Here is a 461,373-nt window from a genome sequence, read left to right as displayed (position 1 = left end):
GCTGGGTACATCATCATCTGAATCTGTATTGCCACGTATGCTGAAAAAGCTGGAACTGGCAGGTGCAGAAAAATCAGTAGTAGGTCTGGTCATTCCAACAGGTTATTCATTCAACCTGGATGGGACTTCTATTTACCTGACTATGGCGGCAGTCTTCATCGCCCAGGCGACCAATACCCAGCTCGATCTATCTCATCAGATTACCCTGTTATTGGTACTGTTGATTTCCTCTAAGGGTGCTGCAGGGGTAACAGGTTCTGGCTTTATCGTAATGGCTGCAACCTTGTCTGCAGTAGGTCATATTCCGGTAGCGGGCTTGGCACTGATTCTGGGTATCGACCGTTTCATGTCTGAAGCACGTGCTCTGACCAATCTGATTGGTAACTCATTGGCGACTCTGGTTGTTGCAAAATGGGTCGGTCAGCTGGACAAAGAAAAACTGGATTATGCATTGAATAATCCGGCAGAAATTGATGAATTAATGCAGAAAGAAGGCATTAAATCTCACTGATCTCAGTCTGTTTAAAAAAAGGAAGCTTCGGCTTCCTTTTTGAATTTTCATTAAAATAAATTGACTGTAAAGTTTGAAAAAAAATCGTATTAGCGCATGACACTGACCTTAAAAATCGCTAGCCTGTCTGTGGAAATATAATGATAAACACCACAAGGATAGAACAATGCTGGCATATGATGCAGACCTGGAATTATTCCGCGATAACTTTAAACGCTTTATGAGCGAACAGATTGCACCGCACTATGAGCAATGGGAACGTGAGGGCAAAATTCCACGTTCGGTATGGAATGCGCTGGGTGAAAATGGCTTTCTTTGTGTCGATGTTCCAGAAGAATACGGTGGCTATGGTGTGCCAACCCATTATTCCTTGATGCTACTCGAAGAATCGGCACGTGCAGGGTTTAGTGCACTTTCTATTGGTTTGTCATGTCACTCGGATATTGCCGCACCCTATATCCTGCATATCGCCACTGAAGAACAGAAGAAATATTGGTTGCCTAAAATGGTGACTGGTGAAGTGGTCGGTGCCATCGGTATGACTGAACCAGGTGCGGGTTCTGACTTGCAGGCAATTCGAACCAGTGCCATTTTGCAGGATGACCACTATCTGTTAAATGGTTCCAAAACTTTTATTTCTAATGGTCAGCATGCTGATCTGGTGGTGCTGGCTGTAAAAACCGATCCACAGGCACGTGCCAAAGGTGTTTCATTACTTTTGGTAGATACCCATCTGGAAGGTTTCAAGAAGGGCACCAATCTGGACAAAATTGGCCTGCACTCACAAGATACCTCTGAGTTATTCTTCGATAATGTCAAAGTGCCAAAAGATCAATTGCTGGGTCAACCGGGCCAAGGCTTTGCGTACCTGATGCAAGAGTTGCCACGTGAGCGCACTGCGATTGCGGCTACGGCTTTGGGTGCGATTCGTGGTTCAATTGATATCACCACGACCTATGTCAAAGAACGTCAGGCCTTTGGTCAGGCAGTGGGGCAGTTCCAGAATACCCGTTTTGTACTGGCACAGGCCAAGATTGATGAACTGGCAACAGCTGCGTTTTATAACCAGAATGTTGAGCTGTATATGCAGGGCAAACTGAATGTCGAAACGGCAGCAGCCTTAAAGAGCTTCTCGACTGATATGCAGATGAAAATCGCAGATAATTTGCTACAGCTATTTGGCGGCTATGGCTATATGACGGAATATCCGATTTCCCGTTTCTTCGTCGATGCACGTATCCAGCGGATTTATGGTGGTACAAACGAGATCATGAAAGAAATCGTAGCGCGTAGTCTATTAGGTCGCTAAAAGTATTTCATTCGATATAAAGCAAAAATGAGCCTGTAAGGGCTCATTTTTATGCGAGGGAGCAAATCACATTTTTCATATTTTAAGACCTTAATACTTCCAGACACTCATTAATAAACACAGGTAAATCGTCCGGTGCACGTGAAGAGATTAACTGATTATTATCATTGACCAGTTCTGCATCATAATAACGACCGCCTGCATCTTGCAGCCAGTGTGCATGGTCACGAATACTGGTAATAATCCGATCTTTCAGTACGTCAGCTGCACCCAAAAGCAGTGAGCCATCACAAATGCTAAAGATAGTTTTATTAGCTGCATTAAATTCCTGAATCAATTTCAGAACGACAGCATCTGAAGTAAAGGTCAGGGGAGATTCTCCACCTGGAATCAATAGGGCATCAAAATCATCGACGCAGATCTGGTCAATACTTTCATCTATCGTCACTGAAGCGGTATGTTGCTGGCCATAAATGACTTTCCCGGCTTCATGTTCAATATTGCAGATGCTATGACTGGCAGCAAGAAAAGCTTCCACAGGTTCGAAATATTCCTGATCATCAAAGTTATGTGTTACGAGCACAGCTATTCTTTTTGGCATGTATTTGCTCCAGCCTAAGTTTTGAACAGACTAGCGGGATAAGGTTTAAAAATCGTGTCTGATTTGTAAATGAATACATGTTAAATGTAAAAATATCTGTTAAAACAAGTAAAAAACGCATATAGGCAGGATTTTAAGCGGTAATTTTAAAATGAACTATTGATCATCTCAGAACTCCCATATATCGCTGATCTTTAGGTAGATGCATGAGTTTTCTTATGGTTAAAATCGTTATACAGATTAAGAAATAATGATAATTCATCTATACTAAAATCAGTTAAGATGCAAATGCAAACTTTACAATTTGATAATGTAATTTTTGCTGCAAATGCTGTGGAAAATGTTACCAAACATTGCAGATGCGATGAGTGGTTAGACAACGTATAAATTACTGACTTTTAAAAGACAAAGTCATATTGCGTAACATTTGAAAGCTTACTATTGTTATACTGAAACAGTTACGGTTTATGAAGGGCGACATCACGATGATCAACGACGATCAAAACACTACGACTTCTCTTGATTTGGCTAAGATTCGTGAAGATATCGATTCAGTTGATCAGCAAATTCAGCAACTTATCAATCGCCGTGCGCGTTTGGCAGAAGCTGTAGCGAAAGCAAAGTTTGCTTCGGAAGAGAATCCACTGTTTTACCGTCCTGAACGTGAAGCGCAGGTTTTGCGTAATGTTATGGAACGCAATGAGGGACCATTGTCAGATACGACTATGGCACGTTTGTTCCGTGAAATCATGTCAGCATGTTTGGCGCTCGAAGCTCCACAAAGTATTGCTTTCTTGGGGCCTGTGGGTACCTATACTCATTCAGCAGTATTGAAACATTTTGGACATGATGCTGTGGTTCGTCCATTGCCAACTATTGATGAAGTGTTCCGTGAGGTAGAAGCAGGCAGTGCACATTATGGTCTAGTACCCGTTGAAAACTCGTCTGAAGGTGTGGTGAACCATACTTTAGACTGTTTCAAAACTTCACATCTCAATGTGATTGGTGAAGTGGAATTACCAATTCATCACCAGTTCCTGATTTCTGCAAATACACGTAAAGACAGTATCAAGCAGATTTATGCGCATCAGCAAACTTTGGCACAATGCCGTAAATGGTTAGATGCTCATTATCCAGGTGTTGAACGTGTCGCACTGAGTTCAAATGCCGAAGCAGCACGCCGTATTCAGAATGAATGGCATTCTGCTGCAATTGCCTCTGAAATTGCTGCGAACATCTATAACCTTGAGATTATGCATAGCAATATCGAGGACAATCCGGAAAATACCACACGTTTCCTGGTGATTGGTCGCGAGAAAGTACCACAAAGCGGTAATGACAAAACTTCACTACTGGTATCAGCGCATGACCGTGCAGGTGCATTGCTTGAGATTCTTGCACCATTTGCCAAGCACAACATTAGTCTAACAAGTATTGAAACTCGTCCAGCACTTCCTGAAAAATGGGCTTATGTGTTCTTTATCGATCTGGAAGGCCATATCGATCAGGAACATGTCAAAGCTGCAATCGAAGAAATTCGCCCATTGGTGAAAGAAGTTCGCGTATTGGGTTCATATCCTCAAGCTGTACTTTAAGTCAGCCATCTGTGGTCAGTGCGAGGGTGCTGACCACTGTTTCACACGTAAATCGGAAGTATAAAATGTCGTTTGTGCCAGCCAATCAAGGCATCTCAAAGTTAAAACCATACCAGCCAGGTAAGCCAATCAGTGAGCTTGAACGTGAGTTAGGGATCACAGATATCGTAAAACTGGCTTCAAATGAAAACCCGTTGGGCTGTTCAGATAAAGTTAAAGAAGCAGTTGCTGCAGAACTGGCGGAAATTGGTCGTTATCCTGATGGTGGTGGTTTTATCCTGAAAGACCAGATCAAGGCACAGTTTGGCTTTAATCATGACCAGGTTACTTTGGGGAATGGTTCAAACGACTTGCTGGAAATGTTTGCCCGTGCATTCGTTTCTGAAAAAGATTCCGTGATTTACAGCCAGCATGCATTCGCAGTATACGAACTGGTAACTCAAGCAATTCATGCTGAAGCGATTGAAGTACCAGCAAAAGGCTTCTCGCATGATCTTGAAGCCATGGCTGCTGCAGTAAAAGACAATACCAAGCTGATCTTTATTGCCAATCCGAATAACCCGACAGGCACCTGGTTCGAAGAATCTGAATTTGAAGCATTCATGCAGAAAATTCCTGCGAACGTGATCGTAGTTCTGGATGAAGCGTATGTGGAATATTTCCCGGAAAACTTCAACAGCCTGAAATTCTTAAACCAGTATCCAAACCTGATTGTTAGCCGTACTTTGTCTAAATGTTATGGCCTGGCTGCATTGCGTGTTGGTTTCGCATTGGCGTCTGTAGAAGTGACTGATTACCTGAACCGTATCCGTCAGCCATTCAACGTTAACCATTTAGCGATGGTGGCTGCAGTTGCTGCGCTGAAAGATGAAGCATTCATCGAGAAATCTCGTGAAGTGAATAAAGTGGGTATGGCTCAGCTTGAAGCTGGTTTTAAAGCGCTGGGCTTAAATTATGTGCCTTCACGTGCCAACTTCATTCTGGTGGATGTACAGGCTGATCCAGCGGAAACATTTAACAAGTTGCTGAAAGAAGGTGTAATCGTACGTCCAGTGGGTATTGCTAACCACCTGCGCGTATCGATTGGTACTGAAGCTGAAAATGCAAAATTCCTTGCTGCACTCGCTAAAGTACTCGGCTTAGAGGCGAAAGCTTAAGTTATGTCGCAGCCACTGTTTGAAAAAGTTGCTTTCATCGGACTTGGACTGATTGGTTCAAGTCTGGCGCGTGTCATCAAGGCCGAGCATTTAGCCAATGATATCGTGGCATCAACACGCTCACAAAAAACACTGGAAGATGCCAAAGCTTTGGGATTAATTTCCCAAGGTTATGCAGATCCTGTACAAGCAGTCAAAGATGCAGACCTGATTGTCCTGGCTTTGCCGGTACGTGCTACGCAAAAGGTATTGGAAACCATTCAGCCTTATCTGGCTGAAGGTACCATTATTACTGATGTTGGTAGTACCAAAGGTAATGTGGTGGATGCAGCCAAAGTTGTCTTTGGTGAAGCATTACCAGCAGGTTTTGTGCCCGGACATCCGATTGCGGGTGCCGAGCATACTGGGGTGCATGCTGGTAAGGTCGATCTGTTTGCCAATCACAAGGTGATTTTGACGCCGTTACCGACCAGTGCAGCGTGGGCAGTCGATAAACTGATTCAACTGTGGCAGGCGGCAAAAGCGGAAGTGATCTGTATGGATGTGGAAAAGCACGATGAAGTGCTGGCGCATACCAGTCATCTTCCGCATCTGATGGCGTTTAATCTGGTCGAACAACTGGCCAAGCGCGAAGACAATCTGGATATTTTTCGTTATGCTGCCGGTGGCTTCCGCGACTTTTCGCGTATCGCGGCCAGTGATCCACAAATGTGGCATGACATCTTTTTTGCCAACAAAAAAGCAATTCTCAATGCTGTAGATGGCTTTGAGGCTCAGCTGGCAATTATCCGCAAGTTGATTGAAGACGAAGATTCCCAAGCATTGATGGGCTTATTGGGACATGCACAGGCAGCACGCCAGCATTTCAATCATATGCTCGCCAAGAAACCTTTCATGGAGAAAAATAACGTGACACAACAATTTACCATTCAGCCGGGTGCCAAGAAATTCCAGGGCAAATTTACCGTGCCAGGTGACAAATCTGTGTCACACCGTTCCATCATGTTTGGTGCGATTGCTGAAGGCACTACACATGTAACCGGTTTCCTTGAAGGTGAAGATGCTTTAGCTACTCTGCAAGCATTCCGTGATATGGGTGTCAGCATTGAAGGCCCTAAAAATGGTGAAGTGACCATTCACGGTGTTGGCATGCACGGTCTGAAAGCACCGCAGTCTGCGCTGTATATGGGCAACTCAGGTACATCAATGCGTTTGCTATCTGGGATGCTGGCAGCGCAGAAATTTGACTCAGTCATGACCGGTGATGCGTCACTATCAAAACGCCCAATGGAGCGTATTGCCAAGCCTTTACGCGAAATGGGTGCACAGATTCAAACCACAGGTGAGCGTGGTACGCCACCGGTATCCATTACAGGTAATCAAAACCTGAAAGGTATCCAGTACGATTTACCAATGGCTTCTGCTCAGGTGAAATCAGGTATTTTGCTGGCAGGTCTGTGGGCTGAAGGTGAAACTTCGGTAACTGAGCCTGAACCAACGCGTGACCATACTGAACGTATGTTGCGTGCTTTTGGTTATGACGTGAAAACTGAAGACAATCGTATTTCACTTCAAGGTGGTGGTAAATTAGTAGGCACCAATATCCAGGTACCATCTGATATTTCTTCTGCTGCTTTCTTTATGGTGGGTGCGGCAATTACAGAAAATGCTGATGTAACGCTTGAAGCTGTGGGCATTAACCCGACCCGTACCGGTGTGATTGAAATCCTCAAGCAAATGGGGGCAGACATTACAGTTGAAAATGAGCGTATTGCCGGTGGTGAACCGATTGCAGACATTCGTATTCGTGGTACACGTACCTTAAAAGGTATTCATATGCCAGAAGATCAGGTGCCACTGGCGATTGATGAATTCCCGGCATTATTTATTGCTGCAGCATGTGCGGAAGGTCAAACTATCCTGACCGGTGCGGCTGAACTGCGTGTCAAAGAATCGGATCGTATTCAGGTGATGGCTGATGGTCTGAAAACCATGGGCATCGATTGTACACCAACAGATGATGGCATCATCATTGAAGGTAAAGGCAAAGCAGGTGACTGGTCAGCAATCTTTAGCGGTGGTGAAATTGAATCCCATCATGATCACCGTATTGCCATGAGTTTCTCAATTGCAGGCCTACGTAATTCTGAAGAAATTCGTATTGTGGGAACGGAAACAGTAGCAACCAGTTTCCCAACCTTTACTGAACTGACTTCACAGGCCGGTCTGACGATTGCAGTGACAGAATAATCCTTAAATTTATGTGAAACAGCCAAGCTTTTGCTTGGCTGTTTTGTTTATATTGGCTTATGCTAAACCCATACAAGAAAAAAGCCATTTGGATGTAGCGATGCGAAAATTAAAATTTATGGCCAATACTCAAAGCCAACAACAATTACAGGATAGTCGTGAGACCCAGGAGTATGTCGCGCAATTTCTTGCCAGCGAACTCGGAAAATATGGCTTTCAAACTCTGCCACAAAGTGGTGGGCAAGTTGCGGTTGCAGTGGATGAACACGCCTTACCACTTTCGGTGAGTTGTGAAAGCCGTGACAGTGAAGGACATTTTGTCTGTGAGATTGCATCTTATCCAGATGAAGAACAGGACTGGCTGGATCGGATTACTGAACAGAGCCTGCTCAATCAGCTGGCACAAGCTGTAGAAGCATCCCTGAAAGAACAAGAAAGCTTTAGTGAATTCGAATGGAAAAATTAAAAAAAAGCGGCTATTGAGCCGCTTTTTATTTATATAACTTTTACAGCATTAAAAAGCGTGTAATCGCAATACGTAACTGCTTGAGATAACCAGTAAAGAAATGATTGGCGCCTGGCAGAATGGTCAACAAGTGACGCTGTGGCTTGGCCCATTCAATCAGATCCGATAACAATGTCACATCATCGGCTTCGCCATGCAGGAACAGAATATCGCCTTTAACATGCGGTGTTACATAGTGGCGTAAACCTGCTACAGTGGCGGTTGGTAAACCACATAAAATCATCTGTTTGGACTGTAATTCTACGGGTAGCATGGCATAGCTTTTGGCCATCACATGCGCGCCAAAACTAAAGCCACCTGCATAGAATGGCAGGCCAATATGTTGCGTACGAGCGAATTTAATCACTTCAAGTACGTCATCTGTTTCACCATGGCCTTCGTCGTGTATACCATCACTTTGACCAGAACCACGGAAACTTGGACGGTAGACAACGCAACCACGCTCTAAAAACATTTGTGCCAGTAATACTGGAACCTTATGGTGTGGAGTGCCACCTTGCAAGGGATGAGGGTGGCAAACAACCGCGAATCCTTTCACTTCACCCTGAGGATAATCCACAAAAACTTCAATTTGTCCCACAGGACCCTGAAGGAAAATTTGCTCGGACATAGGAGAATCGATCAATGAGGGAAGAAAGGCGTATTTTAACGATTGTGTTAAGTAAAAACATGAATTGGAATTAAAATAACTTGACTGATATAGTTTGATTAATCACTTTTTAATCAGGTTGGCTATGCTCGCATTAATTTCCCCTGCAAAAACTCTCGACTACGAATCATCGTTACCAACAGATCAGCATACGCAAGCAAGATTGCTGAAACATTCTCAGGAATTAATAAAAGTTGCCAGCAAATTGTCAGCAATAGAAATTGCCAGTCTCATGTCGGTGAGTGAAAAAATTGCTCATCTCAATGTTGAACGTTTCCGTGACTGGCAAGCAGAGTTTGATCTGTCAAATGCACGACAGGCAATTTTTGCTTTTAAAGGTGATGTTTATACGGGTCTTGATGCCTATAATTTAAAGGATCATCACCTGAGTTATGCCCAGGAACATCTGCGTATGCTTTCCGGCTTATATGGTCTGTTACGTCCATTGGATCTGATGATGCCCTATCGTTTAGAGATGGGAACAAAACTTGCCAACCCGCGTGGTCATAACCTGTATGAATTCTGGGGGCATATCATTACTGAGCTAATCAATCATGATCTTGCAGCAGCGAATTCAGAGCTTTTGGTGAATATTGCTTCTGATGAATACTATAAATCTGTTAAGGAAAGCAAAATTCAGGCGGAGATCATCAAGCCTGTGTTCCTGGATCAAAAAAATGGTAAATACAAAGTCATCAGTTTCTATGCCAAAAAAGCCCGTGGTCTGATGGCGCGCTTTATTATTGAAAACAGGATTGATCGAGTAGAAGACCTGAAAGGTTTTAATACTGAAGGGTATTACTTTGATGCGGAGAGTTCCCTTAAAGGTGAACTGGTCTTTAAGCGTGATGAACAACTCGTTGCTTAAGTAGGCATATTTAATTAAAAAAAGGATCACCTACAGGTGGTCTTTTTTTATAGATAAATAATAAAGCAGTAAAAAAGGTGCGGAATTTTAGTCTTTGCTTTTTAAGGATAAGAATTCTGCTATAAAAAGTAGCATCAATTTCAAAGCATACAATTTAAATTCTGTTTAAGAACCAAGATAAGTGAATGAGATAAATGGTGTTATGGAGGATTTTGGTAATGAGTTAGAGGGGGATTTAATATTCTTTATAAATAAAGCCTTAAAAACTGATTTTTTATCAACCTAACTATTAAAAATGAGAATCTACTTAAGTTAAATATTTAATCGGAATAGTTATTTATTTAGTATTTATATAATTGATTTTAATATAAAAAATCACAATCTACTTCGCATATTTATTAATAATATATATAAAAACAATATATTTATTATTTTATTTAAACAGATCAATTCTTTGTATAAACCATAAAAATATGATTTTTCTTTCATAAATCCTGATATATAAAACTAAGCTGAGTCAATATTGTACAAATTTATAATATTAGTTACAATTCATATAGAAATTCATCTACTTTATCACATGAATAATTGATAATTTATCCACATAGTCTTAAAAATGTAGAAGAATGCCTATAATTATGAAAAGTTATGTAATTCCAGTTTGCGCTCTATTGGTCGGTGTGATGGGGTATTATGTTTATAAGCAAAGTGAAAATAGGCGCCAGCAAGAAATTAACCGAATCATTACTGATGCCAATAATTCCCTGCAAGCAATTGAAGCGAAACATACTCGTCATTAATTTAATATCTGATTGAGTGAGCCTCTAATTATAGAAAAATAATCAGTTTTTTTAGATGACTGAACAGTTAAGGATTGAATAGATAATTAAATTTAAATTTTAGAAACAATAAAAAATCAATGTGTTATAATTCTGAAAACAAAATATTGGATCAAGTTTAAGTTATTGTAAACAATTGATTCAATTCATTTATTAATGAGCTGCATAAGATTATGCAGCTTTTTTGTTTAGTTTTTTTGTTCTTATTCATGGTTACTGTTTTGCTGTGATTTAAGATTACTTGACCCGTCGAATAGCGATGCTGGCATATTCGTTGCTAACTCATCCGTAAAATCCTTTACCTAGAAGTACATGGATTTTGTGGAATGCTCAGGCATAAAGTTTACTCAATAGGGGCTAGGTCATGACGACTCCTAATCCATCTTCCGAAAATATGCTGGAACGTCTGTTCAAACTGAGTGAAAATAAAACCAGTTTCCGTACAGAAGTTCTTGCAGGTGTAACTACATTCTTAACGATGTGTTACATCATTATTGTCAATCCGATGATTTTATCCGAAACAGGGATGGATCATGGGGCTGTCTTCGTTGCAACCTGTCTTGCAGCCGCAATTGGCTGTCTGGTGATGGGGCTTATAGCGAACTATCCAATTGCGCTTGCACCCGGCATGGGCTTGAATGCTTTCTTTACCTATTCTGTGTGTCTGGGAATGGGTGTGCCATGGCAAACTGCATTGGGTGCAGTTTTTGTGTCAGGTCTGGTATTTATTGCCATCAGTATGTTCAAAATACGTGAGGCGATTGTTAATGCCATTCCAATGTCACTGAAACTCGCGATTGGTGGTGGTATTGGTTTATTCCTTGCTCTGATTGCACTGAAGAATGCAGGCATCATTGTAGATAACCCAGCAACATTGGTTGGCTTAGGTGACCTTAAGCAACCTTCTGTACTTCTTGCACTTTTAGGCTTTTTAATGGTTGTGGTAATGCACCATTTTAAAGTGCGTGGTGCGATTATTATCAGTATTTTGGTGCTGACTGGTATCTCTGCGGCTATGGGCCTGAGTGAATTTAAGGGCGTCGTTGGTGCTGTACCTTCAATTGCTCCAACATTCATGCAAATGGACTTCGAAGGTCTGTTTACAGCCAGCCTGATCGGTGTGATCTTTGTCTTCTTCCTGGTTGATCTGTTTGACTCTACCGGTACACTGGTTGGTGTTTCACATCGTGCTGGCTTACTCAAAGATGGTAAGTTACCACGTCTTAAAAAAGCATTGTTTGCAGATTCTTCTGCCATCGTGGCAGGGGCGGCATTAGGTACTTCTTCAACAACGCCTTATATCGAATCTTCTGCAGGTGTTGCAGCAGGTGGGCGTACGGGCTTGACCGCGGTTGTGGTGGGTCTATTGTTTGTTGCCTGTCTGTTCCTGGCACCATTGGCACAATCTGTGCCTGGCTTTGCCACTGCACCAGCCTTGTTATTTGTGGGCGTGTTAATGATTCAGGGTATCGTCCATATTGATTGGGACGATATTACAGAAGCTGTTCCTGCGTTCTTAACCATTGTATTTATGCCGTTCACGTATTCAATCGCGGATGGTATTGCAATGGGCTTCATCAGCTATGCATTGATTAAATTACTCACAGGTAAAGCATCAACTGTACCGTATATGGTTTGGATTGTTGCTGTACTTTGGGCTTTGAAGTTCGCACTATTTGGCGGCTAATTTTGTCAAATTCAGAAAGGGTGTAAACTCGGTTTGCACCCTTTTTTATTTATCTCAGGTTTAATCAGGAGTAGCGATGAACCGTCTTGAGTTGATACAGGCGATGCCGAAGGCAGAGCTGCATGTGCATATTGAAGGTACTTTTGAACCTGAGTTGATGTTTGCGATTGCACAGCGTAATGAAATTTCCATTCCTTATCAGTCGGTAGAGGAAGTACGACAGGCTTATAATTTCCATAATCTGCAGTCTTTTTTAGATATCTATTATGCGGGTGCCAATGTTCTGATTTATGAACAGGACTTTTATGACCTGGCTTGGGCATATTTTGAAAAATGTGCCGAAGATAATGTTGTGCATACCGAGATGTTCTTCGATCCACAAACTCATACCGATCGTGGAATTGCTTTCGAAACGGTACTCAATGGTTTGCAACGTGCGTGTAATGATGCTGCAGAAAAACTGGGTATTACTTCACATCTGATTATGTGTTTCCTGCGTCATTTAAGTGGAGAAGCAGCATTTGAAACCCTGGAACAGGCTTTGCCATATAAAGATCAAATCATCGCAGTAGGGCTGGATTCAAGTGAAGTTGGACATCCACCATCTAAGTTTGAACGTGTCTTTGCTAAAGCACGTGAAGCAGGTTTCTTGATCGTGGCACATGCAGGTGAAGAAGGTCCAGCTGAATATGTTTGGGAAGCTTTAGACTTGCTGAAAGTGAATCGTATTGATCATGGGGTACGTTCTGAAGAAGATCCGGCATTGATGCAGCGTCTGATTGCAGAAAAAATGCCGCTGACAGTATGCCCACTTTCAAACTTAAAGCTTTGTGTAGTGGATGATATGCAGCAGCACAATATTCGTCGTTTATTACAGCAGGGCGTGCATGTCACTGTAAATTCAGATGATCCATCCTATTTCGGGGGATATATGAATGACAATTTCATTGCTATCGCTGAAGCCTTGGATTTGAGCAATGATGAGTTGAAACAGCTGGCAATTAATTCTTTTGAAGCTTCATTTATCAGTGAAGCAGACAAGGCCAACTGGATTAGCCAGATCAAAGCATTAGCTTAAGCAAAATGTGTAATGAGGTGGAGTTCGCTCTGCCTTTTTCTGTTGAATGAGTAAATCCATGAAAAAATATATTATGGCGATATCCGTGGCTGTTTTAGCTTTCTGGACGTATAGCCATGCGGATATAAGCCTGACTCAGAAAGCTTTAAAGCCGGTCATTGTTTATCAATGTGGTCAGGAACTAAAAGACTCCACAGTCTGGAAAGTCTCGACCTATCTGATGCAGGATGCTAATAAGGCTAAACTGCAACACAATGTCTGTGATTGTGTGGGGGAGCATGCCTTAAAAGATGTGCCGACATCAACGTTGCTTAAAGCAACAGTAAATGAAGAAGTGAAAAACCAGTTGGCACGTCAAGCCGTAGCGAATAGTCTAAAAGGTTGTATTGCAGACTTTCATGGTAAATTAACCAGCTCAAAATGAGCTGGTGCACGTGTTTGAAAATATATGTTCTATTTTTTAGAAGATTTTGGTTGTTGAGTCATGCTTTTAAGGACATGATCTCGGTCAATAAAGTGATGTTTCAGTGCTGCCCCAATATGACCAACTAATAGCACGCCCACAGCCCATGACAGCCAAATATGCAAAGGCTTGACCACCGCCGTGATCGCTGGATTTTCTGAAATCAATGCAGGAATATTAAATAAATATAAAACTGGTGCAGGGTAGCCAACACTCCAACTATATAAGCAACCTGTTACAGGCAGGGAGATAAGCATCATATACAGCGCTAAATGACCCACATGTGCCAGGAATTTCATTGTGGGTGACATCGTATCTGGAAGTTGTGGTGCAGGGTGGGTATAGCGCCAGAACAGGCGAACCACAATCAAAAATATAATGGTGGTTGCAATATTTTTGTGGAGAGAAATGACATCACCTTTAAAGCTACCATCCACTTCATAACTTAAAAAATTACCGCTGTAAAAGCCAATGAGCCAAGCGCCAATAAAAATGATCGCCATGATCCAATGGAGCCATTGTGCGGTACGCGTATAATAAGTGGATGATTGCATCCGGGGATCCTTTCATTTGAATGTATTTTGCAGATATCCTAGCAAAAACAGATGAAATTTCTCAATTCTATAAATGCAACGCTCAACATGGATAACTGCAACATTAGCTGGGTGGGGATTAAGCATTCATGTGAGATAGTGATTTATTCTTAAGCTGAAATTCGGCACAATAGCGCCACAATTCACAAATAAATGATAAGGAACAGATCTGTGAAAAAATTGATTGCGCTTATAGCACCCATGGCTTTTGTTCTCACTGCTTGTGTGACCACAGATGGTACAACAGGTTCAACTGCTGCAACTACAGCGAACGGTTTGGCAATGGCCGCAGTAAAAGTCGGTGTGCAGGCAAAATGCGTTACTGAAATCAATAACAATACTTACTGGAAAACAGCATCAAAGTTGATGACTGAAACTCAGCAGACTGAATTACAAAACGAAGTATGTTCATGCGTAGGCGAGAGAGCGACTACGAGTGTGACAGCAGCTGACCTGGTTGTTGCTGCGATGGACAAAACTTCTCAAGCGACTTTGGTGACTAAAGTGGTAAGCAGCACATTGAATGCTTGTGTTGTAGAAACTTTGAAAAACTAAGCAAGATTTGCTTAAATGAGCGGCCGAAATGGCCGCTTTTATATTTGAGCTGAATAATTGAAGGAAATATGATGCGAATTGCAGGTGTAGATGAGGCAGGGCGTGGCCCATTGGTGGGCTCAGTGGTGGCGGCTGCAGTTATTCTCGATCCGAATAATCCGATTGAAGGCCTGAATGACTCAAAAAAACTCACTGAAAAGAAGCGTGAGAAGCTGTTTGTTGAAATTCAGGAAAAAGCATTGGCGTGGGCAATTGCCGAAGCATCTGCAGCAGAAATTGATGAACATAATATTCTGCAGGCTTCATTGCTGGCGATGCGTCGTGCGGTAGAAGCACTCTATATTCAGCCAGATCATGTGCTGGTGGATGGCAACAAGATTCCTCAAGGTCTGGTGATGAGCTGTGATGCTGTAGTAGGTGGGGATGCCCTGCATGCCGAGATTTCAGCAGCGAGTATTCTGGCTAAGGTAACCCGTGATCATCAGATGATCGAAATGGATTTAAAATTTCCGCAATTCGGTTTTGCCAAGCACAAAGGCTATCCAACCAAAGCACATTTTGAAGCAATTGCCTTGCATGGGGTAATTGAAGAGCACCGACGCAGTTTTGGTCCTGTACGTAAAGCTCTTGCAGCCATGCAGGAACAGAGAGAACTAGATCTATAAGGCATTCATAAAATACTTTATAAATACATAGTATGTCTAAGTGAGCTACAGTAAAAGTGTCGAAAAAATAAAAGCGGCCTAGAGCCGCTTTATTGTTTTCCGCAGAAATTAACGATTAAAGTTATTCTGAGAAGAGGCATCATCTTCAAATGAAGGCTGATAGTCTTGGTCAATATGTTGAAGATGTTCATGCATTGCACGTTCATGCTGAATACGTTGGTAAATTTCTTCACGGTGGACAGAAACTTCCTTCGGCGCATTCACCCCAATACGTACCTGGTTACCTTTTACGCCAAGCACAGTCACGCTGACTTGGTCTCCAATCATCAAAGTTTCTCCGACACGGCGAGTCAGAATCAGCATGTTTATCTCCTTGCAAAACGCTAAACGTGCATTCAATTTAGAATGTATGTTGAAACACAACCTGAAATCACAAGAGAAAATCGAACAGACCACCACGCACCATCTTGGTTGGGATTATCATCTATTTAAATTTTCTATAAATCCTCGCCCTTAATATAACAGAGCCACTATAAAAAAAACTATAGTGGCTCTGATTTTTTATGAAGTTTTGCAAAATAATGTCAGACAACGACAATAAATTACAAATCAATCATTAAGCACGTGCGCTTGATTCACCATGCTCACGGTCAAGACCGAATGCAGTGTGCAGTGCACGTACAGCAAGCTCTAGGTAATTTTCCTCAATGATCACTGAAATCTTGATTTCAGAAGTAGAGATCATCAGGATGTTGATGCTTTCATCCGCCAGGGCAGTAAACATTTTGCTTGCTACGCCTGCATGAGAACGCATACCCACACCTACGATAGACACTTTTACGATGTCATCACGAGTTGCAACTTCACGTGCACCAATATTGCGTGCAGTTTCTTCAAGAATTGCTTTTGCTTTGGCAAGTTCACTGCGGTTTACAGTAAATGTGAAATCAGTCGTACCATCTTCTTCTACGTTCTGGATAATCATATCCACTTCGATATTCGCAGCGCCAATCGGTGCTAAGATTTTAGATGCGATACCTGGCTCATCTGGAACACCCAGAATAGTCAGTTTAGCTTCGTCGCGGTTAAACGCGATACCAGAGATAATTGGCTGTTCCATGTTGTCTTCCAGTTCAGTAGTAATAAGAGTTCCGACGTTGTTTTTGAAGTCTTCGTCAAATGCGCCATCATTGTCATTATCGAAGCTTGAGAGTACGCGTAAAGGCACCTGGTACTTACCAGCAAATTCTACTGAACGAATTTGCAGGACTTTAGAACCTAGAGATGCCATTTCCAGCATTTCTTCAAAAGAAATTCGGTCAACTTTTTTCGCTTTTGGTGCAACACGAGGGTCAGTCGTATATACGCCATCTACGTCTGTGTAAATCTGGCATTCATCGGCTTTCAGGGCAGCAGCAAGTGCAACACCTGAAGTATCAGAACCACCACGGCCAAGCGTTGTTGTATTGCCATTCGCATCAAAGCCCTGGAAACCAGCAACCACAATTACACGGCCTGCATCAAGATTTTCAGTCAATACATCAGTATCGATTGATTCAATACGGGCTTTAGTAAATGCGCTGTCAGTTTTAATACCAACCTGGCGACCAGTCAAAGATTTAGCTTCAACACCGATCGAATTCAACGCCATTGCGAGCATGGAAATCGTTACCTGTTCACCCGTAGAAACCATTTGGTCAAGTTCACGTGAGTCAGGGGTTTCGGTAATGGCCTTCGCGAGAGCAAGCAGACGATTGGTTTCGCCACTCATTGCTGATACAACAACCACTACCTTGTGGCCGTGGTCATGCCAGCGCTTCACGCGACGAGCAACATTGAGAATGCGCTCGGGAGTACCCATTGAGGTACCGCCATATTTTTGAACGATTAATGCCATAGTTGTTCCATATAAACCATGACCCTGATTTTCCGATCAGGGTCAGTTACACAAAATGAAGTTTTTATTTTGCTTCAAGCCAAGCTGCTAAATCAGCCATTACTGGAGCAAACTTCTCGTTAAGTGGCGCGCCACCTTGTGCCAAGTCAGGTTTACCACCACCTTTACCACCCAGCTCAGCTGCCAAGTGTTTGATGATGTCACCCGCTTTAATAGAAGCAGTAAAGTCTTTCGCTACAGATGCAATCAAGCTCACCTTGTCACCCTCTACACCTGCAAGAACAATCACTGCATTTTCTAATTTCGATTTCACACCGTCGTGCAGGTTGCGCAGTGCTTTCGCATCCATCCCCTGAACAGTCGTGATCAATGTTTGACGGCCTGCAATTTCTTGAACTTGGTTTAAAAGTTCACCTGCTTGCAGGCTCGCCAATTTTTGATTCAGTTGTTCGATTTGTTTTTGCAAGCTAGACGCTGTCTCAACAATCGCTTCAACTTTTTCTAAAGTTTGATCTTTTTGTGCTTTCAACAAGCCATTGATGGTATTGATGTCACGATCGGCTTTTTGAGCAACTTCAATCGCTTTTGTACCAGTCACTGCTTCTATACGACGTACACCTGCTGCTACACCACCTTCAGAGGTGATTTTAAACAGACCGATGTCACCTGTACGTTTTACGTGAATACCGCCACACAGCTCGATTGAGAAGTTTTTCTCTTCAATGATTGAACCCATTGAAAGTACGCGAACTTCTTCACCGTATTTCTCACCGAACAGCATCATCGCGCCTTTTGCTTTCGCAGATTCGATGTCTAGAAGTTCAGTTGAAACTGCAGTGTTGGCAATCACTTCAGCATTTACAAGACGTTCAATTTCTTGAAGCTGTTCAAATGTAACAGGTTGGTCATTGGCAAAGTCGAAACGTAAAACGTCAGATGCAACCAATGAGCCTTTTTGCTGTACGTGTTCGCCAAGGATTTGACGAAGAGCAGCATGTAGAAGATGCGTTGCAGAGTGGTTACGAGCAGTCGCTGCACGAATGTCTGCTTTAACAGTAGCTTCCACATTTTGAGTAACTTTGAGGTTACCCATGGTCACGATACCTTGGTGAACGAATGCGCCACCAGATTTCTTGGTATCTTGAACTTCGAAAATACCGGTATCGTTTTTGAAGATACCTGTATCACCGATTTGACCACCACTTTCTGCATAGAAAGGTGTTTGGTTCAGTACGATGAGTGCTTCGTCGCCTTCAACCACTTCATCAACTTGCTCGCCATCTTTATAGATTGCGATGATTTGACCTTCACCAGTAGTTGCGTCATAACCATCAAACTGAGTTTCACCTTCAACTTTAACAACTGAGTTGTAGTCGATTGCGAATTTACCTGCATCACGTGCGCGTTGACGTTGCGCAGCCATTTCAGTTTCAAAGCCAGCTTCGTCAATGGTTAAATCACGTTCACGTGCAATGTCAGCTGTAAGGTCAGTCGGGAAGCCGTAAGTGTCATACAGTTTGAATACAACTTCACCTGGAATCACAGAACCTTTTAAGTTTGCCAATTCGCCTTCAAGCAATTTAAGACCTTGCTCAAGTGTTTTAGCAAATTGTTCTTCTTCTTTTAGAAGTTGAGCTTCGATACGGGCTTGTTGCGCTTCAAGTTCAGGATAAGCTGCGCCCATCACTTCAATTAAAGGCTTCAACATTTTGTGGAAGAATGAGCCTGTCGCACCCAATTTGTTACCGTGACGAACTGCACGGCGGATGATACGACGTAGTACATAACCACGGCCTTCATTAGAAGGGTTTACGCCATCAGCGATCAAGAATGAACATGAACGTGCATGATCCGCAACCACTTTAAGTGAAGCAGGGTATTCAACTGGTTTGCCTTCTGCTTGCGCTTTTGCTTCAAGTTCAGAAGTATCTAAACCAATAATTTCCGCAGCTGCTTTAAGCAAGTGTTGGAATAGATCGATTTCGTAGTTTGAGTTTACGTGTTGTAAAACAGCCGAAATACGCTCTAAGCCCATACCTGTATCTACAGAAGGTGCTGGAAGAGGGTGGAGTACGCCATCAGCAGTACGGTTAAACTGCATGAATACGTTGTTCCAGATTTCAATGAAACGGTCGCCATCTTCTTCAGGTGTGCCTGGTAAGCCACCCCAAATGTGATCGCCATGGTCAAAGAAGATTTCAGAACAAGGACCACAAGGACCTGTGTCACCCATTGCCCAGAAGTTATCTGATGCGTATTGACCGCCTTTGTTGTCACCAATACGAATAATGCGAGACGCATCTAGCCCGATTTCTTTGTTCCAGATATCAAATGCTTCGTCGTCTGTATGGTAAACAGTGGCATAAAGTTTATCTTTTGGAAGACCTAACCATTGCTCAGAGGTTAAAAAGTCCCAGGCAAATTTGATCGCATCACGTTTGAAGTAATCGCCAAACGAGAAGTTACCTAACATTTCAAAGAATGTATGGTGACGAGCTGTGTAGCCAACGTTATCTAAGTCGTTGTGCTTACCGCCTGCGCGTACGCATTTTTGTGAAGATGTAGCACGTACATAATCGCGTTTTTCCAGACCCAGGAAGCAGTCTTTAAACTGGTTCATACCAGCATTGGTAAACAATAATGTTGGGTCATTGGCAGGAACCAGAGAACTCGACGCGACACGTGTATGCCCTTGCGATTCAAAGTAGCTTAAAAAAGCTTCGCGAATTTCAGCTGATGTCATAAAACGAGTACTCACAACCAAGTCACTCCATAATTTCCGATTTGGCAAAAGCAAGGCAGTCTGACAAGAAGGTTGGTTCTTTGCTGCAATGCGGGCTTAAATTTTTAAAAACGCCAAATTATAACGGAAAATGCCTGTTCGACCAATGATTTTCATATTTATAGATCATAAAACTCTAAGGAATGAATATAGGTAAATTTCATAAAATGACCTGTAAAATCAAAAGCTATTGTCAGAACAGCAATTTATTGAAAATCTATCAGGGTTAAAGAGAATATTCACCGTTATAAAACATGAATTATTCGGTGAAATATTGGACATGCTGTGTAAATTTTAAGGGATTTGGCTGAATAGTTATCAGTCAGCTGCATAATTCCATTAATATAGGGCACTCAAAGTTTTATGCTGCTTAAGGGAATGTCGATGCAACGTATCGCAATTAATGGTTTTGGGAGAATCGGGCGCAATGTGTTGCGTGCATGGTTTGAAAATCCGAAAGATTTTAATTTTGACATCGTTGCCATTAACGACATTGCTGATGTAGAAACCTTGTTGCATCTATTTAGGTACGATACCACGCATGGCCGTTTTCCGGGGCAGGTTGATCTCAGCTATGAACAGGAGCGTGCTTATCTGCATGTATCCTATCAGGGTGCCAGTTTAAAAGTCGAAGTTCTGCGTCAAGCCAATCCGGCTCAGATGCCATGGCAGGAACTGAATGTTGATGTGGTACTTGAATGTACCGGTTTATTCCGTTCCCGCGAAGCAGCAACCCAGCATATTACTGCTGGTGCGAAACGCGTGATTATTGGTGCAGCACCGTTTGACAGTGTGGATGCTGCAATTGTGTATGGTGTGAACCATAATGATGTGAAAGACAGTGATCAGATTATTTCCAGCGTATCCTGTACCACTCAGGCATTAGTACCACTGGTTAAAATCATTGATGATGCGTTTGGTATTGATACCGCGCTAATGACAGAAATCCATGCGGTCACTGCGGATCAATCAGTCTTAGATCATGCCCATCGTGACTTACGTCGTGCCCGAGCTTCGGGACAAAATATTATTCCAACAACATCTTCTGCTCTGGGTGCTCTAAAGCGTGTCATGCCGAAAATGGAAAACCGCATTGATGGCTATTCGATCCGTGTACCGACGATTAATGTAGCAGCGATTGACTTAACCTTTGTGACTCAAGCCAATATTACCGATCATCAGTTGAATGACGTCCTAACCAAAGCAGCAGCTCAGGACTATGCTGAGATTATGTCGATCACGGATGAGCCTTTGGTATCTTCAGATTTTAATCATTCGCCGTATTCATTGATTGTGGATATGACCCAGACCATGGTAGTAGGCAAGCAGGCCAAAGTATTTGCCTGGTATGATAATGAATGGGGTTATGCCAACCGTTTACTAGATTTATGTCATTCCTTTAATACATAAACCGCTCTAATCTTTGGCTTAAGTGAATTTTATTCTTAAGTATATTGATGTATAAGGAAAATTAATCTGCTTTGCCTGTCGATATCTGGTGCTGGCATTCTGATAAAATCGTTACAATATCGCCTGTTTTTTTGATTAAGATAAAACTCAGGCGACTAACTAGAAGAGCAAAAGCAATGTTATTAATGTGGGGCTTTATTACACTCCTGACGCTGGCAGTGATTTTCCTGATCTGGCTGCAGTTCAATCAGGCTGAAACTGGTTCTGAGCTGGAGGGTGTTGCGGTCGAGCAAAAGGTCGCAAATCTGGAAGATAATCTGAAAAAAACCCTGGAAATCATGCAGGATCTGGCGAAGAAAATGCATGTACAGCAAGAAGTGCTGGACCAGACCACCACCAAGTTAAAACAGGTCGAATTACAGAATGCAGAGTTAGTCGGACTACTTGCTCAAGTTGTCGATCAGAAAAAATAACATGATGAGCTGAATCGGCGAATACACCTGAGATCATGTTGTAGCAGCTGTCTCAGGTGTGGCTTATGCTTTAAAATTGTGCCGCTTCTGTTTGGGTTTGTTCAGTTTTTTGTTGTTGCTGCTGGGTATTAAACGTTTTCATAAATGCTGCAGTCTGATAGTCGATCCTGAGATCGAAACTCATATGGGGTGCACTGAGTTCAATCACGTCACCATTTGGTGTTACATATTCGGCATATTGGTTGCCGACGAAAGGTTCTTGGTTGCTTATCCGTTTATAACCACGTTGCTCAATATAGCCTTTAAACTTTTTAAAGCCTTCATTGCCCATTTTGGCATCGCGGTTATCTATTTGCATCAGAATCGCTTGTAAGGTTTCATTTTGATCAAAAATATAAGTCACTTTGGTCAGACGATCGACTCCATAACCATTCCCATTGGTTGCGATCATTTTGCCTTGGCTGTAACTGTTGATGCCGAGCTCATCCCACCCTGAAAGTGTGCGAGTCACCGAGGTATAGGTGGAGTCCCCAAGTTTAAAACCTAAGACCGGTGTGCCGGTTTTAGTCTCATCTTGCTCAGGCCAAACAATTGGCTTTTCAGGAGTGTTTGTTGTCTCGGGATGGCTTTGTTGAGCAGATTGCTGTACTTGAGCGGTATTTTTTTGCTCACATGCAGCTAAAGGTAGAATGAGTGTGCAGCAGAGTAGGCCTGAAATAAACTTCGCTGACATATGAGCCCCCAATTTTATAAAAACAAATAAAATCAGGATTCTACTCTAAGGTTATTTGGTTTGAAATGGCAAAAAATGGCCAACTATTTTAAACCTTTTTTTAAAACTGTGATTAATTTAAGCAGAAAGTGAAATTTGTAAAATTTGCGATGCACAGCTAAAACTATCGTGCTAGACTAGGAGAAATCGGGTGTGTTCCCGATTTTTTTATGCGGATTTGTTCCGCGCTGACAAGAATTTAGGTTTACAACATGCCCATTTCAGAGACATGGTTATTACCTGATGGTGTAGCTGATGTATTACCAGAACAAGCGCAAGTCATCGAGCATTTGCGTCGTAAATCACTGGATTTCCTCGCATCTCGAGGTTATCAGCTGGTGTACACGCCATTCATTGAATACATCGAATCTCTATCTTCTCTCTCAGAATCGAATCAGGATTTAGACTTAGCCACTTTTAAAGTGATCGACCAGCTTTCTGGCCGTTTGCTTGGTGTGCGTGCCGATATGACACCACAAGTGGCGCGTATCGATGCGCATGTACATCCAGTGGAAGGTGTGGCTCGTTACTGCTATGCAGGTACGGTTTTACATACCAAACCGCAGGGTTTTAACACCACGCGTGCACCGCTGCAGCTGGGTGCTGAATTATTCGGTTCAGACAGTATTGATGCCGATGTAGAAATGATTGACCTGATGGTGAGTCTGATCCAGGAATCTGGTCTGGCAGATGGCATTCACCTTGACCTGGGGCATGTCGGTCTGTTCCGTAGTCTGGTTGCTCAAGCAGGCTTAAGCAAAGCCGCTGAACGTCAATTGTCTGATCTGTATCAGCGTAAAGCTTTGCCAGAACTGCAAGAGTTCACAGCAACATTGAATGAGGGTCATGATTTCTATGTATTGGGTCGCTATGCAAGTGACTTGAATGCATTACAAACTCAACTCAGTGCTGAAGTACTGGCAAACCCAGACTTTAAACAGGCACTAGATGCATTGATCACCACTCAACAGGAAATTCAGGCACGCTGGCCGAATCTGGAAATTGGTGTCGATGTCGTTGAGCTGCGTTCTTACCATTATCACACTGGCCTGATGTATGCCGTGTATGCACCAAACCGTGCTGCACCACTGGCACAAGGTGGTCGTTATGACGGTATTGGTGAACATTTTGGTCGTGCCCGTCCTGCAACCGGTTTCTCTTGTGACTTGTACTCATTGAGCGCTGGCAAGTTTGAAACTACACAGATTATTGTTGCACCTAAAGGCAATGATGCTGCTTTGCTTGATGCGATTCAGGCAACACGTGCACAAGGCGCAAGTGTAATTCAGTTATTAGGCAATGATGGTTTAAACTCGGTACCGTATGCAACTCACCAGCTGGTGAATGTTGACGGTGAGTGGACAGTCAAAACAATTTAATGGTCAGGCTCAGTATTCATGTCGCTGGGCCTAGCTTTTCAACTTTAACAGCATGATGTAATGAGGCTATTATGGGCAAGAATGTTGTGGTACTTGGTACCCAATGGGGCGACGAAGGTAAGGGTAAAATCGTTGACCTGCTCACAGATCAAGCGGCAGCGGTTGTTCGTTATCAAGGCGGACATAACGCAGGTCATACACTTGTAGTTGGTGGTAAGAAAACTGTATTACACCTCATTCCATCGGGTATTTTACGTGAAAACGTATTGTGCTTAATTGGTAACGGTGTGGTTCTTTCACCTGAAGCGCTCATCAAAGAGATGGACATTCTTGAAAAAGAAGGCGTGCCAGTTAAAGAACGTTTACGTATTTCTCCAAACTGTCCACTTATTCTTCCGAACCACATTGCACTTGACCAAGCACGTGAAATCAAACGTGGTAATGCAAAAATTGGTACGACTGGTCGTGGTATCGGTCCTGCTTATGAAGATAAAGTTGCTCGTCGTGCAATCCGTGTTGCGGACCTTGTACGTGGTGGTGAACATCTTAAAGCACAGTTAACTGAGCTTCTTGAGTACCATAACTTCCAGTTAACTCAATTCTACGGCGTAGAAGCAGTTAAATTAGAAGACGTACTTGCACTTTGTGATCAATGGCGTAAAGTGGTTGCACCACTTGTTGTTGACGTTACAGGTGAGCTTCATAAGTACCGTAAAAACGGTGATAACATCATGTTTGAAGGCGCTCAAGGTTCACTTCTTGATGTTGACCACGGTACATATCCGTACGTGACTTCTTCAAATACAACTGCTGGTGGCGTAAGCTCAGGTTCAGGTCTTGGTCCATTACACCTTGACTATGTATTGGGTATTACTAAAGCATATACAACACGTGTTGGTGCTGGTCCATTCCCAACTGAGTTGGTATATGACGCTGCAAATGACGTGGGTGATGCGATTGGTAAACACCTCGGTACTGTTGGTTCAGAATTTGGTGCGTCTACTGGCCGTCAACGTCGTTGTGGCTGGTTCGATGCTGAAATCCTGCGTCGTTCAGTAGAAGTAAACTCACTTTCTGGTATTTGCTTGACTAAACTTGACGTTCTTGACGGTTTAGAAGAAGTGAAAATCTGTGTAGGTTACGAAGCTGCGGATTCTGGTTGTGTAGGTTCTTCTGATGCGCTTGCATTCGAAACTTTAAAACCGATCTACGAAACTATGCCAGGCTGGTCTGAGTCGACTTTCGGTGCCAAATCACTAGATCAATTGCCACAAGCTGCAATTAATTATGTGAAACGTCTTGAGCAATTGATTGAATGTCCAATCGACATCATTTCAACGGGTCCAGACCGTGAAGAAACAATTGTTCTTCGTCACCCGTTTGACGCTTAATCCTTTAAGCTGAAAATGAGAAAAACCCTGTGAATTTCACAGGGTTTTTTTATTGGATATGTCACATAAAGTGATTGTGCAAAAAGCAAAACACATTATCATCTTATAAACTGAATATTATTGAGAAGGTTATGAAATATAAAAACATTTTAGGGGTATTTGAGGGTTGTAACGGCGTTAAGTGGATGTACAACAGTTGCAGATGTTTTAGGTGCAGATTCGGCGACGCTCAATTTGAATGCGGCACAAAACTACAATCAAATGCTGAATGAAGCTAAGCAAAAGCAAATTTTAGATACCAGTTCTGCTACCTATAAAAAAGTAAATCATATATTTGTCAAAATGAGAAGTCATGCAGATGCCCTTAATACAACTGGACATCAGTTTGATTGGCAAGTGGCTGTGATTAAATCAAAAGAAATTAATGCCTATGTTGCACCAGGCGGAAAGGTGGTCTTTTATACCGGTATTGTGGAAACATTGAAACTTACGAATGATGAGGTTGCTGCGATTATGGGGCATGAGATGGTGCATGCCTTAGAAGAACACTCAAAAAATAAGGTGGGTGCACAAGCCTTAACGGATTTAGCAGTAAGTTATGGGGCAAAATATGTAGGTCAATCTGCGGGTGGCTATGGTGGTCTACTGTTGGATATGGGGGCGAAATATGGTGTAGGTCTACCATTTTCACGTAACTTGGAGAGCCGTGCAGATAAGGGGGGGGCTAATGCTCATGGCGAAAGCCGGTTATAACCCAAATGCTGCAGTGACGCTTTGGCAGAAAATGAATGCAATCAATAGTAGTGGTAATAATCCACTGATGAAGTTTACATCGACGCATCCTTCAAACAATGATCGTATCGCGGGCTTGCAAAAGTTAATGCCTGAAGCAATGGCTCTTTATAAACCGCGTAAGTAGAACTGAAAAATAATTTACACGACTAAAGTTGCAAAAATAAGCACTGTGCTTAGGCATGGTGCTTGTTAGAATAAAAACAAAGAAAACAACAGAGTGTGCAGGATGCATAAGAATATTGCAGGAACGATGTTTTACTCCTTATTGTTTGCGATGGGTGGGGCACCGACCATTGCGATGATGATTATTCGCGAACAAACCCAAAATCCTGAACTTATCTTTAGTGCTTTGATTGGGCTGAGTGTCATTATTGCCTGCATTTTAGTGCCGATTATTTTGATTCAGAATGCTTATCTATTTTTTAAACGTCGAGATGAGAAGTTAGATGCAAAACTGGAGACGGTGTCACAAGTCTATCTGGGGTTAAATATTTTGTGCTTGGTGTATTGGTTATTGATTCAATTTACCAGCTAAGTTTGCTGAAATAATTACAAAATTAATATCAAGATGAAGCAATTACACGTACATGATACATCCACATTTCATTTATAATTTCGGCAATTGAGTTAACCTTCGGATGTAAGGTGGAGATTGACAATGAAAAATAAATTTTTACTGGGTGCATGTGCTGCAGCAGCAGTGACACTTTCGGGTTGTACCACTGTTGCAGATATGGCAGGGGCGAATACTGAAACTTTGAATGCAGTTGCAACTCAGGGCTTTAATAAAACGGTGCAAGAAGCTCGTAACAATAATACCTTGGATACTTCATCTACGACTTATCGTCGTATTAATGCGGTTTTCAATAAATTACGTCCCTATGCAGACCAAATGAACCAAACGGGTACGCGTTTCCAATGGCAGTTGGCAGTGTTGAAGAGCAATCAAGTGAATGCCTATGTCGCACCGGGTGGAAAGGTCGTTTTCTATACGGGGATCGTAGACAAACTTAACCTCACTGATGCCGAAATTGCTGCAATTATGGGGCATGAAATGGTGCATGCGCTAGAAGAGCATTCTAAACAGAAGATTGGTGCCCAGGCATTGACTGATCTGGCACTAGGTGTTGGCCTGAGTGCGGCAGGTGTGGGTCAGGGTGGTGCAGCAGCTGCACAGCTGGGCAGCCAGATTGGTATTGGTCTACCATACTCACGTAACCTGGAAAGTCGTGCAGACCAAGGTGGCTTAATGTTGATGGCGCGTGCTGGTTATAATCCAAATGCTGCCATTACCCTGTGGGAAAAAATGAGTAAGCAAACAAGCAGTGGTGTGGCGTTCTTATCGACTCACCCCTCAAGCAGCCAGCGTATTGCTGCAATGCGTCAAAATCTGCCAGCTGCAATGCAGATTTATAATCAACGTAAATAATCATTGCTTGAATCATAAAAAAGCAGGGCAGAGGCTCTGCTTTTTTATGCCTGAATAAAATATACAGGCAACAAAAAAGGCAAAGTTTTCACTTTGCCTTTTTACACTTGAGATCAATCGATCTTAGTGGTGGTGACCGCCTGCACCGTGTACGTGACCGTGGTCAAGTTCTTCTTGAGAAGCTTCACGGATTTCTACGATTTCAACGTCGAAAGTCAGGTCTTGGCCAGCAAGTGGGAAGTTCGCATCAACAACAACGTTTTCACCTTCAACTGCTTTAACAGTTACGATTTGAACGCCGTCATCAGTTTGAGCCTGGAATTGCATACCAGGTTGGATGTTGTCCACGCCTTGGAACATTTTCGCAGGAACTTCTTGTACTAGTTCTGGGTTGTATTCGCCATAGCCTTCAGCTGCTGGAACAGTTACAGTGAATTTGTCGCCTACAGTTTTACCAAGTAGTGCATTTTCAAGGCCAGGAATGATGTTGCCTGCACCATGCAAATATGCAAGTGGTTCACCTTGAGATTTATCGAGAGTTTCACCCTCTGCGTTAGTCAATGTGTAGTGGAAAGAAACCACGAGGTCATTTGCAACTGCAGTCATGATATTGATCCAATCAAATTTTTTAAGAGATACATCATAAAGTGAAATTGAGTTTTTGTAGACTAAAATTAGCAAAAAAAATGCAATTTCCCTATATAAATGCTGATTTTTTCATAGATGGGGACGCATCTGTAAATTTCAATGCAATTTTATCTTCGGCGAGATTTTTCTTGTAACGAAGTCCTTTACCGTCAGTACCCCAGCCTGAGTATAGCCCAAGATCGTGGCCTGATGCAGCCGGTATAATGAAACATACATCGACTTGGCGACAAAGCCCTGTACATTGACCTGACCTAGTAATTCACCTACGGCTTTATTTTCACTTAGGGACACTAGCGAGCCTTTATCCGAGAAGGCGAACATTGGTAACTGCGTCTCACCATTAACGCGTAGGCGCAAAGAATTGGCAAGGAAGCTGGCCTGCTGGCTGGCAACCTGTGCACGTGGTCCCAGAACGGGTTCATTGGCGCTAGGTTGGCAATGTGCACAATCTCCAAAGGCAAAAATATTTGGATCTGCGGTCGTTTGCAATGTCGCATAAACTTTAAGGCGATGAATGTTGTCTCTTTCCAGTCCTTCAAGTTGAGTGAGTATCTCAGGTGCCTTGATCCCAGCTGCCCAGACTTTTACTTCTGCTTCCAGACTTGAACCATCCGCAAAATGAATGTGATCTTCATCTACTTTAGCCACACGATGTTGAGTCAGTATTTCAATACCTAGCTGTTTCAGCTGCTTCATCGTTTGCTCAGCAAATTTGAGAGACAGGGCAGGAAGAATACGGTCCGCAGCTTCAATCAGGGTGATTTTGACCTGATTCGGATCAATCCTGTTTAAGCCATATTTATGAAAATTATTTTTGGCTGAAACCAGTTCTGCTGCCAGTTCAACGCCTGTCGCACCTGCACCAATAATGGCAATTTTCAGTTCACGACGATCAGCTTCATGCTGGGCATTTAAGTAAAGATGCAGCAGGTCTTGCTGGAAAATATCCGCCTGTTCGCGGCTGTCGAGGAAATGACAGAACTGTTTGACCCCTTCAGTATTAAAGTCATTGGAAGTCGAGCCTAAGGCAAGCACCAGGCTGTCATAGTCAATGCTTTTATTCCTGGTGGGTTGGGCTTTTTTAGAGAAGTATTCGGTTTCAACCAGAATCTGTTTGGCTTCACGATCGATATTTTTAAATGTGCCCAAGACAAATTCATAATGATTTGCTGCGGCATGGACAAAATAATTGGTTTCTTCTTCATGAGGGTTGAGTGTACCCGCTGCAATTTCGTGAAGCAGAGGTTTCCAGATATGGGTCAGCTTTTGATCGACCAGTGTAATCTGTGCCTTACCATTTTTGCCTAAGCTTTGTCCTAACTGGGTAGCCAGTTCCAGACCACCTGCACCACCACCTACAATCACAATTTTATGGGCTGTCATATCTTATTAACCTATTTATTTTTTTAATGAAATAGAACGAAAACATACTATGACAGGCTTAGACGAGGGTCTTGATAAGAATTGTTATACAGCTTACAAAATGTAGCAATTCAAGGATATAAAGTAAGACATCTTTAGGGAAGTGATTTCTTGCAGAATTAAAAAGAAATACAGGCAATAAAAAAGGATGGCTAATTAATACAATTGCCATCCTTTTTATTTCAGATGTTATTTACCAGTTGGATGCAATATAACGTCTGCGCTACTGCTTGAGAACAGGCCAAATAACCATTGCAGGAACTTTTCAAAGAAATTGGCTTCTTCAATATCAACCTGATCTTCAATCAGGATGGTACGGATCAACTGGTCATTCTGATAGACATTGACGGTAGCAAGTTGCATGACTTTGGCTAACGGTGCAGTCAGTTTGGTCTCACTCACTTCAACGTTTAGGTGAGTCTGAGTTTCGCGTAATGGTTCAATACTTTGCAGAACGCCATTGCCGGTATCTAACATCACGCGTTGAGTGCTTTGATCAAACTGGTTCAGATCAATGGCATAGCTTTGATCATAGAGTGAAGTGGTAATTAATTCAGGCTTTTTGGTCTCTACCTTAAACATTTTCAGGGTAGATTGAACCACAGGCAGTTCTGCCAGCACTTGCTTGTCTTTGAGCGCTACTTCATTGCGGGTGTAGGTATAAGCCAGGTTCATCAGCTTATGAGCAACTTCCGCACGTTTCACAGCGCTTTTAGCTCCCATGACCACGACAATTAAACGACGATTAGACAGATTCATATCCATGCTTGGACGGATCACAGTTGCGGCAAGGTTATAACCCGCGGCACGGGTAAAACCAGTTTTCAAACCATCTACTGTTGGGTCCATTTTTAGCAATAGATTGGTGGCACGGTGAAAACGCTGGTTATAAGTGAAGCTCGGTTGTTTAGAGTAGTACAGATAGTCTGGTGTTTCATTGACTAGGGCTTGAGACAGTTTGGCCAAGTCAGCTGCCGTGGAGTAGTGCTCAGGCATGGTGACACCGGCTGGATTCTGGAAATGAGACTGGGTCATTCCTAAAGCCTGTGCTTCCTTGTTCATGCGCTCAACGAACTGAGGCACGCTTCCAGAAATTTTTTCAGCCAAAGTCACCGCAGCATCATTGGCAGACATTACAATCAGACCTGCCAATAACTGATCCACTGAAATCTGTTCGCCTTCTTTCAGGTACATCTGGGATTCATCCCACATCACCATTTGCACGACTGGTGTCGCGGTAATTATTTCACTTTTACTTAATCTTCCTGCCTGAATTTCTTTTAAAGTGATATAGGCCACCATCATCTTGGTCAGGGATGCCGGAGCACGTTGTAGGCCTTCATTATGTGAGGCAATGATCTGGCCGGTCTGGCTATCCAGAATGGTCCAAGCTTCTGCTTCAACACTTTCAGGATTAATATTCAGTAGGGCAGCATGCGACATTGCGGACATAAAAAGGCACAATGTCGCAATCAGTGAGACGATAAATTTCAAGGGGGTTCCTTATTCGACCAATCCGTTGGCGAGCAAAAAAATTTTAGGCATGCTAAGCCTTTTTTTTTGTCATGGCTACTACTCATTGTAGACATTTAAGACACTTCCGCAATGTATTGGAAAAAAATGTTAAGCTTAGACTTAACATTTTTTAATTTCTTTTGAATCGCCCATTATGTTGCATTACCAAATCGAATTTGACGATTACCGTCAGCATCTTGTTCACGTGACTGTTCGCTTTTTAGCAGACCCTACACAGGTGTTGTCTTTGCCAACGTGGATTCCGGGCAGTTATCTGATTCGTGAATTTTCTAAACACATTGAAGGGGTGAAAGCCTTTGATGAAGCAGGACGCCAACTAAAAATCCAGAAATTTGAAAAGAATAAATGGCGCCTGTTTAATACAGATCATGAGCTGATTACCGTTGAATATGATGTCTATGCCTATGACCTGTCTGTACGTGGTGCTTATGTCGATGAAACACGTTTATATGTAAACCCGGCCTGTGCTTGTTTAGGTCTGGAAGGGCAAGAAAACAAAGCGATTGAAGTCGAAATTTTCCTGCCAGATGAACTGAAACATTTCCAGTTGGCAACAGGTATGGCAGCTAAAAGCCTGGTTAAAGGCCGCTATACGCTTAAAGCAGAAAATTATGCCGAGCTAATCGATTCACCATTTGAACTGGCAGAGCAGACCCGTTTCAGCTTTGAGGCAAATGGTATTCCGCATGAGTTCGTGGTTTCTGGCAAACACAACATGAATGCTGAGCGTATGCAGCAGGATCTGGAAAAGATCTGTAGTACCGAAATTTCCATGTTTGGTTCAGCGCCATTTAGTAACTATACCTTCATGACCATGGCAACGGGCAACAGTTATGGTGGTCTGGAACATCCAAACTCTACCAGCCTGATCACGCCACGCGAGGATCTGCCGAAAGCCAACGAGCCGGAAGAGCCATCTAAGGATTATCAACGTTTCCTGGGGCTGTGCAGCCATGAATATTTCCACTCATGGTTAGTGAAATTTATCCGTCCTGAAAACTTCGTAAATTATGATCTGAATCAGGAAGGTTATACCTCTTTACTTTGGATCTTCGAAGGCTTCACTTCTTATTATGATGATCTGATTCTGCTACGTAGTGGCGTGATTAATCAGGAGTCATATATTGCTTTGTTGAAAGCACAGATTGACCGTTATTTGCAAAATCCAGGTCGCTTCATTCAAAGCGTATCTGAGTCAAGCTTTGATGCCTGGGTGAAATTCTATCGTCAGGATGAAAACTCCAATAATGCCGGCACCAGCTACTACAACAAAGGTTGTTTGGTGGCGTTGTGCTTAGACTTGGGCTTGCGTCTACGTGGTTCAAGCCTGGATGCTTTGATGCGTAAGCTGTATGAAAATGCGCAAAATGGCACTCAGGTCAATGAACGTACTATCTTCGAGTTATGTGCAGAATTGACTGGTGATAACTGGTTAGAACAGATCAACCATCTGATCAATACTACAGAAGAATTGCCACTGGATCAGTTATTCCCTGAGTTTGGTCTGAGCTATACCCTGAAAAATGACAAGTCTCTGCCATTTGGTTTGAAATTAGCAGATAAGCCTGAAGGTGTATTGGTTCAATCGGCTCGTCGTGACAGTGCCGCTGCGAAAGCCGGCCTGTCAGCCAATGATGTGATCATTGCGATTGATGGTTTGAAAGCAACAGTAAAACTTGCTGAGAAATATACGAAGCAGGAAGGAACTTATATCATCCATGCGTTCCGTCGTGATGAGCTGATGACGTTTGAAGTTCAAGCAGCTGGTTCTGAGCTGACCGAAGTTGAGCTGAAAGTTGAAGACCAAGCTAAAGCTGAGAAATGGTTAAAAGCTTAATTTAGCAATTGCTGAAAAAGAAAAACCGGTGTTAATGCACCGGTTTTTTTATTATCTCGAGTTTTAAAAATTATTTAACGATCAGTCGCGAAGTACCACGGAACTCAGCCACGATTTGATCTTTCTGATTCAGGATCTGAATATCGTAAATGCCACTGCGACCGCTACTCGCTTTATGTTCAGCTACGGCAGTAAGGGTGTCGCCCAGTACAGCTGGTTTTAAATAATGAATACCACAATGTTGACCGACTGCCGGATGTTCGCCCGTGTTACAGGCAATGGCAAAAGCTGCATCAGCCAATGCAAAAATCACCGCGCCGTTGCAGGTTTGATGTCCCTGTAAATGTTGCTCAGTTACTTTCAGCTCAATCTTGGCATGGTTGTGGTTATAAGAAACTAGATGCGCGCCCAGGTACTGAATTAACTGATCCTGATTAAACATATGGTTAACTTGCTGATCCATAGCAAAACTCCTTTTTGGATACGTTTTAATTTAAAATATTAATTATGTGAATCATAAATAACATTGGATAGTCATAATGACAAGAGGGAATAGCCAGAAATCTTGTTTGCATACATAAGAAAAAGCAGGTAAAACCAAAGCTTAGATTTAATTTTTAGAAGAAAATGAATAAGAAAAGTCTGAATTGGGGAGTTGGAATTACAGTTGTCTAGCTAGCTGTAATTTTTCTATTTTGGTTTTTTGGAAATTTGAAAGGTCCCGAATCATTAAATGAATTGGGTGATTTTCTTGCAGGAATCGTCGCGCCTATTGCATTTTTATGGCTGATTTTAGGCTATGTCCAGCAGGGCAAGCAGCTAGAGCAGAATTCTGAGACCATTAGCCAGCAATCTGAATCATTGCAATTACAAATAGAAGAATTTAGAAAAATGGTTGAACTTCAAGCTCAGCAAATAGAATATAGAAATCAGAGTGCAAGATCATTATTCAGTTTTAAAGAAGGAAGCTGTATAAGAAAATATGAATCAGAAGAAGACGATGATTATTTCGATATATTTTTAAGTATGTGCAATTTAGGTAAGGGTGATGCGTATGATATTAAAATTTTTGCAGATGAAAAATATCAGTATGAAGTTTATGAGATGAAAAGATTAACAATAGATTTAACTCATGAAATTAATTTTATATTGAATATATCTAGTTTCGATAAATTCTTAGATGGGATGATTTACCGTATATTTTTGTTCCTCTCATTTAAAGATTTATATGGAAATAGGGTAAAAGAAACTTTTACCCTTTACATCGGTAGAAAAGAGAATGATATGGAACGTCGTTTGTTCATGTAGTAGAAGGTCGAGAAATTATTTATGATCAGCTCATTTCTAGTTGATAATAACTTTTCTCTAATTAATACCCCCGATACGTTGAATATCCATAAGAGCTTAACAACAGTGGAATATGGTAGTGCTCTAAATTGCCATCAATCACAAATACGACTGGAACTTCAGGAAAGAACGTCCGTTGATTATTTGCCTTAAACCAGTCACCTGTTTTAAAAGTCACTTTATAAATGCCTTTTTGAAGCGCGGTATCTTTTGGATAAAACTCTTTAATCCGTCCATTACTGTCTGTCTTGGCTTCATTGAGCTTGACCCATTTTTCACCTTGTTGGGCTTCTAAAGTTACTGTGACATTAGCAGAGGGTAGACCAGTTTCCTGATTAAGCACATGCACACTCAAAGGATTGGCAAAGCCAAAATTTGAAAGGGAAGTCGCAGCTAAAGCAAAAATTATTTTTTTCATGAGACCCATCTTAGAATGAATACTTATAATTATTCTAATAGATTGAAAAATAAAAAATATTGAAATTATGTAATAAAAAAAGCCCACCGAAGTGAGCTTGATAGATTTTATTAAAACTTAACCACGACCGCGTCCGCGACCACGCGGTGCTTTGGTATTTGGGCGTGTTGTACCATTGGTCTTACGACGTGGTTTTTCACCTTCTTCCAGTTGCCAAACACGTGGTGTACCGGTTTTTTTCTTGGTACCGTCTTTGTTCACTTTTTTGTTAATTGGCTTACCGCCTGTACCACCCGGTTTTTTCACATAAGAACGTGAACGGTATGGCTCTTGTGCAGGCACATCTTTAAAGTCAGGGTAAAGTAAAGGTTCAATTTCTTTAGTTTCACCCGGTTGCAGACCCAATTGAACCAGATCAATAGAACCGATTTTGGTACGGATCAAACGTAAAGTCGGGAAACCTACTGCAGCAGTCATACGACGTACCTGACGGTTACGGCCTTCACAGATTGAGATTTCTACCCATGACGTTGGTACTGAAGCACGGTAACGAACAGGAGGATCACGATCCCATAACCATTCAGGTTGCTGAACCTTGATTGCTTTTGCAGGTAAGGTGATACCATCTTTCAGCTCTACACCTTTACGTAACTGTTCAAGTGCTTCTTCAGTCACGTCGCCTTCAACCTGAACCAGGTAAGTCTTGAATTTTTTATTGGCAGGATTGGTAATAAACTGGTTTAAACCACCATGATCGGTCAGAAATACCAGACCTTCCGAGTCCATATCGAGACGACCTGCCAGACGCAGTGTTGGGTCATCTACGAAATCAGACATCGTCATGTGTGCTTCGTCTTTACGAAACTGGGAGAGGACGTCATAAGGTTTATTTAGAATGACGATTTTCATAGGAAAAGACTTCTATAATTACAAAAATTTGAAATGAGCAGATTTCTTCGAGTGGGGATAGTCGTGATCTCCCATTGAAATCTAAAAAACGGTGAATTTATATATGGGTATTATGAGGGAAGACGGCCTTAAAGTGTTGCTTATCTCGAAATATTTTTTGAAACTGCTAGTAGTTGAACATGTGAATAGCGTCTTGCAAAAGGGTTAAGCTCAGTTATAAACGTATATAAAATCAAACCTGAATTTGTTTTAAAATCAAACGACACAGCTCCGCCTGAAAGATCGCATCCTGTAGCGCATTATGATTGCCTCTGCTTTGGGGCTTTAAAATTTCAATAATATTCTTTGCTCGAGTTTCTGACCAACGCCCGCCAAATGCACCTAAATAAAGCGATTTAATATCTAATGAGGAGACACCAAAAAGATTGTGTCCGATAAATTTATGAAAATAATAATTCATAAAAGACCAGTCAAAACCGGCATTAAATCCGACAAATATCGGTGTTTCAGACTTGGAAAGCTTTTGCTCAAGCCACGCCGCACAATGCTGCATCGCGGTAGCAGGATCTACTCCATGTTTTGCCAAATCTTCTAAATTAAAACCGGTCACGGCCAAGGCCCTCGGATCAGCTTTAAAGGAAACAGGCTGCAATTCACAATAAAACTGGGTATCAGGCTGCTCCACGAGGCACATGCCGATAGACAATAGATCATATTCACCGGGAATTGGCCCTGAGGCTTCAATATCAACGGAAATAAATACTTCTTTTTTAGCCATCTTTATTTGATTACTCATCTCAATTTATACAGATTTTCCTAGTTTTAATTTTCAAGCTATTTTCACTTTGCAGACTGAAAATTAATACTGTGCAAGAAAATGACTATTTCTTAGCTCTTGTATGATGACTCAGATTTAAAATTACTGAATTACAGTCATCATAATCTATGATCTTTAAAGTCGAAACTGACACTCAAATCTTGACTTCATACTTATAAATCTCAAGATATGACTTGTACGCCGAGTAATCTCATGTTTCAGCGTGCAAAACTCTGTAAGACTTGTAATGACAAAAAACAGCAGCCCTTTACAACAGAATGACTTAGTAAAATTGCACTTACATTGAAGCAATTAGATACGACTCTTGCATTGGTTATTTATTCATAGTGGTTAGAGTAGAAAAACAATCTTCTTGATCGAGATGAGTAGGAGTCAAAAATGGCTAGATCTCAAGCAAAACATAAGCAGACTCAGCAAAAGGACAAAAAGGATTCTATGCAGGACGAGGAACAGCAGCAGCAACAGCAGCAACCTCAAAAATCTAAACCATCACGGGCGAAAAAACGTAAATAGTCTATGATTTTGAATCGGTGATAATCAATGACAAAACCCTCTATAAAGAGGGTTTTGTTGTTTAGAAGAGAACATAATCTTCAAAGGAATCATCAACAAAAATTACAAGAACAGCACGTGTGATCGGATTGAATTGAATAAGATTATTTTAATAAAAGTGAACGAGAGATTGCAGTGCCGAATTTAAGTGCTTCCCTGTTACTGATTACTGTATTAATACTCCTGAGTGGCTGTCAGCCACCACCGTCTGGTGAATCGGCAGGTTGGAAAAGCCCTTATTTATATTGGCAATTGAGAAAAGAAACTTTATCGCAACCTTTAACCATTCCAGTAGAGGGCGTGACTCAAAGACAGCTCAATGATACTTGGGGCGCTTCACGGAGTGCAGGCCGTAAGCATGAAGGCATTGATATATTTGCTCAACGTGGCACACCCGTACTGAGTGCAACGAGAGGTATTGTTAGAAATATTGGAACTAACAATTTGGGTGGTAAAGTGATCTGGATAACCGGGCCGGAGCTGAGTCAGCATTATTATGCACATCTGGATGAATATGCTGAGCATATACAGGCGGGTGACTGGGTGGAAGCAGGCGAAGTCATCGCTTATGTCGGTAATACTGGTAATGCTAAATCAACACCACCACATCTGCATTATGGAATTTATTTTAGTGGGCAGGGTGCAACGAATCCTTATCCTTATTTGAAAGCTGAGGAATTAAAATAAACGTCATAATGTAAGATAAATGTAAAAAAAATTAATCTAGAAATGGAAAAGCATAAAATATCTTATCTCCCGCTTTTCCTGTTTTTATGAGTATTGCCTACAGACCTGATATCGATGGCCTACGTGCTATTGCGGTATCTCTGGTTATTTTCAATCATTTAGGCTGGTCGCTATTTTCTGGTGGTTATATTGGTGTAGATATCTTCTTTGTGATTTCAGGCTATCTGATCACCATTATCCTTACACGCGATATTCAGTCCCAACAATTCTCAATTGCCCGATTCTATAAAAAACGTGTGGTCCGTTTGGCACCGGCGTATTTTACCGTACTTGCTGTGGTTAGCCTGATTGCCTGGCAGGTGATGCTGCCGGGTGAACTGACTGAATATTTTAAGAGTGTCATGTATGCCACGGTGCTCATTGCGAATCTGTATATGCGTAATGAGGTGGGGGATTATTTTAGCCCGAGTGTGGAAAATGTACCGCTGCTGCACTTGTGGTCACTAGGGGTCGAAGAACAGTTTTATATCTTCTGGCCTTTATTGTTATGGCTGTTTCTGGCCAAGGCATCGCGTAAATATCTTTGGTTGATGATTGGTACCTTCATTATCATTCTACTGGCTTATGCCCAATATCAACTCACGCAAAATCCAGCCAAAGCTTATTACAGCATGCCTGTAAGGGCTTTTGAGTTGCTGATTGGAGCATTCATCACCTGTTTACCGCAGCCAAAGCTACCTAAAAAATTACTGCAAATGCTGGTGTGGCTTGGAGTCATTGTTTTATTTGCAACTGCAATTTATTTTTATCATCAGACGCCATTTCCCGGTCTCATGGCACTAATTCCTTGTCTGGCAACAGCAGTGATTATTTATCTGGGGCAATCTGTACCAGCAACGAATCTGTTGCTCAGCAATCAGTTGAGCACCTGGATCGGAAAAATTTCATATCCGCTGTATTTATGGCACTGGCCGATTATCGTGTTATTCGGTATTTATATGCTGCCACTCAATACAGAAAATCAGATCATCATTATTCTGCTGTCACTGCTTTTGGCATTTCTTACCTATCAACTGGCAGAAAAACCACTGAAACGCTTTGTAATGGCTGCAAATTACAAGGTGATTATTCTTGGATTTTTGCTTCCTGCAAGCATCTTTATTGCGATCGCTCAGATTATTAAAAATAATGATGGTTTTCCAGATCGGTTTCCCCCGTCTGTATATGCCAAGCAGGAAGCGTTGCACGCTTATGCGCATGTGATTCGCAGCCAGTGTATGGATACTGATCCAAAAACCTTACCTCGCGCTAAAGATTGCGTATTGGGGCAGAAAAAAGAAAATATTGATTTTTTATTAATTGGTGATTCACATGCCAATGCCTATACGGCAATGCTAGATGAATGGGCTAAAGATGCCAATTTACGTGGTTATGACATTACCCAAAGTTCAACTTTTTATTTGCCCGGTGTGCAGCGTTCTGAGTTAAAGCTCGGACGTTGGGAGGAGCTGTCTAAGTTCCAGATACGTAATAATGCTATTAGCGAACATCTGTCTAAAGCCCATTATCCAATGATTATTTTAGCCGGTTCCTATGTGCCGTATTTTGGAGATGAGGTGAAACTTAAAGATGGCATTCATCACAGCAATGATGAGATCTTTAAAGCAGGCTTGATGAAAGCTCTAGAAATTGCCCATAAAGCGGGTGATCAGGTCATTCTATTGAACGATGTGCCACGTCTGGATTGGGAAGGGATACCTTCAGACTGTAATATTCGCAACGAAATTCTAAATCGGCATGCGCAATGTACGGTTTCCAGAAAGAGTTACGAAACTCATTTAAAACCATTTAACCAAATATTGTCAGAAGCCAAACTGAAATATCCTGATTTGCAAATTATTGATCCGACTAAGGTGATCTGTGATCAGCAGGTATGTAAGATCATAGTAAATGATGTGCCTTTATATCGTTTCAAAGATGACAACCATATTAATGATCAGGGTTCGCGGCAATTGGGGATTGAATATCTGAAAAAATTTGGTAATCCCCTGAAAGACCTAAAAGGGAATGAATAGGAATAAAAAAACCGCGTGATTAAACGCGGTTTTTTTATCGGTGCTATTAACGCATTTTTGCCAAGAAACGACCTAAACGGTTAATGGCTTCACGCAATTCATTTTCTGCTGGTAGGAATACCACACGGAAATGATCCGGAGTTGGCCAGTTAAAACCTGTACCTTGTACCAGTAATACTTTCTCGGCACGCAGCAGATCCAGCATCAGTTTTTCATCATCTTCAATCGGATAAATTTCCGGATCTAAGCGAGGGAAGCAGTACATCGCGCCTTCAGGTTTGACACAAGTGACGCCAGGAATTTCATTCAGCATTTCCCAGGCAATATTGCGTTGTTCATACAGACGACCACCTGGGCGGATCAGGTCATTAATCGACTGATAACCACCGAGGGCAGTTTGAATTGCATATTGTGCCTGATGATTGGCGCAAAGGCGCATCGATGCCAGCATATCCAGACCTTCGATATAATCTGCTGCACGAGACTTGTCACCAGTAATGGCCATCCAGCCAGAACGGTAACCTGCAATACGGTAGGCTTTAGACAGACCATTGAAAGAGATACACAGCTGATCACCGGCAAGTGATGCAACAGCTACATGCTCGATACCGTCATAAACGATCTTGTCGTAGATTTCGTCAGCAAACAAAATCAGGTCGTGCTTTTTCGCCAGATCCACGATTTGTTGTAATACATGACGTGGATAAACTGAGCCCGTCGGGTTGTTTGGGTTAATGATCACGATACCGCGGGTATTCGGCGTGATTTTGCTTTCCATATCCGCGATGTCTGGATACCAGTAATTTTCTTCATCACATTTGTAGTGAATTGCAGTACCGCCAGAGAGATTCACTGCTGCCGTCCAAAGCGGATAATCAGGCATTGGAATCAGCATTTCATCGCCGTCATCCAGCAAACCTTGCATTGCCATGACAATCAGCTCAGATACACCATTACCGATATACACATCATTAACGTGCATATCCAGAATGCCTTTTTGCTGGTAGTACTGGCAGATTGCCTTACGTGCCGGGAAAATACCTTTAGAGTCGGTATAACCAATCGCATTTGGCAGATTGAGGGCTACATCATTGATAATTTCTTGTGGTGCCTCAAAACCGAATGGGGCAGGGTTACCAATATTCAGCTTAATGATCTTATGCCCGGCTTCCTCCATCTCGTTGGCCGCTCGTAACACTGGTCCGCGAATGTCGTAGCATACATGCTCGAGTTTGGACGATTTTTTGATTTCGCGAGGGTTTTGGAAAGTGTTCGGCATTTTGATGTTCTCTGAAAGAGTGGAGGTCACTTTTGCATAACGATATAAATAACTTTTAAATGTCTCAGTTGTGACTAGATCGAGATTATGTTCATCGCGGAGTAGTGCAACAATTTTTTCATGCGTAAATCCAAGCTGTTGATATTGTTTGATCACTGGCAATAGATTTTTAAAAATTACGCTTTTTTTCTGCGACATTTTTTAATCCTGAGCAAATTTAGGACTAAGCCTACCACTAAAATTGCTCACGAAAAAGCATTTAATGCATAAATTGCTCACTTTTACCTTCTAAATTTGCTTACTTTTTGCTTTTTTAGGGATTATATGTCTTTTGTAAAATGTTAAATAAACACTAGAATTTTTAAAATGAATCACGTAAATATAGGATTATCCTATTTTAAATAGCAAGATATAAAGGTACGTCATCATGGGAAAACTCAATAAATCAGACAGAGAGTGGCAAAGAGAGTTATCACCTGAAGAATTCCGTATTACACGTCAAAAAGGGACCGAGCCAGCATTTACTGGCAAATATTGGAACACTAAACAAGATGGTACTTATGTATGCCGTTGCTGTGGTGAACCTTTATTTACTTCAGAAACCAAATTTGACAGTGGTTGTGGTTGGCCAAGCTTCTATAAGGCGATCAATGGCTCTGCAATTGAAGAGCATTTAGATACATCTCATGGTATGGTCAGAACAGAAATTGTTTGTCACCATTGTGATGCACATTTAGGGCATGTTTTCACTGACGGACCACAACCAACAGGTTTACGTTACTGTGTGAACTCCGCTTCATTAGAATTAAAAACACAAGAAAAAAATGATGAGGAAACTTATCCATGACCAGCATATATCAGTTTGAAGCTGAATTGTTAGATGGAAAAACCAAGCAATTTGCAGACTATGAAGGAAAGGTGTTGCTAATCGTAAACACCGCGAGTAAGTGCGGTTTTACACCACAGTTTGCCGGCCTGGAAAAGCTCTATGCAAAATATAAAGACCGTGGTCTGGAGGTTTTAGGCTTTCCTTGTAACCAGTTTGGCGGACAGGATCCGGGCAGTAATGAGCAAATTGGTGCATATTGCCAGAAGAACTATGGAGTGACATTTCCGATGTTTTCCAAGATCGATGTCAAAGGCCCTGAAGCACATGCGATTTTCCGTTATCTGACCAATAATTCTAAAGGTATTCTGGGTAATGGTATTAAATGGAACTTTACCAAGTTCCTGATTGGGCGTGATGGTAAAGTCCTGAATCGTTTTGCTCCAACCACCAAGCCAGAAGACCTGGAAGCTGAGATCGAAAAAGCGCTATAATGCGCTTATTCCGGGCGGTCATTGGCCGCCTGTCATTCTCTCCTTAAGACATTGCCATGCCATCCAGAATCCTTGGTCAGAGCCTGCTACTCAGTGCATGTATTGGGCTGTTTTTATCTTCTGCTTATGCACAGGATGAAAAGACCCGGCAATTACTAAAAAGGCTGAAGCAGCCTGTTCCAGCTTATCAGCCGCCTACAGTCAAGAATGCTGTTCCGCCACATTTGCTGACGAAGCATGGCTATGAAGTCAGCTGGCTAAAAGCCCCCTATCTGAGATTTAACGATGCAGAACTGCAACGTGCCAAGACAGCAATCGTGAAAATGACGGTCATTGCCAATACAGGGCAGATTACCGATGTTCAGATCATTCAGAGTTCTGGCTTAAGAGTTGTCGATGCCAAAATTAAAGAAGCGGTGGTGGCTGCCAAACTGGAGCCGATTAAGGGTGTAGATCGTAATCTGGTTTATAGTCTGGAACATGAGATTGAAATAAAAAATCCACTGTAAATACAGTGGATTTTTGGATTAAAAAGTGTGGATTAAAGAATGGCTTTTAAGCGCGCAATGACCTGTTCGCATTGCGCCAGATCTGCAACCAGCGCCAGACGGACATGGTTTTCACCCGGGTTGCCTTGTTCAGTATCACGAGACAGGTAGCGACCAGGAAGTACCTTGATATGCGCCTGTTCCATTAAACGTTTGGCAAATTCTTCGTCATTGTCCACTTTCAACCAGTAGTAAAAGCCTGCATCCGGTTTTTTTAGTGGCAGCAGGTGACCAAGCTCTTTCTGGAACAGGTTAAACTTGGCGCGGTACTGTACACGGTTTTCTTCAACATGCGCTTCATCATCCCAGGCTGCGATTGAAGCGAGCTGATGTTGAACCGGCATCGCTGCACCGTGGTAAGTACGATATTGCAGATAAGGTTTAAGCAAATCCGCATCACCCGCAACAAAGCCTGAACGCATACCTGGCAGATTCGAGCGTTTAGATAGCGAATGGAATACTACGCAGTTTTTGTAGTCATCACGTCCGATTTCTGCACAGACTTCCAGTAAGCCGACTGGTGCTTCATCAAACCATAATTCTGAGTAACATTCATCTGAAGCAATGACGAAGTCATATTGATCAGAAAGCGCAATCAGTTTTTTGAACTGTTCTTTAGACAGGACTGCACCTGTCGGGTTACCCGGTGTGCAGACAAACAGTAATGCAGTTTTTTCCCAGACTTCTGCAGGGACTGCATCAAAATCACCAAGGTAATTATTTTCTTCAGTACAGTTAATGAAGTACGGTTTTGCACCTGAAAGTAGCGTTGCACCTTCATAAATCTGATAGAAAGGATTTGGCATCACCACATAAGGTGCATCTTCACGATTAATCAGTGCCTGTACAAAAGAGAAGATGGCTTCACGTGTACCAGAAACAGGTAATACATTGCTATCTGCGCTGATGCTATTTAGTTTAAAACGGCGAGTCAGCCAGTTGGCAATACTGGTACGCAACTCAGGCAGGCCTTTAGAGTTTGGATAAGTCGACAGGTGCTGAAAATTATCAATAATCGCCTGTTTCACGAACTCAGGAGCCGGATGCTTTGGTTCACCAATCGATAGGGGAATGAGTGGCATATTCGCAGGCTTGATATCCGCAAAAAGTTTATTCAACTTTTCAAATGGATAAGGATGCAATAAAGACAAGCTAGAGTTCATGAATGAGTTACCGCGTTTTAATGTGAGTGTTGACTGTTGACCTGATGAGAGGCTTCATCCAGCGCTGCTTTTAAAGCAGTGGCAAATTCAGAAGATTCTTCAGGGTTCAACGGCATGCCATTTTTTTTGGTGACGAAGAAAATGTCTTCGGCACGTTCGCCAAGTGTGGCAATTTTGGCAGAGTGAATATCCAGACCACGCATCATAAATAATCCGCCGACTTTAGCAAGTAGACCCGGTTGGTCGAGCGTAGCGATTTCTACCATATTCTGGTTTAAAACTGGGTTGAGGCTGATATCTACTGTATTTTCAATATCAAAATGACGAAGCTGACGTGGAATACGGCGCTGCATCAGGCCCGGGTATTTATCAGAATGGCTTAAGGCATCTTTAAGTGCATCAATAACTTTCAGCTCGCGTTCCGGATCGGTCAGCAGCGTACCGAAACGGTCAAGAACGACATAGGTGTCCAGGCTGAACGCCTTGGTGGCTGTGATAATCCGCGCATCCTGTACATCCAGGTCCATACGGTCCAGAACGGCTACTGTGGTGGCAAACAGGTTTGGTTTATCTTGCGTATAAATAAAGATCTGCACTGCATCTTGTGCATATTTACGATGTGGGCGCATTAGCACCAGCGGTTCAGAATTATCACCATGTTGCAAAATGGCACGGGTATGCCAGGCGATTTCATCTGGCGACTCTTTCAGGAAGTAGTCATCACCCAGTTCCTGCCAGATGGTTTCCACATCATACAAAGAGAAGTCCTGTACCAGCAGTTCGCTGGCAGCAAACTTGGTGTCTTCAATCAGCATCTGATAATCCACTGGACGTCCCAGACCTGAACGGATGACATCACGTGCATGGGTGTATAGCTGACGCATTAAAGATGCACGCCAGGTATTCCACAGTTTTGGATTAGTGGCGTTAATATCGGCTACGGTCAGGGTATACAGATAATCCAGATGCTCCATATCACCCATTTTCTCTGCAAATTCACGGACTACATCCGGATCAGAAATATCTTTTTTCTGTGAAGTCACTGACATGAGCAGGTGGTTCTGAATCAGCCATGCAACCAGATTACATTCACGCTCGGTAAAGCCATGCGTGCGGCAGAATGCAATTGCATCGGTCGCACCAAGTTCGCTGTGGTCACCGCCACGACCTTTGGCAATGTCATGGAATAAGGCAGCCAGATAGACGATGTCACGACGGGCCAGACGCTGGAACACTGAACTCACTACAGGGAATTCTTTGGCGAATTCAGGTTCCTTAAAGCGGTTCAGGTTACGCAATAGCAGTAGGGTATGTGCATCTACGGTATAGATATGGAACAGGTCGTATTGCATAAGCCCCATAATCTGGCCAAAGGCCGGAATATAGTTGCCCAGTACGCCGTAGCGTTTCATTGCCACCAAGGTTTCATATAAACGATGTGGTGAGCGGATAATCGCCATAAACAGCGCTTGGTGAATGGGGTTATTACGATAGTCCTGATCAATGCGTTTTGCCGCAAGCGTTAACAGACGTAAGGTACGGGCACGGATGCCTTCAATCTCTGGACGGTTTGCCAGTAGATAAAAGATTTCAAGAATCGCGCTTGGATTTTCCGAGAAAATTTTATGGTGCTGTACCGCAAGTTTGCCATCAACCAGTTTAAAGTTCTGGTTAATTTCTTCGATGTTGCGTTCATAATTTGGCAGACGCGGGGTAATCACCGATTCATTAAAATAGGCCAATAGCATTTCATTCAGCGTTGATACCTGCTGGGCATTGCGGTAATAACGCTTCATGAACTGTTCAATCGGATAATTCTGCGGCTGACCTTCTTCGCGTACATAGCCAAACTTCGCAGCGATATCACGTTGATAGTCGAATAACAGGCGGTTTTCATCGCGTTTGGTAATGCGATGCAGATGGTGACGGATTTCCCAGAGGAAGCTTTCGGCTTCTTCTAAAACTCCCAGTTCAAATTCTGAAATAAAACCAAGATGTACCAGATCATAAATACGGTTTACACGGAAGTGGCGTTTGGCAATCCAGCCGATCTGGTTAATATCGCGAATACCACCCGGAGCATTTTTAATGTCCGGTTCGAGATTACTTTCTGTATTGTTATGTTGAGCATAGCGTTTATGTTGCTCTTCCATTTTGGCATCAAAAAAGGTCTTGTCGGTCCAGGATTGAGACACGATACGACGCGGCCATTTTGCCAGACTTTCATTGCCGGTAATCAGACGGGCTTCAATCAGGGTAGTCGCTACAGTCAGGTCACTGCTGGCCTGATTGACACATTCATTAATGGTGCGGACGCTAATGCCCGGCTTGAAATTGCCAACATCCCATAGGGATGAAATAAAGGTCGAAATCAGCTGTTCCTGTTCAGAAGTAATTTCATCTTCTGATAAGATCATAATGTCGACATCAGAATAGGGCAGCATTTCGCGGCGGCCGTAGCCACCGACAGCAAACAGCCCCAGATCGGTCTGATCGAGTTCAGCATGCTTCCACAGGAACTGCAATGCTTCATCAATCAGATTAGATCGGCTCAGAATAATGTCACGGATCGACTCACCATTTTCAAAACAATTCTGCAGCTGGTGCTCGACATCACTGCGCCATTCGTTAATGGCCTTAATGTCGTGGTTACTTTTGGTGTAATTCAGCAATGGCAGGGTATTGATCATGAACAGTCGTCCGTTTGTATTTCAGCTTAGTTTTGGTTAACACTGACTTGTTGAGCCACCTGTTGCGCAAGTTCACGTGCCTGATCCGTTGTTTCAGCACGCGCTGTTGCTACACCCATACGACGTCGTTTGAAGCCTTCAGGCTTGCCAAACAGGCGCAGGTCTGTGTTGCCGTCTGTTAAAGCAAGATCCAGGCCAGAATATGAGAGATTCTGATCATCTACACCGGCATAAATCACAGCACTGGCAGCAATACTATGACGGGTTGTATTCACCGGAAGCCCCAGGATCGCACGCGCATGCAGCTCAAATTCACTTTGGAACTGGGAAGCTAAAGTCACTAAACCAGTGTCGTGTGGACGTGGTGATACTTCACTAAACCATACTTTGTCGCCTTTGACAAAGAGTTCTACCCCAAAAATACCGCAACCACCGAGCGCAACGGTTACTTTATTGGCAATTCGCTTGGCTTCTTCCAATGCAGCAGGTGTCATTGGCTGTGGCTGCCAGCTCTCGACATAATCACCAGAGTCCTGACGATGACCAATCGGGTCGCAATAAGAAGTTTCGATTTCACCTGTTTTCGGATTTTTGGCACGAACGGTCAGCAGGGTGATTTCAAAATCAAAATCAATCTGTGACTCAACAATAACGGTGCCTTGATTTACACGACCACCCGTTTGCGCATATTCCCAGGCAGCATCAACTTCATCGAAGTTTTTTACGCGAGATTGCCCTTTGCCTGAAGAGGACATCACAGGCTTCACAAAGTTTGGATAACCAATATCATCACAAGCGGCGCGGAAAGATTCTAAAGTATCAGCAAAACGGTAAGCAGAGGTTGGCAGGCCCAGTTCTTCTGCTGCCAGACGACGGATACCTTCACGATTCATGGTCAGATTTACCGCTTTAGCTGAAGGAATCACAGTGGCAATATTCTGTTCTTCAATTTCAACCAGCACCTGAGTGGCAATCGCTTCGATTTCCGGCACAATCAGATTGGGTTTAACCTGATTAATCAGCTGTTTGAGTTCTTCAGGGTCAGCCATATTCAGGGTATGCGACTGATGTGCAACTTGCATGGCAGGTGCATGGTCATAGCGGTCAGCAGCGTGAACCTCAACACCCAACCGTTGCAGGGAAATCACCACTTCCTTGCCCAGTTCGCCTGAACCCAGTAATAAGACCTTGAAGGCAGAAGCCTGTAGTGGGGTACCAATCGTCACGCTCATGTAAATCATCCATGTTTGATTTTATGGGCTTTTAGCATAGCAGAACTCTTGGCAGAGATAAGGCCGGTTTCATACAAAATTGTGATATTGCCCAACAGTTTTATTTATTAAAGTTCGCAAAATTTAGATTAAGAAATCAGACGGATATTTTCACTGGATTAATTTTAGGATCCAAATCATAAATACGACTTTGCAGATTCAGTTTTTCCATTTCAAGAATCTGCTCTGAACTTAAATCCAACCAACCTAGGAGTTTCATGGTTTGATTGCGTTGCCAGTAGAGATAGGGAACAGCAAAGGGTAGAACAAAGCCAACAGTAAATAATCCTAAACCCATCAGGCAAAGCATGAAAGCATCCAGAATTACGTTACCCAACTGGACATGACCGACAGAAAATGCTGCAAGGAAAAAGAAGAGAGTGAGCAGGGCGAAAAGAAAGCCAAACAGTTTGAGCGCATTCGGTAAAATACGATATTTTAAACTCCAGACGCTAAATATCAGGTTTTGTGGATGTAAATGCGCCACCTGCTGGGTCTCATTAAAAAGAGCAATGATTTTATTTTGACCATTTTTCTGAATATAGATGACACGGACCTGATCTGCGGGTTCAGCATGTACTTCAATAAAGTGGCCGCTAAAATTCTTAGCATTGATAAAGCATTCAAAATAACAGGCAGGAAAACTGTTCCGGGAATATTGTAATGGTTTATCCCAGCGCTGATGAATAAAGATTTTCCCCTCAAGCATTTGCTTTGGTTCAAACATGCCAATTTTCCTGTTTTCTTATTGTCATTAAAAAAAGGCTTATACCTGAATGTAGCATAAGCCTTTTATATGTATTGATTTAATCTTTAAAAATGAATCGGCAGATAAGTATAAATCAGGCCATACGTAAGAGCGGCCGTCAGGGTGGCCATCACAATCCGTTTAAACTTGAAATACAGCACTGATAATACAATAAAACCAGCCAGCATCGCCACACTTTTATCGGGAGTTTCCAGTAAAGGTGGTAGTGTGGCCACGACCAGCATTGAGCTGATTGCAGAAATTCCAATCGCACCCAAGGCAATTTTCAACCACAGCGCACCACGCTTTTGTGAACCTTGCTGCAATTTCTGAATTACAAAGAAAGGACCAAAGCGGGAAGCGAAATTGGCAATCCCGACCACAATACCGACCAGAATAATCTCTAGATTCATAGTTCTTCTCCGACATGCTCAGGATCGGGCCGTTTGAGTACATAGTGCTTAAACAAGCCTGCCAGAATACCGGAACTGATGCCGATAAAGATTGCAGCAGACAGGTCGATCATGTAGCAGGCAATGGCAGAAACAACAATCGTCACAGCCACGACAAAAGTATGCTTCTTCTCAAAGGCTGCTAGCAGGAAACTCAGGAACAGGGCAGGTAACAGGAAGTCTAAAGCTGCCTGTAAAAATTGCGGTAAATTACTGACCTGATCTGCAAATAATCCACCGAGAAAAGAACCTGTGGCCCAAGACAACCAGCTGAACAAGCTTAAGCCTAGCATCCACGACTCAGACCATTCTTGGCGACGCTGGGACAGTTTAATCATGCCAGAGGCAAAGACTTCATCGGTGAGGCCCCAAGCCCAGACTGCGGTTTTTTTCAGATTGAGCCGATCCTGAATCAAATTCTGTAGCGCAGGGCCATAAAGTAAATGACGGATATCGAGCGCAATCACGGTTAATGCGGTCATCCAGATGGAAGTGCCACTGCCGAGCAATGCGACCACCAAAAATTGACTGGCACCTGCATACATGGAGCAGGACAGGAACAGTGCTTCCCAGGCAGTAAAGCCAAACTGGGTGGCAGAAACCCCAAAGGCAAAAGAAACGGGCAGATAAGTAAAAATAATCGCCTGGCTGTCTTTGGCACCTTGCCAAAAACTAGCAGGTTTTACAGCGTGTTGATTCAGTTCGGACACAGCACACCTTGGAGGGAGAGTTGAACAAGGGGTCAAATGGTAATTGAGTATTGTACGTGAATTTAATAGCATAGTGCCGAATTGTTTAAGATGGCGAGCCTGATAATGTTAATGTTCAAGACACGTTACATACTGAGTGTTGCTTTAGTCAGCACAGCATTGTTGTTACAGGCATGCGGAAATGAAGGTTCAGGCAATCAAGCTCAAGCACCGGAAATTAAGCCAGCCCCGAAACTGAGCAATGATGCGACCACTTATGCCCATGAAGCTTGGGCATTTATGAATGAAGTAGATCCGCTAGTCTACAACAAGCAGATTGATCAGATTGAAAAACGCGTTCGTCAACCTGCGCGCAAGTTGAGCACGGATTGGCGTATTAATGTAAAAATGACTGATTCCGTGACTGAAGGAAAATATGCATTGTGTCGTAAGGCCTTGACCAGTCTGGAAATCTGGGCACGTACCACACTTGATGATGGAAATGGTCTGGCACAGAAACAAGCCGACTATGAACGTGACAAAAAGCAGTGTGAAGGTGCAATTGCTCATCCACAACTGGGCAATACAGATCCGAAACAGGTGGGTGTCGCAAGCTGATCCATACTATCAGCACATCGAATTAAGGCTGAGTCATATACTCAGCCTTATTGATTTTCTTAGACCAAAATCAGTGAAGCGGGACACCGGTCAATTGATGGAGTCTTTGTACATCCAGAATTTCAATCTGTTTAAAGGCAATTTTCAGGATATTCATTTTTTCCAGCTGTTGCAGTTCCTGATTGATGGTTTGTCGGGAACACATCAGCATTTGAGATAACTGTTCCTGTGACAACTGAATGGTACGGTTTTCAATGACCAGATGATTGCCATAGCCTTGCAGGATAAACAGTAAACGCAGCGCTAGACGTTGTTGCAAGGTTTGGGTCTGAATAGAAAATAATTCCAGAAACACATAACGTAATTTCTGGCTCATGAGTTGAGAGATATGGAACCAGAATGCAGGATGTTCAGCGACCAGCTTATAAATAAATTGTGCGGGAATATGCAGGAGCAGGGACTTCTTGCAAGCAATGGCATGATGAGAACGTGGCTGTTCATCAACTAGTGAAATTTCACCAAACCAGACAATAGGTTCCACAATCGCAGAAACTGCTTCCTTACCCTCTATATCGATAGAACCTAGACCAATTGCACCTTCTAATACGGCATAGATTCCATCAAACAAATCACCTGAATAAAATACGGTCTGGTCTTTATCGAAGGATAAGGTAACTGCATGTTCCAGCAGGACGTTCTGGAAATGAGAAGGCAATTTTGAGAACCAGGAATTTTTTTCTAATTCAACAAGATATTTTTCTTCCACTCGCTTTGATGCTCCAAGTTTTATCAGTTGTCGTCCAGCTGACAACTTATTTTTTATTGTTGCGCTATAGTCAAGTCCTATGGCCAGTCAAGGAAGAATAATATGACCAGAGTAGAAAAACTATTAAGCCAATATGCAGCTTATCATTTAGACCGTAAGAATGTCATGACACATTTCATTGGGATCCCATTAATTGTTTTTTCCATTATTTGTCTTACTGCACGTGTATCACTGATGATGTCCGGCTTTGAGCTGACTTTAGCCTTGGGAATTCTCATTGTTTCAATTCTTTATTATTTAAGTATTGATGTATTTTTTGCCTTGATCATGGCCTTCATTTTTATGTTTGCCTATCCCTATGCTTATAACGTGGCACAGTGGTATACTGGAATCTGGTTGAGTAGCAGCGTTGGAATCTTTGTCATCGGGTGGGCATTCCAGTTCGTGGGACATTTTTATGAAAAGAAAAAACCAGCGTTTATGGATGATCTGATTGGACTTGCAATCGGGCCTTTATTTGTCCTGGCAGAAATAATTTTCCTGCTCGGCTTTCGCAAGGAACTTGAAGCCAAGATGTTGATTGAAGCACGTAAGCAGCGCTTGCTGATGGATCAGAACGCGCCATATGCGGAAGTAGCAGCTGATTAATCTTTTTAGAAATAGACAAAAAAGCCCCGAATTATCGGGGCTTTTTTGTCTTCAACTTATACGTTGAAACGGAAGTGCAGAACGTCGCCGTCCTGAACGATATAGGTTTTACCTTCCAGACGCCATTTACCTGCTTCTTTGGCACCCGCTTCGCCGTTGTATTGAACGAAGTCATCGTAAGCAATACATTCAGCACGAATAAAGCCTTTTTCAAAGTCAGTGTGGATTACACCCGCTGCTTGAGGTGCAGTTGCACCCACTTTTACTGTCCAGGCACGAACTTCCTGTACACCAGCAGTAAAGTAAGTTTGTAGACCAAGCAGTGAGTAACCTGCACGAATCACCACGTTCAGACCTGGTTCTTCCATGCCCATAGCTTCCAGGAATTCAGCACGGTCTTCATCTTCAAGTAATGAAATTTCAGCTTCGATCTGGTTACAAAGCGGAACCACGATTGCATTTTCAGCCGCAGCCAGCTCACGAACTGCATCAAGATGCGGGTTATTTTCAAAACCGTCTTCAGCCACGTTAGCGATGTACATAGTTGGTTTTAAGGTTAAAAGACCAAAGCCACGAACAAGTTTACGTTCGTCATCATCCAGATCAGCTGCACGAGCAGGTTTACCTTCGTCTAAAAGAGGAAGAATTTTATCTAGAACTGCTTTAGTCGCGATCGCTTCTTTATCGCCACCTTTCGCAGATTTAGCCAAACGGGTTACTGCTTTAGTCACGGTTTCCAGGTCAGCTAGTGCAAGCTCAGTATTGATCGTTGCGATATCATCAAGCGGATCAATTTTACCGTTGACGTGAATCACGTTTTCATCTTCGAAACAACGAACAACGTGAGCAATTGCATCAGTTTCACGGATATTCGCCAGGAACTGGTTACCCAGACCTTCGCCTTTAGATGCACCAGCAACCAGACCCGCGATGTCCACGAATTCCATGGTAGTTGGTACCACGCGTTGTGGTTTTACGATTTCAGCAAGTTTGTCCAGGCGTGGATCAGGCACAGGCACGATACCGGTGTTTGGTTCAATCGTACAGAATGGGAAGTTTTCCGCAGCAATTGCAGCTTTAGTTAATGCATTGAAAAGCGTAGATTTACCAACGTTAGGCAGGCCTACAATACCACAATTAAAACCCATGAAATAACTCACAAAGCGTTATATAAAAATTGCCAGTGATTTTACATGAAAGCCATGACAAAGTCAGGTCATGGCTGGGTGCTTTGTTGAAAACTTATGAAATAGATGTTTTTAAATTTTACGTTTATCGAGCTGATTCGATAGGGTGTCACCAGTGGCCTGAACTAGCATGACCAGAATGACCAATACCACAATCACGGCTAGCATGATCTGCATATCAAAACGCTGATAGCCATAACGATAGGCGATATCACCCAATCCACCTGCACCGATCGCTCCGGCAATCGCGGATGAGTTGATCATGGTCACCAAAGTCACGGTAAAACCCGCCACAATACCGGGAAGTGCTTCAGGGAGTAGCACATGCCAGATAATCTGTTTACGGTTACAGCCAATCGCCTGTGCAGCTTCGATGAGTCCTTGATCCACTTCACGCAGACTGACTTCAGCAATCCGCGCAAAGAAAGGGGTAGCTGCCAGGGTTAAAGGCACAACTGCTGCCCAGACACCATAACTGGTACCGACAATCCAGCGGGTAATTGGAATCAGTGCGACCATCAGAATCAGGAACGGCACAGAACGGGTGATATTCACAATCCAGCCCAAAGCCTGATTAATCGGTTTGGATGGATAAATGCCATGTTCCGAAGTGCTGACTAAAACCACTGCCATTGGCAAGCCAATCAGAAAGGCAACGATGGCGGATACACCGACCATGATTAAGGTATCGGTGGTTCCAGTTAATAACAGATCAATGAGTTGGTCGTGCATAGCCAATCACCTCAATATGTGCAATGTGTTGTTTTAGTTTTTGCTGGAGCAAATGTGTATCCAGATTCAGATTAGCAACAGCAACAATCAGACTTCCCACCAGATGGTTCTGGATGCTGTCGATATGACTCTGATAGAGATGAACAGGATGATCGAATTGCTCGAAAATCACCTTCAAATCTGGTGAATGTTGAACACTAGAGGCATATCGCAGTTTAATAATGCTATGCGTAGTATTAGCGGTTACTTCAGGACTGATTACAAATGGCAGTTCCAGCTGTTCCAGATTCAGCAGTTCCTGGGTGATCTGTTGCTGTGGGTTAGAGAATACAGACCAGACTTCACCGGCTTCAACAATTTCACCTTTTTCAATTACGACGACTTGATCGCAGATTTCACGAATGACCTGCATCTCATGGGTGATTAGTACAATAGTGATGCCAAGTTTCTGGTTGATTTCTTTCAGTAAAGACAGCACCACAGAAGTACTTTCCGGATCCAGTGCAGAAGTGGCTTCATCGCAGAGTAGAATTTCCGGATGATGCACCAGCGCACGGGCAATGCCGACACGCTGCTTTTGTCCGCCGGATAACTGAGAAGGGTAGTTCTGCGCTTTTTCGCTTAAGCCTACCAGTTGCAGTACTTCGTTTACACGCGCATCAATGTCTGATTTTTTATAATTCGCGACTTTTAAAGGTAATGCCACATTTTCCCATACGGTTTTGGCAGACATCAGGTTGAAGTGCTGGAAGATCATGCCAATGCGCTGACGTAACTGGATCAGTTCAGCATGGGTTAAGCCAGCCAAATCCTGCTGATGGATATGGATATGACCTTCACTGATCTGTTCCAGACCATTCAAAGTACGTAGCAGCGAAGATTTCCCCGCGCCACTTTTGCCGATAATTCCGAAGATTTTGCCTTCAGGAATATCCAGGTTGATGTTTTTCAAGGCATGTACCGATTGACCTTGTACTTGATAATATTTGTTCAGGTTACGGATTTTGATATGTGGGACAGAAAACGCCACCTGAGAACCAAAACTCACCATCGTATTCTCCTTATTTCCAGCCTTCAAACCACATGCCAGTACCAAAATCCTGATCCAAAATCGCTTTGACTTGTGCAGAGTTCTGGAAGGCTTTAACGAAAGTCGTCAGCTTCTGGTTTTTATCTTCGTAGTCTTTGCGTGTTACAAACAGGATCGCGTATTTTTTATCGATTGGATCCAGGAACAGGGCATCATGTGGATCAGCCACTTTGGCCAGTTTCAGGTAATGTGGATAGCCAAAGATCAGGTCAGCTTCATTCAGGGCATGTGCCGTTTGTGGTCCTTCAACTTCAATAAACTGCAGCTGTTTTGGATTGCTTTGAATATCCTTAACAGTTGATAATTCATTGTTGATGTCTTTAAGTTCAATCAGTTTGGCGCGGTGTAATAGGATTAAGGCGCGTGCCAGATTGACCGGATCATTTGGAATCACCACACGGGCGTTCTGCGGTAACTCATTGAGTGATTCATATTTCTTGGAATACAAACCGACATGACTACCAGTACCAGGTGCGAAACTATGTAGGTCAAAGTTGGTTTCACGAATGGCATTTCTTAAATAGACACTTTGCTGGAAAAAGTTGGCATCGATGTCGCCATTCTGCACCGCAACATTGGGTGCATGCCAATCTGAAAACTCCACCAGTTTTACGTTGATGCCTTGTGGCTTAAGCTCATCTGCCACACTTTGTAATAAGTCTGCATAAGGTGGGCTAATGCCAATGGTTAATACATCCTCCTGTTGCTGGCCTTTGGTCAAGCGGTAAGCCGCCAGCCCAAGAATGAGCGCCAGGATGACACCACCAATGATCCATTTCTTTGTATTTGAGCTTGAAGAATTTACTTGTGTCATCATTGCACCTTATTTCCAGCCTGGGAACCAGAGCTTCGCACCAAAGTCGGCATCTAGTGCTTCCTTCACGCGAGGTGAGTTCTGATAAATTTCAACAAATTTCTTTAACTTGTCATTTTTGTCCTGATAGTCCTCACGTACAGCAAACAGGATTGCATAACGGCTGTCGGTGTTAGAGTCAAACAACAATGCTTGTTCCGGATCAGCGGTTTTAGCCAGTCGCAGGTAGTGTGGGTAACCAAATGCCAGATCAACCTCATCAATGGCACGTGCGGTTTGCGGACCTTCAACTTCAACAAACTGCAGGTTCTTCGGATTCGCTGCAATATCTTTTAGGCTAGATAAGTGATTGTCAGGATCTTTTAAAGTCACCAGTTTTGCCTGTTGCAATAACAGCAGGGCACGACCCTGGTTCACTGGATCGTTTGGTACCACAACTTTTGCGCCGTCTTTTAACTCATCCAGGCTGTTAATTTTCTTGGAATACAGCCCCACATGAGTGGCTGCTCCTTTGGAAAATGCCTTGATTTTAAAGTCAGTTTCTTTCTTGGCATTATCTAGGAATGGTTGATGCTGGAAGAAGTTAGCATCAATATCGCCATGATTTAGGGTAATATTTGGCGTATTCCAGTCCGAGAACTCGACCAGTTTGACGTTCAGACCTTGCTGCTTGGCTTCTTCCGCTGCGACCTGTAAAGGTTTAGCGAAAGACGGGCTGATGCCAATCACCAGCTCATCCGAACCAGCTTTCTTTTGCTGGTTCCATGCCACCAGTCCAATAATAACGGCGGCAATAATCACCCCAATAATGGTGAATTTAGTTTTAGCGGTTTGTGCCATGTTGCATCTCAAAATAAATTTATGCTGATTGTTTTTGCTTTAGGTTTATATTTGCTGTTGAGGCGGAGTTTGGACATCGAAATTGCTGCACTGGATGAGCACGGGATAAGCGGTCTCCTTGTTGAAACAGCTTGTGTCGGAAACTGCCTGGTGCATATTCAGTCTTATAGCGACCGCGCTGCTGTAACTCAGGAATAACAAAACGGATAAAATCCTGATGCGATTCTGGGGCTACCGTACGAGTCAGGTTGAAACCATCAATGCCAGTTTCATCGATCAGCTGAATCAGTTTTTCGGCCACTGTTGCGCCACTGCCAACGATCAGTGGATAACGACCACCAAGCACATGCTGGGTTTTCAGGTCATTTGGCGTGATCTGCTGTTCCTTAAACTTGTTATTCACTGAAGCAATGCTATTGGTTTTCTGATAAGGAATTGGTTCATCATCGGCGAACTTAGACAGATCGATGCCGACAGAACTTGAGAAATGTGCAAGACCCGCTTCAGGGCTAGCATAAGAGCGGTATTCATCCAGCTTTTGCTGCGCCAGCTCATCAGTTTCTGCCGTTACTACTGTAATGCCGGTAAAAATCTTGATTGCTTCAGGATCACGGCCTTGTTCAGTCGCCTGACGACGGATTTGATCTACCTGTTTCTTGATCTTGTCTGGATGATCACCACCAATAAACATACCTTCAGCATGCTGAGTAGCGAAACCCATACCACGTGGTGAAGCACCAGCCTGGAACAAAACAGGTGTACGTTGAATAGAAGGTGAAACCTGGAACGCGCCCTGGCTGCGGTAGAACAGCCCCTGATGATTAATCTGATGCACTTTGGCTGGATCGGTAAAGATACGCTGCTGTTTGTCTTTCAGCACTGCATCATCTTCCCATGAGCCTTCCCAAAACTTGTAGCATAGCTGTAGAAATTCCTCGGCTTGTTCATAACGCTGGTCATGATCTTTCAGGCCATTTTCACCAATCAAACGCTGTGCACTGTCCAGATAACCGGTGACAATATTCCAGCCAATCCTGCCTTGGGTCAGATGGTCCAGACTGGCAAAACGGCGGGCAAACTGATACGGCAATTCATAGCTGAGATTTACTGTCACACCAAAACCAAGATGTTGAGTGACAGCTGCCATGGCAGACACCAAGGTACTTGGATCATGGCTTGGTAACTGGATCGATTCTTTTAACGTCAGGTCAATCCCATTCTGGTAGACATCATAGACCCCGGTAATGTCGGCAATGAACAGGCCATCAAACAAGCCTTTTTCCAGAGTTTTCGCCAGATCAGTCCAGTAGCTCAGCTCATTAAAACGATGTGATTCATCCCGCGGATGAGTCCATAAGCCATGATTGATATGACCCACGCAGTTCATATCAAAAGCGTTCAGCAGGATTTTTTTGGTTTTCGAGGTAGTTATAGTGTTTGTCATTACAATGTCCCCCGGCGTGGAGGCAGTACACCATTTAGCAAATAATTGGCAATGAAGTAATATTTCCAGCGTGAAGCATCATGCAGGGTATGCACGCGAGCATTACGCCAGAAACGGTCCAGTCCATCTTCGCGCTGGCTGCCACGGCTGCCGGCCAGTTCAATCAGTTTGGATGATGCTTTTAAGGCGGTTTCATTACTGTGCGCACGGGCTTTGGCAACATCCAGTGAGGCTTTGGCAACGCTGGCTTCAGTTGGGTCAGCTTTAGCGGCATCGACGGAACGGGCAGCCTGTTTCAGTAACACTTCGGAAGCGCGTACGTCTGCTACAACACGACCCAGTTCAAATTTGGTCAGTGGGTCATCAGTGGCCTTGTCTACGCCAGAATCAATCCATGGGCGCGCCTGACGTACACGGTTTAAGGTTTCTTCAAACGCAGCACGGGAAATACCGGTTTCAATAGAAGCATGTAGCAATTGTGCGAAAGGACCGGAAATGGTTGGTCGCGAATAGGCCGTATCAAAACGCACCACGTCTTCTTTAAGCACATGCACATTATTGAATTTCACTGTGCCGCTGCCAGTGGTACGCTGGCCGAAGCCGCTCCAGTCATCAATCAGGGTAAGTCCTTCACTGTTACGTGGAACAAAAGCCAAGAATTGCTGCTCGTTTTCATCCACCACCAGTGTTGGAATACGATGCGCGAACAAGCTGCCGGTGCAATAGAATTTTTCACCATTGATTACATAGCCTTGCTCAGTTTTGCGGATCGCAGTCTGGCGCTGTGCAGCGGTCTTGGTCTTGAACTCAGCCAAGGCATTGCCAAAACGCGCACCTTTTAACACTTCAGAGTAGAGTTTCTGTTTTTGTTGTTCGGTACCATTATTGCGCAGAATTTCCAGACCATAAAAATGGTTTTGTGGAATTTGCCCAATTGAACCATCTACACCACTCATCAGGGCAATGACTTGCGCTACGGTATAGTTAGACACCTCTGCACCACCATATTCTTTCGGTACAGTAATGGCCCAAAGTCCAGACTGGCTATAAGCCTCGATTTCCTCAAAAGGTAGAATACGTTCGGCATCACGTTGTACCGCACCCACTTTGAACTGCTCCGCCAGATTGCGGGCGATTTCCAGTGCTTCTTCATCTGATTGGATGATGTGGGCATGTGCCAGCTGTTCGGACTGGAAAGAAATAATATCTTGATATGAAGTCATGGTGAATATCCTTAAATCCAGGCGTGACGGGCAGGGAGTTTGTGATTCAGGTAATAATCCCCAAGTGCATGCAGTTTCCAGCGGATTGGGTCATGTAGGGTATGTACCCGGGCATTACGCCAGTGCTGATCGAGGTTGTGCTGACTTAAACTAGAACGGCTGCCACCCAGTTCCAGTAATTTTTCTGAGATATGCAGCGCGGCATCGTTGGCATAGATCTTGGCTTCAGCAACTAAAATGGATGCTTTAGCTGCCTGTTCATCGGTGACCGATTCTAGTTGATCCAGTTCATCCAGATATTCAGCTGCTTCATCCAGCAGCAAAATTGCGGCATCTAAAAGCACAGAGGATTTACCAACTTCCTGCAGGGTGTAATGTTCAAAGCTGGCTTTTTCTACTTGTGCATCCACGATCGGACGTGCCTTATGTACCGCAGTCAGCGTATCGGCAAAAGCCGCTTCAGCTATGCCCACATCAATCGCCACCTGCATCAGCTGGGAATAGGCACCACGGTAACTTGGCTGATTGCTCAGTAACCTTTCGTCAAAAATCAGTAATGGATCGACTTCGACATGTTGAAGTTTAACGGTGCCGCTAGAAGTGGTGCGTTGACCAAAGCCATTCCAGTTATCTATCACTTCTATGCCATTGGCATTGCGGTCCACGATGGTCAGTACCACATGACCTTCAGGGTGAATGGCTTTAATTGCCAGCCAGTGCGCGAAACTGCTGCCAGTTGAATAAAACTTTTCACCATCGACAAAGTAGCTGCCATTTTCGAGCGTAAGTGTGGTTGTCAGAGTTTTGGTATCTTTGGTATTACGTTCCGGGCCGCCATTAGCCAGACGTTTACCCTTTAAAATTTCGCTATAAATAAACTGTTTTTGTTGTTCTGAACCCATGATCTGGATCATATTGAGCAAAGCAATCTGGTTCTGAGGAATCTGTCCAACGCTGGAATCAGCTTTATTTACGATCCGGAATACCTGTGCCAGGGTTTTGTTCGACACAAAGGCACCGCCATACTGATTTGGAATGCGTATGCCACCCAGACCTTTCTGGCTGAACAGATCAATTTCAGCAAAAGGCAATAAACGTTGCTGATCCCGCTGATTACGACCTTCCAGGGCAAAATCTGCCACGTGGTAGGCAGCATGGATCGCATCCAGATCGTTTTCAATAATATGTACTTTTTCAGAAGTTAAACGAGACATAATGACATCCTAAATTGATGCCAAAACGTTACAGGCTAAGCTTTATCAGATTAAGTAATTGCTTTTGCAAAGCTTATGAAAAAACATATTTAGGATAAAAACTGCTAGATTTTTATAAATTTGGAATATAGTAAGTTATTAAAATATCGAAGATTTTTTTTGTTGTTTAGTATAAAGGACTTGTTCTAAGACACGATATATCAGCTTTAGAGATATTTAAGGCGGAAAAATGTATAAAAATAAACATCGTAGAGTTGAATAAGTAACATCTTAATTTTGAATTAAAAGCGCATTGTATTTCCAATGGAGGGTGTCTAAAGTATCCAACTGAAATAGATGGTTTTAAAGCGACCAAATTTAATAATCAACATGGAGATTTTATGCGCACCTTATACCAGTTTCCTTTATCACATTTTTGTGAAAAAGCACGTTGGATGCTTGATCATAAAGAACTGGATTATGTCGCACAAAACCTCATGCCGGGTGCGCATCGTGCCTTTGCCCGTCTCAAAACTGGACAGAATCGTCTGCCAATTTTGCGTGATCGGGAACAATGGATTGCAGATTCGACCCAGATCGCCTTATATCTGGATGAACATTATCCTGAGCATCGTTTATTACCAGTAGAAGGGCGCTTACGCCAAAAAGTGCTGGAGATTGATGAAATGACTCAGGAACTGGGACGTCATATCCGTCGCTGGATGCTGGCCCAGGCTTTATCCCATGATCATGAATCGATGGAGATCCTGATCGGTGAAAAGGGTTATCTGCGTCAGTTCGAAAAATTTTCCAAGCCTTTACTCAAGACTCTTCTTAGCAAAGGTTATGCACTTACTGAAGATACACTTGCTCAGTCTCGTGAATATATTAAAGAGACAGTTGAACAGTTGAACCAGATGCTGATCGAAAACAGTGGTGCTTATTTTGCTGGTTCGCGTTTTAGTCTGGCTGATATTGCAGTCTGTTCAATGTTAGCGCCTTTATTGGCAATTTCCGGTACGCCGTGGGAGCGTGACAGTTTTGAATCTATGTCAGATGAATATCGGGATTATCAGACCTATCTTTCTGAGTTGCCTTTAGGTCAGTATATTAAAAATATCTATCGTTATGAACGTAATGCCCGTGTCGATTGGCGTGGTGTATAAGTTTAAGAATGAAGTAAAAAAAACGCGCTTAAAGCGCGTTTTTTTTACTTGATATTTAGCCCCAAGGGTTTGTGAGGTCAATATCAGTTGATTTAATGCTAGTAAGTAATGAGCTAAAATCAAATTTCGGCAAGCTAGAGCCTGAAGAAATTTTTGTTAGCCCGTCTTTAATCGTAGGGATAATTTCGGTTAAGTTGATATTGCTATCGATTGAGCTACCACCTGAAATGAGATCGCCTAATTCTGGAATAATGCTAGAACTTAAGTCGCCTAAACCACCAACTAAGCCTTCAAATGGACTTGTATCTAACCCATTGCTTAGGTCGCCTAAACCACCAAGTAAGTCACTCAGATCAGAGCTACCATTTGTACTAACAAGACCACCTAGTAAATTGGTCAATTGTGAAAGGTCAAAGTTACCACTATTATTGCTAAAGCCAGAAATAATATCTGTAATCGCACCTAGGTCGAAGTCACCAAGACCACCAGAACCACCGATCAGGCCACCCACCAATTGTGCGATTTGAGCAATATCAATGTCGCCATTGCCTTCGATTAGACCACCAACAAGACCTGCGATAGCGCCGATGTCTACACCGCCAAGCCCGCCAGCATTACCACCGATTAGGCCACCCACCAATTGTGCGATTTGCGCAATATCAATGTCGCCATTGCCTTCGATTAGACCACCAACAAGTCCTGCAATCGCTCCGATATCTACTCCGCCAAGCCCACCAGCATTACCGCCGATTAGGCCACCCACCAGTTGAGCGATTTGCGCAATATCAATGTCGCCATTGCCTTCGATTAGACCACCAACAAGACCAGAAATTGCACCGATGTCTACACCACCAAGCCCGCCAGCATTACCGCCTATTAGGCCACCAACCAGTTGAGCGATCTGCGCAATATCAATGTCGCCACCTTGAATCAGACTGCCAACAAGACCAGAAATTGCACCGATGTCGATACCATTAAGACCACCAGAACCACCGATCAGGCCTCCAATGAGTTGTGTGATTTGAGTAAGATCAAGGTCACCGCCTTGAATCAGACTGCCAACAAGACCAGAAATTGCACCGATGTCGATACCATTAAGACCACCAGAACCACCGATCAGGCCTCCAATGAGTTGTGTGATTTGAGTAAGATCAAGGTCACCGCCTTGCAGGAGGTTACCAGCCAGGTCAGCAATTTTACCGAGATCTAAATTGCCTGAACTGCTACCCATTAACCCACTAACCAGTTTGATAACGGCATTTAAATCTAAATTTGATGTATTGTTACCCATTAAACTGCCCAGCAGATTACTGATCGAACCCAGATCAAAACTGCCGCCGTTGGCTTGAGTGAGTTTGCTAATTAAACTGTTGATATCAAGTTTGGTAGCATTTGAACCGGTAAATTGGGTCATTAAATCAGTCAGGGAGCTTGAACTTAAACTTTTACCTGAAAGTAAGCTATTTAAAAGGGAATCTAGAGAAGGGGTAGAGGGAGTAGAACCTGTAATAGAACCAATAATGCCAGAAAGGCTGCCGCCTAATAAACCGCTAAGTAAACTCTTGTTTTGCGTCTCTGTCGTGAGCACTGGACTGAGTTTACTTTTAATTGAACTAAAAATACTGAAAGCCATAACCGTTCCTTGCGTTTTCTGTCTTGTTTTGATTATTTTGTGCTGTAAATAAGCCGCCTAATTTTTATTCAATTCCTATACAAGTGTAAATCTAAACTTGAATAATCACATTTTAAAAATAGTATTATCTGCCTTATTAGAGCTTTAAAAAAAATAATTCCTAATAAATAATAATGGTTTATTAGATATTTACGTTTATCGAAAACATATTTATGCGATGAATGGCTATGGAGATGACTTAAATGTTCTGTAGATTCTTAGATGGTATTTTTTTTCAAATAACTGGTAATTTATGAAAATAATATCAATACTATGCGTAGAATAATTATGTATTTCAATAAAGTGGCAAGAGATTAAAGATGGAATTAGATCGTTTTGATAAGCACATTCTTGAAATTTTGACCCATGAAGATGTCAATTTGAATGAACTCTCTGAACGGGTGAATCTTTCAGTCAGCTCGGTTCACCGCCGTATTAAGCAGTTGATTGACCATAATATTATTAGCGGTCTAAAACGGGAAATTAACTATCAAAAGCTTGGTTTCAGTCTGCATGTACTCTTGCAGGTTTCCCTAAGCAAACATGACAGTGATACTTTTGCCAAATTTCTGGGTGAGCTGGAAAGTATTCCTGAAGTGATAAATGCTTTTCTAGTGACAGGGCAATCGGCAGATTTTATTGTCGAAGTGGTCGCGCGTGATATGGAAAATTACAGTGAAATTCTGCTCAACAAGATTGGTAAAATTGAACATGTAGTTGCACTGCATTCCAGCTTCGTGATCAAGGAATACAATGTCTTTAACTGCAGTGGTTTGTTGAATAAAGTTTAAAGTGGTTGATCCATGAATACTCGATCTACATTTTCTAGATTGTTGATCACGCTTGTGTGTAGCGCATGTGTCTGGCTCTTTGTTGATTGGCTTTATGTCAAAACTGGACAGGGGATACAACATGGCATGGGTGTTCACGTACTATATGTACTTCAGTATTTATGCTTCTTTATTGTGATCTACAAACAAATGACTCAGCCCCATCACATCAAAAGGCTGATTTATACTACGTTGCTCGCATTATTACTCTACATGCTATTTGCAATAATGATGATTTTCCCCATGTTGATTTTTCATGATTGGATTGGTGGACAGTTCTAATAAAAAACGCACTCAAAAGAGTGCGTTTTTTTGTGCTTGAGCATCAATTAAGCGTCTAATTGAGTCAATACATCTTCAGAGAATTCAACGTTGGTATACACGTTTTGAACATCATCAAGATCTTCAAGCATATCAATCATTTTCATGATTTTTTTCGCTTGATCGATGTCAGTGATTTCAGCTTTAGTAGAAGGGCTCATCACAACTTCAGCATTGTCAGATTTTAAACCTGCAGCAGCTAAAGCATCCTGAACTGTACCAAATGCTTCAGGTGTGGTGATGACCAGGATTTCATCTTCATCGACTTCAATGTCTTCAGCACCAGCTTCAAGTGCAACTTCCATGATTTGATCTTCTAAAGAGACATCTTCAAAAGTAATCTCACCACGTTTGGTGAACAGGAATGCAACTGAACCATTGGTACCTAAGTTACCATCAGTTTTAGAGAAGCAATGACGTACGTCAGGTACAGTACGGTTCAGGTTGTCTGTCATTGTTTCTACAATAACGGCAACGCCACCTACGCCATAGCCTTCGTAAGTTACTTCTTTAAGATCGTCGTTATCTTCGCCGCCTGCGCCACGTTGAATCGCACGGTTGATCACGTCACGTGTCATGTTTACAGACAATGCTTTTTCGACAACAGCACGTAAACGTGGGTTGCTACCCGCATCTGGGCCGCCGAGTTTTGCAGCAGTCGTTAATTCACGAATATATTTGGTAAAAAGTTTACCGCGGCTAGCATCTTGTTTTGCTTTACGATGCTTAATATTGGCCCACTTGGAATGACCCGCCATGCGAAATATGCTCCTTGTAGATTGGCTGTATGCCTATCGAATTGGGCAAATTCTACCATAAGGGCTTTTTTTAAAAAAAGAGCTTGGTTTTTAGATTTAACGATAATGACAAAAAAATAGACGGCCTGAGAAATTTATTTAGGGAATGAAGGTAATAATTTAGTTTAAAAATAAAAAATGTTTCTTGTTGAAAAGAGTATGCAAGGTGAGGAGGGAATGAGATGTTAGGTCATGCATAACATCTCATACACATACATTATTTTTTTTCAGGGATCACGATATCCAGGCCGACATTGTCCTTATAAAGCTGTTTAATTAAAGCCAGGTCATGTTTAAGGTCTGTTGGATAGATTTTTCCGAAAATGCCACCCTGTTTGGTTTTAGAGTTTGCATACATGAGTACAATCGGCACATTCGCTGCTTTGGCAATATGCCAGAAACCGGTGCGAATTGGTCGGCGTTCTTCACCATTTTTGGCACGGGTCGCTTCAGGTGCAATCACCAGATTGAATTTTTCATTGCTCTGAAAATGTTCAACCATCTGGGTCACAATATCTTTGTTAGATTTACGATCTACCGGAATACCGCCGATGCTTTCTAACAATGGCTTAAATGGACCTTTGAACAATTCTTTTTTAATCAAAGTATGAATTTTGATGTCGTAGATCTGAAATAAGGCCAGAGAAAGCACGGCATCCATCATTGAAGTATGTTCAAAACCAACAATCACTTGCTTGTCTTCAAGCACATTTGGTTCAACGTGATATTGCCAGCCTGCAAGTTTAAACGCAGATTCGCCAATGAATTTCTTAAACATAGGGGATGGAGTGTGTGAAAAAAAACATAATTTGTGCTTGTTCTGGTATTTCGTCAAGTGGAATTAATTTAAAAGCCTTAAATACATTCAGAAGCAAGCGAATAAAAAGATTACCAATGAATAATTAAGACTTAGAAGCAATAACTAAATTACTTTTAATTTGTGAAATGTTTTATAATAGACAAAAATACTCTTAAAAAAGCTAAAAAATGGCTGTTCAGTACAAAAAATAGTTATTAGACTTTTGTCGAAGCCTAAAGGTATGTCTCGGCTTCAAGACACTTCCAATCATGTTTGCTAGAGATGATAAAGAATGACTTACTTAACGGCTTTGGTACTCTCATTGTTCATTTTTGCACTTATTGTTGTATGGTCTTTGATCGAAATTTATGTGGATACGCGTAAAGAAGAGAATTTAGAGCGCGAAGCTTAAGTTTTTAACTCAGTTAATAGCTGAATTGATTTAGATATAAAAATTAATTCAGCTATGCAAAGTAGTTGAATATTTATATGTAAAAAGTATAAAAATATAGTCGAAAATTCATTGTTATATACATTGCTAGAGCACCTTTATTATGAAAAGAAATGGAAATATTCTTTCTGAATAATTATGGGGGGACTTCTAAAGTATTACTCTGTACACGACAAAAATAGATAACTCATTGAAATAATGTCACAATAATTGTTTTCTAACGACGAATACTATGACACATCTCAATGAGTTATATCTTATCTTAAACAAATCTCTAAAATGGAACAAGTCACATTTAAAGTGCTTTGCGCTCATCATGCTTGTGATTATTTTAAAGCAAACATGTAATCTTTCTTCTGCATCTAAAGCCTTGCCCATCAAGTGTTTACCACAATCATTTTATCGACGTATGCAGCGCTTCTTTGCAGGTCAGTATTTTGATTATCGTCAAATTTCTCAGTTGATTTTCAATATGTTTTCATTCGACCAAGTGCAACTGACTTTAGATAGAACCAATTGGAAATGGGGAAAACGAAATATTAATATCCTGATGCTCGCAATCGTTTATCGTGGAATAGCGATACCTATCCTTTGGACATTGCTTAATAAACGTGGAAATTCAGATACGAAAGAGCGTATTGCTTTGATTCAACGCTTTATAGCCATTTTTGGTAAAGACCGTATTGTGAATGTGTTCGCAGACAGAGAGTTTATCGGTGAGCAGTGGTTTACATGGTTAATTGAACAAGACATCAACTTCTGCATTCGTGTTAAAAAAACTTCATTGTCACCAATCATTTAGGAAAGAATCATAAAATTAGTGATTTATTTCGCCATCTTAAAGTTGGTCAAATTGAATGTCGTAAACGACGGATTTTGGTTGGTCGGGTGAAACTATATATAAGTGCACTACAGTTAGAAAATGGAGAGCTTTTACTCGTCGTTTCTCCTCAGTTTAATGCCAATGCTATTCAGGATTATGCATTACGCTGGGAAATTGAAACCTTATTCAGTTGTCTCAAAGGACGCGGGTTTAATCTTGAAAATACGCGCTTGACAGACCCTAGACGAGTGAAAAAATTGATTGCGGTGTTAGCTATAAGCTTCTGTTGGTGTTACTTAACGGGTGAATGGCAACATAATCAAAAAAAAGCGATAAAAATAAAGAAGCATGGACGACTCTCAATGAGTTTATTTCGCTATGGTTTAGACTATGTTCAAATGGCGATTCAGCGTTTAATTGGTTTTGGGAAAAAAGAAGAGTTTAAGGAAATTTTGGCAATTTTAAGAAAGCAGAATCCTGATAGGATAAGGGTTCTGTGAAATTTGTCGTGTACAGAGAAAGTATTAGAAATTTCCATAGTGCCTATGTTTCCGGATTTATAATTGCTGATGAAGTGTGCAAGCAGGCATAAAAAGGCTTGTCTTTTAAAAAAATCTTAGCTAGTATTCTTGTCGCCTAAACCTATTGATAAATAAGGTTTTCGGCATATAGGGCCTATAGCTCAGTTGGTTAGAGCAGCGGACTCATAATCCGTTGGTCGACAGTTCAAGTCTGTCTGGGCCCACCAGTTTTTTGTAATCATATGCTCAACTTTGCAATGATTTAATATATAAACCCATGAATTATAATGATTCATGGGTTTTTTATTTCTGCTTTTTGCACAACTATGTTTGGCTATGCACAGCTTTATTTAGCACTCTTGTATCCAATCTTGTATCCGATACTCTTTCTGCATTACTCGGATACAAGGTGTTTAGCTATGAAAAGAACTGCCCTAAATGGCATCAAACAGATAAAAGACACGCATTTATATAATCTTGAATCTGAGGATAAGGAGTATCGTATTTCATGTGATGCTGGGCTTTATTTTCGTGTATCACCAAAAGGAAAAAAGTCTTGGCAAGTACGCTTTAAGGATGAGATAGGGAAATGGAAATGGCATAGTATTGGGGCTTATCCTCAGTTATCGCTTGTACAAGCTAAACTTGAAGCTTCAACTATTTTTCTCAAGTTACAGCAAAAAGAAAAAGTTTTAACAAAAAAAGAAATTGAGCTGCAAAGAGTTGAGGAGCAACAACTTAATTTAAAAAGTTTGATGTATGACTGGCTTGATACAAAGAAAACAACTTGGGCTGTAATAACAATAAAGAAAGAAACTCAATCGATTGAAAAACGTATCTTATCTGTTTTTGGTGAATTGGATTTCACCAAAATTTCACCATCAACAATGGCTGACATTTTTTCAGGATATGCTTAGAAGTGAAAGTATTTACAATCGTGTAGAGAAACTAGTTTCACATTGTCGCAATGCCTATGATCTTGCAAAGTTTCATGGACAAATAGAGTCGAACCCTTTAGATGGAATTTTGAAGTATCTTGATAAAGGTAGTAAAGGGAATATGAAGCATGTCAGTCTTCAGGAATTGCCCAATTTAGTTCAATCTATTCGAGGCTATAGAAACTCGCATACAGCAATTGCTTTGGAGTTACTCGTTATTCTTTTCCCACGACCACAAGAATTACGCTATGCAAAATGGCAAGATTTTGATTTTGAGAAAAAAATATGGATAAAGCCTGCCGTAACTATGAAATGTGGTATCAGCCATGTTGTGCCATTACCTCGGCAAGCAATTCAATTGTTATTAGAGTTGAAAAATATTAGGTCAGTATCTGACTTCTTATTTCCAAGTCGAGATAGCCTTGAACAGCCAATGAGTGAAGCAACGTTAAATAATGCTTTAAAAAATCTTGGTTATCGAGGCCGTCAAAGTCCCCATGGATTTCGACATATTGCAAGCACGGCCTTAAATAATCAATTCAGTGATAAAGAGCAGGTTATTGAAGCTTGTTTAGCGCATAAAAAACATGGTGTAAAAGCTGTTTATGACAAAGCTACACATTTAGATGAACGAATTGATGTTATGCAGTGGTGGGCCGACTATCTTAGTAATGTTACTGGTAACATTAAAGCTGTAGCATAATTTTTTAATAAGACAAGGCTCGTCCCTAAGGGATCGAGCCTAATTTCATTTGTTAATGCTCTTTATTGAGCAGATGATTACGCCTGTACTGGCGGTTCAATTTTTTCATGCCGACTTAGGTGTATTAGTTCAGACTTGATCGGACATAGTTCTTGAAAAAGAGAAAGTTACCCGTTTTGATAAAGATGGGAGTCCTGTAGCGATTATGACTCGCTCATGGCAAACAATTTCAGCCATTGGTGTGGATAGTCGTATATACACCAATATTTATTTTACTCAAGATACACTGCGTTGGTTTGAAAATAATTTCTCAAATCGCTATTTAAAAGATTCTTTAATTCGGATATATAAATAAGTTTCTTACTCTAAGCATCTATCCCGTATGAATTTATTGCATTCAGATAAAATCTGCAAAACATCAAAGAGACACATAATGAAGACAATTACATCTATTCTTGGACTTTCTTTTATAACTGGTATCACTGGGTGTGTGACTGTCGATCATATAAAAACTTCAGATGTATCAAAATTTAAAGGCCCAAATGAAGTTATTACTTCCAAAAAAATTGAATGGGAAAGATGGCAATGGGAAAGAGTACGTAACGAGCGACGTATTACTTGATCATCAAATTCCTTATACTTATTTGAAGACATATTGTGAATCTCAAAATGGGAGTTTCTCACAGACATATCAATCAAAATTTTCAAGATTAACCAAGCCAATTCAAGGCTATACAAACATTGCAATCCCATATATTGGTGGTTTTACTTGTACAGCTTCCCAACCTTGGGGCGTAACAATTGAACCGATTTCAAACAGATACAATCGTAATGCACAACTTACGTTTATGACTTTAAAAACGGAAATAGCAAATCCACTAGATCTTCTATATACATCAAGTGATTATTATATGATTGATATGAAAAAGAAAAGAGATATTGATGCTCAAATACAACAACGTAATCAAGAGATTAGAAATCAACAACAAAATTATCAACGTATGATTTCTGCTAATGCACCTAAATCCAATGATATCGGTCGCACTATTTGTAAGGATACGTCAGTTTCTGAATATACAGGTCTAATCGTACTTGGTCAGCCACAATTTCGAACTGTAGATGGTGCAAAAGTTATTGCAAGTTTAGAAACTATTAGCAATAACAACATTAAAATTAATATCAAAGGTTGGTTAAGCAGTAACAATAGCATTGCTTCTGGAAATAATGTTATGTACAAACAAACGCCATTGGAATCTGGTCGCGTGATTTGGGACAGTAAAGAAAATTGGTACACCTGCATGTATTAGAATTTTTTTCTAAATTGTTGACTTGCTATTCGACAAGTCAACAATTTAGTTAGACATATCATCTTGAATTTCATATTTTTATGATTTATTTCGACTTTGTGCTGAAAAATCAGCAAATATTTTCTAAGATTGTAGTTACTTTTGACTAATGATTTAAATTTTATATATGCTTAATTTTTTTTGGGATATTGCCCCATCATAAGTGATCATTCTGTTATTTAAAATTCCCGTAAAGAAATAATAAATATATCAATTTCATTGATATATATTTGGTACGACAAATTCTGTCTTTCTGTCTCCAATTTTGCTGAAAAAACTTTAATTTTCGGTACACTAGTCATGTTTTATTCATTTCATCGGACATGCATAACAATGACCCAGGTACAACTGCAACAATTACAAAAACAACTTTGGAATATTGCCAATACTTTGCGCGGCACCATGGGCGCCGATGAATTCCGTGATTACATTCTGGGTTTTATTTTCTTTAAATATTTATCGGAAAAGTCGGTGAACTTTGCCAATGAATTGCTCGATGGCGAAGACCTCAGCTTTTTAGAATTAGATGAAAATAATCCTGAGCATGTGCCATACATCGAAGAAATTAAAAAGAATGCCATTGCCGAAGTCGGTTATGCACTCACACCAAAACAACTATTCCATACCCTAGCCGAGCGTGGCCGTTAGGGTGAATTCATTCTGGATGATTTAACTGCAACTTTAAAATCGATTGAACAAAGTACCCTAGGTTCAGAATCAGCAGATGACTTTGCAAATCTTTTTGAAGACTTGGATCTCAACTCAACCAAACTGGGCAACAATGCCAATGACCGCAATGCCTTGGTCGCAAAAGTCCTGACTCATTTAGATGCGATTGATTTTGACATCAGCAATACTGAAGCAGATGTTTTGGGTGATGCTTACGAATACCTGATTGGTGAATTTGCTTCAGGTGCAGGCAAAAAGGCAGGTGAATTCTATACACCTCAAACAGTATCAACCTTGCTTGCAAAGATCGTAACTCAAGGCAAAGATCGCCTACGTTCAGTCTATGATCCGACTTGTGGTTCAGGTTCATTGCTGTTACGAGTAAAACGTGAAGTCCAAGATGTCGATATGATTTACGGTCAAGAGATGAACCGTACTACTTACAACTTGGCGCGAATGAACATGATTCTGCATGATGTGCATTTCGCCAAGTTCGACATCAAGCAGGAAAATACCTTAACCCGTCCGCAGCATTTAGATAAAAAATTTGATGCAGTGGTGGCGAATCCGCCATTTTCTGCAAAATGGTCTGCTGATCCGTTATTTTTACAAGATGAACGCTTTGCCGCTTATGGCAAACTGGCGCCAAGCTCCAAAGCTGATATGGCTTTTGTACAGCACATGCTGTATCAACTGGATGATAACGGCACCATGGCTGTCGTATTGCCACATGGCGTATTGTTCCGTGGTTCCAGTGAGGGCGTGATTCGTCAGTACCTGATTGAACAGATGAATGTGATTGATGCCGTGATTGGCTTGCCTGCCAATATTTTCTATGGCACTTCAATTCCAACCTGTATTTTAGTCTTGAAGAAAAACCGTGAGCACCAAGACAACATTCTGTTCATCGATGCCAGCAATGATTTTGAAAAGCAGAAGAACCAAAACAAGTTATTGCCTGAGCATTTAGATAAGATTGTTGCGGCATTTGAAAACCGCCAAAACATCGAAAAATATGCGCATGTAGCGACTTTGCAGGAAGTTAAGGACAATGACTTTAATCTGAACATTCCACGTTATGTTGATACCTTTGAAGCCGAATGTGACATTGATCTGAATGCAATTGCCAAACAACTGCAAGAACTAGAACAACAGAGCCAAAAGACCAATGCAGTGATTACTGATTTCTGTGAGGAGCTAGGAATTGCTTCACCATTTGTGGAGGTGAAGTAATGACAGCACCAAAATTAAGATTTAAAGAGTTTCATGCTGATTGGAAACTTGATCTTTTAGGCAATCTAGTTCAGATCAAAAGTGGTTACTCACCAAGTAAATATGAACTGGAAAAAAGTGGGGAAATGCCATTTTTAAAAGTTGAAGAACTAAACAATTGTGATAAATATCAAGAATATTCAAGATTTTATACTGAAAGAAATTCCGATGCAGTTCCTAGTCAAAGTGTCATTTTCCCAAAAAGAGGAGCAGCAATTCTAAATAATAAAGTTCGTATACTGCGAGTAGATGCTTTATTAGATAGCAACCTTATGGCACTGATCCCACAACATAGTTTAGATGCCGAGTATTTATATTATTTAATCAATAAAATCGAACTTTATAAAATTGCTGACACTTCAACCATTCCCCAAATCAATAATAAGCATATTGAACCATATAGTATTTATTTACCAAGCAAGGAAGAACAAACCAAAATCGCCTCTTTTCTTTCTGCTGTGGATGAAAAGATTAGCCAACTGACTCAAAAACATCAGCTACTCAGCCAATACAAGCAAGGTATGATGCAGAAACTGTTTAGCCAGCAAATTCGTTTCAAAGCGAATGATGGGAGTGAGTTTGGTGAGTGGGAGGATAAAGTTTTAGGTGATGTAATTAAATTTCATAATGGCAAGGGGCATGAAAATAATGTTGATCCTAATGGTAAATTTATATTAATTAATTCAAAATTTGTTTCAACAGATATGAGGGTATTTAAAAAAGTAACTGCATGTAATCAAAAGGTTTTTGATGATTGCTTAGTTATGGTTATGAGTGATGTACCAAATGGTAAGGCCATAGCTAAAGTCTTATATATAGAAGATGGTAGTAAATATGCACTTAACCAGCGTATTGGTATGTTTGTTTTTAATAAAATAAATCATCCTAAATTTTTTCAATATCAGCTTAATCGTCACAAGTACTATTTAGCCTTCGATAGTGGGGTTGGGCAAACAAACTTAAAAAAAGAAGAAGTTCTATCATGCCCGATTTTTGTTCCTTGCCTAGCTGAACAAACCAAAATCGCCAATTTCTTATCTGCCATGGACCAAAAAATTGAAGTGGTGGCACAGCAAATTGAACAAGCTAAAACTTGGAAAAAAGGCTTGTTACAGCAGATGTTTGTGTAGGTTTTTTATATTTTATAGGGGGTAGAAATGAAAAAATTATTACTCAGTCTGGCTTTAAGCAGCAGCACTTTGTTTACTGCACCAATGGTTACGGCTAATCCACAATTTTCAGCGCTGCAAATGGCACAAGTACAACTGGATAACCTGAGCTTTAAGAACATCATGCGCCAGTTTTATAGCGGTCAGATGAGCCGTGGCTATGTCGATGACGAAGAGTTGAGCAAAATGCCGCATATCACCTTGGGACAGGCGGATGAAGATGAAAATACAACTGTCGCGCTCATGCACCCAGTGATTGAATATAAAAATAATGCCAAGGAATCCCGTTATCTGATCATGATTGAAAAGATACAGGTCGGTAGTGAAGGTAATGTAGTGTCTTGCCATGCCTGTGCAGGAACAGCAGACTTGTTTAGCTTTAAAAAACTGAACAATGGTCAGTATCAACTGGTCAGCCGAAGTGCCAAAGATGCCGAATTTTCTGGTAGCTGGGGACGTGTGGGGCTAGATCTGGAAGAAATTGCTAAAAACTTAAAGCCTTTGGGCAAGAATCTGGTCGGCAGTATCTTCCAAAACGGGTACACCAGCACAGGAACGACAGAACTGTGGTGGGAAGCGTTGCACCTCCCTGAAAATGACTTTATCAACAGTTATGGTGTAGCGGATGCTGGAGCTGATAACGGGGGCAGTTATGAAGAAGATTCGCCCCTATATTATAGCTATCACAGTCGTTTGGACGTGATCAATAATGGCGCTGCATATTTTCCCCTAAAAGTGACTTATCAGGGAGAAAAACCAACTGAGGATTATGAGCAGATCCGTAAAGTCAATTACTCAAAATTGTTCCACTTTGATGTGACTAAGAAAGAATATAAGTAATTCAGATAGCTTTAAATTGAGAAAAAGAGAGGGGATAATGACAGTACAAAGCGAATTTCAACTTGAAAACGAATTGATCGGCCAGCTCAAGCAATTGGGCTATGCCACTGTGAGCATCAAGGATGAAAGCCAACTACTGTCTAACCTCAAAACCCAGATTGAACGTGCCAATGGACTTGCGCCACTGTCTGAGACTGAGTGGAAACAGGTCATCAGCTTTCTGAATACAGGCACGGTATTTGAACGGGCTAAAAACTTACGTGACCAGTTTCCTGTCAAATTTGATGATGGTTCAAGCAAGCACATCTGTTTCCTGTCTGACGATCCAAGCAAGAACATCTATCAGGTGACGAATCAGATCACCATTGACCACCGAGACTACAATGGACGTACCAGCCGTTTTGATGTAACCCTGTTGGTTAATGGATTACCATTGGTACAGATCGAACTGAAAAAACGTGGGATGGAAATTGCTGAAGCTTTTAGCCAGACCCAGCGTTATATCCGTGAAGCATACTGGGCTGGACAAGGACTGTTTGGTTTTATTCAGCTTTTTGTTATCAGTAATGGTGCCAATACCCGTTACTATTCCAATGGTACAACGGGCATTGAGTTTGCCTTTCCTTGGGCAGATGTACACAACAAACACATCAATGAAATTGTCGACTTTGCCGAAACTTTTCTGAATCAGCAGCATCTGACCCAAATGCTGACCCAGTACATGGTGCTGCTAGAAACCACCAAAAGCCTGATGGTGCTGCGTCCCTATCAGATCTATGCAGTACAGAAGATTGTCCAGCATGTACAAAGCTCGGATCAGAATGGTTATATCTGGCACACCACAGGTTCAGGCAAAACTTTGACTTCATTCAAAGCTAGTCAGATTATCATGAAAATACCTGATGTTGAGAAAGTGCTGTTTGTAGTAGACCGCAATGACTTGGATACGCAGACGTCAAGGGAATTCAACGCATTCAAAGCCGAGAGTGTCGACAGTACCGATAGTACGCACACCTTGGTTAAACAACTTGATCAACGCCATGACAAATTGATTGTCACCACCATTCAGAAGCTCAACCGAGCCATCAGTAATGATCGCTATGCAGAATACATCGACTACCTGAAAGACAAAAAAGTGGTATTCATTTTTGATGAATGTCACCGTAGTCAGTTTGGCGATACACACCAAAACATCAAGAAGTTCTTCAGTAATGCACAGATGTTTGGCTTTACGGGCACGCCCATTTTTGAAAAGAACAGCCAAAGTAAAGCAGGTTTAAAACTCACCACGGATTATCTGTTTAATGAATGTTTGCATAAATACGTGATTGTTGATGCCATCCGTGACCGAAACGTATTGCAGTTCCAAATCGATTACCGAGGCAAGTACACAGCCAAGGGAATGCAACAAAACTTTGACTATAATGACGAAGTCGAAGGCATTGATACCCAAGAGCTATACGACAATCCTCAACGATTAGAGATGATTGCACGCTACATTGTGGATACTCACGACACCAAAACTAAGAAACGTGAATTCACAGCCATGTTCTGTGTCAGCTCAGTCGATGTGTTGACACAATACTATGAACAGTTCGAAAAGGTACAAGCAGCCAAGCAGATTGAAGATGAAGCTCAAGGACGTATTTTCAAGCCTTTGACCATTGCAACCATCTTCTCCTATTCTGCCAACCAGTCCGTATCCAATGAGGATCTGAACGGCCTGATTGACGAGGAAGCAGCAGAAGTTCCAAGTCAGGTTAACCAGTCCAACAGAGACAAGCTAGATCGCTACATTGCCAAATATAATCATCAATTCAACACCAACTACAACTCAGGCGACCAGTTCTACGCCTACTACAGAGATATTGCAGATCGAGTCAAGAAAAGACAGATCGACATTCTACTGGTGGTAAATATGTTCCTGACTGGTTTCGACTCAAAGCCATTGAATACACTGTATGTCGACAAGAACCTGAAATACCATGGACTGATACAGGCTTTTTCCCGCACTAATCGTGTCTACAATAACAATAAGCCATTCGGCAACATCATCTGTTTCCGCAATCTGAAACGTGCCACAGATGAAGCTCTTGCGCTCTTCTCCAACAAAGAAGCCAAGAAGGTCGTACTGGTTCCAAGCTTTGATGAGATCAAGAAGGATTACGAAGAAGCAATTAGAAAGCTCTTCTCCCTCACGCCTGATTACAAATCAGTGGATGATCTAGTCACAGAAGAACAGCAATTGGAGTTCATCAAGGCTTTCCGTGAGGTGATGCGTTACAACGCTCAACTACAGACGTTCGTTGAGTACGATCAGGATCAAACTGGGCTGAACAAACAGCATTTTGCTAACTTCGCCTCCAAGTATGCTGACTTGTGTCGTGCCGTTAGAAAGACCACCAAGAAAGAAAAAGTATCGGTACTGGATGATGTCGATTTTCAACTGGATTTACTGCACAGTGACCGCATCAATGTTGGCTATATCATCAACCTCCTACAACTTGTTGTTGATACGGACTCAGATGAAAAGCGTCAGAAGTACCAAGCGCAAATTTACGATTTAATCAGTAGCGATATTAGCTTGCACGATAAGCAAGACCTCATTCAAAAATTCATTGAAGAAAACATGCCTAAGATGATCAATGGCCAAAGCGTCAAGGATGCTTTTGCTGAATTCTGGGATGCTGAAAAAGAACAGGCTTATCAGCATTTATGTGAACAAGAAAATCTTAAGCCTGAAGAAATGAAAAAAGTGCTCGAAAATTATGAATTCACTCAGCGTTTGCCACGTAAGGAAGAATTGAAAGATTTGCCAAATTTCAAGGTTAAACTTTTTGAACGTGACACTGTATTTTCAAATCTTCTGGTGAAAACTCGCCAGTTGATTGAAAAATTTTATACTGGTTTATAAATCAGTAACGCAAGATTTTAAGTTGAGATAATTAAATGGAGCGAGTTAGACAACAAGATAGAGAGGAAGTAGCTATATTTCTAAAAAAATATAACAAAATTAATAGTAAATTTATGAAAACTAAATTTATAAGTAATAATGGCTTTGTTGCACAAAGGTTTGAAAGGCAGAGCTACCCTAATTGAGCTAAATTCAAGTGGCAACTTGGGTATGAGGACGACCTAATTGTGTGAATTTATTCAAGACTGCTACGCGTGCATGAATCTCATTCACCTGACTAGAAAAACTCCTTGCTGTTAATTTATCGCCTGAGAAGCACTGCTTCGTAAGATTTGATGCAATGCATCTTAGTTTCCACCAAACTTCGACGGTGATAACCCGACCATTTTTTCCATAGAGTCCTGCCTAAATGTTTAACCGTTTGAAGTAACTCATTTCGTTCTATTGAACTGATTTTAGAATCTTTCCAGGGCTTGGCATTCTTTCTTGGTGGAATTACTGCATGTGCTTGACGATCTGAAATCACTTGTCTGCAGCATTTCGTGTCGTACGCCCCATCGGTATAGACAGAATCTATTCGCTCATCTGGTGGGATTTGATCCAGTAAATCACCGAGTACTTGTGAATTACTGACATTATTCGTCGTCAGCTGAACAGCACGTATTTGCAGTGTTTCAGCATCTATACCAATATGCAGTTTACGCCATTGCCGATGGTATTCAGGCTGATGTTTCTTACGCTTCCATTCGCCTTCACCTAAAAATTTCAAACCCGTAGAATCTACGAGTAGGTGTAACCCATCACGACTTTTCTGATAGCTAATCGCAATATCAATCGTCTTTTGTCTGCGACAGAGGGGCGTGTAATCTGGTGCGGTCCAATCCAGGCCGCACAGCTTAATCAAACTTTGAGTAAAGCCTGTGACCATACGTAAAGAAAGACGGAATAGAGATTTGATCATTAAACAGCATTGAATCGCTGTATCGGAATAAGTTTGATTTCGTCCGTGCTTGCCTTGAGGTTGTGCATACCATTGGGCCTTAGGATCAAACCAGATTGAAATATTTCCTCGGTTAATTAAGGCTCGGTTATACGAGGACCAATTGGTTGTACGGTAGATTTTAGGTGCAGGCTTCTTCATCTGGAAATTATATTGCCGAAGAAGCCTTCAAGAATAGCTTTGTGCAACAAAGCCTTAGTAAATCAAAAAACTGCTGGTCAGCTATTCAAAAAAGTCAGCTCATTTCTTCTAAACCTCATTTAAAAGTGGACTTCAGTTGCCTTTTTTATAGATCTCACTTTCGAAGATGGTGTAATTGCGATATGTATCACATTGGCTAATTAAAAGTATGAATCAATTGAAATTTAACTTTATCGGAAAGTTGAAAAAACGCATGAAATTGATTTTACATTTTGAAAAATTATGTTTATAAGTAAAAGGTGGTTTTTTAATCAAAACAACAATAGACACTCAGGAAGAGTGGACTACAGAAGCGTATTTATATAATGATGAAACGGGAGTTTTAACAATGCTTCAGCTTTTGAAAAAAATATTTTGCTTGCATATTTATGAATATCAACACATGGAAGAGATTGGCACACAGCGAGAATGTCGTAAATGTGGCATCAGTAAAGATTGAAACCTAACCCTCATAAAAGTGAGCATCTGCTCACTTTTTTATGCCTGAAATTAAGAATATTCCGCTAAAATATGACCTTATTAAAGCGTCAATGAGTGCATAATGAGCAAAGACTTTCAGGTTGAAACCTATATTGTTGATGAAAATCTGGCAGATACCTTGCATTGGCTTAGCCTGCATCAGGAAAGTTTCGAGTCACTGCATTATGATGCCATTACTCAGACACTTACGGTAGAACATGCTAATGGCAGTGATGTCATTCGGGTAGGGGATTATCTCAATGCGAAATATGGCATCCTGATTACGGCACATAATTTTGCTGCAACAGGAAGCCAGCAATAAGAGACCTATTAAGAGCTTTAATTAATTTAAGTTGAAGCCACTAGAGATTTGATTTAAGAAGCGATTGAGATCGTTATTTTCTTATCTCAAAAATAATTTTTATATAATTCTCCAATAATAAAGCCCACTATTTGTGGGCTTTATTATTTTAGTTCATTGATCATTTACTGTGGTTACCATGAGTGTCTTGGCCATGTAGATCTTTGCGGTGCTGTTTGTTAAACACGCGTTGATCCTGTTCATGCTGATTATTTTTTGGGGAATTAATCGGCCCATGTTGCGGCTGTTGCTGTTGCTGCATTTGCTCTTTCTGATGCTCCTGCTGCAACTGTTCCAATAGCTCTTGATTTGGATTTTTTGATGACATTAACGTCCCTCCATTTCATTTCTGAGACTATTTAAATTTATGCCACAATCTGAAAATAAGGTGTGTAAGGCTTTTAAGAGAATCTGTGACACCAGGTAAAGAGAGAAAATTATCTGGATTTGGAAAGTTGTTCCTGAATCGCCCAATCAATATGCACCTGTACAATTTCATCATGCTGAGCGCGAGAGTCTTGCAAGGCTTGAACAATCGCCAGATTAAACGGGGCATTACCTAAACCAATCGCAATATTACGCATAAAGCTTTGATAACCGGTACGCCGTAGTGGACTGCCTTCGGTCGAGGCTAAAAATGTGGTTTCATCCCATTGCCATAAATCCAGCAGGCTAGCCTGATCGAGTCCATGTCGTGGATGAAAGTCTGCAATGGTGGTGGTCTTGGCAAAGCTGTTCCATGGACAAATCAACTGACAGTCATCACAACCAAAGACCCGGTTACCAATACCGCGACGAAGTTCCTCTGGAATTATGCCTTTATACTCGATGGTCAGATAGGCAATACAGCGTCGTGCATCTAGCATATACGGCTCAACAATCGCCTGTGTCGGGCAGATATCAATACAGGCAGTGCAGGAACCACAGTGTTTGGTCGTCGATTCGTCAAATGGCAGTTCCAGTGAAGTAAACAGTTCACCGAGTACAAAGAAGGAACCAGATTTTTTATGGATTAGTAGAGTGTGTTTACCAGTCCAGCCCATACCGGCATTTTCAGCCAAAGATTTTTCAAATACCGGTGCTGAATCAGCAAAAGGACGTGATTCAAATTCTCCGACTTTTTCTTTGATTTTAGCCGACAACATTTTAAGACGGCCACGCATGGTTTTGTGATAATCACGACCACGGGCATAACGGGCAATAATCGCAGAATTAGGTGCATCAGGCACTAATCTTGGTTCCGGTGTCTCGACCAGATAATCCATACGCACACAGATCACAGAGCGAGTATCTGGAATTAATAGCGTTGGATCAGCGCGTTTTTCCAGATTTTCTTCCAGAAATTTCATATCGCCATGATAACCACGATCCAGATATTCTTGCAGACGGGGCAATTCTGCTTGAGCATCCGGCCGGGCAATGACACAATCAGAAAAACCCAATTCCAGCGCTTGTGCTTTGATCCATGCTTTGAGGGCTTCAGGATCTTCTTGAAAAACCTGAATTTGCGCGGGAGAATTGGGTGTAATCATAAACCGGGAACAGGGAAGAAAAAATGCAGCAACAAGTTTACCATAGCCCCGTTTATCATAGCCAAAGTATTCAAGCCTGGGAGCAGCGCTGGTTTGCCCGGCACAATAGTTCCTATGGTCTGATGCAGCAAGTTGCTTGGGGAGTTACACAGCACCTGATTCCTGTATTTGCTCAAAAGAATGTGCAAAAGGTCGCGGTCTGTTGTGGTCAGGGCAATAATGCTGGAGATGGGTATCTGGTTGGAAAATATCTGAAACAGGCGGGTTTTCAGGTCGAGGTTTATGCGGCGGAAAAGGGTGGTTCACTGGATCTGGCTTTGGCCAGTCAGGAAGCAATTGATGCAGGCATAAAAGTCTATCCGCATTTTGATTTTCAGACTGAATATGATGCCTATATTGATGCGTTATTTGGGATAGGCCTCAACCGTGATCTAAATAACGCATGGCAACAGATTATTCAAAGTATCAATGCGCAACAAGGACTGAAAATTGCGGTAGATATTCCAAGCGGTCTGCATGCCAATACCGGACAACCTTTGCCAGTCGCTATTCAGGCTGACTATACCTATACGGCACTCGGATTTAAGGCCGGCCTCTTTACCGGCCAGGGTCAAACCTACGCTGGGCAGGTGAAATGTATATCTGCCATTCCAGCCGATGTTGAATTGAACCCGGTTGCGCAATTATCTGATACCCGAATCCATTTACCAAAGCGTCAGGCCTTTGGGCATAAGGGCAGTTATGGGCATGTACTGGTGATTGGCGGTCATGCTGATATGGGCGGTGCAGTAATCATGTCGGCCGAAGCTGCATTTGCAGCAGGAGCGGGTAAAGTGACTGTCATTTGTGATGCCAAACATCATATGGCGATTTTGTCCCGAGCACCGAATATCATGCTCAAAGATATAAATGCACTGGATGAAAAGCAACGTGATCAGCTGTTGCAGCAGGTAGATGCAGTTTGTTTTGGCATGGGCCTGGGACGTGATCTCTGGGCTGAACAGCAGTATCAATTCTGGTTTTCTGCACTTCAGCAATCAGAACTGGAAATTGTCCTGGATGCAGATGCCCTCTGGTTTTTATCAAAGCAAGCTGAAAAATTGAATGCACGAACGTATTGCACCCCACATCCGGGCGAAGCTGCAACTTTATTGAAATCTAAAACTCAAGAAATCGAAGCTGACCGAATAGCAGCCATTCATGCCTTACAGCAGAAGTTTCAAGGACAGTGGGTCTTAAAAGGCTCGGGCAGTTTAATTCTGGAAGATCAGCTGTATATCTGTACTGCTGGCAATCCGGGTATGGGGACTGGGGGAATGGGGGATGTGCTGGCGGGTATGATTGCCAGTCTGAAAGCCCAGTTCCATGCTGATATTCATCTGCATGAAATCGTGACTTTACATGCATTGGCTGGAGATGTATTGGCAAAACATGGTCAGCGTGGTTTACAGGCACAGGACATGAAACAGGCCATTTATAAAGTGGTCAATCTTTAGGGAAGTCATGATGCAGGCAGTGAAACTGATTATTTCTGGAAAAGTGCAGAAAGTAGGCTATCGAAACTGGTTTGCAGTTCAGGCCGTAGAGCTGGGATTGAAAGGCTATGTACAGAATCTGCCAACTGCACAGGTAGAAGCTATAATCGTTGGATATGCAAGGAAAATTCAGGAGATCATTTCGCGTAGCCAGAAAGGACCAATTCATGCGGATGTCACTGACATTCAGCAACTTGAATTAAATCCTGCTGAATATCAGTTTGAAGATTTTCAGATCAAACGTTCATTTAATGATTAACGACGTCTGCTGACACGGCTACGTCCACGTGCCATTCCCCCAAGCGCATTCAACACAGCCATCTTGCTCATGCTGCCAGAAGCATGGGCATGGCAAATCGCCGCAGCCAAGGCATCCGCTGCATCCTGTTGCGGTTTAATATTCAGGTTCAGAATTTTCATGACCATCATCTGTACCTGTTCTTTTTCTGCTGCGCCGTAGCCAACGACAGACTGCTTGATCTGACGTGCCGTATATTCAGCGACTTGCAGATCCAGATTGACCAATGCTGCAATGGCGGCACCACGGGCCTGACCAAGTTTCAGGGCCGAGTCCGGGTTTTGTGCCATAAATACCTGTTCTACGGCCGCTTCTGTCGGACCATAGAATTTAACAATACGTTCAACCCCGGCAAAAATTCGCTTTAATCGCTCAGGCATTTCCGCAGTTTCCGTCCTGATGGTACCTGCATCCACAAAAGACAGTTTAGAACCTTCTTTTTGAATAATGCCATACCCCGTAAGACGTGAACCTGGGTCAATCCCAATAATTAATGACATGCCTGCACTTTAAAAATAATATAATGCCCATATTGTTACATAAGCGTATCAAAAAAGCTTGATCCTGATGAAGCAGTTGATTACATCCTTAATTATTGAATAGAGATTAGATTAATTTTCATGAAATTATTTCTTATTATCCTTGCTGGCGTAATCCTGGAAGTATTTGTGTGGATTGGCGTGGGCGACCTCGTCGGGAGCATGTGGTACGTATTTTTCTGGTTTGTGGCCGCATTCTTTATCGGTATGAACCTGATTCGCAAATATTCCATTGGACTCATGCCGCAGATGCAACAAATGCAGATGGGCCAGATGAGTGCTGATCCGGCCATGACCAATAACCTGCCAAAAATTCTGGCTGGTTTCTTCCTGCTGATTCCAGGTCTGATTACTGACGTGTTGGCGGTGTTGATGCTGATCCCAGCTGTACAACAGGCATTTAAAGCGGCGATGATGAAAGTCATGATGAAACGTCAGCAAGCCATGATGGAAAAAATGATGGGTGGCATGATGGGCGATATGGGCGGCGCTCAAGGTCAGAACCCATTCGCAGAAATGATGCGTCAGATGCAGGAAATGCAAAACCAGCACGGTGGCCGTGGTGATTCAACCATTATTGATGGCGAAGCACGTGAAGTGACGCCAGAAGCGAAAAAGATTGAAATGAAAGATGTAAATCCAAAATAATACGGATCTACATAGATGAAGCCGGATCTTATGATTCGGCTTTTTTATGCGAGTAAATTAAGATAAAAGTACTGCGAAAATTTAAACAAAAGTTATAATGCAGCAGTTTCAGTCATCACTGATAGAAGAAATATGTCTTTGCTTTTAACCATCTGTGGTTTGCATTTTATTGCCCAATTGAGTCCAGGACCGGACGTCCTCCTGATTGCACGAAGTGCAGCTTCTACCACGCGTGCCAATACCCTGAAAATTATTGCCGGTATCTCGGCTGGTATCGTCGTTTGGGTGGTGCTGACCTTGGCTGGCTTTACTATGCTGATAGACCAGTTTCCCTGGATTCAGCAAGTACTCATGATTGTGGGTGGAGCGTTTCTGGCGAAAATGGGCTGGGCGATGTTAAAAGGTGGACTACAGGCATTTAAACAGCGTCATGAAGCCAGCGATGATCAGGTAGTCATGAATGAGCCGAAAAATTATTTTACTTTGGGTTTATTGACCAATCTGTCTAATCCCAAAACATTAATTTACTTTAGCAGTGTATTTTCGCTGGCACTCAGCTCATCAGCTTCAGATTATCTCAAATCACAACTGGCCGTAATTATTCCGCTGCAAACATTTTTAACTTTTGCATTACTGATGCTGCTCATCTCGCAACCAAAAATTAAAGTGCTGTATCAACGCGCAGGGAATTATATTGATTTGATTTCAGGCCTACTGTTCCTGATCTTTGCGATCTGGCTTTGGTATGATGCCTTGGTTTTAATGAATTAAAAACTTCAATCCTGAGAAGATAGATTTTGATCAGCCGAAAGAGGGGAAACAGTGGTTTCCTCTTTTTTTTCATCTGTTTTTTGTGAAGCGCTATAACGATTTGGCTTTAAGGTAGCTTCTGTATTTTCCGAACCTTGATAACTGCGGCTGCGGTTCGCACGTTCTCTTAAACCACCTTTGCGGATTAACTGCACCATACTCAAAACCTCTATAAGACTCGTATTATTGTAAATCAACTGGGCAGAGTGTTGCAGAATTTCTAAGATATATGTCTGGTCTTGCAAGAATCAGTGTTTATAAAATGATTCGGCCTGATACTGAATACCAGGCCCCTGAGGAGAAAAAACTGTGAAAATCATCATTGTTTAAGTTAAGAAGATTGTTGTTTTACTTCGAGTTGTAATGCATTAAAAATAGGGTCTTTGGTGGGTACATCTTGTTGATCTTGTGAAGAGACATGAACCACTTTAAACACCACTGCTGCAGCCAAGCAGGCCAGTAGGCAAAACATCCAGAAACCATAAGGACTTCTGATGCTATGTGAGCCACAATTTGGGCATGAAGTATCGGTAGATGAAACAGCTTTATTGCAGCATGCACAATGATATTGATACTGCATATTCTTCTCCTTATTTTACTAGTTTTTATGCTTATTATTTTTAAACATCAATCTTGGATTGTTTGTTTATATTATGTGAGAAAATGTTTGTATTCGATAGCGCATAATGAAGCTCATCATGTAAGCGATTGCAGACAATACTTCATTCAGAAAGAATTTTGATTTATTTAAAGATTCTGATGATTGAAAGAATGATCTCTAAAAAGTTTCAGTTACTTGAATAAAGCATCATAGCTCCTATTTAACATGATCTCTAAATAACAAAAAAGCCTGCATGAAGCAGGCTTTTTTTATTCAATTCAAATGATTATTGACCCGAACGGATAATGTAATCAAATGCAGATAGGGATGCTTTCGCGCCTTCACCCGTTGCAATGATGATCTGCTTGTAAGGTACTGTGGTACAGTCACCGGCAGCAAATACACCTTTCACATTGGTTTCGTTGCGGTCATTGATGACGATCTCGCCACGGTTGGAAAGTTCAACAGCAGTTTCTTTTAAGAAATCCGTGTTTGGTAACAAACCGATCTGTACAAAGATCCCTGCCAGTTCAACCGTATGTTCTTCATCAGTCGCGCGGTCTTTGTATTTAAGAGCCGTCACCTGTGAACCATCACCAACCACTTCTGTTGATAACGCATTCTTGATCACCGTGGTATTTGGCAAGCTGTTCAATTTGTCCTGCAGTACCTGATCCGCACGTAGCTTGGTATCAAATTCCACCAGGGTGACATGCTCAACAATACCAGCAAGGTCGATTGCAGCTTCTACACCCGAGTTACCACCACCAATCACCGCAACACGTTTACCTTTGAACAATGGACCGTCACAGTGTGGACAGTACGCAACACCACGGGTTTTATATTCCTGCTCACCTGGAACATTCATCTCTCTCCAGCGTGCACCGGTTGACAGGATTACAGTTTTAGATTCAAGCTTGGCACCGTTTTCCAAAGTGACTTCAACCAGACCATTTTCAGTTTCATCTGCACCCTTGATGTCAGATACACGTTGCAGGTTCATGATATCCACGCCATATTCACGGACGTGTGCTTCCATCTCGGCAGCAAACTTAGGACCTTGAGTCTTTTGCACTGATGTGAAGTTCTCAATATCCATGGTATCCATGACCTGACCGCCCATGCGTTCAGCCACGATCCCGGTACGGATGCCTTTACGTGCTGCATAGATGGCAGAGGTATTCCCCGCAGGACCACCACCGACAATCAGTACATCAAATGCTTCTTTGGCATTCAGCTTTTCCGCATCTTTGGCAGCAGAGTCGGTATCCAGTTTGGCAATGATTTCTTCCAAGGTCATACGACCCTGACCGATGTGTTCATTGTCCTGAAACACCATTGGCACTGCCATGATTTTGCGTTCTTCCACTTCTTCCTGGAAGAAAGCACCATCAATCATGGTTGCGGTTGTACCCGGATTATAGATCGCAATCAGGTTCAGTGCCTGAACCACGTCTGGACAGTTGTGGCAGCTTAAAGAGACGAATACATCAAAGTCAGATTTGATACCTAAGCCTTTAATAGACTCTAGAACTTCAGCAGAAACTTTTGGTGCATAGCCTGATGTTTGTAACAATGCCAGAATCAAAGAGGTGAACTCATGTCCCATTGGCAAACCTGCGAAGAACACGCGAGGCTGTTCACCGGCTTTTGCCACACCAAAGCTTGGTGTACGTTTGTTAGTACCATCAAAACGGGCAGTCACCAAATCAGACAGTGCAGCGATTTCCTCTACAAGTTCTTTGATTTTTGCAGATTTATCCGAAGCATCTATCGTTGCAACCAGTTCGATTGGACCTTCAAGGCGTTCTAGGAGGGTTTTTAACTGAGCTGTTGTATTTTGATCTAACATTGCTAACTTCCCCAGAGGAGTAATAATTCATTTGATGAAATCATGTTACGTGAAATGTTTGAATAGGTAAAACAGGTAGTTTTCATCTATTCAATCGGATTTACTGATTTTGTTAAAATTTCATCATTAATATTAATCTTATATAAGGCTGATAGTAGAATTTTCAAGTGATTTAGCAGTATCTTGGCAATTTTCGGTTAAGATCAGCTGAGTTCAACCTGGCGAGTAAAATAATGGAACTGCAACGCGGAATTTATCAGCATTATAAAGGTCAATTATACCAAGTCCTGCATGTCGCTACGCATAGTGAAACCGAAGAAAAACTGGTGGTTTATCAATGTCTGTATGGTGATTATTCAATTTGGGTGCGTCCACTCAGCATGTTTACTGAAATGGTAACTTTGGATGATGACCGTGAGTTAGAGCGCTTTAAACTGATCACGGCACTATAAATATAATCATTTGAATAAGAGAGTAGGGCATAGAGTACATAAGTCATTTTAAAACTATGTCCGTGAATTGTACGCACGCTTTAGCGCTCATGACGCAGGCCTGAGCGACTGGCTGCAGTGCTATCGTCATATTGAGCCTGAATCGGCGCAGTTTCTCTCTATTCTTATCCGTACATAACATCTAGATGCCAAGCATGATTCTGATATCGAGTATTGGAACTACCTGCTGCAACTTTTGCAGCGGCAGGGCAGGTCATTGGTGGTGAATTATGTACTTCCTCATGCAGAGCCGGTAACAGTATTTAAGGCCTTGCTCGATCTGGATAAGCGTTTTGTATTTTCTACAATCGACATCGGGGCAGGCTTCTTCTGATTACTTTTCAGTAATCGTTTTGAGTAAATGGCCGGTTTTAATCACTGTAAATCCGGGTGAAATTAAGATCATATTCCAGGTATTTTTTCACAAAGGCAGCTTTATCATGACGTCTGAGCAAATTGTCATAAATATATTCAGGCACTGGATGATAGAGTTCGGTCAAACCATTGTCATAGAAAATTTTAAGATGGCGGCTTGAAGGATTATATTTCCAGGAAATTACCGTTAAAAGTAGAGCCATACTGCACCTCCAATAGACAGGAAGATTTAGATTTTATTCTTATTGATCTATCTCTTGAACTTAATCCAAGGGCACTGAGTTCTATATAGTTGCTTTGTAAATTTGGTCTCTTTCTCAGCCTTTCCAAGATGATCAATTCAATCAATAACTCATAACAAAATCCTTATCAAGAAACGATACATTTCCATTAAGCAAAAACATGCAAACTCTTGATACCTGTTGCAAGAAAACGCTACAAAAAATTTAAGGTAGGTCAAAAAAACTACTTTAAGATGAAGGGAAAACAAGAACGAAGCAGAGTTATTTCCACATGCAATTATTCAAGTGCTCCCACTGCCATCAGCCTGTTTATTTTGATAATAATTACTGTACTGCATGTCAACACATGCTGGGATTTGATAGCTCGACCATGCTGATGGTGGCGCTCGAGCCTAATGCAGATGGATCAATTCTGACAGAGCCAGATACACAGGCCAAATACCGTTATTGTTCCAATGCCGAGTATGGGGTGTGTAACTGGGTGATTCCGCAAGAAGATCCGCACGATTTCTGTCTGGCTTGTCGCCTGAATCGTGTCATTCCCAATTTAAATGAACCCCAATATCGACTTCGCTGGCATAGAATTGAACTCGCAAAACATCGCTTGGTATATTCCTTATTGCGCTGGAAGTTACCGTTGCAGTCTCGGCAGGAAAATCCTGAATCTGGTTTGGCCTTTGATTTTAAAGCCAATCCGAATAGTCCCGATGAACCTAAGATCATGACAGGACATGATAATGGGGTGATTACTCTCAATATTGCAGAAGCAGATGATGTTGAGCGTGCCATGGAACGCAAGAATATGGAGGAGCTTTATCGCACCTTACTTGGGCATTTCCGGCATGAAATTGGGCATTATTATTGGGATGTACTGGTAGATAACACCGAATTTCTGGAGCCTTGTCGGCAACTGTTTGGTGATGAACGCATGGATTATCAGGAAGCTTTAGATCGGCATTATCATCAAGGGCCGCCCGCAGACTGGATGGAGCGTTATATCAGTACCTATGCCACCATGCATCCTTGGGAGGATTGGGCAGAAACTTGGGCACATTATCTGCATATTGTCGATGTACTGGAAACCGCCGATTCCTTCGGCATGCAAATCCACCCCCATGTTGTGGAAGAACGTGATGATCAGTTCATGACCTTGGCAAAGCGGATTAATCCTTATTACACCTGTAACTTTGAGGAAATTTATCAGGCCTGGTTACCTGTAGCCTTTGCCATGAATAGCTTGAACCGCAGTATGGGGCAGGATGACTTTTATCCTTTCTTAATCAATCCGGTCGTACAACAGAAACTGAAATTCATCCATGATGTGATTCAGACCACAGCCGGTGTGCAGCGTAAAGTTGCTTAATACCGCTCAAATAAAAAAGCCACGCAAATGCGTGGCTTTTTCAATCACTACAATCTAATACAGATTAGATTTTACCAACTAGGTCGATTGAAGGAGCAAGAGTAGCGTCGCCTTCTTTCCATTTAGCTGGGCAAACTTCGCCTGGGTGAGCGTGTACGTACTGAGCCGCTTTAACTTTACGAAGAAGTTCTTGAGCATCACGGCCGATACCACCAGCGTTGATTTCAACGATTTGGATTTTACCTTCTGGATCGATAACGAAAGTACCACGGTCAGCAAGGCCGTCAGCTTCGATTAGAACTTCGAAGTTTTTAGAAAGAGTCCAAGTTGGATCGCCGATTAATGGGTACTGAATTTTACCAATTACGTCAGAAGTGTCGTGCCAAGCTTTGTGAGTGAAGTGAGTGTCAGTAGAAACACCGTAGATTTCCACGCCTAGTTTTTGGAATTCAGCGTAGTTGTCAGCAAGGTCACCAAGTTCAGTTGGGCAAACAAAAGTGAAGTCAGCTGGGTAGAAGAATACTACAGACCATTTGCCTTTAAGGTCAGCTTCAGTAACTTCAACAAATTGACCATTGTGGAAAGCAGTTGCTTTAAATGGTTTAACTTCAGTATTAATCAAGCTCATCATTGTCTCCATGATTGAGGTTAGTCTTTAATTTTGAATAAGAGTATCGAACTTTGGGTCTTAGCTAAAATGGTATTTTTACATTACAAAAATCGGAAAAACCGAATTATGTAACTGACTGCCAGTTTACCCAAGTCATCTTTATGTACATTCGGCATAGCCAGAGCTGCCTGGATGACAAAACTTGTTCGGTCATCAACCTGCATAAGAACATGATGTTTTACACGGCAAAATTCAAGGGTAAAGCTTAAAAAAATCTTATTTTTTCAAATAAATTGATTTAATTTGAGAATGTGAAGGCTTCGAAGCGCCTGATTTTATAAATATCTTGTAGTTTTGTGATATGTGAAAAGTAAATTGTATCAGTCCTAAGCAAAGTTGTTATTATTAAATAGCCTAAGCGTTTCAGTATATATTGCAAAATTTTGACTTGAGATGGATGACTCATGATATTGAGCAAGGGATTTCGATATCTGGTTTCTAAGGTGTAATATTTTTGAAAATACAAATCAGTTTTACGCCTTGCAAGCATTTAAATCATAGATTTTAGTCACGTTGCGGCAACCGAATTACTCTCGAAGTGCGCATAAGTACATTGGGAAAATGCATGAAAGTGAGTAGAATAGTATGTTTTAGAATAGTTGTAGGGCGCTGACTTGGCTGCGAAAGGTTTAAATGTCGAAAACTGGGTGATGGCACGTGACCTCCACCGTTTAAATCGTTTACGTAAGGGTAAGGATGCCAATGAAAAACAATACCAAGAATTATTCGAAAAATCGCATTTAAAAGTTCTGGAACGCGTTGAACGTATTCCGAATATCAAGCTGAATCAGGAACTTCCGGTCACCCAATATGCCGATAAACTGATTGAAGCGATTCAAAAACACCAGGTGATTATTGTGGCAGGTGAAACGGGTTCCGGTAAAACCACACAGTTACCCCAAATCGCCATGCTGGCAGGACGCGGTCTGACTGGCCTGATTGGCCATACCCAGCCGCGTCGTCTGGCTGCGCGTAGTGTATCGCAACGTATTGCAGAAGAAGTTGGAGAAAAGCTCGGCGAGTCAATTTCCTTTAAGGTTCGTTTTAATGAGCAGGGCTCTCAGGATTCTCTGGTTCGTTTGATGACAGATGGTATTCTGTTGGCTGAACTGGCCAATGACCGCTTTCTGACCAAATATGACACCATTATTATCGATGAAGCACATGAACGTTCATTGAACATCGACTTTATCATGGGCTATCTAAAGCAGTTACTTCCTCGTCGTAAAGATCTGAAAGTCATCATTACCTCAGCAACACTGGATGTAAACCGCTTTAGTAACTACTTTAATGGTGCCCCAATCTTTGAAGTTGAAGGCCGTAGCTATCCGGTTGAACTGCGTTATCGTCCCATTTCTGAAATGACGATTGGCGGTAGTGATGACGACGAATTTGATGACTTTGAGGAAAACCTGCCACGTGCAGTCGTAGCTGCTGTAGAAGAATGTTTTCAGGATGCACAAGAGAAAGGTCATCCTGAACATGCCGATATCCTGATTTTTGCCAGTACTGAACAGGAAATTCGTGAGCTTCAGGAAACCCTGATCAAGCATGGTCCACGACATACTGAAGTTTTGCGTTTGTATGCACGATTGGCTTTAGCTGAACAGCAAAAAATCTTTAATCCGTCTGGTGGTGGTCGAAGGATTATTATCGCGACCAACGTGGCAGAAACTGCACTGACAGTACCGAATATTCGCTATGTGATTGATAGTGGTTTTGCTCGTATCTCGCGTTATAACTATCGCTCACGTGTACAGCGCTTGCCAATTGAAGCGATTTCCCAGGCCGCAGCGAATCAGCGTAAAGGCCGTTGTGGTCGTATTGCGCCGGGTGTCTGCATTCGCCTATATTCAGAAGAAGACTTTTTAAGTCGTCCTGAGTTTACTGAGCCGGAAATCAAGCGAACTAATCTGGCCTCAGTCATTCTGCAAATGCAGAGTCTGAAACTGGGCTCATTGGAAGACTTTGATTTCATCGAGCCGCCCGATCATCGCCTAGTGAATGATGGACGAAAGTTGTTAATTGAGCTTGGTGCACTGGCTGAGAAAAAATCAAATCCCCCTGAATCCCCCTTTAATAAAGGGGGACTAGAAAAAGCCCCTCTTTCGAAAAGAGGGGTTGGGGGAGATTCCCTCACCAAAATCGGTTATCAAATGGCGAAAATGCCAATTGATCCGCGTTTAGCCCGGATGATTTTGGGTGGGGCACACTTCGGTGTTTTGAATGAAGTGCTGGTGATTGTTGCTGCACTTGCGGTGCAAGATCCGCGTGAACGTCCAGCCGACAAGCAGATGCAGGCTGATCAAAAACACGCACTGTTCCGTGAAGCAGATTCAGATTTCCTGTTCTATATCAAACTGTGGGAAACCTTGCACGCCAATCGCGAAAATATGAGCGAAAATAAGCGTCGTACCTTTGCCCGGAATCATTTCCTCAGTTGGCTGCGCTTGCGTGAATGGAAAAAAACCCATGAGCAACTGGTGGATTTGGCAAAGGGCTTAAATCTGTCCTTTAATGAAAAGAAAGCCAGCTATGAAAATCTGCACCGTGCCTTGCTAACAGGCCTACTGTCTTTCATTGCCAACAAGACTGATGAACGTAATGTCTTTATGGCGGTGCGTCAGCAGAAAGCGCGTGTATTCCCGGCATCCACTTTACACAAGACCAATACCGCTTGGGTGATGGCTTTTGAAATGGTGGAAACCTCACAGGTTTATTTACGGACGCTTGCCAAAATTGAACCGGAATGGATTCTGCTCGCTGCACGTGACCTGGTCAAACATCATTACTTTGAACCGCATTGGTCTAAAAAAGCCGGTGTGGTGAATGCCTATGACCAGATTTCACTGTTTGGTCTGGTTATTGAGCCGAAACGTCAGATCAATTACGAGAAAGTTGATCAGGAAGCTGCACATGAAATCTTCCTGCGTGATGCATTGACCACAGGTAATCTGGGAATTACGCCGCCGTTCTTGAAGCATAACATGCTCAAACTTGAAGAAGTGGAACGGGTGGAAGACAAGCTGCGCCGTCGTGATCTGGTGGTGGATGAAGAAACTATTTATCAGTTCTATGCGTCCAAAGTACCGCCAGAAGTGGCAAGTCGCCGTAGTTTTGAAGACTGGCGTGCTACGGTTGAGCCCCAGGATTCGCGATATCTGTTTATTGATGATGATGCATTATGGTTGAATGACCGTCCGACCACACAGCAGTTCCCGGACTATTTGCGTAATGGTGAATTACGTCTGGCAGCCAGTTATCGTTTTGACCCAAGTCATGATGAAGATGGGGCGACCGTTCGTATTCCGTTACAGGCTTTGCCTCAAGTAGATGAAAATCTCTGGTCCTGGGGAATTCCAGGCTGGCGTCAGGACCTGATCGAAGCTTTATTGAAGGCATTGCCAAAAGATAAACGCCGTAATCTGGTACCGATTCCGGATACTGCACGTAAGCTGATAGCACATATTGATGCGACAGATTTGCAAAAGCATATCTTTAGCTTCTTGGCGTTTCAGTTGCGCGGCGAACAGATTGCCGAGAAGGACTTTTCGCTGGACCGCATTGAGCAGTATCTGTTGCCTTTAATTAAGGTGATTGATGAGAAAGGTCGTGTAATTGAGCAGGGCCGTGATCTGGAAGAGTTAAAAGCCCGCTGCCGTACCGAAACACATAGCCCAGTCAAACAGCTGAAAGGTGAATATAAGACTTTCCCGGAAAGCTTTGTATTTGAAGCTTCGCAAAAAGTGACAGGCGTGGTGGTAAAACAATATCAGGCACTGGTACCCACCAAAGACTTTGCGACGCTTGAACAGAAAGATGAATCTGGTGTGGTGATTCAGACCTTTAATGATCAGGCTGAAGCCATTCGCCAGCACCGTGCCGGGGTGATCCGTCTGGTGCATATGCAGCTAGGTGATCTGATTCGCCAACTGAAAAAACAGATTTCTAAACCACTGGCATTGGCATATTCCCCATTGGGTGATAAAGCCAAGCTGGAACAAATGTTAGTTTATGCCACACTACAGATGGCAATAAAAGAGCTTCCTGTCAATGTGCAAGAGTTCCAAAAGTTGTTAGAAGATGTAAAAAAATCTTTCCTCACTCATGGTCAAACTGCTTTACGGGATATCACCGATATTTATACCCAGTGGCAGGAAATACGCCGGAAATTGTTGGTTTTAGACGGTTCTGTCTTTGGCAAGAATATTGATGACATTGAGGATCAACTGGATTTAATGAATCTGGCTGACTTTGTTTATTCCAAACCGGCGGATGTATGGATTGAATTTCCACGCTATCTCAAGGCACTGATTTTGCGTCTTGACCGTTTGCCAAATAATTTACAAAGGGATGATTCTGCCATTGATCAAATTGACCCTTGGATGGAAAAATTGTTCCAGTTTAAAAATGACGCTCGCCTGAAAGAACTGTATTTCATGGTTGAGGAATTGCGGATCTCTTTATTTTCACAACCGATGAAAACTAAAGCACCAGTTTCTCCGAATCGCCTACAAAAAGTATGGGATCGTCTTGGAATCAGTTAACATATAGGTAATTTCTAAAAGGAGTTTTACATGGGCATCCGCATTACAGGTACTGGTCTGTTTCATCCAACAGATTTCATTACCAATGAAGAGTTAGTTGAAAGTTTAAATGCTTATGTGGAACAGTATAACCTCGAGAATGCTGACAAAATCGCTGCGGGCGAAATTGAAGAATTGCGTGGTTCAAGTGCAGAATTTATTGAAAAAGCTTCAGGCATCAAACGCCGTTATGTAGCTGAGAAAACTGGTATTCTGGATCCTAAACGTCTGCGTCCTTTACTGCATGAACGTTCTAATGAAGAACTGTCTATTCAGGCAGAGTGGGGCGTGGCTGCAGCGAAACAGGCGATGGAAAATGCAGGCGTGACTGCAGAAGACATCGATGTTGTGATTCTTTCATGTTCGAATATTCAACGTGCTTATCCAGCGCTTGCCATTGAAATCCAGACAGCTCTGGGTATTCAAGGCTATGCCTATGACATGAACGTGGCATGTTCTGCAGCAACTTTCGGGATCAAACAGGCAGCTGATGCGATCAAGTCTGGCGCGCGCCGCGTATTGTTAGTAAATGTTGAAATCACTTCTGGTCATACCGATTTCCGTTCACGTGACTGTCACTTCATCTTTGGTGATGTCGCTACTGCTTCAATCATTGAAGATACTGAAACTAAAACTGGTTTCGAAGTTGAAGATATTGAACTGTTCACCCAGTTCTCTAACAACATTCGCAACAATTTTGGTTACCTGAACCTAAGCGAAGTGGATGCTGATATCGACAACAACCGTTTCCGTCAAGACGGTCGTAAGGTGTTCAAGGAAGTTTGTCCACTGGTTGCGAAGATGATCACCAAGCAGCTGGAAAAGAACCAGATTGAACCGACTAATGTAAAACGTTTCTGGTTACACCAGGCTAACGTGAACATGAATGAACTGATTCTGAAACTGATCGTGGGCAAAGAACACGCGAAGTCAGAACTGGTTCCATTGATTCTGGACGAGTTCGCAAATACGTCTTCAGCAGGTGTCATCATTGCCTTGCACCGTACGGCACATGAAGTGAATGATGGCGAATATGGCGTGTTATGTTCATTCGGTGCGGGCTACTCTGTAGGCTCAATCCTGGTGAAAAAGCACGTCGCTTAAGCTGGAGTAGACATCTTGCAGGTTCAGCATGATGCGGCCTGGATCAAACGCTTAAGCGGGTTGTCCAAACTGTATTTCACGCCGACCTTTTTCGGTGCTGAGCATATCGATGCTTCGCGACCTGCAATGTATGTCGGTAATCATTCAATTTACGGGGTGTTTGATTCCCCCATGATCATTGATTACCTGTACAACGAACACAAAGTGGCTGTGGTCAGTATTGCGGACCACAGCCACTTTTATATTCCGCTCTGGCGTGAAATCTTCAGGAAGTTTGGTGCGATTGATGGTGTGCAGGAATATGTACGCGAAGTTATGCGTCAGGGCTATTCGATTCTGGTTTTCCCGGGTGGAGGACGAGAGGTACTGAAACGCGAAGGCGAACAGTATCAGTTGATCTGGAAACAGCGTTATGGCTTTTTAAAGCTGGCGCAAGAATTTGACTACGATATCGTACCGTTTGCTGCCCTGGGCGGTGATGAAATTTTTGACATTGGCTTTGATGCCCGTCAGGTCGTGGAAAATAAATATTTTCAGAAATTACTCAAAGTACCTGCACTGAATAAACTCTTGCGTAAGGGTGATGTCATTCCTTCTTTGCCGAAAAATCTGTTTCCCAAGCGTTTACCTTTTTATTTTCAGTTCCAGCCAGCTTTATCTATTTCTAATCTCCAAAGCCAAGAGGATATGACACTTTTCCGTGATCAGATTCAGCACCAGATCTATCATGCAATCGAAGAATTAAAAACTATCCGAGCTACCGCCTAAATCCTCATAAAATAAAAATGAGCTGGGTTTAAATGCGAGCTGTTTATCTGATTTATTTTATTTTGTGAATAATTTTTCTATATGAGCTACTTTACTGGTGTGGGTCAGATGACTTGAATATGCTTAAATGAGTTCATAGTCCATTTTAGGTGCGTGTATGGAACAGGAGAGTTTAGTACCGCAGTATCAACAGCTCGCCAGGCAGTTGCTTCGTATTTCGGATTGCTTGCATGAGATTTATCAGGATCAGTGGGGCATTTTGGGGGATTTAAACACCCAGAATATGTTTAAGCTGGATCATGAGCAATATCGGATCGTCTTGGCAAATGACCTGTTTCATATTCAGCTGCATACGCCTCAGCACATTCAGCAAGGCACGGCTCAATTGCTGGCGGAACCACATTTCAGTGTGCAGCAGCATAAGTCAGAAGCTTTGGAAGAGTTCTTTTTACAGGATATCTATTTCCTGACAGGTGATTTAAAACCCCAGCATTCCCTGTTTTTGCGTGATAAAGCGCAACAGCTACGTAAGCTGCTGATCGAACAGGTCTATCAATGGGTCAATGGACCTGCGCGTGTGCTGAAATTCTTGCAGCAGCTTTCCATTGTGCAGGCAGAAATCATTGATCACCTGATGAGAAGAGCTGGTCTGTATACCTTGCCAGTAATGAGTGAGTATGTCTTGTATGGACAAGAACTCCCTCAAAGCATCTTACAGCAGATGCAGAAGATTTTTTCCTTAGAATATTTAGCGCCCGCTGACTTTCTTTCGTTTCAAGGGCTCATGCATAGTCTGGATGAATTCTGTTTTAGTGCAGCACAATTTTTGCATCCCGCAATCTACCGCATTATGAGCTTATCCTTTGAGGAACGCTTTAATCTGCATGAGCTCAATGATCATGTAAACGACATTGAGCTCCTGTTCAGGCATGCCTTGGAGCATAGTCATATGCTGGGCTTCGTGCGTTTGATGAACCGTGATACGTGGGAACGGGATGATCTGCTGAGCAAGAAGCATTTCCTGGAAAATAATCATCAGTTATGGCAGAAAAAAGTCGCGAAACTGCCATTGTTCGACTGTAATCGGGCGATTAACTGGCTGTTCAAGCAGTCTGCTGAAGTATTGGACTGGATTAGCGCGAATATCCAGCACAGCAGTGTACGCGTTGCAGTCACGGCGATCAGTTTCCTGGATACGCATCAGATACATCCGCAGGTGCTGCTGGCGACCTTGCAATATTTTCAATATGCTTCGGCGCGGTTATTTATTCATAGTGTGCATCAGCATGCCATACAGCATAAATGGTTCACGCATCCGGATAACAAATCCGTAGTATTAAAAGGAACACGTCAGGCGATTGATGACCAGCGTATCGCTATCAGTCCTTCAATTTTGTATCTGGAGGAGTGGATCGGCCTGATGCGCGAAGTGGTCAAGATGGATGACTGCGCGATCAAGAAGGTTTATATGGGCTTAAGCCGGGTCATGCAGGCGTTTATGCAGCATTTACATAAGGCGACTGTACATTTACCTGAAGCGGTGCAGCAATATATCCGGCCATCCACTCAGCAGAACCGCGATTTTTATATCGAACTGCAGCGTTATCAGATTCAATTGACTGAGTTTCGGCAGCTGTTCTATCTGCAAGATGCCACTGTGCGTGAATTAATCTTTGACAGTTATGTACGTGACTATCTGGCAGAGTATTTTGCCATGCATAAGGACATTCCAAAAAGCCTGACCTGGAAAGGTTTATTTATCCAGGCAATTGCCTGGCATGATCAGATTCAGAAGCAGGAAATTATTGCCCGACTGAAAAAGGACTTTGCACTTAAGGACTGGAAAAGTCTGAGCAATGAAGCAAGTCTCTATTATTTTGACTGGAAATTTGAAGAGCTGAAAAATATAGATCAGCTTATTGAGGAAGCCCGGATTTTTCAGAACTGTCTGGCCGCTAGTTATGCACAGCGGATTATAGAAGGAGAATATGTCGCCTTTCATGTCAGTCACGCAGAATTATCTGCGCCAATGCTCTTGGGTTGTTATGTACGGGACCAGGAAATTATTTTTGATCAGCTGGAATATCCCAATAACCAGAAAGCAGATCCGCAATATATTGATATGGCGATTCATTTCACCACTTGGTTTAACAGGCGACTGCATACGTCGTGTATAGATGCTGAATTAAACCTGAATACTTAACTTTTGCCGGAAAAGTCGTTAGGCTATAGCCGTTCTTTCACGGTATAGGTCATATGAAACAGGAAACTGCACTTAAGTTACTTAAAGCGGGCGAAAATGTATTTTTAACAGGCTCGGCTGGTGCAGGGAAAACCTATACCCTGAATCAATATATCAATTATTTAAAAGCGCGTAAGGTGTCTGTCGCGATTACAGCCTCTACAGGTATTGCGGCAACGCATATGAATGGCATGACCATTCATACCTGGGCCGGTATCGGGATTAAGGACTTCTTGTCAGAAGAAGACCTGAAGCGCATGAAAGAACGCAAATATCTGAAAGAACATCTGGAAAATGCGCAGGTACTGATTATTGACGAGATTTCTATGCTGCATGCCAAGCAGTTGAATCTGGTTAATCAGGTATTGAAGTATTTCAAAGAATCTGATGAAGCTTTTGGTGGCATTCAGATCATTGTCGCTGGTGATTTCTTTCAGTTACCTCCAGTCGGTAAAAATGATGAACGCAACCGCGATAAATTCTGCTTTATGTCAGATGCTTGGGTTGAAGCTAAATTCCGCGTCTGCTATCTGACTGAACAGCACCGTCAGGGCAATGACTATCTGAATGATATTCTCAATGCGATCCGTGCGCAGGCGATTGATACAGAACACCGAAGTGCCTTGCAAGGAACACGTCATCATAATATTGGCGAAACCTATACACGTCTGTATACGCATAATATGGATGTAGACAGTATTAACTTCCGGCATTTAAATGAAATTGATAATGAACCGCGCCAGTTTGATGCTCAGTGCGATGGCAATGACAAGCTGATCGAAACGCTGAAATCTTCAGTGCGTGCACCAGAAACCTTGACGCTGAAAAAGCATGCCAAAGTCATGTTTGTTAAAAATAACTTTGACCTGGGCTATATCAATGGCAGTTTGGGTGAAGTCATTGGCTTTGAAGAAGATGATGAATTTGGTGTATTGCCTAAAGTCAAACTCACAGATGGGACGATGTTGCTGGTCGAACCAGAAACCTGGTCAGTAGACAATGAAGCCGGTAAGACCATTGCCAGTTTCCAGCAGATTCCATTACGTCTAGCATGGGCAATTACGATTCATAAATCACAAGGGATGACCTTGGAGGCTGCCGAAATTGACCTGAGCCATACTTTTGAAAAAGGACAGGGCTATGTGGCGCTTTCCCGTTTGAAAACTTTAGATGGACTACGTCTGAAAGGTTTTAACGAACAGGCATTGGAACTGGATAGTCTGGCAATCAAGGCAGACCGTCGTTTCCAGGAATTGTCGAGTGAAGCCGAAGCACATTTTGAAAATATTGATTTAACCAAGCAGCACAATGCCTTTATTCGCCACTGCGGTGGCACGCTGAATGAAACTGAAATTCAGCGTAATGAGAAGAAACTGGCGAAAAATGGCGGCAAGCAAAACTATGCTGCAGCAACGCTGGATGAAACGCGTGAACTGTTTGAAGAAGGTTATGATATTGCCGATATCGCCACTGAACGTGGCCTAACGCCGGCAACGATTATCAACCATTTAGGTCGACTGCATAAAGAGCAAGGTTTAGATATCTCTGTCGCTCATCCAGGTGAGGAAGTGGTTGAACAGGTTCGTAAGATCTATAAACGTCTGACCAAACGTCAGGATAGCGATCATTTCAATGATGATGGATCTATTAAACTGCGTCCAATTGTAGAGTTAACCAGTCCACGTATGGGCTATGATCAGGTGCGTTTAGCATTATTGTTTGTTGAATAAACTCGATGAGTTTTAGAATTTTATGACATGATCTTGGTCATTAAAATGCTTTAAGGAATTATCCGTACATAGTTTAGGTGTTAATTTAATATCTAGCGGGCTCTTACTTTTGAAAGATGAATAGCACTGCTATGCAAGGTAACAAAAAATCTTTTGTTCGCTAGAGGACACGTCCTTGTATTCCTAGCGAACGGCGACATTCATGTCGCTGAACACGTGATTTAATACTTTGCGGTTCTTAATTTTAGAATGTTAATTTTTAAGGATATTGCACAATCAGGGTTAAAGATTTATTGCGTACTAATCAATAAAGATAAAATCCCCGCTGCAATTAATGGTCCGACTGGAACACCTCTTAAAAAAGCCACGCCTGCAACTGTTCCAATCAATAAGCCTGCCACTACATTGGGTTGATTGGTCATCAGTTTGACACCACGACCACCCAGCCAGGCGACAAAGATCCCGACTGCAATTGCCAGTAAAGATTTCCAGCTCAAAAAAGACTTCAGAATACTGTCACCTGAAATTTTGCCACTGGCAATCGGTGCCAATACCCCAATGGTCAAAATAATCACACCGATATTCAGACCATGTGTCTGGACATAGGGCAGCATTTCATTCAATGGTGTAATTTTTAATACTAACAGCACACCCGCAGCAATTGTCACAGCGGTATTGTGGCTGAAGATACCACAGGCCAGTAAAATCAAAAGAACCAGCAAATTCAGATCGAGTTGAGGCATAAGATGGGAGCTGAGAGAATAATCACGCTATTGTAGCCATTTTCAGCAGCCGAGACTAACCCTATATAAACCTGAATCAAGAACGCACTATTTCAGTATAGAATAGAGTTCGAATGAAATATCAGAGATTGAAGTTTATGCTTCTGGAAAAAATGTTACAGTCACAAGGTTTTGGCTCGCGTAAGTATTGCCAGCAACTGATCAAGAATGGCGCTGTGAGCATCCAAGGGGAAATCATTGATAATCCAAAGCATAAACTGGATCTGAATCAGTTAGAGTTCAACGTGTATGACGAAACCTATCAATATCGGGAAAAAGTCTATATTGCCTTAAACAAGCCACAAGGCTATGAATGTTCTCATCAGGCAACACATCATTTTAGTGTCTTTGATCTGTTTGATGACTTGCTGATGAATCGTGGAATCCAGTGTGTAGGTCGTTTAGATCAGGATACGACAGGCTTGCTGTTACTGACGGATGACGGTCAATTTTTGCAGGCATTAACTCATCCTAAAAAGCATGTTGCCAAGGTTTACCAGATGAATACTGCAGACCCTGTTGCAGATGAGCAGATCAAGCAGTTAGAACAAGGTGTTGAGCTACGCAATGAAAAAGGGATTTATGCTGCCACGGATGTCATTCGTCTAGAAGAAAAACGTTTGCAAATGACGGTTCATCAAGGTGTTTATCATCAGGTGAAACGTATGTTGGCAGCTGTCGGTAATAAAGTTGAAAAACTGCATCGGGCTCAAATAGGTCAATTGAGCTTGAATGATTTGCCAGAAGGCGAGTGGATTTATTTAACTGAAGATCAAGTGGTCCAAGCTAAATACCGTGCCGAATAAAGCGCAGGATTCACTTGAGAAAACAATGGAAAGTGACAAATTCATCATCTCGCATAAATCCCATGGATTCATACAGTTTATGCGATTGGTGATTGTTTTTCTGGGTTTCCAGACTAATGCGAAGTGCATTTTCATGCCGTGCAAATAAAATGGCGGTATCAATCAGTTGTCGTGCAGCGCCATGACGACGATAAGGCGGCGTGATATAGACATCATCCAGCACATAAAATGTTGAACAAGCCACTGAGGAAAATCTTAAATAAAGCAGAATAAATCCGGTAAGGATATCATCCTTGGTATTGATAAAAATCACCGTCTGCTGGTCTTCAAATCGCTGTTTTAGAAATTGATAAGAAAGTTCCTGATTCGAGGAAGCTCCATAAAACTGGCGATATTCATCAAATAAAACTGAAAGCTTTTGCAGGTCTTCCACCTGAGCACGTCGAACAAGCATTCATTACTCCATGTCTTATTATTGTGTATTCATGGAGCATAACGAAGTTTTGGAGAGGTGTAGCGTACGAAATTGTTTGAAAATGCGACAGTGTTAAATTTTGTCACTTTCGCCCAGAATGGCATTCAGTTCTTCAAATAAATCAAAATGATCATCATCAGCATGTAGATCCAATGCTTCCTGTTCTGCCGTATCCGCAATCAAGCCAGCAGTTGCAGGTTTGGATTCACTTTGCTTCAGTTTGCGCAGCTTGATTAATTGTTCCAGGTTGATATTCTGATTTTCAATAGAGAAGGGGATAGATTTGGTCAGCACTACCTGCTTGAAAAACAGGCGGACTGCTTGAGCTGGTGTGATCCCCAATTGCTTAAATACGGCAAAGGCTTGTTTCTTTTCTTGAGAATCCAGGCGTATTTGGTAGACTTCAGTTTTTCTCATAATATATTCAAGACTTTAAAATACTTAACTTTTCGCATTCATTTTAATCCATTACATTTGAAATACAATCCTTATACGAACCAATTCTGAAAATAAATCGTAATGACAGCAGCATTACAGTGTCAGTACTTGCTCGGAAGAAAACTGCATCAATTGCTGGGTAATCGGGTCAATGAACTGGATATGTTTGGCCAACAACTGTAAAGGCGCAAAAAAATCATCATCTGCTTTATGCGCAACGCTAGGATAAAACGGATCATTCAGAATCGGTATACCCAAAAAGTTTAAGTGCACACGTAATTGATGCTGTTTGCCGGTATGGGGTTTTAGTTCGTATTTAGCGTACTGATCTTTCTGTTCTAATAACGTGATTTCGGTTTCACTATTGGGTTCGCCGTCAAGTACCTGCATGGTATAGAATGGCTGACCTTTATCCATGCGTAAACGTACCATCTGCGGAAAGCTCAGTTCTTCACGATAACCCGCAATCGCATGATAGGTCTTCTGTACTTGGCGGGTTGCAAACAGCTGCTGATAAAGTCCACGTGAGTCTATATTTTTAGAGATCAGCACTACACCAGCCGTTTCCCGATCCAGTCGATGGATTGGCGTGAGATATTCGATCCCAGTCTGTTTCTTTAGACGAACCAGCAAGGTTTCCTGCACATATTGTCCGGTCGGGCTCATGGTCAGGAAGTGTGGTTTATCAATTACCATAAAGTGATCATTTTCGAACAGGATTTGATGTTCGAAGGGTACATGCACTTCATGCGCCAGAAAGCGATAATAAAAACAGTGGATATTCGCTTGAAAAGGACTATTTAGATTTAAGCGATTTCCCTGTGCATCATAAACCAGACCCTCCTGAAAACGGGATTGCCATTCGCTGGCCTGAATATGCGGAAACTGTTTACATAGATAGTCATAGACGGTTGCAGCAGTGGATGGCTGCAAGAAAACTTTGCTGGCACTGACGCCGTTGATCATCGGTGGGATAAATTCAGCAGAAGTATTCATGTAGGTAGGCGAATCTCGGTCAGGAAACAAATGCTATGAAAAAATACAGTTTCTCATGCAGTGGAATAGGCTTTTAAACTGCGGCGATGCTATCATATTTGTTCCTTTGAATCATGTCGTGAGTCATATGCCTTATTCATTTACTGTCACCTTAAATCATGAAGAAGATACCCAGCAGCTGGCCAAAGTACTGGCCGTCAACTTTAGTGCGGGAGTGATCTATCTTATCGGTGACCTAGGGGCAGGCAAGACGACATTGACGCGCTATTATTTGCAACAGCTTGGCCATCAGGGTTCAGTCAAAAGTCCTACCTATACACTGGTAGAACCTTATAATATTCAAGGGAAAGATATTTTCCACTTTGACCTGTATCGTTTAAATGATCCGTATGAACTGGAGCTGATGGGCATTCGGGATTATCTTGAAACGCCAAATGCATTATTCTTGTTTGAATGGCCTTCTAAAGGCGGTGAAGAAATTCCTGAAGCAGATCTGGTCATTGAAATTCTTAAATCTGAAGATGAGTTGACGCGTACTGCAACGTTAACTTCATCAAACTCAGCATTACAACAGGCTTTGGAGCAGCAATTCCCATATGTCGAATGATTTAAGCGTACGCCGTATCCGTTCACTTGATCCTGCACTGGCGAACCAGATTGCAGCGGGTGAAGTGATTGAACGACCTGCATCCGTAGTGAAAGAACTGCTCGAAAACTCGATTGATGCCGGTGCGACTGAACTGATTATCCGTGTGGAACAGGGCGGCAGTACACTGATCGAAATTATTGACAATGGTCGAGGGATTCACCCGGAAGATTTGGCGCTAGCGGTGATGCGTCACGCTACCAGTAAAATCCAGACAGCAGAAGAATTACATGCTATCACCAGTCTGGGGTTTCGTGGTGAGGCACTGGCTTCGATCGCAGCTGTATCGCGTTTAACTTTAACCAGTAGTCAAAATGAAGAAGGCATTGGTTATCAGGTTGAAGTGAATGGTACTGCTTTTGATCATCAGGAAATTCAGGCGGTCGCGACCTCACGTGGTACTCATATCCGGGTTCAGGATTTATTCTTTAATGTACCGGCACGTCGTAAATTCCTTAAAAAACCGGGAACTGAATTTGGGCATATTGAAGAGATTGTACGCCGTCTGGCGCTAACCCATTTCGATATCCGTTTTGTGCTGGAACATAATGAAAGTATCAAGCTGAATCTGCCTGTCGCAGACAGTGGAGCATTACGTTTCCAGCGTGTGCAGCAGTTATTGGGGCGCCAGTTTACTGAAAATGCTTACTGGATTGATGCAGATAGTATCAACATGCGCTTATCAGGCTGGTTGGGTCATCCTTCTGACGCACGTGCGCAAGCTGATATGCAATATGTCTATGTAAATGGTCGTATCGTACGAGACAAGACCATTTCCCATGCTTTACGTATGGCTTATGATGGAATTCTGCATGGCCATCAGCATGCAGCTTATCTGCTATTTCTGGAAGTGGATCCGGAAAATATTGATGTCAATGTACATCCCACCAAACATGAAATCCGTTTCCTGAATCAGCGTGAAGTGCACGAGTTTGTACGTCACTATGCCAAAGAAACATTGGCACAGTTCCAGACCGCAACAGCCGATCTGGCTGAAGCGATGAAAACTGAACAGGAACCTGTACAACTGACGCCTCAGCCACGTTATCAGGAACAATTTAGCCTGCATCAGGCTGCACAGCAGTCCCATGCTGAATCTTATGCGGCTCAGCAGCATCTACATCCTCGGAATGCTCATCAACATGTAGAAGCCGAAGCTTCAGATGTGCTGACTGACTTTGAGTCATCGCGTCCGCAGACTGTGTATTATGCGCAGGATTACGCCAAGCCTTATGGCGGTTCACAGCAGCTTAATAATGCCTTAAAAAGCTATTTGGCACCACTTAGAACAAGCTCCGAAACTGAGCATCTAAGTCCTGAACAGTCTTTCCAGACCCATGTACAGGCCAAAGTAGATGAGCATCCTTTAGGGATAGCGATTGCACAGCTGCATGGGATTTATATCCTTGCGCAAAACACCGAAGGTCTGATTATCGTAGATATGCATGCAGCACATGAACGTATCGTGTTACAGCAAATGAAATCTGCCTGGGATAAACCGGAATTCTGGACGTCGCAACAGCTTTTAATTCCTAAAGTAGTTTCTATCAGTCGTATGCAGGCCATGCGTATAGAGGAGCTGAAAGAACAGCTAGCACGATTTGGTCTGGAGATTGACCAATATGGAGATGAGCAGGTCATTGTGCGTGGGGTGCCGGCGATCTTGCATAAGGCAGATTTTGATGCCTTAATTCCTGAATTGCTAGACGACCTGGATCCAACCGATCAGGCGCAAGGCTTATTGCAAAAGCGTGATCAGATCTTGGCAGGTATGGCCTGTCATGGTGCGGTACGTGCACACCGTATTTTAAGTTTGTCTGAAATGAATGCCTTATTGCGTCAGATGGAACAAACTGAATTTGCCAGCCAGTGCAATCATGGACGCCCAACATGGCGTGCCTTTCCACTGGCACAACTAGATAAACTTTTTGCTCGAGGAGAGTAGTGGTACATGTCAAATCAATTGCCGGTCATCAACTTAATGGGACCAACTGCAAGTGGTAAAACCGCTTTGGCATGTGAACTTTATGAGCAAGGAAATTTTGAGCTGATTTCCGTCGATTCAGCGCTGGTTTACCGGGAAATGGATATTGGTACAGCCAAACCCACCAAAGCGGAATTAGAGCAGTATCCGCATCATCTGATTGATATTATTAGTCCTTTAGAGGTGTATTCAGCTGCCAATTTTGTCGAAGATGCCTGCCGCCTGATTGACGATATGCATGCACGTGGCAAAACCCCGATTTTGGTCGGTGGAACAATGCTGTATTTCAAAGCATTGTTAGAAGGATTATCTGACAATTTGCCAAGTGCGGATTATGCGGTACGTGGCGAAATTGAAGCAAAAGCCGAGCGGGAAGGGTGGGAAGCTGTCTATGCAGAATTATGTCGTGTAGATCCAGTCGCAGGGAAAAAATTCAAAGTAAGCGACAAGCAGCGCATTATTCGGGCTTTAGAGGTTTATAAGCTGACGGGTGAAGCTATAACAAAACTACAAGCAGAACAACCAAAAAATCAACCATATCGTTACAGTTTTCATAATTACGCGCTGATGCCAGACCGAGTAGAATTACATAAGCGTATTGAAAAACGATTAGAAATTATGTGGGAAATCGGTTTTTTAAATGAAGTGGAAAACTTGATGAGAAAATACGATTTCGATGAAAATCTTCCCTCTATGCGTTCCGTTGGTTATCGTCAGGCGATCGAATTTATAAAAAATAGTGATCGAAGTATTGAAAAACAGCGGGAAATGGAAGACAAGGCATTGTTTGCAACACGACAACTTGCTAAACGTCAATACACATGGTTAAGATCTTTGCAAGATAAGCATAAATTTACTACATATTTTACCGCACAGCAGGCTCAAGAAGACTTGCGAAACTGTTACGGATAAAGCAAAATTTACAGACTATCTTTTTTATAATTTTTAATTGAAAAATAGAGATAGTTTTTTTGCGCTGATTTTAAAATTTTTTGGAGTTATAACATGTCTAAAGGTCAAACTTTACAAGATCCGTTCTTGAATTCCCTACGTAAAGAACGTATTCCTGTTTCTATCTTCCTAGTTAACGGTATCAAACTACAAGGTCATATCGAATCATTTGACCAATACGTTGTATTATTAAAAAATACTGTAAGCCAAATGGTTTACAAACATGCGATTTCTACAGTAGTTCCTGCACGTAATCCACGTCCAGCAGGTGCTCCAGCTGGTCCTCAAGGCGCTGGTTTTGGCGGTCAAGGCGGTGGCTTTGGTGGCGGTCAACCTGGTGGCTTCGGCGGTCAAGGTGGCTTTGGTGGCGGTCAACCTGGTGGCTTCGGCGGTCAAGGTGGCTTCGGTGGCGGTCAAGGCGCTGGCTTTGGTGGTCAAGGTGGCTTCGGCGGCGGTCAACCTGGTGGCTTCGGTGGTCAAGGTGGCTTTGGTGGTCAAGGCGGTTTCGGTGGTCAAGGCGCTGGCTTTACTGACGATGCAAAATTCGAAGATTCTCAAGATGACGAAAACAACCGTTAATCTGATTTAAGAATCTAAAAAAACCTCTCAGCAATGAGAGGTTTTTTTTATAGTAATAATTTTATAAAGATAATAAAAAACCGGCCAAAAGCCGGTTTTTTAAAGCGCTGAATATTAATTTTTTTTACGGTGCAGTTGAGGATCTTTAATCTCAACAAAAGCATTATTACGTGTTTCACGTAGCCAGCTATCCAGTTCGGTATTAAACTGACGTTCGCCTAAAAGTTGGCGTGCCATACGTTCTTGGTATTCTGAAGTCATATCCTGTTGGCGCGTATCTGTTACCTGTAGAATATGCCAGCCAAATTGGGTCTGGAATGGCTCGCTGATTTGACCTACAGGCGTTTTTTTCATACGTTCTTCAAATTCTGGAACCATTACACCTGGATTCACCCAGCCAAGACTGCCACTGTCACGTGCTGAACCTGGATCATTGGAGAAGGTGGCCGCCAGTACGGCAAAGTCTTCACCATTTTTTAGGCGGGTATAAAGACTGTCAATCATCTGTTTGGCATTTTCAGGGCTAACGACTTCCGAAGGCTGAATCAGAATATGACGTGTCTGATATTGTTGTACGAGTGCACGCTTTTCACCTGCTTTACGATCAATCAGTTTGAGGATGTGAGCACCATCGCGGGCTTCAATCAGTTCAGAAGTTTGACCTGGTTGTAGAGTGGTGATGCGTGATGCGAGTTCATCCGGAATATCGGAAATATTGCGGAAGCCCATGTCGGCAGCTTCAACTTTGACACCATCTTTGGAGTATTTCTTCTCAATTGCTTTTAGGTCAGTAGAGTTTTCTAGTTCTTTCTTTACATCTGCTGCAACTTGAGCTGTATTGGAACCAGAAACGCGGACATGCTGTACATGAACCTGACTGCCGAGTAATGCCTGACCTTGCGGGGTTTTCAGGAAGTTTTCCACATCCTGATCACTGATCTTGATGCGCGAGGTCACAATCTGCTGACGTAGGCGGTTAATCGCAAGATCTTCTGCGATACGATTACGTAGAGAAGCATAAGTATTTGGTGCAATTGAATCCAGTTTTTGCTGGAATGCTTCCAGACTTGAAGAGCCAGAATCACGTGCAACTTTCAATACCGCATCATTTAGCGCTTTTTCGTCAGGGCGAATATTATAGCGCTTTACCTGTTCAAGTTGAGCCTGACGTGAAATCAGCTGTTCTAGGGCCTGATGTTGCAGGATTTGTTGAGGTGGAGCAGGCTTGTTTTGCTTTTCTAGTTGATGAGAAATCTCTGCAACGCTTTGCTCTAGGTCACTGCGAAGAATCACGCTATTGTCGACAACAGCTACAACTTCATCCTTGGTCTGTGCAACAGCAAAAGTAGGTATTGCTGCAGAAAGGCATAGCGCAAGTGTGGTTGCTTTAAAAAAATGTTTTAACTGTTTTGTCTTCATTAACGTTCTGTCCAAGTCTGATTGATATTATTAAAGCCCAGAATACGGTTTTCCAGTAGTGATGCCAATTTATTGTTGAATCCACCCAGACCTCTCAGGCTGAGCTCCGCCATAATCATGCGTTTTGGTTTAACACCAGCTTCATTGATGTCATCCAGATCATTGTAATATGAGCGGCCATAGACGGAAATACCCCAACAGCATGACTCATAGTTCACGCCAAGTAAATATTCACGTGCAACGTTGTTTTCCAGATCATATTGAGCATGACCAATCAAACGCCAGTTATTGAAAACAGGCTGAATGAATGAACCAACGGCCTGATCATAGCTTTTTTGACGGTCAGTAATTTCTTTGCGATAGAAATAACCTACATTGTAGAGGTTGCCTTGTTCACCAGTATAATAGGCTTGCACATCACGCTGTGCATTCTGACCATTCGACATCCATGCCGAGTTAAAGTTGACATGGTAATTATTAGAAAGCTGGCTAGAGAGTTGAAGCACAGGACCAGTACGCGTTTCACGGTCATATTCATCAACATCTCGTTCTAAAGTCACACGACGGTCTTCAAAAAAGAAACTTTGGCCTATACTGGCACGCAGACGTTCCAAACCAACATCATTGAACAGGCTATAGCTTAAGCCTACTGATGCAAAGTTATTGTCTTCTAAGCGGTCATGACCATAGAAACGACGTGGACTGAAGAGCTGATCATAATTGATCGAGGCATTCACTGAGTCAAAATTTGGTTGATTCTGCTGGTTTTCATATGGTGAATAAGCATAGAACAGACGAGGTGTTAAGGTCTGTAGATAAGAGCCTTCTTTTTCGAAAATTAAGCCAGTGTCCAGAGTGAATTCTGGCACCACAATAGATTTATTTTCACTTGAAGAGTTGGTCTGATTCTGGTTTAAAAGATCAATCGTGTCCTTGTCATAGAAGGTATTAATGTTGCGCAAAGACAATTGAGGAAGCAGGAATAAACCAGGTGTCCGATGGTTATATCGAACAGCCAGATCATTATAGATACGTGTACCACTCGGTTCGTAACTGCCTGTAGCTGGATTTATGTTATTAACATCTTTTTTGAAATAGGCGGTATCGTGATTGGCTTCGAATTGCCAGCCGAGCGGGTTGCCAGTTTTATAGTTGACCAGGAATTGTGGTAAACGCGCATAAGGGCGGTCTTCGTCCAGTACAGTCGGATCTAGGGTCTGGAAGTCTTCTGCTTTTAACTGTGCTTTTAAGCCAGGAATGCCATTTTTATAGTTAATTTCCCAAGCACGACGTAAATTCAGATCAGTTTTAGAATTTGGGTTATTATTTAGATCTGAGAAGAAGTCTTTATCTGAAGCATAGTTATATTCAAGATTGGTTGAGAACTGATTGTTAATCTGCCAGTCATGACGAAAATGCAGGTCTTTACGGTCTTGATCATCATAGCTACGATCTGAAGGTAAAATGCCCCCCCAAATTTGACCATAGCCAAAGTTCTCGGTCAGATAACGGAACTGCCCATCCAGCATTGCACCACGGTCAGCGATATAACGTGGGGTAATAGTGGCATCGTAATTTGGTGCAAGATTGAGGTAGACGGGAACGCCAAGCTCTAAACCGCCATCATTGGTAAAACCAAAACTTGGCGTCAGAATCCCGGTGGTACGACGATCATCAATCGGGAAGTTAAAATAGGGTACTGCAAGAACAGGCACATCTTTAACATATATTTTGGTATTACGGGTTTCACCACGGCCGGTTTCCTGATTCAGCTTGATCCGATCTGCCTGAATTTTCCAGGTTGGCTTCTGTTCAGGCGGGCAAGTGGTATAGGTTGCATTTTCTAGTTCAACTGTTTCAGTTGAAGTTCTGGCAATCTTTTCTGCACGCCCGTGCGCATGTTGTTCTTCAGCAATGTAGAAGCTGTTATTTAAGTCGCCTTGTTGGGTCTTTAAATTGTAATTAATATCATCGCTTTGTGATAGCAGACCGGCTTGGGCTAGTTGTACGCGACCTTGAGCTTTGGCGTAGGTCTGGGTCTGGTCAATGGTCACTTTGTCCGCACGAATCTGGCGACCTTGCTGGTCAATGATGACATTGCCTTCTAAATAAGAGTCGCCATCCGGATTGTAGTGACCATAGTCGGCAGTGACGGTAGAAGTCGCCTGATCTGGAGTAACTGCTTCAACTTCAGGGGAAACCGGTGTAATCCAGGTGCCTTTACAGTAGGCAGAGCTTAAATACTGTCCCTGACGTTGTTGAGCTTCAGGCGTAGATTTATCGACATAATATTGAGAGAAAAATGCTTCACCAGGATAGGTTTCCTGTAGGCTTTGTTTGAGCTGCTGATTATTGATGTTAGATGAGTCATTTTCTGCAGCATAGCTTGAAATTGAGCTACCACATAACAAAGTTAAGATCGCAGTCGCTAAAGGATTATATTTAAACTGATGCTTCATTTGTCTCATTAACCAATCATGCTTTTATCGCAATTAATTATTGTCGCATCATAGAGAAAAAGTTGATAAGTAGCTACACTTAGCACTTTAAAAACTCAGCCTGTACTAGAATTTATTGCAAATGAATACTCAACGCGAACAATTGATACAATCTTGGATTGCTTCTGTACTCGGTTCAGATCAATTTGAAACTCATTTTTTAGCAGGCGATGCCAGTTTTCGTCGTTATGCACGAATCAAACTGAATAATAAAACATTTATGCTGATGGATGCACCACCAGAAAAAGAAGATTGTGTGCCTTTTGTGACTATAGATGAATTTTTTGATGCAAATGGTGTTCGCGTACCGCATATCGCGGCAAAAGATCTGGAACATGGCCTATTGCTGCTCGAAGATTTCGGTAATGTGATGCTGTCTGATCTGCTGAATGATGACACTGTCGATGCTTATTATGAACAGAGTTTTAAACAGTTAGTTCATTTGCAGTCTATTCAAGGCGAAGGTCATTTTCCTGATTATTCTTATGAAAAACTGATCTCGGAAATGGAGTTGCTGACCGACTGGATGTTGCCGGCTTTAAAAGTCATTCCGACCGAAGCTGAAAGTGCGCTGATTAAACGCAGCTTTGCTATTCTGGCCAATGCAGCATTAGCTCAACCTCAAGTGATTGTGCACCGTGATTTTCATAGCCGTAACCTGATGCAGATTGCGGGTGAAACGGATCTGGGTGTGATCGATTTTCAGGATGCCGTGATTGGTGCTGATACTTATGATCTGATCTCAATTACCCGTGATGCCTATGTGCAATGGAATGCTGATCGCGTCTATCGCTGGTTTGAAACTTTCTACAATTTATTGCCGGCTTCTGCCAAAGAAGGCCGTGATTTTGAACAGTTCAAAAAAGATGCCGACATGATGGCAATTCAACGTCATATCAAGATTTTAGGTATTTTTGTGCGCCTGTTTGAACGTGATGGTAAATCAGGATATCTGAAGGATTTACCACGTGTGATGTGGTATCTGCTGGAAGAAAGTAAACCTTATGCAGAATTGCAGCCATTTATGCAATTTATCAATGCGCGTGTATTGCCAGCCTTTGAAGAAAAATATGGTGTATATGAGGTGGCTGCATAAATGAAAGCGATGATTCTGGCTGCGGGCCTGGGTAATCGCATGCGCCCATTAACGCTGCATACCCCCAAGCCACTCTTAGAAGTAGGCGACAAGCCTTTGATCGTCTGGCATATCGAAAAGCTGGCGGCGATCGGTGTGACTGAAATTGTCATCAATACTGCCTGGCTAGGTGAAAAACTGGCTCAGGCCTTGGGTGACGGTTCACAGTTCGGTATCAAGATTTTATGGTCACATGAAGGTGAAGGGCTGGAAACAGCCGGTGGCATTATTAATGCCTTACCTTTGCTTGGAGCAGAGCCTTTTATTCTGTTAAATGGTGATGTTTGGACCACCATGGACTTTGCGCCATTATTAACAGTAGCGCTGGGTGAAAACCTGGCACACCTGGTATTGGTGCAAAACCCGCCTCAGCATCCACAAGGTGACTTTACTTTGGCTGAAGGTAAAGCTTATACCTTTGAACAGAATGTTCAGGGTGAAAATCTGACCTTTAGTGGTGTATCTGTGCTTGATCCAAAAATGTTTGCAGGCCTGGAAGCCGGTAAGCGTCCACTGGCGCCATTACTCAAAGAGGCAATGCTGGCAAATCAGGTTGCTGCATCAAAGCTGATGGGTGACTGGGTTGATGTCGGGACGCCAGAGCGTTTGACTGCACTGGATGCTGAAATTCGTAAAGGGAAATATGCTTAAGTGAATATTCACTAAGCACTCCCTACTGTGCCAATATAGAGAAAGCGGTATACTTTCTTCTAATTTTTTCGAGCGTTGATTGTTTATGCATACGTTTTTTCAGGAATTAAAGCAGGGTAGCCAGGCTTTAGGTTTAGCATTGAGTGATGAAACTTTAAATTTATTGCTCAAGTACCAGGATGCTTTGGTGCTGTGGAATAAGGCATACAATCTGACGGCTATTCGTGATCCGAAGGAAATGCTGGTTAAGCATCTGCTTGACAGTCTGAGCATTTTAAAGGATCTGCCATCAGGCCGCTTGCTTGATATTGGTACAGGTGGCGGAATGCCGGGCATGATCATTGCATTATGTCAGCCTGAGCGTAACTGTGTGTTATTGGATTCAAATGGCAAGAAAATCCGTTTTCTGAAGCAGTTTATTGCTGACCTGAAACTGCAAAATGTGATTGCAGTGCAAACACGTGTTGAAAATGAAGACAGCATTAATGAACTTGGTCAGTTTGATGTCATTACCAGTCGTGCCTTTGCCTCATTGACCGATTTTGTGAATGCATCTAAACCGTATATGCATGAGCAAAGTATTATTGCTTCCATGAAAGGTCTGATTCCACAAGATGAAGTTAGTGCTTTAAAAGATGAATTCAGTTGTGAGATTATTGAACTAAAAGTTCCGCGCTTAGACGAACAACGTCATTTACTTTTATTAAAACGAATTTAAGATTTTCAAAGGAATTGGGGTCAACATGGCACAAATTATTGCGATTGCAAACCAGAAGGGTGGCGTTGGAAAAACCACAACCGCAGTAAATTTGGCGGCATCTCTCGCAGTATTAAAAAAACGTGTGCTGCTTGTGGATATGGATTCACAAGGTAATGCTACGATGGGTTCGGGCATTCAGAAGAATGACCTACTTTATTCAGTCACAGATGTGTTGTTGGGTGAAGTACCCATTGAAACGGCAATTACCAAAGCAGAAGTTGGTTATAAAGTATTAGGTGCCAACCGTGATCTGGCTGGGGTAGAGTTGGCAATTGCCGAACAGGAAGGCCGTGAGTTTATTTTGCGTGAAGCTTTGCAGGAAATTGAATCTGCATACGATTATATTATCGTTGACTGTGCGCCAAGTCTGAGCTTAATTACCGTAAATGCATTGGCAGCTGTGGATGGTGTGATTATTCCAATGCAATGTGAATACTATGCCTTAGAAGGATTGGCAGACTTAACGCAGACCATTGACCGTATTCAGCAAGCACTCAATCCTGATCTGCAAATCGTGGGTGTATTACGTACCATGTATGATGCACGTAATGCCTTGACACGCGATGTCTCTGAAGAATTACAACAATATTTTGGTAAGAAACTTTACGATACCGTGATTCCACGTAATATCCGTCTGGCTGAAGCACCAGCACATGGTTTGCCAGTGATTTATTTTGAAAAAAGTTCAAAGGGTGCAGTTGCTTACCTCAATCTGGCGGCTGAAATGTTAAAGAAAAGCAAAGTGAAAAAAGGAAGTAAAGCATGACCGTGAAGAAACGTGGACTCGCCAAAGGTCGTGGTTTGGATGCATTACTGGGGTCAATTCAAAAAGAAAAATTACAGCTTGAAGCGCAAGGTCTGGATCATGGTCAGCTGAAGCAGATTGATGTCAATCTGCTCAAGCGTGGTGAGTATCAGCCACGTCGCTATATCAATGAACAGGATCTGCAGGAGCTGGCTGCTTCAATTGAGAAGCATGGCATCATGCAGCCGATCGTCATCCGTCCGGTAGATGATGAACGCCATCCTTATGAAATTATTGCGGGTGAGCGTCGCTGGCGTGCAGCACAATTGGCAGGCCTCACAGAAGTTCCTGCGATAGTCCGTGATCTGAATGATCAGGTGGCAATTGCGTTGGCTTTGATTGAAAACATTCAGCGTCAGGACTTGAATCCAATTGATCAGGCGATGGCGCTGCAACGTTTCCATGAAGAGTTTGGTCTGAGCCATCAGGAAATTGCTGATACGGTAGGTAAGGCACGTACGACAGTCAGCAATTTACTGCGTTTATTGACCTTGGCTGAAGAAGTCAAAGATTTTATGCAGCAAGGTCTGCTGGATATGGGGCATGCCCGTGCGATTCTGACTTTAAAAGCCAAAGATCAGCTAAAAGTGGCTGAAATGGTAATTGAAAAGAGCCTGTCTGTACGTCAGACTGAGCAACTAGTACGTGATTTCAATACCCCGAAACAGGATAAGGCGAAGCCAGTCGTAGCGCCGGATATTCAACAACTGACACAACGTCTTTCAGAACGTTTTAGTGCAGAAGTAAAAATTGATTATAACAAGCAGGGCAAAGGAAAGCTGGTCATTAGCTATCATTCACTGGAAGAGCTAGACGGTATCCTTTCGATCCTGGATGACGAATAAAATTTGATTCTTGATTGGGGACAAATCAGATGTGGGAATTGGTAAAAGCAGGTGGGTGGCTGATGCTACCCTTGGTATTGTGTTCGATTTTCATGGTGGCTATCTCATTAGAGCGATTTATTTGCCTGAAAAAGAGCCTGATATTGCCTAAAACACTTCTGATGGGTCCCGGTCAAAATGCCCGTCAGGTGATGCAAAAACTAAATGCGAATAAATCCCTGCAAGGGAGTACATTGGGCCGTGTTTTTGCAGCAGGTGCGGCAAGTCAGCAACAGACTGAGCAATATGCACGTGCTCAGATGGAAGTTGTTGCTTCGCAGGAAATCGGTTATCTGGAAAGAAATATCAACTTTTTGGGAACCTTAAGTGCAGTTGCACCTTTGTTGGGTTTGCTCGGTACAGTAATCGGGATTATTGAATCTTTTCTCATGGTCGATGTAGGTGCCACTAGCGATCCAGTGCTAATGATGCCGGGGATTTCCAAGGCATTGATTACCACAGCTGCCGGGATGCTGATAGCGATCCCTGCCTTGTTTGCGCATCGTTATTTCCAGCGTCTGGTACAGGAATATGTGGCCGAGCTGGAGCAGCAGGCGACTTTATTTCATGCTGACCTGTTTTATTCGCATACTTCGGAAGCTGATGAAAGCCTTCAGAAGGCGAGCTGAGGTGTGTCATGAAATTCAAACGTAATCAGGTTGAAGATGTTCATATCAACCTTACACCAATGATTGACTGTCTGTTATTTATCTTGGTATTTCTATTGCTTTCTACGACTTTTAGTCAACTCAGTCGTATGAACCTGACCTTGCCGGATGCACAAGGGGTTCCACCGAAGAACTTTGATCAAAAGGTTGAAGTCACTGTGGATGCGAATGGGCACTATGCAGTGAATGGACAGTCATTGGCGAGTAAGGAAGTGGCTGATTTAAATACGGCAATTAAACAGATTTCTAACGAACGACGTGATTTAATGTTCGTGATTGCTGCTGATGCAAAAGCAGCCCATCAGGATGTCATTCGCGTTATGGATGTTGCAGGGCAACTTGGCTTTGTGAATATCAACATCAGTACGAAAGTACCTACCCGAGGTTATTAGTGAAGCAAGATTTAAAAGTCTATCTACGTCTTCTCAGTTATTTAAAACAATTTTGGGGATTGGCCTTACTGGTTATCCTTGGTTTTGCCATCAATGCTGCAACAGAAGTTTCTGTTGCCAAGTTGCTGGAATATATTATTGAGGCGATTCAGACTCGAGATCAAGGTTTTACAACGATCTTCCCGTTTCTGGTGGTCTTACTGATCTTTTTCCGTGGGGTAGGTTTATTTCTTGGTGGTTATTTTACCGCAGTGATTTCCCGAAATCTGGTTTTTAATATTCGTCAGGAAGTTTTTGCCAAGCTGATGCGTCTGCCTTCGCAATATTTTCTGGATAATACCAGTGGGCATATTACCGCGAAAATTATGTATAACGTTGAGCAGTTGACTGCTGCCTCAAGTGATTCACTTAAAGTGATTGTGCAGCAAGGTTTGATCACAATCGCGCTGATTGGTTATCTGCTTTATACCAACTGGCGTTTAACCTTAATTATTCTGATTTTCGCACCGATCATTGGTCTGCTTATTCGTAAAGCTGCACAGCGTATGCGTAAGCTGTCCAAGCAAGTGCAGAACACGATGGGTGATGTGAACCATGTTGTGCAGGAATCTGTAAATGCCAATATGGTGGTGAAAGCTTTTGGTGGTCAGACTTATGAGCAGGAACGTTTTAGAAAGCACTCTCTAGAAAATTTGCGTCGTGGCTTAAAAATGGTTGTAGTAAAAGAACTTAATAGCCCGATCGTACAGTTCATCATGTCTATTGCACTGAGTATTGTCATGTTCCTGGCTTTGCGTCCAGAAATCTTGCGTGACACTACTGCAGGTGAATTTGTCGCTTATATTACTGTTGCAGGTATGTTGTCTAAACCAATTAAAGCACTGACTGAAGTCAATGAAAAAATTCAGCGTGGTATGGCAGCAGCCTATTCAGTATTTGAATTGCTGGATATGCCGGAAGAAAAAAATGCCGGTACTTTAAAAGATACTTTAAAAGGCAATATCCAGCTGCAAAATGTGAGTTTAACCTATTCAGATGGTTACCAGGCTTTAACAGATCTGAATCTTAATGTAAAAGCTGGGCAAACAGTGGCATTGGTAGGTCGCTCGGGTGCAGGTAAAACTTCACTGGTGAACCTGCTCATGCGTTATCAGGAAGCAAGCTCTGGTCAAATCCTGTTTGATGGTAAAGATATTAAAGATTTTGAATTGAATGCTTTGCGTACCCAGATCTCGATGGTGAATCAGCAAGTAGTGCTATTTAACCGCACCGTGCGTGAAAATATCGCCTATGGTCAGCTAGAAGGGGCTGCTGAAGAAGATATTATTGCCGCAGCTAAAGCCGCTTATGCACATGACTTTATTATGGCCTTACCTCAAGGCTATGACACTGAGCTTGGGGCGCAAGGTCTGAATCTGTCTGGTGGTCAACGTCAGCGTATTGCGATTGCCCGTGCTATTCTGAAAAATGCACCGGTTTTAATTCTGGATGAAGCGACCAGTGCGCTGGATAATGAATCTGAATACTTTATTCAGCGTGCTTTTGATGCGGCAATGCAGGATCGTACTACTATTGTGATTGCTCACCGTTTATCTACGATTGAAAATGCTGACAGTATTGTCGTGATGGATCAAGGCCGTATTCTGGAGCAGGGAACACACCAGGAATTGATCAACCGCAAGGGTGCTTATTATCAGTTGCACCAACGCAACTTTGAGGAACAATAAGTATGTCATTGGCACAGGTCATTCAGGATGCCTGGAATACACAGGCCAAATGGCTCATTGTTTTTCGGCCATTGTCCTGGCTGTACCAGATCGGATTTAGCTTAAATAAAGCCTTATATGATAAAGGCTTTAAAGAGAGTTATACCGCACCTGTTCCTGTGATGGTGATTGGTAATATTACTGTTGGTGGGAGTGGTAAAACGCCTCTATTGATCCATCTGGTTGAATATCTGGCTAAGAAGAATGTCCGGGTTGGCGTCATTAGTCGTGGATATGGAGGTAAAGGCCCATTTCCGTGCTATGTCGATGCGCAGGCGACTGCAGAAAGTGTCGGCGATGAACCTGCACTGATTGTGCAGTCCACAGGTGTGCCGATGGCTGTGGGTCCGAATCGTCAGCAGAGTATAGAGCTGCTATTATCCAAACATGATCTGGATTTGATTATTTGCGATGATGGTTTACAGCACTGGGCTTTGAATCGTCAGATTGAATGGATTGTGCTGGATAATAATCGTGGTCTAGGCAATCAGAAACTTCTACCAGAAGGCTATTTACGTGAGTCAGTTGAACGTCTAAAAACTGGTACTGTAATTGAGCATTCTGCTCATCCACAATCAGATTTACATATGCATTTGGCTGCATCACAGCCGTTTTTACTGAATCAGGTAGAGCCGCGGGCTTTTGATCCGAACTTACCTTTTTATGCCGTCGTGGGTATTGGTTTTCCACAGCGTTTCTATCAGACCTTGGAAAGCTTAGGGATTCAGCAATTCCAGTGCCACGAATTCCCGGATCATCATGATTATGAAATTGAAGATCTGCAGTTTGAAGATCAGCATCCGATCATTACCACTGAAAAAGATGCAGTAAAGATCATGGCTTTACTCAAACAGAATCCGGAATTTAAACGTGATATCTGGGTAGTGCCTGTTGAGGCAGTGTTATCACCGGCCTGTTATAAGGTTTTGCAGCAACAACTTGCTGAACACGGTATTTCTATTTCTTAAGGTTTATTCATTATGAAACACATTGTCATTCCTGCACGCTTTGCCAGCTCACGTCTGCCGGGTAAACCTTTATTAGAGATCCATGGTCGCCCAATGATTCTGCGGGTGGTGGATCAGGCGCGCAAAGTAGAAGGCTTTGATGATCTATGTGTAGCGACGGATGATGAACGTATTGCAGCAGTATGTCGTGCCGAAGGTGTAGATGTTGTCATTACTTCAGCAGATCATCCATCAGGTACAGATCGCTTGAGTGAAGTAGCGCGAATCAAAGGCTGGGACAGTGATGATATTATCGTCAATGTTCAAGGTGATGAGCCGTTATTACCAGCGCAACTGGTTCAGCAAGTGGCTCAGTTGCTGGTTGATCAGCCAGAATCGTCTATGTCGACGCTATGTGAGCCTATTCATCAGCTTGAAGAATTTCAGCGTGACAGTATCGTGAAAGTGGTGATGTCAAAGCACAAACAGGCACTGTATTTTAGCCGTGCCACGATTCCTTATGATCGTGATGGTGCAAAACAAGCCAAGCAGAGACTGCATAATCACGCTTATCGCCATCTGGGTCTGTATGCTTATCGTGTACAGTTGCTTCAGGAATACGTGACCTGGGAGATGGGAGTTCTGGAAAAGCTGGAATCATTAGAACAGTTACGTGTGCTGGAAAATGGTCACCGTATTGCCATATCGGTTGCTGAAGTGAGTTTGCCACCTGGGGTAGATACCCAGCAGGATCTGGATCGTCTGAATCAGCTTGATCCATCTGTATTCGCCTAATTTGAGAATTTAGCATGCCACTTGATGCCACCGCACACATCTATCCTTGGCAACAACAAGTCTGGGATACGCTTACTGGGCGTTTTCCCCAGCTTGGGCATGGACTACTATTTTATGGCAAAAAAGGCTGTGGTAAGGAAGCTTTTACTCAGCAGTTTCTGGCATGGGTGCTGTGTCAAAATCGTCATGTGCGCAATTTGCCATGTGGTGAATGTGGCAGTTGTCAGTGGCTAAAAGCAGATACTCATCCGAACTATGTTTACATCAGTACCGATGAAGAAAACAAAAAACAGAATGTTAAAATCAAAATTGAAAAGATTCGGGATTTATTGCCATTTGTGCAGCAAACAGTTGATGGCTGGCGTGTTATCGTTATAGAACCTGCTGAAGCACTGAATATTGCTTCTTCCAATGCTTTGCTGAAAACCCTGGAAGAGCCGGGTGAAAACATTGTTATTATTCTGCTGGCCGATCATTATTTAAAATTACCTGCGACAATTCGCAGCCGTTTACAACATTTTGCTTTGGATCGTATTACATCGGATCAGGCAACAAATTATCTAAGCGAATATTTACCGGAAGCAGGATTTTCCCAGCAGCAATTATTAATGAATCTGGCAAACCAGATGCCGTTGCAGGCGATTGAAGTGGCCCAAAGTGCCTGGATGCCGATGCGTCAGGATTTTCTGCAAGACTGGAAAAAACTGGTCATAGAAAAAAATATGCCGATTGCAATTGCAACGCGATGGAACAAGAGCTTGAGTTTTAATGATTTTGGGCAGATGTTTGAATACTTGTTGTCGGATTTGATTTGTGTCAAGCTAAATCAGGCCATTAAAAACATCGATTTGGAATTTGAAGTGCTGGCTGCACAATATTCATTAGAACAGCTTTTTGATATTTATGGGGAATTTCAGCAGTCTAAACAATATCTGGAACAGAATGTACAAAGCAATCTGGTTCTGGACCAGCTCTGTATTCGACTGATGAATCTTTAACAAAAAAAGGAGAAGAATATGCAATCACGTATGGGGGGGATTATTCAGGCGAATATTCCTGATATTGAAACTCTATTTGCCAGCTATATGCCATTTGTTGCAGGTGGCGGTCTTTTTATTCCTTCCAATCAGACAGTAAAGCTAGGGGATGAAGTTTTCGTCCTGACTACTTTACCTGAACAATCACAGAAAATTCCTTTAACTGGTAAGGTGATCTGGGTATCACAAAAACAAAATGGTATTAAGCCTCAGGGTTTTGGCATCCAGTTAAGCGGTGATAAAGGCGTTTTCTTTAAAAATGAGGCCGAACGACTGGTTGCAGGGCTTAAAACTGCAGGGCGTAGAAGCTACACTATGTAGATTCTCCCTGCTGAAAGGACTGCACCGTGTTTGTAGATACGCATTGCCATTTAACTTTACTCGACTTAACGCCTTACAACGGTGATCTGGATCTGGCGCTTGCACAGGCGCGTGAGGCAGGTGTTTCCAAGTTTATGAGTATTTCGGTAGATCTTGATGATCATATCGAACTGGCCAAAATTGCGGCACGACATGCTGATGTAGGCTATACCGTGGGTGTGCATCCCTGTGAAGATGTTGCAACCATGGCACGCGCAACTACGGATTATCTGGTTGAGCTGGCGCAGCCAGAAAAAGTTTGGGCTTTAGGCGAAACAGGTCTGGATTATTTCCATAGTACTGATTTCATTCAAGAGCAGAAAGACTGTTTTGCACGTCATATTCATGCTTCCCAAATCGTGAAAAAACCGGTAGTGGTGCATACTCGTTCAGCCAAGCATGACACAGTCGATATCATTCGCGCTGAAAAATCTACGCATGGCATTCTGCACTGTTTTACTGAGGACTGGGAAACAGCGAAAGCAGTTCTTGACTGTGGTTATTATGTGTCTTTCTCAGGCATTGTTTCTTTCAAAAATGCGCAGGATTTACGTGATGTGGCGAAACAGGTTCCACTAGATCGTGTGCTGATTGAAACGGATAGTCCTTATCTGGCACCTGTGCCTTATCGCGGTAAATCAAATGAACCGAAATATGTTCCATTTGTAGCCAAAGCCTTATGTGATGTATATGATAAGAGCTTGGAAGAAATGGCTGCAATCACAATGCAGAATTTTGAAAATCTTCTAAATTTTAAGTAATACGAATTAAATAAGAGCAGAAGAGAGTTATAGGGTGAAGATGGATCGTCAGGCTCAGTTTCGAGCAAGAGAAACCTTGATTTTTCAAGTAGCAGAACAGCTGCTGCTGGAAAATGGTGAAGCAGGTATGACGCTAGATGCGTTGGCTGCAGAACTGGATTTGGCTAAAGGCACACTCTATAAACATTTCCAGAGCAAGGATGAGCTGTATATGCTGCTCATCATCCGTAATGAACGTATGCTGCTGGAAATGATCCAGGATGCGGAAAAGGCTTTTCCAGAGCATCTGGCTTTCTTTATGTTGCACCATCTGCATCATCCGGAACGTACAGTATTGTTTCATCAGATTGAGGAACGTTTATCGACGACTGGGGTGGGTATTCAGCAATTATTTACCGAGCTTTACCAGATCCGGAAACAGCGTTTACGTCTGATTATTCGTATGACAGAAAGCTATCTGGAATCAATTCAGAGCAGTATGCCGGTACGTGATTATCTGGCTTCGATCTGGTCGCTGACTCATGGTGCAGCCGCAATCCTGAACTCCAGTTTCTATCAGCGTTATCTCGGCTCTCGTGATACTTTGCGAGTGGCCTATATCGACCAGGCTCTGGCTTTGCCAAAGAAGATTAATCCGGTTGAGCAATTTGCTTAAAGGCATTCCATGAAAATCCAGTCTCTGCCATCAAGTCGTGGTTTTACACTCATCGAATTGATGGTGGTGATTGTCATTATGGGAATTCTGGCATCCCTGGTGATGCTGAATAAAGGTGGAGTGGATCAGCGTAAAGCCATGCAGGCACGTGAAGTGTTTATGCTAGATTTACAACGTATTTTACGTGAAGCGAATGATCAGGCTCGGGTGCTTGCCTTGCAGACCCAGACGGCAACGGATGTCAGTCCATTTCAGTACACTGTGGTGGAATATCAAAAAAATCCGGCCCATACCGATTTTAGGTTAAGTAGCACATCACAGAAATGGATTCCCTATACAGAATTTAAGACCCAAGCTTTACCAGATAAAGTATCTTTGCAGATTCAGCCTTTGGATCAGCGTTATGAAAATGCACAAAACCGGGATCTGACCATGCAGGATGCGCCCAAATTGATTTGGCTTGGCAATGGGGAAGTGAAGTCGGTACGGATTCAATTTTATCTTGATCATAATGAAGTCGGTTCTGTGATTGAAATCGACCACCTGGGTAAAATCAATGAAATTTAAATATTTCAAGCAGAGTGCTGGAGTTGATGCAATCAAGCCGTTTAAGGTGAGTGCTGATCGATTTCATTGTGTGCACTCCGAACAGAGTTCGTCATTTTGCACTCGGACGAAACGTTGTTTTGTTTATCCTCGCTCCTCAAGCATAGCTTTCGGACTTTCTTGCGCGACGATGCCGCTCAGGTCGAGTGTTACTCGACTTAATCGTGCCTCAGGTTTTACCTTGCTGGAAGTTATGGTCGCGCTTGCAATCTTTGCGACCGCAGCCATGGCATTGACCAAAGTGGCAATGCAATACACCCAGTCTACTGCACATGCTATCTTGCGTACCAAAGCCCAGTTCGTTGCTTTAAATGAAGCTGCACAGATGGAAATCAATCAGGAATGGTTGACTGGAACTTCATCCCGACAGATCACCCAGCAGGGTGAGACCTGGCAAATTGATAAAAAATCTGAGCCAACCATTAGTCCAAATGTACAGCGTATCGATGTACAGGTTGGTATTGTCAATGCCGATACCGGACAACTGGAATCTGGCGTCAGCAGTCTGGTGTTCTTTAATCATCGGGTGAATCAGACACAATGAAAAAAAATGGATTTACCCTGGTCGAGCTTCTGGTTGCGATTGCAATCTTCGCTGTATTGTCTGCATTGGGATGGCAGGTCTTTGATCATATCCGGGTCACACGTGATCAGAATACCGTACATGAGCAGAAGTTGAATCAGTTACAGCAGGGCTATCAGCAGATTCTGCGTGATATGGTACAAACGGTGCCCTTAACAGCAAATGTAAATGGTGATATCCAGCCAGCTTTAGTACTGCAAGATGGCCGTTTTAACTTTAGTCAAACTGGGGTTACAGATCCCCTGGAGCAGGGTATTGCACCTGATGAGCGGGTAGAATATCAATACCGGGCGGATGAACAAAAAGTCTATCGGCTTAAATTTAGAAACCTGAACCAGACTGGACGCGATCAGCCTGAATCAAGCATATTGCTGAGTGATGTGGAACAGTTTCAGGTTACTGCACTAAATCCAAACGAAATTATGCAATGGCCCGAAAGCGGGCTAGATTTAAATCGTACTGAAAACAAGCAGCTTTTACCGAAAGGCATCAAGATCAATCTGACTGTACAGGGTGTGCAGTATGAATGGCTGTTCAGTCTGCTGAACACAGATTATCTGTCAAATAATACCAATAATATAGGCAGCTCTTAGGATCAAGGTATGAAGCAGCAACAGGGCATTGCATTAATTACGATACTGGTGATGGTGGCATTAGCAACTATTCTAGCAGCGACTATTGCCAAACGTCAGGCAGCGACTGCAGAAACTACAGCCTATCTGATGCGTCAAAATCAATCCTTGATGTATGCCAAAAGTGCTGAAGCCTTCTTTGCCGAATTATTAGTAGATGATGCTGAAAATGCGGCAGATGTGGATCACCTGAATGAAACCTGGGCACAACAGATGCCACCTTTTCCTGTAGATGATGGCTATGTTGCTGGCAGGCTGGAGGATGAGTCAGGCAAGTTTAATCTGAATAGTCTGGTGGCTGAAGATGGAACTGTAAATGAACCGGCGAAAAAATGGTTTGAACTGATTTTGAAACGGGTTGGATTACCGGAACAATTAAGTGAAGCAGTGATTGACTGGCAGGATCAAGATGAACTGCCAATTGGTCCTATGGGAGCGGAATCCAATTATTATCAAGGTCTGCCAAATGCTGCATTGCCACCCAATGCCAATTTTCATAGTGTAGAACAACTCAAGCTGGTACGAGGTTTTGAAGAGAACCGCTATAAACTGTTGCTGCCATACGTAACGGCAGCCCCGCTAAAGGATACGCAGGTGAATATCAATACGGCACCAGCGGTTTTGCTGGCAAGTCTGGATGACAAGCTGGATGTGAATGCTGTGCAACAAGCTTTGGATCTTAAATTTGGTAAACAGGAACACTTTGCTAATATATCTGAACTTTGGCAAGTTGCTCCTTTTGATCAGGTGGCTGCTGAAAATCGTAACCAGTTTGCCACGCTATTGGGCGTAAAGTCCCAGTTCTTTAAAGCACGGATTGAAGTAATGCTGAGTGAACGTAAGCGTCAGTTTAGCAGTGATCTGATACGGGAGGATAAGCAGGTCTATGTCTCGTATCGCAGTATGGCGCCATTTTAAATCATCTTCATACTTGAGTCAGAGTGCGTAGAAGCTGTATACGATCCGTTTTGTCTATTAACGTGAACTGCAAAATTAATCCTCATCTCTATAGTTTTGCTTTATAATTGTAGTGAATTCACCTATTTTTTGACGACATTACGGCACATGTTAATTCGTAAGCTATTTAAGTTTGAAAATGCTCATATCGTGCGGAATTGCACATCGGATCGCTGTAAGCGTTCGATTCATGGTCATAGTTATAAAGTAGAATTATTACTGAAAGCCTCTAAGCTTGATCATGGCCAGATGGTATATGACTTTGGCTTGTTAAAAGGTGTCATCAAAGACTTTTTTGATTCATTCGATCATGCCATCTGTTTTTGGCAGGATGATAATCCCGAATATATTCAGGCTTGCAAGAATTTTAGTGCACGTTGGGTGTCATTGCCGGTATCGCCGTCTGCTGAACAGTTCTCCCGTATTTTCTTTTTCTTAGCGCAGCAAGTACTGGCTTCAACCATTACTCAGAATGGTGAAGGAGATGTTGAGGTGTATTCCGTGATTGTGCATGAAACTGATACCGGTTACGCGCAAAGCTTTTTGGAAGATATCGAAAATGAGCAAATGGGGCTACTTAAGCTGGATCAGATTGAATTTTCTGAACAGGTACAAGCTGAATGGACCGATCCTGATATGTTCAGCAAGTTGAAACAGGGGATTCCATTCCACAACCCAACCGTAGACTTACAGGTAAAAGTTTAAGCTGTTTCAGTTTTAAACTGCATGACATCAATTTAGGATGAAAAAATGTCTTTATTAACTGAACAGCAAATTGCAAAACTGAATAAAGTTCAGCTGGATGAAAGCTGGAAATATAGCCTGAGTGATTTTTTACTCGGTGCAAAAATGGATGCACTTAAAAATTTTCTGATTGAAGAAAAAAAAGCAGACAAAGTTATTTATCCACCGAATCATCTGATTTTTAATGCGCTAAATACGACACCGCTGAATCAGGTGAAAGTGGTGATTTTAGGACAAGATCCTTATCATGGTCCGAATCAAGCACATGGCTTGAGTTTCTCGGTGCAAAAAGGGGTTGCATTGCCTCCATCTTTGCGTAATATTTTTCATGAGTTGCACTCGGATCTGGGTGTGCCTATTCCTAAACATGGCAATTTGACCCATTGGGCAGAGCAAGGTGTATTGCTCCTGAATGCAGTATTAACCGTAGAAGCGGGCCAGCCGACTTCGCATCAAAAACGTGGCTGGGAAGAATTTACTGATCACGTAATTGATGTCATTAATGAACAACGTGAAAATGTAGTCTTTATTCTTTGGGGTGCTTACGCGCAGCGTAAAGGACAACGCATTGACCAGAATAAACACCTTGTACTTAAAGCCGCACACCCGTCGCCGTTGTCGGCAAACCGTGGCGGATTCTTTGGTTGTAAAGTATTTTCCAAAGCAAACAATTATCTTAAACAACATGGCATTGAGCCTATAGATTGGCAGCTGGACGCATGACATATTCTCCTGTATCAAAACAATATCACTCGGATCTGATTGTCGAAGAAGCCCAAAATGGATGGCGCATCGTTCGATTAAATCGTCCGAAATCATTACATGCACTGGATGAAACCATTGCATCGGCCTTGCTTGAGGCCTTTGAAGATTTCCATCATGATGATAACGTAAAGGCAATCTGGTTCGATTCGACCACCCCTAAAGCATTTTGTGCGGGTGGAGATGTACGTAAACTGCGTCAACTGGTTATCAATGACGAAGTTGCAACTGCGAACAAATTCTTTGAACAGGAATATGCATTAGATCTGTTGTTACATAACTATGCTAAACCAGTACTGGTATGGGGCGAAGGTTATGTCATGGGTGGTGGTCTAGGTTTATTCATGGCGGCTCCGTTTCGCCTGGTAACGCCATATTCTCGTCTGGCAATGCCTGAAATCAATATTGGACTGTATCCAGATGTAGGTGCAACACGCTTCCTGGCTGATCGTGGTGCCATTGGTTTATTTACCGGGTTGACCGGTTCAATTATGACGGCTGCTGGCGCGTATGGTATTGGCTGGGCAACGCATATCTGCGATATGCAGCGTGATGCTGTGCTGCACAAAATGGTCAATGTTTACTGGGATCATTATCCGGCGGGAGATTTCCGTGCTATTGATGATACTCTCAACAGTATGCATCGTCCTGTGGGGCCTGGACCGTTACAAAATTCGCTTGATGTGATTCATAGTGTCTGCCGTGGTGTCAACTTTGAACATGACTATGAAGCCATTGTTGGTTTAAAGGATGCGCGCAGCGACTGGTTGCGTCAAGCCAGTGAAAATCTGCAAAAAGGTTCACCGACAACAGCTGCATTAACCTGGTTGTTATGGCAATGGGGTAAACAGGTTCATTCCTGGAATGAGGTATTCCAATTAGAAACACAAATTTCTGATTGGAAAATCCGTCATCCGGACTTTGTCGAAGGTGTGCGTGCGCGTCTGGTTGATAAGGATCTATCTCCGGAATGGCAGCAGGGTACTGACCTGAGTCTGAAAGGTATCTTTGGTGATAATCCGCCCGTCACTCAAATTGACAGCTGGAATGCGCTGTTAAGACAGTATGGTGTGATCAGCTGATTCATGACTGAGCACATTAAAACTGATGCAGAATGGATGCAGTTTGCCTATGAGCAGGCTGCATTAGCGGCAGCACAGGGAGAAATCCCTGTAGGTGCTATTATTGTCAGTAATAACCAGATTATTGGTCAAGGCTTTAATTCTCCAATTTCATTGAATGACCCAACCGCACATGCGGAAATCGTGGCCATTCGCGAAGCCTGTCAGGCTGTTCAAAACTACCGCTTGCCTGATGATGCTGTTCTCTATGTGACTTTAGAGCCTTGCACCATGTGTGTGGGGGCACTGGTACATTCGCGTATTTCAAAAGTTGTTTTTGGTACCACGGAGCCGAAAGCCGGCTCACTGATTAGTGCACGCAAGCTCTTTGAAACCGGCTACTATAATCATGTGTTTGAGTTTGAATCGGGATGCCTGCAAGCGCAGTGTGCCGGGCAGCTCAGTGATTTCTTTAGAATGCGCCGTGAACAGAAAAGACAATTAAAGTTACAAGAAAAACAAATGAATGGTCAGAATCAGGCCTGAATTCTGTTTAATATTAGCCATTAAAAATAACAGCCCTAACCAGGACTTATGATGAACACAATTCAAGTAAAAAAAGAATTTCCTGCACCATTGGCACAGGTGTTTGATCTGTTGTCTAAGCATGCAACTTATAATGTAGCCTTTGCACCGATTCAGGTAGAGCGTATCAAGGATTCTGAAGATCCTGAACGCCCTGATGGTCTGGGTTCAATTCGTAGCCTGGGTATTGGTCCGATCAAACCCTTAAAGGAACAGATTACACTGCTTGAGCCGAATTCGCGGATCGAATATAAAATTATTAAAAATCCTTTGGTGAAACATCACTTGGGCATTATTGAGTTTGAAGCAGTTTCAGATGACAAAACTCTGGTGACCTATACTATTGAATTGCAGGCTCGTGCACCCTTTGTCAGCAAATTAATCCTTGCACAGCTGAAAGCAGGGATTAAACTAGGCTTCGCGAAACTCGCAAAATCTGTTTAAACAACAATGGAAAAGCAATGACAGTTCAAATTATTACCATTGATGGACCAAGTGGTTCGGGCAAGGGGACACTCGCTGCGAAAATTGCAGCTCACTATGGTTTTCATCTGTTAGATTCAGGCGCACTGTATCGTCTGCTTGGATTGTCATTGCACCAGCAGGATTTGCTGGAATCACTGGAGAGTGAACTGGAGAAATGCGTACACATTGCTACAAATTTAGACATCCAGTTTACAAGTACTGAAACCGGGATTCAGGTATGGCTAGAAGGCGAGGATGTGACCCATACTATCCGTACTGAGCGTGTTGGTGAATTTGCTTCAAAAGTTGCCGCAATTCCTGAACTTAGAGCAGCTTTAGTCGGCCGTCAGCATGCTTTTGCACAAGCACCAGGTCTGGTTGCAGATGGTCGTGATATGGCGACCAGCATCTTCCCGAATGCCCAAGCCAAGATATATTTGACTGCATCGGCTGAATCACGTGCGAACAGACGAGTAAAGCAGTTGCAGGGCATGGGTCTGGATGCTAAAATAAGCGACATTTTAGCTAATATACAGGCTCGAGATAAACGAGATATGGAACGCACCGTCGCTCCACTCAAACCGGCAGCAGATGCTTATATCATCGACAGCTCAGAACTGGGTATCGATGAAGTATTTGATCTGATGACCGCTTATATCGACAGCCAGTTAGCAAACTAACCGAATTATCAAATTCAGCAGACGCATAGCTCGATCAGTTTATATGGGACTATGTAGACGCTTAACTAAACCGGCCTTGTCTGATCCAAGACCGCTGACTTTATCGGAAATATCATGACCGAATCTTTTGCAGCCCTCTTTGAAGAAAGCGAATTAAACCTCAACGTTGAAAAGGGTGCAGTCATCCAAGGCGTTGTAGTAAGCATCGACTCTGATTGGGTAACTGTTGACACTGGCCTTAAATCTGAAGGCGTTGTTGACCGTGCTGAGTTCTTAAATGAACAGCGCGAACTTGAAGTTCAAGTTGGCGACACTGTAGACGTAGTTGTTGAAGCACTTGACAACGGTATGGGGCAAACTGTTCTTTCTCGCGAAAAAGCTAAACGCGCTGAGACTTGGACTAAACTTGAAAAAATCTTTGAAGACGGCGAAATCGTTACTGGTGTTATCTCTGGTAAAGTTAAAGGCGGTTTCACTGTTGACATCGGTCCAGTTCGTGCATTCCTTCCAGGTTCTTTAGTTGATACTCGTCCTATTCGTGATACTACTCACTTAGAAGGTAAAGAGTTAGAATTCAAAGTAATCAAACTTGACGCTAAACGTAACAACGTTGTTGTTTCACGTCGTGCTGTTATGGAAGCTGAATCTTCGGCTGACCGTGAAGCTCTTCTTGCTCAGCTTGAAGAAGGTCAAACAGTTACTGGTACTATCAAGAACCTTACTGACTACGGCGCGTTCGTTGACCTTGGCGGTATCGACGGTCTTCTTCACATCACTGACATGGCTTGGAAACGTATCAAGCACCCATCAGAAGTTGTTGAAGTTGGTCAAGAAGTTACTGTTAAAGTACTTAAATTCGACCGCGAACGTAACCGCGTATCTTTAGGCCTTAAACAACTAGGCGAAGATCCATGGTTAGCGATCATGAGCCGTTACCCTAAAGGTTCTATCGTTAAAGCTCGCGTTACTAACCTGACTGACTACGGCTGTTTCGCAGAAATCGCTGAAGGCGTTGAAGGTCTAGTACACGTTTCTGAAATGGACCACACGAACAAAAACATCCACCCATCTAAAGTTGTTCAGATCGGTGACGAAGTTGATGTTATGGTTCTTGAAGTTGACGAAGAGCGTCGTCGTATTTCTCTTGGTATCAAACAAACTCGTGCTAACCCATGGGAAGAGTTTGCTAAGAACCACGACAAAGGCGAGAAAGTATCTGGCACAATCAAGTCTATCACTGACTTCGGTATCTTCATCGGTTTACCAGGCGGTATCGACGGTCTAGTTCACTTGTCTGACATCTCTTGGAACGAACAAGGCGAAGAAGCTATCCGTCGTTACAAGAAAGGTGACACTGTTGAAGCGGTTATCCTGTCTGTAGACGCTGAAGGCAATCGTATCAGCCTTGGCATCAAACAATTGAACAGCGATCCATTCAACGATTTCTTAGCTGCTAACGAACGCGGTGCGCTTGTTAAAGGTACTGTAACTGCTGTTGACGCTAAAGGTGCAACTGTTAAGTTAGCTGACGAAGTTGAAGCGACTCTTAAAGCATCTGAAATCAACCGCGACCGCGTTGAAGATGCAACTAAGTTCCTTGAAGTTGGTCAAGAAGTTGAAGCTAAGATCATCAATGTAGATCGTAAATCTCGCTCTATCAACTTGTCTATCAAAGCGAAAGACGAAGCTGAAGAGAAAGAAGCTGTTGCTAACTTGAAAACAGCTGCTGCTGGTCAAGAAAATGGTCCTAAGACTATTGGTGACCTGATCAAGGCGCAAATGAGCAACTAAGTAAGCACAGGAAATGTATTGTTAATGTAAATTAACTAATATTTTCTGAACGATTACTGTAAACGGTAGCGTAGTATTTAATTATTACGCTACCGTTTTGTATTTAAACAGGTTATTATCGCAATAGAGAGTCCAAGTAGCTTGATAATTAAAGAGGTCGCAGATGACTACTGAAGCACTTAATAAGTCTGATTTAATAGAGCGTATTTCCCTAAAGAACCCGCATTTAGCTGAGCCTTTAGTTGAAGAAGCTGTGAAGATCATGATCGATCAAATGATCGAAGCATTATCAACAGACAACCGTATTGAGATTCGTGGGTTTGGTAGCTTCGCATTGCATCATCGCGAACCACGTATTGGCCGCAATCCGAAAACTGGTAAATCTGTTGAAGTTGCAGCAAAAGCGGTTCCACACTTCAAACCAGGTAAGGCATTACGTGATGCTGTAAACGAATCAGCAAACAAATAATTTAAGGGGCGTGTGATGCGTTACGTACTCGTCATTTTATTACTCGTTGTATTTGGATATTCACTGGCACTGGTATTACAAAATGGAACTGAACTATCGGTAGATCTTTTATTTACCCAGGTTCCTGCAATGCGTTTAGGTCTGCTGTTATTGTTGACCTTGTCATTGGGTGTCATTCTTGGCTTGCTGCTGGGTGTACAAGTATTTAAAGTTTTCCAAAATAGCTGGGAAATTAAACGACTGCGTAAAGACATAGATCACCTACGTAAAGAGCAGTTGAATACAGCGAAGCTGATGGCGGCAGAAGCGGCGGCTCATTCACGCCATGAAAAGACAGTTGTTGATATCCATCCCCAGGATCGACCTTCTACACCTTTATAAGGATGTGATGTCATAACTTTGAATATTTAAAGTTCTCCTGATTTTATTTAAAGCACTCTGAGTCTAGCTCAGGGTGTTTTTTTATGCCTTCAGCTTTATAAGTCTTTTAAAAATATAAGTAATTAAGATAATTGTATGAGGAATGAGTTACTTAAATTGAACTCTCTAAGAGTTTTTATAATTTATGTATTTGTTCAGGCAATTGAAATCCGTATAATGCCTTAATTTTGTCAATTTGAAGGGTCTTGTTATGAGTATTATCGTTGCCTTGGATGCAAAAAGCCAATATGACGCATTGACGATTGCTGAGCAATTAGACCCTGAGCTTTGTCGTGTGAAAGTCGGTAAAGAGTTATTCACGCATGAAGGTCCATCGGTCGTCAAAGCACTGCAAGATAAAGGCTTTGAAGTATTTCTTGATTTAAAATTTCACGATATTCCAAATACCACTGCACAGGCAGTCTGTGCAGCGGCAGACCTGGGTGTATGGATGGTGAATGTGCATGCTTCTGGTGGCCGTAAAATGATGGAAACCTGTGTAGAGCGCCTACAAGCGGGTAACTACCATACCCAGCTGATTGCAGTGACTGTATTAACTTCAATGGGCCGTGAAGATTTAAAAGATATCGGTCTGGATATCGAACCTTTTGAGCATGTTAAACGTCTGGCTGCTTTGACCAAAGACAGTGGTCTGGATGGTGTAGTCTGTTCAGCACAAGAAGCAAAAATGCTACGTGAAACTTTAGGTCCAGACTTTGTATTGGTAACGCCAGGGATTCGTCCAGAAGGCTCAAATGCAGATGATCAAAAACGTATCGTAACGCCAAAACAGGCAATGCTAGATGGTTCGACTCACTTGGTGATTGGTCGTCCAATTACCAAATCAGAAAACCCGCGTCAGACATTAAAAGATATTTTAGCAAGCCTGTAATTCTGTCAATCCGATAAAAAGCCTTTCATATGAAAGGCTTTTTTTATACATTCAGAAAAAGCAGGATGAAAATAAAAAAGGAATTTAAAATGAAAATAAAGAAGACGCCAGAACAAAAATTGTTAGAACAACGTATTGAATTGGAAAAAATAGCCGAACAGCTTGAACAGCAGCAACTCCAGAAGCAGTATAATCCGGCAAGTTCATGGGATTGGATGTCAGGACTGGATGGTATGGATCTTGTAGAACTTGCTTCAGAGATGGTTGATAGCGTTGAGGAGTTGTTGAGAGATTGACCTAGGTTTTTTGAATGTGATTCTTAGGTATTTTTCCTTAGCCTTGTGGCGCAAGGCCCTTCATTTCTCAAAGGGAGAGGGGTTTTATTCTATTATTTTAAAAGTTTCGGTTCCTCTCCCTGTGGGAGAGAGTTAGAGAGAGGGCTAATGAATTAGATAACAGCTAAAACACTGACCATCACCGGAGCCAATACCGACAAAATAAAACCGCTTAACATGGCATGCGGGATAAAATCATTGCCACAGGCCTGTTTTACCATCGGTAAAGTGACATCCATAGACGTTGCACCTGCTGCTGAAATTGCAGCACGTGGATAGCGCCAGCCAATACAATACATCAGTAAAATCGCAAAGATCTCCCGAAACAGATCATTCATCAGGGCAATACTGCCCAACTCAGCATTCCTGAGTTCAGTCACTACAATACCGCTCATCGAATAAAAGCCATAACCTTGGGATAGCATGATCAGGTCTTGCAATTTGATATTAGATTGCCATGTCGCATAGAGCAGCACACCCAGTAGTGAGCCGAGAATACAACCGAGTGGTACCAGTAAAATCTTCCAGTTTAGCCATGAACGGTCTAGTGGCGAATAGGCAAGATCTAGTCCAATCAGGAACATAAACACCAGTAGTAAATGCCAGGTACTGATTTGTGTCTGAATACTTAAGCTACTGCAAGCAGCATGTAGCAAATAACCTATGGCGAGCGCAATAAAGGCATAACTGATATTGATCAGTGATTTGATCACCAGTTGTGTAGATACATGACCTGAAGATGGTTGATAACCTGCCCATTTAAACAGGAGATAACAGCAGGCAAAGGCACCGAATGAAGTTACCGCTGCAATACTTAGAGAGGTGCTCAGAAGTTGATAAGGATGCTGTAGTTGATCTAGAAGTTGTGAAAACTCAAAAGCAATCGCGATCAGTAGCACATAACTGAAATAGGGCAGAATGGCGAAAGATGCTTTAAGAACAGTTTGAGGCAACTTTTTGGCAAACAGAAAGCTGATCGCCAGACAGAACAGTAATTGGAAGATAAGCCAGAAGGATTGCATGATCAGGAAAAATAAAAATTTTTCGTATTATGCCATTTCTTCAACGAATATGTTGTTGCTTTAGCTGGCTTTACTTAACAAATGGTAATCTGATGGATTGGCCCACTTGGTTTTAAGCCAGTATTTCCAGGTATAGGTGGGCCATAAGGCAAAGTTTTTGCCGCCATCCTGTTGATACCAGCTCACGCAGCCGGACTGCCAGACAGTATTCTCCATCATGTGTTGTACCTGTTCATTAAACTGGTCATGCACTTCATCTTTGACCATAATTGCCTCAGTATGCGAGCGTTCAACCAACTGGATCAACTGCAGGATATATTCCACCTGCGACTCAATCATAAACAGCACTGAGTTATGTGCCAGCACAGTATTTGGACCCAGCAGCTGGAACAGGTTTGGGAAGTTCTTGATACAGATGCCGTAATAGCTTTCCGCACCATCTTTCCAGACTTCATTGAGCTTCATACCATTCAAGCCAGTGCATTCAAAGTTTTTCAGATAAATACGCGGATCAGTAATAAAACCGGTGCCATAAATCAGGCAGTCAATCGGTCGTTTTTTACCATCCACGGTAATGATGCTATCTTCTGTCAGTGCCTGAATCTTGTCGGTGACCAGCTCGACATTCGGCCGATTAAAGGTGGGCAAATATTTATTGGAAACCAGAATCCGTTTACAACCCATGATGTAGTCTGGAATCAACTTTTGTGCAACTTTCTTATCTTTAACCTGATAGCGAATATAAGCTTCCGCCAGTTTTTGGGTATATTTCATCACGGTCGGTTTTACAATAGGGACAACACGCGATTCATTGGACCAGTACAGACGAATTCGATGTAATTTACGCAGCCAGTCATATCGCGCAAACAGTTTCTTTTCTAAATCATGATACAGCCGCTCATCACGCGGAATCACCCATGCTGCAGTGCGTTGCATTACATATAGTTGTTTACATTGTACTGCGATCTCTGGAATATATTGAATGGCACTGCCACCTGTCCCAATTGAAGCGACATTTTTACCGGTGAGGTCATAGCTGTGATCCCATTGAGAGGAGTGGAAGACTTTTCCTTTAAATTTTTCGATTCCGCTCATCTTCGGAATTTGCGGTACATGCAAAGGACCAGATGCAAAAATGACATATTGTGCTTCTAGCTGTTTATCTTCATTTAAAGTCAGTGTCCAGCGACAGAGCTTTTCATCATAATGTGCAGCTTTAACTTCGGTATTAAGCCGGGTAAAAATAGCAATATTAAATTTTTTAACCAAATCCTGAATATAGGCAAAAATTTCTGGTGCTTCTGCATATCTTTTTGACCAGTTTGATTTCGGTGCATAAGATAGGGAATACAGATGTGATTGCACATCGCACGCAGCACCCGGATACTGATTTTCACGCCAAGTACCGCCAAAATCATTGGACTTTTCAAGAATTATAAAATCAGTAATGCCTTGTTGTTGCAAACGAATTGCCATTGCGATTCCGCCAAAACCTGCACCAATAATGGCGATTTTGGTAGTGTGATTTTTCTTTGTTGTTTTCATACTGTGCAATCCGGGCATATCCAGATTTCTTAGAATATTGTAAAGTTCTAATATCAAACATGATTAATAAGACGACAAAATTGATCAAAACGGCAATAGAGAATTTGTAAAATTTATAGTAAAACAACAACAATCCTATTAAATTCAAATCGCAATGAAGAGATCTATACTCAGTTTGATGTACTTGATTCAGGGGATGCGCAAGGCAGGCATTGCATTGGAGCATAAACTGGACAATATCGGGCTACGTGTAGATGATCTTGATCCTACGTCGATCATTCATCCCAGTCTGGAATATGATGTGCTGAAAGTCGTGGGTGAGGGAATTGCGCCCGAAAAGGGAATCTCGATTGGACAGCATTATGCGCTGGCGGGATATGGTCCACTTTTAATGTTACTGGTGACCTGTCCTACCGTAAAAGATGCATTGATTCATGGTATCCGTTTTCAGCAGTTAACCCATCTGACCGGGGAAATGAGTTTCAAGCAGGCAGGGCATCGCATTGCACTTTGCTATCGTCCGAGTAATTTACAGAACCAATTAGGCCAGTTGGTCGCGCAAGCTGAAATTTCCGGCACCTACAAGTTTATTCAGGATCTGTACAAGATGATGGGCTTATCAGTGCCGGAAGTGCGGATTGAATTGCCATTTCCAAAGCCGGAAGAGATGCAGCAGTTGCAGCTCTATCATGACTATTATGGTCATCAGGTGCAGTTTAATGCTGATCAGGCAGTTTTCTGGTTTGATGAAGCGGTACTGGATGTCAAGATTCCATCCGCAGATGAGATGACCTTCAAGCTGTATGAAAAGAAGTGTATTACTGAACTGGAACGATTGCGTGAAGATGAAAAGACACCTTCACTGATCCAACGGGTGCAGGATTATCTGGAGCTGCAAAGTGGAGGAATGCCGACCATGGCAGAAACCGCGCAAGCCCTGAATATTCCTGAACGGACCTTGCGCCATCAGTTGCAACAACTGAATACCAGTTATAAGCAGATCCGTGAGGATATCATTAAGGATAAAGCCTTAAGAATGATTGAATATAAACAATATTCAATTGAAATGATTGCAGAACTGTTAGGATATTCTGAACCCGCGGCGTTTAATCACGCATTTAAACGCTGGTTTGGTCAGAGTCCACGCCAATATGTAAAATAGCCTAAGTTTGCTAATGCCAAAGTGTTATGGCTTGAAGTTGAATCTTCGCTATAATTTTTTATGAATCTCAATAGTAATGAACCTTATGTCCGACTTAAATTCACATCAGCACAATGCCTTTAGCCCTTTATCTCCTGCAGAACGTTATGCACAGGCACTGTCTTCGGGTCAGTTCATGCCTGATGATGCACAAGCGATTGCAGTACATGAGCTAGATCGTGTCTGGGTGGAGTTAATTCAACGCTTTAAGGCTTCCAAGAAAGCATTCCGCCGTTTCCGCCGTCAAACCGCGCCAAAAGGTGTGTATATGTGGGGTGGTGTAGGCCGTGGTAAGACCTGGCTGATGGATCAGTTCTACGATTCAATTCCATTTCGCCGTAAAATCCGCATGCATTTCCACCACTTTATGCAGCATGTACATCGTGAACTGAACAAATTATCTGGTCAACGTAACCCGCTCGATTTGGTGGCAGATCAGATCTATAAAGATGCTGTAGTCATCTGTTTTGATGAATTTTTCGTATCGAATGTAACCGATGCCATGATCCTGAGTGATCTGTTCCAGAAACTGTTTGAGCGCGGCATTACCCTGGTCGCGACCTCGAATATTGCACCAGATGGCCTGTATAAAAATGGTATTCACCGTGACCGTTTTATCCCGACCATTGAGCTGGTGAAAAAGAATTGCGTGATTCTAAATGTCGATGCGGGTGTGGATTATCGTCTGCGTGTACTCAAACAGGCACAGTTATTCAAGTTCCCATTAACGCATGATCATAAAAACTGGATGGCACAGCGCTTTAGTGCACTGACCCAGACCCAGCAGCAATCTGATGAACCGATCATCATTAATAACCGTATTGTCGAAACTGTGGCACATACCGAAGATGTATTGTGGTGTGAATTCGCAGAACTGTGCCTGAAACCGCGTAGTCCGGCTGACTTTATTGAAATCGCCAATATCTATAATACGGTACTGGTCAGCAATGTACCGCACCTGACTGATTTCTTGAATGATGGTACGCGCCGTTTCATTTACCTGGTAGATGAATTCTATGACCGTGGTGTGAAATTGCTACTCACTTCGGAGGACAATATCATCGACATCTACCAAGGTGAAAAACTGGCGTTCGAGATTGAACGGACCCGTTCGCGTCTGCTGGAAATGCAATCAGATGAATACTTGCATTCGGAGCATCGCCAGATTGAGAAAATTGCTTCCAGCAATGTTGAATAAAGCTTCGAAAAGCGTCGGTGATCCGGCGCTTTTTTTATGCAAAATTACTGGGCAGTTTATCGACAATAAGCATATTTCATGGCTTAATCGGACTTCAAGAATGACAATGTATACGGGAATGCGTGATTTTTGCGCGAAAATCTGAACTTAAGTCTAATTTCTACATTTCGAAAACTTTATACACTGTCATTAGGGTATTTAGTGAATTGATGACTAAGCATTCTGATCAATATTAGCGGACATGAGGGTGACGCTAAATAAAATGATCATTATTTAGGAATGTGATAGTACTATTCAGCTAAATTTTAATCGTTATACTAGAATCTCTTGTATAAAAAGTAGCAATATCAGGAAAGACAATGACTGCACGTATTCAAAAAGGCAAGTTAGCGATTGCTAAGGAACTTTACGATTTCATCGAAAATGAAGCACTACCAGGTTCTGGTTTGGACAGCGAAACGTACTGGAAAAACTTTGAACAAGTCGTTGTTGATCTTAGCCCTAAAAACAAAGCACTTTTGGCTAAGCGTGATGCCATCCAAGCACAAATTGATGAATGGCACCGCAATAACACATTTGAATTACAAGCTTACAAAGCTTTCTTGACTGAAATTGGCTACTTATTACCAGAAGTAGAAGATTTTCAAATTACGACTGAAAATGTTGACGAAGAAATTGCACTCATCGCAGGTCCACAGCTTGTAGTACCTGTACGTAATGCGCGTTACTGTCTGAATGCTGCGAATGCGCGTTGGGGTTCATTGTACGATGCACTTTATGGCTTTGACGTAATCTCTGAAGAAGATGGCGCAGAAAAAGGCAAGGGCTATAACCCGAAACGTGGTGAGAAAGTAATTGCATTCGCGAAAAATTACTTAGATGAAATTTTCCCATTGGCGGCAGGTTCTCATGCCGATGCCACCAAATATGCAGTTGAAGGCAATGCACTGGTTGTAACGCTCAAAGATAGTTCAACAACAACTGTTGCGGATGCATCTAAATTTGTAGGTTATAACGGTGAAGCGTCTGCACCAACAGAAGTTGTGCTTAAAAACAATGGTCTACATGCGATCATTCAAATTGATGCAACAAGCCCAATTGGCCAAACTGACGCGGCTGGTGTAAAAGATGTCGTTCTTGAAGCGGCTGTTACCACAATTCAAGACTTAGAAGACTCGGTTGCTGCGGTTGATGCGGAAGAGAAAGTTGAAGGCTACCGTAACTGGTTAGGCTTGATGCGCGGTACGCTTGAAGAGTCAATTGAAAAGAACGGTAAAACTGTTACGCGTAAACTGAATGCTGACCGTACCTTCAAAAATACAGATGGTGGTGAAACTAAAGTTCACGGTCGTTCATTAATGTTGCTTCGTAACGTGGGTCACTTGATGACGAATCCAGCGATCCTTGTAGATGGTCAAGAGATCTATGAAGGCATCATGGATGCTCTAGTAACTCCGCTTCTTACGATTGCTGACATCCGTGGCGAAAACACGATTAAGAACTCGCGTAAAGGTTCTATGTACATCGTGAAGCCAAAAATGCATGGTCCTGAAGAAGTGGCATTTGCAGTGGAATTGTTCGAGCGTGCTGAACAAGCGCTTGGTCTACCTGCGAAGACTTTAAAAATCGGTATCATGGATGAAGAACGTCGTACTTCTGTGAACTTGAAGAACTGTATCGCGCAAGCGAAAGACCGTACCATCTTTATTAACACAGGCTTCATGGACCGTACTGGTGACGAAATCCATACCTTCATGGAAGCTGGTCCATTTGTTCGTAAAGCGGAAGTGAAAGGTCAAATTTGGTTCCCTGCTTACGAAAACCGTAATGTAATGGTGGGTCTACAAACAGGTCTACGTGGTAAAGCACAGATTGGTAAAGGCATGTGGCCAAAACCAGACATGTTGCTTGACATGTACAAAACCAAAACTGAACATCCAGAGGCAGGTGCGAGCTGTGCATGGGTACCATCACCAACAGGTGCGGTGATTCATGCGATTCACTACCACCAAATTAACGTGGCAAACCGTCAACAAGAATTGCTTGCAACTGAAGCACTTCCATTGGATGACTTGTTAACACCGCCATTGGCGAAAGACACCAACTGGACAGAAGAAGAGAAGCTGAAAGAGCTTGAAAACAACTGTCAAGGTATCTTGGGTTATGTAGTTCGTTGGGTTGACCTCGGTGTTGGTTGTTCGAAAGTGCCTGATATCAACGATGTAGGCTTGATGGAAGACCGTGCAACTTTACGTATTTCATCTCAACACGTTGCAAACTGGTTACGTCACGGTATCGTAACGCGTGCACAAGTTGAAGATGTAATGGCGCGTATGGCGAAAATCGTGGATGAGCAAAATGCCAATGATCCACTTTACACGCCAATGTCTGCTGACCTTGCAAATAACATTGCATTCCAAGCGGCATCTGATCTGATCTTCAAAGGTGGTGAGCAACCTGCAGGTTATACTGAGCCACTACTGCATGCAGCACGCTTAAAGTTAAAAGGTTATACAGGTGACTAATCCTGTTTAATTCAAAAAAGCCTCTTCGGAGGCTTTTTTATTGTCTATCTGAAATGGTTGGTAATTAAAAACAGAGAACATATAAATTTGTCTATAAAAGCGTAACATTTCGTCGCTCAATTCTGATCTTTAAAATTGTTCTGATAGAGTAGATGAAAATTAATAAGTTGCAGGGATGGAAATGACAGCCTATCAAAATCTAAATCAACAATTTATTGGCGGGAAATGGCAACAAGGTAGCTCGATCCACACGATTCAAAATCTTAATCCTTATACCCAACAGGAAATTTTTACCCTACAAGCCGCAGGTACTGAAGATGTAGATGCAGCTTATCAGGCAGCACTTGAAGCGTTTGAGCAAGGTGCCTTAACTTCGGTTCAGGTACGTAAAGGCCTCATCCAGAATCTGGCCAATATTATTCAACGACGTCGTGAAGAGATTGTGGACTGGTTGATTCAGGAATCTGGCAGTACACGCTTTAAGGCAAATCTTGAAGTAGATGCATCACTAGGAATTATTCAGGAAAGTGCCAAATTCCCGGATCTGATCCAGCCAGAAGAACTAGAAAGTCGAGATCCTGCGCGTAGAAGTATTGTGCTACGTAAACCACTCGGTGTGATCGCCGTGATCAGCCCATGGAATTTCCCGTTTCATTTATCTATGCGTTCAGTCATTACGGCCATCGCCTGTGGAAATGCGGTTGTGCTCAAGCCAGCCAGTGATACGCCAGTCACCGGTGGAACACTGCTTGGTAAACTGTTGGAAGAAGCGGGCACACCACATGGGGTATTGAATATTGTGGCCGGTGCGGGCAAAGAAATCGGTGATTATTTTGTCGAACATCCAATTCCAAAAATGATTTCATTTACCGGTTCAACTGAAGTTGGGCAGGGGGTGGGGAGTAAGGCACTGGCAAGTTCCCGTATGAAACGTCTTGCATTGGAACTGGGTGGAAATGCACCGCTGGTGATCTTGGATGATGCAGACCTGGATCTGGCAGTAGAACTCACTGTTATGGGGCGCTTTATGCATCAAGGGCAGATCTGTATGAGCACCAACCGCGTGATTGTCGATCAAAGCTTGCATGACGCCTATGTAGATAAACTGATAGCGCGCGTGAAAACCATTCCTGTGGGTGATCCAAGCTTGCCAGATACCATTATTGGTCCGATTATTAATCAGCATCAGGTTGAAATGCATCGCAAGATTATCGAACATGCCATACAACTGGATGCCAAGCTGGTTTATGAAGGCGGTATAGAAGGAAATGTAGTGGCACCGCATATCTTTACCCATGTCGATCCATACTTTGATATTGCCCAAGAAGAAAGTTTTGGTCCGATTCTACCGATCTTAAAAGCGGATGATGAAGAACATGCATTGGATTTGGCGAATAACTCCCGCTTTGGGCTTTCCAGCGCAGTCTGTACCTCAAATATTGAACGCGGTGAACGATTTGCTGCTCAAATAGATGCGGGTATGACACACATCAATGGAATTACGGTGGCAGACCAACCGAATGCACCATTTGGTGGGGAGAAAAACTCAGGGCTAGGTCGTTTTAATGGACGCTGGATTTTTGAGGAATTTACCCGTACACATTGGATGACCTTACCAAAACAATAGTTCTGTTAGCAAAAACACACAGGTCTGTGATCACCGGAGTACTATAATACTTCGGTGATTTTTTGTTTTTAAAGACTCTATGTGCGCTAACTTTAAACCGCTCACCTTGCAGCAACTGCATGACCTTAATCTTCCGGAAATTCCATTTGAATACCCAGAAGAAGTCTATCCCAATTATCAGTTGCCTTTGTTATTCAAATCAGAGCTGGGTTTGGAATGGCGCTCGGTGAATTTTGGTTTGATTCCAAAATGGGCTGAGGATAAAACCATCGGTACTCGCACCTATAATGCCCGCAATGAAACCTTGCTACAGAAGCCGAGTTTTGCCGAGGCAACAGCGAAATGTAAATTTGGCGTAATTCCGGTATCGGAGTTTTATGAGTCTAAATATTTTGACAATAAACCACAGCGCTGGGGTGTAAGACGTAAGGATGGCAAAGCATTTTATATTGCCGCTGTATATGAAATTGCGCGCGTGCAGGATGAGATTGTACGTTCAAGCACTATGATTACCATGGACGCAATTGATCATCCTATGATGAAAGATTTCCATGAACCGGGGAATATCAAGCGTTCTGTTATTGTGATTCCACATCAGCGTATAGATGAATGGCTAAATCTGAAATCACCGAATATACAGTCTTTTGTTGAGGGATTTCCCGTAGAAGAGTTCGAGTGTTCACATGTACCCAAAGAAGTGATCAAAAAAGTCAGTCCCCAAATGAATTTCTTTGAATAATCCCTTGAGAAGCAGAAAGATAAATCTAGCCTATGAATTTATCTTTCAGCTTAAGTCACGCTAATGCCTGATTATTTTTTTATATTTTGAGATCAGCGTGCAAGGTTTTTGAAGATGTGACGTAAACTTTCCATGGTCTTTTCGATTTGGAGCGGTGTTAAGCCTTCAAATGACTGTTCCAGAACAATGTTGGTCAGGTCATTAATCTTATGGAACATCTCGTGGCCTTTTTCTGTAAGAACCACACGAGTAATACGTGCATCGTCTTCACAAGAATAAGTATCCACCAGGCCTTCATCTTTAAGACGATAGACAATTTTTGTGGTTGTTGACATTTTAGAAACTACCATCTCTGAAAGGTCAGACACGCTCGCATGTGGTTTTGCTTTTAGGGCAAGCAGAATACGACGACGTGAATTGTCAACGCCATATTTTTTGAGCGCGTGGTCAACATTTAAAACATATTGTGCATGGACTTGAGTAACCCAATAGTAAGGGAAATTTTCTAAGGTGAATTCTTCTGTTGAAGGTAAAAACTTCGCATACTTTTTAGTCATGGTAGATTCCTTGTATTTATTTTTGTAAGGCAGTTACATTCTATGAAAATGTTTATATAAATTTCAACCATTATTTTTAAAAATTGCGACAAATTGTGAGTCAATACTTTTAATAATGCTAATAATTGACAAAAAAATTGTCGAATGGTCAACAAAGACCTAAGTTTACCTATTTTTAACTCATCTGTTACCTATTTATTTCTGTCATACGTCGGGAAATTTGATCTAAAATGTGATTCAATTAGTAATAAAATTATATGGAATAAAGATTTAGTAATAGCAGAGAAATTAGAAGTTACATTTAAACTGATGAACGTCACTTTCATTTTTTAAATAAAATAAGGAAAGCGTGGTGAGGATCAGGGATTTAAAGGTCGTGTTATCTTTATTAAGTCATTCTTCACTCTGATATTGAAAAATTTGCTACTTAAGATCCTGAAGATATCTCTAAGCAGTCTCTCTATTTAGGCAGATATCTGAGAAAAGCTGGTATTGATATTTCTGATGAGAGGGTGATTGTTTATGAAAACTGATGAGTGACTTGGAAAGCAACACCTGTTTTCCCAGATCAGCTAAATCAATACGACGACACATGCTAGTGAAGCATTGCAAAACAATCCTGGCTTTTAATAGCTGACTGTTGTGTATAGACTTATGTATAAACAAGTATTTACCGAATTAATATGAAAAGACCATTACAAATTAAAAGCTTTGTGCATAATAAGAGAGTCTTAAGTCAAAAAGGTTAAAATCATGGATCCTTCGCCGTGCGTTGATCTTCCATCTTTATTTCTAGCTTACTCGAACGGGGTAATTATCTAATGGAGTTTTTATTAGATCCCGGAATCTGGGTGGGTTTAATTACACTTATTATTCTTGAAATTGTTCTAGGTATTGATAACCTAGTCTTCATTGCCATTCTGGCTGAAAAATTACCTCCTGAACAACGCGATAAAGCCCGTGTGATTGGTTTATCTCTGGCGTTGTTTATGCGTTTAGGATTGTTATTTGCAATCTCTTGGTTGGTTACTCTAACCGAACCTTTAATTACCCTATTTGATAAAACATTCTCTGGCCGCGATCTGATCCTGTTAGGTGGTGGCTTGTTCCTGGTCTATAAGGCTGTGGGGGAACTGCATGAGAAGATGGAAGGCAAGCCTGAAGTCAAAGTCACAACTAATGTCGTTTATGCAGGTTTTACTGCCGTTGTTGCTCAAATTGTGATTCTAGATGCAGTCTTCTCGCTCGATTCGGTGATTACCGCAATTGGTATGGTCGACAACATCTATGTGATGATGGTGGCAATGGTTGTAGCAATGATGGTGATGTTGTTGGCATCCAAGCCATTAACTGCTTTCGTAAACCGTCATCCAACCGTCGTTATTTTATGTTTGAGCTTCCTGTTACTGATTGGTATCAGCCTGATTGCAGAAGGTTTTGGCTTCCATATTCCTAAAGGCTATATTTATTCAGGTATTGGCGTAGCCATTGCGATCGAAGCATTTAACCAGTTTGGTCAACTCAATGCTGCAAAGCATGAAGCGAAGATTCCGCTGCGTAATCGTACTGCAGACTCTATCCTGAAACTGATGGGCGGAAAAATCGAAACGCATGCGACAGAAAAAAATGAAGCACAACAAACCTTTGCCGATGAAGAGCGCTATATGATCGGTGGTGTGCTGACTTTGGCGGAACGTTCTGTAGCCTCTATCATGACACCGCGGGGGCAGATTTCTTGGGTAGATCTTGAGGATAGCCCGGAGCAGATTCGTGAAAAAATCTTATCGGTACCACATAGTCTGTTTCCGGTCTGTCGTGGCAGCCTGGATAAGGTGATCAGCGTTGTTCGTGCCAAAGAATTGCTGGATGTATTGGAAGATCCGGAAGCATTAAAAGCATTGATTAAGCGTCATCGTCCTATCTTTATCTTTGAAAATATGAAGGTTATTGATGCAATTAATACCTTGCGGACCTCTAAAGGTTCTTTGGTTCTGGTGAGTGATGAATTTGGTCATGTGCAGGGTCTGATTTCACCATTGGACGTATTTGAAGCGATTGCAGGGGAATTCCCGGATGCAGACGAACAGCTGGATTTAGTTCGTGTGGATGATACACATTGGATTGCTTCAGGTATGCTGGATCTGTATCAGCTGGAATTAGAGCTAGGTATGCTGGATCTGATCGAGGAAGATGCCGGTTATATCAGTGTTGCAGGTCTGATTCTGGATAAAAGCAATGGTCATGTAGAAGTTGGTACGACCCTGGAATATCAACAGGTAACTTTCCAAGTGACTGAAATGGAAAGCAATCGTATTAAATCAGTGAATATCCATTATCAAGCTTAAGTTTGATGTTCTGACTTAATCTGGTTTATCCAAGCAAAGCCAGTGAGTACTTACTCACTGGCTTTTTTATACCCAAATACTGTGATACAGACAGTAGAATAATTTTAAGCTCGGAAATTAATCAGAGATCTAAAAAACTATAAAAATTGCTTACTTTATCCAAAAAATACAGACTTAAAATACAAAATCGAATAAAACCTGATATATATCACATTATGGTTCTTTAATATTTATTAAATTCAACAACTTAAATTTATAGTGAGCTATTTGGTAACTGATGAGTCTGAATATTGTGTATAAGAACTTAAAAATCCTATGTTAATTTGCCAAACAATAAAATTTACTAATCACACGCTTTTAGCTAAGAATCAGTAGAAAAGTATCATGAATTAACTGATCTGCCTGCCGCTTCAATGGATGACATACATGAAAATCAGAGAAACCCTCATTGATTTTGCCGCTTTGCCAGCCCAGCAGAAACACGATTTTTTCAGCAGATGCTGGAATTTGATCAACTCATTTTCCCTTTTGCGCCAGTTGAACAGTTATATCAATATGTGCATGCTCCAGAAGCAGTGTCTGTACCAGTCATACAGTATTTTGTTGGAGAGAAGCTGATTGGCCAGAATATTATGCCAATTCTCAAATTGCAGCTGCAGGACAAGCCTATTTTTGTGGTAACTTCTCGTGCCGGAGTGCTCGAACAATATCGGCGTAGCACTCTGACTTTAAAGATGGCTATTCGTGTGGCTCTGCACCATCATCTACGTTATCCGGCTATTCCATTTTGGTTTGTCACCACCTTGATGCAACCGAAGGTCTATACCTTTTTTGCATCACGTAGCCGTTATTTCTATCCAGGAAAAGGCGATACCATGCCGAACGCTCATCAAGCCGTACTTGAGCTGATGCACAGATATAAGTCTCAGGTAGAAAAACGTGGGCAGGGGATTTATGTTGCACCAGCACTGATGCCTAAAGTCACCCCGGATCAGCTGATCCGACTGCGCAGACGTAGTGATGTTCATTACCAGTTCTTTATGCAGCACGTGCCAGACTATTTTGAGGGGAAAGGGTTGGTGTGTGTTTGCCGGCTGGATTTCAAAACGATTTTTGAAACAATGATGAATCTGGCTTTCGGGAAATCTGTGCACTAGGCACAGCTTCCCTTAATTAAAATAAGTAAATCAAAGCAGCTTAAAATCTGCATGTTGGCGAATGATTTCAGGATTCAACAGATGAATTTGATCGATAAAGGCAACATTAAAGCTGCCTAGCGTGGATGCGATTTCAGCAGCCCGTTTACCGGCAATTGCGAAATGCAGATGTGCAGCAGTTGCGGCAATGACTGGGGTTGCCACAGCACTATAAGCTGCAATCAATGCGCCCAAAGCGCAACCCGTTGCAGTGACACGCGGCTGTAATTCTGATCCGCCCATTACCTTAATCACAGGATAATCTTGCGAGATGATGTAATCAGACTCACCGGAAATGGCCACGCATTGGCATTGTGTCAGCAATGATTTAGCTTGCTGATAGACTTCTGAACTGTCTAAGGTTGTACCTACGCCTTTGCCTGTCACCTGTTTGCCTGCCAGAGTGCCGATTTCAGAAGCATTGCCACGTACGATAGTCGGCTCAAATGCCATTAATTGATCAGTTACTTCTGAGCGCCAGTGCAGAATTGCCCCATAACCAACAGGATCGAGCACCCAGGTTTTTTTGATCGTATTTGCAGTCTGTGCAGCAATCAGCATAGCCTGAACTTGTTCAGAAGTTGGTGTTCCCAGATTCAAACTGACAGCTGCTGCAATTCGGGCAAAATTTTCAGCTTCGAAAGGATTGTCAATCATGGCTGGTGCGGCATTCGCAGCCAACAGAATATTTGCTACATAATTACTGGCAACTGCATTAGTGATGATATGCACTAAGGGTTGCTGTTGCTGTAGTGCTGTCCAGGCCTCACAAACACTCTCTAGAATGTCATGGTGCAGTTGGGAAAAATTTGTATTCATGTTGATATTCACAGTGCGTCTGGGCTGAATCCATCAGCGGGTAAAATAATGATCTTGATGTTTGCAGTTGCGGCAGCAGAGACTGACATAGTCCGTGGCATCATAATCCACGGTCAGTTCCTCGGAACCACAATACATACAGCGTTTATTAGAATAAAATTTTAAACGAGGCTCAATCTGCTGCCATGAACGCCAAATTGGCTGGAAGAAAATATTTTCATCATAGCCAAGGAAATGAAAGAACAGAATTGCACTCATTTTGCTTAAAGGCAATTGCGGTGGGCGTGGCAGGGTAGACGTTTCCCATTTTTCATTGATGGCGCGTTCACGGTACTGTTGCAAGGTTTTTTTCAGCAAATTGGTATTGATGAAATTTTCATTGCGTGCTTGCAAGACTTTCTGTTTGTATAAATATTCCAGCGCCGTTTGTACCAGATAATAGATCTGTCCCACTGCCAATACATCCAGCATCCGATAGCAGAAGGTCTGAAAGCTTTTATTGCCCGCAATCTGAATGCCCCAGCTACGACAATAGAACTGGGCAAATTGAATCACTTCCTGATACAGCAGAAAATATAGGGTTTCTTTGACTTCATCTGCACTTTTAAAAGGCACACCTTTGCTTAAGTTCTCAAAGAACCAATGGCGTAATTGCTGGGTAATACTGAATAAACTCGGCTCTGAGTAACCATCCAGACGCACGTTAATATAATAATGCTGCTGATCAGCATTAAAGTCTTTTAGGCTCAGGATATTTTCCTTGCTGAGGCGTTTGACCAGCGCATTTTGCATCAAATAATTTGGACTGATGTTGTGATATTTGATCTGATCCCAGTCTATATATTCAGCGTGCTGGCTGTGTTCATGCACATGATCATCCAGAATGGCCAATAGAAACAGCTTGTTCAAAAAGCTGAGCTGACCTAATTCATATTGATGCACATCCTGTTTGCTTTTTTGATGCTGACGATTTTCCTGCAGACGTGTTTCCTTCATTTGACGTCTACGATTGGCCAGGCATTTTTCACAGAAGCAGTTATGTTTTTGATCAGGATAAAGCTGATGATGACAATGACTGCATTCGTGATAATTCAGTTCCTGATCAAATTGTTCTGCCTCGACCCAGTACATCGCTGCCTGACACAAGGGACATGCGGTACTTTCATCGAGCTGTTTCTGCAAAACATTAAGGGTCATATCAACTAACAATAGAAAAATGAAGAAGGAAAATCATTATACACAGTGCGGCTTGAGTAGGCGTGACTCAAGCTAAAGATTTCATTATGAGCTAAACATCAAATACGAAAAAGGACCACTCAAGTGGCCCTCAGTTATCGTTTTAAATTGGTCTTTAGACTGGACAAGGTAAGCTTTCGTCTTCTTCACCCAGATGTTTGGCATGAATTAAAGCCTGGACTTTTTTAGGCTGAATCTTTTTGGAACCCAGTGCATCATAGCTGTTCAGAATGGCGCCAACTTCATAGGCCTGCATCTTGATGCCTTCACAGCTCATAAACAGGGCAATCACTTTATGGTCAATGTTGGCTTGATCGAGTGCTTGTAGTGTCTTGATGTTTTCAACACGTACGATATGCTCTTTTAAATACATAGCTCACCTCATTTTTTGTTATATACATTCAATGTGTTGTCATAATTTTCGCCTGTAGCTGCTTGGCGAGTACTTCATATTGGCACATATATAAGTAGCAAGAACCATGCTCAAAATTTGCTAAAACATTCTGCATAGCTTATTTATTTATATTAACTTTAATAAAATCATTTTTTTATATAACTGTAAAAAAATATGACATTGTTAAAATAATGACTGTATTCAACATTTCACCTGAATAACTGCTGCTCTTTTAAGCAGAATGAATTGAAACTGGTGCAAAGAATGCCCATATTAGTTTCAAACAGTGAATGACACACACAGTGTTTGCAACTTGGCGTATGATTTAAAGACTATAAATGTCGATTTCGACAAGATAATCAGGACATGACATGAATATTGCGGCTAATTCAGCGATCGAAGCAGATCAAACCATTTATTTAAAAGACTATCAAAAACCTTCTTATATCGTTGACTCGATTGAGCTGAATATTCAGGTCTATGCAGATCATACGCTGGTCAGTTCTACACTGGTGATGCAGCGTCAGACCGAAGGTGATCTGGTTTTACTCGGGCGTGATCTGGAACTGCAATCAATTCATGTTAATGGTAAGCCACTTTCTGAAAGTGAGTATAAGCTTGATGCTGAACAGCTGGTGCTTACTAATGCACCGGATAATGCCACGATTGAAACCGTGGTTCGTATTCATCCTGAATCCAATACCCAATTAGAAGGTTTGTATCAAGCCAGTTCAGATCTGTTCGTAACGCAGAACGAACCAGAAGGCTTCCGTAAAATTACCTTCTATCCAGACCGTCCGGATGTCCTATCTGTTTTTACCACACGTGTAGAAGCAGACAAGAAATTCCCGGTACTTCTTGCTAACGGTAACCTGATTGAAACTGGTGAAGCAGGCGAAGACCGCCACTATGCGATCTGGCAAGATCCAACTAAAAAGCCAAGCTATCTGTTTGCCTGTGTGATCGGTGATCTGGCTGTGATGAAGGATCGCTATACGACTTCTGAAGGCCGTGATGTAGCACTGGAAATTTATGCCGAAGAAAAAGACATTCCAAAATGTAAAATTGCCATGGAAGCCTTAAAGCATTCTATGCGTTGGGATGAAGAACATTATGGCCGTCCTTATGATCTCGACAATTATATGATTGTGGCCACCAGTGCATTCAACATGGGCGCAATGGAAAATAAAGGCTTAAATATCTTTAATACTTCATGTGTGCTGGCAGATGAAGAATATACGACTGATGCTGCGATCATGCGAGTACAGTCAGTGATTGCACATGAATATTTCCATAACTGGACCGGTAACCGTATTACCTGCCGTGACTGGTTCCAGTTGTGTTTAAAAGAAGGTTTGACTGTATTCCGTGATCAATCATTCTCGGAAGATTTACAGTCTGCAGCCGTACAGCGTATTGATGATGTGGCGGTACTGAAAGCGCATCAGTTCCCTGAAGATTCAGGTCCATTGTCACATCCACCACGCCCAGATCATTTTGTCGAAATCAATAACTTCTATACTGCGACAGTTTATGAAAAAGGTGCGGAAATTAACCGCATGATGGCGACCTTGCTTGGTAAGGCAAAATTCCGCATGGGTACGGATGAATATTTCCGCCGTCATGATGGTGAGGCAGTCACGGTTGAAGATTGGGTTGCAGCATTAAGCGCAGGTTCTGGTGTCGATCTCTCCAGTTTCCTGATCTGGTATAACCAGCCAGGTACCCCAAAACTGGAAGTGCATGGTGAGTATGATGCAGAAGCACAGACCTATTGTTTGAACTTCAAACAAAGCCTGAAAGCACATCCGAAATATCCAAATCTGAAAGCGGTACCGATTCCGGTGGCATTGGCTCTGTTCGATGCCGAGAGTGGTGAACAGCTGACCTTAAATGCAGCAGCGCTGTTTGAAAATGGCGTCAAGGATGGCGTATACCTGTTTGATCAGGATCAGGCACGTATCGAATTTACTGGTGTAAAAGCAAAACCAGTGGTGTCATTACTGCGTAACTTCTCGGCACCGGTCAATCTGGAATTTAATTATTCGGATAAAGAGCTGGCATTCTTGCTGCAACATGAAACCAATGGTTTCAACCGCTGGCAGGCGACTCAGACTTTGCTTGAGCGTATTCTCTTGAATGATCAGTCTGCAGCAGAGATTTATGTTCAGGCAATGCTGAATACCTTGCCGAGTGTGATTGAACAGGATCCATTGCTGGCATCACGTTTGTTTGATGTACCGACCGAAGGCTATCTTGGCAGTCGTATTGATGTGGACTACCGCCCAAGCAAGATTCAGGAAAAACGCAATGCCTTGCTGAATAAATTAGCGCGTGCACTTGGTGATACTGCCAAAGAAATTTACCTGTCTCTTGATCCGGATCTGCAATCTGATTTCTCTCAGGCGATGGGTACCCGTGCACTGAAAAATATCATGCTGATGATGATGGCGCGTGAAGGAGATGAAGCAGCATTTGAGCTGGCTCAGCAACAATATGCAAATACGGGCAATATGTCTGAACGCCTTGGTGCGCTGCGTGTACTGGTATGGAATGATGCACCACAAGCACAAGCGACGCTGGAAGATTTCTACGCGCGCTTTAAAGATGAAGCCCTTGCTCTGGATCAGTGGTTCATGTTGCAGGCTGCACATCCGGACGCCACTGCTGCGACCATTAAGGCGCTGACTGAACATCCAGATTACGATCTAAAAGTACCAAACCGTATCCGCGCTGTCAGCGGTGGTCTGAATGCAAACCCAGTGAATACCTGGAGTTTTGGTGTACAACATTATATTACGCTCGCCAAATATCTGGATGAGAAAAACCCGATTGTCGGTTCACGTCTGCTTCAAGTTTTATCTCGTTGGTACACTTTGGCTGAACCACAACGTGAGGAAGTAAAAGCTCAACTTGAGGCATTAAAACCACTGGTGAAATCTAAAAATGTTTGTGAAACTTTGAACAGCATGCTCAGTGTTTAATTAAACCTTGTTGAAAAAGCCGGATTTGATATCCGGCTTTTTTATTTAGAACGGCAGTAATATTTATTCAATATGTTATTAAAGAAAGTATCTATTAAATTTTGTTTTACCATAAGAACACATATCGAAGTATGTGTGACGCCATTTTCAGGCGCTCACGATGTAAAGATCAATATGATCTGATAATTGGGCGAATTGAAATGTTATTGAAAATTGAAGATGGATTTTATTTAAATACTCAGCACATTATTGCTGTGCGAGTAATCAAGGACAGTATGCGTGGAGTATTCGAACTTCATTTGGAATACACACCAAATTCGGTACAGAAATCTGGCGAATATATCAAAGTGTTCAGCTCCCAGTTGGAAGCGGAAATGTTCCTCAACGACTTGAACCAGAAAATTCGCTAGTTTCTAGAAAAACAAAAAGCCTGTCATTTAGACAGGCTTTTTGATGGGGAAGGGAATTTATTCTTTCACGATCAGTATTGGAGTTTCAGCCAAGCCCAGTACATTTTGTGCCACGCTGCCTAAAATCAGTTTTTGCATTCCTTTACGACCATGCGACCCCATCACAATCAAATCCACAGGTAATTCATGCGTGGTTTGCAGAATACCTTCTGAGGGTGAAACACCATGCAGAATCCGAATATCCAGATCTATCCCTTCACGCGTAAAGGTATGTTTTAAATCATTGAGCCTATCCAGTGCGTTTTGCTCGGCCTGCATAAAATAATCGGTGACGGCTGGTGCAACCTTGTAAAAATCCACTCCAGAAAAAGGATCAACCGCAATGACGCTGATTAAGGTCACTTTGCTGCCAAAAACTTTTGCAATATCGAGCGCATGTTCCGCAGCCGCATAAGAGATAGGCGATTCATCAATTGCGACCAGGATATGTTGATAATGATTCATAAAAATTCCTGATAATGATGCACGCTTGGAAACAGAACACAGCTGTAGCTGGCGTGATGAATGATTGCAGTGCTTTAAATGTACTACGCATCAAGTAATACGCAGAACCAGATTATTTTTTAATGATCAGCACAGGTGTTTCCGAAGCACCCAAAACGTCTTGTGCAAAGCTGCCCAGAATGATCTTTTGGAAGCCTTTACGGCCATGTGAACCCATTACAATCAAATCTGCACCAGTTTCTTCTGCAGTGTTTGCAACATGCTCGGCATTGACTAAACCTGTCACAATATGTGATTCAGCTTCTACACCTTCTTCTTGGGCAATGATGGTCGCTTGCTTCAATGCTTTCTTGGCATTGGCATGTGCTTCAACAAAATATTCTTTCATAATGGCAGAACTGTAGTAGAAATCTGCCTCGGTAAAAGGATTTTCTGCAATGAGACTCACGACTGTCAGTCTGCTACCAAATGCCTTGGCAATTTTTGCAGCATGACGTACTGCTGAAAAGGAAATTTCTGAACCGTCCACAGGGACTAAAATATGTTGATAGGCCATCTTATTTATACTCCGGTTTCGTTTTGGTCTTGCTTTAAACTATTGATAGCACAGTGATGAGGGGGGTTCAATTGCAAAATACTAAAAAATCTGAAAATACATTAAATTACAGTGATATATTTACAAAAAACTGTAGACTGATTGGCAGATAAAACAGACTGAAATGCCCGGATTTTAAACAGGTTTCATCAATCTGTATTAAGCTGACTTCGTTCAAATTTATAGCGTGTTAAAACTTGGAAAGTTATTCGTGGAAATATTCAAGATATGGTGAATACACATATAGTCAGGGCAAGAACAGGATTACTCGGCTTAATCTTTTTATGTGGGTTATCTGGCTGTCAGAGTACGGCACAAAACACTAAAATTATTGCCACTGCTTTTAATATGACCACGGCTGTGCAGCAGAAAATCCTGGATCGTTATGCGCCGGACGATGTCATTGTGCAGCAAAATATTTTCTATGATTCTGATCGGCGGCTGGGTCTGGACTTATATCAACCACAGCATATTGCTCAACTGGAACAGCGTCCAACAGTGATCTGGATTCATGGCGGTGGCTGGATTTCTGGATCTCGGGAACATGCACGCGGTTATTTTAAGCAGCTGGCATCAAAAGGTTATAACGTGGTGTCTGTGCAATATCAGCTTGCTCCTCGGTCAACTTATCCAAGTCAGCTACAGCAAATTAATAGGGCATTGGCTTATCTGCAGACGCATGCTTCGCAATACAAGATTGATCCAGATCAGCTCTATCTGGCTGGAGACTCTGCGGGCGCCAATCTCGCCAGTCATTATGCGGCCTTGTTAACCAATCCAGTTTTCGCCCAAAACTCTGATTTTATTCCATCGATCCAGCCTGCACAGCTTAAAGGACTAATTCTGCACTGTGGTATTTATGACCTGAACGCGTTTGTGGATACGGCACCAGAAAAAATCAAACTGATTGAATGGGGTGTTCATAATATGGTGCAGGCCTATACAGGAGATCGCCGGCATGATGCGGAGTTCCTGAAACAGATCTCACCTATTCGGCACATTACCTCAAATTATCCGCCTGTGCTGATTAGTGGCGGAAATAAGGACTTTCTCACAGAAACGCAGTCTTATCCATTTATGCAGGTCTTGAAAGCGAATCAGGTTCCGGTAAAGGAAATCTTTTACCCAGAATCAAAAACCTGGCTGATTCATGAGTATCAGTTCTATATGGGTAAAAAAGAAAGCCAGCAGACTTTTGAACGGACGCTTGAATTTCTGCAATCACCCACTGGTGTATTATCCACCCCTAATTGAGATAAAGGTCTTAATAAGTTTTACGCCATTTAAAGAACAGGTGTACCACTAGGCCAAACAATAGCCCCCAGAATGCAGAGCCGATCCCGAGGAATTGCACCCCTGAAGCACTAAACAGGAAAGTTAATAGTGCTGCCTCGCGTTCATCCATTTGGCCGAAAGCAAGTGTAATGTTATGTGCAATGGTGCCAAACAGGGCAATACCTGCCAGTGCAGTAATAAACACAGCAGGGAAGGCTAAAAGAATACTGGTGAGTGTTGCTGCAAATAAGCCCATGAGGATATAGAAGAAACCACAGCTCATGCCAGCGATATAACGTTTCTTGCTATCTGGATGGGCCTGATCATCCAGGCTGATCGCGGCGCTAATCGCTGCAATATTGACGGCAAAACAGCCAAAAGGAGCCAGTAAGGTTTGAGCAGTACCGGTCCAGCCAATCAGCTGATTCACATGTGGCGTATAACCATAATTTTTAATCATTGCTAAGCCAGGCAAATATTGCGATGCCATATTAATCACAAAGAGTGGAAAAGCCAGACCAAGAATCGCAGTCCAGGAAAATTCAGGACTGATCCAGACTGGATGAGCCAGAGACCAATGCAGACTTGGTGGATTGAAGCCCAGAAATATTGGACATAGAAGTACACCAGCAATTACGGTAACGACAATGCTATATCGCGGTGACAGCCGCTTGGCAATGACATAGGCAGCGAGTAGGGACAGGATAAAGCCCAGCTCGTGCTGTAGGCTGGCGAACAGACCAATGCCGAATTTAAGCAAGACTCCAGCCAACATTGCGCTGGTTAGACTTTGCGGAATAGCATGCAGGACTTTCTCGAAAATACCCAGAAAACCGAAAATGGCCGTGATAAGGCCACAAATTAGAAAAGCGCCTAAGGCTTCAGCTAGGCTATAACCTGTGCCGGTTGCCAAGATCAAGGCTAAACCCGCTGTCGACCAGGAGGTGGCCACTGGATATTTAAACTTCCAGGAAAGAATGAGTCCACAAAGACCAATCCCGATACCTAAGGCCCAGAACCAGGAAGTAATCTCTGAGGTGTTTGCGCCCAAGAGTTGTGCGGCCTGAATTACCAGCACGGAGGAAACGCTGATACCCACTAAAAAAGTAATAAAGCCGGCAAAGACTGCGGGCAGGGAGAAGTCTTGAAGAAATTTTTGCATATCCGTTGCAGGGTGAATCAGTATGAATGAAAAGTGAACTCATCATACGCCCTTAAAGCATGCCCTTAAAGGCAAAAACAACCTAAATCACGTATCGTTCTAAACTGTAGGAACATGATGTTTTTACAAAGTTGAGGTTGCCAGTTTTAGCCCAAAGCCACAAAACAGGATCGCCACACTGGCTACACAAAGTGAAGTCAGACGATAACGATGTCCAAAGAATTGAGCCAGCGTAGCACCTGAAAAAATCAGGATACTGAGATAAGACATGCTGATAATCTGCAATATGATTGCCAGAATCGTAAAAGTCAGTGCAGGGTATGGATAGGCTGGATCAACAAATTGCACAAAGAAAGACAGATAAAACAGAATCGCTTTGGGATTCAGAATACTAATGGTCATCGCCGTGCGGAAGGGATGTAAATGCTCCAGATTCTGCTCGGCTTGCTGGATCTGTGCATTGCTATGTACGGTATTCCAGGTATGGTAAGCCGCAATCAACAATTTAATACCCAGATAGCTCAGATACACCGCACCAATAATTTTCAGAATAGTAAACAGGACCGGAAAAGCATGCAGTAAAGATGCTGCCCCAAGTGCGGTCAGGAAAATTAAAACCATATCTCCAGCATAGACACCGAATGCGGCCCGATATCCGGTTTTAATCCCGTAGCGAGAAGCTACCGACATGACGTAGAGGGAATTCGGTCCGGGTAACATCACAATTAACGCTGTTCCAATGATAAAGGTCGTTAAATCAGTGATACCAAACACGCAAAACCCACATACAAAAAAGCCGATGCGGCATTATACCTGCATCGGCTTATAGCTGAATTAAGATTTAAGCCTTAATTTCTGAATCTGTTGTAAAACTTTGGCTTAACAGGGTAGATAGCTGTTCACGTGCTTTAATAAAGCCTTGAATACCCGCTTCCAGTAACTGGGAAGCCATTGGATCTTGTTCTAGTTGCTGTTTAAAGTCTTCCTGGCTAATTGGAATTAAAGCCCCTTGCTTTGGCACATGGTCCGAAGACAACTGCGGCTCAACGACACGGTGATCCTGTTCCAGTTGATCGAGCAGGTTGGGTGCAACCGTTAACAGGTCGCATCCAGTCAGACCCAGCACCTGATCAATACTACGGAAGCTGGCACCCATCACTTCAGTTTGAATACCGTGTGATTTATAGAAGTTGTAAATGCTTTTTACCGATAACACGCCTGGATCTTTTTCTATCGGGTACTGATCTACACCTTCAGCTTTTTTGTACCAGTCCAGAATACGGCCAACGAATGGCGAAATCAGGGTAACTTTAGCATCTGCACAGGCATGTGCCTGATGCTGACCAAAGAGCAGGGTCAGGTTGGTATGAATGCCTTCTGCTTCCAGTGCACGTGCTGCCTGAATACCTTCCCAGGTCGATGCGATCTTGATCAGGATGCGGTCTGAAGAAACGCCGTATTGTGCATACAGTGCCAGCAATTCTTTGGCTTTGGCAATCGTCGCTTCCGTGTCATAAGACAGGGATGCATCAACTTCAGTTGATACTCGACCTTCAATCAGTTTAAGAATTTCCACACCAAATTTAACCGTAAGAATGTCAATAGTGCGTTCAATCAGTTCATTGCCTACATAAGCTTCGGCTTTAGCCTGTGTATAGGCATCTTCAATCAGAGCCTTGTTTTCAGCCTGATTCGCTGCAGCAGTAATCAGTGAAGGATTGGTGGTTGCATCGAGTGGACGGAATTTTTCAATCGCAACTAAATCACTGCTGTCCGCAACAATGGTAGTGAATTGTTTTAGTTGGTTTAACGCACTTTGTGTCATTTGGATCTAGTTCTTAGGTTATTGCTTATGCATTCTGTTATATCACAAAGTGCTTATTTCCCAAGTGTTCACTGACTATTTTCAGTAACTAATCTGTGTTTTGCGTTGATTTCTGATGTGATTAATCAAAAAATGTGCAGCTTGGCCGAGTTTGGTTTCACGGCTCCAGACCAGATCGACAAAATAATCAAACTTTGGGGTGAAATCATACAGATTCAGAATATACAGTTGTTCCTGAATATGTGGATGTTCATGCAGCATTTCCATCGGTAAAATTCCCCAGCCCAGACCCTGTTTAATCAGTCGATAGGCGGAGTGATGGTTGTCGGTACGCCAGTAGTTTCTGGAAAATAACAGTTCTGGCTTGATCAGATGATCACGGCTGGCAACCACAATTTGACGACTATTCAGAATCTGTTCATAGCTGACCTGATCAAGCTGACTCAAAGCATGGGATTTTGCTGCAACGGCAACAAGCGTTTCTTTTTTCAGCTCTACAAATTGTTCCCGGGTTTCCAATTGCTCTCGTTCAAACATCAATGCCAGTTGGGCAGCGCCTTCAAATAGCAGACGTTGAGCATCTTCTTGTGGGGCAGAGAATACATTGATTTGTAAATCTGGAAACTTTTGTTCCAGCAATACAACATAATCGGTCCAGCGTGTGTGTAATAGCTCAGATACGATCACAATATTCAGTTCAGACTCTAACCCTGAGCTTAATGCTTGAGCATGCTGCTTCCACTGATTCATTTCAACCAATAGCTGTTCAGTCTTTTCATACAGCACTTGAGCTGCTGTCGTAGGTTGTGGCTCACGACCAACCCGTTCGAAAAGCTGTAAATCCAGATCAATTTCCATATTGGCAATTGCCATACTCACCGCGGAGGGCACTTTGCCAAGCTTGCGTGCGGCTGCCGAGAAGGAGCCAGTCTCTATCACTGCTTTAAACAGCAGTAATTGTTCCTGATTAATATTCATATTCTTATCTATCAATATTTTTGAAAGATTCTAACTCGAATAATCAAATAATTGAAAATAAACTAAGCAATATTGTTAAGTTATTTGAGTAAGCAGAAATGTTAATTTCAAGCAGAAGGATTGTGCATGCATTGAGCTATGAGGTCATTCTGTTAATCATTATTGCCATTGCCTTGAGTTATATCTTTCAGCTGCCGATGGAAGTGACTGGAACTTTAGGTGTGGCCATGGCAGTCACTTCCGTCGTCTGGAATATGCTGTTTAACCATTATTTTGAAAAGATCGAGGCGAAACGTCAGCTAAAAAGAACTGTTAAAGTGCGTATTGCGCATGCTATCGGTTTTGAAGGTGGCTTGATGCTAGCGACTATTCCGATGGTGGCCTATGCTTTAGAAATGAGTTTATGGCAGGCAATTTTGACAGATTTGAGTTTGACGCTATGTATTTTGGTCTATACCTTTATTTTCCAGTGGTGCTATGACCAGATCGAAATAAAAATGGGAATTCGTCCTGAATATGCTAAAAGTTGATTTGTGTTAAAGCACTGTATGATCAATAAAAAAGCACCTCACTTGAGGTGCTTTTTTAATTCGATGTAAATATTATTTTTCAATGATTGCAGTCACGCCTTGACCGCCAGCCGCACAAATCGATACCAGTACACGACCTGAACCTTTCTGGTTTAATAATTTCGCAGCAGTCGCGATGATACGACCACCTGTTGCAGCAAATGGGTGACCTGCTGCTAGTGAAGAACCTTTTACATTCAGTTTGGCACGGTCGATTGAACCTAATGGTGCATCCAGACCTAAACGCTCTTTACAGAATTTCGGATCTTCCCATGCTTTCAAGGTTGAAAGTACTTGCGATGCAAATGCTTCATGGATTTCATAGTAATCAAAATCTTGAAGTTTCAGACCAGCACGCTCCAGCATGCGTGGAACGGCATACGCAGGTGCCATCAATAAACCTTCTTTCTTCTCAACGAAATCAACTGCAGCAGTTTCCTGGAAAGTTAAGTATGCAAGTACTTCATGACCATTTGCTTTTGCCCATTCTTCAGATGCTAACAGTACACAAGATGCACCATCTGTCAGCGGAGTAGAGTTACCCGCCGTCATGGTACGCGCATCGCCTTTACCGAAAGCGGGTTTTAATTTAGCCAGTTTTTCAACTGATGAATCCGGTCGCAGGTTATTGTCACGCTCTAAACCTAGGAATGGTGTGATCAGGTCATCAAAGAAACCTTCTTCATAAGCAGCAGCCATTTTCTGGTGTGAAGATGCAGCCAGTTCGTCCTGGGCTTCACGAGAAATGCCCCATTCCAGTGTCGTGATCGCCTGATGATCACCCATAGACAGACCAGTACGTGGTTCACCATTTTTCGGTGCATCCATCAGGTCTTTAACATTGATTTTAGTTAAGGCTTTCAGACGGTCTTTTGCAGTTTTTGCAATATTTAGTTCAAGTAAAGCTTTACGTAAGCCATCACCAAATGCGATTGGTGCATCAGAAGTAGTATCTACACCACCAGCAACGCCGACTTCGATTTGACCGAGTGCAATTTTATTGGCAACCAGGAATGCAGCTTGCAGACCAGTACCACAGGCTTGCTGAATATCATAAGCCGGAGTTTCAGGTGCTAGGGCAGTGTTCAGTACACATTCACGGGTCATGTTAAAGTCGCGGCTGTGTTTCAATACTGCACCAGCAACCACTTCACCCAAACGTTGACCTTGCAGGTTAAAGCGTTCAATCAGGCCATTCAGGGCTGCGGTGAACATATCAGTATTGGATGCCGTAAAGTAAGCACCATTAGAACGTGCAAATGGAATGCGGTTACCACCGATAATAGCAACGCGGCGAACAGTGTTTTGGCTCATGTCTTGGTCCTGTTGAACAGAAATCTGTGTTTTTGGTGTTGAGGTTTTATTGCTTGAAGTCGTTCTTTCCGCACGATTAGACGCAGCACGGGTGCGCGTGGTTTTCGTCGGAGTTTTTTCTGTAGACGTTGCGCTGGTCGTTTTGCTGGTGCGCTTGCGTGCTGTTGATGGTTTTGACACGCTTTCAGCTACAGGATTCTCGACTGCTGGATTTTCTTGAGTTGTTTTGCTCATAAGGCTTTACCAGGCAAATTGATCATTATCTTGGTCGCTACATTAGCATAGAAGGCTATAGGCTGAATTGACTAGAATGACATTACAGAGTGCGCTTAGGTCAAGTCATCTGCTTATTATCTCAAGTATTATTGACCAGATTCTGATGGATCTATTGAATTATAAGTATCTGACAGCATATTGAAGTTAAAAGATAACTTTAGATCGATCAAAAACTAATTTGTATGAGAGATAATAATCATGACTGACCAGTACCAAGCATTTGCAAAATCTCCTATTGGTAAATTTGTCATCAAAAACCTGGGTCTTCCATCCCCAACTTTTCTTGAGCGCTATGACGCTGCAACTCCTGTAGTCAAAGGTGCTGTTTTAGTGGGTGCTGCACCTGGCAGTACGTTGACTGGATCAATTGCACAAGTTTTGGCAAATATTCATGCCAATAGCTATGCAGGAAATAATGCTGAACTGCAACAGGCTGCTGCACAAGTCGGCCTGAATCTGGGTGCGTTTAACCAGGGCGACAAAGAATCAAAATTTAAAGTGGCAATATTTGATGCATCCGGTATTCAGAATGCGGACGACTTAAAAGCCTTATATGACTTCTTTAATCCAATCGCGCGTCAAATTCAGGCATCTGGTCGTGTTGTGATTGTAGGGACAACACCTGAATCAGCAACTTCAGTGAAGCAGGCGATTGCACAACGTGCGCTTGAAGGTTTTGTAAAATCAGTTGGTAAAGAATTCAAGAAAGGTATCGCAGCGAATCTGATCTATGTGGACAATGGTGCTGAGGCTAATCTCGAATCCGCACTACGCTTTGCGATTTCTCCACGTTCTGCTTATGTATCTGGTCAGGTGATTCGCGTATCTCAAGCAGCGACTCAAGATGTGGACTGGACTAAACCTCTAGCAGGTAAGACAGCTGTAGTCACAGGGGCTAGCCGTGGTATTGGTGAAGCCATTGCCCATGTACTGGCACGTGATGGCGCGCATGTGATTTGTCTGGATGTTCCGCAACAGCAAGCGGATCTTGACCGTGTAGCAGCTGAGATCGGTGGTTCTACCTTGGCGATTGATATTACTGCTGCAGATGCAGGTGAGAAAATCAAAACTGCAGCAGCTGCACAGGGTGGTCTGGATATCATTGTGCACAATGCTGGTATTACCCGTGACAAGACTTTGGCGAACATGAAGCCTGAGTTGTGGGATCTGGTGATCAATATCAACCTGTCTGCGATCGAACGTGTAAATGACTATCTCTTGTCTCATGATGGTCTGAACGCGAATGGCCGTATTATCTGTGTATCTTCAATCTCTGGTATTGCGGGTAACCTGGGTCAGACTAACTATGCAGCATCTAAAGCGGGTGTAGTGGGTATTGTGAAATATACAGCCCCAACTTTAAACGACGGTATTACCATTAACGCCGTTGCTCCAGGCTTTATTGAAACTCAAATGACTGCGGCGATTCCATTCGCAATTCGTGAAGCTGGCCGCCGTATGAATTCAATGAGCCAAGGTGGCTTACCAGTCGATGTGGCTGAAACGATTGCGATGTTTGCTTCAACAGCTTCTACAGGTTTAAATGGCAACGTAGTTCGTGTATGTGGTCAGAGCCTGCTAGGGGCGTAATTCTTCCTGAAAAGTTCTTTTCTCTCTGTATATTAACCCGTAGAGTAGATCAAGAATTCCCTCTCCTGAGCTAACTTTAAGCATTGCTTGAAGGTTTAGCGCAAGAGAGGGTTAGGGAGAGGTTAAATAAATTAAATAGAAGGTAGGATGAGATATTACCCTCATCCCAGCCTTCTCCCAGAGGGAGAAGGGGCTTTCAATCTAAATTGAAATAAAAATATTCCAAAGGTTCAGTATGCATACTCGCCATTTTAGTCAACTTCCAAAGCCGTATCTTGCTTATCCAAAAATCATTCAGGGCCTGATTGTGAAAAAGCCAAAGGGTGAAAAAGTTCTGCCGCAAGTTGAATACGTGGTGGATTCATTCAAGGTTGATCAGAAGCATTTAAAAGCTTATAACGCCGTATGTGGCTTTAAGAACAATGGATATATTCCGGCGATCTATCTGGCGGTACTGTCACAAAGCCTGCAAATGCACATGATGACCTCAGAAGCTTTCCCATTTCCGATTTTAGGTCTGGTGCATATCCGGAACCAGGTTAAGCAATACCGTAAAGTGGGTGTCAATGAACAGCTGACTTTATCTTGCAAGTTTGGTGAATTGCAGCCACATGACAAAGGCGTACAGTTCGATTTCATTACTACGGTGAAAGTCGGTAATGATGTGGTTGTTGAGGCATTAACCACCTATTTATCACGTCAAAAAACCGATGCAAAGGCATCTGCAAAAACTGCAGAAAGCAAGACACCGAATTATGAAGTTAATGCAGAATGGGATATTTCTGAAAATACCGGTCGTCGCTATGCCATGTCTTCAGGTGATTTTAACCTGATCCATATTCATGCGCTAACAGCGAAAGCCTTTGGTTTTAAACAGGCGATTGCGCATGGTATGTGGAGTAAGGCAAGAGCGTTAGCGAGTTTGAACTTGCCAGATACCTATGAAGCGGATGTGTCGTTTAAACTGCCAATGTATTTGCCATCCAAGGTTCAGTTCGTCACTGCAACATCTGGCAATGATACTGAGTTCCTGATCCGCAATGCGAAAAGCCAGAAACCACATGTTTCAGGTAGTATCAAAGCCTTGTAATGATCTAAAAAGCCTAAACCTGATTTAGGCTTTTTTATTTCAGCCTGTGCTAAACATTAGATTTCAGTTGAAACATGTATCAAGGAAGGACGCATGAAACCGATTAAACAATATTTCTCCGCCAGTACCGATAACTATCAAGGTCATGTTGATCCTCGCTTTCAGGATCTAGCCGTGCAGTTTAGTCGTTTTCAGGATGCGCGTGTAGGACAGGGCGGTGCTGCACTGGTGGTATATCATCAGGGTGAAAAAGTCCTGGATATTTATACCGGCAAGAAATCTGAACAGGAGTTGTGGCAACCGGATACACTGTCAGTGTGCTATTCCACTGGCAAGGGTATTTTAGCAACTTTGGCACATATCCTGGTCAGTCATGGGCTGATCAGCTATGACACACCAGTAGCAGAATACTGGCCAGAGTTTGCCCAGCAAGACAAAGACCAGATCACGCTGGCACATATGCTAAGCCATCAAAGTGGTTTATATGATATTCGCAATATCATCGAGGATGCCCGGGAAATGGCGGACTGGCCGCATCTACTGCAACGTATTGCCGCAGCCAGACCACGTTTTGCTTTAGGAACAGATGCAGCCTATCAGCCACTCACTTTTGGCTGGCAAGTCGGTGGATTACTAGAAAAAGCGACTGGCAAAACACTTGCCGAGTTGATGGATCAATATCTGGTGCAACCATTACAGCTAGATGGTGCTTACTTTGGTGTGCCCGAGCATGAACTGCCACGCGTTGCTCGTCCGATTCATAGGAAAAAAGAACAGGCTCGGCCACGCGCAGAACAAACCCATCAACCAAGAAAACCCAACCTGATGGAACGCGCCTTAGAGCTGAGTGGTCAGAATCCGCAGGATTTTCAGGATGCTATGATTCCTAAAGGCATGAAGCATCTAAATTTCTTTAGTGATGAAGGGCTTAAAGCCATTATTCCTGCAGCAACCGGAGTATTTACTGCTCAGAGTCTGGCAAAAGTCTATGCCATGCTGGCACAACAAGGCCAATGGCAAGGACAAGACCTTATTTCCCAACAGACTTTTACACGTTTAAGCACGGTGCAATATACCCATCGTGACCGGATTATGCCGTTTCCGATGCATTGGCGTCTGGGCTATCACCGTATCCTGACTTTAGGAAAATCAACACAAGGCTTTGGCCATGTCGGTTTTAATGGTTCTGGGGCCTGGTGTGATCCGGAACGTAACCTGAGTTTTGCCTATACCCATAATTTCCCTACAGCCTCTATTACTGGCGATTACCGTCTGTGGGGCTTAACCCAGGAAGCTTTACGCTGCGCTGATAAGATCCAGACCGGACGTAAAGGCTGGTTTTAAGATTCTGGATAAATGAATACAATTTACCTGACGTATTCACTATGCTATGTTGCCGCATAATCAACATGCTGAATCTAGAGTCATGAAGAAAGTTGTTTTGATTCCACTGGTGGCAACGGCGGCACTATGGGGCTGTCAGGAAACCAAACAGGATAAAGCCCAAACTGCGGTTGAAGCCCAAGCGATGCAAACGGCTTGGGTGGGTGAATATCAGGGTACAACCCCGTGTATGGGATGTTTATCCAGCTGTGAAGATTGCCCGGGAATGGCAGTAAAACTTCGACTGAATAAAAATGAAACCTTTGTGCTGGAACGTGAAAGCCTGAGTGGTCATAACGAGCTTGAAACGATTAGCGGTAAAATCCGTTTCCAGGATGATAGCCGCCAGAAGATTGAATTGCTCAATGTGGCTAAACGAAATTTACTGTTCGTTGATCTGGAAAAGGGCTTACTGGAAATTCGTGAAGATCAAACAGGCAAACGCTATCAGATGCAAAGTGATTTTATTTTAGCTGAAAGCCTAAATTCTTGATAAAAGTTTTTGTTTTATATCCCTTTTTTTATCTGAATAAAAAAGGGATTTTTATTTATTCAATTCCTGCATTTATTTCACTATTTATCAAAAAAACAGTATGCTTAGACCTGTAAAAAGGAGCATACATGTATCAGGTACTTGCACGAAAATATCGTCCTCGTAATTTCAATGAATTGGTGGGTCAAAACCACGTTTCTCGTGCTTTAACCAGTGCGCTCGAACGCGGTCGTCTGCATCATGCCTATTTATTTACGGGCACGCGCGGTGTGGGTAAAACGACGATTGCACGTATTCTTGCAAAATGCCTGAACTGTGAAACAGGGGTGACTTCAACGCCGTGTGAGGTGTGTCCAACCTGTACCGCCGTAAATGAAGGCCGTTTTATTGACCTGATCGAGATTGATGCAGCTTCCCGCACAAAAGTTGAAGATACACGTGAACTGTTAGATAACGTTCCGTATGCACCGACTCAAGGTCGCTTTAAGGTCTATCTGATCGATGAAGTACACATGCTCTCTACCCATTCTTTCAATGCCTTGTTAAAGACGCTGGAAGAGCCACCTGAACATGTGAAGTTCTTGTTTGCAACCACAGATCCGCAAAAACTCCCGATTACGGTTATTTCGCGCTGTTTACAGTTTACTTTGCGTCCATTAGCAGTCGATGAAATTACTGATCACCTGGGTCATATTTTACAAAAAGAAAGTATTCAGGCTGACCAGGATGCGATCTGGCAAATTGCCGAATCCGCTCAAGGTTCACTGCGTGATGCACTGTCGCTGACCGATCAGGCCATTGCCTATGGTCAGGGGGCGATTCAGCATCAGGACGTGAAAGAGATGCTGGGGCTGATTGACCGCACCATTATCTATGACCTGATTCTGGCAATTCATCAGAACCAGAAAGCGCGAGTCAGTGAACTTCTGCTTCAATTCCGTCAACAAGCACTGGATGTTTCCTTAGTACTGGATCAGCTGATTTCAACCTTGCATGAACTGGCACTTTTACAATATTTACCAGATTTAAGTCTGAAATATAGTGCTGAAATTAACCAGAAAATCATGCAGCTCTCAGGACTGATTTCAGCACAAGATCTGCAGCTGTATTATCAAATTGCCTGTAAAGGTCGTGCTGATCTGCAAATGGCAGTAACGCAGGAGCAGGGCTTTGAAATGACGGTGCTGCGCTTGCTGGCGTTCCGCCCATTGCAGCCAAATGAAATCCAAGCCAATACTGTACAAGTTCAACAAGTGGCACCTGTAGTTGCACAGCCAAACGTTGTACCCCAACAGGAAAGTGCTCCAGTTGCATCACCGGTGGTCGAAGATTTTCCATTAGATGAAAATTATGAGGATGAGCCTGAATATAGCCCAGACTCTGCGCAGTCTGAGCCATCTTCCGATGATTTTCTCGATGATGAGACTGAGCCAAATTTAGATAATGCATCTGTCGAAGTACAGGCAGCAGAACCTACTACAGTTGAAACAGGTACGGATCAGATTATGTTTGATCCAAGTGTGGAAGATGGCCTGTTTGGTTTTGATGATTTACCTGTAGAACCGGCTACAGCAAGCAATGAAGCCAGCAGTGATGATTTCCTTTTAGAAGAATATCTTCCTGAAGATCATGCTACTGCACCTGTAGAGCAGAATGAGCCTGAATTCAGTTTGTCTGCAGCAGCACCTGAGCCAGAAACTGTTGAAAATATCGCAGTTGAATCCCAAGCAGCGCCTATAGTTTCGTCGGAAATTGTAAATATCCAGTCAGCAAATGCAGATATTTCAACAGACCGCAATCTGATGCCACAGGATATTCTGCAAATTCCGGTACAGGACATGCAGGGTGAATGGACTGTAGAAAAATGGGAATTCTGGTTCCGCAATAGCCAGCTTTCACCGGCCGTACAGGAGCTGGCACAGTACGGCATCATGACCGGGCAGATTGATGGAGAATCAGTTTTTCATATTCCGGAGCGTTACCAGCAGTTACTCGGTCAGTTGCAACATACGCTAGAAGAAGCACTGAAACAGCAGTGGACAGGTACACAATTCAAGGTGAAGTTTGAAGATGTCAACGAACTGATACCTTACACCATGCAGCGTGAACGTAAGGTGCGTGCATTTAAACGTGCTGAAGAACTTCTACATGCAGAACCTGCGGTGAAAGATCTGGTACAGAATTTCGATGCGGAATTGAAGAACATTCAGCTGAAATAAGTTCTAGATTTCACAGCGACTGTGTATAAACGGACATAGGGCATCTCGCATTTCATTCGAAATCGGGGTGCTTTTTCGTGTATGACGATCGACAAAAACATGTACAAAACTGCCTTGTGCTGCAGCCTGGTCATGATCTTGCTTAAAGATGGCTAGGTCATAAGTCAGAGAGGAACTTCCTAGCTTGGCAATATTGACACCGACTTCAATCACTTCTGGATAAGACAGCTCCTGATTGAACTGACAGCAGGAATTCACCACCAAACCAATATGGGGAGAAGTCCTTGGGTCAAAACCAGCATGTTGGATCAGCAGGGCATTGGCTGCGGTATCAAAATAGCTGTAATAGTTAACATTATTGACATGGCCGTATAGATCATTGTCCGCCCAGCGGGTCTGAATACTGAAGAAGAAAGTATATTGCTCACGGGTTTTGACAGTTGCTTTGCTCATGAATCGTTTCTTATAAAAATTGAGATGAATTTAAGTTGCTAATTGGTAGACATTAGGCATAAATCGCCTGATAGATCTGTAGAGCGTCTTCCACAGTCATATCTCGCGGATTGTTTTGCAACAGTCGCGTCTGTTTCATGGCATCTTCCGCCAGCATCATTAACATATGCTCAGGAATATCCAGTTGACTCAGTTTCAGAGGTAAACCACTACGTTCCAGATGATTATTAAAATGATCAATAAATAGATCGGTTAAACCATCATGGCAGCCTTTGCTGTAGGGATCGAGCCAGGTCATCAGTTCAGCATAGCGCTGTTTGGCCGCAGGGGCATTGAATTTCAGTACCTCAGTCAGCACAATCGCATTGCTATGCCCATGGGAAAGATGAAAATGGCCGCCAAGTGGATAAGCCAAAGCATGTACTGCACCGACGGGTGCATTGGCAAAAGCCTGACCAGCCAGCATGGAACCAACCAGCATATTCTGGCGTGCTTCCAGGTCATCGCCATCATCCAGAACACGAGCCAGGTTATTATTCAGGAGCTTTAATGCCTGTTTGGCCAGCATATCCGAATAGGGATTTTTCTTGATTTTCGATGTATAAGCTTCTATGGCATGTACCATGGCATCAATGCCGGTCGCTGCCGTAATGTGTCGAGGCAAACTACGGGTAAAGCTGGCATCCAGAATGGCAGTATCCGCAAACAGGAAAGGGGAAACAATTCCAGTTTTGGTGGTCTCACCTGTAGTCACAATCGAAATTGGGGTTACTTCCGAACCGGTTCCTGCTGTAGTCGGAATCAGGATCAGGGGCAGACGTGGGCCTTCAACTTGATCGATGCCATATAGCTCATGGAGGCATTGGGTTTGCTGTGCGTGGCTCAAGACGGCAATAATCTTGGCCACATCCAGTGAACTGCCACCACCAAAACCAATCACCACATCGATCTGTTCCTGACGGGCGAAAGAGATGGCATCCGCTATAATATGTTCTGGCGGATCTGCCTGCACATCAGCATAGATAGCGTAATCCAGACCTGCTTCATTGATAATGTATAAAACTTCCTCATGCAGATTCTGTGCAATCATGCCTTGATCGGTCACTAACAGCGCACGTATATATTTGCCTTTCTGTAGAATTTGGTGCAGCTCACGAATTGTGCCAAGTCCGGCAATGATGTTGGGAACAGTCTGAAATTGAAATCTTTGCATGGCTGCTTCCTTAATTTTTATCCAAATTCATATTATTGTGGTGTTGTGATATAGGATTCACTATACAAATAACTTAACATAAGAATCCTGAAAATAAAGTAGTGCTGAGGTTGTTTATGTCATCCAGAACGCCATTTAAGGTGTTATGTGTTTGTCTGGGAAATATTTGTCGTTCTCCCACGGCAGAGGTGGTCCTCAGACATTATTGCGATGTACATAATCTCAATATTATGGTCGATTCGGCGGGAACCAGTAATTATCATCCGGGTAAAGCCCCTGATTTGCGCAGTCAGGAACATGCCTTAAAGCGTGGTTATGATCTGTCTGCATTGCGTGCCCGTCAGCTGACTCTACAGGATTTCCTTGATTTTGATCTGATTCTTGCGATGGATGACGCCAATCTCAGTGATATTCTTGCACTGCAGAAATGTGCTGAACAAGAATTTGGTCAATTACGTGCCGAAGTCGCCCTGATGAGCGAATATGATCCTGATTATCCAAAACAGGCAGTACCTGATCCTTATTATGGCGGTGCTGAAGGTTTTGAACGCGTACTCAATCAGTGTGAATCCAGCAGTCTTGCATGGATCGATGTCTTTAAAATGCAACAAAAAGAGCTTAAGGTTTAAGTCATGCAAATCCAAACACAGGTTCAACTTAAACCTTTTAATACCCTCAGTCTGGATGCAGTGGCATCACATTACTGCAAAATTCAATCAAATGAAGACCTGATTCAGGCGCTAGAATTCGCCAAGCAGCAACAGCTAAATGTTCTGATTCTCTCGGGTGGTAGCAATATGCTTTTACCGGAACAAATTCATGCACTGGTATTGCATATGGACATCCAGGGTATTGAACTGCTGGATGCGGATGATCAGGTGCAATGCCTTCGCGTTGGTGCAGGCCAGAACTGGCATGATTTTGTGTTATGGACCACACAGCAAGGCTTTTATGGCCTGCAAAATCTGGCTTTAATTCCGGGGCTTGTCGGCGCTTCACCGGTACAGAATATCGGTGCTTATGGGGTAGAAGTTGGCGAGTTTATTGAAAGCGTTGAAGTCTACGATCGTAAAAATCACAGTTTTAGCTCAATCAAAGCAGCAGATTGTGACTTCGCCTATCGTCATAGTATCTTTAAAGACCATCCGGGCCGCTACATCATTACCCATGTCATCTTCCGTTTGTTGAAACAGCCTGAGCTTAAACTCAATTATGGTGACCTGAAAACAGCAGTAGGTGATGAACAGACGCCAGAAAATCTGGAGCGCCAGGTGATTCAGATTCGTCAGAGCAAATTGCCTGATCCTAAAGAATATCCAAATGTTGGTAGTTTCTTTAAGAATCCAGTAGTTGAATTACAATTCTTTGACCAAATTGCTCAACAATTCCCGAATTTACCTCATTATCCGCAGCCGAATAATCAAGTTAAAATGGCAGCCGGCTGGTTGATTGATCAAAGTGGATGGAAAGGTAAACAGCTGGGTTCAGTCGGTATGTTCCATAAACAGGCGCTGGTGCTGGTAAATTATGCCAATGCCTCACTCAAGGACGTACGTGCAACCTATAAGGCTGTACAGACTGACGTTCAGAAAAAATTTGGCGTTCTCCTAGAACCGGAGCCAGTTTTGTTTGCTGAAAATGGCATGATCCGCTCACATCAGGATTAAAGGATAAATAGATGGATAAAGCACACTGGATGGTTCGAATAGTTCAAGTAGTCTCAGCACTATTTGTGCTGTGCGCACTGTTCGTCGTCTTTCTTTATTCACCGTTTTATTCACATCTGATGGTCAAAGGACTGAACTATTTTGTTCCGGTCGAAGTCAATCAGATCGCTGCTGAAAGTCAGAAACAGGCATCTTTAAGTGTCAACGAAACACTGGAGCCAGGTTCTGAATTATGGATTGCGCGCCAAGCTTATCTCAAGGTGATGGAAGAAGATATTTCCAAAAATCAGTCACAGAACCTGGCACTGATTCAGGCACGCTATAAAGCTTTACAGCAGTTACTTGAAGATGAACGTGAAGCTGAGGCAGAAAAATCTGAACAGCAGAAAGTTCAGGTACCATTGCTGGTGACTGAAACAGAAGCAGCTGATGCAGTAGAACCAGATGATCTGACTGAACTGTTAAGCTTGAGCAGTGATGAAAATGCTGCCCAGATGGAACAGTTTATAGAATTCCTAAAAAGCTATGATGTTGAACAGCATCAGCAAAATATTGCGCAAATGACCAATGTGGAATTTGCCGAAGACCTCGCAACTTTAAATCATGACCAAACTCAGCCAGTGCAGGATGAGATGTCCAAACCTTATGCTATTGTGGTCTTGGGAGGCGGTTTGACCCTGCATGAAAATGGCAAAGATATTATCGTCAATGACTATACTCGTCTGCGCCTGGAAAAAACCCTGGAAGTCGAAAAACAGTATGATCTGCCGATTGTTTTGAGTGGAGTAGAAGCACCGTATATGCAACGCTGGTTACAAGCCTATGATGTGGATGCCAAACTGCTTGAAGACCGCAGTATGAATACCTGTGAGAATTCCCGTTTCAGCTCATTGCTGTTACAGAAGAAGGGTGGAGCCCCTACGGTGATCCTGATCACGGATCGCTATCATATGCCACGTACACGCCGTCTGTTCGCACTTAACGGTATTCAGACCATTCCGGTGGAAGCGCCAATGCCAAATTCACTTACTACATGGCGTCCAAGTGTTAAAAACTATGATCATAGCCGACGGGCTAACTATGAACTCTTAGCAACACTTCGGGATGTGTGGTTTGGATCAAGTGACTGTCGGGAGGTACCTTAATGTCAGATATCCCATTTTTAAACCCGGCAATTCTGAAACAGCTGGAGTTACCCGTTCCCAACCGGGATATTACCCCACAGTTGCTGCAACCGCTAAATCTGAATCGGGATATGCAGCCTACGCTGGAATTACAGGCTTACCGGAAACTGTATGGTTTTGACTTGTTGAATGCTAAACATTGGCAAGGTTATGTGCAGATGCCATTATTCAAGCTGCATGTACAGGTATTTGAACCTGATCTGACAGAAAGTCGCTTTGACAAAATCCAGGGTACTGTGTTCTTGCTGCATGGTTATCTGGAACATAGCGGGATTTATCAGCCAATTGTCAAAGAATTGCTGGAAGAAGGATTTAGTGTACTGACCTTTGATTTACCGGGGCATGGCTTGAGTAATGGTTCATCGGCCAATATTCAGAACTTTGATCATTACCAGCAGGTATTGCATGCAGTACACCGTTATGTGCGACATACAACGCAGTTACCGAAACCTTGGTTAGGTATTGGACAAAGTACTGGTGGAGCGATCTGGATGCATCACTTGCTGGAGTTTGCAGAACGTCGTGAAAATCCGTTTGTAGATCGCGTGCTACTACTTTCACCATTGATTCGTCCGGCTAAAACAGCTTGGTGGCATAATTCTGTGGGTCTTGGAATTATTCGTCGGATTAAGCGTGAAGTACCACGTCATTTCAGACGCAATAACCATAATCCTGAATTCCTGCGCTTTGTGCGTTTAAAGGATCCATTACAGCCTCGCATGATGGGCATGGACTGGATTCTGGCGATGTCACGCTGGATGCAGCAGATGGAAGACCGACCAGCCTGCCGTATTCCGGTATGGCTGGCGCAGGGTGCGCAGGATCAAACTGTAGATTGGCGTTATAACATCGAATTTATTCGACGCAAATTCCGTTTGCAGACGTTGTTGATGCTGGAAGAAGGTTCGCATCAGCTGATTAATGAGCGTGCCGACATTCGAGCGGCACTGACCGGTCTGATTCCAGCCTTCCTGCATGCACAGGGTGGCCGGACCTATTATTAAGTTCAGGTGGTTAATAGTATATTAAGGCGATTCTTTGGGATCGCCTTTTTTATTTCGATATATTTAAAATTTTTCTGCAGTAGCAATATTCCACATACGATAATAAAAGTTTTCTTCATCGCGATTTTCACAGTGGAGTAGCTCATTCTCCTTCATCCAGAAGTGCAATTGCGCATAGTTTTTAATCTCATGGCTATTGATTCGTTGAGCCAGTTGATGAGCTTTAATACCAGATGGATGGCAAACACCGGCGGAAGCGATCATTTCAGAGAGCGCCTTAAGGGTACTTTTATGATAGTTATAGACCCGTTCTGCCTTGCTTGGTACATGCAGCGCCTTTTGGCGGCTCTTGTCCTGAGTGGTGACACCGACAGGACATTGGTTGGTATGACAGCTTTGTGCCTGAATGCAGCCAATAGCAAACATAAAACCACGCGCTGAATTGACCCAGTCTGCACCAATTGCGATCGTACTGGCGATATCAAATGCACTAATGATTTTACCACTTGCACCAATTTTGATCTGTTTACGTAATCCTGCACCGACTAATGTGTTATGAACGAACAGTAAACCTTCACGTAGAGGTACGCCAATATTATCAATCATCTCAATAGGGGCTGCTCCGGTACCGCCTTCTGAACCATCGACCACAATGAAGTCCGGTAGAATTTTGGTATGCAGCATGGCTTTGACAATACTCATAAATTGCCAGGGTTGTCCTAGGCAGAGCTTAAAGCCGACAGGTTTTCCACCAGACAGCTCACGCAATTGCTGAATAAATTCCATCATTTCAATCGGTGTGCCGAAAGCAGGATGACTTGCTGGAGAAACACAGTCATGTTCCCGGCTGACTCCACGAATCTCGGCAATTTCCTCAGAAATCTTGGCTTTTGGAAGAATCCCACCATGTCCTGGTTTCGCACCTTGAGACAACTTGATTTCAATCATTTTCACTTGGGGAATTTTGGCTTTCTCCGCAAATTTGACCGGATCAAACTGGCCGTCTAGTGTACGACAACCAAAGTAAGCACTACCAATTTCCCAAACCAGGTCTCCGCCATTTTCCAGATGATAGGGGCTAATGCTGCCTTCACCTGTATCATGGTAGAAATTGCCCATTTTTGCACCCAGATTAAGCGCGCGGATGGCATTGGCACTCATACTGCCAAAACTCATGGCGGAAATATTCATGATTGAAGCACTATAAGGCTGCTTACATTGTTCATTGCCAATCGTAATCCTGAAAGTCGCTGGATCTGCGGGTGGGCAAGGGATAATCGAATGCGTGACAAACTTATAGTCATGGTTATAGACATCGATAATCGAACCAAAAGGTTTGTCAGAATTTTCATTTTTGGCACGTTGATAAACCAGACTGCGCTGCATACGGGAAAAAGGCAGGGCATCCTGATCGGCTTCAATAAAGTACTGGCGAATTTCTGGACGGAACTCTTCAAACAGGAAGCGGAAATGACCCATAATCGGATAGTTCCTGAGAATAGAATGCCGGTGTTGTAGTACATCATATAGTCCCACCACACTCAGAACAGCGCTAATAATCCACAGCGTATTGACCAGCGTTTGAGGCATGAAATAGTAAATATAGCGGGGTGAATAGCCGATATGAAAGCCGGTAAATACCAACGCAATAAAGATACAAAGGAACCAGATGGAATACCGTGAAAAAAAGGTATTTAGCAGTTTATGCCGGACAAGTTGAGCTGGATTTGCCATAAAATCTTGATTCCCTGTTGTTCTTATCAGACCTTCAGATTTTCAAGGCTTGGCGGTTTTATACAAGAACAAAATTGTTATTGGATTTTATAGGTTTAACCTGTAAAGATGGTTTAGATTAAAAATCAACCAAAATAATAGATCTCTTGCGAAAGTAAAAACCATCCCCATATAGATTTCATGAGATATCAGAACTTAAACCGTTTTTCAGATTCTGAATTCAAGCGCTTGGTTGGCGTACCTCGAGCAGTTTTTACCGAAATGGTCGAGGTTTTAGAAAAAGCAGAATCACTCAAAAAGAAATCAGGCCGTCCTCATACTTTAGCTATAGAGGATCAATTGTTATTAACACTCAATTACTTACGAAATTATAGCACTCAATTGGAGTTAGCAGCACACTATCATATCGCTGAAAGTAATGTGAACCGAACCATTAAAAAGGTTGAAGATGCCTTAATGAGATCAAGACGTTTTACTCTGCCAAAACGAAGCCTTACCACAACAGACGAACGCTTTAACTGGGTCATTATTGATGCGACAGAATGTTCAATAGAACGCCCGAAAAAAAAATCAGAGTAAGTTCTATAGTGGTAAAAAGAAGAAACATACGCTTAAAGCCCAAGTGATCTACCATCCTAAGAGTAAACAAATCATAGGATTAGATATATCGTATGGCAGTCAGCATGACATTAAATTGGCAAGGAAAACGGTTAAGAAATTCAAACATTGTGAATATGTTATGACTGATTTAGGGTACTACGGATTAGAGCAAGATGGCTTTAAATTATTGATGCCCATTAAGAAAAAGAAGAATTTTCCTTTATTTGAAGTTGAGAAAAAGTACAATAAAATGATTGGAAAAATACGCGTTGTGATCGAACACATTAATAGTCAATTGAAAACATTTAGAATCTTAAGTGAACGCTATCGAAATAGACGGAAAAGATTCGGTTTACGCATGAACTTAATTGCTGCACTGGTAAACCGAATCAACTTGCAATAACAACTTTCGCAAGAGGTCTAATATGTTTAGCATAAAAAATCCTATGAAAAAAATCTGCAAAAGGCATCGCTTCTTTTTATTTCACATACAGGGAAGGCTGGATTAAATTGCTTTTATCTAATAACGGAGGAGAAAGGATTACGAAGAAATCGATCCGGTTCAATACTGCTGAGCTGGCGTGCTTATGCATGTAATGACCTTAACTATGAAACTTCCTTACTGCATATGCCTGGGGGAACAAGACAGGCATATGCAGGATCAGCAGGCTATTAACTACCATCAACCAACCACAATAACGACAAAAAGATGATAAGAAATTATGAGTCCCGGGAATGGGACTTTTTTATATCTATTTTATGCTTCGTCTTCTTGATGTACGGCTTGGGAAACTTGCTCAGGTTCAATTTTTTGAATCTTGTTGCCAAAGCTGCGTAGCCACCATACCAGTTGTGAAGTAAAAGGAACCGTTGCACTAATGAGAGCCATACCATGATCAAGCTTTTCAATCTGTTGATCGCGGCTCAGCTGGCTTTCTTCAAAGTAGTGCGCATCTGCTTCAGGCATGTGCAGTTTCAGCATGACATTTTCAGTAGGCTGGTCGAAGTTGACCCGGAAGCCCAAAGCACCTGATTCGATATATGCATCAATGTCAAAGTTCACTGGGTGCAGGGCACGGGTATTCAAAACATTCGCCGACTTGAAGCGGTGCAGGGCAAAGGTCTGAATATCCGATTTGTCATGACGGGTACATACCAGATAAATAATCGAACCTTTTTGTACCAATGCCAGCGGATTGAGGATATAAGACTTTTCTTCGCTATTTTGTCCGCGACCCTGATAAATACATTCTAGCTGCTTGTCTTGCAACAACCCTTCGTAGATGGCCTGTTGTGCTTGACGGTCTACAACAGGCGGAATCAGGGGCTGAGTCGCAGGAACGATGCGGACCCGGTTAATCCATTGTCGCACATTGTTCTGGGTCGACAGGCTGCGACGCGCCAGATCAAACCATGGATTCATTTCTTCAATCAGACTTGGCGGTAACAGGTGTTTAAGATGTTCCTCGACCATCATAAAAGTCACCGCTTGTGAACTGGTCATATGCGGCAAACTTTGAATGGGTGCATCGGAGCGCCAACGCCAGCCCTGCGGAATAGTTTTACTGCTTTCAATGGGAAAACGCTGTGCAATCTGATTCAGGTCACGCTGAATGGTACGCAAACTGATTTCCACACCTTCACGTTCCAGGATTTCCTGCAATTCGCGAGTGCCCATCCATTTCCCAGTCGTCAGGCGCGATAAAATCTGCCATTGGCGATAAAGGCTATTCGAAGTTTCTTTTTCTTGTCCGGTCATAAGCTGAAATCAGGATCTGCAAATTGAGAAAAAATCATTAACACAATAAAAAAACTCTATTTTTTTCGCAAGTATTTTAAGTAATCGAGAATAGCAGAATAGATACACATTGGTGCAAAAATGCCATTGAGTCGCTCGGAAATAAAGGGATTAATGATAAGTACAAAAATACCGCATGGCATGGATATTGCTTTGTTAAATATACAATTTGATTACAATACGACGAGGTTTGTATGCTAAAAGAAACCCAGGATACAAATATCACAACGACTATAGAAAATTTTACAACAACGGCGATTAACACTAATTTTACAGAAGCGAAGGACGCGGTAGAAACTCACACAGCCAAACCTCTACAAGTGCTGCAGCAGATGTCTTCTAGATTCTTTAATGAAATGCGTGATGACCAGAATATGAATGGTCAAGCGGGCCAGAAAATCGAAGAGTGGTTATCAAAGCATACTTTAGATGAGCTTAACACCCTGAATAAATTGGTAAAAGAACATTTTCTTTATGAAGGAATTACCTTCACGGTTTATGGAGATGAAGAAGGCACCGAACGTACTATCCCTTTTGACATTATTCCACGCGTGATTGCGCGCAAGCAATGGAATATGGTGGCACTCGGTTGTGAACAACGTGTTAAAGCCCTGAACCTGTTTTTGCATGATATCTATCATCAGCAGGACATCCTGAAAGCAGGGATTGTGCCTGAACTGCAAGTCCTGACGCATGAGGCTTATCAGCCGCATATGTATCAACATAGTCTGAAAGGCAGCGTCTATAGTCAAATCAGTGGCATTGATATCATTCGGGACTCAAAGGGCGAGTTCTACGTACTTGAAGATAACCTGAGAACGCCTTCAGGCGTATCTTACATGCTGGAAAGCCGCAAGATCAGTGAAAAGCTGATGCCAGACCTGTTTGAGCAGACACCCATTGCTGGTGTGGAGCAATACCCACATTTACTCAAAGAAATTCTGGCCGAAAATTCACCCGTCGATAATCCATTTATTGTGGTACTGACCCCAGGCCGATTCAATAGTGCTTACTATGAACATGCTTTCCTGGCAAGGGAAATGGATGTGCCATTGGTGACATCACGTGACCTTTATGTAGAGAACGCGAAAGTTTATGTAAAAACTATACGTGGTCGTCAGCAGGTAGATGTTATTTATAGACGTGTCGATGATGCCTATCTCGATCCGCTTTGCTTTAAACCTGATAGTACCCTTGGTGTACCAGGTCTGATGTCTGCCTATTTGCAGCACAATGTTGTCATTGCGAATGCACCGGGAACGGGTGTAGCAGATGACAAGTCGATCTATCCTTATGTGGATAAGATGATTAATTTCTACCTTGGCGAACACCCTATTCTGAAGAATGTTCCAACTTACCAATGCCGTGAAGCTGAAGATCTCAGTTATGTATTGGCACATCTTGACCAGCTGGTTGTAAAAGAAGCCCAAGGTTCAGGTGGCTATGGCATGTTGATCGGTCCACAGGCGTCTAGACAGCAGATTGAAACCTTTAGAGAGAAAATCATGGCTGCGCCACATTTATATATTGCTCAACCAACGCTGGATCTTTCCGTCAGCCCAACCTTGACCAACTATGGCATTGCAGAACGTCATATTGATTTGCGTCCATTTGTGCTCAGCTCACCTTACCGTACTGAAATCGTACCAGGCGGACTGACACGTGTAGCAATGCAAGCGGGTTCGCTGGTAGTGAATTCCTCTCAGGGCGGTGGTATCAAAGACACCTGGATTGTCGATAATCTCCATTCATAAAAATAGCAAAGAAGGAATTTTTCATGCTTTTACTTAATTCCAATGCGCAACATATTTTTTGGTTGGGTCGCTACTTATCAAGAACACAGTTTTTATGTGCCCATTTTCCTTTTTTAGAAGATGATGCTGCGGTTGCCTATGCGCATGCCTTCTGCCTGCCCGCCTTTGATGCCAGTTCATTAAATGAACTGGTACTTGATCAGGCTCAGCCATATTCATTCCATCAGCAGTTTAAAGTGGCTCGTGACAATATTCAGGAACTACGAGGTGTACTGTCTGCCAAAGCTTATGCAGAACTGAACCGTCTGATTCGTACTGCTGATCAGAATGCAGGTTATATCTGCGATGTCGTGACAGATTGTCAGGATATTCTGGAAGGTGAATCTCCGGACGTGTTCCTGTTCTTCAGCCTGGGACAGTGTCTGGAAAAGCTTGATCAGGAACTACGTTTAGGTGAAGACACTGCGACTACAATTGCAAAAATTGATTATGTAATTAAAACCCTGGTGGAAATGGGCTGGTCAGATCTGAATGAATACTGGAACCAGCTACGTGACAATACTGATCTGATCAATTTTTACCAGTTCAGTGACTATATTCATCATATGTTCGAGATTAATCTATGAAGTTGATGGTGAATCACCAAACGCACTATAGCTATACCGCGACTGTCACCAGCAGTATTCAATACATTAAGATGATGCCTTCCAGTACTGTACATCAGCAGGTACATTCGTGGGATGTCAGCGTGCCGGGTAGCCGTGAGCTGAGCCGGGATGCCTTTCATAATTTGTGGATTACCAGTACTCAGCGCACACCTTATCAGTACTTAACCATTATGGCGCAAGGCATAGTCGAGTTAAATCCCTTGAATCATGCTCAGGGAATGAATGACCAGATCAATCCAAACCTGTTCTTGCAACCCACTTCAACTACTCAGTGTAATGAGGAAATGAAGGATTTTGTAAAACAGTATGTACCAGCACCGACACGTCTGAACCTGATGGCATTGGCTCAGGCGGTATTGGAGCATGTACCCTATATAACAAATAGTAGCTCGGTAAATGGATCAGCCATTGATGCTTTCGAGGCAAAACAGGGTGTCTGCCAGGATCATGCACATATTTTCATTGCCATGTGCAAATATCTGGGTTTACCAGCACGTTATGTTTCCGGTTATCTGTATGCCCAAAATACTTCTCACTTGGCCAGTCATGCCTGGGCAGAGGTATTTATTGACCAGGCTTGGTATTGCTTTGATGTGAGTAATCAGTTATTTGTACCTAGTGCACATATTTATGTTGCCATTGGGCGTGACTATTGGGATGTTGCGCCGGTACGTGGGGTAAGAGAAAAGGGCGGAGTGGAATCAATGCATTCCATCGTCCAGGTTCTAAGTTGTTAGTAAGGACAAAAAATGACTTATTGTTGTGCGCTTCGTTTGGAGCAGGGGATGGTGTTCATTAGTGACACTCGGACGAATGCGGGTGTCGATCACATCTCGGTGTTTCGCAAATTATATACCTTTGGTATTCCGGGTGAGCGCGTCATTGTCATTCAGGCATCAGGAAATCTGGCTACGACACAGGCAGTGATAGGGCATATTAAAAATCAACTGGAACTGAATCAGGAACCCAATATTCTCAGTTTGCATACCATGTTTGAGGTGGCGGAATTGGTTGGCCATACCGTGAAGCATGTGATTGAAAGTGTGACCACAGATATCACGGAGCAAAGCAACTATTATTGCAGCTTGTTGGTGGGTGGGCAGATTGCTGGACAGGATATGCAGCTCTATCACATTTATCCGCAGGGCAATTTTATCTGTGCAACCAGTGATACGCCGTATTTCCAGATTGGGGAAAGTAAATATGGCAAGCCGATTCTGGATCGTGCACTCAGTTATGATATGCCGCTGGATGAAGCACTGCGATGTTCACTGATTTCCTTCGCCTCGACTTTACGTTCCAATGTTTCTGTAGGGATGCCGCTGGATGTGCTGGTTTATCATAAGGATACCTTGGAAATACCGGCAGGTAAGCGTATTCAGGAAGATGATGAATATTTCACCAAAATCAGTAAGCAGTGGTCGGATACTTTGAAGAAAGGTTTGCAGGGATTACCTAAGCCAACTTTAGATTATTTTCAATAAAACTATCTATCAGCTTGATATCTCGTTACAGTGGTCATGCAAACTTAAGAGAACTTAAATAACAGAGGTTAGCATGCATCATTTTTGTTATGCCAGTCAGAGTACCTCTGATAAGTCGAATTTGCTCGATGACTTAACGGATATTCTGGCCGAGGCACGAGATTTTAATTATCGTCACGGTATCACTGGGGCATTATATTTTGCAGATGGCTATTTCTTTCAATGCCTTGAAGGAAGCTTAGAACATCTGAATATGTTATTTGAAAAGCTCAACAAAGATCCACGGCATGAGAATATCAAACGTTTTGAAATGCGTCCGATAGAGCAGATTAATTTTGCCGGCTGGTCGATGAAGTATATTTCACGACGCGATGAAATCCGGGATTTTTGTACAAATATGGGCTTTAATAACTTTACCCCACACCATTTTGAACAAGTTCATGTAGATGCGCTATTAACTCAGCTACAAACTCAAGATGAAGAAGAAACTACAGCAAATTAAATAAAAAAGCCCAATCTTGATTGGGCTTTTTTATGCAAGGTGTTTTAAACCAGCTGACGCACTGGACGCGCAGACATACGACACAGCAATTCATAGCCGATGGTGCCATTGGCTTCAGCGACATCATCGACCAGACGGGTTTTACCCCACAGTTCGACTTCAGTGCCAAGCTGCAGATTGAGACCAGTGGCATCTATCGCGATCATATCCATTGCGACCCGACCAATCACACGCGTTTGTTGTCCATAAATCGCGACATAATTCTGTTTCGGGAAGGCACGCGGATAACCATCACCATAGCCAATTGAAACAATAGCCAACGTCATGTCCTGATCTGCTGTGAACGTCGAACCATAACCGACATGTTCACCTGCTTTAATATCATTCAGGGCAATCACTTCAGCAGTGAAAGTCATCACTGGTTTTAAATCCAGATCATGAATCGTTTTGTCTGCAAATGGGGTTGCACCGTAAAGCATGATACCAGGACGGACAAAGTCAAAATGCAGTTCAGGATATTTATAAATCGCAGCCGAGTTGCAGCATGAACCCATGAGGGGGGCACAGTCATTTTTCACTTCAAGGAACTGCTGGATCTGCTGTTCATTCAAAGGATGATCAGCGTCGGCATTGGCAAAGTGCATCGCAAGTACACAGCTAAAACCTTCAGCTTTGAGTTGATTGATCACATTTTTAATCACATCAATTTTAAAGCCCAGACGGTTCATACCGCTGTTCAGTTTCACCCAGACTTTTAGGCCTTTCGCGATATAGGCTTCTTTATGAGCCAACAACCATTCTAACTGCGGCTGATGATGCACGATGACTTCAATATTCTGGTCAATGACAATCTGCATTTCATCGGCAGAGAACACACCTTCAATCAGGGTAATCGGTTGCTGATAGCCGAGCTCTCGAATTTCGAGTGCTTCCTGAAGGCAGGCGACACCGAATGCATCGCTATCTTTTAAGGCTGCTAAGCAGTCTTTAACTCCATGTCCGTAAGCATTGGCTTTCACCATACTGACGATTTTAGCGGTTGGGGCAAGTTGTTTGACACGGTTTAAATTATATTGCAGTGCTGTACTGTCAATATAAACTGTTGCTTGGCGCACCCTAGATACTCCTGCGGGATGACAAAAATAATATCGTGTGAAACACACAAAAGAGGGAGAGAAATAACTTTATTGATAAACCAAAATCAGTCATTTCAAAATTGTAAATATTGTAGTCCTATCTATCGCAAATGGACATGCTCATTTATAGAATTTCGTCCACGGTATGCTAAAGCAATAAAAAAGAGACCCATGTGGTCTCTTTTTAAAATCAGGTTTAAGCAGAATATTTACTCTTCATCATCATATTGCGCATAGAACTCAGGAGAGAGGTTACTAAAGCGAGTATATTGACCTTCAAAAGCCAAACGCACGGTACCAATTGGACCGTTACGCTGTTTACCAATGATGATTTCAGCAGTACCCGCTTCTTTGGATTCTTTGTTATAGACTTCATCGCGGTAAATGAACATGATCAAATCGGCATCCTGCTCGATCGCACCAGATTCACGTAAGTCAGACATTACTGGACGTTTGTTTGGGCGGTTTTCCAGAGAACGGTTCAATTGCGACAAGGCAATCACTGGACATTGCATCTCTTTGGCCAAAGCTTTTAAGCTTCGGGAAATTTCCGAGATCTCGCCCACACGGTTATCACCCATGCCAGGTACTTTCATGAGTTGAAGGTAATCGACCATGATACAGCCGAGCTTACCGCCATGCATTTTGGCAATACGACGTGCACGCGCACGAACTTCCGTCGGTGGCAGAGCAGAGGAATCATCGATATACAGGTTCTTTTCCTGTAAATGTACAATGGTACTGGTGACTTTAGACCATTCATCACTGTCCATTTTACCGGCACGTAAGTGACCTTGATGCACACGACCAAATGATGAAATCAAACGCATCGCGATCGAGTCGGCGGGCATCTCCATCGAATAAACCAGGGCAGGCAGGTTATTGTTGAACAGCACACTTTCCACCAGGTTCATGGCGAAGGTGGTTTTACCCATAGATGGACGGGCAGCGACAATGATCAGGTCACCGGATTGCATGCCGGAAGTTTTATTGTCGAGTTCAACGAAGCCGGTGGTGAGACCGGTAATCGAACCTTCCATCTGCGAAAGTTCATTCAATTTATCAAAAACGTCTGCAACGACGGTATTAATTGCTTTCGGCCCTTGTGCCTTGGCATTATTATTATGTTGCTCGGCAATCGAGAAAATATTGGTTTCTGCCAGATCTAGAATTTCACTGACGCTACGACCTTTAGTGTCATATGCATTTTGCAGGATTTCGGAGCTGACCTTGATCATGCTACGTAAGGTCGAGAATTCCTTAATCTTGTTGGCATAGGTTTCCAGGTTGTAGAAACTTGATGGTGAATCAGCCATGAGCTGCATCAGGTATTCTTCACCACCGATAGCATCTAGCAGATTCTGTTTAATCAGCCAGTCATGCACCAGTACAGCATCGTAAGGAGAGTTGTCCTTGGACAGCTGATCAATCGCACGGAAGATATATTTATGACGGGTTGCATAAAAATCATTTTCAGTTAGCACGTCACCGACTTGTTCAAAAGATTCGGCAACCGTCATTAAGGCAGCAAGTACAGCTTGTTCAATCGCTAAATTGTGCGGAGGCGTGCGAAACTCCTTGAGCTGAGTATCAGCAACAATTTCTGGTTTAGCGCTGTTCTGCTTAGTGCTGGCATTCGCCTGTGACATATAAAGCCCTGAATTTTAATACAATGGTTTAAATATTCTCGGAGATGGATAGCTACTATCAACTACGAAGTGAAATAATACGCGTTCCGTTAAAAAATGCGAAGTGTATTTTTAAAATTACGCGAATAATAAAATGAATATGAGATATGCCATATCTTCGAATTATTTTAGATAAAAAAAGAGCATGCCAAAGCATGCTCTTTTTCTTGGTGAGAAATTACTCAGCTACGATAGTAACCAGAACTTCTGCAACAACATCATGGTGCAATTGGATTGCGATGTTGAATTCACCAGTGTTGCGAAGCGCGCCATTCGGAAGACGAACTTCTGCACGGTCAACTGTAAGACCAGCATTTGTCAACGCGTCAGCGATGTCACGTGTACCGATTGAACCGAACAGTTTACCTTCGTCACCAGCTTTCGCAGTGATTACGATATTTACTTCATTCAATTGGTCAGCACGTGCTTGAGCAGCAGCTAATACTTCAGCTTCTTGTTTCTCAAGTTCAGCACGACGAGCTTCAAAAGCTGCAGTGTTTGACTCAGTAGCAGCAACTGCCATACCTTGTGGGATCAAGAAGTTACGGCCGTAACCAGCTTTAACTGAAACTTTATCACCAAGTTTACCAAGGTTTTTAATGCGTTGTAATAAGATAATATCCACAGCTCAACCTCACTTATGATTGTCAGTGTAAGGGATCAAAGACAAGTAGCGAGCTTGTTTGATAGCAAGCGCTAATTGACGTTGGTAACGAGCTTTAGTACCTGTAATACGGCTAGGAACAATCTTGCCGTTTTCAGTGATGTACTGTTTTAAAGTGTCGATATCTTTGTAGTCGATGTACGTAACGTTCTCAGCTGTAAAGCGGCAGAACTTGCGACGACGGTAAAAACGTGCCATGTTAGGTTCTCCTTATGCTTCAGCAGAGTCTTGAGCTTGTTGTGCTTCTTCACGTTGAGCTTTACGCGCACGTTTTTCTTCAGCACTCTTAGCCAATAGTGACTCTTCAGTGATAGCGTTTTCACGACGGATGATAAGGCTACGAATGATTGCGTCGTTATAACGGAATAATTCTTCAAGCTCATCAAGAGTAGTTTGACCACACTCAACATTCATAAGAATGTAGTGAGCTTTGTGGATCTTGTTGATTGGGTAAGCCAATTGACGACGGCCCCAGTCTTCAAGACGGTGGATTTGACCTTCAGCTTCTTTGATGTGAGTTAGGTAACGTTCTACCATACCCACAACTTGATCGCTTTGGTCTGGATGTACCAATAGTACGATTTCGTAGTGACGCATTGTCAGCTCCTTACGGTTTAAACAGCCCCAATTTTTAAGTCAATTGAAGCAAGGAGTCACAACCAAGGTTGTGTCGCAATATTTGCGAAGCGTGAAGTTTAGTGGGTTTTGGGGAGAAATACAACCGGATTGGCAAGAATTGCATAATTAAACAGCGGTTTTGTGCTAATTGGAATTGGCAGCGCAGAAAAGACAAAAGAAAATTGTCTGTGCTTAATTAATTCGCGATTTAATGATGATGAGTAATAAGATAAAAGATAATTCTCATCTGGCCATAATATATCTCTTTCATAAATCAAAAAATGATCGTTATATTTATATTTCAATGGATATTGAAAGTTCCTTCTCCCTCTGGGATGAGAAGTGTTACTTCGCAAGAGGATGAGGGGATTTCTTAGAAAAACCTCTCCCTGAGGAGCATACTCCGCAAGTCTCCTACAAGGAGAGGGAATTTGCTTTGCAGTGATTCAAAAATGATTTATGAAAGAACCCTAATGAACATCTTTTTATTCAAGTGGAATTCTTATTTTATGCGTTAAACGCACTTTAGAAAAATTGATGCAGATTTTAAAAGCAGATTTGGTTTTAGACAGACAGAGTTCTAAAAGGCAAGAATAGAAGTATTTAAAGCAGAGATTGGGAAATAACAGGCTCAAATAAAAAAAGATAGAGTAAAACTCTATCTTCTTAAAAAATGATGTAAGGCATTTTCGGAGCAGTCGATGTAAAGCAGAACAGAATACTAATCACAGTAATCAGTTTTACGGAATACATAAAATACTGCTTGGCCCAAGCCTGATCATCTTCAGCCTTAAAGCCCTGAATACTTAAGTAGATCCAGTACAGGGTTAAGATGTTCAACACTACCATGTATAGCCAGTTGGCATAGCCAAAGAAAAACAGGCCATTCATGACCACACCAAACAGAATCACATAAATCAGCGATTCAACCTTAGTGCGTTGAATTGAACGTGCTACAGGCAGAATTGGAATGCCTGCATTTTTGTAATCTTCAAAGCGGTAAACTGCAATTCCCCACGAATGAGGCATTTGCCAGAAGGCATACCCAACGAAGATCAGTAGGGCACCTAAGTCAAACTGATTTGCAACTGCGGTATAACCAATCACAGGCGGAGCTGCGCCAGAAATACTGCCTACCAGTGTCTGGTGAATAGTTGTGCGTTTTGTCCATAAGCTGTAGAAACCAACGTATACGACAAAACCAATAACTGCGAATAGGAAAGCATATGCATTTACCCAAAACCAGAGAATACTAAAACCGATCAGGCTTAAGACAAAAGCAAAGGCAAGTGCGACAGGTTCAGAAATGGTTTTTTTAACAAGAGCACGATTTTGTGTGCGCTGCATTTTCTGGTCGATGTCCTGGTCAATGACATTGTTGACAACACATCCTGATGCTACAACGAATGTAGTACCAAAAAGGGTAAGGAGCAGGAGAAGGAAATCTACAGAACCTTGAGTGGCTACAAAGTAGCCACCCAAAGTGGTAACGAAGTTACCAAAGAGAATTCCTGGCTTAGTCAGGAATAAATACTTTTTCAGCATGACAACCAGTTTAGATCATCATGTTGTAGTGTAGGTAGTTCATGATCCATACAGAACCCACTAAAAGAATAGCGATGGTTAAGATGGTATACACAAATGCAATTACGTTCCAGCGTTGCTCTGAAGAAGAGTTCATGTGCAGGAAGTAAATCAGCTGTACAAGAATCTGAGCAACCGCAGTAATCGCGATTACAGTGATCAATGTACCACGGCCAAAACCGCCCGCCATAACCATACCGAATGGAATTACAGTAAGGACAACAGACAGGATGAAGCCGATAGTGTATTGCTTCACGTTACCGTGTGATTCGCCAGCAGCGTTATGATCATGACTCATTACAGAACTCCCATCAAGTAAACTACGCTGAATACACAGATCCATACGATGTCAAGGAAGTGCCAGAACAAGCTTAGGCACGCAAGACGACGAGTGTTAGGCAGAGTCAAACCATATTTCTTGATTTGAATCATTAACACGATCATCCATACCAAACCTGAAGTCACGTGGATACCGTGCGTACCAACTAGCGTAAAGAACGCAGAAAGGAACGCAGAAGTGCTAGGACCGTGACCAGCGTGAACTAGATGATTGAATTCATAAAGTTCCATACCGATGAAGATCGCACCGAATACCCAAGTAATCGCTAACCAAGTCAGTACTTTTGCAACGTCTTTTTTGTATGCAGCAAGAACGGCAAAACCAAACGTAACAGAAGAGATCAAGAGAGCAAACGTTTCAGTTAAAACGAAGCCTAATGAATCACCAAACAGCTCTTTTGCGCTTGGTGTACCCACTGGAATGTGGCTGCTTAAAACGGCGAATGCAATGAAGAGTGTACCGAAAAGGACAAGGTCACTCATCAAGTAAGTCCAGAAACCAAAGACAGTGATGTCAGTATCATCGTGATGATGATGCTCATCGTGTCCGTGGTTGTCGTGATGAAGTACTTCAGCCATGGTCTTAGTCCTTCTTCAAGTGTTTTTCAAGGATCGCATAGCGTTCATTTTCGATACGCTCAACTTCAGCAGCTGGAACATAGTAATCCACTTTCTTGGTGAAAGAAGACACGATGAAGCTGATGATAGATGCAACGAAAGTGACAGCTACTAACCACCAGATGTGCCAGATTAACGCGAAGCCCATAACAGTGATGAACATAGCGATAACGAAACCAGCAGCACGGTTAGTCGGCATATGGATGTCTTCGTACTTGGTAGGTTTTGCGTATGCAACGCCATTCTCTTTGTCTGTCCAGAAAGTATCAATACCATTGATCTTTGGAAGGTAGGCAAAGTTATAGAATGGAGCAGGAGATGAAGTAGACCACTCAAGTGTACGGCCATCCCAGATATCGCCTGTATAGTCGATGTTCTGTTCGCGTTGCAAGAAACCAACAACAATTTGCATAACGAAACATGCAAGACCCAGTGCAATAAGTACAGCACCAACCATAGCAATGTTGATATATGGGTCCCATTCTGGGTTGTCAAATGTATTCAGACGACGAGTCATACCCATGAAGCCAAGGATATAAAGTGGCATGAATGCAAAGTAGAAACCAAAGAACCAGAACCAGAATGCTGCTTTACCCCAAGTTTCATTGAGCTTCCAACCAAACATTTTTGGCCAGTAGAAAATGATACCTGCGAACATCGCGAATACTACACCACCAATAATTACGTTATGGAAGTGAGCGATCAGGAATAAAGAGTTGTGTACCAGGAAGTCCGCTGGTGGAACTGCCATCAATACACCAGTTAAACCACCGATACCGAAAGTCACAAGGAAGCCAAGTGTCCATAGCATTGGGGTAGTGTACGTGATGCGGCCCTTGTACATGGTGAACAACCAAGAGAAGATTTTTACACCAGTCGGGATCGCAATAATCATGGTCATGATACCGAAGAACGCGTTAACGTTGGCACCAGCACCCATGGTAAAGAAGTGGTGAACCCAAACAACCAGTGAAAGAACACCAATTGCTACAGTTGCGTACACCATTGACTTATAACCGAACAATGATTTGCGAGAGAACACCGCAGTAACTTCTGAGTAAATACCAAATGCTGGTAAAATCAAGATGTATACTTCAGGATGACCCCAAGTCCAAATCAAGTTTACGTACAACATTGGGCTACCACCCAAGTCATTTGTAAAGAAGTGGAAGTCAAAGTAACGGTCAAGTGTCAACATTGCAATTGTTGCAGTTAACACTGGGAAGGTTGCAACGATTAATACAACTGTTACAAGCGCAGTCCAAGTGAAAATAGGCATATCCATCATTTTCATGCCAGGCGCACGCATTTTAATGATGGTAACGAAGAAGTTAACACCAGTTAAAAGTGTACCTAGACCTGAAACCTGAAGTGCCCAAATGTAGTAGTCTACACCTACGCCAGGAGAGTATTCGATACCTGAAAGAGGAGGATAAGCCATCCAACCTGTTGCAGCGAATTCACCTAAAGCAAGCGAAACCATTACCAGACCGGCAGCACCAGCAAACAGCCAGAAGCTTAAAGAGTTCAATAATGGGAATGCAACGTCACGTGCACCGATTTGAAGCGGTACAGCAATGTTCATTAAACCAACAACAAGACCCATCGCTACGAAGAAGATCATGATCACGCCGTGCGCGGTAAAGATCTGGTCATAGTGTTCTGGGTGCAAGTAACCTTCACCACCACCTTTTGCAAGGAACTGCTGAAGACGCATCATGATCGCATCGGCGAAACCACGCAAAAGCATGACAATCGACACGAAGATATACATGATACCGATTTTTTTATGGTCTACAGATGTGAACCATTCGTTCCACAGGTAGCCCCATTTTTTGAAGTAGGTGATACCAGCAACAACTGCGATACCGCCTAAGATCATCATTGCAACAGTAACCAATACGATTGGATCGTAAGGAATTGCATCTGGACCTAACTTACCTAATAAGTTCATGTCTTATTCCCCTTGAGAAGCAGTCGCATGTGCATCAGCTACATGTGCTTCAGAAGCAGCAGCTTCTTCGTGCGCAACACCGTGCTCTGCAGCAGGAGCTGAGTGGTCAGCACCATGGTAGTTGCTCATGTAGTGATTAATCACAGATTCAAACAAACCTTGCTCTACAGAAGAGTAATAAGTCACAGGATGTGGCTTAGTTGGGTAAGGCTTCAAAGCTTCAGCAGCAGCCTTCTCTTCAGGAGTATTTGCTTTTGCGATCAGCGCTTCAATCTGGTGTTTACCACGGTTGCCATCACGCAGAGATGCGAATTCAGGCTGGTCTAGTACAGATTTCTGAATAGCTTCCGGATTTACTGAAGTACCATTACCTGCTTGAACAGCAGAAACCCATTCAGCAAACTGAGCATCAGTCACAGAGTGAGCGCGGAAGCGCATTTGTGAGAAGCCATAACCAGAATAGTTAGAAGAGAAACCGCGGTAGCCTTCAGCTGGGCTGGTTTCGTCTGCCAACAGGTTCAGGTGAGTTTGCATACCTGCCATTGCATAGATCTGACCACCTAACGCCGGGATGAAGAATGAGTTCATCGTGAAGTTAGAGGTAATACGAAGTGCAACCGGAGTTTTCTCTGGGAAACGCATTTCGTTAATCGTTGCAATACCTTGCTCTGGGTAGATAAAGATCCATTTGAACTGTTCAGCAATTACCTGAACGGTCAATGGTGCTTTGTCTGACTCAAGCGGACGGTATGGGTCGTACTTGTGGGAACCCCACCAAGTTAACCAGGCAAGAATAGCAATAATAATAACTGGGATACCCCAAACTACAATTTCAATTGCAGTAGAGTGTGCCCAAGTAGGTTTATAGTCTGCGTCTTTATTCGATGCGCGATATTTCCAACCGAACCATAATGCCATGATTGCTGATGGGATAACCACCAGGAGCATTAAGTAAATCGCAGTCATCATCAGGCTACTTTGACCTGCTGCAACTGGACCTTTAGAGTTCAGAAGTACTAAATCACCACCACACCCTGTTAAAAGTGCGGACATCGCAGATAAAGACAATACAGCTAAAATCGTTTGTCTCATTTTACAACCTCGGTGAAGAGTCCCATTCCCTAATTTAATATGGGATAGCGATTAAAGTGTCGCATGATTAAAAAGATTTATTTGTTAACAAAAAATCTTCCTAATCATGAGACACCGCTACGTTGTAGGGCATTATGCCTGATTACAACAAACTAAGCTATATATAAAGATGCTTTAAATGACTGTAATAAAAACCTATTTTACTGCTCAGGATTGTCGAATATTTATAGTATTTTTATTTTAATTTCAAAGTTATGAGCGTAAAAAAGGGATGTAGACCATCCCTTTTAAGAAAGCTTATTTTATTGCTTGATCACCTTGGTTTTTGCCAGTTTATCGTGCAAAGTTTGACGGTTTTTGCCCAATCCGAAAATCCAGTCTACGAGTGAAAATAATGGAATAAAGTAAATTGTTGGTAAAATGAACACGATACTGCGTAAAGTAAAGGCACGCATGAGTGAAGTTTGAGTACCAGTTTCAGCATCTACAATCTTAATTTTAGTCAATTTTTTACCAATGCTCTGACCAGATTTTGCAATCAGATAACCCTGGATGACCAGCATGATCAGCAGATATAAACCTGCTGCTGTCCAAGCCTGAGTAGAGAACATATCTAGCATTTGAGACTGCAATTCCAGCACACGGTTCTGATCCGGATTGCCACCCATCGCCTGTGTCATGATCTGTTCATTTAGCTGGCTAAAGCGCAGTTTTTCTTCGGTTGTGAAAAAAGCAGTCAAAATGAAAGTCGCTGGAATCCAGAGCAATAGGTCGACAAACTTGGCAAAAATACGGGCAGGAATACTCGCCAGTTCAAATGTGTTCGCTTTTGGTGCAGTGCGCGCGTAAGTACTGGTTTGTGCAGCAGGCTGCTCAAATGGTGTTGGTTCAGCAACTTGTGTAGGTGGAATATAACCTTCAGGTTCATAAACGAATTTACCCTGCGTGAGCTCACCCAAAGCTTTCCATTCGGTCATGCCTTGGTGCCAAGCCAAATCAGTCAATAATACTTGCTGACTTGCAAGCATCTGATTTAGCTGTTCAAGGGTATATGGTCCAGCTTGTTGATTATTTCGTGCCAGGTAAATCTGCATAAAGACTGAATCTCAAAATGTACGTTGAAAAGGTTTAGTTTCGATTTTATTGAATTATAGCCATAACACAAACAAAATCTTAAGCTAAACATGCGGATATGTCGGACATTTTTAGGTGAAGAACAACGAAAACAACACAAAAGAAAACGAATTGGATTTAGAAAAGCGAAAAAGACTCGAAATTATAGCCATCTACATAAAACAGAGTATCCAGGATTCTTGATCAAAAAACTGTAATTTTAATGTAATGACGAAGTTATTTTTGCTTATTAAGATCAAAGAAATAATGAGTGTTCTGCTATTTTAAAAATTCACTGATATAGCGCGTAGATATAAAAAAGACCCTTTTAAAAGGGTCTTTTTTATTACTGAGTTTCAGCTTATTTCACTTCATTTTCAGCAAGGAAGAACCAGGTGTCTAATACTGAGTCTGGGTTTAAAGACACAGATTCAATACCTTGTTCCATTAACCATTTTGCAAGGTCTGGGTGATCTGAAGGGCCTTGGCCACAGATACCTACATATTTACCTGCTTTACGGCAAGCCTGGATCGCCATAGAAAGAAGTACTTTCACCGCAGCATCACGTTCGTCGAACAGGTGAGAAACGATACCAGAGTCACGGTCAAGACCAAGAGTTAACTGAGTCAAGTCGTTAGAACCGATAGAGAAGCCATCGAAGTGTTCAAGGAACTGTTCAGCTAACAGTGCGTTAGTTGGCAATTCACACATCATGATCACTTTAAGACCATTTTCACCACGTTTCAGGCCATTTAACGCCAGCAGCTCAATGACACGTTTCGCTTCGTTTACAGTACGTACGAAAGGAATCATGATTTGAACGTTGGTTAAGCCCATTTCGTCACGAACTTTTTTCAATGCACGGCATTCAAGTTCGAAGCAGTCACGGAAATTGTCAGAAACGTAGCGGCTCGCACCACGGAAGCCCAGCATCGGGTTTTCTTCTTCTGGTTCGTATAACTTACCACCGATCAGGTTCGCATATTCGTTTGACTTGAAGTCAGACATACGTACGATCACTGGCTTGTCAGCGAATGCAGCAGCAAGAGTAGAAATACCTTCAACCAGTTTTTCTACATAGAACTCGATTGGAGATGCATAACCCGCAGTACGCGCCATCACAGCAGCACGAGTTTCACGTGGCAAGCTGTCAATGTTCAGCAATGCTTTAGGATGCACACCGATCATACGGTTAATGATGAACTCAAGACGAGCAAGACCAATACCTTCGTTTGGAATTTGTGCAAAGTCGAATGCACGATCCGGGTTACCTACGTTCATCATCACTTTAAATGGAAGATCAGGCATAGACTCGATTGAGTTAGTTTGAACTTCGAAATCAAGCGCACCTTCGTAGATGAAGCCAGTATCACCTTCAGCACAAGATACTGTCACTTCCTGACCGTCTACCAGTACTTCAGTGGCATTACCACAACCAACGATTGCTGGAACACCCAATTCACGTGCAATGATCGCAGCGTGACAAGTACGACCACCACGATTGGTCACAATTGCAGCAGCACGTTTCATCACTGGTTCCCAGTCCGGGTCAGTCATGTCAGATACAAGTACGTCACCGTCTTGTACTTTGTCCATTTCTTTAATAGAGCTAACAATACGAACTTTACCAGAGCCGATACGTTGACCGATTGAACGGCCTTCACATACTACAGTACCTTTCTGTTTCAACAGGTAACGTTCCATGGTGCCTACGTTTTCACGGCTCTTCACAGTTTCAGGACGCGCCTGAACGATGTACAGTTTGCCGTCATCACCGTCTTTTGCCCACTCGATGTCCATTGGCGCACCGTAGTGTTTTTCGATGATCAGTGCTTGTTTAGCAAGTTCTTGAAGTTCTTGGTCATTTAAAGCGAACTGTTGACGTTCAGCTTTTTCAACATCTACCACAACCACTGATTTACCAGCTGCGCCTTCTTCACCATAAATCATTTTCTGGTGTTTAGAGCCAAGGTTACGACGCAGGATCGCATGCTTGCCAGCATTTAGAAGTGGTTTTGAAATATAGAATTCGTCAGGGTTAACTGCGCCCTGTACAACCATTTCACCCAGACCGTAAGAAGCGGTAATGAATACTGCATCACGGAAGCCTGATTCAGTATCTAGTGTGAACATTACACCAGCTGCGCCAGTTTCAGAGCGAACCATACGTTGCACGCCAGCAGAAAGGGCAACCACGTCATGTGCAAAGTTTTGGTGTACACGGTAAGAAATCGCGCGGTCATTGTATAAAGATGCGAATACTTCTTTGATCGCGATTAATACGTTGTCGATACCGCGGATGTTCAAGAAAGTTTCTTGCTGACCAGCAAAAGACGCGTCTGGTAAGTCTTCTGCAGTTGCAGATGAACGAACGGCAACCGCGATCTCAGGGTTGCCGTTAGAAAGTGCGTCAAATGCTGCACGAACTTCTTGCTCTAATGCTGCAGTAAGCGGAGTCTCTACAATCCATTGGCGGATTTTAGCGCCAGTTTCAGCAAGCGCATTTACGTCATCAACGTTTAGGCTTGCAAGCTCTGCATTGATTTTAGCGTTTAGGCCGCTTTGCTCGAGAAATTCACGATATGCGTCAGCAGTTGTTGCAAAACCACCTGGTACAGATACGCCAGCGTTTGCTAGGTGGCTGATCATTTCGCCTAAAGATGAGTTTTTCCCACCAACAAGCTCAACATCGTGTTTCCCTAATTTTTCCAGACCAATTACGCGCGCTTCCAAAGTTGTTACTCCACTTTTGCAGTATTAATCATTATCTTGGCATGAGAGTATAGCAAATCATCTAGGTGGATGATTTTACTAAGCGACAGTCATGTAAGATCGGTTTACTATAAAGATTATATAGTACGAAGACAAATGTTTGAGGAGAATTTTAATGTCGGAAGGTAAACAGATAAAGCGGAGTGTTTTCTTCATTTCTGATGGTACTGCGATCACCGCAGAGACACTGGGACACTCACTTTTGGCACAGTTCCCTCATGTCGATTTTGATATACATATCATTCCCTATATAAGCTCCGAAGAAGCTGCGACCAATGTCGTAGCCGAGATCAATGCACGTGCCCAGGAGGAAGGGCAGAAACCACTGGTTTTTGATACCCTGGTAGACCCATATGTGCGTGACATTATCAATACTGCAAATGCTGTAAATCTTGATGTATTTGAAGGGCTTATTAGTAAACTTTCAGAAGAATTAGGCACGGATCCAACGACGCTGGTGGGGCAGACTCATGCAGTAACCGACTCTGCATCCTATAAATCACGTATTGATGCTGTGCATTTTGCCCTAGATAATGATGATGGTGCGCGTACTCGCCATTATGATAAGGCCGATCTGATTCTGATTGGGGTGTCGCGTTCAGGTAAAACACCGACTTCTATTTATCTGTCTTTGCAGTTCGGTATTCGTGTAGCGAACTACCCGCTGACCGAGGAAGATCTGGATGATAACCGTCTGCCAGCCGTGCTGCGCCCTCATAAAAACAAGCTTTTCGGCCTGATGATTGATGCGGATCGCCTTGTGGCAATTCGTACTGAACGTAAGGCAAATAGCCGTTATGCCAGCTTTAGTCAGTGTCAGATGGAGCTGCGTGCAATTGAAGGAATTTACATTTCAGAAGGTATTAAATATCTGAATGTGTCCGAGATGTCGATTGAAGAAATCTCGACACGTGTATTGCAAATGACCGGTTTAAAACGTCGTATTGGTTAATGCTGTTCTTGATGGAGTCAAAGTCAGTTTTTGGCTCCATCTCTTATCAAAATTTATGCATTAAAGAAAATTAATAATAGAAATTAACGATAATAGGATAGCCAAAATAGACTACCATTATTTCGCTACGAAATACCTGATAAAAAAAATATAAACGTCTTTATGCTTTAGAATTGTCTAAAAAACACTCAAAAATATTTAAGGCTTTATTCCTGTTTAGCATTTTTTGTGAAATAGATATCAAAAAAAAATAAATAGATTTTTATTTAAAGGTTTGAATAATGACATCGACCGGATAATTTTCACCCTGTACACAGTGAATCGCGTGCTCAGAAATTTTTAAAATTGGCCAGGTAATCAGCTGGCAGTTTTCACGTTGCAGCGCAATATAGAAGCTATCTGACTTAAAGTAATTGCGATTAGAGGCTGCCAGATTAGGCATGAGCTGGCGTCGTAGCCATGGATTTTTGACCTGTTGCTCTAAAAAGCGTAAAGATAGTAATCCTTTAATCCGGTTGCTGATGAGATTTTTATTCTTGCTGATCAGCGGATGATTCAATACCCGTTGAAGCGTGCGGCTGCTACTCGGCATCACAAATTGAGGTTCAATCTGAAAGACTTTTGCAGAGGCTGCTTGCTGGCAAATCCGGTCAAGATGGCTCACGCTGAACTGGTCAAGACCGATTACTGCTACATGTAGACCCTGAAAATCCATGTCCTTAAGGTCGGCAGAATCGACTTTAGTCCCACTAAAGTTTTTAAAGTGTTCAGGGTGGTTTTCAAAAATAGCAGCACCTTTATCCTGCTTAACGCCCATATTGATATCCTGTAATTACTTAATTTTTATTCTGTTATGCTAGGTATAGACAATATCGGCAGGGGAGTAAAGTGACTTTCATAGAATCCTGAGTCATCAATAATTTGACATCGCAGATTCAAATACCAAGTGCGACATATTTGTAGTTAGTTGAAAAAGTTAGGTGTATTAAAATCATTAGACTTTTTTCAACTCGCAATTGGAAAGCACCCAATGAAGCAATACACCCAACTTTCTCAAGATGAAAGATACGAAATTTATGCTGCTTTGAAAAGCAAATCTTCAATCTCTACCCTTGCCAGGGAGCTTGGACGTTCTCGATCAACCCTTTATCGTGAGATCAAAAGAAATACTGGAAAACGTGGATATCGAGCTCAACAGGCAGAGAAATTTTCAAGTCAAAGACGATATCGATCCTCTTCACAAATGACAGATTTTGCTCTCGTTTATATTCGTTATCTGATTGGCTTAGATTGGTCTCCTGAGCAAATTTCAGGTGCTTTAACACAACGAGGTTGGCTTGATGTGCCTTCACATGAATGGATTTATCAGTATGTTTATCTAGATAAATCTAAAGGTGGTAAGCTCCACCTTCATTTAAGGCATCAAAAGAAATATCGTAAACGAGGTTATAAAAATACAGACCGTAGAGGCCAACTCGTTGATAGAACAAGTATTCACTGTCGCGATGAGGTCGTCGAGAAACGTCAACGCCTAGGTGATTTTGAAGGTGATACCGTGATAGGCAAGAATCACAAGGGGGCATTATTAACTCTGGTTGAGCGCAAAAGCTTGTATGTACATATCGTTCATTTGGGACAAACTAGAACCACAACTAAAACGATTTCGTGTGCTTTAGCATGTTTGCGCAGCAGTCATGCCTACAGTGTAACCTTTGATAATGGTAAGGAGTTCTCCGAGCACCGGCGGATAACGGAAGCAGGGATAGAGACGTACTTTGCAGATCCATACAAGTCGATTCAACGAGCCAGAAATGAAAATACCAATGGTCTGATCAGGCAATATCTGCCAAAATCATCTTCGTTTGATGAAGTGTCAAATGAACAAATAGAGCAGATAGAATTTGCTCTCAATCATCGCCCTAGAAAAACACTAGGCTGGTATACGCCTAGTGAAGTTATGGCTGGTTTTTATACTGTTGCACTTGCTGCTTGAATCCGCCCATTTTGAAATCGACTTAAGTTATGGGTTTGCGGAATTATTCGTGTAGTTTTACTTGAGCTTTTTAAGGATGATGTTCATATAGTCCAATACCGTAAGCAATAGCTCCAATAATTAAAGTGTTCCAACTTGCTGCAATAAAGGCTACAGTCGGTTTATTAATATCTTCCTTCATTTTTTTCATTCTGAATCTATAGGTGTTGATTTTTTATTTGTAATACAAATTAAATTTAATGAATCCATGTTTTCTTTTCTAAAAAGCAACCGCTGACTGGCAGCGGTTGCTTGAAAGATATCTATAGAAGTGAAATTTTATAGTCCCTGTTTGGCCTGCATCAGCAAGTCAAAGTTATGCAGACGTTTGTCAGTATCATAGATGTCACAGGTAAAAATAAACTCATCTACATCATATTTGGCTAAAAGGGCTTCCAGTCCGGCTTTGACTGTTTCCTTGGAACCGACCTGTGCCATGGCAAAGAAATTATCAACCGACATTTTTTCAGGCGCTGACCAGAGTCCTTCCATTGAATCAATTGGTGCTTTCAGTTTCAGGCTTTGACCACGAATCAGGGAAAGTACACGCTGATAGGCGCTAGTTGCCAGATATTGGGCTTCTTCATCAGTATCTGCGATACAGGTTGGTACGCCCATAGAAACATAAGGACGATCCAGATATTCAGACGGTTCAAAGTTTTCACGATAGAGCTGAATGGCCTGGCCCAGCATACGTGGTGCAAAATGTGAAGCAAATGAATAAGGCAGACCCAGCTTTGCTGCGAGCTGGGCACTAAACAGGCTAGATCCAAGCAGCCAAACCGGAACATGAGTACTCTGACCCGGGGTTGCTACAATACGTTGGCCAGGAATCGGGTCTTTAAAGTACTGCAAAATCTCCAGTACATCTTGAGGGAACTGGTCTTCAGTTTCCTGACGACCACGACGTAAAGCACGCATGGTCATCTGATCGGTACCGGGTGCACGGCCCAGACCGAGTTCAACACGCTCAGGATATAAAGTCGCTAAAGTACCAAACTGCTCAGCTACGACTAAAGGTGCATGATTCGGCAACATGATGCCACCTGAGCCTAAAGTCAGTGTTTTGGTATTTGCCAGTAAATAGCCCAGCAGAACAGCGGTTGCTGAACTGGCGATGCCATCCATATTGTGATGCTCGGCTAACCACATGCGGCGATAACCCAGCTTTTCTACAGTCTGTGCCAGTTCCAGAGCATGTTGCAGAGAGAGTTGAATGGTTTTATCGTCACGAACAGGAACCAGTTCAAGGATGGAGAACTGAGTGTCATTAAGCGTACGCATAATATTGCTCTTTATTTTACATGGCTAAGAGCATACGACGTTCAACCGGATTTGTATATCGAAAAAAATCGATATAAGTGTAAACAAAATATATAAATAAAAAAAAGCATCCAAAGATGCTTAAAAGAGGGAAGGTTGTAAAAGAGATTAAGCTTTTATATTGAACGCTTAACGACGGCCACGGTTGTTATAGCGGTAGTCGTTATAACGGTAGTTACGTGAAGAGTTATAACGGCGGTCATAACGGTCATCATAACGACGATCTTCACTTACTTTCTTGCCAAGAGCAGAACCACCAGCAGAACCCAATGCTGCACCAATCAGGCCACCATTGTTACCAGCCATATTCTTACCTACGGCATAACCTGCACCACCACCCAGTGCACCACCGATAATGGCACCGTTACGGTCACGTTTATTTGCTGAAACTGCTGCACCTGCACCACCACCGATTGCAGAACCGATTGTTGCGCCTGTTGTACCGCCAACTTTATTACCCACTGCAGCACCAACTACGCCACCAAGTGCAGAAGCAAGAGCAGTATTCGTTGTATTACCCGCATTCGCTGCTGTCATACCCATGCCCATAGCTGAGCTAGCAACAACTGCGATCATTAGAGATTTGTAGTTCATGAGTACACCTTTTATATATTTGGCTGTATTTGTCTATGAGTTAAATTTAATCTAGCAAGAGCGAAACAGCATGAAGAGTCTGTAGGCGAAATGTGTTTTTTCTCTCCTTGATTTATTCATAATTACTAAACAATATTTTTCACGTATTACAGGTAGTTGAACTCATTTAAAAGCATTTAAAAAAGCACCCGAAGGTGCTTTTTATGTCAAATGTAATATACGATTTAAGGCGATAAGCGCTGAATTAACGGTAACGTTTTTTCCAATGTTTCGCGCGTTTTTCAGCTCGACGGTCGGCTGTTTTGTCTTTGGCAATTTTATTACCTAAAGCTGCGCCACCTGCTGCACCGAGTGCAGAACCGATGTAACCACCGTTTGTGCCGCCCATATTTTTACCTACGGTATAACCAGCACCGCCACCTAAAGCGCCACCAATTGCAGATTCTGTACGGTTTTTCTTGTTACTTGCGACAGCTGCACCACCAGCACCACCAAGTGCTGCACCAATTGTTGCACCTGTGTTGCCCCCCATATTTTTACCCAAAGCTGTACCAGCCACACTACCTAACGCACTTGCAGCAGCAACACGAGCAGTGCTGTCGGCATGAGCATTAACGGTCATCATTGACCCAGCGGCTAAAGCGGTACTTAATAAAACTGCTTTCAGTTTCATATTGGAACTCCATATCCGTGATCGGATTGTGTTGTGTTTTGATGGCGGAAAATGTAACAAAACATCGCCATTACATTGTGAAGAAAGCTCTCCACATTTAGATGCTTTATTTGCGAGTTTGTAAAATAAGTAAATAATACGGATTAAATTGATTAAAAAAGAGGCGTTAGGTTGAATTTTAATCTTATGTGGAGTTGCTGAACTGGATGTTTTAGCCACAGAAGGCTTGTACTGAATAAAGATGTTCTTTATGCCTGAGAATCGTTAAACTAGGCGCAATTTTTGATTTCGCTGTGCTAAGACCTTTATTTAGCTATAGCCTTTGTTTGAGATACTTTGAAAAATGAAAGAATCGTTACGTTTACGATTAGACCAACTCTCCGACCGTCACGAAGAATTAACCGCCTTATTGGCAGATGCGGAAGTCATTTCAGATAATAAACGCTTTCGCCAGCTTTCCCGCGAGCACAATGACCTGACCGAAATTACTGAAGTATGGACCAAGTACAAACAGGCTGAAGAAGATATCGAGACTGCTCAAGCCATGCTTAGCGATCCTGACTTTAAGGAAATGGCTCAGGAAGAGATTAAGGAAAATAAAGCCCTGATCGATCAGCTGGAAGCGGATCTGAATATCCTGATGATTCCGAAAGATCCGAATGATGCTAACTCGGCTTATCTGGAAATCCGCGCCGGAACTGGTGGTGATGAAGCAGCGATCTTCTCAGGTGATCTGTTCCGTATGTATAGTAAATATGCGGAAAGTCAGGGCTGGCGTATCGAAATCCTGTCTGAAAATGAAGGTGAACACGGCGGTTATAAAGAAGTCATCTGCCTGGTCAATGGCGAGGGCGTCTATGGTCGTCTGAAATTTGAAAGTGGCGCACACCGTGTACAACGTGTCCCAGCGACAGAATCTCAAGGCCGTGTACATACTTCAGCATGTACAGTCGCGATTCTTCCTGAAGTTGATGTTGATACTTCAGTCGACATTAACCCGTCAGATCTGCGTATTGATACCTATCGTGCATCAGGTGCTGGTGGTCAGCACATTAACAAAACCGACTCTGCCGTACGTATTACCCATATTCCAACGGGAACCGTGGTGGAATGTCAGGACGAACGTTCACAGCATAAGAACAAGGCCAAAGCGATGGCACTTCTGGTTTCACGTCTTGAAAATGCCAAGCGTGCAGCAGCAGATGCAGCAACTTCTGAAATGCGTCGTGACCTGGTAGGTTCGGGTGACCGTTCAGAACGTATCCGTACCTATAACTATCCACAGGGTCGTATGACTGATCATCGTATTAACCTGACTTTATATAAGCTGGATGCGGTGATGGAAGGTGATTTGACCGAACTGTTAGATAGTTTGCATCGTGAATATCAGGCTGATCAGCTTGCCATGCTCGCACAGCAGAATGGTGGATAATGAATATTTTACAAGCGCTGGCTTTGCGTGGTGAACCAGAAAGCTATGAGCGTCAGGAAAATGCCTGGTTGCTGGAACACATTACCAAAATTGATTCCTTTGATCTGGTGATGAAAAAGGATCAGGAACTGACGCCTGAACAGGAACAGGCTTATATTGATGGTCTGGCACGTATTGCTGCGGGTGAGCCATTGGCTTATGTCACTGGTTCACAACCGTTCTGGACGCTGGATCTGAAAGTCACCAAAGATACCTTGGTGCCGCGTCCCGATACAGAAGTCCTGGTTGAAACTGTACTTAAGCTAGACTTGCCTGAAGATGCCCGTGTGGTAGATCTGGGTACAGGTACTGGCGCGATTGCCTTATCCTTGGCTTCGGAACGTCCAGACTGGTCAGTGACTGCAACAGACATTTATGAGCCGACTTTAGAAGTGGCCAAGTTTAATGCTGCACAGCATGACTTGTCGCAGGTTCAGTTTGTATTGGGTTCATGGTTTAAGCCATTAGGTCGTCAGTTCTTTGATGTGATTGTTTCCAATCCTCCATATATTGATGCAGCTGATAAGCATATGAAGGATCTGGCGACTGAGCCGGAGCGTGCTTTAGTCGCAGACAATAAAGGTTTGGCCGATTTAGAACAGATCATTGTTCAAGGCAAAAAACACCTGACTGTGAATGGTTGGGTCGTACTTGAACATGGTTATGATCAGGGTGATGCCGTCCGTCATCTGTTTACCCAGGCGGGTTATAAACAGGTGCGTACTGTTAAAGATTATGGCGGCAATGACCGAGTAACCTTGGCTCAGTGGCCACATTGATTTTCAAAATCTTGTATTTATTAAAAAAGCGACCATCAAGGTCGCTTTTTTATTGATATTTTTACATTGGATAATCTTGCAGACAGTCAGAAACTTCAACCTGATCCAGTGTATTGGTTTCCATTGCCAGACAGAGTGTTACCACTTTCAATGTGTCTGCAATGAACTGTTCATCTTTCAGTGCAATCCCTTGCTTCAGGCTTTCAATACGTTCAGCAGAGATTTCAAGTGCAGCAGCTGCATCAAGAACATCGATACGATTAAGGAAAGCCACCACAGCATCTTTCAAAGCTGAATCAGATGCGTTCAGAATCCCTTGATTGAGCTGTTCAGAAAGAAGGTCCGCAGAATGAACTAAAGCATTAGAGAAGTTTTGAACCAAGTTTGGGCCAAGAACATCAGTCATGTTTAACATAAGAGTACCTTAAATAGGGAGAGAGGATGAGCAACTGAAGAGATGCATTAAATTGTGTGAAAAATAATCTAAATTAACGATAAATACAAAGGGATTGAGATGACCGAAGAGTCTCATTTTATGTGGTGATAAAGCTTGAAAATAAGATGTTCTGGAAAATTAAAAACTTAAATAAAATATAGAGTAAATAATAGTTTTAAAGTCTAAAAATATATTTTTAGATGATGAGTAAACTGTTGCGGTCACAGTTCGATTTGCTTCCTATTTGGGCAAAGATTAGTCTAAGAAAAATTCAAAATGACATGGAACAGATATGGATATTCAAAACAAAGTCTTTGTAGTGACAGGTGGAGCTTCAGGACTCGGCGCAGCGACATCACGCTATCTGGTTGAGCAAGGTGCTCAAGTGGTGCTGGTCGATATGAATCTGGAACTTGGGCAGAGTCTGGTACAAGAGCTTGGGGAACAGGCACAATTCCAGCAATTAGATGTAACTGATGAAACAGCCGTAGATGAATTTTTTAAGACATTAGAACAGACACATGGGCAACTCAATGGATTGGTAAACTGCGCGGGTATTGCGCCGTCGGCTAAAGTGCTGGGTCGTGACGGGTTGCATGATTTGGCGATGTTTCAGCGTGTGCTGAATATCAATGTCACGGGAACATTTAATATGCTGCGCTATGCTGCGGAGTTAATTTCGAAATATGAATTAAAGCAGGGAGAAGAAGAGCGTGGTGTGATTATCAATACTGCCTCAGTCGCTGCATTTGATGGACAGATTGGTCAGGCTGCTTATTCAGCATCTAAAGGGGCAGTGGTTGCTATGACTTTACCGCTGGCACGTGAACTCGCTAAAAATGCGATTCGTGTCATGACGATTGCTCCGGGAATTATGGAAACGCCAATGCTGAAAGGCTTGCCGCAGAATGTACAGGATTCTCTTGGTCAGATGGTACCGTTTCCTCCACGTTTAGCTAAGCCATCTGAATATGCAAAACTGGTCGGACATATTCTTGAAAATATCTATCTAAATGGTGAGGTGATTCGTCTTGATGGGGCTATCCGGATGGCTGCAAAATAGCCTAAGCTATTTTAAGGCTTTAAGTTGCTATTCAAAGCTCATCTTAGGTTAGTGGTGGGGAATAAAAAGAAATTAAAGCTTTCTTTAAAATGTGAACTTTGAACTTCTACGATTTGAAGATATATATTTACAGTATCCAAAAAATTTAGCCTCTTTGATAAGAGGCTAAATGACAAATAAGTTCGTTTTATTTTTTATAATTCTACTTTTTTATGCTCAGTATCTAGCTCTTCAGGATGACCAGTAATATTGCCTTTTAAGACTTTCAGCAGATGCGTCACTTTATTGTCCTTCACATTCCAGTACTCTGCGCTAACTGCTTTGGCAACAAGCACACGTACACTCGGATCATCCTTGCCGTCAAACCAGTTTTCTGCCCAAGGATTCCATAATTCTTCAATCAGGATACGGTCGGTACTGATTTCGCCATGTGCACTGATAGAAACATAGATATCATCTGATGGTTTGGCGAAGGATAAACCAAGATGCTGACGACCTGCATTAATCGCTTGAACAATGTCATTGGTGTCTTTCATGATGAAATACAGGTTCTGACTTTCATGTATTTTTTCTGAATTAAGCATGGTCATTGGCTGGGAGTGAATTTCCTGAGTTTCAGTCTGATGGCTGATCATGGTGAGACGCACATCTTTAATGAGTTCCCATAATTTTTCACGGTCATTATGTTCTGAATATTGTTCTGTCATATGCTGCTCCGTATTCTTGTTAAACGTTAAATTTAGATAACGTTAAGCAGCTTAATCATATTTAAAGCGGGATGCTGCAACTCTCACTGAACTCGTACATTTGCATACTTAAATGGAGGAGAGGACTACACGAAATATAAGTAGACACGTTTTAGTTACAGCACAGTAAAAATTATCAGATGAATTCGTCAGATAAAAGGCACAGGAGATTCGGAACACGCAAGATCTAAAAATAATGAAAACTTCTTCAATACGATTGTAGTTCTAATTAATTTGCTAATTTTGATATTGCATTGTAATGACAAATAATGGACGTTTTTAAATTTCCTTAAATAAATATCCGATTTTATAATTTTTAAAACATGAGCTATAGATGAGTTGCACTCATCAATTAGAAAGTATTGATTGAATTTATCAAGTGAATGAACAGGAATAGAGATCTGGGTGAAGGATTTAGCCGATTCTATGTAAGACTTACTTTAAGGAGAATGCGATATCTTTGGGGTCAATATAGTGCAGGGATTTAGTTTTCCATTGACCATTGCTGAATCCTTAATACAGCTTATCCTGAACAGATAAATTCAGCACTGTCAGGTCTGCACCAAACACCCCAAGAAAACTGGACAAATATGGCTGTCCAATCATAAACAATAATACCGAGATTATTGTTACAATGATGGCTGCATCCAGAGAAAAATCTAATTTCATTATTCTCAAAATTATTGTTATTCATGAAATTATTAAAATGAATTCTCTCGATGAAATCAATGACAATCTGATCTTTTCTTCCTATCTGATACGGACGGTATAGTGGTAGACGCTTTAAACACTGAATTTGAACTCACCGATGCGGAAATGCATTTGTATGCACGTCAAATCCTATTGGATGGCTGGGACATTGAAGCACAGGAAAAACTGAAATATTCCGATGTCTGTATTGTTGGCTGTGGTGGTATTGGCTGTGCACTCGCAGAGTTGCTCGCCCGTGCAGGTGTAGGAAAGATCACCCTGATTGATCCGGACACAATCGAGATCAGTAACCTACAACGTCAACTTGCATTTACCCCTCAGGATATTGGCTTTTATAAAGCAGAAACGCTGGCGAAACGTCTGCAACAGATTAATCCGCATGTGCAGATTGAATATTATAATCAGGCAATATCTAGCGATAATGCACAAGACCTGATTCAACCTCAGGATCTGGTTCTGGATGGATGTGATCAATTTGAAACCCGTTATCTGGTGAATCAAACCTGTCGACAATTCGATGTGCCATTAATTAGCGCCTCTGCGATTGGTCTACAAGGCCAACTGTTTATGGTGGAAGGCGATTCTGCCTGCTATAACTGCCTGTTCCCACAAGAAGATCAAACTGATACAGCCATGCGCTGTGCGGATTCCGGCGTACTGGCAACAACACCAAATGTCATGGCAAGTCTGCAAGCACATCATGCTTTGCTTTATCTGGGGCTAGGGCAAATGCCATTACGACAAAAACTGTTGTTATGGGATGGCAATAGTATGCAGCAACGTATTCTCAAATTTGAGAAAGATACGAATTGTCCAATTTGTCAGGCAAGATAGAACAGATCAGCCTGAATATTTGTTACACTCGAGAAAATTTGAAATTACCCTGACATGATGAAAAATAATATCTTCCTGGATGGTTTGCGTTCTGTAGCGCGTGTCGGTGAAACCGCCGTCATTGCAGCACGTGCAGGCATCAAGTACGCAACCGAAAAACCAAGTAATGCAAGACTGATGCGTGAAACCTTTGAATCCTTAGGTTCAACATATATCAAATTAGGGCAGTTTATTGCCTCTACGCCATCTTTATTTCCTCGTGAATTTGTCGAGGAATTTCAGGGTTGTCTAGATCAAACCCCAAGCCTGCCATTCAGTTATGTACAGCAGGTGCTAGCATCTGAGTTTGAAGGCCGCAATCTGGATGAAATCTTTGCCTCAATTGAGGAAACACCATTGGCTTCAGCATCTATTGCACAGGTGCATGCTGCCAAACTGGTTTCTGGTGAAGATGTGGTGCTTAAAGTGCAAAAACCGGGTGTAGAAACCATTCTTTATACAGATTTGAATGTACTGCACTGGGCAACCAAGCTGCTTGAGAAAGCTGTGCCAAAAGTGAAATTTGCATCTTTGGCAGATATTGTTGAAGAAATCAAAACACGAATGGTGCGTGAGGTTGATTTTATTGAAGAAGCAAAAAATCTGGATGACTTTGTTAATTATCTGAATGTCACCAATAATCGTGCAGCGACAGCGCCAAAAGTCTATCATCAGTATTCTACCCGTCGTGTACTGACCATGCAGCGTTTGTATGGCGTGTCATTGACTGATTTTGATGTAGTGAAAAAAGTAGCTAAAGATCCTTCTCAGGTGCTGATTACTGCAATGAATACCTGGTTTGGCAGCTTGATGATGTGTGAAAGTTTCCATGCGGACTTGCATGCCGGTAACTTGATGCTGCTAGAAGATGGCCGTGTTGGTTTTATCGACTTTGGGATCGTGGGTCAGCTTAATCCAGAAGTATGGACAGCATGTATGGCCTTTATGGATGCACTACAAAATACCAATTATGAGCTGATGGCAGAAAACATGCTGAAAATGGGCATGACTGCAGTTGCCATTGACACGAAAGTGTTGGCTGCAGATCTTGAGCGTTTATTTAGTGGTGTGATTATGGCAGATCCACAAGAATTGCTGAGTTCCAATCCAAGTGATCTTAATGACGTGATGATGGATATGGTGGCAGTTGGTGAGCGCCATGGTATTCGTTTCCCGCGTGACTTCGCCTTGTTGTTCAAGCAAATGCTGTATTTCGACCGTTTCATGCGTATCCTGGCGCCGTATACCGATATCTATGCGGATCAGCGCTTACAGATGATTCAGACGATTGATCCGAATTTATTGTTGAAGCATTAATTATTAATCTTCGTATTTTCTATAAATAATCCCCCTATGTCCCCTGAGCGAATTTTAAAGCAATGCTTTTAAAATGAAGCGCAAGAAGGGGGATTTTAAAGCTCCTCCCTTTTATAAAGGGAGGTTGGAAGGGATTCTAAACTCCCGAGTAAGAATATGGATTCCATTATTATCGAAGGCTTAAAAGTTGAAACAGTGATTGGCTGTTTTGACTGGGAACGTCAAATTATTCAACCTTTAATGCTGGACTTGGTTATTCAGACAGATTTGGAACAGGCATCTAACTCGGATGCTCTGGCAGATACACTAAATTACGCCGAGATTTGTGAAATTTCTGCACAGGTCATTCAGCAGGCACAGCCAGAATTGATTGAACATGCAGCAAAGTTAGTCCTAAATGCACTTTTTACTACCTTTGCAGCAATTGAATCGATTAAGATTACTATTCGTAAGCCTGCCATTATCGCGCAAGCCAATTCTGTAGGGATATGTCTTGAACGCCACCGAAACGATATTCGCCCTAGCACTGGCGAGTAATTGTCATCCTCAGCAACATTTTCAAGCTGCACAACAACGTATTACCACTTGGGGAGATGTGCAGTTTTCTCCCATTTATATGATTCCGTGTCGTGACGGGATTGGTGAGAATTACTGGAATTCAGCATGTTTATTAAAAGCTGAAATGACGGTTGAAGAAATGCTTCAGCAGCTTAAACAGATGGAAGCCGATTCAGGACGAGTGCGTCCCTCACATCAGATCAGCCTGGATGTAGACCTGATTGCCTGGGGGAGTGATTTAAGTCAGATGCAGTTTAATCCGAAAAAATTACCGCTGGCTTTAGATGTCAAAATTCCAATGCATGAGATCTGGTCACATCCGGGATTTGAATACGACCCCCAATGCCAGTATCCACAGGTTGAACTTAACGCAGCGTTATGAATCCTGATATAAAAGCTTATGAAACATAGGGTTTAAAATTAACAAATAAAATATAAATTGGTATTTCAATAATATTTAATTTTCTAAAGATACAGGCTTCTAGGGGAAGGTTGATGCGTCTGGTATATGCTTTATTGACAGCTTCAGTTTTAATGTTCAGTGGCTGTACCGTGATGACAGTCAAGGAATGTCAGGTGGCTGACTGGCTGGACGTTGGCCAACGTGATGGCACGGCAGGACGTTATAACCGGTTTGCACAATATGAAAAGGCCTGTGCCAAGGGGAATATCCAGCCCAATCAAAGCCTATATGAAGTGGGTTATACCAAAGGACGGTTTGACTATTGTCAGCCTGAAACCATCTTTTATGCCAGTCTAAACGGTGGAGGTTCCTATCAGGTCTGTCCCTATGTTCAACACGCGCAACTAAAGCCTTATCATGATGTTGCCTCACAATATTATCAGGCTAAAAAAGCTAAAGATGAATGGTTTGATGAGCTAGAGCGTTATCAGACTTATCTGCTGGATAATCAATTATCCAAGGAAAACCGGGAGAGTTATATTCGCCGGATACGGGAACTGAAAATTAAACAGGAACGGATGGAATTTAATTATTTTGAGGCAGAGCGTAAGCTGGCACGTTTTCAACGTGAGCATGGCCTGTAGCTCAATTTTTATACATAAAACATAAGAATCAACTTAAACTTATGATTTTAAAAATAAATATATTGATTGTTAGATATCTTTCATAAATCAAAAAATGATCGTTATATTCATATTGAAATGGATATTGAAAGTTCTTTCTCCCTGGGATGAGAAGTGTTACTTCGCAAGAGGATGAGGGGATTTGTTAGAAAAAACCTCTCCCTGAGGAGCATGCTCCGCAAGTCTCCTACAAGGAGAGGGAATTTCCTTTATAGTGATTCAAAAATGATTTATGAAAGAACCCTATTTTTTCTTGTTATAAAAAATAATCAATAATACGGTAATGGCCACTAATATTGCAAAAATTATAACTGTTTCCATAACATAACCTTGATAAATATTTTTATTCTCAGCTTTTAAATTAGTAATAAAATGATGCTAATGACGAGCAACCTTTTCTATTTTACTCGCACTTCCGGAAAAACAAACTGTGTGAAGAAAGTAAAATTAGAACATATATTATCAGTGCTCTTCTTTAAGAAAATGTGACCATCTATGAAGAGATGGGCTTGATACCAGTTTCATCTATAAAAGAATAACAGATCTTAACGTTTATGATTGTTTACTAAAAATTACCCAGGCAAATAATAATCTAGAGCAAATTTATTGAAGTGCTGGCGTGACGATAAAGAGAATAATCATGAAAGATAAAAATGGAACTTATCCGTGCTTAGTATGTGGGGAATATTATCCCTTAAAAAATCTCACCCCGATGGGGACGGTAAGATCAGTGATTACCGAAGAGATTGCTAAAGATATTCCACACTGGTCACCTCAAGATTATATTTGCCAGACAGATTTGGCCAAATATCGCATACAGTATGTTCACTCATTGTTAAAGTCTGAGAAGGGTGAAGTCACTCATCTTGAATATGAAGTGATTAAGAGCATGCGCCATCATGAGCTGATTACCAAAAATGTCGAAGCCTCCCTAGAACAAAAGTGGACTTTCGGTGAACGGCTGGCTGATAAAATTGCTACTTTTGGTGGAAGCTGGTCATTTCTGATCTGTTTTTACCATTTTTATTACCATCTGGATCGGGATGAATACGATGGTTATCGTAACAAAACCGGTTGATCCTTATCCCTTTATTCTTTTGAACTTAATACTTTCCTGTATTGCGGCGATTCAGGCGCCAGTCATTATGATGAGCCAAAATCGGCAAGAAGCCAAAGACAGATTGCGTTCCCAAAATGATTATCAAATTAATCTCAAAGCTGAACTTGAAATTCAGCATTTACATGAAAACTGGATCATCTGCTTCAGCATCAGTGGGAAAGGTTGGCTCAAATTCAGGAAATACAACTTGATTTGCTTTCCGAGATGAATAAGAAGTATTGAGCGTAGGAGGCTGGAATACCTTTATAGTATTTCCTGGAATAAATACGCATAAAAAAGCCCACATTACCGTGGGCTTTTTTAGCTAAGGGCTCAAATATAATAACTGGTCTTGGTCATTAACTTAGAAATACCAGTCATGGCAATTTTGACTGGTAAAGGCAGATCCACACCACCTGCAGCCAGTGCTGTATCACGGTGATGTAATTCATCTTCATTCATCTGTTCCAGAATGCGGCGTGAACGTTCGTCATGCGGTGGTAACTGGCTAATATGATGTTGTAAGTGCAAGCTGACCTGACGTTCTGTTTCAGCAACAAACCCAAGGCTGTATTTGTCGCCAGCAATTCCGGCAATCGCACCCATACCGAAAGAAAGACCGTACCACACCGGATTGAGCAAGCTGGTATGACTCTCTAATTCTTTTAAACGGTCTTCACACCAGGCCAGATGATCCTGTTCCTCAATCGCTGCCTGTTCCATCTCTCGACGTACATTCGGCAGTTTGGCGGTCATGGCCTGACCATGATAGAGCGCCTGTGCACAGACTTCACCACTGTGATTCACCCGCATCAGGCCAGCAACATGACGAGCATCAGAAACTGCTAGTTGGGTTTCCGTATTTTCGGCAGGATTAGTGCGCTGTGCAGAAGTCGTACCTGGAACAAGACTACGTAATGCCTGGTCAAAAGAATGAATGAGCTTGTCGACACCTGTAAATTGACGCATGCATTAATCCTCCAATGATGCTTGTGCAGAGTTGATCATCGGTTTAAGGCGCAGTAATAACCATAGGGTAAATATGCCGCTTAAGACCGCTGTAATACAGAAAAGTATTTTAAGATCAAACTTTAAGACACTTAAAATGATAATCGAAAATATAGCAGAAGATACCATGAAAACTGCATTCAAGATGTTATTTGCTGCAACTACTCGTGCACGATGTGAGCGGGGAGAATGTGCCTGCATCATGGCATACAGCGGAACAATATAAAAACCACCACTAATGCCTAATAAGGTTACGGCAAACATGACATGGTAATAGCTCCAGCCCTGATGGAATACATCTGCCAGACCCAGCAGTTCGCCAGTACGCTCAGGTACAAAGGCCATGCTGACAGCCAGATAAGCAGCAAAGACAGTCAGTCCAACTGCGCCAATCGGCACCATACGGATATTAACTTCAGCCCCACCTAATTTACGGCACAGATAAGATCCCAAACCGATACCGATCGAGAAGAAAGTCAGCAGTAAACTTGCGACATTTTCAGAAGCATGCAGGTTCTGCATGGTCAGTTGTGGAATCTGGGTCAAGTAGGTCGCGCCGTAGAACCAGTACCACGAGTTACCTAATAAAATGGTAAAAACCAAAGGTAAACTTTTCGCATATTTCAGTGTTTGAAAACTGGTACGGAAAAAGTTCCAGTCAATTTGAATATCAGCTGCAGGAATGCTTTGCATTAAAATAAAGCGGCTCGATAAATAACCGATGATTGCAATCACCAATACTGTCAGGCTGATCCAGAGTAAATTACCATCGGATGCTGCAATCACGGCACCCCCTAGAATCATACCAAACAGGATTGCCAGGGAAGTTCCAGATTGAAAGAGTGCATTCCCTGACATCAGTTCATCTTTATGCAGCACTTCTGGCAAAATCGCATATTTAATTGGACCAAAGAACGTTGACTGGGTACCCATCAGGAACAGGGAAAACAGTAGAATCCATAAATTGCCCATCAGGAAACCAATGGTACCGAGAATCATCACCACGATTTCTAGGATCTTTAAATAACGGATCAGTTGGGAACGTTCATATTTATCGGCAATTTGTCCAGCGGTCGCAGAAAAAATAAAATAAGGCAAAATAAAGAGTAATGCAGCAAGATTATTTAAGGTGCTAATGCCCGCACTTTGATGAATCCATCCATAGGTAATGACCAGTAATAATGCCTGTTTAAATACATTATCATTCAACGCCCCGAAGAATTGCGTCAAAAACATGGGTAAAAAACGACGAGAGCCTAACAAATGTTCGTTATTGTTCATATTGGACGTGCTACATTAAGATTTATTAAGAAATGTCAGTGATGCGTGAACATCTTGAAAAATCATGTAAGATACCTTTGACTAGGGAAATGGCAAAATCCTATAGATTCAAGTTTCTTAGCTTATATTTTTCGGTCAAATAATCAATTAAAGAATGTATTTGTTTAGAGTTTGCTATGCCTGCAAAAAGAAAATTTAAAGAAACCATACTGAGTCAGAGTATGAGTCCACTCATACCTGAACATACAGGTAGTCGCCTGTGTATGAGTATTTTCTTGATGATGTTGACCCAACATGGCATGGCACAAACTCCAGAAATGGAAACGCCCGTGGCAGTTTCACAGGCAGAAATGATTGATGAACTGTCTAAGCAGGCAGTTCGACAGGGTGTCGCTAACTCCGAAGACGAAGCCGCCGAGAAAATTGAGCAGGCTTTGCAGCCAGAAAATGAAATAAACAGCCTGGAAATGCTACAGCAGCAGGAACAGCAAGGCGCACAGCTAGATGTATTTAAACCCATCGAGTTTGAAGATCTAGAAGAATTACCGGTGCAATCGATTGATCAGGCGATGGCGGATGAAATTTACCGCGTGGCTGAGCAAGCCAAGCAGGAAGCGCAAAGCTATCGCCAGACCCAGCAGACAGAAATTGTAGTTGCCGATATCAGCCAGCAGGAACTGGTGGAAATCAATCAGGCGCCAGTCAATGTCGATCAGCTGATGCAAAGTATTCAGTCTGACAGCCAGATCATTGTGCAGGCGAATGAGGCAGGTAGTACCTTGCCGGATATTTTTCCACAGCAACTCACGCCAGCAGATGACAAGAAACCGAATATTTTTAAACGGCTCTTTTATAAAATCCGTCCGCCAAGGCAGATCATGACAGCTCGTGTGCCGCGGATTGATGCAGACGTAGTGATACGTAATGGTGAAAGCAGTACCCAAACGAGCAATGGATTAAGTTCGGCTGCACGTAAACAGGCGTATGAAAATCTGGCAGAGAATATTGAAAATAAACTGTCCAGTTTCACCCAGGAATCCTTTAGCGACTTCCCATCCGCATTGCCACAATTACGTAGCCTGTCCAATCAGGCTGCTCAGGCAGTTGGCTTCTATAATGCCGAATTCCGTTTTGAAAAACTTTCTGAGTCACGTGTCAGAGTTCAGGTGACTCCGAATGAGCCGGTCATTATTCAAAGCCAGAACCTGGAATTTACTGGTGCTGGTGCTGAGCAACCACAGTTCCAGGTCATTAGTGTTTTGCCAGATCAGGAAGTGGGTGATGTGTTTAATCATGGTGAATATGAAAAAACCAAGGAGCGTATAGTCGAAGCGGCAAGTAATAACGGCTACTTCGATGCTCACTGGCGACTGCATGATGTCAAGGTGGCACAGCCGCAGAATACAGCAGAGGTAAATCTGCGTTATGAAACTGGCGATCCTTACAAACTCGGACCGGTGACTTTCCGGATGAGTGATCCGGAGGATGAATTCCCGTTAGATCCAGACATCTTGCAAAGTCTGGTGCCATGGGAAGAGGATGCCGATTACCGTTTTTGGCGGGTAAACACACTTGCCAATAACCTGACCAACTCACGATATTTTAACTATACCTTGGTCGATGCGGTGAAACCGGATCCAGTCGAAGCAGAACTTGAACTGCCACCTGATCTGCAGCTGCTGGTTGATCAGCAAAAAATCTCCGAAAGGGCTTTGATTCAAGAGAACAAAGCGGTGACTTCTTCCAGAGAAGTCACGCAGAATGTGGTCGATGAAAGCCAGTTTGCGGGTAGCCGTGAGGAAGAAAGACCGGATTTACGCGCCATGCGTACTGCGCAGGAAACCAAGGCCAGTGAACAGGAGCGTTTAAAAGCACAGGCACGTGAAGAGAAAGAGATTCCGGTGATTGTGACTTTGAATGCTGACAAGAAAAACAGCGCTGAAGTCGGTCTAGGTTATGGAACCGATACCGGGACACGCCTACGTGGTCAGTACCGCCGTGCCATTGTCAACAAGCGTGGACATTCTTTTGATGCCAACCTTGAGCTTTCAGAAATCCGTCAGTCTATTGATGGTCGCTATAATATTCCATATAAACATCCGCTGAATGATTACATCAGTATTGTCGGCGGTTATGAGCGTGAAGAACGTGATGATGTTGCGCAAGGTAATGGACTATTGATCGAATCTGCCGTGATTGGTGCCGATCGTTATATTAAAAATCCACGGGGAAGCTGGCAGCATACCTATGGAGTGCGTTACCGTCTGGATCAATTGACTCAGGATGGCACTGTGAATGCTGATGATATTCCGGATGCATTCCTGGTTAGTACTGCAGAAACCCAAGAGTCTTTATTATTTGGTTATGAAATCGCTCGTACTACCAGCGACCGTCGGGTCAACCCAACCAAAGGCTTTAGACAGACCTATAAGATTGAGCTGGGGAGTGAGGCGCTGTTGTCCGATGCAGACATGGCAATTGCCAATGCTGGCTGGCGCTTTATCTATTCATTAGGTGAAAATGCCGATCATCAGTTTGTCGGTCGTGCCGATGCAGGCTATATTTTTACTGAAGATTTTACCAAAGTGCCCTATAACCTGAGATACTTCACTGGTGGTGACCAAAGTATTCGTGGCTTTGACTATAAGAGCCTGTCACCAGAAATTGATGGTTTTAAAGTGGGTGGACAGGCCCTGGCAACGGGTTCCTTAGAATATAACTATCAGTTTAGGGAAGGCTGGCGTGCGGCAGTATTTGCGGATGCCGGAAATGCCTATGACAAGGACTTTAGTAACCCGACTGAATATGGGGTAGGTCTCGGGGTGCGTTGGGCATCGCCGATTGGTCCGATTCGTATTGATGTGGCCTCAGGTATTTCGGATGATAATCATCCAATTAGGGTGCACTTCTTTATTGGCTCACAGCTATAAAACAAACTGATTAAAAATTTTTAGATATTTGGGAAGAACATGGTCGAGAACCAGCAACCACAAGACGCAGAGCCACAAAATACGCCTTTACCTAAGAAGCGCCGTATTTTAAGAAGCATCTTATTGTCGGTGCTGTTTTCTATTCTGTTTTTACTCGCGGCACTGGCGATCATGTTCTCGACGGATCGCGGCAGCAAGTTTTTACTGGATCAGGTACTGCAACGTCAGCAGATTATTCATTATGAATATGAAGGCGGTAATCTGTGGCGCGGTATTATTCTGCGCAATGTGCTGGTGACGCTCAAACCGGTGGATGTCAAAATCGACCGGGCCGACGTTACTTTGGGCTGGCGGGCGATTATCAAACGGGAAATTCACCTGAATAGTGCAGATGTGCGCAATCTGCAGATCATTACCAAGAATCCGCCGAGTGATCAGCCATTTTCTTATAGTGATATCCGTTTGCCATTCGTGTTGCGGGTCGATCATCTGGATCTGGATCACCTGCTGATTAAAACACATAGCTCTTCAGTCGATTTTTATGATGTGGTGATTAATGAAGGACTTTGGTCGGGAACCAAGCTGACCTTTGAAAAATCGCGCATGAATATGGGCTATCTCTATGTTTATGATGTCACCGGTGATATGGACTTCCATGGTAAATATCCGCTAAATGCGACCGGTGTGCTCAATATTCCATCCCTGAATAACAGCCTGAACATTCGTGATATTCGCGTTGCAGCCCGGGGCACCTTAGAGACTATTCAAGCAGGTGTTGCAACCTATACGCCAGACTTGCTGACCGGCTGGGCCGTGATTCATCCGATGAATCCGCATGTTCCGATGTTCGGTAAACTAAAATTTGAGCAGTATCACTGGCCAATCTTGGAAGATCAGAAACTATTCTCCAAAGATGGTGTGGCTGAATTTAATGGCGATATCCAGCGACTGAATATCAATCTCAACACAGACCTGAGCGGCAAAGACATTCCGGAAGGCCAATACAATGCCATGATGCATACAGATCTGGTCAATCAGCTGAATATTACTGATTTTAATGGGCAGCTGATGAAAGGTTCAGTCAGTCTGGCTGGTAACGTTGGCTGGCATGATCAGGTGACTTGGGATGTATCTGGACGTGTGAATCGTCTTAATCCTAAAGATAAAGTGATTCCACAGGTCGTGCAGGACTTTCTGCCACCAAGTCTGGATGGAAATATTGCTTCTAAAGGGACATTGGAAAAAGGTTTACACCTGACAGCTCTGGTTGATTTCGATCGTTATGAAACCTGGAACATCAAGCTGGATCAGAACGAAGCGAAAAATAAAAAAGCCCAGCCAATACTGATGAATGTGGCATGGAAGAATATCGACCGTGCAGTGCCTTATGTCGGCTGGTTAAAAAGCGAATCCGGAGATGTAAATCTGGCGCTGAATGAAGGTCAGCAGGACATCTTTGTGGCAACGCAGGTGGCTGCTCATGAGCAGGGGCTATTGCCAGCTGGCATGTATCAGGCAAAACTGAATCTGAAGAATAATATTCTCAAAGTTCCAAGCTTTAGCTATGCTGCGCAAAATGGCGGCCTCACAGGTAACGCCGTGGTAGAACTACCAGATAAAAAGCGCCAGTTAAAATGGAATGCTGTGCTGAATGCCAATAATCTGAATACGCAGGTACTGGCAGCAGCATCACCGGTGGATCGTCTCAATGGTCGAGTTACAGCAAGTGGTTATGCCAAACCAAATCAGCAGATTATTAACTTAAAAGCAATCGATCTGACAGGTCGCCTTGCTGGTCAAAATGAAACAGTGCGACTGACCGGCACGAGTACGGCAGCATTGTTATTCCATGATGAAAAACAGGGCGGTGGCTTTAAAGGCTATGCAGTGAATTATGATGGCAATTTAAATGCCAGCCAGTTTGCTGCCAGCAAAGGTTTACTTAAATTCAAGGTCTCCGGTACACCCGAATTATTAAAAATCAATGAATTTAAGCATGATGGCATTGCAGGCAAGATCAATGCCAGTGGTCTGGTGAACCTGGCGAATGGTCTTGGCTGGGATATCAATGCTTCACTGGTTCGCTTTAAACCGCAATATTTTGCTTCCAGTGTTACAGGTGAGTTATCGGGGAATGTGAAAACCCGTGGCGTATGGTCAGATGTCTTGAAACGTATTCAGATTGAACATTTGAATCTTGCAGGAATGCTGAATAACAAGCCGGTGCGTGGTACAGGTAATCTGGCGATGATTATTGATACCAAACAGAGCGGATTTGTACCTCAGCAGTTTGAAGCCAATAATCTGTTCCTGTCTTATGCCAGCAACCAGATTCAGGCAACCGGGAATGCGCAGAATCTTCAACTCAAGGTAAATGCACCAGCGCTATATGATTTATATCCGGGACTGCGTGGACGTGCATATGGTTATATTAATATGCAGGCGCAACCACGTTTGCGTGCCTCAACTAATCTGGCTGTTGATGATTTTGCCTTTAATAATCTGTTCAGTGTGCAGAAAATCCGGGTACAGGGCCAGTTGCCAACCTCACAAAGCACACCAACCTTGCTCACTGCAACCATGGATAATCTACGTAGTGGCAATCGTCAGATTACCCGAGGCGAAATATCTCTAGCCGGGACACGTGCAGCGCATGTATTAAAGGTTCAGGCAGAAAACAAACTGTCCAAGTTTTATGTACAGTTGGCCGGTGGTTTCAATGCGCAAAATAACTGGCTGGGTCAGATTCAAAATGGTGATTTCGATTCCCTGCGTACCCGTCTGGTACAGCGTCAGAATGCCTCTGTGATCTATAATACAGCACAGTCAGACCTGTTTGTTGGTGCACATTGCTGGATGAGCCAGCAAAGTCAGCTGTGCTTTGATCAACCCATACGTGTGAATAAAACGCGTGGCAGTGTCTCATTCCAGACACAAAACCTCGATCTGAATGATTTCAGTGCATTCATGCCTGAAGGGCTGGCAATTACCGGTAAGGTCAATGGCTACGCGCGTGCAACATGGGCCCAAGGCGCAAAACCGAAGATTGATGCGCGACTCGTCACCCGAGATGGTGTGGTTGGACTGGCAGCTGAAGATCCGCAATATTTGGGCCAGACTCTGAAATATGATGAAGTTGGATTGGTCGCGAAAAGTGTGGCAGATGGCTTGCAGATTCGCCTGGATGTGAAAACACCAGATATCGGGACGGGCTATGCTAATGTCATTATTGATCCATATCGTGACAGCAAGCCAATGCGTGGTGAAGTCGCCTTTAACGAAGTACAGCTAAAAGTATTCAAGCCATTTATTCAGGATGTGCGTACGCTGGAAGGTACCTTGTCTTATGCAGGAAAGATCAGCGGTACACTAACCCAGCCATTATTAAACGGTGAGATTCGCGTAAAGGATGGGGCAATCAGCATGATTTCCCTGCCAGTGAATCTGACTAATGTGCAGTTGTATTCATCTGTACGTCAGGATTCTGCGACGATTAATGGTGCATTTAACAGTGGTCGTGGTGCAGGACGCTTGACTGGTTCGGTGGACTGGAAAAATGATCCTCGTGTTCAGTTACGTCTCCAGGGTGAAAACCTGCTGATACGCCAGGCGCCACTAATTACGGCAGTCGTCACACCAGATTTGACGATGGATCTTTATCCATTTAACAAGAAACTCAGTCTGAATGGTTCGATAGAAGTTCCGCGTGCGCTGATTTCTATGCCGGAAGCGTCTAAACCAGTAGTTGGTGTGTCTTCTGATGTCCGTGTAGTACAGGAAGGTCAGGATCAGCTGGCGATTCTAAAATCGGCACGCCCATGGGATATTCGTGCTGATGTTGCGGTGTCCTTGGGTAATCAGGTGATCTTCCAGGGCTTTGATAGTCGTATTCCACTGCTTGGACGGGTCAATCTGTCTCAGCGTGGTCTGGAAACAGCGATGCGTGCCAATGGTGCGATTGGTGTATCACAGCGGGTGAAAATCGAAGCGTATGGTCAGAGTCTGGATCTGAACCGTGCCATTGCCCGTTTCAATGGCCCATTGTCGAATCCGACACTGGATATTGATGCCAACAAATCTGTACAGGGTAGCGTTGTAGGTGTACGTGTTACCGGTACAGCCTCAAGTCCTGCGATTCAGGTGTATAACGATGCTGGCTTGTCTGAACAGGAAGCATTAAATGCCTTGATTACCGGCCGGATCAATGAAGGTAGTTCAGCATTAAGCCAGTCTGAAAGCTTCAGGTCTGATGTTAACAATACCATTGCCGCTGCGGGGATTAGTTTGGGTCTAGGTGGTACACGCGCATTGACCAACCAGATTGGTCGTACTTTTGGTTTGAGCGGTTTGGCATTAGATGCACAGGGTACAGGTGATGATACACAGGTATCCGTCACTGGTTATATCACACCAGATCTGTATATTCGTTATGGAGTGGGTGTCTTTACCCCAGTGAATAAACTGACTTTGCGTTATCAAATGAATCAGCGTCTGTATCTGGAAGCCAGTCAGTCCCTCGAAAGAGCCATTGACGTGTTCTACAATTGGCGCTTCTAAAAGAAAAAAGCCCTTCAAGTGAGGGCTTTTTTTAATTGTGGCGTTGAAGAAAATCTTATCTTTTTAAAATGATAAAGATGTACAACATTTCTATCCTTGATGTAGGTCACAATCTGTCATATCTATGGGTTAAGCATATTCAGATAAGGGAACATATATGACCAAGCTATCCGAGCAATCAGATAAAGATGTCACACCACACAAAGAGTCCAACGATGATAAGGGCAATCAGGCTACTTATAAGAATGTTAAGCCTGAGAAAAAACCGAATGCAGAGCCGGAAAATCCGTTAAGAGAGCAAAAATAGCATGTTCCAAGATAAAAAGCCTTCTCAATGAAGGCTTTTTATATTTAGAAGATAGCCTAAGCTTTATTTTAAAATTCATCACATAATCTAAGACATAAATTAACAGGATATAAAACTTAAAAGTTTATTCCTTAAAAGTGTCATCTAATGCTTGTTGTACCGCATCGACACGTGTTTTACAGGCTTTATAGGCTGCCATGGACTCCTCAACAATCTTCATCAGATTATCAATATCCGGTTCCTGCTGAGCATCCAATAATTCTGCATTCCGTTTTAGAATTTCATAGCCTTCTTTAAAGCTTAAAGTATGGTCATTACTCATATGGATTTACCTGTGTGATATTGGCTGCAAAAGTACCGTCCTGCATTTCGACCTGAACCTTACTTTCAAGCTCATGGACAGAACGTACAGCATGACCTTGTTGTCGGACGATGGCATAGCCTTTGGAAAGGACTGTTTTGGGGTTCTGGATTAGAGTTTCGCGTAACAATGCTTCAATCTGTTGTTGTGCAATTCGGGTTTGCTGACGGGCCAAATTGCCGATATTGGATTTCAATTGGGTGATTTCTTTCAAGGCATCCGAGACTTTGGCATTGGCAATGTTTTCAATCAATGCCATCGATTGATCATTCTGACTTTGATAGGCCTGAATCTGCTGCCGGGAACTACGCTGGATAATTTGCAGATTGGTCATGACATCCTGCACACGTTCCACAATATGATTGCGAATCCCGGCAATGACTTTACTCGGGGTATCAAAGGAACGGTGCGCAATTTCATCCAGAATGGTCTTGTCTTTTTCATGACCAATGCCAACCCAGATTGGCACGCTGCGCTTACACAGTAGGGCAGCCAGTTCATAGTCATTCAGATAAGCCAGATCAATTACAGCACCACCACCACGGATAATCACGATTAAATCAGGTGCCGTTGCGTAATCTTCTGCCCACTGTTTCAGTCCTTGAGCCAGACTTTGCCGAATGCTTTGCGGTGCGGTATTGCCCTGAAACGTTGCCGTATGATAGATAAATTCACATACCTGTGCGTCCGCAAGGGCATCAGCATCTTTTTTAAAGTCACCTAAACCCGCAGCATTTTCAGGAGCAATCACCAGAATCCGGTTCAGATCGAATGGTGTTGGTAATTGCCGGTTACGTTCAATCAAACCTTCTGCTGTGAGTCGTTGCACGATTTCCTGATAGCGTCGGGCAATGTCACCGAGGGTATAACTGGAATCAATTTCAACAATATTCAGGGAAAAGCCATATTGCGGATCGAAACTGGCTTTGACCTTAATCAGAACATTTAAATCCCGACTTAACTCAATCCCGGTTTCCCGTTCAAATGGGGTCACAATTTTTTGTGCAGCAAATTTCCAGATGGTGGCACGGCAACTGGCAATGACCTGATCATTGTCCGGATCTTTTTCTGCCAGTTCCAGATAGTAATGACCTGCCTTGATATTCAGGTTGCGTATTTCTGCCTTGACCCATACCGGGGTGTCGAAGGTAAGTTTAACCACCTCCTGCACGGTAGAGAGGTATTCCTTGAGGGAGAATTGGGGATCTTGCATAGCCGCAGAAAAGTTTAAAATTCAAGCAAATTTTAGCGCAAACCTGCATAGCACTCAAACCACATTACTCAGTATTCTTGTGGCTGAATTGCAGCAGAGCGATATCTGGGTACATAATTTATTGCTGATAGAAGCTTCAGCATTGATTTACATACATTTAGATAAACTTTCTTGGGGATGACTATGCTAAATTAAGGCGGAATAATCCTTTAGAAGAAGATCGCCGATGAAAAGAATCATATATCTGGGCATGCTGATCGCTGCATTAACAGGATGTGCGGCACAGCAGCCAGAAGAAACACCGCGTATTGGCATGCCGAACCCTGCCAGTGCTTATTGTGTGGATCAGGGTGGAAAGCTGGAAATCCATAACGAAGTTGATGGTCAGGTGGGTTATTGCCATTTGCTAAATGGGCAAGTAGTTGAAGAGTGGGCATTATTCCGTAGTAGCCAAACTGAATGTGTAGCTGATAAGGCTAAGACGCTGATTGGCCAAGCAAAATTGACTGAAGATCAGATCAAGGCGATTAGCCAAGCTCAAATTGTCCGTTTAGTAAAACCTGGGCAGCCAGTAACAATGGATTATCGTGTAGAGCGCGTCACCGTCACTGTAAATCCAATCAATCAAAAGATTATTCAAGCAACTTGTGGTTAATTCAAACGCATAAAAAAGGCCCGAAAGGGCTTTTTTTGTTTGTTCGGCTACGACTAATTTAAATGACAAATCCATTACGATCTTTTATATTGCCCCTCGTAAGGAGAAGTTCATGAAAAAGTTATTTGCTTTATCCGTTATGGTGGCTTTGGTCGGCTGTGCCGAAAAGAAACCACTCACCCCTGAAGAGCAGTGGCAAGGTTATTGTCGTAGTGTGGGCAATGCTGCACGCAGTATTATGCTGGACCGTCAAAATGGCATTGAGAAAGAAAAAGCTGTTGAACATGCCAGCAAGGTGGAAGATGAAACCACTAAAGGTTTTGTCATGACCATTATTGATGACGTTTATAAAATGCCATTGGATGAAATCAACAAAGATGTGAAAGAAGCGCGTGAAAAAATCCGTGCCGAATATACTGAAAAATGTATTGCGACACCGCATGACGAATTACCAGATTATAAACCGTTCTAAGGAACGGTTTTTTATAGCTTTGCCATATTCAAATTATTTTATGCAAGCTTGTAGAAGTTATTTATCTGATGCTAATTTCTTATAAAAATAGCCTAAGCATCATGTACAATTTGTGACAAATTCTAAATCTAAAATATAGCAATACTTATCTAAATATCGAATAATGAAAATATCTCCAAAATAATTAGAAAGGAGCAGTATTATGAATGTTGTGGGATATTTACATCATGCAGATCTGTTGCTCGAAGATGAACAGGGCATGGCCATCATTGGTGGTGGAAACTATGTGCTCAGTGTGGGCGATAAAGTCAATTTAAAACGTATGCTCGATCAAAATAAAAATCTTTATCTGGTCGATATTTCCTTTGCCAGTAACAATCACAATGGCACCTATGAAGACCAGTGTGTACTCAAATTTGAAGGCTGTCGTGATGCATTTAACCAATATTTGAGCACAAGCACAGTACACTAAGGTGGAGTATCTTTTTTCTTATAACTCAGGCAACATTCGTGTTGCCTTTTTTATAAGTGAAATTCAGCTAAAAGTGCTCAATTAGAGCTTAATTTATGCAAGAAAACAGATTTTTGATTATCAAATAATCATTATGCACATCATTTATTTACAAAATAATGAGCATCACAAAGAAACACTTTACTTGCATTAACTTTTAACTGGAATTTTAGTAAAATTTGAGAGTCCATATTGTTTGTGAAGCTTTATAAAGTAGAAATTCACAGATAATTTTTTAAAAAAGAGGAATAAACCGTGCTAGAAGCTTACCGCCAACACGTTGAAGAACGTGCCGCACTCGGAGTCCCACCGAAGCCACTTGACGATGCTCAAACTGCTGCATTAGTTGAATTATTAAAAAATCCACCAGCGGGTGAAGAAGCATACCTAGTTGACTTGCTTGAAAACCGTGTTCCTGCAGGTGTTGACCAAGCTGCATACGTAAAAGCTGCGTTCTTAGCTGCATTGGCAAAAGGCGAAGCGACTTCTCCACTAGTTTCTAAAGAACGTGCGGTTTACTTACTGGGCACTATGCTTGGTGGTTATAACGTTGCTCCTTTAGTAGAACTTTTAGACGACGCTGAACTAGCAGAACTTGCTGCTGAAGCGTTAAAGAAAACTCTTCTTGTGTTTGATGCGTTCCATGACGTTGCTGACAAAGCACGTGCAGGCAATGCAAACGCGAAAGCAGTTCTTCAATCTTGGGCTGACGCTGAATGGTTCACAAACCGTCAAGACGTTCCAGAAGAAATCAAACTGACAGTTTTCAAAGTAACTGGCGAAACCAACACAGACGACTTGTCACCTGCACAAGACGCTTGGAGCCGTCCAGACATTCCGTTACACGCGAACGCAATGCTTAAAAACGAACGTGATGGTATCAACCCTGAAAAACCAGGTGAAGTTGGTCCATTAAGCCAAATTAAAGACTTAATCGCGAAAGGCAACCAGGTTGCTTACGTAGGTGACGTTGTTGGTACAGGTTCTTCTCGTAAGTCTGCTACTAACTCTGTACTTTGGTTCTTTGGTGACGAAATCGCTCACATTCCGAACAAGAAAGAAGGCGGTTACTGCTTAGGTTCTAAAATTGCTCCGATTTTCTTCAATACAATGGAAGATGCTGGTGCGCTACCAATTGAAATCGATGTAGCAAACATGAACATGGGCGATGAAATCACCCTTAAGATTGACAAAGCTGCTGCTAAAGTAACTGCGTTCAAAGACGGCGCTCAAATCGCTGAAGCTGACCTTAAAACTCCAGTACTTCTAGACGAAGTTCGTGCGGGTGGTCGTATTAACCTGATCATCGGTCGTGGTTTGACAACTAAAGCACGTGAAGAGCTTGGTCTTGAGCCTTCAACTCTGTTCCGTACTCCAGTACAACCTGCTGACACTGGCAAAGGCTTCACCCTTGCTCAGAAGATGGTTGGTCGCGCTTGTGGTCTTCCTGAAGGTCAAGGTATCCGTCCAGGTACTTACTGTGAACCACGCATGACTACAGTTGGTTCTCAAGATACAACTGGTCCTATGACTCGTGACGAATTGAAAGACTTGGCTTGCCTAGGCTTCTCTGCTGACCTGGTAATGCAATCTTTCTGTCACACAGCTGCGTATCCAAAACCAGTTGACGTTCAAATGCAACACACGCTTCCTGATTTCATCATGAACCGTGGTGGTGTTTCTCTACGTCCAGGTGACGGTATTATCCACTCTTGGTTAAACCGTATGCTTCTTCCAGATACTGTTGGTACTGGTGGTGACTCCCATACTCGTTTCCCAATCGGTATTTCATTCCCAGCGGGTTCTGGTCTTGTAGCATTCGCTGCAGCAACTGGTGTTATGCCACTTGATATGCCTGAATCTGTTCTTGTGAAGTTCAAAGGTAAAATGCAACCTGGTATCACGCTTCGTGACCTAGTACATGCAATTCCTTACGTAGCGATCCAAGAAGGTGACCTGACTGTAGAGAAGAAAGGTAAGAAAAACATTTTCTCTGGCCGTATCCTTGAGATCGACCTGACAGAAATGGAAACTGACCTGACTGTTGAGCAAGCATTCGAACTTTCTGATGCTTCTGCTGAACGTTCTGCTGCTGGTTGTGCGATCACGCTTTCTGAAGAGAAAGTTGCTGAATACCTACGTTCTAACATCACTATGCTTAAGTGGATGATTTCACAAGGCTATGGCGATGCTCGTACTATGGCGCGCCGTGTTGAGAACATGGAAAAATGGTTGGCTAACCCATCACTTCTTAAAGCTGATGCTGACGCTGAATACACGAAAGTGTACGAAATCGACCTTTCTACGATTACTGAACCAGTTCTTTGCTGTCCAAACGACCCAGATGATGCAAAACTTCTTTCTGACGTTCAAGGCGTGAAAATTGATGAAGTATTCATCGGTTCTTGTATGACCAACATCGGTCACTTCCGTGCAGCTGGTAAACTTCTAGACAAAGTACCTGGTGGCACTTTATCTACTCGTCTATGGTTGGCTCCTCCAACTCGCATGGACGAACACCAGTTGATGGAAGAAGGTTTCTACAATACTTATGGTAAAGCTGGCGCTCGTACAGAAATGCCAGGTTGTTCACTATGTATGGGTAACCAGGCACGTGTAGCACCGAACACGACTTGTGTATCGACTTCTACTCGTAACTTCCCGAACCGTCTAGGTCAAGGTGCTAACGTTTACCTAGCGTCTGCTGAGCTTGCATCTGTTGCTGCTGTATTAGGTAAATTACCTTCTCCAGAAGAATACCAACAGTACGCTGCTCAAATCGACAGCATGTCTGCTGACATCTACCAATACTTGAACTTCGACAAGATGGGCGAGTATACAGATGCTGCTAAAGACATCGATACTAAGAAAATTGCTGCTGCTCAATTGGCTTAATCTTAATTGATTGATTAATAAGCAATAAGCGGTATAAAATAAGGGCTGAGAAATCAGCCCTTATTATTTTATGAAAAATCATTACGAAGAAAAATTTGAACAATTGGCTTTAGAGTTAGGTTTGGAAAAAGCTAAAGAAAAAATTGTTAAAGAACTTTTATATAAAAGTTCACAGCCAAAAATTGGTGATTATAAAAATAAATTTGATATGTTTTGGCATTCTAGTTTTATAGAACAGATCTCAATAAATGATACGAAAAATGAAGTTTACATATTAGCCTTGAGCCAGTTCATAAGATACGAAATTACTGATACAGCCATTCTTATCAATATTTTAAAACTAGATATAAAAAGTTGTCTTTTAGCCATTCGTTATTCAGGTATTATTTTAAAGCCAGAACATCATTCTTGGAATATTTTAAATGAAATAACTGAACAATTGGAATTGGATCAGTTATCGAAATTCATGCAAACCGTAAAGCATTTGCAAGAACAATATACATATAGAATTGAAGATTATGAGAAAATAAAGCAGAAGTTAAACATTGGGCAAGTGACAGCAATGATATTTAGTAGTTTATATGCCTATGAATATTTAATACCACATGAAGAAATTATAGATTGTATTCCTTACCAATATGATGAAAATGAAACAAATTCTCCAGAGACAATTTGGAAAGCATTTGAAGTAATTATTAAAAACTCAAGAAAAAACAAAGTAGTTATAAATGAGAAAATGGTTTTTAGAACCTTTGAGGAAAAATATTTTCCGATAATAACTGGTGAGAATTTAAAAAATGATCTTGTTGATGATTATGAAATTTTCAAAATGATGGTTGCAATAAAAGTTGAATTACATAATTTTAAAAGAAATGTATTGGAATCTTATAGTTTTAATAAAAAAATTGATTACTTTTTAGAAAATGGTGAACTTCTACACGTAAGTGATGTAGAAGATGATAATTGGTATATAAAGAATAGTATTAATTTAGCATATTGGAACTACATTGGTACTTTAGAATATGTTAAATCAGATTTATTTTCTGCACAAGATTTGATCTCTATGGGGGGTGGTAGGGATTTAGGGATTATATCAAATATTTTTGGAATCATTGAGCAGCTAAAACAAGTGTATGGTATTGATAATATTTATATTGATGAGAAAATTATTAGCATCTTTGATGCGTTACTAGTACAAATGAGTATAAAAATGCATTCTATTAATGAGCATGTAAATATATATGAAAACTTGCTTGCTTCTTATGATCATTATAATGCTCAAATGTATATGTTCGTTTCAGGCTTACAGTCTCAACATTTTAAACTACCATTGCTTTTTTCAACGATTCAGAATAGATATAGTAAACAATTTTCTCTACTTTATGGTGGTAGTAAAAAAGAAAAATTACAAAGAATTAAAAATGTTTATGAATTCTGGACTTGTGACTTAAAGAGTGAAACTGAGGAATATTCATTTTCTCATAAACCTTTTTTTAAAATTGATGATGTTATCTTTCAATTTCCATGGATGTCTGCCTTTCAGAATATAAATACATCAATTGTGAATTATTTAAGAAAATTACATAAAAATAGGTGGCGGATTCAAGCAGCAAGTGCAACAGTATAAAAACCAGCCATAACTTCACTAGGCGTATACCAGCCTAGTGTTTTTCTAGGGCGATGATTGAGAGCAAATTCTATCTGCTCTATTTGTTCATTTGACACTTCATCAAACGAAGATGATTTTGGCAGATATTGCCTGATCAGACCATTGGTATTTTCATTTCTGGCTCGTTGAATCGACTTGTATGGATCTGCAAAGTACGTCTCTATCCCTGCTTCCGTTATCCGCCGGTGCTCGGAGAACTCCTTACCATTATCAAAGGTTACACTGTAGGCATGACTGCTGCGCAAACATGCTAAAGCACACGAAATCGTTTTAGTTGTGGTTCTAGTTTGTCCCAAATGAACGATATGTACATACAAGCTTTTGCGCTCAACCAGAGTTAATAATGCCCCCTTGTGATTCTTGCCTATCACGGTATCACCTTCAAAATCACCTAGGCGTTGACGTTTCTCGACGACCTCATCGCGACAGTGAATACTTGTTCTATCAACGAGTTGGCCTCTACGGTCTGTATTTTTATAACCTCGTTTACGATATTTCTTTTGATGCCTTAAATGAAGGTGGAGCTTACCACCTTTAGATTTATCTAGATAAACATACTGATAAATCCATTCATGTGAAGGCACATCAAGCCAACCTCGTTGTGTTAAAGCACCTGAAATTTGCTCAGGAGACCAATCTAAGCCAATCAGATAACGAATATAAACGAGAGCAAAATCTGTCATTTGTGAAGAGGATCGATATCGTCTTTGACTTGAAAATTTCTCTGCCTGTTGAGCTCGATATCCACGTTTTCCAGTATTTCTTTTGATCTCACGATAAAGGGTTGATCGAGAACGTCCAAGCTCCCTGGCAAGGGTAGAGATTGAAGATTTGCTTTTCAAAGCAGCATAAATTTCGTATCTTTCATCTTGAGAAAGTTGGGTGTATTGCTTCATTGGGTGCTTTCCAATTGCGAGTTGAAAAAAGTCTAATGATTTTAATACACCTAACTTTTTCAACTAACTACAAATATGTCGCACTTGGTATTTGAATCTGCGGGTTGGAATTGAGAAAAGAAACCGATTATATCGAATCTAGATTAGGTAAAATTCTGGAAAAAACTGGCTTCAAAGTGTTTACCTCGTATAAGCCTATTGGTACGGATGCTGGGGAAATAGATTTAATAGCAATTTATGGAAATCATGTCATTATTGCAGAAGTGAAATCTACGTATATAAGAAGTAGTATTCAGGAAATTCATGAATATAAAAATTTCACATTAAATAAAGCTAGTTACCAACTAGATAAAAAAGTTGAATATATTAAAAAATATTTTTTAAAAGAGCATTTTTCTGACTTAAGTGAAGTTGTGCTTCATACTTGGGTTATTGATACAACGCTAGAGTTTGATCATGAATATATTGGAGATCATTTAAAGGTCTCTTTAGATGAAATTATTATAAGTTTGAATGGTCATAAGGATTTTATGGATTCGTTTGTAAACTCAGACTTTGATTTAAAAAAATCAATCGACCGAGTTGATCCTATTCAATTTTTAGAATCTATTGAAAATAATTTATTTTGGAATAAGCAGATAGGAAATTATGATGATAATTTACAGGGTATGCTTCAAAAATTATCATCTAAAATGTAATATCTGAATTTATTCGGCGATAGTTATCATGCCCAAACAATCCCGCTTCCTCTGTATCGGTGGCTTCCTCAACGGAACCCAAGTCAAAGACCAAGGTGACAGTTTTGTCTGTGTCGAAAATGGTAAACAGGTGACTTACCATAAAAAAGAAATCTTCCATCAAGATGCTTGGGATCATGACTATTATGTCTGTGAAAGCACCACAGATAAACAAGCATACAATTGGGTGTATGACATCGATACCAAATAGAAGAAAACATACTGCCATTGGGTGCAATGACGGTATTGATTGCTGAATTTGCTAACGCTTTTATAGCCTAATTACCCATAAATGAAGAGATAGTTTCTGAGTTCACCCATTCTATAATTGGGATTAACTCATCTTGGCATCTGCGAATAGGTGTACATGTGAATCATCATTACGTCGCATTTTTCAGTGTTCAATTTTTTGCAGAACTGGGGGAGCACTCAGACTCAAGTTGTCGGGTAAATTTGATTAATTTAGGAAAGTTATCTTTTTTAGGCTACGAGTAAGAATAGCTGGTAGGTTTATATAAGAATATGCACACAGATTTACTAAATACGCTATTTGGATGATTTGAATCAGATAATTATGTTTTAAAAGCATGATATTTTCTCATCTTATAATGAAAGATAATCAATACTTCTTAAACGAACATATCTTAAATGAAGAAATTTTCAAAAATAATTGACTTTATATTTAGCTAAGCTTTTGAAATATTGAGGTTATTATATTTTATTGGCAGTTCTGTAAAGACTGCTGATATAACCACCAAAGTGAATGATGAAATAATTTCATCTTTTATTGAAATTAACTCGTTTTACTCATGTTCTAATTCACGTTTAAATCTAGCCATTCAGAAATTTAGATTTTTATAAAATTTTTAGGTGGCAATCTCTATGAGTACAGCATTTCAATGTTCAATCAAACGCATTCGTTTTGATGAGAATTACGAACCAGCCAACAACACCCGTTTAACTACAAACTTTGCCAATTTAGCGCGTGGTGAAAGCCGCCAAGAAAACCTGCGTCGTACATTAGCAATGATCAACAATCGCTTTAACAGCCTTGCCACAGTAGATAATCCAAAAGGTGATCGTTATTCACTTGAAATCGACATCATCTCTGCGGAAATTGATATCGAAGGCAATGGTCAAACTTTCCCATTTATTGAAACGTTGAAAAGCACAATCATTGATCATAAAACAGGTGAGCGTATTGAAGGCATGATTGGCAATAGCTTCTCATCATACGTACGTGATTATGACTTTAGTGTAGTCTTGCCAGCCGCAGGTTGTAAATTCAATGAAATGCCTGAAAACTTTGGTGATTTACACGGTAAGTTATATTTACACTTGGTACATTCAGAAGTTTTTAAAGCTGAATTTAAGAAACATCCTGTGATCTGCTTAAGCGTATCGACCACGAAAACGTATTACCAAACGGCAAATGTCCATCCAGTACTTGGTGTGGAATACACCAATGACGATTACTCTCGTACCGATGCCTACTTTGCCAAAATGGGTTTAAGCGTACGTTACTTTAAGCCACAAGGTGCCAATGCACCGCTTGCATTCTACTGTGCTGGTGACTTACTACGTGATTACACTGATTTTGAATTGATCAGTGCCATTGCAACAATGGAAAGCTTCCAAAAGATCTATCGTCCTGAAATTTATAACACTAATTCTCCAGCAGGTGTCGAATATCAACCGAGCTTAAGTTATGGCGATTATTCACTGACACGTATTGTATATGACCGTGTGGAACGTGGTGAGTTGGCGGTGAAACAAGGTAAATGGACTGAAGAAAACTTTATCAAACCGTATAAAGACATTCTTGATGAATGGGCTGCCAATTTTAAAGTGACAGAATCCGCAGCTGCTTAAGTACCCAAATTAGAACTGAATTTTAGATAGAAGATTAGACATGGCCCGTTCAGAAACAAAATTGTTACTCCCAACCTCAACAGCAGGTAGCTTGCCGAAACCATCTTGGCTCGCTGAACCTGAAAAACTTTGGTCTGCTTGGAAGCTTGAAGGCGATGAGTTACTTGAAGCAAAACGTGATGCGTTAAAGTTATCTTTGCATGAACAAGTGCGTGCAGGCATTGATATTGTCAGTGACGGTGAACAAACACGTCAGCACTTTGTCACGACCTTTATTGAGCATCTTGAAGGTGTGGATTTCGAAAAACGTGAAACCATGCGTATTCGTAACCGTTACGATGCCAGCGTACCTTCAGTCGTTGGTGAAGTTTCTCGTAAAAAAGCCGTATTTGTCGATGATGCGAAATTCTTACGTAGCCAAACCGATCAACCGATTAAATGGGCTTTGCCGGGTCCAATGACCATGATTGATACACTGTATGATGGTCACTATAAGAGCCGTGAAAAATTGGCGTGGGAATTTGCCATAATTCTAAACCAAGAAGCCTTGGAGCTTGAAGCAGCAGGGGTGGATATCATTCAGTTTGATGAACCTGCATTTAACGTGTTCTTTGATGAAGTGAATGATTGGGGCGTGCCTACACTCGAGCGTGCGCTTGAAGGTCTAAAGTGTGAAACTGCGGTGCATATTTGCTATGGCTACGGCATCAAAGCTAATACCGATTGGAAGCAAACATTAGGTAACGAATGGCGTCAATATGAGGAATCATTCCCGAAACTACAACAGTCGAAACTCGATATCATTTCACTTGAGTGCCAAAACTCACGTGTACCGATGGACTTGATTGAACTCATCCGTGGTAAGAAAGTGATGGTCGGTGCGATTGATGTCGCAACCAATCAGGTTGAAACCGCTGAAGAAGTAGCGAATACCTTACGTAAAGCACTGAAGTTCGTTGATGCAGATAAACTGTACCCATCAACCAACTGTGGTATGACACCGCTTTCTCGTCAAGTGGCACGTGGCAAGCTCGAAGCCTTAAGTGCCGGTGCTGCGATTGTTCGCAAAGAACTTGAAGCTTAATGCTTTGAACGTTCCCTCTCCTGAGTCAGGAGAGGGTTAGGGAGAGGTGTGTTTGAACTTCTTCTCTATATGAAAATATTGTACATAAGTCACATGGAAATACGATGATGATTGAAGCGACAGACTTTAAAAACGCAATGTCTTTACTCACAAGTGCAGTCAATGTCGTGACCACGATGGGTGAAGCCGGTGCACATGGTTTTACCGCATCTGCGGTGTGTAGTGTGACCGATACCCCACCGACATTGCTGGTATGTATGAATCAATCATCTCGTTCGCATGCCAACTTTGTGGAAAATAAAGTGCTGTGTGTGAATGTACTGAATGCAGATCAAGCCGATTTATCGAATGCTTTTGCTTCTGCAAAACTTAGTGCTGAACAACGCTTTGAGAAAGGTGTGTGGTCAACTTTAGAAACCGGTTCACCTGCGCTTGCAGATGCCTTGGTTAGTTTTGATTGCGAAATTGAGCAGATCCAAGAAGTGGGTACACATACTATTTTCATTTGCCCGATTGTTGCTATCAAGCGCAATCAAGTAGAACACGCATCATTGGTGTATTTCAATCGTGCCTATCATCAGGTCGGTGAAATGGAACTGGCTTAAATTTAAAATGAGTGAAAATAAGTCTCTTAAATAAATTTAAGATGAATTAAATTCATCATCAAACGATTTGCGTTATGCTGATGATGAATAATGAGGACATCGTTAAGACAACATGATTGAACTTCGCCATCTAAAAACACTGGTTGCACTACGTGAACATGGTTCATTGGTGGCAGCTGCTAGTGGTTTATGTTTAACACCTTCAGCCTTGTCGCATCAGCTAAAAGAGCTTGACCAATACTTTGATACAGAAGTTGTCTATCGGCGTACTCGACCTGTTTCATTTTCCAATGTAGGTCAACGGTTGCTCAAACTAGCCGATGAAATTTTGCCACAAGTACAAATTGCACAAGCAGATATCAGCAGAATTTTGCATGGTCAAACGGGACGAATTACGTTCTCCTCTGAATGTCATAGCTGTTTTGATTGGCTCATGCCTTTATTAAATGTCTACCGTCAGCAATATCCTGATGTCGATTTAGACTTTGCTTCTGGTTTTGAATCAAACCCACATGAGTTATTGCAAAATGGAGAGTTTGATCTGTTGATTACTGCTGATCCGATTGCCTTAAAAGGAGTGGAATACTTTCCTGTATTTGAATATGAATCTCGCTTGGTATTATCAACCACGCATCCTTTAGTTCGTGCTGAAAGTATTACTGTGCAAGAACTTGCAGGAGAAACCTTAATTACGTATCCCGTCGATAAGCATCGCTTGGATATCATGGCTAAATTATTTATTCCTGCAAATATTCAACCGAAACAGATTCGTACCACAGAACTGACTCAAATGCTGATTCAGTTGATCGCCAGTGGGCGAGGGATCGGTGCGCTACCTGATTGGGTGGTGAATGAATATGAACAAAAAGGTTGGGTCACATCACGTCGTTTAGACTGTGTTGCAGCTGAAGGGCTAAGACGAACGCTTTACGCAGGTTATCGTACAGATGAAAAACAGAAAGATTATTTTGAAGGCTTTCTAAAACAGCTAGATCGCTTTTCAAAGAAGCGAAACAGCTATTATGAATAAGGGATTTAAAAATTAATTAATTGTAGATTCTCTTTTCATCTTTGGAGCACGGTCCAACATGTTATTCGTTTAGCTAGTGCTCCTTAAGTATTTTTAAATCTTTATTTTTGAGAGCCGTAGTTCTTTGAGCCATCACATTCGTTTAAATTTATAAGATATGTCTAAGCCTCGAATCTAATATCTACACTAAAAAATGAGTCGAATGATTGCAGAACTCAATCAGATTTAAGCTAAAAATATGGACCTTGATCAATTTTTTAGCTCCTCAATCAAAGTAATCATATTTAAATTAGTAGTTTCATTGATCGAAAATTACTTTCAAATCAAAATCAAACACAGAAAATTCAAATGATAATTGTTATCTTAATGTAAATAATTATCATTAACCGAGTGTATGATGTGTGCAAAATTTAAAACTGGATGTATAGGGGCTTGATCATGAAAAGAAATTTTTTATTTTTATCTTTAATCAGTATTCCATTTTTTGCTTATGCACAAGATTCGATCCAATTAGCAACAATTGTGGTTAAGGCAGACTCGCAAGAAACTGATGTCACAGGCAAACTGAAAAAGAAAGCCACTTTAAATATCTTAGGTGAAAAAGACGTTTTAGATACGCCATTTACCATTCGTAATTACAGTGATCAAGCCATTCAAGATGCACATGCGCTTACAGTGATGGATGTATTAAAAATTGATCCAAGTATTCGTACTACAACGAATAGTGGACATTTAAATGAAAACTTCAATATTCGTGGATTCAATGTTAACTGGGATGACCTGAATTTAAATGGTGCTTATGGTATGGCACCATCTGGTCGAGTTTCGACTGATATTTTAAGCTCAGTTACCGTATTAAAAGGACCGAATGCTTTAGTTGCTGGTATGGCTCCAAGTGGAAACATTGGTGGTGTAATTATTGCAAATACCAAACGTGCTGATAAAGAATTGACACGCGTAACTGCCAACTTTGAAGATGAAGGATTCTATAAGTCAGGTTTTGATGTTGCGCGTCGCTTTGGGGAGAACCAAGAGTTCGGTGCACGTGTAAGTGCAAACTATGGTCAGGGTGAACATGTAGTTGATGGTCTGGAAGACGAAACTATTTCTGCTGTCATCGGTCTTGACTGGACGACGGATAAAGCAAAAATTAATTTAGATGCATATTCTACAAAAGACAACCGAGATGGTGGCTCACCAGCTATGGTGTCTTTTGCAGCATTAACAAAGGTGCTTGATGCTCCTGATGGACGTACAAATTACTTGCCCAACTTATGGGGCACACAGTCTGCAAATTACATCGGATTATCAGGTGAATACAAGTTATTAGATAATTTAAAAGTTATTGCTGGTGTTGGAACAGCAGAGCAAAAGTACCAAGGACATTTATTTGGTACGCGTGTAAGAGTAACTGAAGAAAATGGTGATGCTGAATCTCAATATTACCATGTGAAAATGAACCAACGTAACACAGCTGCAAACTTAGGATTAGAGGGTGCATTTAATACTGGTTCAGTTAAGCATGTAGTAGGTCTAAGAGCGGACTATTTACACAGAGATACAAAACAGCATGATGCTGCAAATTCAACTAGATTTGAAACTAACTTGTATAATCCAAGTCAGTCAGGAGCTATGCCTGTTAATGCACCTGAAATGTTCAATCTTGCGGATAATACTTTCACTAGCTACTCTCTAACGGATCAAATTTCATTATTAGATGAAAAGTTGCAATTGATTCTGGGTTTACGTTATCAAGATGTAGATGTGAAGAATCCATTCAAAAACACTGAATACAAGTCTGATAAGGTTTCTCCAAGTTTGGGTGTCGTGGTTAAACCTTGGGGTGAAGATATTTCTTTATATGCTAGTTATGTTGAAGGACTCACTCAAGGCAGTACTGTCAATAATAGTGCTACGCCCTCGATTAAAGATGTAAATGAAGGTAAAACATTTGCCCCGTTCCAAACCAAACAGTATGAAATTGGTACGAAATATCAACATGGTTCATGGCTGCATACTTTAGCTGCTTATCAAATTGAAAAGCCGAGCACTATGGTTGAGAAGTTAACCGGGAATCCTGATTTCAATCAAATTACGACAGATGGTGCTGAAACAACATCAAAAGGGGTTGAATATGGATTCTCTGGTAATGTGATTGATGACCTAATTGTGTGGGGTAATTTGGCATATATTGATGCTGAATATAAAAAATCTATAAAAAATCAGGGAAATACTGTTCAGGGTCAGCCAGAGTTTACTGCAGGTTTAGGGGTTGAATATCGTCTTCCATTTATGGATGGCTTAAGTGTTAACACACGTATGAACTATGTAGATACGCAATATTTAGATGAGGCGAATAAACTTACTATTCCAGATTACACACTATTCGATGTAGGTGCGAAATACACAACTAATCTTGGCGGAGTAGACACAACTTTCCGTGCAAATATTGACAACGTGACTGACGAAAAATATTGGGCAGGTGTATTTAACAGTGGGTTTACAACACTGGGCGCAGGTCGTACTTATAAATTGGGTGTGACTTTCGATTTCTAATTTTCAACTCGTTTATGTATTGCAACACAGTAATGGGTCTGTCTCATTGCTGTGTTTGTCTTTGCGATTTCAATATAAGCATCATTGAGAGTGAAAAATTTGAAAATCTTTGCAGTCACTTTATGTTTATTGGGCAGTTTGATGCTCTATGGCAGTCACCGTCATCAAAGCTTATTTGGCACAGTATTATCTAAAAAAAATGTCATCTTAGGTGGTGGTTTATTGATGATCTCAATGATTTTACTGCTGTGTAGTGTACCCAAACTGGTCGCTATATATATGTGGTGTATGACGCTCATCACTACATGGTCACTCTTGCCATTTATAGCATTATTTAAGAAAAATATTTGACATGAAATTCCTTTTTCAACAAAGAATTCAAGCGGATTGGTGGTCAAAAAGCCTTGCAGGATGGGTTTTAGGCTTAAGTCTTGCTATTGCAATCGCCTCATTGATTACGATTTTGGCATTAAAACACTTAGCACCTAGTTTAGCGCCACAAATTGGCATGTGGTCGGTGCCTTGGTTGTATTTGCCTTTGGTATTTATCGCGTATTTTATTCCGAAAGGTTGGCAAGCACTGTTGATCTATACCGTATTTAACGCCGTGGCATATGGCATTTTATTTGGCATCCGAGGTTAAACATAGTGAAAATCCGTACCGATATTATTCGCCATGCCAAAGTCTTACATACATGGGTTGGTATTAGCACTGGCATTTTATTGTTCATTTGCTTTTTTGCAGGTGGACTCAGCATGTTCCAACATGAGCTGAGTAAATGGGCGACACCTGCCAGGCAAAATCTGAGTGAAATTCAGCTCAGTCAATACAATGAATTGGTGCGTCAAGCACAAGCAGAATATCCTGAAACTTTAAAAAGTTTTCAGCTTAATTTTGATTCTAAAGAATTTCATCATGCACCAATGCAATGGCAAGCACCTGTCGAAAGTCCAATGCAAGCGGGTGTAGATTTATATCAAAATGCGATGCTTGCTAGTTTAAATGCAGATGGGCATTTACAGGTCGAGCAGGAAAATTTATCCAAATTGGGCTGGCTCATTGAGCAACTGCATGAAACAGCAGGCATTCCTGGTTCATTGGGTGAGCATACCTTGGGTATGTATGTCATGGGGTTTGTTGCAGTTTTATATTTCTTGGCATTGATGACCGGTTTAATTGTGCTATTACCGACATTGGTGAAAGACTTTTTTGCCATTCGACCCGGTAAAAACAAAAAGCGTTTTTGGCTAGATGCACATAATGTGATTGGCATTACTAGCTTACCTTTTCATATCATTATTTGCGTCACAGTGATTTCATTTGCCTATCACGATGTGATTTATGATGCGATTGGTGGTTTGGTTTCTAAAGATAAGCCACTTTCAGCACGACCTGCTGCAACCAAAGTCGTTGAGCCTTTAGATACCTTAGACGTTGAACGGATTATTGCCAATATTCAGCGTCAAGCACCTGATTATCAAGTGAGCTCTATCAGTTTTAATCATTTAGACAACCCTGCTAAAGCTTCAGCACGTGCCAACTTATATAGTGCAAATCAAATGCTACGTGGTGATCTTTATGATGTCATGATGTTTAATCCTTATCAAACCGAAGCCTATAAAACCAATAACCTAAATACGCATGCCACACCGATGGATCAAGTGGTACGTTCCATGTTTAGTCTGCATTTTGGTAATTATGGTGGTGACTTTACCCGTTGGCTGTATTTTATTTTTGGCATCAGTGGCGCGTTTTTATTTTATTCTGGCAATATTTTATGGATCGAATCGCGGATTAAGCGTCAGAAAAATCCTGAAAATCTACCACCAAAACAACGTAAAGATGTACATTTTATTGCTAACTTAAGTATTGGTGCATGTTTAGGTTGTGTGTTTGCAGTGGTTGTCAGTATGGCATTAGGTCGTTGGGGGAGTTTAGCTCAGACGAATTTGCAAAGTATGAACCACTTGATGGTTTATAGTTATTATGCGGTCTTTTTACTGACAATTGTGTTTTGCTTTATCCGCGGTGCAGGCAAAGCACTGCCTCCGGTATTGGCAAGTATTGCTATGGTTTTGATTTTGATTGCACCTGTTAGTTTAGTCACCAGTTGGCTATCCGATGTGAGCATGCCGTTATGGTGGATTGATCTCATAGCGATCTTATTTGCACTGATTTTCTATAGATTTTATCAACAGGCAAAACAGCGTAGGGCAACTGCAGAGCAGGGTAGTATTTGGTCTTAAATATTAAACCATCAATGATTATTTTGCTGATCAACCATGTAAGTTATACCTGAGATATCTTATGTTATCTCAGGTTTATTTTATTTATTAAGTATTTGACTTGGTTGTTGGCATGGCTTTGTTGCACAAAGGTTTGAAAGGCAGAGCTACCCTAATTGAGCTAAATTCAAGTGACAACTTGGGTATGAGGACGACCTAATTGTGTGAATTTATTCAAGACTGCTACGCATGCATGAATCTCATTCACCTGACTAGAAAAACTCCTTGCTGTTAATTTATCGCCTGAGAAGCACTGCTTCGTAAGATTTGATGCAATGCATCTTAGTTTCCACCAAACTTCGACGGTGATAACCCGACCATTTTTTCCATAGGGTCCTGCCTAAATGTTTAACCGTTTGAAGTAACTCATTTCGTTCTATTGAACTGATTTTAGAATCTTTCTAGGGCTTGGCATTCTTTCTTGGTGGAATTACTGCATGTGCTTGACGATCTGAAATCACTTGTCTGCAGCATTTCGTGTCGTACGCCCCATCGGTATAGACAGAATCTATTCGCTCATCTGGTGGGATTTGATCCAGTAAATCACCGAGTACTTGTGAATCACTGACATTATTCGTCGTCAGCTGAACAGCACGTATTTGCAGTGTTTCAGCATCTATACCAATATGCAGTTTACGCCATTGCCGATGGTATTCAGGCTGATGTTTCTTACGTTTCCATTCACCCTCACCTAAAAACTTCAAGCCAGTGGAGTCGATGAGTAGGTGAAGTCCATCACAACTTTTCTGATAGCTAATCGCAATATCAATCGTCTTTTGTCTGCGACAGAGGGTCGTGTAATCTGGTGCGGTCCAATCCAGGCTGCACAGCTTAATCAAACTTTGAGTAAAGCCTGTGACCATACGTAAAGAAAGACGGAATAGAGATTTGATCATTAAACAGCATTGAATCGATGTATCGGAATAAGTTTGATTTCGTCCATGCTTGCCTTGAGGTTGTGCATACCATTGGGCCTTAGGATCAAACCAGATTGAAATATTTCCTCGGTTAATTAAGGCTCGGTTATACGAGGACCAATTGGTTGTACGGTAGATTTTAGGTGCAGGCTTCTTCATCTGGAAATTATATTGCCGAAGAAGCCTTCAAGAATAACTTTGTGCAACAAAGCCCTTTTTTACATCAGATGATATTTTTAGCGACCAAAGATCAAACTAAATAAGTACCCAACCCCTTCACCTTTCATACCATTAGCAATATGAAAAGCAATAGCTAAACAGATGATGACCGTTCCATAGAAAAATAGGTACGGTGCTAAAACACCTTTGAATTTCTTTTCCATTTGATCATGTAATGTGTATTTGATCGGAGCGGAACTTTGATCACGACTATTATTACTTGGACTATCACGATCATCTGACTGAATAAGATTGCGCTCTCTAGGAGCAACACCCTGATCCCAAGAATATTCTTTAAGTTTTAACTTGTTTACTAGGTATAAAATATCATCACTAGCAAGACTAATCCCCTTGGTATGGAGTCTAGACAAAGTATCCACTGAATTGGCAATATCGGTAACATAAAACCACTTTCTTACCGAATGAGATAAATCCATTTGCGTACTAGATAACTCATTCAGGATGATGCAACCACTAATAAAACCTAAGTTTTGGTCGGTAAACAATTCAGCACTTTTGAACCACTCTAAAACAGCAAATCTGTTCTTCCGAATCTGAACAAATGGATTAATCTGAGAACCACCCTGAACCTCAAGCTCACCATTAATCTGCCATTCCCCATTTTCCGACCCAACCAGATTGCCGGAATAGTTTTTTAGATCAATAACAACAATTGCTTCCTTGGTGAAAGCAATAACATCAATTTCCTGACCTGACCACATTGTGTTATAGAACAAATAAATCCAATCTTCACTATTACCCCAATGAAGCTTCAATTGGGTTAATAAGTCTTCAAACATTTTTTGTTCATTTTTCAGGTGGCTAACATCACCATAATACGCATGAATAGTCATTATTATTCCTCATCCGTATAAAACAAAACTTCACCGCATTTAGCACAAGAGTTGCGAATTTTGTAAGTATTGTTTTTTAAGGCATATCTGCGAATTGATGTACTTTCGCAAAAACAACATTTCACGATATTTGTAGTCACAACACATTGAGGGTATTCAGTTTTATACCATTCAAGTGTTTGGGTGTTACGAACAAAGCGCTGTCTCTGCCATCCAATTTGCCCAATTGTTCCGTGGTAATGGAAATACAATCCTGCTAGAGAGAAACCACCACCCCAAACCAAAAAGAACAAACCCGAATTACCATCCATCAACACGTAGTTATAAATTAACGCCGTGAAACCCACCGTCATAAAAAGACCAGTGAATATACTTGAAAAAATCACCTTTTCATTCTACCTAAAGTTTAAAAAATACTGCTTTCAATTAATTTCTAATAACAAATCCGAAATAATCACATCAACCCACTGCTTCTAATTTTCGAGCAATATATTGGTTGATTACAAGTCAAGTTCCGAAATTTATGGTTTGAGCAATTTCCTGATCCAACTATTGTTGATGCTGTAATGGATCGAATTTTACATAGGTCCTACGAATTAGAGATTAAAGGAAAATCATACAGAGAAAAACTTTACGCTGACAATGGCAATAACTAGATTTTTTGATTAAAGTGGCCTACTAGGAATAAGAATGACTGGTAGGCCGTATATAGGAATGAGTGGCTGATTAATCCAGTAATTTGCACTGTATATATATATTTAGGTGGCTTAATTTGAGTAGCAGTCATTTAATCTTCTCCTGAACCGTACCGGGTTTGTCGGAGACTTTTTTATTTAAGTTAGGCCACCTGACCTAACGGGTTAATCTTATCATAGTACATTGCTTCAAACTCAAAAGGCGATACATAACCCAGTGCACTGTGTACACGCTTTTTATTGAACAAATCTACCCAGTTTCGTGTCACAAGTTGTACATCTGCTAAACCTTGCCAATCTGCTTTTAGATATTCAATCACCTCTGTTTTGTATAAGCCATTCACCGTTTCAGCCAAAGCATTATCGTATGAATCACCAGTCGTACCGACTGATGCTCGTAAATTTGCAGCTTCTAAACGATTGGTATAGCGAATAGAAAGATATTGAACACCTCTATCGGAACGATGAATCACATTCTTTGGCATGCCTCGATCGTGCAATGCATTGCTCTAATGCATCGAGCACCATATCTGTATTCATGTGTGTTGATACTTTCCATCCAACAATTGCTCGTGAGAACACATCAGTTCGGTAATAGGTTGAAGCTGCGATCGGTAAAATCCTACAAATCGCATCAACACCATATAAGTCTTTATTGTTATGGATGAAATCCACCATTATTTGTGTGGGCGGTCGAGCTCCACCTGGGCGAAAAAAGCGGCTGCTTTACGTAGAATTTCATTGGCACGCTTTAATTCTTTAATTGCACGTTCCATTTGCTTCATTTTTTCTTGATCAGATATCTGTTGTACTTTAATAGGATTTTGCTGATCTAAATGCTTTTGATGCCAGGCACGAAGTGTTTCAGGAGTACAACCCTTGCGCAGTATACTGCTCAGGCGCAATAGCGGTGATCGCAGCCCAATTCGATGGATAATCTTTTTCAGATTCAATCAATAATTGAACCGCTCTTTCTCTGATTTCAGGGGTATATTTTAATTTTGTCATCGAACCTTGCGAAGCAGTGCTTCTCACTCAGAATATTGACTCTCCGACAAACCCGGTACGGTTCAAGATACACCCATCACTTTGCATGCTCTAGAAACATTCTGAAGTTCTTCGGCTAAATTGAGTAAGCCTACTTTGTGTTTAATGATTTGATTGTTAGTATGCAACATAAGAAAGTTACCTTTGTTTGATTAAGATTTCGACACCTTTATCAAAACGGGTAACTTTCTGTTTTTCAAGAAGAATGTACGATCAAGTCTGAACTAATACATATTAATAAACTTGATCTCTGCTTTGTTGCGGTGAAACACCTGTCATGGCTTTATATGCCCGAGTAAAAGCACTATGTTCAGAATATCCAAGCATTAATGCAATATCAGCAATTTGTATATCTGTATTTTTTAAATATGAGTCTGCCAGTTCTTGGCGGACTATATTAAGTTCATTGCGAAAATTTGTATTGGCATTTTGAAGCTTTCGTTGAAGTGTACGAGGTGAACGACAAAGTTTTTCTGCAATAAGTTCTATTGTTGGTTCACCATGTGGTAATTGATGTGCGATAGCTTTACGCACTGCCTCAATTATTGGTTCTTCCTTGGGCAATTGCTCCAATAGCTGGTTTGCATGCTGTTCTATAATTGTTAATAGACTTGGGTCTAAGGTCTTTATTGGGAGTTCTAGAGTTTCTTTACTAATTCGTATCACAGTTTCAGATTGATTAAATAAAACTGGACAACCAAAATATTGCTCGTACTGCATCAAATCATCAGGACAATCATGCATAAATTGTACAAATATAGGTGTAATATTTTTCTGAACGGAACTTCTACAGAACTGCATAATGACAGTAATACCTGTTTCATCAACCAATAAATCTGGTTTGTATAAGGTGGTGTCCCAAACTAATTCCACCCAATCTGGACCTTCTCGTGTAATCATTGGAATCACATCGAATATTAACCTTTGATATTTTTCCAGTTTTTCTAAAGCCGAAGCAAGATTGTCGCAAGCTAATAATACATAGCCCAAAACGCCAAGATGCCTTGGAGTAATCTTTTGTCCAAGATGTAAACCTAACATTGGATCAGCTAGGGCGATTGCAGCACGTGAAAGTAATTGTTCCCATAATTCAATAGAAATACCTTTTAAAGCGTTTGTAAGAGGTTGTGGGCGAGGATATTTTAAGATTTCGTCTGGGATTATTTTTTTTGCTTCAAGATAGTCATAGAGTACATGCACGTATGTTTCAGGAATCATTTTTCTATAGATTGGTTTGCTCATTAATTAACCTGAGTTTCTAGCTTTATGGCGTGAAGTATCAAGTAGGCTGTCATTAAGAGTCAAGCTAACAGCTTCATTTTCATTCAATATCTTTTGCATCATTCGTTGCAGTAATGAACGGTATCTGTTGTTTCAATGGAGTGCAAAATGGCAGTAAAAAATACTAAGAAGCCAGAAATCAATGAAATACAATTTAAATCTGGAAACTCTTATTGCAGTGGAACGCTTTATAAACCCACTACAAATGGACCATATCCGATCATTGTGATGGGACATGGCCTAGGCTCAGTCCGTGTGATGCGCTTGCCTGCTTATGCTGAAAGATTTGTTGAGGCAGGATATGGATGCTTGCTTTTTGATTATCGTCACTTTGGTACAAGTGGTGGTGAACCTCGCCAGTTATTGGATATCAATAAGCAATTGGAGGACTGGCGTTCAGCCTTGAGTTTTGTTCGTACTCAGAAAGATGTTGTTCAATCTAAAATTGTGATTTGGGGGACATCATTTGGTGGTGGGCATGTTCTTACTACTGCTGCAAATGATCATTCAATTGCAGCAGTAATATCTCAATGCCCATTTACAGATGGTTTAGCTTCTAGCTTAGCAACCAGTCCAATCAGCTCAATTAAAGTTACTGCACTTGCTTTAACAGATCGAATAGGTGCTATTTTTGGTGCAAAACCTATTATGGTTGCATCGGCTGGGAAACCGCACAGTGCGGCATTAATGACAGCCAAAGATTGTGAGGATGGATATCTACAGCTTGTACCTGAAAATTCAGAATTTCGAAATTATGTAGCAGCTCGATTTGCGCTCGATCTACTGACATATTTTCCGGGTAAATTCACCTCAAAAATTCAATGCCCAGTGCTATTTTGTGTGTGTGAAACAGATAGCGTTGCTCCAGCAAAAACCACCTTAAAACATGCTCAAAAAACACCACAAAAAGAAATCAAAATCTATTCAGAAGGTCATTTTGATATTTATGTGAATCAAGGCTTTGAAAAAGTCATTCACGATCAAATTGATTTTCTTAACCGGACTGTTTCAGCAAATTAAAAAAGGAATTGATTATGGCAAAATATGACTTAGATGGATTGGTAATTTTAATTACTGGCTCTACAGGTGGTTTAGGTTCAGCTTTGGCAACTGCTTTTGCAGCGAAAGGAGCTAAGTTGGCCTTATTGGATATTAATTTAGAAGCAGCAGACAAACAGGCTACATCACTTGGCGGATATACCATTGCCAAGGCATGGCAAGCCGATGTTTGTTCAATGGAAAGTCTTCAGAATGCTATTAATAGCGCTGCAGTACATTTTGGCCGGATTGATGTAGTGATTGCCAATGCTGGTATTACCTGTTTTGAACCAATTGAAAGTGCAAGTCCAGAACGGTTTGATCGAGTGATGGACATTAATTTAAATGGTGTATGGCGAACATTTAAAGCAGGTTTGCCTTACGTGCAAAAGCAGCAAGGTTATTTACTCGCAATCTCTTCATTGGCTGCCTTTTTCCATTCACCGTTACAGTCATCTTATTGTGCAAGCAAAGCTGGTGTTTGGGCTTTAAGCAACAGTATTCGTATGGAGCTTAAACATCTTAATGTCGGAGTTGGCAGTGTCCATCCTACTTTCTTTCATACGCCGTTGATGGATCAAACTTTTGATGATCCGGCCGGTCTGAAACTTTGGGGCGGTAACCAAACAGGCTTATGGAAAATGGTTGCACTTGAAGAAGTGGTCAATGCAATTGTTGATGCTGTAGAAAATCGCCGTGAATTTGTCGTAGTTCCGAAGAAAAATGGATTTGTTGCTCGTACACCTGGGCTTTTCCGTGGATTTATAGAACGAGTTGGGTTTAAAAACGAGGACGTCATTGAAGCGATTCGGCTTGCAGCATTAAAAAAATGATTTTATAACAAAATCATAGATTATTTTTTAGAGAATAGTCTGTGATTTTCTATTGTGTATGCAACTCAAACCCATATATGTTGTCTTAAAAAAAATCCATCGACATAAGTTTGGTTTATAAGTAAGGATACTCGCATGTACATGCCGACATTAGCTGATATATTTGACGGTCTCACCATCGAAACAACGTATACACCGCCAAAACATTGGTTACAGGGAAGAACTGCCTATGGTGGTTTTTCAGCAGCATTGGCTTTGCAGATTGCATTAAAGGAATTTCCAGAGGGGCTTCCTCCACTAAAAAGTGCGCAAATTGCGTTTATTGGCCCGGTCACTGAAAATGTGACATTTCATGCTGAAATTTTACGTCAAGGAAAGTCCGCGACACAGATTGCTGTTGATGCGCGTGTTCATGATGCACTCGTGCTCAGAACAGCTTTTATTTTTGCTGCGCCCAGAAAAAGTACAATTCAGCACAATCATATTAAAATGCCACAGGTAGACCGTCCTGAGGCATATTTACCTCCACCTGAGGAAATGTTTGTTCCAGATTTTTTCGATAATTTTAGTGTTCGGTTTGTCAGTCAATCTACTCCGGTATCTAACTCTGAAACGCCAGAATTACTGGCTTGGGTACGCTTAAATGATACAACGGATATATCACCAGAAGTTACATTATTAATTATTGGAGACTGTCTACCGCCAGCATCTATGGCATGTTTTAAAACACCTGCACCTATTAGCTCTATGAATTGGTCGGTTGATTTCGCACAATCTGCTAAACATAGCGAATGGTATCTTTTGAAGTCATTTAGCTTGATTTCTGATCAAGGATATTCTTATCAAATGATGCATGTGTGGAATGAAAAAGGGGAGTTGGTTTTATCTGGAACTCAAACTGTTGCCATTTTTGCTTGAGTTTTAATGATAGACCTCTTGCGAAAGTTGTTATTGCAAGTTGATTCGGTTTACCAGTGCAGCAATTAAGTTGATGCGTAAACCGAATCTTTTCCGTTTATTTCGATAGCGTTCACTTAAGATTCTAAATGTTTTCAATTGACTATTAATGTGTTCGATCACAACGCGTATTTTTCCAATCATTTTATTGTACTTTTTCTCAACTTCAAATAAAGGAAAATTCTTTTTTTTCTTTATGGGCATCAATAATTTAAAGCCATCTTGCTCTAATCCGTAGTACCCTAAATCAGTCATAACATATTCACAATGTTTGAATTTCTTAACCGTTTTCCTTGCCAATTTAATGTCATGCTGACTGCCATACGATATATCTAATCCTATGATTTGTTTACTCTTAGGATGGTAGATCACTTGGGCTTTAAGCGTATGTTTCTTCTTTTTACCACTATAGAACTTACTCTGATTTTTTTTTTCGGGCGTTCTATTGAACATTCTGTCGCATCAATAATGACCCAGTTAAAGCGTTCGTCTGTTGTGGTAAGGCTTCGTTTTGGCAGAGTAAAACGTCTTGATCTCATTAAGGCATCTTCAACCTTTTTAATGGTTCGGTTCACATTACTTTCAGCAATATGATAGTGTGCTGCTAACTCCAATTGAGTGCTATAATTTCGTAAGTAATTGAGTGTTAATAACAATTGATCCTCTATGGCTAAAGTATGAGGACGGCCTGATTTCTTTTTGAGTGATTCTGCTTTTTCTAAAACCTCGACCATTTCGGTAAAAACTGCTCGAGGTACGCCAACTAAGCGCTTGAATTCAGAATCTGAAAAACGGTTTAAGTTCTGATATCTCATGAAATCTATATGGGGATGGTTTTTACTTTCGCAAGAGATCTAATGAATTGCCCTTTTTCATGAGAAAAAGGGCAGCAAGTTAATCCAATTGAGTATGAACAGCACACTTAAAATTTAAACTTAATCCCTGTGCCATAGATCCAGTTTTGAGTGGAGTCGGATTGTCTTTGCCAAGATGTTTCATCATTGCCTTTTGAGTATTCGTAAGCAATGTTGATATAAGGTAAGACTTTTTTACTGATTTCATAACGGGTTTCAATTCCTGCAGTCACACCACTTAAACCTGTTTTTTTCGCATATTTAGAGCCATCATTAAAAATCAAATCCAATTCTAAATACGGCTGCATAATCAGTTTTTGTGTAATCAGAAAATCACGTTCAGTTTCTAGGCTAAAACTTGCGTAGCTATCTTCACCTAAATACAGATAAGCATCAGTTTCAAAGAAGTATGGTGCCATACCATGTAAGCCAATCACTGCATCGACATGCCCTTCGGTATCTTTAAGATGATCAGCTCGTGCAACTTTTTCACTGCGATAGCGTGCACCAAGCTGTGCATCCCAAAAGTCTGAAATCATACGGCTATATAAAATTTTGGCATCATAATGTGCATCATGTGACTCTTCTTTATCTGCATGAACTTTAACAAACACTTTATTTTCATCTGTGCCAATACGAGTCTCAAACTCTGACTTTAATGCACCTGTCCCATCATCATTGACCAACCATTGATTATCCATAGTGGTGACAGCATAAATCTGTGCACCATGCTCTTTTCGATGATCATGATGCCCACCACCATCCTGAGTAAACTCGCTCTCATGCTTTTTTAGATGCTTTGTTTGATGTTGTGCATGGCACATTTGAGCATGGTTCAGCTGCCTCGACTCAATAGGCGCAGTTGTCGATTTTTCATAAGAACGATGATCTTCACCATTGTGTGCAAAACTCACAGTACTCATCATCAACAATGACGATGCTAAAACAGTTTTAGAAAAAAGATTAATGATGTGCATGTTCAGTTCCTTTTTCTTCAGCAACTGGGTTTGCTTGAGTCGAATTTATTCCTTGGATTGGCGTCGTAGAGACTTGCTCATTGCTGACATTTGCTACGATTAACTTGTTCATCATGCCTGCACTCATGTGATAAAGCAGATGACAGTGGATTGCCCATTCACCCAGCTCGTCTGCGGTGAGTAGGGCGGTGACAGTCTTTCCAGGAGGAACAATCACAGTATGTTTATTGGGCATATCAACCGCATCTTGACCATTTTCCAATTGCATAAACATGCCATGTAAATGCATCGGGTGTGCCATCATGCTGTCATTGATAAATTTGATACGGATGCGCTCGCCATATTTCACTTTCAGCGGTTCAGCATCACTAAATTTTTTACCATTAATCGTCCAAATATAGCGCTCCATGGTTCCGCCTAAGCGCACCACCAATTCACTGCTTGCATCACGTGTATCTTTTTGCGGTTCTAAAGCCTTTAAGTCACTATATTGCAAGGCTTTATTTCCATCAGGTGTAGAGGAATTTGACCAACCATAAACCACTTGATCATTTTTTTGTGGTTTCACTGTGCCATGCTGTGAATGATCCATATCTGCATGATCAGTATGAGCAGCATGATTTATTTTCGAATGCTCAATGCTTTGCATATCACCATGGTTCATCTTTGAATGATCCATGCCTGTATGATCACTGCCACTATGCCCCATATCTTCCATCGTCAAAAGCGAGCGTGGACGTGGCGCAGGCATATGAATAGCATGGGTTACAGGATTCAGCTCATTATGTAGAGTGCCAATCGCATAACCTGAGCGATCTATAGATTCGGCTTCAATTTGGTAGTGATTTTTTTTAGGCTGCACAATCACATCGTATGTTTCGGCTGTGCCGAGTCGAAATTCATCGACGCTAACAGGCTGGACAGGTTGTCCATCTGCACTCACCACCGTCATTTTTAAATCAGGAATACTGACATCATAAAAGGACATGGCAGAGGCATTAATAAAGCGTAAACGAATTTTTTCATTCGGTTTAAACATGCCTGTCCAATTCTGTTGTGGTGTTTTGCCATTTATAAGAAAGGTATAGCCTGTAACATCGGATAGATCGGTTTTCAGCATACGCATCTGATTCCACATTTTACGGTCAGACCATGTTGCACTTAATCCATCACGTTTGATTTGCTTCCAAACATCCTGCAAAGTTTCACGTTGATTTTGATAGTATTCAGCCGATATTTTTAGATTTTTTTGAATCTCTTCACTTGAGCTTTCATGAAAATCAGACAGCATAACCACATAATCACGCTGGGTTTGCTCATGCTTGACTAAAGGTGTTTGACCTTTGGGATAGATGATAAATGCACCATACAAGCCATCTTGTTCTTGTCCTTTTGAATGGGCGTGATACCAATAGGTGCCATTTTGGCGGACTTTAAATTTATAGGTGAAATGGCTTTGAGGACGGATACCATTGAAGCCATTAAATCCGGGTACGCCATCCATTATGCCGGGGAGTAACAGTCCATGCCAATGAATAGATGAATCTTGATTTTTGAGCTGATTATGTACATGAATAACAGCCTCATCGCCTTCTTCAAACTCCAATCGTGGAGCGGGAAATTGCCCATTGACCGTGATTCGTTTTACTGCTTTACCTGTAAGATTCACCATCGCTTCATCAATATAAAGGTGATATTCCTTTACAGCAGAAAACGTCCATGATGATGTTACAAGGCAGATACCTGCAAGCAGACCTTGATTAAATTTTATAGACATGACTTAACCTAAATTGTGAAATGAAAAATTTTTCAGATAATTCAGTTAAGTTTTAGGTGGGCGTAAGATTTCTTGCCAATATCCATGGAGATATTGATGCGAATAAGTGAAATGAGGCCGATCTAAGCGATATACTGTATTTGGAACATGCAGTGAGGTGTGTTCTAAATCAAGCCCAAAAATTGGACTCTGGCAAGAGAAGCTAGCACATTCCTGACAATCTTTAGCATTTAGATTGGTATCAAATGCGAATGAATCATGACAATCATTGCTCATGCTGATGTCATGCGTATTGCTGTGCAGAGTCATCGGTTTTGCTTGATCTAAACAATGATCTGCACTCATAGACGTTTGCATATTGATATGCATGATTTTGACTGAAGCAACAGACACACTACTCCATCCTATGGCAAACACCATAAGGCAACAAAACCAAAGTTTTTTGGAGAGAGCAATCAACATATATGCTTGTCATTCATTCGAACTTCAATATAGTAGCCTAAGCTGATCTATTTTCAACTGCTATTTATCAGTATGGTCTTGGTCATCTGTCTAAATAATAGGTCTTGACCTTTGAGCGCATCTCGGCTTTATAATGGCGTTCAAATTGATTTATTCGTTTTCGTATGCGTTCATCAACATGGATTACAGTCTTAGTGGGTTTGTTCATGTTCCAAAGTCTTTGGAATGTGGCAGCTGCTTTTTGTGTGCATGAAGAACCTATTACAGTAAATCAAAGCTATCACTTTGGACATCATAGCAATGCTTTATGCGTAAGTGATACTCAGCATGATCGTCATCAAGCCTCTGAATCAGTTTCCAAGACTTTAGATTTAGGTGAGGATCATCAAGATCATCTTCCATCGATGACGCACTTGATATTGGAACAGCAACAACATTCCTTTATTCCATTGTTGTTTTCCTTAGCTGTAGCGCCTAAATATGCTTGGCGCAATGATTACAGATCGCCAGATTTAAATGCTCAAACTCCTCCTCCCGAATTTTCCCCGCTAATGGTGGGGTAGCCTAAAACATTCCCACCACTTTTATCTTTTAATGAGTGGGAAATAATCATGTCTTTTCAAAATAAGGCCGTTGCAAGTCAATGCGTGGCCATTGGGTTATTGCTATTTGGCTTTCAAACGAGTCATGCGTCTACATACGAAATTTCGAATTTCCAAGAGGCTTTAGCCAAAGTTCAGCAGTATCAATCACAAGCTGAACTTCAGCAACAACGTCAGCAACTTGCAACTTTAAATCATCAAAATAGCCGTTTATGGCAAAACCCAACTTTTTCAATCGAGCAGAGTGGTTTTGCATCCGGTCAGGAACAAGAACTCAGTGTTGGTATTCGTCAGCCACTCGATGTCTTTGGTCAAACTAAGTTAAATCAAAAAATAGCCGCAATTTCAGAACAACAGCTTCAATTGCAAGAACAGCTTTGGCAAGCGCAGAGTGAATTGGTAGTGAAGTATGCTTGGGCACAGTATCTATTATCCGAAACTGAAAGGACTATTTTTGCAAAGCAACTTAAGCTCAGCCAAAGCAATCTAGACAGTGCCCAAAAGCGTTACCAAGCGGGGAGTATTGCCTTGGTGGATTATGAGCGTGCTCAAATTGAACATTTGGATGTTCAAAGACAATCTCAACAGGCTTTACTGGCGCTACAAGCATCGCAACGACAATTGTCTCATTTGTGGGGAGAATCACAACCTTCCTTAAGTATTCAAGCAAATAAAGTCATTTGGCCAAGCGAGATAGAGCGTTCAGTTGAGCAAAATATCCAACAAGGTTGGCTCGAAAAACTATATGCCTTGAATATGCAACAATCTCAGCAAAAAGTAGAAAGACTCAGGATAAAAAACCGTCCTCAACCCACTTTGAATTTTGACATGACTCAGACCAAGACACCTCAATCTTCGGATGAAACGACTTTGGCATTGGGTGTCGAAATTCCGTTAAATATTTTTAATCGTCAGCAATATACGATTCCAATGGCAGAGCGCCAACAGCAGTTATTAAATCAAGTCCAACAAAGAGAGCTTAAGCAGCAAATTCTTGATATAGCAAATCAATTGAATGAATTGAAAGGTTTGCGCCAACAATATGATGCGACAAGTGCACAAATTCAACTCTCTGAAAAAGTCCATTCTCGTACTTTACAAGGCTTTCAGGCAGGAAAGTTCTCCATCACAGATATGCAGCAAACATCATTACAACTGCAAAATTTACATGTGGCGCAGCTGCAAATATTGAAACAAGCATGGCAAAACGCACTCAGCATTGAAGCCTTAAGTCTAGGCACAAGTTATGAAGAGATCAGCCAATCCAATGCTTATAGCCAGTTGAATAAAAAAGCCTTTGTCGAAACTCAAAATCTGTTGAATGGTCAGGGAGAATAAATCATGAAACAACATCAATTTGGAAAAATCTCTCAACCCATTTTAATCAGTGTTTTGATCGGGTTGACTATTTTGATCAGCCTTTGGATTTGGTTGAGTAACCGCAATGAAAAAAATGATACGCATGAACATGAAGGCGAAACTGAGCAACATGCTGAAGAAAATACGGTAGATTCACATAGTGAAGAAGGCGAAATACAGCTGACAGCTCAGCAGATGGTGGAACATGGGCTTAAAGTTGAAACAGCCACACAGGGGCAGGTAAATAGCTTTGTAACTCTCCCAGGAAAATTGGTGGTGAATACGGATCAGCAAGCGCATATTTCACCGAATTTCAGTGGTCATGTTGAGCAAGTTCATGTTGCACTGGGGCAATACGTAGAACGTGGTCAAACGCTTGCTGTACTTTCTGTGCCTGAATTAATTGACCAGCAAGCAAACTTAAGCATGGCGCAGTCAAGTCTGCGTTTGGCACAACAAGAATATCAACGTGAACAACAGTTGTGGTCACAAGGTATTTCGGCAAAACAAGATTTGCAACGTGCTGAAAATGCCTATCGCCAAGCCCAAATTACAGTGCAATCTCAACAAGCCCGTTTAAAAGCACTTGGTTCAACTGGGCAAAATGGACGCTTTGTTATTCGTGCGCCTATTTCAGGCATGATTAGTCAAAAAGACATAGTTGTCGGTGAAAATGTCCAAGTGGCGGATCAGCTTTTTGTGATTGAAAATCTAAAAGACCTTTGGTTGGAATTTAATCTACCCAATACCTCAAATGTTCAGCTTCAAGCAGGGCAAATTTTAAAGTTTAAAATCAATGGTTCTGATCAAGACTACCAAGCTAAAGTACAAATCTTGAATTCACAAGCAGATGTACAAACAGGGCGTTTACAAGTCCGTGCCAAAGTCACTACACAAGCAGATGTACTGCGTCCAAATGTTTTGGTAAATGTTTTTGTGACTGATGCACAAACAAAAACAGTATTAAGAATTCAGAAAAAAGCCTTACAGCAGGTGGAAGGAAAGCCTGTGGTATTCGTGGTTGAGTCTGAAGAAAAAGGACAGGTTCATCTGAAAGTACAGCCGATTGAAGTGGGCGTGAGCAGTCAGGATGGGCAATGGCTAGAAGTCATTTCTGGATTAACTGAAGGGCAGAAATACATTGCTGATGGCAGTTTTTTATTAAAGTCTGAATTAGAAAAAGATGAGGCTGGCCATGAACACTAATCATGATTTACCTCGTCCTGAAGGATTATTTGAGCGCATTATTCAGTTTTCAATTCAAAATGCCATTTGGGTGATGTTATTTGTCTGCACATGGATAGCTGTCGGCATTTATAGTTATCAAAAATTGCCGATTGATGCTGTGCCTGATATTACCAATACCCAAGTGCAGATTAATACCCAAGCCAATGGCTTTACTGCACTTGAAGTAGAACAACGGATTACCTATCCGATTGAAAATGCCATGGCAGGTATTCCAGATTTGGAGCTGACACGTTCAATTTCACGTTATGGGTTATCCCAAGTCACTGTGGTTTTTAAAGACGGTACGGATATATATTGGGCACGGCAACAAATTAACCAACGTGTGCAAGAGGTACAGGCAGAACTGCCCAATCAAGTTTCACCCACTATGTCACCTGTATCGACTGGCTTAGGGGAAATTTATCAATGGGTCGTTAAAGCTGAACCGAATGCGAAAAAAGCAGATGGCTCTACTTATACAGCGATGGATTTAAGGGAAATTCAGGATTGGATTGTTCGACCGCAATTGCAACGTGTCAAAGGCGTGGCTGAAATCAACAGCATTGGTGGCTTTAATAAAACATATCTTGTTTCACCCGATCTGAGTCGTATGCAGCAGTTAAATATTGGTTTAGATCAATTACAGCAAGCATTGACACTGAACAATGAAAATCGTGGTGCAGGTTTTATTGAGGAAAATGGTCAGCAACTCACAGTTCGTGTGCCGGGTACACTGAACAATATCAGTGATATTGAAAACACCATGATTGCAAGTCCGAACGGTAGTCCAATCCGTGTAGGTGATATTGCTCAAGTCGCAATTGGTCATGATCTTAGAACAGGTGGCGCAACCTATAATGGTGAAGAAACGGTGCTAGGTATTGCCATGATGGCGATGGGCGAAAATAGCCGTACAGTATCCAAAGCGGTAGATACTAAGATCCAAGAGGTTCAGAAAAGCTTACCCGAAGGGATTAAAATTGAAACCGTCTATGACCGCACCAGTTTGGTAGAAAAGGCAATTAAAACGGTACAAAAAAACTTGGTTGAAGGTGCCATTTTAGTCATCATCATTCTGTTTATATTTCTTGGGAATATTCGTGCCGCTTTAATTACCGCCTGTGTCATTCCATTATCGATGTTATTTACCTTAACAGGCATGGCGCAAAAAAATATTAGTGCCAATCTCATGAGTTTAGGTGCTTTAGATTTTGGGATTATTGTTGATGGGGCAGTGGTCATTGTTGAAAACTGTATACGTCGTTTGGCATCCGCTCAGCAACAGTTAAAACGACAACTCACTCAACAAGAGCGTTTTAAAGAGGTCTTTTTAGCCGCACGCCAAGCTCGACGTCCCTTGATTTTTGGGCAATTGATTATTTTAGTGGTGTATTTTCCGATTTTTGCTTTAACTGGTGTGGAAGCAAAAATGTTCCATCCAATGGCACTGACTGTTGTACTCGCACTTGTTGCAGCCATTATATTATCAATCACTTTTGTACCTGCTGCGGTGGCGCTGTGGGTCAAAGGCGATATTCAAGAGAAAGAAAGTCGTTGGATGTTGTGGCTCAAAGCTAAATATCAGCAAATTCTTGATAAGGCTTATCAATACAAAGCAGTTGTGCTGACTTTTGCACTGTGTTTATTAGTGATTACGGGATTCATCAGTACCAAACTCGGCAGTGAATTTGCACCACAGCTCAGTGAAGGAGACTTTGCGGTACAACAGTTGCGTTCACCAAGTACAGGCTTAGAAGAGTCTTTACGTATTCAGGAGAATACTGAAAAGCTTCTTTTAAAGAGTTTCCCTGAAATTAAGGCAGTATTTGCCAGAACGGGGACAGCCGAGGTTGCAACAGATGTCATGCCACCCAATATTTCAGATGGCTATATCATGTTAAAGCCTCGTTCAGAATGGCCAAATCCTAAAGAAAGTTTAGATGAATTACGTGGCCGTATGGTGACGTATTTAGCCACGATTCCAGGCAATAATAGTGAATTTTCTCAACCGATTGAACTCCGATTTAATGAATTAATTTCAGGTGTACGTAGTGATGTTGGTGTGAAAATATTCGGTGATGATATGGAGGTTCTGAATACTGAGGCGACCAAAATCTCTAAAATCATTCAGCAAATATCAGGTAGCAGTGCCGTGAAAGTCGAGCAGACCTCAGGTTTACCATTACTGAATGTCGAGGTAAATAAAGCTTTGGCTGCACAATATGGTTTGAGTGTGCGTTCAATTCAAGACCTTGTGGCAACCAGTATTGGTGGTCAAAATGTGGGTGAAATATTAGAAGGTGATCGACGTTTTGATTTTGAGATTCGGTTAACTGATCAAGATCGAAATGTAGCAACTGTTGCTCAGTTGCCAATTCAGCTTCCTAGTGGGGGGCAAATTGTCTTAGCCGATGTTGCAACAGTCAGTCTCATCGAAGGGGTGAACCAAGTCAGCCGTGAAAATGGTAAACGTCGTATTGTCGTGACAACTAATGTTGAAGGGCGTGATTTGGGTTCGTATGTAACTGAATTACAAAATCAATTATCCACCTATGATTTACCAAGTGGTTATTGGATTGAATATGGTGGTCAATTTGAAAATTTAGCTTCAGCTCAATCACGTATGCAAATTGTGATTCCATTGGCTTTATTGACGATCTTTATTTTGCTCATGGCAGTATTTCATAATGTTAAAGAGAGTCTTTTGGTATTTACAGGCGTACCATTCGCTTTAACAGGTGGTGTTTTATTCCTTTGGCTACGTGATATTCCATTATCCATGTCAGCAGGCATTGGTTTTATTGCACTGTCGGGTGTTGCTGTGCTGAATGGTCTAGTGATGCTGACCTTTATTAAAGAACTTCGAGAGCAATACAGTTTAGATGAAGCGGTATGGAAAGGGGCTATCTTGCGTTTACGCCCTGTATTAATGACAGCTTGTGTTGCATCACTTGGTTTTGTACCGATGGCACTTGCTACAGGAACAGGTGCTGAAGTACAACGACCATTAGCGACAGTCGTCATTGGCGGCATTATTTCATCCACGTTATTAACATTGATTTTATTACCTGTTTTATATCGTTGGATAAATATTAAACAAGACAATCAGCCACTAGAAACGAAAACTTATTCAGTATAAATATATTCAAGCGAATGCTTCGGCTTCGCTTGAATAATCAATAATAAGGAGAGCACGATGAGCGGCTCACATCAACATGACCACAGTCATTTTGAAGCATCAGAAAAAAATGCCAAAAAACTCTATATCGCTTTAGCATTAACCAGCACATTTTTGATTATTGAAGTCATCGCTGCATTTATCACGCAAAGTTTGGCGCTGCTCTCTGATGCTGCGCACATGTTGACAGATGCGGCGGCACTTGCGATTGCTTTGGTAGCAATTAAAATCGGACAAAAACCTGCAGATGATAAGCGTACATTTGGTTATCAACGCTTTGAAATTTTGGCTGCATTATTTAATGCATTAATGTTATTTGTTGTTGCGCTGTATATATTATTTGAAGCCTATCAGCGCTTTGATAATCCTCCTGAAATTCAAAGCATTGGAATGTTGGTTGTGGCAACAATCGGGCTGATCATTAATCTCATCTCAATGAAAATATTGCTCTCGAGTAGCAAAGAAAGTCTCAATATTAAAGGTGCTTATTTAGAGGTGCTCAGTGATGCTTTAGGTTCAGTTGGCGTCATTATTGGTGCCTTAATCATCTATTTCACAGGATGGATGTGGATTGATACGCTGATTGCAGTATTGATTGGGTTTTGGGTGCTGCCAAGAACTTGGATTTTATTGAAACAAAGTATCCATATCTTGTTAGAAGGTGTACCTGAAGAAATTGATATTGAGCAGTTAAGATCAGATTTATTAAGCTTAGAAGGGGTTCAAAGTATTCATGAGTTAAAAGTGTGGGCGATTACGTCAAAAAAGGTGGTGTTGACTGTGCATTTGGTTGCACCTGATGTAGATCAAAAACAATTATACGATCAGGCTTTTCATCTACTTCATGAACGCCATCATATCAGTGATATGACACTGCAAATTGAAGATGATAATTGGCATAGGCACTAGAATGCTAAGTAAAAAAGCATATTTGTAATTACAAAGGTAATTTTGACATAGGTCAATTCTGTAAAAATGGTGTAGGTATGAGTTATTATACAGGTTGGTTGAAGGCATTGTTGGACAATTTATTAGCGGAAAAATTTTGCTAGTGATCATGTTACTTTTCCAATTCTGTTCTAAATACCTAATACAAATTAATAGTGATAAGCCATTCTCATCTGAGAAACGATAAAGTTTGACCTAGGTTGAGCTTTTCTACATTCAGCATCGGTAAGTTTTATTTTTATTTACCAAAATAATTATTAAAATCATTTGGGTGAGTTTACCCAATGATTTTATCGTGGTACTAGATTAGCTTCATTTTTATTAAAATTTGATCAAAAGTTGTGGGGTCTAGTCAATGAGTTTTACTTAAATTATATGTTGATATCAGCACAGCAGATTGCATCTGAGCACCCATGCTGTTTTTAATTAGTTACTTCGTGGGGGAGTGATTATTATGCAAAACTTACCAGTAGATCGACTAAGATAAACAACCTGAATTAAATTGAAGAGGCTCTTAATAAGTCAATAAGTTTGATGGTATTACTACTATCAAAAGTTTAGTGTGAGTCGATACTATAAGTAGTACAGAATATATTGTTAGGTAGTTACAAAATTTGCTACTTATTCATAAACAAAAGTCCATTTAAGTCCATTTTTTGCATCTACCAACTCGCTTTTTATAAGAAGTACAGTTCTGGTCTTTGAAGGCTATTTGAATAGAGAGGGATACATGCAGTTTTCAAGAGATGATAGCGCACAATACATCGCAAGCATTCTTGGAGAGCGACTAAAGCGTGTGCGTTTAAATCTTGATAGAACACAGGAAGAAGTTGCTTCAAAGGCCTGGGTTTCGAGAAGAGCAGTCATGAATGCGGAAAAAGGAGAAGTAACTTTAGAAAACTTGGTTGCCATTATGAGGGCATTAGAAATGACAAATAATTTAAATATCTTTATACCAGCACCCTCTATTTCCCCAATACAATTATTGAAAATGAAAGGAAATATACGAAAGAAGGCATCAGGAGGAAATAAAAAAATAAAAGAAGCTAGCCAGTCCAAGCCTAGCGACTGGTGATATGTCTTGGTATAAGTTATGCTGTAATATGAGGCAAGAAAGTTTAGTATCCAAAGTATTTAAAACAATTAATAACTTGGTATTTTTTGTGCTTTGAATATTATTTTTACGCCAAAATTCCGCCAATTATGTGTATATTGTTGATTTTAATAAATAAAAAGCCCCATGGTTAGGGGCTAGTCGTATCACTCGCGTGATACTCATATAAGGCTCATCTCATACTGTCTGTATTAGAACACAGATCTGCATGAACTGATATGAATATCTTATTTTCGTCAGCAGATTCTCAATAGCTGATCTATTTGTGTTCATTTTAATCCTGATGTAAAGATTGGCTTGAGTGAGGTGTATTCAAACCTTATTTTTTGATTTAGAAAATTAAAAAGTGAAAATCATATTCATAAAAAAACCACCAGGTCGGGTTACAGGCCTGATGGTATAAAGCACAAACTAAAAAGTTATATCGAAGCCATTTCCTGTTCAATTACAGGCCATAAATTCTGATGGCTACGTTTAAACATCAGCATATGACCAATACCTTTATGACCATATTGCTGTGGTTTCAATTCAATCATTTCGGTCTTAGCATTCGGGTATAAACGGATTAAATCTTTGACATTGGCTTCAGTAGCAATTTCATCATCCGTACTCCACAGCACTGTAATCGGGCAGGTGATCTGTTCATGATGATTTTCTGTATTTGCAACTGTTTTGCCAATCGCATTGATGACATAACCGGGTTTACTACAGAACTGGGCCCATTGTTTAGCCACATCCTTAGGCAGGTTTTCACCCATGCCAATCTTGCTGGTTGGACCATAACCGATGGTGAAACGTGAAAGTGGAAAAATCACATCAAACATGAGCGGGGCCAGTAATTTGGTACGTCCTTTAAGACCTTTGATATGGCCTGTTGATGCAGAAACAGCGACAACTTTAGCAACTTTGTCATAGTTCGGTACGATCCCGAGTAACTGGCCGCCCGCACTATGACCCACTAGAATGACTTTTTGGGCGTGTGTCTTATCTAGCAAAGCATTGATTGCTGCTGGAATATCTAACTGTCCCCATTTCACGATGCTGGCTTTGGATTCCTTTAAAGGACCATTCAAAGACTGACCAATACCACGGAAGTCAAAACATAAGACATCATAACCTTGTGCTTGCAGCCACACATTAAAACTGTGATAGAACTGAGCGGTAATCCCGGTCGCGGGACAAACCAGGACAGGTAGAGCTTTCCGGGTGGCTTCATTGGCGGCGTAAAAGCGTGCTGTCAATGGATAGCCATCCTTGCACCTCATGGTTAATGTTTCAAATTCAGACATGCGCTACACTATATTTTTGGAATCATTATCAAGAATTAATCTACACCAGTTCCGAGCAGGGACAGCTTTAAAATATGACTAAAAAGTCAAGACAATGAACTTAATGGAATTAAGATATGCAGCCAATTGAACTTAGTCTGGCAGTTAAACTGGCCATTTTATTTAGTGGAATTTTCTTGTGGGTGGGCATGCTGACAGGGGTATGGAAATATATGCAGATCCGCAGTTCAGCACAGTCGCGTGCACATTATTATGTCGATATTGCCCATCGTAGTAGCTTGCTGTATGCACCAGCAGCACTGATTCTTGCAGTGCTGGCTTATTATTCTGAATTTTCAGAGACTGTAAATCTGATCTGTGTGGTATTGAATCTGGCTTTTTTTAGCTTTTCAATCGGTGCTTATATCCTGCATGGCATGTTGCAAGATACAATCAATCAATTCAGAAAACCGCATCAAGTCGGCAAGTTTCAATTACCGGGCATATTAATGACTTTGGCAATGATTGGATTAATTGTAGCAGAGCTGGGTGGAACCGGAATTTTGCTTTGGGGCGCTGCGCAAGGACTTTTTTAGGTTATTTTTATTCTAATTGGAAGGGGAAAAAATTGAATTGGACTTTTCTTTTTCTTCTACCATATGGATGAGTGGCCAGGTCATCCATATGGTTCAACATCAAGGTTGATTAGCGATATTTCTGGTCAATGACCACCCATAGGTAAAATGCAGCCGAGACGATCAGCGCATATGCTAAATACTCTGCTTTTAAATTTCCTTGAATTACGCAGTGAACGATTAAAGTCAACATCAGCGCAAAAGTAGTGCTTAAAAACACCACAAGGTTAGAATTGGCTTTAAGAGCGTCAATGAAGACTTGCTTTTTGAAATGTACTGATAACATCTCCATCCCTCCTATTTTTAGTGTTATTGATGTCCAAAACTGAGTGAATTGATCAGAATTGAACATACAGTTGTACTGCGAATACTAGAACTTTTCAATAGCTTCGAATAATTGTGCTGGAGAAATACAGCAACTTTAGTCGTAGAACCATAAAAATTGTCAAAGTAGCAATTTATCTGGACCATTTAAGTGCTTAAATTGGGTTTAAGGACGAGTTAGGTAATAAAAGCTAAATGGTACAAGCGGAAAAATGCAAATTTTACGCCACAATATGTGGTTTACTGGGAAGATCATGTAAACGCATGTAGGTGGGATGCTAAAATTTATAAAAATTGTTGGAATATTGATATAAGTTAATGAAATTTAATAATTTTGAAAATGATTGTGACAACTTGTTCAAAAGAATGAGTTAATTATTTCTCAGATGAAGTTTTATCTACTTTATTCAATTAAACGCTTGGTTACTGATCATCATGCAGTGAATTGAACCAATAAGTGCCCGTTTGGGTAAAACCTGACAATTATTGATCGCGCTTAAATCGTATTTTGGGTAAAAAGACGATTTATTGACACTGCCCAGAAAGATTAGTTTCTGATACGGTCAATCACAGCTGAAATCACCAGAACAATCAGGGCTGGGATTAACCATGCCATGTTTTGTTCAGAAAGCAGTAAATTCTGAAGTAAAGCAGGTAAATCAAAACCGGCAACTTTTAGACCATCAAAAATACCGAAGATAAATGCAACCAGTGTGGTCGGTGCAACAACTTCAGCAGGCTTTTTAAAGAAATGTCCACAGAAGCTCAGCAGGATCAATGCAATTGCAGGCGGATAAATCGCGCTCAGTACAGGCACAGAAACGGCAATCAGTTTGGTCAAACCGAGGTTTGAAATCACCAGCGAGAAGCCAACCAGAACAAATACAAAGGCTTTGTATGGTAAACGAGTAATCGATGAGAAATATTCAGCACATGCACAGGTCAGGCCGATCGCAGTGACCATGCAGGCAACAAAGATCATGATTGCAAGGAAATAGGCACCCATATCACCAAAGGCATGTTGTACATAAGCATGCAGAATAATCGCACCATTGGCAGCATTTGGGGCAACTTCATGACTACCCAGACCCAATTTAAACAGGCTGAGGTAAACCAGGGTCAGGCCGATCCCGGAAATAATGGCAGCATTTACCGCATATTTGGTAATCAGCTTACGGTCAGTGACCCCACGAGAAGTAATTGCACGCACAATCACGATACCAAAGACCAATGCTCCCAAAGTATCCATGGTTAGATAACCATTGACGATGCCTTCGGTGACCGGGCTAGAAACATAATTGCCAATCGCAGCAGGTGGATTGCTGGCAGGAATGAGAACTGCAGCCACACCTAAAATGATTAAGGCAATAATTTTCAATGGAGACAGGAAGTAACCCACAGTATCCAGAATTTTATTTGGATACAGCGAAACCAGTGTCACCACAGCAAAATAGATCACGCTATAGATCAGCAAATTACTTGGCTCATTGCCAAAATAAGATGAGAAACCAATTTCATAAGAAACGGTTGCAGTACGTGGTGTTGCGAATAAAGGTCCAACAGTAAGATAACAGACCACAGTCAGTAAAAGACTTGCGGCTTTACCTAAGGGAGAGCTTAAGATCTGGATTGAACCTTCAACACGAGACAATGCCACGATGGTGATAACAGGCAGGCCAACTGCAGTAACCAGGAAACCTAGAGCAGCTAACCATACATGCTCACCGGCTTGTTGAGCCACAATCGGTGGAAAGATAATGTTACCCGCACCAATAAACAGTGCAAAGGTCATAAAACCTAAGGCAACAATATCCCGAGTACGGAGACTTGTCATAGAGGGAGAATAAACGAACAAAAGAAAGCGATTTTAGAGGAAATGGGTCAATTTTTGGAGTTTATTTTGTTGCTAAAAGCCTTGATTTTACTGATCTTGATCATCGAAATACCAAGTATCCAAATCTTGGTAGAAATATATATTTGAAATTTATTTAATAATTAGAATTTTGCTACATATCAGACATAAAAACGCTTAAAACTTGTGGGAGAGCCAGTTGGATAAATACTCATCACATTTACCTGGATGTGGCTTTTAGAAAGCTGGATCCTAAAATACAAGTGCAGCATGGAGATAGAAAAAGGACTATAATTCACTGATTCAAACTGAGGATAAGCACATGAGAGCTTCGACGATAAGTCTTAAAACTGAACAAGATATCGAAAAACTTCGTATATCAGGCCGACTGGCTGCTGAGGTTTTGGCGATGATCGGGGAGCATGTGAAACCGGGTGTCACGACAGAATACCTGGATGACATCTGTAATGACTTTATTGTGAATACGCTCAAGGTAATTCCGGCAAATGTGGGCTATTACGGCTATACCAAAACCACCTGCATTTCACCCAATGAAGTGGTCTGTCATGGTATTCCATCAGCAACTACCGTATTAAAAGATGGCGATATCATCAATATCGACGTTGCGATTATTAAAGATGGTTATTTTGGTGATACCAGCCGGATGTACTATGTCGGTACGCCTTCAGCTGAAGCAAAGAAACTGGTTGAAACGACTTATGAAGCAATGGTTGCCGGTATTCATGCCGTCAAACCGGGTGCAACTTTAGGTGATATTGGTTATACAATCCAATCTGTGGCACATCGCGAAGGTTATAGTATCGTGCGTGAATACTGTGGTCATGGTATTGGCAAGGTTTATCATGAACAGCCAAATATCCTGCACTATGGCCAACCGGGTCAGGGGCTGGTGTTGAAAAAAGGCATGGTGTTTACAATTGAGCCAATGGTGAATCTAGGCAAAGCACGGGTTAAAGAACTTAAAGATGGCTGGACAGTCGTCACTGCAGATAAATCGTTATCTGCTCAGTGGGAACATATGGTCTATGTAACAGATACAGGCTTTGAATTATTATCGCCATGGCCAGAAGGTACAGGTGATTATCCTGAAATCTAAATAAAAGATTATTCCTGTGTTAAAAAGCACTGATTTTAATGCATCAGTGCTTTTTTTAATTGTAAATGAGCATATACACATGTTTTCAAAACGATACAAAACACTACAGCTTGCAGTGGAGTAAATGATATTCATTCTCTATATTCCTATATAGTGAATAGATACCTTGTATCCATCTCCCTTATTTATTGGCGTTAATAGAATCAAGTGATGAAAATATAAGAGAGCAATCTAAGCTCTATATTTTTTTGATTTACAGAGTAAATGTTGTTAGCCCTTAATGCTGTAGTGACTCTGACTAGCTCATCTCTCGTGGATGAGCTTTTTTTTTACTTGCTGATTTATGAACATGATTCAGTCATGATGTAAATTTTCTACCAGATAATCGATAAAAACCCGCACAGCAGGTAATAAACCACGTCGCGATGGATATACCATATGGAAAATTCCATGTGCTGCTTTCCATTCCGGAAGTACACGTACCAGTTCACCACGTTCCACATATTGCTGCACCACGTTATCAGGTAACAGGGTAATGCCACAGCCTGAAGCAGCCAGTTGTGCCAGCATACTCAGATCCGAACCGAGTACTGTTGGCATAACACGGATCTTTTTTTGTTCCTGTTTGCTGTTATGTAATACCAGAAACTGTTCGGTATGTTCATCTGCCATGCTCAGAATTTTATGCTCAGAAAGTTCTTCTGGATTTTTCAGGTGACCAAATTCATTCAGATAGCCTTGACTGGCAAATAGATGCTGTTCGATCTGGTCAAACTGACGAATCACCAGATTTGGATCATCATCCAGACTGGAGCGCACACGCAGGGCAATATCAAAACCTTCATTGATAATATCTACACGACGATTGGTTACCATCATCTGAATTTTGATTTCAGGATATTGTTTCAGGAACGCCGGTAGAATTCGCGCGATTTCGTTTTGCGCAATCGAAACAGGTAGACTGAGTTTAATAATGCCACGTGGTTCAGTACTGAGATGATCAACCAGATCATGGGCGGCTTGGGCAGCACTGAGCATCACCTGGGCATGACGATAAATATTCATACCGATATCGGTGACAGCAAAATGACGTGAGCTGCGTTGAATTAGCCGAACACCAAGGCGTTCTTCCAGATTATAAACCCGGCGACTGAGTTTGGATTTAGGAATGTCAGTGGCGCGTTCTGCTGCACTAAAGCCACCATGTTCTACAACTTGGGCAAAACAATAAAAATCATCCAGATCCGTCAGCATTAGTTCATTCCATATACGCAACAATGAACTGATTAAAAAATTATTGTTTCAACGTGTCAAGGTGACTTTGTCTTTTTATTGCTTATATAGCTTCATTCAGCAGCTTATCTTTCAGGTATTGCATGCCTTGAGTAGCATTCATGGCAATTTTCTCAAACTGCGAAGGCAAGTGCTGCTGATCGGCTTTTGGATCAATATAGTAAGCGCTACAATTCGATGGAATCTCATGAATCAAGCCAGCAACTGGATAGACCTGTAAGCTGGTACCAATCACAATAAAAATATCAGCATCCTGAATGCAGTCCTGTGCATCTTCATACGCAGGTACAGCTTCACCAAACCACACCACATGCGGACGCAGCGGATAGCCATCCTTACAAAAGTGTTTATTTATATCCAGTTCAGCCCCCTCAATCGGATAAAACTCGGTGGTGTATTGCGCCTTTGGTCCAGACGTTTTTGCCAGCCGGATATTGCCATGCAGGTGAATGACTTTGGTGCTACCAGCACGCTCATGCAGATCATCAATGTTCTGGGTAATCACATGCACATCATAAGCATTTTCCAGCGTGACAATCAGTTGATGCGCAGCATTGGGCTGTGCAGCCAGAATCTTTTTGCGCCGTTCATTATAGAAACGCTGTACCAGTGCCGGGTCACGTCGCCATGCTTCTGGTGTTGCCACATCTTCTACACGATGCTGTTCCCAAAGACCATCACTATCACGGAAGGTATTAATTCCGCTTTCAGCACTCATGCCTGCACCAGAAAAGACCACCAGTTTTTTCATCTTGTTTCTTTTCTCCTCTAAGCTGCCTGATGACTATGCTTGGCATTGGCTTTTAAAAATGCCGCGATTTCCTTGCTAAATTTGACTGGTTCAGTCAAGAGCGGGGTATGACCGGATTTTTCGAAACGTACCTGTTTGGCATGTGGAATGCTTTGGGCAATCAGGGTTTGACCTTCAACTGGATATAGTTTGGATTGTGTGCCGCTGAGGAAAGTGACTGGACATTGCAGTTTCTGGATCGCTGCCCGGTAATCTTCTCGATGGTAAAGATAATTATTGATATACCAGGTCATATAGTCGACCCGGTTTGAAGGTAATAACAAGCTTTGCAGGCGTGGCTGATTCAGAATCCATTCAAAGGCTTTCAGGCTGTATTTATTGTCATTTTGCAAGCCAATAAACTGCAGCCAAAGTTTGGCAATCTGATGGCGAGTGTTACTGTCCAGATCTTTAATGTATTTTACATTCTGATGTGGTGCCAGTAATTCTGAAATCTGGGTCAGAATAGAAATAAATACCGGATGATGTTCACCAAACAGGCCATAGCCCCAACTGTCATCTACCGGGATTTTTGGGGTCTGGTCAATATGCAGATAGGCAGTGATATGCTCAGCAAAATCACCATAGTGCATGCCATGCATGGCCGTGGTGGCACCCATGGAATAGGCAATTACCATCACCTTATCAAGATGTAACTGCTGCATCACGGACTGCACATCCAGCCAGTGACTAGAAATGGCATCCATATCTGGAATCTTGCAATCACTGGAAGCACCAAAACCGCGCCATTCAGGAATAATAAATCTGAACTGATGCCGATGTGGATAGAGAAAAGCCGCCCATTGCCAGCTCAACATGCCCAGGCCAGACAACACCAGTACAGGCTGACCCTGTCCATATTCGCGTACAAAAAGCATTTCGCCATCGGGCATTTTGTAATATGACATAGACTGAGTCCTTATTTTTATATGCTAGCTAGCAGCGTCATTATTATTAAATTGTTTTAATTTTGGAATCATGATTTCTAACCAGCTAATCCACCCGATTTCCAGATCGATGCCCAGTTGCAGAATCATTTTATGAATATACAGTGTGCGGTTGCTTTCGTCAGCTGTTGCAAAATCTTTGGCAAAAATCTGACGGTAAATATTCAGTTTTTCCCGGTGCAACGCTAGGTGTCTTTCCAGTTCCGGCAAGATGCTATTGCTGCCCATTTGTGCTTCAGCACGTAAGCGCACCATAAGTTCTTCACGCAGTTGAGCCGGTGGACTTTGTTCTAGCATCCAGTTGGCCAATTCTTCACGCCCCGGACGTTCTACCTGATAAGTCTTTTTGCGTGAACCACTGTCTTCATCTTCTATAGTCGATATCCAGCCTTTTTGTAACATGGCATTCAGTTCACGATAGATCTGCTGATGGGTGGCATTCCAGAAAAAGCCCATCGAACGGTCAAAGCGACGTCCTAACTCAATACCGGTACTTGGCTTCTCCAGTAAACTGGTCAATAGAACATGCGATAAAGACATAAACGTCTCGAGAAAAATGACTCAGGATTATTATGCAACATGTTGCATAAAAATCAATTCTGAACTATAAATTAATGCAACAAGTTGCATAAAAGCTGATGAATGAGAGGAATTTCACATCAGCCCTCATAAAAATAGCCAGCTGACAGGCACGCTAAGGAGTCAAAATGTCAAAGTATCCGCATTTACTTGCCCCATTAGATCTGGGCTTCACCACCTTAAAAAACCGGGTCCTGATGGGTTCTATGCATGTAGGCTTAGAAGAAGCACCGGGTGGTTATGATCGTATGGCAGCATTCTATGCTGAACGTGCCAAAGGTGGTGTCGCTTTGATCGTGACCGGTGGTATTTCTCCGAATGATCATGGTGTGACTTTTCAGGGTGGTTCTAAACTCGACAGCATTGAAGAAGCTGAAAAGCATAAAGTGATTACCCAGGCCGTGCATGATGCAGGTGGCAAGATCGCCATGCAGATTCTGCATACCGGACGTTATTCCTATCAGGCTGAAAATGTCGCGCCGTCGGCAGTTCAAGCACCGATTAACCCTGTAAAACCACATGCGTTGACCTCAGCGGAAGTGCAACAAACCATTGATGACTTTGCCAACTGTGCCAAGCTGGCACAATATGCGGGTTACGACGGTGTAGAAATCATGGGATCGGAAGGCTATCTGATCAATGAGTTTATTGCTGCTCGCACTAACCATCGTGATGATGAATGGGGGGGGAGTTATGAAAACCGTATCCGCTTCCCGATTGAAATCGTGCGCCGTACCCGTGAAAGTGTGGGTGAGAATTTTATTATCATCTACCGTCTGTCGATGCTGGATCTGGTCGAAGGTGGTTCAACGCTGGAAGAAGTGATTCAGCTGGCACAGGAAATCGAAAAAGCAGGTGCAACGATTATCAATACCGGGATCGGCTGGCATGAAGCGCGTATTCCAACCATTGCAACTAAAGTGCCACGTGCAGCCTTTACCTGGGTGACGGAAAAACTAAAAGGTTCAGTCAAGGTTCCGCTGATTACCTCGAACCGTATTAATACGCCGGAAATGGCTGAATATGTCCTGGCTGCCGGTCATGCTGATATGATTTCCATGGCACGTCCAATGCTAGCCGATGCAGAGTTTGTGCTAAAGGCGGAGCAGGGTCGTAGTGATGAAATTAATACCTGTATTGGTTGTAATCAGGCCTGTCTGGATCACATTTTCTCGATGAAGATAGCAACCTGTCTGGTCAATCCACGTGCCTGTTATGAAACTGAATTGATTTTTAAAGAAGTGTCTACACCGAAAAATATTGCGGTGATTGGGGCAGGTCCTGCCGGTTTAAGTTTTGCCATTTATGCCGCAGGTCGTGGTCATCATGTCACTGTGTTTGAAGCATCCAATCAGATCGGCGGTCAGTTTAATATTGCTAAAACTGTGCCAGGCAAAGAAGAATTCTACGAAACCATTCGTTATTTCAAACGCCAAATCGAATTGCAACCACGTATTCAGCTCAAACTGAATCATACAGCGACTTTTGAACAGCTAGCGTCTTCGAACTTTGATGATATTGTGGTAGCGACTGGGGTGAATCCACGTCAACTGGATATTCCAGGTATTGATCATTCAAAAGTGTTGTCTTATCTGGACGTGCTAAAAGAGCGTAAGCCTGTAGGTCAGCGTGTGGCGATTATCGGGGCAGGTGGTATTGGTTTTGATACAGCGGAATACTTAAGTCATGAAGGTGAAAGCGGCAGTGTCAATCCGCAAAAATTCTATGATGAATGGGGGATTGATACAGATTATGACAATGTTGGTGGTTTAAAACAGCCAAGTGTTGAGCAGCCAAGTCGTGAAATTTACTTAATGCAACGTAAAGCAAAATCCGTGGGTGCAGACTTAGGTAAAACCACCGGATGGATTCATCGTACAGGTCTGAAACACCGTCATGTAAAAATGATACCGGGTGTCAGCTATGAAAAAGTGGATGATCAGGGTTTTCATATTACAGTCAACGGTCAGCCAAAGTTGCTTGAAGTAGATAATGTCATCGTCTGCGCAGGTCAGGAATCTTATACTGCGATGTTCGATGAATTGAAACAGTCGGGCAAAAATGTACATCTGATCGGGGGTGCTAAAGAAGCCGGCGAACTGGATGCCAAGCGTGCGATTCGTCAAGGTGCTGAATTGGCGGCGAAGATTTAACTCCTTTAAAAAAAGTCCCCCTTTGCAAAAGGGGGATTTAGGGGGATTTAGGGGGATTAAAATATGAGAATCCCTCCCAACCTCCCTTTGTTGAGCTTTGACTTAAAGCAGTGTTTAAGTCTCGCTCAGGGGGGATTTATATAGAAATGAAATATCAAAACAAAAAAAAGGAACCCAAAAATGACCTTACAAACCACCCAAGCCTCACTCGCACGCTGGCATGACATGCTGGACAGCCGTGACATGACTATCCTGAATGAGTTGCTGGCAGATGAAGTAGTATTCCGCTCACCAGGCATTTAATCCATATTCCGGTAAGCCTGTGGTCTTTTTTATTCTGACTAATGTGATTCAGGTGTTTGAGAACTTTACTTATCACCGTACTTTCTATTCGGATGACGGTAACCATGTTGTACTTGAATTTTCTGCCAATGTGGAGGATAAGAAATTAAAGGGTATTGATATGATTCAGTTCAATGATGAAGGCAAAATCATCGATTTTGAAGTGATGATTCGACCGAAGTCAGGTCTTGAAGCGCTTGCTGCACAAATGGGGCAGCGGATGATGGCCTTTCAAAAATAGTCTGATTCAAGAGCGATCATACAATCCGGCATAAAATTTGTAAGTCACTGAAGGATAACCGGATGGAAAGACAAATGAAAATGTTGATAAAAAAAGTAGTTCAGCTTTCAGGTGAATATTTTGACCGTGTGATTGGTGCAGATACGCCTACTTTATATTACAACCCGAATGGCGTATTTCAGAATCTGATTAATCATCTGCCACAATTAAAGCAAAAATACCGTCCTACACCGTGGCTATGCAATGCGCATGCCCATATTCTGTATTTTGATCTGATCAAAAAGAAAACCATCAAACTTAAATATGATGCGATTGAGCAGCTGAATATGTCTGATGGTGGAATCACCGGCATTGCTTGGTATGGACTCAACCTGCCAATAGATACGCCGACCATTGTTTTACTGCATACCATTACCGGTTCACCAGAATCAATGAGTGAACTGGTCAGAGATCTGCATCTGCATACGGGTTGGCGAGTGGCACTCTGTTTACGCCGTGGTCATGCCAATTTGCCGATGCCTGTTCCGAAAATGAACCTGTTTGGCTCTACTCAGGATTTACGTGAACAGTTACTTTATATTCAGGATAAATTTCCGCAATCGGAACTGTATGGCGTAGGTTCTTCCGCCGGGACAGGTCTATTGGTACGTTATCTGGGAGAAGAAGGTGAGCAGACCCCACTCAAAGCAGCCTTTGCACTGTGTCCGGGCTATAACACTGAAAGTGGCTTTGCTTATGTACATCCTTTTTATAGCAAAGTAATGGCAAAAAAACTGTTAAAACGCTTTATTCATCCGTATCAGGACGTCTGGAAAACCTTGCCTTCTTGGGAGGAGATTCTTTCGGTACAAAATCTTGCTGACTTTGAAAAATTGTATTTTAAAATGGCTGGTTTTCAAGATTATGAAAGCTATACTAAAGCCACCAACCCAATTTATGTTTTTGAAAATGTCAAAATCCCATTGATGATTCTGAATGCAGAAGATGATCCGGTCTGTCATATCAACAATCTGCATCCCTATAAAGACCGCATCCTTGCCATGCCGAATATTATTGTAGTGACAACGAAAAAAGGCAGTCATTGCGGTTTCTATCAAGGCTTAACTAAAACTGAATCATGGGCCACTCGTCTTATGGCACAGTATTTGAAACAGCTTTCTATTGCGGCGACAGAAATAGAAAACGCTGAACCTGAATATACGGCAATAAAAAACCCAGCATAAGCCGGGTTTTTTTATTAAAAAGACTAAATCAGTTTTCAAGCGCTGGCATAGCAGCTGCAATGGCTTCCGCCACAGCATCATCCTCTGACTGTTCTGCACCTGAATTGGTTCTAGGCTTGTACTCAGTCTCAGAATCCTGGGCTTTTGGTGCTTGAGCAGGTTGTGATGCTGCTGGATCTGTAGCAGAAGTGCTCTGAGCAGGTCGAGTTTCACGACGAATTTCAGTTGTGGTATTCGGTGTTTCTTCACGAATTACTTCAACTGTTTCAGGAACTTCTTCAATCAAAGGCTGATCTTGCTCTGCTGGTTCCAGTGTTTCAAAATTTGGCTGTTCTACTGGGGTTGCTTCCGATGCTGCAGCAACTTCAGTCTGATCTTCTTCCTTTGGAGCTTCTTTCTTCACACACGCAGTAAGTAAAAGTCCAGTTGCAAGAGCGCCACAGATTAAAAGTTTCTTATTCATCATTACTTCATAGGTAAATGTAGAGGGGATTACAATATTATAGCAGTAAATTACCAGATAGAAATGATCTGAACTTACTCTAATTTTTTATCGGAAATGCTGTTAGAATAATCAATTGTTTATTGTTCTTTGAATTGATGCGGATTGACTTTGCTTTCTAGGTGCAAGGTAAAGTAAAATTGCGCAACATTGCAGGCCGATTTAGGCTCGATTGTACGAGAAACCCAATGACCCATTTTATTTTCGTTACTGGTGGTGTTGTATCATCACTAGGTAAAGGTATTTCAGCTGCTTCTGTTGCTGCACTTTTAGAAGCCCGTGGTTTAAAAGTGACCATGGTAAAAATGGATCCATACATTAATGTCGATCCAGGGACGATGAGCCCATTCCAACATGGTGAAGTTTTTGTTACAGAAGACGGTGCTGAAACAGACTTAGACTTGGGTTACTACGAACGTTTCTTACGTCGTGCGAAAATGACCAAACTGAATAACTTCACATCAGGTCGTGTTTACCAGGATGTTCTGAATAAAGAACGCCGTGGTGACTATCTGGGTGGTACTGTGCAAGTTATTCCACATATTACTGACAATATTAAAGAACGTGTACTTCGCGCTGGTGAAGGTTATGACGTTGCGATCGTAGAGATCGGCGGTACAGTAGGTGACATTGAATCTCTCCCATTCATGGAATCTGTACGTCAGTTAATGGTGGAACTTGGTCACAAGCGCACGATGTTGATGCACTTAACGTTACTCCCATACATTAAGTCTGCAGCAGAATTAAAAACCAAACCAACACAGCATTCTGTTAAAGAACTTCTGTCGATTGGTATTCAGCCAGACATCTTGATCTGTCGTACAGAATATGATGTTGATGCAGATACTAAACGTAAAATCGCATTGTTCACCAACGTTGAAGCACGTGCAGTTGTGGTGTGTAAAGATGCACGCACAATTTATCAAATCCCACGTACATTCTACGAACAAGACGTTGATGATCTGATCTGTGAACGTTTTGGTTACAACGATCTTCCTGAAGCTGATTTAACAGACTGGGACAACGTGGTTGAATCTTTACTGAACCCTGAATACACAGTGCGTGTTGCAATGGTTGGTAAATACGTTGAACTTCCAGATGCCTACAAATCAGTGAACGAAGCGCTTTTACACGCTGGCATTCAAAACCGCGTGAAAGTACAAATCGATTACGTCAATGCTGAAGAACTTGAAAGCCAGGACGTAAACGAAGTGTTGAAAGATGCTGATGCGATTCTTGTACCAGGTGGTTTCGGTGAACGTGGTACTGAAGGCAAGATGCAAGCGATTAAATACGCACGTGAAAACGGCGTACCATTCCTTGGCATCTGTTTAGGTATGCAGTTGGCTGTGATTGAATATGCGCGCAATGTTGCGGGTATTGAAGACGCAACCTCTACTGAATTCAACCGTTCGACTAAATCTCCATTGATTGGTTTGATCACTGAATGGTTAGATGAGCGTGGTGAAGTTCAACAACGTTCTGCGGACTCAGACCTTGGCGGTACGATGCGTCTTGGTGCTCAAAAATCTGAACTGGTTGCTGGTACAAAAACAGCTGAAGTTTATGGTTCAGAAGAAATTATTGAGCGTCACCGTCACCGTTACGAGATGAACAACCGTTACATTCCTGTCCTTGAAGAAAAAGGCATGAAGATTTCTGGTTATTCACCGATCCAGCGTTTGGTTGAAACTGTTGAAATTCCTGAACACCCTTGGTTTATTGCGGTACAATTCCACCCGGAATTTACCAGCTCGCCACGTGATGGTCACCCATTGTTTGCTGGTTTCATTGGCGCTGCGAAACAACAGCATCAAAGCAAATAATTTGGTGTATTGAGTAAAACTAGGAAGTTGAAATGTCAGAATTATTAAAACCACAGGAAATCGTACGTTTAGGCGATATCGAAATGGCGAACCATTTGCCATTCGTATTATTCGGCGGTATGAACGTGCTTGAGTCTAAAGACTTGGCATTTGAAATTGCAGAAACTTACGTGGACATTTGTACACGTTTAGGTATTCCGTATGTATTCAAAGCCAGCTTTGATAAAGCCAACCGTTCGAGCTTAAACTCGTTTCGTGGTCCAGGTCTTGAAAAAGGCTTGGAGTGGTTAGCTGACATTAAAAAACACTTTAATGTGCCAATCATTACTGATGTTCACGAACCGTATCAAGCGGCACCTGTGGCTGAAGTGGCTGACATTATTCAACTTCCTGCGTTTTTAAGTCGTCAGACGGATCTTGTTGAAGCGATGGCTAAAACTCAAGCCATCATCAACATCAAGAAAGCCCAGTTCCTTGCGCCACATGAAATGCGTCATATCCTGCATAAGTGTTTAGAAGCAGGCAATGACAAACTGATTTTGTGTGAACGTGGTTCAGCATTTGGCTACAACAATCTGGTTGTAGATATGCTGGGCTTCGATATCATGAAAGAAATGAATGTGCCTGTGTTCTTTGACGTGACCCATGCGCTGCAAACTCCAGGCGGTCGTGCTGACTCTGCGGGTGGCCGTCGTGCCCAGATCACGACACTTGCACGTGCAGGTATGGCAACAGGACTGGCAGGCCTGTTCCTAGAAGCACATCCAGATCCTGAAAAAGCCAAATGTGATGGTCCTTGTGCATTGCGTATGTCACAACTTGAACCATTCTTGGCGCAATTGAAAGAATTGGATAGCTTGGTCAAAGGTTTTGCTAAGCTAGATACACATTAATTGAATACCTTGATGCGTCGTTTTTGACGCATCATTTTTATTAATCAACTGAGGAATAGTTCATGAGTCAAATCGTTGACATTCGTGCACGTGAAATTTTGGACTCTCGTGGTAACCCAACCATCGAAGCGGACGTTATCTTAGCATCTGGCGTAGTTGGCCGTGCATGTGCACCATCTGGTGCTTCAACTGGTTCTCGTGAAGCTTTAGAACTTCGTGATGGCGATAAATCGCGTTACTTAGGTAAAGGCGTTAAAACTGCTGTAAACAACGTAAACACAGTGATTCGTGATGCGTTAGTGGGCAAATCAGTATTCGAACAAAAAGACATCGATAATACGATGATCGCGCTTGACGGTACTGAGAACAAAGAAAAACTAGGTGCAAACGCAACTTTAGCAGTGTCTTTAGCTGCTGCGCGTGCTGCTGCTGAAGAAAAGAAAATTCCTCTTTTCCAATACATCGCAGACCTTCGTAACAACAGCAACTTGATCATGCCTGTACCAATGATGAACATCATCAATGGTGGTTCACATGCAGACAACAACGTTGACATTCAAGAGTTCATGATTGAGCCAGTTGGCTTCACTTCATTCTCTGAAGCGCTTCGCGCTGGTGCTGAAATCTTCCACTCACTTAAATCAGTATTAAACAAAAAAGGTTTAAACACTGCTGTAGGTGATGAAGGTGGTTTTGCACCGAACTTACGTTCAAACGAAGAAGCAATTACTGTAATTCTTGAAGCAATTTCTCAAACTGGTTACAAAGCTGGTTCTGACATTATGCTTGCGCTTGACTGTGCATCTTCAGAATTCTACAAAAATGGTCAATACATTCTTGCAGGTGAAGGCAACAAAGCATTCTCTAGCAACGAATTCTCTGACTACCTTGCAGGTCTTGTAAACCAATACCCAATTATCTCAATTGAAGATGGTTTGGACGAGTCTGATTGGGAAGGTTGGTCTTACCTGACTTCTATTCTTGGCGACAAGATCCAATTGGTTGGTGACGATCTATTCGTAACAAACCCGAAAATCCTTCAACGTGGTATCAACGAAAAAGTTGGTAACTCGATTCTGATCAAATATAACCAAATCGGTACGTTGACTGAAACTCTTGATGCAATCTATCTTGCAAAAGACAACGGTTACACAACTGTGATTTCTCACCGTTCAGGCGAAACTGAAGATTCTACAATTGCGGATCTTGCAGTAGGTACTGGCGCTGGTCAAATCAAAACTGGTTCTCTTTGCCGTTCTGACCGCGTAGCGAAATATAATCAATTACTTCGTATTGAAGAATTGACTAATGCTGCATATCGCGGTAAAGCTGAATTCAAAGGTTTGAACTAAGCGATTATCGTTGATGTTAAATGTATTCGACTCTTTGATGAGTAAAGTACTGTTGGGCCTTGCGATCTTTGCGATCGCAGGGTTTCAATATTTATACTGGTTTGGTGAGGGTGGTTATCGAGACCATCAGGCACTGACACAGAAAATACAACAACAAGTAGAATTGAATGACGAGCTGAAAGAGCGCAACCGCGTACTGGCAGCTGAAGTTTATGATCTGAAAAATGGTGATCAAGCCATCGAAGAACATGCACGTCTGGATCTGGGCCTGATTAAGCCGCATGAGACCTTTGTGCAGATGAGTACCATTAGCACTCAATATAAACCGATTTATCTCGAAAATTCTAAAGTAGACCTGCGTACCAATGAGTCAGCTGAAAATCCAAGCACACCATAAATTATGGGCCATTATTCCAGCTGCAGGTTCGGGTAGCAGATTTTCTAAAACAGAACTAAAGCAATATCAAATGATTCAAGAGCGTACTGTTCTTGAGCATACGGTTGCACGTTTGAATCAGCTTCCACTGACGGGTTATGTGCTGGCGATCGGCAGTCAGGATGATGTGGCCAAGACGTTGGCATTTTCCAATCAGGACAAAGCCCATTTCTGCACCGGTGGTACCGAGCGGGTCAATTCGGTCCTCAATGCCTTAACTTACCTGTCGGAAATCACTTCAGAAGAGGATTGGGTATTGGTGCATGACGCGGCACGTCCATGTGTCAGTCAAAATGCATTGACTGATCTGGTTAATACGGCGACTGAAACTGATCAGGCGGCGATACTGGCAATCCCGGTACGTGATACCCTAAAACGTGTGGTACAAGGTCACGATATTGAAACCACGGTTGACCGTTCGACTTTGTGGCAGGCACAAACACCACAAATGGCCAAACTGGGTCAGTTAAAACGTGCCATTGAACAGGCATTACAAGATGGTGCGACTATTACCGATGAAGCCAGTGCACTGGAGCATGTAGGGGATTCTGTACGTGTGGTACAGGGTCGATCTGATAATCTCAAAATTACCTATCCAGATGATCTGGAACTGGCTCGTCTGATTTTGGCAGCACAAGCCTAAATTTATTTGAAGAAATACATAATAAATAGAGCAGTGGCGCTCAATTCTCCGCTGCTTTAACTTATAATTTCGCCATTGTTAATTTTGAACCTTTTGTCACCATGATACCTTCTCAGCAGTATCGTTTTTTACGACAATCCGCGCGCGATGGATTGAGTATAAAGCACGATTCTTCAAGATGGGCCAAGCTACATCTGGACCCATGGTTGCTATGCTTCCTGTTACTAAATGCTGCCTTGGGATTGATGGTGGTGTATAGTGCGACCTCTGAAAATTCTGGCATGGTGATCCGTCAGGCGATCAGTTTTGGTATTGGTTTTGTGGTGATGTTTATCTGTGCGCAGGTTCCGCCAAAAGTCTATCAAGCAGCAAGCCCATATTTTTATGCCTTTGGGATCTTCATGCTGTTGCTGGTCTTTGTAATTGGTGAAAGACGACTTGGGGCGACACGCTGGATTACCTTGCCTGGCGTGGGAAGTATGCAGCCGAGTGAGGTGATGAAATTTGCCATGCCACTAATGATGGCCTGGTACTTCGCGCGTAAGCCATTTCCACCCAAGTTTTGGCATATTATTGGGGCGTTAATTTTACTTGGTATTCCTTTTGTTTTGGTTGCACTTCAACCTGACTTAAATATTGGCTTAATTATTCCCGGTATATTTGTACTGTTTTTAAGTGGTATGTCGTGGCGCTATATTCTTGGGGCGATGGGTGCCTTGGCTGTGGTCGCACCATTACTATGGATGTTCATGTTGCAGGAATATCAAAAGAAACGTGTACTGACTTTGTTTGATCCTGAATCCGATGCATTAGGTGCAGGCTGGAATATTATCCAGTCTAAAATTGCTATTGGTTCTGGAGGGATGACTGGTAAAGGTTATTCGCAAGGAACGCAGTCACATCTGGGTTATCTGCCAGAGCATCATACTGACTTTATTATGTCGACTTATGCTGAAGAGTTTGGCTTTATTGGTGTATTTTTACTGTTTAGCTTATTTACGGCTATTATCATTCGTTGTTTGATGATCGGGATGAACAGTTTCCATAATTTTGGACGTTTGTATGCGGGGGCTACAGGTTTAACCTTCTTCTTCTTCGTATTTCTGAACTCAGGCATGGTCAGTGGCATCCTTCCAGTGACAGGCGACCCATTACCGCTGATGAGTTATGGCGGAACGGCTGTGATTTCTTTGCTCGCTGGTATGGGTATTGTGATGTCGATTCATACCCATCGCTAAGTAAGATTAAAAGGAAAAAGCCAGACCAGTTCTGGCTTTTTTATTGCCTAAAATTTTATGTTATAAAGATTCAATAACTTAGATAAATAGCTATATTTGCATATTGGGGGCAAGATGAAGAAATTACTATTGGTGTTGGGATTAATGGGATTGTCGGCAACTGTATGGGCAAAGCCATTGAGTCAAACTGAATTTAAATCTCAAGTGAAACAGCATTATGATGCACTAGAATTGAAACAGGCTGCGCTGAATTTATCATTGGATCGTCGCGAACATCCGTCACTCATGATTGCCAAGGCATGTGACTACGCTAAAGGCTTGAAAGAGGTTAAACGGCTTTCTGAGCAAAATCTGCATCTGGCAGAAGCTAAGGATGAATTGCAATTTATTAGCTCATTAGATACAAGTTTTAATCAGTCATTAATTGATTTGGGCACTACTTACGAAACCGGATGCCTAAAACAGTAGCTGCGAACTTTACATGTATGTTTCATAAATGCTCTAAAGATGCCTTGAAAATAGCGTTTTTATTGCATTAAAAGTTAGGCTTTACATTGGTTGAATATATCAGATTTATGATTTTGCCTTAGTCGCCATCCAGCAAAGCAGTGAACCAAAACACACCATGAATGCACCTTTCCAGAAACTGAATGTTAATTGTGTGCTTAAAATCAATGCCGAAACCACTGAAGAAAAGACCGGAATAAAGTAGGAAGCTATTGCCAGTAAAGTCACATTTCCATGCAGAATTCCGATATTCCATGCGCCATAGCCAATGCCCATTGCAAAAGCAGCGAATACCAGATAAATGCTGGAATTCAATTCGAAATGTGGGATTGGCTCAGCAGAGAAAATCCATTTGATCCATAATACAATCGACACCAAAATAAAGAATAAGGTAATGCCATTTTTGCCATTGGCAGCACGAGCAGTGAGGGTGCAATAGGCAGCCCATAGAAAAACACCGGTTAAAGCCAGTCCATAACTTAGTGGATTGGCCTGTATGTTGGATAGCATTGTTTTAAAGCTAAATCCAGCTTCACCACCCAGCACCAGGCAGATTCCTGCAATAGATAAACATATCCCGGGAAAGATAAGAAAATTGGCTTTTTGCCGGTTAAAAATAATTGAAAACAGAATCGTGGCTGTCGGCCACAGATAATTCACCATTCCGATTTCTATGGCTTGTCTGTTATTGCTTGAATAGCCAATAGAGAGGGCAAGACAAATTTCATAAGACACAAAAAGCAGGCTTCCCCAAATTAGATATTTAAGGGGAAATTCTTTCAGATGTGTCCAGCCAAATGAAAGCAATAAAATAATCGAGGCACATGAATAGATTAACGCAGCTCCTCCGATCGGTCCAAAGTAATGACTGACTTCTTTGATGAGCGCAACAATGAGGCTCCATAAGAAAACTGCCGTAAGACCAATCAATGTCGCTTTGTTTGAGTTCATTGCTCGTGTTCAGGATAGGTTTGGAAGATAGTTTAGGTGAAAAGTAATAAAAATATCATTTTTCTTGTTAAAAATATGAGAGTAAAGACTTTGTATTTATAAAAATTAAGCTCTCCGAAGAGAGCTTAAATTCTGTCTAAATGTTCAGGCGATGAACCAGGTGTAGTAACCCCAAAGCATGAGTGGCCATGCCAAAAATGGGCTAAATAACCATTTCCAGAACCAATGCCGTGGAATAAAACCAACACCATGTACAAAACCACCTGAAATACCAATCATGATGAACATCATGGCGCGGTGGCTATATTCACCGTTTGCATCCAACATCGCTGCTGGATGCAGTAATAACACCGCTGCGAGGGGAAATGCCAACAGGCAAGAAATCACCATCGCAAACTTGTTGGGTTTTGGGTCTACAGTAGGTTTTTCCATCGCAACGTCTGTCATTATTTATTCCTCATCTAAATCTTGATGATGTTCAATGTATAGGGCACTGAGTACACCTGCAAAACATGCCATCAAAATTCCGAGAATCCAGGCGAAATACCACATAATTGTCTCTCCTTAAGACACAGCCTTAGTACAGGCTGTGTGAGTTCTCTTGAATATGCTTGTTGGTGATCACGCCCCACATTTTGTAATAACACCAAGTGGTGTAAGCAAGAATGATCGGTACAAAGATACACGCCGCAACAGTCATCACTGTTAAGGTATTTTTGCTTGATACTGCATCCCACATAGTCAAGCTGGCAGTAGGGTTAATGCTAGATGGCATTAAGAATGGGAACAGGGCGAAACCAGCAGTCAAGATTGCACCGATCACTGCCATGGATGAACCCAGGAAGCTCAAGCCAGCTTTGGCTTTAGAGGCAGCCAGCACGACAATAATACCGCCAAGGATACCCATGATTGGTGCAATCATGGTGATTGGATAAGTTGTATAGTTATTCATCCAGCCAGGGTTGCCATTGATCAGTACTTCTTTAGCCAGTGGATTTGCAACGCCATTGGTGTCATATGGAGTCACCAGTGTATAGCCTTGGATACCACCGAAGTACAACCAAGCACCTGCAGCCAAGAAAGTCGCAAGGTAAACAATACCCATGATCTTCGTTGCTTTCGCAGAACGTTCACGTAATGCACCATCAGTACGAAGCATCAGCCAAGCACCACCATGTGCACACAGCATTGATAAGCTCACTAAACCACACACAATCGCAAATGGGTTAAGTAGGGCAAAGAAGCTACCGGTATAAGTTGAACGAACAGTTTCATCTAAAGTGAACGGTACGCCAAGGAACATGTTACCGAACGCTACACCGAAAACCAATGCAGGAACTGCACCACCAACGGCTAAACCCCAATCCCAAGATGTACGCCATTTGGTGTTTTCAAGTTTTGAACGGTAGTCAAAACCAACCGGGCGTAAGAACAGGGCAAACAGCACGAGGAGGAGTGCCCAGTACATGCCTGAGAACGCAGTAGCATATACCATTGGCCATGCAGCAAAGAGTGCGCCACCTGCGGTAATGAACCAAACCTGGTTACCGTCCCAGTGTGGGGCAATCGTATTGATTGCCGCACGACGTTCTTCGTCATTTTTGCCTACGAATGGCATGATGGCCATGGAACCCATGTCAAAGCCGTCGGTGAGGGCAAATCCAATCAGGAGGACACCGACCAACACCCACCAAATAATTTTGAGTAATTCATATTCGATCATGCTTGACCCTCCTCATTTGCTTTTTTAGCAGCTTCAAGTTTCTCGAAATGGTATTTACCTGTATGTAGAGAACTTGGGCCAAGGCGTGAGAATTTAATCATGAGATACATCTCAATGATGAGCAATACAGTGTAGAACGATGCTAATGCAATGATTGAACCCCATACGTCACCCGTACTTAGGCTTGAAGCTGAAAGGTGAGTTGGCAGTACTTCACCAATGGTCCAAGGTTGACGGCCCACTTCAGCGACATACCAACCTGTTTGTGCAGCAACCCAAGGTAAAGGCAGAGCAAAGAGTGCGAATTTTAATAACCAAGGTTTGTTTTCTGCATTACGTTTACCCACTGCAATGGTGGCAAGGATAAATAGAATGAGCATTAAGAAACCAGATGCAACCATCGCACGGAATGCCCAGAACAAACTTGGAACGTGTGGAATGGTGTCAGCTGCAGCAGCTTTAATGTGTTCGTCAGTTGCATCAACAACATTCGGTGTATATTTTTTAAGAAGTAAGCCATAGCCTAAGTCTTTTTGAGTTTCTTCGAATGCTGCTTTCAATTCAGGAGATTGATCACCTGCACGTAGAAGCTCGAGTTGCTCATATGCCACCATACCATTACGAATACGTTGTTCATGTTGAGCAATGAGGTCTTTAATCCCTGTCACTTCTTCAGTCACAGAACGTGTCGCAATAATCCCCATCACATAAGGAATTTTAATGGCATAGTCGGTAGTCTGAGTTTCTTCATTTGGAATACCAAACAGTGTAAATGCAGCAGGTGCAGGGTGTGTATCCCATTCAGCTTCAATTGCAGCTAGTTTAGTTTTTTGAACATCACCAAGCTCATAGCCTGATTCATCACCAAGTAAGATGACTGAAAGCGTAGAAGCAAGACCAAAGATTGCCGCGATCGCAAATGAACGACGTGCAAATGGTAAGTCTTGTTTCTTTAACAGGTAGTAACTTGAAATCGCGAGTACGAAAATGGCACCTGTGACATAGCCTGCAGAAACGGTATGTACAAATTTAACCTGTGCGACAGGGTTGAAAATCAATGCACCGAAGTCCACCAATTCCATACGCATGGTTTCATAGTTAAATGCGGAACCTACCGGATTTTGCATCCAGCCATTGGCAACCAGAATCCACAATGCAGACATGTTAGAGCCAAGCGCTACTAACCAGGTTACACACAGATGCTGAACCTTAGACAGGCGATCCCATCCAAAGAAGAACAGACCAATAAAAGTAGATTCCAGGAAGAATGCCATTAAGCCTTCAATCGCTAGCGGTGCACCAAAGATGTCACCCACATAGTGCGAGTAGTAGGCCCAGTTAGTACCAAACTGGAACTCCATAGTCAGGCCAGTTGTTACCCCCAGTGCAAAGTTAATCCCGAAAAGTTTCCCCCAGAACTTGGTCATGTCCTTATAGATCTCTTTGCCGGAAATCACATACGTGGTTTCCATAATGGCCAGGATAAAGGCTAGACCTAAGGTTAGCGGAACAAAAATAAAATGATACATCGCAGTCATAGCGAACTGGAACCGCGAAAGATCGACCACGCTTTCAGCAATCATCAACGTGTCTCCTTGATTTGGGAAGGACTGCCGGCAATACGCTCGGCAACTTGAGAGTCAAAATTTTTAGGAATCGTGGGCGCATCAAACCAGATATGTTTGATTGTTAGTAATAGAATGACCTTGATAATTAAAATCAGGGTAATCTCTCTAACCACTTTTTGATTTAGATTTTCAGGAACTAAGCTCATTAGAATAAGCCTGTCTTTTTAATGTGTTAATTTATTATCAATCTAATGTATAAAAAAATAAATAGACTAGACAGTTTAAATAAATATATATTTATAAGTCATTGAAAAATAAAAAAATAAAAATAAAGTTTTTTAAAAAATATTCAAATTATCTGTGATTATTTGTGTAACTGTTGTGTTTTTTAAATCCGACTATTTTGCTTATATTTAAAAATAATACACAATAAAAACAGTTGGATTAATGCTTAAATTTTATTTTTAATGCTGATTGTTTTACTTGGTTTATTATATTTTTATTGAAAATGAGAATGGATTAAAATTTTAGGGATTAAAACAAGAAGGGTCTTTCGTAACATCTAAAGGTGAGGTGAATTCTTATTGTTGAGAAAAAGCAGGCAAAAAAAGAACATGCATGAAGCATGTTCTTTTTAAGCTTTTGGAGGAGAGTGGAGCTTAGAAGTCGTAGCGGAAGCCTAGAGAAAGAGCTGTTGCATTTTCGTCAGTTTCGCCACTTACAGTATTTGAGCGACCTTCTTTCCAAGGCACAAGGTTAGCATTTTTATCATTTAGCATAGTAGCTAGGTTTGCATAGACACGTACTGTAGAGTCTAAACGGTGCTCAACACCAATCGCGACCAAACTTGAATTTGCATCATCAGCATCTACATCACGGTAGAAATACTCACCACGTAGCGCCGTTTTTGGCGTTAGTTTGTATTCACCAGCAATACCATAGACTTGAGCATCAAAATTGCTTAAAGCATCATTGTCATATTGAGCGATTTGATACATAGCCCCTAAGTTAAAATCAGGAGTGATTTTATATGCTGCTGCAATACGGAAAGCATCACGTTCAGCTTGAATTCCTGTTTCTGAAACATCTGTCGATGTATTTGCAGCATTATCTTCATATTTTTCATATGCTGCAGCAAAATCGATTGGACCTTCTTTATAGGTCAATGCAAGATCATAAGCTTTATTATCATCTACGCCTTCATCATTACCGTCTTTCACAATATTCTTATTCTTGTGCATTGAAAGAGCTGCTAATACGTTGAATCCACCACCGAATTTTGGTGATTTATATTCAATGGTATTCTCATTACGCTCGTCAAATTTCAAGTCACCAATACGTGTTACGTTACGTACATCACCAACCATATCGCCAAAGAAGTTGACTGGACCACGTGCAACTTTAAATGGACTGTCAAAACGACCTACACGCGCTTGACCAAAATCACCTTTTAAACCGACAAAGGTATCGCGAGTTGCAAAATTAACACCTTTCTCGTCTTTTTCACCACTAGAGAAGTTAATTTCTTGTTCAACTTGGCCAAAAACAGTCATACCATTTTCTAATTTTTGTTCTGCTTTAAAGCCTAGGCGTGAAGAATTTGAAGAGAGACCGATTTCGCTATAGTCTTTTCCATCACTTAAATAGTCTAACGATACGTGTGCACGACCGTAAACTTTTACGTCAGCAGCAGCTGCCATGACTGGTGTTAAAATTGTTGCCCCGATTGCTAAAGCGATTAAAGTTTTTTTCATGTGTTGCTCCAATAAAGACTTTTTGTTCATCGTCTTAAAAACAAGTTTCAGTATTGTTTTGAAACATCTATTGCTCCATTGGTGCCAAGTATTCCTTACAAATAAGTCAATATGATTAAGGAAATATTTCAAAAATATTAAATACAATCATTACTTTATTTTTTATGTGATTATGATGAGGTGGGCAGGATTTATTCAAATACAAAGCAGCTCGCTAGTTGCTAAAAACTTAAAAATAGACTGCGACTTTTATTTAATGTGATGAGCTTAATTAAGCGTGAAATATACCAAACATAAAAAAATGGAGCCGAGGCTCCATTTTTTTATCGATTCAATTCATAGTTATAACGCTGCCTTGATTTTCTCAGCCAAGGCCTTGATTTTCTCCTGATCACCCATGACCAGGGCATGTTTACCCAGATTATGCAGAGAAGTAGGGACCAGATGAAAATGTACATGTGGCACGGTTTGACCAGCGGCAGCACCTGAAAGCTGCATCAAGACAATACCTGATACGCCTAAGCCTTTTTCGATGGCTTTGGCAATCTTTTGTACGATCTGAATGGTATATGCAGCCACTTCAGGATCCAGATCAAGTAACGTCACTGCAGGCGATTTAGGAATGACCAAGGTATGACCGTCTGCCTGAGGCATGATGTCCATAAATGCAAGAACTTGGTCGTCTTCATACACCTTGATTGCAGGCAGTTCACCACGCAGAATTCGTGCAAAAATATTTTGATCATCGTAAGTCATGAGAACATTCCTTGAGCGTCATTGAATTAAATTATTTACAGTTCAATTCTTTCTGACGATCTTTGATTACGTCAAGACGTTGTTGCTCTTTTTCTGAGAATTTTGGCTTGGTTGTGTAGCAATTGTCATTACCATACTTTGCTTTGGCATCTGGATCTTTAAAACAGAAGCCCTTAGAAGCATAAATTACATCATGATCATTTTTCAGTTTTTTGCATTCCTGTTCAGAAGCTAAAACTGAAGTTGAAGCCCCTAGCAATGCTGCAAAACTCATCACTGTCGCAGCAGTTAATTTTTTCATGCGGGTTTCCTCTGGTGTTGAACCATGTGTCTATACCTAAACACAATATTGGGTTTTGTTCTCACGATTCAATGGCGTTATATTACTCAATGGTAATTTTACTCCATGATTCATACATTTTTACCGCTGCAGAAAAGTCGCTATTTTCCTCTGCCTGAAGGTTGGCTGCCTGAATCAGGTTCTGGGTCAGAGAGAGCAACGGCGCAGATAGCTTGGCATCACGCACCAGATCTACCGCAATGCCTGTATCTTTGGCAAGTAACGGTAATGCAAAGGTAAGTGGAAAGCTGCGGTTTAAAATACGCTGTGGCATCACGGTCTCAGTTACGTTACTTTTACCGCTTGATGCATTAATACATTCCAGTGCTTCATTCAGGCTTACACCATGCGCTTTCAGCGTTGTAAAGCCTTCTGCAACTGCACACAGGTTTACAGCCATTAACATATTATTGACTGCTTTCACTGCAAAACCGGCGCCAGATTCACCAACATGCTTGATCAGCTTGCCGAAAGCCTGAATCGCGGGAAGGGCTTGTTCAAAACCTGCTGCGCTACCACCAATCATAACAGTTAATGTGCCATTTTCAGCACCGATCGTCTGACCGCTGACAGGTGCATCCAGGAAAATCACGCCTTGATCTGCTAAAGCTTCTTCCAGGCGACGAGCGGCATCAGGTACACCACTGGTGCAGTCAACCCAGATACTTCCTGATTTTAATTCCAGGCCTTGGACTAAAGCTTCAACATCGGCACTGGTTGGTAAGCAGGAGAAGATTACATCTGCCTGGATAGCCTGTCCCAGGCTTACTGCCTGTGTGCCATGTTCAGCTGCATGTTGCTCTGCTGTGGCAGCAGTACGGTTCCACACATAGACCGTATCAAAATGCTTGGGTAAATGCGCAGCCATGCGATAGCCCATAGCACCCAAGCCGAGAAATGCAACTGATTGAATCATGATAACCCTCAAAATCTTTTCATTAAAAATTATAAGCTTGAGGGCATTTCTCGAATTATTGCTCTAGTCGAGTAGAACGCTGCTCAAGCCAGGTGGTTAGTTTAGGCCAAAAAGTGTTGGCTGTCTTTTGATTTGACATTAGACCAAGGTGTCCACCTGGAATGAGGGTAAAAGTAATGTCTGTGCTGCTGGTCAGTTGGGTAAGTGGTTCCGCAGCTTCTCGGGTGACAATCTGATCCGTTAAGCCGGCACCAACCATCAGCGAGCAGGAAATATTTTTCAGATCAATCTTTTGACCATCGAGATGAATGGAACCGTGTTTCAGCGGATTCTGGAGCCATAAGTGCAGTACCATGTCCTGATTGATTCCACCCGGGTAATCGATCATTTTATTCAGGAAATTACCCATAGTGGCATGTTCATAGACATGTTCCGGTTTTTCCAGATTCAGCACAAACTGTTTTTGGCTCTTGAACCAGCCTACAGGATCCAGCAATTTAAAACCCAAGGCATTCAAAATACCTGGTGTATGAATATATTGTTTTGGGATCAATCCCTTATGCACGGTATCGCGTAGGGCAGGATTCTGTGAAATCAACTTATTGGTAGTTTCAAACAGTTTACCAACACGACCAGAAGCATAGCTATCAATTGGGCTACCCATCACCATCAGGTTTTTCACATGCTCTGGCGAATGCAGTGCGGTATACAGGGTGACAAAGACACCTGCCATGCTCCAGCCATGCAGGGAAATATAAGGACTGTCTGCATGTTCGCAGATGCGATCTATGGCATCAGGAATAGCTTGATCGATAAAGGACAAAAAATTCAGCTCTTTGTGTTTGAAGCTGAAACGGTTCCATTCCACCAGGTACACTTCAAACCCGCTATGCTGAAAGTGCTTTACCAAAGAACGGTAGGGATACAGGTCATAGATATCCATATTGATCGCTAACGGCGCGACAAATACTAATGGTTCCTTAAACTGTCTTTCAGGTGCTGGATAATGCCGGACTTTATATAATTCAGTTTGCTTGATGTACTCAAACGGGGTTTTCTGAGACAGCACCAGTGAGGAGCTGTTGAAAAACCGCGCACGCAGGTGCTTGAGTTTTTTTCGTTGACGTTGCAGATTTTGTTTTAACTGAATCATAAAGATAAATTGTCCGTGTCCGGGAGGGGGTGATCGAAGTCTAAGCAATAATTGCTTATTATGCCTTGACCTGAAATAGCATAGGCGCTCAAAATGTTGGCAATTTTTTACAAAAGGCAGCCAAATTCGGCTGATGAGCACAATGAGCCAACACGACGAGATCGAATATCAATTAGACACTTTGGCGATTCGTACTGGGCATACACGTACAGCAGAAGGCGAGCACAGTGAGCCAATTTTCCTGACTTCTTCATTTGTGTGTGACAGTGCAGCAGATGCAGCAGCAAAGTTTTCGGGTCAAATTGAAGGAAATACTTACTCTCGTTATACCAACCCTACCGTACAAGCATTTGAAAAGCGTTTAGCTGTGCTTGATGGTGCTGAAGCAGCGGTTGCAACCAGTTCTGGTATGGCTGGCGTGCATGCTATTACTTTGGCGTATTTAAAATCGGGCGATCATGTGGTGTGTTCACGCGCTGTATTTGGTTCCATTATTTCTCTGTTTGAAAAATATGTCCTTAAATTTGGAGTCGATGTTACTTTTGTTGACCTTGAAGATGTTCAAGCATGGAAACAAGCGATTCGACCAAATACACGTTTATTATTTATTGAAACGCCGTCGAACCCATTGGCTCAAGTTGGGGATTTACAAGCAATTGCAGACATTGCACATGAAGCCAATGCACTCTTTGCTGTAGATAACACTTTCTGTACACCTGTATTGCAACAACCCCTCAAATTTGGTGCAGATTTAGTAGTGTATTCATCAACTAAATATATCGATGGCCAAGGCCGTGCTTTAGGTGGTGCGGTTGTAGGTTCTGCAAAACTGATGGATGAAATTACCAGTGTGATTCGTACGCTTGGTAACTCAATGAGCCCATTTAATGCATGGGTGTTCCTCAAAGGCTTGGAAACCTTAAGTTTGCGTATGAAAGCTCATTGTGCAAGTGCACAAAAGCTTGCAGAATGGTTGGATGCGCATCCGAGGGTTGAAAAAGTTTATTATTCAGGTTTGGTGAATCATCCGGGTCACGAGTTAGCAAAAAAACAACAATCGGGCTTTGGCGGTGTGGTTTCATTTGTGGTGAAAGGTGATCGTGCAGGGGCATGGACTGTCATTGATAATACTCGTTTCTTATCAATTACAAGTAATTTAGGTGACGCGAAGTCAACCATCACCCATCCAGCTACAACTTCACACGGTAGAATGTCGGCAGAAGCAAAGCAAGCTGCAGGAATTTCTGAAGGTTTAATTCGTGTTTCTGTTGGTTTAGAAGATATTGATGATATTATCCGTGACATTCAACGCGGTTTAGACTTAATCTAATTTTATAAATTTATGTTCGGAGATTTTTATGAACATTAACATGTTGATGCAGCAAGCCCAGCGCATGCAAAAGGAAGTAGAAAACAACCTGAAAAAAGCCAAAGAAGAGCTTGCGCAAGTAGAAGTTCATGCTGAAGCGGGTGGTGGTCTGGTGAAAGTGACCATGACTGCACGTAATGTGGTTAAACGCATTCAGATCGATCCAGAACTTCTGCAGGATGATCCGGATATGATTGAAGATCTGATCGCGGCTGCGATGAATGATGCGGCACGTCAGGCTGAAGCAATCTCTGAAGAACGTATGAAGTCTGCAAATCAGGGTATGGGCTTACCTCCAGGTCTGGCTGGTTTGTTCTAAGGAAATTTGCGCAATGTTTAGTGATCGTTTTGATCAACTGGTTCAAGCATTACGCATCTTGCCAAGCGTTGGGCCGAAATCGGCCCAGCGTATGGCATTGCACCTGATCATGAAAAACCGTGAAGGTGCGATTGGTCTGGCGCATGCATTGACTGAAGCAACCAACCATATTCATGAATGTTCGATCTGTCATTCACTGACTGAAGATGAAGTCTGTAATATCTGCACCTCAACTGAACGTGATGATGAGCTGCTTTGTGTGGTGGAATCCCCCGCAGATGTGATGGCAATTGAGCAGAGTGGCAGTTTTCGTGGTAAATACCATGTGTTGGGTGGACATTTGTCTCCTCTGGATGGGATTGGACCGGAAGAAATTGGTATTCCCTATCTGCTGGAGCGTTTAAACAAAGGACAGATCCGCGAAGTGATTCTGGCAACGAATGCAACCGTAGAAGGACAGGCGACTGCGCATTATCTGATGGAAGCCAGCAAGCATTTGCCAATTCAGATCACCCGGATTGCTCAAGGTGTACCGCAGGGTGGTGAATTAGAATATGTGGATAGCCATACTTTGAGTCAGGCTGTACATAACCGCATGCGGATGAAATAAACCTGTTTCTCCGCGGGCGTTTACTGAATAAAAAACAATTTAAAAAATACGAGAATATTCATTTATTTTTTCGATGTTGTTATTGTTAAATTTTATGGCTGAATGTTTATTTTTTTATCATAAATAATAGAAATATCAGTTAATATAACTACATCGGACATCTACATTACGCTGATTCAGTCATTTATGTTTCAATTTATTCAAGATCAAGCTGGACTCGATCAAGTACTTGCACAAATGGATCAAAGCTCGGTTTATGCTTTAGATACAGAGTTCATTAAGGTCGATACTTTATGGCCGAAACTTGGCGTGTTCCAGATTAATGTCTGTGGCAATGTCTATTTGCTGGATGGCACCACCCTTGATCTGACTGGGTTCTTCCAGCGTATTTTTGGCGCACAGCAGAATATCTTTCATGCCTGCGGTGAAGATATTGATCTGATCTATCACTATACCCAGCAAAAATCTCTAAGTAATGTCTTTGATACTCAGGTCGGTATGGCATTTTTGGGTCATGGGCTACAGGTGAGTTATCAGAATGCCTTGAAGCAGATGCTGGATGTAGAGATTGAAAAAGATCAGACCCGTTCAAACTGGCTGGCGCGTCCTTTAAGTCAGGAGCAATTGCTGTATGCAGCCAATGATGTACATTATCTGGTGCAATTGGGTGATCAGATCAAGCAAGAGTTGAAACAAAAGCACCTGCTGGACTTTGCACTGGAAGATTGCCGCTTTATGACCCGGGAAATTGGCGAGGAAACGCCAACTGCCTTGTTATATCAGGATGTTGGTAACTATCGTCATTCACGCCGTCAGCTGATGCAGCTGCAACAGCTTGCAGTATGGCGTGACCATATTGCCAAAGCGCTGAATATTCCGCGCAGTTTTATCATGAAAAACTCGAGCATGATTCATCTGGTGGAAAACAATCCTAAGAATATGTTCCAGCTCAGCAATGTGAAAGATCTGCGTGCCAACATCATTCGTGATCATGGCAAGATGATTCTGGATCTGCTGAAATTCTTGCCAGACCAGTCTGAATGGCCATTACGTCTGGCACGTCCAATCCGTCATTCTTCAAATGAAGTTGGTACTAAAATTGATACCATCATTCAACATGTGGTGGACGAGACTTCAATCCCGAAAGAAGTCCTGATGCGTAAAAAATGGATGAGTGCGTTGTATCAACACGTAGTCTTTCATAATGATGAACAGGATTTGCCGGAATTTTTACTTGGCTGGCGTTATGAGCATCTTACCAAGCCATTGGTTGAACTACTACGTCAGGATGAATCCTATCTTTCTAAGCAAATGAAAGTTGTCGACTAAATCCTGGGTAGAGACTTCACTGCAAAATTGATTAAAGAAAAAGCAATTATACAAAATCACGACTGATGCGTTAATTATGGCTAATGCCTCAAGTGATGTTTTGAGGTATCCTTACCACTGATTTTTCTAAATTGTTGTCTGAATCAAAATCATGCAAGTGTCTATCTACAAATCGAGCAAAAAGGACGAAATGTACCTTTATGTGACTCGTCCAGCTGAAGAAAATGAAGCTGAAACTTTCGATCCACTTCACGTACTGGGCGAAGCTGTCCGTGTAGCATTTGGTCGTGCGACTTTTGTCATGCATCTTGAACTGAGCGAAACCCGCAAGCTGGCACGTGCCAATGTTCTGCACGTCATGGATTCGATTGAAACCCGCGGTTTCTTCCTGCAAATGCCGCCTGAAGGTTTGATTAACCCGAATGCTGTAGAGCCAGAAGGTCTGCGTGGTGCTTAATGTTTATTCAGGAGTTGTAAAATGAATGGTTATGTAACTGTATTAGATTCAATTCCTGAAGAATCGATTGCTATCGCGGTATACCTGATTGGCAGTGTGATTGCACTGCTATGCTGGTATGGCGTGACTAAGCGCTTGCCTAAACCGGTAGGTGGCTTTCTATGGATTTTAGGATTTGCCATCCTGCTGACACCGACTGTGTCCGAAGGTCCAAATGCCTCATTAGCGCCGGCAATTTTTGGACTGATCTTTGGTGTATTGACCAAGGAGCAAAGTCTGGTCTGGATCAATGCCTCACTGATTCTGTTTGTGATTGGTATTGCTTCACTGATCGGCTATTGCTGGTCAAGCTATGTAACGAATAAAGCAAAGATTGCTGTAAACAAAAAAACTTCACCGCTGTAAATAGAAAAATAAGGTTAAATCATGTCTGTGGATCATCAACAGTTTTCTGGCACAAGTCAGTATATTGCAACTGATAGTTTAAAATTGGCTGTCAAAGCCGCACGCAGCTTACAAAAGCCGCTGCTGGTCAAAGGCGAACCGGGTACAGGAAAAACCCTGCTGGCAGAACAGGTGGCTGAAAGCCTGGGAATGAAACTCATCACCTGGCACATCAAGTCCACCACCAAAGCCCAGCAAGGTCTTTACGAATATGATGCAGTATCGCGTCTGCGTGATAGTCAGTTAGGTGATGACCGTGTCTATGACATCAAAAACTACATCAAGCCAGGAAAACTGTGGGAAGCATTTAGCAGTGAAGAACGCTGTGTATTGTTGATTGATGAAATTGACAAGGCAGACATTGAATTTCCAAATGACCTGTTGCATGAACTCGATAAAATGTCGTTCTTTGTGTATGAAACAGGCGAAACCATTACTGCAAAACAGCGTCCAATCGTCATCATTACTTCAAATAATGAAAAGGAACTTCCGGATGCTTTCCTGCGCCGCTGTTTCTTCCATTACATCGAATTCCCTGATGAAGCGACTATGCGCGAAATTATTGATGTGCATTTCGAGAAGATCTCGGCCACATTGGTCAATGAGGCATTGCAAGTATTCTTTAAATTACGTCAGATTCCAGGCCTGAAAAAACCGCCTTCAACTTCTGAATTAATCGACTGGTTAAGTCTGTTAATGGCAGATGATATGCCAGAAGATGTGTTGCGTAATGCTGATAAATCTAAAGCTATTCCACCGCTTTATGGTGCGCTGATCAAAAACGAGCAGGATGTACAGCTGCTTGAACGCCTAGCATTCATGTCACGCCGTTAAGGGAGAAACACGCATGTTCGTGCGACTGTTTTATACCTTGCGCAAATACGGTGTGCCGGTGTCTACCCGTGAGCTGATTGACCTGAATCAGGCGGTTGCTGAAGGTATCGTTTTTGCTGATCAGGATGAATTCTATCAGCTGGCTAAAACCGTCATGGTCAAGGATGAGCGCTACTTCGACAAGTTCGATCGTGCCATGAAAGACTATTTTGATGGTATCGCGACCTTTGATCTGGATGAATTGCTAAAGGTGCATAAATTACCTAAAGACTGGTTTGATCTGGAGCTGCTGGAAAAGCACCTGACACCGGAACAGCGTGAAGAGCTAAAAAAAGCCGGATCACTGGAAGAACTGATGAAAATGCTGGAAGAGCGTCTGCGCGAACAGCATAAAAAACATCAGGGCGGTAACAAGATGATTGGTACCGGAGGAACTTCACCTTTTGGTGCTTATGGTGATCATCCTGAGGGTGTGCGTATTGGTGGGCCGGGACGTAAGCGTTCCGCAGTAAAAGTCTGGGAGCAGCGTCAATATCGTAACCTGGATGATGACCAGATTCTGGGTAGCCGTCAGATGCAACTGGCTTTGCGTCGCTTGCGTAAGTTTGCCCGTCAGGGTGCTGCCGAAGAACTAGATATTGACGGTACCATTCGTGAAACAGCCAAGCAGGGCATTCTGGATGTACAACTGGTGCCGGAACGCCGTAATCGAATCAAAGTACTGATGCTATTTGATGTCGGCGGTTCCATGGATGCACACATTGCCCAGTGTGAAAAACTGTTTAGTGCTGCCAAGACTGAATTTAAGACTTTGGAATATTTCTATTTCCATAACTGTTTGTATGACTATGTCTGGAAAGATAACTTTCGTCGTTCCAGCACGCGCATGAATACCTGGGATCTGCTGAATACTTACGGCCGCGATTATCGGGTCATTGTGGTTGGTGATGCCAGTATGGCACCATATGAGCTGCATTCAGTTGGCGGCTCGGTGGAATATATGAATGATGAAGCAGGACAGGTCTGGTTACAGCGTCTGCGTCAGCATTTTGAAAAAACTGCCTGGTTAAATCCGGAAGAAGAACGTTACTGGCACTATACCCAGACCATCGGAATGATTCAGCAGATCTTTGAAAAGCATATGTATCCAATGACCCTAAAAGGCATTGAAGATATGACCAAATATCTGGCGCGCTGATTCCATTTATCTATTGATGACTTTATTTATAGTTATTAGTCCTTTAAAACAAAACATTTTAATATAAAGTAGGTTTTATAAATTCAATCCGGATTGTTAAGGATCGCTATGGATCATCAAATTAATGGCATTGCATTGCCAAATGAAGAGGGTTTTTTTGGGAGCTATGGCGGTCAGTTTATTCCGCCAGATCTAAAACAGGCAATGGATGATATTAACGTTGCCTATCAGGAAATTCGTCAAACTGCTGAGTTTCAGAATGAATTAAAGGATCTGTTTGCAAACTATGTTGGTCGTCCAAGTCCATTATTTCATGCTAAACGTTTGTCGGATCAGCTCGGTGGTGCGCAAATCTACCTGAAACGTGAAGATCTAAACCACACCGGTGCGCACAAAATCAATCACTGTCTGGGTGAAGCGCTGTTAGCAAAATATATGGGTAAAACCAAAGTGATTGCTGAAACAGGTGCAGGCCAGCATGGTGTGGCATTGGCAACAGCCTGTGCATTGGTCGGTATTCCATGTGAAATTCATATGGGGCAAGTAGATATCGAGAAAGAACACCCGAATGTGGTGAAAATGAAAATTCTCGGTGCCAAACTGATTTCTGTGACTCGTGGTACAGCAACCCTGAAAGATGCTGTGGATAGTGCCTTTGAAGAATACTTAAAAGATCCGAAAAACTATATCTATGCGATTGGCTCGGTGGTGGGTCCACATCCATTTCCAATGATGGTACGTGATTTCCAGTCGATCATTGGTGATGAAATCAAAGTACAAACTAATGACCGTTTTGGTGCTAACCCGGACTATGTAGTGGCATGTGTTGGTGGTGGTTCCAATGCAGTGGGTGCATTTACTGCTTTTCTGAATGATGCAGATGTTAAACTGGTAGGTGTAGAGCCAGCAGGTCATGGTCTGGATACCGACAAGCATTCTGCAACGCTGACTTTAGGTAAGCCAAGCCAGATTCATGGTATGGCATGCTATGTCTTGGAAGACGAGCAGGGTGAGCCTTTGCCAGTACACTCAATTGCTTCAGGTCTGGATTATCCAGGTGTTGGTCCACAGCACAGTTTGCTTAAAGATTTGGGTCGTGTGGAATATACGACAGCAACAGATCAGGAATGTCTGGATGCCTTTATGACTCTATCGCGTGTAGAAGGTATTGTGCCTGCCTTGGAAAGTTCACATGCAGTGGCTTGGGCGATTCGTGAAGCAGGTAAATTGCCTAAAGATGTGAAAATTGTCGTGAACCTGTCGGGTCGTGGTGATAAAGACTCTGACTATGTGGCTGAAAAGTTAGGTCTCAACTAATCTAGCTATAGCTGTAAATAAAAAACCGCTCAAATTGAGCGGTTTTTTATTTCTATCATTTCTTTGTCAATCTAATGTCATTACAAAATGGCTTTTTGAATTCATATTTAACCCGAAATATATTGTTGTAGTTGATCAATCAAAACTTGCTGATCATTCATGGCCGCTTTAACCAAGTCACCAATTGAAGCCAATCCCACCAGTTTTCCTGCTTCTACTACTGGTAAATGACGCAAATGTTTATTGGTCATTAAGCTGAGACAGTCCGGTACAGAAGTGTGACAATCTACCGTGATTACATTAGAAGTCATGATTTGGCTGACAGTCGTATCAAAGGAAGTACGTTCCATCAGTACAATCTTTCGGGTGTAATCACGTTCGGAAAGAATCCCGACCACTTTATCTTTTTCGACGACCACAATCGCACCGATGTCTTTATCTGCCATTAAAGTAATGGCTTCAAGAACCGTAGCTTCTGGGTGAATGGTATAAATTTCTTGAGATGGCTTGTCTTTGAGTACTTGCGCTACATTCGTCATGATTAATTCCTTAGCTGTTATTATTTATCCTGAAGTTTAAGCTGTTTATCTTCAGGTAATTGCTGTGCTGAATCTATAAATAACATGTTATGCAGCGAAGTGCAGCCCTTGTCCTGAAAAAAAGAAATGACGCACCTGTCCAATTGTCAGCTTAATTTGTTTGCCACTGCCACGTACCAGAACAGGAGTGACATTCAGGCGATGCAAGGTGGGTAACAGTGCCTGCTCAAAATCCTTAGGCGTAATTTTGCGCGGCGTATAATTTGGCCAGTTTTTTTTGGCATAGTTTGCTGCATGAGATGAATTCAGCCAGAACGGGAACAGGGTTTCATCCTGATCGCGCATCATGCCCCAGCCTTCATGGAACAGTCCCCAAAGTACCCCGCAGTACATCATCGATTTCAGGATGGTGATTTTGACCGCAAGGTCTTTAGGCAATGGTTGGATATCTTTAATATTTGGCATTTTCATTATGATCAAGCTATTGTGGAACAACGCTGTCATTGTAAAAAAACTATATGAAATTACTGTTTCAGCTTTGCAAGAAATCGTTAAGTTAATGCTTCATCATGTATAAGTAATATTGTGAATATAAAAAAAACGCCACCGGGGTGACGTTTATTTAGGCTTGCATGGTGGCCATGTTTTGCCAGTATTGGGCTTTCATTGAATCACGCTCGACGCGGAAACCTTGATAATAAAGTTCAGCTAAAAAAAGTGCCGCTTTACCATGACCTGCACGTGCAGCATCTTCAAGCTGTTTGACAGCATCTGAAAAATTCATTTGTGACTGGATTGTATTCACAGCGTCAGCATACAGATGTTCAAGTTCATGTGGAGAGAATTGTTGAATCATATAAAAACTCCTTAATTTTAATTATGATTACGGATAGACTTTTTAGTCTAACTACAAATATAACTGAGTAATGTTAAACTAATATTACAAGATGGATGAAAAGTCAATTATTTCACCCCGTCTAATTCTTGTTTTATAGTTTACATGATTAAACTATCATCAATTGTATTTTTTATTAGTATGTGAAGTAACTATTTAAACTAACAACAAGGAGAATAACATGTCGCGTACATTAGATGGAATTGATTTTGATATCCCTCCGACAGCTGGGCAAGTGATGGCATTGGCGCAACTGCACCGGAAAAAATTAGATGCAGCTATTTTCCATAAAGAAATTCATTTAGGGGAGTATAGTCTGGCACAGCGTAAAGCGGTCTATGATTTTACCCGTCAGCTGGACGAGAATCAGCGTGAGCAATTCTACAGACTTTATAATTCAGAACTGGTACGTCTTGCCGATCCAGACCGCCTGCACCCAGCCAGTGCAGAGTCTGGGGTGAGCAAGTTTGCTATCTTCCTGATTCTGGCGATTACTGCAGGTATGCTGGGAAGTACCGTTTTTATCGCTTTATTCAAATAAACGAATCATACTGAGCAGGAACAAGTTATCTGCAAATAGGGTGAATTTCCAGCCGATTACTTGAACTTATTGCAATGCAGCCATACACTACTTTGAATTAGAGGTAGTGTATGGCTATTGACGTAGAAAAAATCAGGATATTTTTGTCCAAATTAACGCTTGAGCAAATCTATAACAGCGTTTTTGTTTTTATTATTTTATTTATTATTGTGTTGGCAAGTATTGCCCTCTATCGTCCCGTCACTACGGTTCAATCTAAACAAATTCAGCAACTTTCCATACAGCAACAACTGCCACAAACACAAGATATGGCAGTGGCCTTGCTTGACCAGCCATCGATTTATCGTGGTCAATATCTTAAATTGATGCAGGCATACCAGCAGGAATCAGTCCGAGCACATCAGCTACCTGCAGTAAAAGCGGATCAGCCTTAAAACTTAAGGGGTGAATATTAATCCATCAGTCGTAGCCGTATTCGTTAAATTTGCTTTCAAAGCTGTTTTCAGTCCATCTTTATCGAGTGTCTGACTAACGACGACTACAGTTAAACGGTCTGGATGCAAATGTTTACGTACTGCATTTTCAACATCTTTTACTGTGATTTTGGCTAATCGTTCTGGAAAACTGGTGAGATAATCGCGTGGCTCTGCATAGAACCCCATCGTTCCAAGCCGGGCGTTAATGGTGGCATTGCTGCTGTAGCTATTTGGAAACGCCCTTAACATTCCAGATTTGGTTTCTTCCAGTCGTTTGGTGTCTATCGGTTGATTTACAAAGTTGATAAATGCCTGATGTGCGACTTGAATGCTGTCTAATAGCTGGTCTTGACGGGTTGAATAGCGAAAACTAAACACCCCCGGTGTCTGAGTAAAGCTAAAAGTGCTATAAGCGGCATAGGTAAAACCACGTTTGACTCTTAACTCCTGCATTAATACCGCATTAAAGCCACTACCGCCAAATATACGATTCGCTACTTCTAAAGCAAGTTTATCTTCAGTAAAATGACTAGGTCCGAGATGACCAAACATCACATAGGCTTGACTTGAGTTATAGGGAATATGGACAACTTCTATATCATTTTTTAGTTGCGTATCAGGTAATGGTTGTGCCCGTGTTCCTTGCTTGAGATTTCCTGCAATGCGTTCTGAAAGATCCAGGGCTTGTTTTGGGCTAAGTTTTCCGGTAATCGCAATATTCATATTTTTCGCGACCAGAAACTGATCACGGAACTTCTTTAAATGTTCAGAATTTACTTTTTGAGTGCCGCCAATCGTGCCTGTTACTGGCTGTGCATAGGGGTGCTGTCCATACAGGGTTCTGTAAAAGCGGATATCCATTAAGCGACCTGGACTTTCCTGTAACTGTTTTTGACCAACATTGGTGTTGCTAACCGCCAGACTGATGCTCTGATTTTTAAAGGAAGCATGTTTAAGGACTTCCATCATCATTGCTAGGGCGGGTTCCAGTTTTTTGGGATCAGACATCACACGTAAGCGGATGACAAACATATCCCGATATGCCTGGGCACTAAATTGCGCGCCGCTTTGATCAAAAACAGCCGCAATTTCCCGGGCAGTATATGTATCGGTTCCTTCCCGGATCAATTTGGCTGCCATACTGGACAAACCAAACAAACCCTTTTGAATTTCCTCATCCCGTGCTGCACCAGCATTAAAGGTCAGCTGAATATCGACCATCGGCAGATCTTTGGTTTCGACAAATAGCGTACGTACTTTGTAGCGATTATTCAGCTCATGGACATAAGGCGCCTGAAACTGTCTTTCATTCTCGAGATTCTTTAAGCTTTGTAGCAGGGGGATAGCTTGCAACTGGCCGGGATTATCCTCCGGTAGAAGTTCTGTATTTTGATCAATTTCGGCCCAGACCAGAGAAGCATAGCTCAACGCAACAATTAATACACCATTTGAACATGCAGACTTGAGCTTGATCATCATTGTGCTTTTGCTTCCGGTGCGAGGTATAAGGTGCTGAGATTTTCACGAATGAAATAGGTATTCGCGACACGCTGAATATCGCTCATGCTAACATTTTCATAATGTTTAGGAAGCTCATCCATCAGCCGGTAACTTAAGCCGTTTACTTCCAGATTGCCGATCATTTTGGCCTGACCAGCAATATCATCTTGACTATAAATAAGATTGGAAACAAAGCGGGTGGTAATGCGTTCCAGTTCATGCTTGGGAATATCTGCAGTTTTTAACGCATCAACTTCTGTCTGAATGGCTTTTTGCGCATCTTCAAAACTGACATTCTTTGCAGGTAATGCGGAAATGCTAAACAGGCTGTCACCACGGTTATATGGATCATAGGACACACTGACAGAAGTCAGCAGCTTGCGGTCTCGTACCAGTCGATCTTGCAGCCGTGAGGAAATACCGCTGTCCAGCAAACTCCGGATAATTGTCAGGGCATAAGCATCTTGCCGATTGATTGCTGAAGCCAGTGATTTGACATTCCAGGTCATATACAGGTTGGGCACTTGTACATCAGTATTGATTTCCATGTGACGATAGCCTAAGCGTTCAAACTCAAGTACATCATTGCGTTGCGGTGTAACACGTGAGGGGGTGTCGGCAAAGTACTTTTGCACTTGCAGGAGAGCTTTTTCAGACTCTACATCGCCAACAATCACCAGAATGGCATTGTTCGGCGTATACCAGGTCTTATACCACTGCTTTACATCACTGAGCTGGATATTGTTCAGGGTTTTCATATGGCCAATGACTGGCTGGCGATAATGGCTGGTGGGATAACTAATCCATTTAAAACGTTCAAAGGCACGTGAACGTGGATTATCATCGGTGCGCTGGCGGCGCTCTTCCATGACCACTTTGATTTCGGGTTCAAAATCCTGTTGGCGTAGCAGCAGATTGCTCATACGGTCTGCTTCGAGTTCGAGTGCCATCGGAAAGTAGGCTTTGGGATAAAGCTGATAATAATTGGTGTAATTGGTAAAAGTTGCAGCATTCACACTACCGCCGTAGATCCGGCTAATCCGTGTGAATTCATCATTTGGAACTTTGCTGGTGCCCTTGAACATCATATGTTCCAGTACATGTGATACACCCAGGGTATTACCAGACTCATCCGCACTGCCGACTTTATACCAGATCTGGGTCATGACCATTGGTGCACGGTGATCTTCCCGGATAATGACTTTCAGACCATTTTTCAGGGTGGTTTCAAAGGTACTACGTGTCAGTTCGGATTTGGCTTTTTGTATGGTTTTTGCCTGAAGCTGGCTGCTGTCTAAACACATTAGTATTGCGCCAAGCGAATACAGGTATCGCTTAAACTGGATTGGGCGAGCGTGCATAAAAATGAGTGATTTGAACACTAGATATTCCAAAATAAGCGAATGTATTTATAAGTCATTTTAAGAATTGTGCAATTGAAAGCAAAGTGGTGCTGTTGCTTTTTGGTGTAATAGAAATGGAATTTTAATCTAAAGCTAAAACTTTATAACTTATGGTAGAATCCCATTTTTTAACGCAATGCTTTTCAAGGATTCGGCATGCAACAGCAATCTAATGGGCAAAACAAATTTTTGATTGATGCTGATATCGGAGATGACGATGTCACATTACCGAGTTTACCTGCGGTCAATGTGCCAATTATAGAAACGCCACGCGAACAAGCCGTTGTTTCAGCGCCCGCTGAAACAGAAATGCTGAGTGAAGAATCTGCTCCCAAAGGTGGTTTCTTTAGCCGTATGAAGGAAGGTCTAACCAAGACCCGTAAAAACCTTGCAGACGGCATGGTGAATATCCTCATCGGTGGTAAGGAAATTGATGACGAATTATTAGAAGAAGTAGAAGAGCAGCTGCTAGTTGCGGATATCGGCGTAGATGCAACCAAGACCATTATTGCCAATTTGACAGAACGTACAGCACGTGGAGACTTGATTTACTCTCATTCATTATATAAAGCGCTTCAGGAAGAACTCGTGGCCTTATTGGCACCGCGTGTAAAACCATTGCACATTGACCCGAACAAAAGTCCTTTCGTGATTCTGGTTGTCGGTGTAAACGGTGTAGGTAAAACCACAACCATTGGTAAGCTGGCAAAACGTTTACAAGGCAAAGGCAAGAAAGTCATGCTGGCAGCTGGTGATACCTTCCGTGCTGCGGCAACTGAACAGCTGCAAATCTGGGGTGAGCGCAATAACATCGCCGTAGTTGCTCAAGGTCACGGTGCTGATTCTGCCTCTGTCATTTTTGATGCTTTTGAAAGTGCCCGTGCCAAAGGTGTAGATGTCCTGATCGCCGATACGGCAGGCCGTTTGCATAACAAGAGCCACCTGATGCAAGAGCTGACCAAAGTGAAACGTGTGATGCAGAAGATTGATGCAACTGCACCACATGAAGTGATGCTGGTTGTGGATGCTGGTACAGGTCAAAATGCAATTAATCAGGTAGAAATGTTTGATGAAGCGGTCGGTCTGACTGGTATTACTATCACCAAACTGGATGGTACTGCTAAAGGTGGTGTGCTATTTAACATTGCCAGCCGTACCCATGTGCCAATCCGCTTTATTGGTGTAGGTGAGAAAATTGACGATCTTCGTCCATTCTCTGCCAAATCATTTGTTGCTGCGTTATTTGAAACTGAAAATAAATAATCGTGCAATAAGTCACAGAAACTCCGCTTAGCGCGGAGTTTTTTGTTTTTAAATCGATTGATTGCTGTAAAAAGCAACAGCCTTGAAAGCTTATGTCATAAGCCTTTTAGCCAAAGCCTTTACAATAAACAGGTCCAGCCATTGGCGGGCATGTTTTAATTGGGGAAAAGTGTAAATGGCGTTGTTAAATAAGATTGGGCATGTACTAACGACAGACCTGACTAAAGATTTTAAATTTTCAAAAAAGAGCAAAACTGAACAGACGGATGAGCTGACTTTTATCGATCAGTTAAAAAAGCGCCGTAGTATTTATGCTTTGGGGAAGCGAGTTCATTATAGCCAGGCATATATTGCTGAACTGATTCAAGCTGCAGTACGCAGTTGTCCTTCAGCTTTCAATTCACAAAGTGCACGAATCGTAATTCTGTTTGGTGATTCACATTATAAATTCTGGGAAATTGTAAAAGAGGTTAAACGTCTGGAAATGCCTGCTCAGGTATTCGAAGGAGTTGAAATCAAGATTGATCAATGTGCTGCTGCTTTTGGAACAGTCTTATTTTATGAAGATCAAACGATCATTCAGCAGTTACAAAAGAAAATGCCAATGAGTGCTGAAGATTTTCCGGTCTGGTCTGAACAGACTTCGGGCATGGCGCAGTTTGCTGTCTGGACAGCACTTGCAGATTCAGGCTTGGGGGCATCCTTACAGCACTATAATCCAACGGTGGATCAGGCAATCGCAGCACATTTTAAAATAGATGAAAACTGGCTGCTACGCGCCCAGCTTTGTTTTGGTTCTATTGAACAGCCTGCAGAACCCCATCGGAACCCTAACTTCCAGGATCGCTTTTGCGTATTTACCTAAAATGATAAACAACCCACTGGAGATATAGGCCAGTGGGTACAATACAAATATTAAACGTAAAAAAACCTCTTATTGTTCTATTAATAAAACACTACGTTTTTTATATACGCCTGTTTTGGGTTAAAAAAAAGATTAATCTGTCATTATCGATTTTGAACAAGACAAGATATACAAGAGGTTCTCCATGGCATTTTTAGATCAAATCAAACAACGCCGTAGCATTTATGCAATTGGTAATAATGTAACGCTAGATCAGGTGGAAATTGAAAATATAATTAAGGAGGCAGTGCGTCACAGCCCATCTTCTTTTAACTCGCAAACTTCTCGCGTAGTGATCCTGTTTGGTGAATCGCATCAAAATTTCTGGAATATTGTCCGTGACACTTTAAAGAAAATTGTGCCAGCTAATGCGTTTGAAGGAACAAATAACAAAATTAACAGTTTTGCAGCGGGTTATGGCACAGCCTTGTTTTATGAAGATCAGGAAGTGGTAAAAGAAATGCAAGCACAATTCCCATTGTATGCAGATAACTTCCCGGTATGGTCAGAGCATTCTTCAGCGATTGCCCAATTTGCGACTTGGACAGCATTGGCGGAAAAAAATATTGGTGCCTCTTTGCAGCACTATAATCCGATCATTGATGATGAAGTCGCGATCGCTTTTGATGTGCCTTTAAACTGGAAGCTACGCGCCCAATTGGTGTTTGGTTCCATTGAAGCGCCAGCAGGTGAGAAAACTTTTGTGGATGACGCAGAGCGTTTTAAAACTTTTAATTAATAGAGTTGAATAATGAAAAGGAGCGCTTCAGTGCTCCTTTTTTATTTTGTATGCATTGACGACATAGCGCTTAGCTGAATATATCAGATGGATATATAGATATATGCTTGAACTACTGGCTGTTTGTCTAAGTGATTTATCATAAAATTGTCACATATACTCGGCATAGTGCAAACACACTTAAATAATCAGGAAGAATGAAGCGAATGAATTTACGTATTGCGATCGCAGCTGCGACTTTAATGGGAAGTAGTTCTGTCTTTTCAGCAGTGACCTTGATGGCACCGGAAGAAATCAAGATTGTCGCGGTGAATGAGCAAGAAGTAAAAAGTGGATTAATCCGTAAAAACCAGACCTATAAGCTAGATCCGGGATCAAACAGCATTAGTGTGCGTTATACGGAATTCTTCCAGCATAATGACAATACCCATGACATTTTAAAATCAGGCGTAGTAACAGTTAAAACGCCTGAACTGAAAGATGGTGAAAACTATCGTCTGGCTTTAATCAACGCACCTAAAAATTTTGATGCCGCACAAAAATATAAAGACCAACCGATTGTTGGTTTATATGATGCCAAAAATCAGTTGCTGGTACAGCAGTCAGGGGCAAATAGTGAAACCAAGCCTTTATTGGGAAAAAGTGTATTGGGTAAAGCAGTAGACCTGACCACTAAAACGGTTGCTCCTGCAAATCAGCCTGCACCAGTTTATACACAGGCAGCGCTAGTGCCAGTAGTAGCTAAGGTAAACTCAACTGAAACAGCAATAAAAACTTCTACTGACCAGCAGCTGATTCAGCTTTGGCAACAAGCATCTAAAATAGAACGTCAAAAGTTTATGTCTTGGCTTGCTGAACAAGGCAATTAAAAAACATGAAAAAGATCGGTTTATACCGATCTTTTTTAATTTGATAGCTGAGCGTTACACTTTGAAAATATATTTCAGGCCAGAACGATGGATTAATATCCGTAAAGCTGCTAAAAATACGCATTCAGAGTAAAAAATGAACGACCAATTCATATTTTTATATATTTTTATGAAAAGCACTTGCGCTCATTGTGAAACTGTATAGAATACGCAGCACACCAACGCAATGCATGAAACGAAAAGTTAAGTGATTAAGTTGGAACTTAAAACTGACGAGGTTTTAAGTGAGATCATTAAGAGATTATGAAGAACAACTTGTGTGGATTTTTACTGGTTGATCAATCGAAACTATTTTCATTGATAATTGGTAGAAATTTCTCGAAGTTTATTTGAGCAAATTTTTTGTCAGTAATTGATGAGCCAAGATTGGTACACTATATGTACTATTGATTTTAAACTGAAGAGTTTGATCATGGCTCAGATTGAACGCTGGCGGCAGGCTTAACACATGCAAGTCGAGCGGGGTGAAGGTAGCTTGCTACTGGATCTTAGCGGCGGACGGGTGAGTAATGCTTAGGAATCTGCCTATTAGTGGGGGACAACGTTCCGAAAGGAACGCTAATACCGCATACGTCCTACGGGAGAAAGCAGGGGACCTTCGGGCCTTGCGCTAGTAGATGAGCCTAAGTCGGATTAGCTAGTTGGTGGGGTAAAGGCCTACCAAGGCGACGATCTGTAGCGGGTCTGAGAGGATGATCCGCCACACTGGGACTGAGACACGGCCCAGACTCCTACGGGAGGCAGCAGTGGGGAATATTGGACAATGGGCGGAAGCCTGATCCAGCCATGCCGCGTGTGTGAAGAAGGCCTTTTGGTTGTAAAGCACTTTAAGCGAGGAGGAGGAACTCTAGATTAATACTCTAGATGTTTGGACGTTACTCGCAGAATAAGCACCGGCTAACTCTGTGCCAGCAGCCGCGGTAATACAGAGGGTGCGAGCGTTAATCGGATTTACTGGGCGTAAAGCGTGCGTAGGCGGCTTTTTAAGTCGGATGTGAAATCCCTGAGCTTAACTTAGGAATTGCATTCGATACTGGAAAGCTAGAGTATGGGAGAGGATGGTAGAATTCCAGGTGTAGCGGTGAAATGCGTAGAGATCTGGAGGAATACCGATGGCGAAGGCAGCCATCTGGCCTAATACTGACGCTGAGGTACGAAAGCATGGGGAGCAAACAGGATTAGATACCCTGGTAGTCCATGCCGTAAACGATGTCTACTAGCCGTTGGGGCCTTTGAGGCTTTAGTGGCGCAGCTAACGCGATAAGTAGACCGCCTGGGGAGTACGGTCGCAAGACTAAAACTCAAATGAATTGACGGGGGCCCGCACAAGCGGTGGAGCATGTGGTTTAATTCGATGCAACGCGAAGAACCTTACCTGGCCTTGACATACTAAGAACTTTCCAGAGATGGATTGGTGCCTTCGGGAACTTAGATACAGGTGCTGCATGGCTGTCGTCAGCTCGTGTCGTGAGATGTTGGGTTAAGTCCCGCAACGAGCGCAACCCTTTTCCTTATTTGCCAGCGGGTTATGCCGGGAACTTTAAGGATACTGCCAGTGACAAACTGGAGGAAGGCGGGGACGACGTCAAGTCATCATGGCCCTTACGGCCAGGGCTACACACGTGCTACAATGGTCGGTACAAAGGGTTGCTACCTCGCGAGAGGATGCTAATCTCAAAAAGCCGATCGTAGTCCGGATCGCAGTCTGCAACTCGACTGCGTGAAGTCGGAATCGCTAGTAATCGCGGATCAGAATGCCGCGGTGAATACGTTCCCGGGCCTTGTACACACCGCCCGTCACACCATGGGAGTTTGTTGCACCAGAAGTAGGTAGTCTAACCGTAAGGAGGACGCTTACCACGGTGTGGCCGATGACTGGGGTGAAGTCGTAACAAGGTAGCCGTAGGGGAACCTGCGGCTGGATCACCTCCTTAACGAAAGATTGACGATTGGTAAGAATCCACAACAAGTTGTTCTTCATGACGATGTATCTGAGGGTCTGTAGCTCAGTTGGTTAGAGCACACGCTTGATAAGCGTGGGGTCACAAGTTCAAGTCTTGTCAGACCCACCATGACATACTCATACGATACATTGAATCCTAAATGATAAGCTGGGGACTTAGCTTAGTTGGTAGAGCGCCTGCTTTGCACGCAGGAGGTCAGGAGTTCGACTCTCCTAGTCTCCACCATCACATCATTGACTACTAGTTGGTCAAGCAGATGTAAGATGAGCTAAGAAATAAGCGATCAATTGATGAGATCCTAGAGATTAACAAGTACAAGCGTTATGATACGCGCACTTGATAATCTCTGTGATCTATCACAGTTGACTGCACTCCGACGAGGATGCAGTGAATCATTAACAGAATATATTTGAGTTGAAATAATTTGTTCAAACTCGTTTTAAACAACCTAACAAGCAATTGTGAAAGTTGAATGAAATGAGTTCTAGCGATTAAACTGAATCAAGCGTTTTGGTATATGAATCTAATTGAAGCTGTACAGTGCTTAAATGCACAAGACGCCAACTGTATGAGAGTGATGAGAAATCATCATGATCTGTTGCTAACCTAACTTGTAAGGGTTAACGACTGTTTGGGGTTGTATAGTCAAGTAATTAAGTGCATGTGGTGGATGCCTTGGCAGTCAGAGGCGATGAAAGACGTGATAGCCTGCGAAAAGCTCCGGGGAGGCGGCAAATATCCTGTGATCCGGAGATGTCTGAATGGGGAAACCCACCTGGTATAAGCCAGGTATCATTAACTGAATACATAGGTTAATGAGGCGAACGGAGGGAAGTGAAACATCTCAGTACCTCTAGGAAAAGAAATCAATTGAGATTCCCTCAGTAGCGGCGAGCGAACGGGGAACAGCCCATTAAGTCATATCAGTTTTAGTGGAATGCTCTGGGAAGTGCAACCATAGTGGGTGATAGTCCTGTACACGAAAGGGCTGATATGATGATGTCGAGTAGGGCGAGGCACGTGAAACCTTGTCTGAATATGGGGGGACCATCCTCCAAGGCTAAATACTCCTGACTGACCGATAGTGAACCAGTACCGTGAGGGAAAGGCGAAAAGAACCCCTGTGAGGGGAGTGAAATAGATCCTGAAACCGCATGCATACAAGCAGTGGGAGCCGACTTGTTCGGTGACTGCGTACCTTTTGTATAATGGGTCAGCGACTTATATTCAGTAGCAAGGTTAACCGTATAGGGGAGCCGTAGGGAAACCGAGTCTTAATAGGGCGTTTAGTTGCTGGGTATAGACCCGAAACCGGGTGATCTATCCATGAGCAGGTTGAAGGTTAGGTAACACTGACTGGAGGACCGAACCCACTGTCGTTGAAAAGCCAGGGGATGACTTGTGGATAGGGGTGAAAGGCTAATCAAACTCGGTGATAGCTGGTTCTCCCCGAAAGCTATTTAGGTAGCGCCTCGGACGAATACCATTGGGGGTAGAGCACTGTTTCGGCTAGGGGGTCATCCCGACTTACCAAACCGATGCAAACTCCGAATACCAATGAGTACTATCCGGGAGACAGACTGCGGGTGCTAACGTCCGTAGTCAAGAGGAAAACAATCCAGACCGCCAGCTAAGGCCCCTAAATTATAGTTAAGTGGGAAACGATGTGGGAAGGCATAGACAGCTAGGAGGTTGGCTTAGAAGCAGCCACCCTTTAAAGAAAGCGTAATAGCTCACTAGTCGAGTCGGCCTGCGCGGAAGATGTAACGGGGCTAAAACTATATGCCGAAGCTGCGGATTTGCAATTTATTGCAAGTGGTAGGGGAGCGTTCTGTAAGCCGATGAAGGTGGATTGAGAAGTCTGCTGGAGGTATCAGAAGTGCGAATGCTGACGTGAGTAACGACAAAGCGGGTGAAAAACCCGCTCGCTGAAAGACCAAGGGTTCCAGTCCAACGTTAATCGGGGCTGGGTGAGTCGACCCCTAAGGCGAGGCCGAGAGGCGTAGTCGATGGGAAATTGGTTAATATTCCAATACTTCTGTTTAATGCGATGAGAGGACGGAGAAGGTTAAGTCAGCCTGGCGTTGGTTGTCCAGGTGGAAGGTTGTAGGCATGTATCTTAGGCAAATCCGGGGTACTCTATGCTGAGAACTGATAGCAAGCTGTACTTGTACAGTGAAGTGGCTGATACCATACTTCCAGGAAAAGTCTCTAAGCTTCAGTTAAACAGGAATCGTACCCGAAACCGACACAGGTGGTCAGGTCGAGTAGACCAAAGCGCTTGAGAGAACTCTGCTGAAGGAACTAGGCAAAATGGTACCGTAACTTCGGGAGAAGGTACGCTGTTGATGGTGATAGGACTTGCTCCTTGAGCTGTCGACAGCCTCAGAAACCAGGCCCCTGCAACTGTTTATTAAAAACATAGCACTCTGCAAACACGAAAGTGGACGTATAGGGTGTGATGCCTGCCCGGTGCTGGAAGGTTAATTGATGTGGTTAGCGCAAGCGAAGCTATTGATCGAAGCCCCAGTAAACGGCGGCCGTAACTATAACGGTCCTAAGGTAGCGAAATTCCTTGTCGGGTAAGTTCCGACCTGCACGAATGGCATAATGATGGGGGCGCTGTCTCCAGCAGAGGCTCAGTGAAATCGAAATCGCCGTGAAGATGCGGTGTACCCGCGGCTAGACGGAAAGACCCCGTGAACCTTTACTGCAGCTTGACATTGAACTTTGATCTTACTTGTGTAGGATAGGTGGGAGGCTTTGAAGTGGCGACGCTAGTTGCCATGGAGCCGTCCTTGAAATACCACCCTGGTAATATTGAGGTTCTAACTCTGCTCCATTATCTGGAGCGAGGACCATGTCTGGTGGGTAGTTTGACTGGGGCGGTCTCCTCCTAAAGAGTAACGGAGGAGTACGAAGGTGCGCTCAGCGTGGTCGGAAATCACGCGTAGAGTATAAAGGCAAAAGCGCGCTTAACTGCGAGACCCACAAGTCGAGCAGGTACGAAAGTAGGTCTTAGTGATCCGGTGGTTCTGTATGGAAGGGCCATCGCTCAACGGATAAAAGGTACTCTGGGGATAACAGGCTGATACCGCCCAAGAGTTCATATCGACGGCGGTGTTTGGCACCTCGATGTCGGCTCATCTCATCCTGGGGCTGAAGCAGGTCCCAAGGGTATGGCTGTTCGCCATTTAAAGAGGTACGCGAGCTGGGTTTAGAACGTCGTGAGACAGTTCGGTCCCTATCTACCGTGGGCGCTGGAAATTTGAGAGGATCTGCTCCTAGTACGAGAGGACCAGAGTGGACGAACCTCTGGTGTACCGGTTGTGACGCCAGTCGCATCGCCGGGTAGCTATGTTCGGAAGGGATAACCGCTGAAAGCATCTAAGCGGGAAGCCTACCTCAAGATAAGATTTCCCTGTGACTTTATGTCACCTAAAGAGCCGTTGAAGACTACGACGTTGATAGGTTGGATGTGGAAGTGTAGTGATACATGAAGCTGACCAATACTAATTGCTCGTGAGGCTTGACTATACAACACCCAAACAGTTGTATATAAAGCATCAATTGATTTCATATTAATCAAAGCAACTTGATTTAGTGATCAAGCTAGATAAAATGAACACCTTAGATTGACTCAAGTATCTCTGTTAATAACTCATTTGGTAGAAAGCAAGGCATCTAAATAAGACCTAGCGAGTATCCATAAACAGTTGTGCTGGCGACAATAGCAAGAGTGAACCACCTGATCCCTTCCCGAACTCAGAAGTGAAACCTCTTAGCGCTGATGGTAGTGTGGGGTTACCCATGTGAGAGTAAGTCATCGCCAGCTCATTAATTCAAAAACACCCCCTGACAACAGGGGGTGTTTTTTTATGCGTTGAATTTTTTCTTAATCATTGTATTTTCAAAATAGAAAAATACTGTATAACATAAATATTATCTTAACTATTTTACGCAAAACCATAATTACTATACGGGTATTTTATTAATGACTTGGATGTCTGGCAGATTATTATGTATTTTATGATTCTTAGATTATTAAATTACTGGTTTTTAAATCAGCATTATTTAAAACGGAAAAGTTAAAAAATATTTGGATCGAGCAATGTCTTGAAATCAGCAGAAGTAAAAGCTGTTCCTGTGATGACTAGTTTGGTCTCTGCTATTTTATTTATTTTGATTTTAATTAGGGCCTGTCATCAATTAGCTTGAGAAAATCTAATCTGTCCTCATTATTTTTTCATGACTAAATGCTATGCATTAAGAGATGATCAGTGGGAGCAGATTAAGGATCTGTTGCCCGGACGAGCAAGTACTGTTGGAGTAACTGCCAAAGACAACAGGCTATTTGTTGAAGCAGTATTATATCGGTATCGTTCCGGTATTCCGTGGCGAGACTTACCAGAACGCTTTGGGGATTTTAGAGTCGTGCACACTCGCTTTAGCCGTTGGGCTAAAGCAGGCGTCTGGCAGAGAATTTTTGAAGTGCTATCACATGAAAGTGATAATGAATATGCCATACTGGACTCAACCATTGTGCGCGCTCATCAACACAGCGCCGGAAAAAAAAGAACAGGCAATCGGACACAGTAAAGGTGGCTTAAGTACCAAAATTCATGCCCGTACGGATGCTTTAGGCAACCCGACAGGATTTTATCTCACTGCTGGGCATGCTCATGACTTAAATGGTGCTGATGTGCTGCTGGACTTATCGTTAAGTCAGACTTGGCTCATGGATAAAGCCTATAATTCTAAGAATCGGGTGATTGATCCAATCCATAAGATCAATGGTCAGACCGTGATGCCGTCCAAAAGTAACGCGATTGAACAGTGTGATTATGACCAACATCTTTATAAAGCAAGACATCTGATCGAGAATTTCTTCGCCAAGCTCAAGCAGTATCGAGGTATTGCTACGCGCTATGATAAATTGGCTCAAAAATTCCTCTCAGCAATCTACCTTGCTTCAAGCATAATATGGCTTAATTGATGACACGCCCCAGTTTGGGGATAATAGATCATATATTTGAAAATACTTTTCTCGCAGGAATTTCATCAGATTCTATTTGTCATTCTTATGAACCTTAATCTTAAAAAATATTTACAGCCTGAATATATAGACTGTAAATATGGCGGATTCAAGCAGCAAGTGCAACAGTATAAAAACCAGCCATAACTTCACTAGGCGTATACCAGCCTAGTGTTTTTCTAGGGCGATGATTGAGAGCAAATTCTATCTGCTCTATTTGTTCATTTGACACTTCATCAAACGAAGATGATTTTGGCAGATATTGCCTGATCAGACCATTGGTATTTTCATTTCTGGCTCGTTGAATCGACTTGTATGGATCTGCAAAGTACGTCTCTATCCCTGCTTCCGTTATCCGCCGGTGCTCGGAGAACTCCTTACCATTATCAAAGGTTACACTGTAGGCATGACTGCTGCGCAAACATGCTAAAGCACACGAAATCGTTTTAGTTGTGGTTCTAGTTTGTCCCAAATGAACGATATGTACATACAAGCTTTTGCGCTCAACCAGAGTTAATAATGCCCCCTTGTGATTCTTGCCTATCACGGTATCACCTTCAAAATCACCTAGGCGTTGACGTTTCTCGACGACCTCATCGCGACAGTGAATACTTGTTCTATCAACGAGTTGGCCTCTACGGTCTGTATTTTTATAACCTCGTTTACGATATTTCTTTTGATGCCTTAAATGAAGGTGGAGCTTACCACCTTTAGATTTATCTAGATAAACATACTGATAAATCCATTCATGTGAAGGCACATCAAGCCAACCTCGTTGTGTTAAAGCACCTGAAATTTGCTCAGGAGACCAATCTAAGCCAATCAGATAACGAATATAAACGAGAGCAAAATCTGTCATTTGTGAAGAGGATCGATATCGTCTTTGACTTGAAAATTTCTCTGCCTGTTGAGCTCGATATCCACGTTTTCCAGTATTTCTTTTGATCTCACGATAAAGGGTTGATCGAGAACGTCCAAGCTCCCTGGCAAGGGTAGAGATTGAAGATTTGCTTTTCAAAGCAGCATAAATTTCGTATCTTTCATCTTGAGAAAGTTGGGTGTATTGCTTCATTGGGTGCTTTCCAATTGCGAGTTGAAAAAAGTCTAATGATTTTAATACACCTAACTTTTTCAACTAACTACAAATATGTCGCACTTGGTATTTGAATCTGCGTATTTAAAAATTATTAAATTTGAAAGTTAGCAATATCTTGAGCAGTCTTCTTGGTACAGTATAGTAACTGTCCTAATAAGACATCACTTGATGTCATAATTAATATCAGCATCGGATATTTTTGATGTGGAATAGCCGTTAAGATCGCTTTACCATTATTAGCATCCAGTGTAATGCTTTGACAACCTTCCAGTTGTAATTCCTGCATAAATGCCTGGACCATGGCTACAATAGAACTGCTTACGGCAGCAAGTTTTCCTTTGTCATTGGTTTTAATTTTCTCAAATGAGGCTAATTCAAATCCATCTGAAGAGCAGAGCATGGTAAGTTCTACGCCTTGCACATTGAATAAGAGCTCCTGAATCTGTTTGGCTGCAAATTCAGTTAATTCTTGGGGAGCAGTACGTTTTGCAAGATCATTTAAGGACATGGAATTTTCTTCAGGCAGTAAGTTGAATTTCAGCTGTGGCGATTAAGGCATCAACTAGCATTAACACATCATTTTTTTCGCGGGCATCAATAAAGAACATAGGATAAGTGCTGTCCTGTTTTTCAGCCCAGGCATGATAGAGAGCAGCATTATTTTTAGCTTTCTTATCAATATGTGTAATGCCAATCACGACATTTTTAACTTTATCTTTGAAGTAATTCAGATAAAATTCTAGTTCTTCTAATGGCTCATCAATACTGTTATCGATCAGTAAGATGACTCCGATAGCGCCTTGTGTGATCACGTTCCAGATAAAATCAAAGCGTTGCTGGCCTGGTGTGCCATATAAGCCGACTTTGACCCCATCTTCCAGTACCAGTTCACCATAATCAATACCGACCGTTGTTAGTGACTTCTGGTGTGCTTCAAGGTCGGTGTTAATTGCTTCGGTACTTAATACATCAATGTTAGAAATGGTGCGAATGGCTGTGGTCTTGCCAGCACCCATGCTACCAGCAAATACCAATTTAAATTGGTGCAAGATCAAACTGAATTACTCCTAGATACCGAGCTTCTTACGTAATTTGCTAAAGAAACTCATCATTTTATTAGCTTCTTTTGGAATAGCGGCGGTTGTATGCTGTGTGAATTTGGCTTGATCTGGTGAGATTGGTTCAAGCATATTGGCCAGTTGTGAAGTACACAGAAATTGATGAATATATTTTTCACCTAATTTCAGCTGTTGTTGTGCATACGCCACTGATGAACCTTCACTGAAAAGGGCAGCTAATTTGAATAGGTCTTTGCGTTGATCAGTGTCTTTAATCTGTGGCCATTTGGTTAGGCGGTAATAGTCTGGATATTCAAGTTGAGTAAATTGCAGGTGATGCCATACGAAATTCCAGATCCCTTGGTTAAGATCTTCTGGACGTACTTGAGTGCGGAATTGCACAATACTATTTAGATCGGCAGGTTCAATGCGGAATTCCGCCTTAGGATCCGAATACCAGTTGATTACTGGATAGAAGCAATGCTGTTCCAGATCGATAAGCGCAACACGTTCATCACCATTTTTGATCATGTATTTGCTATGACCTGATGGCTGAAATAGCTCATCTAGTATTAACTTAAATGACTGATAGGCAATTTTGGCGCTATGAGAGGGCGCTATTAATATTGGTTGTTCAATTGCACAAAGAGTCTGAGCACCTGATAAAAACTCACGTTGAAGCCATTCTGTTAAAGCTTGGGAGTGCTCAAAGGGTAAGAACAATGTATTCTCAAGCACCTGAGATGATAATGCAGGATTTTTCTCAACTTGCAGAAGTGTAATATTATTATTTTTAATTTTTTGAATATGGGGTAAATCGACAAAATCAGCATTTACTAATAAAAGCTGTAGTTTTTGGTCAGTAAGATTGGTCCATACCAGATTATATTTTTCACTTAAAACATCAGCTATTGTACTTTTAAGTACATTAATTAAAGACAGGCTGAGTCCAAAAATGGAAATATAGAGAGTATCTTTCATGAGGATGTGCTCAATTTAAGGGCTACCGGAAAAAGTAGCCCTCAAATAGCTTAATTAAGCGAAATCTAAACCTTTTTCAAAGCGTTTCAATTCATGACGTGCCATAGCAAGGTTTGAACGACTACGGTCAAGAACTAGATAAAGGAATAAAGTTTCATTTGAATCAAGTGGGCGTAGCAAGTGATATTGTTTGCCTAACGTGATTAGAATGTCTTCGATAGAATCATTTAGATTCAGGCTCGATGCTACACGACGTTTAGCACGTAAAACTTCTGTATTACCTGCAGCTGCGAGTTCAAGATCAATTGTATTGTTGCCAAGAGTTGCTAATGCAAGACCGCTTTCGCTGTCTACAAGTGCTGCTGCAACGAAACCATCAATATCTGTAAGTGCATCTAAAGTAAGCTTAGCCATACTATCCCCCCGGAAAATTTTAAAATAAAGAAGATAAAAAAAATTTATCGCAAGAATGTTTATATAAAAAAACCTACAATACAAGTTGGAATAAATTGAAAATATTTAAAAATTAGCGCATAGGAAGATTATTAATTGAATCAGAGTATTATTTAAAATTAATTTAAAAACGATTTTGTTTGACTTGGTTCTTAGTAATTTCAGTATTAACATCATGTTAGCATATCTAGGTATACGTATTATTTGACTCATTTTGAATTAATATTAAAAATATGATTAATATAAAAAAAGTATAAATAAGGATTTTAAGTGTTGTTTTACTAAACAATATAGGTTTTTATATATTTAATTCAAAATGTGATTTAAATATGATATGGAAAGTTAATAGTGACTTGGATCAAATAATATTATAAAAGTGGATAATTATTATTTGGATTAATAATCAAGCATAATTTATATTATGCTTAATTACATTTATTAGAAAAACTAAATGGAGTTTTTTAATGTTTTTTTATGGTTAAGCACCTGATTAGCATATCTCTTTCCTTGTTTACGCATATTACGATTTTTTTCGTAATTAGTTGGTCCGACATTATAGTAACCAAGTGCCTTTTTAAGATCACCAGCCGATTGATGGTAATGAGAAAGGATATATGCGCCACATTGAATATTGACAGCTTCATCATAGAGATTATTGCCACACGTGCTTTGCCAATAACGCGGGATCACTTGCATCAGTCCAACTGCACCTGCAGATGAGGTGACTTGACTGCGGTAAGTAGACTCCTGACGGATAACCGCAGCGACAATAAGTGGATCCAGGCTATTTTTTTCTGCATGGTGGATAATTAGAGGAGAAACACGATCTGCAGTAGATGCTGAAATAGCGTAGGCATTCTGTATACCTTTGGATAATTTTGCAGAACGTTTTTCTAAAGAATTACCCCCAAAAGAAGTACATGCACTGAGTAAAATCGTACTCAAGCCCAGCAATCCCATTTTAAAAGTTATCTTATTAAATAAAGATAAAGAATAGTTTTTGACAGAAAATGCGCCCAACAAAATTTCAGTTTCCATGTATTTTTAAAATTAATCTGATCTTAAGTAGCTGTATACAAATCGTCAAGAAATTAGCTGAAATGTTTACAAAGCGAAGATAGAGATAGCTGAATCATGGAGATTTTATGAAGAAGCTGATTAGAGATTACGCTGTCAGGAAAATCCTAAGCAGGATTAAATGTCTCTTATTATTTAGGACTTTCCTCGGTGAAATTGCTTGGCTGGTTTCAACCTAGGGTTTTTAGCATCCATATTTCACAGGCATCACTATGCCCAGTGTTCCCTTCAGTATGATCCAGATGTTCAAAGCCTAGTTTTTCGTATAGTTTGACCGCTTGCCAAAGAGATTTTGTCGTTTCCAGATAAATCTTATGAAAGTTCTGTTGCTGAGCGAAATCAAAAGCCAGATTTAAAATCTGCTTGGCAAAACCATATTGACGAATCGCTGGGAGGAAATACATTTTCTGGATTTCTAGAATGCTGTCATCACCTTGTAGGGGCGCAATGCCACCACCACCATAAACTTGATCCTGTTCATCCACAATAACCCAGTAAGTAGCATTTGGTTGTTGATAAACTTGATACAAGCTATCCAGAATGGAATCACCTACTGCAAAACCACAGTCAGCAGCAAGACCAAATTCAATAGAAACTTCACGAATAATTTTGGCAATTTGGGGATTATCCTGAGGCTGGATCGGGCGGATAGAATACATAATTCATAAAATGCAAAAAAAAGATGGATTTTTTATAGCCTGAAAACGATAAATAATCCATCTTTTAAACACATCTATTCGCAATAAAGCAGAAGCTTAGAGGGTTGGGATCATTTCAGCTCACTTGAGGATTTACCCAGTTCACGACGAGCAATAATCAGTTGCTGGATTTGTTGTGTACCTTCAAAAATATCGAGAATTTTTGAGTCACGGGCCCATTTTTCGAGTAGTTCGGTCTCGTTATAACCTACAGACGATGCTAACTCGACACACTTTAAAGTGATTTCATTGGCAATACGACCTGCCTTGGCTTTGGCAATTGAAGCTTCGCGAGAGTTGGGTTTGCGATTGTCTGCCATCCAGGCAGCTTTTAGCATCAGCAGTCGAGCTGTTTCCCATTCTGCTTCCATCCGGTAAATTTGCGCTGCAATATTAGAGCTCTGCAAATAGGGCGTACCGTAGTTCGCATCTAGCTGGTCTTTAAATATCTCTTTGATTCGCTCTAGAGATGCTTTGGAGCAGCCGATCGCCATTGCAGCAACCAGTGGGCGAGTATTATCAAAAGTTTCCATTACCCCAGCAAAACCTTTGGCGACATCAATGTCGGCATTACCTAGCAGATTTGCCACAGGCACACGACAGTCTATAAAGCTGATTGCAGCTGTATCTGAAGCTTTGATACCAAGTTTATGTTCCAGACGTTCGACTTTCATCCCGGGGGTGCCTTTGAGTACCACAAAGGATTTGATTGCTGCACGGCCCAGACTTTTATCTAAAGTTGCCCATACCACTACAGAATCTGCACGTTCACCTGAGGTGACGAAGATTTTTTCGCCATTCAGGATATAGTCCTCACCATCTTTGGTTGCAGTAGTACGGATCGCAGCAGAGTCTGAACCACAACCTGGCTCGGTAATCGCCATTGCTGCCCAGGTGCCTTCAAGACGGGTCAGTTGTTCATCATTTGCCACCGCTGCAATTGCCGAGTTGCCCAGACCTTGGCGTGGCATGGACAGGAGCAGCCCTGTATCGCCATAACACATCTCAATAATACTCAGTGCAGTTGACATGTTGACGCCATTTTTATTAGAAGTATCTGTATCACCACGTTTATTCACCGCAGCACCAGCATTCATACCTTCGCTACCGGCATTCATGCCATCAACAACAGAAGCCAGCATATCTAGCTCTTTAGGATAGCTATGTTCGGCCTTGTCGTATTTACGGGAAATCGGGCGTAATACATTCAGCGCAACTTCATGGGCCTGATCAATCAGTAATTTAAATTTTTTTGGATTTTGCAGATTCATTATAATTATTCCATATTCATGTCAATGATCAGGCATGTAGCCCACTTTGAATGACAGCAGTTGCGCGTAAGTCACGATACCAGCGTTCCACAGGATGTTCACGGGTATAGCCATGTCCACCCAGGATTTGCACGCCATCAGTCCCAATCTTCATTGATTTTTCTGCGCAGAGAATACGGGCCAGATAGGCCTCACGATGGAAAGGCTTACCTGCTTCTGCAAGACTGGCAGCGTTCAGCACCAGCATACGCATAGCATCTGTTTCAATTGCCATATCGGCAATCATGAAAGCAACCCCTTGACGATGTGAAATTGGTTCGCCAAAAGCCGTACGTTCATTTGCATATTGAATACAGTATTTCTTGACAGCCTCGCAGGTGCCGACAGCCATGGCACACCACATCAGATTACCCAGATCGATAAAAGCGGCGTAATCAAAGTCTTCATCACCGAGACGTTGGGCTGGGGTATTGTCGAAATGCAGTGTCGCAGTTTCATTTGCTTTAAGACCCATCGCAGCTGACTTTTGAATGCTGATACTTGGATCACGTTGCACCAAAAATACATCCGGCTGACCATTGAGCATGGCACTGACCAGATAGACGTCTGCAGTGGCTGCGAGCAAGACCAGTGTTTTTTCACCCTGAATCAGATAATGATCCTGATGTGGCGTGGCTTGGGTTTTTAGCGTAAAAGGATTTAAAGCAGGGGTATTTTCCTGAGTTGCAAATGTTGCCCGAATACCAGCATCACTCGCGAAAGAAGGCAGGTAGTCAGATTGGATCTGTTCTGAACCCCATTGGGTCAGGGCATTGATCACACTAAAGGTTGAGAGCAGGCCAGCAGTCAGACTGAAGTCTCCTTTAGCCAGATGTTCGGCAATCAGCACATTACTCACAATATTCTTTTCAGTCGCTACACCACCTAAGGACTCAGGCAAGGCATAGAAGTTAAGGCCTAAATCGATACTGTGTTGCCACAGAACTTCTGGGAAGGTTTCAGTGTGATCTGCATCGTGAGCAAGTGGATAAAGTACTTCGGTGGAGAACTGCTGCATCGCATCTACGGTCATCTGCTGTTCTTGAGTCAGGCTGAGATCAAACAGGGATTTACTCTGACTTGGCAAACGTTGTTTTTTTATTTTTTGTCCTGATTTCAGCAGCTTTTGCGTCTGGCTTAGGGTCTTAAAACCTGCCTTAGAGCTTTGATAAAGAGATTTTTCAACGAATTTGCGTAGCTTAAACTGATCCAGCAGCTCACTGCCTGCAATTTTAGTCAGTATGGATAAGCCAACTCCTTGGGCCTTATTCACCATATTGCTCATTATCATTATCCTGTTATAAATGTTTTAGGTATTTTCAGAATTATGCTGACAGGTTGTCTGATAAAAAACCATGTCAGGAATGACATGAATGGGTGACAATAATTAAGTAAAACGATTTTATTAAGGTTAATACCAACCTAATGAAATTATTGATAAATTTATATAATTAAAAAATACTAAAATGCAAAAAATTGACCCGGATGACAGAAATCAACAGGGTCAACTCAAGGTATCACTTGATCATATTTAGAGATGCTTCTTGATCATGGCACGCACATTGGTTTTGGCATCAATGACTGTCATAAAGGTATAGGCACCAATAAATTTACGGCTGATAAACATGAACTCTTTGGGTGGTACGCTGAAATAACGTGATGCCATCGATTTAGAGGCTTGTTGCATGACACGGCTATGTAACTGGCTCTTTTTCCAGTCATAGCGATCCTGAGCATCCATTACACCAGCTGGCAGTTCTTTATTGTTCATTGGCGAGCTAAATGCTTCAGTTGCCAGCAAGAAAACTTTGGCCATATCCGGTTTGATGCTTTGTGGAATCGAGTCAAAGAATTCATAACCAGTCATGGCTTTGACCATCATATCTGAATCATGATGATAACCCGCTTGAATCAGATTACGTGCCACATTGAGTAGATGCTGGTCAAACTGACGGATTGCACCGAAGTCGAGCAGGACAATTTTATCCTGTGCATCGTCACCATTGCCTAAGCGCACCAGATAGTTACCAAAGTTCGGGTCAGTCTGCATTTCACCCCATTCGAAAATCTCACGTACTGCAATTTCCAAAGAAGCTTCACCGAGTTTATTGCGACGTTCCTGTGGTAGCGACAGCATGACCGGACTATTGATGGGCACACCACGCTCATAGGTCATACAGAGTACGCGGTCGGTCGAGTAATTATCAATGATGGTCGGTACGATATAGCGTGGATCATCTTGCAGACGTTGACAGAAACGACGGGTCGTCGCAGCTTCAATCTTGTAATCCACTTCACGATGCATCATTTCGCGAACTTCATCAAACCACTGATCAAATTCACGGGTTTGCGGCACCATACGGGTCAGTTTGAGCATGTTCTTAAACAGGCTCATATCTGAGTCAATCGCTTCTGCAACACCTGGATACTGGATTTTCAGTACCAGTTCCAGTCCATCCGACTTGCGTTTGGCACGATGTACCTGAGCCAGTGAGGCTGTACCTAAAGGTTCATGATCAATGGTTAAATCATCAAGTTTTGAACCAAGCTGCGCTTGTAATTGGGCTTTAATTGCAGGCCAAGCAAGGGCTACAGTCTTGTTATTTAAAGTATTCAGTGCCTGAGTGATTTCTTCAGGCAGAAAATGTTCGCCATAGAGTGCCATCATCTGGCCAATCTTGACGATAGAACCTTTCAACTTGCCGATTTCTGCAACCAGATAATCCGCTTGTTCTTTCATGGCTTTTTTGCGTTTTTTCTCTTTTTCTTCTTCGCTCGAGAACATCGAAGTCGCATTTGATGCTGCCCAGCGGGTACCTGCAAGTAGGGATGCCTTGGCGATCGATAAGCGTCGATCCATAGATGAGGTTTTCAGTTGTTTGAGCTTATCGTTCTGATCTGACATGTAGAATAAATCCTTTCCCAGCATATAGCAGAATAAATCATTGTAGCGGATATTAACCTGTCTTCACGTATTAAAAAAGTTTTAACAGATTGAATTTACGCTGAACATGATCTGGTTCGATGACCTGTATTGATATTAGCCAAGGCATTATGGCATCTGAAATTGAATTTTTAATTCAGTTCTTTGTTGCAACTGTTGGATATTTGTTTGAATGTGCTGTTGAATCAATGTAATTACGGATTCATGTTGAAAGCCTAGCGCATAACCTTTAACAATCACAATACTTGGCAAACTAAAAAACAGATAGCGGGCATCTTCCAGTGTGGCTTGATTAAAAACACCTTGCTGAATCAATAATTCTTGCAAAAATACCTTTTCCTGCTGCACGTTATGAGACTGTACATCATTCCAATAACTCAGGCGCATGGCCATCAGGTTGTTATGCTTGTAGCTCATAACACTCAACTCGTTTACTTGTTTATCTTCGCTATATAATGGAGGCAATTTTGAGAGTTTCAATTGCTTATTTGCGCAAAATCCATGCTTATAAAGGAATAGGAATTTTCATTGGACTCAGGTAGTATCAGAATATAATTTACAACAAAATTGATGATTGCGATTGTAAGCATCATGCCAAATTGGCAAAGGGGAATGTATGCGTTTTGCATGGTTATTAACTGTCGTTCTGGCGGGCACAGCTGTCCATACACAGGCAGCTCAGGATTATTCCAGGGAATATTCACAATGTATGAAGTTCACCTATGGTGACCGTAGTAAGACTGAAAAATGTATTGCCAAGGAATTAAAAGGACAGACTAAAATCCTGAAAAAAAGCTATAAAAATTATCTTAAATTAAACGCAAATAATGCGGCTGTAGTAAAAAACCAGCATGCCTTGTTTGAATCTAGACTGGACAAGCAATGTGGTCGTATCCGCGCTGGAAACTACACCAAAATTCAGCAAGGGCAATGTGCACTGGCAATGGTCATTGAGCAGTCCAATTATTATCAGTCACGTTCTTTTGGCGGAAAACGTTAAGAATCTAATTGATATCCAAAAGCATAACAGGCATCTCAGCTTGTTATGCTTTTTTATTGTGAAGAAGGTTTGATAGTTGTTAAGGCTGGATAAACTAATGAGCTAGGCAGTGGTCTGCTCAATTACCTTATATTTAAAAAGTCTGCTTATCTCCAAAAAATGCAGTATTCGAATCTGAGTCAAACTGACCCATTCCCTTGGAATTTAATCCTTAAAGACAAGTTCGCTAACATCAGTTTTGGCAAGGGCTAAGTCGTGCTGTTTTCGTATTTTTCATGGTTTTAGCATTATAAAAGCAGGCGAAACAAGGTATCATAAGGCGTTTTAAAATATGACCTCTGGAGACGCCTTAAGTGGATCGACCGACTATTAGCCCTGAACATTTGCAGGAAGCCGCTGAAAATCTAACAACCATTCGTGATTTTATTCGCTTTGGTGTTACAGCATTACGTCAATACGATGCGCACTTGGGCCAAGGCACAGAAGATTATTTTGCTGAAAGTTCAGCACTGGTTTTACAAACACTTTCTCTGGACTGGAATGCTGATGCAGAAATTCTCGATTCAAAACTGCTTCCGAGCGAAAAAGAAGAGTTTTTGAATCTATTGGGACGTCGTATCAATGAAAGAATGCCGACGTCTTATCTATTAAATCTGGCTTATTTCTTCGGTAAACCATTCTATGTGGATGAGCGTGTATTGATTCCGCGTTCACCAATCGTTGAGCTGATTGAAAACCGTTTTGCGCCGTATTGCCTGGGCGAAAATGGTGAAATGGGCGCAGCGGTAAATAACCTGCCAGAAAATCCGAATCCAAAAACACCACAACGTATTCTGGATATGTGTACCGGTTCAGGCTGTATCGCGATTGCATTGGCATACGCTTTCCCAGATTCTGAAGTGGATGCAACTGACCTGTCCAAAGATGCACTGGAAGTGGCGCAGATCAACTGTGAACACCATAACAAGCAATACCAAATTGCATTGCTTGAATCAGATCTGTTCGCAAAAATTCCTGCTGAAAATCAGTATGACCTGATCGTATCTAATCCGCCGTATGTGGATGCAGAAGACATGGCCGATTTACCAGACGAATTCCATCACGAACCTGAAATGGCATTGGCTGCAGGTCAGGATGGTCTGGATCTGGTACGTAAAATGCTGGCTCAAGCAGCGGATTACCTGACTGAAGACGGTCTGATTGTAGTTGAAGTAGGTAACTCTGAATGGGCGATGAAGCAAAACTTCAATAAAGTCGATTTCCACTGGTTGCAATTCCAGCGTGGTGGTTCAGGCATCTTCGCATTGACTGCAGCGCAATGCCGTCAATACCGCGATTTATTTATTCAATCTATTAATTCATAAGGAGTCGTTGACATGGCAGGTAATAGTATAGGGCAACTCTTCCGTGTAACGACTTGTGGTGAATCTCATGGTGTTGGCCTGATGGCTATCGTGGATGGGGTTCCACCAGGAATTGAACTGTCTGAAGCGGATTTGCAAAAGGATCTGGATCGTCGTAAGCCGGGTACATCAAAGTTTGCAACACAGCGAAAAGAACCGGATGAAGTGGAAATTATTTCTGGTGTGTTTGAGGGTAAAACTACCGGCACTTCAATCGGTCTTTTAATTCGCAATACCGACCAGAAATCGAAAGACTATGGCAATATTGCGCAGACTTTCCGTCCAGGTCATGCCGACTATACCTATACCCAAAAGTATGGTTTCCGTGACTATCGTGGTGGTGGCCGTTCAAGTGCGCGCGAAACTGCAATGCGTGTAGCTGCGGGCGCAATTGCCAAGAAGTTCCTGTTGGAAAAATTTGGTATCGAAATCCGTGGTCATGTCACACAAATTGGTACTGAAAAAGCAGAGAAACTGGACTGGAATGAAGTTCCGAATAATCCATTCTTCTGTGGTGATGTCGATGCTGTGCCACGTTTTGAAGCGCTGGTAACATCCCTTCGCGAACAAGGGACAAGTTGTGGTGCAAAACTCGAAATCATTGCATCTAAAGTGCCAGTGGGCTGGGGTGAGCCAGTATTTGATCGTCTGGATGCTGATATTGCTCATGCCATGATGTCAATTAACGCCGTGAAAGGTGTGGAAATTGGCGATGGTTTTGGCGTAGCTGAGCAGTTCGGTCATGAAACCCGTGATGAACTGACGACTGATGGTTTCCTGGCGAACCATGCTGGTGGTATTTTGGGTGGTATTTCAAGTGGTCAGGACATTCGTGTCTCAATTGCTTTGAAACCTACAGCTTCAATTACCACACCGGGTAAAACCATTACCATTAACCGTGAAGATACTGACGTGTTGACCAAAGGCCGTCATGATCCTTGTGTTGGTGTACGTGCGACCCCGATTGCTGAAGCGATGCTGGCGATTGTATTAATGGATCACTTTATGCGTCATCGTGCACAAAATGCGGATGTGGTTGCGCCATTTGCACCGATTGAACCCAAATAAGTCGCTTTTCATCTGAAGTGAATCTAATAAAAGTCAGACTTCGGTCTGACTTTTTTATTTTCAAAGCGTGAAAAATAACAACATTCGCTTGGCATAAACTCTAGATAACCAGAATTATCTAGCTGATCAATACAGCTTATCGATCCAATCAAGGCTGGACACATGAATATCAGATTGTGTCAGGTCAACGTATCAACATAAATTGCCCGTTGATTTTTCCAATATTTTTTAGTCGCTAGCAGTAAGGTGTTGTATCCTTAATCATTGATAGGCAGTTGGGTCCGATTGCCTTAAAACCGTATATCACGAGTTGCTCAATGCTTCATACTATCTTCAGCGTACTGTTTCCACTAATTACCTTAATTACATTAGGCTATGGATTAAAACAAAAGAAATGGTTGGAAGATGGATTTTGGCGTGGAGCAGAAAAGCTAAACTACTATGTGCTATTTCCAATCATGCTATTCCTGAATCTGGCAACTGCCCAGATTAAGATCGATATTATTCAGGATGTGGTGCTGGTTATTTCAATCATTACTGTGCTGGTTTGTGCAGTATTGTATAGCTTAAAAGCGATATACCAGATTAACTTTGCCCGATTTGGGGTCTATGTCCAAAGTATCTTGCGGTTTAATACTTATATCGGGATTGCGGCGGTCAGTGCCTTATTTGGTCAGGCAGGCATGACAGTATTTGCCGTCATCATGGTGTTCTTTATTCCCACCGTAAATATCATTTCTGTACTGGCATTTACCAGACCAGCCGATATGCAGTTTGGAAAAATTTTCATATCTCTTGCGAAAAATCCGCTGATTTTAGGCTGTTTGCTGGGTGGGCTTTATAATCTGTCTGGATTGGTGATATGGCAAGGCATGAACCAGTTGCTGAAACAGATGGCAGCATGCAGTTTGCCGCTAGGTTTGATGTGTGTCGGTGCAGCATTAAAGTTTGGGCAAATTAATCTGGATTTATGGCGCATTGTCTGGAACACAAGTGGGCGTATGATCCTCATGCCACTGCTAGGCTTGGGTGTATGCAAGATGCTGGGAATTTCAACACTGACTACTCAAGTGCTGGTACTGTTTTTTGCATTACCAACAGCGTCCGCTTCCTATGTATTAACCAAAGTTTTGGGTGGGGACAGTGAGCTAATGGCCAAAGTGATTAGTGTGCAAACCGTAGTGGCAGGTTTGACTTTGCCATTATTGCTAACTTTTATAATCTGAGTCGAAAGAATCGAAAAGAGAAATTCTTCACTCAAAATAGCCTAAGCAAATTGAAATTCTTGTCTGATGGTTTTATCTCCACTTACCTAATCAAATATCTAAACCGTAGATCTCGATTGACAGCTAAACGAGGATAATGAATGCCTTGCTAATTACTGTATCTTTACAACTTTGCACAGTAATTTTTTATTAAGCTCTATAGCATGGTATATGAATCGCAAAACAATACATATGCACATTATTGCAGGAGAGAAATGCACCTGCATTCGCCGAAGGAGCAACGACCCCGGAAACTCTCAGGCAGAAGGACTGTAATAATGCAAAACTCTGGAGAGAAGTGTTGAATCACTCACCGAAGGGGAAGGTTAAGGTATTGATCTCCAATACTGAAATCAAAGCTCTCAGGTAAAAATGACAGATGGGGCGGACATCATAATAAAAAGGAGATGTCTATGCGTCATGTGATCGTCATTGGCGCCGGGATTACCGGTGTAACTACGGCTTATGAACTGGCTTTATTAGGTTATCAGGTCACTGTAGTAGATCAGCATCTTTACCCTGCAATGGAAACCTCCTATGCCAATGGCGGACAACTTTCTGCCTGTAATGCTGAAGTCTGGAATCAGAAAGCGACGGTACTCAAAGGCCTGAAATGGATGTCGCAAAAAACAGCCCCATTATTGCTCAACCCGTCTTTTAGTATGCATAAATATAGCTGGCTGATGGAATTTATGGGGCACATCCGCCACTATGAAACCAATACCCGGGAAACGGTAAAAATGGCCTTATTGGCCCGTAAACGTCTATTTGAAATTGCTGAAACAGAACAGATCGAATTCGATCTGGAAAAAAGGGGAATTCTGCATTTTTATCATACCGAGCAGGATTATAAGGTCGCAATGAAAGTCAATGATTTGCTTTGTAGTGGCGGGCTGGAACGCAATGCGATTTCCAATGAAGAAATTAAACAGATCGAACCCGCTTTAACCGGTGATTATTATGCCAGTTTCTTTAGCCGTAGTGATGCTACCGGGGATATTCATAAATTCACTACGGGTCTAGCCAAAGCTTGTGCAGACGAAGGTGCACTTTTTCTGTTTGGTCAGAATGTACAGGCAGTAGAGCAGAAGGATGACTATATTCGGATAAGCTGTATGCCGAGCAGTGAAAATACCAATGCCAATCCGCAAGAACGACTGGAACTGCAAGCTGATGCGATTGTGGTCTGTGCCGGTGTGGGCAGTTATCAACTTTCCTATCTGCTGGGCGATCGGGTGAATGTCTATCCGGTAAAAGGATATTCCATTACTGTACAGCTCAATGATGAGCAAAGTCAGCAAAATGCACCGTGGGTCAGCCTGCTGGATGAAAGTACTAAAATTGTACTGTCCCGACTGGGTAAAGACAGATTACGCATTGCCGGCACAGCAGAGTTTAATGGTTATAACCGCGACATTCGTGCCGACAGGATTCAACCTTTAATTGACTGGACGCATCGTAATTTCGATATTTCTACAGAACATGTGATTCCCTGGACAGGATTACGGCCAATGATGCCGAATATGATGCCAGTCGTACGCCAAGGGAAAGGCAAGCGGGTGTTTTATAATACCGGTCATGGACATTTGGGCTGGACACTCTCTGCAGCGACAGCAGCAATGATCAGTCAGCAGGTGGCTCAAGCCTATCCTGTAGGGTAGCTTAAAACAAAAAAGATCATCTTCGGATGATCTTTTTTAATGGAATGAATTTAGTCATATAGGCGGTAGATACCGCTAAAGCGTTCACAGCCTTTCTGCTGGGTTTTTACCGAAAGAATGGCTTTGGTATAGTGGAATTCATACTTACAGTCATTTTCGTTATCCATGATTTCAGTTTTAGCTTCAGGGGTGGTGTAAGCTAAAAAGGGAATGGTTTGGCTTTCTATCCGGTTTTTAGGGCTGCGGTAAGCAATACCTTCAATCTTGATGCGGTCTTTACTCAGCTGATGGATTTTCAGGTGTACCGGCTGTTTGGCAATTTGACCCTGTTCAAATTTTAAATAATGCTGGGTCAGACTTTGATTCAGAGAAATAAAAATATTCAGATCATCCAGGCGAACATCAAACTGCTGTTTATAGCAGTCTAGTGTTTTGCACTGTTGTAAGCGGTTTAGCCATAGTTGATGCGTATCCTGAATAATACTTAAAGGTGCATCAGTAATCAGGTAGGCTGTGAGATACTGGCTAGCCAGATTTTTTCGAAACTCAGCCAGAGGAGCGGAACACAGCGTAGAAGCAGCTTTACTGGCCTGTGAGCTATCTAAACATTCTAGCGGATGTACGGATGCTGCAGCACCTGTTGCCAAAGTGCTCAAACCCAGCATGAGACTCAGAAGTTTCATCATTTTTATATCAGTTTTCAGCAGCATGATCGCTTATACTTTCACTGTGTTACGCTTGGTCTAACTATAGCGAAATAGAAACGAAGTGTACAAGATTTCAATTGGTTATTTCTAAGGATGAAAACAGTGGTTGCACAAATTCGTATTGGTCAGGGTCTGGATGTGCATGCATTCGAAGAAGGTGATTTTGTCACACTGGCAGGCGTAAAAATTCCACATACCCATGGTCTCAAAGCACACTCGGATGGAGACGTTGTGTTACATGCATTATGTGATGCTTTGTTAGGTGCATTGGCGCTAGGAGATATCGGCCAGCATTTCCCGGATACCGATCCTAACTTTAAAGGCGCGGATAGCCGTGTATTGCTGAAACATGTGTATCAGCTGATCCTGGATCGTGGTTATGTGCTAAATAACGCTGACATTACTGTGGCCTGTGAACGTCCAAAACTGGCAAAGCATAATCTGGAAATGCGCCAAAGCATTGCGGATGTCTTAGATGTAGATGTAACCCAGATTAGCATCAAGGCAACAACAACAGAAAAGCTGGGCTTTACTGGGCGTCAGGAAGGCATTCTGTCTATGGCGACGGTCCTGATCGCTCATGCAAAGTGATCAGGATTAATCATTGCCCGTTTAAGTTCTTCAGTTGCTTTACGGCCTTGTAGCTGTAAGGCAACAGCATGCAGTAGACCGGTCCAGGTATCATTGGGTTCCCAGATCTGATGCAGGCTTGCTTGCGCCGTCGGTAGATCCATGCCCATATAGTACTGGCGATATAAATACATCAGGCTGCTGACATGGTGGTTTCGGCTACAGTGCACCCAAACGGCCTGTTGCTTGATCAGATGGTCAATCATGTCCAGTACCAGCAAACACTGATCATCGGATGGCATTTCCCAGGAAATTGGCAGCTGGATATAGTTGAGTCCCAGCTCCAGACAGATTTTATCTTCATGGTCCAGATGGGGCTCTGCATCGGTCAAAGCTACATTGATAATGGTCGAGATTCCGTATTCCTTTATCAGCTTGAGCTGTTCTGCTGTTGGCTGGCCTGAAGTAAACAGGTGCTCATGGATGAATTGAAAATTATTGATTTGACAGAGTGCAGTTTCAATTTCATTCATCAGATCATTTTCCTTATGTAGAAATGCAAACGCCATCTTACGATGGCGTTTTGATCAATCGCTTAGCGATTTGGTAAAACATCCTTTAACGCCTCATGCATATCAAGTAATGCCTTTTCAGTCGTTTCCCAGTCGATACAGCCATCAGTTACTGATTTGCCGTATTCCAGATCACAAAGGTTAGCCGGGATATCCTGACGACCACCTTTAAGATGACTTTCTACCATAATACCAACAATTGATTTATTTCCATCAATAATTTGTTCAGTGATGTTTTTCAGCACTAATGGTTGTAAGTACGGGTCTTTGTTCGAGTTGGCATGACTGGTGTCAATCATGATCTTGGTACTTACTTTTGCTTTTGCCAATGCAGTTTCAGCTTCTGCAACAGAACCCGCATCATAGTTAGGCTTGCCATTACCACCACGAAGTACCACGTGAGCATACGGGTTACCTGAAGTACGAATAACTGCTACCTGACCTTGATCGTTCAGACCGAGGAAGCTATGGCCGTGTTTTACGGATTGCATGGCATTGGTTGCAACAGTCAAACCGCCATCAGTACCGTTTTTGAAACCTACTGGTGAAGACAGGCCAGATGACATTTCACGGTGAGTCTGGCTTTCAGTGGTACGTGCACCGATTGCTGACCATGAAATTAAATCCTGGTAGTACTGTGGTGAGTTTGGATCAAGTGCTTCAGTCGCACATGGTAAACCTTTTTCATTCAGTTCAAGCAGAAGTTTACGGCCAAGACGCAGACCTTTTTCAATGTTGAACGAGTCATTCATGTCTGGGTCATTGATCAGGCCTTTCCAGCCAATCGTGGTACGTGGTTTTTCAAAATAAACACGCATGACCAGATACAGGCTGTCTTTTACTTTTTCGTTCAGCACTTTCAGGCGCTCAGCATATTCTTTGGCAGCTTCAGGGTCATGAATTGAACATGGACCAATCACAACAAAAAGACGTTTATCTTTGCCATCCAGAATATTGCGAATCGTTTCACGACCTTTCAGTACGGTTTGATAAGCATTCTCAGTCAAAGGCAACTCAGTCTTTAATTGCGCTGGAGTTACAAGAGGAATCATGCTTTGGATATTCACATCATCAATATCTGATTGTGAAATAGGATTTGACTGTAGTGTATTCATTGCCGTCACTGGTTCGATCATACAAAAGATTGTTTAATAGCCCGAATATAACATGAATGATGCGTCACTTTGTTATAAAAAAGATGAATAAATCTTTGAAAAAAAAGTGATGAATCTGAGGTTTAGTTTAAATGGCCCGGGATTTTTCTGCTTCCGTTACCAGCTCGGGCTGAGCCGGTTGGGCAGGTTTGGATTTGACTGGATTTAGCATAAAGTTCATCCCTAGACAGAACAGGGTAACACCTAGAATTTTACGGATAATTTTCTCAGGCATACGTGAACTGATCAAAGTACCGATCACAATTGCAGGAATAGAACCCACTAATAGCCAGCCTAACAAAGTAAAGTCTACATTACCCGCGCTCATATGGCCCAGGCCTGCGACTAAAGTTAGAAGTACGGCATGCACCACGTCAGAACCGATAATACGAATCATCGGCAAATTGGGGAACATCAGAATTAATGCCATAATACCGAATGCCCCTGCACCTACTGAAGACAAGGTCACAAACACACCCAGTACGATCCCCATGAAAATAATCAGAGCGCGTTTTTTACTACATTTAAAGTCGACCTTTTCCAGATCCTGAGTCATATCTGGCAGTTCTTGTTTACGGTATTTATTAAAGAACTTCTCAATTGAAGCACGGAAAACAATAGAAATACCGGTCAGGGTCAACATAAAGCCGAGGACCATCGTCAACGTCGTTTTATAATGCGTCGATTGACTCAGGTAATTTTCCAGTACCCAGTGAGTGACTAAAGATGCAGGAATACTGCCGATAGCCAGCCAGATGACAATCGGCCAGACAATATTCATTTTTTTCGCATGCACCATTGAGCCACAGAACTTGGAAATTGCGGCATAAAGTAGATCGGTACCAATGGCAATGTGTGGTTCGACTTTCAGCAGGGTAATCAGGATTGGAGTCATTAATGAACCGCCACCAACGCCGGTGATCCCGACACAGAAACCTACTAAAACACCTGCTACAATAAATTCAATCGGACCAAACATCTATATATGCCAATATCAAAAAACGAGCATATCTTATGACTTTTGAAGATAAGTGGTTGTCTTGATTAATGATTTACTTATTCCAAAATAAGATAAAGCAGGGGATTTATGATGAGTTTTAGCATCTAAAAAACTGGTCTAAAAGATAAGCTTTCCAAAGAATTTTCTTATAGTTAGGAAATAATTTAACAATAGATGGACTCGAATTCATGCAATCAAAGTTGAGAGGGTAATCATGTTTAAGTCTATTTTATTAGGCTCTTTTTGCTTCATCGCTTTAAGTGCCTGTGGTGGAGAAAGTGATTCTTCAACACCACAAGATGAAAAAATAACGACAAAAGAGCAAGTCTTTCAGAAATTAGAAGATGAAGGAAAATTACCAAAACTTGAACGAACAGATTCAATTTTAGGTATTGATCAGGACCAAAATGGTATCCGTGATGATATTGATGCGTATATTAAAGAAAAATATAAAGATGAACTTCAAAAAAAAGCTGTTCAGCAATTTGCGAGGGTTAGTCAGCTAAAGTTAGCTGTTAATTTGGAGGATGAAGTTGCATTACAAGCATCATCTCATGAAGCTGATAGAGCAATGACTTGTGTTTATAAAACATTTAAAAGTGAACCGAATATAGACGCATCCGATGTGGTTGATGAAATTGACAATATGACTACAAATACAAAAAAACGGCTACAGGCTTATTACAAATATAGTGATGCTTTAGATGGCTTTGTTTTCACAATTCCACAAAGAGATTACTGCGATGAATAAGAAAATTTATTTGAGTGCCATTTCTCTTTATTCATCGTTTTTAAATGATTTCATACAGATCAGGCTCAAGTTCAGTCTTAAATTTTTCGTCTTATGTTAATATGCTGACAGCAATTCTTTGAGGATCACATCTTGCAAAAACGGAAGCTTAAAATTGGAATCGTCGTGGGTGAAGTATCGGGAGATACCTTAGGCGCCAGTCTGATTCGTCGTTTTCGTGAGCAGGGCATTGATGCTGAATTTGAGGGCATTGGTGGTCCACAGATGATTGCAGAAGGTTTTAAAAGCTATTATCCAATGGATATTCTGTCAGTGATGGGGATTGTCGAAGTCTTAAAAGATATTCGTAAGCTGTTCGCTGTACGTGACGGACTGGTGGAGACCTGGATGAAAGATCCGGTCGATGTGTTTATCGGCATTGATGCACCAGATTTTAACCTGCGTTTGTCTAAGAGCATCAAGCAACGACAACTGCCGATCAAAACTGTCCAATATGTCAGTCCATCCGTTTGGGCATGGCGTCAGGGACGTGTACATGGCATTAAAGCCAGTATCGATCTGGTCCTGTGTTTATTTCCATTTGAAAAAGCTTTTTATCAAAAATGGCAGGTACCCGCTGCATTTGTCGGGCATCCATTAGCGAGTCAATTACCGCTACAAAATCCATTGGCTGAAGCAAAGCAGGAGCTGGGACTCGATCCTGCGCAGAAATATATTGCCTTACTGCCCGGCAGCCGCCGTGGAGAAATCGAACGCCTCGGACTATTGGTACTGGATGCTGCACAGCTTCTGCAACAAAAGCATCCTGAATATACCTTCCTGATCCCAGCCATAAACGATGCACGTAAGCAACAAATTCAAGCCTTATTGCAAACTTATCCGGCAAGCTTACAGGCCCGAATCCGTCTGATGGAAAATACCGGTAGCGATTCCAAAATCGGGCGTCAGGTCATGAATGCAGCGGATATTGTCGCTTTAGCATCGGGAACTGCAACATTGGAAGCAATGTTGTTACATCGTCCAATGGTGACTTTCTATAAGCTCCATTGGCTGACCTATCGCATTGTTAAACTTCTGGTGAAGATTCAGTACTATTCATTGCCAAATATTATTGCTGGCAAGAAAGTTATTCGTGAACTGATTCAATCTGAAGCTACACCTGAAAATCTTGCTGCCGAGATTGAAGCATTAATGAATGTGGAAGCAGCCCAGATTCAGGCGATGCAGCATCTGACCATGCACAAGCAGCTGCTTTCAGGAAATAGTGAAGATCCAGTTGCTGCCATTTTAGAACTAGTGAAATAATTTCCTTAATTTGCTAATGATCCTGATGCTGTTGACGATACTGGCTCGGGGTCAGTTCAAATTGCTTTTTAAAGCTCTGACTAAAGGCAGTTTCTGAAGAATAACCCACACGGTGTGCAATCTGCTGTACGGTCAGTAAGCCATCTCTTAAATAACGTGCTGCCAGACGCATCCGATGCTGTTGCAGATAAGCCAAAGGCGGTTCACCGACCACTTGGGTGAACAACTGCGCAAATTTGGAACGGGACATATGGCATTGTTCAGCCAGGTTTTCAACGGTCCAGCTCTGTTCAGGCTGACCATGGATGGCAGCTAAAGCACTGGAAAGTTCAGGATGGCTTAAGGCATTCAACCAGCTGGAGGCATGCTGGGCATTCAAAATATAATCCCGTACACACTCAATGAGTAAAATACTGACCAGATGATCAAGAATACGGTCACGGCCCGGACGCGTATGTTGAGTTTCTAAAGCCAGGAACTGTAAACCGATCTGTAACCATTCCGGGGCTGAATCACTTAAAATATGCTGGATATGTAGATAGTCTGGCAAAGAGGCAATCAGCGGTCGCGCCATCTGGATATCCATTTTCGAACGAATCGCCAGGATAAAGCTGCGTTGTGGCTGGACTTGACCAAGATCAATACTTTGCTGGGAATGCGAAGCAAAAAAACGGTTAATTGGACTATTTTCTGTCATTTCCAGGTGATTGGGACAATGCAACTGATGCGCTTTGGCCGAAGGAAGCAGAACCAGATCGCCTTGCTGTAAGGTAATGACATGCTCTGAATCTTCAAAGCTGAGCTGTGCCTGTCCATGCAAAATCACATAGGCCAGCATAGACGGTTCATGCCTGTATGTTAGTCGATAAGGATGATAGACATTCAGATAGATATATTCTGATTTGGCTAAATGTATGTCATCAAAAATTTTACTAAGCGCATCCATGCGTGTTCTATTCTGAATTTAAAAGATATTTTTTATTTAAGTCTGCATGTGAATTGAGGTCAGAAATTGGCTGATCAGGACAAAGACGCTGACATAGCTTTTCTGGACGCTGACAACTGTGCACATACATTGAATTATTCAACTATAAGGGCAGGGTAACATAAAACAGGAGGGTCGCAATGAATGCCCCTGCAAAAATCAAAAATATTCACCTGGAGCAGGATGCTCAGTTGCTGAAAGGTCGTCAACTAGATAAAAAGCGTTTTGGATGGTTGTTGAGTCCCGGTCTACCCGTTATTGGTATGGGTATTTTGACTGGCTACCATTTTGGCCCCAAAGCCACCAAGAAAGTTTTTGCCATGGGTGGACCTTTATTATTGCATGTCATTATTCCGACACTGGATGCCTTGATTGGCGAAGATGAAAATAATCCTAGCGATGATCAAATCAAGGCTTTGGTCAAAGATCCTTATTATGACCGTATCGTCAAACTGTTTATTCCTTTACAGATAGCGGCCAATACTTTTGCAGCTTATGTGGTTTCCCGACCAAATGTGTCATTGACTGATCAGGTTCTGCTGGGAATCTCGATGGGTGCCATAAACGGGGTTGGAGTGAATACTGCACATGAACTGTGTCACCGTCCGAATAAATCTGATCACTACTGGTCACATGCCAGCCTGATGCCTTTGGCTTATAACCATTTCCGCATAGAACATCCATATGGGCATCATAAACGGGTCGCAACGCCTGAAGATCCAGCCTCATCAAAAATGGGGGAATCCTTCTACAAATTCTGGCCACGTACGGTATTTGGTGGGCTCAAATCTGCAATTGAAATTGAAAAACGCCGTTTGCAGCGTAAAGGCTTAAGTTTCTTTAGCAAGGAAAATGAACTATTTCATGGCTGGGGTATGAGTGCTGCTTATCATGCCTTAATGCTAAAAACCTTTGGCAAGAAGATTATTCCATATACGCTGACACAGACATTCTATGGCATCAGCCTGTTTGAAATTGTCAATTATATTGAACATTATGGACTAAAGCGTGCTAAAACCGAGGACGGTAAATACCAACGTACCTTGCCTGAACACAGCTGGAACAATAACAATATCGTCACCAATCTGTTTTTGTATCAGTTACAGCGCCATTCAGATCACCATGCCTTCCCAAGCCGGCCGTTTCAGGCATTGCGCAATTTTGAGGAAGCACCCGTGTTGCCAAGTGGATATGCCACCATGCTGATTCCAGCTTTGCTACCACCGCTCTGGTACAAAATGATGGATAAGCGTGTGTATCAGCATTATCAGGGGGATTTGAGCAAAGCCAATATTTTGCCATCTAAACACAAGCAGATTTTCAAAAAATTTGGTCTACAGGATAATGCAGCTTAACTTTTCAGTTTCAATAAAAATGCGCCTATTAGGGGCGCATTTTTTATTTGAGCTCATTCAATCTTATAGAACTATTCTGCCGGTATTATCAGGCGGGATTTATGCTTAATAAATATGAAAATTCAAATGATGTATCAGTTGCTTCGATATGGCTTAACAGATATTTCAAGGATAAAAAGCGCTAATCTGATGGGAAAAATCTTTGATTTTCTTTAACATGCAAATCTTGATGCGAGCAGTGGATAAGGTGGATTCATGCAGGATTTAGATATAGGGACAATTGTCAGCGAATGCTTTACAAGCAGTTCTAATTTGATAATTGATTTACATCAACCAAAAATCACTTCATCTGAACAGCTCATCCAGGCATTCAAAATTGCAGCACAACAACGCGAACATACTGAAGTTACTCATCATGTAATGTTGCTAGATCAATTTAATCCTTCTCGACTGAGTTATGTCTTTAGCCCACTTATTTTGTCTGTACTCAAACATAAAACCATCTTTATCAGCTCAGCCAATGCTGAATTGCAGCACGTACTGGGAGAATATTTCCGGGTAGAAGCGCTGAAACTAAATCATACACAAGCTTTGCAGGAAATGGATATCTGCTTTGATTTAGCAACTTATGGTTGTTCTGTGGCAGATTTACAGCACTATGCCGTATTCAAGGCTTTACTCGATCCAAATTGTAAGAGACTGATTGTCATTGGAAATGAACTGGATACAGCGTTAAAAATACTACTTGAATCATTCGGCATTCAGATGATTCAGCAAAAATTGGCACAACAGAAATTTGATTTAAGTGAAATCGAATTTAAAAAATTATTATGGAAAAGAAAGACGGATCCAGTTGCGGAAGTTTGTGAAGAGATCACCACAGCAAATATTGAATTAGTCACTCAACTTAGCGGAATACAGCATGCCGATGCCGAGCGTTTAATTGATGATTTAATGTATAGCGAGCATTTGTTTGAAAAAGTCTCAGTCTTTGGAGAATTTACCGAGACTATTTATAAGCATCAGCTAAAATAAAAGAGAGCCGAAAGGCAATGTTATCCCACAATTTTAACTAGGCTATAGTTTGAATTGTATAAAGTCATAAAAGCAATTCAATAATATTTATAAATATATGATATTTATTTATATTTATATTTGGATATTGCAGAGCCTCATCTTGCCTTTTTAAGTCTAAATAGATTTGTGCAGGCGTAAACCTACTTTGGAAAGACCCAAAGTAGGCAAAAGTCTCTTATTCCCCATACACGACGTCGTGTCGTGATGGGGAATGTGTGGCATCCCTGCCACACGCGCGTAACTAAAACCTAATCACTTCAACTGTGGGACAGCAGTGAGCCGAAAGGCTCTTTTTTTATGCTCAGGATTTTTTCTGTTTACGGTATATGCTTGGACGTACCGGGCGCGTGCCGCGCCAAAGCCCTTTCTTGTTTTTCTTGGCATTGCTTTGCAAGCTCATCAGATAGGAAAGGTGTTTTTTATCACGGATATACTCTTCATATACCCAAGCCGCACCACGCTTGATCAGTTCTTCATTGACATTTTTACGACGTCGGTAAATGACACCCACACAGCGGCCATAACGGTCGATATCGGTAATTTGCACACGGACCAGTCTATTCTTGACCATTTTGGCGACTAGCTGCTGGGATTCTTTACCATAGGCCTGACTGGATTCAGGTGCATCCACATAGGCAAAGCGTAAGCGGGTTTCTGAACGACGGATATTGAAACGATAGCAGGTGAGGGTATCGCCATCACTGACTGCTCGTACACGACACCAGTATTTCTTACCTTTTTTGAAAGGACGAAACAGTTCCTGTAAAAACACCACAAGTTTGTGCAGCAAATAATAGGAAAAACATAGAGCCACAAGGCCAAGTACAATTTGCCAAGAAGTTGAGAGATGCAACAAAAGTAAAATCCAAAACAAGCGCAGTCAGGCGAAGAAATCACTGACTTATCAAGCGCTCATTTTAGAGCAAAGTCTCATGGCATAAGGCTTTGTAACCGATTGCATGGGGATTTTTTAAGCAAACAAAATAGCCTAAGAAAATATATGCAATTTGACTGCAATTCGTGGAAATTTCTATTTTATGGTTTTTAAGTAAAATCCAAAACAAGCGCAGTCAGGCGAAGAAATCACTGACTTATCAAGCGCTCATTTTAGAGCAAAGTCTCATGGCATAAGGCTTTGTAACCGATTGCATGGGGATTTTTTAAGCAAACAAAATAGCCTAAGAAAATATATGCAATTTGACTGCAATTCGTGGAAATTTCTATTTTATGGTTTTTATAAATAGCCTAAGCAGATTTGAAAATCTACTCATGAAAATAGCCTAAGCAAAAATTTTATTAATTTCGCTTCGCAAAAATTGATGTCTTTTATTTTCTTGTAAATCCTTATACCAATACATTCCCATATTTATTTTCGGCAGTTTTACAGGAACTTCAAAAATTTTCAGGCTTTCATCAATATGTAGATGACTCAAAATATTTCTGGGAATAGTTAACATCGCTGACGGATGCTGCTGCAAAATCTGTAATGCCGTAGAGTAATGCTGGCAACGCAGGAAAATCTGTCGGGATAATTGCTTGCGGCTTAAATAGAGGTCTTCGACCAATATGCCTGTGCGGCGCGAAGACACACCAATATGCGGAGAGGCGAGATAACTTTTTTCCGTGACCTGGTGCTGTTGCGTACAGACGACGAACTCATCTTGATCCAGCAATTCAAACTGGATTTTATCGCCTAAGGGCTGTTCTAGATCTACCACAAAATCAACTTGTTGAGTCGCCAAATCAGAAACAATATTCTTTCGGTCCAGTTTGATACTCATAAACTGGATATCCAGATTAAAACGCTGAAAATGTGCGACCAGTTTAGGCAGGATCATTGGTTCGATTTCATCATGCACAGCAATCTTCAGATTTTGCACCAAGGTTGGCTCAAATTGCTGGTGCTGCATAGAGATATTCTGGATGGTGATTAAGGCCTGTTTAATTTCTGGATAAATCTGTTCTGCAAACGGCGTTGGCTGCATTTTTTTGCCAGTCCGTACAAACAAGTCATCCTGCAAATACTGTCTTAGACGCTGTAAGGCGTGACTGGCAGCAGACTGGGTAATCGACAGGATTTGTGCAGCGCGAGAAATACTTTTCTGTTCAAATATGGCTACGAAAAGTGGATATAAATTAATATCAATCCGATGGAAACTGCGAAGATCGATACTGTTTTTATTATGAATCTTTTGCATATTGAACTATGGGATAAAATCATTTTATTCATAATAGATTTTAGGTTAAGGTCTTGTAAAGCAGAATAATCATATCCAGAGGGAAGTTGCCATGTTTGAGTTATCAGCACGTGCACAGGACTACGTCGAACGCACCAGAAAATTTATTAAAGATGAGATTGAGCCGATTGAGGCAGAGTTCTGGTCAAAAGTGCATGAGATGAATCAGGGTGGAGACTGGACCAAATGGCAATGGCCACAAGAGCTGGAAAATCTAAAGTCCAAAGCCAAAGCCGCAGGATTATGGAATATGTTTTTACCTTGTCCTGAATTGGGCCAAGGACTATCAGTAAATGAATATGCACATATTGCTGAACTGTCTGGACGTAGTCTAATTGCACCAACGGTATTTAACTGTAATGCTCCAGATAGCGGCAATATGGAAGTATTATGGCGTTATGGTTCTGAAGAACAGAAACAACAATGGTTGATGCCGCTTCTTGAAGGAAAAATCCGCTCGGTATTCTGTATGACCGAACCTGCTGTCGCATCCAGTGATGCAACCAATATGCAGGCGACGGCGGTCGTTGAAGGTGATGAAATTGTTTTAAACGGCCGTAAATGGTGGTCATCTGGTCTGGGGGATCCGAATGCCAAAATTATTATCTTTATGGCACATACTCCGGATGAAACAAAAGACCGTCATCATCAGCATTCGATGGTTCTGGTTCCGGTCGATACAGCCGGCGTTAAAATCGAGCGCATGCTACCTGTCTTTGGTGATTATGATGCACCGCATGGCCACGGCGAAGTCAGTTTTGATAATGTACGTGTTCCTGTTTCGAATTTTATTGGTGGTGCAGGTCAGGGCTTTGAAATTGCCCAAGGTCGTTTAGGCCCAGGTCGTATTCATCACTGTATGCGTTGTATTGGCGCAGCAGAAAAATCTCTGGAACTAATGATTGACCGTGGCATGAGCCGGACAGCATTTGGTAAAGAGATCCTCAAACTGGGAGGGAATCTGGAACGTGTTGCAGAAGCACGGGTGGCGATTGATCAGGCTCGATTATTAACCTTGTATGCTGCCTATAAAATGGATACTTTAGGGAACATGGCGGCTTTGACAGAAATTTCTGCAATTAAAGTCGTTGCGCCAAGTGTGCTGGAAAAAGTCGTCGATATGGCGATCCAGATTCACGGTGGTGCAGGCGTTTCCCGTGATACGCCATTGACCGGGTTCTTTGCCCAGGCACGTGCCTTACGTTTAGCGGATGGTCCAGATGAAGTGCACAAGGGTATGATTGCAAAATTAGAGCTGGCAAAACGTGGTTATAGTACGCGTCGCAAAAAATAAGTTTTAAGTTTAAAGATATTTAGATAGTAAAAAGATTTTAAGGAAAAATTATGGCAGTCATTGATGTCGGTGGAAAAGTTCGTGAGGGTGAAGAACTGGATGTCCACGCTGTAGGAAACTGGCTGATTGAGAACGGTGAAAATATTGAAGGTCCTGTTGAAGTCACCCAATATTCTGGTGGTGCTTCGAACTGGACTTATCGTCTGAAATACAGCAATACCGACTTAATTCTGCGTCGTCCACCAACAGGTACTAAAGCCAAATCTGCACATGACATGGCACGTGAATATCATGTACAACGCGCACTGGCTGATCATTATCCGGTCGTTCCGGAAATGCTGCTGCTATGCCAGGATGAATCAGTGATTGGCTGTGATTTCTATGTGATGAAACGCATTGAAGGCATTATTCCACGCGCAAACCTGCCTAAAGAGCTGAACTTCAGCGAAGCTCAGGTGCGTGAACTGTGTATCAATGTCATCGATAAACTGATCGAGTTACATCAGGTCCCTTATCAAGGTACTGAGCTGGAAAAGTTAGGCAAAGGTGAGGGCTATTGCCGACGTCAGGTAGAAGGTTGGGATAGCCGTTATGACAAAGCTAAAACAATTAATGTGCCTTCATTTAAATATGTGCGTAACTGGCTAAAAGATAATATTCCGGCCGATTCCAAAACCTGTGTGATTCATAATGACTGGCGTTTTGATAATGTCATCCTGGATCCGGATAATCCAACTCAAGTCATTGGGGTGCTGGACTGGGAAATGGCAACCCTCGGTGATCCATTAATGGATCTCGGCTCAGCTTTGGCGTATTGGGTGGAAGAAACTGACAATGCAATTTTCAAGGCTACCCGTCGTCAGCCGACCAATCTAAAAGGGATGTTTACCCGTAAGGAGGTCGTGGATTACTATCTGGAAAAAACTGGATTACAGCCAGAGAATTGGACCTTCTATGAAGTATTTGGAATTTTCCGTTTAGCAGTAATTGCCCAGCAGATTTATTATCGTTACTACCATAAGCAAACCAATAACCCGGCATTTAAAGATTTCTGGGTGGTGATTCATGCACTGCATATTCGTGCCTTAAAGCTGATTGGCAAACAAAAAATTGAAGCCAATGATCTTGCTCAAAAGTATATGAACAAATTTAAAGAGTTAATGCCAAAATGACCACCATTTACCTGATTCGACATGGCCAGGCATCTTTTGGAGCAGAAAGCTATGATCAGCTTTCTCCCAATGGTGAACTACAAGCCAAGTTACTCGGACGTTATTTCGACTCTATCCTTAAAGAAGCACCTGTTGTGGTGGCTGGATCAATGCAACGTCATCAGCAAACGGCGCAACTATGTCTGGATGAATGCTTTCCTGAAAGTGAATTGATTAGCAATCCTGCCTGGAACGAGTTTAACCATACTCAGGTCTTTGCCAAATATGAGCCGCGATTTAATCAGCCGGAATTATTAAAGGAAGATGTAGCACAGCATGCCAATCCTCGAGCGTATTTAAGCAAAATCTTTGAAGGGGCGATTGAACGCTGGACTGGTGGTGATTATCATCATGAATATGAAGAATCCTGGCCAGAATTTAAAAACCGGGTTGAATCTGCATTGCAAAATTTATGTGATGAACTGGCTAAAAGCAAACCGCGCTATGCCGTAGTGTTTACTTCAGGTGGTGTAATTTCTGTCGCAGCAGGGAAAATTTTAGGTTTAAGCCCCAACAAAACTTTTGCCTTGAACTTGGCGATTGCCAATACCAGCATGACGACTTTACGTTTGGTTGGTAATGAACCACAGTTACTCAGTCTGAACGAACATCATTTTATCAAGGCAAATCAACCAGAATTACTCACCTGGATCTAAAAGATCCAAAGCAGAATTATTTTAAAGGAATAAAAAATGACGAAAACAATTCTAATTACCGGAGCAAGTTCTGGAATTGGTGCAGGTATGGCACGTGAATTTGCCCAAAAAGGCTATAACCTGGCGATCTGTGCACGTCGTCTGGAACGTCTGGAAGCTTTAAAGCAGGAATTGGAAAAACAATACGGGATCAAAGTGATTGCCAAAACCTTGGATGTGACCAACTATGATCAAGTCTTTGAAGTATTTCGTGCATTTAAGGAAGAGTTCGGCACTATTGATCGGATTATTGTAAATGCAGGCGTTGGTGAAGGTCGTCGTATTGGTAAGGGTAACTTTGCCATTAACAAAGCTACGGTAGAAACCAATTTTATTTCTGCATTAGCTCAATGTGAAGCTGCAGTCGAAATTTTCCGTGTGCAAAATTCAGGTCATCTGGTGATGATTTCATCCATGAGCGCAATGCGTGGTATGCCAAAACATCTGACAGCCTACGGTGCAAGTAAGGCAGGAGTGGCGCATCTGGCAGAAGGGATCCGTGCAGAACTGATTGATACACCCATTAAAGTCACCACAATTTTCCCGGGTTATATCCGTACCGAACTCAATGAAGGTGCGAAAAAACTGCCATTTGAAGTGGATGAAAAAACCGGGTCACGGTTATTGGCTGCTGAAATTGAAAAAGCACCGGTTAAAGCTTATGTACCCAAATGGCCTTGGTTACCATTGGGCCTGGCTATGAAAATATTGCCATTAAAACTGGTCAATAAATTAGGTTAATACTCATTCTGACTATAAAAAGGCTCCGTAAGGAGCTTTTTTAATTTTGGATTGGGTATTTATTGAATATTCTTTTAAATTGATTAAAGATATTGGTAACACAGATGTGTTTTTTGATTCGATTCAAACATCTGCCATACCGAAACCGGGCAAAATTTATATACAGATTGACCCATCCTGACGATATAAAATAATATGTTTTTTAGATCTTTTTATGAAAATCACCCTATATTATGGTTTAGCATAGCCGAAGGTGCGAATATAGGTGTATAGGCTAATAACCAAATGAGAAATATAGCTTTTATTATTGTTCTGCTGTTGATGGTAATTCCTATTACGCAAGCAGCATCTGATGAAGAAAACAGTCCAGACCCAACTCGACTGTGTGAGGGAAAAGGACCTCATGTAAAGCTAACGACAAAAATTGATGATCGAATCGTTCAAGGCTCGTGTCAGGTCGGCTTTAAACCAGCTCAGGCTTATGCATTGGACTATACGGCAATGCGTGATCCCGCTGTGCGAAATGCATGTAAGGGGAAAGCACGTGGAACAGCTGTTGTGGTGAATATAAAGGGAAAAAACGTACCAGGTAAATGTGATCTGGTCTTTAAAAGCAATTATCGTTAAAAATATATTTGGGGCTTACCAGTTATGTTATGTTATTCCCAAGTAGAAATGTCCTACCTAATAACCAAATAGAAATGTCCTATATGGACATTTCCAAGTCAAGCACAGGATTCAGATTTCGTTGTTGAATTGCTGTTTTCTGTGCACGTCTGCTTGGCATCTTTTGAGAACGATTACGTTTGTTTTGCTGTTCCAGTTCTTCATGCTGTTGTTGAATATGCAGCAATACAGAACTTAAACGTTTATTCTCAACAATCTCTCGCTGGTTAAGCTGACTTAATTTATCGAAGATGCTGTAATTGATCTTCCGTCCTTCATGCATGATCGCTACAGTACCATCCGGATATTCTAGAAACTCAAGATATTTACCGATCAGCTTCTGATTTTCTTGGATATTATCCAGAATATATACACATTTATCATAAGTAATGGTCAGGCTATTGGTGACTCTGCGGGGTTCACGCCAAGTAAAAATATCATCTAATTCTTCAGCTGTTTCAGTGACAGTCCGGTGGAGATCCTTAGGATTAAAGGCCATCTTGGCAAATTTACGATTAAATTGCTCAATAAAGCAGGGCAGCCAGGCATTGGCATCTGCAATCGAACTGATAGCTTCTAAGCGCATCTCCTTAATCAGACGATCCTGAAGCGTTCTATTGGCTCGTTCTACACGTCCTTTGGCCTGTGGTGAATTGGCGAAGATGATATCGATATTGAGCGTACTGAGTACTCGCCCAAATTGGGTAATCTTGGTGTCTTTCTTGCTGCTTTGATTTACCCTAAAGACTGAATGTTTGTCGCTGTAAAACGCTAAGGGCTTACCGTGCTGTTCAACATACAAACGTGTCGAAATCATATAGTCAAAGGTTGATTCTGACTCACAGAAGCGTAAATGCTGTAATTTGCCTGTGGCATCATCAATAAACACCAGCAGACAGCATTTAGCAGCACGCCCTTCGAACCAGTCATGGTGAGAGCCATCAATCTGGATCAGTTCACCATAGCAATCCCGGTTATATCGAGGCTGATATGGGCGTTTCAGGCGCTTGGCGCGAGGAATCCACAAGTCGGCTGCAATCATCCAAGAACGCAGGGTTTCTACTGAAAGATCGAATCCATGTACGGTGGTGAGCTTTTCATGCGCTAAAGTGGGTCCGAAACCATGGAGTTGGTCAGAAACAATATTGAGGCACTTGAGTCTGAGTTCTTCAGGAAGTTTGGAATTGCTGGTTTGGCCACGACCGGCATGCGCTAATGCAGCTGGACCTTGAGCTTTGTATTTCTGCAGTAAGCGTCTGATCTGACGTTCTGAGATATGAAGTAGCTGAGCAGCCTGGGATTGAGTTATGCGTTGATCGCAGATTTCCTGCAAGACCGACAATCGTTTAAGTTCTTTATCCGACATAGACACCAACATATCAAACCGTCCGCTTCGATAATCGCAAAAGCGCATATTCTAAAAGCGGACATTTTTACTTTGGAGAAACCGGACATTTCTATTTTGGAGTTACAAGTGTACTTCGTATAATCGCCATTATGTTAAATGGAGATTAATCGAGTAGATGAAGCTCAGATGTCTTAATGTATCCTGTAATATCATGCCCATCTTTATTGAACTTAATTTTGGACCATCCATCTGGGATATCTTTATTCGTTTTATAGAGGGTTACTATAGATTCTTTTTCTAGTCTCATTTCTTTTAAACCGTTTGGTTGATCCTTTAAGTCACAATCTTTTATTACACGTGCTAGGCCTTCCACATCATTTAAAAAGTTTACTAAGCTTTTTTGATTATTTTTAATAGGCTCATATTCATTAATAATCGGTTCGGTAACGGTCTCTGCAAACCATACAAGTAAACAAACTATGAGCCTTGAAAGAAGTGATGCTTTATTATTTGGTAATGTTTCTAAATATTCTAATAAAATAGATCCACTTGATGTATCAAAAATACCTATATCTCTTAGGTCAGATGTTAGTTCTAATGTCTCTTGTTGCTGAAGAACTAAATCTAGTGTTTGGATTGCTGTTCTATCGATATTTATGTCTTGATGATATTTTTCATTAAACTCCTCGAAAGTTTCCAAATAGTTTTGAATAGAATCAAAATTATTCTGGTTAGGACTTTGTTCAGTTAGTCCAGCAATAGCATAAAGCTTTTGATTCAAGTTAAAAATTTTAGTATTTAAACCCGGAATCAATGTCTTAGCAGCTATAAGTCTTTGTACGTCGGCCTGTAAGCCTAATGATTTATTAATTGCTATATCTGATGCAGCACTTCTAATAGCCTCAAGAGCAGGATTCTCGTATACGCCTGCGATACTGGCCATAGAGGGGTTCAGGGCAAGATATTCTTTAAAAGGCATTGAAACCTTTTTCATAGCCTCAAGAGCAGGATTCTCGTATACGCCTGCGATACTGGCCATAGAGGGATTCAGGGCAAGATATTCTTTAAAAGGCATTGAAACCTTTTTCATAGCCTCAAGAGCAGGATTCTCGTATACGCCTGCGATACTGGCCATAGAGGGATTCAGGGCAAGATATTCTTTAAAAGGCATTGAAACCTTTTTCATAGCCTCAAGTGCAGGATTTTCGTATACGTCTGCGATACTGGCCATAGAAGGATTCAGGGCAAGATATTCTTTAAAAGGGTCTGTAATTCTAGTTATAGTTTTTTGAAATTTGTTTATTCCATAAGGATCTAATAATTTATCTAAATCATATTTGGATGACATATTTTTAATCCCCTTATGGATCATTATCAACTTTTAGTTTTTTAAAATTAACATAATACACCTTATACGAAATGCTTTCTTTTATTTCATATAAATCATAGTTTTATCGTATAGCAAAAAGCCCAACTCAGCTGAGTTGGGCTTTTTTGTTGATTTTTCATGTTCCATGCTTAATATTTGAGCAATGTTCCACTATGATAATAAGAAATTTTAAAGCTTCCATTCTTTTAGTAAGATCTCAAAATTTATGAAATCATAGTTTAAAAAATGGATAACTTCTTTATAAATTAGTGTATTTGCTCAACTTTTATAAAATAAATAGATTAAATAACATTCAATTTTATTAAACTAAAATTTATTTTGTAACAACTGCTGTTTTTCTAAACATACTGCTTTCAAAACAGGAAATATCAACTTTTATTTTCTATATTTTCCTTTAATGTACAGATGTCCATAAATTAAAGGTTGTACATATGTCTTCATCCTCGGATATGACCAGTCAGCAGCGGATTGCCAAGGTCAGAACTGTTGTCATGCAGGCTGGCGAAGACCTGCGAGCACGATATCCCATCCTGAAACATCAAAATTTCATTGGTGCGAGTATTCTGGCTTTTGCCTGGTCAGGTATGATTGTATCGGCATTGGCCTTTTATTATGGATATCTGACAGCATGGATGACCATTCCACTGATTGCGATATTTGCATCCTTAACACATGAATTGGAACATGATTTAATCCATTACATGTATTTCAAGAAAATGCCATGGGCACATCATTTGATGTTGGCTTTAGTCTGGTTGGCACGTCCGAATACGATCAGTCCATGGGCACGTCGTCGCCTGCATTTACATCACCATAAATATTCAGGTACCGAAAGTGACCTGGAAGAACGTGGCATCAGTAATGGCATGCCGTGGGGGATTCGCCGTATTTTAGTGATCAGTGACCAGTTGATGTCTGTGTACCTGCGTCCATTTCGTATGTACAAAATGATTCATGCCTTTTTGGAAAAACAGCCAGAGAATGAACGTAAAATTGCACAGATTTCACAGCTGCTTGGCTTTTTGCCTTTAAGTATCATTTACTACGGCCTGTGCTATCTATTTGCAGTGTTTCATATTTCAAATGCGATCGTACCGATATTTGGTTATGAAATGTTGTGGTCACAAGGCATTATCGATGCCATGCCATGGGTCAATTTAATGGCGGTGATCTGGGTATTACCAAATTATTTACGTTCATTCTGCTTACAGTTTGTCAGTTCAAATATGCATTACTATGGCGATATTGACCCGCGTGATGTCATCAAACAAACTCAAGTCTTGAATCCATGGTGGATGATGCCATTCCAGCTATTCTGCTTTAATTTTGGTGCCACACATGCGATCCATCACTTTGTAGTAAAAGAGCCATTTTATATCCGTCATATGACTGCCAAGACCGCACATAAAGTCATGAAAGAAGTAGGCGTACGATTTAATGATATTGGAACGTTCCGTCGTTTAAATCGCTGGAATGAAATTAAAGCGAAATAAAAATAATGAAGTAAAATCCCGTTGAGTACGGGATTTTTTATTCATATATTTTGATTTTTAATGAAGAAATATAGAGAGGAATTTTTACCGATATCTCTTAGATATTTTAAGTGAAGTTCTTGATGCTCAAGATCTTCTACCTAGATAGCTAATATTTTCAAAATATTGGGGTCATGATTACGGGACAATGTAGAGCAGTGGGTAGAAATATAAATATGGGGATATTCACGAAAAGTGACTATTAAGTTGTTACTCGAAAATTATAAATTGCGGTAAAATTCATCATATCCTTATATAAATTAGTCCATTATGTTGCTCAAAGCTGCCACGATTGCCCTAATACCTGCTTTGGTGATTCAAGGGAATCGCATCAAGAAAAGAACGCTTCGACTGCCCGAACCTGCTGGTGAACGCGAAGGTGTTATGGGACAGGGGAAGCCTTTGTCGATCCTGATTGTTGGCGATTCGGCAGCAGCCGGTGTCGGCGTAGAGCATCAGGAAGACGCATTAACAGGTGCGATCTTAAATCAACTCCAGCAAAATTATCAGATTCGCTGGAAACTTCAGGCGAAAATAGGAGATACAACCTCCAACGTCATTCACGTATTGGAAGAAATTCCGGCTGAACATTATGATGTTGTGGTGACCTCAGTTGGTGTAAATGATGTTACCAAACTGATGCCAGCAGATGTCTGGATTAAAAAGCAACAGAAACTTTATCAGGCGATTGAAAGTCGCTTTAGTCCTGAGCTAATTATTGCGGCCGGTGTGCCACCTATGAACATGTTCCCAGCTTTACCCAATCCATTGGCCTGGTTATTTGGTCGTTATGCCAAGGCTATGAACTGTGAGCTGGAAAAATTTGTCAGCAAGAACGCCAATATGCAATGGATTGAATACGATATCAAACAATATCAGGCACTCAATCTGGAAATGGCCAAAGACGGGTTTCACCCGAGTAAAGAAGTTTATACGCTTTGGGGACAGGAAGTCGCTGCAAAGATCCGCCAGAAATTCTAGAATGAGATTCCAATACGCCAGTTTAGTAGAATTTTATGTCGGATATTGAAACCCATCCTCTAGAACCTTTTCTACCTGAAAATGCCAAACTTTTGATGATGGGCAGTTTCCCGCCACCAGAAACGCGTTGGAAAATGCGTTTCTATTATCCAAATTATCAAAATGATATGTGGCGGATTTTCGGTTTAATTTTCTTCCATAATAGAGATTATTTTCTGGATCTTGCCAATAAGAATTTTCAGGAAATGCTGATTCGGGAATTTTTGCTGGAAAAAGGCATTGCCATTTTTGATACCGCCTATCAGATTCGTCGTTTGAAGGGGAATGCTTCAGATAAATTTCTGGAAATTGTTACGCCTACTGATCTCAACAAACTGCTTTCCCAGATGCCTTTATGTCATAGCATTATGACCACAGGCGACAAAGCAACCGAAACCCTGATGTTATCCATGCCTGAAGGCACTGAAAAACCAGCGATCGGGCAGCCGAGTGAAGCTCACTTTGCTGGGCGTGAGTTAAAACTCTATCGAATGCCATCATCATCACGCGCCTATCCATTGGCTTTGGAAAAAAAGGCAGAAGCCTATCGGGAGCTGTTTAGAGATGTTGGACTGATTTAGATTTTAGCGATAAATGTGAATACAATAGATCTCTTTCATAAATCAAAAAGTAATCGTTATATTCATATTTAAATAGATATTGAAAGTTCCTTCTCCCTTTGGGAGAAGGTTAGGATGAGGGAATTTCCTTTTCAGTAATTCCAAAATGATTTATGAAAGAACTCTAATACATATTCTCTTTAAGTTAAATTTATCACGATTGAACATATATTTTATTCTTAGATTAAGACAATAAAATAGATGCATACTTATAGTGAATTAGTAACTTATAGTAAGTTTTAATTTTAGGTATTTGGCATCATCTGCGGGTATTCCACCCATTTAAAACCCCGCACCTGAAAATCCCGAACATGGCTAAAGTCAGACCAGATCAGGTGGCTGCCTTTGGTCCATTTTAATGGTTTTATTCTGCGATTGACCAAATCCAGCTCAGCTTCAGTTGCAGGTCGTAATTCGCTAATTTCTGCATATACGTACACCTGGATAATTGCTAAATTGACCTTTCACTAAAGATTTTAGCCAAAATGACCGGCTACTATTTACCGCTTGAATACATGCTTTCGAGCTATACGGTAAATTCTGTTCCAAGCTGGTACAGTAGCGGTCAAAGAAAAAACCGCTTAGCTGATGTTCATCTAAAAATAAAGTACCAATTGGACTGCTAGTAGGAAATCCATTGGGGGTGATTGTAGAAATCGAGCAGTGCATGGCAGCACGCTGAGCATCAGCAACAACATTCCGGATCTTAAGCCAATCTTGAGGCTGAATATTTATCATCATAATGTCATCTTCATTGTTATTGTTTTCATTAACATAGCATAGGGCAGATATAAAATTGCTGAAACACTAAGACTTGCCGTTCATCTCAATATAAAAATTTTTTTAAAAAAAAGGCGATTAAATCGCCCCTTAAAGGTTATGAGTAACGGCTTCAAATACTAACCATCATATTCCACATAATCCCAAAGATTTAAACGAGATTTTATTTCACGGCGAATATTCGTTAATAAAGGCAACAGCGTGCCATCGATCCATAGACTCAAAGCTTGCGAAGAGAGTAATTGTTGCTGCTCATCCACCAGTTGTGCACCTTTGACGACGACTAAAGTTTCTTCATTAACTTCAGTTTCTATACCTTTGAAGAGCACTTGCAGATCGTAACCGGAATCCTGAATCAGCCATTCCAGTTCAATCTGGATATTTTCATTAGACTGGAGGATAGCCTGACCTTCAATCACTTCTGCATCCGAGATACAGTCATGCTCTACACGGATTTTGGCGAGAAACCATTCCTGAGCGGATAATTCTTGTAGGGTTTTGGTCGGCGTGAGAATGTCACTTAACTTAAACTGGCGGCTTAAATCAAAAAATTGCATGGGAGTGTGGCGAAAAAACTTCGCATAAAACTGGAAAAGTGTAATTTTAAGGCAATCTTTTGCTATGGTACAGATCATAACCGCATTGATCGAATAAACGTCTAAAAGCTATACAATTCTCAATTAATCAATGATTCTCCAAACTCGTAAATCAGTGGAAAATTCACTTTTGCCATCTGTTTGTCATTACATTGCCCATTCAGCTGGAAAGGTGGTGACGAGATGCATCACAAAACGCTGGAATCTAGTCGTTTCAGGATCATAGTTATATTCAAAAATTTTGCCATCCTTCTGTTGATCAAGCCAGATAATTTCGCCCTTGTCATTCAACTTAAGTTGATAAGCAATACGTGGCAGATATTTATCGAGCGATGCCGCAATTTCATCTTGAAGTTTTTCAGATTCAATGACCAGTCCGACTTCAGTATTTAAGCGCGCTGAACGGGGGTCAAAGTTAAAAGAGCCGATAAAGACTTTGCCGTCAGTATAGAAAAACTTGGCATGCAGGCTGGAGCTGTTTTTGTTTTTAGCCGGAATCACATTGCCGGTCATTTTTTCATACCAAGTGCGTTCCCGACGCTCAATATAAGGTTTAAATTCCCAGATATCGATGCCATTTTTAAGTAATTGAGTACGGTATTGCTGATAGTAGGCATGAACCACAGGCACATCATTAGCCACAAATGAGTTGGTGACGACCCGAATTTTTAAACCATTTCTAGCGCGCTTGCTCAGATAATCCGTTCCCCATTGGGTTGGAACAAAATAGGAAGACACCAGGCCCAGCTGATTTTTTGGTTCACCCATCAGGTCTAACATTTGAGTATAGATGAAGTCATCATCATTTATGGTATGACGTGCCTTTTTCGGTGAATCTGCCACAAAATGCGCTCTGGCCCATTGCACAGGTTGTGACTGTAATTGTTTGGCAATTTGCTGCTCTGCAATATTGACGCGACGCTGAGTTTCCTTGGCATCCAAACGGGTTCGAGCAAATAATTTTCGTAATTCTACCAAATCATACGGTTTAGACTTTTCCTTTAAGATCTGCTGAATATCATAGCTCAACGTATCATTCCAGAAGTCAATAAAAGACTGATTGGCATCTGTGACCGCATTGCCGGCAAACAAAATATCAACATCGGTAAACTGAAAATCATTGCTGGCTTCAAAATATTCACTGCTGATATTGCGACCGCCGGTGACAGCCACACTGCCATCGGCAATGATCAGCTTATTGTGCATACGGTGATTCACTTTTTTTAAGCGCAGCCCATAATCCAGGGCACGAAAGTGACGAAATTTATAAGGATTAAATAATTTGGTCTCGATATTAGGATGCTGACTCAGCGCAAGCAGTTTATCATCCAGCTGAGTCCCATTTTGGTCATCAATTAACAGCCGGATTTTGACCCCGCGATCGGCAGCATTCAACAACTGAGATAATACCAGGTTACCAATGAAATCATCGTTCCAGATGTAATATTGCAGATCGAGATGATGCTTGGCATGGTTAATCAGGTGCAGACGTGCTGCAATACTCATAAAACCATCATAGAGCGGCAAGTAAGCGGTTAAACCTTGCTGAATATTTTCCCGGGCTTCAGCTTTTTGAATCCAGTGCTGGGATTGTACCGGTGTGATTTTTGCTTTAGTCGATGTGTTTGGATCTAACTCACAGCCTGTCAAAAAACAGGAGATGGTAATAAAACTGATACAGAGTGTGCAAGTTCGGTGAGTCATTGAGTTTCCATCAATTATTTGGTTTTATTCTTCCTATATTAGGGATGTTAATGGTTGAATCTCAGAATAGAAAGGGGTTACTGTTAGTCATCTGTTAAATCAGTAAAAAAAGGATAGTTTTAAATGAAATCACGTGCAGCGGTAGCATTTGGTCCAGGCGAGCCATTACAGATCGTTGAAGTTGATGTCGCACCACCAAAAGCTGGTGAAGTTCTGGTAAAAATTAGCCATACCGGCGTGTGTCATACTGATGCCTTCACTTTATCTGGTGAAGATCCTGAAGGGGTATTCCCGGCAATTCTGGGCCATGAGGGTGCAGGTGTGGTGGTTGAAGTGGGTGAAGGTGTCACCAGCTTAAAACCGGGTGATCACGTGATTCCTTTATATACTGCTGAATGTGGCGAATGTCTGTTCTGTAAATCGGGCAAAACCAACCTGTGTGTGGCTGTACGTGCAACTCAGGGTAAAGGTGTAATGCCGGATGGCACAACACGTTTCTCTTATAACGGCGAGCCAATTTACCATTACATGGGCTGTTCAACATTCTCTGAATATACCGTGGTTGCTGAAGTTTCTTTGGCAAAAATCAATCCGGAAGCGAACCATGAACACGTTTGCCTATTAGGTTGTGGTGTGACCACAGGTATTGGTGCAGTGCATAACACAGCAAAAGTACAGGAAGGCGATACTGTTGCAATATTCGGTCTGGGTGGTATTGGCCTGGCAGTAGTACAAGGTGCTCGTCAAGCCAAAGCAGGTCGTATCATTGCAGTAGATACCAATGCTGATAAGTTTGAACTGGCGAAACAGTTTGGTGCAACCGACTTCTTAAATCCAAAAGACTATGACAAGCCAATCCAGCAAGTCATTGTGGACATGACAGGCTGGGGCGTCGATCATTCATTTGAATGTATCGGTAATGTCGACGTAATGCGCTCTGCACTGGAATGCGCACACCGTGGCTGGGGCCAATCCGTGATTATTGGTGTGGCTGGTGCAGGTAAAGAAATCTCGACTCGTCCATTCCAGCTTGTGACTGGCCGTAAATGGATGGGAACTGCATTTGGTGGCGTAAAAGGCCGTTCACAATTGCCGGGTATGGTTGAACAGGCCATGAAAGGTGATATCCAGCTGGAACCATTTGTAACGCATACCATGCCGCTTGAGCAGATTAATGAAGCCTTTGATCTGATGCATGAAGGCAAGTCGATCCGTACCGTGATTCACTTCGACTAAGCTGAGCAAATTTAAAAGGCCGGTAAATACCGGTCTTTTTTATGTTTATTTATTTTAAATGAGATACATTTGCCGCTTAAACCCTCACACAGCTTAACTGAATCCGCACAAGCCTTCTAAAGTCATTCCAGCGCAGACCTTTATAGTGATGGAAGCATATTGATATGCGTTAAGAAAACTATTTTCAACAATAAGGATGAGCTCTATGTCGAATGATAATTTTGTTCGTGATGTAATCAAGAATTCTCCGAAAGAAGTGCGTGATGATTTAAATGCCGATCCAATTACCGGTGAACCGGGTGCACATCCGGTAGGTACAGGTGTTGGTGCCGCAGGCGGTGCAGCTGCAGGTGCAGCAATTGGTTCTACCGCTGGTCCGGTCGGAACTGCAGTGGGTGGCGTAGTTGGTGCAGTGGTTGGAGGGCTGGCAGGTCACGGTGTAGGTGAAGCGGTAAACCCAACCGAAGAAGAAGCCTATTGGCGTGAAAATTCACTGAATACGCCTTATTATACCGAAGCACGTACCAGCTACAGCGATCTGAATTATGATCGTGATTATCATACGGCGTATCAGGTCGGTTATGAAAACCGTACTCATTATGATGCCAATACCCGTTTTGAGGATGCCGAATCCGATTTAAGAATCAAATGGGAACAGGTAAAAGGCGAATCGCGTCTGAACTGGGAACAGGCTAAATACGCAATCCGCGATGCCTGGAACCGTGTTTCACGCTAATCCTGATTTAGGATTAAATTGTTAAACCTTGGCAAGGTCTAATGTAGTTTTAGATCTTGCCAAGTTTGGGTATTTCTATGACAAAAAGATCGATTGATAAACAAAAATATCCCCACTAATAAATATTTTTTTTACAATTTTTACTTGTCAAATAGCGATATACCGCGTATTTTAAATTTCATATTCACATTTTTATGAATGACATAACATGCTCAAGCAACCTGTAAACTCAAACGCTTATTATTATTTCTGGCAGTTTAGATGATTGCCTGAACGCGTTCGGGCAAGTAAAAGGTTGCCCACCCAGTTTATACCTGATCGGCAACCCTGATCAGGTTTTTTTATGCTTGTTATATTTACAAATTTTGGAGACAGCCATGACTTACTTTAACTATTCATACTTTAGCAACTTTTATTGGTTCTACTTTAACCAGTTGATGAACCTCAGTACACAGACACATAGACCCATAAAGCTCAAGTAAAAGTTCGGACTGTATTGATCAGTCCAAAGGATGAAAGTCATGAATAGCGTTATTACATCACAACAACAGCAAACTGAAACTCTATTAAGCCTGCCGGCACAATTGAAGGCACAATTGCCATTGTCTCCACAATTGGCTGAACAGATTGCCGCACAGCGACAAACGATACAAAATATTCTAGAGGGTAAAGATCACCGCCTGATGGTGATTACCGGACCATGCTCCATCCATGATGAAGCTTCCGCGCTTGAGTATGCAGAAAAATTAAAACAATTACAGGCACAGATTTCCGATAAAATTTTTCTGGTCATGCGTGCTTACATTGAAAAGCCACGTACGACAGTCGGCTGGAAAGGTTTCCTATACGATCCTGAGCTCGATGGTTCATCCAATATGCAGTTGGGTCTGGAAAAATCGCGCGATCTTTACCTGAAAATTATTGGCATGGGTTTACCGATTGCTTCAGAAATCCTCAGTCCAATGGCGACGGCGTACTTCGATGATTTACTGGCTTGGGGTGCGATTGGGGCACGTACCAGTGAATCTCAGATTCATCGTGAAATTTCCAGTCATATGCCATACAGTATCGGCTTCAAAAATGGCACAGATGGTTCGATTCAGATTGCTTTAGACGCGATTCAGTCCGCTTCTCATCCGCATCAGTTCTTGGGCATGAGCCAATCTGGATTGCCATGTATTCTGAATTCTAAGGGCAATCCAAAAGCACATCTGATTCTGCGTGGATCAAATAGTGGTCCGAACTACCAGTTATCTGAAATTGAGAAAATTAAAGCCAAACATTCAGCTGAATTGCCGGCACTGGTGATTGACTGTAGTCATGGCAACAGTTCCAAAAATCCGATGTTACAGCCGGAAGTATTGGCGCAGATCGTGGCAGAACGTTTACAGACCAATGTTCGCGGTGTAATGCTGGAAAGCCATCTGGTGGATGGTAATCAAAAAATTTCAGATACAATGCTTTATGGACAGTCCGTCACTGACGGATGTCTGGGCTGGACAAAAACCGAACAACTGTTGTTAAATATGACAGCTTCACTGCGACTGGAAGGTTTAAAGCGTAGTGCTTAAATCTGTGGTCAGGCCTTTCCTCACAACTTTGGGGAAAGGCAACATTGAATGCAACTGAGAGGAATAGTGCTTAAAAAAATCACTCAGCACATTCACGAAGTTGAAAATACAAAATAATAATCATTAGAACTATTTTATAAAAACATCAAAAAATAAGTGATTTCACAATAATAATTTTTCAGGATCTGCATTGAGTCGTTTTAAGGCGCGCGATAGACATGATCCGAAGGACCTTGATATGTATACACCCGAATTGCTCGATGAAGCACGTAAATTTATGCACCATATGTTGACCAAAGTGGTTGAATATGGTGGCTCCGATCTTTTTATTACCGCAGATTTTCCACCAAGCATCAAACAGCAGGGCTTGATGAAACCGTTTGGTCAGCAAAAACTGACAGCGGATAAAACCCGTCTATTTGCCTATGCCTTGATGAATGAACGACAGATCAAGGAATTCAAGTCAGTTATGGATTGCAATTTCGGTATAACTGTACCCGGTGTATCACGTTTCCGGGTCAATGTTTTTCACCAACAGCACAACATTGGTATGGTCATCCGAACCATTACCACTGATATTCCAAGTTTTCAGCAATTGGGACTACCCAATTCACTACAGCAGGTGATTATGGAAAAACGCGGACTGGTCCTGATTGTAGGTGCGACCGGTGTAGGTAAATCGACTACGCTGGCAGCCATGATTGATCACCGTAATACCCATTCGGAAGGACATATCGTTACCATAGAAGATCCGGTGGAATATGTCTATCAGCATAAAAAGTCGATGATTACCCAACGTGAAATTGGTGTAGATTGTGTTTCCTGGCATAACGCGCTGATTAATACCATGCGTCAGGCACCGGATGTGATCGTGATTGGTGAAATCCGGGATACTGAGAGCATGGAGCATGCGATTGCCTTTGCTGAATCTGGGCACCTGTGTTTGGCAACCTTGCATTCTAATAATGCCGACCAGGCGTTGGATCGCATTATTAACTTCTTCCCGGAAGAGCGCCGTAATCAGCTGTTAATGGATTTATCTGCCAATATGAAAGCGGTGATTTCTCAACGTTTGATCCGCACTGAGGATGGGCAAGGTCGTCGTGCTGCTGTTGAAATTCTACTGAATACGCCGCTGGTTTCTGACTTTATCCGTAAAGGAGATTTTTACGAGCTGAAAACCATTATGGCACGTTCACGTGAGCTGGGCATGCAGACCTTTGACCAGGCATTATTTGATTTGTATAACAAGGGAATCATTTCTTATGATGAAGCTTTGCGTAATGCAGATTCGAGTAATGAAATGCGTTTGCAGATCAAATTAAAGAGTAGTCGCATCAATCCAGTTCTTCAGGAAGAAAGGAGTAAGATGACAATACTGGAACAGTCTAAGGAAACTAAACTAACATAATACTTCGATGAAACTAAGCTGCAATAAAATACAATTAAGTTGGATGATGAATGTTCAGTAGTGGCTTAAAGATTACAAAACTTTAGCCACTAACGTATTTAATTTCGTTATTCAAAAAATAGTATTTATGTAGATTCATTTCGATGAGTTACCAATTTACTTTGCTAAAATTTGAAGTCCAATTCATATATGGTTATAAGAAGTAGACTCTCAGTACCTCTAGATTATTTCCCTTTATTTTTATTTTCCTTGAATCAGTTCACACAATGATTTGAAAAAATTATCTTTATAAATCAAATGTGTTTGAGGCTTTTAAAAAAACGCTGCACAATAAAATCAAAATATATTGGCATGAATCTATTTTGAAGATTTATAGCATTGTGCATTACAGGGGAAAATATGTTCACGGCAGAGTTGTTAGAAGAAGCACGTAAGTTTATGCACCATATGCTGACCAAAGTGGTTGAATATGGTGGTTCAGACCTGTTCATTACCGCAGACTTTCCTCCGAGTATCAAACATCAGGGATTAATGAAGCCTTTTGGTCAACAGGAACTTACTCCAGAGAAAACCAAACTGTTTGCTTATGCGCTGATGAACGAAAAGCAGCGTAAAGAATATGAAGCAGAACTGGAATGTAACTTTGCCATTACTGTACCAGGAGTTTCACGTTTCCGGGTCAACGTGTTCCAGCAGCAGCTCAATGTCGGTATGGTCATCCGGACCATTACTGCGGAAATTCCGAATTTTCAGAAGTTAAAATTACCAGAGTCACTCAAACATGTGATTATGGAAAAGCGCGGTCTGGTACTCGTTGTAGGCGGTACAGGTTCGGGTAAGTCGACTTCGCTTGCTGCAATGATCGATTACCGTAATGAAAATTCTGCTGGACATATCATCACTGTAGAAGATCCAGTGGAATATGTACATAAACATAAGAAGTCGATGATCACCCATCGTGAGGTCGGTGTAGATAGTCATTCCTGGCACAATGCCTTAAAAAATACTTTGCGTCAGGCACCCGATGTGATTCTGATTGGCGAGATCCGGGATACGGAAACCATGGAACATGCGATTGCCTTTGCCGAAACAGGGCATTTATGTCTGGGTACGCTGCATTCCAACAATGCTAACCAGACGCTCGACCGGATTATTAACTTCTTCCCGGAAGAACGCCGTAATCAGTTGCTGATGGATTTGTCTTCCAATATGAAGGCAATTGTTTCTCAGCGTTTGATCCGGACTGAGAATGGTAAAGGTCGTCGCGCTGCAGTCGAAATTATGCTGAATACGCCATTGGTATCGGATCTGATTCTGAAAGGTGATTTCCATGAACTCAAAGCAATTATGGGTAAATCACGCGAACTTGGTATGCAGACTTTTGATCAGGCATTATTTGATCTTTATAATGAAGGTGCGATTTCTTATGAAGAAGCATTGCGTAATGCTGACTCGACCAATGAATTACGTCTGCAAATTAAACTGAAAAGTACACGTGCTAATCCAGCCATGAATAATACAGCTACTGCATTTAGCATGGTGGAAGAGAAAAAGCCGGATGATGAAACGGATGCAGATGCCAGTACCACAGAACAAACCTCATAAGTCTGAGGCGTTCCAACTAAAAACCGACATGAAATAATGTCGGTTTTTTATTGCTGGCTTAAGCTATAACAGTTTTATGTTGAACCACGAATTTAAAATAGAGCAGGCTCAGGGCTGTTAGAGCAGCACAAATAATAAAGGCGAAGCTAAAGCTTTGCGTGGTAATCATTATCCCAACGACCAATGAGCCAATGGCAATACCAAGGTCATAGCAGGTATAGAATGTCGAAGTGGCATAGCCAATCCGGTGCTTTGGAGCACGTTGAATAGCAAGCGTTTGCAGGCAAGGCTGAGCACTGCCAAAACCCAATCCAATCAGGACTGCTGCCAGCATAAATCCAGTCAGGGTATCAATCTGACTTAAAACCAGTAGACCCAGACTAAAGGTAAGAATCGCAGGATAAATCACATATTGTGGACCTTTACGGTCATAAATTTTGCCAGTAATCGGACGTAAGCTCATCATGGAAATGGCAAACACCACAAAGAACAAACCTGCATACTGCATTAGATCGATTGAGCTGGCATAGGGAGCAATAAAGGACATGATGCTGGCATAAGCGAAAGAAATCATCATGACCATTAAGGCAACAGTCAGGGATTTTTTCTCAACAAAATCACTTAAACCCAATCTGGTCTTTTCAGTTTCAGGTTGTTTAACTTCTTGCACCGGAATTAAAAAGCAGAAGATATAACCGATAAAAATCATGGCTACGAGTACAGCAGTCACCATGGTATAGCTTAAATAAGGAATAAGGCCTAAGCCAATGAAAGGGCCAAGTACAACTCCAAGATTCACCGACATGGCATAATAGCCCATACCTTCGCCACGGCGACTGTCCGGAATAAACTGGTTGACCACAGGAACACAAACCGTGGTCAAAATACTAAACCAGACCCCATGCATTAAACGCAGGATGTATAAACTGGTCATATTGCTAATAAATAAATAGCCAAAAGCAATTAAGCAGAACATCGTCGCCGAGATAATTAAAGTACGGCGCTGTCCCAATTTTTCAATAATCAAGCCACTAAATGGGCGGATCACGATCGAAGAAACCATGAATAGCGTCAGGGTTAATCCGGCTTGAGTTACGCTACCCCCAAGTTCTTTAAGAATATAAATCGGTAAAATCGTAGTTTGGGCAAAATAAAAAATAAACAAAAACAGATTATTTGCCAGACAAAGCAAAAAGGACTTTGTCCACAACGGCATGACAGTTGCGTTCATAATGATCCAGAAATTTTAATGTGAGACGCCAGGCCAAAATGAGTATTGTTTTTATGGAGTATGCTGAATGCGATATTCAGCATCGAAGCGCGTCACGAAGACTACATGGGAGATTGTGTGAATAATACAATAAAAACCGACAAATGTGGTGTTATTTTGCGCTGTGTCAGGTTTAAAAATTCAGGCAAAAAAAATCAGCCCGCAGGCTGATTTTTAAAGCAGATTAAATTATAGGCCTGCTTCATATTCGCTATTGCTGAGCAGTTTTTCGACATCCGCGATATTGTCTGGCTTGATTTTATAGATCCAGCCTTTGCCATACGGGTCATCATTAATGAAATCCGGGTCATCTTCCAGTGCCGGGTTAATTTCAACCACGATACCAGAAACAGGTGCATGGATATCTGACGCTGTTTTTACAGATTCGACAACACCTGCTTGCTGACCTGCGGTCACGTGTGAATCAAGATCTGGCGCTTCAACATAGACCAGGTCACCTAAAGCATCCTGTGCATGGTCAGAAATACCGGTCACCACAAGATCACCCTCAATGCGTACCCATTCATGTGTACTTGCGTACTTTAATTCTGAAGGATGATTCATTGATAACTCCTTAAATCGCTTAGGTTCATTTTTGACATGATTTATACATTCTTTTGCTGCAAAACAAAAGGCTTATAGGTACGGATCTTTACGCCAGTTGCTTGGACTGCGACCACTCCAGCGTTTAAAGGCACGACTGAAGTTGGCGACATCACTATAACCGAGTTCATCGGCAATCTGTTCCAGGGTGAAGTCTGTTCGTGAAAGCAGGGAAGTTGCATGACGATAACGTACTTCATCGACCAGTGTCGAGAAAGACGTGCCTTCTGCAGCCAGCTGACGTTTCAGAGTGCGATCCGACATATGCAGACGGTCTGCGACAGCTTCAATACTGAGATAATGCTGTTCTGAATTGGTCAGAATATCCCGTACCCGCATGGCGATACGATGCCGCTCACCCAGTGCAGAAAGTTCTGCTTCACACTGGTTAATTGCAATCTGGCTGGCGATCGGATCGGCATGCACCAGCTTGTTCATCAGATAGCTTTTATCAAAGCTCAGTAACAGATGTGGCTGTTCAAAACGGAACTGATGGGTGGGGAACTTCGCCATAAAGCGTTCAAAACCTTCCGGTTTTTTAAAATCGAAGTCGATTTCTCCGGTTGCATCGCTAATCCCGGTAATGGCTTTGGCCATACTAATCAGGCCGATCATCAGGGCAATCGAAATTTCAGTACGCAGCGGTTCCATCTGAATATCAGTTTGTAGCTGGACTGTGGCCTTAACCCCAAAAGTGGAGAAGAATAGTTGCAGAAATGGCAAGCGTAACTGGATAAAACGGTTTGCCAGGACCAACGCTTCGGTAATATTGTTCGCCGTCATGATGGCATAACCAATAAAACCATGAATGGAAATACGCATCTGTGTGCCGAGGTGATAGCCCAAGGTGGATTCACCCGTCAGCTTGAGTGCGTGTTTGACCATATCATTGGCAATGGCAGTCGGAATTCGGAACTCAGGATCTGCCAACTGTTCACTGGTCAGCCCATAAGGTTTGAATAACGATTCATCGTTATAGCCCCAGCGGGAGATAACGTCGAGAAGCAAAAGACCATAAACACCCGGGATGCCTTGGTCTTGGCGTGGAACAATCATCTTCATGCGCGATCCGTTGCACTCAGTCAAATTTTTTCTATTTATTTGCCCATATTGGCATGAAACAGCCAGTTTTATCTTTAAAATTGTTGGACAAAATGCTGAGCCTTACCCAAACACTTCAAGCAGATTAGCCTGAAATGTGGGTAAAAATCAAACTAAACTGCTGTAAATTCTCGCTTAAACACCAGAATATTGGTCGTTGAATTAAATAGAACCTGATCTTGCTGGTTGAATGCCTGCGTTTCATAGCGAACGATGCCACGATCAGGTTTGCGTTTGGAAGGCTGAATATCGGTGATGGTTACAATCACCCGAATTTCGTCATCTGGACGGGTTGGGCAGGGCCAACGCACATGTGAATCTGTCCCAATCAGACCATAGGCGACCGGAAAGCATTCGGTCCATAAACGCATGACTACTGCAGCAGTGTGCCAGCCACTGGCTGCCAGACCCCGGAAGATCGGATGCTGTTCAGCCTGTTGCGCATTGACATGAAATGGCTGCGGGTCATAGGCATGAGCAAACTTTAGAATTTCTTCCTCAGTCATGCGATAAGATCGACTTTTAAACTCATCACCAATTTTCAGGTCTTCCAGATATAACATGTTCTATCCTTGCTCTTTTGTATCGTGTTCTATTAAAAATCCGCCAGTCTGACGTTGCCATAGGTGCGCATAAATTCCATTCAATGCCACCAGTTCATCATGTGTGCCTTGTTCGACGATCTTGCCTTGATCCAGCACAATCAGTCGATCCATTTGCGCAATGGTAGAAAGTCGATGGGCGATCGCAATCACGGTTTTACCTTTCATCAGCTCATCCAGACTGCTCTGAATGGCTGCTTCAACTTCTGAATCCAGTGCACTGGTCGCTTCGTCCAGAATCAGAATAGGTGCATCTTTCAGGAAGACACGGGCAATGGCAATACGCTGACGCTGGCCACCAGACAGCTTGACGCCACGTTCACCCACATAGGCCTCATAACCACGCTTACCGCGCATATCACTAAGTTGGGGGATGAATTCCTCAGCCTCAGCTTTACGCACCGCCTTAAACATTTCTTCATCTGTCGCATTTGGACGACCATATTTAATGTTTTCAGCCACACTACGATGTAGCAGTGAAGTATCCTGCGTCACCATGGCAATATTCTTGCGCAGACTATCCTGAGTCACATCTTCAATATTTTGCCCATCGATTAAAATACGACCTTGGTCAATACGATAGAAATTCAGTAACAGCTGAATCAGGGTAGACTTGCCGGCACCAGAACGACCTACCACACCGATTTTTTCACCCGGTCGAATGGTCAGATTCAAGCCATCGATCACGTTTTTGTCATTATAGGCAAAACAGACGTTATCAAATTTGATTTCACCCTGTTTCAGCTCCAGTTCTTTAGCATCTGGCTTGTCCTGAATCGAAATTGATTTACCCAGGGTCCCCATACCATCCTGAATGGTTCCAACATTTTCAAACAGTTGCGAGGTTTGCCACATCAGAAATTCGGCAATACTATTCAGTTTAAGCACCATCGCCGTAGTCGCAGCAATAATGCCGAGCTGAGCCTGACCTTCCATCCATAACCAGATCGCTGTCCCTAATACACCGCCATACAGTACGACGCTCAGCAATAAAATACTGATTTCATACTGGGCGCCCAGTCGCATCTGTTTATAAACCGTCACCATAAACTCTTGCATGGATGTTTTGGCATACTGGCTTTCACGACCTGCATGCGCAAACAGTTTAACGGTCTGAATATTGGTATAGGCATCGGTCACGCGACCAGTCATTACCGCACGGGCATCGGCCTGTTCATGCGAGATTTTGCTGAGACGGGGAATAAAATAGCTGGCGGCACAGATAAACAGGACCAGCCATACCATCAGTGGAATAATCAGATAAGCAGAAATGGAACCGAGCACGATGTTAATGGTAATGAAGTAAATCACCACGTAGGCCAGCATATCGCCGAGAATGACCCAGAATTCACGGATCGCCAGTGAGGTTTGCATAACCTTGGCAGATAAACGACCGGCAAAGTCATTGTGAAAGAAATCCAGGCTTTGCTTGAGCAGCAGATTATGGAAACGCCAGCGCAGGCGCATCGGGAAATTACTGTATAAAATCTGGTGCTTGATCAAGGACTGCGCATTGGCAAAGAAAATATTGGCCAGTAAGACCACACTGAGTAAAGTCAGATTGACCGCATGTTGCTCCAGAAAGGTGTCCGGCTGACTTTGGCTGAGCCAATTGACCAGATCGCCAATCTTAGCATACAGCAAGGCTTCAAAACTGGCGGCACCCGCAGTACAAAGGACAAGAATCAACAGATAGCGGCGTACGCCATAAGCTGCTTGCCAGACAAAGGGAAAAAAACGGGTAGGCAAGGGTTGGTTCAGATTTTTGGTCGGATAGGGATCTACCAGCCGTTCAAGCCATCGAAACATTAGTGTGCTCTTTTCTCATGCATTTTGCTTTTCACGGATTATAAAGGATTCTATTTTTATAAGCCTGAAATAAGGTGAAATTGCCACAAAATGATTAACTAAATCAAACTTTAGGTTGCAAATGTTAAAAACTGGAAAAGTGAAGGGGGAGTTAGATAAAAATTTTAAAAAGACATCAATGAAATTGAAGAGCTACATCAATAAAAAAGCCTGAGATGACTGATCATTTCAGGCTTGGCGTAACTGCGTTTAAATTAAGTGATAATGGGTGATGCAGGTGTCGTAAATGCTTCTTTAAAGTCACTACCTGAAGGAGCCTGATACACTTTCAGGCCAAATTCCGGAATAATGGCGAGTATGTGATCCATGATATCAGACTGAATCTTTTCATATTCTGTCCACACCGTAGTATTGGTAAAGGCATAGATTTCCAGTGGTAAGCCTTCACTGGTTGGCTGCAATTGACGTACCATCAGTGAAAAGTTTTTCGCAATACCCGGATGTTGTTGCAGATAAAACTCCAGATAAGCACGGAACGTGCCTAAATTGGTCAAACGGCGCTGGTTGTATTGTGAATTATGCTGTAACTGCTGGTTAAATTTTTCCAGCTCTTCAGTCTTGGTATTCAGATAATGATCGAGCAGGATAAAGTTTTTCAGTTTGGTCTGTTCTTCCTCACTCATAAAATGCACGGTGCTTTGATCAATATGAATCGAACGTTTGATACGACGTGCACCGGCTTCCTGCATGCCGCGCCAGTTTTTAAACGTATCTGTCACTAACTTATTAGTTGGAATGGTCGTAACGGTCTTGTCAAAGTTCTGCACGGTCACAGTATGTAATGACATATCAATCACATCACCATCAGCATTCAGTGAAGGCATTTCAATCCAGTCACCGATACGCACCATGTCATAAGAAGAAATCTGTACTGAAGCCACCAGAGAAAGAATCGTGTTCTGAAACACCAGCATCAACACGGCAGCCATCGCACCGAAACCTGCCAGCAAGGTAAATACATCCTTTTTCAGGAAGGTACCCAGAATCATCAATCCACAGACGATAAAAATCAGTAGTTTAACCAGCTGCAAATAACCTTTAATCGGTTTATTACGTGATTTTGGATTGCGCTGATAAATCAGATTGAAAATATTCAGCAACTCGCCCAGTGCCAGTGCAATAGTCAGGAAAATAAAGGCCTGAGCACCCATCTGTACAAAAGTCTGAAGTTTATCTGACAAGTGCGGAACGGTGCTAATACCATTCATAATCACGATCGCAGGTACAATATTGGCAATACGACGAATGACACTGTGTTCCGCAAAGATCGAGGTATTGGCAAAAGGCAGTTTGGAAATCAGTTTACGAATTCCACGAACAACAATTTGTTTGGCAAACAGATTAGCGATAAAAGCCAGCGCAATCACAATACTTAAAGAAGACAGCATTTCCAGCCAGGGATATTGATCTGCCCAATCTTGAATGTTCTGAATAAAGCTAAACTGTTCCAACTGATCTTTCTCTTATTTACAAAAATGCCATATAGTTTATAGGTTTAGTCATTATTAATTAAGCTTGAATAACGTTTTAAAACATATCTGTCTTAGTGCTGTCTTTTAATCCATCAATATTATGCTTATAAAACGATACAAAAATGGATAGAGAAGCAGATTCTGCTTATTTAGAATTTTATTGACCAGCTGTCATCCTTGTTGCTCGTTAAAATGATCAGGAGTGTATTCAAAACTGATCATTACATCCGGCCAACAGGAGACTTTTTCGGCATTTCAGAGCAGCATATGCGTACTCTAGCTAAGATAAAGATGAACATCAAAGATCACCCTCCTACAAAAATACCAAGGGGCGAATCATGCAAAAACAGTTAGCAATTATTGGTCTGGCCTTAGCGCTGAATGCCTGCGGTGATGGGAATGATGACATTTTTAGCGGCGTAGATGGTTCATCCTCAAGCCGCTTGACGGGTATCTACCTGGGCAGTTTTACAGATGCAAATCTGAGCCCACGCTCAATTCTGGGTGTGATCGAGAAAAACAGTAATTTCTGGTTATTGTATTCACTGCCAGCAGATAGTGGTTATACGGGTATCATGCGTGGGCAGTTTTCTTTATCGGGTAACAGTTTTAGTGCGACCGGCATCCGTGACTATAATTTTGCGTTGAATCAAACTGCTAGCGTAGCCTTGAATGGTAACTATACGGCAGACAGAAACTTGCAGGGAAATGTCAATAATACAAATAACCGGCCTTTTAACCTGATTTATAATGCTGATTACAGTCGTGAGAATACCAGTATATCCGGCCTTCAAGGGCGCTATACTGGTCGAACCACGACCTTATCCAATAATGTAATTACCACAGTCAATATAGACACTAGCGGAGTGATTACAGGAACTGTTGGCGATGAGGAGAAGTGTGCATTTGTAGGAAGAGTGAATTCGGAAAACAATGCGCCATATTTCAATATTCATCTGGTCTTTACAGGTTCTACGAGCTCCAACTGTTTGAATGGATCACCAGAGGTAGATGGTATCTTGCTGAATCAGATTGATACCCAGTCAATTTATATGATGGCCGAGAACAGCAATCAGCAGGATGCAATCCTGTTTATTGGACAAAAAACTCAAAACTGATACCAGAAAAGTTTTTTAACAAGAGCACCTTCGGGTGCTTTTTCTTGTCTTAATTTAAATGAATTTTGACTTTTTAAATGAAATCGTTCATTTTAAAATCATAATTATTTTAAGTATTTAATGCAGTATTTTTAAATTGAAATGGGAAATAAACATGACAATTTTTGTGGTGACAAGTCCGAAACGAGGTTCAGGTAAAAGTACGTTGGCGATGAATCTGATAGAATATCTGCGTGTTCAAGGCAGCACACTCTATATTGATACCGACGACAATAAGCAGAATTTTGAATGGGTGGCTTTGCATCGCACAGGTTTTGGCTTTGAACATATTTCTTTAAAAGACTATCCAGATGAGTTAGCGTACCGCATTGAAAAGACAAAAACTCAATATGATGATATTGTCATTGATATCGCCGGGCATGATAGCTATGCACTGCGTTCGGTGCTGACGCAGGCAGATAAACTGATTATTCCCATGTCAGCAGATGCTAAAGATCAGGATATGTATAGTGAAATGCTGCAACTGGCGATCAGCGTTGCACAGTTCAACACTCAGCTAAAAGTGTATGGGGTACTGATGCGTGTGCCTCAGCAGATCGAAATTACTCAGCTTGAAGCAAATCAGAATTTACTCAAAGACATTCCAGCTGCACAATTTATGAATACCATTATTTATGAGGATAAAGCCTTTGATGACGCAAAGGACTTGGGGCGCAGCATCTGGGAGCATTCACCAGAACAGGGGCGATGCTTTGATCAATTTATTCAGGAGCTAATGGCTGATACAGTCCAGCCAGTTTGATTTTTTGCCTCGAAAATTTTTTAATAGACATTAAAAAAGCTCCCGATTTGGGAGCTTTTGGCTTTCATGGATTACCACATCAGGTCATCCGGAATCACGTATGCTGCATATGGATCTTCTTCATCGGTGGTCTGTTCATTCTTCTCAGAATTATTCACGATGATAAAGCCTTCCATTTTGGCATTGATACGATCCGCTAGCGCTTTAGGCAGGAAAGCATAGCTTTCATTTTCGCGGGCGATTACCAAACTGCCTGCAACCAGGGCATTATAAATTTGCTGATTCAGATAGACTTTCTTGATTTTAGAATCATCAATAAACTGATAGACAATTTCACCGTCAGTGTCACGAATTTTATGCTGATTGATCATTTGCATAATGGCAGCTTTGAGTTCTTTTTCCTGTAGTGCTGCTTTTTTCTCTTGTTCAATGGCCTGATCTTTTGCCAGCTTTTCCTGTTTGGCTTGTTCAATTTTGGCCTTAATTTCAGCTTCACTGCTATCACCAGTGCGTTTTTCGTGAACGGCCTGTTTTGACAATTTTTTTGCTTTTTTATTATCGACCAGACCTGCCTTTAACAATTGTGCCTGTAATGCGTTTTTAACCATGAGTATTTCCAGAGAATTAATGCTGTAAGCGTCGATAACGTAAATAGATGATCCAGTAAATCAGGCTTAGACTCAGGCTGAGTGCTGCCGGGATCAGGAATGCGTTTAATTTTAAATAAGGATAAATACAGCTGGCAACAACACCGCCAATTAAAAATCCGATCAAGATCAGTAAATGCAGGATAGTCCGCCGAGATTCAACTTCAAGTCCACGCAACTTATAGCCCAATGACAGCCCGAGATCGGTCAATACACCGGATAAATGCGTGGTACGGATAATGGTGCCTTTATAGTGACTGACCATGGCATTTTGTACGCCCATCGCTGTACAGGCCCAAAGTAGGCCATAGCGAGGAAAATAAGGGAGCAATACCCAGCTTAGCAGAATAAACAAAGCCACCAGGCTGAGCGGATAGCCATAAAGACGTCCTAACTGAAAGTGACTGTTACCCAGAATAAGACCGCTATACATTGAGCCAATGACATAACATAGCGTTACCAGAAACAGATACACGATATGCTGCGGTTCCCAATTCACCAGCGCCATGGCCAGCATACTGATATTGCCGGTCATATGGGAAACGGATTGGTGCAGGACGGTAATCAGACCGAGTACATTAATCATGCCGGCATTTACGGCAAGAAAGAATGCACCCAGTTGAATCCAGATAGGTAAACGCTGTAATGGCATAAAAACTCAACATCTATTGGCAAAAAATATTGAATTATCAATATAAGATCAATTAGATGCGCGGTCTACAGCTGTAGTAAATAAAACATCAGTTGATGAGTTGAGAGCAGTTTCAGTTGAATCCTGCAATACGCTGATCACCATACCGATTGCAACGACCTGCATTGCGATATCCGATGAAATACCGAACAGGCCACATGCAACTGGAATCAGCAATAATGAACCGCCAGCAACCCCTGAAGCACCACATGCAGACACAGTCGCAACCACTGACAGAATGATCATGGTAGTTAAATCGACATTAATACCTAACGTATTTACTGCTGCAAGCGATAACACGGTAATAGTTACAGATGCACCAGCCATGTTGATTGCTGCACCCAGTGGAATGGCGACACTTGAAGTGGATTCAGACACGCCTAAGCGTTTTGCCAGATCCATATTGACCGGAATATTTGCAGCCGAGCTACGGGTAAAGAATGCAGTGATGCCACTTTCGCGTAAACAGGTAAATACCAGTGGATAAGGATTGGCGCGTGTCACCAAGGCAACCAGTAATGGATTCACCACCAGCGCTACGAACGCCATTGTGCCAAGCAATACCGCCAGCAAGTGTCCATAGCTTGCCAATGTATCTATGCCTGCTTCGGCAAAAGTTACTGCGACCAGACCAAAAATACCGATCGGTGCCAAGCTAATCACCAGACGGATCACATGGTTAATGGCATTTGCTGCATCATTTAATACCGTTTTAGTGGTTTCAGACGCATGACGGAAGGCAGTACCCAGTGCCACGGACCAAGCCAGAATACCAATAAAGTTTGCCTCAGCAATGGCAACCACCGGGTTTGCAACAAAGCTGAGCAGCAGATTTTTCAGAATTTCACTTAAGCTGCCTGGTGGCTGTAAGTCACCTTGTGCAGCAATGTCCAGGAACAGCGTACTTGGAAACAGGACACTGGCAATCACAGCACTCACTGCAGCCAGGAACATGCCGATCGCGTACAAATACATGATCGGACGCATACGAGAGTTGCCTTGACCAACTTTAAAGTTAGCAATAGAAGCCAGGACTAAAATGAAAACCAGGACAGGAGCGACAGATTTAAGTGCTTTAATAAACAGGTCGCCGAGCAGGCTGAGGTAAGGTGCATATTCTGGAAAAACCAGTGCAACACCAATACCAAGTATAATGGCGATGATGATTCGGGAGACTAAACTCATACGCGAAAGAGCAGAGAACATAAGGTTGCCTTGTGTAAATTACGAGGGCTAAATGCGGAAAAAATTTGCGTTATTTTATACTTAAAATTCTATGTGCTTAAAATATATTTTTAGCTTAAATATAAGTTTATGAAAATAAACAATAATTATAGAAAATGAAATCTTTTATTATCTGCATTTTGCTCAAAATCAGGTCTTGAACAAAGTTTTAATATGGAAATGTATACCATATATTTTTTATAGAAATACTAAAAAAGAGATCAATTTTGCTGAGATTTGTCGACATCTTCAAAATTAATCCCTTTTTCTAGGAGCAGTCAAATGATTTAAATGGAATAGTCTTTACTGCGATCATAAAACAGATCAGGAGAAAGATCCCGAATTGCCTGATAGTGCGTCAGATAGATCCGTCCGCTAAGATGTTTTAGCAATTTGGATTCCTGTAAGCGATCCATGACGGGTCCTTTCACTTCAGCAAAGTGCAGACGAATATTGAGTTTGGCCAGTTCCATATTCAGATCTTCCAACATTTCCAGAGCACTGAGGTCGATAGCACTGATACTGGAACAGTTCAGAATGACATGCTCAAGCTGGTCTTTACCACTGACTGCATTAATCAGAAAGCCCTTAAAGGCATTGGCGTTCAGGAAGCTCAGGTTTTCATCAATACGCAAGGAAAGTACCTGATCCGAAGTCAGCACTTGATGACGCTGCACATTACGGAAATGCTGTGTCCCTTCAATCAGACCGACCACTGCAATATGCGGGCGGGAAATACGCCATAGCATTAATACAAAGGTGGAAATAATGCCAATGATTAGACCCGTCGAGATATCAATTAACACCACACCAAAGAAGGTCACCCACATGGCAATCCCGTCGGCTCTGGAATAGCGCCAGGCATTGATAAAGGGCTGGAAGTTCACCAGTTTCCAGATTGATACGATGATCGTGGCTGCAAGAATCGCCAGTGGAAGATCTTCAAAGAAACCCGTAAAGAACAGGCTGACCAAAATAATCAGCAGGGAAGACAGTACACCTGCCATTGGCGTTCTGGCACCAGCATCAGCATTGACCACAGTACGTGACAAGCTACCGGTAACTGGAAAAGCAGAACTAATCCCGGCACTGATGTTGGCAACACCCAGTGCAATCAGTTCCTGATTGCTGTTCAGCTGGCTACGTTGTTGAAGTGCCGTTGCTTGCGCGATAGACAGTGATTCCACAAAACTGATCATCGCAATCATGGTCGCGCCTGGCAGCAAGGTGAGTACCAAATCCCAGTTCCAGTGCGGAAAACTTAAGGGTGGGAATCCGGAAGGAATTGCACCTACCGTTTTAATCCCTTGCGTTTGCAGGTTTAGATACACCACAGCGCAAATTCCCAAAGCGACTAGCATTAATGGTACAGCCCGCACCAGAAAATCAGTCGATCCAATCCGGCTTTGTATGGACTGGGATTTCAGAATTTTGGGAAGATAGATCAGCAGGCCAATGGACAGCAGACCAAAAACCAGACTTGGCCAGTGAATGAGATGAATGTATTCCAGCAGGCTAAGCACAAATTGCTGAAGGTTATTGGCCTGTAGTGGCACATCGACCAGAAACTTAAACTGTCCAACCGCAATCAGCAGCGCAGAAGCAATAATAAAACTCTGAATCACCGGATGGCTAATCAGCTGAATCAAAAAACCAAAACGCATCAAGCCTAATAATAGGGAAATGATGCCAACCATCAACGCTAATAAAGTTGCTGCTTCGATATAGACGGGTGAACCGACTTCAAATAAAGGATTCAGCGTAGCAAAGGTCATCATGGAAATGATAGCCACAGGACCAATCGACAAGGTGCTGCTACTGCCCAGCATGGCATATAGAATCATCGGCAGGATACTGGCATATAGCCCCATAATGGGCGGTAATCCAGCCAACATGGCGTAAGCCATGCCTTGTGGCACCAGCATGGCGACCACAATTAACGAAGCCAGCACGTCGGACTTAAATTTAACCGGATTATAATGGCTTAACCACGACCAGGCCGGTAGTAATTGCAGCAGTTTTGGCTTCGAATTGGACATATAAAAGTCTAAATCACAAATATAGATATATTATGCACATTTTCTGCTAAGAAATCATGGTTAAAAGTGGAGCCTGATCAACCCTTGTAAAAAATGATCTGCCCAGGTCCTGGTATTGATTCTGTATAAACGGGATTATCTAAAGAGAAAAGACAATCCCAAAGACTAAGGGGGAGAAGTTTAGACTCTAGATGAAATGCTTAAGCTTTTACACAGTACAGTTGATACAGCGTATTCAGGATGACCACCAGATTCTGATCTTTAATAGAATAGAAAATTTGCTTGCCATCACGGCGGGTACTGACCACATCACTTTTACGCAACATCATCAGCTGTTGGGAAAGTGTGGGCTGTTGGATATGGGTAAGGTTTTCAATTTGGGAAACATTAAGTTCAGCTTGAGAAAGATGACATAGGATGATGAGACGGTCAGTGTTTGCAAGAGATTTCAGGATGCCAACCACCTGATCAGCTGAATCACGCATGGTGGTGATTTCAAGATCGGTATTCATTCAGAATGTCCATAGAGATAAAATACAGCACGAACAATTATAAAGGTCTGAATCCCTTAATATTTGGTAAAAATCACCTATTTCTATGGCTTTTTGTGAATTTAAATATCAATAAAAATTATATATTTACCATGAAATAATCAGTTATTTTTATTGTATATTAATAACTTATATAACAGTTGATTTGCCATAATAGAGTGCAGATTCCACTTTTTCTACAAAATCTGAAAATACTTGTATGATAAATAGTGTCATTCAAGCTAATAACATCAGGGATATACTAATGAGTACAGATTCAGCATTTCCTACACCCAACAATCTGGGAATAGCGGTTTACAGTAACAATGCAGAAGCAATTGGCAATACCCCCCTTGTACGCATTAACCGTGCCATCACAGGCGGGGCGACTGTACTCGCGAAAGTTGAAAGCCGTAACCCGGCATTTTCAGTAAAATGCCGTATTGGTGCAGCACTGATCGCGGATGCTGAAAAATCTGGCAAGTTAAAACCGGGGATGCACATTGTTGAACCAACCAGTGGCAATACCGGTATTGCACTGGCTTTCGTTGCTGCAGCAAAAGGTTATCCGCTTACACTGACCATGCCAGCCAGCATGAGTATCGAACGCCGTAAAGTGGTCAAAGCCTTTGGTGCTAACCTGATTCTGACTGAACCTGCCAAAGGTATGAAAGGTGCAGTAGATGAAGCAGTGCGTCTGGTGACTGAACAGCCTGAAACTTATTTCCTGCCACAACAGTTTGAAAATCCGGCGAACCCGAAAATCCACGAAGAAACCACTGGCCCAGAAATCTGGGAAGCGACTGGCGGTAATGTGGACATTCTGGTCGCTGGTGTAGGAACTGGTGGTACCATTTCAGGTATTTCACGTTACTTCGAAAAAGTCCGTAACAAGCCGATCTATTCGGTTGCAGTTGAACCTGCTGAATCACCAATCATTGCTCAGGCGAAACGTGGCGAATCATTGACGCCTGGACCACATAAAATCCAGGGGATCGGTGCGAACTTCATTCCGGGTAACCTGGATCTTGACCTAGTGGATGAAGTCATTGCGATTGAAAGTGCTACGGCAGTGGAATGGGCACGTAAAACGGCCTCACAAGAAGGGATCCTGGTGGGTATTTCAAGTGGTGCGGCGATGGCTGCAGCTGCACAACTTGCAGCACGTCCTGAAAATGCTGGCAAGAACATTGTGGTGATCCTGCCAGATGGTGGTGAACGTTACCTGTCATCGGTATTGTTTGAAGATATTTCTGCGGAATAATTTTCAGCAAGTATTTGACAATACATTAAAAGCTCGGGTTTATGATCCGGGCTTTTTTATTTTCACATAAAGACTTGACCTTCCAACCATGGGAAGGTTTAAGCTATAAGCTAGATTCAAACCATCAATAAAATGAAGGATATGTGCCATGCAGGAACTGTCAAATACTCAGCTGTACCAAACGACTGTGCAGATTGAAGGTATGACCTGTGCTTCTTGCGTGGCACGGGTAGAAAAGGCTTTAAAGAAAATCGAAGGCGTAATTTCGGCTCAGGTCAATCTATCTACGGAAAAGGCATCGATTAGTGCCGATCGCGTGATTCCCTATGCCGAGATTATCCAGAAAGTAGAGCGTACTGGCTTTAATGTTGCACAACAGAAATTTGAATTGGATATCGAAGGCATGAGCTGTGCCTCTTGTGCCGCCCGAATTGAAAAAGCCCTCAAGAAAATTCCTGAAGTGCTGGAAGCCAATGTCAATCTGTCTACTGAAAAGGCTTATATCACTGCAGTCAGTTCTTTACAGCAGCAGGTATTGGTCAAAGCCATTCAAAAAGCCGGTTTTGATGTCAAAGCAGACAAACTTGAACTGAATATTGGCGGGATGACTTGTGCATCCTGCGTGGCACGGGTGGAAAAGGCGCTAAATAAAGTTGAAGGCGTCACTGTGGCCAGTGTCAATCTGGCCACTGAAATGGCACAGGTTTCTGGTTCAAACCTGATTGCTGCTGATTTGATCCAAGCGGTTAAAAAAGCCGGTTACGAGGCACAACTCAAAACTGCAAAAGTGAATTTTGCCGAGCAGCAGAATTTCCAGCAAAAAAAAGCTGAAGAAACAGCTTCGTTGTATCGTGATCTTTGCATTGCCTTAGCGCTGGCATTGCCGGTATTTATTCTGGAAATGGGATCACATCTGATTCCATCCTTCCATCATTTTATTGCGCATAATATCGGTACGCAGAACAGCTGGTATATCCAGTTTGTACTGACGACTTTGGTATTGCTATTTCCGGGGCGGCGTTTCTACCAGCATGGGATTCCCGCTTTGCTGCGACTGGCACCTGATATGAACTCGCTGGTAACGGTGGGTACAGCGGCAGCATATCTGTTCTCCATTGTCGCAACATTCTTCCCATTTTTGCTGCCACAAGCCACCGTGCATGTCTATTTTGAAGCAGCAGCCGTGATTATTGCCTTGATTCTGTTAGGTCGTTATCTGGAAGCACGTGCCAAAGGTAAAACTTCACAGGCGATTCAATACCTGATTGGCCTACAGCCTAAAACTGCGCGTGTCTTGCAGGGTGGACAATGGCTGGACCTGCCCATTTCTGAAGTCCAGCAGGGCATGATCATTGAAATTCGCCCAGGTGAAAAAGTCGCAGTAGATGGTGTAGTGACCTCCGGTCATAGCTATGTCGATGAGGCGATGGTGACTGGTGAACCGGTGCCTGTTGCTAAAAATATTGATGATCGTGTAGTGGGTGGAACCATTAACCAGAATGGAACCTTGCAAATCCGTGCCACCGCCGTGGGTGAAGATTCAGTTCTGGCGCAGATCATTAAAATGGTCGAACAGGCGCAAGGTGCCAAACTGCCGATTCAGGCAGCTGTAGATAAAGTCACTTTATGGTTTGTGCCTGCGGTCATGGGCCTAGCCTTACTGACCTTTGTTGTCTGGTTTCTGCTTGCTCCTGAGCCACAATTGACTTATGCACTGGTTAACGCCGTGGCAGTTCTGATTATTGCCTGTCCTTGCGCCATGGGACTGGCAACACCGACCTCGATTATGGTCGGTACTGGTCGTGCGGCAGAAATGGGAGTGCTGTTCCGTAAAGGCGAAGCTCTACAGTTATTGCAGCAAACTAAAGTGGTAGCAGTCGATAAAACCGGAACCCTGACAGAAGGAAAGCCGGTCATGACCGATTTTCAGGTGCTAGAAGGTTTTAATGAACGACAGGTTTTGCAACTGATCGCCTCGGTAGAAGCGAAGTCTGAACATCCAATTGCTTATGCAATTGTGCAGGCTGCAAAAGAGCAGCAGATTGAATTAATCGAAGTAAGTGAATTTGACTCGATTACGGGTGCTGGCATTAAAGCACACGTGGATCATCAAGATATCCAGATTGGGGCTGAACGATTGATGCAACAGCTGGGTTTAAATACCGAAAACTTTTCTGAAACAGCCTCTAGATTAGGACAGGAAGGCAAGACACCCTTATATGCAGCAATCAATGGTCAACTGGCAGCGATTATTGCTGTAGCTGATCCGATTAAAGATACAACTTTTAAAGCCATTGAAGAACTGCATCGTCAGGGGCTAAAAGTCGCGATGATTACTGGCGATAATCCGCATACGGCGAATGCGGTGGCACAACAACTCAAGATTGACCACGTGATTGCCGAAGTCTTACCTCATGAAAAAGTCGATGCCGTAAAAATGCTGCAAAAACAGCATGGCATTGTCACTTTTGTTGGGGATGGCATTAATGACGCACCTGCATTGGCACAGGCTGATGTTGGCATGGCGATTGGTACTGGGACTGATGTAGCGATTGAAGCTGCAGATGTAGTGCTCATGTCCGGCAATATGCAGCATGTTGCAACCGGGATTGGCATCAGTCAGGCTACCATTAAAAATATTCGACAGAACCTGTTCTGGGCCTTTGTCTATAATATTGCGTTGATCCCAATAGCCGCGGGTATCCTGTATCCATTCTTTGGCATTTTGCTTTCGCCAATGTTTGCCGCGGGTGCAATGGCTTTATCATCTGTATTTGTCGTCAGCAATGCCTTACGTTTAAAGCTGTATCAGCCGCGATCCGCATAGGAGTAGATCAATGAATATTGGACAAGCCGCTAAACGCTCCGGCATCTCGGCCAAAATGATTCGCTATTATGAAGAAATTGGTATGTTACCTGCACCGAAACGTAGTGAAAGTGGCTATCGTGACTATAATGATGCCGATATTCGTATGCTCGGTTTTATCCAGCATGCACGTGCGCTGGGATTTTCTTCGGATCAGATGAAAGAGTTGCTTGGGTTATGGCGCAATGAAGTGCGGCAGAGCAGCGAAGTCAAACAGCTGGCACAAAAACATATCGCCACACTGGAACAAAAAATCCGGGATATGCAGGCCATGGTTGAAATTCTCAAACAATCTGTGGCGCGTTGTGCCGGTGATGAGCGTGCGGATTGTGCAATTTTAAAAGATATTGAGCAGGGTCTGGATACAAATCCATTCTCCAGCCATCACTAAACTTCAAGTTAAAATAAATCATTTCTTAGGAGATCAGCGCATGAAATTTCGTATTGAAAATATGACCTGTGGCGGTTGTGCACGTAGTGTCACTGCAACCATCAAGGATCTGGATGAACATGCACGTGTTGAAATTGACGTAGAAAAAAAGCTGGTTGAAATAGAAACTGGCGTACATCAGGATGAAATCATTGCAGCACTGACTGAAGACGGTTTTCCACCGGTAGCAGTTAAATAGCGATTACAACTGCAAGCCTGACCTGTGTGTCAGGCTTTTTTATGCAGGGGTATTGGGTGCAATCATCAGGGCTTGATTAACATACAGTTCAATCAAGCGTTCACGAGAACCAATGGCTTTTTGATAGCTGGTTGAATTCAGCAACAGGGATGCACCGTAGGTGACTGTCCAGATAAAAGACAGATAATCGCGGATAGACATACTACTGTTATTTGCATCTAAATATTCACGCGTAATGTCACGAATACTCAGAATGCGTTCTTCACGAACCTGATACAGTTCCTGAAACAGCTCTTTCAGGCCTTTTTCTGTATTGGTCAGGCGCTCTTCAATCATATGCAACAGAATGGTTCGGTTAGCATTGTGCAAATGATAAAGCATGTATTCCGATACATAAGTCCGGAAATCCGTATTAAAACGTTTGGAAATCTCTAGAAGACGCTTTTCATTTAAAATAATCAGTTCCAGATACAGCTGGTTTTTGCTTTTAAAATGCTTGTAAATGGTCCCCTTGGCAATATCCATTTCACTGGCAAGTTCATTCAGCGTAATGTCTTCGATATTATCCAGAAGCAGGCTTTCAGCCATGCTAAGAATTTTTTCTTTACGCAGAAGAAAGTTCTGTTGTCTTACACTGCTCATCTTATCTTTACTAACGTGTCGAAAAAGAACCATAACAGCCTAATTATTTTCAGATTAAATAACTATCAAACTATGGTCGTGCATCGTGATGAAATTGTTTAAAAACTGAACCTTTATTTGCTAAAGTCCTGAAAATTTTAGAGAGCTCGCTGTTGATTGACTTTTTAAAATGGTCTTCTTTTATAAAGAAGATATTGATTGCAGGAATTGTAACTTATCTTCTTTAAATGCTTTTTCCAGAACATGACGATGAATGAAGCGCAGTTTGTCTTTTACCACCTCGGTGAGCTTAAATGGATAAGCATCTTCCAGCCCCATACTACGATTCAGGGCATTCAGGTTAAAGGTCAAAGTAACCCAGTTATCCAGGATGTGTTCAAAGTCTTTGCCGCCAATCGGACATTCTTTAAAGGACATACTCGCAAGGGTTGTACCATTGCCATCCACACGCAGGCCAGCAAAGAAAGCTGTTTCTAGCGTTTCCATGATATGCAGATAATGCGCCCAGGTTTCCGCCCAGTCTTCCCATGGATGCGCCGTGGCATAGGTGCTGATATATTTTTCTTGCCAATTTTCTGGTGCACCTTCTTCATAATGGCGCTGCAGGGCAGCAGCATAATCCTGGCGTTCATCACCAAAATACTCACGAAACTCATCAATCAATTCTGGATGTAAATGTTGCATGACATTCAGATAAAAATGCCCACTTTCATGGCGGAAATGACCCAAAAGAGTGCGGTAGTTTTCCCCCATATTGATTCGTGTAGTTTCCCGATAGACGACATCCGCTTCAATCGCATTCATGGTAATCAGGCCGTTTGAATGGCCGGTCAGAACCGGTTTGCCATCCATCGGTAAGAGAAAGTGAAAACGCAGGCCAAACACATCATCGTCTGAATGTTTCGGACGTGGCATCATGTTCATGCGCTGGGTCAGATATAAAAAGCGCCGTTTTGCCTGTTCCAGACGGCGCCAATAGTTGATCACCTCTGGATCGTCCAGATTTGGAATAATATGGGTCAGTTGACAGGACTCGCAGTAGTCCTCATCGCAATCGCCCGGAATCATCCAGTTGCATACCTGATAATGGGTATAGTTATAGCAGGGCTTATAGTGCGTAGCACGATATTCTGATTTTAGCGGAATCCATTCATCTTCACCGCGTTTTTCAAAAGTGCACATGTCCTTTTCCGAGGCGATATAACCGATCGGATTGTTACAGTAATGGCATTCAGTGGAGTAAAAAAAGATCTGATGCTCACATTTGGGACATTCGAAGTATTTCATGTGCACTCCGTGAAAAGCAGGGAAGCTGCATGCTTGAGTAATTTAACTTAAAATCTTGTTTAACCAATTAATTAAATAATTTCATTAATTCAGCTACTTAACAAATAAAAAACCAATTACTCAACAGGTGATTCGCACTCATAGTTTAGCCTGTGTTGAAGATGGGTGAAATATTATTCGCAATTTTTATGTAAGAAAATTGAATCCCCATCTTGGCACGATAAATGCTTTATTTTGATGCAATATTTTCTGTTTTTTGATCGATTGTTTTGCTTTGGAACATGATGAATCAAATTGATGCATATAGGGCCAAGATGAAGATTTTTACCCAACGTCTGGAAGATGCCAGCCACGCTGCTGATATTGAAAGCATTGAACTCAGCTTTGATACGCGTCAAAAAAGCCGTTTCCGCGCTACGCTAAAAAATGGCACCGATATTGGTGCAGACCTGCCACGTACCGGGATTTTACGGAGTGGTTCAGTCATCGCTACAGATCATGGGGAATTGCTGCGTGTAAATGCCAAGCCAGAAACCTTGATGCAGGTCACCGCAGATCACGAATTTGATCTTTTAAAGGCAGCCTATCACCTGGGTAACCGCCATGTGCCTTTAATGCTGACGCCAGATGCGCTGTATTTTGAGCCAGATCATGTCTTGGCGGAAATGGTTGAGGGTTTAGGCTTACAAGTGAATCAAGTTGAGCATCCGTTTGAACCGGAAAGTGGTGCATATGCGCAACATCAGCATGACCATCGTTTAAGTCCAATTAAAGCTTTACATCATGTCGCACATTAAAGCATCCCAGCTTTTAAGCTTGCTAACTTTGTCATCGACGGCGTTGCCGATTGGTGCGTACTGTTATTCACAAGGAGTAGAAAGCGCGATTGAAACCGGTTTGATTCATGATGAAGCCAGTAGCATTGCTTATTTTCATGAAGTCTTGGAGATGTTGTTACTACGCTTTGAATTGCCGATTTTAAAACGCTTAATGCAAAGCTATAACGACGAAGCTGAATTTCAGTATTGGGCTGAAATTTATCGTGCCAGTCGGGAAAGCAAAGAGCTATTGGCGGAGTCGCAACAATTGGCATTTTCACTGAATGCCTGGATTCGAGACGTACTGAAAAAGCCAGTCATCGTAAAAAAACAACTCGGTTATGTGCCTGTTTATGCAAAGCTTTGTGGTGAATTACAGCTTGAAGTTGAAGAAGTATTAACGGCTTATGCTTTTGCGGTGCTTGAAAATCAAGTTTTGGCAGCAGTGAAAACTGTGCCACTCGGGCAAATGAGTGGACAACGGATTTTATGGGAATTGCACGCGGCGATTCCTGCCGTGATCGAGCGTGCCATGCAACTACAAGATGATGAACTCAGTAGTGCCTTACCCAAATACGCCATGCTCAGCATGCATCACGAAACTCAATATTCTCGTTTATTTAGATCATAAAAATTTAAGGAAAAAATCATGTCAGAACGTAGTCCATTACGCGTTGGAATTGGTGGTCCAGTCGGTTCAGGGAAAACAGCGTTAACACTTAATTTATGTCAGGCACTGCGTCATCGTTACAACATGGCAGTCGTGACCAACGACATTTACACCAAGGAAGATTCTAACTTTTTAACTCGCAATGAAGCGATGTCACCGGATCGCATTGTAGGTGTAGAAACAGGTGGTTGCCCACATACTGCCATTCGTGAGGATGCTTCAATTAACTTGGCGGCCATTGATGATTTATGCGAAAAGTTCGATGGCTTAGAGCTGATTATTATTGAAAGTGGTGGTGATAACTTGGCAGCAACCTTTAGTCCTGAATTATCTGATCTCACTTTATATGTGATTGATGTGGCAGGTGGTGAAAAAATTCCACGTAAAGGTGGGCCAGGTATTACCAAATCTGACTTGCTCATCATTAATAAAACCGACTTGGCTGCAATGGTTGGCGCAAACCTAGATGTGATGGATCAAGATGCAAAGCGTATGCGTGGCGAGAAGCCATTCCTATTTTCAAATATGAAAACAAAAGATGGTCTTGAGCAAATTATCGAGTTTATCGAAAAACAAGGTCTGTTTAAGTCTTAATCCAATTTTGGAATGACCGATTTCACATGAATAGTTATGTTGAACAAGCGCCTGAATTAAACACGAAGTTTTGGTTTGCCAGACTACAGCTTGGTTTCGAAGCCGATCTAGTCCAAGGACGTACGGTTTTACAGCATCGTAAGCATGAAGGGCCTGTCCGCGTGCAGAAAATGCTGTGGCCTGAAAAAACAGGGGTGTGTCACGCCATTATTGTGCATCCACCTGCGGGCATTGCCGGTGGTGATCACCTGAGTTTCGATATGCATGTGGGGGCAGGTGCGCATGGTTTGGTGACCACACCCGGTGCAGGAAAATGGTACAAAACCAATTTAAAACAGGCCTATCAGCATATTGACATTCGCGTGGACGCACAGGGTATTTTTGAGTGGCTACCTCAAGAAACTATGCTGTTTGATGGTGCAAATGCCCATTCCAATACCACGATTCATCTTGATACTACAGCGAGCTTTATTGGTTGGGATATGTTGGTGATTGGTCGCCAAGCACGTTCTGAAAAATTCCAAGATGGCGCATATCAAAGTCGATTCTTGTTGTATCGGGGCAATAAATTACTGGTTGCAGATCGCCTGAAATTTGTAGGTAAAGACCGTTGGTTAAGCTCAAGTTTGGGTATGCATGGGCGTGCGGTCATGGGCAGTTTATGGGCTGTACCGCCTGAGCAATATCGCGCAAGTTTTTATCTTGATGAGCATATCGAACTGATCCGTGAACTGATGATGCGGATGGATGTGAATGTCACATTGACCCGTTTGGATGATGTGATCACAGCACGCTACTTAGGTGATGACGTCCGTGAGTGCCATGATGCTTTTGCGGCCATTCGTGCGCGCTTGCGTCGTTATTGGTATGGCTTGGATGAAGAATTTCCGAGGATTTGGCGGACGTAATCCCTCCCGACCTCCCTTTTATAAAGGGAGGAGAAAGTCCCTCTTTATAAAAGAGGGATTTAGGGAGATTAGAAATATCTTGCACACATTTTGCATTCAAAATATCGAAGAATTAGGACATAGACATGGAACTGAATCCGACTGAAAAAGACAAAATGCTGATTTTCACCGCAGGATTGGTGGCAGAACGTCGCAAAGCACGCGGTTTAAAGCTGAACTACCCTGAAGCGATTGCCTTTATTTCAGCAGCACTTTTAGAAGGCGCACGTGATGGTATGAGCGTGAGTGAATTGATGCACTACGGTACGACTTTATTGACGCGTGATGATGTCATGGATGGTATTCCTGAAATGATTGCCGAAGTTCAAGTCGAAGCCACATTTCCTGACGGTTCAAAACTCGTTACTGTGCATCAACCGATTGTCTAGGAGCATCTTATGATTCCGGGTGAAATTTTTACGGCAGACACAGATATTGAAATGAATGTGGGCAGAGCGACTTTAAAAATGACCGTTGACAATGCTGGAGATCGTCCGATTCAAGTCGGGTCGCATTTTCATTTTGCCGAGGCGAATGATGCTTTGCAATTTGACCGTGAACAAGCGCGTGGCTATCGCTTAAATATTGCAGCAGGCACAGCGGTTCGTTTTGAACCGGGGCAAAGTCGAGATATTGAACTGGTTGCATTGGCAGGAAAACGCGAAGTCTATGGCTTTGCAGGTCGAGTCATGGGTAAGTTGGACGAATAAGGAAATGATTAAATGAAAATGTCACGCCGTGCTTATGCGGAAATGTTTGGTCCAACTGTAGGTGATCGTGTTCGTTTAGCCGATACCGAACTGTTTATTGAAGTTGAACAAGACCTCACCACCTATGGCGAAGAAGTAAAATTTGGTGGGGGTAAGGTGATTCGTGATGGCATGGGGCAATCTCAGCTTTTAGCAGATGATGTTGCTGATACCGTCATTACTAATGCGCTGATTGTTGATTGGTGGGGCATTGTCAAAGCGGATGTAGGTCTAAAGAACGGTCGTATTTGGAAAATTGGTAAAGCTGGAAATCCTGATATTCAACCTAATATTACCATTCCACTTGGTGCGGCAACTGAAGTGATTGCAGGCGAAGGGCAGATTCTGACTGCAGGTGGTGTGGATACCCATATTCACTGGATTTGCCCGCAACAAGTTGAAACTGCACTGATGTCAGGTGTAACTACCATGATTGGCGGTGGTACAGGTCCTGCAGCAGGGACATCTGCAACCACTGTGACGCCAGGACCGTGGCATATTGCCACCATGCTTCAAGCAATTGATGATCTACCAATGAATATTGGTTTACTCGGTAAAGGCAATTTAAGCCAACCTGAACCGATTGCTGAACAGATTCGCTCGGGTGTGGTGGGTTTAAAATTGCATGAAGATTGGGGTTCTACGCCTGTTGCGATTGATAATTGTTTGACCGTGGCAGATCAGTTTGATGTACAAGTGGCGATTCATACTGACACACTTAACGAAAGTGGCTTTCTAGAAGATACTTTGGGTGCATTTAAAAACCGAACCATTCATACCTATCATACTGAAGGTGCGGGTGGTGGGCATGCGCCTGATATTTTAAAAGCCATTGGTCAGCCAAATGTATTGCCATCTTCAACCAATCCAACCCGTCCTTATACCATCAACACCATTGATGAGCATTTGGATATGTTGATGGTCTGTCATCATTTAGATCCTGCCATTGCGGAAGATGTGGCATTCGCAGAAAGTCGTATTCGTCGTGAAACCATTGCTGCGGAAGATATTTTGCAGGACTTGGGTGCAATCGCGATGATGTCTTCAGATTCCCAAGCCATGGGACGCGTCGGAGAAGTGGTAATTCGTACTTGGCAAACGGCACATAAAATGAAAGTGCAACGTGGGCCATTAGAAGGTGATACGCCTGCACGCGATAATAACCGCGTGAAACGTTATATTTCTAAATATACGATTAACCCTGCGATTACGCATGGTTTAAGTCATGAGATTGGTTCTGTTGAAGAAGGTAAATTGGCGGATCTGATTTTATGGAAGCCCGCTTTCTTTGGTGTGAAACCATCGATGATTATTAAAGGCGGGATGATTGCAGCAGCGCCAATGGGTGATATTAATGCGTCCATTCCAACACCTCAGCCTGTGCATTATCGTCCGATGTTTGGCGCGAATGCCCGTGGTGTGCATAACACCTGTATTACTTTTTTGTCACAGGTGGCGATTGAAGCAGGCGTGCATGAAAAGCTCGGTTTAAATAAAATCATTAGCCCATGTAAGGGTACGCGAGATATTCAGAAAAAGGATATGAAGCACAATACTTACTGTCCTGTGATGGAGGTTGATCCTGAGATTTATGAAGTACGTGCTGATGGTAAGTTGTTGAATTGTGAGCCTGCGGAAGTGTTGCCAATGGCGCAAAGGTATTTTTTATTTTAAGACAGAAAAGCCCTTGTAAAAGGGCTTTTTCTAACTTCGTACTAAGAATTTCGTATCATTTCTATTATCCTTAAAGAACCAGTAATCTCTAATATATGAAAAAAAAGTAACCTCACTAAAAGCGATTAATCCATAGCAAATTATTAAAGAAAGATTTTTATGCCAACCATCAACACACAAATGAAGAATAGTAAATGAAATAAGAACCCCGCTAGCAATACGCAATAAATTAATACATGTATTGAATAGCTCGTATGACAGTTTTTTTAAAAACTCCTTGTTTCTATAATTAAAAAAATAGTAAAAAAACCATAAGATTATTGCGATAACAAAAAGGATTGAGTAGTGTAAAAGATTAGGAGTTTGAAAGTTTCCATTGTAACCAGCTATTAACTCCTCAATACCTTTGGATCCAACAAGTAAATATGTCAATGCCATCAAAACCAGAGAGCTTAACAACATAATCGAAAGTTCTAATTTTAATAGTTCATGTATTTTTCTAGCAATCATTTAATGCCTCCTTTTTTCTCTATTATTAATAGTTTGAATAGCATATTAAAGAGATATGCGACATAAAATGACGTTATAAATTGCAAACTTTCCGCTATCAACTTCAAACCCTTTTTTAATTAGTCATCTCATCTGCAAAGGCTTAAAATTATTTCACTTTTAACCTAACAGCAGATGAGACATGGCAATCAGTTGGATCTTCTTTACCTTAATGGCTGCATTCATGCAGGCATGGCGTAACGCATTTCAAAAACAATTGAGTACCACAGTCGATGTATGGGGTGTGACCCTTGCACGCTTTATCTTTGCCTTACCATTTGCTGCCATCTACATCAGTACGTTGTACCACTTTAAACCTGTAGAAAGTACCGTACATTTTAGCCCATTATTTTGGGTTTATATCGTGATTGCGGGTGTGAGCCAAATATTGGCAACGGCGCTCATGGTGCAACTGTTTAAACAAAAAAATTACGCCATTGGGGTAGGATTGGCCAAAAGTGAGGCGATTTTAGCGGCCATTATTGGTGTCGTTTTCTTATCTGATCATTTATCACTTTTAGCTTGGTTTGGGGTCTTAATCGGTGGCTATGCCGTCTTTTTACTGAGTAAAGGCAAACAGATCGAAACCTTTTCCGCAAAAACCTTAGCGATCGGAATTGGTAGTGGTTTAAGTTTTGCCATCACGTCATTATTGGTACGAGAAGCCAGTTTAGAACTCAGCATGTTGCCGACCATTCACCGTGCGGCATGGGTCTTAGTGATGGTGATCGGTTTCCAATGCATCAGCATGTTGCTGTATTTAGGCTTATTTAAACGCCAAACCTTAATTGCCATGTGGCAACGTCTTGGTCTTACATTCCGCGTCAGCGTGTGTAGCTTTATGGCATCGCTCGGTTGGTTTACTGCCATGAGCATGATGAGTGTGCCAATTGTCAAAACGCTCGGCCAGATTGAGATTTTATTTAGCTTACTGATCTCGGCGTATTTCTTTAAAGAAAAATTAGCACGCGCAGAGCACATGGGCTTGGTACTGGTGGTGATTGCAGCGATCTTAGTCATTTGGGCATAAGCATCCAACCATAAAAAAAGCCACGTTGAACGTGGCTTTTTTGAGGCGAATGTTAAGCTTGAATAAAAGCTTGTACTGCTTGGTTAAATGCTTCAGGTTGTTCGACATTGGAAATATGCGACGCATTAATTTCAAACAATTGACTGCCTGCGATACGTTCTTGCATAAACTCACCATCTGCAACCGTGGTGACAGGATCTTGTTGGCCTGCAATGACCAATACAGGAATCGTGATGTCTTTGAGTTGCTCACGAACATCCGCCTTAGCCAAAGCTTCGCAACAACTTGCATAACCTTCCGGGCTGCCAGCACCTAAGTCGTTTGAAAGTTTTGCAACAGTCGCTGCGTTGCTCTGGATAAAGGGATCGGTAAACCAGCGTGATGCTGCCGTTGATGCAATCGGAGCCAAGCCTTGTTCACGCACCAGTGCGGCACGTTCCAGCCAGGCTTGTTCCTGACCGATCTTGGCAGCAGTATTGCAGATAATCACGTGGCTAAAACGTTCAGGTTTGTTAATCACTAACCATTGACCAGTTAAACCGCCCATTGAAATGCCACAGAAAGAGGCTTTATTAATATTTAAATGGTCAAGCAGATTGACTACATCCTGACCTAACTGTTCAAGACTATATGGACCTTGTGGTGCAGAGGAAACCCCATGACCACGGGTGTCATAACAGATGACAAAATAGTCTTGCTGGAAAAACTCAATTTGTGGTTGCCACATGCTGAATTTGGTGCCCAGTGAGTTAGAAAAAACCAGGGCAGGTTTGCTGGCATCACCAAAGGTTTGGAAATTGATCTGAGCATCGTTAGATGTAAAAGTTGGCATTTTTTTAGAATCCTTTATCTTATAAATCCCCCTAAATCCCCCTGAGCAAGGCTTAAGTATTGTTTTAAGCTGAAGCGCAAGAAGGGGGACTTTGAGTGAGGATTAAACACGTTCAATAATCAAAGCGATGCCTTGACCGACACCAATACACATTGAACATAGACCGTATTGACCGCCAGTTTGTTCAAGCTGGTTCAGTGCAGTTGTCACTAAGCGTGCGCCAGATGCACCGAGTGGATGACCTAAAGCAATTGCACCACCGTTTGGATTGACTTTTTCTGAACCATCCTCGATGCCTAAGTCACGGGTACATGCCAGTGCTTGAGCAGCAAAGGCTTCATTCAGCTCGATCACATCCATCTGCTTTAAAGTCAGACCGGTTTGCGCCAGTAATTTCTTGATGGCAGGAGCTGGACCAAAACCCATGATGCGTGGTTCAACACCAACGACGGTTGATCCAATAATTTTGGCACGTGGTTTTAAGCCGTGTTGAGCAACCGCTTCATCAGATGCGATTAAAAGTGCAGCCGCACCATCGTTAATGCCTGAAGCATTACCCGCCGTTACAGTACCGTCTGCTTTAACCACAGGTTTGAGTTTTGCCAAGGCTTCTGCTGTGGTTGAAGCACGTGGATGTTCATCAGTATCGACAACCACCGGATCGCCTTTACGCTGTGGAATCACCACAGGAATAATTTCCTTGGCAAAGAAACCATTGGCCTGCGCTGCTGTAGTACGTTGCTGGCTGGTCAGGGCAAATTTGTCCTGATCTTCACGGTTGATATTGAACTGTTCTGCCAGATTTTCAGCCGTTTGCGGCATGGTGTCCACGCCGTACATTTCTTTCAGTTTCGGATTGATAAAACGCCACCCCATGGTGGTGTCTTCAATCTTCTGGCTACGGCCATAGGCTGTTTCTGACTTGCCCATGACGAATGGGGCACGCGACATGCTTTCTACACCACCAGCAATAATCAGATGGGCTTCACCGGCTTTAATCGCACGTGCTGCCATCGCGACTGCATCCATTGATGAACCACACAGGCGGTTTACAGTGGTAGCTGGCACCTGATAAGGCAAACCTGCAAGTAATGAAGACATACGACCGACGTTACGGTTGTCTTCACCGGCCTGATTGGCACAGCCATAAATCACGTCATCGACCTGTTCCCAGTTCACACTTGGATTGCGTTCTATCAAAGCTTTAATTGGCACTGCGCCTAAGTCATCGGCACGAACAGGCGCTAGGCCACCGGCATAACGGCCGAATGGGGTACGGATGGCATCGATAATATATGCATTTTTCATTGTATATTTGCTCACATATTTAAAAGAAGAAAACTCCTCCCTTTTTTAAAGGGAGGTCGGGATGGATTTAATGAAGTAGTTTTATTCCTCAAATCCTCCCTAAATCCCTCCTTTAATAAAGGAGGGACTTCCCCTTAATTTGATTGAGTCGCATCAATCAGTTTGGCACCAGTCATTGACTGCAATTCTTCAAATGACAGACCTTCAACTTTCTCAATCACTTTCATCCCTTCAGGCGTCACATCAATCACACAAAGATCGGTATAAATACGGTCGACACATTTCAGGCCAGTCGCAGGATAAGACAGTTCAGCCACGATTTTTGGCTCGCCTTTTTTAGTCATATGATCCGTGGTAATAAAGACTTTTTTCGCACCCACAGCCAGATCCATCGCACCGCCCACAGCCGGAATCGCATCCGGTGCACCGGTATGCCAGTTAGCCAGATCACCATTTTCAGCCACCTGGAACGCGCCCAGTACCGCAATATCTAAGTGACCGCCACGCATCATCGCGAATGAATCACCATGATGGAAGAAAGAACCACCTTCAAGTAAAGTTACGAATTCTTTACCGGCATTGATCAGTTCTGGATCGCGGTCTTCTTCAGCAGGAGGAGGGCCGAACGCCAACAGGCCATTTTCAGAATGCAGGAATACGTCTTTATCGCTTGGCAGGTAGCTGGAAATCTTGGTTGGTAAACCGATACCCAGGTTCACATAAGCGCCATCAGGAATATCTTGTGCCACACGTTCAGCGATCTGGTCACGGGTCAGTTTGATATAGCTCATTATTTTTCTCCGATGCCAATTATTGTGCAGGTTTAACTTGAACAACGTGTTGAACAAAAATTCCCGGGGTTATGATGTGTTCAGGATCCAGTGCACCCAGTTCAACCACTTCAGAAACCTGTGCAATGCTTACATCTGCTGCCATTGCCATGATCGGGCCGAAGTTACGGGCAGATTTACGGTAGACCAGATTGCCCCAACGGTCGCCTTTAGAAGCTTTAATTAAAGCAAAATCAGCCTTGATTGGATTTTCTAAAACGTAGTCTTTGCCTTCATAGTTCATGGTTGGTTTGCCTTCAGCAAGCAAGGTACCAAACCCTGTTGGCGTGTAGATTGGACCTAAGCCCATGCCTGCAGCTTGAATACGGCAAGCGAGGTTGCCTTGAGGAACCAGTTCCAGTTCGATCTTGCCTGCACGATAGAGTTCGTCAAATACCCAGGAATTTGACTGACGCGGGAAAGAGCAGATAATTTTACGCACAGCACCGGCTTTGAGTAATTTAGCCAAACCGTAGTCGCCATTACCGGCATTATTATTGACGATCACAAGATCTTTCACGCCAAGTTCGATCAAGCCATCGATCAGTTCAGCCGGTTGGCCCGCTGTACCAAAACCACCGATCATGATGGTCGAACCATCCTTGATCTGGGAGAGTGTTTCTTTCAATGATAATGAACTTTTATCTATCATAATCTGGTCCTTACATATCCTAAACTAATGGATGTCTTTAAATTCGTTTTGAATCTGATGTTGCAACCGGAACAGCATTACGGTCTTTCTGTGACAGCAGAAAATGTGCTACCAGGCCAATGCAAATCCCCCAAAAGACTGAACTCAGTCCCAAGAAATGCATGCCGGAAGCGGTTGCTAAAAAAGTAATCAGTGCGGCATCACGTTGCGACTCTTTGCCCATCGCCATAGAAATATTAGTGGCAATTGCTCCGAGTAAGGCCAGCCCTGCCAAAGCTGCAATTAATTCCTTCGGCATCAGGCTAAACAGCATGACAATGCTGCCAGCAAACAGGCCGCCTAAAATATAAAAAAGCCCGTTCGCCACCCCGGCGATATAGCGCTTTTCTTTCAGCTCGTGCGCGTCCTTGCCTAAACACAATGCGGCCGTGATCGAGGCCAATACAATAGTAATCCCCCCCACACAGGCCACCGCAAGCGAGGCAATACTGGTTGCACTGATAATCGGCTTGGCCGGCATGTCATAACCACTGAGCTTGATAATGGCCATTCCCGGTAAAAACTGGCCCGACAGGCTGACCAGAATGAGCGGGAGGGCCAGATTCAGGGTGGAACTCCAGGTCCATTCCGGTGCAATAAATTGCGGAATCGCCAGACTGAAATCTGCCGTGACCGGATTAATCTTGCCCAGCAGCATGCTTAAAATCACACCTGCGACCAGTACCCAGACCATGGCATAACGTGGACTGAAACGCTTGGCCAGCAAAAACACCGCCAGCATGCCAAAGACGATATAGGGCATGGTATCGGTAGCCGTGAACAGTCCTAAACCAAACTGCAATAAAATCCCCGCCATCATTCCGGCAGCCACTTCCTGGGGAATCCAGGATAGTAGCTTGTCGAAATAACCGCTGATGCCAATGAAAAAAATCACCACAGCAGAGGTGATATAGGCAGCCACCGCTTCATTGAGGGAAATATCTGGAAAAAGCGTCACTAATAGTGCCGTTCCCGGCGCAGACCAAGCAGTGACTACAGGTACTTTGTACTTGATTGATAAAAAGATACCTGCAAGCGCAGCACCAATAGAAATTCCCCAAATCCATGAAATCATCATGTCTGGGGAAACCTGGGCTTGCTGTGCCGCCTGGAAAAAAATGATCAGTGGTCCTGAATAGGAAATCAGCACTGCTAGAAATCCTGCAACAGTCGCTGAAATTGACCAATCATTTTTTAAAGTCTGAAACAGGGTGTTCATTGGTGATGTGCCTCCTTTCGTCTAACCATGAGCCTGTTAAAAATCGTGATGATCAGGCCCTAGCCCTGATCTCCTCCACCGACTGGTACTACCGTACCTGTCATATAAGATGATTCATCGGAAGCCAGGAATACAATCGCATTCACTTGTTCCTGAATGGTGCCGTAGCGTCCCATAAACGTACGGTCAATGGTCTGATCAACCACTTGCTGCATCCATTCCTTTTCAGATTCAGTCAGTGGATTGGCATTGCGCGGTACTTTACGTGGTGGTGCTTCAGTGCCACCAGTCGCGATTGCATTGACACGGATACCATCTTTGGCATGTTCAAATGCGAGGGCAGCCGTTAAACCATTTACGCCACCTTTAGAAGCAGAGTAAGGCACACGGTTGATACCACGTGTTGCAATAGATGAAACGTTAACGATAGTACCTTTTTGATTTTTAATCATTTCAGGTAATACTGCGCGGCAACACCACAGGGTCGGGAACAATGAACGATTCACTTCCTTGATAATTTCCTCTTCAGAAAATTCTTCGAAAGGTTTCATCCAGATTGCACCACCGACGTTATTGATTAGCGCATCGACACGACCATAGGTTTCTATCGCTTTTTCAACGACTGATTGAGCACCGGCAAACGTTTCAAGATTGGCTTTGACGGTAATCGCATTACCGCCAGTCGCTTCAATTTCAGCCAGAACTTCTTCCACATAAGGAGAAAGATCAGCCATCACCACTTGAGCGCCTTCACTCGCCACCTGCAACGCGACACCGCGCCCGATGCCCTGAGCGGCACCAGTCACGATTACAACTTTATTTTCAAATCTTTGACGATTAGACATTGAATAAATTCCCTCTATTAGTTTGCAGAGAATTTTTCAAACAGGAAGCTTGCAGGTTTTACGCCTTCAGCATCCAGCCAGCCGCGAACCGCTTCAACCATTGGTACCGGGCCACACAGGTAGATATCAACTTCACCATCATTTAGCCATTCATTTTCAATATGGCTAGTGACATAGCCTTTACGTTCATGTGCAGATTCCGGATTTGCCACTACAGTGCGGTATTCGAACCACGGGAATTTTTCTTGCAGTTCGTTCAGTTTTTCAATCGCCACCAGGTCAAAGTCATTGGTCACACCAAATACCAGACGCACTGGATGCTCTGAACCTTTTTCTTCCAGCACTTGCAGCATCGACATGAATGGTGCAATCCCTGTACCACCTGCCAGCATCAAGACAGGGCGGGTCACAGGGCGCAGATAGAAACTACCAAACGGACCGGTAAAAGACATCTTGTCGCCAGCTTTGGCATTTTTGCTCAAGAACTCACTCATTTTGCCGTTCGGTACATTACGTACTACGAAACCAGTCAGACGATTACCCGGTTTTGAGCTGAATGAATAAGAACGGGTTTCAGTTGTACCTGGAACACTAACATTGACATATTGACCTGCCAGAAAGTGAATGTCTGGTTGACCTTCGTCTAACTGGATATCAAAAGTAATAGTTGAATCAGACAGGTTTTCGACACGCGCCAGCGCACCCTGGAAAGCATGAATTTCGGTTTTACACACTTCTGAAGAAGCCTGAATCTGGAACACTGCATCTGACGTTGGCTTACATTGACAAGCCAGAATATAACCTTCAGCGGCTTCTTCAGGTGTTAGTGCATCTTCAATATAAGTTTCTTCAGGCATGTCAAATGAACCTGATTCACAAAACGCACGACACGTTCCACAAGCACCATCACGGCAGTCCAAAGGAATATTGATCTTTTGACGGTAAGCTGCATCAGACAGGGTCTCGCCCTGGGCAACAGAAATAAAACGTGTAACGCCATCTTCAAATTGAAGTGCAACATTGTGGTTTGACATGGCTGAATATCCTATATAAATCTTTGTAACTGGACCCTTCAGCCAATTTTCCATCTGGCTGAAGGGTTTTACCTGGCTGTAATAAAACAGTCTTAAAGGTGATAGATGTCGATGACCTGATTGATGTAATCGTTTTTCAGTACCACGTATTTGCTTAAAATCTGTGGTTTATCGCCTGAAAAATCGATTTCATAACGTGACATACCAAAGTAGCTGTAGCTGTTTTTGTAACGGAAGCTCAAAGTATTCCAGTTGAAACGTACAGTTACTTTGTCGCCATCACGTTCAACAACTTCAATATTGCTGATGTTATGGCTGGTACGCGTATCCGGCATGGTGGCAGACGAACGTTCAGTCTTGATCCGGAACACACGGTCTTCCAGGCCTTGACGGTCCGGGTAATAAATCAGGGAGATTTCAGACTGTGGATCTGTGGTCAGCTTGTCATCATCATCCCAAGCTGGCATCCAGAAAGAAGCAGTAGGGGCGTAGCACTGTAACCAGTCATCCCATTGCTCATCATCTAAAAAGCGGGCTTCCTGATACAGGAACTGTGCAATATTTTCTAAAGTGATGTCGCTCATGCGGTTTCTCCTTCAGTGCTTGCAGCAATTTCTTTTTCGGTCGCAATGCCTTTTTTGATCAGTTCTAGCCAGTACTGGTGTTGTGCCAGATATAAGCCTTCATCTTCAGTTTTAATGCCGGACAGTTTTGGTTTCAGGCCAATTTCATTGGCTGCATCATCCGGCCCTTGAATCCAGTGCTTGGAACCACGGCACATGTCATTCCATTCCAGTGCAATCCCGGCATAACCAGCCTGACAGGCACGGAATTCTTCCAGATCGTCCGGAGTTGCCATACCAGAAGCATTAAAGAAGTCTTCATACTGACGGATACGGCGGGTGCGTGCTTCAGGCTCCTCACCGACAGGACCGATACAGTAAATGGTGACTTCCGTCTTATCGACAGAGATCGGACGCAGGACACGGATTTGTGAACCGAACTGATCCATAAAATAAACGTTTGGATAGATACACAGGTTACGTGAACGTTCGATCATCCATTTCGCCATCGCTTCACCGTATTTCTCAGTGTATTCGTCTTTCTTGGCGAAGTTTGGGCGGTCTTCCGGGTTAGCCCATTGTGTCCAAAGCAGCATGTGACCATGTTCAAAGCCATAAGAACCACCGCCTTGTTTACCCCAGGCACCTGCGCTCATGGCACGAATATTATCGCCAGCTTCTTTTTCCTTACGTTGCTGAGTGGTCGCAGCGTAGTTCCAGTGTACGGCAGAGACGTGATAGCCATCGGCACCATTTTCAGCAGTCAGCTTCCAGTTACCTTCATAGGTATAAGTCGAAGAACCGCGTAAGACTTCCAGACCTTGCTCAGACTGACCCACGATCATGTCGATGATCTTGGTGGCTTCACCCAGGTATTCTTCCAGAGAAGGAACATCCGGATTCAGGCTGCCAAACAAGAAACCTTTGTAATTTTCAAAACGTGCAACCTTTTTCAGGTCATGCGAGCCGTCTTGGTTAAAACAGTCTGAATAACCCGCATCAGCCGGATCTTTCACTTTTAATAACTTACCTGAGTTATTGAAAGTCCAGCCATGGAACGGGCAAGTATAGGTTGCTTTATTGCCTTTCTTGTTACGGCATAACTGTGCACCGCGATGTGAACAGGCATTGATCATGGCATTCAGTTCACCTTGACGGTTACGTGCAATGATGATCGGCTGACGGCCAATATACGTAGTATAAAAGTCGTTATTGTTTGGGATCTGGCTTTCATGCGCCAGATAAACCCAGTTACCTTCAAAGATGTATTTCATCTCAAGGTCAAACAGAGCCTGGTCTGTAAATACCGAGCGGTGCAGTTTAAATTCACCAGATTCAAAATCATCAACCAGTAATTCATCAATGCGGTCTAAATGGCTGGTGTTAATTACGGGAATACGAGGCATGTCCTTTCTCCGACTTTCCAAGGGGGAAGTCAGCGGGATATATCTCGATGCATATCCCGCTTCTCAAGTGTATTAAGCGCTTGCGCGACGACGTTCTACTTCAGTGCTTGGTGCAGCAGCCTGGTCTTTCACAAGTTCAATATCGAATTGAATGTATTTGAAAGGACCTTTCAGGCCACGTTTTGCAATTTCAGCTTCATCAGTTACGTCTACAGCAGTTGCCACCAGACCTTCACGGGTAGCGAATGCAAAGTCATCCCACAGGTATTGGTCGCCTTCAATGTTGAATTGAGTGGTCAGCTTGCGGTAACCCGGTGCAGACACAAAGTAATGGACGTGTGATGGACGGTTACCATGACGGCCTAATTTGTCCAGTACGAACTGGGTGGTACCTTCAGGTGGGCAGCCATAACCGACCGGCATGGTGGTCAGCGCCACATATTTACCGTCTTGATCGGTAAAGATTGATCGGCGCAGGTTAAAGTCAGATTGTGACTTGTCAAAGAACGAATAGTTACCCAGGCTGTTGGCATGCCAGACTTCAACTTTTGCACCTTCAATGATGTTGCCGTCAGTATCGGTCACTGTGCCTTCAATAATCAGGGTCGGAATTTTGCCTTCTTCAGAACCGTCATCCATACGCGCAAAACCAACTGACTCAGGTGCACCTGCAACATACAGCGGGCCTTCGATGGTACGTGGTGTACCACCTGTAATGCCTGCTTTGGCATCTGCTTCATCCGCGCGTAAGTCTAAGTAATGTTCCAGACCAAGACCTGCAGCCAGTAAGCCTAATTCATTAGCTTGACCTGCATCAGTAAAGTATTCCAGACCTTTCCAGAGTTCAGTCTGAGAAATATCAAGATCTTCAATAGCCTGGAAAAAATCACCTAATAAACGTACAACAACTTGTTGTACACGCTCATCTACTGGTCCTGTCGCTGTATCGACATTCATTTTTTTAACCAGTGCATCAATTTCTTGGCGGTTCATACTATTGCTCCTAAAGTATGTTTTCATATTTTAGTGGCGCATGTTTTAGCATTCATTTGGCTGGCTAAATCTTGCTGGCCACAAGTCCTTTTGGATTACCCTCAGGTGTATGGGGGGAAGGATTTTTTATTTCCATTCCCGAATTTATTCATTACTTGTCATCATCCCGAATCGATGATGGATGGCGGTTCAATGCCATAATTTCGATGTTCATATACGGATAGAGCGGCAAGCCCTGTAGCAAGTTGTGCAACTCTTCATTGCTTTCAACATCAAAAATACTGATGTTTGAATACTTCCCGGTGATACGCCAGATATGACGCCACTTACCCTGACGTTGCAGATCCTGTGAATAGGCTTTTTCGACAGCCTTAATTTCATTGGCCTGTTCAAACGGCATATCTTTTGGAATGTTGACGTCCATTCGTACTTGGAAAAGCATGGGATTCTCCTGGAATTATTGACGACGCAAGTTGTCAATTTTGTTTTCATCCAACTCAATACCCAGACCTGGTCCTTTCGGAATCTCAAGTTCAAAGTTTTGATACTGGAGTGGGGTTTTTAAAATATCTTCAATCAGTAGCAGGGGGCCAAACAGTTCGGTGCCATAAGCGAGACTTTCAAAAGTCGAGAAGGCATGGGCAGAGGCGATGGTACCTACCGGGCCTTCCAGCATGGTGCCGCCATACAGATCGATACCAGCCAGCTGTGCCACTTTTGCAACTTCACAGCTTTCAATCAGGCCACCAGACTGCGCCACTTTGACTGCAAAAACTGATGAGCCATGCTGACGTGCGATCTGATAAGCAGACTGCGGACCCATCAAGGATTCATCCGCCATGATGGCGATATCAAAACGCTGGGTCAGACGTCGCATTGCATTCAGATTATCAATGGCACATGGCTGTTCAATCAGGTCAATGCCGCCGTCCTGGAGTAACTGAATGCCTTTAATCGCGTCCAGCTCTGACCAGGCACGGTTGACATCAACACGGATCGAAATGTCTTTGCCCAATGCCTCTTTAATGGCAAGCACATGTTCAACATCCTGTTCCACTGGACGAGAACCAATTTTCAGTTTGAAAATATTGTGGCGTTTGGCCGCAATCATTTTCTGGGCTTCAGCAATGTCTTTCTCGGTATTGCCAGATGCCAGTACCCACAGCACTGGTACGCTGTTACGTAAACGTCCACCTAGAATTTCACTCAGTGGCTGGCTCAGACGTTGTGCCTGAATATCCAGTAGCGCAGTCTGAATAGCACATTTGGCAAAACGGTTACCATTAATATTCTTTTTGATTGCTTGTAATGTCTGTGCAACATTCAAACCTGATAATGTTTTCAGAAGCGGTGCAAAGTAAGTCTCAATATTCACTTTGACACTTTCTGGGCTTTCTTCACCGTAGCCTAAACCGCCAATGGTGGTGGCTTCGCCCCAACCCACGTAACCGTCTTCGGTGGTGATTTTGACCAGGACCAGTGTCTGGGTTTGCATGGTTGCGACAGCCATCTTGTGAGGACGGATCGTCGGTATTTGAACCAGCAAGGTTTCAACTGACTTATACATAATTACGCTTCACATTCTTGCTTTAATGTTTTGACTTGATATACCTTAAAAGAATAATTTTGATTGGTCTAAGATCGATTTAGCATTTTTTTATACTTTAAAGGTATGCAGGAATATGGAACTCAGGCATTTGCGTTACTTTGTCGCAGTCGTCGAAGAACAAAGTTTTACCAAGGCGGCAGAAAAACTGTTTATTGCTCAACCACCTTTAAGCAGACAGATACAAAATCTGGAACAGGAACTGGATATTCAGCTCTTTGAAAGAGGTAGCCGACCGCTTAAGACCACAGAAGCAGGTCAATTCTTCTACCAGCATGCGGTTAAACTTTTGTCTAATGCGGAAGAAATCAAATCGATGACCAAGCGGATTGGCATCGCGGATCGCACCATTAGTATTGGTTTTGTTGGCTCGTTATTGTTCGGTTTACTGTCGCGTATTGTGTTTTTATTTAAGCAGCAACATCCCCAGCTCAAAATTGAGATGGTTGAAATGAATACTTCAGAGCAGATTCAGGCACTTAAGGAAGGGCGGATTGATGTCGGTTTTGGACGCTTGAGAATTTCAGATCCAGCAGTGAAACGGGTATTGCTGCGTGAAGAACGGCTGATGGTCGCGGCACATTCCAGCCATTTTCTTTCCCATCGAGATGGCGTGAACCTGGCGGAACTGGTAGATCAAACACTCTTTTTATATCCGAATAATGGTAAGGCTAATTTTTCTACCCAGGTGCGCGGTATATTTTCCGAGTATGGACTGGAACCGAAAAATATCCGTGCAGTCAGTGAATTGCAACTGGCGCTTGGTTTTGTGGCTGCTGGAGAGGGTGTTTGTATCGTGCCGGAAAGTGCCCAGAATATTCGTCTGGCTCATTTAAACTTTATCCCTTTATTAGATGAATTTGCGGTCAGTCCGGTCTTTATGGCTATCCGTAATATGGATGAAAGTGAATATATTCGTTATCTGTTTGATGCCGTCTATCAGGTCTATGATCTTGAAGCGATTAAATATGATCGTGCTGTATTTTAATTCAGATCAATACCTGTCTGGATCTTATAGGGAATAAAGCGAATCCATATTTTAATATTGAATGAAGGTTTCATTTTTTGGATGAATATCATTAAGGCACAGTAAATAAAGCCTTTTCTTGAAGGCAGACTTTATAGGTATAGAAGCATGCCTATTCAGTTTTGGACATTTATGCACATCTTCTGCATTGTGAATCTCATAAATTGAACTTCACAATTAGGAGGTGGAGATGTCTACAAATAAAGTGAATATAAATACGCTGATTGATGAAGCAAAGTTCACGCCTTTTCATTGGGGCGTCCTGATCTGGTGTTTGCTGATCATTATTTTTGACGGTTATGACCTGGTGATTTATGGCGTAGCTTTACCGCTACTGATGCAGGAATGGTCACTCAGTGCAGTACAAGCGGGATTGCTGGCCAGTACCGCCTTATTCGGAATGATGTTCGGTGCCATGACTTTCGGAACGCTATCCGACAAGTTGGGCCGTAAAAAGACGATCATGATCTGTGTGGCAATTTTTAGTGGTTTTACCTTCATCGGTGCTTTCGCCACGTCTCCGGTTGAATTCGGAATTTTACGTTTTCTGGCTGGTCTTGGCATTGGTGGTGTCATGCCTAATGTGGTGGCATTGATGACCGAATATGCCCCTAAACGTATCCGCAGTACGCTGGTTGCCCTGATGTTTAGTGGTTATGCGATTGGCGGGATGACTTCTGCATTACTGGGTGCATGGCTGGTGCCACAATTTGGCTGGAAAATCATGTTCTTGCTTGCGGGTGCTCCTCTACTGTTCCTGCCAATACTCTGGAAATATTTACCAGAATCATTGATGTACCTGACTAACAAGCAGCAAACAGCTCAAGCGCAGCATATTATTCAAAAGATTTCTCCAACACAGGTAATTACCAGTGATACCCAGTTTGTATTGAATGAAGTGAAAAAGGGTGATGAGGCGCCATTAAAAGCCCTGTTTCAACAAGGTCGTACATTCAGTACCTTCATGTTCTGGATTGCTTTCTTTATGTGTCTGCTGATGGTGTATGCATTGGGAAGCTGGTTACCAAAACTGATGATTCAGGCAGGCTACTCGCTGGGTGCAAGCATGATCTTCCTGTTTGCCCTGAACATTGGTGGAATGGTGGGCGCGATTGGTGGCGGCTATCTGGCAGATCGATTCCATATCAAAAAAGTTCTGACCATTATGTTCCTCTGTGGTGCTATTGCGTTAATTCTGCTTGGCTTTAACAGTCCACAATTTGTGCTCTATACCCTAATTGCTATAGCAGGTGCTGCAACGATTGGCTCACAAATTCTGCTCTATACCTTTGTAGCACAATATTATCCATCGACTGTACGTTCTACCGGTATGGGCTGGGCATCAGGCATTGGTCGTATTGGTGCCATCGTTGGACCAGTCTTGACAGGTGCATTGCTGACGATGGAACTACCACACCAAATGAATTTCTTTGCCATTGCGATTCCGGGCGTGATTGCTGCGCTGGCAATTTTTCTGGTGAATCTGAAAGCATCTGTAGATGGTGAAGTCCTTGCAACGTCTAATGTAAAGCGGAGTCTATTGGCAAAAGAAGTGACACATTAAGTTAAATTTCAATCAATAAAGATAATATTCCCAATGATATAGATCGCCATCGCAAACGGTGGTGATCGGTTGCTAGAATCAAATTGCACAATAAAAAAGCGAGTTTAGGATGAACATGACGCAATTATTTAACCAAGTAACAATGAACAAACCAACTTTAAAACGTACGGTTTTGATGAGCATGATGGCAGTGAGTTTCGGGGGCATCAGCTTGTCGGCTCAGGCACAGACTTCAGCTCAGCCTAGTCAGCAAGAAATCGAGCAATTGCGTCAGGAAGTTCAGGCCTTGCGCGCACTGGTTGAACAGCAGCAAGCCCAGACAGCGACGGTAAATGCTCCTGTAGCACCAGTATCAGTAAATACGCCTGCAACTAAACCTGTCATGAAAATTGCCAGCGGTGCCGAGTTTAATCTCTACGGTAATATTCGTGCCGATGCTTCCTATCAGGCAGAAGGTGGTTCGGCTACGCGCATGTATAATCAGATTAATGCTGTTCCACTTGAGGGATCTGGTGAGCGTAGTGATGAGCTTAAGTCAACACTTTCTGCTACACGCTTAGGCATGGACTTTAAAGCACCAGTTGGTGCTGGAGATAAAGCCCTGAGCGGTAAAATTGAAGTGGACTTTTTGGGTGGTGCTGGGCTTGATAACCTGCGTATCCGTCATGCGTATATCAGTTATGCGAATTGGTTAATTGGTCAAACCTGGTCTAACTTTGCGCTACCTGATTATATGCCAGAAACTGTCGATGCTTTGGCTTATGCAGGTGGTGCAGTAAAACGTACACCTCAGGTTCGTCATACCAGTACCTTTAGTCCTGCTACCAATCTGGTCCTTGCAGTAGAAGATCCAAAAGATGCCACCATTACTGGTATTAAACAACGTCTACCGGCTTTGACAGCACGTCTAAATCATAAGTTTGCTGATAATCTTTCCGTCAGTGCCCGTGCCATGGGGAATGAAAAGCGTGTCAATGAAGATGAAAAAATGGCATGGGGTGTAGGTCTGGGTGCAAAATATGAAGTCGTACCCGGTACTACTTTAAAAGCCGACTATTATCATGTTAAAGGTGATAGCAGCTTTGTATCCTATGCCAATACAGGGGTAGTGGCAGCAGATGGTAATCTATATCAAAGTGAATTTGATTCAATTACTGTCGGTATCACCCAGCAGTTTAATGACAAACTGCGTGGTACTCTAGGCTATGGCTATATGAATTTTGATGAAGATCAAGCTTATATCAATGCTGTTACTGACAAAACCAAATCTAATAAAGACTTATGGCAAGCGTGGGCTAACGTGTTCTATAGCCCAACCAAGCCTTTAAGTTTCGGTCTGGAATATGTCTATGGTGAGCGTACCGCTTTGGAAGCAGCAAGTAATGGCAATAACAAAGGTGAAGATAACAGGGTTAATGCTGTTGCGATCTATAGCTTTTAATACTTCTCAGATTATATTTTGAAAAGCGTGAACCCAGTTCACGCTTTTTTATTGTCTTCAATTTGATGAATGATCCGATCTACAACTCTAGCGAGTTCATCTGTCCATTCAAAAGAACAATTTAATCGAATAAAGTTCTGTGCTGTATGTTTAGGCCTGAACAGCAGACTCGGTGCAATGGAAATGTTCTGCTTAAGCAGATCTGTATATAGCTGCTGGGAATCCATGCCTTCAGGTAGTTCTACCCACAGAAAATAGCCTGTTGGGTAATAGTGAATCTTACAATCTTCAGGCAGTCTGGCTTTGAGTTCCTGATAAAAACGTTTTTTATTTTGATCTAAATGCCGGCGCAGACCACGCAAATGCTTCTCATAATGATGATGCGCCACAAAATCTACCAATGTATTTTGTAAAAGCGGACTCACACTTAGTGTACTCATCAACTGTACATGCTGAATGGCATTAGAATATAGGCCTGCAAAGACCCAGCCGACCCGTGCACCCATGCCTAGCGTTTTAGAAAATGAACCGCAATGCAGCACCATATTGTGCTGATCAAAATATTTCACTGAAATTGGTTTTTCCTTGCCAAAGTTCAGTTCCTGATAAACATCATCCTCAATCAGATGCACCTGATACTGAGTTAAGCACTGTGCAATATGTTCTTTGATCTCTGCAGACACCGTATAGCCAATCGGGTTCTGTGCGTTCAACATCAGCCAGCAGACTTTGATTGGATATTGTTTCAGGACTTTTTCAAAAGCTTTTAGATCAAAACCACATTCAGGATCATCCGGAAGAGTAATGACATTCAGTCCTAGTCTTTCAGCAGCCTGCCAGGCCCCATAAAATACGGTTTCCTGTAAAAGAATATAGTCACCTGGTTGGGTGAGTGCCTGTAGAGACAGATTTAGGGCATCCAATGCGCCAGATGTAATGACGATGTCATCTGAATGGCATGATATACCCTGTAATTGATAACGTCCGGCAATGATCTGGCGCAGTTCCAGATTGCCCGGTGGCATATTTGGATGATTCAAATAACTGTTTTTACGTTTGGAATGCTGTGAGAGTAGCTGCATAAATTTGCTATTAAACAGCAGTTCTGGATTAGGAAATGCTGATCCCAACGGGATAATATCCGGTGCCTGGGTATCTTTCAGATAGTTGAACACCACCGAATTGATCTGTATTTTCTCGTGAGCTAGTGATGTGTCTGTATTGGACGTTATTTCATGATCAGCACGTTCTGCAATGTAGTAACCGGATTTATCTTTAGCATACAGCCAGCCTTGTGCTTCAAGCTCCTGATAGGCATTTAACACTGTCATCAGGCTATAACCGGAAAGTTCGGACTGCTCACGCAGTGAAGGAAGTTTGTTATGGGCTTTCCAGATTCCGTCCTCAATCATATGGCGAATACTAAGCGCGAGTTTTTCAAACTTATACATGCATCAAAAAATAAAAAATGGAAATTTATCTGCATATATAACATGTTTAGTCGGGTTAAATATAACAGTTGCGGCAGTTATCACTGATCTGTTATGTTTTTTTAGGCAGTTTTTGTATCTACTCATTTTTTGCAATGTGGCTGAATATAAAGATAGTCCCTAAATCCAGCGACAGGTGAGCAGATGACTCCAGACGAACAGAAAAAAGCACCGAAATATGCAGACAGCAGCATTTCTGATGTAGCTTTTAAAAGAATGATTATTTGGTTCGCTATTTATGTGGGCTTGTTCTGTCTGGGCGTGGCCCTGGTGGTCAACGCGGATAACCTGTTCTTTTCAGGGCTCAAATAAACAAAAATCCCGGTTTAATGACCGGGATTTTTATTCATATAATCATTCCATTATAAAAAATTATACTTTTTGATTACTTCCGTAAACGACATAGTTTTTGTCACATTTTGCTACTTGCTTTCATCTTTTTCCTTGCTAGATTCAAGCAAGTGGTAAGTTTATTTTGCAGTATTTGCTAATCGGCACACCATGGGTAAATAAAAAATATTTAAAAAATCTCGATAACAATATGGACGTATAACAAGGATAAAGGAGCACAACATGCTTGGAAATATGATGTTTCAGCCCTTACTGATCAGCAGCATGATTGAGCATGCAGGACGCTATCATGCCGATACTGCGGTAATTTCAAAAAATACTGATCTCAGTATGACCCATACTAGCTGGGGTGAGATTCGCAGTAATGCCAAACGTTTTGCCAATGTGTTGAATCAACTGGGACTGCAACATGGCGACCGTGTCGCGACCATTGCATGGAATAACCATCGACACCTGGAATCCTGGTACGCCATTTCAGGAAGTGGCTTTGTTTGCCACACGATTAATCCACGTTTGTTCCCTGAACAGCTGGTATTTATTATTAATGATGCATCAGACCGGGTAATTCTGTTTGATAAAACTTTTGCCCCATTAATTAAAGCCGTCAAACCGATGCTGAGTAAAGTAGAACACTTTATCTGTCTGGATTCAAAAGACGAGGCCATTCTTGAGGCTATTCCAGATGTGAAATTTTATGATGAGCTCATTGCTGATCAATCTGATGATTTTGATTGGCCTGAACTTAATGAAAATGCAGCAAGCTCACTGTGTTATACCTCGGGGACTACAGGTCATCCAAAGGGTGTTTTATATAGTCATCGTTCAACTACATTACATAGTTTTGCGATCAGTTTGCCGGATTCTTTGAATGTTTCTGCACGAGATATTATGCTGCCTGTCGTACCGATGTTCCATGTGAATGCCTGGGGTACGCCATATGCAGCATCGATGGTTGGCTGTACTTTGGTATTGCCAGGTCCAGGTCTGGATGGCGCGAGTCTGATTAATCTGATTGACACCTATAAAGTATCAGTTGCACTGGGTGTCCCGACTATCTGGCAAGGTTTGATTGCAGCAGCGCAACAGTCTGGTTCCAATTTGGAAAGCCTGAAACGCAATGTCGTCGGCGGCTCGGCATGTCCACCTTCAATGCTACAAGTATTTAAAGAACAGTTTGATTGTGAAACTATCCATGCCTGGGGGATGACTGAAACCAGTCCACTTGGCACAGCCAATCAGATTAAAGCCAAGCATCTGGATTTGAGTAAAGAAGAGCATTTAGAAATCCGTCTTTCTCAAGGTCGTTCACCATTTGGAGTTGATCTGCGTTTAACTGATGAAGAAAATGGCTCGAATGAAATTACCCGCGATGGTGAAACCACAGGCAATCTGCAGATTCGTGGTCACTGGATTATCAATAACTATTTTGGCAAGGAAGAATCTTCTTTAACTGCTGATGGCTGGTTTGATACGGGTGATATCGCTACCTTGAATGAAGATGGCTTTATGAAGATCAGTGACCGTGCCAAGGATCTGATCAAGTCAGGTGGCGAATGGATCTCCTCGGTTGAACTGGAAAATCTGGCCATGGGTCATCCGCAAATAGCCATGGCAGCTGTCATTGCTGCACAGCATCCAAAATGGGATGAACGCCCAATCCTGATTGCAATCAGAAAACCTGACAGTCAGCTCACGGAGCTTGAACTGCTGGATTATTTTGCTGACAAAGTAGCGAAATGGCAGGTGCCAGACAAAGTGATTTTTGTCGATGCAATTCCATTAAGTGGCACTGGCAAGATGCTGAAAAAAGACTTACGAGAAAAGTTCGGAACAGTATTACTGGATCAGGAAATTGAGCTCAGCCCGGCTGTAGAATAATACCTATAAAATCATCTTAAATAAAAAGGCTGACTACAGAAATGTGGTCAGCCTTTTGCATGTTTATAGCCATAAAACTCATAAAAAATAGTCGATCCAGATGAGGTGAACTGGCATGAAATGACTTGAAGAATTACAGACTGAAACCGAGCTCTAATCAAAAACGTATCATTTTGTCCGACAAAAAACAGGAATTCTATCGATAGAAACATGATTTGACCCGAATTGACATGGCACGAATCATAAAAGCCTATATTCTGAATGCAGAATAAATAGACAGATGTGCATTAATTCTGTATCTATACGAGGTAATAACAATGACAACTATGCAAAGCTACAAGCCTCACTGGATCCGAGAAGACTTCATTGATTTCATTGCTGAAAAATTTCATCCAACTTTGGCATTGAAAAAGGTTAAGGCGGAAGTCATGAGCATCCAGCTTATTGGTCATGATTTCTATAAGATTCAGCTGCGTCCGAATTTCAACTTTCAGGCTAAAAAATTTCAGCCCGGACAGAATGTGGCTGTTACTTTAAGGCTAGATGGTGTTTTGCATCAGCGTCATTATTCTGTCGTTACGATTCTAAAAAATGGTGATGTCATTATTGCAGTGAAACAGCAGGGCAAAGTATCTCGTGCCTTGAGTTCTTTGCAGCTGGGTGCAGTGGTAGAACTTTCACAGCCACAGGGCGAATTCACTATGCTGAATTCCCCTAAACCCATTTTAATGCTGGCTTCAGGCAGCGGAATCACCGCAATTTATTCCTTGCTGCAAAAAGCTGTGGTGCAGTTTCAGCATCCGATTGATCTGATCTATTTTACCCGTGATGATGCGTTTCATGCTGAAATTAAAACGCTAACACTGATGCATCCACATCTGAAATATCATCATTTTAATACTGTGGAGCATAAGCAGCATCTCAGCCTACAGTTACTCAACAAGCTGGTACCAGATTTTGAACAGCGTGAAATTTATGCCTGTGGTTCAGCGGTAATGATGAAAACAGCGCACCGTATTGCCGAAAAGCTTTCTGTGAAATCCAGTTTCCATTCTGAATATTTCCAGATCGTGGTGGATGAAAAAGTAAAAGCACAACCCGTGCAATTCCAACGATCGCATCAGGAGTTTCAAGCCAGCTCTACCATTCTGGAAAGTGCTGAACAGGCAGGTTTGCGTCCTGCACATGGTTGCCGTATGGGGATCTGTAATACCTGTTCTTGTACCAAAGTCAGTGGCTCGGTGAAAAATATCCTGACTGGTGAAATCGATCACGAGAGCAATACCCCGATTAAACTGTGTATCTCCCAGGCCGTTAGTCCTGTGGTGATTAATCTTTAATCTCTAGAAAAATAAGAAGGTACTCCCATGAATATGCAAATTGATTTTAAGCGGCACAGTAAGACCCAATTTTTAAGCCCTGAACAGATTCAGGAATTTGGTGCCAAAGTGGAGGCGATTCGCCGTGAAGTGATGGATGATTTAGGTGAAAAAGATGCTGAATACATCTATAAAATCCGTAATTTTGTCCGCTATAGCGAAATTGCTTCCCGGGGCATGCTGATGGTGGCCGGTTGGTTACCACCTGTATGGCTGGCGGGGACAGGTCTGCTCGGTATTTCCAAAATTGTGGAAAATATGGAACTGGGTCATAACGTGATGCACGGACAGTTCGACTGGATGAATGATCCGAGTCTGAATGGTTCAACTTATGACTGGGATACCATTGCCACTGGAGATGACTGGAAATATACCCATAACTATATCCACCATACTTATACCAATATTGTCGGCATGGATCATGATGTTGGTTATGGCCTGATTCGTGTCAGTGAATCTCAGCCATGGGAGCTGCGTTTTATCTGGAATATTCCATTGACAATTCAGTTGATGGTGTTCTTCGAATGGTACGTGGGTCTACAGCGCCTGCATCTGGAAGATGTAATTGCCTATAAAACCAAAACCTGGAAACAGGTCTGGGATGAAGCAGCGCCATTACGTAAAAAAATGCGCCGTCAGGTGTTGAAAGATTATGTATTTTTCCCATTGATTGCGGGTCCAAATGCCATTCCAGTATTTACTGGCAATGCAGTCGCCAATGTGATTCGCAGCCTGTGGGCTTCAGCGGTAATCTTTAATGGCCATTTCACTGAAGATGCTGAAACCTTCGAGATGGATAATACTGACAATGAAACCCGTGCGGAATGGTATCTGCGTCAGATCCGTGGTTCAAGTAATTTCAGTGGCACTGAATGGCTTCATATTTTAAGTGGTAACTTGAGCCATCAGATTGAGCACCATTTATTCCCGGACATGCCGGCGAACCGCTATTCCGAAGTCGCACCAAAAATCAAAGCGCTCTGTGCTGAGTACGGTATTCACTATAACGAAGCCAGCTTTATGAAACAGTTTTCGACCGTTTGGGTTCGCGTTGCAAAATGCTCGGTACCAAACGAATGGCATGCACAAATTGCAGAAAAAGTGCAAAGCGCAAAATTTATATTGAATGCTGTAAAAGCCAAGTTTTTTTAATCACTTTTCTTTAACAGCATCAAGTATTGATGTTTCTTAACCAGTTTGGTACTCCTCAATAACTTTGGATGGGTTATTGAGGATTTTTTTATCTGAGCTTCTTATACATATCAACTTGGTTGTAGATTGTCTTGGATCTAGTACTATTAGTTCCAATAAGCTTAAAAAATACTAATACCTTATCAAATTGAAGTATTGTAAAATATTTGATTCATTAGAATAATTAAGTAATACATCATATTTTATGGATAAAATGTGAAGAATTCTTTTCAAAAAAACACTCATGCAAAACAGACTTGGTACGGCTGAAACGCTTTGCCTACAACAACTCGCTAAACTTTAGGAAAGTTATTTTTATAATGGCGGCGTCGTAACATTCAAGGTTTTAGTTTTGAAATATCTTAAATATTTTTCAGGAATCTCCTTATTATTGCTATTAACTGCTTGTAACACCACTGAAGCGCCAGCTCCAGATTATCAAGGCAACTGGAAGAACACTCTGGAAAATCCAAAACTTGAAAATATCCTGGTAATTGCTAAAAATGGTGAAAATTATCTGATTACCAATACCATCAAAGATAAGGAAACCGGTAAAACAGAGAAAAAGAACCCGATGCCCGCGGCTGTGAATGAAAATGGCATGCTTCAGTTGAATGCAGGGGCGGGAATAGTCGATTTTGTAATTGATGAGAAAACTGGCAACCTTGTAGGGTCAGGTTCAGTCTACAAAAAAGCCAAATGATGCTCTAATCTAATCCATTCAGAGATAACAAAATAGATGTCATGAAATGGAATCATTCATGACATTTATTTATATAGATATTTAAGCAATATGCTTTAATAATTCGGTAAAATTCTGCACAAAATAATTTGCTCTGGCTTTAATCAGATCGATTTCATGAGCAGAATACTGATCATAAATTGCCACTACCTCTATCCCTGCATTATTCGCAGCTTCTACACCAATTAAAGAATCTTCAATAATCAGGCAATCTTTGGCTTCAATTTTGAAATACTCAAGCACATTCAGATAAACTTCTGGATGTGGCTTGATGTTCTGGACATTTTCGCGGGTGAGGATTAAGGCAAAATCATCATCAAAGCTGATTTTAGCGTTAATATTTTGATTATTGTCCTGATAATGCTGCACATTGAATAAACTGGTGGTTGTGGTTAAGGCCAGTAGTATCTCTTGTTTTTTCAGGGCCTGGATTATAAGTTCCGCCTGAGGTTTTAATTCGACCACATGATCCAGAAAATGTCGTGAAATACTGTAACGGCGGTATTTGACGTCTTCTTTGTTCAGTTTAAAACCGTATAGTTCTTTTAAATAATCACAATATTCCAGATAAGGATCAGGCAAATGTCGAAAGGCTGTCAACTGTAGATCCCGCTGCTGCTGGATCAATTTTAAATTGGCTTTTATACCGGAAAGCTCATAAATCAGGGCAGCATCGACCTGATTCCAAATGCCTACAGAATCAATCAACGTACCATCCAGATCAAAACAGACTAGCTTTTTGTTCTGAAACATGACACTTTTCCCTTAATTTCCACAGTCTATTCTGCGCGGCTGAGTATATAACATGCTGCTTAAGTGTTTAAGCTCAAGTAAAAGAGAAGGACGATTCATTTTAGGTAAAGGGAATACTTGACTGGATTGCATAGCAACTAAACAATATTTTTATCGCAAAATGCGTCTTCAATAATCATATGAATAGTTGCAAAGTGTTATATTTGGACATTGGCACTGATTCAAATTGTGCGGATGATAGAACCGCCAAAATGATTAAAAGAATTGAAGGAAATGTTTTCTGTGTTTGAACTTGACTGTAAATTGCTCAGCATCTTTTATTATGTCTACAAATTTAAGAACGTCTCCCATGCAGCCGATTATCTGGATATGAGCCAACCGACGGTGAGTAATCTGCTCAATAAAATCCGTCAGCATTATAATGATCCTTTATTTTTGCGTATTGGCAATGAAATGGTGCCGACTGAACTGTCAAAACAACTGTTTCCACTGGTCAGTGAAGCCTTGAGTAAAGTCGAAATCATCAATAATTTTACCGTTGATTTTGACCAGACCACTTCACAGCAGAAATTTACCATTGCCATGACCGATGTGTCGCATTTGGTTTTACTGCCTAAAATTTCGCAATATTTAAAACAGCATGCTTCGCATATTCGTTTAAATGTACGTGCCATTACTTCTGAAACCAGTTATCAGATGGCCAATGGCGAAATTGACCTGGCGATTGGTTTTTTACCCCATCTGGAAAACGGTTTTTATCAGCAGAAACTGTTTGAGCAATATTATGTGGTGATTGCTTCCAAAAATCATCCGCGACTGAGCGAAAACAGTCTAACCACCGAACAGTATATTAATGAACCCCATATCGATATTGATGCCGGAATGGGGCATTACCACATTGAAAATGAGCTGTTAAATTTAGAACTGAAACGCAATATCTTGATGCGCTTACCCAGTTATCTGGGCGTTGGGTTGGTGGTGCAGGAAACCGATGCGATTGCGACCGTACCTTATTATTTAAGTGAAGTGTTATTGTCGCGTGGCAATTTACAGATTTTTGATGCGCCGATTAACTTTCCGACCTATGCGGTGAAGCAATATTGGCATATGTCCTGTCATCATAAAACCAGCCATCAGTGGCTACGTCAGATGTGTTATGAACTGTTTTCGAAAATGAATGTTTTAGATGATCCGATGCATAAAATCATTCATCAATAATTCATTTATTTGTGGTGATGATATCAGGTGATTTTATCCGGGGTCATTAAGGCCTGGTTGATATACAGTTTAATCAGGCGTTCACGAGAACCAATCGATTTCTGGTAATGGGTTGAATTGAGCAGTAGCGACGCGCCATAAGTGACGGTCCAGATATAGGATAAATAATCACGAATTGACATGGCACTGTTAAAGGATTTCAGATATTCATCTGTCATGTCTTTAATTTCAATAATGCGTTCTTCACGCACCTGATACAGTTCTTCAAATAATTCTTTCAGTTTGCGTTCATTATTGGTTAATCGTTCTTCAATGACATGCAATAAAATGGTTCGGTTGGAATTTAACATGTTATAGAGCATGTACTGTGAAACATAAGTTTTAATATTGTTTTTATATTTTTTCGAAATTTCCAATAATCTTTTTTCATTCAAAATAATCAGTTCTAAATAGAGCTGATTCTTGCTTTTAAAATGTTTATAGATGGTGCCTTTGGCAATATCAAGTTCAGAGGCAAGTTCAGCAAGCGTGATATCTTGATTGTTATCTAACAACAGGGTTTCCGCCATGGTTAAAATTTTCTCTTTACGTAATTGAAAATTTTGTTGACGTACTGTATTCATCGCACAGATCCCAGAAAAACATAAAAAGCGGACTCAACATATACCTATACCAGTGAGATGGCAACTCAACTAATGTCGGATATGAGCCAAAAACAAAGCACTGTTTTGTTTTTAGCGCCAGGGCAAATATTATTTTAAAATTTAACTTATCTTCTCAATTGCATAGCAGAAATTAAAAGTCAATCATTGAGAACCTGAGAGGTCAATAATCATCAATAAAATTCCAATTGGGCCATAATTATTTTATTGTTTTTTGGCGTTGAAAAAGGGACTCACCCATAAAACGCAAAGAGCAGATATGCTGATTTAACCGTATTTGATTCACGATTTAAGTTTCGGTTTGATGGTGAATGGTTCAGTTTAAAGTGATTTACAGAAACCATGTTTTATTCGTCACTCATAAGCGTGATGATGAAATTATGTATAGCTACTTAACACTCGAGCTGATGAGTAAAGTGTTCAAAGCTGGTTTTCGCTGCATTCATTTCTCCACATGGATGTTGAAAACCGCGTGAATGCCCAGATTTTACTTATATAGATGTACGTTGAAATAAATCCGTTATTTCAGTATAGGTTTTACAACTTAAAAAAGCGCTTCAATATTTTTAATGCGAAGTCTTCACATAAGGAAAGCAATATGCCTATTTATAACGCACCGCTTAAAGACATGGAATTTATTTTAAATGATGTATTTAAGGCAGATGAATTCTGGCAGGGCAATGAAAACCTCGCACATTTAGATATGGCTACGGCGAATGCGATTTTAGAGGAAATGGCGAAGTTTTCTAAAAATGTCATCCTCGATTTAAACCGCAGCAGTGATGAAGAAGGCGGCGCACAGTTCAATAATGGTGTGGTGACGACACCGAAAGGATTTAAAGAAGCATTTAAACAGTTTGCTGAGGGTGGCTGGGTTGGCCTGGGTGCATCTGAAGAATGGGGCGGTCAGGGCATGCCTAAAATGCTGACCGTACTGGCTGATGAAATGATCTGGAGTACTAACCCGTCATTCATGCTGTACCCATTACTGACAGTGGGTGCAGGTATGGCCATTAATGACCGTGCTTCACAACAACAGAAAGAAACCTATCTGCCAAAATTCTACACCGGTGAATGGTCAGGTACCATGTGCTTGACAGAGCCACATTCTGGTACTGATCTAGGCATTATCAAAACCAAGGCTGAACCGAATGAAGATGGTTCATTCAACATTACCGGAACTAAAATCTTTATTACCAGCGGCGAACACGACCTGTGTGAAAACATCATCCACCTGGTTCTGGCAAAAACACCAAATGCGCCTGCCGGTTCACGTGGTATTTCCTTATTCATCGTACCGAAATTCCATGTCAATGCAGATGGTTCGGTCGGTGAACGTAATGCAGTATCTGCGGGTTCAATTGAACACAAGATGGGGATCAAGGGTTCTGCCACTTGTGTCATGAACTTTGACGGCGCTAAAGGCTATATCGTAGGTAAAGAAAACGAAGGTCTGGCAGCCATGTTCGTGATGATGAACTACGAACGTTTATCGATGGGGATTCAAGGCATTGGTGCGGCTGAATTTGCCTACCAGAATGCTGCACAATATGCGACGGATCGTTTGCAAGGCCGTTCGGCTACCGGTGCAAAATTTCCTGAAAAACCGGCAGACTCAATTCTTGTACACGGTGATGTACGCCGTATGCTGTTAAATGTCCGTGCTAACAACGAAGCATCCCGTGCCTTTGCTGTGTATGTGGGTCAACAGCTGGATATCACGAAGTATTCAACCGATGCTGAAGCCGTTCGTAAAGCCAATGACCGTGTTGCATTGTTAACCCCAATTGCAAAAGCTTACTTAACCGACAAGGCTCTTGATTCAAGCCTGGAAGCGCAAATGGTATTTGGTGGTCATGGTTATATTCGTGAATGGGGCATGGAACAATGTATTCGTGACTTGCGCATTTCCCAAATTTACGAAGGCACCAACGGTGTTCAGGCCATTGACCTGATTGGTCGTAAGACCATCAAATGTGGTGGTGCATACGTTGCTGAATACATAGCTGAAATTCGTGAATTTGCACAAGGTCTGGATGATGCCTTGTCGATTAAAGCCGCTGTATTGGATGTTTGTACACAGGTTGAAGACATTACTACCTTCATTGTAAACCAGGCTAAAACCTCACCAGACTTCAGCAATGCAGTTGCTGTAGATTATTTACATGTGGTTGGATTACTCAGCTTTGTTTATATGTACGCCCGCATTAGTCAGGCCGCTCAACCTAAACCAGAAAGTTTCTTCCAGAACAAACTGGTCTTGGCAGACTACTATGTAGCCAAAGTTTTACCTGACTTGGCAGCACGTATACAACGTATTCAAGCCGGTGCCGATGTGGTGATGCAGTTGCCAGAAGAGTATTTTACTGCTCAATCTTAAGATTGATCACCTGGGTTTAACAAAGATGGAAATGACATGGGCTAAGTGTATAGCTCATGTCAAACAACAAGATTTATAAATTAGGACGGAAAAAATGATTGTTATCGTAAATGGTGTTCGTACTGCAATGGGTGGCTTCCAAGGCGCTTTTTCTTCATGTACAGCACCAGATTTAGGTGCCGCGGCAATTAAAGAAGTTGTTGCGCGTTCTGGTTTACAACCTACAGATATTGATGAAGTAATTTTTGGCTGTGTACTACCAGCCGGTTTAAAACAGGGACCTGCGCGTCAGGCTATGCGTCAGGCAGGTTTACCTGACACTACGGGTGCAACCACCATTAATAAAATTTGTGGTTCAGGTATGAAAGCGGTGATGCAGGCTGCCGATGCAGTAAAAGCGGGCTCAGCAGAGATTGTGGTCGCTGGCGGTATGGAGTCGATGAGTAATGCACCATATTTACTCGATAAAGCACGTGCCGGCCACCGTATGGGACATGGCAAAATTACCGATCACATGTTCCAGGAAGGTCTGGAAGATGCTGAAACCGGTCTTTCTATGGGCGTTCTTGCTCAACAAATGGCCGACAAGAAAGGCTATACCCGTGAACAGCAAGATAACTTTGCGATCAGCTCATTGAATAAAGCAGTGACTGCCATCAACAATGGTTATTTTAAAGCAGAAATCGTGCCTGTGACGGTGTCTTCACGTAAAGGTGATGTGGTAGTTGAGCAAGATGAACAGCCGTTAAATGCCAAAGCTGATAAAATTCCCACTTTGCGTCCAGCATTTAAAAAAGACGGCACCATTACCGCTGCCAATTCCAGCTCGATTTCAGATGGTGCATCGGCATTAGTCATCACTTCAGAAGAAATTGCCGCAGAGCGTGGTTTACAGCCTTTAGCGAAAATTGTCGCCTATGCTTCAAACTCGCAACATCCAACAGAGTTCAGCATTGCACCGGTCGGCGCGATAGAAAAAGTTTTGAAAAAAGCTGGCTGGGATGCTCAAGAAGTTGATCTTTGGGAAATCAATGAAGCCTTTGCCATGGTGACGATGGCAGCTATGGATGCTTTCAATCTGGATGAAGCAAAAGTCAACATCAATGGTGGCGCTTGCGCATTAGGTCATCCACTCGGTTCATCAGGTTCACGTATTATCGTGACTTTATTGCATGCCTTAAAACGTACCGGCGGTAAAAAAGGGATTGCTGCTTTATGTATCGGTGGTGGTGAAGCAACCGCCGTTGCAGTTGAACTGATCTAAAAAGCCTCCGTACAGGAGAGCGATAAGTAACGAATTGGAATTCGATAAGCAATAACAGCCACCATTCCAGCACGTTGGGATGGGGGCAACAAATATGTTTATTTTTTTGAGATTTTTATTATGAATGGTTTAGATCGCATTCGCTTAGTCTCCCTTCGCGACAAAGTCATGTCTGCTGAACAGGCGATTGAATTGATTCAAGACGGTGCTGTAGTCGGTTTAAGTGGTTTTGGTGGTGCAGGTGAGGCAAAAACGGTACCGTTGGCTCTGGCTGAACATGCCAAAGAGCACCCATTAAGAATAACGCTGGCGACAGGTGCAAGCTTGGGCAACAAAATTGATGGCCGTCTAAATGAAGCCCATGCGATTGAGCGCCGTTATCCTTATCAGGCTGACCCGGGTCTACGTAAATCCATCAATGCTGGTGAAGTGATGTATATCGATCAGCATTTGTCTGAAATGGCAGATAACATTCGTCATCACAACTTACCGCGTATTAATGTGGCGGTGATTGCAGCAACGGCGATTACTGAAGATGGTCAGATTATTCCAACCGGTTCATGCGGTAACTCGGCGAACTTTGTGGAAATGGCAGACCATGTGATTATCGAAATTGATAACACCATCAATCCGGTGCTGGAAGGCGTACATGATATTTATGTACCAAAGGCCCGTCCGAACCGTGCACCGATTCCTCTAATTCATGCGGGTGATCGGATTGGCACAGTGGGGATTCAGGTCAGTCCGGAAAAAATTTCTGCCATTGTGCTGAATGACCTTCCAGATACCTCTTTCAATATGGATGATCCGGATGATGATACGTTATCGATTGCTAAACATCTGATTCAGTTCTTTGAAGGTGAAGTGGCAGCAGGGCGTTTGCCGCAAAATCTGGGTCCGCTACAGTCGGGTGTGGGTTCTATTGCCAATGCTGTTTTTTCAGGCTTTGAACATTCAAATTTCCATCATCTGGAAATGTATTCCGAAGTCCTACAGGACTGTACCTTTGAATTGATTGATTCAGGCAAAATGACTTTTGCTTCAGGCTGTTCAATGACCCTGTCAGATTCTTGTGCCAAACATGTGATGCAGAATTTTGAGAAATACAAAGACAAGATTGTGCTGCGCCCACAGGAAATTTCCAATAATCCTGAACTGATCCGCCGTTTGGGGATCATTGCCATTAACACGGCGCTGGAATTTGATATTTACGGAAACGTCAATTCGACCCATGTCACCGGTACCAAAATGATGAACGGTATTGGCGGTTCGGGTGACTTTACCCGTCATGCACATCTGGCGATTTTCGTGACCAAGTCTGTGGCCAAAGGCGGAGCGATTTCTTCTGTCGTGCCAATGGTGAGTCATACTGACCATACCGAACACGATATTGATGTATTGGTGACAGAAAACGGTCTGGCAGATTTGCGTGGTCTGGCTCCGCGTGAACGTGCCCGCAAGATTATCGATTTATGTGCGCATCCAGATTATCGGGATGCCCTCAATGATTACTTTGAACGTGCTTGCCAGCGTGGTGGACAAACCCCGCATATTCTTGACGAAGCCTTGTCTTGGCATGCAAAATTTGAAGAGACCGGCAGTATGCAGAAAACTGCATAAATCAAAATTGGTATAAGCTGTGATAAAAAACCCATCTCGTGATGGGTTTTTTTCTTTCTTCATTAAAGCTGTACAAAAATTTCAAAAAATCACCACAGCAAAACAGATGCAGTATTGCTGAAACGCTTTGTCAACAAGATCTGGCTTAACCTGAAGAGGGTTCTTTCTATAATGACCGCATCGTAACCCTCAAGGTCTCAGTTTTGAAATATCTTCAATATTTTTCAGCCATCCCATTATTATTGCTATTAACTGCTTGTACTACCGAAGCCCCAGATTATCAGGGGACTTGGAAAAATACGCTGGAAAACCCGAAACTTGAAAATGCACTGGTGATTGCCAAAAATGGGGACAATTATTTCCTTACCAATACCTTAAAAGATAAAGAGACGGGTAAAACTGAAAAGAAAAATCCTGTTCCTGCATCAGTCGGCAAGAATGGTTTCCTTGAAGTAAACGCAGGTGCAGGCGTCGTGGATTTTGCAATTGACGAGAAAACCGGCAATCTGGCCGGCTCAGGCTCAATCTATAAAAAAGCCAAATAACCCATAAAAGCAATAATTAACAAACAATGTATCTCTATAAGATGTCATGAAATCTATGATTCATGACATCTTTTTTTTAGTTTAAAGAACTTAATAACGCTGCAAAATCTTCAACAAAATAATCCGTTTTCGTACGAATTTCATCTATTTCATGTGCCGAATATTGATCATAGATGGCCACGACATCGATGCCAGCATGATTTGCCGCTTCCACACCAATGAGCGAATCTTCAATAATCAGGCATTGTTCTGGCTTTAGATCAAAATGTTGCAGTGCCTTTAAATACACCTCTGGATGAGGCTTGATGTTGTCGACATTTTCACGCGTTAACATCAATGAAAAATCGTTGGCGAAATCAATTTTGTTATTGATGAGTTTGTTATTTTCTTGATAACGGTGAATATTATATAAACTTGTCGTGGTGGTCAGCGCCAGTTGAATACCACGTTGTTTCAAGGCCTGAATCAAAATTTCAGCTTGCGGTTTCAGCTCCACCACATGATCGAGAAAATGCCGTGAAATGGCATAACGGTGTGACTTTACTTGTTCTTTGGTTAAATCAAAAGCATAAAATTCATTCAGATAAGCACAATATTCCAGATAGGGATCAGCAGACTGCCGAAACTTATTCAGCTGCGTATCGCGCTGCTGCTGAAGAGTATGATGATCAACTTCAATATTTGATAATTCTTGAATTAATGCAGCATCGACCTGATTCCAGATGCCTACGGAATCGATCAAGGTGCCATCCAAATCAAAACAGACCAATTTTTTATCTTTAAACATAGCGCATCCATTTTCCTGTTGGTCGTATTATCAGACTTTATCGAGTAGATAAAAAGTTCAGTTTAGGTGCAAATACAGTGTCGGATTTCGATTTCACAACCAGGATGACCTCTTTTTGCTCATTTTGAGTATTACAAGTATGGAAAATCGTAATACTGTTTTGGCACAGCCTTTGCATCTACCTATTCAATCATAAAGTGATCTAGGGTTCCGACATTCAAAAAGAATGTGACTGAGACCGAGAGTTCACGGCTAGGTTTGTTCAAACCCAAGCTACACGGAGGGATAAAAGCCCGGGAGGTAAACCGTAAAAAGATTGGGATGGATGCACATGAGCACAATAACTTATCACGAAGATCAAGTCCTTTGGACTGAACGTTTACCGGGTGGACACCATTGGTCAGCACGCATTCAGCGTGGCGCAGTTTTACAACTCAAATCTTTAGGCACAAATGTCAATGTTTCACTGTTTTGTGTGAATAGCGAAGACAAGCTTGAAGCCTATAACATGCCAGACAGCTTAAAAGCTCAACACACCGCATTTTTAAGCACAGGGCATATTTTAGCGTCTGATCTTGGACGTGCGATGCTTTCCATTGTGAAAGATGATCACGGTTGGAATGATGCATTTTGTGCGCCAAGTACTGCACAGCAAATCGAACAACAGTTTGGCACTCAAACGTTTCAAGATGCGCGTAACGACATGTACCGCAATGGCAAAGACAGTTTATTACTCGAGATGACCAAATTTGGTTTATCAGTAACAGATCTTAGCAATACCTTAAATCTCTTTTCCAAAGTGCAACCTGATGACAACGGCAACTTGTCTTATGTCGCATCTGACAATAGCAATCAAGTGATTGAGCTACGCTTTGAAATGGATTGTTTGGTGTTTTTATCTAGCGCACCACATGCCTTGGATAATTCGACTGAATATGCGCCTGCCGATATTCAACTATCACTATTTAAAGCATTGCCTTTAGGCGAGACCGATGTCTGCCGTGATTCATGCCCGCAAAATCAGCGTGCATTCCAAAATAATAACCGCTACTACGCTTTAACTGCTTAAGGGGAATGATCATGACTGCACTTGTAAACCTAGAAAAATCAGTCCTTAGTGAAGTATGTCCTGCTGGTGAAGCATGGATGTGCGAAGTCAAAAAAGGACAGTATTTCCGTATTGTGGATTTAGAAGGCAATCAGGCAGTGGATACGCTGTTTATCTCGGCATCAAACCCCGAAGAACGTTATAGCGCAGCCGATACGTTGGCGATGAACCGTCAAATCTACCTAGAAAAAGGCACAACGTTATACACAAACTTTGGCAATAAAATCGCCACCATCAACGATGACAACTGCGGTCGTCATGACACACTCGGCGGTGCATGTTCATGTGAAAGTAACACAGTGCGCTATGCCCATGACAAATACCCAATGCACAGTTGCCGTAACAATTTCATGATTGCGTTGTCACAACATCCGATTGCCAAAAAGCATGGCTTAAACGTGCGACATATTGGGCCAAATATTAACTTCTTTATGAATGTGCCTGTAACTTCGGACGGTCACCTGAAATTTGATGATGGTATTTCTGCACCGGGCAAATATGTCGAAATCAAAGCTGAGATGGATTTGATTGTGCTGATCTCCAACTGCCCACAATTGAATAACCCATGTAATGCCTATAACCCAACCAAAATTCAACTGATTGTCCGTGAAGGCGAGGTATAAGACTATGACTTTAAAATCAGGGTTTAATAAAGTTCTCATCGCCAACCGTGGTGCAATTGCATGTCGTGTCATTCGCACGCTTAAAAAACTCGGTATTCAATCGGTTGCGGTCTATTCAGAAGCCGACCGTGATTCATTGCATGTGACTTTAGCGGATGAAGCCGTGTTTATTGGTGATGCACCTGCAAGCCAAAGTTATCTCAATGTCGATAAAATTTTAGAAGTTGCCAAACAAACAGGCGTACAAGCCATACATCCGGGCTACGGCTTCCTCTCTGAAAATGCGGAGTTTTGTAATCTTTGTGAAGCGCAAGGTATTGTGTTCTTAGGTCCAAATGCCGAACAGATGAAAGCCTTTGGTTTAAAACACACCGCACGTGAATTGGCCATTCAAGCCAATGTACCGTTATTGCCGGGTAGTCAATTACTCGCTGATGACGCTGAAGCACTACTTGAAGCGGAACGTATTGGCTATCCTGTGATGCTCAAAAGTACCGCAGGTGGTGGCGGCATCGGTATGCGTTTGGTGTGGAATGCAGAAGAACTGAAAGATGCATACACAACTGTGTCCTATTTAGCCCAAGCCAACTTTAAAGATGCAGGTTTATACCTCGAAAAGTTTGTGCAAAATGCCCGTCATATCGAAGTGCAAATTTTTGGTGATGGCAATGGTTTGGTGCTAGCACTGGGCGAGCGTGATTGTTCAGTACAACGTCGTAACCAAAAAGTGATTGAGGAAACGCCTGCACCACATCTCAACGATGAACAACGTGCCTATATTCAAAATGTCGCAATTCAATTGATGCAATCGGTAAATTACCGCTCGGCAGGTACAGTTGAATTTGTGATGGATACCGACACGCAAGAGTTTTACTTCTTAGAGGTGAATACACGTTTACAAGTCGAACATGGTGTCACTGAGCAAGTCTTTGGTGTGGATTTAGTGGAATGGATGGTGACTTTAGGTAGTGGCGATTGGAAAGCTCCAACAGCAAAACTTGAATCTCAAGGGCATTCGATTCAAGTACGTCTCTATGCTGAAGATCCAATCAAAAACTTCCAGCCAAGTGCAGGCTTGCTCACGCATGTTGAGTTTGATGCCAATGCGCGTAATGAAACTTGGGTAGAAACAGGCTCGAACGTTTCATCTTTCTATGACCCGATGATTGCGAAAATCATTGTGACTGCGGAGGATCGTGAATCTGCCATCCAAGCTATGACCGATACACTCGCTAAAACCCAAGTTGCCGGCATTGAAACCAATCTTGAATATCTACAAAACATTATCGACTGCGATGTATTTAAATCGGGCACACAAACCACACGCTTTTTAAATACCTTTGAATGGAAAACTCAAAAGATTGAAGTTCTGCAAGCCGGTATTCAAACCGCCGTGCAAGATGTCACAGGTCGTTTGGGTTATTGGGATGTCGGTGTTCCGCCATCAGGTGCGATTGATCCGTTGTCTTTAAATGTCGCGAACCAACTATTAGGCAATGCACCAAATACCGCAGGGCTTGAATGTACCCTACAAGGTCCAAGCTTAAAATTCCATTGTGACAGCCAAATTGTATTGGCAGGTGGTGATATGCCATCGACCTTGGATGGCGTGGCTGTACCAATGTGGCAGACCGTAAATGTGCGTAAAGGTCAGGTACTCAAATGTGGCAAGATCGCCACCGGTTGCCGTACCTACATTGGGATTAAAGGCGGTCTGAATGTCCCTGAATATTTAGGCTCTCAAGCGACCTTTACCCTAGGTCAATTTGGTGGTCATGCAGGACGTAATTTATTGATTGGCGATATGCTTCCAATCACAGCATTTACATCCGATGAAGTGAAAGCATTAAGTGATGATCAAATCCCGACATTCTCAAACACTTGGGAGATTGCGGTGATGTATGGTCCACATGGTGCGCCTGATTTCTTTACCAAAAACGACATTGATACCTTCTTTGCCAACGAGTTTGAAATTCACTTTAACTCAAGCCGTACCGGTATCCGTTTGATTGGTCCAAAACCTGAATGGGCACGTCAGGACGGTGGTGAAGCGGGTCTGCATCCATCGAATATTCATGACAATGCATACGCCATTGGTGCAATCGACTTTACGGGTGATATGCCGATTATTCTCGGGCCAGATGGTCCAAGTCTTGGTGGTTTTGTCTGTCCTGCGGTGGTGATTAATTCTGAGCTTTGGAAATTAGGTCAGCTAAAAGCCGGTGATAAAGTCAAATTTGTGCCTGTGAGCTATCATCAAGCCAAACTGCTGAATGAAAAATATCATGCACAATTAACTGCTGAAGATACACAAGCGGTGACTTTTGATGAGTCTTTCTATTCTGAAATCAGCACCTTAAAATCTGCCATTCTAGATACTTTAAAAGGTCAAAATGGTACACCTGATGTGGTGTATCGTCCCGCCGGCAATAACTATATGCTCGTTGAATATGGCGAACTCGTTTTAGATTTAAACCTACGTTTCCGTATTCATGCACTGATGCAATGGGTCAAAGATCAAAACATTCAAGGCATTATTGACCTGACACCGGGGATTCGTTCACTACAAATTCATTTTGATTCGATCCAACTCGATCAGCTGGATTTATTGCGTTTGCTTCAAGTGGCAGAAGAACAACTGCCTGATGTCACTGAAATGCAAGTGCCATCACGTACTGTGTATTTACCGCTGGCGTGGGAAGATTCACAAACTCAACTGGCAACAGAACGTTATATGCAAACTGTGCGTCCTGACGCACCATGGTGTCCGGACAATATCGAATTTATCCGTCGTATTAATGGTTTAAAAGACAAACAAGCCGTGAAAGATGTGGTCTATAACGCGAGTTATTTGGTCATGGGCTTGGGCGATGTGTATTTAGGTGCGCCTGTAGCAACCCCGCTTGATCCGCGTCAGCGTTTGGTGACGACCAAATATAACCCTGCACGGACATGGACACCTGAAAATGCCGTCGGCATTGGCGGTGCGTATATGTGCGTATACGGTATGGAAGGTCCGGGTGGTTATCAGTTTGTCGGTCGTACTTCGCAAATGTGGTCACGCTACCGTAGAAACCCTGATTTTGAGCAAGGTATGCCGTGGTTACTGCGCTTCTTTGACCAAATTAAGTTCTATGAAGTGTCTGAAGCGGAACTCATGCAAATGCGTGAGGACTTTAAAGCAGGTCGTTTAAAACTACGTATTGAAGAAGGTGTATTGAATCTAAAGGAATACAATGATTTCTTAACCGAAAACCAAGAGTCGATCTCGGCATTTAAAGCGGTACAACAAGCCAACTTTGATGCTGAACGTAAACGTTGGCATGAAGCAGGGCTTGCGGAATATGTGTCTGAAAGCCTAGATGCTGTGGATGATGGTGAAGGTGTTGAAATCCCAGACGGTGGTTGTGCGGTGGAGTCGCATATGCCGGGTTCAATTTGGAAAATTGAATGTCAGTCGGGTGATATTGTGGAAGAAGGTGCAACGCTTGCAGTAATTGAAGCGATGAAAATTGAGATTCCGATTATTGCACCTGAGCGTATGCGTGTCGATGCAATTACCATTGAAAAAGGGCAAACGGTGAAGACGGGGCAGGTGTTGTTTACGTTGGCGCCAGTGGCTTAGTGAGTTAGATATAAAAAGACCGCTTAAGCGGTCTTTTTTATAATAAAGTTATAAATTTAAAAAATCTTCACATGTAATTTCATTTTCTTTTGTACTTATTTCATATACGCAATTTTCGTAACTAATAAATATATCTTTAAAAAGTTTTTTATAAGTAGCATCATTATTTATTCTATTATAAAAATTAATATTCTGAATACTACTTAAGGTGGATGGATTTTGAGCTTTTATGGCGAATCCATCATTATTATTATAATTTATAACAATATGACTAATAATTGGTCTTATAAATTCAAAAAATAGATCTCTTGCGAAAGTAAAAACCATCCCCATATAGATTTCATGAGATATCAGAACTTAAACCGTTTTTCAGATTCTGAATTCAAGCGCTTGGTTGGCGTACCTCGAGCAGTTTTTACCGAAATGGTCGAGGTTTTAGAAAAAGCAGAATCACTCAAAAAGAAATCAGGCCGTCCTCATACTTTAGCTATAGAGGATCAATTGTTATTAACACTCAATTACTTACGAAATTATAGCACTCAATTGGAGTTAGCAGCACACTATCATATCGCTGAAAGTAATGTGAACCGAACCATTAAAAAGGTTGAAGATGCCTTAATGAGATCAAGACGTTTTACTCTGCCAAAACGAAGCCTTACCACAACAGACGAACGCTTTAACTGGGTCATTATTGATGCGACAGAATGTTCAATAGAACGCCCGAAAAAAAAATCAGAGTAAGTTCTATAGTGGTAAAAAGAAGAAACATACGCTTAAAGCCCAAGTGATCTACCATCCTAAGAGTAAACAAATCATAGGATTAGATATATCGTATGGCAGTCAGCATGACATTAAATTGGCAAGGAAAACGGTTAAGAAATTCAAACATTGTGAATATGTTATGACTGATTTAGGGTACTACGGATTAGAGCAAGATGGCTTTAAATTATTGATGCCCATTAAGAAAAAGAAGAATTTTCCTTTATTTGAAGTTGAGAAAAAGTACAATAAAATGATTGGAAAAATACGCGTTGTGATCGAACACATTAATAGTCAATTGAAAACATTTAGAATCTTAAGTGAACGCTATCGAAATAGACGGAAAAGATTCGGTTTACGCATGAACTTAATTGCTGCACTGGTAAACCGAATCAACTTGCAATAACAACTTTCGCAAGAGGTCTAATAAATACCCTTGATTTCTAAGATCTTCAAATATATCTTTATTTAAATAAATTTTATCTCTATCACCAAGGAAAAATAAATGTATAAAATTTTCAGGAACTTTTTGTTTAAGCTCATATGTTTTTATGGAATTATTATATTTAGCAATGAAGTAATTTAATTTAATAATTAGAAAATATTTATTAAAATAGTATTTATTTAAAATCTTTAAGAAGTTAAGTATATTTAATTCATTTATTTTAGGTATTACTCTTTCTGCATTTTCTGTACTTAATTTACTAAAGAAAAGTGCTACATAATATTCATAGATACTACGATGTATGAAAGTAAAATTTATTCCGTCACGAACAATGAGGCAAAGATAATCACAAAAATCATCAAGAATTTGAGAACCTGAACAACTTGTAATACAGAGTCGATTTAAGGCGATTTCTAATATTGCAATTATTTCATTTCTTTCAAAAGATGTTTTATCTATTTTATAGCATTCGAAACAAAATCTTTCAAAAATTAGCTCCAATTTATCTTGTTTTAGATTAGAAGAACTTTGGCGAGTATATCCTCCTTTTGTTTTATCATGTGTTATAGCTACAACCTCAAAAATATTCTTATAAAAGCTTGTGATATTTTCAGGTGGTGAGAAATCTGTATTAAATTTTTTTATATACAAACGGCTTTGTTGCACAAAGATTTGAAATGCAAAGCGCCCCTAATTGAGCCAAATTTAAGGCGTAACTTGGGTAAGTGGTCGACCTAATTCCGTAAATCTGTTGAGGACTGCTACACGTGCATGAATTTCATTCACCTGACTAGGAAAGCTTCTTGCCATTAATTTATCGCCTAATAATTTGATGCAATGCATCTTGGTTTCCACCAAACTGCGGCGATGATAGCCTGACCATTTTTTCCATAATGTCCTGCCTAAACGTTTAACTGTTCGAAGTAATTCATTTCGCTCTAGCGAGCTGATCTTTGTATCTTTCCATGGTTTCGCATTTTTTCTAGGTGGAATCACCGCATGTGCTTGCCGATCTGCAATGACCTGACGGCATTGCTTGGTGTCATAAGCTCCATCGGTATAAACAGAGTCAATCTGCTCATCTTGTGGAATCTGATTAAGTAAATCACCAAGCACCTGTGAATCACCGACATTATTGGTTGTGAGCTGAATAGCGCGTATTTGTAGGGTTTTGGCATCTATACCAATATGTAGTTTACGCCATTGGCGACGATATTCAGCTCCATGTTTCTTGCGTTTCCATTCGCCCTCACCTAGAAACTTCATGCCTGTAGAGTCTACGAGTAGATGCAGCCCATCGCTACTTTTTTGGTAGCTGATTGCAATATCAATATGCTTTTGTCTTCTACAAAGCGTACTGTAATCTGGTGCGGTCCAATTTAATCCGCAAAGTTCAATCAGACTTTGCACAAAGCCAGTGACCATACGTAAAGATAGACGGAATAAGGATTTAATCATTAAGCAGCATTGGATAGCTGCGTCGGAGTAGGTTTGATTTCGCCCTTGTTTGCCTTTTGATGGAGCATACCATTGCGTAGCAGGATCAAACCAAATGACAATATTTCCGCGACTCATGAGTGCTCGGTTATATGCGGGCCAATTGGTTGTGCGGTAGATTTTGTGTGTAGGCTTCTTCATTTGAAAATTATATCGCTGAAAAAGCCTTTACAGATAGGTTTGTGCAACAAAGCCTATACAAACCAATCATTAATGGTGTAGTTAGGAGTTTTTGAATTTCGGGTGAGCTATTTTCGATTGAGTTTAATAATATAACTCTAGCTTCTGGGTCTTCTACTAAAATATTAATTAAAGATTTTTGATCCTCTCGATCATATGAGTTAACTTGAATAGTTTCAAAAAAATTAGAAAACTTAATCTCATGTTCTGGTCTACTACTAACAACTAAATTTAAATTAGAATAGACCTCTTGCGAAAGTTGTTATTGCAAGTTGATTCGGTTTACCAGTGCAGCAATTAAGTTCATGCGTAAACCGAATCTTTTCCGTCTATTTCGATAGCGTTCACTTAAGATTCTAAATGTTTTCAATTGACTATTAATGTGTTCGATCACAACGCGTATTTTTCCAATCATTTTATTGTACTTTTTCTCAACTTCAAATAAAGGAAAATTCTTCTTTTTCTTAATGGGCATCAATAATTTAAAGCCATCTTGCTCTAATCCGTAGTACCCTAAATCAGTCATAACATATTCACAATGTTTGAATTTCTTAACCGTTTTCCTTGCCAATTTAATGTCATGCTGACTGCCATACGATATATCTAATCCTATGATTTGTTTACTCTTAGGATGGTAGATCACTTGGGCTTTAAGCGTATGTTTCTTCTTTTTACCACTATAGAACTTACTCTGATTTTTTTTTCGGGCGTTCTATTGAACATTCTGTCGCATCAATAATGACCCAGTTAAAGCGTTCGTCTGTTGTGGTAAGGCTTCGTTTTGGCAGAGTAAAACGTCTTGATCTCATTAAGGCATCTTCAACCTTTTTAATGGTTCGGTTCACATTACTTTCAGCGATATGATAGTGTGCTGCTAACTCCAATTGAGTGCTATAATTTCGTAAGTAATTGAGTGTTAATAACAATTGATCCTCTATAGCTAAAGTATGAGGACGGCCTGATTTCTTTTTGAGTGATTCTGCTTTTTCTAAAACCTCGACCATTTCGGTAAAAACTGCTCGAGGTACGCCAACCAAGCGCTTGAATTCAGAATCTGAAAAACGGTTTAAGTTCTGATATCTCATGAAATCTATATGGGGATGGTTTTTACTTTCGCAAGAGATCTAATAATTATTTGCTAAATTTTCTATATAATTTAATGTGTCTGAAGTATAGTCTTTACTAATTTCATCAAATGCATCAAGGAATATAGATATTTTACCTGAACGAAAAATAAATTTAATTTGTTCATCTGTAATATCACAAGAAGTCCAAGCTAAAATTTTTTCTCTAATCAAAGCATGTAAGTTTTTTTCTTTAGAAATATTTTTTAATTCAATAAATATAGGAATTCTAGAATTCTGAGCGACTTCTTGAAGAGCTAAGTATCTCATTAAAATGGACTTGCCTTGACCAACAGTAGCTTCGATGAGAATACTATGAGATGTAGATATTTCATTTATAGAATTAATTCTACTAATTCCAGATGCTGTAGTAATGGAAGGTAAATAAAAAAAAGTGCTTATTTCAACAGGTCTTTCTGCACCTGTAAAAAGGGTTTTGACTAGTCCTATTTTTTCAATTGATTCAACAAGTTGAGTGTTATTTATGGAAAATTTATGAAGTTGAAATCTTTTTTTGAATTCTTCCGAGAAGAATAGATTTGCACTTTTAGCAACCCCATTTAAAATAGGTTTTAAGATAGCTAAAGTTAGACTTGCTGTTATTGGTTCGGGCATGATTGATAAATTTATATTTGTTAAGATTAAATATCATTATAAATTAATTGTTTAAAAATAAAATACTTCTTCAATAATTTAAAAGACCAGTTAACAGGTCTTTTAAAAGATCTCTAAATTGGTTGTAATTTGACTATTGTTTACGATCTAGGTCATCGCCAAGATGAACAATATTATCCATTCACGCTTTGTAGCAAGTCTTTCGAGCTTATAAAAAATAAATTTCACACAATGACAACCAGCTTTAGTTTTTCAAATGATTTGCGAATAATTCCATTTGGTATTATTATGAAACTAATATAGCCGCCACGCTTAGTTCTTCTTAGGAAGTCCGCGCAACCTTGGCGGTTTTTTATATCTGATAAAAAATGTATCATGTTAAAGACATACGATAAAAAGCCACTCTCATATACCGAACAAGTACAGCATCTGCAAGAAAAGGGCATGATTATTCATAATCAGGCTTGGGCTGAGTCTGTCTTAGCAAAATATGGCTATTATCGTTTAAGTGCATATTGGTATCCTTTTCGGATAAGAGAAAATGGCGAAGCCGTAGAAGGCTTTAAAGCAAATACCCATTTTGAGAAGATTATTCAACTTTACGAGTTTGATACTGAACTTAGGTTACAAATCTTTAGTGCTATTGAAATGATTGAAACCTATTTACGTACCAAAATGACCTATTTTCTGGCACATCAATATGGTGCCTTTGGCATTTACGAAGAAAAGAACTTTCATCCAAAATTCAATCATAGTGGCTTTATACATACATGTGATAAAGAAGTAATACGTTCAAAAGATACCTTTATTCAACATTTTAATGAAAACTATATAGGCTTTCCGAAAATTCCAATTTGGATGCTGACAGAAGTTTTAAGTTTAGGATCATTGTCATTTTTGTATCATGGCTTAACCAACAATAAAGCACAGAGTATTGAGGATAAGAAAGAAATCGCACAACATTTTTCTATCCACCATGAAAAATTAGCTGAATGGTTGCATATTTTGACCTATGTCAGAAATATTTGTGCGCATCATGGGCGTTTATGGAATAGAGAATTAGCGATTAAGTCTAAAGTAGATAAAGATCCCTATTGGCAAGCCCCCCCATACACCCACGAATAAACGTATTTTCTATGTTTTATTGATATTAAAAACATTATTGAGACCAACAGGTTTTGATACAGAATGGTGTAATCAACTTAATAAGTTGTTAAGACCTGTGCTAAAGAATGATCATTGGCGTGTAGCGATGGGTTTTCCAGAACACTGGGAACATCATCCTGTTTGGAGTTTATAAAAGATGCCTAAAAAACTAGAAGAACACTTACAAGCACGCAGTATGGAAAGCCAAAAACGGATTTTGCAAAAGGCTCACAATCTATTCAACAAAAAATTGCAAGAAGACTTTGAGTTATTAAAATTCGCAGAACAAGCCCAAACAGATGAAACAGTGAAGCTAAGTATTGAGGAGCTACGTACTCGAGTTCAAAACAACGCCAACTAAATTCAGGACTTAACACCTTAATCAAGTTCCTATTGCTTAGTATTATATCTCACCAGTTTATATCAGTACATCTATCTATTTATATACCTTTGCTTTAACGATCAGATCTGTTTAAATCAGCCAAATTTAGGTCACTCCCATGTTTATTAAAACCATTAAACGCAATTATGAACGTGTCGCACAAGACGAGAGCATTCCAGAAAACCAAAAGATCGATGCGTTATTGACGTTATTAGGCAGCGAGTTTTTAGTGAGCAAAGACGACCGTGTTTATATCTTTGAAAAAGACGGGCACTCTGCAAAATTCGATGCAAAACATGCCCGCGCTTATCATTTCAAAGACTATGTATGTAAAGACATGAATAAATAGACTTATTTCATAAGTCATTTTTTACTCAGTTCCATATTGTAGATTCCAGCAATTAAATTGAATCTTAAACCCAGTCTTTTTCCTCGATTACGATATCGCTCAGCAAGGATTTTGAAGGTTTTTAAACTGCCAAATACATGCTCAATCCCAATTCTTCTTTTGTTGATTTCTTGATTATAGATTTTTAGTTCAGGATTCAATTTACAGCGCTTTTTTGCTTTTAATGGCAATAGGCTATTTGGATACACTGAGTAAATCCCTTGATAGCCTTTATCTGCAAGGATAAAGGCACCTGCCGGAATCTGATGCAAGTTTCGTTTGAAGAGTGCGAAATCATGTACAGCACCACGACTCGTGCATAAACTCAGAATTTGTTGAGTTCTATAATGAATGATGGCCTGTACTTTGAAAGTATGTGCCTTCTTTTTGCCACTATAGCTTTTCTTCTGTTTTTTTAGGTCTTTGTATTGGAATTTCTGTGGCATCAACAATCACCACGTTCCAGTCGATGCCTTCGCCCTTAGGTAAATGCTTCGGTAAATTAAATAGATTAGACTTGATCAGGCAGTCCTCTACATGACGGACAATTCTTGAAGCAGTCGGCTCTGACACACCATAACTAGTTGCAACATGGAACAATGTTCGATATTCACGCCAATAACTTAAGCACAGAAGGATTTGATCTTCTATGCTTAATTTGGTGGGTCTACCTTTAGCAGGAACATGCATTTTCAGTTGTTCCACCATTAAATCAAAGGTTGACCATGAGATGCCTGTGTATCGCTTAAACTGTGTTTCAGAAAGCTTTTTTGAATCGATGTATTTCATCCGCAGATTATGCATGAATATTTAAAATTCTTCGGTACAAATAATCAGCAAGAGACTGTTTGTTTTTTGATTTATGAAAGAGGCCTAATTATTTCATGGTTTTTAATCACGTCACTAAAGATTAAAATTTTACCAACTCCACACGACGGTTTTGTGCTTTACCTGCCTCAGTTGTATTGTCTGCCACAGGTTGCGTATCCCCAAAACCTTTTGAGTTTAAGCGAGTTGCTTCAATACCAGATTGGCTTAAGGCTGTGACCACACTGGCTGCACGTTGCTCAGATAAATTTAAATTGTGTGCAGCATCACCTGTATTGTCTGTATGACCATAGATCCCTAATTTTAAATCAGGATGGTCTTTTAGTAGCTGAATGATCTGATCTAATTGGGCTTGTGAGTCAGGTAAAATTTCGGCTTGATCTGTGGCAAAGTTAATTTGCACACTGACTTTATTGTCTTTGTCTAAACTGTGTTTAAGTTCATTGGCGCTGAGTGCCTTCGCCGTAATATTGACAGCTTTAGTTTCAGCAACCACCAAGCCCATATAAATGCCTGATTTTGCTAAATGAAACCAGATATTTTTATCGGCTTGGCGAATGACGTAGGTCTGTACAGCCTCATTATAAATATCGCCTAAACCTGAGTTAAAAAGCACAGCTGTATCTTTAGGAATTTGCTTGATGATTTCAGCAGGTATTTGACTGTTGGTGACTTCAACACCGCCTAAATCACGAATAACGCTTTGCAGGTTACGTTGTAACTCTAAAAAACCACCTTGTTTATAATCTGATTTTGCTGTGATGCCTGAACTAAAAACTTGCCCTTCGATCCACTCCAAAGATTGACCTGTCCAAAATGGCACACGTTCAAAATTGAAATTTTCAGTGTTTTGATACTGATAACCTTCAGGTAAGGCAATATAAGGAAATGCCCCCAAAGTGGCTGTTGAAATAGGCAGTGTATTGACATCAAAAACAGTTTCAGTGATGGCACTGGGCGCAGTATTGACTGTTGTTTCAGAGGCTGCTTGAGTCTCAGGTGTTTTTTCTGAGCTGGGCTGACTACAGCCAAAGAGAAAAGTAAAAGTGATTCCCATACTCAGGGCAAATACTGATTTTTTCATGGTCATGTCAATATCCTAAATTATTATCGTATCTAGCATGGTGGTTGTATTTTCGACAGTATAACCGAGCCTTATATCATTTCTATTGATGTTTTTGCTCATTTTTTATTCTTGAATTTTATGGTAATTCATCATATTTATAAATAAGTCGATAAATAAAGCATGGACAGGATGTTGAAAAATAAAACCAGATTAAATTTTGGGATCATTGATCCACATATTCATCAGTGGGATCCATATACCACACCACATGCTGCTGGTACCTTAGTCAAGCTATTTGGAAAATATCCCAAAATCATGCAGATGGCTGTAAATTTGGTCAAATCTAAGTCGCTTTTAGATACCGTTGGCGATCCACAATATGCCCTCAAACCGTATTTACCCGCAGATTATAAGATGGATCTCGCCGATTATCAGGTGGATGGCATCATTCATGTTGAAGCCAATTGGCATCATCATGAGGGTTTTGGTGTGGTTGAAGAAACCAAATGGATACAACAATTGGATTTTTCTGCACAGCATATCCAGCTTGCAGGTATTGTTGCAGCAGCTGATCCTAGAGATCCTCGCTTTAAAAATATTTTATTGGCACACCAAGCGAGTAGTCCTGTGTTTAAAGGTATTCGAAAAATGGCAGCTTGGCATGCCGATCCTGGTGTTTATAAGTGGGAAGAAAAACCACATTTATATACCAACTCACAATTTTTAAAAGGTTTTGAAACGCTTGCTGAGCTGGATTTGAGTTTTGATGCTTGGGTCTATTCAAACCAACTGTATGACATTACTGTGCTTGCCAAGTATTTCCCTGAAACGCGTATTGTGTTGGATCATTTTGCGACACCTGTAGGTTTATTTGGTGCTGTAGGAAAAATGACAGGTAAAACAGCAATTCAACGTGAGATTATTTATCAGCATTGGAAAGAGCATATCACTCACTTATCCAGTTTAAAAAATGTCTATATCAAATTTTCAGGTCTGATGATGCCTGTTTTAGGGCATCGTTATTTTGAACGTCACCGTCAAGCCACAGTTGAAGAAATTGTGCCGATGTTACAACCATTGGTTGATCATGTGATCGCATGTTTTGGGATTGATCGGGTGATATATGCTTCTAATTTTCCAATGGATAAATGCAATGTTCGTATGGATGATTTGCTACAAAGTTCAATAGAAATAATTGCACCTTTGGGTGATGCTGCATTACATAAAGTTTTTCTTCAAAATGCGATTGATTTTTATCGTTTAGATCTCAATTAGGCAGATTCAATCGGTGTTTTGCAAAATCTAGTTCAATACAACCATGAATCATCAGGTGCTATGACTGAACGGATAAATTTGTGCTTAGCGTTTCTCTTGATGAAAATGCTTTTTCTAAAACATGCCGATGAATGAAACGTAACTTATCTTTGACGGTTTCAGGCAACTTAAATGGATAAGCATCTTCTAAACCCATACTGCGATTCAGGGCGTTGAGATTAAAGGTCAATGTAATCCAATTTTCTAAAATATGCTCAAAATCTTGCCCACCAATTGGACTTTCTTTAAATGCCATCGGTTTTAAAGTTGAACCATTACCTTCAACTCGAAGCGTTGCATAATAAGCAGTTTCTAGCGTTTCCATCATATGTAAATAATGCGCCCACGTTTCTGCCCAATCTTCCCACGGATGTGCTGTAGCGTAGGAGCTAATAAAATTATCCTGCCAATTGTGCGGTGGACCTTGTTCATAATGTCTATTTAAAGCAGCGCTATAATCTTGGCGTTCATCACCAAAATACAGTCTAAACTCCTCTAAAAGTTCAGGATGCAAATATTGCATCACATCAAAATAATAATGCCCACTTTCATGGCGAAAATGTCCCAATAACGTGCGATAGTTTTCACCCATACTTTCACGTGTGGTTTCACGATGCACAACATCTGCTTCACTGGCATTTAAGGTAATTAAACCTGAAGCATGACCAGTCATCACGGGTTGCCCATCGACAGGCATTAAAAAATTAAAGCGCAAACCATAGACATCTTGATCATGGCGTTTAGGGCGGGGCATCATATTCATGCGCTGTGCCAAATATAAAAAACGACGTTTGGCTTTTTCTAAGCGTGCCCAATAAATAATATTTTGAGGGATTGAAAGGTCAGGGATGATGTGTGTCAGTTGGCATGATTCACAATACATCTGCTCACTGTCAGCAGGAATCACCCAATTACAACTTTGATAATGCAGGTAGTTATAACAAGGTTTAAAGGAGGTGATTTGAAAATTTGGATTTAATGCAGTCCAAAGTTGATCAGATTTTTTTTCGAAGCTAACGACTTCCTTTTCAACAGCAGCATAACCCAGTGTGATTTGGCAATGTTCACATATACTATGTTCGAAAAACACCTGATTTTTGCATTGAGCACATGCAAAATATTTCATATCAACACATCCATCTCATTTTATTGTTTTCAAACATTCATTCCACTTCAACGGATATGATTCATTTTTCGCCATCATAAATGAATTTAACCAAAATGCGCTAAAAAAAATCAAGCACGGTTCGGTTTGGCGCATTTTTTAAGCGTTTTTTAGGCTTTAGGACATCTTGGTTCATCAAAAATAGCTTTATTGCCTTTAAACAATGATTCAGAGCAATAAGAGCGACATTCATAAAATAATTAAAATATATAAACATTTGTTTTTAATAAATTTACTTAACAATAAATGTTCTTTGATCATCATCTTGGGATAAAAAATAATTTTGGCACATTTTCTGCATTTACTTGGGTAATACGAAATATTGATTTTGTAATACTCGGAACAGGAGATGTGAATGGACACTGCCAAAAAGACAAAAGCACCACATCCTTGGGTTCAATTTTTAATTGGACTTTTGAGTGTTCGTGCAGGTGCATATATCAAACAACAACCAAAGGAATCTCGCCGTGGCTAAGCAAAAGTTAGCTCGGATTAGCATTACCTTGCCAGAAAATACCCTTCATGCGATGGATCAGAAAATTGTCGATCAGCATTATGAAAGTCGCTCTCAAGCCATTGTCGATATGATCAATCATCATCTCATTGATGATTTAGCTGCGCATGATGAAGTGATGGTCGGCACTTTAACCTTGTTATATGACGTAAGTTTAAAAACATTACGTGCTCAGCTCATTGATTTACAACAACAACACTTAAGCCAAGTGATCAGCTCGCTGCATATACAACTCGATGATGACAAAGTCATGCAAGTGATGCTGATGCAAGGGGCAAGCTCTGATTTACGTGTTATCAGCGAACAATTTAAAGCACTCAAAGGGGTCATTAAAGGGCATCTAGAGCTTATGGATGCTGTGATGCCTCCCATCCCCCAAAACACAGAACATACATGAGGAGGATTACTGTGCAAAAGCTCTGGACGATTCAAGATTGGCAAAATGCTTATCAAAATCATACCTTTCAGCTCTGTGACTTAGTGAGCTATGTCGAAAATTTTTCGAATGAAGATCATGCATGGATTTCCATTGCATCAGCAGAACAATTGCAAGCGCAAATTAAGGCACTTCGTCAAAAAGATGCTGCGACATTGCCATTGTACGGCGTACCTTTCGCCGTAAAAGACAATATTGATGTGGCAGGATTTTATACCACGGCAGCATGTAAAGAAGCGGCATATTTAGCGACTCAAGATGCAAGCGTGGTTGCAAAATTAAAGCAAGCAGGGGCGATTGTGGTTGGAAAAACCAACTTAGATCAATTTGCAACAGGTTTGGTCGGCGTACGTTCACCTTATGGTGCGGTAAAAAATAGCTTTAATCCTGACTATATCAGTGGTGGTTCAAGCTCGGGGTCAGCCGTTGTGGTTGCTAAAGGACTTGTGCCATTTGCACTCGGTACAGACACAGCAGGTTCAGGTCGTGTACCTGGGGGATTGAATAGTATTGTAGGTTTGAAACCCACCAAAGGTTGGTTCTCAACCACAGGTTTAGTACCTGCCTGTCGAACTTTAGATGTGATTTCAATCTTTGCGTTGACGGTTGATGATGCTTGGACAGCGGCAAATTTGATGCAAGGATTTGATGTCAGTGACGACTATTCACGTCAGCATCCTCAAAATGTAGCGACACAATTTTCTAAGGCTAAAATTGCCATTCCAGATCAGTTGGAATTTTATGGGGATACAGCATCTGAACAGGCTTTTCAAATTGCAATTCAACGTGCGCAAGACTTGGGATATCAGATTGAAGAAGTTGATTTTACAGTCTTTAAAACATTAGCAGCAGCTTTATATAACCGATCTTGGGTTGCTGAGCGGACTTTTGCAGTGCAACAAAAAGTACAAGCTGAACAATGCCATCCTGTGATTGCCCAAATTATTTCTCAAGCAGATCAATTTAGCGCTGTCGATGCAATGCAAGATGAATATGAGCGTGCTGCATTGGCTCGTCAGATTCAAACGCTACTTGAGCCTTTTGATGCATTCATGGTACCAACAGCACCCACGGTTTATACCATCGCTGAAGTAGAAGCCGACCCATTGCTGAAAAATAGCCAGATGGGCGCATATACCAACTTTGTGAACTTTGCCGATTTATCTGCTTTGGCTTTACCAAACATCATTCGTCCCGATGGCTTGCCAAGTGGTGTGACGTTTATTGCACCTGCTTGGATGGATCAGGCATTGGCAAAATTTGGTCAAACATGGCAAAGCGCTGTGGCACTGCATCTTGGTACATCAGATCAAAACTATGGCAGCCAAACCAACATCGAGTCTGAGCATAGTGTGAAATTGGCTGTAGTCGGTGCGCATCTGACACAGATGCCATTAAATTTCCAACTCACCACACGTAAAGCCACATTGGTTCAAAAAACCCGCACAACAGCAAACTACGCATTATTTGCTTTAAAAAATACCACGCCACCAAAACCAGCTCTGCAATTCAGCAGGACAGGTCATTCTATCGAAGTCGAAGTTTGGGATGTACCTCGTGCGTTATTTGGAGACATTGTGGCGGAAGTGCCTGCACCACTCGGTATCGGCAATGTGCAATTGATCGATGGAACATGGGTCAAAGGCTTTATTTGTGAAGGTTATGCTTTAGAAGATGCCACAGACATCAGTCATTTTGGTGGATGGCGTGCCTTTATTCAATCTAAACAACTTTCAAACACTAAATTTAAATGTGAATGCATAGGGGAAGTAACACGATGATTAAAAAAGCCTTCCTGTCAGCATCTGTACTGACAGCAATTTTATTGGCAGGCTGTGACAATACTGCCAAAGTCCCAGAAGCTTCAAATAAAGCTGAAGGAAGCGTGAATACCAAACCAATCACTATTGGGTATAGCGACTGGCCGGGTTGGGTGGCATGGCAAGTGGCAATTGAAAAAGGATGGTTCGAAGAAGCAGGTGTCAATGTTGAATTTAAATGGTTTGACTATTCAGCTTCAATGAATGCATTTTCAGCCAATCAATTAGACGCAATTTCAGTTGCCAATGGTGATAACTTGGTGATTGCCTCAGGTGGTACCAAAGGTATCATGATTATGGCAACGGATTATTCTGCTGGTAATGATGTCATTATTGCCAAAAATGGCATCAATCGCATTGAAGATTTAAAAGGCAAACAGATTGCAGTTGAAAAAGGTCTCGTCGATCATTTGTTACTCTCGACAGCCCTTGAGGATGCCAATATTGCAGCATCAGACGTGACCTTAATCAACTCGATGACCAATGAACTGCCACAGGTGTTTAATACCTCTGATGTGGCGGCGATTGCGGTATGGCAACCGGTGGCCAACCAGGCGCTTAAAGCGGTGGCAGGCTCAAAAATTATCTATAGTTCTCAAGATAAATCAGGTTTGATCTATGACACTTTAACCGTCAACATGACGCACTTGGCGGCACATCAAGAAGAATGGAAAAAAATCATTCAGGTGTGGGACAAAACGGTCAAGTTTATTCAGGACCCTGCGACACATGATGAAGCTGTGCAAATCATGGCCAATAAAGTTGGAGTCGATCCAAAACAATACGCACAGTTTATTGGCGGAACGCATTTGCTTGATTTAGAAGCAAATAAAAAGGTCTTTCGTCAAGGCACAGGTTTCGATTCCATTTATGGATCAAGTTATCATGTCAATCAATTCAACGTCACCAATGGCGTATATACTACCAAGCAAGATGTTGACGGTTTGATTGTGCCGACCTTGGTCGAAAGTTTAAAATAAGCTGAACATAAAAAATCCCAAACCTTTGTTTGGGATTTTTTATATTTGAAATCAGGGACTATGAAATGTGTGTGCTATGTGAAAAAACCTGAATAATAAAAATGCCAGATACAATAAAAGCCATCCCAATCATTGCAGCAGTATCTAAATGCTGCTTAAAGAAGATCCAGCCCACGCTTGAGATAAAGACAATCCCTGCACCTGACCACATGGCATAGGTCATGCACATTGGAATGCTTTTCATGGTTAAAGATAAAAAATAGATGGCAATCAGGTAGCCCACACAAGTCACCATGGTCGGTTGCCAAACCGTAAAACCTTTCGACGCATGCAGGGCAGAGGTCGCAATGACCTCTGAAATGACAGCAATGGTTAAATATATATAAGCAATGCTCATCTAGAGGCCCCTGATTATTTAAGACTGCTGACTTTGGTCATGCGTGGAATGGATGGAAGATCTGCCAGAGCAGGATCCAGTTCATCTTCCTCAGCATGTACCAATTGATCAACATGTTGTCTTAACTGTTTAAATTCAGGAGTAAGCATGACGTCCGGATGGCGTGGTCGTGGTAAATTCACCTCAATAATTTCTTTGATTTCGCCAGGATTGGCTTTGAGTGCCACAATACGGTCAGCCAATAAAATTGCTTCATCCATGTCGTGTGTTACAAAAATGATGGTGATATCAATGTTTTTCCACAGGTCCATCAAGTGGCGCTGCATTTTTTGGCGGGTATGTGGGTCAAGAGCCCCAAAAGGTTCATCCATTAGCAAAATTTTGGGTTCATTGACCAAGGCGCGGGCAATCGCAACTCGCTGTTTCATCCCGCCAGAAAGTTCATGTGGATATTGGTTTTCATATTTTTCCAGACCAATAATATTGATCCAATTTCGTGCTTGCTCTTCAGCACTTGAATTGCTGTGTCCTTTCATTTGGGGACCAAACATCACATTTTCTTTGACAGTTTTCCATGGAAATAAAGTATAGCCTTGGAAGACCATGCCACGTTCAGGACTTGGGCCGGTGATCGGCTGACCATCAACTAAAATTTCTCCGCTTGTATAGGGATCTAATCCTGCAACCACTCGGCTAAAAGTGGACTTTCCGCAACCCGAAGGACCAATTACACAGATAAACTCGCGTTTATGAATTTTTAGATCTAATGCATTTAAAACGGTACGTTCTGTTTTGCCATGACTGAATTTTTGGGTTAATTGTTTGGCCTCTAAAATCACTGGACGGCTATAAATATGGTCAAAATAGTCACGGGCATTGAATTCGGTGTTGTGCATTAGTTCGCTCCTGGTTTCCATTTAAAGAGGCGTTGACCTAATTTCATTAAGATCACATCACAGATCAGACCAATGACGCCAATAATTAAGATTGCAGCAAAGACATTGTCGAAGTTTTGGTAACGGGCTTGTTGGGTAATAAACCAGGTGATCCCGGAGGTGCTGCCAATCAGTTCAGCTACGATTAAATAGGTCCAGGCCCAGCCGAGTAAGACACGCAGATTGCGGTAAATTTCAGGAAATGCGGCTGGAATCACCACATGAAACAGGCTTTTCATTTTATTGGTGCCCAAGGTAAAACCGGCTTCAATCAGGCTACGATCGACCAAACGGGTTGTATTGGCAATAATCAGGATTTGCTGGAACAAGGTTCCAATCACAATGATGGCTATTTTTGGTGCATCATTGATTCCTAATATCGCAACTGCAAGTGCACCAAAGGCAGGGGCAGGCAAATAACGGAAGAATTCAACAAAGGGTTCTGTGAGTTGAGACAGCTTATTGGAGAAACCACATAAAATACCAAGTGGAACACCAATCAGAGATGAAATAAAGAAGGCTGTGAAGACTAGCTTGATACTGTGCCACAGGCTTTCATGGAACCAGAGTGCATTGGCCTGAGCAGGTGGTGTAGTGAAGGCAGTTACTAGCGCCTGTGCAACTTCATGCGGTGCTGGCAAATAAATCGGATTGACCAGAATGCCTTGTGGTGGGGAAAGACCTTGATCTACTGCGGACTGTGCGGCTGAGAAAAAGGTATTCTTATCAATACGGCTATCGACCTGTAAATAGGTCGTACTACCGGAATCGGTAATCTGAACTTGTGGATGCCAGATAAATGGCAAATAGCTGACCGCACACCAGATCAGAATTGGTATTAAAAAAGACCCCAAGCCAAACAGCAGTTTATTTCTTTGACTGAGTTCACGTGCAACGTAACTCATAGTGTTGCCCCTCAATATTACAATTTTTATAAAACGTAATACTGATTAAGCAAAATGAATGCCATGCTGAGCGGAAACATTTAAAATGTTAAAATAATCTTATATTTCAAAAGAAAATTTAAAACGATAGGCAGAGTTAATGGCTTACTTAAGTTAACATCCTGATTACATGTAGAAACATAAATAATAGTATTTCAATCTTTATTGATTATTTTACAACCAGAACTATTTCATATCTTTACATTGGTTTAATTCGATCCAGCTTTTCTTTAAGGTATTGCTCACTTCTTAACTCATTGAATTATAAAAGGGGAGCAATGCTGGAATTTAAAAATCAAATCGTACACGGCGCAATTTTCGATATGGATGGAACCATGTTTGATACGGAACGCTTGCGCTTTCAAACCTTGCAACAAGCTTCACGTGAGCTGATCGGCGTCGAATTTTCTGAAAATTATTTAATGCAGTGTTTGGGCCTCAGTGCCCGTAGTGCAGAGCAATTGGCCAAAGAGCGTTATGGACAGGACGTGCCCTATGCCGAGATTCGCCAGCGTGCCGATGTACTGGAACTGGAACATGTACGTCATCACGGTGTTCCCATTAAAAAAGGTTTATTGCAGGTATTGGAACGCTTACGTAAGGCAGGCCTGAAAATGGCGGTAGCGACCTCAAGTCGACGTGCGATCGCAGAAGAATATCTGATCAATGCCAATGTCTATAAATTTTTTGATGTACTGGTGTGTGGCGATGAGATTAAGCAGGGGAAACCTCATCCGGAAATTTTTATCAGTGCAGCCGAAAAAATCAATTTAAGCCCGGCTCAATGCCTGATGTTTGAAGATTCTGAAAATGGCCTGCGATCTGCCTATGATGCAGGTGGTATGACGGTGCTGTTCAAGGATATCAAAATACCGAACGAGTCCATGCTGGAACAGGCCCAGTATTATTATGAAACAGTCGAAGATTTTTTGACGGAACTGAACCAGTTTGTTCCGGTTCTGGACATGCCGGAACTGGATACTGCTTTTCCGCAAACACTCAATCAGCTGACTGTCGGGATTCATGGTTTTGGTGCAATTGGGGGCGGTTATCTGGCTCAGGTGTTATCACACTGGGATGGCTATACGCGTCCACGCAAAATAATTGCTTCGACACGTAATCCACTCTATCAGTCTGCCGTTAATGCGTTTGGCACCTATTGCATTCGTTATGGTCAGAACTCTTTTGACCAGCGTATTGAAAATATGAGTGTGATTGATGCGCATGATCTGGAGCAAATGCAGAACATGTATATTGAATCCAGTCTGGTGGCAGTCTGTGTCCCTGAGGAAGCGCTGGTTTCTGAAGCAGAAGTAATTGCACAGGGTTTATATGCGCGATACTTGGCCTACGAGCAGCAGGAACAGCCGCTGACGCTGTTAATTATCCTAAATAAAATCGGGGCCAAACAGCTGGTGATGCAGCAGATTCTGAGCCGTCTGAAACAGATTACGGATGAACAGACAGCGCAGCACATTATGGATCAGCATTACTTCTGTGACACTGTGGTCAACCGTATGGTCTCCAAACTGTCCGACCAGAAACTGTACCGTCAGCTGCGCATCAAATACAACATGTTCAAGCAGTATCAGCTGGATGAAGATCTGTCCGTAGTGGATCTGGATGATTCTACAGCCCTGAATGCAGAGCAGGAACATCAGGCGGGCTTATATATTGAAGACCTGCGCCGTAATTTCCAGCCGAGTCATATTCTGCAGTCGATGGACCTGATTCTGTTTAATGCCGAAACGGATATGCCAATCTATGTGGAAAATAACAGTCCATTATTGGCTAAAATGCGCCAGATGATTCTGGTAGATGATATTGCCAATATCCAGCTGATTAAAAACCGCTTATGGAATGGTGTACATGCGATGATGGCGTGGTATGCCAGCCTGCGTGGTCATCAGACCATTGGCGTAGCCATGTCAGATCAGGCAGTCAGAAAATTTATGCACCAGGCCTTAGCTCAGGTGAAGCATGGTCTCTGCTACCAGATTCCAAAACATGCCTCAGACCTGGAACGTCTGGCACAAAGTTTCACTGAATCTTGTGCCTATGCTTATCAGGATCCATGTGCACGTGTAGGACGTGAACCCTTAAGAAAGCTGGAACACAATGAACGGGTTATGGGTTCATTATTGACCTTGCTTAAATATAGCTTGCCATTTGATGTGGTTTTAAAAGGCGCAGTGCTGGGTTATGTCTATGCCCTAGAACAGGGTGAATGCGAGCAGCAGGAACTTTTGATGCATTTGCAGATTCAGTTAAGACATATGGCATTAGAGCCGCAGCTTTATGAGACTTTGTATGATGAAATGTCACAATTCATCAATCAGATTATTGCTGGAAAATTGTCCTTGCAGAAATTTATGCAACTGGATTTACAGCAGGTAGTAAGCTAAATAAAACGTTAAATAAAAAAGACCCGGAATTTTCCCGGGTCTTTTTTATGGGAATATACAAAGTATTAAACAGTGCTAGATTCTTGTTGATAAATACAGGATTTCGCAATCTGTAGCTGATCATCCACTGACAGATCAAGATTTTCCCATTTCTGCATCTGCTGCAGGAGCCAGATAAAATCATCGACTTTCGGTTCGGCACTTTTCCCAACAAAATTCCGGATAATATTCTTGATCTTGTAAAAGTCATAGACATGCCGCTGGGCGGAACATTCAAACTGAATAATCTGATAATCTACCAGCATGTCCCATACTTCGGAAAGATCTGGGCGCTGTTTTAAATCTGCTTGCGCTTTCTGGACAGCAGTCACCAGCGCTTTCACTGTGCATGGATGCTGTTCTGCCCATTCCTGGGTCATGGCCAGAACTTTATCTGCAACTTTGGGAATCACGTTCTGGCTGGAAGCGACAATAAAGCTATGACCTTCAATCTGTGCCTGAATATTCCAGGGTTCACCCACACAAAAACCATCAAAAATATGCTGGGCGATACCTTTTACCATTGAAGGTGGCGGTGAGGTCAGCATAGGCAGGTTTTTAGCAAAATCCGGATCAGTCAGTGCCAGCCATTCACGTAAACAGAAATGATGGATTGAATACTTATATACATGTGCCAGATTGACACGTTTATTTGCTTTTAGTGCCTGTACCAGCTTTTGCGAGCTGGTTTTTTCATCTACATCCTGGTGCAGATCCAACGCATAGCATAGCTCCTGACGCAGACTGATAAAGGCTTGATTAATACTAAGTACTAACGGCGTTTGCAGATTGGCTTTGAGTTGGTCCTGTCCAAGTGCTGCAGCAGGTAACATGGCAGACAGGCAATGCGCAGCATCTAAAAAGCCATAAGCCAGACGATCGCGCAAACTTGCCCACGACGCCTCACGGATCAAATTAACTTTTAACCCCTCTTCTAGAAAATAGCCCTGTTTTTCCGCCCATAAAATCGCGACACAATCGAGCAAGGGAATAAAGCCGATATTAATTTCATGCTGTTCTAGTTCAGACATTTTTTTCTCCTTATTCACCCGATAATAGTTTCTGTGCATCCAGCAGACGTCTTGCCATTTCGCCCAGGGTAATGCGGTGGCTCATGGCATTTTTACGCAGCAGGGCAAAGGCCTGTTCCTCTGTCATGGAATGCAGCTGAATCAGCAAGGATTTGGCTTTATCGATATCCCGGCGATCAGCCAGTTTGTCCTGGGTTTCCTTGAGATCATTAAGCAGCTTTTTATGCTTATGAAATTGCTCAATGGAAATCTCCATGATGCTATTCAGCTTGCTAGGATCAATACCATCGACAATATAGGCCGTCACACCGGCATCAATCGCACTCTTGATGGTGTCCTTGCTGGAGTTCTGGGTAAAAAGAACCGTAGGTAATTCATACTGGCTGACGCAGCTTTCGATGATGTCTCGATGGGGATGATCCATATTTAATAAAATGACATCTGCTTGCAGATTCTTGACATGCACCATGCTCAGATCATGAACGATCAGGCAGGCAACGACGATAAAATCATGCTCGGTTAAAGAATTCTGAATAAATTCAGCACGCTCGGCATTGTCATCAATGAGTGCAATTTTAAGTTTTGGCATATTACAGCTTTATTTTGATCCAATGATCATTACATCTTAAGCGCACTTATATGCAATTTTTGCGCCAGCTATTTGCTATATACAGCAGGCTTTGCTGCATGTTTATGGTTCCTTTTCGTGCATAAGCTTTGAAACGGTGCAATCTCATGCATGACGTAGGGAAATTCAATGGCTATAAAATAAGGTAGATCAGCTCTTTATCACTTAAAAAATAAGTAAAAAGAATCTTTTTTATAAAATTGGCACAGATCCTGCTAAATATTTACTCAGATAAATGTATTAAGTCAAAGACGACCGATACATGAAGATTTAAACGGCCAACGATGTCCGTTCTGTTCGATTCTGACCTGTTAAAGCACCAGGCCAGGGTAGTTATAACGTTCAGTTCTGGAGGAAGATGGTCATGTCTTCAAATTTACATGCTCAAAAAGCAACAAAAATAAGTCTATTCAATTTTTCCAGCGCAGCGATGCGGGCCTTCCATATGAGCTGGCTGGCATTCTTTGTCTGTTTCTTTGCCTGGTTCGCCTGTGCACCGCTGATGCCTGTGATCGCGGGTGAATTCAGCTTAACCAAAGATCAAATCGCCAATATCAATATTGCAGCAGTCGCGATCACCATTCTGGTTCGACTGATTGTCGGTCCGCTATGTGACAAATATGGTCCACGGAAAACCTATACCGCCTTACTCGTACTCGGCAGTATCCCGGTCTTTGGTGTGGCCTCTGCGAATAGCTATGAATCCTTTCTGTTTTTCCGCTTACTGATTGGCGCCATTGGTGCCAGTTTCGTCATTACCCAATATCACACCAGCATCATGTTTGCACCCAATGTTGTAGGTACGGCAAATGCAACCACTGCAGGCTGGGGTAATGCCGGTGGTGGTGCGACTCAGGCTTTGATGCCTTTACTTCTGGCAGCGCTTGTCATGTTTGGTGTTGAGCAGGCGATGGGTTGGAGAATTGCACTGATTGTGCCAGGTGTGATGATGGTGATTGTCGGGATCCTGTACTGGAAACTGACTCAAGACTGTCCACAAGGCAACTTTAACGAATTACGTGCGCAAGGCATGAGCATGGGTAGCGACAAAAAAGGTGGCATGGCGATTCTGCTACATGCAGCAAAAAACTACCGTGTCTGGATTCTGTTTGGTGCCTATGCAGCATGTTTCGGAATTGAAATCTTCATCCATAACATCATCGCTCTGTACTACGTAGAAAACTTTGAATTTGGTCTAAAAGAAGCCGGTATGGCGGCAGGTATCTTCGGTTTACTGGCGCTGTTTGCCCGTGCACTGGGCGGCATCATTTCAGACAAGGTGGCATTGAGCAAAGGTCTAGATGGTCGCACCAAAGTACTGTTTCTGATGATCCTGCTAGAAGGGGTATTTCTGGTCGTATTCTCGCAAATGAACAGCGCTATGTTGGCCATTCTGACCATGACCATTTTTGCACTATTTACCCATATGGCCTGTGGCGCAACCTATGCCCTGGTACCGTTTATTGATCGTGATGCACTTGGTGGTGTTGCCGGAATTATTGGTGCGGGCGGTAATGTCGGCGCAGTTGCAGCAGGCTTCCTGTTGAAAGGCATGCTGGACATTCAGACCACACTGATGGTGCTGGGTGGACTGGTGGTGATAGCAGCAAGCTGTGTATTGATGATCCGCTTCTCGGTTGAGCATAAAGCCAAAGAGCAAAAGCTGTATGAAGAAGCTGTCCTTGAACGAAACAACCTGGCTTAAAACACAAGATACAAGATTTAGAAAATTTAGGAGAAGGAATATGAAACTGGTAATGATTGGCCATGGCATGGTAGGGCACAAATTTATTGAATCTGTGCTTGAGCATGCAGGTGATGACGTTGAAATCACGATTCTGGCAGAAGAGCCGCGTCTGGCTTATGACCGTGTACATTTAACTGAATATTTCACTGGAAAATCAGCCAAGGATTTAACCCTTTGCCGTAATGACTTTGCAGATGCGTATGGAATAGATCTGCGTTTAAGCACTAAAGCGACTGCAATCGATACTGTTAATAAAACAGTCACCACTAATCATGGCGATGTGATTGCTTATGACAAACTGGTTTTAGCTACCGGCTCCTATGCTTTTGTTCCACCAATTCCAGGCAACGACCGTGAAAACTGCTTTGTTTACCGTACCATTGAAGATCTGGATGCCATTCGTGCAGCCAGCCTGAATGCCAAAAACGGTGTCGTGATTGGTGGTGGTTTGCTGGGTCTGGAAGCGGCAAAAGCGTTGCGTGACCTGAATCTGGAAACGCATGTGGTCGAATTCGCACCACGCCTGATGGCAGTACAGATTGATGACCTGGGCGGTAAAGTATTACGCAGCAAAATCGAAGATCTGGGCGTAAAAGTCCATACTCAAAAAGCAACTTCGTCTATTGAAGATGGTGTCAATACCAAGCACGTGATGAAGTTTGGTGATGGCGCTGAACTGGAAACCGACATCATCCTGTTCTCTGCAGGGATCCGTCCACGTGACGAACTGGCACGTCAAAGCGGCCTGGCGATTGGTGAGCGCGGCGGGATCATGATCAATGATTATTGCCAGACTTCGAACCTAGACATTTACGCGATTGGTGAATGTGCGCTGTGGAATAACAAGATTTTTGGTCTGGTTGCGCCAGGCTATGACATGGCACGTATTGCTGCGAAACATGTACTGCAAGAAGAATGTGCAGCATTTGCTGGCGCAGACATGAGCACCAAGTTGAAACTGATGGGAGTTGATGTTGCATCAGTGGGTGATGCACATGCCATGACACCAGGTTCACTCAGCTACTTCTATGCCGATGAAGCGGCACAGATCTATAAGAAAATTGTGGTCAATGCTGAAAAGTCCAGACTGCTGGGTGCTGTACTGGTCGGTTGTGCCAAAGAATATAATGACCTGCTGCAAATGATGCTGAATGGTCTGGAAATTCCAGAAAATCCAGAAAGTCTGATCATGCCAGGCTTTGATCAGGCAGCAGCGAAAATGGGTGGCAGCGGGGTAGATCTACTGCCAGATAGCGCAACCATCTGTTCATGTAACAACGTTTCTAAAGCGGATATCTGTTCTGCGATTGCCGATGGTTCAACTTCTCTTGGTGCCCTGAAAAAATGCACTAAAGCCGCAACGGCTTGTGGTGGCTGTGCACCGCTGGTGACGCAAGTCCTAAAATCTGAATTACAACGTCAAGGCGTTACCGTAAATAACCATCTCTGTGAACACTTCGCTTATTCACGCCAAGAGCTGTATCACCTGGTGCGCGTTAATGAAATCAAGACTTTTGATGATCTGATCCAGCAACATGGTCATGGTCTGGGCTGTGACATCTGTAAACCTACAGTAGCCAATATTTTGGCATCTTGCTGGAACGACTTTGTGCTGAAACCAAGTCATGCCGGCCTGCAAGATAGCAATGACTACTATTTGGGTAATATCCAGAAAGATGGTACTTACTCGGTGGTACCGCGTATGGCAGGTGGTGAAGTGACACCAGATGGACTGATCGTGATTGGTCAGATTGCCAAAGAATATGGTCTGTATACCAAACTGACGGGTGGTCAGCGTGTCGACATGTTTGGTGCGCAAGTCCATCAATTACCAGAAATCTGGGAAAAACTGATCAATGCCGGTTTTGAATCAGGTCATGCTTACGGTAAATCCTTACGTACGGTGAAATCTTGTGTAGGTAGCACTTGGTGCCGTTTTGGTGTTGATGATTCTGTAGGCCTAGCGATCTATCTGGAAAACCGCTACAAGGGTCTACGCTCTCCACACAAATTAAAAATGGCAGTTTCTGGCTGTACCCGTGAATGTGCTGAAGCACAAAGTAAAGACGTCGGTGTGATCGCGACTGAAAAAGGCTGGAACCTGTATGTCTGCGGTAATGGTGGAATGAAACCACGTCATGCAGAACTGCTGGCCTCTGATCTGGATACCCAAACCTTAATTAAATATATCGACCGCTTCTTCATGTTCTATATCCAGACTGCGGACCGTCTGCAACGTACTTCGGTATGGCGAGATAACCTGGAAGGTGGTCTGGAGTATTTGAAAGATGTCGTTGTGAATGACTCATTAGGGCTGGCAGCAGAATTAGAACGTCGTATGGAACATGTCGTGGGTACTTATCAGGACGAATGGCGTACTGCGATCGAAGATCCTGAAGTTCGTAAACGCTTCAAAACCTTTATTAATGCCAAAGCTGAACAGCAAAATGATCCTTATGTTCAATTTACTGAAGTACGCGGCCAGATCCGTCCGAAAACTGAAGCTGAACGCGATATCACCCGTATTCCAGTAGTGGAAGCCTGATTCAAAGCATAAGGAAGAAAGAATATGACCATTTTAAAAGATATGAATGAACTGAATTGGGTTGAAGTGTGTGCACTGGATGACATTATCCCAAATACAGGTGTAGCGGCATTGCTGGAAGATCAGCAAATTGCTTTGTTCCGTGTCGGTCATGAAAAGCGTGTTTATGCGCTGAGTAACCAGGATCCTTTTAGTAAAGCATTTGTGATGTCACGCGGGATTCTGGGCGATCTGCAAGGTGAGCGCGTAGTGGCTTCACCGATTTACAAGCAGCATTTTAGTCTGGCAACTGGTCGCTGCCTGGAAGATAAAGACCAGAAGCTGCTGGTTTTTCCAAGCAAGATTGAGAGTGGCAAAGTCTGGATTAGTCCAGTGCCACAAAAAACCTATATCACCAATAACGGCGTTTCGCCTGAAAAAATGAAACTGGTACTGATCGGTAATGGTCTGGCAGGCATGCGCTGTCTGGAGGATCTGCTAGATATGGCGCCAGACCGCTATGAAATTACCGTAATTGGTGAAGAGCCTTGGGGGAATTACAACCGCATCATGCTGTCACCAGTATTGTCCGGCGAGAAAACGATAGATGACATTATGCTGCATCCGCATGCCTGGTATGCCGACAAAGGCATTCGCCTGATTGCCGGCGATCCGGCAGTCCGCATTGATCGTCCGCGTAAACATGTTTATACCGATAAAGGTGAAGTGATCAGTTATGATCGCCTGATTTTGGCAACCGGTTCCAAACCATTTGTTCCACCAATTCCAGGTAGTGATTTAAAAGGCGTACTCAGCTTCCGTGATATTTATGATGTCAATACCATGCTGGATTACTGCAAGACCCGGAAAAATGCTGTCGTCATTGGCGGAGGACTTTTAGGGCTGGAAGCGGCGTATGGCCTGAAACAGCAAGGCATGAATGTGACGGTGTTGCACTTAACAGACCGCATTATGGACCGTCAGCTGGACAGTAAAGCTAGCCAGATGCTGAAAACAGCAATTGAACAGAAGGGCATCTGTATCCTGACCGAAGCCAATACCGAAAGTTTGGTCGGTGAAAATGGTCATGTGACTCAAGTCAAACTCAAAGACGGCACTGTACTGGATGCTGATCTGGTGGTCTTCGCCGTGGGGATCCGTCCAAATATGGCTTTAGCCCAAAGCGCGGGCTTGCGTTGTAACCGTGGTGTATTGGTCAATGACACTATGCAGACTTTTGACCCAAGTATTTATGCTGTGGGTGAATGTATTGAACATCGAGGTCAAACTTTTGGTCTGGTTGAACCACTTTGGGGCCAGGCGTTCATTTGTGCATCACATCTGGCCGAGCATGGCAGTCTGATGTTTAAGGCTCCAACTGTACCAACCCAATTAAAAGTGAGTGGCTGTGATGTATTCTCGGCAGGTGACTTCGAGCCCAAGGATGATTTTGAAGATATCGTGCTAAATGACGAGAAACGTCAAATCTATAAACGCATTATTATTCAAAAAGATAGAGTTATTGGGACAGTATTGTTTGGCGATACTGAAGATGGTGCATGGTATGCCGAGCTGATTGCCGATCAGACACCGATCACTTCGATTCGAAATAAACTGCTTTTTGGTCGGGATTTTGCATTGAAAAAAGCAGGTTAATCGGATAATTCTCCCCCAACCCCTCTTTGAAAAAGAGGGGAACCTCCCTCCTTTGCTAAAGGAGGGTTGGGGAGGATTAAAGCTTTTGAGACATAGAAAAAATTTAAATCACACCTGTAAAAGCTAGATATCAAAGATTTGGCGAGTTAAGTGAATTTAGATGATTAAGGAGCACAGCAGCAATGAATAGTATCCCAGTGGTTGAACTGCATAGCTCCACAGAATTACAAACTAAAACTACCCAAACTACTTGCCCATACTGTGGCGTAGGTTGTGGCGTTACAGCGCATGTGAGTCAAACGCTATTAGGTCAAAAAGTGACGATTGAAGGTGATGTGAATCATCCTTCCAATTTCGGCAAGTTATGCATCAAAGGTAGTAATCTGGCAGATACTTTGGGACTGGAAACCCGTTTACTGCAGCCAATACTGGGTCGGAAAGATCTGCGTGAAGTCACTGATTGGGATACTGCAACTTCAACGATTGCTCATAAATTCCAGCAATACATTGACCAGTATGGTCGTGACAGTATTGCCTTTTATGTCTCCGGTCAGCTGTTGACCGAAGACTATTATGTAGTCAACAAGTTCGTCAAAGGCTATCTCGGCACAGCAAATATTGATACGAATTCACGTCTGTGTATGTCCTCAGCTGTAGCTGCACATAAGCGTGCCTTTGGTGAAGATCTGGTTCCAGCCAGCTACGAAGATTTTGAACATAACGATATGGTTGTACTGGTCGGTTCCAATACCGCATGGTGCCATCCGGTGCTGTACCAGCGCATTATGAAAGCCAAGGAACAGCGTGATCTGTTTGTGGTTGTGGTTGATCCGCGCTTTACCAGTACCTGTGAAGCAGCGGATTTGCATCTGCCTGTACTGCCAGGGCAAGACGTTGCACTGTTTAATGGTCTATTACAGTACTTATACCAGCATGGTTATGTAGATCAGGAATTTGTTGCTGCACATACACAAGGCTTGGAACAGGTATTGACGAGCAGTGCTTCAGAAGCATTTATTGATGATGTCGCTGCACGCACCGGTATTTCAGCTGTCAAGCTGATTCAATTCTTTGAAAAATTCGCCCAGACTGACAAAGTCATGACTTTGTTCTCTATGGGGGTAAACCAATCTTCACGAGGAGTAGATAAAGCCAACAGCATTATTAACTGTCATTTATTGACTGGAAAAATCGGTAAACTCGGTGCAGCTCCATTCTCTATGACAGGCCAGCCGAATGCCATGGGTGGACGAGAGGTGGGTGGTCTGGCCAATATGCTGGCGGCTCATCTGGATTTAGAAAACCCCGGGCATCAACAGCTGGTGCAAAACTTCTGGCAAAGTCCTACGATTGCGACTCAGGCCGGCTTAAAAGCGGTCGATTTATTTCAGGCTGTCGAAAGCGGCAAGATCAAAGCGATCTGGATCATGGCCACCAATCCGGTCGTCAGCCTGCCCGATGCCGATCAGGTGAAACGTGCGCTGGATAAATGTGAATTCGTCGTGGTGTCTGATATCTGTCAGGAGACCGATACCACTCAATATGCTGATGTATTACTTCCAGCTTTAGGCTGGGGAGAAAAAGATGGCACGGTAACCAATTCGGAACGCCGCATTTCACGGCAACATGCCTTTTTAGATGCGCCGGGTAAAGCCAAAGCCGACTGGTGGGCCATTGCACAGGTGGCGAAGCACATGGGCTTTAGTGGTTTTGATTTCAACACTAGCCATGAAATATTTCAGGAACATGCCGGGCTTTCTGCCTATCAAAATGCAGAAATTTCTCAGCGTACCGAAAACCCATATTTCCGTTATTTTAACCTGCAAGGCTTGAGCAATTTAACTGCAGAAGAATATGACAACCTGGAACCCGTGCAATGGCCAGTTTGGGATAAACAGCAACCTGCTAAATCTGTAGCCCGATTATTTGCCCAAGGTCAATTTAGTCATGCTGATGCTAAAGCCAAGTTTATTGCCACAACTGCAATTGATCCCGTGAATCAGGTTTCTAGTGAATATCCTTTGATTTTAAATACTGGCCGGATTCGTGACCAGTGGCATACCATGAGCCGTACCGGTCTGTCTGCAAATCTGAGTACGCATCGGGCTGAACCTTACTGCGAAATTCACCCAAATGATGCACTGAAATATGGGATTCAAGATGCTGAACTGGTCGAAGTGCGTTCTGAATGGGGACAATGTATTTTACGTGCTCAGGTCAGTGATAATATCCGTCGTGGTCAGGTCTTTGCCTCAATTCACTGGAATGATCAAGTTGCGTCAGATGCCCGTGTCGGCAAGCTGGTCAATCCAGTCGTCGATGCCATTTCCGGTGAACCAGAATTCAAGCACACGCCTGTGTTGATCCAGCCATTCCATATCCAGTGGCAGGGTGTGCTGTATGTGCGTGAAGGCTTTGAAAATTATGTGCAGCCGTTCATTGATAAGAGTATCTGGTGGACCAAGGTCAAAGCCATTCGTGCAACACGTTATGAAATTGCGGATCGCCAGAAATTCAATACCACCACCCAGCAGTTGAAAAGCTTATTGCCTTTTACTGAAGAGGACTTTGAATGGCTGAATCTGGAGGACCAGACCGCGCATATCAGTCATAGCTTGGTGTTGCAGGACGGCAAGCTGATTGCCAGCCTGTATATTGCACCAAAAGAGCTGCTGCCAGATCGTGACTGGTTATCGGGGCTGTTTCAGCGTGAACGTCTTAGTGCCATGCACCGTAAGGCATTACTCGCTGGTCAGGCAATCTCGATGAGCAATAATGAAGGTGCGCTCGTATGCAGCTGTTTCAAAGTCGGTAAAAACCGTATTATCCAGACCATTAAAGAAAAAAATATCACCAATGAAAAACAAGTGACTGCATGTTTAAAAGCCGGCGGCAACTGCGGTTCCTGCTTACCTGAAATTCGTGGCCTGATTAAAGCTTGCCAGACGGAGTCCGTATAATGAAAAGAATCCATAAGAATATAAATTATCCACCCACCGATTTAGTCATCCTGGCCGGTGGCCAGGCGCGTCGAATGAATGGCATGAACAAGCTGCTGCAAAAGTTTGATGATGAAATTCAACTGATCAAGATTCATCAGCAACTTAGATCCCGTGTAAGACAAGTCTGGATCAACAGCCACCGGGATCACTCTATCTATAAACGTTTGATTCCATCGATTCGTTATTTTCAGGATGATGAACCGGGCTTTCAGGGACCCTTAATGGGCATGAAAAGCGCATGGTCCCATGTGCAGTCAGACTATGTGCTATTTGTACCATGCGATGTAACTTACATTCCAAAAAAGGTTATTTCTAGATTACACCGGGCGATGCAACGAGATCCACGTTGTGAAGTTGCAGTGGTAGAAATTAATGACACAGCCTTATATCCATTCTGTCTGTTAAAACGCAGCAGGCTGCCAACTTTACAGCAGCATATTGAGCAAAATCAGCGCAGTTTAAGGCACTGTTTTGCAAAAATGCACATGCAAATGGCGCGATTTAAAAATCACGCACTGTTTTTTCACAGCATTAACTCCCTCGATGAGTTACAGCAGCATCAGCAACTGCATTTTCTCTAAGTGCTGATTGAGCAGTGCTTACAAACAGGGCAGTACACCTGTTTCAAACTCCTATTATTCTTAAATTCCAATAAATCGCACTCAAATATTAAAAAACCGCAATTTCTGCGCAAAGTTGGAACACTTATTGCAATTTAACCCTAGAGCAATAGCAATTTAATAGGGCATCGGTCAGCAACATATTTGGCTAAAAACAAAGTTGATGATCGGCCCTGATGGAATAAGCAATGAATCACATCAATCCTTTACAGCAGGCTGAGCTAGTTCCGGTATTTCAGGATCAGTTCGGGCGCAACAAACGTAAGCTGCGTATTTCAGTGACGGATCGCTGTAATTTTAAATGTGTTTATTGCATGCCAGAACATCCGGAATGGATGAAAAAACAAGATTTACTCAGTTTTGAACAACTCTATCATTTTTGTGAATTTATGGTTTGCCGTGGTATCGAACAAATCCGCATTACTGGTGGTGAACCTTTAATGCGTCAAGGGATAGTGCATTTTATTGCCGCGCTGCAACAACTGAAAAAAATCGGCCTGAAACGCATTTCTATGACCACGAATGGTCATTATTTGAAGCAATATGCCGCAGAGTTAAAGCAGGCTGGTCTGGATGACCTGAATATCAGCCTGGACAGTCTGGATACAGAACAGTTTGAACAGCTAACCGCAAAAAAACTGCAACCCGTATTAGAAGGTATTCAAGCTGCTCAGAAAGCTGGTTTTCCTATCAAGATTAATACAGTGCTCATTAAAGGTATGAATGACGATCAGATTCTGCCTTTGGTACATTGGGCTCAACGCGAAAAAGTCGAACTGCGTTTTATTGAATTTATGCCATTAGATGGCGACCAGAACTGGGCACGCAGTCGTATTGTCAGTGAGCAGGAAATTTTGGATCAGTTAGCCACAGAATTTGATGTTCAAATTGGGCAAAGTCAGGCTGCTAATCCGGCACGAACTTATCAAATTGATGGCATGCCAATCGGCATCATTTCTACGATTACCCATTCATTCTGTGGTGACTGTGATCGACTGCGTTTAAATGCGCAAGGTGAATTCTTTAACTGCCTGTTTGCAGCTCAAGGCTTAAAACTAAAAGACAGCATTCAACAATTACAGCAGGGCACGCCATTCGCAGAACCCATTCTGCAACAGCAATTACATACATATATCTGGAACAAGGCCGCAGGCTTTGATGCCATTCAGGCTCAGCAAGAACAGTTCAATCCATCACATAAAACCCCTTCAAATTTCCGAAAAATCAGTATGCATATGATAGGAGGCTAAGATGACCACAGAACTTCAAGCATCGATCACCATCAAAATCGAGTCTTTCGGTGCAATCGAACGTCAGTTGCCTCAAGATTTAACCGTGCAATGTCAGCCAGACAGTCTGGTTGCTGAGGTACTGGATAAAGTCGTTCAGTCTTTTCCTGAGGCCTACAATTTATTAGAACGTTGTGCCTGTGCTATGGGTGAAGACATCATTTCCCGCCAGAAGCAATTGCATCAGGACAGTACGCTGGTGCTGCTATCACCGGTCGCAGGAGGCTGAGATGGATCTTAAACAGTTTGCCCGTATTCAGGACACACCGCTGCAACAGGATATTTTTGATGCTATTCAAAGTTTTCCTGAATGTGGCGGAATTGGAATTTTTGTGGGTACGGTGCGTAACCATCATGAAGGGAAGGCAGTCAAGGCACTAAAATATACCGCTTATGCACCTGTTGCTGA

General features: G+C 42.2%; 427 protein-coding genes, 3 tRNA genes, 3 rRNA genes, 11 pseudogenes, 2 riboswitches and 1 other annotated feature (2 of these 447 only partly in view). Of the genes and pseudogenes, 255 read left to right on the top strand and 189 right to left on the bottom strand.

The window, feature by feature from the left end:
- Both IHE35_RS09255 and IHE35_RS09250 read left to right on the top strand, forming a co-directional pair.
- Positions 1–511 carry the 3' portion of a dicarboxylate/amino acid:cation symporter gene (locus tag IHE35_RS09255; protein WP_242787124.1) on the top strand. 863 nt of this gene lie to the left of the window's left edge, so only the last 511 of its 1,374 coding nucleotides appear in the window; the start codon falls outside the window, past its left edge; the stop codon is at positions 509–511.
- 166 nt (positions 512–677) lie between these two features.
- Positions 678–1,820, top strand: coding sequence for an acyl-CoA dehydrogenase family protein (locus tag IHE35_RS09250; RefSeq protein ID WP_004815368.1), 1,143 nt, complete (start codon positions 678–680; stop codon positions 1,818–1,820).
- A gap of 82 nt (positions 1,821–1,902) precedes the next feature.
- Here IHE35_RS09250 and IHE35_RS09245 read toward each other — a convergent pair whose 3' ends face one another.
- Positions 1,903–2,421, bottom strand: coding sequence for a DJ-1/PfpI family protein (locus IHE35_RS09245; RefSeq protein WP_242787123.1), 519 nt, complete (start codon positions 2,419–2,421; stop codon positions 1,903–1,905).
- A 485-nt stretch (positions 2,422–2,906) separates the two neighbouring features.
- Between IHE35_RS09245 and pheA the strand changes: the two genes are divergently transcribed.
- The 4 genes from pheA (at position 2,907) to IHE35_RS09225 (ending at position 7,889) form a co-directional block, all read left to right on the top strand.
- A complete protein-coding gene (gene pheA / locus IHE35_RS09240; protein ID WP_242787122.1) occupies positions 2,907–4,016 on the top strand; it encodes a prephenate dehydratase in 1,110 nt (369 codons plus the stop codon).
- Between the two features lie 65 nt (positions 4,017–4,081).
- Positions 4,082–5,173, top strand: a complete 1,092-nt coding sequence (gene hisC / locus IHE35_RS09235) for a histidinol-phosphate transaminase (protein ID WP_242787121.1) — start codon at positions 4,082–4,084, stop codon at positions 5,171–5,173.
- A 3-nt stretch (positions 5,174–5,176) separates the two neighbouring features.
- Positions 5,177–7,423 (top strand): bifunctional prephenate dehydrogenase/3-phosphoshikimate 1-carboxyvinyltransferase, encoded by a 2,247-nt coding sequence (locus tag IHE35_RS09230; RefSeq protein ID WP_242787120.1) that lies wholly within the window; start codon positions 5,177–5,179, stop codon positions 7,421–7,423.
- 100 nt (positions 7,424–7,523) lie between these two features.
- Entirely contained in the window at positions 7,524–7,889 is a 366-nt protein-coding gene (locus IHE35_RS09225) for a hypothetical protein (protein ID WP_242787119.1), read from the top strand.
- 40 nt (positions 7,890–7,929) lie between these two features.
- Here IHE35_RS09225 and IHE35_RS09220 read toward each other — a convergent pair whose 3' ends face one another.
- The gene (locus IHE35_RS09220) at positions 7,930–8,559 is read right to left on the bottom strand and encodes a hydrolase (protein WP_242787118.1); all 630 of its coding nucleotides are present in this window, start codon (positions 8,557–8,559) and stop codon (positions 7,930–7,932) included.
- 124 nt (positions 8,560–8,683) lie between these two features.
- Here IHE35_RS09220 and yaaA point away from each other — a divergent pair, with 124 nt between their 5' ends.
- The 5 genes from yaaA (at position 8,684) to IHE35_RS09195 (ending at position 13,494) form a co-directional block, all read left to right on the top strand.
- The gene (yaaA, locus tag IHE35_RS09215) at positions 8,684–9,466 is read left to right on the top strand and encodes a peroxide stress protein YaaA (RefSeq protein ID WP_242787117.1); all 783 of its coding nucleotides are present in this window, start codon (positions 8,684–8,686) and stop codon (positions 9,464–9,466) included.
- 638 nt (positions 9,467–10,104) lie between these two features.
- Positions 10,105–10,266 (top strand): hypothetical protein, encoded by a 162-nt coding sequence (locus tag IHE35_RS09210; RefSeq protein ID WP_242787116.1) that lies wholly within the window; start codon positions 10,105–10,107, stop codon positions 10,264–10,266.
- A 403-nt stretch (positions 10,267–10,669) separates the two neighbouring features.
- Positions 10,670–11,992, top strand: coding sequence for an NCS2 family permease (locus IHE35_RS09205; RefSeq protein ID WP_242787115.1), 1,323 nt, complete (start codon positions 10,670–10,672; stop codon positions 11,990–11,992).
- A gap of 76 nt (positions 11,993–12,068) precedes the next feature.
- Positions 12,069–13,070, top strand: a complete 1,002-nt coding sequence (locus tag IHE35_RS09200) for an adenosine deaminase (protein ID WP_242787114.1) — start codon at positions 12,069–12,071, stop codon at positions 13,068–13,070.
- Positions 13,071–13,128: 58 nt separating this feature from the next.
- Positions 13,129–13,494, top strand: coding sequence for a hypothetical protein (locus IHE35_RS09195; protein WP_242787113.1), 366 nt, complete (start codon positions 13,129–13,131; stop codon positions 13,492–13,494).
- Between the two features lie 29 nt (positions 13,495–13,523).
- Here the strand turns inward: IHE35_RS09195 and IHE35_RS09190 are convergent, their stop codons facing one another.
- Complete coding sequence (locus tag IHE35_RS09190) at positions 13,524–14,087, bottom strand: cytochrome b (protein WP_242787112.1); 564 nt, start codon at positions 14,085–14,087, stop codon at positions 13,524–13,526.
- A 210-nt stretch (positions 14,088–14,297) separates the two neighbouring features.
- On the opposite strand from IHE35_RS09190, the gene IHE35_RS09185 reads away from it, so the two are divergent.
- Positions 14,298–14,681, top strand: a complete 384-nt coding sequence (locus IHE35_RS09185) for a hypothetical protein (RefSeq protein WP_242787111.1) — start codon at positions 14,298–14,300, stop codon at positions 14,679–14,681.
- A 71-nt stretch (positions 14,682–14,752) separates the two neighbouring features.
- Positions 14,753–15,346, top strand: a complete 594-nt coding sequence (gene rnhB / locus IHE35_RS09180) for a ribonuclease HII (protein ID WP_242789988.1) — start codon at positions 14,753–14,755, stop codon at positions 15,344–15,346.
- 108 nt (positions 15,347–15,454) lie between these two features.
- On the opposite strand, the gene csrA is transcribed toward rnhB, so the two are convergent.
- From csrA to alaS, 3 genes are all read right to left on the bottom strand, one after another.
- Positions 15,455–15,709 carry a carbon storage regulator CsrA gene (csrA, locus tag IHE35_RS09175; protein ID WP_242787110.1) on the bottom strand — a complete coding sequence of 85 codons (255 nt, stop codon included), beginning with the start codon at positions 15,707–15,709 and terminating at the stop codon, positions 15,455–15,457.
- Positions 15,710–15,962: 253 nt separating this feature from the next.
- Positions 15,963–17,243: an aspartate kinase gene (locus tag IHE35_RS09170; protein WP_242787109.1), complete on the bottom strand. Its 1,281-nt coding sequence runs from the start codon at positions 17,241–17,243 to the stop codon at positions 15,963–15,965.
- 64 nt (positions 17,244–17,307) lie between these two features.
- Positions 17,308–20,001, bottom strand: coding sequence for an alanine--tRNA ligase (gene alaS, locus IHE35_RS09165; protein ID WP_242787108.1), 2,694 nt, complete (start codon positions 19,999–20,001; stop codon positions 17,308–17,310).
- Positions 20,002–20,409: 408 nt separating this feature from the next.
- On the opposite strand from alaS, the gene IHE35_RS09160 reads away from it, so the two are divergent.
- On the top strand, positions 20,410–21,435 hold the full coding sequence (locus tag IHE35_RS09160; protein ID WP_242787107.1) for a type I glyceraldehyde-3-phosphate dehydrogenase: 1,026 nt from the start codon (positions 20,410–20,412) through the stop codon (positions 21,433–21,435).
- 176 nt (positions 21,436–21,611) lie between these two features.
- Positions 21,612–21,908, top strand: coding sequence for a hypothetical protein (locus tag IHE35_RS09155; RefSeq protein WP_242787106.1), 297 nt, complete (start codon positions 21,612–21,614; stop codon positions 21,906–21,908).
- Between the two features lie 70 nt (positions 21,909–21,978).
- Here IHE35_RS09155 and IHE35_RS09150 read toward each other — a convergent pair whose 3' ends face one another.
- Complete coding sequence (locus IHE35_RS09150) at positions 21,979–22,641, bottom strand: hypothetical protein (RefSeq protein WP_242787105.1); 663 nt, start codon at positions 22,639–22,641, stop codon at positions 21,979–21,981.
- A gap of 251 nt (positions 22,642–22,892) precedes the next feature.
- On the opposite strand from IHE35_RS09150, the gene IHE35_RS09145 reads away from it, so the two are divergent.
- From IHE35_RS09145 to IHE35_RS09125, 5 genes and pseudogenes are all read left to right on the top strand, one after another.
- Entirely contained in the window at positions 22,893–24,059 is a 1,167-nt protein-coding gene (locus tag IHE35_RS09145; RefSeq protein WP_242787104.1) for an ATP phosphoribosyltransferase regulatory subunit, read from the top strand.
- 71 nt (positions 24,060–24,130) lie between these two features.
- Entirely contained in the window at positions 24,131–25,450 is a 1,320-nt protein-coding gene (locus IHE35_RS09140) for an adenylosuccinate synthase (protein WP_242787103.1), read from the top strand.
- Positions 25,451–25,609: 159 nt separating this feature from the next.
- Positions 25,610–26,369 (top strand): annotated as a pseudogene (locus IHE35_RS09135) (M48 family metallopeptidase).
- A 102-nt stretch (positions 26,370–26,471) separates the two neighbouring features.
- The gene (locus IHE35_RS09130; RefSeq protein ID WP_242787102.1) at positions 26,472–26,780 is read left to right on the top strand and encodes a hypothetical protein; all 309 of its coding nucleotides are present in this window, start codon (positions 26,472–26,474) and stop codon (positions 26,778–26,780) included.
- 123 nt (positions 26,781–26,903) lie between these two features.
- Positions 26,904–27,674 carry a M48 family metalloprotease gene (locus tag IHE35_RS09125; protein WP_242787101.1) on the top strand — a complete coding sequence of 257 codons (771 nt, stop codon included), beginning with the start codon at positions 26,904–26,906 and terminating at the stop codon, positions 27,672–27,674.
- Positions 27,675–27,797: 123 nt separating this feature from the next.
- On the opposite strand, the gene slyD is transcribed toward IHE35_RS09125, so the two are convergent.
- From slyD to IHE35_RS09110, 3 genes are all read right to left on the bottom strand, one after another.
- Positions 27,798–28,280: a peptidylprolyl isomerase gene (gene slyD, locus IHE35_RS09120; RefSeq protein ID WP_004892585.1), complete on the bottom strand. Its 483-nt coding sequence runs from the start codon at positions 28,278–28,280 to the stop codon at positions 27,798–27,800.
- 138 nt (positions 28,281–28,418) lie between these two features.
- Positions 28,419–29,705, bottom strand: coding sequence for an NAD(P)/FAD-dependent oxidoreductase (locus tag IHE35_RS09115; protein WP_242787100.1), 1,287 nt, complete (start codon positions 29,703–29,705; stop codon positions 28,419–28,421).
- Between the two features lie 228 nt (positions 29,706–29,933).
- Positions 29,934–31,238 (bottom strand): D-alanyl-D-alanine carboxypeptidase PBP6B, encoded by a 1,305-nt coding sequence (locus IHE35_RS09110; protein ID WP_242787099.1) that lies wholly within the window; start codon positions 31,236–31,238, stop codon positions 29,934–29,936.
- Positions 31,239–31,413: 175 nt separating this feature from the next.
- On the opposite strand from IHE35_RS09110, the gene IHE35_RS09105 reads away from it, so the two are divergent.
- Positions 31,414–33,117: a M61 family peptidase gene (locus IHE35_RS09105; protein ID WP_242787098.1), complete on the top strand. Its 1,704-nt coding sequence runs from the start codon at positions 31,414–31,416 to the stop codon at positions 33,115–33,117.
- A gap of 70 nt (positions 33,118–33,187) precedes the next feature.
- Here the strand turns inward: IHE35_RS09105 and paaI are convergent, their stop codons facing one another.
- Positions 33,188–33,580: a hydroxyphenylacetyl-CoA thioesterase PaaI gene (gene paaI / locus IHE35_RS09100; protein ID WP_242787097.1), complete on the bottom strand. Its 393-nt coding sequence runs from the start codon at positions 33,578–33,580 to the stop codon at positions 33,188–33,190.
- 248 nt (positions 33,581–33,828) lie between these two features.
- On the opposite strand from paaI, the gene IHE35_RS09095 reads away from it, so the two are divergent.
- Entirely contained in the window at positions 33,829–34,425 is a 597-nt protein-coding gene (locus IHE35_RS09095; protein ID WP_242787096.1) for a hypothetical protein, read from the top strand.
- Between the two features lie 61 nt (positions 34,426–34,486).
- Here the strand turns inward: IHE35_RS09095 and uraH are convergent, their stop codons facing one another.
- The 3 genes from uraH to IHE35_RS09080 all read right to left on the bottom strand — a co-directional run bounded on the left by uraH (position 34,487) and on the right by IHE35_RS09080 (position 36,569).
- Complete coding sequence (gene uraH, locus IHE35_RS09090) at positions 34,487–34,882, bottom strand: hydroxyisourate hydrolase (protein WP_242787095.1); 396 nt, start codon at positions 34,880–34,882, stop codon at positions 34,487–34,489.
- Positions 34,883–34,999: 117 nt separating this feature from the next.
- The gene (locus IHE35_RS09085) at positions 35,000–35,791 is read right to left on the bottom strand and encodes a pseudouridine synthase (RefSeq protein ID WP_242787094.1); all 792 of its coding nucleotides are present in this window, start codon (positions 35,789–35,791) and stop codon (positions 35,000–35,002) included.
- Positions 35,792–36,023: 232 nt separating this feature from the next.
- Positions 36,024–36,569 (bottom strand): 3'-5' exonuclease, encoded by a 546-nt coding sequence (locus IHE35_RS09080; protein ID WP_242787093.1) that lies wholly within the window; start codon positions 36,567–36,569, stop codon positions 36,024–36,026.
- A gap of 438 nt (positions 36,570–37,007) precedes the next feature.
- On the opposite strand from IHE35_RS09080, the gene IHE35_RS14670 reads away from it, so the two are divergent.
- From IHE35_RS14670 to IHE35_RS09070, 3 genes are all read left to right on the top strand, one after another.
- Positions 37,008–37,142 (top strand): hypothetical protein, encoded by a 135-nt coding sequence (locus IHE35_RS14670; protein WP_275975165.1) that lies wholly within the window; start codon positions 37,008–37,010, stop codon positions 37,140–37,142.
- Between the two features lie 174 nt (positions 37,143–37,316).
- Positions 37,317–37,868 (top strand): M23 family metallopeptidase, encoded by a 552-nt coding sequence (locus IHE35_RS09075; protein WP_242787092.1) that lies wholly within the window; start codon positions 37,317–37,319, stop codon positions 37,866–37,868.
- 86 nt (positions 37,869–37,954) lie between these two features.
- The gene (locus IHE35_RS09070; protein WP_242787091.1) at positions 37,955–39,943 is read left to right on the top strand and encodes an acyltransferase family protein; all 1,989 of its coding nucleotides are present in this window, start codon (positions 37,955–37,957) and stop codon (positions 39,941–39,943) included.
- 46 nt (positions 39,944–39,989) lie between these two features.
- Here the strand turns inward: IHE35_RS09070 and IHE35_RS09065 are convergent, their stop codons facing one another.
- On the bottom strand, positions 39,990–41,420 hold the full coding sequence (locus tag IHE35_RS09065) for a pyridoxal phosphate-dependent aminotransferase (RefSeq protein WP_242787090.1): 1,431 nt from the start codon (positions 41,418–41,420) through the stop codon (positions 39,990–39,992).
- A gap of 229 nt (positions 41,421–41,649) precedes the next feature.
- Between IHE35_RS09065 and msrB the strand changes: the two genes are divergently transcribed.
- The 3 genes from msrB to IHE35_RS09050 are packed head-to-tail and all read left to right on the top strand — an operon-like array spanning position 41,650 to position 43,051.
- A complete protein-coding gene (gene msrB / locus IHE35_RS09060) occupies positions 41,650–42,069 on the top strand; it encodes a peptide-methionine (R)-S-oxide reductase MsrB (protein WP_242787089.1) in 420 nt (139 codons plus the stop codon).
- Positions 42,066–42,542: a glutathione peroxidase gene (locus IHE35_RS09055; RefSeq protein WP_242787088.1), complete on the top strand. Its 477-nt coding sequence runs from the start codon at positions 42,066–42,068 to the stop codon at positions 42,540–42,542. Before msrB ends, IHE35_RS09055 begins: the two co-directional genes overlap by 4 nt.
- A gap of 56 nt (positions 42,543–42,598) precedes the next feature.
- Entirely contained in the window at positions 42,599–43,051 is a 453-nt protein-coding gene (locus IHE35_RS09050) for an energy transducer TonB (RefSeq protein WP_242787087.1), read from the top strand.
- Between the two features lie 32 nt (positions 43,052–43,083).
- Here IHE35_RS09050 and dapC read toward each other — a convergent pair whose 3' ends face one another.
- The 6 genes from dapC to IHE35_RS09020 all read right to left on the bottom strand — a co-directional run bounded on the left by dapC (position 43,084) and on the right by IHE35_RS09020 (position 50,124).
- Positions 43,084–44,253 carry a succinyldiaminopimelate transaminase gene (gene dapC, locus IHE35_RS09045; RefSeq protein ID WP_242787086.1) on the bottom strand — a complete coding sequence of 390 codons (1,170 nt, stop codon included), beginning with the start codon at positions 44,251–44,253 and terminating at the stop codon, positions 43,084–43,086.
- A 17-nt stretch (positions 44,254–44,270) separates the two neighbouring features.
- On the bottom strand, positions 44,271–46,943 hold the full coding sequence (glnD, locus tag IHE35_RS09040; RefSeq protein ID WP_242787085.1) for a [protein-PII] uridylyltransferase: 2,673 nt from the start codon (positions 46,941–46,943) through the stop codon (positions 44,271–44,273).
- A gap of 26 nt (positions 46,944–46,969) precedes the next feature.
- The gene (purT, locus tag IHE35_RS09035) at positions 46,970–48,184 is read right to left on the bottom strand and encodes a formate-dependent phosphoribosylglycinamide formyltransferase (RefSeq protein ID WP_242787084.1); all 1,215 of its coding nucleotides are present in this window, start codon (positions 48,182–48,184) and stop codon (positions 46,970–46,972) included.
- Between the two features lie 127 nt (positions 48,185–48,311).
- Positions 48,312–48,941: a hypothetical protein gene (locus IHE35_RS09030; protein ID WP_242787083.1), complete on the bottom strand. Its 630-nt coding sequence runs from the start codon at positions 48,939–48,941 to the stop codon at positions 48,312–48,314.
- Between the two features lie 86 nt (positions 48,942–49,027).
- On the bottom strand, positions 49,028–49,375 hold the full coding sequence (gene ygaH / locus IHE35_RS09025; protein ID WP_242787082.1) for an L-valine transporter subunit YgaH: 348 nt from the start codon (positions 49,373–49,375) through the stop codon (positions 49,028–49,030).
- The gene (locus tag IHE35_RS09020) at positions 49,372–50,124 is read right to left on the bottom strand and encodes an AzlC family ABC transporter permease (protein WP_242787081.1); all 753 of its coding nucleotides are present in this window, start codon (positions 50,122–50,124) and stop codon (positions 49,372–49,374) included. Before IHE35_RS09020 ends, ygaH begins: the two co-directional genes overlap by 4 nt.
- Before the next feature lie 105 nt (positions 50,125–50,229).
- On the opposite strand from IHE35_RS09020, the gene IHE35_RS09015 reads away from it, so the two are divergent.
- Positions 50,230–50,721: a hypothetical protein gene (locus IHE35_RS09015; protein WP_242787080.1), complete on the top strand. Its 492-nt coding sequence runs from the start codon at positions 50,230–50,232 to the stop codon at positions 50,719–50,721.
- A 70-nt stretch (positions 50,722–50,791) separates the two neighbouring features.
- On the opposite strand, the gene IHE35_RS09010 is transcribed toward IHE35_RS09015, so the two are convergent.
- The gene (locus tag IHE35_RS09010; RefSeq protein ID WP_242787079.1) at positions 50,792–51,487 is read right to left on the bottom strand and encodes a Crp/Fnr family transcriptional regulator; all 696 of its coding nucleotides are present in this window, start codon (positions 51,485–51,487) and stop codon (positions 50,792–50,794) included.
- 102 nt (positions 51,488–51,589) lie between these two features.
- Here IHE35_RS09010 and IHE35_RS09005 point away from each other — a divergent pair, with 102 nt between their 5' ends.
- On the top strand, positions 51,590–52,135 hold the full coding sequence (locus IHE35_RS09005) for an Mpo1-like protein (protein ID WP_242787078.1): 546 nt from the start codon (positions 51,590–51,592) through the stop codon (positions 52,133–52,135).
- A gap of 56 nt (positions 52,136–52,191) precedes the next feature.
- Here the strand turns inward: IHE35_RS09005 and ychF are convergent, their stop codons facing one another.
- The 8 genes from ychF to IHE35_RS08965 all read right to left on the bottom strand — a co-directional run bounded on the left by ychF (position 52,192) and on the right by IHE35_RS08965 (position 60,679).
- Positions 52,192–53,283, bottom strand: a complete 1,092-nt coding sequence (gene ychF, locus IHE35_RS09000) for a redox-regulated ATPase YchF (protein ID WP_242787077.1) — start codon at positions 53,281–53,283, stop codon at positions 52,192–52,194.
- 111 nt (positions 53,284–53,394) lie between these two features.
- On the bottom strand, positions 53,395–54,054 hold the full coding sequence (locus tag IHE35_RS08995) for a methionine ABC transporter permease (RefSeq protein WP_004892652.1): 660 nt from the start codon (positions 54,052–54,054) through the stop codon (positions 53,395–53,397).
- Positions 54,035–55,105, bottom strand: a complete 1,071-nt coding sequence (locus IHE35_RS08990) for an ATP-binding cassette domain-containing protein (RefSeq protein WP_242787076.1) — start codon at positions 55,103–55,105, stop codon at positions 54,035–54,037. Before IHE35_RS08990 ends, IHE35_RS08995 begins: the two co-directional genes overlap by 20 nt.
- A 10-nt stretch (positions 55,106–55,115) precedes the next feature.
- Positions 55,116–55,958, bottom strand: coding sequence for a MetQ/NlpA family ABC transporter substrate-binding protein (locus IHE35_RS08985; protein WP_242789987.1), 843 nt, complete (start codon positions 55,956–55,958; stop codon positions 55,116–55,118).
- Positions 55,959–55,967: 9 nt separating this feature from the next.
- Complete coding sequence (locus IHE35_RS08980) at positions 55,968–56,798, bottom strand: MetQ/NlpA family ABC transporter substrate-binding protein (RefSeq protein WP_242787075.1); 831 nt, start codon at positions 56,796–56,798, stop codon at positions 55,968–55,970.
- Between the two features lie 19 nt (positions 56,799–56,817).
- On the bottom strand, positions 56,818–58,242 hold the full coding sequence (locus tag IHE35_RS08975; RefSeq protein WP_242787074.1) for an LLM class flavin-dependent oxidoreductase: 1,425 nt from the start codon (positions 58,240–58,242) through the stop codon (positions 56,818–56,820).
- A complete protein-coding gene (locus tag IHE35_RS08970) occupies positions 58,242–59,465 on the bottom strand; it encodes an SfnB family sulfur acquisition oxidoreductase (protein ID WP_242787073.1) in 1,224 nt (407 codons plus the stop codon). The genes IHE35_RS08975 and IHE35_RS08970 overlap by 1 nt, the downstream gene beginning before the upstream one ends.
- A gap of 11 nt (positions 59,466–59,476) precedes the next feature.
- Positions 59,477–60,679, bottom strand: coding sequence for an SfnB family sulfur acquisition oxidoreductase (locus IHE35_RS08965; RefSeq protein ID WP_242787072.1), 1,203 nt, complete (start codon positions 60,677–60,679; stop codon positions 59,477–59,479).
- Positions 60,680–61,059: 380 nt separating this feature from the next.
- Between IHE35_RS08965 and IHE35_RS08960 the strand changes: the two genes are divergently transcribed.
- Positions 61,060–61,824 carry a glutathione S-transferase family protein gene (locus tag IHE35_RS08960; protein WP_242787071.1) on the top strand — a complete coding sequence of 255 codons (765 nt, stop codon included), beginning with the start codon at positions 61,060–61,062 and terminating at the stop codon, positions 61,822–61,824.
- Between the two features lie 55 nt (positions 61,825–61,879).
- Here IHE35_RS08960 and IHE35_RS08955 read toward each other — a convergent pair whose 3' ends face one another.
- On the bottom strand, positions 61,880–63,457 hold the full coding sequence (locus IHE35_RS08955) for a hypothetical protein (RefSeq protein WP_242787070.1): 1,578 nt from the start codon (positions 63,455–63,457) through the stop codon (positions 61,880–61,882).
- Between the two features lie 359 nt (positions 63,458–63,816).
- On the opposite strand from IHE35_RS08955, the gene IHE35_RS08950 reads away from it, so the two are divergent.
- Positions 63,817–64,287 carry an Lrp/AsnC family transcriptional regulator gene (locus IHE35_RS08950; RefSeq protein ID WP_004815486.1) on the top strand — a complete coding sequence of 157 codons (471 nt, stop codon included), beginning with the start codon at positions 63,817–63,819 and terminating at the stop codon, positions 64,285–64,287.
- A 368-nt stretch (positions 64,288–64,655) separates the two neighbouring features.
- Here IHE35_RS08950 and IHE35_RS08945 read toward each other — a convergent pair whose 3' ends face one another.
- Positions 64,656–65,405 carry a YebC/PmpR family DNA-binding transcriptional regulator gene (locus IHE35_RS08945; protein ID WP_242787069.1) on the bottom strand — a complete coding sequence of 250 codons (750 nt, stop codon included), beginning with the start codon at positions 65,403–65,405 and terminating at the stop codon, positions 64,656–64,658.
- A gap of 256 nt (positions 65,406–65,661) precedes the next feature.
- Positions 65,662–66,222: a 1-acyl-sn-glycerol-3-phosphate acyltransferase gene (locus IHE35_RS08940; protein ID WP_242787068.1), complete on the bottom strand. Its 561-nt coding sequence runs from the start codon at positions 66,220–66,222 to the stop codon at positions 65,662–65,664.
- Positions 66,223–66,926: 704 nt separating this feature from the next.
- On the opposite strand from IHE35_RS08940, the gene IHE35_RS08935 reads away from it, so the two are divergent.
- The 9 genes and pseudogenes from IHE35_RS08935 to IHE35_RS08900 all read left to right on the top strand — a co-directional run bounded on the left by IHE35_RS08935 (position 66,927) and on the right by IHE35_RS08900 (position 77,889).
- Positions 66,927–68,017 (top strand): IS4-like element ISAba1 family transposase gene (locus IHE35_RS08935; RefSeq protein WP_085940648.1). Its coding sequence is split into 2 segments (ribosomal slippage): positions 66,927–67,467 and positions 67,467–68,017, totalling 1,092 coding nucleotides; the frame shifts between segments, so codons are not numbered across the junction.
- Positions 68,018–68,188: 171 nt separating this feature from the next.
- Positions 68,189–68,265 (top strand) — tRNA-Ile (locus tag IHE35_RS08930).
- Positions 68,266–68,457: 192 nt separating this feature from the next.
- Positions 68,458–68,955, top strand: a complete 498-nt coding sequence (locus tag IHE35_RS14710; protein WP_346015084.1) for an Arm DNA-binding domain-containing protein — start codon at positions 68,458–68,460, stop codon at positions 68,953–68,955.
- Positions 68,864–69,679 carry a site-specific integrase gene (locus IHE35_RS08925; protein WP_346015083.1) on the top strand — a complete coding sequence of 272 codons (816 nt, stop codon included), beginning with the start codon at positions 68,864–68,866 and terminating at the stop codon, positions 69,677–69,679. The genes IHE35_RS14710 and IHE35_RS08925 overlap by 92 nt, the downstream gene beginning before the upstream one ends.
- Before the next feature lie 518 nt (positions 69,680–70,197).
- Positions 70,198–70,986: a hypothetical protein gene (locus IHE35_RS08920; protein ID WP_242787067.1), complete on the top strand. Its 789-nt coding sequence runs from the start codon at positions 70,198–70,200 to the stop codon at positions 70,984–70,986.
- Between the two features lie 372 nt (positions 70,987–71,358).
- Positions 71,359–72,927: pseudogene (locus IHE35_RS08915) on the top strand (type I restriction-modification system subunit M).
- Positions 72,927–74,096 (top strand): restriction endonuclease subunit S, encoded by a 1,170-nt coding sequence (locus IHE35_RS08910; protein WP_242787066.1) that lies wholly within the window; start codon positions 72,927–72,929, stop codon positions 74,094–74,096. The pseudogene IHE35_RS08915 and the gene IHE35_RS08910 overlap by 1 nt, the downstream one beginning before the upstream one ends.
- A gap of 27 nt (positions 74,097–74,123) precedes the next feature.
- On the top strand, positions 74,124–74,975 hold the full coding sequence (locus tag IHE35_RS08905) for a hypothetical protein (protein ID WP_242787065.1): 852 nt from the start codon (positions 74,124–74,126) through the stop codon (positions 74,973–74,975).
- 37 nt (positions 74,976–75,012) lie between these two features.
- A complete protein-coding gene (locus IHE35_RS08900) occupies positions 75,013–77,889 on the top strand; it encodes a type I restriction endonuclease subunit R (RefSeq protein WP_242787064.1) in 2,877 nt (958 codons plus the stop codon).
- A gap of 192 nt (positions 77,890–78,081) precedes the next feature.
- On the opposite strand, the pseudogene IHE35_RS08895 reads toward IHE35_RS08900, so the two are convergent.
- Positions 78,082–79,030: pseudogene (locus IHE35_RS08895) on the bottom strand (IS5 family transposase).
- A 601-nt stretch (positions 79,031–79,631) separates the two neighbouring features.
- Between IHE35_RS08895 and IHE35_RS08890 the strand changes: the two are divergent.
- Positions 79,632–79,871, top strand: coding sequence for a hypothetical protein (locus IHE35_RS08890; protein WP_242787063.1), 240 nt, complete (start codon positions 79,632–79,634; stop codon positions 79,869–79,871).
- 160 nt (positions 79,872–80,031) lie between these two features.
- On the opposite strand, the gene IHE35_RS08885 is transcribed toward IHE35_RS08890, so the two are convergent.
- Together IHE35_RS08885 and queG are read right to left on the bottom strand one after the other, a co-directional pair.
- Positions 80,032–80,238, bottom strand: a complete 207-nt coding sequence (locus IHE35_RS08885) for a hypothetical protein (protein WP_242787062.1) — start codon at positions 80,236–80,238, stop codon at positions 80,032–80,034.
- Positions 80,239–80,347: 109 nt separating this feature from the next.
- Positions 80,348–81,442 carry a tRNA epoxyqueuosine(34) reductase QueG gene (gene queG, locus IHE35_RS08880; RefSeq protein WP_242787061.1) on the bottom strand — a complete coding sequence of 365 codons (1,095 nt, stop codon included), beginning with the start codon at positions 81,440–81,442 and terminating at the stop codon, positions 80,348–80,350.
- A 23-nt stretch (positions 81,443–81,465) separates the two neighbouring features.
- Here queG and IHE35_RS08875 point away from each other — a divergent pair, with 23 nt between their 5' ends.
- A complete protein-coding gene (locus tag IHE35_RS08875; RefSeq protein WP_242787060.1) occupies positions 81,466–82,938 on the top strand; it encodes an NAD(P)H-hydrate dehydratase in 1,473 nt (490 codons plus the stop codon).
- A gap of 7 nt (positions 82,939–82,945) precedes the next feature.
- Positions 82,946–83,236, top strand: coding sequence for an acylphosphatase (locus IHE35_RS08870; protein ID WP_242787059.1), 291 nt, complete (start codon positions 82,946–82,948; stop codon positions 83,234–83,236).
- On the opposite strand, the gene ruvC is transcribed toward IHE35_RS08870, so the two are convergent.
- Positions 83,233–83,775 carry a crossover junction endodeoxyribonuclease RuvC gene (gene ruvC / locus IHE35_RS08865; RefSeq protein WP_242787058.1) on the bottom strand — a complete coding sequence of 181 codons (543 nt, stop codon included), beginning with the start codon at positions 83,773–83,775 and terminating at the stop codon, positions 83,233–83,235. The two genes, IHE35_RS08870 and ruvC, sit on opposite strands and share 4 nt — an antisense overlap.
- 120 nt (positions 83,776–83,895) lie before the next feature.
- Here ruvC and IHE35_RS08860 point away from each other — a divergent pair, with 120 nt between their 5' ends.
- Together IHE35_RS08860 and IHE35_RS08855 are read left to right on the top strand one after the other, a co-directional pair.
- On the top strand, positions 83,896–84,462 hold the full coding sequence (locus tag IHE35_RS08860) for an FxsA family protein (RefSeq protein WP_242787057.1): 567 nt from the start codon (positions 83,896–83,898) through the stop codon (positions 84,460–84,462).
- A gap of 132 nt (positions 84,463–84,594) precedes the next feature.
- The gene (locus tag IHE35_RS08855; RefSeq protein WP_242787056.1) at positions 84,595–85,233 is read left to right on the top strand and encodes a LysE family transporter; all 639 of its coding nucleotides are present in this window, start codon (positions 84,595–84,597) and stop codon (positions 85,231–85,233) included.
- A gap of 5 nt (positions 85,234–85,238) precedes the next feature.
- Here the strand turns inward: IHE35_RS08855 and IHE35_RS08850 are convergent, their stop codons facing one another.
- The 3 genes from IHE35_RS08850 to ahpF form a co-directional block, all read right to left on the bottom strand.
- Positions 85,239–85,430 carry a hypothetical protein gene (locus IHE35_RS08850; protein WP_242787055.1) on the bottom strand — a complete coding sequence of 64 codons (192 nt, stop codon included), beginning with the start codon at positions 85,428–85,430 and terminating at the stop codon, positions 85,239–85,241.
- A 173-nt stretch (positions 85,431–85,603) separates the two neighbouring features.
- Positions 85,604–85,852 (bottom strand): hypothetical protein, encoded by a 249-nt coding sequence (locus IHE35_RS08845; protein ID WP_242787054.1) that lies wholly within the window; start codon positions 85,850–85,852, stop codon positions 85,604–85,606.
- 307 nt (positions 85,853–86,159) lie between these two features.
- A complete protein-coding gene (gene ahpF, locus IHE35_RS08840) occupies positions 86,160–87,725 on the bottom strand; it encodes an alkyl hydroperoxide reductase subunit F (protein WP_242787053.1) in 1,566 nt (521 codons plus the stop codon).
- A gap of 233 nt (positions 87,726–87,958) precedes the next feature.
- On the opposite strand from ahpF, the gene IHE35_RS08835 reads away from it, so the two are divergent.
- Positions 87,959–88,177, top strand: a complete 219-nt coding sequence (locus IHE35_RS08835) for a DUF1653 domain-containing protein (RefSeq protein WP_242787052.1) — start codon at positions 87,959–87,961, stop codon at positions 88,175–88,177.
- A gap of 410 nt (positions 88,178–88,587) precedes the next feature.
- On the opposite strand, the gene IHE35_RS08830 is transcribed toward IHE35_RS08835, so the two are convergent.
- Positions 88,588–88,794, bottom strand: a complete 207-nt coding sequence (locus tag IHE35_RS08830; RefSeq protein WP_004815523.1) for a KTSC domain-containing protein — start codon at positions 88,792–88,794, stop codon at positions 88,588–88,590.
- Between the two features lie 310 nt (positions 88,795–89,104).
- On the opposite strand from IHE35_RS08830, the gene IHE35_RS08825 reads away from it, so the two are divergent.
- Complete coding sequence (locus IHE35_RS08825; RefSeq protein ID WP_242787051.1) at positions 89,105–90,196, top strand: putative zinc-binding peptidase; 1,092 nt, start codon at positions 89,105–89,107, stop codon at positions 90,194–90,196.
- 64 nt (positions 90,197–90,260) lie between these two features.
- Here IHE35_RS08825 and ahpC read toward each other — a convergent pair whose 3' ends face one another.
- Positions 90,261–90,824 carry an alkyl hydroperoxide reductase subunit C gene (ahpC, locus tag IHE35_RS08820; RefSeq protein ID WP_242789986.1) on the bottom strand — a complete coding sequence of 188 codons (564 nt, stop codon included), beginning with the start codon at positions 90,822–90,824 and terminating at the stop codon, positions 90,261–90,263.
- 692 nt (positions 90,825–91,516) lie between these two features.
- On the opposite strand from ahpC, the gene hrpA reads away from it, so the two are divergent.
- The 5 genes from hrpA (at position 91,517) to IHE35_RS08795 (ending at position 101,296) form a co-directional block, all read left to right on the top strand.
- The gene (hrpA, locus tag IHE35_RS08815; protein WP_242789985.1) at positions 91,517–95,413 is read left to right on the top strand and encodes an ATP-dependent RNA helicase HrpA; all 3,897 of its coding nucleotides are present in this window, start codon (positions 91,517–91,519) and stop codon (positions 95,411–95,413) included.
- 30 nt (positions 95,414–95,443) lie between these two features.
- Positions 95,444–96,556, top strand: a complete 1,113-nt coding sequence (locus tag IHE35_RS08810) for a beta-ketoacyl-ACP synthase III (protein WP_242787050.1) — start codon at positions 95,444–95,446, stop codon at positions 96,554–96,556.
- Between the two features lie 15 nt (positions 96,557–96,571).
- Entirely contained in the window at positions 96,572–97,324 is a 753-nt protein-coding gene (locus tag IHE35_RS08805; RefSeq protein WP_242787049.1) for a lysophospholipid acyltransferase family protein, read from the top strand.
- A gap of 157 nt (positions 97,325–97,481) precedes the next feature.
- Positions 97,482–99,527: a hypothetical protein gene (locus tag IHE35_RS08800; RefSeq protein WP_242787048.1), complete on the top strand. Its 2,046-nt coding sequence runs from the start codon at positions 97,482–97,484 to the stop codon at positions 99,525–99,527.
- 53 nt (positions 99,528–99,580) lie between these two features.
- On the top strand, positions 99,581–101,296 hold the full coding sequence (locus IHE35_RS08795) for an AAA family ATPase (protein WP_242787047.1): 1,716 nt from the start codon (positions 99,581–99,583) through the stop codon (positions 101,294–101,296).
- A gap of 290 nt (positions 101,297–101,586) precedes the next feature.
- On the opposite strand, the gene IHE35_RS08790 is transcribed toward IHE35_RS08795, so the two are convergent.
- Positions 101,587–102,039 (bottom strand): DUF441 domain-containing protein, encoded by a 453-nt coding sequence (locus IHE35_RS08790; protein WP_163165699.1) that lies wholly within the window; start codon positions 102,037–102,039, stop codon positions 101,587–101,589.
- A gap of 137 nt (positions 102,040–102,176) precedes the next feature.
- On the opposite strand from IHE35_RS08790, the gene IHE35_RS08785 reads away from it, so the two are divergent.
- Complete coding sequence (locus tag IHE35_RS08785; protein ID WP_242789984.1) at positions 102,177–102,884, top strand: 16S rRNA pseudouridine(516) synthase; 708 nt, start codon at positions 102,177–102,179, stop codon at positions 102,882–102,884.
- Between the two features lie 10 nt (positions 102,885–102,894).
- Here the strand turns inward: IHE35_RS08785 and IHE35_RS08780 are convergent, their stop codons facing one another.
- The 3 genes from IHE35_RS08780 to IHE35_RS08770 form a co-directional block, all read right to left on the bottom strand.
- Positions 102,895–103,338 carry a GNAT family N-acetyltransferase gene (locus tag IHE35_RS08780; RefSeq protein ID WP_242787046.1) on the bottom strand — a complete coding sequence of 148 codons (444 nt, stop codon included), beginning with the start codon at positions 103,336–103,338 and terminating at the stop codon, positions 102,895–102,897.
- 93 nt (positions 103,339–103,431) lie between these two features.
- On the bottom strand, positions 103,432–103,776 hold the full coding sequence (locus tag IHE35_RS08775; protein WP_242787045.1) for a type II toxin-antitoxin system RelB/DinJ family antitoxin: 345 nt from the start codon (positions 103,774–103,776) through the stop codon (positions 103,432–103,434).
- A gap of 114 nt (positions 103,777–103,890) precedes the next feature.
- Positions 103,891–104,793: a pseudouridine synthase gene (locus tag IHE35_RS08770; protein WP_242787044.1), complete on the bottom strand. Its 903-nt coding sequence runs from the start codon at positions 104,791–104,793 to the stop codon at positions 103,891–103,893.
- 127 nt (positions 104,794–104,920) lie between these two features.
- On the opposite strand from IHE35_RS08770, the gene tsaE reads away from it, so the two are divergent.
- From tsaE to hfq, 4 genes are all read left to right on the top strand, one after another.
- Complete coding sequence (gene tsaE, locus IHE35_RS08765; RefSeq protein ID WP_242789983.1) at positions 104,921–105,400, top strand: tRNA (adenosine(37)-N6)-threonylcarbamoyltransferase complex ATPase subunit type 1 TsaE; 480 nt, start codon at positions 104,921–104,923, stop codon at positions 105,398–105,400.
- Positions 105,390–107,384, top strand: coding sequence for a DNA mismatch repair endonuclease MutL (mutL, locus tag IHE35_RS08760; RefSeq protein WP_242787043.1), 1,995 nt, complete (start codon positions 105,390–105,392; stop codon positions 107,382–107,384). Before tsaE ends, mutL begins: the two co-directional genes overlap by 11 nt.
- 6 nt (positions 107,385–107,390) lie before the next feature.
- Positions 107,391–108,335 (top strand): tRNA (adenosine(37)-N6)-dimethylallyltransferase MiaA, encoded by a 945-nt coding sequence (miaA, locus tag IHE35_RS08755; protein ID WP_242787042.1) that lies wholly within the window; start codon positions 107,391–107,393, stop codon positions 108,333–108,335.
- A 93-nt stretch (positions 108,336–108,428) separates the two neighbouring features.
- On the top strand, positions 108,429–108,953 hold the full coding sequence (gene hfq, locus IHE35_RS08750; RefSeq protein ID WP_242787041.1) for an RNA chaperone Hfq: 525 nt from the start codon (positions 108,429–108,431) through the stop codon (positions 108,951–108,953).
- Positions 108,954–109,067: 114 nt separating this feature from the next.
- On the opposite strand, the gene IHE35_RS08745 is transcribed toward hfq, so the two are convergent.
- A complete protein-coding gene (locus IHE35_RS08745) occupies positions 109,068–110,372 on the bottom strand; it encodes a peptidylprolyl isomerase (protein WP_242787040.1) in 1,305 nt (434 codons plus the stop codon).
- A complete protein-coding gene (gene lptD, locus IHE35_RS08740) occupies positions 110,372–112,831 on the bottom strand; it encodes an LPS assembly protein LptD (protein WP_242787039.1) in 2,460 nt (819 codons plus the stop codon). The genes IHE35_RS08745 and lptD overlap by 1 nt, the downstream gene beginning before the upstream one ends.
- 121 nt (positions 112,832–112,952) lie before the next feature.
- Between lptD and IHE35_RS08735 the strand changes: the two genes are divergently transcribed.
- The 29 genes from IHE35_RS08735 (at position 112,953) to IHE35_RS08595 (ending at position 135,429) form a co-directional block, all read left to right on the top strand.
- On the top strand, positions 112,953–113,966 hold the full coding sequence (locus IHE35_RS08735; RefSeq protein WP_242787038.1) for a phosphotransferase: 1,014 nt from the start codon (positions 112,953–112,955) through the stop codon (positions 113,964–113,966).
- Positions 113,967–114,656 carry an N-acetylmuramate alpha-1-phosphate uridylyltransferase MurU gene (gene murU, locus IHE35_RS08730; protein ID WP_242787037.1) on the top strand — a complete coding sequence of 230 codons (690 nt, stop codon included), beginning with the start codon at positions 113,967–113,969 and terminating at the stop codon, positions 114,654–114,656.
- 85 nt (positions 114,657–114,741) lie between these two features.
- Positions 114,742–115,374, top strand: coding sequence for a 16S rRNA (guanine(527)-N(7))-methyltransferase RsmG (rsmG, locus tag IHE35_RS08725; protein WP_103799742.1), 633 nt, complete (start codon positions 114,742–114,744; stop codon positions 115,372–115,374).
- Positions 115,375–115,399: 25 nt separating this feature from the next.
- A complete protein-coding gene (locus IHE35_RS08720) occupies positions 115,400–116,182 on the top strand; it encodes a ParA family protein (RefSeq protein ID WP_242787036.1) in 783 nt (260 codons plus the stop codon).
- A complete protein-coding gene (locus IHE35_RS08715; protein WP_242787035.1) occupies positions 116,179–117,066 on the top strand; it encodes a ParB/RepB/Spo0J family partition protein in 888 nt (295 codons plus the stop codon). The genes IHE35_RS08720 and IHE35_RS08715 overlap by 4 nt, the downstream gene beginning before the upstream one ends.
- Positions 117,067–117,095: 29 nt before the next feature.
- On the top strand, positions 117,096–117,734 hold the full coding sequence (locus IHE35_RS08710) for a MotA/TolQ/ExbB proton channel family protein (RefSeq protein WP_242787034.1): 639 nt from the start codon (positions 117,096–117,098) through the stop codon (positions 117,732–117,734).
- 8 nt (positions 117,735–117,742) lie between these two features.
- Complete coding sequence (locus IHE35_RS08705; RefSeq protein ID WP_004815566.1) at positions 117,743–118,165, top strand: biopolymer transporter ExbD; 423 nt, start codon at positions 117,743–117,745, stop codon at positions 118,163–118,165.
- Positions 118,165–119,892, top strand: a complete 1,728-nt coding sequence (msbA, locus tag IHE35_RS08700; RefSeq protein WP_242787033.1) for a lipid A export permease/ATP-binding protein MsbA — start codon at positions 118,165–118,167, stop codon at positions 119,890–119,892. Before IHE35_RS08705 ends, msbA begins: the two co-directional genes overlap by 1 nt.
- A 2-nt stretch (positions 119,893–119,894) precedes the next feature.
- Positions 119,895–120,899 carry a tetraacyldisaccharide 4'-kinase gene (gene lpxK / locus IHE35_RS08695; protein WP_242787032.1) on the top strand — a complete coding sequence of 335 codons (1,005 nt, stop codon included), beginning with the start codon at positions 119,895–119,897 and terminating at the stop codon, positions 120,897–120,899.
- Positions 120,900–120,911: 12 nt separating this feature from the next.
- Positions 120,912–121,673 (top strand): 3-deoxy-manno-octulosonate cytidylyltransferase, encoded by a 762-nt coding sequence (gene kdsB, locus IHE35_RS08690; protein ID WP_242787031.1) that lies wholly within the window; start codon positions 120,912–120,914, stop codon positions 121,671–121,673.
- 14 nt (positions 121,674–121,687) lie between these two features.
- Positions 121,688–122,671: a DNA polymerase III subunit delta' gene (locus IHE35_RS08685; RefSeq protein ID WP_242787030.1), complete on the top strand. Its 984-nt coding sequence runs from the start codon at positions 121,688–121,690 to the stop codon at positions 122,669–122,671.
- Between the two features lie 18 nt (positions 122,672–122,689).
- Positions 122,690–123,031 (top strand): PilZ domain-containing protein, encoded by a 342-nt coding sequence (locus IHE35_RS08680; protein WP_242787029.1) that lies wholly within the window; start codon positions 122,690–122,692, stop codon positions 123,029–123,031.
- Positions 123,032–123,057: 26 nt separating this feature from the next.
- Positions 123,058–123,831, top strand: a complete 774-nt coding sequence (locus IHE35_RS08675; RefSeq protein ID WP_242787028.1) for a TatD family hydrolase — start codon at positions 123,058–123,060, stop codon at positions 123,829–123,831.
- 40 nt (positions 123,832–123,871) lie between these two features.
- Positions 123,872–124,486 carry a TetR/AcrR family transcriptional regulator gene (locus tag IHE35_RS08670; RefSeq protein ID WP_242787027.1) on the top strand — a complete coding sequence of 205 codons (615 nt, stop codon included), beginning with the start codon at positions 123,872–123,874 and terminating at the stop codon, positions 124,484–124,486.
- Between the two features lie 9 nt (positions 124,487–124,495).
- Entirely contained in the window at positions 124,496–125,053 is a 558-nt protein-coding gene (locus IHE35_RS08665) for a type II secretion system protein (protein ID WP_242787026.1), read from the top strand.
- Between the two features lie 70 nt (positions 125,054–125,123).
- Entirely contained in the window at positions 125,124–125,636 is a 513-nt protein-coding gene (gene gspI / locus IHE35_RS08660) for a type II secretion system minor pseudopilin GspI (protein WP_242789982.1), read from the top strand.
- Positions 125,633–126,268: a type II secretion system minor pseudopilin GspJ gene (gspJ, locus tag IHE35_RS08655; protein ID WP_242787025.1), complete on the top strand. Its 636-nt coding sequence runs from the start codon at positions 125,633–125,635 to the stop codon at positions 126,266–126,268. The genes gspI and gspJ overlap by 4 nt, the downstream gene beginning before the upstream one ends.
- A 9-nt stretch (positions 126,269–126,277) precedes the next feature.
- Positions 126,278–127,225 carry a type II secretion system minor pseudopilin GspK gene (gspK, locus tag IHE35_RS08650; RefSeq protein ID WP_242787024.1) on the top strand — a complete coding sequence of 316 codons (948 nt, stop codon included), beginning with the start codon at positions 126,278–126,280 and terminating at the stop codon, positions 127,223–127,225.
- Between the two features lie 147 nt (positions 127,226–127,372).
- A complete protein-coding gene (locus IHE35_RS08645; RefSeq protein ID WP_242787023.1) occupies positions 127,373–127,969 on the top strand; it encodes a 6-carboxytetrahydropterin synthase in 597 nt (198 codons plus the stop codon).
- Between the two features lie 45 nt (positions 127,970–128,014).
- Positions 128,015–128,731, top strand: a complete 717-nt coding sequence (gene ung / locus IHE35_RS08640; RefSeq protein ID WP_242787022.1) for a uracil-DNA glycosylase — start codon at positions 128,015–128,017, stop codon at positions 128,729–128,731.
- Complete coding sequence (locus IHE35_RS08635) at positions 128,728–129,852, top strand: enoyl-CoA hydratase/isomerase family protein (protein ID WP_242787021.1); 1,125 nt, start codon at positions 128,728–128,730, stop codon at positions 129,850–129,852. Before ung ends, IHE35_RS08635 begins: the two co-directional genes overlap by 4 nt.
- Positions 129,853–129,855: 3 nt before the next feature.
- Positions 129,856–130,377: a tRNA adenosine(34) deaminase TadA gene (gene tadA / locus IHE35_RS08630; RefSeq protein WP_242787020.1), complete on the top strand. Its 522-nt coding sequence runs from the start codon at positions 129,856–129,858 to the stop codon at positions 130,375–130,377.
- 51 nt (positions 130,378–130,428) lie between these two features.
- Positions 130,429–130,860 (top strand): SRPBCC family protein, encoded by a 432-nt coding sequence (locus tag IHE35_RS08625; protein WP_242789981.1) that lies wholly within the window; start codon positions 130,429–130,431, stop codon positions 130,858–130,860.
- A 17-nt stretch (positions 130,861–130,877) separates the two neighbouring features.
- A complete protein-coding gene (gene cmk, locus IHE35_RS08620; RefSeq protein WP_242787019.1) occupies positions 130,878–131,561 on the top strand; it encodes a (d)CMP kinase in 684 nt (227 codons plus the stop codon).
- 114 nt (positions 131,562–131,675) lie between these two features.
- On the top strand, positions 131,676–133,352 hold the full coding sequence (gene rpsA, locus IHE35_RS08615) for a 30S ribosomal protein S1 (protein WP_004815604.1): 1,677 nt from the start codon (positions 131,676–131,678) through the stop codon (positions 133,350–133,352).
- Positions 133,353–133,515: 163 nt separating this feature from the next.
- Positions 133,516–133,821: an integration host factor subunit beta gene (locus IHE35_RS08610; protein ID WP_004815605.1), complete on the top strand. Its 306-nt coding sequence runs from the start codon at positions 133,516–133,518 to the stop codon at positions 133,819–133,821.
- A gap of 15 nt (positions 133,822–133,836) precedes the next feature.
- Positions 133,837–134,202: a lipopolysaccharide assembly protein LapA domain-containing protein gene (locus tag IHE35_RS08605; protein ID WP_242787018.1), complete on the top strand. Its 366-nt coding sequence runs from the start codon at positions 133,837–133,839 to the stop codon at positions 134,200–134,202.
- Between the two features lie 235 nt (positions 134,203–134,437).
- On the top strand, positions 134,438–135,133 hold the full coding sequence (pyrF, locus tag IHE35_RS08600) for an orotidine-5'-phosphate decarboxylase (protein ID WP_242787017.1): 696 nt from the start codon (positions 134,438–134,440) through the stop codon (positions 135,131–135,133).
- Between the two features lie 89 nt (positions 135,134–135,222).
- Positions 135,223–135,429 (top strand): hypothetical protein, encoded by a 207-nt coding sequence (locus IHE35_RS08595; RefSeq protein WP_242787016.1) that lies wholly within the window; start codon positions 135,223–135,225, stop codon positions 135,427–135,429.
- A 152-nt stretch (positions 135,430–135,581) separates the two neighbouring features.
- Here the strand turns inward: IHE35_RS08595 and IHE35_RS08590 are convergent, their stop codons facing one another.
- Complete coding sequence (locus IHE35_RS08590) at positions 135,582–136,490, bottom strand: lysine exporter LysO family protein (protein ID WP_242787015.1); 909 nt, start codon at positions 136,488–136,490, stop codon at positions 135,582–135,584.
- 60 nt (positions 136,491–136,550) lie between these two features.
- Positions 136,551–138,035 (bottom strand): NAD(P)/FAD-dependent oxidoreductase, encoded by a 1,485-nt coding sequence (locus tag IHE35_RS08585; RefSeq protein WP_242787014.1) that lies wholly within the window; start codon positions 138,033–138,035, stop codon positions 136,551–136,553.
- A 154-nt stretch (positions 138,036–138,189) separates the two neighbouring features.
- Here IHE35_RS08585 and IHE35_RS08580 point away from each other — a divergent pair, with 154 nt between their 5' ends.
- The 5 genes from IHE35_RS08580 to IHE35_RS08560 all read left to right on the top strand — a co-directional run bounded on the left by IHE35_RS08580 (position 138,190) and on the right by IHE35_RS08560 (position 145,325).
- Positions 138,190–139,197, top strand: coding sequence for an AraC family transcriptional regulator (locus tag IHE35_RS08580; protein ID WP_242787013.1), 1,008 nt, complete (start codon positions 138,190–138,192; stop codon positions 139,195–139,197).
- 85 nt (positions 139,198–139,282) lie between these two features.
- The gene (zapE, locus tag IHE35_RS08575) at positions 139,283–140,434 is read left to right on the top strand and encodes a cell division protein ZapE (RefSeq protein ID WP_242787012.1); all 1,152 of its coding nucleotides are present in this window, start codon (positions 139,283–139,285) and stop codon (positions 140,432–140,434) included.
- A 359-nt stretch (positions 140,435–140,793) separates the two neighbouring features.
- Positions 140,794–142,959: a malate synthase G gene (locus IHE35_RS08570; protein ID WP_242787011.1), complete on the top strand. Its 2,166-nt coding sequence runs from the start codon at positions 140,794–140,796 to the stop codon at positions 142,957–142,959.
- Between the two features lie 181 nt (positions 142,960–143,140).
- The gene (locus IHE35_RS08565) at positions 143,141–144,586 is read left to right on the top strand and encodes an aldehyde dehydrogenase family protein (protein WP_242787010.1); all 1,446 of its coding nucleotides are present in this window, start codon (positions 143,141–143,143) and stop codon (positions 144,584–144,586) included.
- 79 nt (positions 144,587–144,665) lie between these two features.
- Positions 144,666–145,325: an SOS response-associated peptidase family protein gene (locus IHE35_RS08560; protein WP_242787009.1), complete on the top strand. Its 660-nt coding sequence runs from the start codon at positions 144,666–144,668 to the stop codon at positions 145,323–145,325.
- Between the two features lie 92 nt (positions 145,326–145,417).
- On the opposite strand, the gene IHE35_RS08555 is transcribed toward IHE35_RS08560, so the two are convergent.
- Entirely contained in the window at positions 145,418–145,882 is a 465-nt protein-coding gene (locus tag IHE35_RS08555; protein ID WP_005222487.1) for a MarR family winged helix-turn-helix transcriptional regulator, read from the bottom strand.
- An 821-nt stretch (positions 145,883–146,703) separates the two neighbouring features.
- Between IHE35_RS08555 and IHE35_RS08550 the strand changes: the two genes are divergently transcribed.
- Complete coding sequence (locus IHE35_RS08550) at positions 146,704–148,227, top strand: TerC family protein (protein ID WP_242787008.1); 1,524 nt, start codon at positions 146,704–146,706, stop codon at positions 148,225–148,227.
- A gap of 497 nt (positions 148,228–148,724) precedes the next feature.
- Positions 148,725–149,384 (top strand): hypothetical protein, encoded by a 660-nt coding sequence (locus tag IHE35_RS08545; protein WP_242787007.1) that lies wholly within the window; start codon positions 148,725–148,727, stop codon positions 149,382–149,384.
- Between the two features lie 30 nt (positions 149,385–149,414).
- Here IHE35_RS08545 and thiM read toward each other — a convergent pair whose 3' ends face one another.
- The 3 genes from thiM to IHE35_RS08530 all read right to left on the bottom strand — a co-directional run bounded on the left by thiM (position 149,415) and on the right by IHE35_RS08530 (position 151,851).
- On the bottom strand, positions 149,415–150,242 hold the full coding sequence (thiM, locus tag IHE35_RS08540; RefSeq protein WP_242787006.1) for a hydroxyethylthiazole kinase: 828 nt from the start codon (positions 150,240–150,242) through the stop codon (positions 149,415–149,417).
- Positions 150,243–150,275: 33 nt separating this feature from the next.
- Positions 150,276–151,439, bottom strand: a complete 1,164-nt coding sequence (locus IHE35_RS08535; protein ID WP_242787005.1) for a hypothetical protein — start codon at positions 151,437–151,439, stop codon at positions 150,276–150,278.
- A 154-nt stretch (positions 151,440–151,593) separates the two neighbouring features.
- Positions 151,594–151,851 carry a hypothetical protein gene (locus IHE35_RS08530; RefSeq protein WP_242787004.1) on the bottom strand — a complete coding sequence of 86 codons (258 nt, stop codon included), beginning with the start codon at positions 151,849–151,851 and terminating at the stop codon, positions 151,594–151,596.
- A gap of 392 nt (positions 151,852–152,243) precedes the next feature.
- Between IHE35_RS08530 and pepN the strand changes: the two genes are divergently transcribed.
- Positions 152,244–154,856, top strand: coding sequence for an aminopeptidase N (gene pepN / locus IHE35_RS08525; RefSeq protein WP_242787003.1), 2,613 nt, complete (start codon positions 152,244–152,246; stop codon positions 154,854–154,856).
- A gap of 200 nt (positions 154,857–155,056) precedes the next feature.
- Positions 155,057–155,266 (top strand): hypothetical protein, encoded by a 210-nt coding sequence (locus tag IHE35_RS08520; RefSeq protein ID WP_242787002.1) that lies wholly within the window; start codon positions 155,057–155,059, stop codon positions 155,264–155,266.
- Between the two features lie 57 nt (positions 155,267–155,323).
- Here the strand turns inward: IHE35_RS08520 and IHE35_RS08515 are convergent, their stop codons facing one another.
- Entirely contained in the window at positions 155,324–155,770 is a 447-nt protein-coding gene (locus tag IHE35_RS08515) for a universal stress protein (RefSeq protein WP_242787001.1), read from the bottom strand.
- 112 nt (positions 155,771–155,882) lie between these two features.
- A complete protein-coding gene (locus tag IHE35_RS08510) occupies positions 155,883–156,326 on the bottom strand; it encodes a universal stress protein (protein WP_242787000.1) in 444 nt (147 codons plus the stop codon).
- A gap of 267 nt (positions 156,327–156,593) precedes the next feature.
- Between IHE35_RS08510 and IHE35_RS08505 the strand changes: the two genes are divergently transcribed.
- Entirely contained in the window at positions 156,594–157,619 is a 1,026-nt protein-coding gene (locus IHE35_RS08505; protein WP_242786999.1) for an alpha/beta hydrolase, read from the top strand.
- 10 nt (positions 157,620–157,629) lie between these two features.
- Here the strand turns inward: IHE35_RS08505 and IHE35_RS08500 are convergent, their stop codons facing one another.
- The 4 genes from IHE35_RS08500 to IHE35_RS08485 all read right to left on the bottom strand — a co-directional run bounded on the left by IHE35_RS08500 (position 157,630) and on the right by IHE35_RS08485 (position 161,605).
- Positions 157,630–158,802, bottom strand: coding sequence for a benzoate/H(+) symporter BenE family transporter (locus IHE35_RS08500; RefSeq protein WP_242786998.1), 1,173 nt, complete (start codon positions 158,800–158,802; stop codon positions 157,630–157,632).
- Between the two features lie 123 nt (positions 158,803–158,925).
- Positions 158,926–159,576, bottom strand: coding sequence for a leucine efflux protein LeuE (gene leuE, locus IHE35_RS08495; protein WP_242786997.1), 651 nt, complete (start codon positions 159,574–159,576; stop codon positions 158,926–158,928).
- A gap of 67 nt (positions 159,577–159,643) precedes the next feature.
- Entirely contained in the window at positions 159,644–160,627 is a 984-nt protein-coding gene (gene tal, locus IHE35_RS08490) for a transaldolase (protein ID WP_242786996.1), read from the bottom strand.
- Between the two features lie 81 nt (positions 160,628–160,708).
- Positions 160,709–161,605, bottom strand: a complete 897-nt coding sequence (locus tag IHE35_RS08485) for a LysR family transcriptional regulator (RefSeq protein ID WP_242786995.1) — start codon at positions 161,603–161,605, stop codon at positions 160,709–160,711.
- 98 nt (positions 161,606–161,703) lie between these two features.
- Here IHE35_RS08485 and aceI point away from each other — a divergent pair, with 98 nt between their 5' ends.
- Complete coding sequence (aceI, locus tag IHE35_RS08480; RefSeq protein WP_242786994.1) at positions 161,704–162,135, top strand: chlorhexidine efflux PACE transporter AceI; 432 nt, start codon at positions 161,704–161,706, stop codon at positions 162,133–162,135.
- Between the two features lie 72 nt (positions 162,136–162,207).
- On the opposite strand, the gene IHE35_RS08475 is transcribed toward aceI, so the two are convergent.
- Positions 162,208–163,722, bottom strand: a complete 1,515-nt coding sequence (locus tag IHE35_RS08475; RefSeq protein WP_242786993.1) for an acetyl-CoA C-acetyltransferase — start codon at positions 163,720–163,722, stop codon at positions 162,208–162,210.
- 240 nt (positions 163,723–163,962) lie between these two features.
- Here IHE35_RS08475 and IHE35_RS08470 point away from each other — a divergent pair, with 240 nt between their 5' ends.
- The 5 genes from IHE35_RS08470 (at position 163,963) to dnaX (ending at position 170,539) form a co-directional block, all read left to right on the top strand.
- Positions 163,963–165,354 (top strand): 3-oxoacyl-ACP reductase, encoded by a 1,392-nt coding sequence (locus tag IHE35_RS08470; RefSeq protein ID WP_242786992.1) that lies wholly within the window; start codon positions 163,963–163,965, stop codon positions 165,352–165,354.
- 235 nt (positions 165,355–165,589) lie between these two features.
- A complete protein-coding gene (locus IHE35_RS08465) occupies positions 165,590–166,444 on the top strand; it encodes a MaoC/PaaZ C-terminal domain-containing protein (protein ID WP_242786991.1) in 855 nt (284 codons plus the stop codon).
- Positions 166,445–166,537: 93 nt separating this feature from the next.
- Positions 166,538–167,788, top strand: coding sequence for a serine hydrolase domain-containing protein (locus IHE35_RS08460; RefSeq protein ID WP_242786990.1), 1,251 nt, complete (start codon positions 166,538–166,540; stop codon positions 167,786–167,788).
- A gap of 82 nt (positions 167,789–167,870) precedes the next feature.
- Complete coding sequence (locus IHE35_RS08455; RefSeq protein ID WP_242786989.1) at positions 167,871–168,320, top strand: copper resistance protein NlpE N-terminal domain-containing protein; 450 nt, start codon at positions 167,871–167,873, stop codon at positions 168,318–168,320.
- Between the two features lie 128 nt (positions 168,321–168,448).
- Entirely contained in the window at positions 168,449–170,539 is a 2,091-nt protein-coding gene (dnaX, locus tag IHE35_RS08450) for a DNA polymerase III subunit gamma/tau (RefSeq protein WP_242786988.1), read from the top strand.
- 3 nt (positions 170,540–170,542) lie between these two features.
- Here dnaX and IHE35_RS08445 read toward each other — a convergent pair whose 3' ends face one another.
- Positions 170,543–170,992, bottom strand: a complete 450-nt coding sequence (locus IHE35_RS08445; RefSeq protein WP_242786987.1) for a thioesterase family protein — start codon at positions 170,990–170,992, stop codon at positions 170,543–170,545.
- Between the two features lie 52 nt (positions 170,993–171,044).
- Positions 171,045–172,205 (bottom strand): iron-containing alcohol dehydrogenase, encoded by a 1,161-nt coding sequence (locus IHE35_RS08440; RefSeq protein ID WP_242786986.1) that lies wholly within the window; start codon positions 172,203–172,205, stop codon positions 171,045–171,047.
- Positions 172,206–172,321: 116 nt separating this feature from the next.
- On the opposite strand from IHE35_RS08440, the gene IHE35_RS08435 reads away from it, so the two are divergent.
- From IHE35_RS08435 to IHE35_RS08420, 4 genes are read left to right on the top strand one after another with little or no spacing between them, the layout of a single operon-like run.
- A complete protein-coding gene (locus IHE35_RS08435) occupies positions 172,322–172,834 on the top strand; it encodes a low molecular weight protein-tyrosine-phosphatase (RefSeq protein WP_242786985.1) in 513 nt (170 codons plus the stop codon).
- Between the two features lie 3 nt (positions 172,835–172,837).
- The gene (gene murB / locus IHE35_RS08430; RefSeq protein WP_242786984.1) at positions 172,838–173,872 is read left to right on the top strand and encodes a UDP-N-acetylmuramate dehydrogenase; all 1,035 of its coding nucleotides are present in this window, start codon (positions 172,838–172,840) and stop codon (positions 173,870–173,872) included.
- Between the two features lie 11 nt (positions 173,873–173,883).
- The gene (locus tag IHE35_RS08425; RefSeq protein ID WP_242786983.1) at positions 173,884–175,017 is read left to right on the top strand and encodes a YdcF family protein; all 1,134 of its coding nucleotides are present in this window, start codon (positions 173,884–173,886) and stop codon (positions 175,015–175,017) included.
- Positions 175,017–176,060 carry an alpha/beta hydrolase gene (locus IHE35_RS08420; protein WP_242786982.1) on the top strand — a complete coding sequence of 348 codons (1,044 nt, stop codon included), beginning with the start codon at positions 175,017–175,019 and terminating at the stop codon, positions 176,058–176,060. Before IHE35_RS08425 ends, IHE35_RS08420 begins: the two co-directional genes overlap by 1 nt.
- Positions 176,061–176,123: 63 nt before the next feature.
- Here the strand turns inward: IHE35_RS08420 and IHE35_RS08415 are convergent, their stop codons facing one another.
- Positions 176,124–177,794, bottom strand: a complete 1,671-nt coding sequence (locus IHE35_RS08415; protein ID WP_242786981.1) for an FMN-binding glutamate synthase family protein — start codon at positions 177,792–177,794, stop codon at positions 176,124–176,126.
- 180 nt (positions 177,795–177,974) lie between these two features.
- Between IHE35_RS08415 and IHE35_RS08410 the strand changes: the two genes are divergently transcribed.
- Positions 177,975–178,797, top strand: a protein-coding gene (locus IHE35_RS08410; RefSeq protein ID WP_242786769.1) for an IS5 family transposase whose coding sequence is annotated in 2 segments (ribosomal slippage) — positions 177,975–178,355 and positions 178,357–178,797 — 822 coding nt in all. Because the reading frame shifts where the segments join, the coding sequence is not laid out codon by codon here.
- A 354-nt stretch (positions 178,798–179,151) separates the two neighbouring features.
- Here IHE35_RS08410 and IHE35_RS08405 read toward each other — a convergent pair.
- Positions 179,152–180,153 carry a WYL domain-containing protein gene (locus IHE35_RS08405; RefSeq protein ID WP_242786980.1) on the bottom strand — a complete coding sequence of 334 codons (1,002 nt, stop codon included), beginning with the start codon at positions 180,151–180,153 and terminating at the stop codon, positions 179,152–179,154.
- A gap of 233 nt (positions 180,154–180,386) precedes the next feature.
- Between IHE35_RS08405 and IHE35_RS08400 the strand changes: the two genes are divergently transcribed.
- From IHE35_RS08400 to IHE35_RS08380, 5 genes are all read left to right on the top strand, one after another.
- On the top strand, positions 180,387–181,946 hold the full coding sequence (locus IHE35_RS08400) for a circularly permuted type 2 ATP-grasp protein (protein ID WP_242786979.1): 1,560 nt from the start codon (positions 180,387–180,389) through the stop codon (positions 181,944–181,946).
- A gap of 23 nt (positions 181,947–181,969) precedes the next feature.
- Positions 181,970–182,572: an alpha-E domain-containing protein gene (locus IHE35_RS08395; RefSeq protein ID WP_242786978.1), complete on the top strand. Its 603-nt coding sequence runs from the start codon at positions 181,970–181,972 to the stop codon at positions 182,570–182,572.
- Positions 182,569–183,351: a transglutaminase family protein gene (locus IHE35_RS08390; RefSeq protein WP_242786977.1), complete on the top strand. Its 783-nt coding sequence runs from the start codon at positions 182,569–182,571 to the stop codon at positions 183,349–183,351. The genes IHE35_RS08395 and IHE35_RS08390 overlap by 4 nt, the downstream gene beginning before the upstream one ends.
- Before the next feature lie 12 nt (positions 183,352–183,363).
- Positions 183,364–184,098: a proteasome-type protease gene (locus IHE35_RS08385; RefSeq protein ID WP_242786976.1), complete on the top strand. Its 735-nt coding sequence runs from the start codon at positions 183,364–183,366 to the stop codon at positions 184,096–184,098.
- 73 nt (positions 184,099–184,171) lie between these two features.
- Positions 184,172–184,600: a BLUF domain-containing protein gene (locus IHE35_RS08380; protein WP_242786975.1), complete on the top strand. Its 429-nt coding sequence runs from the start codon at positions 184,172–184,174 to the stop codon at positions 184,598–184,600.
- A 44-nt stretch (positions 184,601–184,644) separates the two neighbouring features.
- Here IHE35_RS08380 and alr read toward each other — a convergent pair whose 3' ends face one another.
- The 12 genes from alr to ppsA all read right to left on the bottom strand — a co-directional run bounded on the left by alr (position 184,645) and on the right by ppsA (position 198,140).
- The gene (alr, locus tag IHE35_RS08375) at positions 184,645–185,715 is read right to left on the bottom strand and encodes an alanine racemase (RefSeq protein WP_242786974.1); all 1,071 of its coding nucleotides are present in this window, start codon (positions 185,713–185,715) and stop codon (positions 184,645–184,647) included.
- Between the two features lie 230 nt (positions 185,716–185,945).
- Positions 185,946–187,385 carry a replicative DNA helicase gene (gene dnaB / locus IHE35_RS08370; RefSeq protein WP_005222435.1) on the bottom strand — a complete coding sequence of 480 codons (1,440 nt, stop codon included), beginning with the start codon at positions 187,383–187,385 and terminating at the stop codon, positions 185,946–185,948.
- A gap of 217 nt (positions 187,386–187,602) precedes the next feature.
- Positions 187,603–188,049, bottom strand: coding sequence for a 50S ribosomal protein L9 (gene rplI, locus IHE35_RS08365; RefSeq protein ID WP_242786973.1), 447 nt, complete (start codon positions 188,047–188,049; stop codon positions 187,603–187,605).
- Positions 188,050–188,058: 9 nt separating this feature from the next.
- A complete protein-coding gene (gene rpsR / locus IHE35_RS08360) occupies positions 188,059–188,286 on the bottom strand; it encodes a 30S ribosomal protein S18 (protein WP_004278792.1) in 228 nt (75 codons plus the stop codon).
- Between the two features lie 12 nt (positions 188,287–188,298).
- A complete protein-coding gene (rpsF, locus tag IHE35_RS08355) occupies positions 188,299–188,685 on the bottom strand; it encodes a 30S ribosomal protein S6 (protein ID WP_004696436.1) in 387 nt (128 codons plus the stop codon).
- A 687-nt stretch (positions 188,686–189,372) separates the two neighbouring features.
- A complete protein-coding gene (cyoE, locus tag IHE35_RS08350; protein ID WP_242786972.1) occupies positions 189,373–190,251 on the bottom strand; it encodes a heme o synthase in 879 nt (292 codons plus the stop codon).
- Positions 190,252–190,261: 10 nt separating this feature from the next.
- A complete protein-coding gene (locus tag IHE35_RS08345; RefSeq protein WP_242786971.1) occupies positions 190,262–190,588 on the bottom strand; it encodes a cytochrome o ubiquinol oxidase subunit IV in 327 nt (108 codons plus the stop codon).
- On the bottom strand, positions 190,588–191,208 hold the full coding sequence (cyoC, locus tag IHE35_RS08340; RefSeq protein ID WP_242786970.1) for a cytochrome o ubiquinol oxidase subunit III: 621 nt from the start codon (positions 191,206–191,208) through the stop codon (positions 190,588–190,590). Before cyoC ends, IHE35_RS08345 begins: the two co-directional genes overlap by 1 nt.
- Positions 191,209–191,212: 4 nt before the next feature.
- Entirely contained in the window at positions 191,213–193,201 is a 1,989-nt protein-coding gene (gene cyoB / locus IHE35_RS08335) for a cytochrome o ubiquinol oxidase subunit I (protein WP_242786969.1), read from the bottom strand.
- Between the two features lie 3 nt (positions 193,202–193,204).
- Positions 193,205–194,293 (bottom strand): ubiquinol oxidase subunit II, encoded by a 1,089-nt coding sequence (cyoA, locus tag IHE35_RS08330; protein ID WP_242786968.1) that lies wholly within the window; start codon positions 194,291–194,293, stop codon positions 193,205–193,207.
- Between the two features lie 302 nt (positions 194,294–194,595).
- Positions 194,596–195,387 (bottom strand): RDD family protein, encoded by a 792-nt coding sequence (locus IHE35_RS08325; RefSeq protein WP_242786967.1) that lies wholly within the window; start codon positions 195,385–195,387, stop codon positions 194,596–194,598.
- 380 nt (positions 195,388–195,767) lie between these two features.
- Positions 195,768–198,140, bottom strand: coding sequence for a phosphoenolpyruvate synthase (gene ppsA / locus IHE35_RS08320; protein WP_242786966.1), 2,373 nt, complete (start codon positions 198,138–198,140; stop codon positions 195,768–195,770).
- A gap of 154 nt (positions 198,141–198,294) precedes the next feature.
- On the opposite strand from ppsA, the gene IHE35_RS08315 reads away from it, so the two are divergent.
- The gene (locus IHE35_RS08315) at positions 198,295–199,131 is read left to right on the top strand and encodes a pyruvate, water dikinase regulatory protein (protein ID WP_242786965.1); all 837 of its coding nucleotides are present in this window, start codon (positions 198,295–198,297) and stop codon (positions 199,129–199,131) included.
- A gap of 262 nt (positions 199,132–199,393) precedes the next feature.
- On the opposite strand, the gene IHE35_RS08310 is transcribed toward IHE35_RS08315, so the two are convergent.
- Entirely contained in the window at positions 199,394–199,948 is a 555-nt protein-coding gene (locus tag IHE35_RS08310) for a flavoprotein (protein WP_242786964.1), read from the bottom strand.
- A gap of 213 nt (positions 199,949–200,161) precedes the next feature.
- Between IHE35_RS08310 and IHE35_RS08305 the strand changes: the two genes are divergently transcribed.
- Positions 200,162–201,124 carry an IS30 family transposase gene (locus IHE35_RS08305; RefSeq protein WP_180182461.1) on the top strand — a complete coding sequence of 321 codons (963 nt, stop codon included), beginning with the start codon at positions 200,162–200,164 and terminating at the stop codon, positions 201,122–201,124.
- A gap of 318 nt (positions 201,125–201,442) precedes the next feature.
- Here IHE35_RS08305 and IHE35_RS08300 read toward each other — a convergent pair whose 3' ends face one another.
- From IHE35_RS08300 to IHE35_RS08290, 3 genes are all read right to left on the bottom strand, one after another.
- A complete protein-coding gene (locus tag IHE35_RS08300) occupies positions 201,443–202,447 on the bottom strand; it encodes an LLM class flavin-dependent oxidoreductase (protein ID WP_242786963.1) in 1,005 nt (334 codons plus the stop codon).
- A gap of 168 nt (positions 202,448–202,615) precedes the next feature.
- A complete protein-coding gene (locus IHE35_RS08295; protein WP_242786962.1) occupies positions 202,616–203,080 on the bottom strand; it encodes a hypothetical protein in 465 nt (154 codons plus the stop codon).
- A gap of 244 nt (positions 203,081–203,324) precedes the next feature.
- On the bottom strand, positions 203,325–203,753 hold the full coding sequence (locus IHE35_RS08290; protein ID WP_242786961.1) for a glycine zipper domain-containing protein: 429 nt from the start codon (positions 203,751–203,753) through the stop codon (positions 203,325–203,327).
- 343 nt (positions 203,754–204,096) lie between these two features.
- Between IHE35_RS08290 and prfA the strand changes: the two genes are divergently transcribed.
- Positions 204,097–205,185: a peptide chain release factor 1 gene (prfA, locus tag IHE35_RS08285; RefSeq protein WP_242786960.1), complete on the top strand. Its 1,089-nt coding sequence runs from the start codon at positions 204,097–204,099 to the stop codon at positions 205,183–205,185.
- Complete coding sequence (gene prmC, locus IHE35_RS08280) at positions 205,185–206,003, top strand: peptide chain release factor N(5)-glutamine methyltransferase (protein ID WP_242786959.1); 819 nt, start codon at positions 205,185–205,187, stop codon at positions 206,001–206,003. The genes prfA and prmC overlap by 1 nt, the downstream gene beginning before the upstream one ends.
- Before the next feature lie 61 nt (positions 206,004–206,064).
- Here prmC and IHE35_RS08275 read toward each other — a convergent pair whose 3' ends face one another.
- Positions 206,065–206,418: a hypothetical protein gene (locus IHE35_RS08275; RefSeq protein WP_242786958.1), complete on the bottom strand. Its 354-nt coding sequence runs from the start codon at positions 206,416–206,418 to the stop codon at positions 206,065–206,067.
- A 313-nt stretch (positions 206,419–206,731) separates the two neighbouring features.
- Here IHE35_RS08275 and IHE35_RS08270 point away from each other — a divergent pair, with 313 nt between their 5' ends.
- Positions 206,732–207,502, top strand: coding sequence for a 3-hydroxyacyl-CoA dehydrogenase (locus IHE35_RS08270; protein ID WP_242786957.1), 771 nt, complete (start codon positions 206,732–206,734; stop codon positions 207,500–207,502).
- A gap of 194 nt (positions 207,503–207,696) precedes the next feature.
- Here IHE35_RS08270 and IHE35_RS08265 read toward each other — a convergent pair whose 3' ends face one another.
- Both IHE35_RS08265 and IHE35_RS08260 read right to left on the bottom strand, forming a co-directional pair.
- On the bottom strand, positions 207,697–208,209 hold the full coding sequence (locus tag IHE35_RS08265) for a pyridoxamine 5'-phosphate oxidase family protein (RefSeq protein ID WP_242786956.1): 513 nt from the start codon (positions 208,207–208,209) through the stop codon (positions 207,697–207,699).
- 552 nt (positions 208,210–208,761) lie between these two features.
- Positions 208,762–208,917, bottom strand: a complete 156-nt coding sequence (locus IHE35_RS08260) for a hypothetical protein (RefSeq protein WP_242786955.1) — start codon at positions 208,915–208,917, stop codon at positions 208,762–208,764.
- A gap of 147 nt (positions 208,918–209,064) precedes the next feature.
- On the opposite strand from IHE35_RS08260, the gene IHE35_RS08255 reads away from it, so the two are divergent.
- The 6 genes and pseudogenes from IHE35_RS08255 to IHE35_RS08230 all read left to right on the top strand — a co-directional run bounded on the left by IHE35_RS08255 (position 209,065) and on the right by IHE35_RS08230 (position 214,135).
- Positions 209,065–209,793, top strand: a complete 729-nt coding sequence (locus IHE35_RS08255; RefSeq protein ID WP_242789980.1) for a HesA/MoeB/ThiF family protein — start codon at positions 209,065–209,067, stop codon at positions 209,791–209,793.
- A 57-nt stretch (positions 209,794–209,850) separates the two neighbouring features.
- Positions 209,851–211,149: an AarF/UbiB family protein gene (locus IHE35_RS08250; protein WP_242789979.1), complete on the top strand. Its 1,299-nt coding sequence runs from the start codon at positions 209,851–209,853 to the stop codon at positions 211,147–211,149.
- 156 nt (positions 211,150–211,305) lie between these two features.
- On the top strand, positions 211,306–211,686 hold the full coding sequence (folB, locus tag IHE35_RS08245) for a dihydroneopterin aldolase (protein WP_242786954.1): 381 nt from the start codon (positions 211,306–211,308) through the stop codon (positions 211,684–211,686).
- A complete protein-coding gene (locus IHE35_RS08240) occupies positions 211,643–212,089 on the top strand; it encodes a 2-amino-4-hydroxy-6-hydroxymethyldihydropteridine diphosphokinase (RefSeq protein ID WP_242786953.1) in 447 nt (148 codons plus the stop codon). Before folB ends, IHE35_RS08240 begins: the two co-directional genes overlap by 44 nt.
- 113 nt (positions 212,090–212,202) lie before the next feature.
- Positions 212,203–212,754 carry a DUF2799 domain-containing protein gene (locus tag IHE35_RS08235; RefSeq protein ID WP_242786952.1) on the top strand — a complete coding sequence of 184 codons (552 nt, stop codon included), beginning with the start codon at positions 212,203–212,205 and terminating at the stop codon, positions 212,752–212,754.
- A gap of 679 nt (positions 212,755–213,433) precedes the next feature.
- Positions 213,434–214,135, top strand: a pseudogene (locus IHE35_RS08230) (DUF1003 domain-containing protein).
- 90 nt (positions 214,136–214,225) lie between these two features.
- Here IHE35_RS08230 and coq7 read toward each other — a convergent pair.
- Positions 214,226–214,861 carry a 2-polyprenyl-3-methyl-6-methoxy-1,4-benzoquinone monooxygenase gene (coq7, locus tag IHE35_RS08225; RefSeq protein WP_242786951.1) on the bottom strand — a complete coding sequence of 212 codons (636 nt, stop codon included), beginning with the start codon at positions 214,859–214,861 and terminating at the stop codon, positions 214,226–214,228.
- A gap of 3 nt (positions 214,862–214,864) precedes the next feature.
- A complete protein-coding gene (locus IHE35_RS08220; RefSeq protein ID WP_242786950.1) occupies positions 214,865–216,181 on the bottom strand; it encodes an MFS transporter in 1,317 nt (438 codons plus the stop codon).
- Between the two features lie 176 nt (positions 216,182–216,357).
- Between IHE35_RS08220 and IHE35_RS08215 the strand changes: the two genes are divergently transcribed.
- The 3 genes from IHE35_RS08215 (at position 216,358) to IHE35_RS08205 (ending at position 223,975) form a co-directional block, all read left to right on the top strand.
- Positions 216,358–219,111 (top strand): autotransporter assembly complex family protein, encoded by a 2,754-nt coding sequence (locus IHE35_RS08215; protein ID WP_242786949.1) that lies wholly within the window; start codon positions 216,358–216,360, stop codon positions 219,109–219,111.
- 39 nt (positions 219,112–219,150) lie between these two features.
- On the top strand, positions 219,151–223,668 hold the full coding sequence (locus IHE35_RS08210) for a translocation/assembly module TamB domain-containing protein (protein WP_242786948.1): 4,518 nt from the start codon (positions 219,151–219,153) through the stop codon (positions 223,666–223,668).
- 157 nt (positions 223,669–223,825) lie between these two features.
- Positions 223,826–223,975 carry a hypothetical protein gene (locus tag IHE35_RS08205; RefSeq protein ID WP_242786947.1) on the top strand — a complete coding sequence of 50 codons (150 nt, stop codon included), beginning with the start codon at positions 223,826–223,828 and terminating at the stop codon, positions 223,973–223,975.
- A gap of 124 nt (positions 223,976–224,099) precedes the next feature.
- Here IHE35_RS08205 and xseB read toward each other — a convergent pair whose 3' ends face one another.
- Together xseB and xseA are read right to left on the bottom strand one after the other, a co-directional pair.
- Positions 224,100–224,297 (bottom strand): exodeoxyribonuclease VII small subunit, encoded by a 198-nt coding sequence (gene xseB, locus IHE35_RS08200; RefSeq protein ID WP_242786946.1) that lies wholly within the window; start codon positions 224,295–224,297, stop codon positions 224,100–224,102.
- Positions 224,290–225,549, bottom strand: a complete 1,260-nt coding sequence (gene xseA / locus IHE35_RS08195) for an exodeoxyribonuclease VII large subunit (protein ID WP_242786945.1) — start codon at positions 225,547–225,549, stop codon at positions 224,290–224,292. Before xseA ends, xseB begins: the two co-directional genes overlap by 8 nt.
- Before the next feature lie 226 nt (positions 225,550–225,775).
- Here xseA and IHE35_RS08190 point away from each other — a divergent pair, with 226 nt between their 5' ends.
- The 5 genes from IHE35_RS08190 to IHE35_RS08170 all read left to right on the top strand — a co-directional run bounded on the left by IHE35_RS08190 (position 225,776) and on the right by IHE35_RS08170 (position 231,709).
- Entirely contained in the window at positions 225,776–226,204 is a 429-nt protein-coding gene (locus IHE35_RS08190; protein ID WP_242786944.1) for an I78 family peptidase inhibitor, read from the top strand.
- A 112-nt stretch (positions 226,205–226,316) separates the two neighbouring features.
- Positions 226,317–226,676, top strand: a complete 360-nt coding sequence (locus IHE35_RS08185) for a hypothetical protein (RefSeq protein WP_242786943.1) — start codon at positions 226,317–226,319, stop codon at positions 226,674–226,676.
- Between the two features lie 202 nt (positions 226,677–226,878).
- The gene (locus tag IHE35_RS08180) at positions 226,879–227,148 is read left to right on the top strand and encodes a hypothetical protein (protein ID WP_242786942.1); all 270 of its coding nucleotides are present in this window, start codon (positions 226,879–226,881) and stop codon (positions 227,146–227,148) included.
- A 294-nt stretch (positions 227,149–227,442) separates the two neighbouring features.
- Positions 227,443–230,082, top strand: coding sequence for a bifunctional aconitate hydratase 2/2-methylisocitrate dehydratase (locus tag IHE35_RS08175; protein WP_242786941.1), 2,640 nt, complete (start codon positions 227,443–227,445; stop codon positions 230,080–230,082).
- 70 nt (positions 230,083–230,152) lie between these two features.
- The gene (locus IHE35_RS08170; protein ID WP_242786940.1) at positions 230,153–231,709 is read left to right on the top strand and encodes a hypothetical protein; all 1,557 of its coding nucleotides are present in this window, start codon (positions 230,153–230,155) and stop codon (positions 231,707–231,709) included.
- Here IHE35_RS08170 and IHE35_RS08165 read toward each other — a convergent pair.
- Positions 231,685–232,647 (bottom strand): IS30 family transposase, encoded by a 963-nt coding sequence (locus IHE35_RS08165; RefSeq protein WP_180182461.1) that lies wholly within the window; start codon positions 232,645–232,647, stop codon positions 231,685–231,687. The genes IHE35_RS08170 and IHE35_RS08165 overlap by 25 nt on opposite strands.
- A gap of 110 nt (positions 232,648–232,757) precedes the next feature.
- Between IHE35_RS08165 and IHE35_RS08160 the strand changes: the two genes are divergently transcribed.
- The 10 genes from IHE35_RS08160 (at position 232,758) to IHE35_RS08115 (ending at position 242,778) form a co-directional block, all read left to right on the top strand.
- Positions 232,758–233,345, top strand: a complete 588-nt coding sequence (locus IHE35_RS08160) for an NERD domain-containing protein (protein WP_242786939.1) — start codon at positions 232,758–232,760, stop codon at positions 233,343–233,345.
- Between the two features lie 28 nt (positions 233,346–233,373).
- Positions 233,374–233,595, top strand: a complete 222-nt coding sequence (locus IHE35_RS08155; RefSeq protein ID WP_242786938.1) for a hypothetical protein — start codon at positions 233,374–233,376, stop codon at positions 233,593–233,595.
- A gap of 671 nt (positions 233,596–234,266) precedes the next feature.
- A complete protein-coding gene (locus IHE35_RS08150; protein WP_242786937.1) occupies positions 234,267–235,256 on the top strand; it encodes a putative oxygenase MesX in 990 nt (329 codons plus the stop codon).
- Between the two features lie 40 nt (positions 235,257–235,296).
- Entirely contained in the window at positions 235,297–236,340 is a 1,044-nt protein-coding gene (locus tag IHE35_RS08145; RefSeq protein WP_242786936.1) for a methionine synthase, read from the top strand.
- A gap of 107 nt (positions 236,341–236,447) precedes the next feature.
- On the top strand, positions 236,448–236,945 hold the full coding sequence (locus IHE35_RS08140) for a flavin reductase (protein WP_242789978.1): 498 nt from the start codon (positions 236,448–236,450) through the stop codon (positions 236,943–236,945).
- Between the two features lie 112 nt (positions 236,946–237,057).
- Positions 237,058–237,975: a LysR family transcriptional regulator gene (locus IHE35_RS08135; RefSeq protein ID WP_242786935.1), complete on the top strand. Its 918-nt coding sequence runs from the start codon at positions 237,058–237,060 to the stop codon at positions 237,973–237,975.
- A 438-nt stretch (positions 237,976–238,413) separates the two neighbouring features.
- Entirely contained in the window at positions 238,414–240,531 is a 2,118-nt protein-coding gene (locus IHE35_RS08130) for a TonB-dependent siderophore receptor (RefSeq protein ID WP_242786934.1), read from the top strand.
- A 90-nt stretch (positions 240,532–240,621) separates the two neighbouring features.
- Positions 240,622–240,882, top strand: a complete 261-nt coding sequence (locus IHE35_RS08125; RefSeq protein ID WP_242786933.1) for a hypothetical protein — start codon at positions 240,622–240,624, stop codon at positions 240,880–240,882.
- A gap of 1 nt (position 240,883) precedes the next feature.
- A complete protein-coding gene (locus IHE35_RS08120) occupies positions 240,884–241,174 on the top strand; it encodes a hypothetical protein (RefSeq protein WP_242786932.1) in 291 nt (96 codons plus the stop codon).
- 5 nt (positions 241,175–241,179) lie between these two features.
- Positions 241,180–242,778 (top strand): PepSY-associated TM helix domain-containing protein, encoded by a 1,599-nt coding sequence (locus IHE35_RS08115; RefSeq protein ID WP_242786931.1) that lies wholly within the window; start codon positions 241,180–241,182, stop codon positions 242,776–242,778.
- A gap of 166 nt (positions 242,779–242,944) precedes the next feature.
- Here the strand turns inward: IHE35_RS08115 and IHE35_RS08110 are convergent.
- From IHE35_RS08110 to IHE35_RS08100, 3 genes and pseudogenes are all read right to left on the bottom strand, one after another.
- Positions 242,945–243,893, bottom strand: a pseudogene (locus IHE35_RS08110) (IS5 family transposase).
- Positions 243,894–243,970: 77 nt separating this feature from the next.
- The gene (locus IHE35_RS08105; protein WP_242786930.1) at positions 243,971–244,807 is read right to left on the bottom strand and encodes a nuclease-related domain-containing protein; all 837 of its coding nucleotides are present in this window, start codon (positions 244,805–244,807) and stop codon (positions 243,971–243,973) included.
- 2 nt (positions 244,808–244,809) lie between these two features.
- A complete protein-coding gene (locus IHE35_RS08100; RefSeq protein ID WP_242786929.1) occupies positions 244,810–245,160 on the bottom strand; it encodes a hypothetical protein in 351 nt (116 codons plus the stop codon).
- A gap of 180 nt (positions 245,161–245,340) precedes the next feature.
- On the opposite strand from IHE35_RS08100, the pseudogene IHE35_RS08095 reads away from it, so the two are divergent.
- A pseudogene (locus tag IHE35_RS08095) lies at positions 245,341–245,463 on the top strand (ATP-binding protein); the annotation flags it as partial.
- Positions 245,464–245,645: 182 nt separating this feature from the next.
- Here the strand turns inward: IHE35_RS08095 and IHE35_RS08090 are convergent.
- From IHE35_RS08090 to IHE35_RS08080, 3 genes and pseudogenes are all read right to left on the bottom strand, one after another.
- Positions 245,646–246,510, bottom strand: a pseudogene (locus IHE35_RS08090) (IS3 family transposase).
- Positions 246,106–246,222, bottom strand: a sequence feature (AL1L pseudoknot). It overlaps the preceding pseudogene by 117 nt.
- 65 nt (positions 246,511–246,575) lie before the next feature.
- Positions 246,576–246,680, bottom strand: a pseudogene (locus tag IHE35_RS08085) (helix-turn-helix domain-containing protein); the annotation flags it as partial.
- Between the two features lie 103 nt (positions 246,681–246,783).
- Entirely contained in the window at positions 246,784–247,791 is a 1,008-nt protein-coding gene (locus tag IHE35_RS08080; protein ID WP_004812151.1) for an AraC family transcriptional regulator, read from the bottom strand.
- Positions 247,792–247,938: 147 nt separating this feature from the next.
- On the opposite strand from IHE35_RS08080, the gene IHE35_RS08075 reads away from it, so the two are divergent.
- From IHE35_RS08075 to IHE35_RS08065, 3 genes are all read left to right on the top strand, one after another.
- A complete protein-coding gene (locus tag IHE35_RS08075) occupies positions 247,939–248,850 on the top strand; it encodes an alpha/beta fold hydrolase (protein WP_005237595.1) in 912 nt (303 codons plus the stop codon).
- 14 nt (positions 248,851–248,864) lie between these two features.
- Entirely contained in the window at positions 248,865–249,701 is an 837-nt protein-coding gene (locus IHE35_RS08070) for an SDR family NAD(P)-dependent oxidoreductase (protein ID WP_242786927.1), read from the top strand.
- A 135-nt stretch (positions 249,702–249,836) separates the two neighbouring features.
- Positions 249,837–250,619, top strand: a complete 783-nt coding sequence (locus IHE35_RS08065) for a thioesterase family protein (protein WP_242786926.1) — start codon at positions 249,837–249,839, stop codon at positions 250,617–250,619.
- 30 nt (positions 250,620–250,649) lie between these two features.
- Here IHE35_RS08065 and IHE35_RS08060 read toward each other — a convergent pair.
- The 4 genes from IHE35_RS08060 to IHE35_RS08045 form a co-directional block, all read right to left on the bottom strand.
- A protein-coding gene (locus IHE35_RS08060) for an IS5 family transposase (protein WP_242786925.1) occupies positions 250,650–251,473 on the bottom strand; the annotation gives its coding sequence in 2 pieces (ribosomal slippage) (positions 250,650–251,090 and positions 251,093–251,473; 822 coding nt in all).
- 107 nt (positions 251,474–251,580) lie between these two features.
- A complete protein-coding gene (locus IHE35_RS08055; RefSeq protein WP_242786924.1) occupies positions 251,581–252,489 on the bottom strand; it encodes a copper resistance protein B in 909 nt (302 codons plus the stop codon).
- Positions 252,476–254,266 carry a copper resistance system multicopper oxidase gene (locus IHE35_RS08050; RefSeq protein ID WP_242786923.1) on the bottom strand — a complete coding sequence of 597 codons (1,791 nt, stop codon included), beginning with the start codon at positions 254,264–254,266 and terminating at the stop codon, positions 252,476–252,478. The genes IHE35_RS08055 and IHE35_RS08050 overlap by 14 nt, the downstream gene beginning before the upstream one ends.
- Before the next feature lie 45 nt (positions 254,267–254,311).
- Entirely contained in the window at positions 254,312–254,659 is a 348-nt protein-coding gene (locus IHE35_RS08045) for a hypothetical protein (RefSeq protein WP_242786922.1), read from the bottom strand.
- Between the two features lie 233 nt (positions 254,660–254,892).
- Here IHE35_RS08045 and IHE35_RS08040 point away from each other — a divergent pair, with 233 nt between their 5' ends.
- The 6 genes from IHE35_RS08040 to IHE35_RS08015 all read left to right on the top strand — a co-directional run bounded on the left by IHE35_RS08040 (position 254,893) and on the right by IHE35_RS08015 (position 263,117).
- Positions 254,893–255,291, top strand: coding sequence for a cation efflux protein, CzcI-like (locus IHE35_RS08040; RefSeq protein WP_242786921.1), 399 nt, complete (start codon positions 254,893–254,895; stop codon positions 255,289–255,291).
- Positions 255,292–255,339: 48 nt separating this feature from the next.
- Positions 255,340–256,668: a TolC family protein gene (locus IHE35_RS08035; RefSeq protein WP_242786920.1), complete on the top strand. Its 1,329-nt coding sequence runs from the start codon at positions 255,340–255,342 to the stop codon at positions 256,666–256,668.
- Positions 256,669–256,671: 3 nt separating this feature from the next.
- The gene (locus tag IHE35_RS08030; RefSeq protein WP_242786919.1) at positions 256,672–257,895 is read left to right on the top strand and encodes an efflux RND transporter periplasmic adaptor subunit; all 1,224 of its coding nucleotides are present in this window, start codon (positions 256,672–256,674) and stop codon (positions 257,893–257,895) included.
- A complete protein-coding gene (locus IHE35_RS08025; RefSeq protein WP_242786918.1) occupies positions 257,885–261,055 on the top strand; it encodes a CusA/CzcA family heavy metal efflux RND transporter in 3,171 nt (1,056 codons plus the stop codon). Before IHE35_RS08030 ends, IHE35_RS08025 begins: the two co-directional genes overlap by 11 nt.
- A 57-nt stretch (positions 261,056–261,112) precedes the next feature.
- Positions 261,113–262,003: a cation diffusion facilitator family transporter gene (locus tag IHE35_RS08020; protein WP_242786917.1), complete on the top strand. Its 891-nt coding sequence runs from the start codon at positions 261,113–261,115 to the stop codon at positions 262,001–262,003.
- A 769-nt stretch (positions 262,004–262,772) separates the two neighbouring features.
- Positions 262,773–263,117 carry a helix-turn-helix transcriptional regulator gene (locus IHE35_RS08015; protein ID WP_242786916.1) on the top strand — a complete coding sequence of 115 codons (345 nt, stop codon included), beginning with the start codon at positions 262,773–262,775 and terminating at the stop codon, positions 263,115–263,117.
- 458 nt (positions 263,118–263,575) lie between these two features.
- Here IHE35_RS08015 and IHE35_RS08010 read toward each other — a convergent pair whose 3' ends face one another.
- Positions 263,576–264,445: an alpha/beta fold hydrolase gene (locus IHE35_RS08010; RefSeq protein WP_242786915.1), complete on the bottom strand. Its 870-nt coding sequence runs from the start codon at positions 264,443–264,445 to the stop codon at positions 263,576–263,578.
- A gap of 116 nt (positions 264,446–264,561) precedes the next feature.
- Here IHE35_RS08010 and IHE35_RS08005 point away from each other — a divergent pair, with 116 nt between their 5' ends.
- Complete coding sequence (locus IHE35_RS08005; protein WP_242786914.1) at positions 264,562–265,020, top strand: hypothetical protein; 459 nt, start codon at positions 264,562–264,564, stop codon at positions 265,018–265,020.
- A 109-nt stretch (positions 265,021–265,129) separates the two neighbouring features.
- Here IHE35_RS08005 and IHE35_RS08000 read toward each other — a convergent pair whose 3' ends face one another.
- Both IHE35_RS08000 and brnQ read right to left on the bottom strand, forming a co-directional pair.
- On the bottom strand, positions 265,130–265,345 hold the full coding sequence (locus IHE35_RS08000; RefSeq protein WP_242786913.1) for a hypothetical protein: 216 nt from the start codon (positions 265,343–265,345) through the stop codon (positions 265,130–265,132).
- 585 nt (positions 265,346–265,930) lie between these two features.
- Complete coding sequence (gene brnQ / locus IHE35_RS07995; protein WP_242786912.1) at positions 265,931–267,217, bottom strand: branched-chain amino acid transport system II carrier protein; 1,287 nt, start codon at positions 267,215–267,217, stop codon at positions 265,931–265,933.
- A gap of 340 nt (positions 267,218–267,557) precedes the next feature.
- Between brnQ and map the strand changes: the two genes are divergently transcribed.
- The gene (map, locus tag IHE35_RS07990; RefSeq protein ID WP_242786911.1) at positions 267,558–268,352 is read left to right on the top strand and encodes a type I methionyl aminopeptidase; all 795 of its coding nucleotides are present in this window, start codon (positions 267,558–267,560) and stop codon (positions 268,350–268,352) included.
- A 354-nt stretch (positions 268,353–268,706) separates the two neighbouring features.
- Here map and IHE35_RS07985 read toward each other — a convergent pair whose 3' ends face one another.
- The 4 genes from IHE35_RS07985 to IHE35_RS07970 all read right to left on the bottom strand — a co-directional run bounded on the left by IHE35_RS07985 (position 268,707) and on the right by IHE35_RS07970 (position 271,922).
- Positions 268,707–269,606, bottom strand: a complete 900-nt coding sequence (locus IHE35_RS07985; RefSeq protein WP_242786910.1) for a LysR substrate-binding domain-containing protein — start codon at positions 269,604–269,606, stop codon at positions 268,707–268,709.
- Between the two features lie 82 nt (positions 269,607–269,688).
- Positions 269,689–270,396 (bottom strand): Sir2 family NAD-dependent protein deacetylase, encoded by a 708-nt coding sequence (locus IHE35_RS07980; RefSeq protein ID WP_242786909.1) that lies wholly within the window; start codon positions 270,394–270,396, stop codon positions 269,689–269,691.
- Positions 270,397–270,413: 17 nt separating this feature from the next.
- Positions 270,414–271,343, bottom strand: a complete 930-nt coding sequence (locus IHE35_RS07975; protein ID WP_242786908.1) for an alpha/beta hydrolase — start codon at positions 271,341–271,343, stop codon at positions 270,414–270,416.
- 24 nt (positions 271,344–271,367) lie between these two features.
- Positions 271,368–271,922 (bottom strand): PadR family transcriptional regulator, encoded by a 555-nt coding sequence (locus IHE35_RS07970; RefSeq protein ID WP_242786907.1) that lies wholly within the window; start codon positions 271,920–271,922, stop codon positions 271,368–271,370.
- A gap of 167 nt (positions 271,923–272,089) precedes the next feature.
- Between IHE35_RS07970 and IHE35_RS07965 the strand changes: the two genes are divergently transcribed.
- From IHE35_RS07965 to IHE35_RS07955, 3 genes and pseudogenes are all read left to right on the top strand, one after another.
- On the top strand, positions 272,090–274,114 hold the full coding sequence (locus IHE35_RS07965) for an NADPH-dependent 2,4-dienoyl-CoA reductase (protein WP_242786906.1): 2,025 nt from the start codon (positions 272,090–272,092) through the stop codon (positions 274,112–274,114).
- Positions 274,115–274,294: 180 nt separating this feature from the next.
- Positions 274,295–274,697, top strand: a pseudogene (locus IHE35_RS07960) (nuclear transport factor 2 family protein).
- Positions 274,698–274,771: 74 nt separating this feature from the next.
- Positions 274,772–275,920 (top strand): alpha/beta fold hydrolase, encoded by a 1,149-nt coding sequence (locus tag IHE35_RS07955; RefSeq protein WP_242786905.1) that lies wholly within the window; start codon positions 274,772–274,774, stop codon positions 275,918–275,920.
- 28 nt (positions 275,921–275,948) lie between these two features.
- On the opposite strand, the gene IHE35_RS07950 is transcribed toward IHE35_RS07955, so the two are convergent.
- Positions 275,949–276,383, bottom strand: coding sequence for an internalin (locus IHE35_RS07950; protein ID WP_242789977.1), 435 nt, complete (start codon positions 276,381–276,383; stop codon positions 275,949–275,951).
- Between the two features lie 227 nt (positions 276,384–276,610).
- Here IHE35_RS07950 and IHE35_RS07945 point away from each other — a divergent pair, with 227 nt between their 5' ends.
- The 7 genes from IHE35_RS07945 to IHE35_RS07915 all read left to right on the top strand — a co-directional run bounded on the left by IHE35_RS07945 (position 276,611) and on the right by IHE35_RS07915 (position 283,278).
- A complete protein-coding gene (locus IHE35_RS07945) occupies positions 276,611–278,248 on the top strand; it encodes a CTP synthase (RefSeq protein WP_242786904.1) in 1,638 nt (545 codons plus the stop codon).
- 32 nt (positions 278,249–278,280) lie between these two features.
- Complete coding sequence (gene kdsA, locus IHE35_RS07940) at positions 278,281–279,141, top strand: 3-deoxy-8-phosphooctulonate synthase (RefSeq protein ID WP_242786903.1); 861 nt, start codon at positions 278,281–278,283, stop codon at positions 279,139–279,141.
- 62 nt (positions 279,142–279,203) lie between these two features.
- The gene (gene eno, locus IHE35_RS07935; RefSeq protein ID WP_242786902.1) at positions 279,204–280,493 is read left to right on the top strand and encodes a phosphopyruvate hydratase; all 1,290 of its coding nucleotides are present in this window, start codon (positions 279,204–279,206) and stop codon (positions 280,491–280,493) included.
- Between the two features lie 13 nt (positions 280,494–280,506).
- Positions 280,507–280,890 carry a septum formation initiator family protein gene (locus tag IHE35_RS07930; protein WP_242786901.1) on the top strand — a complete coding sequence of 128 codons (384 nt, stop codon included), beginning with the start codon at positions 280,507–280,509 and terminating at the stop codon, positions 280,888–280,890.
- The gene (gene ispD, locus IHE35_RS07925) at positions 280,859–281,572 is read left to right on the top strand and encodes a 2-C-methyl-D-erythritol 4-phosphate cytidylyltransferase (protein ID WP_242786900.1); all 714 of its coding nucleotides are present in this window, start codon (positions 280,859–280,861) and stop codon (positions 281,570–281,572) included. Before IHE35_RS07930 ends, ispD begins: the two co-directional genes overlap by 32 nt.
- A 101-nt stretch (positions 281,573–281,673) precedes the next feature.
- Positions 281,674–282,810, top strand: coding sequence for a rod shape-determining protein RodA (gene rodA / locus IHE35_RS07920; RefSeq protein ID WP_242786899.1), 1,137 nt, complete (start codon positions 281,674–281,676; stop codon positions 282,808–282,810).
- A gap of 114 nt (positions 282,811–282,924) precedes the next feature.
- Complete coding sequence (locus tag IHE35_RS07915; RefSeq protein ID WP_242786898.1) at positions 282,925–283,278, top strand: hypothetical protein; 354 nt, start codon at positions 282,925–282,927, stop codon at positions 283,276–283,278.
- 105 nt (positions 283,279–283,383) lie between these two features.
- Here IHE35_RS07915 and yddG read toward each other — a convergent pair whose 3' ends face one another.
- The 11 genes from yddG to IHE35_RS07860 all read right to left on the bottom strand — a co-directional run bounded on the left by yddG (position 283,384) and on the right by IHE35_RS07860 (position 292,478).
- On the bottom strand, positions 283,384–284,268 hold the full coding sequence (gene yddG, locus IHE35_RS07910) for an aromatic amino acid DMT transporter YddG (RefSeq protein WP_242786897.1): 885 nt from the start codon (positions 284,266–284,268) through the stop codon (positions 283,384–283,386).
- A 144-nt stretch (positions 284,269–284,412) separates the two neighbouring features.
- Entirely contained in the window at positions 284,413–284,715 is a 303-nt protein-coding gene (locus IHE35_RS07905) for a cyd operon YbgE family protein (protein ID WP_242786896.1), read from the bottom strand.
- Between the two features lie 3 nt (positions 284,716–284,718).
- Positions 284,719–284,820, bottom strand: a complete 102-nt coding sequence (cydX, locus tag IHE35_RS07900) for a cytochrome bd-I oxidase subunit CydX (protein ID WP_002120988.1) — start codon at positions 284,818–284,820, stop codon at positions 284,719–284,721.
- 25 nt (positions 284,821–284,845) lie between these two features.
- Positions 284,846–285,991 carry a cytochrome d ubiquinol oxidase subunit II gene (gene cydB, locus IHE35_RS07895; RefSeq protein ID WP_242786895.1) on the bottom strand — a complete coding sequence of 382 codons (1,146 nt, stop codon included), beginning with the start codon at positions 285,989–285,991 and terminating at the stop codon, positions 284,846–284,848.
- Positions 285,988–287,574 (bottom strand): cytochrome ubiquinol oxidase subunit I, encoded by a 1,587-nt coding sequence (locus tag IHE35_RS07890; protein WP_242786894.1) that lies wholly within the window; start codon positions 287,572–287,574, stop codon positions 285,988–285,990. The genes cydB and IHE35_RS07890 overlap by 4 nt, the downstream gene beginning before the upstream one ends.
- Positions 287,574–287,765: a cytochrome oxidase putative small subunit CydP gene (gene cydP, locus IHE35_RS07885; protein ID WP_004893080.1), complete on the bottom strand. Its 192-nt coding sequence runs from the start codon at positions 287,763–287,765 to the stop codon at positions 287,574–287,576. Before cydP ends, IHE35_RS07890 begins: the two co-directional genes overlap by 1 nt.
- A 453-nt stretch (positions 287,766–288,218) precedes the next feature.
- Positions 288,219–289,313 (bottom strand): porin, encoded by a 1,095-nt coding sequence (locus tag IHE35_RS07880; protein ID WP_242786893.1) that lies wholly within the window; start codon positions 289,311–289,313, stop codon positions 288,219–288,221.
- Between the two features lie 342 nt (positions 289,314–289,655).
- Positions 289,656–290,069: an HIT family protein gene (locus tag IHE35_RS07875; protein ID WP_242786892.1), complete on the bottom strand. Its 414-nt coding sequence runs from the start codon at positions 290,067–290,069 to the stop codon at positions 289,656–289,658.
- A 31-nt stretch (positions 290,070–290,100) separates the two neighbouring features.
- On the bottom strand, positions 290,101–290,370 hold the full coding sequence (locus IHE35_RS07870; protein ID WP_242786891.1) for a YARHG domain-containing protein: 270 nt from the start codon (positions 290,368–290,370) through the stop codon (positions 290,101–290,103).
- 82 nt (positions 290,371–290,452) lie between these two features.
- Positions 290,453–291,328 (bottom strand): NAD(P)-dependent oxidoreductase, encoded by an 876-nt coding sequence (locus tag IHE35_RS07865; RefSeq protein ID WP_346015092.1) that lies wholly within the window; start codon positions 291,326–291,328, stop codon positions 290,453–290,455.
- A 52-nt stretch (positions 291,329–291,380) separates the two neighbouring features.
- A complete protein-coding gene (locus IHE35_RS07860; RefSeq protein ID WP_242786889.1) occupies positions 291,381–292,478 on the bottom strand; it encodes an alpha/beta fold hydrolase in 1,098 nt (365 codons plus the stop codon).
- A 142-nt stretch (positions 292,479–292,620) separates the two neighbouring features.
- Here IHE35_RS07860 and IHE35_RS07855 point away from each other — a divergent pair, with 142 nt between their 5' ends.
- From IHE35_RS07855 to trpB, 9 genes are all read left to right on the top strand, one after another.
- Positions 292,621–293,808 (top strand): O-succinylhomoserine sulfhydrylase, encoded by a 1,188-nt coding sequence (locus IHE35_RS07855; RefSeq protein ID WP_242786888.1) that lies wholly within the window; start codon positions 292,621–292,623, stop codon positions 293,806–293,808.
- A 28-nt stretch (positions 293,809–293,836) separates the two neighbouring features.
- Positions 293,837–294,166 (top strand): YbaB/EbfC family nucleoid-associated protein, encoded by a 330-nt coding sequence (locus IHE35_RS07850; RefSeq protein ID WP_242786887.1) that lies wholly within the window; start codon positions 293,837–293,839, stop codon positions 294,164–294,166.
- 13 nt (positions 294,167–294,179) lie between these two features.
- Entirely contained in the window at positions 294,180–294,776 is a 597-nt protein-coding gene (gene recR / locus IHE35_RS07845; protein WP_242786886.1) for a recombination mediator RecR, read from the top strand.
- 186 nt (positions 294,777–294,962) lie between these two features.
- The gene (locus tag IHE35_RS07840; protein ID WP_242786885.1) at positions 294,963–296,105 is read left to right on the top strand and encodes an HRDC domain-containing protein; all 1,143 of its coding nucleotides are present in this window, start codon (positions 294,963–294,965) and stop codon (positions 296,103–296,105) included.
- Positions 296,106–296,256: 151 nt separating this feature from the next.
- Positions 296,257–296,562 (top strand): YcgL domain-containing protein, encoded by a 306-nt coding sequence (locus IHE35_RS07835; protein WP_242786884.1) that lies wholly within the window; start codon positions 296,257–296,259, stop codon positions 296,560–296,562.
- Positions 296,563–296,583: 21 nt separating this feature from the next.
- Positions 296,584–296,967 carry a hypothetical protein gene (locus IHE35_RS07830; protein WP_242786883.1) on the top strand — a complete coding sequence of 128 codons (384 nt, stop codon included), beginning with the start codon at positions 296,584–296,586 and terminating at the stop codon, positions 296,965–296,967.
- A 21-nt stretch (positions 296,968–296,988) separates the two neighbouring features.
- Positions 296,989–297,840 (top strand): MoxR family ATPase, encoded by an 852-nt coding sequence (locus IHE35_RS07825; RefSeq protein ID WP_242786882.1) that lies wholly within the window; start codon positions 296,989–296,991, stop codon positions 297,838–297,840.
- Between the two features lie 13 nt (positions 297,841–297,853).
- Complete coding sequence (locus tag IHE35_RS07820; protein ID WP_242786881.1) at positions 297,854–299,038, top strand: VWA domain-containing protein; 1,185 nt, start codon at positions 297,854–297,856, stop codon at positions 299,036–299,038.
- A gap of 108 nt (positions 299,039–299,146) precedes the next feature.
- Positions 299,147–300,355 carry a tryptophan synthase subunit beta gene (gene trpB / locus IHE35_RS07815; protein WP_242786880.1) on the top strand — a complete coding sequence of 403 codons (1,209 nt, stop codon included), beginning with the start codon at positions 299,147–299,149 and terminating at the stop codon, positions 300,353–300,355.
- Between the two features lie 107 nt (positions 300,356–300,462).
- On the opposite strand, the gene IHE35_RS07810 is transcribed toward trpB, so the two are convergent.
- From IHE35_RS07810 to IHE35_RS07800, 3 genes are all read right to left on the bottom strand, one after another.
- Positions 300,463–300,894, bottom strand: a complete 432-nt coding sequence (locus IHE35_RS07810; protein ID WP_242786879.1) for a CBS domain-containing protein — start codon at positions 300,892–300,894, stop codon at positions 300,463–300,465.
- Positions 300,895–300,981: 87 nt separating this feature from the next.
- Positions 300,982–301,365, bottom strand: a complete 384-nt coding sequence (locus IHE35_RS07805) for a DUF2750 domain-containing protein (RefSeq protein WP_242786878.1) — start codon at positions 301,363–301,365, stop codon at positions 300,982–300,984.
- A gap of 151 nt (positions 301,366–301,516) precedes the next feature.
- Complete coding sequence (locus IHE35_RS07800) at positions 301,517–301,750, bottom strand: hypothetical protein (protein ID WP_242786877.1); 234 nt, start codon at positions 301,748–301,750, stop codon at positions 301,517–301,519.
- Between the two features lie 220 nt (positions 301,751–301,970).
- On the opposite strand from IHE35_RS07800, the gene IHE35_RS07795 reads away from it, so the two are divergent.
- Together IHE35_RS07795 and IHE35_RS07790 are read left to right on the top strand one after the other, a co-directional pair.
- On the top strand, positions 301,971–302,330 hold the full coding sequence (locus tag IHE35_RS07795; RefSeq protein WP_242786876.1) for a hypothetical protein: 360 nt from the start codon (positions 301,971–301,973) through the stop codon (positions 302,328–302,330).
- Positions 302,331–302,440: 110 nt separating this feature from the next.
- Positions 302,441–302,764, top strand: a complete 324-nt coding sequence (locus tag IHE35_RS07790) for a hypothetical protein (RefSeq protein ID WP_242786875.1) — start codon at positions 302,441–302,443, stop codon at positions 302,762–302,764.
- Positions 302,765–302,767: 3 nt separating this feature from the next.
- Here IHE35_RS07790 and IHE35_RS07785 read toward each other — a convergent pair whose 3' ends face one another.
- Positions 302,768–304,285: a pitrilysin family protein gene (locus IHE35_RS07785; RefSeq protein WP_242786874.1), complete on the bottom strand. Its 1,518-nt coding sequence runs from the start codon at positions 304,283–304,285 to the stop codon at positions 302,768–302,770.
- Positions 304,282–305,610 (bottom strand): pitrilysin family protein, encoded by a 1,329-nt coding sequence (locus IHE35_RS07780; RefSeq protein WP_242786873.1) that lies wholly within the window; start codon positions 305,608–305,610, stop codon positions 304,282–304,284. The genes IHE35_RS07785 and IHE35_RS07780 overlap by 4 nt, the downstream gene beginning before the upstream one ends.
- 255 nt (positions 305,611–305,865) lie before the next feature.
- Here IHE35_RS07780 and ftsY point away from each other — a divergent pair, with 255 nt between their 5' ends.
- The 10 genes and pseudogenes from ftsY to IHE35_RS07730 all read left to right on the top strand — a co-directional run bounded on the left by ftsY (position 305,866) and on the right by IHE35_RS07730 (position 316,504).
- On the top strand, positions 305,866–306,972 hold the full coding sequence (gene ftsY / locus IHE35_RS07775) for a signal recognition particle-docking protein FtsY (RefSeq protein WP_242786872.1): 1,107 nt from the start codon (positions 305,866–305,868) through the stop codon (positions 306,970–306,972).
- A gap of 175 nt (positions 306,973–307,147) precedes the next feature.
- Positions 307,148–307,837, top strand: a complete 690-nt coding sequence (locus tag IHE35_RS07770; protein WP_242786871.1) for a nitroreductase family protein — start codon at positions 307,148–307,150, stop codon at positions 307,835–307,837.
- A 184-nt stretch (positions 307,838–308,021) separates the two neighbouring features.
- Positions 308,022–308,615: a nitroreductase family protein gene (locus IHE35_RS07765; RefSeq protein ID WP_242786870.1), complete on the top strand. Its 594-nt coding sequence runs from the start codon at positions 308,022–308,024 to the stop codon at positions 308,613–308,615.
- A gap of 206 nt (positions 308,616–308,821) precedes the next feature.
- Positions 308,822–309,484, top strand: a complete 663-nt coding sequence (locus IHE35_RS07760) for a DUF2057 domain-containing protein (RefSeq protein ID WP_242786869.1) — start codon at positions 308,822–308,824, stop codon at positions 309,482–309,484.
- Positions 309,485–309,938: 454 nt separating this feature from the next.
- A 16S ribosomal RNA gene (locus IHE35_RS07755) occupies positions 309,939–311,478 on the top strand.
- Between the two features lie 61 nt (positions 311,479–311,539).
- Positions 311,540–311,616, top strand: a tRNA-Ile gene (locus IHE35_RS07750).
- Positions 311,617–311,657: 41 nt separating this feature from the next.
- Positions 311,658–311,733, top strand: a tRNA-Ala gene (locus tag IHE35_RS07745).
- A 418-nt stretch (positions 311,734–312,151) separates the two neighbouring features.
- Positions 312,152–315,045 (top strand): 23S ribosomal RNA (locus tag IHE35_RS07740).
- A gap of 183 nt (positions 315,046–315,228) precedes the next feature.
- Positions 315,229–315,343: ribosomal RNA gene (gene rrf, locus IHE35_RS07735) — 5S ribosomal RNA — on the top strand.
- Together the 16S, 23S and 5S rRNA genes with 2 tRNA genes alongside form the textbook arrangement of a ribosomal RNA operon.
- A 413-nt stretch (positions 315,344–315,756) precedes the next feature.
- Positions 315,757–316,504: pseudogene (locus IHE35_RS07730) on the top strand (IS5 family transposase).
- Between the two features lie 148 nt (positions 316,505–316,652).
- Here IHE35_RS07730 and IHE35_RS07725 read toward each other — a convergent pair.
- The 11 genes from IHE35_RS07725 to IHE35_RS07675 form a co-directional block, all read right to left on the bottom strand.
- Positions 316,653–317,615, bottom strand: coding sequence for an IS30 family transposase (locus tag IHE35_RS07725; protein ID WP_180182461.1), 963 nt, complete (start codon positions 317,613–317,615; stop codon positions 316,653–316,655).
- A 115-nt stretch (positions 317,616–317,730) separates the two neighbouring features.
- Positions 317,731–318,147, bottom strand: a complete 417-nt coding sequence (locus tag IHE35_RS07720) for a roadblock/LC7 domain-containing protein (RefSeq protein WP_242786868.1) — start codon at positions 318,145–318,147, stop codon at positions 317,731–317,733.
- A 10-nt stretch (positions 318,148–318,157) separates the two neighbouring features.
- The gene (locus tag IHE35_RS07715) at positions 318,158–318,694 is read right to left on the bottom strand and encodes an ATP/GTP-binding protein (RefSeq protein WP_242786867.1); all 537 of its coding nucleotides are present in this window, start codon (positions 318,692–318,694) and stop codon (positions 318,158–318,160) included.
- A 12-nt stretch (positions 318,695–318,706) separates the two neighbouring features.
- Positions 318,707–319,678 (bottom strand): hypothetical protein, encoded by a 972-nt coding sequence (locus tag IHE35_RS07710; protein WP_242786866.1) that lies wholly within the window; start codon positions 319,676–319,678, stop codon positions 318,707–318,709.
- 54 nt (positions 319,679–319,732) lie between these two features.
- Positions 319,733–320,092, bottom strand: coding sequence for a roadblock/LC7 domain-containing protein (locus tag IHE35_RS07705; RefSeq protein WP_242786865.1), 360 nt, complete (start codon positions 320,090–320,092; stop codon positions 319,733–319,735).
- Between the two features lie 486 nt (positions 320,093–320,578).
- Entirely contained in the window at positions 320,579–321,091 is a 513-nt protein-coding gene (locus tag IHE35_RS07700) for a transglycosylase SLT domain-containing protein (protein WP_242789976.1), read from the bottom strand.
- Positions 321,092–321,378: 287 nt separating this feature from the next.
- Positions 321,379–321,867: a GNAT family N-acetyltransferase gene (locus IHE35_RS07695; protein WP_242786864.1), complete on the bottom strand. Its 489-nt coding sequence runs from the start codon at positions 321,865–321,867 to the stop codon at positions 321,379–321,381.
- Positions 321,868–321,977: 110 nt separating this feature from the next.
- Positions 321,978–323,177, bottom strand: a complete 1,200-nt coding sequence (locus tag IHE35_RS07690) for an acyl-CoA dehydrogenase family protein (protein ID WP_242786863.1) — start codon at positions 323,175–323,177, stop codon at positions 321,978–321,980.
- A 28-nt stretch (positions 323,178–323,205) separates the two neighbouring features.
- On the bottom strand, positions 323,206–324,501 hold the full coding sequence (locus IHE35_RS07685; protein ID WP_242786862.1) for an acyl-CoA dehydrogenase family protein: 1,296 nt from the start codon (positions 324,499–324,501) through the stop codon (positions 323,206–323,208).
- A 246-nt stretch (positions 324,502–324,747) separates the two neighbouring features.
- Complete coding sequence (locus tag IHE35_RS07680) at positions 324,748–326,121, bottom strand: AarF/ABC1/UbiB kinase family protein (protein ID WP_242786861.1); 1,374 nt, start codon at positions 326,119–326,121, stop codon at positions 324,748–324,750.
- A gap of 147 nt (positions 326,122–326,268) precedes the next feature.
- Entirely contained in the window at positions 326,269–326,577 is a 309-nt protein-coding gene (locus IHE35_RS07675; protein ID WP_242786860.1) for a hypothetical protein, read from the bottom strand.
- 199 nt (positions 326,578–326,776) lie between these two features.
- Here IHE35_RS07675 and IHE35_RS07670 point away from each other — a divergent pair, with 199 nt between their 5' ends.
- The 5 genes from IHE35_RS07670 to IHE35_RS07650 all read left to right on the top strand — a co-directional run bounded on the left by IHE35_RS07670 (position 326,777) and on the right by IHE35_RS07650 (position 332,557).
- Positions 326,777–327,160: a DUF1311 domain-containing protein gene (locus IHE35_RS07670; RefSeq protein ID WP_242786859.1), complete on the top strand. Its 384-nt coding sequence runs from the start codon at positions 326,777–326,779 to the stop codon at positions 327,158–327,160.
- Positions 327,161–327,513: 353 nt separating this feature from the next.
- Positions 327,514–328,524, top strand: a complete 1,011-nt coding sequence (gene prmB, locus IHE35_RS07665; RefSeq protein WP_242786858.1) for a 50S ribosomal protein L3 N(5)-glutamine methyltransferase — start codon at positions 327,514–327,516, stop codon at positions 328,522–328,524.
- Between the two features lie 12 nt (positions 328,525–328,536).
- Positions 328,537–329,631, top strand: a complete 1,095-nt coding sequence (gene aroC, locus IHE35_RS07660) for a chorismate synthase (RefSeq protein WP_242786857.1) — start codon at positions 328,537–328,539, stop codon at positions 329,629–329,631.
- A 317-nt stretch (positions 329,632–329,948) separates the two neighbouring features.
- Positions 329,949–330,857, top strand: coding sequence for an AEC family transporter (locus IHE35_RS07655; protein WP_242786856.1), 909 nt, complete (start codon positions 329,949–329,951; stop codon positions 330,855–330,857).
- 234 nt (positions 330,858–331,091) lie between these two features.
- Positions 331,092–331,179, top strand: a riboswitch (glycine riboswitch).
- Between the two features lie 130 nt (positions 331,180–331,309).
- Entirely contained in the window at positions 331,310–332,557 is a 1,248-nt protein-coding gene (locus IHE35_RS07650; RefSeq protein WP_242786855.1) for a D-amino acid dehydrogenase, read from the top strand.
- Between the two features lie 50 nt (positions 332,558–332,607).
- Here the strand turns inward: IHE35_RS07650 and IHE35_RS07645 are convergent, their stop codons facing one another.
- Positions 332,608–333,267, bottom strand: a complete 660-nt coding sequence (locus IHE35_RS07645; protein WP_242786854.1) for a hypothetical protein — start codon at positions 333,265–333,267, stop codon at positions 332,608–332,610.
- A 99-nt stretch (positions 333,268–333,366) separates the two neighbouring features.
- Between IHE35_RS07645 and ispF the strand changes: the two genes are divergently transcribed.
- Entirely contained in the window at positions 333,367–333,855 is a 489-nt protein-coding gene (gene ispF / locus IHE35_RS07640; RefSeq protein ID WP_242786853.1) for a 2-C-methyl-D-erythritol 2,4-cyclodiphosphate synthase, read from the top strand.
- Here ispF and IHE35_RS07635 read toward each other — a convergent pair.
- From IHE35_RS07635 to IHE35_RS07625, 3 genes are all read right to left on the bottom strand, one after another.
- On the bottom strand, positions 333,843–334,367 hold the full coding sequence (locus tag IHE35_RS07635) for a protein tyrosine phosphatase family protein (protein WP_242786852.1): 525 nt from the start codon (positions 334,365–334,367) through the stop codon (positions 333,843–333,845). The two genes, ispF and IHE35_RS07635, sit on opposite strands and share 13 nt — an antisense overlap.
- A gap of 62 nt (positions 334,368–334,429) precedes the next feature.
- Positions 334,430–335,521, bottom strand: coding sequence for a 3-deoxy-7-phosphoheptulonate synthase (locus tag IHE35_RS07630; RefSeq protein WP_242789975.1), 1,092 nt, complete (start codon positions 335,519–335,521; stop codon positions 334,430–334,432).
- Between the two features lie 127 nt (positions 335,522–335,648).
- A complete protein-coding gene (locus tag IHE35_RS07625; protein WP_242786851.1) occupies positions 335,649–336,539 on the bottom strand; it encodes a sulfite exporter TauE/SafE family protein in 891 nt (296 codons plus the stop codon).
- Between the two features lie 235 nt (positions 336,540–336,774).
- Here IHE35_RS07625 and IHE35_RS07620 point away from each other — a divergent pair, with 235 nt between their 5' ends.
- Positions 336,775–337,311 (top strand): hypothetical protein, encoded by a 537-nt coding sequence (locus tag IHE35_RS07620; RefSeq protein WP_242786850.1) that lies wholly within the window; start codon positions 336,775–336,777, stop codon positions 337,309–337,311.
- A 132-nt stretch (positions 337,312–337,443) separates the two neighbouring features.
- Entirely contained in the window at positions 337,444–338,616 is a 1,173-nt protein-coding gene (gene lpxB / locus IHE35_RS07615; protein ID WP_242786849.1) for a lipid-A-disaccharide synthase, read from the top strand.
- A 13-nt stretch (positions 338,617–338,629) separates the two neighbouring features.
- Here lpxB and IHE35_RS07610 read toward each other — a convergent pair whose 3' ends face one another.
- Positions 338,630–339,562, bottom strand: coding sequence for an AraC family transcriptional regulator (locus IHE35_RS07610; protein ID WP_242786848.1), 933 nt, complete (start codon positions 339,560–339,562; stop codon positions 338,630–338,632).
- A 179-nt stretch (positions 339,563–339,741) separates the two neighbouring features.
- Here IHE35_RS07610 and IHE35_RS07605 point away from each other — a divergent pair, with 179 nt between their 5' ends.
- Complete coding sequence (locus IHE35_RS07605) at positions 339,742–340,956, top strand: alkane 1-monooxygenase (RefSeq protein ID WP_242786847.1); 1,215 nt, start codon at positions 339,742–339,744, stop codon at positions 340,954–340,956.
- Between the two features lie 312 nt (positions 340,957–341,268).
- Positions 341,269–341,991 (top strand): hypothetical protein, encoded by a 723-nt coding sequence (locus IHE35_RS07600; protein WP_242786846.1) that lies wholly within the window; start codon positions 341,269–341,271, stop codon positions 341,989–341,991.
- A gap of 343 nt (positions 341,992–342,334) precedes the next feature.
- Here the strand turns inward: IHE35_RS07600 and IHE35_RS07595 are convergent, their stop codons facing one another.
- Together IHE35_RS07595 and IHE35_RS07590 are read right to left on the bottom strand one after the other, a co-directional pair.
- Positions 342,335–342,889 carry a thermonuclease family protein gene (locus IHE35_RS07595; RefSeq protein ID WP_242786845.1) on the bottom strand — a complete coding sequence of 185 codons (555 nt, stop codon included), beginning with the start codon at positions 342,887–342,889 and terminating at the stop codon, positions 342,335–342,337.
- A gap of 424 nt (positions 342,890–343,313) precedes the next feature.
- Positions 343,314–344,231 (bottom strand): LysR family transcriptional regulator, encoded by a 918-nt coding sequence (locus IHE35_RS07590; RefSeq protein WP_242786844.1) that lies wholly within the window; start codon positions 344,229–344,231, stop codon positions 343,314–343,316.
- Positions 344,232–344,322: 91 nt separating this feature from the next.
- Between IHE35_RS07590 and IHE35_RS07585 the strand changes: the two genes are divergently transcribed.
- The 5 genes from IHE35_RS07585 (at position 344,323) to IHE35_RS07565 (ending at position 348,838) form a co-directional block, all read left to right on the top strand.
- Complete coding sequence (locus tag IHE35_RS07585) at positions 344,323–345,564, top strand: acyl-CoA dehydrogenase family protein (protein ID WP_242786843.1); 1,242 nt, start codon at positions 344,323–344,325, stop codon at positions 345,562–345,564.
- 50 nt (positions 345,565–345,614) lie between these two features.
- Positions 345,615–346,736 (top strand): phosphotransferase family protein, encoded by a 1,122-nt coding sequence (locus IHE35_RS07580; protein ID WP_242786842.1) that lies wholly within the window; start codon positions 345,615–345,617, stop codon positions 346,734–346,736.
- On the top strand, positions 346,733–347,431 hold the full coding sequence (locus IHE35_RS07575; RefSeq protein ID WP_242786841.1) for a histidine phosphatase family protein: 699 nt from the start codon (positions 346,733–346,735) through the stop codon (positions 347,429–347,431). Before IHE35_RS07580 ends, IHE35_RS07575 begins: the two co-directional genes overlap by 4 nt.
- A gap of 36 nt (positions 347,432–347,467) precedes the next feature.
- Positions 347,468–348,211, top strand: coding sequence for an SDR family oxidoreductase (locus IHE35_RS07570; protein ID WP_242786840.1), 744 nt, complete (start codon positions 347,468–347,470; stop codon positions 348,209–348,211).
- Between the two features lie 321 nt (positions 348,212–348,532).
- Complete coding sequence (locus IHE35_RS07565; protein WP_242786839.1) at positions 348,533–348,838, top strand: hypothetical protein; 306 nt, start codon at positions 348,533–348,535, stop codon at positions 348,836–348,838.
- A 79-nt stretch (positions 348,839–348,917) separates the two neighbouring features.
- Here the strand turns inward: IHE35_RS07565 and IHE35_RS07560 are convergent, their stop codons facing one another.
- A complete protein-coding gene (locus IHE35_RS07560; RefSeq protein ID WP_081400761.1) occupies positions 348,918–350,243 on the bottom strand; it encodes an ISNCY family transposase in 1,326 nt (441 codons plus the stop codon).
- Positions 350,244–350,388: 145 nt separating this feature from the next.
- Positions 350,389–351,573: a DUF764 family protein gene (locus IHE35_RS07555; RefSeq protein ID WP_242786838.1), complete on the bottom strand. Its 1,185-nt coding sequence runs from the start codon at positions 351,571–351,573 to the stop codon at positions 350,389–350,391.
- A 473-nt stretch (positions 351,574–352,046) separates the two neighbouring features.
- Here IHE35_RS07555 and IHE35_RS07550 point away from each other — a divergent pair, with 473 nt between their 5' ends.
- The 3 genes from IHE35_RS07550 (at position 352,047) to IHE35_RS07540 (ending at position 354,748) form a co-directional block, all read left to right on the top strand.
- Positions 352,047–353,108 carry a fatty acid desaturase gene (locus IHE35_RS07550; protein WP_242786837.1) on the top strand — a complete coding sequence of 354 codons (1,062 nt, stop codon included), beginning with the start codon at positions 352,047–352,049 and terminating at the stop codon, positions 353,106–353,108.
- A gap of 309 nt (positions 353,109–353,417) precedes the next feature.
- A complete protein-coding gene (locus IHE35_RS07545; protein ID WP_242786836.1) occupies positions 353,418–354,128 on the top strand; it encodes an SGNH/GDSL hydrolase family protein in 711 nt (236 codons plus the stop codon).
- Positions 354,129–354,163: 35 nt separating this feature from the next.
- Complete coding sequence (locus IHE35_RS07540; protein ID WP_242786835.1) at positions 354,164–354,748, top strand: uracil-DNA glycosylase family protein; 585 nt, start codon at positions 354,164–354,166, stop codon at positions 354,746–354,748.
- Positions 354,749–355,032: 284 nt separating this feature from the next.
- Here IHE35_RS07540 and IHE35_RS07535 read toward each other — a convergent pair.
- From IHE35_RS07535 to IHE35_RS07525, 3 genes and pseudogenes are all read right to left on the bottom strand, one after another.
- Positions 355,033–355,528 (bottom strand): annotated as a pseudogene (locus IHE35_RS07535) (pyridoxamine 5'-phosphate oxidase family protein).
- Positions 355,529–355,686: 158 nt separating this feature from the next.
- Positions 355,687–356,124 carry a hypothetical protein gene (locus tag IHE35_RS07530; protein ID WP_242786834.1) on the bottom strand — a complete coding sequence of 146 codons (438 nt, stop codon included), beginning with the start codon at positions 356,122–356,124 and terminating at the stop codon, positions 355,687–355,689.
- Positions 356,125–356,310: 186 nt separating this feature from the next.
- A complete protein-coding gene (locus IHE35_RS07525; protein ID WP_242786833.1) occupies positions 356,311–357,867 on the bottom strand; it encodes a phospholipase D family protein in 1,557 nt (518 codons plus the stop codon).
- Between the two features lie 123 nt (positions 357,868–357,990).
- Between IHE35_RS07525 and IHE35_RS07520 the strand changes: the two genes are divergently transcribed.
- The 5 genes from IHE35_RS07520 (at position 357,991) to IHE35_RS07500 (ending at position 364,426) form a co-directional block, all read left to right on the top strand.
- Positions 357,991–359,103 (top strand): S-(hydroxymethyl)glutathione dehydrogenase/class III alcohol dehydrogenase, encoded by a 1,113-nt coding sequence (locus IHE35_RS07520; RefSeq protein WP_242786832.1) that lies wholly within the window; start codon positions 357,991–357,993, stop codon positions 359,101–359,103.
- 205 nt (positions 359,104–359,308) lie between these two features.
- A complete protein-coding gene (locus IHE35_RS07515) occupies positions 359,309–359,839 on the top strand; it encodes a hypothetical protein (RefSeq protein ID WP_242786831.1) in 531 nt (176 codons plus the stop codon).
- A 521-nt stretch (positions 359,840–360,360) separates the two neighbouring features.
- On the top strand, positions 360,361–361,410 hold the full coding sequence (locus IHE35_RS07510) for a 3-deoxy-7-phosphoheptulonate synthase (protein ID WP_242786830.1): 1,050 nt from the start codon (positions 360,361–360,363) through the stop codon (positions 361,408–361,410).
- A 238-nt stretch (positions 361,411–361,648) separates the two neighbouring features.
- Positions 361,649–362,821 carry a PilT/PilU family type 4a pilus ATPase gene (locus IHE35_RS07505; protein WP_242786829.1) on the top strand — a complete coding sequence of 391 codons (1,173 nt, stop codon included), beginning with the start codon at positions 361,649–361,651 and terminating at the stop codon, positions 362,819–362,821.
- A 399-nt stretch (positions 362,822–363,220) separates the two neighbouring features.
- On the top strand, positions 363,221–364,426 hold the full coding sequence (locus IHE35_RS07500; protein ID WP_242786828.1) for a PilT/PilU family type 4a pilus ATPase: 1,206 nt from the start codon (positions 363,221–363,223) through the stop codon (positions 364,424–364,426).
- Between the two features lie 58 nt (positions 364,427–364,484).
- Here IHE35_RS07500 and IHE35_RS07495 read toward each other — a convergent pair whose 3' ends face one another.
- From IHE35_RS07495 to IHE35_RS07470, 6 genes are all read right to left on the bottom strand, one after another.
- Positions 364,485–365,657, bottom strand: coding sequence for an MFS transporter (locus IHE35_RS07495; RefSeq protein WP_242786827.1), 1,173 nt, complete (start codon positions 365,655–365,657; stop codon positions 364,485–364,487).
- 228 nt (positions 365,658–365,885) lie between these two features.
- Entirely contained in the window at positions 365,886–366,260 is a 375-nt protein-coding gene (gene gcvH, locus IHE35_RS07490) for a glycine cleavage system protein GcvH (RefSeq protein ID WP_242786826.1), read from the bottom strand.
- 72 nt (positions 366,261–366,332) lie between these two features.
- Entirely contained in the window at positions 366,333–367,361 is a 1,029-nt protein-coding gene (locus tag IHE35_RS07485; RefSeq protein ID WP_242786825.1) for an AraC family transcriptional regulator, read from the bottom strand.
- 152 nt (positions 367,362–367,513) lie between these two features.
- Positions 367,514–367,963 carry a MaoC family dehydratase gene (locus IHE35_RS07480; protein ID WP_242786824.1) on the bottom strand — a complete coding sequence of 150 codons (450 nt, stop codon included), beginning with the start codon at positions 367,961–367,963 and terminating at the stop codon, positions 367,514–367,516.
- Between the two features lie 3 nt (positions 367,964–367,966).
- Entirely contained in the window at positions 367,967–369,811 is a 1,845-nt protein-coding gene (locus IHE35_RS07475) for an ABC transporter ATP-binding protein (protein ID WP_242786823.1), read from the bottom strand.
- Between the two features lie 254 nt (positions 369,812–370,065).
- The gene (locus IHE35_RS07470; protein ID WP_242786822.1) at positions 370,066–371,322 is read right to left on the bottom strand and encodes a mechanosensitive ion channel domain-containing protein; all 1,257 of its coding nucleotides are present in this window, start codon (positions 371,320–371,322) and stop codon (positions 370,066–370,068) included.
- A 359-nt stretch (positions 371,323–371,681) separates the two neighbouring features.
- Between IHE35_RS07470 and IHE35_RS07465 the strand changes: the two genes are divergently transcribed.
- Both IHE35_RS07465 and IHE35_RS07460 read left to right on the top strand, forming a co-directional pair.
- Positions 371,682–372,461 (top strand): hypothetical protein, encoded by a 780-nt coding sequence (locus IHE35_RS07465; RefSeq protein ID WP_242786821.1) that lies wholly within the window; start codon positions 371,682–371,684, stop codon positions 372,459–372,461.
- 154 nt (positions 372,462–372,615) lie between these two features.
- The gene (locus IHE35_RS07460) at positions 372,616–373,263 is read left to right on the top strand and encodes a division plane positioning ATPase MipZ (RefSeq protein ID WP_242786820.1); all 648 of its coding nucleotides are present in this window, start codon (positions 372,616–372,618) and stop codon (positions 373,261–373,263) included.
- A gap of 71 nt (positions 373,264–373,334) precedes the next feature.
- On the opposite strand, the gene IHE35_RS07455 is transcribed toward IHE35_RS07460, so the two are convergent.
- The 5 genes from IHE35_RS07455 to IHE35_RS07435 all read right to left on the bottom strand — a co-directional run bounded on the left by IHE35_RS07455 (position 373,335) and on the right by IHE35_RS07435 (position 378,376).
- Positions 373,335–373,871 carry a DUF2058 domain-containing protein gene (locus tag IHE35_RS07455; RefSeq protein WP_242786819.1) on the bottom strand — a complete coding sequence of 179 codons (537 nt, stop codon included), beginning with the start codon at positions 373,869–373,871 and terminating at the stop codon, positions 373,335–373,337.
- A gap of 16 nt (positions 373,872–373,887) precedes the next feature.
- Positions 373,888–374,562 (bottom strand): YoaK family protein, encoded by a 675-nt coding sequence (locus IHE35_RS07450; RefSeq protein WP_242786818.1) that lies wholly within the window; start codon positions 374,560–374,562, stop codon positions 373,888–373,890.
- A gap of 48 nt (positions 374,563–374,610) precedes the next feature.
- On the bottom strand, positions 374,611–375,807 hold the full coding sequence (sstT, locus tag IHE35_RS07445; protein ID WP_242786817.1) for a serine/threonine transporter SstT: 1,197 nt from the start codon (positions 375,805–375,807) through the stop codon (positions 374,611–374,613).
- A 305-nt stretch (positions 375,808–376,112) separates the two neighbouring features.
- Positions 376,113–377,864 (bottom strand): SulP family inorganic anion transporter, encoded by a 1,752-nt coding sequence (locus IHE35_RS07440; protein WP_242786816.1) that lies wholly within the window; start codon positions 377,862–377,864, stop codon positions 376,113–376,115.
- A 200-nt stretch (positions 377,865–378,064) separates the two neighbouring features.
- On the bottom strand, positions 378,065–378,376 hold the full coding sequence (locus IHE35_RS07435; RefSeq protein ID WP_099339075.1) for a metalloregulator ArsR/SmtB family transcription factor: 312 nt from the start codon (positions 378,374–378,376) through the stop codon (positions 378,065–378,067).
- A gap of 283 nt (positions 378,377–378,659) precedes the next feature.
- Between IHE35_RS07435 and cysK the strand changes: the two genes are divergently transcribed.
- The 4 genes from cysK (at position 378,660) to IHE35_RS07415 (ending at position 383,153) form a co-directional block, all read left to right on the top strand.
- Positions 378,660–379,658 carry a cysteine synthase A gene (gene cysK, locus IHE35_RS07430; RefSeq protein ID WP_242786815.1) on the top strand — a complete coding sequence of 333 codons (999 nt, stop codon included), beginning with the start codon at positions 378,660–378,662 and terminating at the stop codon, positions 379,656–379,658.
- Between the two features lie 148 nt (positions 379,659–379,806).
- Positions 379,807–382,485 (top strand): heavy metal translocating P-type ATPase, encoded by a 2,679-nt coding sequence (locus IHE35_RS07425; RefSeq protein WP_242786814.1) that lies wholly within the window; start codon positions 379,807–379,809, stop codon positions 382,483–382,485.
- 10 nt (positions 382,486–382,495) lie between these two features.
- Entirely contained in the window at positions 382,496–382,915 is a 420-nt protein-coding gene (gene cueR, locus IHE35_RS07420; RefSeq protein WP_242786813.1) for a Cu(I)-responsive transcriptional regulator, read from the top strand.
- Positions 382,916–382,955: 40 nt separating this feature from the next.
- Positions 382,956–383,153 (top strand): heavy-metal-associated domain-containing protein, encoded by a 198-nt coding sequence (locus IHE35_RS07415; protein WP_242786812.1) that lies wholly within the window; start codon positions 382,956–382,958, stop codon positions 383,151–383,153.
- A 39-nt stretch (positions 383,154–383,192) separates the two neighbouring features.
- Here IHE35_RS07415 and IHE35_RS07410 read toward each other — a convergent pair whose 3' ends face one another.
- Positions 383,193–383,795 (bottom strand): TetR/AcrR family transcriptional regulator, encoded by a 603-nt coding sequence (locus IHE35_RS07410; RefSeq protein WP_242786811.1) that lies wholly within the window; start codon positions 383,793–383,795, stop codon positions 383,193–383,195.
- 180 nt (positions 383,796–383,975) lie between these two features.
- Positions 383,976–385,082, bottom strand: a complete 1,107-nt coding sequence (locus IHE35_RS07405; RefSeq protein WP_242786810.1) for a putative zinc-binding metallopeptidase — start codon at positions 385,080–385,082, stop codon at positions 383,976–383,978.
- Between the two features lie 314 nt (positions 385,083–385,396).
- Here IHE35_RS07405 and ureE point away from each other — a divergent pair, with 314 nt between their 5' ends.
- The 7 genes from ureE (at position 385,397) to ureC (ending at position 390,534) form a co-directional block, all read left to right on the top strand.
- Positions 385,397–385,879 (top strand): urease accessory protein UreE, encoded by a 483-nt coding sequence (gene ureE, locus IHE35_RS07400; protein WP_242789974.1) that lies wholly within the window; start codon positions 385,397–385,399, stop codon positions 385,877–385,879.
- Positions 385,866–386,531: an urease accessory UreF family protein gene (locus IHE35_RS07395; protein WP_242786809.1), complete on the top strand. Its 666-nt coding sequence runs from the start codon at positions 385,866–385,868 to the stop codon at positions 386,529–386,531. The genes ureE and IHE35_RS07395 overlap by 14 nt, the downstream gene beginning before the upstream one ends.
- An 18-nt stretch (positions 386,532–386,549) precedes the next feature.
- Positions 386,550–387,164, top strand: coding sequence for an urease accessory protein UreG (ureG, locus tag IHE35_RS07390; RefSeq protein ID WP_242786808.1), 615 nt, complete (start codon positions 386,550–386,552; stop codon positions 387,162–387,164).
- Between the two features lie 26 nt (positions 387,165–387,190).
- A complete protein-coding gene (locus IHE35_RS07385) occupies positions 387,191–388,072 on the top strand; it encodes an urease accessory protein UreD (protein ID WP_242786807.1) in 882 nt (293 codons plus the stop codon).
- A gap of 125 nt (positions 388,073–388,197) precedes the next feature.
- Complete coding sequence (ureA, locus tag IHE35_RS07380) at positions 388,198–388,500, top strand: urease subunit gamma (protein ID WP_242786806.1); 303 nt, start codon at positions 388,198–388,200, stop codon at positions 388,498–388,500.
- 9 nt (positions 388,501–388,509) lie between these two features.
- A complete protein-coding gene (locus IHE35_RS07375) occupies positions 388,510–388,821 on the top strand; it encodes an urease subunit beta (protein WP_242786805.1) in 312 nt (103 codons plus the stop codon).
- Between the two features lie 12 nt (positions 388,822–388,833).
- Positions 388,834–390,534 (top strand): urease subunit alpha, encoded by a 1,701-nt coding sequence (gene ureC / locus IHE35_RS07370; RefSeq protein WP_242786804.1) that lies wholly within the window; start codon positions 388,834–388,836, stop codon positions 390,532–390,534.
- A gap of 30 nt (positions 390,535–390,564) precedes the next feature.
- On the opposite strand, the gene IHE35_RS07365 is transcribed toward ureC, so the two are convergent.
- A complete protein-coding gene (locus IHE35_RS07365; RefSeq protein ID WP_242786803.1) occupies positions 390,565–391,044 on the bottom strand; it encodes a cytochrome P450 in 480 nt (159 codons plus the stop codon).
- 181 nt (positions 391,045–391,225) lie between these two features.
- Here IHE35_RS07365 and IHE35_RS07360 point away from each other — a divergent pair, with 181 nt between their 5' ends.
- Complete coding sequence (locus IHE35_RS07360) at positions 391,226–392,113, top strand: DMT family transporter (protein WP_242786802.1); 888 nt, start codon at positions 391,226–391,228, stop codon at positions 392,111–392,113.
- A 52-nt stretch (positions 392,114–392,165) separates the two neighbouring features.
- On the opposite strand, the gene pcaD is transcribed toward IHE35_RS07360, so the two are convergent.
- The 12 genes from pcaD to IHE35_RS07300 form a co-directional block, all read right to left on the bottom strand.
- A complete protein-coding gene (gene pcaD / locus IHE35_RS07355) occupies positions 392,166–392,945 on the bottom strand; it encodes a 3-oxoadipate enol-lactonase (protein WP_242786801.1) in 780 nt (259 codons plus the stop codon).
- A 102-nt stretch (positions 392,946–393,047) separates the two neighbouring features.
- Positions 393,048–394,253, bottom strand: a complete 1,206-nt coding sequence (pcaF, locus tag IHE35_RS07350; protein ID WP_242786800.1) for a 3-oxoadipyl-CoA thiolase — start codon at positions 394,251–394,253, stop codon at positions 393,048–393,050.
- 134 nt (positions 394,254–394,387) lie between these two features.
- Positions 394,388–395,044, bottom strand: coding sequence for a 3-oxoacid CoA-transferase subunit B (locus IHE35_RS07345; RefSeq protein ID WP_242786799.1), 657 nt, complete (start codon positions 395,042–395,044; stop codon positions 394,388–394,390).
- A gap of 19 nt (positions 395,045–395,063) precedes the next feature.
- Positions 395,064–395,735, bottom strand: coding sequence for a 3-oxoacid CoA-transferase subunit A (locus IHE35_RS07340; protein ID WP_242786798.1), 672 nt, complete (start codon positions 395,733–395,735; stop codon positions 395,064–395,066).
- A 37-nt stretch (positions 395,736–395,772) separates the two neighbouring features.
- Positions 395,773–396,993: a benzoate/H(+) symporter BenE gene (benE, locus tag IHE35_RS07335; protein WP_242786797.1), complete on the bottom strand. Its 1,221-nt coding sequence runs from the start codon at positions 396,991–396,993 to the stop codon at positions 395,773–395,775.
- A gap of 59 nt (positions 396,994–397,052) precedes the next feature.
- Positions 397,053–397,838 (bottom strand): benzoate diol dehydrogenase BenD, encoded by a 786-nt coding sequence (gene benD / locus IHE35_RS07330; RefSeq protein WP_242786796.1) that lies wholly within the window; start codon positions 397,836–397,838, stop codon positions 397,053–397,055.
- Positions 397,839–397,855: 17 nt separating this feature from the next.
- Positions 397,856–398,872 carry a benzoate 1,2-dioxygenase electron transfer component BenC gene (benC, locus tag IHE35_RS07325; RefSeq protein ID WP_242786795.1) on the bottom strand — a complete coding sequence of 339 codons (1,017 nt, stop codon included), beginning with the start codon at positions 398,870–398,872 and terminating at the stop codon, positions 397,856–397,858.
- A 92-nt stretch (positions 398,873–398,964) separates the two neighbouring features.
- Entirely contained in the window at positions 398,965–399,456 is a 492-nt protein-coding gene (gene benB, locus IHE35_RS07320; protein WP_242786794.1) for a benzoate 1,2-dioxygenase small subunit, read from the bottom strand.
- Complete coding sequence (gene benA, locus IHE35_RS07315) at positions 399,453–400,841, bottom strand: benzoate 1,2-dioxygenase large subunit (protein WP_242786793.1); 1,389 nt, start codon at positions 400,839–400,841, stop codon at positions 399,453–399,455. Before benA ends, benB begins: the two co-directional genes overlap by 4 nt.
- Positions 400,842–400,913: 72 nt before the next feature.
- Entirely contained in the window at positions 400,914–401,834 is a 921-nt protein-coding gene (gene catA, locus IHE35_RS07310; RefSeq protein ID WP_242786792.1) for a catechol 1,2-dioxygenase, read from the bottom strand.
- 151 nt (positions 401,835–401,985) lie between these two features.
- Positions 401,986–402,276 carry a muconolactone Delta-isomerase gene (catC, locus tag IHE35_RS07305; protein WP_242786791.1) on the bottom strand — a complete coding sequence of 97 codons (291 nt, stop codon included), beginning with the start codon at positions 402,274–402,276 and terminating at the stop codon, positions 401,986–401,988.
- 15 nt (positions 402,277–402,291) lie between these two features.
- Complete coding sequence (locus tag IHE35_RS07300; RefSeq protein WP_242786790.1) at positions 402,292–403,401, bottom strand: muconate/chloromuconate family cycloisomerase; 1,110 nt, start codon at positions 403,399–403,401, stop codon at positions 402,292–402,294.
- A 115-nt stretch (positions 403,402–403,516) separates the two neighbouring features.
- Between IHE35_RS07300 and IHE35_RS07295 the strand changes: the two genes are divergently transcribed.
- From IHE35_RS07295 to IHE35_RS07285, 3 genes are all read left to right on the top strand, one after another.
- Positions 403,517–404,428 (top strand): LysR family transcriptional regulator, encoded by a 912-nt coding sequence (locus tag IHE35_RS07295; protein ID WP_242786789.1) that lies wholly within the window; start codon positions 403,517–403,519, stop codon positions 404,426–404,428.
- A 229-nt stretch (positions 404,429–404,657) separates the two neighbouring features.
- A complete protein-coding gene (locus IHE35_RS07290; RefSeq protein WP_242786788.1) occupies positions 404,658–406,031 on the top strand; it encodes an aromatic acid/H+ symport family MFS transporter in 1,374 nt (457 codons plus the stop codon).
- A 109-nt stretch (positions 406,032–406,140) separates the two neighbouring features.
- Positions 406,141–407,472: a DcaP family trimeric outer membrane transporter gene (locus IHE35_RS07285; protein ID WP_242786787.1), complete on the top strand. Its 1,332-nt coding sequence runs from the start codon at positions 406,141–406,143 to the stop codon at positions 407,470–407,472.
- A 38-nt stretch (positions 407,473–407,510) separates the two neighbouring features.
- Here the strand turns inward: IHE35_RS07285 and IHE35_RS07280 are convergent, their stop codons facing one another.
- A complete protein-coding gene (locus IHE35_RS07280) occupies positions 407,511–408,923 on the bottom strand; it encodes a PLP-dependent aminotransferase family protein (RefSeq protein ID WP_242786786.1) in 1,413 nt (470 codons plus the stop codon).
- Positions 408,924–409,106: 183 nt separating this feature from the next.
- On the opposite strand from IHE35_RS07280, the gene IHE35_RS07275 reads away from it, so the two are divergent.
- The 5 genes from IHE35_RS07275 to IHE35_RS07255 all read left to right on the top strand — a co-directional run bounded on the left by IHE35_RS07275 (position 409,107) and on the right by IHE35_RS07255 (position 414,464).
- A complete protein-coding gene (locus IHE35_RS07275) occupies positions 409,107–409,274 on the top strand; it encodes a hypothetical protein (RefSeq protein ID WP_242786785.1) in 168 nt (55 codons plus the stop codon).
- A 261-nt stretch (positions 409,275–409,535) separates the two neighbouring features.
- Entirely contained in the window at positions 409,536–411,191 is a 1,656-nt protein-coding gene (locus IHE35_RS07270) for a long-chain-fatty-acid--CoA ligase (protein WP_242786784.1), read from the top strand.
- Positions 411,192–411,508: 317 nt separating this feature from the next.
- Positions 411,509–412,531, top strand: a complete 1,023-nt coding sequence (locus IHE35_RS07265) for an iron-sulfur cluster-binding domain-containing protein (protein WP_242786783.1) — start codon at positions 411,509–411,511, stop codon at positions 412,529–412,531.
- Between the two features lie 27 nt (positions 412,532–412,558).
- Positions 412,559–413,722 (top strand): acyl-CoA desaturase, encoded by a 1,164-nt coding sequence (locus IHE35_RS07260; RefSeq protein ID WP_242786782.1) that lies wholly within the window; start codon positions 412,559–412,561, stop codon positions 413,720–413,722.
- Between the two features lie 391 nt (positions 413,723–414,113).
- Complete coding sequence (locus IHE35_RS07255; RefSeq protein WP_026056741.1) at positions 414,114–414,464, top strand: hypothetical protein; 351 nt, start codon at positions 414,114–414,116, stop codon at positions 414,462–414,464.
- An 81-nt stretch (positions 414,465–414,545) separates the two neighbouring features.
- Here the strand turns inward: IHE35_RS07255 and IHE35_RS07250 are convergent, their stop codons facing one another.
- Positions 414,546–415,256: an HAD family phosphatase gene (locus IHE35_RS07250; RefSeq protein ID WP_242786781.1), complete on the bottom strand. Its 711-nt coding sequence runs from the start codon at positions 415,254–415,256 to the stop codon at positions 414,546–414,548.
- 282 nt (positions 415,257–415,538) lie between these two features.
- Here IHE35_RS07250 and IHE35_RS07245 point away from each other — a divergent pair, with 282 nt between their 5' ends.
- A complete protein-coding gene (locus IHE35_RS07245; protein WP_242786780.1) occupies positions 415,539–416,474 on the top strand; it encodes a LysR substrate-binding domain-containing protein in 936 nt (311 codons plus the stop codon).
- A gap of 23 nt (positions 416,475–416,497) precedes the next feature.
- Here IHE35_RS07245 and IHE35_RS07240 read toward each other — a convergent pair whose 3' ends face one another.
- Positions 416,498–417,097 (bottom strand): TetR/AcrR family transcriptional regulator, encoded by a 600-nt coding sequence (locus IHE35_RS07240; protein ID WP_174560696.1) that lies wholly within the window; start codon positions 417,095–417,097, stop codon positions 416,498–416,500.
- A 637-nt stretch (positions 417,098–417,734) separates the two neighbouring features.
- Here IHE35_RS07240 and IHE35_RS07235 point away from each other — a divergent pair.
- The 4 genes from IHE35_RS07235 (at position 417,735) to IHE35_RS07220 (ending at position 422,945) form a co-directional block, all read left to right on the top strand.
- Positions 417,735–419,516: an acyl-CoA dehydrogenase C-terminal domain-containing protein gene (locus tag IHE35_RS07235; RefSeq protein WP_242786779.1), complete on the top strand. Its 1,782-nt coding sequence runs from the start codon at positions 417,735–417,737 to the stop codon at positions 419,514–419,516.
- Between the two features lie 94 nt (positions 419,517–419,610).
- Positions 419,611–420,780, top strand: a complete 1,170-nt coding sequence (locus IHE35_RS07230; protein ID WP_242786778.1) for a thiolase family protein — start codon at positions 419,611–419,613, stop codon at positions 420,778–420,780.
- 120 nt (positions 420,781–420,900) lie between these two features.
- Positions 420,901–422,400, top strand: coding sequence for an acetyl-CoA hydrolase/transferase family protein (locus IHE35_RS07225; RefSeq protein ID WP_242786777.1), 1,500 nt, complete (start codon positions 420,901–420,903; stop codon positions 422,398–422,400).
- A gap of 203 nt (positions 422,401–422,603) precedes the next feature.
- Entirely contained in the window at positions 422,604–422,945 is a 342-nt protein-coding gene (locus IHE35_RS07220; protein WP_242786776.1) for a hypothetical protein, read from the top strand.
- 76 nt (positions 422,946–423,021) lie between these two features.
- Here IHE35_RS07220 and IHE35_RS07215 read toward each other — a convergent pair whose 3' ends face one another.
- The gene (locus IHE35_RS07215) at positions 423,022–423,732 is read right to left on the bottom strand and encodes an HAD family phosphatase (RefSeq protein WP_242786775.1); all 711 of its coding nucleotides are present in this window, start codon (positions 423,730–423,732) and stop codon (positions 423,022–423,024) included.
- A gap of 191 nt (positions 423,733–423,923) precedes the next feature.
- Positions 423,924–424,034: riboswitch (guanidine-I (ykkC/yxkD leader) on the top strand.
- A 29-nt stretch (positions 424,035–424,063) separates the two neighbouring features.
- Here IHE35_RS07215 and IHE35_RS07210 point away from each other — a divergent pair.
- From IHE35_RS07210 to IHE35_RS07195, 4 genes are all read left to right on the top strand, one after another.
- Positions 424,064–424,801: an urea amidolyase associated protein UAAP1 gene (locus IHE35_RS07210; protein ID WP_242786774.1), complete on the top strand. Its 738-nt coding sequence runs from the start codon at positions 424,064–424,066 to the stop codon at positions 424,799–424,801.
- 11 nt (positions 424,802–424,812) lie between these two features.
- A complete protein-coding gene (locus IHE35_RS07205; RefSeq protein ID WP_242786773.1) occupies positions 424,813–425,463 on the top strand; it encodes an urea amidolyase associated protein UAAP2 in 651 nt (216 codons plus the stop codon).
- A gap of 4 nt (positions 425,464–425,467) precedes the next feature.
- Positions 425,468–429,088 (top strand): urea carboxylase, encoded by a 3,621-nt coding sequence (uca, locus tag IHE35_RS07200; RefSeq protein WP_242786772.1) that lies wholly within the window; start codon positions 425,468–425,470, stop codon positions 429,086–429,088.
- Between the two features lie 342 nt (positions 429,089–429,430).
- Positions 429,431–430,253, top strand: a protein-coding gene (locus IHE35_RS07195) for an IS5 family transposase (RefSeq protein WP_242786769.1) whose coding sequence is annotated in 2 segments (ribosomal slippage) — positions 429,431–429,811 and positions 429,813–430,253 — 822 coding nt in all. Because the reading frame shifts where the segments join, the coding sequence is not laid out codon by codon here.
- On the opposite strand, the gene IHE35_RS07190 is transcribed toward IHE35_RS07195, so the two are convergent.
- From IHE35_RS07190 to IHE35_RS07175, 4 genes are all read right to left on the bottom strand, one after another.
- Entirely contained in the window at positions 430,215–430,958 is a 744-nt protein-coding gene (locus tag IHE35_RS07190; RefSeq protein ID WP_242786771.1) for a hypothetical protein, read from the bottom strand. The genes IHE35_RS07195 and IHE35_RS07190 overlap by 39 nt on opposite strands.
- A gap of 39 nt (positions 430,959–430,997) precedes the next feature.
- Positions 430,998–431,930, bottom strand: a complete 933-nt coding sequence (locus IHE35_RS07185) for an IS5-like element IS17 family transposase (protein WP_242786770.1) — start codon at positions 431,928–431,930, stop codon at positions 430,998–431,000.
- 301 nt (positions 431,931–432,231) lie between these two features.
- A protein-coding gene (locus IHE35_RS07180) for an IS5 family transposase (RefSeq protein WP_242786769.1) occupies positions 432,232–433,054 on the bottom strand; the annotation gives its coding sequence in 2 pieces (ribosomal slippage) (positions 432,232–432,672 and positions 432,674–433,054; 822 coding nt in all).
- A gap of 39 nt (positions 433,055–433,093) precedes the next feature.
- Positions 433,094–433,708, bottom strand: a complete 615-nt coding sequence (locus tag IHE35_RS07175; RefSeq protein ID WP_242786768.1) for a hypothetical protein — start codon at positions 433,706–433,708, stop codon at positions 433,094–433,096.
- A 375-nt stretch (positions 433,709–434,083) separates the two neighbouring features.
- Here IHE35_RS07175 and IHE35_RS07170 point away from each other — a divergent pair, with 375 nt between their 5' ends.
- The 3 genes from IHE35_RS07170 to IHE35_RS07160 all read left to right on the top strand — a co-directional run bounded on the left by IHE35_RS07170 (position 434,084) and on the right by IHE35_RS07160 (position 435,585).
- Positions 434,084–434,833 carry an Abi family protein gene (locus IHE35_RS07170; protein WP_242786767.1) on the top strand — a complete coding sequence of 250 codons (750 nt, stop codon included), beginning with the start codon at positions 434,084–434,086 and terminating at the stop codon, positions 434,831–434,833.
- 178 nt (positions 434,834–435,011) lie between these two features.
- A complete protein-coding gene (locus tag IHE35_RS07165) occupies positions 435,012–435,215 on the top strand; it encodes a hypothetical protein (RefSeq protein ID WP_242786766.1) in 204 nt (67 codons plus the stop codon).
- A gap of 139 nt (positions 435,216–435,354) precedes the next feature.
- Positions 435,355–435,585: a hypothetical protein gene (locus tag IHE35_RS07160; RefSeq protein WP_242786765.1), complete on the top strand. Its 231-nt coding sequence runs from the start codon at positions 435,355–435,357 to the stop codon at positions 435,583–435,585.
- A 14-nt stretch (positions 435,586–435,599) separates the two neighbouring features.
- Here IHE35_RS07160 and IHE35_RS07155 read toward each other — a convergent pair whose 3' ends face one another.
- From IHE35_RS07155 to IHE35_RS07145, 3 genes are all read right to left on the bottom strand, one after another.
- Positions 435,600–436,070, bottom strand: a complete 471-nt coding sequence (locus IHE35_RS07155) for an IS5/IS1182 family transposase (protein WP_004646477.1) — start codon at positions 436,068–436,070, stop codon at positions 435,600–435,602.
- The gene (locus tag IHE35_RS07150; RefSeq protein ID WP_004646478.1) at positions 436,018–436,413 is read right to left on the bottom strand and encodes a transposase family protein; all 396 of its coding nucleotides are present in this window, start codon (positions 436,411–436,413) and stop codon (positions 436,018–436,020) included. Before IHE35_RS07150 ends, IHE35_RS07155 begins: the two co-directional genes overlap by 53 nt.
- Positions 436,414–436,534: 121 nt before the next feature.
- Positions 436,535–437,542 (bottom strand): OmpA family protein, encoded by a 1,008-nt coding sequence (locus IHE35_RS07145; protein WP_242789927.1) that lies wholly within the window; start codon positions 437,540–437,542, stop codon positions 436,535–436,537.
- 165 nt (positions 437,543–437,707) lie between these two features.
- On the opposite strand from IHE35_RS07145, the gene IHE35_RS07140 reads away from it, so the two are divergent.
- Positions 437,708–438,793 (top strand): amidohydrolase family protein, encoded by a 1,086-nt coding sequence (locus IHE35_RS07140; RefSeq protein ID WP_242789926.1) that lies wholly within the window; start codon positions 437,708–437,710, stop codon positions 438,791–438,793.
- A 58-nt stretch (positions 438,794–438,851) separates the two neighbouring features.
- On the opposite strand, the gene IHE35_RS07135 is transcribed toward IHE35_RS07140, so the two are convergent.
- Entirely contained in the window at positions 438,852–439,958 is a 1,107-nt protein-coding gene (locus IHE35_RS07135) for a putative zinc-binding metallopeptidase (RefSeq protein WP_242789925.1), read from the bottom strand.
- Between the two features lie 506 nt (positions 439,959–440,464).
- Here IHE35_RS07135 and IHE35_RS07130 point away from each other — a divergent pair.
- Genes IHE35_RS07130 through IHE35_RS07120 form a run of 3 tightly spaced genes read left to right on the top strand, consistent with a single transcriptional unit; the run spans position 440,465 to position 443,747 of the window.
- Positions 440,465–440,908 carry a transcriptional regulator gene (locus IHE35_RS07130; protein ID WP_242789924.1) on the top strand — a complete coding sequence of 148 codons (444 nt, stop codon included), beginning with the start codon at positions 440,465–440,467 and terminating at the stop codon, positions 440,906–440,908.
- Complete coding sequence (atzF, locus tag IHE35_RS07125; RefSeq protein WP_242789923.1) at positions 440,905–442,728, top strand: allophanate hydrolase; 1,824 nt, start codon at positions 440,905–440,907, stop codon at positions 442,726–442,728. The genes IHE35_RS07130 and atzF overlap by 4 nt, the downstream gene beginning before the upstream one ends.
- On the top strand, positions 442,725–443,747 hold the full coding sequence (locus tag IHE35_RS07120) for an ABC transporter substrate-binding protein (protein ID WP_242789922.1): 1,023 nt from the start codon (positions 442,725–442,727) through the stop codon (positions 443,745–443,747). The genes atzF and IHE35_RS07120 overlap by 4 nt, the downstream gene beginning before the upstream one ends.
- Positions 443,748–443,805: 58 nt before the next feature.
- Here the strand turns inward: IHE35_RS07120 and IHE35_RS07115 are convergent, their stop codons facing one another.
- Genes IHE35_RS07115 through IHE35_RS07105 form a run of 3 tightly spaced genes read right to left on the bottom strand, consistent with a single transcriptional unit; the run spans position 443,806 to position 445,984 of the window.
- Positions 443,806–444,138, bottom strand: a complete 333-nt coding sequence (locus IHE35_RS07115; RefSeq protein ID WP_242789973.1) for a multidrug efflux SMR transporter — start codon at positions 444,136–444,138, stop codon at positions 443,806–443,808.
- Between the two features lie 20 nt (positions 444,139–444,158).
- Positions 444,159–445,040 (bottom strand): ABC transporter ATP-binding protein, encoded by an 882-nt coding sequence (locus tag IHE35_RS07110; protein WP_242789921.1) that lies wholly within the window; start codon positions 445,038–445,040, stop codon positions 444,159–444,161.
- Entirely contained in the window at positions 445,040–445,984 is a 945-nt protein-coding gene (locus IHE35_RS07105; RefSeq protein ID WP_242789920.1) for an ABC transporter permease, read from the bottom strand. Before IHE35_RS07105 ends, IHE35_RS07110 begins: the two co-directional genes overlap by 1 nt.
- Before the next feature lie 317 nt (positions 445,985–446,301).
- Between IHE35_RS07105 and IHE35_RS07100 the strand changes: the two genes are divergently transcribed.
- Complete coding sequence (locus tag IHE35_RS07100; protein WP_242789919.1) at positions 446,302–448,428, top strand: HAD family hydrolase; 2,127 nt, start codon at positions 446,302–446,304, stop codon at positions 448,426–448,428.
- A 65-nt stretch (positions 448,429–448,493) separates the two neighbouring features.
- Here the strand turns inward: IHE35_RS07100 and IHE35_RS07095 are convergent, their stop codons facing one another.
- Complete coding sequence (locus tag IHE35_RS07095) at positions 448,494–449,498, bottom strand: ABC transporter substrate-binding protein (RefSeq protein ID WP_242789918.1); 1,005 nt, start codon at positions 449,496–449,498, stop codon at positions 448,494–448,496.
- Between the two features lie 10 nt (positions 449,499–449,508).
- Complete coding sequence (locus tag IHE35_RS07090; RefSeq protein WP_242789917.1) at positions 449,509–450,087, bottom strand: ANTAR domain-containing protein; 579 nt, start codon at positions 450,085–450,087, stop codon at positions 449,509–449,511.
- 397 nt (positions 450,088–450,484) lie between these two features.
- Here IHE35_RS07090 and IHE35_RS07085 point away from each other — a divergent pair, with 397 nt between their 5' ends.
- The 8 genes from IHE35_RS07085 to IHE35_RS07050 all read left to right on the top strand — a co-directional run.
- The gene (locus tag IHE35_RS07085) at positions 450,485–451,831 is read left to right on the top strand and encodes an MFS transporter (RefSeq protein ID WP_242789916.1); all 1,347 of its coding nucleotides are present in this window, start codon (positions 450,485–450,487) and stop codon (positions 451,829–451,831) included.
- Between the two features lie 40 nt (positions 451,832–451,871).
- Complete coding sequence (gene nirB, locus IHE35_RS07080; protein WP_242789915.1) at positions 451,872–454,418, top strand: nitrite reductase large subunit NirB; 2,547 nt, start codon at positions 451,872–451,874, stop codon at positions 454,416–454,418.
- Positions 454,419–454,442: 24 nt separating this feature from the next.
- Positions 454,443–456,053, top strand: coding sequence for a nitrite reductase small subunit NirD (gene nirD, locus IHE35_RS07075; RefSeq protein WP_242789914.1), 1,611 nt, complete (start codon positions 454,443–454,445; stop codon positions 456,051–456,053).
- A 182-nt stretch (positions 456,054–456,235) separates the two neighbouring features.
- Positions 456,236–459,013, top strand: coding sequence for a nitrate reductase (locus IHE35_RS07070; RefSeq protein WP_242789913.1), 2,778 nt, complete (start codon positions 456,236–456,238; stop codon positions 459,011–459,013).
- Positions 459,013–459,636 (top strand): NTP transferase domain-containing protein, encoded by a 624-nt coding sequence (locus IHE35_RS07065; protein ID WP_242789912.1) that lies wholly within the window; start codon positions 459,013–459,015, stop codon positions 459,634–459,636. The genes IHE35_RS07070 and IHE35_RS07065 overlap by 1 nt, the downstream gene beginning before the upstream one ends.
- 227 nt (positions 459,637–459,863) lie before the next feature.
- Entirely contained in the window at positions 459,864–460,925 is a 1,062-nt protein-coding gene (gene moaA / locus IHE35_RS07060; RefSeq protein ID WP_242789911.1) for a GTP 3',8-cyclase MoaA, read from the top strand.
- Position 460,926: 1 nt separating this feature from the next.
- Positions 460,927–461,193: a MoaD/ThiS family protein gene (locus IHE35_RS07055; protein WP_242789910.1), complete on the top strand. Its 267-nt coding sequence runs from the start codon at positions 460,927–460,929 to the stop codon at positions 461,191–461,193.
- A gap of 1 nt (position 461,194) precedes the next feature.
- A protein-coding gene (locus IHE35_RS07050) for a molybdenum cofactor biosynthesis protein MoaE (RefSeq protein WP_242789909.1) crosses the window boundary here: on the top strand, positions 461,195–461,373 show its beginning. The gene runs 394 nt beyond the window's last position; 179 of the gene's 573 nt are visible here — the first part of the coding sequence; it begins with the start codon at positions 461,195–461,197; its stop codon lies off the right edge, out of view.

This window comes from Acinetobacter sp. ASP199 (assembly GCF_022700675.1).
In the GTDB taxonomy this organism is placed as follows: domain Bacteria; phylum Pseudomonadota; class Gammaproteobacteria; order Pseudomonadales; family Moraxellaceae; genus Acinetobacter.
This window is presented reverse-complemented; position numbering and strand designations above follow the sequence as displayed.

Excerpts from the sequence above, each read along its gene's own strand:
- IHE35_RS09250 (WP_004815368.1), top strand. The coding sequence starts at position 678 with ATGCTGGCATATGATGCAGACCTGGAATTATTCCGCGATAACTTTAAA.
- IHE35_RS09245 (WP_242787123.1), bottom strand. The coding sequence starts at position 2,421 with ATGCCAAAAAGAATAGCTGTGCTCGTAACACATAACTTTGATGATCAG.
- pheA (WP_242787122.1), top strand. The coding sequence starts at position 2,907 with ATGATCAACGACGATCAAAACACTACGACTTCTCTTGATTTGGCTAAG.
- hisC (WP_242787121.1), top strand. The coding sequence starts at position 4,082 with ATGTCGTTTGTGCCAGCCAATCAAGGCATCTCAAAGTTAAAACCATAC.
- IHE35_RS09230 (WP_242787120.1), top strand. The coding sequence starts at position 5,177 with ATGTCGCAGCCACTGTTTGAAAAAGTTGCTTTCATCGGACTTGGACTG.
- IHE35_RS09225 (WP_242787119.1), top strand. The coding sequence starts at position 7,524 with ATGCGAAAATTAAAATTTATGGCCAATACTCAAAGCCAACAACAATTA.
- IHE35_RS09220 (WP_242787118.1), bottom strand. The coding sequence starts at position 8,559 with ATGTCCGAGCAAATTTTCCTTCAGGGTCCTGTGGGACAAATTGAAGTT.
- yaaA (WP_242787117.1), top strand. The coding sequence starts at position 8,684 with ATGCTCGCATTAATTTCCCCTGCAAAAACTCTCGACTACGAATCATCG.
- IHE35_RS09210 (WP_242787116.1), top strand. The coding sequence starts at position 10,105 with ATGAAAAGTTATGTAATTCCAGTTTGCGCTCTATTGGTCGGTGTGATG.
- IHE35_RS09205 (WP_242787115.1), top strand. The coding sequence starts at position 10,670 with ATGACGACTCCTAATCCATCTTCCGAAAATATGCTGGAACGTCTGTTC.
- IHE35_RS09200 (WP_242787114.1), top strand. The coding sequence starts at position 12,069 with ATGAACCGTCTTGAGTTGATACAGGCGATGCCGAAGGCAGAGCTGCAT.
- IHE35_RS09195 (WP_242787113.1), top strand. The coding sequence starts at position 13,129 with ATGAAAAAATATATTATGGCGATATCCGTGGCTGTTTTAGCTTTCTGG.
- IHE35_RS09190 (WP_242787112.1), bottom strand. The coding sequence starts at position 14,087 with ATGCAATCATCCACTTATTATACGCGTACCGCACAATGGCTCCATTGG.
- rnhB (WP_242789988.1), top strand. The coding sequence starts at position 14,753 with ATGCGAATTGCAGGTGTAGATGAGGCAGGGCGTGGCCCATTGGTGGGC.
- csrA (WP_242787110.1), bottom strand. The coding sequence starts at position 15,709 with ATGCTGATTCTGACTCGCCGTGTCGGAGAAACTTTGATGATTGGAGAC.
- IHE35_RS09170 (WP_242787109.1), bottom strand. The coding sequence starts at position 17,243 with ATGGCATTAATCGTTCAAAAATATGGCGGTACCTCAATGGGTACTCCC.
- IHE35_RS09160 (WP_242787107.1), top strand. The coding sequence starts at position 20,410 with ATGCAACGTATCGCAATTAATGGTTTTGGGAGAATCGGGCGCAATGTG.
- IHE35_RS09155 (WP_242787106.1), top strand. The coding sequence starts at position 21,612 with ATGTTATTAATGTGGGGCTTTATTACACTCCTGACGCTGGCAGTGATT.
- IHE35_RS09150 (WP_242787105.1), bottom strand. The coding sequence starts at position 22,641 with ATGTCAGCGAAGTTTATTTCAGGCCTACTCTGCTGCACACTCATTCTA.
- IHE35_RS09145 (WP_242787104.1), top strand. The coding sequence starts at position 22,893 with ATGCCCATTTCAGAGACATGGTTATTACCTGATGGTGTAGCTGATGTA.
- IHE35_RS09140 (WP_242787103.1), top strand. The coding sequence starts at position 24,131 with ATGGGCAAGAATGTTGTGGTACTTGGTACCCAATGGGGCGACGAAGGT.
- IHE35_RS09130 (WP_242787102.1), top strand. The coding sequence starts at position 26,472 with ATGCATAAGAATATTGCAGGAACGATGTTTTACTCCTTATTGTTTGCG.
- IHE35_RS09125 (WP_242787101.1), top strand. The coding sequence starts at position 26,904 with ATGAAAAATAAATTTTTACTGGGTGCATGTGCTGCAGCAGCAGTGACA.
- slyD (WP_004892585.1), bottom strand. The coding sequence starts at position 28,280 with ATGACTGCAGTTGCAAATGACCTCGTGGTTTCTTTCCACTACACATTG.
- IHE35_RS09115 (WP_242787100.1), bottom strand. The coding sequence starts at position 29,705 with ATGACAGCCCATAAAATTGTGATTGTAGGTGGTGGTGCAGGTGGTCTG.
- IHE35_RS09105 (WP_242787098.1), top strand. The coding sequence starts at position 31,414 with ATGTTGCATTACCAAATCGAATTTGACGATTACCGTCAGCATCTTGTT.
- paaI (WP_242787097.1), bottom strand. The coding sequence starts at position 33,580 with ATGGATCAGCAAGTTAACCATATGTTTAATCAGGATCAGTTAATTCAG.
- uraH (WP_242787095.1), bottom strand. The coding sequence starts at position 34,882 with ATGAAAAAAATAATTTTTGCTTTAGCTGCGACTTCCCTTTCAAATTTT.
- IHE35_RS09085 (WP_242787094.1), bottom strand. The coding sequence starts at position 35,791 with ATGAAAATCGTCATTCTAAATAAACCTTATGACGTCCTCTCCCAGTTT.
- IHE35_RS09080 (WP_242787093.1), bottom strand. The coding sequence starts at position 36,569 with ATGGCTAAAAAAGAAGTATTTATTTCCGTTGATATTGAAGCCTCAGGG.
- IHE35_RS14670 (WP_275975165.1), top strand. The coding sequence starts at position 37,008 with ATGGCTAGATCTCAAGCAAAACATAAGCAGACTCAGCAAAAGGACAAA.
- IHE35_RS09070 (WP_242787091.1), top strand. The coding sequence starts at position 37,955 with ATGAGTATTGCCTACAGACCTGATATCGATGGCCTACGTGCTATTGCG.
- IHE35_RS09065 (WP_242787090.1), bottom strand. The coding sequence starts at position 41,420 with ATGTCGCAGAAAAAAAGCGTAATTTTTAAAAATCTATTGCCAGTGATC.
- msrB (WP_242787089.1), top strand. The coding sequence starts at position 41,650 with ATGGGAAAACTCAATAAATCAGACAGAGAGTGGCAAAGAGAGTTATCA.
- IHE35_RS09055 (WP_242787088.1), top strand. The coding sequence starts at position 42,066 with ATGACCAGCATATATCAGTTTGAAGCTGAATTGTTAGATGGAAAAACC.
- IHE35_RS09050 (WP_242787087.1), top strand. The coding sequence starts at position 42,599 with ATGCCATCCAGAATCCTTGGTCAGAGCCTGCTACTCAGTGCATGTATT.
- dapC (WP_242787086.1), bottom strand. The coding sequence starts at position 44,253 with ATGAACTCTAGCTTGTCTTTATTGCATCCTTATCCATTTGAAAAGTTG.
- glnD (WP_242787085.1), bottom strand. The coding sequence starts at position 46,943 with ATGATCAATACCCTGCCATTGCTGAATTACACCAAAAGTAACCACGAC.
- purT (WP_242787084.1), bottom strand. The coding sequence starts at position 48,184 with ATGATTTACATGAGCGTGACGATTGGTACCCCACTACAGGCTTCTGCC.
- IHE35_RS09030 (WP_242787083.1), bottom strand. The coding sequence starts at position 48,941 with ATGTTTGAACCAAAGCAAATGCTTGAGGGGAAAATCTTTATTCATCAG.
- ygaH (WP_242787082.1), bottom strand. The coding sequence starts at position 49,375 with ATGAATCTAGAGATTATTCTGGTCGGTATTGTGGTCGGGATTGCCAAT.
- IHE35_RS09015 (WP_242787080.1), top strand. The coding sequence starts at position 50,230 with ATGTTAATGTTCAAGACACGTTACATACTGAGTGTTGCTTTAGTCAGC.
- IHE35_RS09005 (WP_242787078.1), top strand. The coding sequence starts at position 51,590 with ATGACCAGAGTAGAAAAACTATTAAGCCAATATGCAGCTTATCATTTA.
- ychF (WP_242787077.1), bottom strand. The coding sequence starts at position 53,283 with ATGGGTTTTAATTGTGGTATTGTAGGCCTGCCTAACGTTGGTAAATCT.
- IHE35_RS08995 (WP_004892652.1), bottom strand. The coding sequence starts at position 54,054 with ATGCACGACCAACTCATTGATCTGTTATTAACTGGAACCACCGATACC.
- IHE35_RS08990 (WP_242787076.1), bottom strand. The coding sequence starts at position 55,105 with ATGGTGAGTTTTGGTTCTCAGGTGGCGTTTTCTGTCCCACATATCAAA.
- IHE35_RS08985 (WP_242789987.1), bottom strand. The coding sequence starts at position 55,958 with ATGACACAAGTAAATTCTTCAAGCTCAAATACAAAGAAATGGATCATT.
- IHE35_RS08980 (WP_242787075.1), bottom strand. The coding sequence starts at position 56,798 with ATGGCACAAACCGCTAAAACTAAATTCACCATTATTGGGGTGATTATT.
- IHE35_RS08975 (WP_242787074.1), bottom strand. The coding sequence starts at position 58,242 with ATGACAAACACTATAACTACCTCGAAAACCAAAAAAATCCTGCTGAAC.
- IHE35_RS08970 (WP_242787073.1), bottom strand. The coding sequence starts at position 59,465 with ATGACTTCATATCAAGATATTATTTCTTTCCAGTCCGAACAGCTGGCA.
- IHE35_RS08965 (WP_242787072.1), bottom strand. The coding sequence starts at position 60,679 with ATGTCTCGTTTAACTTCTGAAAAAGTACATATTATTGAAAACGATCTG.
- IHE35_RS08960 (WP_242787071.1), top strand. The coding sequence starts at position 61,060 with ATGCGCACCTTATACCAGTTTCCTTTATCACATTTTTGTGAAAAAGCA.
- IHE35_RS08955 (WP_242787070.1), bottom strand. The coding sequence starts at position 63,457 with ATGGCTTTCAGTATTTTTAGTTCAATTAAAAGTAAACTCAGTCCAGTG.
- IHE35_RS08950 (WP_004815486.1), top strand. The coding sequence starts at position 63,817 with ATGGAATTAGATCGTTTTGATAAGCACATTCTTGAAATTTTGACCCAT.
- IHE35_RS08945 (WP_242787069.1), bottom strand. The coding sequence starts at position 65,405 with ATGGCGGGTCATTCCAAGTGGGCCAATATTAAGCATCGTAAAGCAAAA.
- IHE35_RS08940 (WP_242787068.1), bottom strand. The coding sequence starts at position 66,222 with ATGTTTAAGAAATTCATTGGCGAATCTGCGTTTAAACTTGCAGGCTGG.
- IHE35_RS14710 (WP_346015084.1), top strand. The coding sequence starts at position 68,458 with ATGAAAAGAACTGCCCTAAATGGCATCAAACAGATAAAAGACACGCAT.
- IHE35_RS08920 (WP_242787067.1), top strand. The coding sequence starts at position 70,198 with ATGTATCAAAATTTAAAGGCCCAAATGAAGTTATTACTTCCAAAAAAA.
- IHE35_RS08910 (WP_242787066.1), top strand. The coding sequence starts at position 72,927 with ATGACAGCACCAAAATTAAGATTTAAAGAGTTTCATGCTGATTGGAAA.
- IHE35_RS08905 (WP_242787065.1), top strand. The coding sequence starts at position 74,124 with ATGAAAAAATTATTACTCAGTCTGGCTTTAAGCAGCAGCACTTTGTTT.
- IHE35_RS08900 (WP_242787064.1), top strand. The coding sequence starts at position 75,013 with ATGACAGTACAAAGCGAATTTCAACTTGAAAACGAATTGATCGGCCAG.
- IHE35_RS08890 (WP_242787063.1), top strand. The coding sequence starts at position 79,632 with ATGAGCAAAGACTTTCAGGTTGAAACCTATATTGTTGATGAAAATCTG.
- IHE35_RS08885 (WP_242787062.1), bottom strand. The coding sequence starts at position 80,238 with ATGTCATCAAAAAATCCAAATCAAGAGCTATTGGAACAGTTGCAGCAG.
- queG (WP_242787061.1), bottom strand. The coding sequence starts at position 81,442 with ATGATTACACCCAATTCTCCCGCGCAAATTCAGGTTTTTCAAGAAGAT.
- IHE35_RS08875 (WP_242787060.1), top strand. The coding sequence starts at position 81,466 with ATGCAGCAACAAGTTTACCATAGCCCCGTTTATCATAGCCAAAGTATT.
- IHE35_RS08870 (WP_242787059.1), top strand. The coding sequence starts at position 82,946 with ATGATGCAGGCAGTGAAACTGATTATTTCTGGAAAAGTGCAGAAAGTA.
- ruvC (WP_242787058.1), bottom strand. The coding sequence starts at position 83,775 with ATGTCATTAATTATTGGGATTGACCCAGGTTCACGTCTTACGGGGTAT.
- IHE35_RS08860 (WP_242787057.1), top strand. The coding sequence starts at position 83,896 with ATGAAATTATTTCTTATTATCCTTGCTGGCGTAATCCTGGAAGTATTT.
- IHE35_RS08855 (WP_242787056.1), top strand. The coding sequence starts at position 84,595 with ATGTCTTTGCTTTTAACCATCTGTGGTTTGCATTTTATTGCCCAATTG.
- IHE35_RS08850 (WP_242787055.1), bottom strand. The coding sequence starts at position 85,430 with ATGGTGCAGTTAATCCGCAAAGGTGGTTTAAGAGAACGTGCGAACCGC.
- IHE35_RS08845 (WP_242787054.1), bottom strand. The coding sequence starts at position 85,852 with ATGCAGTATCAATATCATTGTGCATGCTGCAATAAAGCTGTTTCATCT.
- ahpF (WP_242787053.1), bottom strand. The coding sequence starts at position 87,725 with ATGTTAGATCAAAATACAACAGCTCAGTTAAAAACCCTCCTAGAACGC.
- IHE35_RS08835 (WP_242787052.1), top strand. The coding sequence starts at position 87,959 with ATGGAACTGCAACGCGGAATTTATCAGCATTATAAAGGTCAATTATAC.
- IHE35_RS08830 (WP_004815523.1), bottom strand. The coding sequence starts at position 88,794 with ATGGCTCTACTTTTAACGGTAATTTCCTGGAAATATAATCCTTCAAGC.
- IHE35_RS08825 (WP_242787051.1), top strand. The coding sequence starts at position 89,105 with ATGCAATTATTCAAGTGCTCCCACTGCCATCAGCCTGTTTATTTTGAT.
- ahpC (WP_242789986.1), bottom strand. The coding sequence starts at position 90,824 with ATGAGCTTGATTAATACTGAAGTTAAACCATTTAAAGCAACTGCTTTC.
- hrpA (WP_242789985.1), top strand. The coding sequence starts at position 91,517 with ATGGCACGTGACCTCCACCGTTTAAATCGTTTACGTAAGGGTAAGGAT.
- IHE35_RS08810 (WP_242787050.1), top strand. The coding sequence starts at position 95,444 with ATGGGCATCCGCATTACAGGTACTGGTCTGTTTCATCCAACAGATTTC.
- IHE35_RS08800 (WP_242787048.1), top strand. The coding sequence starts at position 97,482 with ATGGAACAGGAGAGTTTAGTACCGCAGTATCAACAGCTCGCCAGGCAG.
- IHE35_RS08795 (WP_242787047.1), top strand. The coding sequence starts at position 99,581 with ATGAAACAGGAAACTGCACTTAAGTTACTTAAAGCGGGCGAAAATGTA.
- IHE35_RS08790 (WP_163165699.1), bottom strand. The coding sequence starts at position 102,039 with ATGCCTCAACTCGATCTGAATTTGCTGGTTCTTTTGATTTTACTGGCC.
- IHE35_RS08785 (WP_242789984.1), top strand. The coding sequence starts at position 102,177 with ATGCTTCTGGAAAAAATGTTACAGTCACAAGGTTTTGGCTCGCGTAAG.
- IHE35_RS08780 (WP_242787046.1), bottom strand. The coding sequence starts at position 103,338 with ATGCTTGTTCGACGTGCTCAGGTGGAAGACCTGCAAAAGCTTTCAGTT.
- IHE35_RS08775 (WP_242787045.1), bottom strand. The coding sequence starts at position 103,776 with ATGAGAAAAACTGAAGTCTACCAAATACGCCTGGATTCTCAAGAAAAG.
- IHE35_RS08770 (WP_242787044.1), bottom strand. The coding sequence starts at position 104,793 with ATGAATACTTCTGCTGAATTTATCCCACCGATGATCAACGGCGTCAGT.
- tsaE (WP_242789983.1), top strand. The coding sequence starts at position 104,921 with ATGCCTTATTCATTTACTGTCACCTTAAATCATGAAGAAGATACCCAG.
- mutL (WP_242787043.1), top strand. The coding sequence starts at position 105,390 with ATGTCGAATGATTTAAGCGTACGCCGTATCCGTTCACTTGATCCTGCA.
- miaA (WP_242787042.1), top strand. The coding sequence starts at position 107,391 with ATGTCAAATCAATTGCCGGTCATCAACTTAATGGGACCAACTGCAAGT.
- hfq (WP_242787041.1), top strand. The coding sequence starts at position 108,429 with ATGTCTAAAGGTCAAACTTTACAAGATCCGTTCTTGAATTCCCTACGT.
- IHE35_RS08745 (WP_242787040.1), bottom strand. The coding sequence starts at position 110,372 with ATGAAGACAAAACAGTTAAAACATTTTTTTAAAGCAACCACACTTGCG.
- lptD (WP_242787039.1), bottom strand. The coding sequence starts at position 112,831 with ATGAAGCATCAGTTTAAATATAATCCTTTAGCGACTGCGATCTTAACT.
- IHE35_RS08735 (WP_242787038.1), top strand. The coding sequence starts at position 112,953 with ATGAATACTCAACGCGAACAATTGATACAATCTTGGATTGCTTCTGTA.
- murU (WP_242787037.1), top strand. The coding sequence starts at position 113,967 with ATGAAAGCGATGATTCTGGCTGCGGGCCTGGGTAATCGCATGCGCCCA.
- rsmG (WP_103799742.1), top strand. The coding sequence starts at position 114,742 with ATGCATACGTTTTTTCAGGAATTAAAGCAGGGTAGCCAGGCTTTAGGT.
- IHE35_RS08720 (WP_242787036.1), top strand. The coding sequence starts at position 115,400 with ATGGCACAAATTATTGCGATTGCAAACCAGAAGGGTGGCGTTGGAAAA.
- IHE35_RS08715 (WP_242787035.1), top strand. The coding sequence starts at position 116,179 with ATGACCGTGAAGAAACGTGGACTCGCCAAAGGTCGTGGTTTGGATGCA.
- IHE35_RS08710 (WP_242787034.1), top strand. The coding sequence starts at position 117,096 with ATGTGGGAATTGGTAAAAGCAGGTGGGTGGCTGATGCTACCCTTGGTA.
- IHE35_RS08705 (WP_004815566.1), top strand. The coding sequence starts at position 117,743 with ATGAAATTCAAACGTAATCAGGTTGAAGATGTTCATATCAACCTTACA.
- lpxK (WP_242787032.1), top strand. The coding sequence starts at position 119,895 with ATGTCATTGGCACAGGTCATTCAGGATGCCTGGAATACACAGGCCAAA.
- kdsB (WP_242787031.1), top strand. The coding sequence starts at position 120,912 with ATGAAACACATTGTCATTCCTGCACGCTTTGCCAGCTCACGTCTGCCG.
- IHE35_RS08685 (WP_242787030.1), top strand. The coding sequence starts at position 121,688 with ATGCCACTTGATGCCACCGCACACATCTATCCTTGGCAACAACAAGTC.
- IHE35_RS08680 (WP_242787029.1), top strand. The coding sequence starts at position 122,690 with ATGCAATCACGTATGGGGGGGATTATTCAGGCGAATATTCCTGATATT.
- IHE35_RS08670 (WP_242787027.1), top strand. The coding sequence starts at position 123,872 with ATGGATCGTCAGGCTCAGTTTCGAGCAAGAGAAACCTTGATTTTTCAA.
- IHE35_RS08665 (WP_242787026.1), top strand. The coding sequence starts at position 124,496 with ATGAAAATCCAGTCTCTGCCATCAAGTCGTGGTTTTACACTCATCGAA.
- gspJ (WP_242787025.1), top strand. The coding sequence starts at position 125,633 with ATGAAAAAAAATGGATTTACCCTGGTCGAGCTTCTGGTTGCGATTGCA.
- gspK (WP_242787024.1), top strand. The coding sequence starts at position 126,278 with ATGAAGCAGCAACAGGGCATTGCATTAATTACGATACTGGTGATGGTG.
- IHE35_RS08645 (WP_242787023.1), top strand. The coding sequence starts at position 127,373 with ATGTTAATTCGTAAGCTATTTAAGTTTGAAAATGCTCATATCGTGCGG.
- ung (WP_242787022.1), top strand. The coding sequence starts at position 128,015 with ATGTCTTTATTAACTGAACAGCAAATTGCAAAACTGAATAAAGTTCAG.
- IHE35_RS08635 (WP_242787021.1), top strand. The coding sequence starts at position 128,728 with ATGACATATTCTCCTGTATCAAAACAATATCACTCGGATCTGATTGTC.
- tadA (WP_242787020.1), top strand. The coding sequence starts at position 129,856 with ATGACTGAGCACATTAAAACTGATGCAGAATGGATGCAGTTTGCCTAT.
- IHE35_RS08625 (WP_242789981.1), top strand. The coding sequence starts at position 130,429 with ATGAACACAATTCAAGTAAAAAAAGAATTTCCTGCACCATTGGCACAG.
- cmk (WP_242787019.1), top strand. The coding sequence starts at position 130,878 with ATGACAGTTCAAATTATTACCATTGATGGACCAAGTGGTTCGGGCAAG.
- rpsA (WP_004815604.1), top strand. The coding sequence starts at position 131,676 with ATGACCGAATCTTTTGCAGCCCTCTTTGAAGAAAGCGAATTAAACCTC.
- IHE35_RS08610 (WP_004815605.1), top strand. The coding sequence starts at position 133,516 with ATGACTACTGAAGCACTTAATAAGTCTGATTTAATAGAGCGTATTTCC.
- IHE35_RS08605 (WP_242787018.1), top strand. The coding sequence starts at position 133,837 with ATGCGTTACGTACTCGTCATTTTATTACTCGTTGTATTTGGATATTCA.
- IHE35_RS08595 (WP_242787016.1), top strand. The coding sequence starts at position 135,223 with ATGAAAATAAAGAAGACGCCAGAACAAAAATTGTTAGAACAACGTATT.
- IHE35_RS08590 (WP_242787015.1), bottom strand. The coding sequence starts at position 136,490 with ATGCAATCCTTCTGGCTTATCTTCCAATTACTGTTCTGTCTGGCGATC.
- IHE35_RS08585 (WP_242787014.1), bottom strand. The coding sequence starts at position 138,035 with ATGAAAACAACAAAGAAAAATCACACTACCAAAATCGCCATTATTGGT.
- IHE35_RS08580 (WP_242787013.1), top strand. The coding sequence starts at position 138,190 with ATGAAGAGATCTATACTCAGTTTGATGTACTTGATTCAGGGGATGCGC.
- zapE (WP_242787012.1), top strand. The coding sequence starts at position 139,283 with ATGTCCGACTTAAATTCACATCAGCACAATGCCTTTAGCCCTTTATCT.
- IHE35_RS08570 (WP_242787011.1), top strand. The coding sequence starts at position 140,794 with ATGACTGCACGTATTCAAAAAGGCAAGTTAGCGATTGCTAAGGAACTT.
- IHE35_RS08565 (WP_242787010.1), top strand. The coding sequence starts at position 143,141 with ATGACAGCCTATCAAAATCTAAATCAACAATTTATTGGCGGGAAATGG.
- IHE35_RS08560 (WP_242787009.1), top strand. The coding sequence starts at position 144,666 with ATGTGCGCTAACTTTAAACCGCTCACCTTGCAGCAACTGCATGACCTT.
- IHE35_RS08555 (WP_005222487.1), bottom strand. The coding sequence starts at position 145,882 with ATGACTAAAAAGTATGCGAAGTTTTTACCTTCAACAGAAGAATTCACC.
- IHE35_RS08550 (WP_242787008.1), top strand. The coding sequence starts at position 146,704 with ATGGAGTTTTTATTAGATCCCGGAATCTGGGTGGGTTTAATTACACTT.
- IHE35_RS08545 (WP_242787007.1), top strand. The coding sequence starts at position 148,725 with ATGCTGGAATTTGATCAACTCATTTTCCCTTTTGCGCCAGTTGAACAG.
- thiM (WP_242787006.1), bottom strand. The coding sequence starts at position 150,242 with ATGAATACAAATTTTTCCCAACTGCACCATGACATTCTAGAGAGTGTT.
- IHE35_RS08535 (WP_242787005.1), bottom strand. The coding sequence starts at position 151,439 with ATGACCCTTAATGTTTTGCAGAAACAGCTCGATGAAAGTACCGCATGT.
- IHE35_RS08530 (WP_242787004.1), bottom strand. The coding sequence starts at position 151,851 with ATGTATTTAAAAGAGCATATCGTACGTGTTGAAAACATCAAGACACTA.
- pepN (WP_242787003.1), top strand. The coding sequence starts at position 152,244 with ATGAATATTGCGGCTAATTCAGCGATCGAAGCAGATCAAACCATTTAT.
- IHE35_RS08520 (WP_242787002.1), top strand. The coding sequence starts at position 155,057 with ATGTTATTGAAAATTGAAGATGGATTTTATTTAAATACTCAGCACATT.
- IHE35_RS08515 (WP_242787001.1), bottom strand. The coding sequence starts at position 155,770 with ATGAATCATTATCAACATATCCTGGTCGCAATTGATGAATCGCCTATC.
- IHE35_RS08510 (WP_242787000.1), bottom strand. The coding sequence starts at position 156,326 with ATGGCCTATCAACATATTTTAGTCCCTGTGGACGGTTCAGAAATTTCC.
- IHE35_RS08505 (WP_242786999.1), top strand. The coding sequence starts at position 156,594 with ATGGTGAATACACATATAGTCAGGGCAAGAACAGGATTACTCGGCTTA.
- IHE35_RS08500 (WP_242786998.1), bottom strand. The coding sequence starts at position 158,802 with ATGCAAAAATTTCTTCAAGACTTCTCCCTGCCCGCAGTCTTTGCCGGC.
- tal (WP_242786996.1), bottom strand. The coding sequence starts at position 160,627 with ATGACACAAAGTGCGTTAAACCAACTAAAACAATTCACTACCATTGTT.
- IHE35_RS08485 (WP_242786995.1), bottom strand. The coding sequence starts at position 161,605 with ATGAATATTAATCAGGAACAATTACTGCTGTTTAAAGCAGTGATAGAG.
- aceI (WP_242786994.1), top strand. The coding sequence starts at position 161,704 with ATGTTAATTTCAAGCAGAAGGATTGTGCATGCATTGAGCTATGAGGTC.
- IHE35_RS08475 (WP_242786993.1), bottom strand. The coding sequence starts at position 163,722 with ATGAGCAAAACAACTCAAGAAAATCCAGCAGTCGAGAATCCTGTAGCT.
- IHE35_RS08470 (WP_242786992.1), top strand. The coding sequence starts at position 163,963 with ATGACTGACCAGTACCAAGCATTTGCAAAATCTCCTATTGGTAAATTT.
- IHE35_RS08465 (WP_242786991.1), top strand. The coding sequence starts at position 165,590 with ATGCATACTCGCCATTTTAGTCAACTTCCAAAGCCGTATCTTGCTTAT.
- IHE35_RS08460 (WP_242786990.1), top strand. The coding sequence starts at position 166,538 with ATGAAACCGATTAAACAATATTTCTCCGCCAGTACCGATAACTATCAA.
- IHE35_RS08455 (WP_242786989.1), top strand. The coding sequence starts at position 167,871 with ATGAAGAAAGTTGTTTTGATTCCACTGGTGGCAACGGCGGCACTATGG.
- dnaX (WP_242786988.1), top strand. The coding sequence starts at position 168,449 with ATGTATCAGGTACTTGCACGAAAATATCGTCCTCGTAATTTCAATGAA.
- IHE35_RS08445 (WP_242786987.1), bottom strand. The coding sequence starts at position 170,992 with ATGAGCAAAGCAACTGTCAAAACCCGTGAGCAATATACTTTCTTCTTC.
- IHE35_RS08440 (WP_242786986.1), bottom strand. The coding sequence starts at position 172,205 with ATGCAAAGATTTCAATTTCAGACTGTTCCCAACATCATTGCCGGACTT.
- IHE35_RS08435 (WP_242786985.1), top strand. The coding sequence starts at position 172,322 with ATGTCATCCAGAACGCCATTTAAGGTGTTATGTGTTTGTCTGGGAAAT.
- murB (WP_242786984.1), top strand. The coding sequence starts at position 172,838 with ATGCAAATCCAAACACAGGTTCAACTTAAACCTTTTAATACCCTCAGT.
- IHE35_RS08425 (WP_242786983.1), top strand. The coding sequence starts at position 173,884 with ATGGATAAAGCACACTGGATGGTTCGAATAGTTCAAGTAGTCTCAGCA.
- IHE35_RS08420 (WP_242786982.1), top strand. The coding sequence starts at position 175,017 with ATGTCAGATATCCCATTTTTAAACCCGGCAATTCTGAAACAGCTGGAG.
- IHE35_RS08415 (WP_242786981.1), bottom strand. The coding sequence starts at position 177,794 with ATGGCAAATCCAGCTCAACTTGTCCGGCATAAACTGCTAAATACCTTT.
- IHE35_RS08405 (WP_242786980.1), bottom strand. The coding sequence starts at position 180,153 with ATGACCGGACAAGAAAAAGAAACTTCGAATAGCCTTTATCGCCAATGG.
- IHE35_RS08400 (WP_242786979.1), top strand. The coding sequence starts at position 180,387 with ATGCTAAAAGAAACCCAGGATACAAATATCACAACGACTATAGAAAAT.
- IHE35_RS08395 (WP_242786978.1), top strand. The coding sequence starts at position 181,970 with ATGCTTTTACTTAATTCCAATGCGCAACATATTTTTTGGTTGGGTCGC.
- IHE35_RS08390 (WP_242786977.1), top strand. The coding sequence starts at position 182,569 with ATGAAGTTGATGGTGAATCACCAAACGCACTATAGCTATACCGCGACT.
- IHE35_RS08385 (WP_242786976.1), top strand. The coding sequence starts at position 183,364 with ATGACTTATTGTTGTGCGCTTCGTTTGGAGCAGGGGATGGTGTTCATT.
- IHE35_RS08380 (WP_242786975.1), top strand. The coding sequence starts at position 184,172 with ATGCATCATTTTTGTTATGCCAGTCAGAGTACCTCTGATAAGTCGAAT.
- dnaB (WP_005222435.1), bottom strand. The coding sequence starts at position 187,385 with ATGTCACAGGCGAATGCCAGCACTAAGCAGAACAGCGCTAAACCAGAA.
- rpsR (WP_004278792.1), bottom strand. The coding sequence starts at position 188,286 with ATGGCACGTTTTTACCGTCGTCGCAAGTTCTGCCGCTTTACAGCTGAG.
- rpsF (WP_004696436.1), bottom strand. The coding sequence starts at position 188,685 with ATGCGTCACTACGAAATCGTACTATTGGTACATCCAGACCAAAGCGAT.
- cyoE (WP_242786972.1), bottom strand. The coding sequence starts at position 190,251 with ATGCTGAAAAAGTATTTATTCCTGACTAAGCCAGGAATTCTCTTTGGT.
- IHE35_RS08345 (WP_242786971.1), bottom strand. The coding sequence starts at position 190,588 with ATGAGTCATGATCATAACGCTGCTGGCGAATCACACGGTAACGTGAAG.
- cyoC (WP_242786970.1), bottom strand. The coding sequence starts at position 191,208 with ATGGCTGAAGTACTTCATCACGACAACCACGGACACGATGAGCATCAT.
- cyoB (WP_242786969.1), bottom strand. The coding sequence starts at position 193,201 with ATGAACTTATTAGGTAAGTTAGGTCCAGATGCAATTCCTTACGATCCA.
- cyoA (WP_242786968.1), bottom strand. The coding sequence starts at position 194,293 with ATGAGACAAACGATTTTAGCTGTATTGTCTTTATCTGCGATGTCCGCA.
- IHE35_RS08325 (WP_242786967.1), bottom strand. The coding sequence starts at position 195,387 with ATGCAGATTTACCTGGCACGAAATAATCAACAAGCTGGACCATATACC.
- IHE35_RS08315 (WP_242786965.1), top strand. The coding sequence starts at position 198,295 with ATGTCGGAAGGTAAACAGATAAAGCGGAGTGTTTTCTTCATTTCTGAT.
- IHE35_RS08310 (WP_242786964.1), bottom strand. The coding sequence starts at position 199,948 with ATGGGCGTTAAGCAGGATAAAGGTGCTGCTATTTTTGAAAACCACCCT.
- IHE35_RS08305 (WP_180182461.1), top strand. The coding sequence starts at position 200,162 with ATGAAGCAATACACCCAACTTTCTCAAGATGAAAGATACGAAATTTAT.
- IHE35_RS08300 (WP_242786963.1), bottom strand. The coding sequence starts at position 202,447 with ATGCGTACGCTTAATGACACTCAGTTCTCCATCCTTGAACTGGTTCCT.
- IHE35_RS08295 (WP_242786962.1), bottom strand. The coding sequence starts at position 203,080 with ATGAACTACAAATCTCTAATGATCGCAGTTGTTGCTAGCTCAGCTATG.
- IHE35_RS08290 (WP_242786961.1), bottom strand. The coding sequence starts at position 203,753 with ATGAAACTGAAAGCAGTTTTATTAAGTACCGCTTTAGCCGCTGGGTCA.
- prfA (WP_242786960.1), top strand. The coding sequence starts at position 204,097 with ATGAAAGAATCGTTACGTTTACGATTAGACCAACTCTCCGACCGTCAC.
- prmC (WP_242786959.1), top strand. The coding sequence starts at position 205,185 with ATGAATATTTTACAAGCGCTGGCTTTGCGTGGTGAACCAGAAAGCTAT.
- IHE35_RS08275 (WP_242786958.1), bottom strand. The coding sequence starts at position 206,418 with ATGTTAAACATGACTGATGTTCTTGGCCCAAACTTGGTTCAAAACTTC.
- IHE35_RS08270 (WP_242786957.1), top strand. The coding sequence starts at position 206,732 with ATGGATATTCAAAACAAAGTCTTTGTAGTGACAGGTGGAGCTTCAGGA.
- IHE35_RS08265 (WP_242786956.1), bottom strand. The coding sequence starts at position 208,209 with ATGACAGAACAATATTCAGAACATAATGACCGTGAAAAATTATGGGAA.
- IHE35_RS08260 (WP_242786955.1), bottom strand. The coding sequence starts at position 208,917 with ATGAAATTAGATTTTTCTCTGGATGCAGCCATCATTGTAACAATAATC.
- IHE35_RS08255 (WP_242789980.1), top strand. The coding sequence starts at position 209,065 with ATGCATTTGTATGCACGTCAAATCCTATTGGATGGCTGGGACATTGAA.
- IHE35_RS08250 (WP_242789979.1), top strand. The coding sequence starts at position 209,851 with ATGAAAAATAATATCTTCCTGGATGGTTTGCGTTCTGTAGCGCGTGTC.
- folB (WP_242786954.1), top strand. The coding sequence starts at position 211,306 with ATGGATTCCATTATTATCGAAGGCTTAAAAGTTGAAACAGTGATTGGC.
- IHE35_RS08235 (WP_242786952.1), top strand. The coding sequence starts at position 212,203 with ATGCGTCTGGTATATGCTTTATTGACAGCTTCAGTTTTAATGTTCAGT.
- coq7 (WP_242786951.1), bottom strand. The coding sequence starts at position 214,861 with ATGCGTCAATTTACAGGTGTCGACAAGCTCATTCATTCTTTTGACCAG.
- IHE35_RS08220 (WP_242786950.1), bottom strand. The coding sequence starts at position 216,181 with ATGAACAATAACGAACATTTGTTAGGCTCTCGTCGTTTTTTACCCATG.
- IHE35_RS08215 (WP_242786949.1), top strand. The coding sequence starts at position 216,358 with ATGCCTGCAAAAAGAAAATTTAAAGAAACCATACTGAGTCAGAGTATG.
- IHE35_RS08210 (WP_242786948.1), top strand. The coding sequence starts at position 219,151 with ATGGTCGAGAACCAGCAACCACAAGACGCAGAGCCACAAAATACGCCT.
- IHE35_RS08205 (WP_242786947.1), top strand. The coding sequence starts at position 223,826 with ATGACCAAGCTATCCGAGCAATCAGATAAAGATGTCACACCACACAAA.
- xseB (WP_242786946.1), bottom strand. The coding sequence starts at position 224,297 with ATGAGTAATGACCATACTTTAAGCTTTAAAGAAGGCTATGAAATTCTA.
- xseA (WP_242786945.1), bottom strand. The coding sequence starts at position 225,549 with ATGCAAGATCCCCAATTCTCCCTCAAGGAATACCTCTCTACCGTGCAG.
- IHE35_RS08190 (WP_242786944.1), top strand. The coding sequence starts at position 225,776 with ATGAAAAGAATCATATATCTGGGCATGCTGATCGCTGCATTAACAGGA.
- IHE35_RS08185 (WP_242786943.1), top strand. The coding sequence starts at position 226,317 with ATGAAAAAGTTATTTGCTTTATCCGTTATGGTGGCTTTGGTCGGCTGT.
- IHE35_RS08180 (WP_242786942.1), top strand. The coding sequence starts at position 226,879 with ATGAATGTTGTGGGATATTTACATCATGCAGATCTGTTGCTCGAAGAT.
- IHE35_RS08170 (WP_242786940.1), top strand. The coding sequence starts at position 230,153 with ATGAAAAATCATTACGAAGAAAAATTTGAACAATTGGCTTTAGAGTTA.
- IHE35_RS08165 (WP_180182461.1), bottom strand. The coding sequence starts at position 232,647 with ATGAAGCAATACACCCAACTTTCTCAAGATGAAAGATACGAAATTTAT.
- IHE35_RS08155 (WP_242786938.1), top strand. The coding sequence starts at position 233,374 with ATGCCCAAACAATCCCGCTTCCTCTGTATCGGTGGCTTCCTCAACGGA.
- IHE35_RS08150 (WP_242786937.1), top strand. The coding sequence starts at position 234,267 with ATGAGTACAGCATTTCAATGTTCAATCAAACGCATTCGTTTTGATGAG.
- IHE35_RS08145 (WP_242786936.1), top strand. The coding sequence starts at position 235,297 with ATGGCCCGTTCAGAAACAAAATTGTTACTCCCAACCTCAACAGCAGGT.
- IHE35_RS08140 (WP_242789978.1), top strand. The coding sequence starts at position 236,448 with ATGATTGAAGCGACAGACTTTAAAAACGCAATGTCTTTACTCACAAGT.
- IHE35_RS08135 (WP_242786935.1), top strand. The coding sequence starts at position 237,058 with ATGATTGAACTTCGCCATCTAAAAACACTGGTTGCACTACGTGAACAT.
- IHE35_RS08130 (WP_242786934.1), top strand. The coding sequence starts at position 238,414 with ATGAAAAGAAATTTTTTATTTTTATCTTTAATCAGTATTCCATTTTTT.
- IHE35_RS08120 (WP_242786932.1), top strand. The coding sequence starts at position 240,884 with ATGAAATTCCTTTTTCAACAAAGAATTCAAGCGGATTGGTGGTCAAAA.
- IHE35_RS08105 (WP_242786930.1), bottom strand. The coding sequence starts at position 244,807 with ATGACTATTCATGCGTATTATGGTGATGTTAGCCACCTGAAAAATGAA.
- IHE35_RS08100 (WP_242786929.1), bottom strand. The coding sequence starts at position 245,160 with ATGACGGTGGGTTTCACGGCGTTAATTTATAACTACGTGTTGATGGAT.
- IHE35_RS08080 (WP_004812151.1), bottom strand. The coding sequence starts at position 247,791 with ATGAGCAAACCAATCTATAGAAAAATGATTCCTGAAACATACGTGCAT.
- IHE35_RS08075 (WP_005237595.1), top strand. The coding sequence starts at position 247,939 with ATGGCAGTAAAAAATACTAAGAAGCCAGAAATCAATGAAATACAATTT.
- IHE35_RS08070 (WP_242786927.1), top strand. The coding sequence starts at position 248,865 with ATGGCAAAATATGACTTAGATGGATTGGTAATTTTAATTACTGGCTCT.
- IHE35_RS08065 (WP_242786926.1), top strand. The coding sequence starts at position 249,837 with ATGTACATGCCGACATTAGCTGATATATTTGACGGTCTCACCATCGAA.
- IHE35_RS08055 (WP_242786924.1), bottom strand. The coding sequence starts at position 252,489 with ATGCACATCATTAATCTTTTTTCTAAAACTGTTTTAGCATCGTCATTG.
- IHE35_RS08050 (WP_242786923.1), bottom strand. The coding sequence starts at position 254,266 with ATGTCTATAAAATTTAATCAAGGTCTGCTTGCAGGTATCTGCCTTGTA.
- IHE35_RS08040 (WP_242786921.1), top strand. The coding sequence starts at position 254,893 with ATGCGTTCATCAACATGGATTACAGTCTTAGTGGGTTTGTTCATGTTC.
- IHE35_RS08035 (WP_242786920.1), top strand. The coding sequence starts at position 255,340 with ATGTCTTTTCAAAATAAGGCCGTTGCAAGTCAATGCGTGGCCATTGGG.
- IHE35_RS08030 (WP_242786919.1), top strand. The coding sequence starts at position 256,672 with ATGAAACAACATCAATTTGGAAAAATCTCTCAACCCATTTTAATCAGT.
- IHE35_RS08025 (WP_242786918.1), top strand. The coding sequence starts at position 257,885 with ATGAACACTAATCATGATTTACCTCGTCCTGAAGGATTATTTGAGCGC.
- IHE35_RS08020 (WP_242786917.1), top strand. The coding sequence starts at position 261,113 with ATGAGCGGCTCACATCAACATGACCACAGTCATTTTGAAGCATCAGAA.
- IHE35_RS08015 (WP_242786916.1), top strand. The coding sequence starts at position 262,773 with ATGCAGTTTTCAAGAGATGATAGCGCACAATACATCGCAAGCATTCTT.
- IHE35_RS08010 (WP_242786915.1), bottom strand. The coding sequence starts at position 264,445 with ATGTCTGAATTTGAAACATTAACCATGAGGTGCAAGGATGGCTATCCA.
- IHE35_RS08005 (WP_242786914.1), top strand. The coding sequence starts at position 264,562 with ATGCAGCCAATTGAACTTAGTCTGGCAGTTAAACTGGCCATTTTATTT.
- IHE35_RS08000 (WP_242786913.1), bottom strand. The coding sequence starts at position 265,345 with ATGTTATCAGTACATTTCAAAAAGCAAGTCTTCATTGACGCTCTTAAA.
- brnQ (WP_242786912.1), bottom strand. The coding sequence starts at position 267,217 with ATGACAAGTCTCCGTACTCGGGATATTGTTGCCTTAGGTTTTATGACC.
- map (WP_242786911.1), top strand. The coding sequence starts at position 267,558 with ATGAGAGCTTCGACGATAAGTCTTAAAACTGAACAAGATATCGAAAAA.
- IHE35_RS07985 (WP_242786910.1), bottom strand. The coding sequence starts at position 269,606 with ATGCTGACGGATCTGGATGATTTTTATTGTTTTGCCCAAGTTGTAGAA.
- IHE35_RS07980 (WP_242786909.1), bottom strand. The coding sequence starts at position 270,396 with ATGAAAAAACTGGTGGTCTTTTCTGGTGCAGGCATGAGTGCTGAAAGC.
- IHE35_RS07975 (WP_242786908.1), bottom strand. The coding sequence starts at position 271,343 with ATGTCATATTACAAAATGCCCGATGGCGAAATGCTTTTTGTACGCGAA.
- IHE35_RS07970 (WP_242786907.1), bottom strand. The coding sequence starts at position 271,922 with ATGTCTTTATCGCATGTTCTATTGACCAGTTTACTGGAGAAGCCAAGT.
- IHE35_RS07965 (WP_242786906.1), top strand. The coding sequence starts at position 272,090 with ATGTCAAAGTATCCGCATTTACTTGCCCCATTAGATCTGGGCTTCACC.
- IHE35_RS07955 (WP_242786905.1), top strand. The coding sequence starts at position 274,772 with ATGAAAATGTTGATAAAAAAAGTAGTTCAGCTTTCAGGTGAATATTTT.
- IHE35_RS07950 (WP_242789977.1), bottom strand. The coding sequence starts at position 276,383 with ATGAATAAGAAACTTTTAATCTGTGGCGCTCTTGCAACTGGACTTTTA.
- IHE35_RS07945 (WP_242786904.1), top strand. The coding sequence starts at position 276,611 with ATGACCCATTTTATTTTCGTTACTGGTGGTGTTGTATCATCACTAGGT.
- kdsA (WP_242786903.1), top strand. The coding sequence starts at position 278,281 with ATGTCAGAATTATTAAAACCACAGGAAATCGTACGTTTAGGCGATATC.
- eno (WP_242786902.1), top strand. The coding sequence starts at position 279,204 with ATGAGTCAAATCGTTGACATTCGTGCACGTGAAATTTTGGACTCTCGT.
- IHE35_RS07930 (WP_242786901.1), top strand. The coding sequence starts at position 280,507 with ATGTTAAATGTATTCGACTCTTTGATGAGTAAAGTACTGTTGGGCCTT.
- ispD (WP_242786900.1), top strand. The coding sequence starts at position 280,859 with ATGAGTCAGCTGAAAATCCAAGCACACCATAAATTATGGGCCATTATT.
- rodA (WP_242786899.1), top strand. The coding sequence starts at position 281,674 with ATGATACCTTCTCAGCAGTATCGTTTTTTACGACAATCCGCGCGCGAT.
- IHE35_RS07915 (WP_242786898.1), top strand. The coding sequence starts at position 282,925 with ATGAAGAAATTACTATTGGTGTTGGGATTAATGGGATTGTCGGCAACT.
- yddG (WP_242786897.1), bottom strand. The coding sequence starts at position 284,268 with ATGAACTCAAACAAAGCGACATTGATTGGTCTTACGGCAGTTTTCTTA.
- IHE35_RS07905 (WP_242786896.1), bottom strand. The coding sequence starts at position 284,715 with ATGACAGACGTTGCGATGGAAAAACCTACTGTAGACCCAAAACCCAAC.
- cydX (WP_002120988.1), bottom strand. The coding sequence starts at position 284,820 with ATGTGGTATTTCGCCTGGATTCTCGGAATTTTGATGGCATGTTTTGCA.
- cydB (WP_242786895.1), bottom strand. The coding sequence starts at position 285,991 with ATGATCGAATATGAATTACTCAAAATTATTTGGTGGGTGTTGGTCGGT.
- IHE35_RS07890 (WP_242786894.1), bottom strand. The coding sequence starts at position 287,574 with ATGATTGCTGAAAGCGTGGTCGATCTTTCGCGGTTCCAGTTCGCTATG.
- cydP (WP_004893080.1), bottom strand. The coding sequence starts at position 287,765 with ATGAGCTTAGTTCCTGAAAATCTAAATCAAAAAGTGGTTAGAGAGATT.
- IHE35_RS07880 (WP_242786893.1), bottom strand. The coding sequence starts at position 289,313 with ATGAAAAAAACTTTAATCGCTTTAGCAATCGGGGCAACAATTTTAACA.
- IHE35_RS07875 (WP_242786892.1), bottom strand. The coding sequence starts at position 290,069 with ATGACTTACGATGATCAAAATATTTTTGCACGAATTCTGCGTGGTGAA.
- IHE35_RS07870 (WP_242786891.1), bottom strand. The coding sequence starts at position 290,370 with ATGAAAAAATTAACTGCTGCGACAGTGATGAGTTTTGCAGCATTGCTA.
- IHE35_RS07860 (WP_242786889.1), bottom strand. The coding sequence starts at position 292,478 with ATGATTCAGTTAAAACAAAATCTGCAACGTCAACGAAAAAAACTCAAG.
- IHE35_RS07855 (WP_242786888.1), top strand. The coding sequence starts at position 292,621 with ATGAGCCAACACGACGAGATCGAATATCAATTAGACACTTTGGCGATT.
- IHE35_RS07850 (WP_242786887.1), top strand. The coding sequence starts at position 293,837 with ATGAACATTAACATGTTGATGCAGCAAGCCCAGCGCATGCAAAAGGAA.
- recR (WP_242786886.1), top strand. The coding sequence starts at position 294,180 with ATGTTTAGTGATCGTTTTGATCAACTGGTTCAAGCATTACGCATCTTG.
- IHE35_RS07840 (WP_242786885.1), top strand. The coding sequence starts at position 294,963 with ATGTTTCAATTTATTCAAGATCAAGCTGGACTCGATCAAGTACTTGCA.
- IHE35_RS07835 (WP_242786884.1), top strand. The coding sequence starts at position 296,257 with ATGCAAGTGTCTATCTACAAATCGAGCAAAAAGGACGAAATGTACCTT.
- IHE35_RS07830 (WP_242786883.1), top strand. The coding sequence starts at position 296,584 with ATGAATGGTTATGTAACTGTATTAGATTCAATTCCTGAAGAATCGATT.
- IHE35_RS07825 (WP_242786882.1), top strand. The coding sequence starts at position 296,989 with ATGTCTGTGGATCATCAACAGTTTTCTGGCACAAGTCAGTATATTGCA.
- IHE35_RS07820 (WP_242786881.1), top strand. The coding sequence starts at position 297,854 with ATGTTCGTGCGACTGTTTTATACCTTGCGCAAATACGGTGTGCCGGTG.
- trpB (WP_242786880.1), top strand. The coding sequence starts at position 299,147 with ATGGATCATCAAATTAATGGCATTGCATTGCCAAATGAAGAGGGTTTT.
- IHE35_RS07810 (WP_242786879.1), bottom strand. The coding sequence starts at position 300,894 with ATGACGAATGTAGCGCAAGTACTCAAAGACAAGCCATCTCAAGAAATT.
- IHE35_RS07805 (WP_242786878.1), bottom strand. The coding sequence starts at position 301,365 with ATGAAAATGCCAAATATTAAAGATATCCAACCATTGCCTAAAGACCTT.
- IHE35_RS07800 (WP_242786877.1), bottom strand. The coding sequence starts at position 301,750 with ATGATTCAACAATTCTCTCCACATGAACTTGAACATCTGTATGCTGAC.
- IHE35_RS07795 (WP_242786876.1), top strand. The coding sequence starts at position 301,971 with ATGTCGCGTACATTAGATGGAATTGATTTTGATATCCCTCCGACAGCT.
- IHE35_RS07790 (WP_242786875.1), top strand. The coding sequence starts at position 302,441 with ATGGCTATTGACGTAGAAAAAATCAGGATATTTTTGTCCAAATTAACG.
- IHE35_RS07785 (WP_242786874.1), bottom strand. The coding sequence starts at position 304,285 with ATGATGATCAAGCTCAAGTCTGCATGTTCAAATGGTGTATTAATTGTT.
- IHE35_RS07780 (WP_242786873.1), bottom strand. The coding sequence starts at position 305,610 with ATGTGTTTAGACAGCAGCCAGCTTCAGGCAAAAACCATACAAAAAGCC.
- ftsY (WP_242786872.1), top strand. The coding sequence starts at position 305,866 with ATGCAACAGCAATCTAATGGGCAAAACAAATTTTTGATTGATGCTGAT.
- IHE35_RS07770 (WP_242786871.1), top strand. The coding sequence starts at position 307,148 with ATGGCGTTGTTAAATAAGATTGGGCATGTACTAACGACAGACCTGACT.
- IHE35_RS07765 (WP_242786870.1), top strand. The coding sequence starts at position 308,022 with ATGGCATTTTTAGATCAAATCAAACAACGCCGTAGCATTTATGCAATT.
- IHE35_RS07760 (WP_242786869.1), top strand. The coding sequence starts at position 308,822 with ATGAATTTACGTATTGCGATCGCAGCTGCGACTTTAATGGGAAGTAGT.
- IHE35_RS07725 (WP_180182461.1), bottom strand. The coding sequence starts at position 317,615 with ATGAAGCAATACACCCAACTTTCTCAAGATGAAAGATACGAAATTTAT.
- IHE35_RS07720 (WP_242786868.1), bottom strand. The coding sequence starts at position 318,147 with ATGTCCTTAAATGATCTTGCAAAACGTACTGCTCCCCAAGAATTAACT.
- IHE35_RS07710 (WP_242786866.1), bottom strand. The coding sequence starts at position 319,678 with ATGAAAGATACTCTCTATATTTCCATTTTTGGACTCAGCCTGTCTTTA.
- IHE35_RS07705 (WP_242786865.1), bottom strand. The coding sequence starts at position 320,092 with ATGGCTAAGCTTACTTTAGATGCACTTACAGATATTGATGGTTTCGTT.
- IHE35_RS07700 (WP_242789976.1), bottom strand. The coding sequence starts at position 321,091 with ATGGGATTGCTGGGCTTGAGTACGATTTTACTCAGTGCATGTACTTCT.
- IHE35_RS07695 (WP_242786864.1), bottom strand. The coding sequence starts at position 321,867 with ATGTATTCTATCCGCCCGATCCAGCCTCAGGATAATCCCCAAATTGCC.
- IHE35_RS07690 (WP_242786863.1), bottom strand. The coding sequence starts at position 323,177 with ATGAATCTGCAAAATCCAAAAAAATTTAAATTACTGATTGATCAGGCC.
- IHE35_RS07685 (WP_242786862.1), bottom strand. The coding sequence starts at position 324,501 with ATGAGCAATATGGTGAATAAGGCCCAAGGAGTTGGCTTATCCATACTG.
- IHE35_RS07680 (WP_242786861.1), bottom strand. The coding sequence starts at position 326,121 with ATGTCAGATCAGAACGATAAGCTCAAACAACTGAAAACCTCATCTATG.
- IHE35_RS07675 (WP_242786860.1), bottom strand. The coding sequence starts at position 326,577 with ATGAGCTACAAGCATAACAACCTGATGGCCATGCGCCTGAGTTATTGG.
- IHE35_RS07670 (WP_242786859.1), top strand. The coding sequence starts at position 326,777 with ATGCGTTTTGCATGGTTATTAACTGTCGTTCTGGCGGGCACAGCTGTC.
- aroC (WP_242786857.1), top strand. The coding sequence starts at position 328,537 with ATGGCAGGTAATAGTATAGGGCAACTCTTCCGTGTAACGACTTGTGGT.
- IHE35_RS07655 (WP_242786856.1), top strand. The coding sequence starts at position 329,949 with ATGCTTCATACTATCTTCAGCGTACTGTTTCCACTAATTACCTTAATT.
- IHE35_RS07650 (WP_242786855.1), top strand. The coding sequence starts at position 331,310 with ATGCGTCATGTGATCGTCATTGGCGCCGGGATTACCGGTGTAACTACG.
- IHE35_RS07645 (WP_242786854.1), bottom strand. The coding sequence starts at position 333,267 with ATGCTGCTGAAAACTGATATAAAAATGATGAAACTTCTGAGTCTCATG.
- IHE35_RS07635 (WP_242786852.1), bottom strand. The coding sequence starts at position 334,367 with ATGAATGAAATTGAAACTGCACTCTGTCAAATCAATAATTTTCAATTC.
- IHE35_RS07630 (WP_242789975.1), bottom strand. The coding sequence starts at position 335,521 with ATGAATACACTACAGTCAAATCCTATTTCACAATCAGATATTGATGAT.
- IHE35_RS07625 (WP_242786851.1), bottom strand. The coding sequence starts at position 336,539 with ATGTTTGGTCCGATTGAATTTATTGTAGCAGGTGTTTTAGTAGGTTTC.
- IHE35_RS07620 (WP_242786850.1), top strand. The coding sequence starts at position 336,775 with ATGTTTAAGTCTATTTTATTAGGCTCTTTTTGCTTCATCGCTTTAAGT.
- IHE35_RS07610 (WP_242786848.1), bottom strand. The coding sequence starts at position 339,562 with ATGGATGCGCTTAGTAAAATTTTTGATGACATACATTTAGCCAAATCA.
- IHE35_RS07605 (WP_242786847.1), top strand. The coding sequence starts at position 339,742 with ATGAATGCCCCTGCAAAAATCAAAAATATTCACCTGGAGCAGGATGCT.
- IHE35_RS07590 (WP_242786844.1), bottom strand. The coding sequence starts at position 344,231 with ATGCAAAAGATTCATAATAAAAACAGTATCGATCTTCGCAGTTTCCAT.
- IHE35_RS07585 (WP_242786843.1), top strand. The coding sequence starts at position 344,323 with ATGTTTGAGTTATCAGCACGTGCACAGGACTACGTCGAACGCACCAGA.
- IHE35_RS07580 (WP_242786842.1), top strand. The coding sequence starts at position 345,615 with ATGGCAGTCATTGATGTCGGTGGAAAAGTTCGTGAGGGTGAAGAACTG.
- IHE35_RS07575 (WP_242786841.1), top strand. The coding sequence starts at position 346,733 with ATGACCACCATTTACCTGATTCGACATGGCCAGGCATCTTTTGGAGCA.
- IHE35_RS07570 (WP_242786840.1), top strand. The coding sequence starts at position 347,468 with ATGACGAAAACAATTCTAATTACCGGAGCAAGTTCTGGAATTGGTGCA.
- IHE35_RS07565 (WP_242786839.1), top strand. The coding sequence starts at position 348,533 with ATGGTAATTCCTATTACGCAAGCAGCATCTGATGAAGAAAACAGTCCA.
- IHE35_RS07560 (WP_081400761.1), bottom strand. The coding sequence starts at position 350,243 with ATGTCGGATAAAGAACTTAAACGATTGTCGGTCTTGCAGGAAATCTGC.
- IHE35_RS07555 (WP_242786838.1), bottom strand. The coding sequence starts at position 351,573 with ATGTCATCCAAATATGATTTAGATAAATTATTAGATCCTTATGGAATA.
- IHE35_RS07550 (WP_242786837.1), top strand. The coding sequence starts at position 352,047 with ATGTCTTCATCCTCGGATATGACCAGTCAGCAGCGGATTGCCAAGGTC.
- IHE35_RS07545 (WP_242786836.1), top strand. The coding sequence starts at position 353,418 with ATGTTGCTCAAAGCTGCCACGATTGCCCTAATACCTGCTTTGGTGATT.
- IHE35_RS07540 (WP_242786835.1), top strand. The coding sequence starts at position 354,164 with ATGTCGGATATTGAAACCCATCCTCTAGAACCTTTTCTACCTGAAAAT.
- IHE35_RS07530 (WP_242786834.1), bottom strand. The coding sequence starts at position 356,124 with ATGCAATTTTTTGATTTAAGCCGCCAGTTTAAGTTAAGTGACATTCTC.
- IHE35_RS07525 (WP_242786833.1), bottom strand. The coding sequence starts at position 357,867 with ATGACTCACCGAACTTGCACACTCTGTATCAGTTTTATTACCATCTCC.
- IHE35_RS07520 (WP_242786832.1), top strand. The coding sequence starts at position 357,991 with ATGAAATCACGTGCAGCGGTAGCATTTGGTCCAGGCGAGCCATTACAG.
- IHE35_RS07515 (WP_242786831.1), top strand. The coding sequence starts at position 359,309 with ATGTCGAATGATAATTTTGTTCGTGATGTAATCAAGAATTCTCCGAAA.
- IHE35_RS07510 (WP_242786830.1), top strand. The coding sequence starts at position 360,361 with ATGAATAGCGTTATTACATCACAACAACAGCAAACTGAAACTCTATTA.
- IHE35_RS07505 (WP_242786829.1), top strand. The coding sequence starts at position 361,649 with ATGTATACACCCGAATTGCTCGATGAAGCACGTAAATTTATGCACCAT.
- IHE35_RS07500 (WP_242786828.1), top strand. The coding sequence starts at position 363,221 with ATGTTCACGGCAGAGTTGTTAGAAGAAGCACGTAAGTTTATGCACCAT.
- IHE35_RS07495 (WP_242786827.1), bottom strand. The coding sequence starts at position 365,657 with ATGAACGCAACTGTCATGCCGTTGTGGACAAAGTCCTTTTTGCTTTGT.
- gcvH (WP_242786826.1), bottom strand. The coding sequence starts at position 366,260 with ATGAATCATCCTTCAGAATTAAAGTACGCAAGTACACATGAATGGGTA.
- IHE35_RS07485 (WP_242786825.1), bottom strand. The coding sequence starts at position 367,361 with ATGAAGATGATTGTTCCACGCCAAGACCAAGGCATCCCGGGTGTTTAT.
- IHE35_RS07480 (WP_242786824.1), bottom strand. The coding sequence starts at position 367,963 with ATGTTATATCTGGAAGACCTGAAAATTGGTGATGAGTTTAAAAGTCGA.
- IHE35_RS07475 (WP_242786823.1), bottom strand. The coding sequence starts at position 369,811 with ATGTTTCGATGGCTTGAACGGCTGGTAGATCCCTATCCGACCAAAAAT.
- IHE35_RS07465 (WP_242786821.1), top strand. The coding sequence starts at position 371,682 with ATGCAAAAACAGTTAGCAATTATTGGTCTGGCCTTAGCGCTGAATGCC.
- IHE35_RS07460 (WP_242786820.1), top strand. The coding sequence starts at position 372,616 with ATGACAATTTTTGTGGTGACAAGTCCGAAACGAGGTTCAGGTAAAAGT.
- IHE35_RS07455 (WP_242786819.1), bottom strand. The coding sequence starts at position 373,871 with ATGGTTAAAAACGCATTACAGGCACAATTGTTAAAGGCAGGTCTGGTC.
- IHE35_RS07450 (WP_242786818.1), bottom strand. The coding sequence starts at position 374,562 with ATGCCATTACAGCGTTTACCTATCTGGATTCAACTGGGTGCATTCTTT.
- sstT (WP_242786817.1), bottom strand. The coding sequence starts at position 375,807 with ATGTTCTCTGCTCTTTCGCGTATGAGTTTAGTCTCCCGAATCATCATC.
- IHE35_RS07440 (WP_242786816.1), bottom strand. The coding sequence starts at position 377,864 with ATGTCCAATTCGAAGCCAAAACTGCTGCAATTACTACCGGCCTGGTCG.
- IHE35_RS07435 (WP_099339075.1), bottom strand. The coding sequence starts at position 378,376 with ATGAATACCGATCTTGAAATCACCACCATGCGTGATTCAGCTGATCAG.
- cysK (WP_242786815.1), top strand. The coding sequence starts at position 378,660 with ATGAGTACAGATTCAGCATTTCCTACACCCAACAATCTGGGAATAGCG.
- IHE35_RS07425 (WP_242786814.1), top strand. The coding sequence starts at position 379,807 with ATGCAGGAACTGTCAAATACTCAGCTGTACCAAACGACTGTGCAGATT.
- cueR (WP_242786813.1), top strand. The coding sequence starts at position 382,496 with ATGAATATTGGACAAGCCGCTAAACGCTCCGGCATCTCGGCCAAAATG.
- IHE35_RS07415 (WP_242786812.1), top strand. The coding sequence starts at position 382,956 with ATGAAATTTCGTATTGAAAATATGACCTGTGGCGGTTGTGCACGTAGT.
- IHE35_RS07410 (WP_242786811.1), bottom strand. The coding sequence starts at position 383,795 with ATGAGCAGTGTAAGACAACAGAACTTTCTTCTGCGTAAAGAAAAAATT.
- IHE35_RS07405 (WP_242786810.1), bottom strand. The coding sequence starts at position 385,082 with ATGAAATACTTCGAATGTCCCAAATGTGAGCATCAGATCTTTTTTTAC.
- ureE (WP_242789974.1), top strand. The coding sequence starts at position 385,397 with ATGAAGATTTTTACCCAACGTCTGGAAGATGCCAGCCACGCTGCTGAT.
- IHE35_RS07395 (WP_242786809.1), top strand. The coding sequence starts at position 385,866 with ATGTCGCACATTAAAGCATCCCAGCTTTTAAGCTTGCTAACTTTGTCA.
- ureG (WP_242786808.1), top strand. The coding sequence starts at position 386,550 with ATGTCAGAACGTAGTCCATTACGCGTTGGAATTGGTGGTCCAGTCGGT.
- IHE35_RS07385 (WP_242786807.1), top strand. The coding sequence starts at position 387,191 with ATGAATAGTTATGTTGAACAAGCGCCTGAATTAAACACGAAGTTTTGG.
- ureA (WP_242786806.1), top strand. The coding sequence starts at position 388,198 with ATGGAACTGAATCCGACTGAAAAAGACAAAATGCTGATTTTCACCGCA.
- IHE35_RS07375 (WP_242786805.1), top strand. The coding sequence starts at position 388,510 with ATGATTCCGGGTGAAATTTTTACGGCAGACACAGATATTGAAATGAAT.
- ureC (WP_242786804.1), top strand. The coding sequence starts at position 388,834 with ATGAAAATGTCACGCCGTGCTTATGCGGAAATGTTTGGTCCAACTGTA.
- IHE35_RS07365 (WP_242786803.1), bottom strand. The coding sequence starts at position 391,044 with ATGATTGCTAGAAAAATACATGAACTATTAAAATTAGAACTTTCGATT.
- IHE35_RS07360 (WP_242786802.1), top strand. The coding sequence starts at position 391,226 with ATGGCAATCAGTTGGATCTTCTTTACCTTAATGGCTGCATTCATGCAG.
- pcaD (WP_242786801.1), bottom strand. The coding sequence starts at position 392,945 with ATGCCAACTTTTACATCTAACGATGCTCAGATCAATTTCCAAACCTTT.
- pcaF (WP_242786800.1), bottom strand. The coding sequence starts at position 394,253 with ATGAAAAATGCATATATTATCGATGCCATCCGTACCCCATTCGGCCGT.
- IHE35_RS07345 (WP_242786799.1), bottom strand. The coding sequence starts at position 395,044 with ATGAGCTATATCAAACTGACCCGTGACCAGATCGCTGAACGTGTGGCA.
- IHE35_RS07340 (WP_242786798.1), bottom strand. The coding sequence starts at position 395,735 with ATGATAGATAAAAGTTCATTATCATTGAAAGAAACACTCTCCCAGATC.
- benE (WP_242786797.1), bottom strand. The coding sequence starts at position 396,993 with ATGAACACCCTGTTTCAGACTTTAAAAAATGATTGGTCAATTTCAGCG.
- benD (WP_242786796.1), bottom strand. The coding sequence starts at position 397,838 with ATGTCTAATCGTCAAAGATTTGAAAATAAAGTTGTAATCGTGACTGGT.
- benC (WP_242786795.1), bottom strand. The coding sequence starts at position 398,872 with ATGTCAAACCACAATGTTGCACTTCAATTTGAAGATGGCGTTACACGT.
- benB (WP_242786794.1), bottom strand. The coding sequence starts at position 399,456 with ATGAGCGACATCACTTTAGAAAATATTGCACAGTTCCTGTATCAGGAA.
- benA (WP_242786793.1), bottom strand. The coding sequence starts at position 400,841 with ATGCCTCGTATTCCCGTAATTAACACCAGCCATTTAGACCGCATTGAT.
- catA (WP_242786792.1), bottom strand. The coding sequence starts at position 401,834 with ATGAACCGCCAAGAAATTGATGCACTGGTTAAAAAAATGAATGTCGAT.
- catC (WP_242786791.1), bottom strand. The coding sequence starts at position 402,276 with ATGCTTTTCCAAGTACGAATGGACGTCAACATTCCAAAAGATATGCCG.
- IHE35_RS07300 (WP_242786790.1), bottom strand. The coding sequence starts at position 403,401 with ATGTATAAGTCAGTTGAAACCTTGCTGGTTCAAATACCGACGATCCGT.
- IHE35_RS07295 (WP_242786789.1), top strand. The coding sequence starts at position 403,517 with ATGGAACTCAGGCATTTGCGTTACTTTGTCGCAGTCGTCGAAGAACAA.
- IHE35_RS07290 (WP_242786788.1), top strand. The coding sequence starts at position 404,658 with ATGTCTACAAATAAAGTGAATATAAATACGCTGATTGATGAAGCAAAG.
- IHE35_RS07285 (WP_242786787.1), top strand. The coding sequence starts at position 406,141 with ATGAACATGACGCAATTATTTAACCAAGTAACAATGAACAAACCAACT.
- IHE35_RS07280 (WP_242786786.1), bottom strand. The coding sequence starts at position 408,923 with ATGTATAAGTTTGAAAAACTCGCGCTTAGTATTCGCCATATGATTGAG.
- IHE35_RS07275 (WP_242786785.1), top strand. The coding sequence starts at position 409,107 with ATGACTCCAGACGAACAGAAAAAAGCACCGAAATATGCAGACAGCAGC.
- IHE35_RS07270 (WP_242786784.1), top strand. The coding sequence starts at position 409,536 with ATGCTTGGAAATATGATGTTTCAGCCCTTACTGATCAGCAGCATGATT.
- IHE35_RS07265 (WP_242786783.1), top strand. The coding sequence starts at position 411,509 with ATGACAACTATGCAAAGCTACAAGCCTCACTGGATCCGAGAAGACTTC.
- IHE35_RS07260 (WP_242786782.1), top strand. The coding sequence starts at position 412,559 with ATGAATATGCAAATTGATTTTAAGCGGCACAGTAAGACCCAATTTTTA.
- IHE35_RS07250 (WP_242786781.1), bottom strand. The coding sequence starts at position 415,256 with ATGTTTCAGAACAAAAAGCTAGTCTGTTTTGATCTGGATGGTACGTTG.
- IHE35_RS07240 (WP_174560696.1), bottom strand. The coding sequence starts at position 417,097 with ATGAATACAGTACGTCAACAAAATTTTCAATTACGTAAAGAGAAAATT.
- IHE35_RS07235 (WP_242786779.1), top strand. The coding sequence starts at position 417,735 with ATGCCTATTTATAACGCACCGCTTAAAGACATGGAATTTATTTTAAAT.
- IHE35_RS07230 (WP_242786778.1), top strand. The coding sequence starts at position 419,611 with ATGATTGTTATCGTAAATGGTGTTCGTACTGCAATGGGTGGCTTCCAA.
- IHE35_RS07225 (WP_242786777.1), top strand. The coding sequence starts at position 420,901 with ATGAATGGTTTAGATCGCATTCGCTTAGTCTCCCTTCGCGACAAAGTC.
- IHE35_RS07215 (WP_242786775.1), bottom strand. The coding sequence starts at position 423,732 with ATGTTTAAAGATAAAAAATTGGTCTGTTTTGATTTGGATGGCACCTTG.
- IHE35_RS07210 (WP_242786774.1), top strand. The coding sequence starts at position 424,064 with ATGAGCACAATAACTTATCACGAAGATCAAGTCCTTTGGACTGAACGT.
- IHE35_RS07205 (WP_242786773.1), top strand. The coding sequence starts at position 424,813 with ATGACTGCACTTGTAAACCTAGAAAAATCAGTCCTTAGTGAAGTATGT.
- uca (WP_242786772.1), top strand. The coding sequence starts at position 425,468 with ATGACTTTAAAATCAGGGTTTAATAAAGTTCTCATCGCCAACCGTGGT.
- IHE35_RS07185 (WP_242786770.1), bottom strand. The coding sequence starts at position 431,930 with ATGAAGAAGCCTACACACAAAATCTACCGCACAACCAATTGGCCCGCA.
- IHE35_RS07175 (WP_242786768.1), bottom strand. The coding sequence starts at position 433,708 with ATGCCCGAACCAATAACAGCAAGTCTAACTTTAGCTATCTTAAAACCT.
- IHE35_RS07170 (WP_242786767.1), top strand. The coding sequence starts at position 434,084 with ATGTTAAAGACATACGATAAAAAGCCACTCTCATATACCGAACAAGTA.
- IHE35_RS07165 (WP_242786766.1), top strand. The coding sequence starts at position 435,012 with ATGCCTAAAAAACTAGAAGAACACTTACAAGCACGCAGTATGGAAAGC.
- IHE35_RS07160 (WP_242786765.1), top strand. The coding sequence starts at position 435,355 with ATGTTTATTAAAACCATTAAACGCAATTATGAACGTGTCGCACAAGAC.
- IHE35_RS07155 (WP_004646477.1), bottom strand. The coding sequence starts at position 436,070 with ATGCCACAGAAATTCCAATACAAAGACCTAAAAAAACAGAAGAAAAGC.
- IHE35_RS07150 (WP_004646478.1), bottom strand. The coding sequence starts at position 436,413 with ATGAAATACATCGATTCAAAAAAGCTTTCTGAAACACAGTTTAAGCGA.
- IHE35_RS07145 (WP_242789927.1), bottom strand. The coding sequence starts at position 437,542 with ATGACCATGAAAAAATCAGTATTTGCCCTGAGTATGGGAATCACTTTT.
- IHE35_RS07140 (WP_242789926.1), top strand. The coding sequence starts at position 437,708 with ATGTTGAAAAATAAAACCAGATTAAATTTTGGGATCATTGATCCACAT.
- IHE35_RS07135 (WP_242789925.1), bottom strand. The coding sequence starts at position 439,958 with ATGAAATATTTTGCATGTGCTCAATGCAAAAATCAGGTGTTTTTCGAA.
- atzF (WP_242789923.1), top strand. The coding sequence starts at position 440,905 with ATGAGGAGGATTACTGTGCAAAAGCTCTGGACGATTCAAGATTGGCAA.
- IHE35_RS07120 (WP_242789922.1), top strand. The coding sequence starts at position 442,725 with ATGATTAAAAAAGCCTTCCTGTCAGCATCTGTACTGACAGCAATTTTA.
- IHE35_RS07110 (WP_242789921.1), bottom strand. The coding sequence starts at position 445,040 with ATGCACAACACCGAATTCAATGCCCGTGACTATTTTGACCATATTTAT.
- IHE35_RS07105 (WP_242789920.1), bottom strand. The coding sequence starts at position 445,984 with ATGAGTTACGTTGCACGTGAACTCAGTCAAAGAAATAAACTGCTGTTT.
- IHE35_RS07100 (WP_242789919.1), top strand. The coding sequence starts at position 446,302 with ATGCTGGAATTTAAAAATCAAATCGTACACGGCGCAATTTTCGATATG.
- IHE35_RS07095 (WP_242789918.1), bottom strand. The coding sequence starts at position 449,498 with ATGTCTGAACTAGAACAGCATGAAATTAATATCGGCTTTATTCCCTTG.
- IHE35_RS07090 (WP_242789917.1), bottom strand. The coding sequence starts at position 450,087 with ATGCCAAAACTTAAAATTGCACTCATTGATGACAATGCCGAGCGTGCT.
- IHE35_RS07085 (WP_242789916.1), top strand. The coding sequence starts at position 450,485 with ATGGTCATGTCTTCAAATTTACATGCTCAAAAAGCAACAAAAATAAGT.
- nirB (WP_242789915.1), top strand. The coding sequence starts at position 451,872 with ATGAAACTGGTAATGATTGGCCATGGCATGGTAGGGCACAAATTTATT.
- nirD (WP_242789914.1), top strand. The coding sequence starts at position 454,443 with ATGACCATTTTAAAAGATATGAATGAACTGAATTGGGTTGAAGTGTGT.
- IHE35_RS07070 (WP_242789913.1), top strand. The coding sequence starts at position 456,236 with ATGAATAGTATCCCAGTGGTTGAACTGCATAGCTCCACAGAATTACAA.
- IHE35_RS07065 (WP_242789912.1), top strand. The coding sequence starts at position 459,013 with ATGAAAAGAATCCATAAGAATATAAATTATCCACCCACCGATTTAGTC.
- moaA (WP_242789911.1), top strand. The coding sequence starts at position 459,864 with ATGAATCACATCAATCCTTTACAGCAGGCTGAGCTAGTTCCGGTATTT.
- IHE35_RS07055 (WP_242789910.1), top strand. The coding sequence starts at position 460,927 with ATGACCACAGAACTTCAAGCATCGATCACCATCAAAATCGAGTCTTTC.